The 461373-nt window shown below is 55.4% G+C and carries 410 protein-coding genes, 11 tRNA genes, 9 rRNA genes, 2 pseudogenes and 3 riboswitches (2 of these 435 cut by a window edge); of the genes and pseudogenes, 246 read left to right on the top strand and 186 right to left on the bottom strand.

Annotated elements, in window-relative coordinates:
• The 3 genes in view from hemX to hemC are tightly spaced (at most 21 nt apart) and all read right to left on the bottom strand, a layout consistent with a single transcriptional unit that may run on beyond the window.
• Positions 1–94 carry the beginning of a uroporphyrinogen-III C-methyltransferase gene (gene hemX / locus KGA69_RS05840; RefSeq protein ID WP_213292899.1) on the bottom strand. 1079 nt of this gene lie to the left of the window's left edge, so the window shows 94 of its 1173 coding nt (coding positions 1–94); its start codon is at positions 92–94; its stop codon lies beyond the left edge, outside the window.
• A 21-nt stretch (positions 95–115) separates the two neighbouring features.
• A complete protein-coding gene (gene hemD / locus KGA69_RS05835; protein ID WP_045395574.1) occupies positions 116–856 on the bottom strand; it encodes a uroporphyrinogen-III synthase in 741 nt (246 codons plus the stop codon).
• A complete protein-coding gene (hemC, locus tag KGA69_RS05830) occupies positions 853–1794 on the bottom strand; it encodes a hydroxymethylbilane synthase (protein ID WP_045395576.1) in 942 nt (313 codons plus the stop codon). Before hemC ends, hemD begins: the two co-directional genes overlap by 4 nt.
• A 350-nt stretch (positions 1795–2144) precedes the next feature.
• Here hemC and cyaA point away from each other — a divergent pair, with 350 nt between their 5' ends.
• Positions 2145–4697: a class I adenylate cyclase gene (gene cyaA / locus KGA69_RS05825; RefSeq protein ID WP_015368868.1), complete on the top strand. Its 2553-nt coding sequence runs from the start codon at positions 2145–2147 to the stop codon at positions 4695–4697.
• A gap of 133 nt (positions 4698–4830) precedes the next feature.
• Here cyaA and cyaY read toward each other — a convergent pair whose 3' ends face one another.
• Positions 4831–5151, bottom strand: a complete 321-nt coding sequence (gene cyaY / locus KGA69_RS05820; RefSeq protein ID WP_015368867.1) for an iron donor protein CyaY — start codon at positions 5149–5151, stop codon at positions 4831–4833.
• Positions 5152–5290: 139 nt separating this feature from the next.
• Between cyaY and lptM the strand changes: the two genes are divergently transcribed.
• From lptM to corA, 8 genes are all read left to right on the top strand, one after another.
• Positions 5291–5494, top strand: coding sequence for an LPS translocon maturation chaperone LptM (gene lptM, locus KGA69_RS05815; RefSeq protein ID WP_020077593.1), 204 nt, complete (start codon positions 5291–5293; stop codon positions 5492–5494).
• A gap of 35 nt (positions 5495–5529) precedes the next feature.
• Entirely contained in the window at positions 5530–6354 is an 825-nt protein-coding gene (dapF, locus tag KGA69_RS05810) for a diaminopimelate epimerase (protein ID WP_032713809.1), read from the top strand.
• A complete protein-coding gene (locus KGA69_RS05805; protein ID WP_015368864.1) occupies positions 6351–7058 on the top strand; it encodes a DUF484 domain-containing protein in 708 nt (235 codons plus the stop codon). Before dapF ends, KGA69_RS05805 begins: the two co-directional genes overlap by 4 nt.
• On the top strand, positions 7055–7957 hold the full coding sequence (gene xerC / locus KGA69_RS05800; RefSeq protein ID WP_213292898.1) for a tyrosine recombinase XerC: 903 nt from the start codon (positions 7055–7057) through the stop codon (positions 7955–7957). Before KGA69_RS05805 ends, xerC begins: the two co-directional genes overlap by 4 nt.
• A complete protein-coding gene (gene yigB / locus KGA69_RS05795; protein ID WP_045395585.1) occupies positions 7957–8673 on the top strand; it encodes a 5-amino-6-(5-phospho-D-ribitylamino)uracil phosphatase YigB in 717 nt (238 codons plus the stop codon). The genes xerC and yigB overlap by 1 nt, the downstream gene beginning before the upstream one ends.
• Positions 8674–8736: 63 nt before the next feature.
• Entirely contained in the window at positions 8737–10899 is a 2163-nt protein-coding gene (uvrD, locus tag KGA69_RS05790; protein ID WP_032709535.1) for a DNA helicase II, read from the top strand.
• Positions 10900–11047: 148 nt separating this feature from the next.
• On the top strand, positions 11048–11104 hold the full coding sequence (ysgD, locus tag KGA69_RS24300; RefSeq protein ID WP_349815745.1) for a YsgD/CorL family protein: 57 nt from the start codon (positions 11048–11050) through the stop codon (positions 11102–11104).
• A 150-nt stretch (positions 11105–11254) separates the two neighbouring features.
• Entirely contained in the window at positions 11255–12205 is a 951-nt protein-coding gene (corA, locus tag KGA69_RS05785; RefSeq protein ID WP_045389308.1) for a magnesium/cobalt transporter CorA, read from the top strand.
• An 88-nt stretch (positions 12206–12293) separates the two neighbouring features.
• On the opposite strand, the gene rarD is transcribed toward corA, so the two are convergent.
• Complete coding sequence (gene rarD / locus KGA69_RS05780; RefSeq protein WP_045389280.1) at positions 12294–13187, bottom strand: EamA family transporter RarD; 894 nt, start codon at positions 13185–13187, stop codon at positions 12294–12296.
• A 48-nt stretch (positions 13188–13235) separates the two neighbouring features.
• Complete coding sequence (yigI, locus tag KGA69_RS05775; RefSeq protein WP_004097567.1) at positions 13236–13700, bottom strand: acyl-CoA thioesterase YigI; 465 nt, start codon at positions 13698–13700, stop codon at positions 13236–13238.
• 153 nt (positions 13701–13853) lie between these two features.
• Here yigI and pldA point away from each other — a divergent pair, with 153 nt between their 5' ends.
• The 3 genes from pldA to rhtC all read left to right on the top strand — a co-directional run bounded on the left by pldA (position 13854) and on the right by rhtC (position 17302).
• Positions 13854–14726 (top strand): phospholipase A, encoded by an 873-nt coding sequence (gene pldA / locus KGA69_RS05770; RefSeq protein WP_045389277.1) that lies wholly within the window; start codon positions 13854–13856, stop codon positions 14724–14726.
• Positions 14727–14793: 67 nt separating this feature from the next.
• Positions 14794–16620: an ATP-dependent DNA helicase RecQ gene (gene recQ, locus KGA69_RS05765; RefSeq protein WP_015368858.1), complete on the top strand. Its 1827-nt coding sequence runs from the start codon at positions 14794–14796 to the stop codon at positions 16618–16620.
• Positions 16621–16681: 61 nt separating this feature from the next.
• Complete coding sequence (rhtC, locus tag KGA69_RS05760; protein WP_045395590.1) at positions 16682–17302, top strand: threonine export protein RhtC; 621 nt, start codon at positions 16682–16684, stop codon at positions 17300–17302.
• A 47-nt stretch (positions 17303–17349) separates the two neighbouring features.
• On the opposite strand, the gene KGA69_RS05755 is transcribed toward rhtC, so the two are convergent.
• Both KGA69_RS05755 and rhtB read right to left on the bottom strand, forming a co-directional pair.
• Positions 17350–18270, bottom strand: coding sequence for an Rpn family recombination-promoting nuclease/putative transposase (locus tag KGA69_RS05755; RefSeq protein ID WP_213292897.1), 921 nt, complete (start codon positions 18268–18270; stop codon positions 17350–17352).
• A gap of 161 nt (positions 18271–18431) precedes the next feature.
• Positions 18432–19052 carry a homoserine/homoserine lactone efflux protein gene (rhtB, locus tag KGA69_RS05750; protein ID WP_015368855.1) on the bottom strand — a complete coding sequence of 207 codons (621 nt, stop codon included), beginning with the start codon at positions 19050–19052 and terminating at the stop codon, positions 18432–18434.
• Between the two features lie 109 nt (positions 19053–19161).
• Between rhtB and pldB the strand changes: the two genes are divergently transcribed.
• The 3 genes from pldB to KGA69_RS05735 all read left to right on the top strand — a co-directional run bounded on the left by pldB (position 19162) and on the right by KGA69_RS05735 (position 21987).
• Positions 19162–20154: a lysophospholipase L2 gene (gene pldB / locus KGA69_RS05745; protein ID WP_045395594.1), complete on the top strand. Its 993-nt coding sequence runs from the start codon at positions 19162–19164 to the stop codon at positions 20152–20154.
• Positions 20155–20198: 44 nt separating this feature from the next.
• Positions 20199–20999, top strand: a complete 801-nt coding sequence (gene yigL / locus KGA69_RS05740) for a sugar/pyridoxal phosphate phosphatase YigL (RefSeq protein WP_015368853.1) — start codon at positions 20199–20201, stop codon at positions 20997–20999.
• 88 nt (positions 21000–21087) lie between these two features.
• Positions 21088–21987, top strand: a complete 900-nt coding sequence (locus KGA69_RS05735) for a carboxylate/amino acid/amine transporter (RefSeq protein WP_045395598.1) — start codon at positions 21088–21090, stop codon at positions 21985–21987.
• Here the strand turns inward: KGA69_RS05735 and metR are convergent.
• Positions 21875–22828 carry an HTH-type transcriptional regulator MetR gene (gene metR, locus KGA69_RS05730; RefSeq protein WP_015703991.1) on the bottom strand — a complete coding sequence of 318 codons (954 nt, stop codon included), beginning with the start codon at positions 22826–22828 and terminating at the stop codon, positions 21875–21877. The two genes, KGA69_RS05735 and metR, sit on opposite strands and share 113 nt — an antisense overlap.
• A 117-nt stretch (positions 22829–22945) precedes the next feature.
• On the opposite strand from metR, the gene metE reads away from it, so the two are divergent.
• Entirely contained in the window at positions 22946–25210 is a 2265-nt protein-coding gene (metE, locus tag KGA69_RS05725; protein WP_213292896.1) for a 5-methyltetrahydropteroyltriglutamate--homocysteine S-methyltransferase, read from the top strand.
• A 59-nt stretch (positions 25211–25269) separates the two neighbouring features.
• Here the strand turns inward: metE and KGA69_RS05720 are convergent, their stop codons facing one another.
• Entirely contained in the window at positions 25270–26082 is an 813-nt protein-coding gene (locus KGA69_RS05720) for a dienelactone hydrolase family protein (RefSeq protein ID WP_045395602.1), read from the bottom strand.
• A 266-nt stretch (positions 26083–26348) separates the two neighbouring features.
• Here KGA69_RS05720 and udp point away from each other — a divergent pair, with 266 nt between their 5' ends.
• The 9 genes from udp (at position 26349) to tatD (ending at position 34305) form a co-directional block, all read left to right on the top strand.
• Positions 26349–27110 carry a uridine phosphorylase gene (gene udp / locus KGA69_RS05715; protein ID WP_004181652.1) on the top strand — a complete coding sequence of 254 codons (762 nt, stop codon included), beginning with the start codon at positions 26349–26351 and terminating at the stop codon, positions 27108–27110.
• Between the two features lie 137 nt (positions 27111–27247).
• Positions 27248–28696, top strand: coding sequence for a DNA recombination protein RmuC (rmuC, locus tag KGA69_RS05710; RefSeq protein ID WP_047050385.1), 1449 nt, complete (start codon positions 27248–27250; stop codon positions 28694–28696).
• Positions 28697–28766: 70 nt separating this feature from the next.
• Positions 28767–29522, top strand: coding sequence for a bifunctional demethylmenaquinone methyltransferase/2-methoxy-6-polyprenyl-1,4-benzoquinol methylase UbiE (gene ubiE / locus KGA69_RS05705; protein ID WP_045395605.1), 756 nt, complete (start codon positions 28767–28769; stop codon positions 29520–29522).
• A gap of 13 nt (positions 29523–29535) precedes the next feature.
• Positions 29536–30141 carry a ubiquinone biosynthesis protein UbiJ gene (gene ubiJ, locus KGA69_RS05700; protein ID WP_045395607.1) on the top strand — a complete coding sequence of 202 codons (606 nt, stop codon included), beginning with the start codon at positions 29536–29538 and terminating at the stop codon, positions 30139–30141.
• On the top strand, positions 30138–31778 hold the full coding sequence (gene ubiB, locus KGA69_RS05695) for a ubiquinone biosynthesis regulatory protein kinase UbiB (protein WP_015368845.1): 1641 nt from the start codon (positions 30138–30140) through the stop codon (positions 31776–31778). The genes ubiJ and ubiB overlap by 4 nt, the downstream gene beginning before the upstream one ends.
• A gap of 131 nt (positions 31779–31909) precedes the next feature.
• Complete coding sequence (gene tatA, locus KGA69_RS05690) at positions 31910–32161, top strand: Sec-independent protein translocase subunit TatA (protein ID WP_015368844.1); 252 nt, start codon at positions 31910–31912, stop codon at positions 32159–32161.
• A gap of 3 nt (positions 32162–32164) precedes the next feature.
• Positions 32165–32701, top strand: a complete 537-nt coding sequence (gene tatB, locus KGA69_RS05685; RefSeq protein WP_045395609.1) for a Sec-independent protein translocase protein TatB — start codon at positions 32165–32167, stop codon at positions 32699–32701.
• A 3-nt stretch (positions 32702–32704) separates the two neighbouring features.
• Entirely contained in the window at positions 32705–33478 is a 774-nt protein-coding gene (gene tatC, locus KGA69_RS05680) for a Sec-independent protein translocase subunit TatC (RefSeq protein WP_015368842.1), read from the top strand.
• 32 nt (positions 33479–33510) lie between these two features.
• On the top strand, positions 33511–34305 hold the full coding sequence (tatD, locus tag KGA69_RS05675) for a 3'-5' ssDNA/RNA exonuclease TatD (RefSeq protein ID WP_213292895.1): 795 nt from the start codon (positions 33511–33513) through the stop codon (positions 34303–34305).
• A gap of 8 nt (positions 34306–34313) precedes the next feature.
• On the opposite strand, the gene rfaH is transcribed toward tatD, so the two are convergent.
• On the bottom strand, positions 34314–34802 hold the full coding sequence (rfaH, locus tag KGA69_RS05670; RefSeq protein WP_045395614.1) for a transcription/translation regulatory transformer protein RfaH: 489 nt from the start codon (positions 34800–34802) through the stop codon (positions 34314–34316).
• A 177-nt stretch (positions 34803–34979) separates the two neighbouring features.
• Here rfaH and ubiD point away from each other — a divergent pair, with 177 nt between their 5' ends.
• Positions 34980–36449 carry a 4-hydroxy-3-polyprenylbenzoate decarboxylase gene (ubiD, locus tag KGA69_RS05665; RefSeq protein WP_047066639.1) on the top strand — a complete coding sequence of 490 codons (1470 nt, stop codon included), beginning with the start codon at positions 34980–34982 and terminating at the stop codon, positions 36447–36449.
• Positions 36450–36504: 55 nt separating this feature from the next.
• Positions 36505–37206, top strand: a complete 702-nt coding sequence (gene fre, locus KGA69_RS05660; RefSeq protein WP_008807928.1) for an NAD(P)H-flavin reductase — start codon at positions 36505–36507, stop codon at positions 37204–37206.
• 105 nt (positions 37207–37311) lie between these two features.
• On the opposite strand, the gene fadA is transcribed toward fre, so the two are convergent.
• Positions 37312–38475: an acetyl-CoA C-acyltransferase FadA gene (gene fadA, locus KGA69_RS05655; RefSeq protein ID WP_213292894.1), complete on the bottom strand. Its 1164-nt coding sequence runs from the start codon at positions 38473–38475 to the stop codon at positions 37312–37314.
• Positions 38476–38484: 9 nt separating this feature from the next.
• Complete coding sequence (gene fadB, locus KGA69_RS05650; RefSeq protein ID WP_045395620.1) at positions 38485–40674, bottom strand: fatty acid oxidation complex subunit alpha FadB; 2190 nt, start codon at positions 40672–40674, stop codon at positions 38485–38487.
• Between the two features lie 191 nt (positions 40675–40865).
• On the opposite strand from fadB, the gene pepQ reads away from it, so the two are divergent.
• The 8 genes from pepQ (at position 40866) to rrf (KGA69_RS05610) (ending at position 50235) form a co-directional block, all read left to right on the top strand.
• Positions 40866–42197 (top strand): Xaa-Pro dipeptidase, encoded by a 1332-nt coding sequence (gene pepQ, locus KGA69_RS05645; protein ID WP_047045732.1) that lies wholly within the window; start codon positions 40866–40868, stop codon positions 42195–42197.
• Entirely contained in the window at positions 42197–42811 is a 615-nt protein-coding gene (locus KGA69_RS05640; protein WP_047078532.1) for an IMPACT family protein, read from the top strand. The genes pepQ and KGA69_RS05640 overlap by 1 nt, the downstream gene beginning before the upstream one ends.
• A gap of 41 nt (positions 42812–42852) precedes the next feature.
• Positions 42853–44304 (top strand): Trk system potassium transporter TrkH, encoded by a 1452-nt coding sequence (gene trkH / locus KGA69_RS05635; RefSeq protein WP_015368834.1) that lies wholly within the window; start codon positions 42853–42855, stop codon positions 44302–44304.
• Positions 44305–44315: 11 nt separating this feature from the next.
• Positions 44316–44849: a menaquinone-dependent protoporphyrinogen IX dehydrogenase gene (hemG, locus tag KGA69_RS05630; RefSeq protein WP_047066646.1), complete on the top strand. Its 534-nt coding sequence runs from the start codon at positions 44316–44318 to the stop codon at positions 44847–44849.
• Between the two features lie 388 nt (positions 44850–45237).
• Positions 45238–46777: ribosomal RNA gene (locus KGA69_RS05625) — 16S ribosomal RNA — on the top strand.
• 85 nt (positions 46778–46862) lie between these two features.
• Positions 46863–46938: transfer RNA gene (locus tag KGA69_RS05620), tRNA-Glu, on the top strand.
• A 181-nt stretch (positions 46939–47119) separates the two neighbouring features.
• Positions 47120–50024: ribosomal RNA gene (locus tag KGA69_RS05615) — 23S ribosomal RNA — on the top strand.
• Positions 50025–50119: 95 nt separating this feature from the next.
• Positions 50120–50235, top strand: a 5S ribosomal RNA gene (gene rrf, locus KGA69_RS05610).
• Together the 16S, 23S and 5S rRNA genes with 1 tRNA gene alongside form the textbook arrangement of a ribosomal RNA operon.
• 649 nt (positions 50236–50884) lie before the next feature.
• Here the strand turns inward: rrf (KGA69_RS05610) and mobB are convergent.
• Both mobB and mobA read right to left on the bottom strand, forming a co-directional pair.
• Positions 50885–51394 (bottom strand): molybdopterin-guanine dinucleotide biosynthesis protein MobB, encoded by a 510-nt coding sequence (mobB, locus tag KGA69_RS05605; protein ID WP_213292893.1) that lies wholly within the window; start codon positions 51392–51394, stop codon positions 50885–50887.
• A complete protein-coding gene (gene mobA, locus KGA69_RS05600; protein WP_213292892.1) occupies positions 51391–51972 on the bottom strand; it encodes a molybdenum cofactor guanylyltransferase MobA in 582 nt (193 codons plus the stop codon). The genes mobB and mobA overlap by 4 nt, the downstream gene beginning before the upstream one ends.
• A gap of 71 nt (positions 51973–52043) precedes the next feature.
• Here mobA and KGA69_RS05595 point away from each other — a divergent pair, with 71 nt between their 5' ends.
• The 3 genes from KGA69_RS05595 to dsbA all read left to right on the top strand — a co-directional run bounded on the left by KGA69_RS05595 (position 52044) and on the right by dsbA (position 54025).
• Positions 52044–52313 (top strand): YihD family protein, encoded by a 270-nt coding sequence (locus KGA69_RS05595; protein ID WP_015368982.1) that lies wholly within the window; start codon positions 52044–52046, stop codon positions 52311–52313.
• Between the two features lie 75 nt (positions 52314–52388).
• Positions 52389–53375 (top strand): serine/threonine protein kinase, encoded by a 987-nt coding sequence (locus KGA69_RS05590; RefSeq protein ID WP_045395243.1) that lies wholly within the window; start codon positions 52389–52391, stop codon positions 53373–53375.
• 26 nt (positions 53376–53401) lie between these two features.
• The gene (gene dsbA / locus KGA69_RS05585; RefSeq protein ID WP_045395245.1) at positions 53402–54025 is read left to right on the top strand and encodes a thiol:disulfide interchange protein DsbA; all 624 of its coding nucleotides are present in this window, start codon (positions 53402–53404) and stop codon (positions 54023–54025) included.
• Positions 54026–54069: 44 nt separating this feature from the next.
• Here the strand turns inward: dsbA and KGA69_RS05580 are convergent, their stop codons facing one another.
• Positions 54070–54972, bottom strand: a complete 903-nt coding sequence (locus KGA69_RS05580; RefSeq protein ID WP_045395247.1) for an acyltransferase — start codon at positions 54970–54972, stop codon at positions 54070–54072.
• Between the two features lie 396 nt (positions 54973–55368).
• Here KGA69_RS05580 and polA point away from each other — a divergent pair, with 396 nt between their 5' ends.
• Positions 55369–58149, top strand: a complete 2781-nt coding sequence (gene polA, locus KGA69_RS05575; protein ID WP_049060478.1) for a DNA polymerase I — start codon at positions 55369–55371, stop codon at positions 58147–58149.
• Positions 58150–58496: 347 nt separating this feature from the next.
• Here polA and yihA read toward each other — a convergent pair whose 3' ends face one another.
• Positions 58497–59129 carry a ribosome biogenesis GTP-binding protein YihA/YsxC gene (gene yihA / locus KGA69_RS05570; RefSeq protein ID WP_045395252.1) on the bottom strand — a complete coding sequence of 211 codons (633 nt, stop codon included), beginning with the start codon at positions 59127–59129 and terminating at the stop codon, positions 58497–58499.
• Between the two features lie 581 nt (positions 59130–59710).
• Between yihA and yihI the strand changes: the two genes are divergently transcribed.
• The gene (yihI, locus tag KGA69_RS05565) at positions 59711–60217 is read left to right on the top strand and encodes a Der GTPase-activating protein YihI (RefSeq protein ID WP_045395254.1); all 507 of its coding nucleotides are present in this window, start codon (positions 59711–59713) and stop codon (positions 60215–60217) included.
• Positions 60218–60405: 188 nt separating this feature from the next.
• Entirely contained in the window at positions 60406–61779 is a 1374-nt protein-coding gene (hemN, locus tag KGA69_RS05560) for an oxygen-independent coproporphyrinogen III oxidase (RefSeq protein WP_045395256.1), read from the top strand.
• Positions 61780–61833: 54 nt separating this feature from the next.
• Here the strand turns inward: hemN and glnG are convergent, their stop codons facing one another.
• The 3 genes from glnG to glnA all read right to left on the bottom strand — a co-directional run bounded on the left by glnG (position 61834) and on the right by glnA (position 65899).
• A complete protein-coding gene (gene glnG / locus KGA69_RS05555; RefSeq protein WP_015368973.1) occupies positions 61834–63243 on the bottom strand; it encodes a nitrogen regulation protein NR(I) in 1410 nt (469 codons plus the stop codon).
• An 8-nt stretch (positions 63244–63251) separates the two neighbouring features.
• A complete protein-coding gene (gene glnL, locus KGA69_RS05550; protein ID WP_015368972.1) occupies positions 63252–64301 on the bottom strand; it encodes a nitrogen regulation protein NR(II) in 1050 nt (349 codons plus the stop codon).
• Positions 64302–64489: 188 nt separating this feature from the next.
• Complete coding sequence (gene glnA / locus KGA69_RS05545) at positions 64490–65899, bottom strand: glutamate--ammonia ligase (RefSeq protein WP_015368971.1); 1410 nt, start codon at positions 65897–65899, stop codon at positions 64490–64492.
• A 376-nt stretch (positions 65900–66275) separates the two neighbouring features.
• Here glnA and typA point away from each other — a divergent pair, with 376 nt between their 5' ends.
• From typA to fabY, 8 genes are all read left to right on the top strand, one after another.
• Positions 66276–68099, top strand: coding sequence for a ribosome-dependent GTPase TypA (gene typA, locus KGA69_RS05540; RefSeq protein ID WP_045378776.1), 1824 nt, complete (start codon positions 66276–66278; stop codon positions 68097–68099).
• A 205-nt stretch (positions 68100–68304) separates the two neighbouring features.
• A complete protein-coding gene (locus KGA69_RS05535) occupies positions 68305–69015 on the top strand; it encodes a GntR family transcriptional regulator (RefSeq protein ID WP_045395260.1) in 711 nt (236 codons plus the stop codon).
• A 7-nt stretch (positions 69016–69022) separates the two neighbouring features.
• On the top strand, positions 69023–70003 hold the full coding sequence (locus KGA69_RS05530) for a sugar phosphate isomerase/epimerase family protein (RefSeq protein WP_045395262.1): 981 nt from the start codon (positions 69023–69025) through the stop codon (positions 70001–70003).
• Between the two features lie 97 nt (positions 70004–70100).
• On the top strand, positions 70101–71360 hold the full coding sequence (locus KGA69_RS05525) for an MFS transporter (protein ID WP_045395264.1): 1260 nt from the start codon (positions 70101–70103) through the stop codon (positions 71358–71360).
• A 152-nt stretch (positions 71361–71512) separates the two neighbouring features.
• On the top strand, positions 71513–72112 hold the full coding sequence (gene yihX / locus KGA69_RS05520; RefSeq protein ID WP_045395266.1) for a glucose-1-phosphatase: 600 nt from the start codon (positions 71513–71515) through the stop codon (positions 72110–72112).
• Complete coding sequence (locus KGA69_RS05515; RefSeq protein WP_015368968.1) at positions 72106–72966, top strand: virulence factor BrkB family protein; 861 nt, start codon at positions 72106–72108, stop codon at positions 72964–72966. The genes yihX and KGA69_RS05515 overlap by 7 nt, the downstream gene beginning before the upstream one ends.
• Entirely contained in the window at positions 72963–73400 is a 438-nt protein-coding gene (gene dtd, locus KGA69_RS05510; RefSeq protein ID WP_015368967.1) for a D-aminoacyl-tRNA deacylase, read from the top strand. Before KGA69_RS05515 ends, dtd begins: the two co-directional genes overlap by 4 nt.
• A gap of 44 nt (positions 73401–73444) precedes the next feature.
• A complete protein-coding gene (gene fabY / locus KGA69_RS05505) occupies positions 73445–74386 on the top strand; it encodes a fatty acid biosynthesis protein FabY (protein ID WP_015368966.1) in 942 nt (313 codons plus the stop codon).
• A gap of 16 nt (positions 74387–74402) precedes the next feature.
• Here fabY and KGA69_RS05500 read toward each other — a convergent pair whose 3' ends face one another.
• The 5 genes from KGA69_RS05500 to fdnG form a co-directional block, all read right to left on the bottom strand.
• On the bottom strand, positions 74403–75320 hold the full coding sequence (locus KGA69_RS05500) for an alpha/beta hydrolase (protein ID WP_063447505.1): 918 nt from the start codon (positions 75318–75320) through the stop codon (positions 74403–74405).
• A gap of 249 nt (positions 75321–75569) precedes the next feature.
• Entirely contained in the window at positions 75570–76499 is a 930-nt protein-coding gene (fdhE, locus tag KGA69_RS05495) for a formate dehydrogenase accessory protein FdhE (RefSeq protein ID WP_015368963.1), read from the bottom strand.
• Positions 76500–76504: 5 nt separating this feature from the next.
• A complete protein-coding gene (fdoI, locus tag KGA69_RS05490; protein ID WP_015368962.1) occupies positions 76505–77131 on the bottom strand; it encodes a formate dehydrogenase cytochrome b556 subunit in 627 nt (208 codons plus the stop codon).
• Positions 77128–78030, bottom strand: coding sequence for a formate dehydrogenase subunit beta (fdxH, locus tag KGA69_RS05485; RefSeq protein ID WP_015368961.1), 903 nt, complete (start codon positions 78028–78030; stop codon positions 77128–77130). The genes fdoI and fdxH overlap by 4 nt, the downstream gene beginning before the upstream one ends.
• Positions 78031–78042: 12 nt before the next feature.
• Positions 78043–81093 carry a formate dehydrogenase-N subunit alpha gene (fdnG, locus tag KGA69_RS05480; RefSeq protein ID WP_113771572.1) on the bottom strand — a complete coding sequence of 1017 codons (3051 nt, stop codon included), beginning with the start codon at positions 81091–81093 and terminating at the stop codon, positions 78043–78045.
• Positions 81094–81250: 157 nt separating this feature from the next.
• Here fdnG and fdhD point away from each other — a divergent pair, with 157 nt between their 5' ends.
• Together fdhD and KGA69_RS05470 are read left to right on the top strand one after the other, a co-directional pair.
• Complete coding sequence (fdhD, locus tag KGA69_RS05475) at positions 81251–82087, top strand: formate dehydrogenase accessory sulfurtransferase FdhD (protein WP_045395330.1); 837 nt, start codon at positions 81251–81253, stop codon at positions 82085–82087.
• A 128-nt stretch (positions 82088–82215) separates the two neighbouring features.
• The gene (locus tag KGA69_RS05470; RefSeq protein WP_045395271.1) at positions 82216–82428 is read left to right on the top strand and encodes a YdgH/BhsA/McbA-like domain containing protein; all 213 of its coding nucleotides are present in this window, start codon (positions 82216–82218) and stop codon (positions 82426–82428) included.
• 44 nt (positions 82429–82472) lie between these two features.
• Here the strand turns inward: KGA69_RS05470 and KGA69_RS05465 are convergent, their stop codons facing one another.
• Both KGA69_RS05465 and KGA69_RS05460 read right to left on the bottom strand, forming a co-directional pair.
• Positions 82473–82796, bottom strand: a complete 324-nt coding sequence (locus KGA69_RS05465; RefSeq protein ID WP_015368956.1) for an AzlD domain-containing protein — start codon at positions 82794–82796, stop codon at positions 82473–82475.
• Positions 82796–83455 (bottom strand): AzlC family ABC transporter permease, encoded by a 660-nt coding sequence (locus tag KGA69_RS05460; protein WP_045395274.1) that lies wholly within the window; start codon positions 83453–83455, stop codon positions 82796–82798. The genes KGA69_RS05465 and KGA69_RS05460 overlap by 1 nt, the downstream gene beginning before the upstream one ends.
• A 100-nt stretch (positions 83456–83555) precedes the next feature.
• On the opposite strand from KGA69_RS05460, the gene KGA69_RS05455 reads away from it, so the two are divergent.
• From KGA69_RS05455 to KGA69_RS05435, 5 genes are all read left to right on the top strand, one after another.
• Positions 83556–84104 carry a helix-turn-helix domain-containing protein gene (locus KGA69_RS05455; protein WP_015368954.1) on the top strand — a complete coding sequence of 183 codons (549 nt, stop codon included), beginning with the start codon at positions 83556–83558 and terminating at the stop codon, positions 84102–84104.
• Positions 84105–84304: 200 nt separating this feature from the next.
• Positions 84305–85516: a PfkB family carbohydrate kinase gene (locus KGA69_RS05450; RefSeq protein WP_032712973.1), complete on the top strand. Its 1212-nt coding sequence runs from the start codon at positions 84305–84307 to the stop codon at positions 85514–85516.
• A 15-nt stretch (positions 85517–85531) separates the two neighbouring features.
• Complete coding sequence (locus tag KGA69_RS05445; RefSeq protein WP_045395277.1) at positions 85532–86455, top strand: dihydrodipicolinate synthase family protein; 924 nt, start codon at positions 85532–85534, stop codon at positions 86453–86455.
• 13 nt (positions 86456–86468) lie between these two features.
• Complete coding sequence (locus tag KGA69_RS05440; protein WP_213292891.1) at positions 86469–86960, top strand: NanQ anomerase/TabA/YiaL family protein; 492 nt, start codon at positions 86469–86471, stop codon at positions 86958–86960.
• Positions 86957–88228: an MFS transporter gene (locus KGA69_RS05435; RefSeq protein WP_015368950.1), complete on the top strand. Its 1272-nt coding sequence runs from the start codon at positions 86957–86959 to the stop codon at positions 88226–88228. Before KGA69_RS05440 ends, KGA69_RS05435 begins: the two co-directional genes overlap by 4 nt.
• Positions 88229–88273: 45 nt before the next feature.
• Here KGA69_RS05435 and rhaM read toward each other — a convergent pair whose 3' ends face one another.
• The 5 genes from rhaM to rhaB form a co-directional block, all read right to left on the bottom strand.
• On the bottom strand, positions 88274–88588 hold the full coding sequence (rhaM, locus tag KGA69_RS05430) for an L-rhamnose mutarotase (RefSeq protein ID WP_063447503.1): 315 nt from the start codon (positions 88586–88588) through the stop codon (positions 88274–88276).
• Complete coding sequence (fucO, locus tag KGA69_RS05425) at positions 88585–89733, bottom strand: lactaldehyde reductase (protein ID WP_213292890.1); 1149 nt, start codon at positions 89731–89733, stop codon at positions 88585–88587. The genes rhaM and fucO overlap by 4 nt, the downstream gene beginning before the upstream one ends.
• Positions 89734–89764: 31 nt before the next feature.
• Positions 89765–90589: a rhamnulose-1-phosphate aldolase gene (gene rhaD / locus KGA69_RS05420; protein ID WP_015368947.1), complete on the bottom strand. Its 825-nt coding sequence runs from the start codon at positions 90587–90589 to the stop codon at positions 89765–89767.
• Positions 90590–90671: 82 nt separating this feature from the next.
• On the bottom strand, positions 90672–91931 hold the full coding sequence (rhaA, locus tag KGA69_RS05415; protein WP_045395283.1) for an L-rhamnose isomerase: 1260 nt from the start codon (positions 91929–91931) through the stop codon (positions 90672–90674).
• Complete coding sequence (gene rhaB / locus KGA69_RS05410; RefSeq protein WP_063447501.1) at positions 91928–93394, bottom strand: rhamnulokinase; 1467 nt, start codon at positions 93392–93394, stop codon at positions 91928–91930. The genes rhaA and rhaB overlap by 4 nt, the downstream gene beginning before the upstream one ends.
• A 311-nt stretch (positions 93395–93705) precedes the next feature.
• On the opposite strand from rhaB, the gene rhaS reads away from it, so the two are divergent.
• Both rhaS and rhaR read left to right on the top strand, forming a co-directional pair.
• Positions 93706–94542, top strand: coding sequence for an HTH-type transcriptional activator RhaS (rhaS, locus tag KGA69_RS05405; protein ID WP_045395289.1), 837 nt, complete (start codon positions 93706–93708; stop codon positions 94540–94542).
• A 72-nt stretch (positions 94543–94614) separates the two neighbouring features.
• Positions 94615–95463: an HTH-type transcriptional activator RhaR gene (gene rhaR, locus KGA69_RS05400; protein ID WP_213292889.1), complete on the top strand. Its 849-nt coding sequence runs from the start codon at positions 94615–94617 to the stop codon at positions 95461–95463.
• 7 nt (positions 95464–95470) lie between these two features.
• Here the strand turns inward: rhaR and rhaT are convergent, their stop codons facing one another.
• Positions 95471–96505: an L-rhamnose/proton symporter RhaT gene (gene rhaT, locus KGA69_RS05395; protein ID WP_032706783.1), complete on the bottom strand. Its 1035-nt coding sequence runs from the start codon at positions 96503–96505 to the stop codon at positions 95471–95473.
• Positions 96506–96796: 291 nt separating this feature from the next.
• On the opposite strand from rhaT, the gene sodA reads away from it, so the two are divergent.
• Positions 96797–97417, top strand: a complete 621-nt coding sequence (gene sodA / locus KGA69_RS05390) for a superoxide dismutase [Mn] (protein WP_015368940.1) — start codon at positions 96797–96799, stop codon at positions 97415–97417.
• A 72-nt stretch (positions 97418–97489) separates the two neighbouring features.
• Entirely contained in the window at positions 97490–98164 is a 675-nt protein-coding gene (yiiM, locus tag KGA69_RS05385) for a 6-hydroxyaminopurine reductase (RefSeq protein ID WP_045395291.1), read from the top strand.
• A gap of 62 nt (positions 98165–98226) precedes the next feature.
• Here yiiM and cpxA read toward each other — a convergent pair whose 3' ends face one another.
• Both cpxA and cpxR read right to left on the bottom strand, forming a co-directional pair.
• Positions 98227–99600 (bottom strand): envelope stress sensor histidine kinase CpxA, encoded by a 1374-nt coding sequence (cpxA, locus tag KGA69_RS05380; protein ID WP_015368938.1) that lies wholly within the window; start codon positions 99598–99600, stop codon positions 98227–98229.
• On the bottom strand, positions 99597–100295 hold the full coding sequence (gene cpxR / locus KGA69_RS05375) for an envelope stress response regulator transcription factor CpxR (RefSeq protein WP_015368937.1): 699 nt from the start codon (positions 100293–100295) through the stop codon (positions 99597–99599). Before cpxR ends, cpxA begins: the two co-directional genes overlap by 4 nt.
• 149 nt (positions 100296–100444) lie before the next feature.
• Here cpxR and cpxP point away from each other — a divergent pair, with 149 nt between their 5' ends.
• From cpxP to pfkA, 3 genes are all read left to right on the top strand, one after another.
• Positions 100445–100948, top strand: coding sequence for a cell-envelope stress modulator CpxP (gene cpxP, locus KGA69_RS05370; RefSeq protein WP_015368936.1), 504 nt, complete (start codon positions 100445–100447; stop codon positions 100946–100948).
• A 158-nt stretch (positions 100949–101106) separates the two neighbouring features.
• A complete protein-coding gene (gene fieF / locus KGA69_RS05365; RefSeq protein WP_045395293.1) occupies positions 101107–102003 on the top strand; it encodes a CDF family cation-efflux transporter FieF in 897 nt (298 codons plus the stop codon).
• A gap of 203 nt (positions 102004–102206) precedes the next feature.
• Entirely contained in the window at positions 102207–103169 is a 963-nt protein-coding gene (gene pfkA / locus KGA69_RS05360) for a 6-phosphofructokinase (protein ID WP_015368934.1), read from the top strand.
• A gap of 67 nt (positions 103170–103236) precedes the next feature.
• On the opposite strand, the gene rraA is transcribed toward pfkA, so the two are convergent.
• The 7 genes from rraA to priA form a co-directional block, all read right to left on the bottom strand.
• A complete protein-coding gene (gene rraA, locus KGA69_RS05355; protein ID WP_015703948.1) occupies positions 103237–103722 on the bottom strand; it encodes a ribonuclease E activity regulator RraA in 486 nt (161 codons plus the stop codon).
• A gap of 92 nt (positions 103723–103814) precedes the next feature.
• Positions 103815–104741 (bottom strand): 1,4-dihydroxy-2-naphthoate polyprenyltransferase, encoded by a 927-nt coding sequence (menA, locus tag KGA69_RS05350; RefSeq protein ID WP_045395332.1) that lies wholly within the window; start codon positions 104739–104741, stop codon positions 103815–103817.
• A gap of 67 nt (positions 104742–104808) precedes the next feature.
• Positions 104809–106143 (bottom strand): HslU--HslV peptidase ATPase subunit, encoded by a 1335-nt coding sequence (gene hslU / locus KGA69_RS05345; protein ID WP_045395296.1) that lies wholly within the window; start codon positions 106141–106143, stop codon positions 104809–104811.
• Positions 106144–106152: 9 nt separating this feature from the next.
• The gene (gene hslV / locus KGA69_RS05340) at positions 106153–106683 is read right to left on the bottom strand and encodes an ATP-dependent protease subunit HslV (protein WP_015368930.1); all 531 of its coding nucleotides are present in this window, start codon (positions 106681–106683) and stop codon (positions 106153–106155) included.
• Positions 106684–106774: 91 nt separating this feature from the next.
• Positions 106775–107743 carry a cell division protein FtsN gene (gene ftsN / locus KGA69_RS05335; protein ID WP_074165812.1) on the bottom strand — a complete coding sequence of 323 codons (969 nt, stop codon included), beginning with the start codon at positions 107741–107743 and terminating at the stop codon, positions 106775–106777.
• A 93-nt stretch (positions 107744–107836) separates the two neighbouring features.
• The gene (gene cytR, locus KGA69_RS05330; protein WP_015368928.1) at positions 107837–108865 is read right to left on the bottom strand and encodes a DNA-binding transcriptional regulator CytR; all 1029 of its coding nucleotides are present in this window, start codon (positions 108863–108865) and stop codon (positions 107837–107839) included.
• 149 nt (positions 108866–109014) lie between these two features.
• Positions 109015–111210: a primosomal protein N' gene (priA, locus tag KGA69_RS05325; RefSeq protein ID WP_063414048.1), complete on the bottom strand. Its 2196-nt coding sequence runs from the start codon at positions 111208–111210 to the stop codon at positions 109015–109017.
• Between the two features lie 259 nt (positions 111211–111469).
• Here priA and rpmE point away from each other — a divergent pair, with 259 nt between their 5' ends.
• Positions 111470–111682 carry a 50S ribosomal protein L31 gene (rpmE, locus tag KGA69_RS05320; RefSeq protein WP_015368925.1) on the top strand — a complete coding sequence of 71 codons (213 nt, stop codon included), beginning with the start codon at positions 111470–111472 and terminating at the stop codon, positions 111680–111682.
• 99 nt (positions 111683–111781) lie between these two features.
• On the opposite strand, the gene metJ is transcribed toward rpmE, so the two are convergent.
• The gene (metJ, locus tag KGA69_RS05315) at positions 111782–112099 is read right to left on the bottom strand and encodes a met regulon transcriptional regulator MetJ (RefSeq protein ID WP_004107547.1); all 318 of its coding nucleotides are present in this window, start codon (positions 112097–112099) and stop codon (positions 111782–111784) included.
• Between the two features lie 265 nt (positions 112100–112364).
• Between metJ and metB the strand changes: the two genes are divergently transcribed.
• Both metB and KGA69_RS05305 read left to right on the top strand, forming a co-directional pair.
• The gene (metB, locus tag KGA69_RS05310; protein ID WP_015368924.1) at positions 112365–113525 is read left to right on the top strand and encodes a cystathionine gamma-synthase; all 1161 of its coding nucleotides are present in this window, start codon (positions 112365–112367) and stop codon (positions 113523–113525) included.
• A 2-nt stretch (positions 113526–113527) separates the two neighbouring features.
• Positions 113528–115960 carry a bifunctional aspartate kinase/homoserine dehydrogenase II gene (locus KGA69_RS05305; protein WP_015703951.1) on the top strand — a complete coding sequence of 811 codons (2433 nt, stop codon included), beginning with the start codon at positions 113528–113530 and terminating at the stop codon, positions 115958–115960.
• A gap of 32 nt (positions 115961–115992) precedes the next feature.
• Here KGA69_RS05305 and malI read toward each other — a convergent pair whose 3' ends face one another.
• Positions 115993–117009, bottom strand: a complete 1017-nt coding sequence (malI, locus tag KGA69_RS05300) for a Mal regulon transcriptional regulator MalI (RefSeq protein WP_063447499.1) — start codon at positions 117007–117009, stop codon at positions 115993–115995.
• Positions 117010–117100: 91 nt separating this feature from the next.
• On the bottom strand, positions 117101–118600 hold the full coding sequence (locus tag KGA69_RS05295; RefSeq protein WP_045395302.1) for a PTS transporter subunit EIIC: 1500 nt from the start codon (positions 118598–118600) through the stop codon (positions 117101–117103).
• A 366-nt stretch (positions 118601–118966) separates the two neighbouring features.
• Between KGA69_RS05295 and metF the strand changes: the two genes are divergently transcribed.
• Entirely contained in the window at positions 118967–119854 is an 888-nt protein-coding gene (gene metF, locus KGA69_RS05290; RefSeq protein WP_015368922.1) for a methylenetetrahydrofolate reductase, read from the top strand.
• Between the two features lie 151 nt (positions 119855–120005).
• Positions 120006–120932: a DMT family transporter gene (locus KGA69_RS05285; RefSeq protein WP_045395304.1), complete on the top strand. Its 927-nt coding sequence runs from the start codon at positions 120006–120008 to the stop codon at positions 120930–120932.
• Positions 120933–120976: 44 nt separating this feature from the next.
• Here the strand turns inward: KGA69_RS05285 and nagE are convergent, their stop codons facing one another.
• The 9 genes from nagE to KGA69_RS05240 all read right to left on the bottom strand — a co-directional run bounded on the left by nagE (position 120977) and on the right by KGA69_RS05240 (position 132552).
• Entirely contained in the window at positions 120977–122989 is a 2013-nt protein-coding gene (gene nagE / locus KGA69_RS05280) for an N-acetylglucosamine-specific PTS transporter subunit IIBC (RefSeq protein ID WP_045395306.1), read from the bottom strand.
• Between the two features lie 260 nt (positions 122990–123249).
• Positions 123250–124392, bottom strand: coding sequence for an N-acetylglucosamine-6-phosphate deacetylase (gene nagA, locus KGA69_RS05275; protein ID WP_047049869.1), 1143 nt, complete (start codon positions 124390–124392; stop codon positions 123250–123252).
• A 10-nt stretch (positions 124393–124402) separates the two neighbouring features.
• Positions 124403–125140 (bottom strand): glucosamine-6-phosphate deaminase, encoded by a 738-nt coding sequence (gene nagB / locus KGA69_RS05270; protein WP_049059702.1) that lies wholly within the window; start codon positions 125138–125140, stop codon positions 124403–124405.
• Positions 125141–125148: 8 nt separating this feature from the next.
• On the bottom strand, positions 125149–126063 hold the full coding sequence (locus KGA69_RS05265) for a glycyl-radical enzyme activating protein (RefSeq protein ID WP_213292888.1): 915 nt from the start codon (positions 126061–126063) through the stop codon (positions 125149–125151).
• A 12-nt stretch (positions 126064–126075) separates the two neighbouring features.
• Entirely contained in the window at positions 126076–128499 is a 2424-nt protein-coding gene (locus KGA69_RS05260) for a glycyl radical protein (protein ID WP_213292887.1), read from the bottom strand.
• A gap of 158 nt (positions 128500–128657) precedes the next feature.
• Positions 128658–129407, bottom strand: a complete 750-nt coding sequence (locus KGA69_RS05255) for a DeoR/GlpR family DNA-binding transcription regulator (protein ID WP_045395317.1) — start codon at positions 129405–129407, stop codon at positions 128658–128660.
• A 138-nt stretch (positions 129408–129545) separates the two neighbouring features.
• Positions 129546–130649 (bottom strand): bifunctional L-1,2-propanediol dehydrogenase/glycerol dehydrogenase, encoded by a 1104-nt coding sequence (gldA, locus tag KGA69_RS05250; RefSeq protein WP_047047243.1) that lies wholly within the window; start codon positions 130647–130649, stop codon positions 129546–129548.
• Between the two features lie 54 nt (positions 130650–130703).
• Positions 130704–131366: a fructose-6-phosphate aldolase gene (fsa, locus tag KGA69_RS05245; protein ID WP_213292886.1), complete on the bottom strand. Its 663-nt coding sequence runs from the start codon at positions 131364–131366 to the stop codon at positions 130704–130706.
• A gap of 205 nt (positions 131367–131571) precedes the next feature.
• A complete protein-coding gene (locus KGA69_RS05240) occupies positions 131572–132552 on the bottom strand; it encodes a helix-turn-helix transcriptional regulator (protein WP_213293128.1) in 981 nt (326 codons plus the stop codon).
• 24 nt (positions 132553–132576) lie between these two features.
• Between KGA69_RS05240 and zinT the strand changes: the two genes are divergently transcribed.
• Positions 132577–133227 (top strand): metal-binding protein ZinT, encoded by a 651-nt coding sequence (gene zinT / locus KGA69_RS05235; protein ID WP_047078375.1) that lies wholly within the window; start codon positions 132577–132579, stop codon positions 133225–133227.
• A gap of 46 nt (positions 133228–133273) precedes the next feature.
• Here the strand turns inward: zinT and ppc are convergent, their stop codons facing one another.
• Together ppc and argE are read right to left on the bottom strand one after the other, a co-directional pair.
• Positions 133274–135925: a phosphoenolpyruvate carboxylase gene (ppc, locus tag KGA69_RS05230; RefSeq protein WP_015368915.1), complete on the bottom strand. Its 2652-nt coding sequence runs from the start codon at positions 135923–135925 to the stop codon at positions 133274–133276.
• A 257-nt stretch (positions 135926–136182) separates the two neighbouring features.
• Entirely contained in the window at positions 136183–137334 is a 1152-nt protein-coding gene (gene argE, locus KGA69_RS05225) for an acetylornithine deacetylase (RefSeq protein ID WP_015368914.1), read from the bottom strand.
• 113 nt (positions 137335–137447) lie between these two features.
• On the opposite strand from argE, the gene argC reads away from it, so the two are divergent.
• The 4 genes from argC to oxyR all read left to right on the top strand — a co-directional run bounded on the left by argC (position 137448) and on the right by oxyR (position 141881).
• Positions 137448–138452, top strand: coding sequence for an N-acetyl-gamma-glutamyl-phosphate reductase (argC, locus tag KGA69_RS05220; protein WP_047049854.1), 1005 nt, complete (start codon positions 137448–137450; stop codon positions 138450–138452).
• Positions 138453–138461: 9 nt separating this feature from the next.
• Entirely contained in the window at positions 138462–139238 is a 777-nt protein-coding gene (gene argB, locus KGA69_RS05215) for an acetylglutamate kinase (protein ID WP_015368912.1), read from the top strand.
• A gap of 101 nt (positions 139239–139339) precedes the next feature.
• Complete coding sequence (argH, locus tag KGA69_RS05210) at positions 139340–140713, top strand: argininosuccinate lyase (RefSeq protein ID WP_015368911.1); 1374 nt, start codon at positions 139340–139342, stop codon at positions 140711–140713.
• Between the two features lie 250 nt (positions 140714–140963).
• The gene (oxyR, locus tag KGA69_RS05205) at positions 140964–141881 is read left to right on the top strand and encodes a DNA-binding transcriptional regulator OxyR (RefSeq protein ID WP_015368909.1); all 918 of its coding nucleotides are present in this window, start codon (positions 140964–140966) and stop codon (positions 141879–141881) included.
• Here the strand turns inward: oxyR and sthA are convergent.
• Positions 141864–143264 carry a Si-specific NAD(P)(+) transhydrogenase gene (gene sthA, locus KGA69_RS05200; RefSeq protein ID WP_015368908.1) on the bottom strand — a complete coding sequence of 467 codons (1401 nt, stop codon included), beginning with the start codon at positions 143262–143264 and terminating at the stop codon, positions 141864–141866. The two genes, oxyR and sthA, sit on opposite strands and share 18 nt — an antisense overlap.
• A 196-nt stretch (positions 143265–143460) precedes the next feature.
• On the opposite strand from sthA, the gene fabR reads away from it, so the two are divergent.
• Positions 143461–144096: an HTH-type transcriptional repressor FabR gene (gene fabR, locus KGA69_RS05195; protein ID WP_015368907.1), complete on the top strand. Its 636-nt coding sequence runs from the start codon at positions 143461–143463 to the stop codon at positions 144094–144096.
• Positions 144097–144111: 15 nt separating this feature from the next.
• Positions 144112–144471 (top strand): YijD family membrane protein, encoded by a 360-nt coding sequence (locus KGA69_RS05190; RefSeq protein ID WP_045395329.1) that lies wholly within the window; start codon positions 144112–144114, stop codon positions 144469–144471.
• Positions 144472–144523: 52 nt separating this feature from the next.
• Here KGA69_RS05190 and trmA read toward each other — a convergent pair whose 3' ends face one another.
• The gene (gene trmA, locus KGA69_RS05185) at positions 144524–145624 is read right to left on the bottom strand and encodes a tRNA (uridine(54)-C5)-methyltransferase TrmA (RefSeq protein WP_020077583.1); all 1101 of its coding nucleotides are present in this window, start codon (positions 145622–145624) and stop codon (positions 144524–144526) included.
• A gap of 115 nt (positions 145625–145739) precedes the next feature.
• Positions 145740–145928: riboswitch (cobalamin riboswitch) on the top strand.
• Between the two features lie 64 nt (positions 145929–145992).
• Between trmA and btuB the strand changes: the two genes are divergently transcribed.
• The 9 genes from btuB (at position 145993) to birA (ending at position 156607) form a co-directional block, all read left to right on the top strand.
• Entirely contained in the window at positions 145993–147840 is a 1848-nt protein-coding gene (gene btuB, locus KGA69_RS05180; RefSeq protein ID WP_047078374.1) for a TonB-dependent vitamin B12 receptor BtuB, read from the top strand.
• On the top strand, positions 147785–148636 hold the full coding sequence (gene murI, locus KGA69_RS05175; RefSeq protein WP_049060453.1) for a glutamate racemase: 852 nt from the start codon (positions 147785–147787) through the stop codon (positions 148634–148636). Before btuB ends, murI begins: the two co-directional genes overlap by 56 nt.
• Before the next feature lie 378 nt (positions 148637–149014).
• A 16S ribosomal RNA gene (locus tag KGA69_RS05170) occupies positions 149015–150554 on the top strand.
• Positions 150555–150625: 71 nt separating this feature from the next.
• Positions 150626–150702 (top strand) — tRNA-Ile (locus KGA69_RS05165).
• 106 nt (positions 150703–150808) lie between these two features.
• Positions 150809–150884: transfer RNA gene (locus KGA69_RS05160), tRNA-Ala, on the top strand.
• A gap of 170 nt (positions 150885–151054) precedes the next feature.
• Positions 151055–153959: ribosomal RNA gene (locus KGA69_RS05155) — 23S ribosomal RNA — on the top strand.
• 96 nt (positions 153960–154055) lie between these two features.
• Positions 154056–154171 (top strand): 5S ribosomal RNA (gene rrf, locus KGA69_RS05150).
• Positions 154172–154619: 448 nt separating this feature from the next.
• The gene (gene murB, locus KGA69_RS05145; RefSeq protein ID WP_049060541.1) at positions 154620–155648 is read left to right on the top strand and encodes a UDP-N-acetylmuramate dehydrogenase; all 1029 of its coding nucleotides are present in this window, start codon (positions 154620–154622) and stop codon (positions 155646–155648) included.
• Positions 155645–156607, top strand: coding sequence for a bifunctional biotin--[acetyl-CoA-carboxylase] ligase/biotin operon repressor BirA (gene birA, locus KGA69_RS05140; protein WP_047067120.1), 963 nt, complete (start codon positions 155645–155647; stop codon positions 156605–156607). The genes murB and birA overlap by 4 nt, the downstream gene beginning before the upstream one ends.
• A 26-nt stretch (positions 156608–156633) precedes the next feature.
• Here the strand turns inward: birA and coaA are convergent, their stop codons facing one another.
• A complete protein-coding gene (coaA, locus tag KGA69_RS05135) occupies positions 156634–157584 on the bottom strand; it encodes a type I pantothenate kinase (RefSeq protein ID WP_045398338.1) in 951 nt (316 codons plus the stop codon).
• A gap of 430 nt (positions 157585–158014) precedes the next feature.
• Between coaA and KGA69_RS05130 the strand changes: the two genes are divergently transcribed.
• From KGA69_RS05130 to dcuB, 14 genes are all read left to right on the top strand, one after another.
• Positions 158015–158090, top strand: a tRNA-Thr gene (locus tag KGA69_RS05130).
• 10 nt (positions 158091–158100) lie between these two features.
• A tRNA-Tyr gene (locus KGA69_RS05125) sits at positions 158101–158185 on the top strand.
• Between the two features lie 115 nt (positions 158186–158300).
• Positions 158301–158375: transfer RNA gene (locus KGA69_RS05120), tRNA-Gly, on the top strand.
• Between the two features lie 5 nt (positions 158376–158380).
• Positions 158381–158456, top strand: a tRNA-Thr gene (locus KGA69_RS05115).
• Positions 158457–158571: 115 nt separating this feature from the next.
• On the top strand, positions 158572–159756 hold the full coding sequence (gene tuf / locus KGA69_RS05110) for an elongation factor Tu (protein WP_015368828.1): 1185 nt from the start codon (positions 158572–158574) through the stop codon (positions 159754–159756).
• Between the two features lie 232 nt (positions 159757–159988).
• Entirely contained in the window at positions 159989–160372 is a 384-nt protein-coding gene (secE, locus tag KGA69_RS05105; RefSeq protein ID WP_015368827.1) for a preprotein translocase subunit SecE, read from the top strand.
• Position 160373: 1 nt separating this feature from the next.
• Positions 160374–160919: a transcription termination/antitermination protein NusG gene (gene nusG / locus KGA69_RS05100; protein ID WP_007665882.1), complete on the top strand. Its 546-nt coding sequence runs from the start codon at positions 160374–160376 to the stop codon at positions 160917–160919.
• A 156-nt stretch (positions 160920–161075) separates the two neighbouring features.
• Entirely contained in the window at positions 161076–161504 is a 429-nt protein-coding gene (rplK, locus tag KGA69_RS05095; protein ID WP_020079906.1) for a 50S ribosomal protein L11, read from the top strand.
• A 3-nt stretch (positions 161505–161507) separates the two neighbouring features.
• Complete coding sequence (gene rplA, locus KGA69_RS05090; RefSeq protein ID WP_015368826.1) at positions 161508–162212, top strand: 50S ribosomal protein L1; 705 nt, start codon at positions 161508–161510, stop codon at positions 162210–162212.
• A gap of 414 nt (positions 162213–162626) precedes the next feature.
• Positions 162627–163124 (top strand): 50S ribosomal protein L10, encoded by a 498-nt coding sequence (rplJ, locus tag KGA69_RS05085; protein ID WP_004097644.1) that lies wholly within the window; start codon positions 162627–162629, stop codon positions 163122–163124.
• A gap of 66 nt (positions 163125–163190) precedes the next feature.
• Positions 163191–163556, top strand: coding sequence for a 50S ribosomal protein L7/L12 (rplL, locus tag KGA69_RS05080; protein ID WP_003033114.1), 366 nt, complete (start codon positions 163191–163193; stop codon positions 163554–163556).
• Positions 163557–163880: 324 nt separating this feature from the next.
• The gene (rpoB, locus tag KGA69_RS05075; RefSeq protein WP_015704004.1) at positions 163881–167909 is read left to right on the top strand and encodes a DNA-directed RNA polymerase subunit beta; all 4029 of its coding nucleotides are present in this window, start codon (positions 163881–163883) and stop codon (positions 167907–167909) included.
• A 76-nt stretch (positions 167910–167985) separates the two neighbouring features.
• Positions 167986–172209, top strand: a complete 4224-nt coding sequence (gene rpoC / locus KGA69_RS05070) for a DNA-directed RNA polymerase subunit beta' (RefSeq protein ID WP_045397360.1) — start codon at positions 167986–167988, stop codon at positions 172207–172209.
• A 397-nt stretch (positions 172210–172606) separates the two neighbouring features.
• A complete protein-coding gene (gene dcuB / locus KGA69_RS05065; RefSeq protein ID WP_045397357.1) occupies positions 172607–173947 on the top strand; it encodes an anaerobic C4-dicarboxylate transporter DcuB in 1341 nt (446 codons plus the stop codon).
• A 42-nt stretch (positions 173948–173989) separates the two neighbouring features.
• Here the strand turns inward: dcuB and KGA69_RS05060 are convergent, their stop codons facing one another.
• From KGA69_RS05060 to KGA69_RS05015, 10 genes are all read right to left on the bottom strand, one after another.
• A complete protein-coding gene (locus KGA69_RS05060) occupies positions 173990–174307 on the bottom strand; it encodes a PTS lactose/cellobiose transporter subunit IIA (protein ID WP_045397355.1) in 318 nt (105 codons plus the stop codon).
• A gap of 3 nt (positions 174308–174310) precedes the next feature.
• Positions 174311–174571, bottom strand: a complete 261-nt coding sequence (locus KGA69_RS05055; protein ID WP_242436989.1) for a PTS sugar transporter subunit IIB — start codon at positions 174569–174571, stop codon at positions 174311–174313.
• Between the two features lie 220 nt (positions 174572–174791).
• A complete protein-coding gene (locus tag KGA69_RS05050) occupies positions 174792–176324 on the bottom strand; it encodes a sensor domain-containing diguanylate cyclase (RefSeq protein ID WP_047047091.1) in 1533 nt (510 codons plus the stop codon).
• 451 nt (positions 176325–176775) lie between these two features.
• Entirely contained in the window at positions 176776–177909 is a 1134-nt protein-coding gene (gene thiH / locus KGA69_RS05045; RefSeq protein ID WP_045397345.1) for a 2-iminoacetate synthase ThiH, read from the bottom strand.
• A complete protein-coding gene (thiG, locus tag KGA69_RS05040; RefSeq protein WP_020079903.1) occupies positions 177906–178676 on the bottom strand; it encodes a thiazole synthase in 771 nt (256 codons plus the stop codon). Before thiG ends, thiH begins: the two co-directional genes overlap by 4 nt.
• Position 178677: 1 nt before the next feature.
• Positions 178678–178878: a sulfur carrier protein ThiS gene (gene thiS / locus KGA69_RS05035; protein ID WP_049060427.1), complete on the bottom strand. Its 201-nt coding sequence runs from the start codon at positions 178876–178878 to the stop codon at positions 178678–178680.
• Positions 178862–179617, bottom strand: a complete 756-nt coding sequence (locus tag KGA69_RS05030; protein WP_045397339.1) for a HesA/MoeB/ThiF family protein — start codon at positions 179615–179617, stop codon at positions 178862–178864. The genes thiS and KGA69_RS05030 overlap by 17 nt, the downstream gene beginning before the upstream one ends.
• Complete coding sequence (gene thiE, locus KGA69_RS05025) at positions 179610–180245, bottom strand: thiamine phosphate synthase (RefSeq protein WP_045397336.1); 636 nt, start codon at positions 180243–180245, stop codon at positions 179610–179612. The genes KGA69_RS05030 and thiE overlap by 8 nt, the downstream gene beginning before the upstream one ends.
• Positions 180245–182140, bottom strand: a complete 1896-nt coding sequence (gene thiC, locus KGA69_RS05020; RefSeq protein WP_213292885.1) for a phosphomethylpyrimidine synthase ThiC — start codon at positions 182138–182140, stop codon at positions 180245–180247. Before thiC ends, thiE begins: the two co-directional genes overlap by 1 nt.
• Positions 182141–182229: 89 nt before the next feature.
• A riboswitch (TPP riboswitch) is annotated at positions 182230–182354 on the bottom strand.
• Between the two features lie 52 nt (positions 182355–182406).
• Positions 182407–182904, bottom strand: coding sequence for an Rsd/AlgQ family anti-sigma factor (locus KGA69_RS05015; protein WP_045397331.1), 498 nt, complete (start codon positions 182902–182904; stop codon positions 182407–182409).
• A 90-nt stretch (positions 182905–182994) separates the two neighbouring features.
• Here KGA69_RS05015 and nudC point away from each other — a divergent pair, with 90 nt between their 5' ends.
• The 6 genes from nudC to KGA69_RS04985 all read left to right on the top strand — a co-directional run bounded on the left by nudC (position 182995) and on the right by KGA69_RS04985 (position 187354).
• Positions 182995–183768, top strand: coding sequence for an NAD(+) diphosphatase (gene nudC, locus KGA69_RS05010; protein ID WP_020079899.1), 774 nt, complete (start codon positions 182995–182997; stop codon positions 183766–183768).
• Between the two features lie 40 nt (positions 183769–183808).
• Complete coding sequence (hemE, locus tag KGA69_RS05005; protein ID WP_015704014.1) at positions 183809–184873, top strand: uroporphyrinogen decarboxylase; 1065 nt, start codon at positions 183809–183811, stop codon at positions 184871–184873.
• Positions 184874–184885: 12 nt separating this feature from the next.
• Positions 184886–185557, top strand: a complete 672-nt coding sequence (gene nfi / locus KGA69_RS05000) for a deoxyribonuclease V (RefSeq protein ID WP_045397367.1) — start codon at positions 184886–184888, stop codon at positions 185555–185557.
• A gap of 42 nt (positions 185558–185599) precedes the next feature.
• Positions 185600–186190 (top strand): YjaG family protein, encoded by a 591-nt coding sequence (locus KGA69_RS04995; RefSeq protein ID WP_045397326.1) that lies wholly within the window; start codon positions 185600–185602, stop codon positions 186188–186190.
• Between the two features lie 186 nt (positions 186191–186376).
• On the top strand, positions 186377–186649 hold the full coding sequence (gene hupA, locus KGA69_RS04990) for a nucleoid-associated protein HU-alpha (RefSeq protein WP_002884342.1): 273 nt from the start codon (positions 186377–186379) through the stop codon (positions 186647–186649).
• A 12-nt stretch (positions 186650–186661) separates the two neighbouring features.
• Positions 186662–187354 (top strand): DUF1481 domain-containing protein, encoded by a 693-nt coding sequence (locus KGA69_RS04985; protein ID WP_045397364.1) that lies wholly within the window; start codon positions 186662–186664, stop codon positions 187352–187354.
• Between the two features lie 3 nt (positions 187355–187357).
• On the opposite strand, the gene zraP is transcribed toward KGA69_RS04985, so the two are convergent.
• Entirely contained in the window at positions 187358–187795 is a 438-nt protein-coding gene (zraP, locus tag KGA69_RS04980) for a zinc resistance sensor/chaperone ZraP (protein WP_032715417.1), read from the bottom strand.
• Between the two features lie 260 nt (positions 187796–188055).
• Here zraP and zraS point away from each other — a divergent pair, with 260 nt between their 5' ends.
• Together zraS and zraR are read left to right on the top strand one after the other, a co-directional pair.
• Positions 188056–189441, top strand: coding sequence for a two-component system sensor histidine kinase ZraS (gene zraS / locus KGA69_RS04975; protein ID WP_045397324.1), 1386 nt, complete (start codon positions 188056–188058; stop codon positions 189439–189441).
• On the top strand, positions 189428–190759 hold the full coding sequence (gene zraR, locus KGA69_RS04970) for a sigma-54-dependent response regulator transcription factor ZraR (protein ID WP_045397321.1): 1332 nt from the start codon (positions 189428–189430) through the stop codon (positions 190757–190759). The genes zraS and zraR overlap by 14 nt, the downstream gene beginning before the upstream one ends.
• Here the strand turns inward: zraR and purD are convergent.
• Positions 190749–192044, bottom strand: coding sequence for a phosphoribosylamine--glycine ligase (purD, locus tag KGA69_RS04965; RefSeq protein ID WP_045397319.1), 1296 nt, complete (start codon positions 192042–192044; stop codon positions 190749–190751). The two genes, zraR and purD, sit on opposite strands and share 11 nt — an antisense overlap.
• A gap of 15 nt (positions 192045–192059) precedes the next feature.
• The gene (gene purH / locus KGA69_RS04960; protein WP_045397317.1) at positions 192060–193649 is read right to left on the bottom strand and encodes a bifunctional phosphoribosylaminoimidazolecarboxamide formyltransferase/IMP cyclohydrolase; all 1590 of its coding nucleotides are present in this window, start codon (positions 193647–193649) and stop codon (positions 192060–192062) included.
• Positions 193650–194277: 628 nt separating this feature from the next.
• Here purH and KGA69_RS04955 point away from each other — a divergent pair.
• The 8 genes from KGA69_RS04955 (at position 194278) to aceK (ending at position 205910) form a co-directional block, all read left to right on the top strand.
• Positions 194278–195817: ribosomal RNA gene (locus tag KGA69_RS04955) — 16S ribosomal RNA — on the top strand.
• A 198-nt stretch (positions 195818–196015) separates the two neighbouring features.
• Positions 196016–198921: ribosomal RNA gene (locus KGA69_RS04950) — 23S ribosomal RNA — on the top strand.
• 95 nt (positions 198922–199016) lie between these two features.
• Positions 199017–199132 (top strand): 5S ribosomal RNA (gene rrf / locus KGA69_RS04945).
• A 249-nt stretch (positions 199133–199381) separates the two neighbouring features.
• Entirely contained in the window at positions 199382–199771 is a 390-nt protein-coding gene (locus KGA69_RS04940; protein ID WP_015368803.1) for a YjaA family stress response protein, read from the top strand.
• A gap of 126 nt (positions 199772–199897) precedes the next feature.
• Positions 199898–200827: a homoserine O-acetyltransferase MetA gene (gene metA, locus KGA69_RS04935; RefSeq protein WP_045396850.1), complete on the top strand. Its 930-nt coding sequence runs from the start codon at positions 199898–199900 to the stop codon at positions 200825–200827.
• 260 nt (positions 200828–201087) lie between these two features.
• The gene (aceB, locus tag KGA69_RS04930; RefSeq protein WP_063447951.1) at positions 201088–202689 is read left to right on the top strand and encodes a malate synthase A; all 1602 of its coding nucleotides are present in this window, start codon (positions 201088–201090) and stop codon (positions 202687–202689) included.
• 31 nt (positions 202690–202720) lie between these two features.
• Positions 202721–204025, top strand: coding sequence for an isocitrate lyase (gene aceA / locus KGA69_RS04925; protein WP_213292884.1), 1305 nt, complete (start codon positions 202721–202723; stop codon positions 204023–204025).
• Between the two features lie 100 nt (positions 204026–204125).
• The gene (gene aceK, locus KGA69_RS04920) at positions 204126–205910 is read left to right on the top strand and encodes a bifunctional isocitrate dehydrogenase kinase/phosphatase (RefSeq protein WP_213292883.1); all 1785 of its coding nucleotides are present in this window, start codon (positions 204126–204128) and stop codon (positions 205908–205910) included.
• Between the two features lie 51 nt (positions 205911–205961).
• On the opposite strand, the gene iclR is transcribed toward aceK, so the two are convergent.
• Entirely contained in the window at positions 205962–206792 is an 831-nt protein-coding gene (iclR, locus tag KGA69_RS04915; RefSeq protein WP_045396840.1) for a glyoxylate bypass operon transcriptional repressor IclR, read from the bottom strand.
• Positions 206793–206987: 195 nt separating this feature from the next.
• On the opposite strand from iclR, the gene metH reads away from it, so the two are divergent.
• Both metH and KGA69_RS04905 read left to right on the top strand, forming a co-directional pair.
• Positions 206988–210671 (top strand): methionine synthase, encoded by a 3684-nt coding sequence (metH, locus tag KGA69_RS04910; protein WP_213292882.1) that lies wholly within the window; start codon positions 206988–206990, stop codon positions 210669–210671.
• A 130-nt stretch (positions 210672–210801) separates the two neighbouring features.
• The gene (locus KGA69_RS04905) at positions 210802–212433 is read left to right on the top strand and encodes a Na/Pi cotransporter family protein (protein ID WP_015368796.1); all 1632 of its coding nucleotides are present in this window, start codon (positions 210802–210804) and stop codon (positions 212431–212433) included.
• Positions 212434–212503: 70 nt separating this feature from the next.
• On the opposite strand, the gene pepE is transcribed toward KGA69_RS04905, so the two are convergent.
• Positions 212504–213193 carry a dipeptidase PepE gene (gene pepE, locus KGA69_RS04900; RefSeq protein ID WP_047046472.1) on the bottom strand — a complete coding sequence of 230 codons (690 nt, stop codon included), beginning with the start codon at positions 213191–213193 and terminating at the stop codon, positions 212504–212506.
• 145 nt (positions 213194–213338) lie between these two features.
• On the opposite strand from pepE, the gene KGA69_RS04895 reads away from it, so the two are divergent.
• Positions 213339–213584: a YmjA family protein gene (locus KGA69_RS04895; RefSeq protein ID WP_020079884.1), complete on the top strand. Its 246-nt coding sequence runs from the start codon at positions 213339–213341 to the stop codon at positions 213582–213584.
• 61 nt (positions 213585–213645) lie between these two features.
• Positions 213646–214521 carry a 23S rRNA pseudouridine(2604) synthase RluF gene (gene rluF / locus KGA69_RS04890; protein WP_045396831.1) on the top strand — a complete coding sequence of 292 codons (876 nt, stop codon included), beginning with the start codon at positions 213646–213648 and terminating at the stop codon, positions 214519–214521.
• On the opposite strand, the gene KGA69_RS04885 is transcribed toward rluF, so the two are convergent.
• Positions 214518–214790 (bottom strand): YjbD family protein, encoded by a 273-nt coding sequence (locus KGA69_RS04885; protein WP_213292881.1) that lies wholly within the window; start codon positions 214788–214790, stop codon positions 214518–214520. The two genes, rluF and KGA69_RS04885, sit on opposite strands and share 4 nt — an antisense overlap.
• A 203-nt stretch (positions 214791–214993) precedes the next feature.
• Here KGA69_RS04885 and KGA69_RS04880 point away from each other — a divergent pair, with 203 nt between their 5' ends.
• Positions 214994–215350 (top strand): type II toxin-antitoxin system RelE/ParE family toxin, encoded by a 357-nt coding sequence (locus KGA69_RS04880; protein ID WP_045396824.1) that lies wholly within the window; start codon positions 214994–214996, stop codon positions 215348–215350.
• Positions 215347–215685: a helix-turn-helix domain-containing protein gene (locus KGA69_RS04875; RefSeq protein WP_045396820.1), complete on the top strand. Its 339-nt coding sequence runs from the start codon at positions 215347–215349 to the stop codon at positions 215683–215685. The genes KGA69_RS04880 and KGA69_RS04875 overlap by 4 nt, the downstream gene beginning before the upstream one ends.
• 37 nt (positions 215686–215722) lie before the next feature.
• Here KGA69_RS04875 and panS read toward each other — a convergent pair whose 3' ends face one another.
• Entirely contained in the window at positions 215723–216652 is a 930-nt protein-coding gene (gene panS, locus KGA69_RS04870) for a ketopantoate/pantoate/pantothenate transporter PanS (protein ID WP_045396817.1), read from the bottom strand.
• A 97-nt stretch (positions 216653–216749) separates the two neighbouring features.
• Positions 216750–218099 (bottom strand): lysine-sensitive aspartokinase 3, encoded by a 1350-nt coding sequence (gene lysC / locus KGA69_RS04865; RefSeq protein WP_032709596.1) that lies wholly within the window; start codon positions 218097–218099, stop codon positions 216750–216752.
• A gap of 183 nt (positions 218100–218282) precedes the next feature.
• Positions 218283–218516, bottom strand: a riboswitch (Lysine riboswitch).
• A gap of 339 nt (positions 218517–218855) precedes the next feature.
• Between lysC and pgi the strand changes: the two genes are divergently transcribed.
• On the top strand, positions 218856–220505 hold the full coding sequence (gene pgi, locus KGA69_RS04860) for a glucose-6-phosphate isomerase (protein WP_020079879.1): 1650 nt from the start codon (positions 218856–218858) through the stop codon (positions 220503–220505).
• A gap of 49 nt (positions 220506–220554) precedes the next feature.
• Here pgi and KGA69_RS04855 read toward each other — a convergent pair whose 3' ends face one another.
• From KGA69_RS04855 to KGA69_RS04835, 5 genes are all read right to left on the bottom strand, one after another.
• On the bottom strand, positions 220555–221034 hold the full coding sequence (locus KGA69_RS04855) for an acyltransferase (RefSeq protein ID WP_213292880.1): 480 nt from the start codon (positions 221032–221034) through the stop codon (positions 220555–220557).
• Positions 221035–221142: 108 nt separating this feature from the next.
• Positions 221143–221523 carry a RidA family protein gene (locus KGA69_RS04850; RefSeq protein WP_045396811.1) on the bottom strand — a complete coding sequence of 127 codons (381 nt, stop codon included), beginning with the start codon at positions 221521–221523 and terminating at the stop codon, positions 221143–221145.
• 20 nt (positions 221524–221543) lie between these two features.
• Positions 221544–221864: an AzlD domain-containing protein gene (locus KGA69_RS04845; RefSeq protein WP_015368778.1), complete on the bottom strand. Its 321-nt coding sequence runs from the start codon at positions 221862–221864 to the stop codon at positions 221544–221546.
• A complete protein-coding gene (locus KGA69_RS04840) occupies positions 221857–222597 on the bottom strand; it encodes an AzlC family ABC transporter permease (RefSeq protein WP_045396808.1) in 741 nt (246 codons plus the stop codon). Before KGA69_RS04840 ends, KGA69_RS04845 begins: the two co-directional genes overlap by 8 nt.
• Positions 222598–222680: 83 nt before the next feature.
• Positions 222681–223958, bottom strand: a complete 1278-nt coding sequence (locus tag KGA69_RS04835) for an L-cysteine desulfidase family protein (RefSeq protein WP_213292879.1) — start codon at positions 223956–223958, stop codon at positions 222681–222683.
• A gap of 364 nt (positions 223959–224322) precedes the next feature.
• On the opposite strand from KGA69_RS04835, the gene psiE reads away from it, so the two are divergent.
• Positions 224323–224733: a phosphate-starvation-inducible protein PsiE gene (psiE, locus tag KGA69_RS04830; protein ID WP_015368775.1), complete on the top strand. Its 411-nt coding sequence runs from the start codon at positions 224323–224325 to the stop codon at positions 224731–224733.
• A 193-nt stretch (positions 224734–224926) separates the two neighbouring features.
• On the opposite strand, the gene malG is transcribed toward psiE, so the two are convergent.
• From malG to malE, 3 genes are all read right to left on the bottom strand, one after another.
• A complete protein-coding gene (malG, locus tag KGA69_RS04825) occupies positions 224927–225817 on the bottom strand; it encodes a maltose ABC transporter permease MalG (protein WP_015368774.1) in 891 nt (296 codons plus the stop codon).
• A 14-nt stretch (positions 225818–225831) separates the two neighbouring features.
• Positions 225832–227376 (bottom strand): maltose ABC transporter permease MalF, encoded by a 1545-nt coding sequence (gene malF / locus KGA69_RS04820; RefSeq protein WP_045396803.1) that lies wholly within the window; start codon positions 227374–227376, stop codon positions 225832–225834.
• A 129-nt stretch (positions 227377–227505) separates the two neighbouring features.
• Entirely contained in the window at positions 227506–228696 is a 1191-nt protein-coding gene (malE, locus tag KGA69_RS04815) for a maltose/maltodextrin ABC transporter substrate-binding protein MalE (protein WP_049060826.1), read from the bottom strand.
• A gap of 370 nt (positions 228697–229066) precedes the next feature.
• On the opposite strand from malE, the gene malK reads away from it, so the two are divergent.
• From malK to ubiA, 5 genes are all read left to right on the top strand, one after another.
• Positions 229067–230176: a maltose/maltodextrin ABC transporter ATP-binding protein MalK gene (malK, locus tag KGA69_RS04810; RefSeq protein ID WP_015368770.1), complete on the top strand. Its 1110-nt coding sequence runs from the start codon at positions 229067–229069 to the stop codon at positions 230174–230176.
• Positions 230177–230275: 99 nt separating this feature from the next.
• Positions 230276–231574 carry a maltoporin gene (locus KGA69_RS04805; protein WP_015704036.1) on the top strand — a complete coding sequence of 433 codons (1299 nt, stop codon included), beginning with the start codon at positions 230276–230278 and terminating at the stop codon, positions 231572–231574.
• A gap of 107 nt (positions 231575–231681) precedes the next feature.
• Positions 231682–232629, top strand: a complete 948-nt coding sequence (malM, locus tag KGA69_RS04800) for a maltose operon protein MalM (protein ID WP_045396796.1) — start codon at positions 231682–231684, stop codon at positions 232627–232629.
• Positions 232630–232817: 188 nt separating this feature from the next.
• Positions 232818–233315: a chorismate lyase gene (ubiC, locus tag KGA69_RS04795; protein WP_015704038.1), complete on the top strand. Its 498-nt coding sequence runs from the start codon at positions 232818–232820 to the stop codon at positions 233313–233315.
• 12 nt (positions 233316–233327) lie between these two features.
• A complete protein-coding gene (gene ubiA / locus KGA69_RS04790; RefSeq protein WP_045396790.1) occupies positions 233328–234197 on the top strand; it encodes a 4-hydroxybenzoate octaprenyltransferase in 870 nt (289 codons plus the stop codon).
• Between the two features lie 51 nt (positions 234198–234248).
• On the opposite strand, the gene plsB is transcribed toward ubiA, so the two are convergent.
• The gene (plsB, locus tag KGA69_RS04785; RefSeq protein WP_045396787.1) at positions 234249–236672 is read right to left on the bottom strand and encodes a glycerol-3-phosphate 1-O-acyltransferase PlsB; all 2424 of its coding nucleotides are present in this window, start codon (positions 236670–236672) and stop codon (positions 234249–234251) included.
• 130 nt (positions 236673–236802) lie between these two features.
• Here plsB and KGA69_RS04780 point away from each other — a divergent pair, with 130 nt between their 5' ends.
• The 4 genes from KGA69_RS04780 to KGA69_RS04765 all read left to right on the top strand — a co-directional run bounded on the left by KGA69_RS04780 (position 236803) and on the right by KGA69_RS04765 (position 239683).
• Positions 236803–237171 (top strand): diacylglycerol kinase, encoded by a 369-nt coding sequence (locus tag KGA69_RS04780; protein WP_045396782.1) that lies wholly within the window; start codon positions 236803–236805, stop codon positions 237169–237171.
• A 122-nt stretch (positions 237172–237293) separates the two neighbouring features.
• Positions 237294–237902, top strand: a complete 609-nt coding sequence (lexA, locus tag KGA69_RS04775) for a transcriptional repressor LexA (RefSeq protein WP_015704040.1) — start codon at positions 237294–237296, stop codon at positions 237900–237902.
• A 70-nt stretch (positions 237903–237972) separates the two neighbouring features.
• Complete coding sequence (dinF, locus tag KGA69_RS04770) at positions 237973–239298, top strand: MATE family efflux transporter DinF (protein WP_047045853.1); 1326 nt, start codon at positions 237973–237975, stop codon at positions 239296–239298.
• A 175-nt stretch (positions 239299–239473) separates the two neighbouring features.
• A complete protein-coding gene (locus KGA69_RS04765) occupies positions 239474–239683 on the top strand; it encodes a CsbD family protein (protein ID WP_015704042.1) in 210 nt (69 codons plus the stop codon).
• Between the two features lie 80 nt (positions 239684–239763).
• On the opposite strand, the gene zur is transcribed toward KGA69_RS04765, so the two are convergent.
• Positions 239764–240279 carry a zinc uptake transcriptional repressor Zur gene (gene zur / locus KGA69_RS04760; protein WP_045379090.1) on the bottom strand — a complete coding sequence of 172 codons (516 nt, stop codon included), beginning with the start codon at positions 240277–240279 and terminating at the stop codon, positions 239764–239766.
• Between the two features lie 114 nt (positions 240280–240393).
• On the opposite strand from zur, the gene KGA69_RS04755 reads away from it, so the two are divergent.
• From KGA69_RS04755 to pspG, 3 genes are all read left to right on the top strand, one after another.
• Positions 240394–240882, top strand: a complete 489-nt coding sequence (locus tag KGA69_RS04755; RefSeq protein ID WP_015368759.1) for a cupin domain-containing protein — start codon at positions 240394–240396, stop codon at positions 240880–240882.
• A 102-nt stretch (positions 240883–240984) separates the two neighbouring features.
• Positions 240985–241983, top strand: coding sequence for a tRNA dihydrouridine(20/20a) synthase DusA (dusA, locus tag KGA69_RS04750; protein WP_015704043.1), 999 nt, complete (start codon positions 240985–240987; stop codon positions 241981–241983).
• Between the two features lie 141 nt (positions 241984–242124).
• Positions 242125–242367, top strand: coding sequence for an envelope stress response protein PspG (gene pspG / locus KGA69_RS04745; protein ID WP_045396775.1), 243 nt, complete (start codon positions 242125–242127; stop codon positions 242365–242367).
• 193 nt (positions 242368–242560) lie between these two features.
• Here the strand turns inward: pspG and KGA69_RS04740 are convergent, their stop codons facing one another.
• On the bottom strand, positions 242561–243544 hold the full coding sequence (locus KGA69_RS04740; protein WP_047078471.1) for a quinone oxidoreductase: 984 nt from the start codon (positions 243542–243544) through the stop codon (positions 242561–242563).
• A 52-nt stretch (positions 243545–243596) separates the two neighbouring features.
• Between KGA69_RS04740 and dnaB the strand changes: the two genes are divergently transcribed.
• The 6 genes from dnaB to KGA69_RS04710 all read left to right on the top strand — a co-directional run bounded on the left by dnaB (position 243597) and on the right by KGA69_RS04710 (position 249378).
• Positions 243597–245012: a replicative DNA helicase gene (gene dnaB / locus KGA69_RS04735; RefSeq protein WP_045396768.1), complete on the top strand. Its 1416-nt coding sequence runs from the start codon at positions 243597–243599 to the stop codon at positions 245010–245012.
• 31 nt (positions 245013–245043) lie between these two features.
• Complete coding sequence (alr, locus tag KGA69_RS04730) at positions 245044–246123, top strand: alanine racemase (RefSeq protein WP_213292878.1); 1080 nt, start codon at positions 245044–245046, stop codon at positions 246121–246123.
• Positions 246124–246307: 184 nt separating this feature from the next.
• On the top strand, positions 246308–247501 hold the full coding sequence (gene tyrB / locus KGA69_RS04725; protein WP_213292877.1) for an aromatic amino acid transaminase: 1194 nt from the start codon (positions 246308–246310) through the stop codon (positions 247499–247501).
• Between the two features lie 248 nt (positions 247502–247749).
• Positions 247750–248463 (top strand): acid phosphatase AphA, encoded by a 714-nt coding sequence (gene aphA / locus KGA69_RS04720; RefSeq protein WP_213292876.1) that lies wholly within the window; start codon positions 247750–247752, stop codon positions 248461–248463.
• A 141-nt stretch (positions 248464–248604) separates the two neighbouring features.
• Entirely contained in the window at positions 248605–249021 is a 417-nt protein-coding gene (locus KGA69_RS04715; protein WP_045396752.1) for a secondary thiamine-phosphate synthase enzyme YjbQ, read from the top strand.
• 3 nt (positions 249022–249024) lie between these two features.
• Positions 249025–249378: an MmcQ/YjbR family DNA-binding protein gene (locus KGA69_RS04710; RefSeq protein ID WP_020079872.1), complete on the top strand. Its 354-nt coding sequence runs from the start codon at positions 249025–249027 to the stop codon at positions 249376–249378.
• 1 nt (position 249379) lies between these two features.
• Here KGA69_RS04710 and KGA69_RS04705 read toward each other — a convergent pair whose 3' ends face one another.
• The 3 genes from KGA69_RS04705 to uvrA form a co-directional block, all read right to left on the bottom strand.
• A complete protein-coding gene (locus KGA69_RS04705) occupies positions 249380–249697 on the bottom strand; it encodes a hypothetical protein (RefSeq protein WP_045396749.1) in 318 nt (105 codons plus the stop codon).
• Positions 249697–250104 carry a hypothetical protein gene (locus KGA69_RS04700; RefSeq protein WP_045422137.1) on the bottom strand — a complete coding sequence of 136 codons (408 nt, stop codon included), beginning with the start codon at positions 250102–250104 and terminating at the stop codon, positions 249697–249699. The genes KGA69_RS04705 and KGA69_RS04700 overlap by 1 nt, the downstream gene beginning before the upstream one ends.
• 142 nt (positions 250105–250246) lie before the next feature.
• Entirely contained in the window at positions 250247–253072 is a 2826-nt protein-coding gene (gene uvrA, locus KGA69_RS04695) for an excinuclease ABC subunit UvrA (RefSeq protein WP_045396741.1), read from the bottom strand.
• Positions 253073–253326: 254 nt separating this feature from the next.
• Between uvrA and ssb1 the strand changes: the two genes are divergently transcribed.
• Positions 253327–253851, top strand: coding sequence for a single-stranded DNA-binding protein SSB1 (gene ssb1 / locus KGA69_RS04690; RefSeq protein WP_015368746.1), 525 nt, complete (start codon positions 253327–253329; stop codon positions 253849–253851).
• 79 nt (positions 253852–253930) lie between these two features.
• On the opposite strand, the gene KGA69_RS04685 is transcribed toward ssb1, so the two are convergent.
• Positions 253931–255511 carry an MltF family protein gene (locus KGA69_RS04685; RefSeq protein WP_049059610.1) on the bottom strand — a complete coding sequence of 527 codons (1581 nt, stop codon included), beginning with the start codon at positions 255509–255511 and terminating at the stop codon, positions 253931–253933.
• A 449-nt stretch (positions 255512–255960) separates the two neighbouring features.
• Here KGA69_RS04685 and iraM point away from each other — a divergent pair, with 449 nt between their 5' ends.
• Positions 255961–256320 carry an anti-adapter protein IraM gene (gene iraM / locus KGA69_RS04680; RefSeq protein WP_045396734.1) on the top strand — a complete coding sequence of 120 codons (360 nt, stop codon included), beginning with the start codon at positions 255961–255963 and terminating at the stop codon, positions 256318–256320.
• Between the two features lie 64 nt (positions 256321–256384).
• On the opposite strand, the gene KGA69_RS04675 is transcribed toward iraM, so the two are convergent.
• Positions 256385–256666, bottom strand: coding sequence for a YjcB family protein (locus KGA69_RS04675; protein WP_015704055.1), 282 nt, complete (start codon positions 256664–256666; stop codon positions 256385–256387).
• Between the two features lie 549 nt (positions 256667–257215).
• On the opposite strand from KGA69_RS04675, the gene KGA69_RS04670 reads away from it, so the two are divergent.
• Positions 257216–258820, top strand: coding sequence for an EAL domain-containing protein (locus KGA69_RS04670; protein WP_047045874.1), 1605 nt, complete (start codon positions 257216–257218; stop codon positions 258818–258820).
• On the opposite strand, the gene soxS is transcribed toward KGA69_RS04670, so the two are convergent.
• A complete protein-coding gene (soxS, locus tag KGA69_RS04665) occupies positions 258805–259134 on the bottom strand; it encodes a superoxide response transcriptional regulator SoxS (protein ID WP_015368734.1) in 330 nt (109 codons plus the stop codon). The genes KGA69_RS04670 and soxS overlap by 16 nt on opposite strands.
• An 84-nt stretch (positions 259135–259218) precedes the next feature.
• Here soxS and soxR point away from each other — a divergent pair, with 84 nt between their 5' ends.
• From soxR to KGA69_RS04645, 4 genes are all read left to right on the top strand, one after another.
• Positions 259219–259677: a redox-sensitive transcriptional activator SoxR gene (soxR, locus tag KGA69_RS04660; protein WP_045396728.1), complete on the top strand. Its 459-nt coding sequence runs from the start codon at positions 259219–259221 to the stop codon at positions 259675–259677.
• Positions 259678–259951: 274 nt separating this feature from the next.
• Positions 259952–260620 carry a glutathione S-transferase family protein gene (locus tag KGA69_RS04655; RefSeq protein WP_045396725.1) on the top strand — a complete coding sequence of 223 codons (669 nt, stop codon included), beginning with the start codon at positions 259952–259954 and terminating at the stop codon, positions 260618–260620.
• Positions 260621–260992: 372 nt separating this feature from the next.
• Positions 260993–262342: an NCS2 family permease gene (locus KGA69_RS04650; protein ID WP_015704058.1), complete on the top strand. Its 1350-nt coding sequence runs from the start codon at positions 260993–260995 to the stop codon at positions 262340–262342.
• Between the two features lie 147 nt (positions 262343–262489).
• Positions 262490–264136, top strand: a complete 1647-nt coding sequence (locus KGA69_RS04645; protein WP_015368729.1) for a Na+/H+ antiporter — start codon at positions 262490–262492, stop codon at positions 264134–264136.
• A 171-nt stretch (positions 264137–264307) separates the two neighbouring features.
• Here the strand turns inward: KGA69_RS04645 and KGA69_RS04640 are convergent, their stop codons facing one another.
• The gene (locus KGA69_RS04640; protein WP_045398172.1) at positions 264308–265189 is read right to left on the bottom strand and encodes a LysR family transcriptional regulator; all 882 of its coding nucleotides are present in this window, start codon (positions 265187–265189) and stop codon (positions 264308–264310) included.
• A gap of 103 nt (positions 265190–265292) precedes the next feature.
• Between KGA69_RS04640 and KGA69_RS04635 the strand changes: the two genes are divergently transcribed.
• The 7 genes from KGA69_RS04635 to KGA69_RS04605 all read left to right on the top strand — a co-directional run bounded on the left by KGA69_RS04635 (position 265293) and on the right by KGA69_RS04605 (position 272502).
• Positions 265293–265703, top strand: coding sequence for a CidA/LrgA family protein (locus KGA69_RS04635; protein WP_045398169.1), 411 nt, complete (start codon positions 265293–265295; stop codon positions 265701–265703).
• Positions 265696–266385: an LrgB family protein gene (locus tag KGA69_RS04630; protein WP_045398166.1), complete on the top strand. Its 690-nt coding sequence runs from the start codon at positions 265696–265698 to the stop codon at positions 266383–266385. The genes KGA69_RS04635 and KGA69_RS04630 overlap by 8 nt, the downstream gene beginning before the upstream one ends.
• A gap of 555 nt (positions 266386–266940) precedes the next feature.
• Positions 266941–267501 (top strand): fimbrial protein, encoded by a 561-nt coding sequence (locus KGA69_RS04625; RefSeq protein ID WP_161801914.1) that lies wholly within the window; start codon positions 266941–266943, stop codon positions 267499–267501.
• 56 nt (positions 267502–267557) lie between these two features.
• The gene (locus tag KGA69_RS04620; RefSeq protein WP_045398160.1) at positions 267558–268247 is read left to right on the top strand and encodes a fimbrial assembly chaperone; all 690 of its coding nucleotides are present in this window, start codon (positions 267558–267560) and stop codon (positions 268245–268247) included.
• Entirely contained in the window at positions 268201–270786 is a 2586-nt protein-coding gene (locus KGA69_RS04615; protein ID WP_213292875.1) for a fimbria/pilus outer membrane usher protein, read from the top strand. The genes KGA69_RS04620 and KGA69_RS04615 overlap by 47 nt, the downstream gene beginning before the upstream one ends.
• Before the next feature lie 34 nt (positions 270787–270820).
• A complete protein-coding gene (locus KGA69_RS04610) occupies positions 270821–271390 on the top strand; it encodes a fimbrial protein (protein WP_045398154.1) in 570 nt (189 codons plus the stop codon).
• A 20-nt stretch (positions 271391–271410) separates the two neighbouring features.
• Positions 271411–272502: a type 1 fimbrial protein gene (locus tag KGA69_RS04605; RefSeq protein WP_045398151.1), complete on the top strand. Its 1092-nt coding sequence runs from the start codon at positions 271411–271413 to the stop codon at positions 272500–272502.
• Between the two features lie 41 nt (positions 272503–272543).
• On the opposite strand, the gene actP is transcribed toward KGA69_RS04605, so the two are convergent.
• From actP to acs, 3 genes are all read right to left on the bottom strand, one after another.
• Positions 272544–274193, bottom strand: coding sequence for a cation/acetate symporter ActP (gene actP / locus KGA69_RS04600; RefSeq protein ID WP_213292874.1), 1650 nt, complete (start codon positions 274191–274193; stop codon positions 272544–272546).
• Positions 274190–274504 (bottom strand): DUF485 domain-containing protein, encoded by a 315-nt coding sequence (locus KGA69_RS04595; protein WP_045398145.1) that lies wholly within the window; start codon positions 274502–274504, stop codon positions 274190–274192. The genes actP and KGA69_RS04595 overlap by 4 nt, the downstream gene beginning before the upstream one ends.
• Positions 274505–274687: 183 nt before the next feature.
• Positions 274688–276646 (bottom strand): acetate--CoA ligase, encoded by a 1959-nt coding sequence (gene acs / locus KGA69_RS04590; RefSeq protein WP_015704069.1) that lies wholly within the window; start codon positions 276644–276646, stop codon positions 274688–274690.
• Positions 276647–277060: 414 nt separating this feature from the next.
• Here acs and gltP point away from each other — a divergent pair, with 414 nt between their 5' ends.
• Positions 277061–278371, top strand: a complete 1311-nt coding sequence (gltP, locus tag KGA69_RS04585; RefSeq protein WP_047047489.1) for a glutamate/aspartate:proton symporter GltP — start codon at positions 277061–277063, stop codon at positions 278369–278371.
• Between the two features lie 35 nt (positions 278372–278406).
• On the opposite strand, the gene KGA69_RS04580 is transcribed toward gltP, so the two are convergent.
• Positions 278407–279090 carry a tetratricopeptide repeat protein gene (locus tag KGA69_RS04580; RefSeq protein WP_026612428.1) on the bottom strand — a complete coding sequence of 228 codons (684 nt, stop codon included), beginning with the start codon at positions 279088–279090 and terminating at the stop codon, positions 278407–278409.
• Between the two features lie 552 nt (positions 279091–279642).
• The gene (gene fdhF, locus KGA69_RS04565) at positions 279643–281790 is read right to left on the bottom strand and encodes a formate dehydrogenase subunit alpha (protein WP_077598920.1); all 2148 of its coding nucleotides are present in this window, start codon (positions 281788–281790) and stop codon (positions 279643–279645) included.
• Positions 281791–282062: 272 nt separating this feature from the next.
• Between fdhF and KGA69_RS04560 the strand changes: the two genes are divergently transcribed.
• A complete protein-coding gene (locus KGA69_RS04560) occupies positions 282063–282797 on the top strand; it encodes a response regulator (RefSeq protein ID WP_213292873.1) in 735 nt (244 codons plus the stop codon).
• A gap of 33 nt (positions 282798–282830) precedes the next feature.
• Here the strand turns inward: KGA69_RS04560 and KGA69_RS04555 are convergent, their stop codons facing one another.
• From KGA69_RS04555 to KGA69_RS04545, 3 genes are read right to left on the bottom strand one after another with little or no spacing between them, the layout of a single operon-like run.
• A complete protein-coding gene (locus tag KGA69_RS04555; protein WP_045396533.1) occupies positions 282831–283772 on the bottom strand; it encodes an ABC transporter substrate-binding protein in 942 nt (313 codons plus the stop codon).
• Positions 283773–283799: 27 nt separating this feature from the next.
• Positions 283800–284798, bottom strand: a complete 999-nt coding sequence (locus KGA69_RS04550) for an ABC transporter permease subunit (RefSeq protein WP_045380370.1) — start codon at positions 284796–284798, stop codon at positions 283800–283802.
• Complete coding sequence (locus KGA69_RS04545) at positions 284795–286315, bottom strand: sugar ABC transporter ATP-binding protein (RefSeq protein WP_213292872.1); 1521 nt, start codon at positions 286313–286315, stop codon at positions 284795–284797. Before KGA69_RS04545 ends, KGA69_RS04550 begins: the two co-directional genes overlap by 4 nt.
• 189 nt (positions 286316–286504) lie before the next feature.
• On the opposite strand from KGA69_RS04545, the gene KGA69_RS04540 reads away from it, so the two are divergent.
• Entirely contained in the window at positions 286505–288790 is a 2286-nt protein-coding gene (locus KGA69_RS04540) for a hybrid sensor histidine kinase/response regulator (RefSeq protein WP_213292871.1), read from the top strand.
• 70 nt (positions 288791–288860) lie between these two features.
• Complete coding sequence (gene yjdP, locus KGA69_RS04535) at positions 288861–289214, top strand: DDRRRQL repeat protein YjdP (RefSeq protein ID WP_045396524.1); 354 nt, start codon at positions 288861–288863, stop codon at positions 289212–289214.
• Between the two features lie 21 nt (positions 289215–289235).
• On the opposite strand, the gene phnP is transcribed toward yjdP, so the two are convergent.
• The 12 genes from phnP to KGA69_RS04475 form a co-directional block, all read right to left on the bottom strand.
• Positions 289236–289994 (bottom strand): phosphonate metabolism protein PhnP, encoded by a 759-nt coding sequence (gene phnP, locus KGA69_RS04530; protein ID WP_047050397.1) that lies wholly within the window; start codon positions 289992–289994, stop codon positions 289236–289238.
• Between the two features lie 15 nt (positions 289995–290009).
• Positions 290010–290573 carry a ribose 1,5-bisphosphokinase gene (gene phnN / locus KGA69_RS04525; protein ID WP_045396519.1) on the bottom strand — a complete coding sequence of 188 codons (564 nt, stop codon included), beginning with the start codon at positions 290571–290573 and terminating at the stop codon, positions 290010–290012.
• On the bottom strand, positions 290573–291709 hold the full coding sequence (phnM, locus tag KGA69_RS04520; RefSeq protein ID WP_045396516.1) for an alpha-D-ribose 1-methylphosphonate 5-triphosphate diphosphatase: 1137 nt from the start codon (positions 291707–291709) through the stop codon (positions 290573–290575). The genes phnN and phnM overlap by 1 nt, the downstream gene beginning before the upstream one ends.
• Positions 291706–292386 carry a phosphonate C-P lyase system protein PhnL gene (gene phnL / locus KGA69_RS04515; protein WP_045396513.1) on the bottom strand — a complete coding sequence of 227 codons (681 nt, stop codon included), beginning with the start codon at positions 292384–292386 and terminating at the stop codon, positions 291706–291708. The genes phnM and phnL overlap by 4 nt, the downstream gene beginning before the upstream one ends.
• 106 nt (positions 292387–292492) lie before the next feature.
• Complete coding sequence (phnK, locus tag KGA69_RS04510) at positions 292493–293251, bottom strand: phosphonate C-P lyase system protein PhnK (RefSeq protein WP_213292870.1); 759 nt, start codon at positions 293249–293251, stop codon at positions 292493–292495.
• Positions 293248–294096, bottom strand: coding sequence for an alpha-D-ribose 1-methylphosphonate 5-phosphate C-P-lyase PhnJ (locus KGA69_RS04505; protein WP_015368699.1), 849 nt, complete (start codon positions 294094–294096; stop codon positions 293248–293250). Before KGA69_RS04505 ends, phnK begins: the two co-directional genes overlap by 4 nt.
• Positions 294089–295153: a carbon-phosphorus lyase complex subunit gene (locus KGA69_RS04500; protein WP_213292869.1), complete on the bottom strand. Its 1065-nt coding sequence runs from the start codon at positions 295151–295153 to the stop codon at positions 294089–294091. Before KGA69_RS04500 ends, KGA69_RS04505 begins: the two co-directional genes overlap by 8 nt.
• Positions 295154–295738 (bottom strand): phosphonate C-P lyase system protein PhnH, encoded by a 585-nt coding sequence (gene phnH / locus KGA69_RS04495; protein ID WP_213292868.1) that lies wholly within the window; start codon positions 295736–295738, stop codon positions 295154–295156.
• A complete protein-coding gene (gene phnG / locus KGA69_RS04490) occupies positions 295735–296187 on the bottom strand; it encodes a phosphonate C-P lyase system protein PhnG (RefSeq protein WP_045396504.1) in 453 nt (150 codons plus the stop codon). The genes phnH and phnG overlap by 4 nt, the downstream gene beginning before the upstream one ends.
• A complete protein-coding gene (phnF, locus tag KGA69_RS04485) occupies positions 296188–296913 on the bottom strand; it encodes a phosphonate metabolism transcriptional regulator PhnF (protein ID WP_213292867.1) in 726 nt (241 codons plus the stop codon).
• Between the two features lie 156 nt (positions 296914–297069).
• Positions 297070–297504 (bottom strand): VOC family metalloprotein YjdN, encoded by a 435-nt coding sequence (gene yjdN, locus KGA69_RS04480; RefSeq protein WP_045396544.1) that lies wholly within the window; start codon positions 297502–297504, stop codon positions 297070–297072.
• A gap of 284 nt (positions 297505–297788) precedes the next feature.
• Positions 297789–298124: a zinc ribbon domain-containing protein YjdM gene (locus KGA69_RS04475; protein WP_015368693.1), complete on the bottom strand. Its 336-nt coding sequence runs from the start codon at positions 298122–298124 to the stop codon at positions 297789–297791.
• 534 nt (positions 298125–298658) lie between these two features.
• Between KGA69_RS04475 and proP the strand changes: the two genes are divergently transcribed.
• A complete protein-coding gene (gene proP / locus KGA69_RS04470) occupies positions 298659–300161 on the top strand; it encodes a glycine betaine/L-proline transporter ProP (protein ID WP_020079848.1) in 1503 nt (500 codons plus the stop codon).
• A 50-nt stretch (positions 300162–300211) separates the two neighbouring features.
• On the opposite strand, the gene melR is transcribed toward proP, so the two are convergent.
• Positions 300212–301150 (bottom strand): transcriptional regulator MelR, encoded by a 939-nt coding sequence (gene melR, locus KGA69_RS04465; protein ID WP_032715623.1) that lies wholly within the window; start codon positions 301148–301150, stop codon positions 300212–300214.
• A gap of 239 nt (positions 301151–301389) precedes the next feature.
• Between melR and KGA69_RS04460 the strand changes: the two genes are divergently transcribed.
• The 4 genes from KGA69_RS04460 to KGA69_RS04445 all read left to right on the top strand — a co-directional run bounded on the left by KGA69_RS04460 (position 301390) and on the right by KGA69_RS04445 (position 305862).
• Entirely contained in the window at positions 301390–302742 is a 1353-nt protein-coding gene (locus KGA69_RS04460; protein ID WP_045396499.1) for an alpha-glucosidase/alpha-galactosidase, read from the top strand.
• A 92-nt stretch (positions 302743–302834) separates the two neighbouring features.
• Complete coding sequence (gene melB / locus KGA69_RS04455) at positions 302835–304250, top strand: melibiose:sodium transporter MelB (protein ID WP_047065954.1); 1416 nt, start codon at positions 302835–302837, stop codon at positions 304248–304250.
• Between the two features lie 274 nt (positions 304251–304524).
• Entirely contained in the window at positions 304525–305481 is a 957-nt protein-coding gene (locus KGA69_RS04450) for a plasmid stability protein StbA (protein ID WP_015368687.1), read from the top strand.
• A 9-nt stretch (positions 305482–305490) separates the two neighbouring features.
• Entirely contained in the window at positions 305491–305862 is a 372-nt protein-coding gene (locus KGA69_RS04445) for a plasmid partitioning/stability family protein (protein WP_015704087.1), read from the top strand.
• A 309-nt stretch (positions 305863–306171) separates the two neighbouring features.
• Here the strand turns inward: KGA69_RS04445 and KGA69_RS04440 are convergent, their stop codons facing one another.
• From KGA69_RS04440 to KGA69_RS04425, 4 genes are all read right to left on the bottom strand, one after another.
• A complete protein-coding gene (locus KGA69_RS04440) occupies positions 306172–306318 on the bottom strand; it encodes a hypothetical protein (RefSeq protein WP_213292866.1) in 147 nt (48 codons plus the stop codon).
• Positions 306319–306457: 139 nt separating this feature from the next.
• The gene (cbpM, locus tag KGA69_RS04435) at positions 306458–306763 is read right to left on the bottom strand and encodes a chaperone modulator CbpM (protein ID WP_015368685.1); all 306 of its coding nucleotides are present in this window, start codon (positions 306761–306763) and stop codon (positions 306458–306460) included.
• Complete coding sequence (cbpA, locus tag KGA69_RS04430) at positions 306763–307680, bottom strand: curved DNA-binding protein (RefSeq protein ID WP_047046356.1); 918 nt, start codon at positions 307678–307680, stop codon at positions 306763–306765. Before cbpA ends, cbpM begins: the two co-directional genes overlap by 1 nt.
• A 141-nt stretch (positions 307681–307821) precedes the next feature.
• The gene (locus KGA69_RS04425; RefSeq protein WP_045396487.1) at positions 307822–308505 is read right to left on the bottom strand and encodes a TerC family protein; all 684 of its coding nucleotides are present in this window, start codon (positions 308503–308505) and stop codon (positions 307822–307824) included.
• Between the two features lie 220 nt (positions 308506–308725).
• Between KGA69_RS04425 and KGA69_RS04420 the strand changes: the two genes are divergently transcribed.
• Positions 308726–309517: a DsbA family protein gene (locus KGA69_RS04420; protein WP_213292865.1), complete on the top strand. Its 792-nt coding sequence runs from the start codon at positions 308726–308728 to the stop codon at positions 309515–309517.
• Positions 309518–309575: 58 nt separating this feature from the next.
• Here the strand turns inward: KGA69_RS04420 and pgaD are convergent, their stop codons facing one another.
• Genes pgaD through pgaA form a run of 4 tightly spaced genes read right to left on the bottom strand, consistent with a single transcriptional unit; the run spans position 309576 to position 315802 of the window.
• Complete coding sequence (gene pgaD, locus KGA69_RS04415; RefSeq protein WP_045396482.1) at positions 309576–310010, bottom strand: poly-beta-1,6-N-acetyl-D-glucosamine biosynthesis protein PgaD; 435 nt, start codon at positions 310008–310010, stop codon at positions 309576–309578.
• On the bottom strand, positions 310007–311338 hold the full coding sequence (pgaC, locus tag KGA69_RS04410; RefSeq protein ID WP_047078506.1) for a poly-beta-1,6-N-acetyl-D-glucosamine synthase: 1332 nt from the start codon (positions 311336–311338) through the stop codon (positions 310007–310009). The genes pgaD and pgaC overlap by 4 nt, the downstream gene beginning before the upstream one ends.
• Positions 311331–313316 (bottom strand): poly-beta-1,6-N-acetyl-D-glucosamine N-deacetylase PgaB, encoded by a 1986-nt coding sequence (pgaB, locus tag KGA69_RS04405; RefSeq protein WP_380377833.1) that lies wholly within the window; start codon positions 313314–313316, stop codon positions 311331–311333. Before pgaB ends, pgaC begins: the two co-directional genes overlap by 8 nt.
• 38 nt (positions 313317–313354) lie before the next feature.
• On the bottom strand, positions 313355–315802 hold the full coding sequence (gene pgaA / locus KGA69_RS04400; RefSeq protein ID WP_213292864.1) for a poly-beta-1,6 N-acetyl-D-glucosamine export porin PgaA: 2448 nt from the start codon (positions 315800–315802) through the stop codon (positions 313355–313357).
• A 650-nt stretch (positions 315803–316452) separates the two neighbouring features.
• On the opposite strand from pgaA, the gene KGA69_RS04395 reads away from it, so the two are divergent.
• Positions 316453–317019 carry a helix-turn-helix transcriptional regulator gene (locus tag KGA69_RS04395; protein WP_045396469.1) on the top strand — a complete coding sequence of 189 codons (567 nt, stop codon included), beginning with the start codon at positions 316453–316455 and terminating at the stop codon, positions 317017–317019.
• 199 nt (positions 317020–317218) lie between these two features.
• Positions 317219–317638 (top strand): PerC family transcriptional regulator, encoded by a 420-nt coding sequence (locus KGA69_RS04390; RefSeq protein WP_317852641.1) that lies wholly within the window; start codon positions 317219–317221, stop codon positions 317636–317638.
• A gap of 61 nt (positions 317639–317699) precedes the next feature.
• Here the strand turns inward: KGA69_RS04390 and KGA69_RS04385 are convergent, their stop codons facing one another.
• From KGA69_RS04385 to aspA, 9 genes and pseudogenes are all read right to left on the bottom strand, one after another.
• A complete protein-coding gene (locus KGA69_RS04385; protein WP_213292863.1) occupies positions 317700–318026 on the bottom strand; it encodes a contact-dependent growth inhibition system immunity protein in 327 nt (108 codons plus the stop codon).
• 13 nt (positions 318027–318039) lie between these two features.
• Positions 318040–318872 (bottom strand): annotated as a pseudogene (locus KGA69_RS04380) (RNase A-like domain-containing protein).
• A gap of 396 nt (positions 318873–319268) precedes the next feature.
• Positions 319269–319344: transfer RNA gene (locus KGA69_RS04375), tRNA-Phe, on the bottom strand.
• Between the two features lie 114 nt (positions 319345–319458).
• On the bottom strand, positions 319459–321546 hold the full coding sequence (locus KGA69_RS04370; protein WP_213292862.1) for a DUF1176 domain-containing protein: 2088 nt from the start codon (positions 321544–321546) through the stop codon (positions 319459–319461).
• A 65-nt stretch (positions 321547–321611) separates the two neighbouring features.
• The gene (locus KGA69_RS04365; RefSeq protein ID WP_047046398.1) at positions 321612–322187 is read right to left on the bottom strand and encodes a transcriptional regulator; all 576 of its coding nucleotides are present in this window, start codon (positions 322185–322187) and stop codon (positions 321612–321614) included.
• Between the two features lie 35 nt (positions 322188–322222).
• On the bottom strand, positions 322223–323947 hold the full coding sequence (locus KGA69_RS04360) for a protein-disulfide reductase DsbD (RefSeq protein WP_045396452.1): 1725 nt from the start codon (positions 323945–323947) through the stop codon (positions 322223–322225).
• Positions 323923–324246 (bottom strand): divalent cation tolerance protein CutA, encoded by a 324-nt coding sequence (cutA, locus tag KGA69_RS04355; RefSeq protein WP_045396450.1) that lies wholly within the window; start codon positions 324244–324246, stop codon positions 323923–323925. Before cutA ends, KGA69_RS04360 begins: the two co-directional genes overlap by 25 nt.
• A 99-nt stretch (positions 324247–324345) precedes the next feature.
• Entirely contained in the window at positions 324346–325647 is a 1302-nt protein-coding gene (locus KGA69_RS04350) for an anaerobic C4-dicarboxylate transporter (protein WP_015368669.1), read from the bottom strand.
• Positions 325648–325763: 116 nt separating this feature from the next.
• On the bottom strand, positions 325764–327200 hold the full coding sequence (aspA, locus tag KGA69_RS04345) for an aspartate ammonia-lyase (RefSeq protein WP_045380159.1): 1437 nt from the start codon (positions 327198–327200) through the stop codon (positions 325764–325766).
• A gap of 335 nt (positions 327201–327535) precedes the next feature.
• Between aspA and KGA69_RS04340 the strand changes: the two genes are divergently transcribed.
• On the top strand, positions 327536–328006 hold the full coding sequence (locus KGA69_RS04340; protein ID WP_015368667.1) for an FxsA family protein: 471 nt from the start codon (positions 327536–327538) through the stop codon (positions 328004–328006).
• A gap of 31 nt (positions 328007–328037) precedes the next feature.
• On the opposite strand, the gene yjeH is transcribed toward KGA69_RS04340, so the two are convergent.
• The gene (gene yjeH / locus KGA69_RS04335; protein ID WP_047050402.1) at positions 328038–329285 is read right to left on the bottom strand and encodes an L-methionine/branched-chain amino acid transporter; all 1248 of its coding nucleotides are present in this window, start codon (positions 329283–329285) and stop codon (positions 328038–328040) included.
• Positions 329286–329516: 231 nt separating this feature from the next.
• Here yjeH and KGA69_RS04330 point away from each other — a divergent pair, with 231 nt between their 5' ends.
• The 3 genes from KGA69_RS04330 to KGA69_RS04320 all read left to right on the top strand — a co-directional run bounded on the left by KGA69_RS04330 (position 329517) and on the right by KGA69_RS04320 (position 331975).
• Positions 329517–329810 carry a co-chaperone GroES gene (locus tag KGA69_RS04330; protein WP_003855929.1) on the top strand — a complete coding sequence of 98 codons (294 nt, stop codon included), beginning with the start codon at positions 329517–329519 and terminating at the stop codon, positions 329808–329810.
• A 37-nt stretch (positions 329811–329847) separates the two neighbouring features.
• Positions 329848–331494 (top strand): chaperonin GroEL, encoded by a 1647-nt coding sequence (groL, locus tag KGA69_RS04325; RefSeq protein ID WP_015368665.1) that lies wholly within the window; start codon positions 329848–329850, stop codon positions 331492–331494.
• A 127-nt stretch (positions 331495–331621) separates the two neighbouring features.
• Complete coding sequence (locus KGA69_RS04320) at positions 331622–331975, top strand: DUF4156 domain-containing protein (protein ID WP_015368664.1); 354 nt, start codon at positions 331622–331624, stop codon at positions 331973–331975.
• A gap of 42 nt (positions 331976–332017) precedes the next feature.
• Here the strand turns inward: KGA69_RS04320 and yjeJ are convergent, their stop codons facing one another.
• The 8 genes from yjeJ to KGA69_RS04280 form a co-directional block, all read right to left on the bottom strand.
• Positions 332018–332881, bottom strand: a complete 864-nt coding sequence (yjeJ, locus tag KGA69_RS04315) for a YjeJ family protein (protein WP_045396441.1) — start codon at positions 332879–332881, stop codon at positions 332018–332020.
• A gap of 10 nt (positions 332882–332891) precedes the next feature.
• Positions 332892–335015 carry a peptidase domain-containing ABC transporter gene (locus tag KGA69_RS04310; protein ID WP_213292861.1) on the bottom strand — a complete coding sequence of 708 codons (2124 nt, stop codon included), beginning with the start codon at positions 335013–335015 and terminating at the stop codon, positions 332892–332894.
• Complete coding sequence (locus KGA69_RS04305; RefSeq protein ID WP_213292860.1) at positions 335008–336297, bottom strand: HlyD family secretion protein; 1290 nt, start codon at positions 336295–336297, stop codon at positions 335008–335010. Before KGA69_RS04305 ends, KGA69_RS04310 begins: the two co-directional genes overlap by 8 nt.
• 71 nt (positions 336298–336368) lie before the next feature.
• Positions 336369–336740, bottom strand: a complete 372-nt coding sequence (locus KGA69_RS04300) for a hypothetical protein (protein WP_045396432.1) — start codon at positions 336738–336740, stop codon at positions 336369–336371.
• Positions 336741–336872: 132 nt separating this feature from the next.
• Positions 336873–337889: a fimbrial protein gene (locus KGA69_RS04295; RefSeq protein WP_213292859.1), complete on the bottom strand. Its 1017-nt coding sequence runs from the start codon at positions 337887–337889 to the stop codon at positions 336873–336875.
• 23 nt (positions 337890–337912) lie between these two features.
• Positions 337913–340456 carry a fimbria/pilus outer membrane usher protein gene (locus KGA69_RS04290; RefSeq protein ID WP_213292858.1) on the bottom strand — a complete coding sequence of 848 codons (2544 nt, stop codon included), beginning with the start codon at positions 340454–340456 and terminating at the stop codon, positions 337913–337915.
• A 35-nt stretch (positions 340457–340491) separates the two neighbouring features.
• Entirely contained in the window at positions 340492–341178 is a 687-nt protein-coding gene (locus tag KGA69_RS04285; protein ID WP_213292857.1) for a fimbrial biogenesis chaperone, read from the bottom strand.
• Between the two features lie 57 nt (positions 341179–341235).
• Positions 341236–341799, bottom strand: a complete 564-nt coding sequence (locus tag KGA69_RS04280; protein ID WP_045396419.1) for a fimbrial protein — start codon at positions 341797–341799, stop codon at positions 341236–341238.
• Positions 341800–342299: 500 nt separating this feature from the next.
• Between KGA69_RS04280 and KGA69_RS04275 the strand changes: the two genes are divergently transcribed.
• On the top strand, positions 342300–342857 hold the full coding sequence (locus KGA69_RS04275) for a winged helix-turn-helix domain-containing protein (RefSeq protein ID WP_045396416.1): 558 nt from the start codon (positions 342300–342302) through the stop codon (positions 342855–342857).
• A 164-nt stretch (positions 342858–343021) separates the two neighbouring features.
• Here the strand turns inward: KGA69_RS04275 and epmB are convergent, their stop codons facing one another.
• Positions 343022–344053 carry an EF-P beta-lysylation protein EpmB gene (gene epmB, locus KGA69_RS04270; protein WP_045396412.1) on the bottom strand — a complete coding sequence of 344 codons (1032 nt, stop codon included), beginning with the start codon at positions 344051–344053 and terminating at the stop codon, positions 343022–343024.
• Positions 344054–344095: 42 nt separating this feature from the next.
• Here epmB and efp point away from each other — a divergent pair, with 42 nt between their 5' ends.
• From efp to sugE, 4 genes are all read left to right on the top strand, one after another.
• A complete protein-coding gene (efp, locus tag KGA69_RS04265) occupies positions 344096–344662 on the top strand; it encodes an elongation factor P (RefSeq protein WP_003855940.1) in 567 nt (188 codons plus the stop codon).
• A gap of 64 nt (positions 344663–344726) precedes the next feature.
• On the top strand, positions 344727–344858 hold the full coding sequence (locus KGA69_RS04260) for an entericidin A/B family lipoprotein (protein ID WP_047066041.1): 132 nt from the start codon (positions 344727–344729) through the stop codon (positions 344856–344858).
• Positions 344859–345009: 151 nt separating this feature from the next.
• Positions 345010–345156 (top strand): lipoprotein toxin entericidin B, encoded by a 147-nt coding sequence (gene ecnB, locus KGA69_RS04255; RefSeq protein ID WP_015368653.1) that lies wholly within the window; start codon positions 345010–345012, stop codon positions 345154–345156.
• Positions 345157–345294: 138 nt separating this feature from the next.
• Entirely contained in the window at positions 345295–345612 is a 318-nt protein-coding gene (sugE, locus tag KGA69_RS04250) for a quaternary ammonium compound efflux SMR transporter SugE (RefSeq protein ID WP_045380130.1), read from the top strand.
• Here sugE and KGA69_RS04245 read toward each other — a convergent pair.
• From KGA69_RS04245 to frdA, 5 genes are all read right to left on the bottom strand, one after another.
• The gene (locus tag KGA69_RS04245) at positions 345609–346139 is read right to left on the bottom strand and encodes a lipocalin family protein (RefSeq protein WP_047046300.1); all 531 of its coding nucleotides are present in this window, start codon (positions 346137–346139) and stop codon (positions 345609–345611) included. The two genes, sugE and KGA69_RS04245, sit on opposite strands and share 4 nt — an antisense overlap.
• A gap of 113 nt (positions 346140–346252) precedes the next feature.
• Complete coding sequence (frdD, locus tag KGA69_RS04240; RefSeq protein WP_015368650.1) at positions 346253–346612, bottom strand: fumarate reductase subunit FrdD; 360 nt, start codon at positions 346610–346612, stop codon at positions 346253–346255.
• Between the two features lie 10 nt (positions 346613–346622).
• The gene (frdC, locus tag KGA69_RS04235; RefSeq protein WP_045396402.1) at positions 346623–347018 is read right to left on the bottom strand and encodes a fumarate reductase subunit FrdC; all 396 of its coding nucleotides are present in this window, start codon (positions 347016–347018) and stop codon (positions 346623–346625) included.
• A gap of 10 nt (positions 347019–347028) precedes the next feature.
• Positions 347029–347763 (bottom strand): fumarate reductase iron-sulfur protein, encoded by a 735-nt coding sequence (frdB, locus tag KGA69_RS04230; RefSeq protein ID WP_045362546.1) that lies wholly within the window; start codon positions 347761–347763, stop codon positions 347029–347031.
• Entirely contained in the window at positions 347756–349546 is a 1791-nt protein-coding gene (gene frdA / locus KGA69_RS04225) for a fumarate reductase (quinol) flavoprotein subunit (RefSeq protein ID WP_032713498.1), read from the bottom strand. The genes frdB and frdA overlap by 8 nt, the downstream gene beginning before the upstream one ends.
• Positions 349547–349823: 277 nt before the next feature.
• Here frdA and epmA point away from each other — a divergent pair, with 277 nt between their 5' ends.
• The gene (epmA, locus tag KGA69_RS04220; RefSeq protein ID WP_045380118.1) at positions 349824–350801 is read left to right on the top strand and encodes an elongation factor P--(R)-beta-lysine ligase; all 978 of its coding nucleotides are present in this window, start codon (positions 349824–349826) and stop codon (positions 350799–350801) included.
• Between the two features lie 202 nt (positions 350802–351003).
• Positions 351004–352506, top strand: coding sequence for a glutamate/gamma-aminobutyrate family transporter YjeM (gene yjeM, locus KGA69_RS04215; protein WP_045396398.1), 1503 nt, complete (start codon positions 351004–351006; stop codon positions 352504–352506).
• 43 nt (positions 352507–352549) lie between these two features.
• Here yjeM and mscM read toward each other — a convergent pair whose 3' ends face one another.
• The 3 genes from mscM to rsgA all read right to left on the bottom strand — a co-directional run bounded on the left by mscM (position 352550) and on the right by rsgA (position 358075).
• Positions 352550–355876 carry a miniconductance mechanosensitive channel MscM gene (mscM, locus tag KGA69_RS04210; RefSeq protein WP_047050409.1) on the bottom strand — a complete coding sequence of 1109 codons (3327 nt, stop codon included), beginning with the start codon at positions 355874–355876 and terminating at the stop codon, positions 352550–352552.
• A 24-nt stretch (positions 355877–355900) separates the two neighbouring features.
• A complete protein-coding gene (gene asd, locus KGA69_RS04205; protein ID WP_045396393.1) occupies positions 355901–356863 on the bottom strand; it encodes an archaetidylserine decarboxylase in 963 nt (320 codons plus the stop codon).
• A 150-nt stretch (positions 356864–357013) separates the two neighbouring features.
• Positions 357014–358075 (bottom strand): small ribosomal subunit biogenesis GTPase RsgA, encoded by a 1062-nt coding sequence (gene rsgA, locus KGA69_RS04200; RefSeq protein ID WP_015368642.1) that lies wholly within the window; start codon positions 358073–358075, stop codon positions 357014–357016.
• Positions 358076–358169: 94 nt separating this feature from the next.
• Between rsgA and orn the strand changes: the two genes are divergently transcribed.
• Entirely contained in the window at positions 358170–358715 is a 546-nt protein-coding gene (gene orn / locus KGA69_RS04195) for an oligoribonuclease (RefSeq protein ID WP_015704162.1), read from the top strand.
• A 41-nt stretch (positions 358716–358756) separates the two neighbouring features.
• Here the strand turns inward: orn and KGA69_RS04190 are convergent, their stop codons facing one another.
• A complete protein-coding gene (locus KGA69_RS04190; RefSeq protein ID WP_045396538.1) occupies positions 358757–359488 on the bottom strand; it encodes an arginine ABC transporter substrate-binding protein in 732 nt (243 codons plus the stop codon).
• Between the two features lie 292 nt (positions 359489–359780).
• Here KGA69_RS04190 and KGA69_RS04185 point away from each other — a divergent pair.
• The 3 genes from KGA69_RS04185 to KGA69_RS04175 all read left to right on the top strand — a co-directional run bounded on the left by KGA69_RS04185 (position 359781) and on the right by KGA69_RS04175 (position 360150).
• Positions 359781–359856 (top strand) — tRNA-Gly (locus KGA69_RS04185).
• 71 nt (positions 359857–359927) lie between these two features.
• Positions 359928–360003: transfer RNA gene (locus tag KGA69_RS04180), tRNA-Gly, on the top strand.
• Positions 360004–360074: 71 nt separating this feature from the next.
• Positions 360075–360150: transfer RNA gene (locus tag KGA69_RS04175), tRNA-Gly, on the top strand.
• A gap of 270 nt (positions 360151–360420) precedes the next feature.
• Here the strand turns inward: KGA69_RS04175 and queG are convergent.
• Entirely contained in the window at positions 360421–361560 is a 1140-nt protein-coding gene (gene queG, locus KGA69_RS04170; protein WP_049061727.1) for a tRNA epoxyqueuosine(34) reductase QueG, read from the bottom strand.
• A gap of 13 nt (positions 361561–361573) precedes the next feature.
• Here queG and nnr point away from each other — a divergent pair, with 13 nt between their 5' ends.
• The 14 genes from nnr to rlmB all read left to right on the top strand — a co-directional run bounded on the left by nnr (position 361574) and on the right by rlmB (position 377543).
• On the top strand, positions 361574–363085 hold the full coding sequence (nnr, locus tag KGA69_RS04165; RefSeq protein WP_163310980.1) for a bifunctional ADP-dependent NAD(P)H-hydrate dehydratase/NAD(P)H-hydrate epimerase: 1512 nt from the start codon (positions 361574–361576) through the stop codon (positions 363083–363085).
• Positions 363078–363539: a tRNA (adenosine(37)-N6)-threonylcarbamoyltransferase complex ATPase subunit type 1 TsaE gene (gene tsaE, locus KGA69_RS04160; RefSeq protein ID WP_032715469.1), complete on the top strand. Its 462-nt coding sequence runs from the start codon at positions 363078–363080 to the stop codon at positions 363537–363539. The genes nnr and tsaE overlap by 8 nt, the downstream gene beginning before the upstream one ends.
• A 16-nt stretch (positions 363540–363555) precedes the next feature.
• Complete coding sequence (gene amiB, locus KGA69_RS04155) at positions 363556–364908, top strand: N-acetylmuramoyl-L-alanine amidase AmiB (RefSeq protein WP_063447479.1); 1353 nt, start codon at positions 363556–363558, stop codon at positions 364906–364908.
• 10 nt (positions 364909–364918) lie between these two features.
• The gene (gene mutL / locus KGA69_RS04150; RefSeq protein WP_213292856.1) at positions 364919–366787 is read left to right on the top strand and encodes a DNA mismatch repair endonuclease MutL; all 1869 of its coding nucleotides are present in this window, start codon (positions 364919–364921) and stop codon (positions 366785–366787) included.
• On the top strand, positions 366780–367730 hold the full coding sequence (gene miaA, locus KGA69_RS04145) for a tRNA (adenosine(37)-N6)-dimethylallyltransferase MiaA (RefSeq protein ID WP_032706712.1): 951 nt from the start codon (positions 366780–366782) through the stop codon (positions 367728–367730). The genes mutL and miaA overlap by 8 nt, the downstream gene beginning before the upstream one ends.
• Before the next feature lie 92 nt (positions 367731–367822).
• On the top strand, positions 367823–368131 hold the full coding sequence (hfq, locus tag KGA69_RS04140; protein WP_045396870.1) for an RNA chaperone Hfq: 309 nt from the start codon (positions 367823–367825) through the stop codon (positions 368129–368131).
• 75 nt (positions 368132–368206) lie between these two features.
• Positions 368207–369487, top strand: a complete 1281-nt coding sequence (gene hflX, locus KGA69_RS04135) for a ribosome rescue GTPase HflX (RefSeq protein WP_032713510.1) — start codon at positions 368207–368209, stop codon at positions 369485–369487.
• Positions 369488–369545: 58 nt separating this feature from the next.
• Entirely contained in the window at positions 369546–370808 is a 1263-nt protein-coding gene (gene hflK / locus KGA69_RS04130) for an FtsH protease activity modulator HflK (protein ID WP_045396872.1), read from the top strand.
• A 2-nt stretch (positions 370809–370810) separates the two neighbouring features.
• Positions 370811–371815, top strand: a complete 1005-nt coding sequence (gene hflC / locus KGA69_RS04125; RefSeq protein ID WP_015368630.1) for a protease modulator HflC — start codon at positions 370811–370813, stop codon at positions 371813–371815.
• Positions 371816–372012: 197 nt separating this feature from the next.
• Entirely contained in the window at positions 372013–372210 is a 198-nt protein-coding gene (locus KGA69_RS04120) for a DUF2065 domain-containing protein (protein ID WP_015368629.1), read from the top strand.
• A gap of 103 nt (positions 372211–372313) precedes the next feature.
• On the top strand, positions 372314–373612 hold the full coding sequence (locus tag KGA69_RS04115; RefSeq protein WP_045396875.1) for an adenylosuccinate synthase: 1299 nt from the start codon (positions 372314–372316) through the stop codon (positions 373610–373612).
• A gap of 150 nt (positions 373613–373762) precedes the next feature.
• Complete coding sequence (gene nsrR / locus KGA69_RS04110) at positions 373763–374197, top strand: nitric oxide-sensing transcriptional repressor NsrR (RefSeq protein WP_045379682.1); 435 nt, start codon at positions 373763–373765, stop codon at positions 374195–374197.
• Positions 374198–374288: 91 nt separating this feature from the next.
• Positions 374289–376730: a ribonuclease R gene (rnr, locus tag KGA69_RS04105; protein ID WP_045396877.1), complete on the top strand. Its 2442-nt coding sequence runs from the start codon at positions 374289–374291 to the stop codon at positions 376728–376730.
• Between the two features lie 81 nt (positions 376731–376811).
• Entirely contained in the window at positions 376812–377543 is a 732-nt protein-coding gene (gene rlmB, locus KGA69_RS04100) for a 23S rRNA (guanosine(2251)-2'-O)-methyltransferase RlmB (protein WP_015704174.1), read from the top strand.
• Between the two features lie 20 nt (positions 377544–377563).
• On the opposite strand, the gene KGA69_RS04095 is transcribed toward rlmB, so the two are convergent.
• A complete protein-coding gene (locus KGA69_RS04095; protein ID WP_213292855.1) occupies positions 377564–378859 on the bottom strand; it encodes an MFS transporter in 1296 nt (431 codons plus the stop codon).
• 179 nt (positions 378860–379038) lie between these two features.
• Between KGA69_RS04095 and KGA69_RS04090 the strand changes: the two genes are divergently transcribed.
• Positions 379039–380676, top strand: coding sequence for an isovaleryl-CoA dehydrogenase (locus KGA69_RS04090; protein WP_213292854.1), 1638 nt, complete (start codon positions 379039–379041; stop codon positions 380674–380676).
• On the opposite strand, the gene yjfN is transcribed toward KGA69_RS04090, so the two are convergent.
• Complete coding sequence (yjfN, locus tag KGA69_RS04085; RefSeq protein WP_213200088.1) at positions 380667–380942, bottom strand: DUF1471 family protease activator YjfN; 276 nt, start codon at positions 380940–380942, stop codon at positions 380667–380669. The genes KGA69_RS04090 and yjfN overlap by 10 nt on opposite strands.
• 140 nt (positions 380943–381082) lie before the next feature.
• The gene (gene bsmA, locus KGA69_RS04080; protein ID WP_015368621.1) at positions 381083–381391 is read right to left on the bottom strand and encodes a biofilm peroxide resistance protein BsmA; all 309 of its coding nucleotides are present in this window, start codon (positions 381389–381391) and stop codon (positions 381083–381085) included.
• 208 nt (positions 381392–381599) lie between these two features.
• Here bsmA and yjfP point away from each other — a divergent pair, with 208 nt between their 5' ends.
• Entirely contained in the window at positions 381600–382316 is a 717-nt protein-coding gene (gene yjfP / locus KGA69_RS04075; protein WP_213292853.1) for an esterase, read from the top strand.
• Here the strand turns inward: yjfP and ulaR are convergent.
• Positions 382313–383068 carry an HTH-type transcriptional regulator UlaR gene (ulaR, locus tag KGA69_RS04070; protein ID WP_015368619.1) on the bottom strand — a complete coding sequence of 252 codons (756 nt, stop codon included), beginning with the start codon at positions 383066–383068 and terminating at the stop codon, positions 382313–382315. The genes yjfP and ulaR overlap by 4 nt on opposite strands.
• A 103-nt stretch (positions 383069–383171) precedes the next feature.
• Complete coding sequence (gene ulaG, locus KGA69_RS04065) at positions 383172–384236, bottom strand: L-ascorbate 6-phosphate lactonase (RefSeq protein ID WP_045396887.1); 1065 nt, start codon at positions 384234–384236, stop codon at positions 383172–383174.
• A gap of 365 nt (positions 384237–384601) precedes the next feature.
• Here ulaG and ulaA point away from each other — a divergent pair, with 365 nt between their 5' ends.
• From ulaA to KGA69_RS04035, 6 genes are read left to right on the top strand one after another with little or no spacing between them, the layout of a single operon-like run.
• On the top strand, positions 384602–386002 hold the full coding sequence (gene ulaA / locus KGA69_RS04060; RefSeq protein ID WP_015368616.1) for a PTS ascorbate transporter subunit IIC: 1401 nt from the start codon (positions 384602–384604) through the stop codon (positions 386000–386002).
• A gap of 12 nt (positions 386003–386014) precedes the next feature.
• Positions 386015–386320 (top strand): PTS ascorbate transporter subunit IIB, encoded by a 306-nt coding sequence (gene ulaB, locus KGA69_RS04055; RefSeq protein WP_001577590.1) that lies wholly within the window; start codon positions 386015–386017, stop codon positions 386318–386320.
• A 9-nt stretch (positions 386321–386329) separates the two neighbouring features.
• The gene (gene ulaC, locus KGA69_RS04050) at positions 386330–386797 is read left to right on the top strand and encodes a PTS ascorbate transporter subunit IIA (protein ID WP_015368614.1); all 468 of its coding nucleotides are present in this window, start codon (positions 386330–386332) and stop codon (positions 386795–386797) included.
• A 15-nt stretch (positions 386798–386812) separates the two neighbouring features.
• Positions 386813–387466, top strand: coding sequence for a 3-keto-L-gulonate-6-phosphate decarboxylase UlaD (gene ulaD / locus KGA69_RS04045; protein WP_015368613.1), 654 nt, complete (start codon positions 386813–386815; stop codon positions 387464–387466).
• Positions 387467–387475: 9 nt separating this feature from the next.
• Positions 387476–388330, top strand: a complete 855-nt coding sequence (locus KGA69_RS04040; protein WP_045396890.1) for an L-ribulose-5-phosphate 3-epimerase — start codon at positions 387476–387478, stop codon at positions 388328–388330.
• Complete coding sequence (locus tag KGA69_RS04035; protein ID WP_015704178.1) at positions 388330–389016, top strand: L-ribulose-5-phosphate 4-epimerase; 687 nt, start codon at positions 388330–388332, stop codon at positions 389014–389016. The genes KGA69_RS04040 and KGA69_RS04035 overlap by 1 nt, the downstream gene beginning before the upstream one ends.
• A 61-nt stretch (positions 389017–389077) precedes the next feature.
• On the opposite strand, the gene KGA69_RS04030 is transcribed toward KGA69_RS04035, so the two are convergent.
• Both KGA69_RS04030 and KGA69_RS04025 read right to left on the bottom strand, forming a co-directional pair.
• Positions 389078–390271 carry an MFS transporter gene (locus KGA69_RS04030; RefSeq protein ID WP_045396893.1) on the bottom strand — a complete coding sequence of 398 codons (1194 nt, stop codon included), beginning with the start codon at positions 390269–390271 and terminating at the stop codon, positions 389078–389080.
• Positions 390272–390419: 148 nt separating this feature from the next.
• Positions 390420–390695 (bottom strand): YdgH/BhsA/McbA family protein, encoded by a 276-nt coding sequence (locus KGA69_RS04025; RefSeq protein WP_045396896.1) that lies wholly within the window; start codon positions 390693–390695, stop codon positions 390420–390422.
• 339 nt (positions 390696–391034) lie between these two features.
• Here KGA69_RS04025 and rpsF point away from each other — a divergent pair, with 339 nt between their 5' ends.
• From rpsF to KGA69_RS04000, 5 genes are all read left to right on the top strand, one after another.
• A complete protein-coding gene (gene rpsF, locus KGA69_RS04020; protein WP_004098001.1) occupies positions 391035–391430 on the top strand; it encodes a 30S ribosomal protein S6 in 396 nt (131 codons plus the stop codon).
• A 5-nt stretch (positions 391431–391435) separates the two neighbouring features.
• Positions 391436–391750, top strand: coding sequence for a primosomal replication protein N (gene priB / locus KGA69_RS04015; RefSeq protein ID WP_015704181.1), 315 nt, complete (start codon positions 391436–391438; stop codon positions 391748–391750).
• Positions 391751–391754: 4 nt separating this feature from the next.
• On the top strand, positions 391755–391982 hold the full coding sequence (gene rpsR / locus KGA69_RS04010) for a 30S ribosomal protein S18 (protein WP_000135199.1): 228 nt from the start codon (positions 391755–391757) through the stop codon (positions 391980–391982).
• Between the two features lie 41 nt (positions 391983–392023).
• Positions 392024–392473, top strand: coding sequence for a 50S ribosomal protein L9 (gene rplI, locus KGA69_RS04005; protein WP_015368607.1), 450 nt, complete (start codon positions 392024–392026; stop codon positions 392471–392473).
• Positions 392474–392618: 145 nt separating this feature from the next.
• Positions 392619–393554 carry a DMT family transporter gene (locus KGA69_RS04000; protein WP_045396899.1) on the top strand — a complete coding sequence of 312 codons (936 nt, stop codon included), beginning with the start codon at positions 392619–392621 and terminating at the stop codon, positions 393552–393554.
• Positions 393555–393586: 32 nt separating this feature from the next.
• On the opposite strand, the gene KGA69_RS03995 is transcribed toward KGA69_RS04000, so the two are convergent.
• Positions 393587–394258: a LysM-like peptidoglycan-binding domain-containing protein gene (locus tag KGA69_RS03995; protein ID WP_047046269.1), complete on the bottom strand. Its 672-nt coding sequence runs from the start codon at positions 394256–394258 to the stop codon at positions 393587–393589.
• Between the two features lie 209 nt (positions 394259–394467).
• Between KGA69_RS03995 and fklB the strand changes: the two genes are divergently transcribed.
• Both fklB and cycA read left to right on the top strand, forming a co-directional pair.
• Positions 394468–395088, top strand: a complete 621-nt coding sequence (gene fklB / locus KGA69_RS03990; RefSeq protein ID WP_002886687.1) for an FKBP-type peptidyl-prolyl cis-trans isomerase — start codon at positions 394468–394470, stop codon at positions 395086–395088.
• Between the two features lie 307 nt (positions 395089–395395).
• Entirely contained in the window at positions 395396–396799 is a 1404-nt protein-coding gene (cycA, locus tag KGA69_RS03985) for a D-serine/D-alanine/glycine transporter (protein ID WP_015368603.1), read from the top strand.
• Positions 396800–396863: 64 nt separating this feature from the next.
• Here the strand turns inward: cycA and ytfE are convergent, their stop codons facing one another.
• The 4 genes from ytfE to KGA69_RS03965 form a co-directional block, all read right to left on the bottom strand.
• The gene (gene ytfE / locus KGA69_RS03980; protein WP_045396903.1) at positions 396864–397529 is read right to left on the bottom strand and encodes an iron-sulfur cluster repair protein YtfE; all 666 of its coding nucleotides are present in this window, start codon (positions 397527–397529) and stop codon (positions 396864–396866) included.
• An 82-nt stretch (positions 397530–397611) separates the two neighbouring features.
• Positions 397612–398586: a DMT family transporter gene (locus tag KGA69_RS03975; protein ID WP_047046393.1), complete on the bottom strand. Its 975-nt coding sequence runs from the start codon at positions 398584–398586 to the stop codon at positions 397612–397614.
• A 76-nt stretch (positions 398587–398662) separates the two neighbouring features.
• On the bottom strand, positions 398663–399487 hold the full coding sequence (locus KGA69_RS03970; protein WP_032709687.1) for an AraC family transcriptional regulator: 825 nt from the start codon (positions 399485–399487) through the stop codon (positions 398663–398665).
• An 80-nt stretch (positions 399488–399567) separates the two neighbouring features.
• On the bottom strand, positions 399568–400416 hold the full coding sequence (locus KGA69_RS03965) for an SDR family oxidoreductase (protein ID WP_032709690.1): 849 nt from the start codon (positions 400414–400416) through the stop codon (positions 399568–399570).
• 89 nt (positions 400417–400505) lie between these two features.
• Between KGA69_RS03965 and KGA69_RS03960 the strand changes: the two genes are divergently transcribed.
• Positions 400506–400877: a winged helix-turn-helix transcriptional regulator gene (locus tag KGA69_RS03960; RefSeq protein ID WP_015704186.1), complete on the top strand. Its 372-nt coding sequence runs from the start codon at positions 400506–400508 to the stop codon at positions 400875–400877.
• 618 nt (positions 400878–401495) lie between these two features.
• Here KGA69_RS03960 and KGA69_RS03955 read toward each other — a convergent pair.
• The gene (locus KGA69_RS03955; protein WP_213292852.1) at positions 401496–403439 is read right to left on the bottom strand and encodes a bifunctional 2',3'-cyclic-nucleotide 2'-phosphodiesterase/3'-nucleotidase; all 1944 of its coding nucleotides are present in this window, start codon (positions 403437–403439) and stop codon (positions 401496–401498) included.
• A gap of 191 nt (positions 403440–403630) precedes the next feature.
• Here KGA69_RS03955 and cysQ point away from each other — a divergent pair, with 191 nt between their 5' ends.
• Positions 403631–404374 carry a 3'(2'),5'-bisphosphate nucleotidase CysQ gene (cysQ, locus tag KGA69_RS03950; RefSeq protein ID WP_015704189.1) on the top strand — a complete coding sequence of 248 codons (744 nt, stop codon included), beginning with the start codon at positions 403631–403633 and terminating at the stop codon, positions 404372–404374.
• On the opposite strand, the gene KGA69_RS03945 is transcribed toward cysQ, so the two are convergent.
• On the bottom strand, positions 404364–404921 hold the full coding sequence (locus KGA69_RS03945; RefSeq protein ID WP_045396912.1) for a YtfJ family protein: 558 nt from the start codon (positions 404919–404921) through the stop codon (positions 404364–404366). The two genes, cysQ and KGA69_RS03945, sit on opposite strands and share 11 nt — an antisense overlap.
• Positions 404922–405240: 319 nt before the next feature.
• Here KGA69_RS03945 and KGA69_RS03940 point away from each other — a divergent pair, with 319 nt between their 5' ends.
• A complete protein-coding gene (locus KGA69_RS03940) occupies positions 405241–405447 on the top strand; it encodes a DUF1107 domain-containing protein (RefSeq protein ID WP_015368594.1) in 207 nt (68 codons plus the stop codon).
• 63 nt (positions 405448–405510) lie between these two features.
• Here KGA69_RS03940 and KGA69_RS03935 read toward each other — a convergent pair whose 3' ends face one another.
• A complete protein-coding gene (locus tag KGA69_RS03935) occupies positions 405511–406863 on the bottom strand; it encodes a polyamine export protein PaeA (protein ID WP_045411099.1) in 1353 nt (450 codons plus the stop codon).
• Between the two features lie 181 nt (positions 406864–407044).
• A complete protein-coding gene (gene msrA, locus KGA69_RS03930) occupies positions 407045–407683 on the bottom strand; it encodes a peptide-methionine (S)-S-oxide reductase MsrA (protein WP_047065991.1) in 639 nt (212 codons plus the stop codon).
• A gap of 202 nt (positions 407684–407885) precedes the next feature.
• Here msrA and tamA point away from each other — a divergent pair, with 202 nt between their 5' ends.
• The 3 genes from tamA to KGA69_RS03915 are packed head-to-tail and all read left to right on the top strand — an operon-like array spanning position 407886 to position 413736.
• On the top strand, positions 407886–409619 hold the full coding sequence (tamA, locus tag KGA69_RS03925; RefSeq protein ID WP_045396922.1) for an autotransporter assembly complex protein TamA: 1734 nt from the start codon (positions 407886–407888) through the stop codon (positions 409617–409619).
• Positions 409616–413392 (top strand): autotransporter assembly complex protein TamB, encoded by a 3777-nt coding sequence (tamB, locus tag KGA69_RS03920; protein ID WP_213292851.1) that lies wholly within the window; start codon positions 409616–409618, stop codon positions 413390–413392. The genes tamA and tamB overlap by 4 nt, the downstream gene beginning before the upstream one ends.
• Before the next feature lie 2 nt (positions 413393–413394).
• Positions 413395–413736, top strand: coding sequence for a gamma-glutamylcyclotransferase family protein (locus KGA69_RS03915; RefSeq protein WP_015704194.1), 342 nt, complete (start codon positions 413395–413397; stop codon positions 413734–413736).
• A gap of 188 nt (positions 413737–413924) precedes the next feature.
• Here KGA69_RS03915 and KGA69_RS03910 read toward each other — a convergent pair.
• Together KGA69_RS03910 and ppa are read right to left on the bottom strand one after the other, a co-directional pair.
• A pseudogene (locus tag KGA69_RS03910) lies at positions 413925–415111 on the bottom strand (hypothetical protein).
• A gap of 74 nt (positions 415112–415185) precedes the next feature.
• Positions 415186–415716 carry an inorganic diphosphatase gene (gene ppa / locus KGA69_RS03905; RefSeq protein WP_015368588.1) on the bottom strand — a complete coding sequence of 177 codons (531 nt, stop codon included), beginning with the start codon at positions 415714–415716 and terminating at the stop codon, positions 415186–415188.
• A 404-nt stretch (positions 415717–416120) separates the two neighbouring features.
• On the opposite strand from ppa, the gene ytfQ reads away from it, so the two are divergent.
• From ytfQ to yjfF, 4 genes are all read left to right on the top strand, one after another.
• The gene (gene ytfQ / locus KGA69_RS03900; protein ID WP_015704195.1) at positions 416121–417077 is read left to right on the top strand and encodes a galactofuranose ABC transporter, galactofuranose-binding protein YtfQ; all 957 of its coding nucleotides are present in this window, start codon (positions 416121–416123) and stop codon (positions 417075–417077) included.
• Positions 417078–417180: 103 nt separating this feature from the next.
• Positions 417181–418683, top strand: coding sequence for a galactofuranose ABC transporter, ATP-binding protein YtfR (gene ytfR / locus KGA69_RS03895; RefSeq protein ID WP_045394681.1), 1503 nt, complete (start codon positions 417181–417183; stop codon positions 418681–418683).
• Positions 418684–418693: 10 nt separating this feature from the next.
• Positions 418694–419719 (top strand): galactofuranose ABC transporter, ATP-binding protein YtfT, encoded by a 1026-nt coding sequence (gene ytfT / locus KGA69_RS03890; RefSeq protein WP_047065993.1) that lies wholly within the window; start codon positions 418694–418696, stop codon positions 419717–419719.
• Positions 419706–420704 carry a galactofuranose ABC transporter, permease protein YjfF gene (gene yjfF / locus KGA69_RS03885; RefSeq protein WP_047065994.1) on the top strand — a complete coding sequence of 333 codons (999 nt, stop codon included), beginning with the start codon at positions 419706–419708 and terminating at the stop codon, positions 420702–420704. The genes ytfT and yjfF overlap by 14 nt, the downstream gene beginning before the upstream one ends.
• Before the next feature lie 42 nt (positions 420705–420746).
• On the opposite strand, the gene fbp is transcribed toward yjfF, so the two are convergent.
• Positions 420747–421745 (bottom strand): class 1 fructose-bisphosphatase, encoded by a 999-nt coding sequence (fbp, locus tag KGA69_RS03880; protein WP_015368583.1) that lies wholly within the window; start codon positions 421743–421745, stop codon positions 420747–420749.
• A gap of 174 nt (positions 421746–421919) precedes the next feature.
• Between fbp and mpl the strand changes: the two genes are divergently transcribed.
• Both mpl and KGA69_RS03870 read left to right on the top strand, forming a co-directional pair.
• Entirely contained in the window at positions 421920–423293 is a 1374-nt protein-coding gene (gene mpl, locus KGA69_RS03875; protein ID WP_213292850.1) for a UDP-N-acetylmuramate:L-alanyl-gamma-D-glutamyl-meso-diaminopimelate ligase, read from the top strand.
• Between the two features lie 68 nt (positions 423294–423361).
• Positions 423362–423883: a GNAT family N-acetyltransferase gene (locus KGA69_RS03870; protein WP_047046241.1), complete on the top strand. Its 522-nt coding sequence runs from the start codon at positions 423362–423364 to the stop codon at positions 423881–423883.
• A 101-nt stretch (positions 423884–423984) separates the two neighbouring features.
• On the opposite strand, the gene yjgA is transcribed toward KGA69_RS03870, so the two are convergent.
• The gene (gene yjgA / locus KGA69_RS03865; RefSeq protein ID WP_015368580.1) at positions 423985–424536 is read right to left on the bottom strand and encodes a ribosome biogenesis factor YjgA; all 552 of its coding nucleotides are present in this window, start codon (positions 424534–424536) and stop codon (positions 423985–423987) included.
• Positions 424537–424630: 94 nt separating this feature from the next.
• On the opposite strand from yjgA, the gene pmbA reads away from it, so the two are divergent.
• The 14 genes from pmbA (at position 424631) to KGA69_RS03795 (ending at position 436153) form a co-directional block, all read left to right on the top strand.
• Positions 424631–425983, top strand: coding sequence for a metalloprotease PmbA (pmbA, locus tag KGA69_RS03860; protein ID WP_045360325.1), 1353 nt, complete (start codon positions 424631–424633; stop codon positions 425981–425983).
• A 64-nt stretch (positions 425984–426047) separates the two neighbouring features.
• Complete coding sequence (gene cybC / locus KGA69_RS03855) at positions 426048–426434, top strand: cytochrome b562 (RefSeq protein WP_015368578.1); 387 nt, start codon at positions 426048–426050, stop codon at positions 426432–426434.
• 289 nt (positions 426435–426723) lie between these two features.
• A complete protein-coding gene (locus KGA69_RS03850) occupies positions 426724–427062 on the top strand; it encodes a PRD domain-containing protein (RefSeq protein ID WP_015368577.1) in 339 nt (112 codons plus the stop codon).
• 10 nt (positions 427063–427072) lie between these two features.
• Positions 427073–427435 (top strand): SFCGS family glycine-rich protein, encoded by a 363-nt coding sequence (locus tag KGA69_RS03845; protein WP_015368576.1) that lies wholly within the window; start codon positions 427073–427075, stop codon positions 427433–427435.
• A gap of 2 nt (positions 427436–427437) precedes the next feature.
• Positions 427438–427737: a DUF4312 family protein gene (locus KGA69_RS03840; protein ID WP_015368575.1), complete on the top strand. Its 300-nt coding sequence runs from the start codon at positions 427438–427440 to the stop codon at positions 427735–427737.
• A 21-nt stretch (positions 427738–427758) separates the two neighbouring features.
• The gene (locus KGA69_RS03835; protein WP_015368574.1) at positions 427759–428535 is read left to right on the top strand and encodes a DUF4311 domain-containing protein; all 777 of its coding nucleotides are present in this window, start codon (positions 427759–427761) and stop codon (positions 428533–428535) included.
• A gap of 13 nt (positions 428536–428548) precedes the next feature.
• The gene (locus tag KGA69_RS03830) at positions 428549–429193 is read left to right on the top strand and encodes a DUF4310 family protein (RefSeq protein ID WP_015368573.1); all 645 of its coding nucleotides are present in this window, start codon (positions 428549–428551) and stop codon (positions 429191–429193) included.
• Between the two features lie 112 nt (positions 429194–429305).
• A complete protein-coding gene (locus KGA69_RS03825; protein ID WP_049061385.1) occupies positions 429306–430439 on the top strand; it encodes an amidohydrolase/deacetylase family metallohydrolase in 1134 nt (377 codons plus the stop codon).
• Positions 430423–431541, top strand: a complete 1119-nt coding sequence (locus tag KGA69_RS03820; RefSeq protein WP_213292849.1) for a DgaE family pyridoxal phosphate-dependent ammonia lyase — start codon at positions 430423–430425, stop codon at positions 431539–431541. The genes KGA69_RS03825 and KGA69_RS03820 overlap by 17 nt, the downstream gene beginning before the upstream one ends.
• The gene (gene dagF, locus KGA69_RS03815) at positions 431538–432278 is read left to right on the top strand and encodes a 2-dehydro-3-deoxy-phosphogluconate aldolase (RefSeq protein WP_045394691.1); all 741 of its coding nucleotides are present in this window, start codon (positions 431538–431540) and stop codon (positions 432276–432278) included. Before KGA69_RS03820 ends, dagF begins: the two co-directional genes overlap by 4 nt.
• A gap of 185 nt (positions 432279–432463) precedes the next feature.
• Positions 432464–433615, top strand: coding sequence for a lactonase family protein (locus tag KGA69_RS03810; RefSeq protein WP_213292848.1), 1152 nt, complete (start codon positions 432464–432466; stop codon positions 433613–433615).
• A 22-nt stretch (positions 433616–433637) separates the two neighbouring features.
• Positions 433638–435548, top strand: coding sequence for a BglG family transcription antiterminator (locus KGA69_RS03805; RefSeq protein WP_045394695.1), 1911 nt, complete (start codon positions 433638–433640; stop codon positions 435546–435548).
• Between the two features lie 88 nt (positions 435549–435636).
• Positions 435637–435879, top strand: coding sequence for a type II toxin-antitoxin system RelB/DinJ family antitoxin (locus KGA69_RS03800; RefSeq protein ID WP_002886901.1), 243 nt, complete (start codon positions 435637–435639; stop codon positions 435877–435879).
• On the top strand, positions 435869–436153 hold the full coding sequence (locus KGA69_RS03795) for a type II toxin-antitoxin system RelE family toxin (RefSeq protein WP_045394697.1): 285 nt from the start codon (positions 435869–435871) through the stop codon (positions 436151–436153). The genes KGA69_RS03800 and KGA69_RS03795 overlap by 11 nt, the downstream gene beginning before the upstream one ends.
• A gap of 3 nt (positions 436154–436156) precedes the next feature.
• Here the strand turns inward: KGA69_RS03795 and nrdG are convergent, their stop codons facing one another.
• The 3 genes from nrdG to KGA69_RS03780 all read right to left on the bottom strand — a co-directional run bounded on the left by nrdG (position 436157) and on the right by KGA69_RS03780 (position 440331).
• Complete coding sequence (gene nrdG / locus KGA69_RS03790) at positions 436157–436621, bottom strand: anaerobic ribonucleoside-triphosphate reductase-activating protein (protein ID WP_213292847.1); 465 nt, start codon at positions 436619–436621, stop codon at positions 436157–436159.
• Positions 436622–437092: 471 nt separating this feature from the next.
• Positions 437093–439231, bottom strand: coding sequence for an anaerobic ribonucleoside-triphosphate reductase (nrdD, locus tag KGA69_RS03785; protein WP_015368566.1), 2139 nt, complete (start codon positions 439229–439231; stop codon positions 437093–437095).
• A gap of 356 nt (positions 439232–439587) precedes the next feature.
• Entirely contained in the window at positions 439588–440331 is a 744-nt protein-coding gene (locus tag KGA69_RS03780; RefSeq protein ID WP_045394700.1) for a MurR/RpiR family transcriptional regulator, read from the bottom strand.
• A 306-nt stretch (positions 440332–440637) separates the two neighbouring features.
• On the opposite strand from KGA69_RS03780, the gene KGA69_RS03775 reads away from it, so the two are divergent.
• From KGA69_RS03775 to celB, 3 genes are all read left to right on the top strand, one after another.
• A complete protein-coding gene (locus KGA69_RS03775; protein ID WP_015368564.1) occupies positions 440638–440901 on the top strand; it encodes a PTS sugar transporter subunit IIB in 264 nt (87 codons plus the stop codon).
• Between the two features lie 90 nt (positions 440902–440991).
• Entirely contained in the window at positions 440992–442299 is a 1308-nt protein-coding gene (locus KGA69_RS03770) for a 6-phospho-beta-glucosidase (protein WP_045394701.1), read from the top strand.
• A 25-nt stretch (positions 442300–442324) separates the two neighbouring features.
• Complete coding sequence (gene celB / locus KGA69_RS03765) at positions 442325–443677, top strand: PTS cellobiose transporter subunit IIC (protein ID WP_049061474.1); 1353 nt, start codon at positions 442325–442327, stop codon at positions 443675–443677.
• Positions 443678–443733: 56 nt separating this feature from the next.
• Here celB and treC read toward each other — a convergent pair whose 3' ends face one another.
• From treC to treR, 3 genes are all read right to left on the bottom strand, one after another.
• On the bottom strand, positions 443734–445389 hold the full coding sequence (gene treC, locus KGA69_RS03760; RefSeq protein ID WP_045394702.1) for an alpha,alpha-phosphotrehalase: 1656 nt from the start codon (positions 445387–445389) through the stop codon (positions 443734–443736).
• 51 nt (positions 445390–445440) lie between these two features.
• Positions 445441–446859 carry a PTS trehalose transporter subunit IIBC gene (gene treB / locus KGA69_RS03755; RefSeq protein WP_045378471.1) on the bottom strand — a complete coding sequence of 473 codons (1419 nt, stop codon included), beginning with the start codon at positions 446857–446859 and terminating at the stop codon, positions 445441–445443.
• A gap of 130 nt (positions 446860–446989) precedes the next feature.
• Positions 446990–447937: a trehalose operon repressor TreR gene (gene treR / locus KGA69_RS03750; protein WP_045394704.1), complete on the bottom strand. Its 948-nt coding sequence runs from the start codon at positions 447935–447937 to the stop codon at positions 446990–446992.
• A 181-nt stretch (positions 447938–448118) separates the two neighbouring features.
• Between treR and mgtL the strand changes: the two genes are divergently transcribed.
• From mgtL to KGA69_RS03740, 3 genes are all read left to right on the top strand, one after another.
• Positions 448119–448172, top strand: a complete 54-nt coding sequence (gene mgtL, locus KGA69_RS24295; protein ID WP_219340445.1) for a mgtA regulatory leader peptide MgtL — start codon at positions 448119–448121, stop codon at positions 448170–448172.
• 146 nt (positions 448173–448318) lie between these two features.
• Positions 448319–451027 (top strand): magnesium-translocating P-type ATPase, encoded by a 2709-nt coding sequence (gene mgtA / locus KGA69_RS03745; RefSeq protein WP_063415133.1) that lies wholly within the window; start codon positions 448319–448321, stop codon positions 451025–451027.
• Between the two features lie 158 nt (positions 451028–451185).
• The gene (locus KGA69_RS03740) at positions 451186–453579 is read left to right on the top strand and encodes a beta-N-acetylhexosaminidase (RefSeq protein WP_213292846.1); all 2394 of its coding nucleotides are present in this window, start codon (positions 451186–451188) and stop codon (positions 453577–453579) included.
• A 57-nt stretch (positions 453580–453636) separates the two neighbouring features.
• On the opposite strand, the gene ridA is transcribed toward KGA69_RS03740, so the two are convergent.
• From ridA to KGA69_RS03720, 4 genes are all read right to left on the bottom strand, one after another.
• Positions 453637–454023, bottom strand: a complete 387-nt coding sequence (gene ridA / locus KGA69_RS03735) for a 2-iminobutanoate/2-iminopropanoate deaminase (protein ID WP_020079786.1) — start codon at positions 454021–454023, stop codon at positions 453637–453639.
• 73 nt (positions 454024–454096) lie between these two features.
• Positions 454097–454558: an aspartate carbamoyltransferase regulatory subunit gene (pyrI, locus tag KGA69_RS03730; RefSeq protein ID WP_015368555.1), complete on the bottom strand. Its 462-nt coding sequence runs from the start codon at positions 454556–454558 to the stop codon at positions 454097–454099.
• Between the two features lie 13 nt (positions 454559–454571).
• On the bottom strand, positions 454572–455507 hold the full coding sequence (gene pyrB, locus KGA69_RS03725) for an aspartate carbamoyltransferase (protein ID WP_045394707.1): 936 nt from the start codon (positions 455505–455507) through the stop codon (positions 454572–454574).
• Positions 455508–455543: 36 nt separating this feature from the next.
• On the bottom strand, positions 455544–455651 hold the full coding sequence (locus KGA69_RS03720; protein ID WP_020079785.1) for a pyrBI operon leader peptide: 108 nt from the start codon (positions 455649–455651) through the stop codon (positions 455544–455546).
• A gap of 191 nt (positions 455652–455842) precedes the next feature.
• Between KGA69_RS03720 and KGA69_RS03715 the strand changes: the two genes are divergently transcribed.
• Positions 455843–456295 (top strand): YhcH/YjgK/YiaL family protein, encoded by a 453-nt coding sequence (locus tag KGA69_RS03715; protein WP_046883302.1) that lies wholly within the window; start codon positions 455843–455845, stop codon positions 456293–456295.
• Between the two features lie 54 nt (positions 456296–456349).
• Here KGA69_RS03715 and argF read toward each other — a convergent pair whose 3' ends face one another.
• A complete protein-coding gene (argF, locus tag KGA69_RS03710) occupies positions 456350–457354 on the bottom strand; it encodes an ornithine carbamoyltransferase (protein ID WP_213292845.1) in 1005 nt (334 codons plus the stop codon).
• A 163-nt stretch (positions 457355–457517) separates the two neighbouring features.
• Here argF and rraB point away from each other — a divergent pair, with 163 nt between their 5' ends.
• Both rraB and miaE read left to right on the top strand, forming a co-directional pair.
• Entirely contained in the window at positions 457518–457943 is a 426-nt protein-coding gene (gene rraB / locus KGA69_RS03705; RefSeq protein WP_015368550.1) for a ribonuclease E inhibitor RraB, read from the top strand.
• 71 nt (positions 457944–458014) lie between these two features.
• Positions 458015–458779, top strand: a complete 765-nt coding sequence (gene miaE / locus KGA69_RS03700) for a tRNA isopentenyl-2-thiomethyl-A-37 hydroxylase MiaE (RefSeq protein WP_045394709.1) — start codon at positions 458015–458017, stop codon at positions 458777–458779.
• Between the two features lie 224 nt (positions 458780–459003).
• Here miaE and KGA69_RS03695 read toward each other — a convergent pair whose 3' ends face one another.
• Positions 459004–459507: a GNAT family N-acetyltransferase gene (locus KGA69_RS03695; protein ID WP_045394710.1), complete on the bottom strand. Its 504-nt coding sequence runs from the start codon at positions 459505–459507 to the stop codon at positions 459004–459006.
• Between the two features lie 184 nt (positions 459508–459691).
• Here KGA69_RS03695 and KGA69_RS03690 point away from each other — a divergent pair, with 184 nt between their 5' ends.
• The gene (locus KGA69_RS03690; protein ID WP_080986069.1) at positions 459692–460888 is read left to right on the top strand and encodes a YjgN family protein; all 1197 of its coding nucleotides are present in this window, start codon (positions 459692–459694) and stop codon (positions 460886–460888) included.
• A 48-nt stretch (positions 460889–460936) separates the two neighbouring features.
• Here KGA69_RS03690 and KGA69_RS03685 read toward each other — a convergent pair whose 3' ends face one another.
• Positions 460937–461373: the 3' end of a valine--tRNA ligase gene (locus KGA69_RS03685; RefSeq protein ID WP_049060380.1), read on the bottom strand. Its footprint extends 2419 nt past the window's final position; 437 of the gene's 2856 nt are visible here — the last part of the coding sequence; the start codon falls outside the window, past its right edge; the stop codon is at positions 460937–460939.

Genomic DNA, 461373 nt, shown 5'->3' with positions numbered 1-461373 from the left:
CCTTTTCCTTCTCGTTGTTTTCTGGCTGTGGTGTGGTTTCCACGGCCTCCCTGGTCTCTTCAACCACGGCGGATTGATTTTGTTGTTCCGTCATTATGGCTTCCAATGTTGAGAGTTATTGTAATGCGCGTAGCAGCGCATCGTTGTCGGCGTTATCGGCAACCTGAATATCCTGCCAGCCCAATTCCCGGGCCTGAAGGGCCAGACGTTCGCTGACAACGACAAGGCTACAGTGCAGCAGCCACCGTTCGCGATACCACTGGGGTATTAACGACCACAGCTGCTGCAGCATCTCGCCGCTGGTGACCACCAGCGTAGTGACTCCACGAGATTGCCAGCGCATAGCCTCTTCCGCACCATCATAGTACTTTGCACAACGTTGATAACATTCACAAAATGTTACTTCGGCGCCGCGTTCACGCAGCGTGTCGCCTAATAATTCCCGCCCGCCGTTGCCGCGCAGAATCAGGGCTTTCTTGCCCGCAATGTTTTGTAATTCAGGTAATTGTAGCAAGACTTCGCTGATTTCCCGATCTAACGGGTAACGGATATTTTTACCACTGACCGTATGCAGAGCCAGCGCGGTGGTGCGGCCTATCGAGAAATAGGCCGGATCGGAGGGCCAGCGTTGGCTCTCCTGCAGCAGACGGGCATGGGCGAATTCCACCGCATGCTGCGATAGCGCAAACAACAAATCGTCCGCGCCTAATGCCGCCAGCTGGCGCGGGAGCGCTGCCAGCTCCCGCCCCGGCGTGAACTCAATCAGCGGAAAGCTCCAGGCCACGCGTCCCAGCGCGCGCAGGCGGCTGACTAACTCTTCACCTTGCGGTAGCGGACGGGTGACCAGGATGCTCATCGTGGGGCTTCTCCATCATAGACCGCCGCGAGGATATCGCGGGCGCCGTTATCCAGTAGCTCTTCCGCCAGCGAGACGCCGAGCGCCTCTGCCTCTTCCGGCCGGCCGCGGCGTTCACCGCGCACGACCAGCGACCCATCCGGCGCGCCCACCAGCGCCCGTAGCCACAGCTCACCATCGCGCAGTTCGGCATAGCTGCCAATCGGCACCTGACAACCGCCTTCGAGACGGGTGTTCATCGCCCGCTCGGCGCGCACGCGCACGGCGGTTTCCGTATGGTTAAGCGGCGCTAACAGCGCTTTGGTCCATTCATCGTCAAGGCGGCATTCGATACCTACCGCGCCCTGGCCGACGGCCGGCAGAGATTGCTCAGGCGAGAGCGGCTGGCGAATACGCGCTTCCAGTTTCAGCCGCTTCAACCCGGCGGCGGCGAGGATAATAGCGTCATACTCGCCGTTATCGAGTTTGCCTAATCGCGTGCCAACGTTGCCGCGTAGCGAACGGATCACCAGATCGGGGCGCTCTGCCGCCAACTGGCATTGGCGACGTAAACTTGACGTGCCAACGATGCTGCCGGCCGGCAGATCGTCAATTGAGGCATAGTGATTGGAAACAAATGCGTCGCGCGGATCTTCACGCTCGCAGATGGTGACCAACCCCAGGCCTTCCGGGAATTCGACCGGGACATCTTTCATCGAATGGACGGCGATATCGGCGCGTCCTTCAATCATGGCGAGCTCTAACTCTTTCACAAATAAGCCCTTGCCGCCCACCTTTGCCAGCGGGGTATCAAGGAGCACGTCGCCGCGGGTGACCATGGGCACCAGCTCAACGGAAAGCCCCGGATGACACGACTCCAGGCGCTCTTTCACATAATGTGCCTGCCATAGCGCAAGCGGGCTTTGCCGTGTGGCAATTCTCAAAACTTTGTCTAACATGCTTGTTACCGTCATTGTCGACCACGAGCCATCCTAACATTGTTGCTTTAGGGATGTTAGTTTCACGGTTAATGTGGGATGCTGGCACGATGTCCTTTAGCGTTTCATGCGGCTGCGGTTGCCGCAAGCGTAGTGGGGAATTTACACCCGGCAAACGGTGCTACACTTGTATGTAGCGCATCTTTCTTTACGGTCAAACAGCAAGGTGTTAAATTGATCACGTTTTAAACCATTTGTCAGCCAGCAGTTCATCACAACCACACCGATGACGAATGGTGACGGTTCTTGTTGAAATACTGAAATCCTCCGTACTATTGTACGTCGGATTTTTGAACATCAGGCGATATGTCTTGTACCTCTATATTGAGACACTGAAACAGAGACTGGATGCCATCAACCAACTGCGCGTGGATCGCGCGCTTGCTGCCATGGGACCCGCTTTCCAGCAGGTTTACAGTCTTCTGCCGACATTACTACATTATCATCACCCGCTGATGCCGGGTTACCTTGACGGTAACGTTCCCCGCGGCATTTGCCTCTACACGCCTGATGAAACCCAACGCCACTATCTTGACGAACTCGAACTGCACCGCGGCCTGCTGACGCAGGAGCCGCCGAAAGGCGAACTGCCGATTACCGGCGTTTATTCGATGGGCAGTACCTCCTCCGTTGGGCAAAGCTGCTCTTCCGATCTGGATATCTGGGTATGCCATCAGGCCTGGCTGGATAACGAAGAACGCCAGCTGCTGCAGCGTAAATGCAGCCTGCTTGAAAGCTGGGCGGCGTCGCTCGGCGTCGAGGTCAGTTTCTTCCTGATCGACGAAAACCGCTTCCGCCATAACGAAAGCGGCAGCCTCGGCGGCGAAGACTGCGGTTCGACCCAGCATATTTTGTTGCTCGATGAATTTTACCGCACCGCCGTGCGTCTCGCCGGGAAGCGTATTCTGTGGAATATGGTGCCGGGTGATGAAGAAGACCATTACGATGACTACGTGATGGGGCTGTATGCCCAGGGCGTGCTGACGCCAAACGAATGGCTCGATCTCGGCGGCCTCAGTTCGCTGTCGGCGGAAGAGTACTTCGGCGCCAGCCTGTGGCAGCTGTATAAGAGTATCGACTCCCCGTATAAAGCGGTGCTGAAAACGCTGCTGCTGGAAGCCTACTCCTGGGAATACCCCAACAACCGCCTGTTGGCGAAAGATATTAAACAGCGCCTGCACGATGGCGAGATTGTCTCGTTCGGTCTCGACCCCTACTGCATGATGCTGGAGCGCGTTACCGCCTATCTGCAGGCTATCGAAGACGACACCCGTCTCGATCTGGTACGCCGCTGCTTCTACCTGAAAGTCTGTGAAAAACTCAGCCGCGAGCGCGCCTGCGTGGGCTGGCGTCGTGAAGTCGTCAGCCAGTTGGTGAAAGAGTGGGGCTGGGATGAAAAGCGTCTGATGATGCTTGATAACCGCGCTAACTGGAAAATCGATGAAGTGCGCAAAGCGCACAACGAACTGCTCGACGCGATGATGCAGAGCTATCGTAATCTGATCCGTTTCGCCCGGCGCAATAACCTCAGCGTCTCCGCCAGCCCGCAGGATATCGGCGTGCTGACGCGTAAGCTGTATGCCGCCTTTGAAGCCCTGCCGGGCAAAGTTACCCTGGTAAACCCGCAAATTTCACCGGACCTGTCGGAACCTAATCTGACCTTTATCCACGTGCCGCCGGGCCGCGCTAACCGTACCGGTTGGTATCTGTATAACCGCGCGCCGGATATGGAATCGATCATCAGCCATCAGCCGCTGGAATATAACCGTTACCTTAATAAGCTGGTGGCCTGGGCCTGGTTTAACGGCCTGCTGACCTCACGCACCCGTCTGTTTATTAAGGGCAACGGTATCGTCGATTTACCGAAGCTGCAGGAGATGGTGGCCGACGTGTCGCACCACTTCCCGCTGCGCCTGCCGGCGCCGACGCCAAAAGCGCTGTACAGCCCGTGCGAAATTCGCCACCTGGCGATTATCGTCAACCTCGAATATGACCCGACGGCGGCATTCCGTAATCAGGTGGTGCATTTCGACTTCCGTAAGCTCGATGTTTTCAGCTTCGGCGAAGAGCAAAAATGCCTGATTGGCAGCGTCGACCTGCTGTATCGCAACTCGTGGAACGAAGTGCGCACGCTGCACTTTAACGGTGAGCAGGCGATGATCGAAGCGCTGAAAACTATTCTCGGCAAAATGCATCAGGACGCCGCGCCGCCGGATAGCGTGGAGGTGTTCTGCTATAGCCAGCACCTGCGCGGCCTTATCCGCACCCGCGTGCAACAGATGGTCTCCGAGTGCATCGAACTGCGTCTCTCCAGTACCCGTCAGGATACCGGGCGCTTCAAAGCGCTGCGCGTCTCCGGCCAGACCTGGGGCCTGTTCTTCGAGCGCCTGAACGTGTCGGTGCAGAAGCTGGAAAACGCCATTGAGTTCTACGGCGCTATCTCGCACAACAAGCTCCACGGCCTGTCGGTACAGGTAGAAACCAATCACGTTAAGCTGCCGGCGGTGGTGGATGGCTTCGCCAGCGAAGGGATAATTCAATTCTTCTTTGAAGATGCGGATAATAATGACAGCGGCTTTAACATCTACATTCTCGACGAAAGCAACCGCGCCGAGGTCTATCACCACTGCGAAGGCAGCAAAGAAGAGCTGGTGCGCGACGTTAGCCGCTTCTACTCGTCATCGCACGATCGCTTCACCTACGGCTCAAGCTTCATTAACTTCAACCTGCCGCAGTTCTATCAGATTGTCGAAGTTGACGGACGCACGCAGGTGATTCCGTTCCGCAGTCAGGCGATTGCCGCCGCGGTGCCGCCGGGCCAGGAAGCGGTCGCCTCACCGGTGCTGCAGCAGCGCTACTCGTAGATTTGGCCTGGATAAGGTGCTAGCCGCTATCCGGAGATATTCCCTGCTGGCGCTGCGCTTAGCAGGGCTACGGTTCTATGTCGTCGGGTAGCCCGGATAAGGCGCGATGCGCCGCCATCCGGGAAAGACGTCATTAACGGAAGCTCACCGTCTCGCCGGCCTGATTGCTCGCCGCCTGCTCCAGCAGATCCCAGAAGCGTTCGCCGCTGCGATCGCAGATCCACTCGTCGCCTTGCAGATCGAAGTGATAGCCGCCTTGCTTGGTCGCCAGCCAAACCTGATGCAGTGGCTCCTGACGGTTAATAATGATCTTACTGCCATTTTCGAAGCTGATGGTCAGCACGCCGCCGTTGATTTCGCAGTCGATATCGCTGTCGCCGTCCCAGTCGTCCAGACGTTCTTCGATGGTCATCCACAGGCTATCGGCCAGGCGATGGAATTCACTGTCGTTCATGGTTCTATCCTGCTTTTTTGAAGATGGCCGCAGTATAGCGCGAAACAAAAGCGCGCGCAGTCAGATGCTAAACGCTTGCTTTTACGTCTTCTCCTGCGATGATAGAAAGCAGTAACGAATGAATCATGGGCAACTATCAATGAAAAACGTTTTACCCACGCTTGCCGTTCTGTTTGCAATCTTCAGCCTGACCGGCTGCGGTTTGAAAGGGCCGCTGTATTTCCCGCCGGCAGACAAAACCGCGCCGCCGCCGACCAAGCCGGTTAACCCAGGCATTCAGAGCGCGACGCCGGATCGTAACGATCGCGGCGATAATGGCGGTCCGACCCAGGTTAACTATTAACGATAACGTTCTGTTCCGCGCAATTGGAGTAGATAATGCAGTTCTCTAAAATGCATGGCCTCGGCAACGACTTCATGGTTGTTGATGCGGTAACGCAGAATGTTTTCTTCTCACCGGAGCTGATTCGTCGCCTTGCGGATCGGCATCTTGGCGTTGGCTTCGACCAGCTGTTGGTTGTCGAGCCGCCGTACGATCCCGATCTGGACTTCCACTACCGTATCTTCAATGCTGACGGTAGCGAAGTCTCGCAGTGCGGCAACGGCGCGCGCTGCTTCGCCCGCTTTGTCCGTTTAAAAGGCCTGACCAATAAACGTGATATCCGCGTGAGCACCGCCAACGGGCGTATGGTATTAAGCGTAACGGAAGATGATCTGGTGCGCGTTAACATGGGCGAGCCGAATTTCGAGCCGTCTCAGGTCCCGTTCCGCGCTAACAAAGCGGAAAAGACCTATATTATGCGCGCGGCTGAACAGACAATATTGTGCGGCGTCGTCTCAATGGGCAACCCGCACTGCGTGATTCAGGTCGATAACGTGGACACCGCCGCGGTTGAAACCCTCGGTCCGGTAATGGAAAGCCACGAACGTTTTCCGGAACGCGCCAATATCGGCTTTATGCAGGTAGTGGAACGCTCCCATATTCGTCTGCGCGTCTATGAACGCGGCGCAGGCGAAACGCAGGCCTGCGGCAGCGGCGCCTGTGCGGCGGTGGCGGTCGGTATCCAACAGGGGTTACTCGCCGAAGAGGTACGCGTGGAATTGCCAGGCGGGCGTCTCGACATCGCCTGGAAAGGTCCGGGTCAACCGTTGTATATGACTGGCCCGGCGGCACACGTCTACGACGGATTTATTCATCTATGAAACAGATCGGGGAAGAACAGCAGGAACTCGCCACAGCGCTCGACGACAGCGCGGTAGTAGATTATCTGCTGCAAAATCCTGAGTTCTTTATTCGTAATGCGGCGCAGGTAGAGCATATCCGCGTCCCGCATCCGGTGCGCGGCACCATCTCGCTGGTAGAGTGGCATATGCTGCGGGCGCGTAACCATATCAACGTGCTGGAAGAGAATATGACGCTGCTGATGGAACAGGCGACGGCCAATCAAAGCCTGTTTCAGCGCCTGTTCCATCTGCAGACGCGGCTGGCGTCCGCCGATAGCCTGGATGAAATGCTCAACCGCTTTCATCGTTGGGCGCGCGAGCTTGGCCTGGCGGGCGCAACGGTGCGCCTGTTTCCGGACAGCTGGCATCTCGGCGCGCCGTCTAAATTCACCCATCTGGCGCTGAGCCGGCAGGCGTTCGAACCCATTCGTATTCAGCGGCTGGGCCAGGCACGTCACTATCTTGGTCCGCTGAACGGGCCAGAGCTGCTGGTGGTGCTGCCGGATGCGAAAGCTATCGGCTCGGTGGCGATGTCGCTACTGGGCGATGATGACGCGCCGGGGGTGATGTTCTTCAGCAGCCGCGATCCACAACATTATCAGCAAGGCCAGGGAACCCAGCTACTGCAGGAGATTGCGCGCATGCTGCCCGGCCTGCTGGAGCGCTGGATTGAACGCGCATGACCGACTCCCCGCTATTCGCCTGTGTCGACCGCTTCCTGCGCTATCTCGGCGTAGAGCGCCAGCTTAGCCCGATTACGCTCACGAATTACCAGCGTCAGCTGGAAGCGCTGATCGCGCTGGCGGATGATGCCGGATTAAAACGCTGGCAGCAGTGTGACGCCGCTCAGGTACGTAGCTTTGCGGTGCGTAGCCGCCGTGCGGGCTTAGGCCCGGCGAGTCTGGCGCTGCGGCTTTCCGCCCTGCGCAGCTTTTTCGACTGGATGGTCAGCCAGGGCGAGCTGGCCGCTAACCCGGCGAAAGGGATTGCGGCGCCGAAGATCCCCCGCCATTTGCCGAAAAATATCGACGTTGATGATGTGAATCGGCTACTGGATATCGACCTCAACGACCCGCTCGCGGTGCGCGACCGGGCGATGCTGGAAGTGATGTACGGCGCGGGGCTGCGTCTTTCTGAGTTAGTTAACCTTGATATTAAGCACCTTGACCTTGAGTCAGGGGAAGTGTGGGTGATGGGGAAAGGCAGCAAAGAGCGCCGCCTGCCAATTGGGCGCAACGCGGTAGCGTGGATCGAACACTGGCTGGATTTGCGCGGCCTGTTCGGCGGCGATGACGATGCGCTGTTTTTGTCGAAGCTGGGTAAGCGCATTTCAGCGCGCAACGTGCAGAAGCGGTTTGCCGAGTGGGGAATCAAGCAAGGGCTCAATAGCCACGTGCATCCGCATAAGCTGCGGCACTCCTTCGCGACGCATATGCTGGAGTCGAGCGGCGATCTGCGCGGCGTGCAGGAGCTGCTGGGGCATGCCAATCTCTCCACTACCCAAATCTATACCCATCTCGATTTTCAACACCTTGCCTCGGTGTACGATGCCGCGCATCCGCGCGCTAAACGGGGGAAATAATGCGTTTTTACCGACCTCTGGGCCCGATCTCCGCGCTGACGTTCGACCTGGATGACACCCTTTACGATAACCGCCCGGTGATTGACCGGACGATGCAGGAATCGCTGACGTTTGTGCGTAATTACCATCCGGCGCTGAGCCAGTTTGATGCAAGCGATCTCAACCGCCTGCGCCAAACGTTATTGACCTCAGAACCCGAGATTTATCACGATGTCACCGTCTGGCGCCATCGCGCGCTGGAGTTAGGGATGCGTAATGCCGGGCTCTCCGCCGCCGAGGCGAAAGCCGGCGCCGATGCGGCGATGGAAAATTTCGCCCACTGGCGCAGCCGCGTCGATGTGCCGCAGGAGACGCACGATACGCTGGCGAAGTTGGCGCAGAAATGGCCGCTGGTGGCTATCACCAACGGTAACGCTCAGCCGGAACTGTTCGGGCTGAATGACTATTTCCGTTTCGTGCTGCGCGCGGGTCCGGATGGCCGCTCCAAACCGTTTGCCGATATGTACCATCTGGCGGCGGAGCGTCTGGATTTGCCGCTCGGGCAGATTCTGCATGTCGGCGATGATCTGACCACCGACGTGGCGGGCGCTATTCGCTGTGGAATGCAGGCCTGCTGGATCAAGCCACAGGACGCCTCGTTGATGAAAACCGCCGATAGCCGCCTGCTGCCGCATATTGAAATTTCACGGTTGGCATCTCTGACCTCGCTGATATAATCACCAGTAACTCTGTATATATTAACAGGGGTTCGTGGAACCCCTTCTCTTCCGGCGGTGCCAATGGACGTTTCTTACCTGCTCGACAGCCTTAATGACAAACAGCGTGAAGCCGTAGCGGCCTCGCGCACCAATATGCTGGTTCTGGCAGGGGCGGGCAGTGGTAAGACGCGCGTACTGGTGCACCGTATCGCCTGGCTGCTGAGCGTGGAAAACTGCTCGCCGTATTCCATTATGGCGGTGACCTTTACCAACAAAGCGGCGGCGGAGATGCGCCACCGTATCGGCCAACTGATGGGCACCACCCAGGGCGGTATGTGGGTCGGCACCTTCCACGGCCTGGCCCATCGCCTGCTACGCGCCCATCATCTGGATGCCAACCTGCCGCAGGATTTCCAAATCCTCGATAGCGAAGATCAGCTGCGCCTGCTGAAGCGCCTGATTAAGGCGATGAACCTGGATGAGAAGCAATGGCCGCCGCGTCAGGCGATGTGGTACATCAACAGCCAAAAAGATGAAGGGCTGCGCCCGCACCATATTCAGAGCTACGGCAACCCGGTCGAACAGACCTGGCAGAAGGTGTATCAGGCCTATCAGGAAGCCTGCGATCGCGCCGGGCTGGTGGACTTCGCCGAGCTGTTGCTGCGCGCGCACGAACTGTGGCTGAACAAACCGCATATCCTGCAGCACTACCGCGAGCGCTTCACCAATATTCTCGTCGACGAATTCCAGGATACCAACAACATTCAGTATGCCTGGATCCGCCTGCTGGCGGGCGATACCGGCAAAGTTATGATTGTCGGCGATGATGACCAGTCGATTTACGGCTGGCGCGGCGCGCAGGTCGAAAACATTCAGCGCTTCCTGAATGACTTCCCGGGCGCGGAAACTATTCGTCTGGAGCAGAACTATCGTTCAACCAGCAATATTCTCAGCGCCGCCAACGCCCTGATTGAAAACAACAACGGGCGGCTGGGCAAAAAACTGTGGACCGACGGCGCCGACGGCGAGCCCATTTCGCTGTACTGCGCCTTCAACGATCTTGATGAAGCGCGTTTCGTGGTTAACCGAATTAAAACCTGGCAGGAGAACGGCGGGGCGCTGGAGCAGTGCGCCATTCTCTACCGTAGCAACGCCCAGTCGCGCGTACTGGAAGAGGCGCTGCTGCAGGCCAGCATGCCTTACCGTATCTACGGCGGCATGCGCTTCTTCGAACGTCAGGAAATCAAAGATGCGCTCTCTTATCTGCGCCTGATTGCCAACCGCAACGACGACGCGGCGTTTGAGCGTGTGGTCAATACGCCTACCCGCGGCATCGGCGATCGGACCCTGGATGTGGTGCGCCAGACCTCACGCGATCGTCAGCTGACGCTGTGGCAGGCCTGCCGCGAGCTGCTGAAAGAGAAAGTGCTGGCAGGCCGCGCTGCCAGCGCTCTGCAGCGCTTTATGGAGCTTATCGACGCGCTGGCGCAGGAAACCGCCGATATGCCGCTACATGTCCAGACTGACCGGGTCATTAAAGATTCCGGCCTGCGTATGATGTACGAGCAGGAAAAAGGCGAGAAGGGCCAGACCCGTATCGAAAACTTAGAGGAACTGGTGACGGCGACGCGCCAGTTCAGCTACAACGAAGAAGATGAAGATCTGATGCCGCTGCAGGCGTTCCTCTCCCACGCCGCGCTGGAAGCGGGCGAAGGGCAGGCGGATACCTGGCAGGATGCGGTACAGCTGATGACTCTGCACTCGGCGAAAGGGCTGGAGTTCCCGCAGGTGTTTATTGTCGGCGTTGAAGAAGGGATGTTCCCGAGCCAGATGGCGCTTGATGAGGGCGGTCGTCTGGAGGAAGAGCGTCGTCTGGCCTACGTCGGCGTGACGCGCGCGATGCAAAAACTGACGCTGACCTACGCCGAAACCCGCCGTTTGTACGGTAAAGAGGTTTACCATCGCCCATCGCGCTTTATCGGCGAGCTGCCGGAAGAGTGCGTGGAAGAGGTGCGGCTGCGAGCGACGGTGAGCCGCCCGGTTAACCATCAGCGTCTCGGTACCCCGGTGGCGGAGAACGATACCGGCTATAAGCTGGGCCAACGAGTGCGGCATCCGAAGTTCGGTGAAGGCACCATCGTCAACCTTGAGGGCAGCGGTGAGCATAGCCGGCTGCAGGTGGCTTTTCAGGGGCAGGGAATTAAATGGCTGGTCGCCGCCTACGCACGCCTGGAAACGGTGTAACTTTAAGAAAAATATAATTTTTTTGTAATAATCTGCTAGCCTTATATGCTAAAGGGCAGGATTTGCTCTTTAGCGTTCCCTTGCGTGTTGACGCCGTTTTGGCGCTGGCGTAACATGCGCGCACGATTACGCTAAGAGGACATTCGCCTTGGACACACCCAGTAGATGCTGGCTCAACTTCCTGTCATTCAGGAACAACTCCTAAGGCTATCCCCTTATGCCGATAGCCTTAGCGGTTGTCGGCGACCCGTCCCATTCCCGTCGCTCTGAGTCAGGCTTAATGGTCTGAAACCCAAATAGTTTCTGTGTGCCCATCGAACTGTCCGATAAATTTTTTGTATTGGGAGTCCCGGTCATGCTGAGCGCATTTCAACTGGAAAATAATCGTTTAACGCGCCTTGAGGCCGATGAGATCAAGCATCTTGCCAGCTCGGTGTGGGTCGACCTGGTCGAGCCTGACGATGATGAACGTAGCCGTGTGCAAACGGAGTTAGGCCAGAACCTGGCGACGCGCCCGGAACTGGAAGACATCGAAGCGTCAGCGCGTTTCTTTGAAGACGAAGATGGTTTACACATCCACTCCTTTTTCTTTTTCGAAGATGCTGACGATCACGCCGGTAACTCAACCGTGGCGTTCACTATCCGCGAAGGCCGCCTGTTTACCCTGCGCGAGCGTGAACTGCCCGCTTTCCGCCTGTACCGCATGCGCGTGCGTAATCAGACGCTGATTGATGGCAACGCCTACGAGCTGCTGTTAGATCTGTTCGAGACCAAAATCGAACAGTTAGCGGATGAGATAGAAAACATCTACAGCGACCTGGAAAAGCTGAGCCGCGTCATTATGGAAGGCCATCAGGGCGATGAGTATGACGAAGCGCTGTCGACGCTGGCGGAACTGGAAGATATCGGCTGGAAAGTACGTCTCTGTCTGATGGATACCCAGCGCGCGCTCAACTTCCTCGTGCGCAAGGCGCGTCTGCCGGCAGGCCAGCTGGAACAGGCGCGAGAGATCCTGCGAGATATCGAATCCCTGCTACCGCACAACGAATCGCTGTTCCAGAAGGTAAACTTCCTGATGCAGGCGGCGATGGGTTTCATCAATATCGAGCAGAACCGCATTATCAAGATCTTCTCGGTGGTTTCGGTCGTGTTCCTGCCGCCGACGCTGGTGGCGTCCAGCTACGGGATGAACTTTGAGTTTATGCCGGAACTCCACTGGAGCTTTGGTTATCCGGGAGCCATCGTGTTTATGATGTTGGCCGGCCTGGCGCCGTATCTCTACTTCAAGCGTAAAAACTGGCTGTAGTTGTTGTGCCGGATGCGCTTCGCTTATCCGGGCCTACGTGTTGTGCTTTTGTAGGCCGGATAAGGCGTAGCCGACATCGGGTAATATCCTATCCCCGACGCCCCCGTCTTTGCGTATATACCGCATCCATCACGAATATCGCCAGCGCCACCCAGATAAAGGCGAAGGTGACCATTTTATCCGTGCCCGGCACTTCACCGTAGAACGTGACCGCCAGCAGGAACATCAGCGTCGGGCCGATATACTGGAAAAAACCCAACGTCGACAAGCGCAGGCGGGTCGCCGCGCCGGTGAAGCACAGCAGGGGGATGGTGGTTACCACACCCGCTGCCATTAGCAGTAAATTGAGCGACCAGGGGTTGTCTCCCATATGGCTGGTTGGGCTATCGGTGATGCCGAAAAGCCAGATCGCCGCCACTGGCAGCAGCCATAGCGTTTCCACCAGCATGCCGGTCTGCGCATCGACGGCGATTTTCTTACGTACCAGTCCGTAGAAGGCAAAGCTGAAGGCTAGCCCAAGGCCGATTACCGGCAGTGAACCGAAGGTCCAAAGTTGCACCAGCACACCGCAAAAAGCGAGGATCACCGCCAACCACTGTAGACGGCGAAAGCGTTCGCCGAGGAAAATCATTCCCAACAGAATATTCACCAGCGGGTTAATGAAGTAGCCGAGGCTGGCTTCCAGCATATGGTGGTTATTGACCGCCCAGATAAAGAGCAACCAGTTGCCGCCGACCAGCACCGCAGAGAGCGCCAGCAGGAAGATCTTGCGCGGGGTTTTAAGCAGTTTTTTTACCTGCGGCCACTGGCGGCTGACGCTGATGAGCGCCACCATGAAAAAGAAAGACCAGATCACGCGATGCGTCAGGATTTCATCGGCGGGAACGTAGTAAATAAGTTTGAAGTACGCCGGCGCGATACCCCAGATAAAGTAGGCGGCCAGCGCCAGCATAACGCCCAGCCGCGTTTGTTTTGCGTCCATTGGTATAATCCATTGCCAAAAAGAGTGATGTTACTCGATCTGCGGCAATCAACCCACCATATAGGTAGCCGTGGCGCTGGCGATATAAACCTGCTCTTCGTTATGCAACTCGACGCGGGCCACGGCGACTTTGTTTCCGGCGCGCAGCAGGCTGCTGGTGGCGGTAAAACGCTCGCCGCGGCCAGGGCGTAAGTAATCGACGCGCAAATCGATAGTTCCCATCCGCGAGAGGCGCTGGCGCAGCTCTTCTTCATTGATAGTGTCATGGCGAGTCAGGGTGCTGCCGACGCAGACCAGTCCAGCGGCGACATCCAGCGCAGAGGCGATAACGCCGCCGTGCAGAATACTCTGCGCCCAATTGCCTACCATCATCGGCTGATTATTAAAGCTGAGCTGGGCAAACTCTTTTTCATAACGTTCCAGCTCAAGCCCCAGCGCACGGTTAAAAGGCATGTGATAAACAAAAATCTCTCCCACCAGCTTTAGCGCGGCGGCGGCGGTCAGTTCAGACATAGCAGAAGTCCATTCGTTAATGAAATGTTGATTTTATGCTTCAAAAATATTGATTTCCACTTTCGGAGGCGATAACGCAGCGGGAGGCGGATAAACAGGTAGAATGGCAGCAGGACAAAACATTAATAAGAACCCTTCTTCAGGAGAACAGTAATGCGTATCTCTTTGACCTGGCTGCTGGCGCTTAGCGCGCTGCCGGCCAGCGTTCTGGCGCAGGACGCGCCGCTTAATCAAGCCGTTCATGACAAACCCGCGGTGCGGGGCAGCATTATCGCCAACCTGCTGCAGGACCATGATAATCCGTTCCTGCTTTATCCTTATGAGAGCAACTATCTGCTCTATACGTGGACCAGCGATCTCAATAAAGAGGCCATCCGCAGTTACGACTGGGCCGATGACGCGCGTAAGGATGAGGTGAAGTTCCAGCTCAGCCTGGCATTCCCGTTATGGCGCGGCATCCTTGGCGATAATTCGCTGCTTGGCGCCTCCTATACGCAAAAATCCTGGTGGCAGCTCTCTAACAGTAAAGGCTCGGCGCCGTTTCGCGAAACCAACTACGAGCCTCAGCTCTTCCTTGGCTTCGCGACGGATTATGAGTTTGCCGGCTGGACTTTGCGCGATATCGAAGTCGGCTATAACCACGATTCCAATGGCCGTTCCGATCCAACGTCACGTAGCTGGAACCGCCTGTATACTCGCCTGATGGCGCAAAACGGTAACTGGCTGGTTGAAGTGAAGCCGTGGTATGTGGTCGGCAGTACCGATGATAACCCCGATATCACCAAATACATGGGTTACTACCGCCTGAAGATTGGCTACCAACTGGGGGAGGCTATTTTTAGCGCTCAGGGGCAGTATAACTGGAATACCGGCTACGGCGGCGCGGAAATCGGGGTCAGTTACCCTATTACCAAGCACGTGCGCGCCTATACTCAGGTGTACAGCGGTTATGGCGAGTCGCTCATCGACTATAACTTCAATCAGACGCGCGTCGGCGTCGGCGTGATGCTCAACGATCTGTTTTAATCGTTGCACTCTGGCGCTCAGGCGCTGAAAATAGCGCCTGTTTTCTTTTCAGGCGAATGGGGTCAACGTGGCACAGGCGGAAGTATTAAATCAGGAATCGCTGGCTAAGCAGGTTTTACAAGAGACCTTCGGCTACCAGCAGTTCCGCCCGGGCCAGGAATCGATTATCGCCACGGCGCTGGAAGGCCGCGATTGCCTGGTGGTGATGCCGACCGGCGGCGGTAAGTCGCTGTGCTACCAGGTACCTGCATTGGTCCTCGGCGGCCTGACGGTTGTCGTGTCGCCGCTGATTTCGCTGATGAAAGACCAGGTCGATCAGCTGCTGGCAAACGGCGTCGCCGCGGCCTGTCTTAACTCGACGCAGAGCCGCGAGCAGCAGCAAGAGGTGATGGCGGGCTGCCGCAGCGGGCAGATTCGTCTGCTGTATATCGCGCCGGAACGCCTGATGCTGGATAACTTTCTGGAGCATCTGAGCCACTGGAACTTAGCGATGCTGGCGGTGGATGAGGCGCACTGTATCTCGCAATGGGGCCATGATTTCCGCCCGGAATATGCCGCGTTGGGCCAGCTGCGCCAGCGGATGCCGCATATTCCGTTTATGGCGCTCACCGCCACCGCTGATGACACCACCCGTCGCGATATTGTTCGCCTGCTGGGACTTAACGATCCGCTGATTCAGGTTAGTAGCTTCGATCGCCCCAATATCCGCTATATGCTGATGGAGAAATTTAAGCCGCTCGATCAGTTGATGCGATACGTCCAGGATCAGCGCGGTAAATCAGGGATTATCTACTGCAACAGCCGTTCTAAGGTTGAAGACACCGCCGCCAGGCTGCAAAGCCGCGGCATCAGCGCTGCGGCCTACCATGCTGGTCTGGAAAATGATATTCGAGCCGATGTGCAGGAGAAATTCCAGCGCGACGATCTGCAGATCGTGGTGGCGACGGTGGCTTTCGGTATGGGCATTAACAAGCCGAACGTCCGCTTTGTGGTGCACTTTGATATCCCGCGCAATATTGAATCCTATTATCAGGAAACCGGGCGCGCCGGGCGTGACGGGCTGCCGGCGGAAGCGATGCTGTTTTACGATCCGGCGGATATGGCGTGGCTGCGCCGTTGCCTGGAGGAGAAGCCCGCCGGGCCGCTGCAGGATATTGAACGTCATAAGCTGAATGCGATGGGGGCATTTGCCGAAGCGCAGACCTGTCGCCGTCTGGTGCTGCTGAACTATTTTGGCGAAGGGCGTCAGGAGCCGTGCGGCAACTGTGATATCTGTCTTGATCCGCCAAAGCAGTACGATGGTTTAATGGACGCGCGTAAGGCGCTTTCAACTATTTACCGGGTGAATCAACGCTTCGGGATGGGCTACGTGGTTGAAGTACTCCGCGGCGCCAACAATCAGCGTATCCGCGACCTGAACCACGATAAACTGCCGGTGTACGGCATTGGTCGCGAGCAGAGCCACGAGCACTGGGTGAGCGTGATTCGCCAGTTAATCCACCTCGGACTGGTGACGCAAAATATTGCCCAGCACTCCGCGCTGCAGCTCACCGAGGCCGCGCGTCCTGTACTGCGTGGTGAAGTCCCGCTGCAGCTCGCCGTGCCGCGTATCGTGGCGCTAAAACCGAAAGCGATGCAGAAATCCTTCGGCGGCAATTACGACCGCAAGCTGTTCGCCAAGCTGCGTAAATTACGTAAAGCGATCGCCGACGAGGAGAATATCCCGCCATATGTCGTGTTTAACGACGCGACGCTGATTGAGATGGCCGAACAGTCGCCGCTTACCGCCGGGGAGATGCTTAGCGTCAACGGCGTGGGGACCCGTAAGCTTGAGCGCTTCGGTAAAGAATTCATGGCGCTGATACGTGCTCATGTCGATGGCGATGATGAGTAGTCAGCCGCGGGAAAAGGTGCCAGAATAGTTTCCTTCTTCACTATTTCCCTGCGAGTTAAACATGTTGATGCTTTTTCTCACCGTGGCGCTGGTGCACATCATTGCGCTAATGAGCCCGGGGCCGGATTTTTTCTTCGTTTCGCAAACCGCAGTGAGCCGTTCGCGCAAAGAGGCGATGATGGGCGTGCTGGGGATCACCGGCGGCGTGATGGTCTGGGCGGGCGTCGCGCTGCTCGGCTTGCACCTGATTATCGAGAAAATGGCCTGGCTGCATACGTTGATTATGGTCGGCGGCGGTCTCTATCTGTGCTGGATGGGCTATCAAATGCTGCGCGGCGCGTTAAAGAAAACCGACGTTGTCGCGGCGGAACCGCAAGTTGAGCTGGCGCGTAGTGGGCGCAGTTTCCTGAAGGGCCTGCTGACTAACCTCGCCAACCCGAAAGCGATTATCTACTTTGGTTCGGTCTTCTCGCTGTTCGTTGGCGATAACATTGGCGCCGGCGCGCGCTGGGGGATTTTCCTGCTGATCGTTCTTGAAACGCTGGCGTGGTTCACCATCGTGGCCAGCCTGTTCGCACTGCCGCAAATGCGCCGCGGCTATCAGCGGATGGCAAAGTGGATAGACGGCATCGCGGGAACCCTGTTTGCCGGTTTCGGCATCCATCTGATTATTTCGCGTTAACGTGTTATGCGATTCCCCGCCCGGTTTGTTGCCGGGTGGGGTTGATATTAGTGACGAAGACGCTGTAGCTCATCGCTGGTCAAACCGGTCATTTCCAGGATCGCATCGTCATCAATGCCGCGATTGAGCATCGCTGCGGCGACCTGTAAAAGGGCCTGTAGTTTTCCTTCTTTGATGCCTTCTTTGATGCCTTCTTTAATGCCTTTCTCTCTGCCTTCTGCGAGCCACGTTTCTGCCAGAGTCATTAGCATTCCTCCATGCTGCGGCACACGCTGTGCCAGCCCATAAAATAGCGCCCGAATATCCTGTGCTTCCCCCGCCTGAGCCATATATTTTATCAGCACGGCGATTTGTTGTCCGCTCATCTGCTCCAACATTAAGAGGTGGGTCAACTTGTCCAGTAGTTGTGCCATATCGCGTTGGCGAATATGTTTTTGCACCAGCGTCAGGGCCGCCATGCTGCGGTGTTGCATGATTTCATCATCAGGAATCACAGTAATATCGACCAGCGGAAAAGCGCCAGAGTAGAGTTGATGAGCAAGGAGCGAGTCGTCAAAATTATCCAGCCAGTTTAACGACCAGGGATAGGGGCTGCGGCGTCCTTGATAAAAGAGAATGGGAATCACCAGTGGTAACGTTTTATGACCATTCTCCAGATGCCTCTGCATGGCGGCGATGGCGTAGCGCATTAGACGGAATGCCATCAGTTTATCGGGTGAACTTTGGTGTTCTATCAGAACATGGACATAACCCTGGCCGCGCGTTGTCTCCAGTGAATACAGAATGTCGCTGTAATAGGGCCGCAGGTCATCCTCCAGGAAACTCCCAGATTCCAGTCGTAGCGTATCCAGTTTGCAAACCTGAATTAACGCCGGCGGAAGGTGGATCTCGATAAAATCGCGCGCCGTTTCGACCCGCGACAAAAAGGTCTTAAAGACTGCATCATGAGGGGTTGCCGTTTCCGCCATTTTCGTTCATCCGTGAAGAAACCCAATGGTGGCATTCTGGCACTGAAAAGGCGGGGCCGACAGCGCGCGGATAAAGTCTCTTTCATCTTTTCGCGCCAGCACGCGTGATAATACGACTACGGCCGCAAGTGGCCTCGAGCTGTGCGAGCGCCATTCCAGTTTCAGGCATGACGGGCGGAAGCGAGCAGCGCTCCCACCAGCATAAACAGCGAACCAAACACTTTATTCAGCGCCTTCATCTGCTTCGGACCTTTAATCCAGGCCGCAATGCGCTGCGCCAGCGTCGCGTAACCGATCATCACAATGATATCGACCACAATGGTGGTGACGCCAAGTACCAGGTACTGCATCACCTGCGGCTGATGCGGGACGATGAACTGGGGAAACAGCGCGGCGAGGAAGACGATACTTTTGGGGTTGGTCAGATTGACGAACACCGCGCGTTTATAGAGCTTACCGCGGCTTTGAGTGCGCGCCAGCGTATTCAGGTCGATTGAACCCGCCGCCCGCCATTGCTGGATCCCCAGCCAGATAAGATAAGCCGCGCCCGCCCATTTCAACACTTCAAATGCCAGTACCGAGCGTGAGAAGAGCGTGCCCAGACCGACGCCAACCAGCACGATATGAATGGCCAATCCGGTTTGCAGGCCGGCAATAGAGGCTGCCGCGCCGCGATAGCCGTGGTTGATGGATGTGGTCATGGTATTAATCGCGCCGGAACCCGGCGACAGGCTGAGAATGATTGATGTCAGCAGATAAGCGAACCACCACTCGAAGGTCATGAGAATCTCCCTGATTGTCTATTTTTATGCCACAATACGCTATTGCATCAGCATTGTGTGATGTGCGACAAAAAAACGATTTTCAGCGGTTAACAGGGGTGTAAACCCGATGTTTGGGCAGCAAAAGGACTGGGACACACGAGAAAACGCGTTTGCGGCCTTTACCATGGGGCCGCTGACGGATTTTTGGCATCAGCGGGAAGAAGCTGAATTTACGGGCGTCGATAAGGTTCCGGTACGCTTTGTGCGCTTTTGCGCCGCAAATAATGACCGGCTGGTGGTTATTTGCCCCGGCCGCATCGAAAGCTACGTGAAGTACGCCGAACTAGCCTACGATCTCTTCCACAGCGGCTTTGACGTAATGATTATCGATCACCGCGGTCAGGGGCGCTCAGGTAGGTTGCTGTCTGATACCCACCGCGGTCATGTTGTGCGCTTTAGCGACTATGTTGACGATCTGGCTGCGCTTTGGCAGCAGGAAGTGGTGCCCGGCCACTGGCGTAAACGTTTTATTCTCGCCCACTCGATGGGCGGCGCCATTGCCACGCTGTTCTTGCAGCGTCACCGGCAGCATTGCGACGCCATTGCCTTATGCGCGCCAATGTTTGGCATCATCATGCGCCTGCCGGACTGGATGGTGCGCCATATTCTCGACTGGGCTGAGGGCCATCAGCGTATTCGTGAAGAGTATGCCATCGGTACGGGCCGCTGGCGGGCGCTGCCGTTTTCGCTCAATGTATTGACTCATAGCCGTCAGCGCTATCGTCGCAACCTGCGTTTTTATGCTGACGATCCGCGGTTGCGCGTCGGCGGGCCGACCTATCACTGGGTGCGCGAAGGTATTCTGGCCGGTGAAGAGATATTGGCTGGCGTCGAGAAAGATACGACTCCGACGCTATTGATTCAGGCCGAGGATGAAAGGGTGGTCGATAACCTGATGCACGACCGCTATTGCGAACTCCGTTCCGCTGCCGGACACCCTTGTGAAGGCGATAAGCCGCTCGTTATTGAAGGGGCATATCACGAGATCCTTTTTGAAAAGGACGCTATGCGCTCAGTCGCGCTAAATGCCATCGTCGATTTTTTCAATCGACATACTTAATCCGACGATAGATCTCGTCGCCCTGCTTAGAGGTTAAATTTTTTATGTACCAGGTTGTTGCGTCTGATTTAGATGGCACGCTGCTTTCCCCCGACCATTTCCTCACCCCCTATGCCAAAGAAACGCTGAAGCTACTCACCGCGCGCGGGATAAATTTCGTTTTCGCCACTGGTCGTCACTATATCGATGTGGGACAGATCCGCGATAATCTCGGCATTAAGTCGTACATGATCACCTCTAACGGCGCCCGCGTACACGATAGCGAAGGAAAACAAATCTTCGCCCATAACCTCGACCGCGATATCGCCAGCGATCTGTTTGAGATGGTGCGTAACGATGTGAAGATTGTGACCAACGTCTATCGTGAAGATGAATGGTTTATGAATCGCCATCGCCCGGAAGAGATGCGCTTCTTCAAAGAGGCGGTATTCAACTACAAGCTTTATGAACCGGGCGAGCTGGATGCGGATGGCATCAGCAAAGTTTTCTTCACCTGTGAAGATCATGAACATTTGCTGCCGCTTGAGCAGGCTATCAACGCGCGCTGGGGCGACCGCGTGAATGTGAGTTTCTCCACGTTGACCTGCCTTGAAGTGATGGCCGGCGGTGTATCGAAAGGGCATGCGCTGGAGGCCGTCGCGAAAATGCTTGGCTACAGCCTCAAAGAGTGTATCGCCTTTGGCGACGGCATGAACGACGCCGAGATGCTGTCGATGGCCGGTAAAGGCTGCATCATGGCGAACGCCCATCAGCGGTTGAAGGACTTGCATCCGGAGCTGGAAGTGATCGGCAGCAACGCCGATGATGCTGTACCGCATTACCTGCGCAAGCTGTACCTCGATTGATAAAGATTGACGATTGGCTAATAACTGGTCAGTCGTCAACCTCTCTCTCCGCTACAATGCCTGTTCTTTATTCAATGAGACGACCATTGTGGCGCTATTAATTATCACCACTATCCTGTGGGCCTTTTCGTTTAGCCTGATTGGCGAATACCTTGCCGGTAGCGTCGATAGCTATTTTTCCGTGCTGATGCGCGTGGGCCTGGCAGCGCTGGTGTTCCTGCCTTTTCTGCGTACGCGCGGCCAGCCTCCGCGTACCATCGTGCTCTACATGTTGGTAGGAGCGATGCAGCTTGGGATTATGTATTTGCTGGCTTTCCGCGCCTATCTCTATCTGACAGTCTCCGAATTTCTGTTGTTTACGGTCTTTACCCCGCTGTATATCACCCTGATTTACGATCTGATCAGCGGCCGTAAACTACGCTGGGGCTATCTGCTTAGCGCGGCGCTGGCGGTGTTAGGGGCGGCGATCATCCGCTATGACAAAGTCAGCGATCACTTCTGGACCGGGCTATTGCTGGTGCAGCTGTCGAATATCTGTTTCGCCATCGGTATGGTGGGCTACAAGCGTCTGATGGAAGTCCGTCCAATGCCGCAACACAATGCCTTTGCCTGGTTCTATGCCGGCGCCTTTATCGTGGCGGTAGCGGCGTGGTTTATGCTGGGCAATCCGCAGAGGTTGCCGTCCACCGGTCTGCAGTGGGGGGTTCTGGTATGGCTGGGCGTGGTCGCTTCCGGGTTGGGTTACTTCATGTGGAACTACGGCGCGACGCAGGTGGATGCCGGTACGTTGGGGATCATGAATAACGTTCACGTCCCCGCCGGGCTGCTGGTTAACCTTGCTATCTGGCAGGAGCAGCCTCACTGGCCGAGCTTTATCATTGGCGCGCTGGTAATCCTGGCTTCGCTATGGGTCCATCGCCGCTGGGTCGCTCCGCACTCCGTACAAACGGCAGATGATCGCAAGCGTGATTCCGCGCTGAGCGAATAAACGCTTCTGTTACCGGCTGGCGTTGCTCGCCATCGCGCACCGCGGCGTACAGCCGGCTCCACAGTCCTTCTCCCAGGGTTTTGGTGACAATCAAACCCTGGCGTTCAAAACTTTCCACCACCCAGTGCGGCAGGGCGGCAATACCCATTCGCGCGGCGACCATCTGAATCAGCAGCAGCGTGTTATCGACGCTTTTCAACTGCGGGCTGATCCCCGCCGGTTGCAGGAAGTGGCGCCAGATATCCAGTCGCCCGCGCTGTACCGGATAAATCAGTAACGTTTCCGCAGCCAGATCTTCCGGCGAGATGCGCGTTTTCGCCGCCAGCGGATGTTCCGGAGCTAACACCAGACGAACTTCATAATCAAACATCGGTGAATAGTGCAGGCCGCTACGCGGCAAAATATCTGAGGTCATCACCAGATCGAGTTCGCCCTGCTGCAGGGCAGGCTGCGGGTCAAAAGTGACGCCGGACTGAAAATCAACCTCCACCAGCGGCCAGCGGGCGCGGAAGCTTTCCAGCGCCGGGGTGAGCCACTGAATGCAGCTATGGCACTCGATCGCCAGCCGCAGACGGGTCTGCTGAGGTTCGTTGCAGTCCTGCAACGCGCGGGCGATCTGCGGCAGCACCTGATTGGCTAACTGCAGCAGAATTTCCCCTTGCGGCGTAAAGCGCAGCGGCTGGCTTTTACGCACAAATAAACGGAAGCCAAGGCGCTGTTCCAGATCGCTAAACTGGTGGGACAGGGCCGACTGGGTTTGGTGCAGGGCTGCCGCCGCGCCCGCCAGCGAACCGCTGTTCCGCAACGCCTGTAGCGTTTTCAGGTGTTTAATCTCGATCATGAATGTCCTTCACTTCGGCATGAATAATTTGCGCTTGAGGAATATACAGTACTTGCGAATTATAGCGGTGTAAACATCTGGATGGCTAAATATAAAAAATTCCATAAGGGGCATAACATGACAATCCTCAATCACACCCTCGGTTTTCCTCGCGTTGGCCTTCGCCGCGAGCTGAAAAAAGCGCAAGAGAGCTACTGGGCGGGCAACGCCACGCGTGAAGAGCTGCTGGCGGTAGGTCGCGATCTGCGCGCTCGTCACTGGGAGCAGCAGAAACAGGCGGGCATTGATCTGCTGCCGGTGGGCGATTTTGCCTGGTACGACCATGTTCTGACCACCAGCCTGCTGCTGGGCAACGTGCCGGCTCGTCATCAGAACAAAGACGGCACCGTCGATATCGATACCCTGTTCCGCATTGGTCGCGGCCGCGCGCCGACCGGTCAACCCGCTGCCGCCGCGGAAATGACCAAGTGGTTCAACACCAACTATCACTACATGGTGCCGGAATTTGTCCAGGGCCAACAGTTCAAGCTGAGCTGGACCCAACTGCTGGATGAAGTGGACGAAGCGCTGGCGCTGGGCCACAAGATTAAGCCTGTACTACTGGGGCCGGTAACCTATCTGTGGCTGGGCAAAGTAAAAGGCGAACAGTTTGATCGTCTAAGCCTGTTGAACGATATCCTTCCGGTTTACCAGCTGGTACTGGGCGAGCTGGAGAAACGCGGCATTGAGTGGGTGCAGATTGATGAGCCGGCGCTAGTTCTGGAGCTGCCGCAAGCATGGCTGGATGCCTTTAAACCGGCTTATGAAGCCCTGCAGGGGCAGGTAAAACTACTGCTGACTACCTATTTTGAAGGGATCACCGACAACCTTGATGTTATCACCGCGCTGCCGGTACAGGGGCTACACGTCGATCTGGTACACGGCAAAGATGAGGTGGCTGAACTACATAAACGCCTGCCGGCCGACTGGCTGTTATCCGCCGGGCTGATCAATGGTCGTAACGTCTGGCGCGCCGATCTCACGGAAAAATATGCGCAAATTAAGTCGCTTGTCGGTCAACGTGAGCTATGGGTCGCCTCTTCCTGCTCCTTGCTGCATAGCCCGATCGATCTGAGCGTAGAGACCCGTCTTGATGCCGAAGTAAAAAGTTGGTTTGCTTTCGCCCTGCAGAAGTGTGGCGAACTGGCGCTGCTACGCGACGCGCTGAACAGCGGTGATACGACGGCGATCGAGGCGTGGAGCGCGCCAATTCAGGCTCGTCGCCATTCGACTCGCGTACACAACGCGGCAGTGGAAAAACGGCTGGCGGCAATCACTGCTCAGGACAGCCAGCGCACCAGCCCTTATGCCGAGCGCGCACAGGCGCAGCGCAAACGCTTTAACCTGCCAGCATGGCCGACGACGACGATCGGTTCATTCCCGCAGACAACCGAAATTCGTACCCTACGTCTGGACTTCAAAAAGGGCAATCTTGACGCCAGCCATTATCGGACGGGTATTGCCGAACATATTAAGCAGGCGATCGTCGAACAAGAACGTCTGGGTTTAGACGTGCTGGTGCACGGAGAAGCCGAGCGAAACGACATGGTGGAGTATTTCGGTGAGCATCTGGACGGTTTCATCTTCACGCAAAACGGTTGGGTGCAAAGCTATGGCTCTCGCTGCGTGAAGCCGCCGGTGGTTATCGGCGATGTCAGCCGTCCGCAAGCGATCACCGTCGAATGGGCGAAGTACGCGCAGTCTCTTACCGACAAGCCGGTCAAAGGCATGTTGACCGGTCCGGTAACCATTCTGTGCTGGTCCTTCCCGCGCGAGGATGTCAGCCGCGAAACAATCGCGAAGCAGATTGCGCTGGCGCTGCGCGATGAAGTGGCGGATCTGGAGGCGGCCGGTATCGGTATTATCCAGATTGATGAACCGGCACTGCGCGAAGGTCTGCCGCTGAAACGCAGCGATTGGGATGCTTATTTACAGTGGGGCGTCGAAGCTTTCCGCATCAATGCCGCGGTTGCTAAGGATGACACCCAGATTCATACCCACATGTGTTATTGCGAGTTCAATGACATCATGGACTCTATCGCCGCGCTGGATGCCGATGTGATCACCATTGAAACCTCGCGTTCCGACATGGAACTGCTGGAATCGTTTGAAGAGTTTGAATATCCAAACGAAATCGGCCCGGGCGTTTATGATATCCACTCGCCAAACGTGCCGAGCGTGGAGTGGATTGAAGGGTTGCTGGAGAAAGCCGCGCAGCGTATCCCGGCGGAGCGCTTGTGGGTTAATCCGGACTGCGGCCTGAAAACCCGCGGCTGGCCGGAAACCCGCGCCGCGCTGGCGAACATGGTGCAAGCGGCGCAAAATCTGCGCGAATCAGCCTGATAGATACGCGGAAAACAACAGAGGAGGCCACGGCCTCCTCTTTTCATGTATCAGGCGAGTTACCCTTTTTTACCGCCATATTGAGCAAACCAGGCCAGCATCCGCTGCCAGCCATCTTTGGCTGACTCTTCGTGATAGCTGGCGCGATAGTCGGCATTAAAGGCGTGATCGGCCTCGGGATAGACCACGATCTCGGCGTTCGCATTTGCCGCCCGCAGCGCCTGGCGCATGGTCTCGACGGTATCCTGCGGAATACTGGCGTCTTTAGCGCCGTACAGGCCAAGTACCGGCGCGTTGAGATCGACCGCGATATCCACCGGGTGTTTTGGCGAATTCAGCGATTTTTCTCCCACCAGTTTGCCATACCAGGCGACGCCTGCCTTCAACTGCGGGTTATGCGCGGCATACAGCCAGGTAATGCGCCCACCCCAGCAAAAACCGGTGATCAGCAGACGATGGGCATCGCCGCCGTGGCGCGCCGCCCAGCTGGCGACGTGGTCGAGATCCGCCAGCACCTGTGCGTCCGGCACCTTAGTGACCAGTTCTTTGAACAGGGTAGGGATATCGTTGTACTCATTCGGATCGCCCTGGCGGAAGTAGAGTTCTGGCGCAATCGCCAGATAGCCTTCCTGCGCCAGGCGGCGGCACAGATCGCGAATATGTTCATGTACGCCGAAAATCTCCTGCACCACGATAACGATCGGCAGCGGGCCGTCGGCGTTTTTCGGGCGGGCGTGATAGGCTGGCATATTCTCGCCCTGCGATGGGATCGAGGTTTCTCCGGCGACAATCTGCTCATCCGACGTATGGACGGCGGTCGAGGCGTGCGGCGAGGCTGCAGGTGCGAATCCAGGTTGCTTGGTGGTGGTCATGGTATTCTCCGTACCCTTATTTATTAGCGCAACACTAACTATAGACCCTTTAGTTCGGGCGGTAATAAAGCACAGTGCCTGAAAGCGGCTATCTTTTGTTCTGTGACCGTGAATATAACTTGTTAATGTGATGTAAATCACTATTTGTTGAAAAACAAATGCAATCATTGTTATGCATGGTGACCATAATCACAAAAATAAGCGAGTGGCTTCTGTAAAGTACCCTTTTGCTTCTGCTGATACTTCGACCCACAGAGGAGTTTTTTATGTCCAAGTCTGATGTTTTTCATCTCGGCCTCACTAAGAACGATTTACAAGGGGCTACGCTGGCTATCGTCCCTGGCGATCCGGAGCGTGTGGAAAAGATCGCCGCGCTGATGGATAAGCCGGTTAAGCTGGCATCACATCGTGAATTTACCTCCTGGCGCGCTGAGCTGGATGGCAAACCGGTGATTGTTTGCTCCACCGGTATCGGTGGCCCGTCGACCTCTATCGCCGTGGAAGAGCTGGCGCAGCTGGGGGTTCGTACCTTCCTGCGTATCGGCACCACCGGGGCGATTCAGCCGCACATCAACGTTGGTGATGTGCTGGTGACGACCGGTTCTGTCCGTCTGGATGGCGCCAGCCTGCACTTTGCGCCGATGGAGTTTCCGGCCGTTGCTGACTTCGCTTGTACCACCGCGCTGGTGGAAGCGGCGAAATCAATTGGTGCGACCACCCATATCGGTGTAACAGCCTCCTCTGATACCTTCTATCCAGGCCAGGAGCGTTACGACACCTTCTCCGGCCGTGTCGTGAGCCGCTTCAAAGGCTCAATGGAAGAGTGGCAGGCAATGGGCGTCATGAACTATGAAATGGAATCCGCTACGCTGCTGACCATGTGCGCCAGCCAGGGCCTGCGCGCCGGGATGGTGGCAGGGGTTATCGTCAACCGTACCCAGCAAGAGATCCCTAACGCCGAAACCATGAAGCAAACCGAAAGCCACGCGGTGAAAATCGTTGTGGAAGCGGCGCGCCGCCTGCTGTAGTTCTTCACTTTTTCTCGCAAGGCCGGACCCTCCGGCCTTTCTTTTTTGCGTAGCGCCTCGCAGGAAAATCCTTTTCAACTGGACGTTTGTACAGCACAATTCTATTTTGTGTCGTAAGTGGTTGCCGGGGAGGCGTTGTGGATATCTCTATTGTGATAAGCGCCGTGGTGGCGCTGGCGGCAGGGTTAGTCGTTGGCTGGCTGGCGACAAAAGCCCGCGCCGATCAAATCCGTGCCGATCTCATTGAAGAGCGCCGCGAGCTGGATATCGAACTTAGCGCCGCACGTCAGCAGCTGGTGCAGGAATCGCACTGGCGCGATGAGTGCGAACTTCTCAACAACGAGCTGCGCAGCCTGCGTGATATCAACACCTCGCTGGAGGCCGACCTGCGGGAAGTGACCACTCGTCTGGAATCTACACAGCTACACGCCGAAGATAAAATCCGCCAGATGGTCAACAGCGAGCAGCGCCTGAGCGAGCAGTTTGAAAACCTGGCGAATCGCATATTCGAACACAGCAACCGCCGGGTTGATGAACAAAACCGGCAGAGCCTGCATGGCCTGCTGACGCCGCTCCGGGAACAGCTCGACGGCTTTCGTCGCCAGGTTCAGGACAGCTTCGGCCAGGAGGCGCGTGAGCGCCACACGCTGGCGCACGAAATCCGCAACCTGCAACAGCTGAACGCACAGATGGCGCAAGAGGCGTTAAACCTGACGAAAGCGCTGAAGGGCGATAACAAAACCCAGGGCAACTGGGGAGAAGTGGTGCTAACCCGCGTGCTGGAGGCCTCCGGCCTGCGCGAAGGCTATGAGTATCAAACACAGGTCAGCATCGAAACCGATAACCGCTCGCGGATGCAGCCGGATGTTATCGTGCGCCTGCCGCAGGGCAAAGACGTGGTTATCGACGCCAAAATGACGCTGGTCGCCTATGAGCGTTATTTCAACGCTGACGACGACTACACCCGCGAAGCGGCGCTACAGGAGCATATTGCCTCGGTACGTAACCATATTCGCCTGCTGGGCCGCAAAGATTATCAACAACTGCCGGGGTTACGTTCGCTCGACTATGTATTGATGTTTATCCCCGTCGAGCCGGCGTTCCTGCTGGCTATCGACCGTCAGCCTGAGCTTATCAGCGAGGCGCTGAAGAACAATATTATGTTAGTTAGCCCAACAACCCTGTTAGTGGCGCTGCGCACTATCGCTAATTTGTGGCGCTATGAGCATCAAAGCCGTAACGCGCAGAAAATCGCCGAGCGCGCCGGGCGCCTGTACGACAAGATGCGGCTGTTTGTCGACGATATGTCGGCCATCGGCCAAAGCCTTGATAAAGCGCAGGATAACTATCGCCAGGCGATGAAAAAGCTCGCCTCGGGGCGCGGCAACCTGCTGGTACAGGCCGAGTCATTCCGTGGCCTGGGCGTCGAGGTTAAACGCGAGATTAATCCTGATTTAGTCGAACAAGCCACGGCGCAGGATGACGAATACCGCCTTGAGGAAGATGAAAATTTACCGCAGGAAGATGTGTTTAGTGCCGATTCCGCGTCTGTAGCGAGAGCAAACGAGCACGTCAGGCCAAGCTGAAACGTATGGGAAATGGCCTGAATCTGTTACACTCGCTGAACATTTTCTTGATAAGTAAGCGGGCATAGAGATGGTTGAGGATTCACAAGAAACGACGCATTTTGGCTTTCAAACGGTAGCCAAAGAGCAGAAGGCGGACATGGTGGCGCATGTATTCCATTCTGTCGCTGCAAAATATGATGTGATGAACGACTTAATGTCGTTCGGGATTCATCGCTTGTGGAAGCGCTTCACCATCGACTGCAGCGGCGTGCGTCGTGGGCAAACCGTGCTGGACTTAGCGGGCGGTACCGGCGACCTGACGGCGAAGTTTTCCCGTCTGGTGGGTGAAACCGGTCGCGTGATGCTCGCCGATATCAACGATTCGATGCTCAAAATGGGCCGCGAAAAACTGCGTAACATCGGTATTGTCGGTAACGTCGAATACGTTCAGGCCAACGCCGAAGCGCTGCCGTTTGCGGATAACACCTTTGACTGCATCACCATCTCCTTTGGCCTGCGTAACGTTACCGATAAAGACAAAGCGCTGCGTTCAATGTACCGCGTGCTGAAACCGGGCGGACGTTTGCTGGTTCTGGAGTTCTCCAAACCGATTCTCGAACCACTGAGCAAAGCCTACGACGCTTACTCCTTCCACGTGCTGCCGAAAGTCGGCGAACTGGTGGCAAACGATGCGGAAAGCTATCGCTATCTGGCGGAATCCATCCGCATGCATCCCGATCAGGAGACCCTGAAAGGCATGATGCAGGAGGCGGGTTTTGAAAGCGTCGACTACTACAACCTGACGGCAGGTATTGTCGCGCTACACCGCGGCTATAAGTTCTGACAGGAGGGACGCTATGCCTTTCGCACCACTGGTTACCGCTGGCATCGAAACGGTTCTTAATACTTTTCTCTGGCGCGACCGCGCGCTTAAACCGGCGCGTCAACGCCTGCTGGGGAAAGTGCTGCGCGTAGAGCTCAAAGAGCTGTCGGCGCCTGTCGTGCTGGCCTATAGCGAGCAGCAAATCGACGTGCTCGGCGCATGGGAAGGCGAAGCTGACTGTACCGTAATTACCCGCCTGAGCGTGCTGCCGCAGCTGCGTAACCGCCAGCAGTTGACCGCGCTGATTCGCAGCGGCGATCTGGAAGTGCAGGGCGACCTGCAGGTTGTGCAGAACATGGTCGCGCTTTGCGATCTGGCGGAGTTCGATCCGGCAGAGCTGCTGGCGCCGTATACCGGCGATATCGTCGCTGAAGGGGTTGGCAAGGTACTTCGCGGCGGCGCGCGCTTCCTGCTGCAGGGCGCGCAAAGCCAGCAGCGCTACGTCGCTGAAGCGATTACCGAAGAGTGGCGACTGGCGCCGGGCCCGTTAGAGATGGCCTGGTTTGCTGAAGAATCCGCCGCCGTGGAACGCGCGCTGGCCGCACTGGAAAAACGGCTGGAAACGCTGGAGGGCAAATGACGCCAGGAGAATTACGGCGCCTGTATTTTATCATCCGCACCTTTTTGAGTTACGGGCTTGATGAGCTCATTCCCAAAATGCGTATCACGTTGCCGCTGCGCATCTGGCGGCGAATGTTGTTCTGGATGCCGAATCGCCACAAAGATAAACCGCTGGGTCAACGCTTACGCCTGGCGCTGCAGGAGCTGGGCCCGGTGTGGATTAAGTTCGGCCAGATGCTCTCCACCCGCCGCGACCTGTTCCCGCCGCAAATCGCCGATCAGCTGGCGCTGCTGCAAGATCGCGTCGCGCCTTTTGATGGCAAATTGGCAAAACAACAGATCGAACAAGCGATGGGCGGGCTGCCCATTGAAGCCTGGTTCGATGATTTCGCCATTGAGCCGCTCGCCTCCGCATCTATCGCTCAGGTCCATACCGCGCGTCTGAAAGACAACGGCAAAGAGGTTGTCATCAAGGTCATCCGCCCGGATATCCTGCCGGTGATCAAAGCGGACATGAAATTAATCTACCGCCTGGCGCGCTGGGTGCCTCGTCTGCTGCCGGATGGCCGCCGTCTGCGTCCGCAGGAAGTCGTCCGCGAATATGAAAAAACGCTGATGGACGAGCTGAACCTTCTACGCGAGTCGGCTAATGCTATTCAGCTACGGCGCAATTTCGAAGACAGCCCAATGCTATACGTGCCGGAAGTCTATTCCGATTACTGTAGCGAAGGCATGATGGTGATGGAGCGGATCTACGGTATTCCGGTTTCCGATGTCGCCGCGCTGGAAGCCCAGGGCACCAACATGCAGTTGCTGGCGGAGCGTGGGGTGCAGGTCTTCTTTACCCAGGTGTTCCGCGACAGCTTTTTCCATGCGGATATGCATCCGGGTAATATTTTCGTTAGCTACGATCATCCGCATGACCCGCAATATATCGGTATCGACTGCGGTATCGTCGGCTCGCTGAACAAAGACGATAAGCGTTATCTCGCAGAAAACTTCATCGCTTTCTTCAACCGCGATTATCGTAAGGTTGCCGAGCTGCACGTCGATTCCGGCTGGGTGCCGCCTGACACCAACGTTGAAGAGTTTGAGTTTGCGATTCGCACCGTGTGCGAGCCCATCTTTGAAAAGCCGCTGGCGGAAATCTCCTTCGGCCACGTATTGCTGAATCTGTTTAATACCGCGCGGCGTTTCAACATGGAAGTCCAGCCGCAGCTGGTTTTGCTTCAGAAGACATTACTTTACGTAGAAGGGGTAGGTCGTCAGCTCTATCCTCAGTTAGACTTGTGGAAAACGGCGAAGCCTTTTCTCGAGTCGTGGATTAAGGATCAGGTCGGTATTCCCGCGCTGGTGCGTGCGTTTAAAGAAAAAGCGCCGTTCTGGATTGAACGAATGCCGGAAATTCCTGAGCTGGTGTACCAAAGCCTGCAGCAGAGCAAACAGCTGCAGACCAGCGTCGATACCATCGTGCGCGACTTCCAGGTGCGCCACGTGCGCCAGGGGCAGTCCCGTTATCTGTTTGGTATAGGCGCCGTTTTGCTTTTAAGCGGTACGCTGTTATTTATCCACCGCCCGGAGTGGGGCATGATGCCTGGCTGGCTGATGGCCGGCGGCGTCGTAACCTGGCTTATTGGTTGGCGAAAAACGCGCTAACAGGTTTCGCGTTTATTCTGGCGCATTGATTCTTGCGCGAAGTCATGTGAGCGGCCTGACAAAGAGGTGTCTCACCGGATGACGTGTATAATGCGCTCTCATCATTCATCATCTGTCATAGGGGAACGTGTATGGGTGGTATCAGTATTTGGCAGTTGTTAATTGTTGTCGTCATCGTAGTTCTGCTTTTCGGGACGAAGAAGCTGAGCTCGCTGGGTTCGGATTTAGGCGCATCGATCAAGGGCTTTAAAAAAGCGATGAGCGATGACGAAAAATCTGATAAGTCCTCAGCCGATGCAGATTTTGCAGCGAAAACTATCGCTGATAAACAAGATGATGCGAAAAAAGACGAGACAAAACGCCACGACAAAGAGCAGGTGTAATTCGTGTTCGATATCGGTTTTAGTGAACTATTGCTGGTGTTCGTGATTGGCCTCATCGTATTGGGGCCACAGCGACTACCTGTCGCCGTCAAAACGGTGGCCAGCTGGATCCGTACGTTGCGCTCGCTGGCGACCACCGTACAAAATGAGCTTGCCCAGGAGCTAAAACTGCAGGAGTTTCAGGAGAGCCTGAAGAAGGTGGAAAAGGCCAGCCTGGATAATCTGACTCCGGAGCTCAAAGCCTCGATGGATGAACTGCGCGAAGCGGCTGAATCCATGAAGCGTTCCTATACCGCCCACGATCCTGAAAAGGCCAGCGACGAAGCGAACACCATTCATAATCCGGTCGTCAAAGGTAGCGAAGCGCAGCGCCAGGATGTCACGCCGGCGACGGCGGAACACCAGGTCAGCGCTCCGGCACATGCGCCGGAACCCGTTGTCGATGAGCTATCCGCTTCGTCGGCTGAAGCCCCGGCAGCTAAGGAAAAAGCCGCCGCGGCAGTGCCAGATTCTTCCCCCGCATCGAGTGATAAAGCGTAAAAAATGGGCGTAGACGAGACTCAACCGTTAATTTCTCATCTGATTGAGCTGCGTAAGCGCCTGCTCAACAGCATTATTGCCATCCTGGTGATCTTCCTGGCGTTGGTTTACTTCGCCAATGATATCTATCAACTGGTATCCGCTCCGCTTATCAGCAAAATGCCGGTAGGCGCGACGATGATCGCCACCGATGTCGCTTCTCCTTTCTTCACGCCGATCAAACTGACCTTTATGGTCTCGGTGATCCTGTCGGTACCGGTCATTCTTTATCAGGTATGGGCGTTCGTCGCGCCGGCGTTGTATAAGCATGAACGTCGGCTGGTCATGCCGCTGCTGGTTTCCAGTACGCTGCTGTTCTATATCGGTATGGCTTTCGCTTATTTCGTCGTGTTCCCGCTGGCATTTGGCTTCCTGACCCACGCCGCGCCGGAAGGGGTATTAGTTTCGACCGATATCCGTAGCTACCTCGATTTTGTCATGGCGCTGTTTATGGCTTTCGGCGTGTCGTTTGAAGTGCCGGTCGCCATCGTCCTGCTCTGCTGGATGGGCGTCACGACGCCGGAAGATTTACGTAAAAAACGGCCCTACGTGCTGGTGGGCGCCTTCGTGGTCGGTATGCTGCTGACGCCGCCGGATGTGTTCTCGCAAACGCTGTTGGCCATCCCCATGTATTGCCTGTTTGAAGTCGGGGTGTTCTTTGCCCGTTTCTACACCGGGAAACGCCTGACGCGTGACGAAGATGCCGCCGCCGAAGAGGCGGAGAGCAAAGAAGAGTAACAACGCCAACCGCCCGTCAGGGCGGTTGTCATATGGGAGTTATGATGTTTGATATTGGCGTAAATCTGACCAGCTCGCAGTTTTCCCGCGATCACGACGAGGTGGTTGCGCGCGCGCAGGCGGCGGGTGTCCAGGGGATGTTGCTGACCGGCACCAATCTGCATGAAAGCCAGCAGGCGCAGCAGATGGCTGGCCGTTACGCCAACTGCTGGTCTACCGCGGGTGTACATCCGCACGATAGCAGCACCTGGACGGAGTCGGTGGCCGAAGAAATTCACGCGCTGGCCCGCCAGCCGCAGGTGGCGGCGATTGGCGAATGCGGTCTTGATTTCAACCGTAATTTCTCAACGCCGCAGGAGCAAGAGAAGGCGTTCAGCGCCCAACTGGTGCTGGCGGCCGAGCTCTCAATGCCGGTATTTTTACACTGCCGCGACGCCCATGAACGGTTCCTTGCGCTGCTGGAGCCGTGGCTCAATAAACTGCCCGGCGCCGTGTTGCACTGCTTTACCGGAAGCCGCGCGGAAGTGCTTCAGTGTCTTGATAGAGGTTTATTTATCGGTATCACCGGTTGGGTGTGCGATGAGCGGCGGGGACTGGAGCTTCGCGAACTGTTGCCGGCGATCCCGGCGGAACGTTTGCTGCTGGAGACCGACGCGCCATATCTGTTGCCGCGCGACATGAAGCCGAAGCCCTCCTCGCGGCGCAACGAGCCCGCTTATCTGCCGCATATTCTGGCAAGCGTAGCGGGCTGGCGAGGCGAGGAAGCGCAATGGCTGGAGGAGGTTACGGATGCGAACGTCAGGAAGCTGTTTGGCGTGCGCTTTTAACCGCGCCGTCAGATTTTATAGAAGTCGGTATTTTTAACGCTTTGCAGGACCTGTTTATTCAACAGATTGAGGAGCAGCATGGAGCGTGCTTCGCCGTCGGGCTCGGTGAAGATAGCCTGCAGTCCTTCAAAAGCGCCGTCGGTGATTAACACGCTGTCGCCTTCATGAGGCGTTTCCGGGTCGGTAATGCCTTCCGGTTTATAAATGGAAAGTTGGTGAATCACCTCTGAAGGCACCACTGCCGGTTGGGCGCCAAAACGGACGAAACTGTTCACTCCGCGGGTGGCGCTGATGGTGGTGGTATGGATAACCTCGGGGTCGAATTCGACGAACAGATAGTTTGGGAACAGGGGCTCGCTGACCGTAGTACGTTTACCACGGATGATTTTTTCCAGCGCGATCGTCGGCATCAGGCAATTGACTGCCTGACGTTCAAGGTGTTCCTGGGCGCGCTGAAGCTGCCCACGTTTGCAATAAAGTAAGTACCAGGCTTGCATAATGACTCTTTCCGCTTTACTACCTGCAAGCATAACAAAAGCCTGGAACAATCGCGAAAACCATTATAAGCGAAAGCGTAAATAGCCTGTTCATTTACGCTTATTTAACAAAAGTACAGCATCGTTGCGGCGAAAATCGTATAATCAGCCGCTAGTATAGAGGTCAATAATAACTCCATGAAATACCACGATCTACGCGACTTTCTGACATTACTTGAGCAGCAGGGCGAGCTAAAACGGATAGCCCTGCCGGTCGACCCGCATCTGGAAATTACCGAAATTGCCGACCGCACTTTGCGTGCTGGCGGCCCGGCGCTGCTGTTTGAAAACCCGAAAGGCTACTCAATGCCGGTGCTGTGCAACCTGTTTGGCACGCCGCGCCGCGTGGCGCTGGGGATGGGCCAGGAAGACGTCAGTTCGCTACGGGAAGTCGGGAAGCTATTGGCCTTTCTGAAAGAGCCGGAGCCGCCAAAAGGCTTCCGCGATCTGTTTGATAAGCTGCCGCAGTTCAAGCAAGTGCTGAATATGCCGACCAAACGTCTGCGCGGCGCGCCTTGTCAGCAAAAAATCATCCAGGGCGATGACGTCGATCTCAACAAAATACCGATTATGACCTGCTGGCCGGAAGATGCCGCGCCGTTGATTACCTGGGGGCTGACGGTGACCCGAGGCCCGCATAAAGAGCGGCAAAATCTGGGTATTTATCGCCAGCAGCTGATCGGCAAAAATAAACTCATCATGCGGTGGTTGTCCCACCGCGGCGGCGCCCTGGATTTCCAGGAGTGGTGCGCGGCGCATCCCGGCGAGCGTTTCCCGGTATCCGTGGCGCTTGGCGCCGATCCAGCGACCATTCTGGGCGCGGTGACGCCGGTGCCCGATACCCTGTCGGAATATGCTTTCGCAGGCCTGCTGCGCGGCACCAAGACCGAAGTGGTGAAGTGCGTTTCCAATGACCTTGAAGTGCCGGCTAGCGCGGAAATTGTGCTTGAAGGCTATATTGAGGCCGGCGAGATGGCGCCGGAAGGGCCGTACGGCGATCATACCGGCTACTACAATGAAGTGGACAGCTTCCCGGTATTTACGGTGACCCATATTACCCAGCGCGAAGACGCGATTTATCATTCGACCTATACCGGTCGCCCGCCGGATGAACCCGCGGTGCTGGGCGTGGCACTGAACGAAGTCTTTGTGCCGATTCTGCAAAAGCAGTTCCCGGAAATCGTCGACTTCTATCTGCCGCCGGAAGGATGTTCCTATCGCCTGGCGGTGGTCACCATGAAAAAACAGTACGCCGGTCATGCCAAGCGCGTGATGATGGGCGTCTGGTCGTTCCTGCGCCAGTTCATGTATACCAAGTTCGTGATTGTTTGCGACGATGACGTGAACGCGCGCGACTGGAACGACGTGATTTGGGCTATTACTACCCGTATGGACCCGGCTCGTGATACGGTACTGGTAGAAAATACGCCAATAGATTATCTGGATTTTGCCTCGCCGGTTTCCGGCCTGGGTTCAAAAATGGGGCTGGATGCCACAAATAAATGGCCTGGCGAAACCCAGCGTGAATGGGGTCGTCCAATCAAAAAAGATCCTGAGGTGACGGCGCGCATCGACGCCATCTGGGATGAACTGGCCATCTTTAAATAACAGTAAGCGGGGCTAACGCCGCTGTTTTGCTCTATAGACCCGACAGAGGGGACGCATGACAACCTTAAGCTGTAAAGTGACCTCGGTGGAGGCGATTACCGATACCGTGTATCGCGTTCGATTAGTACCGGAAGCGGCATTCTCTTTCCGCGCCGGCCAGTATCTGATGGTGGTGATGGACGAGCGCGACAAGCGTCCGTTTTCTATGGCTTCCACGCCGTCAGAGCATGAGTTTATCGAGCTGCATATCGGTGCTTCTGAACTCAATCTGTATGCGATGGCGGTGATGGATCGCATTCTGAAAGAGCGTGAAATTGAGGTTGATATTCCGCATGGCGAAGCGTGGCTGCGCGATGACGAAGATCGTCCGCTGATTCTGATCGCCGGTGGTACCGGATTCTCTTATGTGCGTTCTATTCTGTTAACCGCGCTGGCGCGTAACCCGGATCGCGATATCGCCATTTATTGGGGCGGCCGCGAGGCTAAACATCTGTACGATCTGGCCGAGCTGGAAGCGTTAAGCATCAAGCATCCGAATCTGCGCATCGAGCCGGTGGTCGAGCAGCCGGAAGAAGGATGGCGCGGCCGTTCCGGTACGGTACTGACTGCGGTGCTGCAGGATTACGGTACGCTGGCCGAGCATGATATTTACATTGCCGGTCGCTTTGAGATGGCCAAGATTGCCCGCGACCTGTTCTGTAATGAACGCGGCGCGCGCGAAGACCGCCTGTTTGGCGATGCGTTTGCCTTTATCTGAAAATAAAAAACCCGCCCCTGACAGGCGGGAAGAACGGCAACTAAACCCCCTCTAATCCATTATTGCCTGTTGGCTGGCAGGCAATAATGGCATCGAGTTTTTTACCTACATCCGCTCAAATACGGTGGCGATCCCCTGGCCTAAACCGATGCACATGGTTGCCAGACCGAACTGCGCGTCTTTACGTTCCATCTGATTGATCAAGGTGGTGCTAATACGCGCCCCGGAACAGCCCAACGGGTGGCCGAGCGCGATCGCGCCGCCGTTAAGGTTGATCTTCTCGTCAATCTGCTCCATTAACCCCAGATCTTTAATACACGGCAGGATCTGCGCGGCAAACGCTTCATTCATTTCAAAGACGTCGATATCGCTGGTGGATAATCCCGCTTTTTTCAGCGCCAGCTTTGAAGCCGGAACCGGGCCATAACCCATAATGGACGGGTCGCAGCCGACTACCGCCATTGAGCGGACGCGAGCGCGTGGCTTCAGCCCCAGCTCACGGGCGCGGCTTTCGCTCATCAGCAGCATCGCCGCCGCGCCGTCGGAAAGTGCGGAAGAGGTGCCCGCTGTTACCGTGCCGGTCACCGGATCGAAAGCCGGTCTCAGCGCCGCCAGCGCTTCGACGGTGGTTTCCGGACGGATCACTTCGTCGTAATTGAAGGATTTCAACACACCATCGGCATCGTGACCGCCGGTCGGGATGATCTCCGCTTTAAATGCTCCGGATTGCGTCGCCGCCCAGGCGCGAGCGTGAGAGCGTGCGGCGAATTGATCCTGCATTTCGCGGCTAATGCCGTGCAGACGCGCCAGCATTTCCGCGGTCAGCCCCATCATACCGGCGGCTTTCGCCACATTACGGCTAAGGCCCGGATGGAAATCGACACCGTGGCTCATTGGTACATGGCCCATGTGCTCAACGCCGCCAATCAGGCAGACGCTGGCGTCGCCGGTCATGATCATTCGGGCGGCATCATGCAGCGCCTGCATGGAGGAACCGCACAGGCGGTTAACCGTTGTCGCTGGTACCGAGTGCGGGATTTCCGCCAGCAGCGCGGTGTTACGGGCAATGTTGAAACCCTGCTCCAGCGTTTGTTGCACGCAGCCCCAGTAAATATCGTCAATCGCGCTCGCCTCAAGGGACGGGTTACGCGAAAGCAGGCTTCGCATCAGGTGTGCGGAGAGGTCTTCCGCGCGCACGTTGCGAAAGGCGCCGCCCTTTGAACGGCCCATCGGGGTGCGAATTGCATCGACAATGACAACCTGTTCCATTGTGACTCCTTAAGCCGTTTTCAGTTCGCCAACCGGACGGGCTGGTTCTACTGGAGGATAATACGCTTCGTTATGACGGGCCTTGTTACGCAGACCCTCCGGCACGGTATAAAGCGGGCCGAGGTGCTGGTATTGCTGCGCCATATCGAGATATTTTGCGCTGCCGATGGTGTCCAGCCAGCGGAATGCGCCGCCGTGGAACGGAGGGAAGCCCAGGCCGTATACCAGCGCCATATCCGCTTCCGCCGGGCTGGCGATGATGCCTTCTTCCAGGCAACGAACAACTTCGTTAACCATTGGGATCATCATACGGGCGATAATCTCTTCATCGCTGAAATCGCGCTTCGGCTGGCTGACTTCGGCCAGCAGACTATCGACCGCGGCGTCTTCTTCTTTTTTCGGTTTGCCTTTACTGTCTTCTTTATAACGCCAGAAACCGAGGCCGTTCTTCTGGCCGAAACGGTTGGCGTCAAACAGCGCGTCGATCGCATCGCGATAATCTTTCTGCATTCGCTGTGGGAACCCCGCCGCCATGACCGCCTGGGCATGGTGCGCGGTATCGATGCCGACAACATCCAGCAGATAGGCCGGGCCCATCGGCCAGCCAAACTGTTTTTCCATTACTTTATCGACTTTGCGGAAGTCCGCGCCGTCGCGCAGCAGCTGGCTGAAGCCTGCGAAGTAGGGGAACAGGACGCGGTTGACGAAGAAGCCGGGACAATCATTCACCACGATCGGCGTTTTGCCCATTTTGCTGGCCCAGGCCACGACTTTGGCAATGGTCTTATCCGAAGTTTTCTCACCGCGGATCACTTCAACCAGCGGCATGCGATGTACCGGGTTAAAGAAATGCATACCACAGAAATTCTCCGGGCGCTGCAGAACGCTGGCCAGCTCGCTGATAGGAATCGTTGAGGTGTTGGAAGCCAGCACGGTGTCCGGACGCACTTTCTCTTCGGTTTCCGCCAGTACCGCTTTCTTCACTTTCGGGTTTTCCACCACCGCTTCAACGACGACGTCCACGCGGTCAAAACCGCTATATTCCAGCGTTGGCTGAATGGTGCTAATCACTCCGGCCAGCTTCAGGCCGTCGATTTTTCCGCGTTCCAGCTGTTTATTCAGCAGCTTCGCCGCTTCGGTCATGCCAAGGGTCAGCGATTTGTCGCTGATGTCTTTCATCACCACCGGCACGCCTTTCCAGGCTGACTGATAAGCAATGCCACCACCCATAATGCCGGCGCCTAATACGGCGGCGTGCTTCGGTGTTTCGACATCTTTGGTCAGCTTTTTCGCTTTCGCTTTGACGTACTGGTCGTTAAGGAAGATGCCGACCAGCGCGCGCGCTTCGTTGGTGTGCGCCAGTGGGACAAAACTCTGGTTTTCCAGCTTCAGCGCGTCGTCACGACCAAGACGCGCGGCGGCTTCGATGGTTTTTACCGCGGTGATCGGCGCCGGATAATGTTTTCCAGCGGTTTGCGCGACCATGCCTTTGGCAATAGTAAAGCTCATGGCGGCTTCAACTTTGCTGAGCTTCAGCGGTTCCAGTTTCGGCTGACGTTTGGCTTTCCAGTCCAGATCGCCATTAATCGCCTGACGCAGAATCGCCAGCGCGCCGTGATGCAGTTTTTCCGCGGCAACAATGCCGTCAACGAGGCCAATTTTCAGCGCTTGATCGGCACCGACGTCTTTACCGGCGGCAATAATTTCCAGCGCGCTATCGGCACCGAGCAGGCGCGGCAGACGTACGGAACCGCCGAAGCCAGGCATAATGCCCAACTTGGTTTCCGGCAGGCCGATGCGAAGATCCGGCGTCGCGAGGCGATAGTCGGTCGCCAGCACGCATTCGCAGCCGCCGCCCAGCGCATAGCCGTTAACCGCTGACAGCGTAGGAACCGGTAAATCTTCCAGGCGATTGAAGACGCTATTGGCAAAGTGCAGCCACTGGCTCAACTGTTCTTCCGGCACCAGGAATAGCGAAAGGAATTCGGTGATATCGGCGCCGACGATAAAGGCCGCTTTTTCAGAGCGCAGCAGCAGCCCTTTGAGATCTTGTTGTTTTTCGAGTACGTCCAGCGCGTGACCGAGGCTGGCAACGGTTGCAGTATCAAGCTTGTTAACCGAGCCGGGGGCGTCGAAAACCAGTTCGGCAATGCCATCTTCCAGCCAGTCGAGGTACAGGGTGTCGCCTTTGTAGAGCATGTCAGTCTCCTGAATCCAGCAATATGATCTGGTCATACCAGATGAATCGGAGTGTGGAATTTATGTTAAGAAAATGCAAATTACTCTTTAAATAATTGCTGGTCGGATCACATCCGGTAGAAATCACCCGGCCTGGAACCAATGTGCTAAGATGCGGAGAATCACGATCCAATAAAAGCAAAGGATAAAAGATGGAATCACTGGCCGCGCTTTATAAAAATCATATCGTTACCCTACAAGAACGTACCCGCAAAGTATTAGACCGCTTCAAGCTGGATGCTCTGCTGATCCACTCCGGCGAGCTGATTAATGTCTTCCTCGACGATCATCCGTATCCGTTTAAAGTTAACCCGCAATTTAAGGCGTGGGTGCCGGTGACCCAGGTGCCAAACTGCTGGCTGCTGGTGGATGGCGTGAATAAACCGAAGCTGTGGTTCTATCTGCCGGTCGATTACTGGCACAACGTTGAGCCGCTGCCGACCTCTTTCTGGACCGAAGAAGTGGACGTGATTGCGTTGCCGAAAGCCGACGGCATTGGTGGTCAACTGCCCGCGGCGCGTGGCAATATTGCGTATATCGGCCCGGTGCCGGAGCGTGCTATCGGTCTGGAGATCGCGGCAGACAAAATCAACCCGAAAGGCGTTATCGACTATCTGCATTATTATCGCGCTTACAAAACCGACTATGAGCTGGCTTGTATGCGTGAAGCGCAGAAATCGGCGGTCAACGGCCATCGCGCGGCCCACGAAGCTTTCCAGTCGGGGATGAGCGAGTTCGATATTAATCAGGCTTACCTGACGGCGACCGGTCATCGCGATACCGATGTTCCTTACAGCAACATCGTGGCGCTGAATGAGCATGCGGCCGTATTGCATTACACCAAGCTGGATCACCGTGCGCCAACCGAGATGCGCAGCTTCCTGTTGGATGCCGGCGCAGAGTACAACGGCTATGCCGCGGACCTGACGCGTACCTGGGCAGGTCACAGCGACAACGACTTCGCGCAGCTGATTAAAGACGTTAACGACGAACAGCTGGCGTTGATCAGCACCATGAAGGCCGGCACCAGCTACGTTGATTACCATATTCAGTTCCATCAGCGCATCGCAAAGCTGCTGCGTAAACACCAGTTAGTGACCGGCATGAGCGAAGAGGCGATGGTGGAAAACGATCTGACCGGGCCGTTTATGCCGCACGGGATTGGTCATCCGCTGGGCCTGCAGGTTCATGATGTCGCCGGTTTCATGCAGGACGATACCGGTACGCATCTGGCGGCGCCGTCGAAGTATCCTTACCTGCGCTGCACCCGTATTCTTGAACCGCGTATGGTGTTGACCATCGAACCAGGCATCTACTTTATTGAGTCGCTGTTGGCGCCATGGCGTGAAGGGCAGTTCAGCAAGCACTTCAACTGGCAGAAAATTGAAGCCATGAAGCCGTTTGGCGGGATCCGTATCGAAGATAACGTGGTGGTTCACGAAAACAGTATCGAAAATATGACGCGCGATCTGAAACTGGCGTAATGGAAAGTTGGTTGGTGCCGGCCGCGCCGGTGAGCGTTGTTGAAGAGATCAAAAAGAGCCGTTTCATAACGCTGTTGGCGCATACCGACGGCGTGGCGGCGGCGAAAGCGTTTGTCGAATCGGTCAGGGCTGAGCACCCGGACGCTCGTCACCACTGTGTGGCATGGGTTGCCGGGCCTCCTGATGATTCACAGCAGCTGGGTTTCTCTGACGATGGCGAACCGGCGGGAACGGCAGGTAAACCCATGCTGGCGCAGCTGATGGGCAGCGGCGTCGGCGAGATAACCGCGGTGGTGGTGCGCTACTACGGTGGTATTCTGCTGGGTACCGGCGGCCTGGTGAAGGCCTATGGCGGCGGCGTCCATCAGGCGCTTGCGCAGTTGAAAACGCAGCGCAAGACGCCGTTAACCGCATATACTTTGCAATGTGAATACGGACAGCTAGCCGGGGTAGAAGCGCTGCTGGCGCAGTTCTCGGGCATTATTGTGGAAAGCGAATATCAGGCGTCTGTGCAACTGCGTGTCGCGCTTCCGCAAGCTGAAGTGGCCCCTTTTTCAACAAAACTGGCTGATTTTAGTCGTGGTTCATTGCAATTACTGAAGATTGACGAATAATCCCCACCTGATTTTTTTGTAACCCAAAGGAAGCGCCACAGATGCATTTTCGCGCGATAACCCGAATCGTTGGACTGTTGGTCATCTTATTTTCGGGGACGATGATTGTCCCGGGATTAGTGGCCCTGATATATCGCGATGGCGCGGGGCGAGCTTTCACCCAAACCTTCTTTGTTGCCCTGGCGATCGGCTCCATGCTGTGGTGGCCGAACCGTAAGCAAAAAGGCGAACTGAAATCCCGCGAAGGGTTTCTGATTGTCGTGCTGTTCTGGACCGTGCTGGGCAGCGTCGGTGCGTTACCGTTTATCTTTGCTGAACAGCCTAATCTGACGGTGACGGATGCCTTTTTTGAATCCTTCTCCGGCTTAACCACTACCGGTGCGACGACGCTGGTGGGGCTGGACTCACTGCCTCATGCCATCCTGTTCTATCGCCAGATGCTGCAGTGGTTCGGCGGTATGGGGATCATCGTGCTGGCGGTGGCGATTTTGCCTATCCTCGGCGTCGGGGGGATGCAGCTCTACCGGGCGGAAATGCCGGGCCCGTTGAAAGATAATAAGATGCGCCCGCGTATCGCCGAGACGGCAAAAACGCTGTGGCTTATTTATGTCTTATTAACCGTCGCCTGCGCATTGGCGCTGTGGTTTGCCGGAATGCCGGCATTCGACGCGATTGGCCATAGCTTTGCGACCATCGCTATCGGCGGCTTCTCAACTCACGATGCCAGCGTCGGCTACTTTAATAGCCCGATGATTAACTCCATCATCGCCATCTTCCTGCTGATCTCCGGCTGTAACTATGGCCTGCACTTTTCGCTATTAAGTGGACGCAGTTTGCGGGTTTACTGGCGTGACCCGGAATTCAGAATGTTTATCGGTGTTCAGCTAACCCTGGTTATCGTCTGTACACTGGTATTGTGGCTACATAATGTCTACGGCTCGGTGTTAACGACGCTGAACCAGGCGTTCTTCCAGGTGGTGTCGATGGCGACGACCGCTGGGTTTACCACCGACAGTATTGCGCGCTGGCCGTTGTTCCTGCCTGTGCTGTTACTTTGCTCTGCATTTATCGGCGGCTGCGCCGGGTCAACGGGTGGTGGTTTGAAGGTCATTCGTATTCTGTTGCTGTTTAAACAGGGGAATCGTGAACTTAAACGCCTGGTGCATCCAAACGCCGTCTATAGCATTAAGTTAGGTAACCGCGCGCTGCCGGAACGTATTCTGGAAGCCGTATGGGGGTTCTTCTCCGCCTATGCGCTGGTCTTTATCATTAGTATGTTGGCTATTATCGCTACCGGCGTTGATGACTTCTCTGCTTTTGCTTCAGTTGTGGCGACGTTGAACAACCTGGGGCCAGGGCTTGGGGTCGTTGCCGATAACTTTGCGACAATGAACCCGGTCGCGAAATGGATCCTGATTGCTAATATGCTGTTTGGTCGTCTGGAAGTGTTCACCTTATTGGTGCTCTTTACCCCCACTTTCTGGCGCGAATAACAGGAGTGCTCGTGAAAACTTTAATTCTTTTCTCCACCCGTGACGGGCAGACCCGTGAAATTGCCTCATACCTGGCCTCCGAACTTAAGGAGCTGGGAATTGATGCGGATACCGTGAACCTGAACCGTACCGACACGGTTGAGTGGCATCACTACGATCGCGTCGTGATTGGCGCCTCTATACGCTATGGGCACTTCCATCCTGCGCTGGACCGCTTTGTGAAAAAGCACCTGGCATCACTGCAGGCGTTGCCGGGAGCATTCTTCTCGGTAAACCTGGTGGCGCGCAAAGCGGAAAAGCGGACGCCGCAAACCAACAGCTATACGCGCAAGTTTCTCCTTAATTCGCCGTGGCAGCCGCAGAGCTGCGCGGTATTTGCCGGCGCGCTGCGTTATCCGCGCTATCGCTGGTACGATCGCTTTATGATTCGTTTAATTATGAAGATGACCGGCGGCGAAACGGACACCAGTAAAGAAGTGGTTTATACGGATTGGCCGCAGGTGGCCAGATTCGCTCAAGAAATCGCGCAAATGACGAGCAAATAGCGCGTAAAACTCGCGTTATGGTGGAAAATCGAGCGAACGAAAAGTTTTTTTGAATTTCCTCTTGTCACTTCAGAATTACCCCCTATAATGCGCCACCACTGACACGGAACAACGGCAAACAAGCCGCCGGGTCAGCGGGGTTCCGGTGAGAACCTCGCGGAGAAAAGCAAAAATAAATGCTTGACTCTGAGGCGGGGAAGCGTAATATGCACACCCCGCGCCGCAGCGAAAAACGAAGCGGCACTGCTCTTTAACAATTTATCAGACAATCTGTGTGGGCACTCAAAGTGACATGGATTCTTAACGTCCTCGGACGAAAAATGAATACCAAGTCTCTGAGTGAACATGCGTAATTCATTACGAAGTTTAATTCACGAGCATCAAACTTAAATTGAAGAGTTTGATCATGGCTCAGATTGAACGCTGGCGGCAGGCCTAACACATGCAAGTCGAGCGGTAGCACAGAGAGCTTGCTCTCGGGTGACGAGCGGCGGACGGGTGAGTAATGTCTGGGAAACTGCCTGATGGAGGGGGATAACTACTGGAAACGGTAGCTAATACCGCATAACGTCGCAAGACCAAAGTGGGGGACCTTAGGGCCTCATGCCATCAGATGTGCCCAGATGGGATTAGCTAGTAGGTGGGGTAATGGCTCACCTAGGCGACGATCCCTAGCTGGTCTGAGAGGATGACCAGCCACACTGGAACTGAGACACGGTCCAGACTCCTACGGGAGGCAGCAGTGGGGAATATTGCACAATGGGCGCAAGCCTGATGCAGCCATGCCGCGTGTATGAAGAAGGCCTTCGGGTTGTAAAGTACTTTCAGCGAGGAGGAAGGCGTTAAGGTTAATAACCTTGGCGATTGACGTTACTCGCAGAAGAAGCACCGGCTAACTCCGTGCCAGCAGCCGCGGTAATACGGAGGGTGCAAGCGTTAATCGGAATTACTGGGCGTAAAGCGCACGCAGGCGGTCTGTCAAGTCGGATGTGAAATCCCCGGGCTCAACCTGGGAACTGCATTCGAAACTGGCAGGCTAGAGTCTTGTAGAGGGGGGTAGAATTCCAGGTGTAGCGGTGAAATGCGTAGAGATCTGGAGGAATACCGGTGGCGAAGGCGGCCCCCTGGACAAAGACTGACGCTCAGGTGCGAAAGCGTGGGGAGCAAACAGGATTAGATACCCTGGTAGTCCACGCCGTAAACGATGTCGACTTGGAGGTTGTGCCCTTGAGGCGTGGCTTCCGGAGCTAACGCGTTAAGTCGACCGCCTGGGGAGTACGGCCGCAAGGTTAAAACTCAAATGAATTGACGGGGGCCCGCACAAGCGGTGGAGCATGTGGTTTAATTCGATGCAACGCGAAGAACCTTACCTACTCTTGACATCCAGAGAACTTAGCAGAGATGCTTTGGTGCCTTCGGGAACTCTGAGACAGGTGCTGCATGGCTGTCGTCAGCTCGTGTTGTGAAATGTTGGGTTAAGTCCCGCAACGAGCGCAACCCTTATCCTTTGTTGCCAGCGGTTAGGCCGGGAACTCAAAGGAGACTGCCAGTGATAAACTGGAGGAAGGTGGGGATGACGTCAAGTCATCATGGCCCTTACGAGTAGGGCTACACACGTGCTACAATGGCATATACAAAGAGAAGCGACCTCGCGAGAGCAAGCGGACCTCATAAAGTATGTCGTAGTCCGGATTGGAGTCTGCAACTCGACTCCATGAAGTCGGAATCGCTAGTAATCGTAGATCAGAATGCTACGGTGAATACGTTCCCGGGCCTTGTACACACCGCCCGTCACACCATGGGAGTGGGTTGCAAAAGAAGTAGGTAGCTTAACCTTCGGGAGGGCGCTTACCACTTTGTGATTCATGACTGGGGTGAAGTCGTAACAAGGTAACCGTAGGGGAACCTGCGGTTGGATCACCTCCTTACCTTAAAGAACCTGCCTTTGTAGTGCTCACACAGATTGTCTGATGAAAGTAGAGAAGCAAGGCGTCTTGCGATTGAGACTTCAGTGTCCCCTTCGTCTAGAGGCCCAGGACACCGCCCTTTCACGGCGGTAACAGGGGTTCGAATCCCCTAGGGGACGCCACTTGCTGGTTCGTGAGTGAAAGACGCGCGCCGACATATCTCAAAACTCATCTTCGGGTGACGTTTGAGATATTGCTCTTTAAAAATCTGGATCAAGCTGAAAATTGAAACGACACACAGTTAATGTGTGTTCGAGTCTCTCAAATTTTCGCAATCAGAAGTGAAACATCTTCGGGTTGTGAGGTTAAGCGACTAAGCGTACACGGTGGATGCCCTGGCAGTCAGAGGCGATGAAGGACGTGCTAATCTGCGAAAAGCGTCGGTAAGGTGATATGAACCGTTATAGCCGGCGATGTCCGAATGGGGAAACCCAGTGTGATTCGTCACACTATCGTTAACTGAATACATAGGTTAACGAGGCGAACCGGGGGAACTGAAACATCTAAGTACCCCGAGGAAAAGAAATCAACCGAGATTCCCCCAGTAGCGGCGAGCGAACGGGGAGCAGCCCAGAGTCTGAATCAGCTTGTGTGTTAGTGGAACGGTCTGGAAAGTCCGACGGTACAGGGTGATAGTCCCGTACACCAAAATGCACAGGTTGTGAACTCGAAGAGTAGGGCGGGACACGTGGTATCCTGTCTGAATATGGGGGGACCATCCTCCAAGGCTAAATACTCCTGACTGACCGATAGTGAACCAGTACCGTGAGGGAAAGGCGAAAAGAACCCCGGCGAGGGGAGTGAAAAAGAACCTGAAACCGTGTACGTACAAGCAGTGGGAGCACCTTCGGGTGTGACTGCGTACCTTTTGTATAATGGGTCAGCGACTTATATTCTGTAGCAAGGTTAACCGTATAGGGGAGCCGCAGGGAAACCGAGTCTTAACTGGGCGTTAAGTTGCAGGGTATAGACCCGAAACCCGGTGATCTAGCCATGGGCAGGTTGAAGGTTGGGTAACACTAACTGGAGGACCGAACCGACTAATGTTGAAAAATTAGCGGATGACTTGTGGCTGGGGGTGAAAGGCCAATCAAACCGGGAGATAGCTGGTTCTCCCCGAAAGCTATTTAGGTAGCGCCTCGTGAATTCATCTTCGGGGGTAGAGCACTGTTTCGGCTAGGGGGTCATCCCGACTTACCAACCCGATGCAAACTACGAATACCGAAGAATGTTATCACGGGAGACACACGGCGGGTGCTAACGTCCGTCGTGAAGAGGGAAACAACCCAGACCGCCAGCTAAGGTCCCAAAGTCACAGTTAAGTGGGAAACGATGTGGGAAGGCACAGACAGCCAGGATGTTGGCTTAGAAGCAGCCATCATTTAAAGAAAGCGTAATAGCTCACTGGTCGAGTCGGCCTGCGCGGAAGATGTAACGGGGCTAAACTGTGCACCGAAGCTGCGGCAGCGACACTATGTGTTGTTGGGTAGGGGAGCGTTCTGTAAGCCTGCGAAGGTGGCCTGTGAGGGTTGCTGGAGGTATCAGAAGTGCGAATGCTGACATAAGTAACGATAATGCGGGTGAAAAGCCCGCACGCCGGAAGACCAAGGGTTCCTGTCCAACGTTAATCGGGGCAGGGTGAGTCGACCCCTAAGGCGAGGCCGAAAGGCGTAGTCGATGGGAAACAGGTTAATATTCCTGTACTTGGTGTTACTGCGAAGGGGGGACGGAGAAGGCTATGTTAGCCGGGCGACGGTTGTCCCGGTTTAAGCATGTAGGCGGAGGTTCCAGGTAAATCCGGTACCTTTTTAACGCTGAGGTGTGATGACGAGGCACTACGGTGCTGAAGTAACAAATGCCCTGCTTCCAGGAAAAGCCTCTAAGCATCAGGTAACATCAAATCGTACCCCAAACCGACACAGGTGGTCAGGTAGAGAATACCAAGGCGCTTGAGAGAACTCGGGTGAAGGAACTAGGCAAAATGGTGCCGTAACTTCGGGAGAAGGCACGCTGATATGTAGGTGAAGCCCCTGCGGGTGGAGCTGAAATCAGTCGAAGATACCAGCTGGCTGCAACTGTTTATTAAAAACACAGCACTGTGCAAACACGAAAGTGGACGTATACGGTGTGACGCCTGCCCGGTGCCGGAAGGTTAATTGATGGGGTTATCCGTAAGGAGAAGCTCTTGATCGAAGCCCCGGTAAACGGCGGCCGTAACTATAACGGTCCTAAGGTAGCGAAATTCCTTGTCGGGTAAGTTCCGACCTGCACGAATGGCGTAATGATGGCCAGGCTGTCTCCACCCGAGACTCAGTGAAATTGAACTCGCTGTGAAGATGCAGTGTACCCGCGGCAAGACGGAAAGACCCCGTGAACCTTTACTATAGCTTGACACTGAACATTGAGCCTTGATGTGTAGGATAGGTGGGAGGCTTTGAAGCGTGGACGCCAGTCTGCGTGGAGCCAACCTTGAAATACCACCCTTTAATGTTTGATGTTCTAACGTTGGCCCCTTATCGGGGTTGCGGACAGTGTCTGGTGGGTAGTTTGACTGGGGCGGTCTCCTCCCAAAGAGTAACGGAGGAGCACGAAGGTTAGCTAATCCTGGTCGGACATCAGGAGGTTAGTGCAATGGCATAAGCTAGCTTGACTGCGAGCGTGACGGCGCGAGCAGGTGCGAAAGCAGGTCATAGTGATCCGGTGGTTCTGAATGGAAGGGCCATCGCTCAACGGATAAAAGGTACTCCGGGGATAACAGGCTGATACCGCCCAAGAGTTCATATCGACGGCGGTGTTTGGCACCTCGATGTCGGCTCATCACATCCTGGGGCTGAAGTAGGTCCCAAGGGTATGGCTGTTCGCCATTTAAAGTGGTACGCGAGCTGGGTTTAGAACGTCGTGAGACAGTTCGGTCCCTATCTGCCGTGGGCGCTGGAGAATTGAGGGGGGCTGCTCCTAGTACGAGAGGACCGGAGTGGACGCATCACTGGTGTTCGGGTTGTCATGCCAATGGCATTGCCCGGTAGCTAAATGCGGAAGAGATAAGTGCTGAAAGCATCTAAGCACGAAACTTGCCCCGAGATGAGTTCTCCCTGAGACTTTAAGTCTCCTGAAGGAACGTTAAAGACGATGACGTTGATAGGTCGGGTGTGTAAGCGTAGCGATACGTTGAGCTAACCGATACTAATGAACCGTGAGGCTTAACCTTACAACGCCGAAGCTGTTTTGGCGGATTTGAGATGATTTTCAGCGTGATACAGATTAATCAGTGCGTCATATGACGGGCTGGTAAAACAGAATTTGCCTGGCGGCGATAGCGCGGTGGTCCCACCTGACCCCATGCCGAACTCAGAAGTGAAACGCCGTAGCGCCGATGGTAGTGTGGGGTCTCCCCATGTGAGAGTAGGGAACTGCCAGGCATCAAATAGAACGAAAGGCTCAGTCGGAAGACTGGGCCTTTTGTTTTTGTGTTTTGCGGCCAGACGCGCCGCCGTCTCCCCCGGTGGCGCTGCGCTTACCGGGGCTACAGTCCTGTAGCCCGGAAAAGGTGCGCAGCACCGCCTCCGGGGAAAGCCGCTGTCATAGCAACGTAAACGAAAGGCTCAGTCGGAAGACCGGGCCTTTTGTTTTTGTGTTTTGCGGCCAGACGCGCCGCCGTCTCCCCCGGTGGCGCTGCGCTTACCGTGGCTACCAACCCGTAGCCCGGAAAAGGTGCGCAGCACCGCCTCCGGGGAAAGCCACTGTCATAGCAACGTAAACGAAAGGCTCAGTCGGAAGACCGGGCCTTTTGTTTTGGTGTTTTATGGTCAGACGCGCCGCCGTCTTCCCCGGTGACGCTGCGCTTACCGGGGCTACAGTCCCGTAGCCCGGAAAAGGTGCGCAGCACCGCCTCCGGGGAAAGCCGCTGCCATATCAACGTAAACAAAGGCTCAGTCGGAAGACCGGGCCTTTTGTTTTGGTGTTTTATGGCCAGACGCGCCGCCATCACCCCCGGTGGCGCTGCGCTTACCGGGGCTACCGCTCCTTCCCCGGGCTACACCGCCTCCGGGAAAACATCCTATCTCTAAACTACGATTGCTTTTCTAACCAACTCGCAATAAACGTCGCGATCTGTGGGATATTATTTAAATCCAACAGCGGAAGTGACGTCGCGATGGGCACATCGCTGGCCACGGCGATCGTATGTTCATCAACCACCAACTCTTCTACACGATGTCCGCTGTTTTGCCGGAAAAGAAGGATCTTCGGCACAGGTTCATGCTTAAAGCCCTCCACCAAAACGAAATCCAACTTGCTCGAATCCATTCTGCTTACCAGCCATTGAAGGTCTAATTCAGGCTCATCTGGGGTTTCTGTCATCAGCGCCCAGCGCTGCTTACTGGCGACAATGGTTTGTGAAGCGCCAGCTTTGCGCAACTCATAACTATCCTTGCCCGGCTTATCGACATCCATATCGTGATGAGTGTGCTTAATCAGCCCCGGCCGCAACCCTTTGGCGCAGAGTTCAGGAATAAGACGCTTTAATAATGTTGTTTTCCCGGTACCGCTCCATGCGGCGATCGCCAGTAAGGGGATCATGATGGCTCCTGCATCTGCTGTAAATCATCCAACGTATTCACATTGATGAATGCTGATTTCACATCGCTGAAATTCACCGGGTGCCCACCCACCTGGCGCATAAAGACCATCACCCGGCGTTCTCCATGAGCAAGATAAGTCTCCAGTTCCGGTATGATTTGACGATGAACTAATGCAACGGCGGGATGATCTCGCTCGCCATCGTGTGCCCAAACCACCGGTGACGAGGCTTTCTGTTGTACAAAACGCTCGACCAGAAAAGAGGGGATGAACGGCGTGTCGCAGGGGCAAAAAACAAACCAGGGGCTATCTACCTGCTGCATAACGGCAAGCATTCCGGCCAGTGGACCTGGGTAATCATTCTGCGTATCGCGATATACCGGATATCCGCTGGCATGCCAGCGCTCAAGATGACGGTTAGCGCTAATCACTAACCTTGCTACCTGCGGCTCTAATGTATCCGCAACGTGACGCCAGAGAGGACGACCATTCAGCAGCTGCAATCCCTTATCAACACCGCCCATGCGCGTAGCTCTTCCACCCGCCAGCACGACGCCGGTTATTGCCTCGCTTTGCATATTAATATCGCCTCTTTCATTGTGGGATTGACCCTGTTAACTTGTCCCTATCAAGAGTAAGGAGCATGACTATGAAATGTAAACGCCTGAATGAAGTAATTGAGCTTCTCCAGCCTGCCTGGCAAAAAGAACCTGAACTGAACCTGATGCAATTCTTGCAGAAACTGGCGGCTGAAGCAGGTTACAAAGGTGAACTGGCCGATCTTTCTGATGATATTCTGATTTATCACCTGAAGATGCGTGATTCATCGAAAGAGGCCGTCATCCCGGGTATACAGAAAGATTATGAAGAGGATTTCAAAACCGCACTACTACGCGCGCGCGGTGTTATTAAAGAGTAAAAGGTTGTAAGTGCTGCCGCGAAACCGGCTACGAGATGATATCCTGAAGCATTCGTACGATTATCGGATGTCAGGATGCACGATAAGGCTTTTACTTTTCAGACGCTTCACCCGGATACCATCATTGATGGATTATTCGATCTGGGAATGCGGGTCGACTCCGGTCTGACTCCGCTTAATAGCTATGAGAACCGTGTTTACCAGTTTCAGGACGAAGATCGCCGCCGCTACGTGGTGAAGTTCTATCGTCCTGAACGCTGGTCTGCAGAACAGATCCTCGAAGAACACCAGTTTGCGCTTCAGCTCGTAGAGGATGAAGTGCCCGTTGCCGCGCCGCTCTTATTTAACGACAGCACGCTACATCAACATCAGGGATTCTTCTTTGCCGTCTTCCCAAGCCTCGGCGGCCGCCAGTTCGAAGCAGATAATCTTGACCAAATAGAATGGGTCGGGCGCTATCTTGGCCGCCTGCACCAGACCGGTCGTAAGCAGCGTTTTAATGCGCGTCCGGAAATTGGCGTACAAGAATATCTGTTGGAACCACGCCAGGTATTTGAACAGGCGACGCTTATTCCATCTGGCCTGAAGGCTGATTTCCTGGGTGCGGCTGATAAACTCATCGATGCCGTCCGGTCGCAGTGGCACGGGCGTGCGGATACGCTTCGTCTGCATGGCGACTGCCACGCCGGCAATATCCTGTGGCGCGATGGGCCGCTGTTTGTTGATTTAGATGATGCCCGCACCGGCCCGGCAGTACAGGATCTCTGGATGCTGCTGAATGGCGATAAAGCCGAACAGCGCATGCAGCTGGAGACCATCATTGAGGCCTATGAAGAATTCAGTCCCTTCAACACGGACGAAATCGCTCTCATCGAACCTTTACGCGCCATGCGTTTAGTTTATTATCTGGCGTGGCTGCTCAGGCGTTGGGACGATCCTGCTTTCCCTATAAATTTCCCATGGTTAACCGGGGAAGATTATTGGCGCGGGCAGACTGCAACATTTCTTGAGCAGGTGAAGGTTCTGCAGGAACCCCCTCTTCAGTTAACGCCAATGTATTAATGTGATATATCAGGAGAGAAATAATCATGAAAAAAATTTGGCTGGCGCTGGCTGGTATGATTCTGGCTTTCAGTGCATCCGCTGCCCAGATCACCGACGGCAAGCAGTACACCACCCTTGATAAGCCGGTTGCAGGCGAACCTCAGGTCCTTGAGTTCTTCTCATTCTACTGCCCGCACTGCTATCAGTTTGAAGAAGTGCTGCACGTTTCCGACAACGTACGTCAGAAACTGCCGGAAGGCACCAAAATGACCAAGTATCACGTTGAATTCCTGGGCCCGTTGGGTAAAGACCTGACCCAAGCGTGGGCTGTGGCGATCGCGCTGGGCGTTGAAGATAAAATTACCGCGCCGATGTTTGAAGCGGTACAGAAAACTCAAACCGTTCAGTCCACTGCTGACATCCGTAAAGTCTTCGTTGATGCGGGCGTTAAAGGTGAAGATTACGACGCGGCATGGAACAGCTTTGTGGTGAAGTCTCTGGTCGCACAGCAAGAGAAAGCCGCAGCCGATTTACAGCTGCAGGGCGTTCCGGCGATGTTTGTTAATGGTAAATACCAGCTGAACCCGCAGGGTATGGATACCAGCAACATGGACGCGTTTGTTTCTCAGTACGCAGATACTGTGAAACAACTGGTTGAAAAGAAATAAAAAAAATGCCGGTCACTGACCGGCTTTTTTTATCGACTAAATAGTTACGACTTTTCGTTACCCTGCATAATGTCAGTGAGCTGACGATCTTTTTCTTCCCAAAGCCCATTCAGCCAGCGCTGGAAACCACGCTTAAAGTTTTTATCATTGACGTAATCACCGTGTAATTCCTCGCCAATCGGCACCAGATTAATACGTACCACGATACGCGTCAGGCGACCGCTTAACATATCGTAAAACGGCCTGGTATTATTGTCCGGATAGCACAGCGTAACGTTCAGTAGCTTATCGAACTGTGCGCCGAGGACGTTTAACGCCATTGCTATGCCCGCAGCTTTAGGCGGCAGTAGGTTGTGGTAAGGCGAGCGCGTCTCGCGCTTCTTTTCTGCGGTAAACCTTGAGCCTTCGACGAAATTGACGATGGTAGTCGGATGAGAACGGAATTTTTCACATGAGCGGCGAGTCGTTTCGACGTCTTTACCGCGGCGTTCCGGATGGCGCAGTAAGTAGCCGCGCGAATAACGGCGCATAAAAGGCATATCAAGCGCCCAGCAGGCCAGGCCGATAAACGGTACCCAGGCCAACTGCTGCTTGAGAAAATACTTATTCATTGGGATATGTTTGCGAAACAGGACGCAAAGTACCACGATATCCGCCCAGCTGTGATGATTGCTGATAAGCAGATACCAGTTCTTTTTATTCAGCCCTTCCAGCCCCTGAACATCCCATTTCAACCATGGGTTGAGATGCAGCAGCAGCGCCAGTCCTTCGCACCAGCAATACATCATGAAATTGCAAAAAACAGAAATAGAACGCCAAACCGCCGGGATAGGTACCAGCAGTTTAATCAGCCCGGCGATGATAATCGGCACGGAACAGATAATGGTGACTAAGATGGTAAGGGCGATACTCAGCGGGAGTGTTATCGCAGCGAGAAATCTCGACATAGTTAGTTTATTCAGAAAGTTAGGCCGGCAAAGAACGTTCTTAAACCGCGCAAGGGGCTGATTTTACCAGAAAACGCGGCAAATAACGGGTCTTACCAGAACAGAAAAAAACGCGAATCTTATATCCACATGGAACATTGAGTCATCATGAAGCATATATAGCCTTGGGTGCATAATTAATGCATTGATATATAATGATTTATAAGATTCTTTGTTACATGGTTTAGGCTTTTTTGGCTGAGGCGATAAAACTATGCACAAAGTTATCCACAGATAATATTGTGCAGCGATTCACCTCTGCGATGAATCTTTTCGGCTAAATGCGGGAAAAATTCAGGATTTCATGCCCGTCTGTGGCATCCTTTACCCATAATCTGATAAACAGGCACGGAAATTATGGTTCAGATCCCAGAAAACCCTCTCATCCTCGTCGACGGCTCCTCTTATCTATACCGGGCTTACCACGCCTTCCCGCCGCTAACCAATAGCGCAGGGGAGCCTACCGGCGCAATGTACGGCGTGCTGAATATGCTGCGTAGCCTGATCCTGCAGTATCAGCCGACGCATGCCGTCGTGGTATTTGATGCCAAAGGGAAAACCTTCCGTGACGAATTGTTTGAGCACTACAAATCACATCGTCCGCCGATGCCGGACGATCTACGCGCGCAGATCGAACCTCTGCACAAGATGGTGAAGGCGATGGGGCTGCCGCTGATGGCGGTGCCTGGCGTTGAAGCGGATGACGTTATCGGCACACTGGCTCGCGAAGCGGAAAAAGTGGGCCGTCCGGTACTGATCAGCACCGGCGATAAAGATATGGCTCAGCTGGTGACACCGGGCATTACCTTAATCAACACCATGACCAACACTATTCTCGGCCCGGAAGAGGTCGTGAATAAGTACGGCGTACCGCCGGAACTGATTATTGATTTCCTGGCGCTGATGGGCGACTCCTCAGATAACATACCTGGCGTCCCGGGCGTTGGGGAAAAAACGGCGCAGGCGCTACTGCAGGGATTGGGTGGTCTGGATGCGCTCTATGCGGAACCAGAAAAAATCGCCGGGCTGACCTTCCGCGGCGCGAAAACGATGGCGGCGAAGCTGGAGCAGAACAAAGAGGTGGCCTACCTCTCTTATCAACTCGCCACAATAAAAACCGATGTGGAGCTGGATCTCGGCTGCGAAGAGCTGTTAGTTGCGCAGCCGGCGGCAGATGAGCTGCTGGCGTTGTTTAAGCAATATGAATTCAAACGTTGGATCACCGATGTCGAATCCGGCAAATGGCTACAGGGGAAAGGCGCTAAACCAGCGGCGAAACCAGCTGAAGCTGCGGTGATTGTGGAAGAAGAGGCCGCCGCGACGCTCTCTGCCGAGCACTATGTGACGATCCTGGATGAAGCGACGCTGGTTGAATGGATTGCCAAACTGAAGAAAGCGCCGCTATTCGCTTTTGATACCGAAACGGATAGCCTCGATAACATTTCCGCCAATATGGTTGGTCTGTCATTCGCGATTGAGCCTGGCGTCGCGGCTTATGTGCCGGTGGCCCATGATTATCTCGACGCGCCGGATCAGATCCCACGTGAACGCGTGCTGGAGCTGCTCAAGCCGCTGCTGGAAGATGACAAGGTGCTAAAAGTAGGGCAAAACCTGAAGTACGATCGCGGCATCCTGGCCAACTACGACATTGAACTGCGTGGTATTGCCTTCGACACCATGCTGGAATCCTACACCCTCGACAGCGTCGCGGGTCGACATGATATGGATAGCCTGTCCGATCGCTGGTTGAAACACAAAACCATCACCTTTGAAGAGATTGCCGGTAAGGGAAAAAATCAGCTTACCTTCAATCAGATCGCGCTGGAAGAGGCCGGTCGTTACGCCGCGGAGGATGCAGACGTGACGCTGCAACTGCATCTGAAGATGTGGCCGCAACTGCAGCAGCATGAAGGCCCGCTGAATATCTTTAAAAATATCGAGATGCCGCTGGTGCCGGTGCTGTCGCGGGTTGAGCGCAACGGCGTGAAGATCGATCCGGCGGTGCTACATGCGCATTCGCAGGAGATCGCTAAGCGTCTGGTTGAGCTGGAACAACGCGCCCATGAGATTGCCGGTGAGGAGTTCAACCTCTCTTCTACCAAACAGTTACAAACCATCCTGTTTGAAAAGCAGGGCATCAAGCCGCTGAAGAAAACGCCAGGCGGCGCGCCGTCGACTTCTGAAGAGGTGCTGGAGGAACTGGCGCTGGATTATCCGCTGCCGAAGGTGATCCTCGAGTATCGCGGGCTGGCGAAGCTGAAATCGACTTATACCGATAAGCTGCCGCTGATGATTAACCCAAAAACCGGCCGTGTTCATACCTCTTATCATCAGGCGGTAACCGCGACCGGGCGGCTCTCTTCGACCGATCCTAACCTGCAGAATATTCCGGTGCGTAATGACGAAGGACGCCGCATTCGTCAGGCGTTTATCGCGCCTGAGGATTACCTGATTGTGTCTGCCGACTATTCGCAGATTGAGCTGCGCATCATGGCGCACCTGTCGCGCGATGAAGGGCTGCTGAAGGCTTTTGCGGAAGGTAAGGATATTCACCGCGCCACCGCGGCAGAGGTGTTTGGCCTACCGCTGGAAAGCGTCAGTAATGAACAGCGCCGTAGCGCGAAGGCGATTAACTTCGGCCTGATTTACGGCATGAGCGCATTTGGGCTGGCGCGTCAGCTGAATATTCCGCGTAAAGAAGCGCAGAAGTATATGGACCTCTATTTCGAGCGCTATCCGGGCGTACTGGACTATATGGAACGTACCCGCGCGCAGGCGAAAGAGCAGGGCTATGTCGAAACGCTGGAAGGGCGCCGTCTGTACCTGCCGGATATCAAATCCAGCAATGGCGCCCGCCGCGCGGGCGCGGAACGAGCGGCTATCAACGCTCCGATGCAGGGAACGGCGGCGGATATTATTAAGCGGGCGATGATTGCCGTTGATGACTGGCTGCTGAGCGAAAAACCGCGCGTGCGGATGATCATGCAGGTGCACGATGAACTGGTGTTTGAAGTGCACAAAGACGATCTGGACAGCGTATCGAAGAAGGTGCATGAGTTAATGGAAAACAGTACCACCCTGGCCGTGCCGTTATTAGTGGAAGTCGGTAGCGGCGAAAACTGGGATCAAGCGCACTAAGTGGGCAATCTGTAAGGCTCTTTTTTGTAAGTAAGCAACATAACTTATAGATTTTTGTGATGGTCATTTGAATTTGTTATGTAAATAGTGAAAAAAAACTACAAAAAGTGCTTTATCCATAACCGAAAGAAGAGTAAAGTTATTCGCGTAGGGTACAGAGGTAAGATGTTCTATCTTTCAGACCTTTTACTTCACGTAATCGGATTTGGCTGAATATTTTAGCCGCCCCGGTCATTTATGACCGGGGCGTTTTTTATTGCGCGAAAGAAAAGTTTTACGTGCTGACAACAGCGCAAAATGAACGTCCGGATAGGGCGCTGGGCGCCATTATCCGGAAAAAGCGGGGGTTACTCTGCGTCTTCGGCGGCTTCTTGCGGCGGGATTTCGTTAAACCAGCTATCCAGCTTCTGACGCAACTTATCCACGCCAGATTTTTTCAGCGAAGAGAAAGGTTCAACCTGGATATCGCCATTGAAGGCCAGTACCGCTTCACGCACCATATTGACCTGCGCTTTACGCGCGCCGCTGGCGAGCTTATCGGCTTTGGTTAGCAGCACCAGCACCTGAATATCGCTTTCTACCGCCCACTCGATCATCTGCTGATCGAGATCTTTCAGCGGATGACGAATATCCATCAATACCACCAGGCCTTTCAGGCACAGACGTTTTTCAAGATACTCACCCAGCGCTTTCTGCCATTTGATTTTCATCTCTTCCGGCACCTGCGCGTAGCCATAACCCGGCAAGTCGACCAGGCGTTTACCTTCCGCAACCTCAAACAGGTTGATAAGCTGGGTACGACCCGGCGTTTTTGACGTACGCGCCAGGCTTTTCTGGTTAGTCAGCGTATTAAGGGCGCTGGATTTGCCCGCATTTGAGCGGCCAGCGAATGCCACTTCGATTCCGGTATCGGATGGAAGATGGCGGATATCAGGCGCGCTCGTAACAAAATGCGTCTGTTGATAATTCCAGTTGGTCAAGACTGTCGTCTCCGTAAAATCAGGCTATAGCGGGGATTATACCTGAAAGGCAGAAAAAGGCTGTTTTTACCGCACGCCGTTACTGTAAGTAAAAACCATACGCTTTGTGAGACATTGCCCATAAGGACTATACGAAATTTGTGAGAAAAACCTGACGTCAAATTCATAGATCACCGTTAAATCATGCTGTTACAGGAAACTCCATATCCTTAAGCTATCTTTTCATCCTACAGGTGGTTGTCGATTTCCGGCAAAACGGTAAAGTAGTGGGCAAAGGCGAGGAAGCCAGAGGATTACGACTCAGGACGAGGGGTCAGGAGCGCCAGGAGGCGAAGACCAGGATTGTCAGGATGACAAACGTCTGGAGACGTTTTAAAAGGGAAAGGGATAGAACAAGGACCGTTGGAAGCTAAGGGAAAGACAGGGTAAGTCGATAGCTGACATGGAAAGTGGAAACCCGTTAAGGGTTGTGAGTGCGGAAAAAGGCGACAGATTAATCTGTCGCCTTTTTTCTTTGCTTGCTTTCTGCTAGATTCCGCCTCAATTCTATACTGAAGAAAACTGTCTGAAGATCACACATCATGAAAAAACCGGCATCCGCATCGCGCGGTAAAGCACGTGGTAAGTCGCGTGAAGAGTTGAACCAGGAAGCACGCGACCGTAAACGTCAGAAAAAACACCGCGGCCATGCCGCAGGCAGCCGCGCCAGCGGCGGCGATGCTGCTTCAGCAAGCAAAGGTCGCAGCCAGCAGCAGGACCCACGTATTGGCAGCAAAAAACCGATCCCGCTGGGCGTGACTGAAAGCACCCCGGCCGTTAAGCAGCACAAACCGAAGAGCGAGAAACCTATGCTTTCACCGCAGGCTGAGCTGGATTTGCTGGAGAATGATGAGCGCCTGGACGCGCTGCTGGAACGTCTGGAAGAGGGCGGTACCCTGAATGCTGAAGAGCAGGCCTGGGTCGATGCCAAACTGGATCGTATTGACGCGCTGATGCAGCAGCTTGGCCTCTCCTATGACGACGACGAGGACGAGGAAGAAGAAGAGCGTCAGGAAGATATGATGCGTCTGCTGAAGGGTGGAAACTAACGTTTGCATCCCATCGGATTCCCGGTCCTGCTTATAACCCTTCTGGTTATATGTTATCTGCTGTGGTTATTCGTTAAACTAAGACGGTTGTCGCGGCGTCAAAAATGGCTGCGCAACCGGCTCATGACCCGAGGTGCGGTTGGGCCGGCACGACGTACCCGTCGGCGGCATCATCGGAAGGAGTGAGCATGTCTGAGCAGTTAATCGACTGGGATCTGGCCCTTATCCAGAAATATAACTATTCCGGGCCGCGATATACCTCGTATCCCACCGCGCTGGAGTTTTCTCCGGCGTTCGGCGCTGCTGATTTTGCCGCCGCCGTCGCCCGCTACCCGCAGCGCCCGCTGTCGCTGTACGTCCATATCCCGTTCTGCCATAAGCTCTGCTATTTCTGCGGCTGTAATAAGATTGTCACCCGTCAGCAGCATAAGGCCGATCAGTATCTTGATGTCCTTGAGCAGGAAATTATTCACCGCGCGCCGCTTTTTGCCGGCCGTCAGGTTAGCCAGCTGCACTGGGGCGGCGGTACGCCAACCTATCTCAACAAAGCGCAAATCAGCCGCTTGATGAATCTGCTGCGCGACCACTTTAACTTCAACGCCGATGCGGAAATCTCAATTGAGGTTGATCCGCGTGAAATCGAACTGGATGTACTGGATCATTTACGATCCGCAGGGTTCAACCGTCTGAGCATGGGGGTGCAGGATTTCAATAAAGAAGTACAGCGCCTGGTGAACCGTGAACAAGATGAAGAATTCATCTTTGCGCTGCTGCGTCATGCGCGTGAGATTGGCTTCACATCGACCAACATCGATTTGATTTACGGTCTGCCGAAGCAAACGCCGGAAAGCTTTGCCTTCACGCTGCAGAAAGTGGCTGAACTCAACCCGGACCGTCTGAGCGTCTTTAACTACGCGCATCTGCCAACGTTATTCGCTGCGCAGCGCAAAATTAAAGACGCGGATTTACCGAGCGCAGAGCAGAAACTGGATATCCTGCAGGAAACCATCGCTTCGCTTACCGACGCTGGCTATCAGTTTATCGGCATGGACCACTTTGCCCGGCCGGACGATGAACTGGCGATTGCCCAGCGCGAAGGCGCGCTGCACCGCAACTTCCAGGGATACACCACCCAGGGCGATACCGATCTGCTCGGAATGGGCGTGTCGGCGATCAGTATGATTGGCGACTGCTACGCGCAGAACCAGAAAGAGCTGAAACAGTATTACCAACAGGTCGATGAAAGCGGTACCGCGCTGTGGCGGGGTATTGCGTTAACCCGCGATGATTGTATCCGCCGGGATGTCATTAAGGCCCTGATTTGCAACTTCCGTCTTGAGTTCGCGGCGGTTGAAGCGCAGTGGGATCTTATCTTCAACGATTACTTTGCCGAAGATATGAAATTGCTGGCGCCGCTGGCGAAAGACGGGCTGGTGGATGTGGATGAAAAAGGAATACAGGTCACGGCAAAAGGCCGTCTGTTGATTCGTAACATCTGTATGTGCTTCGATGCCTATCTGCGGCAGAAAGCGCGCCTGCAGCAGTTCTCTCGCGTTATTTAAGCGAATCCCGGTGAGCCAGCTCACCGGGCGTTCATTTCGCCGCTAAGACCGGTGTTATTCCATTCCCAGCTCTTTTAGCTTCCGTGTTAACGTATTTCGCCCCCAGCCCAGCAGGCGAGCGGCTTCCTGCTTATGCCCTTGCGTATGACGCAGCGCGGTGGTGAGCAATGCACGCTCCATCTCCGGCTGCGCTTCTGATAGCAGGTTTTGATGACCGGAACGCAGGGCGCGGTCAGCCCATTGCCCCAGCAGCGTCGCCCAGCTATCCGGTTGGATCTGCGTTGGGCTATCGGGAATCGACGTTTCGAACAGCTCAGACGGCAGATCCTGGGTCAATACCTCCTGGCCTGCTGCCATCACCGTTAGCCAGCGACAGGTGTTCTCCAGCTGTCGTACGTTACCGGGCCAGGCCAACCGCGTCAGCGCCGCTTCCGTTTCCGGATGCAGCTGCTTGGCTTCGACGCCCAGTTCGCGGGCGGCAATCTGCAGGAAGTGGCGCGCCAGGCGCGGAATATCTTCCCGGCGTTCGCGCAGCGGCGGCAAATGTACGCGAATCACGTTCAGGCGATGGAACAAATCTTCACGGAATTTTCCTTCCTGCACGCGTAGCTCAAGGTTCTGGTGGGTCGCGGCAATAATCCGCACATCGACTTTCACCGGCGCATAACCGCCAACGCGATAAAATTGACCGTCAGCCAGCACACGCAGCAGTCGCGTCTGAACATCCAGCGGCATATCGCCAATTTCATCAAGGAACAGCGTACCGCCATCGGCCTGCTCAAAACGCCCCTGACGGACGGTATTGGCGCCGGTAAAAGCTCCTTTTTCATGGCCGAATAGTTCCGATTCAATCAAATCTTTCGGAATGGCCGCCATGTTAAGGGCGATAAACGGCGATTTGGCGCGTGGACTGTGGCGATGCAGCGCGTGGGCGACCAGCTCTTTACCGGTACCTGATTCGCCGTTGATCAGTACGCTGATTGAGGAGCGTGACAGTCGGCCAATGATGCGAAACACATCCTGCATCGCCGGCGCTTCGCCAATAATATCGGCCGTCGGGCTGCTGACCGGCGTATTACGCGGCTGCTGCTGCTCCTGATAATGGCTAATCGCACGGTCAACCAGCGCGACAGCCTCATCAATATCAAAAGGTTTCGGCAGGTAATCAAAGGCCCCCTGCTGATAGGCGCTGACGGCGGCATCGAGATCCGAGTGCGCGGTCATAATGATGACCGGAAGCATCGGATGGCGTTGTTTAATCTGCTTTAACAGCGCCAGGCCGTCCATCCCAGGCATGCGAATGTCGGAAAGTAAAACGTCCGGCGTTTTGGTAGTGAGGGCATCAAGCACCTCATTGCCGCTCTCAAACGTGGTGCAGCTTAAACCCGCTCCGGTGAGTGCGCGTTCAAGCACCCAACGGATGGAGCTATCGTCATCGACTACCCAGGCTATCCCTCGTTGCATAAACACCTCTATTTCCGAATAGGCAGGTATACCGAGAACTCGGTATGGCCAGGCCAACTGGTAAATTCAATTTTGCCGGAGTGCTGATCGATAAGACTGCGGGCGATGGAAAGCCCAAGACCGGTACCGCCTTCGCGGCCGCTGACCATGGGGTAAAACAGCGTATCCTGCAGATGGGGCGGGATACCGGGCCCGTTATCTTCCACGTCGATACGCGCCGCCAGACGGTAACGTACGCCGTGGAGCGTGAGCTGAAAGGCGGTTCGGGTGCGCAGGATGATTTCGCCGCCCTCGGGCCCCAGGGCCTGCAGCGCGTTGCGCACGATATTCAGCAGCACTTGCTCGATTTGTTCCGGGTCGTGGGCCAGCTCAGGCAGGCTCGGGTCGTAATCGCGGATCAATTTGACGTTATCCGGCAGCTCCATGGAGACCAGCGCCACCACGCGCTCCGCGACTTTATGAATGCTTTCCGTGATGTGCATACCGGGATGCTGCGGCCCCAGCAGGCGATCGACCAGGTTACGTAACCTGTCGGCCTGTTCAATAATCACCTGGGTATATTCCATCAGCGCGGGATCCGGTAGCGCTTTACTCAATAGCTGCGCCGCGCCGCGCAGGCCGCCGAGCGGGTTTTTAATCTCATGCGCCAGACCGCGCACTAAATCGCGCGCCGCCACCTGCTGAGCATGCTGCAGCTGTTCCTGGCTCAAACGACGCTGGTTATCCATCGGCGACATCTCAAGCAGGATATAGCCTTCAGGCAGGCGCTGAGCGGTGAGGGAGAGAATGTGCGAGCGGCCGTCAATCACCAGCGTCACTTCGTTATCCGTGAAGCCCTGACCCGCCTGCAGGCTCTCCTGCATCAGGCCAATGTTTAACGAAAAGTAGCTCAGCAATTCTGGCAGCGGCGTACCGAATAATTTACGCGAGCTTTGCGCCAGTAACTGCTGGGCTGCCGGGTTGGCATAATGCACCGCGAGGTCGTCATCGACTAATAAGATACTGTGGATCAGCGAGTTGAGGATCTGCCCAGCATCGGGCTGTGTGCCTGTTGCCATCTGACAGTCTCCTGAAATGGTTGCACTATTTTAGTGCAGTATAGCTTTTTATTGGTAAAAAGCGCGAGAGATCAGCGTGTTGCTGGTGAAAAAAGCCCATCCTGAGATGGGCTGAAAGTTTCCACGGCAACAAAACATCCCTGGTATCCCGTGCCACAACACGGGAACACCATGGATTTACAGCAAAATCAGACGCTGTAGTACAGTTCGAACTCAACCGGGTGCGGAGTCATACGTACGCGGTCGTTTTCTTCAATGCGCAGGGCGATGTAAGCATCGATAGCTTCGTCAGTGAAGACGCCGCCTGCGGTCAGGAACTCGCGGTCTGCATCCAGAGCCTGCAGGGCTTCTTCCAGAGAACCGGCAACCTGCGGGATTTCTTTCGCTTCTTCCGGCGGCAGATCGTACAGGTTTTTGTCCATCGCATCGCCAGGATGGATTTTGTTTTTAATACCGTCGAGGCCGGCCATCAGCAGCGCGGCAAAGCACAGGTACGGGTTGGCAGCCGGGTCCGGGAAGCGTACTTCGATACGACGCGCTTTCGGCGAGGCGACCACTGGAATACGGATGGAAGCAGAGCGGTTACGGGCGGAGTAAGCCAGCATGACCGGCGCTTCGTAACCCGGGACCAGACGCTTGTAGGAGTTGGTGGTCGGGTTCGCCAGGGCGTTGATCGCTTTAGCGTGCTTAATAACACCGCCGATGTAGTGCAGCGCTTGCTCAGACAGGCCCGCGTATTTGTCGCCGGAGAACAGGTTTACGCCGTTCTTGGACAGGGACATGTGGCAGTGCATGCCGGAACCGTTATCGCCAAACATTGGTTTTGGCATGAAGGTCGCGGTTTTACCGAAACGGTGAGCGACGTTGTGTACAACGTATTTGTAGATCTGAATTTCGTCCGCTTTTTTGGTCATGGTGTTGAAACGGGTGGCGATTTCGTTCTGACCTGCAGTTGCCACTTCGTGGTGGTGAGCTTCAACAACCAGGCCCATCTCTTCCATGATCATACACATGGTAGAACGGATGTCCTGAGAGGAGTCTACCGGCGGAACCGGGAAGTAACCACCTTTCACGCCCGGACGGTGGCCTTTGTTGCCGCCTTCGTATTTGGTAGAAGAGTTCCATGCGCCTTCGATATCGTCAATGGCTACGTGGGAACCAGAGATGGATGCGCCAAAGCGGATGTCATCGAACAGGAAGAATTCTGGTTCCGGCCCGAACAGAACGGTGTCGGCGATGCCGGTGGCGCGCAGGTATTCTTCAGCGCGCTTGGCGATAGAGCGCGGGTCGCGGTCGTAGCCCTGCAGGGTGCCTGGTTCCAGGATATCGCAGCGGATGATCAGCGTAGGTTCTTCGTAGAACGGGTCGATCAGCGCCGTGGTGGCATCCGGCATCAGGACCATGTCGGATTCGTTAATACCTTTCCAACCGCCAATCGAGGAGCCATCAAACATTTTGCCTTCTTCAAAGAATTCGGCATTTACCTGATGGGAAGGAATCGTGACGTGCTGTTCTTTACCTTTGGTATCGGTGAAGCGCAGATCGACAAACTTCACTTCGTGCTCGTTCAGCATCGTCAAAACGTGTTCAGCGGACATACTTAAACTCTCCCGGATTGGTCATTGTCGTCGTGGTAACGAACTTCTTACTACTTAAAAGTGGCGTTGTTGCCTTAAAAAATATAAAGCGAAATCTGTGCCAACTTTTAAAAGTACGGTAAAACGCTGTATCATGCGCACCATAGTGCAAAAGGACTGCACCATGATGGAGATAATGCACCAAAATAGTGCCTCGATGTGAACATTGAGCACCATTTTGGTGCAATTTTTATTACGGTGCCCTTTTATCGCTCCGTGAAAGCGATCACAAACAAACTCTGCAATACTTGTTTGCGGAGGATCTTTGTGATCCTGTTCAGTCCTTCGCTTAATACGTGTACAATAACGCGCTATTTCTAATGCCTGAGGCAAAGTTGTGATCGAAAATCTGCGTAATATCGCCATCATCGCGCACGTCGACCATGGTAAAACTACCCTGGTTGATAAGCTGCTACAGCAATCCGGTACGTTCGACGCACGTACTGAAGCACAAGAACGTGTGATGGACTCCAACGATTTGGAGAAAGAGCGTGGGATTACCATCCTCGCTAAAAACACTGCAATCAAATGGAATGATTACCGTATCAACATCGTTGATACCCCAGGGCACGCCGACTTCGGAGGTGAAGTTGAGCGTGTTATGTCCATGGTTGACTCTGTGCTGCTGGTGGTTGATGCCTTTGATGGCCCGATGCCGCAGACGCGCTTTGTTACCAAAAAAGCGTTTGCTCACGGTCTGAAGCCGATCGTGGTCATCAACAAAGTTGACCGTCCGGGCGCGCGTCCGGATTGGGTTGTCGACCAGGTATTCGACCTGTTCGTTAACCTCGACGCGACCGACGAACAGCTGGACTTCCCGATCGTTTACGCTTCCGCGCTGAACGGTATCGCGGGTCTGGACCACGAAGACATGGCTGACGACATGACCCCGCTGTACCAGGCGATTGTTGACCGTGTACCGGCGCCGGACGTTGACCTTGACGGTCCGCTGCAGATGCAAATCTCCCAGCTCGACTACAACAACTACGTTGGCGTAATCGGCATTGGTCGCATCAAGCGCGGTAAAGTGAAGCCGAACCAGCAGATCACTATCATCGATAGCGAAGGGAAAACCCGTAACGGTAAAGTTGGTAAAGTACTGACTCACCTGGGTCTCGAGCGTATCGAGAGCGACGTAGCCGAAGCTGGCGACATCATCGCGATCACCGGTCTGGGCGAGCTGAACATCTCCGACACCATCTGCGACCCGCAGAACGTCGAAGCGCTGCCGGCGCTGTCTGTTGATGAGCCGACCGTATCTATGTTCTTCAACGTCAACACCTCTCCGTTCTGCGGTAAAGAAGGTAAGTTCGTTACCTCTCGCCAGATCCTGGACCGTCTGAACAAAGAGCTGGTGCACAACGTTGCGCTGCGCGTTGAAGAAACCGAAGACGCCGATGCGTTCCGCGTTTCTGGTCGTGGTGAACTGCACCTGTCCGTTCTGATTGAAAACATGCGTCGTGAAGGTTTCGAGATGGCGGTTTCCCGTCCGAAAGTTATCTTCCGCGAAATCGATGGCCGTAAACAAGAGCCGTTCGAGAACGTGACGCTGGACGTCGAAGAGCAGCACCAGGGTTCTGTCATGCAGGCGCTGGGTGAGCGTAAAGGCGACCTGAAAAACATGAATCCAGACGGCAAAGGCCGCGTACGTCTCGACTACGTGATCCCAAGCCGTGGTCTGATCGGCTTCCGTTCAGAGTTCATGACCATGACTTCCGGTACCGGTCTGCTGTACTCCACCTTCAGCCACTACGACGACGTTCGTCCGGGCGAAGTGGGCCAGCGTAACAACGGCGTACTGATCTCTAACGGTCAGGGTAAAGCGGTTGCGTTCGCACTGTTCGGCCTGCAGGATCGCGGTAAGCTGTTCCTCGGCCACGGCGCTGAAGTTTACGAAGGTCAAATTATCGGTATTCACAGCCGTTCTAATGACCTGACGGTAAACTGCCTGACCGGTAAGAAACTGACTAACATGCGTGCGTCCGGTACTGACGAAGCAACGGTTCTGGTTCCGCCGGTTAAGATGACCCTGGAGCAGGCTCTGGAGTTCATCGATGACGACGAACTGGTAGAAGTTACTCCGACGTCTATCCGTATCCGTAAACGTCACCTGACCGAGAACGACCGTAAACGCGCTATGCGCGGTGCAAAAGAAGAGTAATTACCCTTCTTGCTACCCTTCAAACCTCGCCTCTCCGGCGGGGTTTTTTTATGCCTGTTCCTCATGCTTATCACCTGGGCGGCGCCAGTGTCGCTCCGGGAGAGAGCTCGGTCACAATTATTCTTAAAGCTTGCGACAGCAATTGCTTTCTTTTTTTGCTCAAGAGTAAGATGAGTTATCTGGTTTAAACCAAATGGATTAAACAATGACGAATAACCCATCCACTGTGGAAAATGCGAAAGAGAAACTGGACCTGTGGTTAAAGCAGGGGCTGACGGTATCGGGTGGAAAATTGCCGTCCGAGCGCGAGCTGGGCGAGTTGCTCGGTATCAAGCGTATGACCCTGCGCCAGGCGCTGCTCAGCCTGGAGGCGGAATCAAGAATATTTCGTAAAGACCGTAAAGGCTGGTTTGTCGCCCAGCCGCGTTTTAACTATAGCCCGGAGCTTTCCGCCAGCTTTCAGCGGGCAGCGATTGAACAGGGCAGAGAACCGTCGTGGGGTTTTATCGAAAAGGTACGGACGACGGAGTATCCCGACGTCGCAGAAGCTCTTGTTGCCACCTGTCCTGCGCATGATTTATATCTGATAACCGGCTGGGGGGCATTAGAAGGACATAAAGTTTTTTATCATGAAACGTTTATCAACCCGAATGTTGCGCCGGAGTTTATTACCAGGCTAAAGAACCAATCTTTTTCTTCCGTTTGGGAGAAGAATTATCATAAAAATGTTGTTATTAAAAAATTAGCCTTCAGGCCAGTAAGAATGCCCGGCGATGTAAGTAAATTCATTGGCGGCTCTGCCGGTATGCCCGCTATTCTGATAGAAAAACATCGTGCCGATAGTGCAGGTAATATCGTGCAAATAGATCTCGAGTATTGGCGATTTGAGGCTGTGGATCTCTTTATTAACTTGTAGGTATTTTATGCTCACTAAAGATAACGCTGAGAAGATCCTTTCTCGCATTGATAATATTCCTCTTTATCTTCATGCATATGCATATCACCTGAATATGCGGCTGGAGAGAATTTTACCGGCTGATTTACTGAAAATTGCGAATAGCCATCATTTAAAAGGTGTGAAAATTCATGTCCTCGATGGCGAGCGTTACTCTCTTAGCTGTATGGATAATATGCAGTTGGCCGCTTTTGGCGAGCAGGCAAAAGCGTTACGGTTGGATATCCATATAGAAACCAGCGCCTCCGATAAAGAGACCATCGATCAAGCCGTCGCTATCGCATTAAAGACCGGGGCAACCTCCGTTCGTTTTTATCCCCGTTACGAAGGGCCTTTAAAGGAAGTTCTGGCAAGAATTACGGCTGATATTCAATATATTAAAGAGGCGTATAGCCAATCTGGACTCACTTTTACCATTGAACAACATGAAGATTTAAAAAGCGCCGAGTTGGTCAATCTGATTAAACAAAGCGAGATGCCGTCGCTATCGCTGCTTTTTGATTTTGCCAATATGATCAATGCCAATGAACGACCGCTTGAGGCGTTGGCAGTGATGTCACCCTATGTCACTCAGGTTCACATTAAAGATGCCTGTATCATTGCGGAAAACGGTGGGCTTGGGCACCGGGCCTGTAACTCAGGTCTGGGTGATATGCCGTTTAAGGCGCTGCTGACTGAGTTAATTTGTCTGGGCCAGGAGCAACCACAGGTGATGGCGTACGGACTGGAAGAAGAAGTTGATTATTACGCGCCACCTTTCCGCTTTGCGACTGAAGGCGATAACCCGTGGATCCCGTGGCGACAAATGAGCGAAACGCCTCTGCCTGATACAACGCAACTTGAAACCCGGCTGGATAAAGAAAAACAGGATGCGATCGCCCAGTTAAATTTTGTCATGGACACTTTACGCGATATAAAAAATGATGCACTGAAAGTTCTTGCACGCTAACTTTTAATTACATTTGGTATTTATGATCGCTATTTTTTAGAATGGCGAAATGTTCCATGTCCTTAAATAAAATGATGTTAAGTCATCAGGGGATCTTATGCTCACAAGAAAGAAATGGGCTATATTTAGCCTGTTAACGCTTTGTGGTGGTACCATTTATAAACTGCCTTCATTAAAAGACGCATTTTATATACCGATGCAGGATTATTTTCATTTGACCAACGGTCAGATTGGTAATGCCATGTCGGTAAACTCAGTAGTGACAACCATCGGTTTTTTCTTGTCAATTTACTTTGCTGATAAACTTCCGCGTCGCTACACCATGTCATTTTCACTGATAGCGACGGGATTATTAGGTATCTATCTGACAACGATGCCTGGCTATTGGGGCATTCTATTTGTCTGGGCATTATTTGGCGTCACCTGCGACATGATGAACTGGCCGGTATTGTTAAAATCGGTGAGTCGGTTAGGGAATAGCGAACAGCAGGGGCGTTTATTTGGCTTCTTCGAAACGGGGCGCGGAATTGTCGATACCGTTATCGCATTTTCCGCATTAGCTATTTTCACCTGGTTTGGCAGTGGCTTACTGGGTTTTAAAGCCGGCATTTGGTTCTATGCCATTATTGTCATTGTTGTAGGCATCTTGCTGTTTTTCATGCTTAAGCAAAAGGATGAGCCGACGCCCGCCGCTGATGAAGGCGCCACAAAGCAACAAACCAGCATCTCTTCGGTGCTGAAAGACAAAACTATCTGGCTGATTGCCTTCAATGTGTTCTTTGTTTACGCCGTTTACTGTGGCCTCACCTTCTTTATCCCGTTCCTGAAGAACATCTACATGCTGCCAGTAGCCCTGGTTGGCGCCTACGGCATTATTAACCAGTACTGTTTAAAAATGATCGGTGGTCCAATTGGCGGTTTAATTGCCGATAAGATCCTCAAATCGCCAAGTAAATATCTCTTTTATACCTTCTGTATCAGTACGATGGCTTTAGTCGCGTTAATTCTGTTACCGCACGAAAGTATGCCGGTCTATCTGGGTATGGTGTGTACTCTCGGGTTCGGCGCAATTGTTTTTACGCAACGAGCCGTGTTTTTTGCCCCGATTGGGGAAGCGAAAATCGCTGAAAACCAGACGGGCGCGGCGATGGCGCTGGGGAGCTTCATTGGCTATGCACCGGCGATGTTTTGCTACAGCCTGTACGGCTACATTCTCGATCTCAATCCGGGTCTGGTGGGGTACAAGATAGTCTTTGGCATCATGGCCTGCTTCGCTTGCGCCGGCGCGTTCGTTTCGGTGATGCTGGTTAAACGCATCAACCGCAGAAAGAATATGTTGGAAACCGCATTGGTCTGATTTTAAGGGATCTGCCATTTCACCAAAGCCGCAGATATGCGGCTTTGGTCGTTTTTGCGCCTGAGATGTCTTGAATCGTTTCCGGTTTGTTCATAGTCAAACCTCTTCTTTCCCGCTACAGTTAATCTTCAACGGCGCGGAAGGAGACAAAAATGCTCTATATCTTTGATTTAGGTAATGTGATTGTCGACATTGACTTCAACCGGGTGCTCGGAACGTGGAGCGATTTGACCCGCATCCCGCTGGCGACGCTAAAGCAAGACTTTATCATGGGCGATGCCTTCCACCAGCATGAACGCGGGGAGATCAGCGACGAAGAGTTTGCCGCCGCGATGTGCCACGAAATGAACATGCCGCTGAGCTATGAACAGTTCGCCCACGGCTGGCAGGCCGTTTTTGTCGCCTTGCGTCCAGAAGTTACCGACATCATGCAAAAACTTCGCGACCAGGGGCATCGCGTGGTAGTGCTCTCGAACACCAACCGATTACATACCACTTTCTGGCCAAGTGAATATCCGCAAGTGCGTGCTGCCGCCGATCATGTATACCTCTCACAAGAGATGGGGATGCGCAAACCCGAAACGCGTATCTATCAAAGCGTGCTGCAGGCAGAAGGATTTTCGCCGCAAGAAGCGGTCTTTTTTGACGATAACGCCGATAATATAGCTGGGGCTAATCAGTTGGGGATCACCAGTATTCTGGTCACGGGTAAGGAGACCATCCCCAATTACTTTGCGAAGCAGCTATGCTAAAAAGCGTTCATCAAAAAACCAAATACCATACCAGGCCTCTGGTGGCCTGGCTTAAGCTGCTGTGGCGGCGAATTGAAGAAGACAACATGACGACGTTGGCGGGGAATCTGGCCTACGTGTCTTTACTTGCGCTGGTGCCGCTGATCGCCGTGGTTTTTGCCCTGTTTGCCGCCTTCCCGATGTTCTCCGACGTCAGCGTGCAGATCCGCCATTTTATCTTTGCCAACTTCATTCCGGCGACCGGCGATGTCATTCAGGGGTATATCGAACAGTTTGTGGCGAACTCCAGCAGGATGACGGCCGTCGGCGCCTTCGGGTTAATCGTCACCTCATTACTGCTGATGTACTCGATTGATAGCGCGTTGAACACCATCTGGCGCAGCAGTCGGACGCGGCCAAAAATCTATTCATTTGCGGTCTACTGGATGATCCTGACTCTTGGTCCGCTGTTGGCCGGCGCCAGTCTGGCAATCAGTTCCTATCTTCTCTCACTGCGCTGGGCCAGCGATCTCAATAGCGTCATTGACGATGTACTACGTATATTCCCGCTAATCTTATCGTGGGCGGCGTTCTGGATGCTTTATAGCATCGTGCCCACCACCCAGGTGCGCAATCGCGATGCGGTAATCGGTTCGCTGGTGGCGGCACTGCTTTTTGAAGCCGGTAAAAAGGCTTTTGCTCTATATATCACCATGTTTCCGTCATACCAGTTGATTTATGGCGTGATAGCGGTAGTGCCCATTTTATTTGTCTGGGTTTACTGGACCTGGTGTATCGTCTTGCTTGGCGCTGAAATAACTGTCACTCTCGGTGAATACCGCAAACTCAAAAAAGAAGAAACAGAACAACCATGATTGCATTAATTCAACGCGTATCCCGTGCAAGCGTTACCGTGGAGGGTGAAGTGACGGGTGAAATCGGTCCGGGATTGCTGGTGCTGCTGGGCGTCGAGAAAGACGATGACGAACAGAAGGCCAATCGTCTGTGTGAACGGGTGCTCGGCTATCGCATTTTCAGCGACGCCGAAGGCAAAATGAATCTTAATGTCCAGCAGGCGGGCGGCAGCGTGCTGGTGGTTTCGCAATTTACGCTGGCGGCCGATACCGAGCGCGGCATGCGCCCGAGTTTTTCCAAAGGCGCGGCGCCGGACAGAGCGGAAGCGCTGTATGAATACTTTGTTGAGCGCTGCCGTCAGCAAGAGATGAATACTCAGACCGGGAGATTCGCTGCGGATATGCAGGTCTCGCTGGTAAACGATGGTCCCGTGACCTTTTGGTTGCAGGTATGAGTCAGCTTCCGGGCAGGCTGCGGGTAACAAAAGAGAGTACAGCTATGTATCACCTTCGTGTACCGCAAACAGAAGAAGAGTTAGAAAGCTATTATCAGTTCCGCTGGGAGATGCTGCGTAAGCCGCTGCATCAGCCTAAAGGGTCGGAACGCGACGCCTGGGATGCCATGGCGCATCACCAGATGGTCGTCGATGAAGAGGGCAATCTGGTTGCCGTCGGTCGGCTGTATATCAATGCGGAGAATGAAGCCTCGATCCGTTTTATGGCCGTTCATCCTTCCGTTCAGGATAAAGGTTTAGGCACCCTTATGGCGATGACCCTTGAGTCAGTCGCCCGTCAGGAAGGGGTGAAGCGGGTGACCTGTAGCGCCCGTGAAGACGCGATGGAGTTTTTCTCTAAGCTGGGCTTTGTGAACCAGGGAGAAATCACCACGCCGACAACCACGCCGATTCGCCACTTTTTGATGATTAAACCCATTGCTTCACTGGATGATATCCTGCACCGCGGTGACTGGTGCGGCCAGCTGCAGCAGGCCTGGTATCAGCACATTCCGCTGAGCGAAAAGATGGGCGTGCGCATCCAGCAGTACACCGGGCAAAAATTTATCACCACCATGCCCGAAGCGGGGAATCAGAATCCGCACCATACTTTGTTTGCCGGCAGCCTGTTTTCGCTCGCCACCTTAACCGGCTGGGGGCTTATCTGGTTAATGCTGCGCGAGCGGCACCTTGGCGGCACGATTATCCTTGCCGATGCGCATATCCGTTACAGCAAGCCGATCAGCGGTAGGCCGAATGCGGTGGCCGATTTGGGCTCGCTAAGCGGCGATCTCGATCGCCTGGCGCGAGGGCGCAAGGCTCGCGTGCAGCTTCAGGTCGAACTGTTCGGTAACGATAAGCTGGGCGCCGTTTTTGAGGGTACCTATATCGTATTGCCCGCAAAGCCGTTTGGTTCTTATGAAGAGGGCGGGAACGAGGAAGAGTAACCCGCCTCCGGCATTATTATTGGCCTGGCGTTTGCGTACGCCAGGCGATATCGCGCATCGCCTGCCTTGCCGCGAGGCTTATCCCGCCTAACTGAAAGAAACCGTGAATGACGCCCAGATAGCGCTGACAGGTGCTTTCTATTCCCTGTGCTATTAGCCGCTGGTACAGCGCTTCTCCCTCATCGCGCAAAGGGTCAAATTCGGCCGTCAGGATATGAACCGGCGGCAGCCCGCTAAAATCTTCGCGCCACAGCGGACTGGCTTCCGGATGGGTAGCGGGTGTGGCCGCTAAATACATTTCGTAGCCGCTAAGCAGCGTATCCCGGGTAATGATGTAATCCTCGCCGTTGCTGGCGTAGCTTGCCATGCTGGCGGTAGCGTCGAGCATAGGGTAAATCAGGATAACCTGCGCAGGTTGCCATGCTCCCGCCGCTTTCAGGCGCAGAGCCGTGACCAGGGCGAGGTGGCCGCCGGCGCTGTCGCCGGCCAGCGTGATGCGCGCGGCGTCAACGCCAAGCCGCCGCGCATACCGATGGATAATGTTGGCGCCTCGTTCCGTATCATCGTGCGCCGCCGGAAAAGGGTACTCCGGGGCCAGGCGATACTGCACGGCGATCACCCGGCACCCACTGCACCAGGCAAGCTGGCGCAATTGGTTGTCATGGGTGGCAAAGCCGCCGCTCACAAAACAGCCGCCGTGGTAATACACCATGGTGGGTAGCAAGCCGTTGCTTTTTGGCGGCGAGACGACGCGAAAGGTTATGCCATCGAGCGTGATGTCTTCAACCTGCACACGCGTTTCCGTTTCCCCTGCGAGAACGGCGCTGGCGAGATAGCCGTTTCTCCGGTCATCAATACTCTGTTCTCGTGCTGATGGCCGCCCCGCAGCAATAAACTCCTCAACCAGCGAAGCAATACCTTTTTCCAACGTCATGGTAAGTCCCTTTTACTGGATTAATATCCAGTGTTATAGCCTGGTTTTTGCGAAAAAGATATACCGAATAAAGCCGCGATCGCATTGTGGAAAGCGGCTCGCAAAAGCGTATTTCTCAGCAAAGATCTGCTTCTTCTGTTGAACAATATCTGGAGAAGCAGGATCGGGATAAGGAGAGCATTTCCGGCGTGGTCACGCCGTATGAATGATAACGAGCGACCTGAGTCGCCCGTTACAGGAGCGCAGAACTTACTCCCCTTCGCCGGGGAACATGAACGGGTTAATTGAGCTTCTGGCGAAGCCTTCCTGTTCCATGCGAGCATCGAGTACCAGCGAGGCTAAATCGTCGGCAACGGCTTCGACTTTCGGGTCTTTCTCCTGATACATAATCTTCAGGTAGCTCCCGCAGTCGCCGCAGCTTTCGGCTTTCACCGCCGCCTGCTCGTTATCCAGCGACCAGTAGTGCAGGTCGCGGCTCTGTTCGCAGTTGCTGCATTTTACGCGCACCACATGCCATTCGGTTTCACACAAGTTGCAGTGCAGATAGCGCAGCCCCTGAGTGGTGCCGATTTGCACGATGCTGGAGACCGGCATCGAGCCGCAAACCGGGCAGAACTGGCGATGCTCGCCGTATTCGGCGCGCGCTTTCCCCGGGATCAGGCTGGCCATTTGCGCCCAGTACAGCGACAGCGCGGCCCAGATAAACGGCGCTTTGTCGCTGCTGACCGAGGCGAAATCGGAAGCAAACAGCGCGCTGGCCATCTCTTCCAGTTCCGGCCCAGAAGCTTTTTCCAGGTTCTCGATAACCGACAGCGCCGGGCCGCTCATCTCCGGTTTCAGCTCGGCGATCAGCGAATGCAGCAGCTTGTGCCAGTGTTTATCACGCGGCAATACGTGAATATCCAGCGGCGGCTTGCCCTGATCGTTGGCCTCTTTAATGCGGGCAGTCAGATCCATCTGCAACGGATGGTCGTACAGCACCACTTCCTGCGCATGAGCGATCAGCGCGGCAAAGCGCAGGTAATCGCCCAGCGGGTTATTGGCGGCCAGCTCGCGCAGGCGCTCCGCGCGGCGGTTATACAGATTCTTCAGTCTGGGGAACAGTAGCGGCGGAATTGCTTCCGCCGTGCGTTTCTCGCTCGAACCCAGCTCGTCTTGCGGGATTATGCGAATACTCATGCAGTCTATTTTTCCTGTTTCTGGCGGACTTCACGGTACCAGCGCGGGTGATGTTTCTTCGCCCACGTTTTGGTAACCCAGCCTTCCACCATCGCGGTAATGGTGCCTTTCACCCAGAGGGCGGCGTAGATATGCACCATGATAACCACAATTAACGCGACTGCGGCAAAAGAATGCAGCATCAGCGCGAATCGGATCACCGGGATTGAGAATGCAGGCGCAAAGTACGGACGCCAGATGATCACACCGCTTACCAGCAGCAGCACCAGGAAAATAATTGCCGCCCAGAATACGCATTTCTGGCCGAAGTTATAACGCCCGGTATCGCCTACCTCCTCGTTGACGACGATCTTACGAATATTCTTCGCCCAAAAGATATCATCCCGATTGATTAGGTTATGGTGCCAGTAACGGAAAAACATGATGATAAACGACGCGAACATCACCACCCCGACGAACGGGTGGAGAATACGCGCCAGCTGCGGCGTACCGAGAATATGCATCAGCCAGTTAAACGACGGGAAGAAAAAGCCTAACCCGCTTACCGCCGCCAGAATAAAGCAGAAGGCGGTTATCCAGTGGTTGATGCGTTCCGGCGCCGTGTAGCGCACGATGGTGTCACGTTTTCTCATTTGCGCACCTCGTCTTTCTCTTCATGCAGGTTGTCTTCTTCCTCATCTGCGCGGTTTGGACCGACGCCGACGTAGTGGAAGATGCTGGCTGCGAAGGTCGCAGCAAAGCCGACCGCCGCCAGCGGTTTCCAGATACCTTTCCAGAATTTCACCGTTTGGCTGATTTCCGGATTCTCCGGCAGACCGTGGTACAGATTCGGTTTATCGGCATGGTGCAACACGTACATCACGTGGGTGCCGCCGACGCCAGCCGGATCGTACAGGCCCGCCTTGTCGTAACCGCGGGTTTTCAGCTCTGCGACGCGCTCGCCGGCCAGCGTTTTCATATCCTCTTTCGAACCAAAGTGGATAGCGCCGGTCGGACAGGTTTTCACGCAGGCCGGTTCCTGGCCGACGGTCACGCGGTCTACGCACAGCGTACATTTGTAGACGCGGTTGTCTTCCGGGTTCAGGCGCGGTACATCGAACGGGCAACCTGCGATGCAGTAGCCGCAGCCGATACACTGCTCAGACTGGAAGTCGACGATGCCGTTAGCGTACTGAATGATCGCGCCTTCTGACGGACAGGCCTTCAGGCAGCCCGGGTCAGCGCAGTGCATGCAGCCATCTTTACGAATAAGCCATTCCAGCTTGTCGTTTTGTTCCACTTCCGAGAAGCGCATGACCGTCCATGACTTGGCGGTCAGGTCCGCCGGGTTGTCATACACCCCGACGTTGTTACCCACTTCGTCACGAAGGTCGTTCCATTCGGAACAGGCCACCTGGCAGGCTTTACAGCCGATGCAGGTGGTAACGTCGATAAGCTTCGCCACTTCCTGCTGGTGGTCCCGCGCCTGAGGCGCGGGAGTGAAACCGTTAGTCGCGGAACGACGAATAATATCTTGCGATTGATAAGCCATAAGTCGTCTCCGTTACACCTTTTCCACGTTCACGAGGAAGGCCTTAAACTCCGGCGTCTGCGTGTTGGCGTCGCCGACGAACGGCGTCAGCGTATTGGCGATAAAGCCTTTTTTCGCCACGCCTTCGTAGCCCCAGTGAATAGGAATACCGATGGTATCCACCTCTTTACCATGAACCTGCAGCGTACGAATACGCTTGGTCACCACCGCCTTGGCTTTGATATAGCCGCGGTTAGAGGAGACCTTCACGGTATCGCCGTGGCCGATGCCGAGCTTATTCGCCAGTTTTTCGCCGATCTCCACAAACTGTTCCGGCTGCGCGATGGCGTTAAGCAGCGCGTGTTTGGTCCAGTAGTGGAAGTGTTCGGTCAGGCGGTAAGTGGTGCCGACGTACGGGAACTTCTCGGCCTTGCCCATCTGCTCGAGATCGCCTTTAAAGACGCGAGCGGCCGGGTTCGAGACCACGTTTGGATGCAGCGGGTTAGTCCCCAGCGGCGTTTCAAACGGTTCGTAGTGTTCCGGGAACGGCCCTTCAGCCATCTTATCGATAGCGAACAGACGCCCCATCCCTTCAGGCTGCATGATAAACGGACCGACGTCGCTACCAGGGGCGGCGGCGCTGTAATCCGGAATATCCACACCGCCCCATTTCGCACCGTCCCATTTCAGCAACTGACGCTTCGGATCCCACGGTTTACCCTGCGGATCCGCGGAGGCGCGGTTATACAGAATGCGGCGGTTCAGCGGCCATGCCCAGGCCCAGCCCAGCGTATTGCCGAGGCCTGACGGGTCGGCGTTATCGCGGCGCGCCATCTGGTTGCCTTCCGGCGTCCAGCTACCGGCGAAGATCCAGCAGCCGCTGGAAGTCGTGCCGTCATCGCGTAGCTGTGCGAAGGAGCTCAACTGCTGCCCTTTCTTAACGATTACCGCGCCGGTTGCCGGATCGGTAATATCCGCCAGCGCTTTACCGTTGCTTTCCATCGCCACTTCTTCAGATGCCGGCTCGTGCGGCGTGGAGTAGTTCCACGTCATGTTGAGCACCGGCTCCGGCGTCGGGCCGCCTTCTTCGGCATACATCTTACGCAGACGCGAGAAGATACCGGCGAGGATTTCGCCATCGGTCACGGCGATCCCCGGGGCGTCCGCGCCTTTCCAGTGCCACTGCAGCCAGCGGCCGGAGTTGACGATAGAACCGTTTTCTTCGGCGAAGCAGGTGGACGGCAGACGGAATACTTCGGTCTGGATTTTTGACGGGTCAACATCGTTGGACTCACCGTGGTTTTGCCAGAAGGTGGACGTTTCGGTGTTGAGCGGGTCGATGGTTACAAGGAACTTCAGCTTCGACAGGGAAGCCACTACCTTGTTTTTGTTCGGGAACGAGGCGACCGGGTTAAAGCCCTGGCAAATATAGCCATTCACTTTGCCCTGATTCATCATCTCGAAATACTGCAGAACGTCGTAGCTCTTATCCCACTTCGGCAACCAGTCAAAGCCCCAGCTATTCTCGGCCGTAGCTTTATCGCCGAAGAAGGCTTTCATCATGGAGACGAAGAACTTCGGATAGTTGCCCCAGTAGTTCACCTGGTCTTTCAACAGCGGTTTCGGCGTGTTGGCGCTCAGGTAGGTCTGCAGGTCGGCCTGTTTTTCATTAGGCAGCGACATGTATCCCGGCAGGCTGGTTGAGAGCAGGCCGAGGTCGGTCAGACCCTGGATGTTGGAGTGACCGCGCAGGGCATTGACGCCGCCGCCTGCCATCCCCATGTTGCCAAGCAGCAGCTGGATCATCGCCATGGTGCGAATGTTCTGCGCGCCGATGGAGTGCTGGGTCCAGCCGAGGGCATACAGGAACGACGCGGTTTTATCGTGCGCGCTGGTTTCTGCAATATATTCGCAAACTTTAAGGAAATCGGCCTTCGGCGTACCACAGATGTTTTCAACCACATCCGGCGTATAGCGGGAAACGTGCTGTTTTAGCAGATTCCAGACGCAGCGTGGATGCTGTAGCGTGGTATCGCGTTTGGCGAAGCCGTTTTCATCCAGCTCGTAGTTCCAGCTGGTTTTGTCATACTGGCGTTTTTCGGCATCGTAGCCGCTGAACAGACCATCATCAAAGCTGTAGTCCTCACGCACGATCAGGCTGGCGTTGGTATAGGCTTCGGTGTATTCACGGTTGAATTTTTCGTTATTCAGCAGGTACAGGATGACGCCCGACAGGAAGGTTATGTCGGTACCGGAACGAATCGGGGTATAGAAATCAGCCACCGACGCCGTACGCGTAAAGCGCGGATCGATAACGATGAGCTTGGCGCCGTTATGAATTTTGGCTTCCATCGCCCAGCGGAACCCCACCGGATGCGCTTCTGCGGCGTTACCGCCCATCACCACGATCAGGTTGGCGTTTTTAATATCAACCCAGTGGTTGGTCATCGCACCGCGACCAAATGTTGGAGCAAGACTTGCTACCGTTGGTCCGTGTCAGACACGCGCCTGGTTATCCACCGCCAGCATCCCGAGGGCGCGGGTGAATTTCTGCGTTAAATAGCCGGTTTCGTTACTGGAAGCGGAGGCGCACAGCATACCGGTGGTCAGCCAACGGTTAACGGTGGTGCCGGCGCTGTTTTGGGCGATAAAGTTGGCGTCACGGTCCTCTTTCATCAGCTTCGCGATGCGATCGAACGCTTCATCCCAGCTGATTTGTTGCCATTTATCAGAACCTGGCGCACGATATTCCGGGAATTTCAGGCGGCTTTCAGAATGGATAAAGTCCACCAGACCGGCCCCTTTCGGGCAGAGCGCACCACGGTTTACCGGATGGTCCGGATCGCCTTCGATATGAAAAATGGATGCTTTGGCGTTTTTCGCACCGTCGCCGAGGCTATACATCAATAGCCCGCAGCCAACGGAACAGTACGTACAGGTGTTGCGGGTTTCGCGAGTACGCAGCAGTTTGTACTGCCGGGTTTCCGCGAGCGCAGTAGCCGGGGCAAAGCCCAGCGCTGCTGCCGTCGTGCCTGCCATACCGCCAGCGCAGATCTTAAAGAACTGCCTTCTGCTGACCTGCATGGTTCGCTCCTTGTTTCGACATTGTCACATGTAGTTATTTACTTTGCGGTGAAGGCCGCAAAGGTTCAGAATTGAGTTAATTTCCCTCGGTCCTGGAGGGATATAAAAACAGAATACCACATTGTGTGTATGCCTGTTCCAATACGGTTAAATGAAAGTGAATAAGAACCTTCCTGAACAAATCAAAAATGTGACAGATGTCACAGGTTATCGCCAGATTACCCTCTGGAAACGCGAGGATTTACAACATCCTCAGCCAGACGAGGTAGCTGAAGAGGTACCCGTCGCTCTGGTCTATAACGGCATCTCGCACGTTGTCATGATGGCGACGCCACGTGACCTGGAACATTTCGCCGTCGGTTTTTCCCTGTCGGAAGGGATTATTCAAAGTCGACAAGAGATCTACGGGATGGACGTGGTGCAGGCCTGTAACGGGGTAGAAGTGCAAATCGAACTCTCCAGCCGCCGGTTTATGGGGCTGAAAGAGCGCCGCCGGGCGCTCGCCGGGCGTACCGGCTGTGGAGTATGTGGCGTCGAGCAGCTAAATGATATCGGTAAGCCCGTCGAGCCGCTGCCCTTTAGCCAGACCTTTGCGCTCTCTCATCTCGATCGCGCGCTCAAACAGTTAAATGAGGTTCAGCCTATCGGCCGTCTGACCGGCTGTACGCACGCCGCCGCGTGGGTGCGCCCTGATGGCGAACTGGCGGGCGGGCATGAAGATGTAGGCCGTCACGTTGCGCTGGATAAACTGCTGGGGCGCCGTAGTGAAGAAGGAGAGGGCTGGCAGCAGGGCGCGGCCTTAGTCTCCAGCCGCGCCAGTTATGAGATGGTACAGAAGGCCGCAATGTGTGGGGTGGAAATTCTGTTTGCCGTTTCCGCGGCGACGACCCTGGCGGTTGAAGTCGCCGAGCGTTGTAATCTGACGCTGGTGGGCTTCTGCAGGCCAGGCAGAGCGACGATTTATACTCATCCGCAGCGCCTGATTGCAGGTTAATTGTTGGTCAGTTTTTTTGAAAGATGACAGCAAATCCTTCCGCTTTTAGTTACGGGATGTGAAGACTATTATTTATCACATCAAGGCACGGCGCCTTATCCAAACAACTAAATGAAAGGGTTTATATCATGAAAAGCATCAAAACTTTTGTCGCTGTTATCGCTCTGGCCGCTTCTTTCGGTTCTTTCGCCGCGCAATCTGTGACCGCCACCGCTTCCACCATGGACGCCGCGGAAGCGAAAATCGCCGCTCAGGCGCAGGCTGCCGGCGCATCTTCTTACACCATTACCGAAGCATTTAGCGGTAACCGCGTGCATATGACCGCTGAGCTGAATAAATAAGCTGGCAACCCACTACCGTCGAAAGAGCGCCTCAGGGCGCTTTTTTAGTTTATACCCGCCAGGCGTAGCAACGCCGTCACCACCGCCGCGGCGATAATCACCACGATAAGCGGCATCTTGCGCCAGGCAAGGAAGACGGCAAAACCGACGCCCAGTACCCGCGCCATGCCGGAAAAATGCTCGCCTTCATAAAAAGTGGTCGCCAGCGCCACGGAAAATAGCAACACCGTCGCGGCATCAGAAAGCAGCGCCTGCGAGCGCTCGGAAAACGCTAAACGACTGCCAAGCTTTGCCCCACCCAAACGCATCAGATATGTGCCGATCGACAGAATCGCGATCCCGGCGATAAACAGCGTCATATTGCCCATTATTTTTTCCTCGCCAGTAAGCCAAACAATGAGAGCAGAACCGGTAATCCAACCGGCGCGAAGGGCACGGCGGCCAGCGAAATAACCGCGCCGCTGCAGGCACGAATCAGTGTGGTACGTTTTTTAAAAGCTGGTACCACCAGCGCCAGCAGGATAGCCGGGAATACCGCATCCAGGCCGATGGTTTCCGGTGCGGGTAATAATTTACCGACGCCGGCGCCCAGCAGGGTACCGAGCGGCCAGATGAGCGCCACGCCCAGCCCGCAGAGCCAGTAGGCGGCTTTACGCTGCTCCGGGGTTTTCTGCGACAGGCCGAACACCACGCTCTCATCATTCATAATATGGCAGCCGAGCAGGCTGGCGGCGCGGGCGCCGACCAGATCGCGCACGGTGACGCCAAAAGGAACGTGGCGGGCGTTCACCAGTAAACCTGCCGCCGCCGCGGCGAGCGGGTTACCGCCGCTGGCGACAATACCGATAAACATAAACTCAGAGGCGCCGGCCAGCACCGTAATGGAAAGGACAAACGGCACCCACAGTGGAAAACCGTAGGCCATCGCTAATGAACCGTAAGACATGCCAACCACGCCGACCGCCAGGCATACCAGAATGATTGCTTTAATGGTGTCTCCACTGAGACAGGAAAATTTGTAACGCATACGCTTTAGCCATATCGAACGAATTTCCATTATAATGAACGCAACAGAATGGTTTTTCAAGACGAACGATTCGTTCGATATAAAATACGAGGAGCGGTGTATGACACAGCCCATCAGCGTAATTGCTAAAAGCCTGACGCGCGAGCGCTCGCGCACCGGGCTCTCACTGGCGGAGGTGGCGCGCCGCGCCGGGATAGCCAAATCGACCCTGTCACAGCTGGAATCCGGCAATGGCAACCCTAGCCTGGAAACATTATGGGCGCTGTGCGTGGCGCTGGACATTCCCTTCGCCCGCTTACTGGAGCCGCAGGCCAACCAGACCCAGGTGATTCGCCGCGGCGAAGGCACCAAAGTGGTTGCTGAGCAGGCCAACTATCAGGCCATTTTGCTGGCGGCTTGTCCCCCCGGCGCGCGTCGCGACATCTATCTGCTGTTGACGCAGCCCGGCGCCGATCGGATCTCGCACCCGCACCCGCCCGGGTCGGTCGAACATATTATTATCACTCAGGGGCGCGCGCGCGTTGGTCTTACCGAAGCGCCGGAAGAGCTGGGAGAAGGGGATTACATCTGCTACCCGGCCGATCGGGAACACCTCTTTCAGGCGCTGGAGCCGGATACCCAGGCGCTGCTGGTGGCAGAGCAAAATTAGTCAGAATCTGCGCATTTTATTCTGATGCGCAGAAGATTATTTCATTTCCCATTAATGATTGAGTGAATTATTTATTCACTCAATTTCTTCATTGTTTTTCCATTTTTGTTTCCTTCCGTTTTGCCTGAAAACATGGGATTGATGTCACTCTTCCTTCCGGAAGGGGTTCGTATACTTAATTCGTGACATTGGGGCCTATTATGTTTTTAGAAGAACGTAGAAAGCATATCCTGAAATATTTAAACGATCATGAGCGTGGTTTTGTTAATTATTTTGCTGCTTATTTTAGTGTTTCAAAAGAAACCATTCGCAGTGATTTAAATATTCTTGCAGAAATGGGGTTGGTGCAACGTTGTTATGGCGGAGCGATTATTTCCCGGCACAATTTAAAGGCTGAACTTATTTCTGAAACCGGTGATAGTTTCGGCGTGCTGCTGCAGCCGATTAACCATCGGAAACCTACGGCGAGCGGTCAGCAGAAAGGAAAATCGATGAACGGCAAAGTGTGTGTATTCGGCTCATTTAATGTGGATATCGTGGCTCGAGTGGAGCGTTTTCCGCGCGGCGGAGAATCGCTACTGGCGCTCGCCAGCAGCCTTGGGCCCGGTGGCAAGGGGGCGAATCAGGCGACGGCGGCCAGTAAAGCCGGCGCGCAGGTCCATTTTGTCGCTAAGGTGGGCAAGGATCAGTTTAGTCACCTGGCGGCCGATCATCTCACTCGTTCAGAAATACACTCCTATACGCTTTATCAATCTGAGAGCGAACCTACCGGCAATGCCATTATTTATGTTTCGCAGGAAAATGGCGAAAATATGATTGCTATTTACTCTGGCGCCAATACTACAATAACGCATAATGAGATTGAGGCGATTATTCCAGAGTTGTCCGCCTCCGACGTTTTACTTGTTCAGCTTGAGAATAATTTTGACGCCACCCATTCGCTAATAAAGATCGCCAGGGAACTCGGTAAGACAGTCATTCTCAATCCGGCGCCATACTCGGCGGAAATAATCAAAAGCATCCCTTATATCGATGTGATTACACCGAATGAAACCGAGGCTTCATTATTATCCGGTATCGACATTCACGATGTTGATACTGCCAAAGAAGCCGCGCTGCGCATCGCTGAATTAGGTGTAAAGAAAGTTCTGATTACCATGGGGTCGCGCGGAGCGCTGCTGCTGGATAATCGCCAGTTTAGCCAAATTCGCGCCTTTCCGGCGGTCACCGTCGATACCACCGGCGCTGGCGATGCGTTTAATGGCGCGCTCGCCGCCTCGCTGGCTGCCGGCAACACCCTGGTTCAGGCCGCGACCTGGGCCTCTGCTTTCGCCTCTCTGGCCGTCGAGCTGGAGGGGGCTTCCAACATGCCTGACTTTGCGCAGGCAAGTGCCCGACTCCGTACCCTCTAATCCAGGAAAAATAAGATGAAAACGATTAACGGTGTTGTACCCGTCATGCTGACCCCTTTTACCGCTGACGACCAGATTGATTATCCGGCGCTGGCGAAGCTGATTGATTGGTATCTGGCAAAGGGCGTGGATGCGCTTTTTGCCGTCTGCCAGTCCAGCGAAATGCAATATCTCAGCCTACAGGAGCGTGTCGAGCTGGCGCGTTTCGTGGTGCAACGCGTGGCGGGACGCATTCCAGTCATTGCCTCGGGCCATATCAGCGATGATCTGGCGGCGCAAAAAGAGGAGTTGCTGGCAATGGCGCAGACCGGCATTGATGCGCTGGTGCTGGTCACTAATCATCTCGATCCGCGTAATGAGGGCAGTGAAGTCTTTTTCGCTACCCTGCAATCGCTGTTAGCGGCTTTGCCTTCTTCCATGCCGCTGGGGCTGTACGAGTGCCCGGCGCCGTATCGCCGCCTGCTTAGCGACGACGAGTTCGCCTGGTGCGCCAACAGTGGTCGTTTCGTGGTGCTGAAAGATGTGAGCTGCGATCTGCCAACCGTTGAGCGCCGCGTGCGTCTGGCGCAGGGAACCCCGCTGAAGGTCATTAACGCCAATGCCGCGATCGCCTGGCCGGCGATGCTGGCGGGCGCCGAAGGTTTCAGCGGCGTGTTCACCAACTTCCATCCCGAACTGTACGGCTGGCTGTGGCGGGAAGGCAAAAATCAGCGGGCGCTGGCCGATGAACTGGCGATATTTCTGTCGCTGGGTGCGGTAACCGAAACGCTGGGCTACCCGAAAAACGCCAAAATTTACCATCAACGGCTGGGGACCTTCGACAGCGATGCCTGCCGGGTTAATAAAGACGATGTGCTGAGCAAATTCTGGGGGCTGACGGTGATCCTCGACCAGATCCGCGCCGGGACTGAACTGTGGCAGCAGCGGATCGCCAGCTAAGGGAGGGATCGTTATGATCGTATCGAGTCTGCAGGCGTGGTCTGCGCAACATGCCGCGTTTCATCCGGCGATCCGCCAGGCGCTGGCGTTTATCGCCAGCCAGGATTTCCAGCGCTTCGCGCCGGGGAAAATCGACCTGATCCCGGGGAAACTTTTCTGCCTGCTACAGGAGATGGAGAGCGTGCCTTTCGCGCAGGCGCGGCCGGAGTCGCACAAGCAGTTCATTGATATTCAGTATCTGATTTTCGGCGAGGAGCGGATGGGTGTCAGCCGCGCTGAAAGCGGCAGTCATTGCGTTACCGAGGATCGGACGCCGCAGCAGGACATCCTGTTCTGGCAGGTTGAAGAAGAGGAGACGCAGATAACCCTGAAGCCTGGCATGTTCGCCATTTTCTTTCCACAGGACATCCATCGTCCGTGCTGCCATCCGCGCGATGGCGAGCGGCAACATATCCGTAAAGCAGTGATGAAAATCGATCGCGCCTTGCTGGAGGAGGGTTTATGAGTTCGCTTAATCAAACGGCGGCTGAAGCGATTGCGGCGCCGAAACTCTCGCGTCGACGTTGGGGCATTATTTTAATCCTGCTGCTGGCCGCGGTGGTCAATTACCTCGATCGCGCCAACCTGAGTATCGCGAACACCACCATCGCCAGGGAGTTTGGCTTCTCTGGTACTGAAATGGGGCTGTTATTGTCAGCGTTTCTCTGGCCCTATGCGCTGGCGAATTTACCCGCCGGCTGGCTGGTAGACCGCTTTGGCGCGAAGAAAATGTTCAGCGGCGCGCTGGGGTTATGGTCAGCGGTGACGTTCTTAATGGGCTTCGTGAACACCTATAGCTTCTTCTATGGTTTGCGCATGCTGCTGGGCGTGGCGGAGTCACCGTTCTTCACTTCCGGTATCAAGATCACCCAGAGCTGGTTCTCGGAGAAAGAGCGCGGGCTGCCGACATCGATTATCAATACCGGTTCGCAAATCGCCAATGCGATAGCGCCGCCGGTGCTGACTATTTTGCTGTTATGGATCGGCTGGCGCGGCATGTTCATGGTTGTCGGCCTGCTCGGACTGCCATTGTTGCTGGCGTGGCTTAAATTTTATCGCGACCCGGACGCGCGCGAGGCGATGCTGATAAACACCGGCAAAGTCATGCGTCCCGAAGGTGAGCAGCCGAAGGTCAGCTGGGGCGAACTGTTTCGCCGGAAAACCACGTGGTTCATGATTGCCGGTAACTTCTGCATCATGTTTACCATTTGGGTTTATCTGACATGGCTGCCGGGATATCTGGAAACCTCGCTGGGCTTTAGCCTCAAACAGACCGGTTTTATCGCCTCTATTCCTTTCTTTGCCGGTATTATCGGCGTGCTGTGTGGCGGGATGCTTTCTGACAGACTGGTGCGTAAAGGGATGAACGCCGTTACCGCGCGTAAAGTGCCGATTGTGGCGGGAGCCGCGCTGGCGGCCTGCTTCGTGATGCCGATTCCGTTTGTTGATAATAGCGGCGTTGCGATCGCCCTGCTGACGCTGGGCTACTTCTGTTCACAAATGCCTTCCGGCGTGATCTGGACGTTAGCGACCGATATGGCGCCAAAAGAACAGGTCGCCTCATTGGGTGCTATCCAGAACTTTGGCGGCTTTCTCGGCGCGGCGCTGGCGCCGATTATCACCGGCATTATTCTTGATGCTACCGGGCACTTTACCAACGTATTTATTCTCGGTGGAATACTGCTATTTATGGGCGCCTGCTGCTACGGTTTCTTTGTGCGCAAAAATGCCTAATCCCTCTGGTAGCAAAAACGCCTGATTGCTCAGGCGTTTTCTTTATTACGCAAGGTAAAACACGTCACTCAGTTCAGCGCTTAGCGGGCTGTTATCCGGATTCGTCGGCATCACCTCGCGCATATAGCGCCACCAGCGTTGGCAGACCTCGGTTTCCGCCACCGCATTCCAGCGGGCTTCCGATTCAATTTCCACCGTGGCGAATAGCAGATGGCGCTGTTTATCGAGATAGATCGCATAGTGGTGGGCGCCATGCGCTTTCAGCGTCGCTTCCAGTTCCGGCCAGATGGGATTATGACGGCGCTCATACTCCTCGTGGGCGTCGGGATTGACCTGCATCACAAAGGCTTTGCGGATCATAACGCCTCCAGGTATAACTCGCGCACCTCGTCGCGGCTGGCGCTACGCGGGTTACAGGGCGCGCAGGGGTCGGCCAGCGCTTTATCCAGCCAGCCTTCGATATCAGCCTTACTCACGCCAAGCTGGCTAAAACCTTCAGGAATACCGACTCGTTTGCTCAACGCGCGAATCGCGTTAATCGCCGCCATGCTGGCGGTTTCATCGCTCATTTCGCGCGTATCGACGCCCATCGCCTGGGCGATGCGGGCAAAACGCGCCACCGCGTTCGGGCGGTTAAAGTTTTCGATAATCGGTAGCAGGATGGCATTACAAACGCCGTGCGGCAGATTGTGGGTTGCGCCCGGCTGGTGCGCCAGCGCGTGTACCAGACCAAGACCTGCGCTGTTGAACGCCATCCCTGCCAGATACTGGCCGTATGCCATCTGCTCGCGGGCCTGCAGATTGTGCCCGTCATCAACGGCCAGCGGCAGCCACTGGTGAATTAAGCGAATCGCTTCCAGCGCGTTGGCGTCGGTCAGCGGATGGGCGCCGACGGAGACAAACGCCTCAATGGCATGAGTTAACGCATCCATACCGGTCGCGGCGGTAACCGACGGCGGAATATCCAGCATGACGCTAGCGTCGTCGACGGCAATATCCGGGATGATGTTCGGGTCGATGATGACCTCTTTCACCTGACGTTCGCTATCGATAATCACCGCGTTGCTGGTCATTTCGGCGGCGGTTCCGGCGGTGGTGTTAATTGCCACCAGCGGCACGCCGGCATTTTTCACTTTGCCCACGCCGGAATAGGCCGTCGATGGCGCCGGGTTAGCGCTGAGGATTTTCACCGCCTTAGCGGTATCGATCGGGCTGCCGCCACCAAAGGCGATAATATAGTCACACTGCGCCGCACGGAATGCGGCGATACCTTGCTGAACCAGCGCCTCGGTTGGGTTCGGAAAGACCTTATCGAACAGATGATAAGACAGTTGATGCGCTTCCAGCGCCTGAAACAGGCTATCGAGCAGGCCCATTTCCACCAGATGACCATCGGTGACAATCAGCGCTTTTCCCCACTGCTTGTCTGCGACCAGGTTTACCATATCGCCGATCGCGCCCGCGCCATGCAGGCTGATTTTCGGTAGTGCCAACATAAAGCTCATGATGATTCTCCTTACAAGGCGGCTCGCTTTCTTAGAGCGCCAGCGCGCTGGCCAGCGGCGTGACGCCAAAGCGTTGGCCTAACGCAATCAATTCTTCGCGGCTTATCGTCTGTTTCATGCCGCCCATCGAATAGACTTTCACCAATACCTCGGCGGATTTCTCGGCGGTATCGATCAGGCCGAAAGTTTCATCCAGCGTCGGGCCGCTGCCGAAGACGCCGTGGAATGGCCACAGCACCAGAGAGTGTTTCTGCATTTCGCCGGCGGTCGCCTGGCCAATCTCGTCGGTACCCGGCACCATCCACGGCAGAATGCCGACGCCGTCCGGGAACACCACCAGGCATTCGGTGCTGCCTTCCCATAGCTTGCGGGTGAACAGATCGCTGTTGTTCTCCAGCACGTAGGTCAGGGCGATCAGGTTGGTGGCATGGCAGTGCATGATCACGCGGTCTTTGCCGCCGGTGGCTTTGATGCGCTCGCAATGCGACAGGAAATGCGCCGGCAGTTCCGAGGTCGGCACGGCTTCTTCCGTCAGCCCCCACAGAATGAAGTAGCCCGCGCCGTCGTTGTCCACTTTCACCACCCCAAGGTTGGCGGCGGGATCGAGCTGCACGTTACGGAAGAATTTACCGGAACCGGTGACGATAAACGGCTGATTAGCCAGTTCCGGCATCGGCTGGCTTAAGGCGATATAGCGCGGCTGGGGGTGAAAATCGGCTTTGAAGGGCGCGATATCCGCTTCATCCAGGCGCAGCGTCAGATTGCCGCCGTTACGTTCGTCCCAGCCTTTAAGCCAGGCGTCGGAGGTGGCTTTGATCATGCCCTGAACGAACCATGAATTGATGATGTTGTGCATAGTCTTGTCTTTCCTGTTGATTCGTAATAGGTGTGACTCCCCGAATAAACCCCATACGGCGCAATCCGGGGAAAGTCAGGCATTAGCCGCGCTGGCTCAGCACGTCTTTTTCATAGGCCCGCACGTTTTCCAGCCACTGGCTGCCTGCCGGCGTATCGTGACGCTGGCAGTACATTTCCCAGATCGCCTGCCACGGCAGCGATTTCTGCTCTTCGAGCAGCGCCAGCCGGGCGGTGTAATCGCCGTCGTTTTCCAGCTGGCGCAGCAGTGCCGTCGGCTCCAGCAGCGCGCGCAGCAGGGCTTTTTTCATGTTGCGGGTGCCGATAACCCACGCCGCGATGCGGTTGATGGAGGCATCAAAGAAGTCGAGGCCGATATGCACGCGGTCGAACAGGTTGTGGCGGATAATTTCGCTGGCGATGGCCTGGGTTTCGTCATCCAGCAGCACCACGTGATCGCTGTCCCAGCGTACCGGGCGGCTGACGTGCAGCAGCAGGCGCGGGATATAGAGCATGGCGGCGGAGATTTTGTCGGAGATGACTTCCGTCGGATGGAAGTGGCCGGCATCCAGGCACAACGCGGTCTGACGGCTGGCGGCGTAGCCCATATAGAATTCATTGGAGCCAACGGTATAGCTTTCGGCGCCGATACCGAACAGCTTGCTCTCAACGGCGTCGATATGGTGCGCCGGATCGAGCTTTTCACTAATGACCTCATCCAGCGCGTTCAGCAGACGCTGGCGCGGGGCGAAGCGGTCGACGGTAATATCTTTCATGCCGTCCGGCACCCAGATATTCATTACCGATGGCGTCCCAAGCTGCTCGCCGAAATAAGCGGAGATACGGCGGCTGGCTTTACAGTGATCGATCCAGAACTGACGAATCTCCGGGTTGGCGTGCGACAGCGTAAAGCCGTCGGCGCTGAGCGGATGCGAGAAGCAGGAAGGGTTAAAATCGAGCCCCAACTGGTGGCGTTTGGCCCATTCCACCCAGTGCTTAAAGTGTTCCGGCCTGATTTCATTACGCGCTACCGGCGTGGCGGATTCGAGATAAATCGCGTGCAGATTAAGGCGCTTCGGCCCCGGTATCAGGCTGAGCGCCTGTTCGAGATCGGCGCGTAGTTCCTGGGCATTGCGCGCTTTGCCGGGATAGTTGCCGGTGGCCTGAATGCCGCCGGTTAAGTTTCCTTCCGGGTTTTCAAAGCCCGCCACGTCATCGCCCTGCCAGCAGTGCATTGATACCGGCAGGCGGTCCAGCTGACGCAGAGCTTCCTCGGCATCTACGCCGACGGCGGCATAGCGCTGCTTAGCAATTTCCCAGGCTTGTTCAAGTTGAGTGGTCATGCGCAAAGCTCCTTTGTAGGTTGTGGCTGAAATTGCGCGACGAAGCGGGCAATTTCGCTATCTGAATGCGGGGCGAAAGTGATGAGCGACGCGTTGTCGCGTACCACCTGACGGAATTCATCGACGTTTTGGAGTTCATCCAGCGCCATCAACTGGATGCCGATATTGCCAAGCGTGGAGGCTTCAATGGGGCCCGCCACCACCGGCAGGCCGCAGGCATCGGCGCACAGCTGGTTAAGCAGCGCGTTCTGGCAGCCGCCGCCGACGATATGCAGCTGGCTGAAAGGGTGGCCGCGGAGTGCGGCCAGTTCGTCCAATACCCGGGCATACAGCAGCGCCAGGCTGTCGAAAATGCAGCGCGCCAGTTCGGCGGGAGTGACCGGGATCGGCAGAGCGGACTCCGCGCAGGCGGCTTGAATTTCGGCGCTCATATTGGCCGGGTTGATAAAGCGATCGTTATTGCAATCAATCAGGTAACGACAGGCCGGCAGCTGCTCCGTGTCGACAATCAGCGCCTGCAGATCGCTAATGTTGTGCTCCTGCAGTACCCTCTGCAGCAGCCATAGGCCCATGATATTTTTCAGCACCCGATAGCGCCCCTCGGCGCCGCCTTCATTAGTGATATTCGCCTTCAGCGCCTGCTGGCTGGTGTAAGGCGTTTTACTTTCAAAGCCCATCAGCGACCAGGTGCCCGATGAGAGATAGGCGGCATTTTTATCCGCCAGCGGCGAGGCGATGACGGCGCTGGCCGTATCGTGGCTGGCGACGGCAACGACCGGGATGCGGTTACCCTGCGGGCAGATCCAGTGACCGATAACATTGCCCGGATGCGTCGGCGTACCGAACCAGTCCGGTTTCGCGCCGCTCCAGCGGAGCAGCTCGTCATCCCAGCTATCGCTATTAATATTGACCAGTTGCGTGGTGGTGGCGTTGGTGTATTCCCAGTTCATTGCGCCGGTCAGGCGGTAGCTGAAATAGTCCGGGATCAGCAGCGCGTGGGCGACCTGTTCCGCCAGCGTCGGCTGCTGGCTGACCAGCGCCCGCAGCTGATAAAGGGTGTTGAACGGCAGAAACTGGATGCCGCTGCGGCAGTAGATATTGGCGCGGCCGAGGTGTTCGATTGCCTGCGCCATCAGGCCGTGAGTGCGGCTATCGCGATAGGAAACCGGCAGGCCGACGCGCTGGCCGTGCTTATCCAGCAAGACGAAATCGACGCCCCAGGTGTCGATACCGATGCTGTCGATCAGGATCCCCTGTTCGCACACCTTCACCAGCCCGCGGCGGATTTCCGCTTCCAGGCTATCGATATCCCAGCAATCGTAGCCATCCACTTTCTGCAGGCGGTTAGTGAAACGATGAACCTCGCGCAGCGTCAGCGATCGCGTCGCGGTTGCATAATTCGCGAGCATGACCCGACCGCTGGAAGCGCCTAAATCAACGGCGACACAATGACGAATACTCATGGCACGACCCTTCTTAAAATCATTACAGGCAGTCTAAAAAAGGCGTCTCTGCGTCACCTTCTCGCTACTGACAGCGAAAGCGGGTGGCTGGCAACAAAGCAAAGGTGACCGTGAGAAGCGTCACAGTTTCGTTTTATAGGCGGCGTGAGGCGGGGTGTGATGCTGGCCGCAGTTCCGGATATTTCCGGCTGGTTCTTGAAAAAACGGCAGGCTTTACGCGGTTTGCGGTCAAAAATTGAAGGCCGGATTGCCAGCCCTTAATTACTATTTGCGACGACGGTTGATAATTTTTCTCATTCGTGGAGGCTGCTATGACCGTGTTGCACTGTACGGATTTTTTTAAGGCCGGCGTCTCGGCGGTGGCGATTGAACCGCGCCTTCCACAAGCGGCCTTTCCAGAGCATCATCATGATTTTCATGAAATTGTTATCGTTGAGCAGGGGACGGGCATCCACGTTTTCAACGGCCAGCCCTATACCATCAGCGGCGGTTCGGTCTGCTTTATTCGCGATCACGATCGCCATCTTTACGAACACACCAATAACCTGTGTCTGACCAACGTGCTTTACCGCGCGCCGGATGCTTTTCGTTTTCTGACCGGCGTGAACCAGCTGCTGCCACAAGAACAGGACGGCAACTATCTTTCACACTGGCGGGTCAACCAAACGGTGCTACAGCAGGTGCGGCAAATCGTCGGTCAGATGGAAAAGATCGGCCCGGGCGTCGAGCCGCATACCATCGCCAGCCGTGAGATCCTTTTTATGCAGCTACTGGTGCTGCTGCACAGCAACAGCCTGGCGGAAGGCGCCGGCAACCACGAGGCGCGGCTGAATCAACTAATGGCCTGGCTGGAAGACCATTTTGCCGAAGAGATATGCTGGGAGGAGGTGGCGGCGCAGTTTTCGCTCTCTTTACGCACCCTGCATCGTCAGTTAAAGCTGCAAACCGGGCTGACGCCCCAGCGCTATCTCAACCGGGTGCGCCTGATGAAAGCGCGGCACCTGCTGCGCCACAGCGATGATAGCGTGACAGAAATCGCTTATCGCTGCGGTTTCGGCGACAGTAACCATTTTTCGACGCTATTTCGCCGTGAATTCGACTGGTCGCCGCGCGATATTCGCCAGGGGCGCGACGCTATTCTTCAGTAACGCGAGAAGAGTCAACGTATTGCCTCACCAAAATGCGAATAATGGTTGGTTTCCGCGTCGGGAGTGAAAGTTGTGGCAGGTCAGCTGGTGCTTCGCAAAGATGAGTTTTTTGCCTCCCCCACGCAGGCGGTGGCGGTGGCTGACCGCTACCCGCAAAACGTCTTCGCCGAGCATACCCATGAATTTTGCGAGCTGGTGCTGGTGTGGCGCGGCAACGGTCTGCATATCCTCAACGATCGCCCGTGGCGGATTACCCGCGGCGATCTCTTTTATATCCGCGCGGAAGATAAACACTCTTATGCGTCGGTCAATGACCTGGTGCTGCAGAATATTATTTATTGTCCGGATCGGCTGCGGCTCAATTTTGACTGGGCGGCGCATATTCCGGGATTATTCGGCACGCCGTGGCAGCCGCACTGGCGGATCGGCAGCAGCGGGATGGCGCAGGTCAGGCAGGTGATTAACCAGCTGGAGCACGAAAGCGCGCGGCAGGATGCGCAGGCGGATAGCATGGCGGAACTGCTGTTTGCCCAACTGGCGCTAACGCTCCAGCGCTATCGCTACGCCACTGATAATCTGGCGGCGACGCAAAGCGAAACACAGCTCGATAAACTGCTAACGGCGCTGGCCGGAAGTCTGAATCGCCCCTTTAATCTGGATAGCTTCTGTCTGCATGAAGGCTGCAGCGAACGCGCGCTACGCCAGCAGTTTCGTCAGCAAACGGGAATGACGATAACTCACTATTTGCGCCAGCTGCGGATCTGCCATGCGCAGTATTTACTGCAGCATACCGAGCGGTTAATCGGCGAGATCGCCATGCAGTGCGGGTTTGAGGACAGTAACTATTTTTCGGTGGTGTTTAATCGGGAAATTGGCATGACGCCGGGACAGTGGCGGCAGCGCAGTCGCGCCGCCGCGTAAGGGGAAATCAGTTAGCCATTCCCAGGCCGACGATATTCGCGGCGATGATAATCACCACGCAGCCGAGGCTGAGCACGCTGACCGGGCGGCGTCCGGCGTTGTTCCACTCTTTCAGCACCAGCCCAACCAGCCCGCCACACAGTACGTAGAAGCTCATATGCAGCATCCAGCTCATGTAGTCATACTGCGCCGGGATACTGGCGTGGCCCCAGGCATAGAAGAAGAACTGCAGATACCACATTAGCCCGCCCAATGCGGAAAGCAGAATGTTGCTGATGATAAGCGGTTTTGCCAGTGAGAAGTCGGCTTTTAGCGACAAATCCTTCACTTTGGCAAGGCGAATAAAACAAAAGCCGAGGTTAACCAGCGCGCCGCCGCCCATGATCACCACGTAGCTTGGCAGCGCGGTATACAGCGGGTCGACGCCCAGCGCCGCGGCGGCTTCATGCATTGGTTTAGCGGCATTCATCGCGAATGACATGCCGGCGGAGAAAATACCGCACATTACCGCCAGCATCAGCCCTTTTTTCAGGTTGAACTCTTCCGCTTTGATGCCCATTTTGCGCTCTTTAAGCTGGCCGGCGCGGGTAACGATACCCACGCCAATCACCGCCACCAGCACGCCGAGCAGGGTCATTTGTCCGCCTTTGGTGTGAATCAACACATCAAAGTGGCCGTTGAGGATCGGCGTCATTAAGGTACCGACGATAAGCGTAATGCCGATAGCGATACCGATACCCATCGACATCCCCAGATAGCGCATGGTCAGGCCATAGTTGATGTTACCGATGCCCCACATCGCGCCGAACAAAAACACCGGCAGCAGCGTGGAAGCGCTAAACGAGCGGTAGTAGGCCCAGAAATCGGGCAGCAGCATGGCGCTTATCGCCCACGGCAGAATCAGCCAGGAGACAATCCCGCCGATCGACCACATGGTTTCCCACGACCAGTGTTTCACCTTCTTGAAAGGGGCATAAAAACAGGCGGCACTGGCGGCGCCGATTAAATGCCAAAAAATTCCCATCGTAATCGCATGATTCATTGCCTTTACCCTCATCTGTTTTTGGGTTGGATAGACTCTCTCCGATGCGATGAGTGTAAAAATTGCGCAGTTTTTACGCCTTTGAGCTGTTGCCACGCCAGGCGAAACTCTGGCAATCAGGGGCTTAATGAGTTGTTTTGGCTCACAAACTGGGGTGTATCTATTTTGGGTATAACCTTAGTAAAACTACGGCATTGATAATCATTTTCAATATCATTTAATTAACTATAATGAACCGACTGCTTACGCGGCGTTAACACCCTCTGCCGCCCGATAATAATGGAGATGATTATGAGTTATACACTGCCATCCCTGCCGTACGCTTACGATGCTCTGGAACCGCATTTCGACAAGCAGACGATGGAGATCCATCATACTAAGCATCACCAGACCTACGTTAACAACGCTAACGCAGCGCTGGAAAGCCTGCCGGAATTCGCTAACCTGTCCGCGGAAGAGCTGATCACCAAACTGGATCAACTGCCGGCTGACAAAAAAACCGTACTGCGTAACAACGCGGGCGGCCACGCTAACCACAGCCTGTTCTGGAAAGGCCTGAAAACCGGCACCACCCTGCAGGGCGACCTGAAAGCCGCTATCGAGCGTGATTTCGGTTCCGTGGACAATTTCAAAGCTGAATTCGAAAAAGCGGCAGCAACCCGCTTTGGTTCCGGCTGGGCGTGGCTGGTGCTGAAAGGCGACAAACTGGCCGTCGTTTCTACCGCTAACCAGGACTCCCCGCTGATGGGCGAAGCCATTTCCGGCGCTTCCGGTTTCCCGATTATCGGCCTGGATGTGTGGGAACACGCTTACTACCTGAAATTCCAGAACCGTCGCCCGGACTACATCAAAGCCTTCTGGGACGTGGTTAACTGGGACGAAGCAGCAGCGCGTTTTGCCGCCAAAAAATAAGGTTGCATTGTGCTAAGAGAGAAGCGAGTCTGATGACTCGCTTTTTTTATATCCGTAGCAAGGAGAGCAGCAATGCATTATCCGGTGAATGTCTTTGTCGGCAAAATCAGGGACTACGACGGTAGCCGCCCCAGCGCAATTGGTAAAATCCAGGTCGATGGCGAATTACAGCTCGGCGAGCTCGGACTGGAAGGGGACGAGCAGGCGGAAAAGAAAATTCACGGCGGGCCGGATCGTGCGTTGTGCCACTACCCCCGCGAGCATTATCTCGACTGGATCCGCGAATTCCCGCAGCAGGCCGATCTGTTCTGCGCACCCGCATTCGGCGAAAACCTTTCTACCGAAGGGCTAACGGAAAAAAACGTCTATATCGGCGATATCTTTCGTTGGGGCGAGGCGCTGATTCAGGTCACTCAACCGCGCTCTCCCTGCTTCAAACTGAATTACCATTTCGGTATTAGCGACATGGCGCAACTGATGCAAAACAGCGGCAAGGTTGGCTGGCTCTACCGCATTATCGCCGGCGGCCAGGTCTCCAGCGATGCGCCGCTGGAGCTGGTATCGCGACTAAGCGATGTGAGCGTACATGAGGCCGGAGCAATTGCCTGGCATATGCCGTTTGACGACGACCAGTATCACCGTCTGTTATCGGCGGCGGGCCTGTCGGTAAGCTGGAGCAGAACGATGCAGAAGCGGCGTTTAAGCGGGCAAATCGAGGATAATTCGCGGAGATTATGGGGGAAATAATTCCCCCATATTGAACGTTGCAACCCGTAGCCCGGCTCAGCGTAGCGCAAGCCGGGACAGGCTCAGGTGCGTTTATACAGCGGCAGCCAGATTGTTAAACGCAGACCACCCAGCGGGCTATCGTCGGCTTTAACCCAGCCGCGATGTTGCTGGATCGCCGTTTCGACAATCGCCAGCCCCAGACCGGTGCCGCCGGACTCGCGATCGCGAGCTTCGTCGGTACGATAGAACGGACGGAAAATCTGTTCGCGATCTTCCGGGCTGACGCCCGGGCCGTCATCATCGACGTTGACCGTGATTCCGTCTTTATCCACCGAGAAGCTGACCGAAATTTTCGTGTGCGAGTAGCGCAGCGCGTTGCGCACGATATTTTCCAGCGCGCTTTCCAGCGCATTGGGGTTACCGTATAGCGGCCAGGGGCCCGGCGGATACTCAACGGTAAAGGATTTCCCCATCTGCTCGGCTTCAAATGCCGCGTTGTCCAGCACTTCGCCCCACAGCTGATTCGCTTTCACCGTCTCGCTGACCAGCGCGTTTTTCGCCTGATTACGCGACATCACCAGCAGGTCGTTGATCATGCTGTCCAGCCGATGCGCTTCGGTTTCGATCCGCTCCAGCTCTTTGCTTTCACCGCTGCGGCGGCGCAGCAGCGCGGTGCCTAACTGCAGACGGGTTAACGGCGTGCGTAGCTCGTGCGAGATATCCGACAGCAGCCGCTGCTGGCTGGTCATCATTCGCTCAAGCGCGGTCACCATCTGGTTAAAGCTGGCCCCGGCGGCCAGAAACTCCTGCGGACCGGCTTCCAGCTCCGGATGCTGCCGCAGGTTACCCTGGGCCACTTCATCGGCGGCGTTTTTCAGCTTGCGCGCCGGTTTCGCCAGGCTCCACGCCAGCCATAGCAGCAGCGGGGCGCTGACCAGCATCGTCACGATAAGCAGTAATAGCGGACGGTCAAACAGCAGGTTGATGAAGTCGGATTGTGAAGTGCTGGCAGGGCGGATGAGATAAAGTTGATAATTATCTTCACCATCCCTGACGGAAAACGGCCCGACCATCTCCAGGCGTCCGTAACGCTTCTTCTGCGGATGATCGGCGTTATCGGCCTGGCCGATAAAGTTACGAATGATCTGCATTTCGTTGCGTTCTGCGCCGATCACGCGGCCTTCGCTGGTGACCAACAACAGCCGCTGCCCAGGCGGCGCCCACTTATCGATGGCGCGAAACAGGCGTCGCCACCACATCAGGTCGTTAGGTGGGTCGTTCGCCAGTTCGGCCTCGACGTGTTGCTCAATCATGATGCCCTGACGTTGCTCGCTTTCCAGCAGCTCGGTCATCTGGCGCGAGTCCAGCTTGGGCAACATCAGTACCAGCATCAACACCAGCGCCAGCGTGAGCCAGAAGATGGCGAAGATGCGTGCGGTTAAACTTCCAATCATGAAGCAGAAACCATCAGATAGCCGCGTCCGCGCAATGTTTTAAACCACGGATGGCCGTCTTTACGCTCCGGCAGCTTACGCCGCAGGTTGGAAATATGCATATCGATAGCGCGGTCGAACGGCGTCAGCCGCTTGCCCAGCACTTCCTGGCTTAAGTGTTCACGTGACACCACCTGACCAAGATGCTGCGCCAGCAGATACAGCAGAGTGAACTCGGTGCCGGTCAACTCCAGCGTTTGCCCATCAAAATTGGCCTCCTGACGGCCCGGATTGAGGCTTAACGCATCCACTTCCAGGGTCGGAGAACCGGATTCGGTGGTCTGCTGCTGCTCGCTCCAGTGAGAACGACGCAGAATCGCGCGTATACGCGCCACCAGCTCGCGATCGTTAAACGGCTTAGGCAAATAGTCATCCGCCCCGAGTTCGAGGCCGAGAACGCGATCCAGCTCGCTTCCGCGCGCCGTTAGCATGATAACCGGGGTCTGGTGTGTCTGACGTAATTCTTTAAGCGTGTCGATACCGTTTTTCTTCGGCATCATCACATCAAGCAAAAGGAGATCAATGCTGTCGTCAAGAAGCGCCAGCGCCTGTTCACCGTCATGGGCAACGAGCACATTAAAACCTTCCATATCGAGCAGCTCTTTTAACAGGGAGGTGAGCTCCCGGTCATCATCAACTAACAGGATTTTATTCATTGTTTAAATACCTCCGAGGCAGAAATTACGTCATCAAGGCTCGCTAATCCATGACTTTACGTTGTTTTACACCCCCTGACGCATGTTTGCAGCCTGAATCGTAAACTGTCTCTCGTTGAATCGCGACACAAACGTTTTGGGAGTATGTGATGCGCAATGTTATCGCTGCCGTCATGGCCTCAACGCTGGCGCTAAGTGCTACTAGCCAAGCCGCTGAAGTCGTTACCGGCGTTAACTGGCTCCACGGTGAAGAGGGAGCCCAGCGCAGCGGCCAGAGCCATATGTTTGACGGCATAAGTCTAACCGAACAGCAACGACAGCAGTTACGGGATCTTATGCAACGGGCGCGCCATGACCGGCTCCCTGTTAATGTTAGCGAACTGGAGACAATGCATAGCCTTGTCACCGCAGATAAATTTGATGAAAGCGCTGTGCGCGCTCAGGCAGAAAAGATGGCGCAGGAACAGGTTGCCCGCCAGGTAGAAATGGCGAAAGTCCGCAACCAGATGTACCACCTGCTAACCCCTGAGCAGCAAGCGGTTTTAAATGCTAAGCACCAGCAGCGTATGGATCAGTTGCGTGAGGTTGCAAGGATGCAGAAAGGCTCAGCCATGATGCTTTCCAGTAGTAGCAGTACCGTGCAACCCAAGTAACAAACCCTGTTTTCCTTGCCATAGACACCATCCCTGTCTTCCCCCACATGATGTGGGGGTTTTTTTTGTCTTTTTTTCGCCTCAGCCGCCGCATGCCCGTTCATCTTCAGGGTAAAAGTTCAGGTTATACTAAGCGCATCGCCGGAAAAGGAGCGTTTATGAATCAATCTTATGGGCGGCTGGTAAGTCGCGCGGCTATTGCCGCGACGGCGATGGCCTCCGTGTTACTTTTGATCAAAATTTTTGCGTGGTGGTATACCGGTTCGGTGAGTATTCTGGCGGCGCTGGTGGATTCGCTGGTGGATATTGCCGCCTCGCTGACCAACCTGCTGGTGGTGCGTTACTCGCTACAACCCGCTGATGAAGAACATACTTTTGGCCATGGGAAAGCGGAATCGCTGGCGGCGCTGGCGCAGAGCATGTTTATCTCCGGTTCGGCATTGTTTCTGTTCCTGACCGGGATCCAGCATCTGATTCGCCCTGAACCGATGCAGGCGGCAGGCGTCGGGATGGTGGTGACGCTGATCGCCTTGATAAGCACCCTGATGCTGGTGACCTTTCAGCGCTGGGTGGTCAGAAAAACCCAGAGCCAGGCCGTGCGCGCGGATATGCTTCATTATCAGTCTGATGTTATGATGAACGGCGCTATTCTTATCGCCCTCGGCCTCTCCTGGTACGGCTGGCACCGTGCCGATGCGCTGTTTGCATTAGGGATTGGCATCTATATTTTATATAGCGCGCTGCGTATGGGTTACGACGCGGTGCAATCGTTATTAGACCGCGCGCTTCCGGATGAGGAACGTCAGGAAATCATCAGTATCGTGAACAGCTGGCCCGGCGTCAGCGGCGCGCACGATCTACGAACGCGGCAGTCAGGGCCGACTCGCTTTATTCAAATACATTTGGAAATGGAAGATAACCTCCCGCTGGTGCAGGCGCACGTGATCGCCGACCAGGTGGAGCAGGCTATTTTGCGCCGTTTCCCGGGATCGGATGTGATTATCCATCAGGATCCCTGTTCTGTGGTGCCGCCGGCGCAGCAGGGCGTTTTTTGAGCTTTCGGTTATAGTCTGTAAACTCGATGTAAAAATGTGGGGCGGGTAGGCATTTTTTGTATAAATTACCGCCATTTGGTCTGACCTGAATCAATTCAGCCAGAAGCGTTTGATATACTATTGCAATTATCGTCGTGCACTCCTGGTATGGGAGCGCTTCAGGCAACAGGATTATTTTTTGCTTCCTAAGTTCAGAGGTAGTCATGATTAAGAAAATCGGTGTGTTGACAAGTGGCGGTGATGCGCCGGGCATGAACGCAGCAATTCGCGGCGTTGTGCGCGCGGCATTAACGGAAGGTCTGGAAGTTTTTGGAATCTATGACGGTTACCTCGGCCTGTATGAAGATCGTATGGTTCAGCTTGACCGTTACAGCGTGTCAGACATGATCAACCGTGGCGGTACCTTCCTCGGCTCCGCTCGCTTCCCGGAATTCCGCGAAGAGCATATTCGCGCAGTCGCCATTGAAAATATGAAAAAGCGCGGCCTGGACGCGCTGGTTGTTATCGGCGGCGACGGTTCCTATATGGGTGCGATGCGTCTGACCGAGATGGGTTTCCCTTGCATCGGCCTGCCGGGCACCATCGACAACGACATCAAAGGTACTGACTACACCATCGGTTTCTTTACCGCGCTGAGTACCGTTGTTGAAGCTATTGACCGCCTGCGTGACACCTCCTCTTCGCACCAGCGTATCTCTGTGGTGGAAGTGATGGGCCGCTACTGTGGCGATCTGACGCTGGCGGCGGCGATTGCCGGCGGCTGTGAGTTCATCATGGTGCCGGAAGTAGAATATACCCGCGACGATCTGGTGGCTGAAATCAAAGCCGGCATCGCGAAAGGTAAGAAACACGCGATCGTGGCCATCACCGAGCACATGTGCGACGTTGACGAACTGGCTAGCTTCATTGAGAAAGAAACGGGCCGTGAAACCCGTGCGACCGTGCTGGGTCACATTCAGCGCGGCGGCTCTCCGGTTCCTTACGACCGTATTCTGGCTTCCCGCATGGGCGCATATGCTATTGAACTGCTGCTGCAGGGCTTTGGCGGCCGCTGTGTCGGTATCCAGAACGAGAAGCTGGTTCACCACGACATCATCGATGCTATCGAAAATATGAAGCGTCCGTTCAAGTCTGACTGGATGGATTGCGCGAAGAAACTGTACTAAGTTTCTCGGCATAGCAAAAAGGCCTTCTCAGTGAGAAGGCCTTTTTTATTACGGCGTAGCCGAAGCGTTATTCGATATCCAGCGCATCCTCGGAAAGGATGATACCGGTATTGTCGGCATACAGATGATCGCCGGAGAAGAAGGTGACGCCGCCGAAATTGACGCGCACGTCGCTTTCGCCGATACCTTCCCCTGCAGCGGCCACTGGAATGGCGGCTAACGCCTGGATACCGATATCTAAATCTTCCAGGTCGTCAACCTGGCGCACCGCGCCATAGACCACCAGCCCTTCCCATTCGTTTTGTACCGCCAGACGCGCCAGGTCTGCGTCAATTAACGCGCGTCGCACGGAACCGCCGCCGTCGATGAGGAGAATATGACCACGGCCATTCTGCTCGAGCAGATCGTAGAGCAACCCGTTATCCTCGAAACATTTTACCGTAATGATCTGTCCACCAAACGACGACCGCCCTCCAAAGTTGGAAAACAGCGGTTCCACGACATTGACATCTTCCTGGTAGATGTCGCAAAGCTCGGAAGTATCGTATTTCATAGGCTTAACGTTCAGTTGCTGCGAGAATTTTTAGTATATCCCGTGAACTGCATTGTTTGCAAAATCATCAATTGTTAATTGATATTTGTCAGTTATGCCGCCAGCTTACTGCCGATAATCCCGATGACAAACAGCAGGTTGGTTAATAATGCCGCTTTGACCGTGCGTTCGAGCATCGGACGCATCGCCACCGGTTCGCGCTCACGCATGACGAAACGCGCCTGCTTCACCAGTAGCGGAATGGCGAGAATAAACAGCCAGCCCCACAGGCTGCGCAGCGCCAGCAGGTTAAACAGCGCCAGGCACAGCGGAGCGCCGAGCAGCAGGACGCTGTGATAACGGCGAGCGTTAATTGGCCCCAGACGGACCGCCAACGTATTTTTACCGTTCGAACGGTCGCTATCGATATCGCGCAGGTTATTGATATTCAGCACCGCGGCGGCCAGCAGGCCACAGGCGGTAGCGGGCAGAAAAATAACCGCGTCGATGCTGTGCGCCTGTAGATACCAACTGCCGACAACGCTCAGCCAGCCGAAGAAAACCAGCACCGAGATATCGCCAAGGCCAATATAGCCGTAAGGACGCGTGCCGACGGTATAAGTGATAGCCGCGATAATCGACAACCCGCCGAGCACCATAAAGCCGATGAAGTCCGCCATTGTCTGCCAGGCGGAGAACAGCAACGCCAGGCCGGAAAGGCAAATCAGCGCTACCGTTACGATCAGCGCGCGTTTCATCTGCGATTGGGTGATGGCGCCTTTTTGCATTCCGCGCAGCGGCCCAATACGGTCAGGTTTATCGCTGCCTTTAACGGCGTCGCCATAATCATTGGCGAGATTAGATAAAATTTGCAGCAAACCGGCGGTGATGAGCGCCAGCAGCGCGACCAGCGGATCGAAGTGGCCTTGCTGCCACGCCAACGCGGTGCCGACGACGATAGCGGCGAACGCCAGAGGTAATGTTTTGGGACGCAGGCTTTCAAGCCAGGCCCTGGTGCGTGTTATCGGTTGTTCAGTCATTTCTTTCAGCCAAAAAAATGGGGCTATCATAGCCCCATCGTGTGTGATGAAAATGCATTGAACCGGATTATAGGATAAAACGGCTCAGATCTTCATCTGCCACCAGAACATCCAGGTGTTTACCGACATAATCACCGTCGATGGTCACCGTCTGGCCGTTCATTTCGCTGGCATCATAAGAGATATCTTCGATCAGACGTTCCAGCACCGTGTGCAGGCGACGCGCGCCAATGTTTTCGGTGGTTTCGTTAACCTGCCATGCGGCCTGAGCGATACGCTTGATACCATCTTCGGTGAATTCGATATTCACGCCTTCGGTGGCCATCAGCGCTTTGTACTGCACGGTGATGGAAGCATTCGGCTCGGTCAGAATACGTTCGAAATCATGGGTGGTCAGCGCTTTCAGCTCAACGCGGATCGGCAGACGGCCCTGCAGTTCCGGGATCAGATCGGATGGGCTGGCGACCTGGAACGCGCCGGAGGCGATAAACAGAATGTGATCGGTTTTCACCATCCCGTGTTTAGTGGAGACGGTGCAGCCTTCAACCAGCGGCAGCAGGTCGCGCTGAACGCCTTCACGAGACACATCCGGGCCGGAGGAGTTGCCGCCGCGCTTACAGATCTTGTCGATTTCGTCGATAAACACGATACCGTGCTGTTCAACGGCGTCGATAGCTTCTTGCTTCAGCTCTTCCGGGTTAACCAGCTTCGCCGCTTCTTCTTCGATAAGCAGCTTCATCGCGTCTTTGATTTTCAGCTTACGCGGTTTCTGTTTCTGGCCGCCCAGGTTCTGGAACATGGACTGCAGCTGGCTGGTCATCTCTTCCATGCCCGGAGGGGACATGATTTCAACGCCCATTGGCGCCGCGGCGAGGTCGATTTCGATCTCTTTGTCGTCAAGCTGGCCTTCGCGCAATTTCTTGCGGAATGCCTGACGCGCAGCTGAAGGCTCCTGCGGCTGTTCAGCCTGGCCCCAGTTGTTTTTCGCCGGGGGGATCAGCACGTCGAGGATACGCTCTTCGGCCATTTCTTCGGCGCGATAGCGGTTTTTATCGATGGACTGCATGCGGACCATTTTGATCGCGGCGTCGGTCAGATCGCGGATGATAGAGTCCACTTCTTTACCAACATAGCCCACTTCGGTGAACTTGGTCGCTTCAACTTTGATGAACGGCGCGTTGGCCAGTTTCGCCAGACGACGGGCGATTTCGGTTTTACCGACGCCGGTCGGGCCAATCATCAGAATGTTTTTCGGTGTGACTTCATGACGCAGCTCTTCATTAAGCTGCATACGGCGCCAGCGGTTACGCAGGGCGATAGCAACAGAACGCTTGGCTGCGTCCTGGCCGATAATATGTTTGTCCAGTTCGCTGACAATTTCGCGTGGGGTCATTTCAGACATGGGAGATCCTTACGCTTTAGAAGGTAATTCTTCGATGGTGTGGAAGTGGTTGGTATAGATGCAGATATCCCCTGCAATATCCAACGCTTTCTCGGCGATGTCGCGAGCGCCCATTTCGGTGTTTTCCAGCAGCGCGCGAGCGGCGGCCTGGGCATATGGCCCGCCGGAGCCAATCGCAATCAAATCGTTTTCTGGCTGAACCACGTCACCGTTACCGGTGATGATAAGCGACGCGTTTTCGTCAGCGACGGCGAGCAGCGCTTCCAGCTTGCGCAGCATGCGGTCGGTACGCCAGTCTTTCGCCAGCTCAACGGCGGCTTTCACCAGATGGCCCTGATGCATCTCCAGCTTACGTTCGAAAAGTTCGAACAGGGTGAAGGCGTCAGCGGTGCCGCCAGCGAAACCAGCGATCACTTTGTCGTTGTACAGACGACGCACTTTCTTCACGTTGCCTTTCATCACGGTGTTGCCCAGCGTGGCCTGGCCATCACCGGCGATAACGACATGGCCGTTACGGCGAACACTAACTATTGTTGTCACGAGCAGACCCCTTGGTTGCAAAAGCGGAATAGGGGCCCCGCGCGTTACGCGGGGCAGAATGCAATTATAGATGGGGGGGATTTTTGGGGTTTCAACCCCTGGCGGCGAGACGGATGCAGTTTGCGTGTCCGGCCATCTTGAGACGGTTGATCATATCGTTGGCGTTCTCTTTGCCTTTCAGCGGCCCAATCACCACCCGATTCCAGCCGTTATTGGTGGTGATGTGCGAAGCAAAGCCCTCAAAGGCCAACTGAGCGCGCACGGTTTCGGCCTGCTCGGCGCCTTTAAAGGAACCACACTGAACCATCCAGCTGCGATCGTCTTTCTTCTCGGCGGCTGCGGCTTTCGGCGCTTCTTCCACACGGGCGACCGGCGCGGCGGCCTGGGTTTTCGGCTGCGCGGTGGTGTTATGCGCCGGCGTCTGCAGCAGATCCTGATACGGCTGCTGGTTAGACGCGGTTTGCTTCGGCTGCTGTTGCTGCACCGGCTTCGGCTGCTGGACGCGCGGCTGTTGCTGCGCGGTCTGCTGCTGAGTCTGCGCCCACTGTTGCTGCTGCGCCTGCTGCTGTTGTTGTGCCAGACGTTGACGCTGCAGCGTCTGCTGACGTTGCGCCGGCGTTTGTTCGTTCCACGGCACTTCGGTCAGCTGCGTGGGCTGCTGACGCATATCCGCCTGCATCTGCGCCAACAGTTGGCGCTGCTCGTCGGTTAGCTGCTCGGGTTTCATCACTTCGCCGCCAGCGGTCGGCTCAGTCGGCGCGCGAACGCCCGGCTGGCGGCTTTCCAGCTCTTTAATATAGCGCCAGCGCTCTTCCGGCTTCGGCGGAAGACCGTTGCCTGCCGCCTGGCGGTTTTGCAGCGCTTCCGCTTCTTCTTTCTTGTGATGGGTAATGAAATACAGACCACCGATAAAGGCCACCAGCACGGCCGCCGCGATCGCAACCATAGTCGGTGAAATCGCCGGAAGGCTACTTTGCTTGTTCCTTGAGCTTCGGGGGCTGCTCTTTTTGCGCCGCGAAGGAGCCGGTTGGCTGCGGCGTACATAATCTCGTTGTGCCACTATCGTTTCGCTGTCTTATATTCGTTCGTCAGCCCGCCATGTTACTTAAGCGGCGGGCCTTTGACCAGAAGAGCAGGCCCGAAAGCCTGATGGTTATCGTCTGATTTTTTGCGTACTGCCGCGAACGATCAGTTCGCAATCGAGCAGACGCGAGCCGCTGTTGACGTTACGGCCCTGCATTTGCTCGAGTAGAAGCAGCATTCCTTCACGGCCGATATCAAAACGCGGCTGTGAAACGGTGGTTAACGGCGGATCGCAAAATTCAGACAACGCGATGTTATCAAACCCAACAATCGATAAATCCTCCGGCACCCTCAGGCCGCGGCGTTTGGCCAGCGACAACGCGCCCAGCGCCATGACGTCGCTATGGCAAAAGACCGCGGTCGGCGGCACCGGCTGCGCCAGCAGTTGCTCCAGCGCGTTGGCACCGGCTTCAAAGGTAAAGTTGCCGCGGGCGATGTAGTGCGGATCGACGGTGATACCGCTGCGGCGCAGCGCCTGAACGTATCCCTGCAGCCGGTAATGGCACAGCGGCATATCCTCCGGCCCGGCGATACAGCCGATACGTTGATGCCCCAGTTCGTGGAGATAATTGACGGCATTAAACGCGGCGGTCAGGTTATCGATATGCACGGTAGGGAGCTCCAGCTCCGGCGCGAACTCGTTCGACATGACCATCGGCGGCAAATTACGCTGCTCTTCGACGCTGGCGTCGAACGGCAGGCGCGAGCTCAGCAGCACCATACCGTCAATTTGTTTGGTGATAATGAGATCAATAAAGGTTTTTTCTTTCTGATTCTGATGGGCGCAATCGCCGATCAGCACCAGATAGCCTTCGTCGGCGGCAGTCACTTCAATACCGCGAATCACCTCACTGAAGAAGGGATCGCAAATATCCGGCACGATCACAAGGATCGTCCGCGACTCATTGCGTTTCATGTTACGCCCGAGCGACTGCGGTAAATAGCCGACTTCCTGCGCCGCCTGCTCCACCCGACTACGGGTTGCCTGCGACACTTTGTCGGGATTCATTAGCGCACGGGATACGGTTGCCGTTGAAACGTTTGCCTTCAGGGCGACGTCTTTCATGGTGGCGGCAACCATTTGTTTTTTGGGCTTCACCTGGTTTCTCCTCGCTGACTGCGCAGACACATCCCTTGCGTGCTGACATCAGCAACATTTTTAACAGATAGTACAGCCTGAGAGTTACAGAATTTTCATGAAAAACGTGACGGTTGTTGAATTTTTCGATCCGCCTCGCAAGAGAAGCGTTAGCCTTCAATAGGATCGACATCCAGTACCCACTTCACTTTACGCGCTTCCGGCAGGGTGTTTATCAACGCCAGCGTACCGCTGACGATATGCTGTAGACGTATGCGGGAAGGGTGCTGGAGTAGAATTTGCCAGCGCCAGCGCCCGCCGCGCTTCGGCGCCAGCGCGGGAACCGGGCCGAGTACCCACAGTTTATCATCAGCCAGCGGGCTGGCCTGCAGCAGGTTACGTAGCTGCTGTAAAAACAGCGGCGCCTGCTGGTTATTATGGTCTTCGGCGCGGATCAGAACGTGGCTGGTCCACGGCGGTAGCTGCATGGTTTGCCGCTCCGCCAGCGCCTGCTCGGCAAACGCATCGTAGCCTTTATAGAGCAGGGTCTGCAGCAGCGGGTGTTCCGGATGGTGGGTTTGCAGGATCACTTCACCTTGTTTGCCCGCGCGTCCGGCGCGGCCGGAGACCTGGGTATAGAGCTGGGCAAAACGCTCCGCCGAGCGGAAGTCGGCGGAAAACAGCGCGCCATCGACATCCAGCAGCGACACCAGGGTGACGTCCGGGAAATGATGTCCCTTAGCCAGCATTTGGGTACCAATCAGAATGCGCGCGCCGCCGCGATGGACGTCGGCAAGATATTGCTCCAGCGCCCCTTTACGGCTGGTGGTATCGCGGTCGATACGTGAGATTGGTACATCAGGGAACATCGGCGCCAGAGCCTGCTCCAGCTGTTCAGTCCCGAGACCCACTGGCACCAGGTGCGTCGACCCGCAGGAAGGACATTGGCGCGGAATGGGGCGCTGGCTGTCGCAGTGGTGGCAACGCAGATGATGCTGCGCCTGATGCAGGGTGTAGTAACTATCGCAGCGCGGGCACTCCGCTATCCAGCCGCAGTCGTGGCACAGCAGCGCCGGGGCGAAACCGCGGCGGTTCAAAAACAGGATCACCTGATTGTCGGCCTGCAGATGCTGTCGCATGCGGTTAATCAGCGCAGGCGATAGGCCCGCCTGCAACTGCTGGCCTTTTAAATCCAGCACGTGCTGCTGCGCCGGGCGGGCGTTGCCCGCGCGTTTGGTCAGCTTTAACTCCCGGTACTTGCGCTGGCGCACGTTATAGAGCGTCTCCAGCGCCGGGGTCGCCGAGCCGAGGATAATCGGAATCTGTTCGCTATGGGCGCGCCATACCGCCAGGTCGCGAGCGTGATAACGCCAGCCTTCCTGTTGTTTATAGGAGCTATCATGTTCTTCGTCGATGACAATAACGCCGAGGTCTTTAAACGGCGTAAACAGCGACGAGCGGGTGCCGATAACGATCGCCGCTTCGCCATTTTTCGCCTTTAACCATGATGCGAGGCGCTCGCTGTCGTTGAGACCCGAATGCAGCACCTCCACCGGGGCGTTAAAACGCTGGCGGAAGCGGGCGATGGTCTGCGGCGTCAGGCCGATTTCCGGTACCATCACCAGCGCCTGTCGACCCTGCGCCAGCACGTTCTCCAGTACGCTAAGATAGACTTCCGTTTTCCCTGAGCCGGTAATACCCGCCAGCAGCCAGGCGGAAAAACGGTCCGAGGCGCTATGAATTGCCCCGACGGCGGTCGCCTGCTCGGTATTCAGACGCAGCCGTTCGCCGGGCACAGCGAAGCTGGTCCGCCAATCGCTAATGGCTGGGGATTCGCTGGCCAATTCCGCCAGCCCTTTGCCGCGCAGCGCCTGTAGCGCTGCGTCATTGAATTCAAGTTCTGCGACCTGATAGCGCCAGATCTTGCCCTGGCGCAGCGCCGCCAGCGCCTGCTGCTGCTTCGGCGAGCGTTTAAGGCTATTGATATCCAGCGCTTGTCCCTGTTCCGTCGCAAACCAGTACCACATTGGCGCGGCGCTGGCCGGTTTGCCCTGGCGCAGCATAATCGGCAGCGCGTGGAACAGCACGTCGCCGATGGGGTGGTGATAGTAATCCGCGGCCCATAGCAGCATGCGCCAGACGGTAGAGGAGAATACCGGTTCGCTATCCAGCGCTTCGGCGACCGGTTTGAGTTCCGCGAGCGGGAGTTCGCTACGCTCGCTGACCGACACCACGATACCGATCCGCTCCTGTTTGCCGAACGGCACGCGTACGCGACAGCCCGCCTTGACCGGGATGCCTTCAGGCAACAAATAGTCAAAGGTGCGGGGCAGCGGAACGGGCAGGGCGACATGAGCGACGGACATGGAATCTTCCTGACTTGAAATCTGGCGGGTTAGTATACACATTACCGAAGGCGGCGCGGATAAGTTTGCATCTGCTGGTCAAATTCTGTATGATTCGCCGCCTTTGGTGCGCTTTATGCCGCATCAAACTCCCAAAACCCGGGAAATTCGCTAAGCCGGTTTACGCCAGCTGTGCGAAGGTCGTCGGGAAATTATTAATATCGCGTGGTGTCTGGCGTTAGGGCTGGAAGAGCGACGCGGCCTTAACTGAGGTTCTCCCATGAAAAAAGGTATTCACCCAAATTACGACGAAATTACTGCTACCTGTTCTTGCGGTAATGTCATGAAAATCCGTTCCACCGTTGGTCACGACCTGAACCTCGACGTGTGCGGTAAATGCCACCCGTTCTACACCGGCAAACAGCGTGATGTTGCTACCGGTGGCCGTGTTGACCGCTTCAACAAGCGCTTCAGCATCCCGGGCAGCAAGTAAGTTGCCAGAAAGAGCCGCCTCAGGGCGGCTTTTTTGTATCCTTCGTCTGGCAACGCGAGGAATAAAAAAGCGGAAGATATCTTCCGCTTTTTTTATGTCTTAGTATTCCCACGTATCCGGGTCGATGCCCAGTTCACGCATAATCTCTTTCGCCGCTTCCGGGATTTCATCGCTGCGCTCTTTACGCAGGTCTTCATCGTTAGGTAACGGTTGACCGGTAAAGGCATGCAGGAACGCCTCGCACAGCAGTTCGCTATTCGTGGCGTGACGCAGGTTGTTCACCTGACGACGCGTGCGTTCATCGGTGAGGATCTTTAACACCTTCAGAGGAATGGAAACCGTAATTTTTTTTACTTGCTCACTCTTCTTACCGTGCTCAGCGTATGGGCTGATATATTCGCCGCTCCATTCAGCCATGAGATACCTTAATCCTCTGTTTATTAGTTAAGGGCCAGAACATTACGCCCGGCCATAATTGCGCGTAGTTTACCGTATGAGCGTGCTTTCTGACATGAGATAAGCCGCCGCCGACGTGCGCTAATGCATATAATTTTAACGGCTATTTGTCTTTTGCTCAATCTATACGCAAAGAAGTTTAGATGTCCAGATGTATTGACGTCTATTGTGACAATGATTACTCTGAGGCCTGACTTCTCACCGAACAGCCCAGGAACTGTCCAACATGACGCGTAAACAGGCCACCATTGCAGTGCGTAGCGGTTTAAATGACGACGAACAGTACGGTTGCGTTGTCCCGCCGATCCACCTCTCCAGCACCTATAATTTCACCGGTTTCAATGAACCTCGCGCCCACGATTATTCCCGTCGCGGCAACCCGACTCGCGATGTCGTACAGCGCGCGCTGGCGGAACTGGAAGGCGGCGCGGGCGCGGTACTGACCAATACCGGAATGTCGGCTATTCTGCTGGTGACCACGGTGTTCCTGAAACCGGGCGATCTGCTGGTGGCGCCGCACGACTGTTATGGCGGCAGCTATCGTCTGTTTGACAGCCTGGCGAAACGCGGCTGCTATCGCGTGCGCTTTGTCGATCAAAGCGATGAACAGGCATTACGTGAAGCGCTAGCGGAACAACCGAAGCTGGTGCTGGTCGAAAGCCCGAGCAACCCATTGCTGCGGGTGGTCGATATTGCGAAAATCTGCGGGCTGGCGCGTGAAGCCGGCGCGGTGAGCGTGGTGGATAACACCTTCCTGAGCCCGGCGTTGCAAAATCCGCTGGCGCTGGGCGCCGATCTGGTGTTGCATTCGTGCACCAAATATCTCAACGGCCACTCTGATGTGGTCGCCGGGGTGGTGATTGCCAAAGATCCTGAAACTGTCACCGAACTGGCATGGTGGGCGAATAATATCGGCGTCACCGGCGGGGCGTTTGATAGCTATCTGTTATTGCGTGGTTTGCGTACCCTTTCTCCGCGAATGGAAGTGGCGCAGCGCAACGCGCAGGCGATAGTCGACTATCTGAAAACCCAGCCGCTGGTGAAAAAGCTGTATCATCCGTCCCTGCCGGAAAACCAGGGGCATGAGATTGCGGCGCGTCAGCAAAAAGGTTTTGGGGCGATGCTAAGCTTCGAGCTCGATGGCGATGAGCAGACGCTGCGTCGCTTCTTGAGCGGTTTATCGCTATTTACGCTGGCGGAATCGTTGGGGGGCGTTGAGAGCCTGATTTCCCATGCGGCGACGATGACGCATGCGGGCATGGCGCCGGAAGCGCGTGCGGCGGCAGGGATCTCGGAAACGCTCCTGCGTATTTCGACCGGTATTGAAGATGGTGAAGATTTAATTGCCGACCTGGAAAATGGCTTCCGGGCAGCAAACGAGGAATAAAGATGAGTGTGATTGCGCAGGCAGGGGCGAAGGGTCGTCAGCTGCACAAATTTGGTGGGAGTAGTTTAGCGGATGCGAAATGTTACCTGCGCGTCGCCGGGATCATGACCGACTATGCGCAGGCAGGCGATATGATGGTCGTCTCTGCCGCCGGTAGCACCACCAACCAGCTGATTAGCTGGCTGCAGCTAAGCCAGACCGATCGTCTTTCTGCGCATCAGGTGCAACAAGCGCTGCGTCGCTATCAAATGGATCTGATCGCCAGCCTGTTGCCGGCGGACGCCGCTGACGCGCTGATCGCGACGTTTATTCACGATCTTGAACGTCTGGCGGGCCTGCTGGATAGCGGCATCACCGATGCGGTATATGCTGAAGTCGTCGGCCACGGCGAAGTGTGGTCCGCGCGCCTGATGGCGGCGGTACTGAATCACCTTGGCGTTGAAGCCGCCTGGCTGGACGCGCGCGCCTTCCTGCGCGCGGAACGCGCCGCGCAGCCGCAGGTTGATGAAGGCTTGTCCTACCCGTTGTTACAACAGTTGATGGCGCAGCACCCCAACAAAAGGCTGGTGGTGACCGGCTTTATCGCTCGCAACAATGCCGGAGAAACCGTGCTGCTGGGCCGTAACGGTTCCGACTACTCCGCCACCCAAATTGGCGCGCTGGCCGGCGTTTCCCGCGTCACCATCTGGAGCGATGTGGCCGGGGTCTATAGCGCCGACCCGCGTAAAGTGAAAGATGCGTGCCTGCTGCCGCTGCTGCGCCTTGATGAGGCCAGCGAGCTGGCTCGCCTGGCGGCGCCGGTGCTGCACGCGCGTACGCTACAGCCGGTTTCCGGCAGCGATATCGATTTACAGCTGCGCTGCAGCTATACCCCGGACCAGGGTTCGACGCGCATTGAGCGCGTGCTGGCATCCGGCACCGGCGCGCGTATTGTCACCAGTCACGACGACGTCTGCCTGATTGAATTCCAGGTGCCGGCTGGTCAGGATTTCAAGTTGGCGCATAAAGAGCTGGATCAGATTTTCAAACGCGCGCAGCTGCGCCCGCTAGCGGTGGGCGTGCATGCCGACCGTAAGCTGCTGCAGTTCTGTTACACCTCTGAAGTGGCCGACAGCGCGCTGAAGCTGCTGGACGAGGCGGGCCTGCCGGGCGAGCTGCGTCTGCGCCAGAAGCTGGCGCTGGTGGCGATGGTCGGCGCGGGCGTGACCCGCAATCCGCTGCATTGCCACCGTTTCTGGCAGCAGTTGAAAGGGCAGCCAGTAGAGTTTACCTGGCAATCGGAAGAGGGCATCAGCCTGGTGGCGGTGCTGCGCGCCGGCCCAACCGAGAGCCTGATTCAGGGGCTGCATCATTCCGTGTTCCGCGCTGAGAAACGCATCGGTCTGGTGCTGTTTGGCAAAGGTAATATCGGCTCCCGCTGGCTGGAGTTGTTCGCTCGCGAGCAGAGCACGCTTTCCGCCCGCACCGGCTTTGAGTTCCTGCTGGCTGGGGTGGTGGATAGCCGCCGTAGCCTGCTGAACTATGAAGGTCTGGATGCCAGTCGCGCATTGGCATTCTTTGAAGATGAAGCGGTTGAGCAGGATGAAGAATCGCTATTCCTGTGGATGCGCGCGCACCCTTATGATGATTTAGTGGTGCTGGACGTGACCGCCAGCGAACAGCTGGCCGATCAGTATCTGGATTTCGCCAGCCACGGTTTTCACGTGATCAGCGCCAATAAGCTGGCGGGCGCCAGCAGCAGCGATAAATATCGCCAGATCCACGACGCCTTCGAAAAGACCGGACGTCACTGGCTGTATAACGCCACCGTCGGCGCAGGCTTGCCGGTTAACCATACGGTGCGCGATCTCATCGACAGCGGCGATACCATCCTGGGGCTGAGCGGTATCTTCTCCGGTACGCTCTCCTGGCTGTTCTTGCAGTTTGATGGCACGGTGCCTTTTACCGAACTGGTGGATCAGGCCTGGCAACAAGGGCTGACAGAACCGGACCCGCGCGTTGACCTGTCGGGTAAAGACGTGATGCGCAAGCTGGTGATCCTGGCGCGCGAAGCTGGTTACAATATCGAGCCGGATCAGGTGCGCGTGGAATCGCTGGTTCCGGCGCATTGCGAAGAGGGCTCGGTTGACCACTTCTTTGAGAACGGCGAAGAGCTGAATGAACAGATGCTGCAGCGCCTTGAAGCCGCCCGTGAAATGGGGCTGGTGTTGCGTTACGTGGCGCGTTTTGATGCCAACGGTAAAGCGCGCGTCGGAGTAGAAGCGGTGCGTCAGGAACATCCGCTGGCGGCGCTGCTGCCGTGCGATAACGTCTTCGCTATCGAGAGTCGCTGGTACCGCGATAACCCAATGGTGATCCGCGGGCCAGGCGCGGGTCGCGATGTCACCGCCGGGGCTATTCAGTCAGATATTAACCGCCTGGCGCAGCTGCTGTAATCTCTCAAGCCGGCCCGCCGGGCCGGCCTTCATTATGCGGACTCACGCGCGACGAGCTGCCCGGAGAGGGTGATATGCTGCGTCGGCAGCGTGGGTTCTTTGATCTTGCGGATAATTAACGCGGCAGCCTGACGGCCGGTCTCTTCGCTGGCGGAAGAGACATAGGTAAAGGACGGCGAGGTCAAATTCACATGCATCATATCTTCGAAGCCCACCAGCGCCACTTGTTGGGTAAGAAAGACATCTTTGCCCACCGTCCGTCCCACCTGATGAATGCCGTTAAGACAGCCAATCATCGCGTCCGGCGAATGGCAGAGCAGCGCGGTAATCGCGTTGTTCTGTTCCAGTAGCTGACGGGTGGCGATACTGGCGGCCTGGGTGTTGTCGTGGCAGGCAGGCGCAAACTCTTCGCGCACCGTCATGCCGTTTTTCTCCAGCGTGCTGTAAAAGCCGAGCAATCGCTGCTGGCGAATGAGATCGTTTTCCTGACCACCGATATAGGCAATGTAGCGATGGCCGCGCTCGATCAGATAACGCGCGGCGATGCTGGCGGCCTGACGGTTATCGCGGACCACGCGATCGCGGTTGTCGATTAACGGCGTTTGCGAGACGGCCACCAGCGGTAGCGGGCACCGCAGCAGCGCTGCTGGCAGCGTATTGCTGGTGGTATCGGCATCAAGATAAATCACGCCGGCGACGCCCTGTTGTTTAAACGACAGCAGGCAGCGATCCAGATAGTCGCTATCGTTAAGCGGCTGGCCGAGAAATACCATATAGCCCTGTTTCTCCAGTTCCTGCACGATGTTGGCCATCACTTTGATGGAAAAACTGTCGTTGAAGTCGCGAAGAATCAGGCCGATTAGATTGGTGGTGTTGGCGCGAAGGTTGGCGGCGGCGACGTTATGCACATAGCCGAGCTCCTGGATGGCAGCATTGACTTTTTCGATGGTGGCGTCGGAAATTTTTCCCTTCTGACGTAATACCAGCGAGACCGTAGAAACGGAAACGCCGGCCAGTTTCGCCACATCTATAATGCTGACTTTCTTCAAAATCGCTCCATGAAAACTGTTGTATGACAGTCAGATAGCAGAAGATCGCTTCTCTGAGACAAGCGATCTTCCACACCATAACATCTTCTGGTTATTTGCCAATCATCCCCGACATGGTTTGAGCGATAAATTGCGCCCTGGCGCCAAAAATTATCTGGATACCGTTATCACCGACGAAGACTACGCCGCGCGCGCCGATACTGTTGAGGCCGTCTTTATCTACCGCATCGCGTTCGGCAACCTCCAGACGCAGACGGGTGATGCAGGCGCCCACCGAGTCAATATTCTGTGAACCGCCGAGTAAGCTGACAATTTCAGTTGCCAGTTCGGCGTCGGTTTTATCATTGGCCGTTACGGTGATATCGGTACGTCCCGGCGTTTTCACATCGAAGCGGCGGATCACGAAACGGAAGGTGAAATAATAAATCAGCGCCATCGGCACGCCAACAATCACCGCGCTGAGGAAGTTTGTCTGATAGCCGTTCATGGAAGGCAGAATACCGAAGGAGATATAGTCGATAAGTCCGGCGGAGAACGATTTGGCAATATGCGCGTGCAGCAGGTACATGGTCATGTACGAGAGCCCCGCCATAATGGCGTTAAAGACGTACAGAATCGGCGCCACGAAGATAAAGGTGAATTCGACGGGTTCGGTGATGCCGGTCAGGAAGCAGGTCAGCGCGGCGGAGAACAGAATACCGGCCGCGATTTTTTTATTTTTAGTGTGCGCTTCGTGATACATCGCCAGACAGGCGGCCGGCAGAGCGAACAACATCAGCGGGAATTCACCCTGCATAAATTTGCCCGCGTTTTGATAGCTATCGGTGCTAAAGGATTTCACCCCTTCTTCCAGCATTTTAAACCAGATGGTCTGGTCGCCGTGGATCATCTGGCCCGCCTGAGTGGTGTAATCGCCGAAGGAGTACCAGAAGGAAGGGTACCAGATGTGGTGCAGGCCAAGCGGGATCAGCGCGCGTTCAACGAGGCCGAAAATAAAGGTGGAGGCGGCCTGGTTATCGCCGTTAATCACCATCGACAAGGAATCAATACCGGCCTGGATATGCTGCCAGATGTAAGGTAGCAACAGGCCGAGGATGAACGACAGGAAGGCGGTGGCGATCGCCACAAAACGCTTACCGGAAAAGAAACCGAGGAATTCCGGCAATTGCAGCGTGTGAAAGCGGTTGTAGCACCAGGCGGCGAGTATCCCGCAGATAAGCCCGCCGAAAACCCCCATCTGTAACGTCGGGATGCCGACCACCATCGCGTATTTGCCGCCCTGTGCGGCCATTTCCGGCGTAATGCCGAGTACGGTACCGATGGTGATGTTGGTGACGAAGACCGAGACCGCTGCCGATAGCGCGGCGATGCCGGATTCCGACGCGAGGCCGACCGCGGAGCCGATAGCGAAGAGCATCGGCAGGTTATCGAAAATAATACCGCCGGCATTCATCATCAGCGGTAAATGGAATTTATCCCCGAAGGCCAACAACAGGCCGGCGGCCGGGAGGAGCGAAATCGGCAGCATCAAGGCGCGGCCGATCATCGACAGTTTTGATAATGATTTTATGAACCCTGACCACAGACTCATGCTGATTACCCCGAATAGATATTATTGGCGAAAACGTGTTAAGTAGAACGTTCTAGTAGAACGTTCTACTCACTGTGGATCAAGGTTGACGTTGCTGCAATAGTAATCGGCGTGCCAGGGGGGGATATGTGCGATTTTTTGAACTACTTCAAATTACGCTGCGGACAAAATCTGAAAACAACGCCAGGGCGCGCCTGGCCTGACGCGAGATGAACTTTTTTCACTTTGACTGAAAATTCCTCACTGTTTACGCAGATTTTTCTATTGACGCCCGCACGCTTTTCCGTCATTTTTACATCTGGACGTCTAAACGTATAGAAGTTCGCAACACGACTGATAAATATAATGCGATTGATGAGGTAAGGTATGAGCTTTTTTCACGCCAATCAGCGGGAAGCCCTGAATCAGAGCCTGGCGGAAGTCCAGGGCCAGATTAATGTGTCCTTTGAATTCTTTCCGCCGCGTACCAGTGAAATGGAGCAAACCCTGTGGAAATCCATCGATCGCTTAAGCAGCCTGAAGCCGAAGTTTGTTTCCGTCACCTACGGGGCGAACTCCGGCGAGCGCGACCGCACTCATAGCATTATCAAGGGCATTAAAGACCGCACCGGTCTGGAAGCGGCGCCGCACCTGACCTGTATCGACGCCAGCCGCGATGAACTGCGCGCGATTGCCCAGGATTACTGGAATAACGGTATTCGCCATATCGTCGCGCTGCGCGGTGACCTGCCGCCGGGTAGCGGCAAGCCGGAGATGTACGCCGCCGACCTGGTGACGCTGCTAAAAGACGTCGGTGATTTTGACATCTCCGTCGCCGCCTATCCGGAAGTGCATCCGGAAGCCAAAAGCGCGCAGGCCGACTTATTGAACCTGAAACGTAAAGTAGAAGCGGGCGCTAATCGCGCGATCACTCAGTTCTTTTTTGATGTCGAAAGCTACCTGCGTTTTCGCGACCGCTGCGTCTCCGCCGGTATCGACGTGGAAATTATTCCGGGCATTCTGCCGGTCTCCAACTTTAAACAGGCGAAGAAATTTGCCGATATGACGAACGTGCGTATCCCAACCTGGATGTCGAAAATGTTCGAAGGGCTGGATAACGATGCCGAAACGCGCCAGCTAGTAGGGGCGAATATCGCCATGGACATGGTGAAAATTTTAAGCCGGGAAGGGGTAAAAGATTTCCACTTCTATACCCTGAATCGCGCCGAAATGAGCTACGCCATCTGCCATACCCTGGGCGTGCGCCCGGCGTAATCACCTGCTTTACCTCTTGTTTCATCCTTATCGGGGCGGTGAACTGCAATTCACCGCCCCCTTTTTTAGCACGAAAAGTGCGCTCTGCCTTTAAGCAACCTTCCGCCAAAGCGAGTATAGTGCCCGCAAAAATCATGACGGTGGAGAAGTTATGACGGTTGCAAGGAACAGCAATCTCCTGGCCGGTTGCGGCCTCGTCCTGCTGACGCTTATCTGGAGCTACAGCTGGATTGCGATGAAACAGGTAACGCTCTATATCGGCGCCTTCGATTTTACCGCGCTGCGCTGTATCTTCGGCGCGATTGTACTGATGGCGGTGCTGGCGCTGCGCGGGCGCGGCATGCGGCCGACGCCGTTTGGCTATACCCTGGCGATTGCGCTGCTGCAAACCTGCGGCATGGTCGGCCTGGCGCAGTGGGCGCTGATGAGCGGCGGCGCCGGTAAAGTCGCTATTCTCAGCTACACCATGCCGTTCTGGGTAGTTATCATGGCGGCGCTGTTTTTAGGCGAGCGCATGCGGCGGCTGCAGTATGCCGCTATCGTCCTGGCGGCGTGTGGTCTACTGCTGGTGCTGCAGCCGTGGCAGTTGGATTTTTCCTCGATGAAAAGCGCGCTGCTGGCGATCCTCTCCGGTATCAGTTGGGGGGCGAGCGCGATTGTCGCCAAACGCATGTATCGCCGCTATCCGCGCCTCGATTTACTGTCGTTAACCGCCTGGCAGATGCTGTATGCCGCGCTGGTGATGAGCGTGGTGGCGTGGCTGGTGCCGCAGCGCAGTATTGACTGGCAGCCTGGGGTTTTCTGGGCATTGGGCTATAGCGCGATTCTGGCCACGGCGGTGGCCTGGAGTCTGTGGCTGTATGTCCTGCGTAATCTGCCTGCCAGCGTCGCCGGCCTGAGTACGCTGGCGGTGCCGGTCTGCGGCGTGCTGTTTTCCTGGTGGCTGCTGGGTGAAAATCCGGGGCTGGTGGAAGGCGCCGGCATTGTGCTGATTGTCGCGGCGCTGGCGATTATCAGCCTTAAAAAGCGCCACGCTCATGGGCAACACGTTGATCGGCCGGCGACGGCGGCAAAATAATCGTCACATGTGGCCGCATGGCGCGGCCACACCGTCTATCAATCTTATCCCTTAATGTGGTACAGCGGTTCACCCGCTTTCACCTGACCGTGCGCTTTGATTTCCAGCTGCGCGAACTCCTCTATATTGCTGCAGAGCACCGGGCTAACCATCGAACGCACGTTAGCTTCGAGGTACACGAGATCCATTTCGAGAATCGGCTGACCTGCGACAACAGTAGCGCCTTCTTCCGCCAGACGGGTAAAGCCCTGACCCGCCAGCGCAACGGTATCAATCCCCATATGCACCACGATCTCAGCGCCGTCTTCGGTCTCAAGACAGAAGGCATGATCGGTGTTGAAAATCTTGATGAGAGTACCCGCCGCGGGTGAAACCACAATGTTGCTGGCCGGCAGGATGGCGACACCACCGCCAACGGCGCCGCTGGCGAAAGCTTCGTCAGGGACTTGCTCCAGCGCGACCAGCTCGCCGCTCACCGGGGCGACGAGCTCGATAACTCGCAATGAATTTGCTGCCTTGCGTGGACTCGTGTTGGCCGGTACGGCCGCATTGGGCAGCGCCTGCGCGGCATCGACGTGACCCGCGGTTTTCATGGCGGTGGCGATTTTTTCCGCCACGAAGCCAACGATTATCTGCACGTTGCTGGCGTTGAGGCGAATGACCCCGCTGGCTCCCAGGCGGCGGGCCAGCGCTTCATCGACCAGCGTTGCATCCTTAACGCCAAGGCGCAGGCGGGTGATGCAGGCGTCGATATTGGTGAGATTATCGGAACCACCGATAGCGGCAATGTACTGGCGCGCCAGCGCGCTGATATCCTGCTGTTTCGCGGCGCTCAGGTTCACATCTTCGCCATCGGCGGCGCTGCCGGCAACGGACAGCTCGCGGCCCGGCGTCAGCAGGTTGAAGCGGGTGATGGTGAAGCGGAAGACCAGATAATAAATCGCGAAGTACACCAGCCCCATGGGAATGAGCAGATACCAGTGGGTGGCCAGCGGGTTGCGCGATGCCAGTACCATATCGACCAGACCGGCGCTGAAGCCGAATCCGGCGATCCAGTGCATGCTGGCGGCGATGAAGACGGACACGCCGGTTAAAAAGGCGTGGATGACGTATAGCGCCGGCGCGACGAACATGAAGGAAAACTCCAGCGGTTCGGTAATGCCGGTGAAGAAGGCCGCGAACGCGCCAGCCATCATAATACCCATCACCTTCGCTTTATTTTCCGCTCGGGCGCACTGGTACATGGCCAGCGCCGCGCCCGGCAAGCCGAACATCATGACCGGGAAAAAGCCCGCCTGATAACGACCGGTGATGCCAACCACCGCTTTACCGGAGGCGATGGACTGCGCGCCGCCAAGGAAATTCGGGATGTCGTTAATCCCGGCGACGTCGAACCAGAATACCGAGTTCAGGGCGTGATGCAGGCCGACCGGGATGAGCAAGCGGTTGAAAAAAGCATAGATACCCGCACCCAGTGAGCCCAGTTTTTGGATATGTTCACCGAAGCTGACCAGCCCGCTAAAGACCACCGGCCAGATGAACATCAGGACAAACGCCACCACAATCATAGTGAATGAAGTGAGGATCGGCACCAGTCGGCGTCCGCTGAAGAACGAGAGCGCTTTCGGTAACTCCGTGCTGCTAAAGCGGTTATAGAGTTCCGCTGAAATAATGCCGACCATGATGCCGATAAACTGATTTTTAATCTTCGCAAAGGCCGCAGGCACCTGCTCGATTGGGATCTGCTGGATCATGGCGACAGCTGCCGGCGAACAGAGCGTGGTTAATACCAGAAAGCCGACAAACCCGGCCAGCGCGGCGGCGCCATCTTTATCTTTCGACATGCCGTAGGCTACCCCGACGGCAAACAGGACGCCCATATTATCTATAATGGCCGCACCGGACTGAATACATAGTGCGGCCAGCGCGTTAGAACTACCCCAGCCGTTGGGATCGATCCAGTAACCGATGCCCATTAAAATGGCGGCGGCAGGTAAAGTAGCGACGGGCACCATCAATGCCCGGCCGACTTTTTGTAGATAACCCAAAATATTCATATGAATTCCCTTAAAATAATAAATCCTGAAGCCGCATGTAATAAAGCGACTGACCTGTATAACGATGGGCAGTTAAAATTAAGCAGTCTTATTTTTATTGTGGGTTATTTTTAAGGGGTTTCAGGAGGTGTTTAATGTTAGCCAGGTCGCATTTTAATAAATATTAAAAAGGACTTGGGTTATTAATAAATAGAATGAATAACAAAGCAGCGGTTATTTTTCAATAACCGCCATTGTTAAATGATACGGAGGTGAATTAATTAACTTATTGACCAGGCTACCGTACCGCGACAATAGGTTGTATTCACCTGATAATTATCTTCAAGGACAACAATATCGGCATCGTATCCGCGCTGTAATTTCCCTTTTCGACTATCAAAACCTAATAACCGTGCCGGATTAATGGTGCAGGATTTTAATGCCGCGCTAAACGGCACCATTGCTCTTTCGACCATATTATATAAGCCGCGATTGAGCTGTAGCGTGCTGCCGACCAGGACGCCGTTATCCCGTCTGGTTGCGCCATCATCGCCAAGTACCATTGGCTCTCCGCCGAACATATAGCGCCCCGGAGGACAACCTTTCGCCTTCATCGAGTCGCTTATCATGATGATGTCATTATCATTTTTGCTGCGATAAAGGTGGGCGGCGGAAACCAGGCTGACAAAGATACCGTCGGCAATCACCTCGCCGTACAGGCCATCAAGATTCAGGGCGGCGCCAAGCAGGCCGGGCTCGCGATTGACGTATTTCGCCATGCCGTTATAGACATGGGTGACATTTTTAGCGCCGTTGGCGACCGCCGCCAGCGCCTGCTCGAAAGAAGCATCCGAATGGCCCATATTGACCACAATCCCTTTCTTCGCGCAGTAGCGGGTCAGCGCAAACTGATGGTCTTCTTCCGGGGCAAGGGTAATGGCGATAATGTGGTCGCGCGCCGCCTTTTCGAAAGCCTGAAACTGGGTGACGTCGGCAGGGCGAATCTGTTTTTCCGGCTGCGCGCCGCGGTAAAGTTGGCTCAGGAACGGGCCTTCGAGATGGATGCCCAGAATTTCCGCGCCGCTATATCCTTCGTCCATAACGTGGGAAATATTGTCCAGCGCCGCCAGTAGCGTCGCGTTTTCATCGGTAACGGTAGTCGGGCAAAAGGCGGTGACGCCTTCTTCCGGTAGGCGGGAGGCCCAGCGGCGTAGCCCCTGTGGGTCGTTTTCGTTGGTATCGTAATCCCAGGCGCCGTGCGCATGGCTATCGATAAGGCCTGGTATAATGCGCCGCGCCCCGAAATCCTTATCCACGCGGGAGCTAAGACCGGGCGTGATCGCGCTGATAAGCCCATTTTCAATGGTTATTTGCGCCGGGTAAAAACCCCCGGCAAGCCACACTCGTTCGCTCTGGATTATCATATGCTCACCTTTAAGCGCTGATAAGCGATGCCGCGTCACGGTCGCATATGATGGTGACGTCCGCATGCATCAGTAAGAAGGAGGCGGGGAATTGCGGATCGATGCGTGTGCATTGGTGCAACTGCTTGATAATTTCCGCTTTTGATTTACCGTTGGCAATCAGCACGATCTTTTTGCTGCGCAAGATGGTGCCCATGCCCAAAGTGATAGCCTGCCGGGGGACTTCGTCCTGGCTGGCGAAGAAGCGGGCGTTCGCCGCAATGGTCTCTTCGTTAAGGTCGATGATATGGCATACCGGGCTATGGGTAGCATGGGGTTCATTGAAACCAATATGACCATCGTGACCAATGCCGAGAACGGTAATATCGAAATCGCCATGGCTTTGAATCAGGCGTTCGTAGCGAGCGCATTCGGCCTGCAGGTCGGGCGCCAGAATATCCGGTACGAAGGTATTTTCTTCAGCCATGTTGGCATGCTGATAAAAGTGCTGTTGCAGGAAGTAATAATAACTTTGCGGATCGTTTTTGGCCAGCGGGATATATTCGTCGATATTAAACGAGAGGGCGCAGGAGAAATCGGCTTCTCCATCTTTCGCCATTCGGCTCATTTCGGCCAGGAGGCCGACGGGGGTTCCGCCAGTCGGCAAGGCCAATACTAAATCCGGCTTTTTATTCAGCTCCTGGGCAATATGTTGTGCTGCCAGGGCGCTCATTTTTTCGTAGGTGTCGGTAATAATAAAGTTCAACATGTTAATCCTTAACCGCCAATGGTGGCTTTTAATCCAATATCTTCAGCGTATTGTTTAATTTGTTCTGTTACGTCGCGTTGGCATGTCGGAATGTTGTGTAGAAAATAGGGCATACCAAGCTTTTGATATTTCCCAATGCCATAAATATGGTATTCGAGAATATCAACCTGTAAAACCGCCGGACCGAGTTTACGAATAAAGTCGAGACGCTGGCGAATATCCTCAGGATCGTCGTTACGCGTCGGCACGATCACCATTCGCGCGAGGATCGGCTTGCCCATAGCGGCGATCGCTTTGGCATTATCGAGGATCCGCCGATTGTCTACTCCGGTACAGGCAAGATGAGTCTCGGGGTTGAAAGCTTTAAAGTCGTAAGAGACCAGATCGACCGTTTCAATCAGCGGGCGCAGCTTTTCCCAGCGGATATTGCCTGCAGTATCGAGACATACGTGTACGCCCTGCGCTTTCAATATTTGCGCTGTTTCTTTGACGAACTCCGCCTGCAGCGCCGGCTCGCCGCCGGAAAAGGTCACGCCGCCAGTGCTTGAGTCGTAAAATGTCTTGTCGCGCAGTAGTAATTCCGCCAACTGGTGCGAGGTCATCTCTTTAGCGATTTTTTCATAGCCGTCGTAGGGACAGAGATCGACCATATCCAGGAGATTGCTGCAATTTCTACGGTCTATATTGACGCCATTGCCCGGTTCAGCAAGGGTAATGGCGTGGTTGTTTGCCGCCTGTACGCAGGTACCGCACTGGCGGCAGCGTTCTTTAAACCAGAAAACGTTATGGCCTGGCCCGATGGTTTCCGGATTCGCGCACCACTGGCAGCGCAGGTTGCACTGCTGCATAAAGACGGTGCTGCGTATTCCTGGGCCATCTTTGGTGGAATAACGTTGAATTCGGGAAATCAGGCCAGTTCTCATCGCGTTTCTCTCTTACCAGCTCAGTTCGGTGCGCGCGATAATCGCATCCTGCGCTTCCGGCATCAGCGTTGAGAACAGCGCGCAATACCCGGCAACGCGCACCATCAGATTCGGGTAATCCTGCGGATTCGCCTTTGCGGCGCGCAGAATATTGGAATCAATGATGTTGAACTGATTATGGAAGATGTTTTTCTCACGGTTGGCTTCCATAAAGGCGGTAAATTTCTCCAGATTGTCGTCGCCTTCCAGCGCGCTTGGCGTGAACTTCATATTCAGCAGCTGGCCGCCGGCGATTTTCTGGTTCGGCAGTTTCGCAACCGAGTTAATGACCGCCGTCGGGCCTTCTTTATCCGCGCCGAGGCACGGAGAGGCGCCTTCGTTCAGCGGCAGCGTCGCCAGGCGACCATCCGGCGTGGCGCCGACGTCAAAACCATTCGGCACGTATGAAGTAATATTAGAGGTCGACATGGTATAACCGCAGCCTTTTGGCCCCTTACCATAGCGATCGGTTTTGTATTTCGGCAACAGTTTGAGATAAGACTCGAAGACATCGGCGACGATATGGTCGACATAGTCGATATCGTTACCAAACTTCGGCGCATTGCGGCACAGTTTGCGTACGCGCGCGCCTTCCAGACCTTCAAAGTTGCTATCCATGGCGTCGCGTAGCTGTTGAAGCGTCAGGACTTTATCGTCGAAGACCAGTTTTTTCACTGCCGCCAGGCTATCGCCGACCACGGAAGGGCCAATGTTGGAGGAACTCACGAAGTCATATTCCGCGCCGCCGTTTTTCAACGTTTTACCGCGTTCCAGCGAGCAGTTAATCGTGGCGGAGGCAAAGGCATCGGCATCGTGGTATTTCAGCGCCCGGTCGCAGACCAGATCGCAATCTACCGCCAGATCGGAGTAGAACTCCAGCAGCTGGTTCCACGCCGCCCATACTTCATCGTAAGACTGGTAGTTTATTTCTCGGCCTTCTTTACCGTTGATTTTCACTAACTGCACGCCGGTCGCCGGATCGCAGCCGTTGTTCATCACCAGCTCAAGGATCTTGCCGAAATTCACATAGGTCATGCCGGTGGCGCGGTGCCCCCAGCGGCCTGGGATCGCGGTTTCTACGCAACCCATTGAAGCATATTCGCGGGCGACTTCTTCTGTCAGGCCCAGCGTCATCATGGCAGGGATAACCACTTCATCGCAGAAGATCGACGGCATACCGAAGCCTTTACGAATGAGCTTTGCGGCATCCTGCATCAGCGAATGCGGGGTATCTTTTGAGAAACGAACGCTGAGGTTTGGTTCCGGCAGGCCGGTTAGCGCCATGGCTTCCAGCGACAGATAGGAAAGATCGTTGGTACCGTCGCTGCCGTCAGGCTTCATGCCGCCAACCATCAGGTTGGAATAGAGAGGATAGCCCCCGCTGTACTGAGTATGGCCCCACGGGCGTACTTTGTTCAGGCTGTTGGTCATGATGAAGAAGTGGGTCAGGATCTCCAGCGCCTTTTCTTTGCTGATTTTCCCGGCTTTGATATCGGCTTCGTAATACGGCCAGACGTACTGGTCGAAGCGGCCGAAGGAGAAAGAGTGGCCGTTGCTTTCAATCATCATCAGCAAATGGGTAAGGTAGACGGTTTCCACGGCTTCATAGAAGCTACGGGCTTTGCCTTCCATCAGATGGGCGAACATGTCGCTCATGGCCAGCAGTTCGTCGCGGCGTTTAGCATCGGACACTCTTGCCGCTTCGGTTTTAGCAAGCGCGGAGAAGCGTTTGCAGTATTTAAGCGCGGCCTCCATGGTAATAATGACCGCCTGATAGAAATCTTTTTGCTCGTCGGTCAGGTTGTCGTCATTTTCCAGGTGCTGTTTGGCGATATCGCGCATACCGCCATAGCCAACTTCCAGTACGAAATCGTGGTTCGGAATGATATGGCCGTCACCGGACATGCTGATGCCGCCGCGGTGCAGCACGCCCTGTTTTTCCGCCAGACGGTTAATTTGCGGTAGGTTGGCAAGCACTTCATCCTGATGGGTTTTTCCTTGCCAGTAATCCTGCAGGGCACGCAAGCGGGCTTTGGTGGATTCGGACACGCGGAAGCTATCACCGGAACGCTTATCAAATTCGTCCAGTTCATCGATAACCCAGTTAAAGGAGTATTCCGGGAACACCGGCGCGGCAAAATTGGCGCTCGCCTGGTTGCCGACAATCAGCATATCCGGTTCGATATAGATGGTCATTTTCTCCAGAATATCGGCTAACGCCAAAGCCCGGCGAATCACAATGGACTGGCCTTCGGAGCGTTTAAACGACTCGGTGATGATCTCTGCTCGTTCCGGGCATAGCGTCGCCACGCGATGGAACATCTGATCCTGTTTTTTAGCGATACGCGCGAAGTCGCAATCGTCGTTGGTAGGTTTGAAGCTCAGTAATCCGTTCATAAAGACCTCAATTCTGGAGGGGGTATCCCTATTCCACGCTTGAGGTGTTCTTTTGTCAATTTATTTATGATCTTTTGCGTTCTATTTACCATTAATAAATCTAAAAAGAACATTTAGAAAAAACGGAAAAGCACAGACGCCCGTTGCCGGGCGTGAAGTTACGCTGCGCTGTCGGCCAGCAACAGTTCGGTTTTTTGCGCAGTAAGCAGGGAGAGGATATCGGCTGGGAGGCCATCCTGACTGATAACGATGTCAAAATCGTCCAGTCGGGCATGGCCGGCAAGGAAAGTTTGCTCGAATTTACTTTTATCGGCGAGGAGGATTTTTTGCCGTCCGGCGCGCAGCAGCGCTCGCTTGACGTGGGCATCGGTCATTTTAGGGACCGTTAGCTCGCCGTGGTGGTTAATACCCTGGGTGCTGATAAAGACCTTATCGGCATGAATGGTGCTAAAAAACTCCGCGGTACTGAAAGAGATCATCCCCTGGGTATCATCTTCATATTCTCCCGGAGCGACGATTAACTTGATGTTTTTTCTTCCTTTTAGCAGGTTCACTACCGGTACTGAGTTAGTGATCACCATGATTTTTTTATCGAAAATTGATTGCGCTAGCGCCAGCAGCGTGGTCCCGCAGTCAATGATGATAGTGTCGCCGTCCTCAACCAGCTCTGCCGCTTTACGGCCAATCAGGTGTTTATCGTCAACCATCTGCACGGATTTAAGCTGAAAACTTGGCTCGACGCTGGCGCCGCTGGTCAGGTAGGCGCCGCCATAGGTCGTTTTGACGATTCCCTGTTTTTCGAAGAATGACAGATCCCGGCGGATAGTCATTTTGGTGACGCCGAACTTCTCGGCCAGTTCGTTTACAACGACTTTTTTGTCCTGTTGCAGAATGGCGTAAATGCTCATTCTTCTGTCTGATGATTGCATAACAACGATTTGCCCAAAGGAAAAACGCACTATAAAACACATCCCGTGTGCTGGCAATCGGCGATCAAAGGAACATAAAAGAACACGCCCGGCTGACGCCGGGCGTAACGGGAAAGGTTATTCCCACTCTTGCAGGAAACGCTGTCCATATTGGTCGGCCACCAACAGCGCGGCGTACACCTGGTCGGCGCTGGCGCCGCCCGGCATATTGTGGATAGTTTCGCCTTCGGCGCAGGCGGCTTCCGCGACCGTGCGCATTTTGGCCGGGATATCGCCTTTAATATCGAGCTGCGCCAGCGTGATGGGCAGACCGACGCTGTGACAAAGCGCCGCAGCGGTCTCAATTTCTTCCACCGGCGCGTTTTCCAGCACCAGCTGCGTCAGGGTACCAAATGCGACCTTTTCTCCGTGGTAGAAGTGATGGGCGTCCGGGATGGCGGTCAGGCCATTGTGAATCGCGTGCGCCGCCGCCAGCCCGCCGCTCTCAAAGCCGACGCCGCTCAGGTAGGTGTTGGCTTCGATCACCCGCTCAAGCGCTGGGGTAACCACATGCTGCTCGGCGGCAAGCATCGCCTTTTCGCCTTCTTCAACCAGCGTGTTGTAGCATAGCTCCGCCAGCGCCAGCGCCGCCTGGGTGCATTTACCACCCGCCATTGTAGTCGCGCCGCTGCGCGAGCAGGCGCGGGCTTCAAACCAGGTCGCCAGCGCATCGCCAATCCCGGCGGCCAGCAGGCGAGCTGGCGCGCCTGCGACGATCTGCGTATCGACAACCACCATGTTCGGGTTGTGCGGCAGCATCAGATAGCTTTCGAATTCGCCATCGTCGGTATAGATAACAGACAACGCGCTGCACGGCGCATCGGTGGAGGCGATGGTCGGTGCCACGACCACCGGCAGGTGCATATAGTGAGCCAGCGCTTTCGCGGTATCCAGCGTCTTGCCGCCGCCGATGCCGAGCACTGCATGGCATTGGGCGCTGCTGGCGATATCGCGCAGGCGGTTGATTTCATTTTGCGAACATTCACCGCCGAACGGGGCGATTTCGGCCACCAGACCAGCGCCGCTCAGGCTGGTACGCAGCTGCTCTTCGGCGAAGCCGAGAACGAACTTGTCGCCGATGATTAGCCAGCGTTCAGCCAGCGGTTTGAGATATTCGCCGAGGCGCTTGATGGCGCCAGCGCCCTGGATGTATTTACCGGGTGATTGAATAATGCGATCCATTTCGATTCCTCCGCGATGACCGTGCAAGCCGCCTGTTGGCGGCCGACGATCGGATTACAGGTTCAACGTGCCAAATGCGTTATTCCAGTCCTGCTCAAACTTCTCTATGGCTGACTCTACCGCAGGGGTGCCGAGCATTTGTTGCGCTACGTCTAAGGGGAGGGTGATAGCTTCACAGCCGGCTAACAGGCAATCCAGCGCCTGACGCGGGGTTTTGAAGCTCGCGGCCAGGACTTTGCTTTCCGGGGCGTGCATTTCCAGCAGGGATTGCAGTTCTTGCACCATGCGAATGCCGTCACCGCCCTGGGCGTCGACGCGGTTGACGTACGGCGCGACGTATTTCGCGCCGGCCAGCGCCGCGAGCAGCCCCTGGGAAGCGCTATAGACGGCGGTGCCAAGCGTAGGGATGCTTTCTTTTTTCAGTAGTTTGATGGCGGCGAGACCTTCGGCGGTAACCGGGATCTTAACCACGATTCCTGGTACGGCGTTACTCAGGCGTTTGGCTTCTGCCACCATACCTTGCGCATCGCGACTCATGGTCTGCGCGAACAGAATACCTTCCGGGCCGACGGCTTTTTGCAGGCGAGGCAGCACATCCCAGACCGGGGTTTTGCCGGCGGCGATGATGCTCGGGTTGGTGGTGACGCCAGCCAGCGGATAAATACGGGCCAGACGTTCAACTTCAGCGACGTTCGCGGTGTCCAGATAGAGTTCCATAACCATTCCTCGATGTGTAATTCAATGATGTTGAGGTAAGGATACGGCTTCCGTTTGCCTGCTCGCCAGATGACAATTTTGCCAAAAACTGGATAAATGTACGCATTACGATTAAGAGTGATTTAGATCACATTTGTCCACGCAATAGTGCATCCAGGCTGAAATAGCCTGCAGGTGGAAATCAGTAACTTACAAAAATCTAGTTTTACGGCGCAGAGGGGGTTTCCGTCAGTTGGCTATGGTACTGGCGGCGATACTCGGAAGGAGAACGTTCAGTATTCTTGCGGAACAGGCGGCAGAAGTAATTGCTGTCGGCGAAGCCGCAGGCGTGGGCGATATCTTTTACTTTCATATCATGACCCTTCAGCAGCATGCGCGCCTGTTCGAGGCGGATATGATTGAGGTATTCGTTAAAGCCCATGGGTCCGCACTTCTGAAACAGATGTGAGAGATAGTTGGGAGAGAGATAAAACTCCTGGGCTACGGATTCCCGGCTCAGCGGCTCAGCGAAATGGACATCGATATACTGGCGGATCGCCTCGAACAGCGCCTGGCTGCGCGATGAGGTTTGCGCCTGGCTACCCAGCAGATCGGTACAGTGGCTGAGCAGACTAATCACGATACAGCGGGCGGTTTGCTGCTCCTGCGGTTGCATGCGTATCTCATTTAGCGCCTGTAGCAGGAATGAACCCACGCGCGGCCCGCGGCGTGGTACCTGGATCTTCTGGACAAGAGTTAGCGCTTCTCCGTTCCAGCGCTGCAGCGTAAATTCCAACTGCTGTTTGCCAAACAGGATGCTTAAGAGCAGACAGGGCGTCTGCCACTGCGGCCAGTTCCAGCCATCGCCGGCAATATACAGTACGTCGCGCGCCTGCAGCGGCGCGGCGTTTTCCCCTAAGGCGAGATCGCGCAACTGCCCCTCAATGACGATATTCAGACGGGGGAAATCGAGCTGTATCACGGCTTCAGCAGGCGGTCGCATTGCGCCGGCAAAATGCACCTCCGCAATGTTATTCGTTTTTTTTATCAATGAATCAATGAGTTGATTGATGCTGTTGTCCATCATTGCCCCGTCAAATACGTCACGCGGTTCATCATACCGGACATTTTTCCAGCGGTAAAAGCGCGAACTCGTCGTTATTGCTTCTCGGTTGTGAAATGTTATATCGTAACATTTTGTCGCAATCAATATTCAACTCAGGAGAGAGTAATGACCCGAAAGATCCCCATGCTCGCGTTTGGCTTCGGCATGGCGCTTGCCAGCGTTCAGGCATTCGCCCACGGTAGCCATCATCATGGCCCGGCGTTAACTGAAACGGAACGCCGGGCCAGCGAAGGCATTTTTGCCGATAAAGATGTGAAGGATCGCGCGTTGAGCGATTGGGATGGCGTCTGGCAGTCAGTCAATCCGTACCTGCTGAATGGCGACCTTGACCCGGTTCTGGAACAAAAAGCGAAAAAGCCCGGCGGCAAGAGCGTGGAAGAGTATCGCGCCTATTATAAGAAGGGCTATGCCACCGACGTAGAGCAGATTGGCATTGAAGATAACGTGATAGAGTTCCACGTCGGCAAGACCGTTAATAGCTGCAAATATCGCTACTCAGGCTACAAAATCCTGCAATATGCCTCCGGCAAGAAGGGCGTTCGCTACCTGTTTGAGTGCCAGCAGGCTGATGGCAAAGCGCCGAAATTCGTCCAGTTCAGCGACCATATTATTGGCCCACGCAAATCGCAGCATTTCCATATTTTCATGGGGAATGAATCTCAGGAAGCCTTGCTGAAAGAGATGGATAACTGGCCGACCTATTATCCGTATGCGCTGCATAAAGAGCAGATCGTCGATGAGATGTTGCATCACTAAAATGAATGGGAAATTCCCCCGGCCGGGCGGCCGGGGGAAACGATGATTAGCCGGTATTACGCATCCCAGCCGCGACGCCGGCAATGGTGACCATCAGCGCTTGCTCAACGCGCGCATCCGGTTCCTCGCCAGCCTCTTCGGCCTGACGTGAACGGTGCAGCAGTTCGGCCTGCAGGACGTTCAGCGGGTCGGTATAGATGTTACGCAACTGGATTGATTCGGCAATCCACGGCAGGTCTGCCATCAGGTGGGAGTCGTTAGCGATGGCCAGCACCACTTTGATATCGGCGGTTAACAGCTGACGCAGCTCTTCGCCGAGTTTCCACAGTTCCGGTTTCACCAGCCGCTGATCGTAGTACTCCGCCAGCCACAGGTCGGCTTTTGAATAGACCATCTCCAGCATGCCCAGGCGGGTTGAGAAGAACGGCCAGTCGCGGCACATGCTTTCCAGCTCGCTCTGCTTGCCTCCCTCGACCACTTTCTGCAGCGCGGCGCCGGCGCCCAGCCAGGCCGGCAGCATCAGGCGGTTCTGGGTCCAGGCGAAGATCCACGGGATAGCGCGCAGTGACTCGACGCCGCCGGTCGGGCGACGTTTTGCCGGGCGCGAGCCAAGCGGCAGTTTGCCCAGTTCCTGTTCCGGGGTCGCGGAGCGGAAATAAGGGACGAAGTCTTTGTTCTCACGCACATAGCCGCGATACATCTTACAGGAGACGTCGGACAGCTCGGCCATGATTTCGCGCCACTGCGGTTTTGGTTCAGGCGGCGGCAGCAGGTTGGCTTCCAGAATCGCGCTGGTGTACAACGACAGGCTACTGATGGTCACTTCCGGCAGGCCGTACTTAAAGCGGATCATCTCGCCCTGTTCGGTGACGCGCAGGCCGCCTTTCAGGCTACCCGGCGGCTGCGAGAGCAGCGCGGCATGGGCCGGAGCGCCGCCGCGACCGATGGAGCCGCCGCGACCGTGGAACAGCGTCAGTTCAATACCGGCTTTTTCGCAGGTTTTGATCAGCGCGTCCTGGGCCTGATACTGAGCCCAGGAGGCGGCCATCACGCCGGCATCTTTGGCCGAGTCGGAGTAGCCGATCATGACCATCTGTTTGCCCTGAATAAAGCCGCGATACCAGTCAATATTCAGCAACTGAGTCATAACGTCGTTGGCGTTGTTCAGGTCGTCGAGCGTTTCAAACAGCGGCGCGACCGGCAGGGCAAAGCCGATACCGGCTTCCTTCAGCAGCAGATGAACCGCCAGCACGTCGGACGGCGTTTTGGCCATCGAGATAACATAGGCGGCGATCGAGCCGCGCGGCGCTTCGGCGATCACCTTGCAGGTGTCGAGGACTTCGCGAGTTTCTTCGCTTGGTTCCCACTGGCGTGGCAGCAGCGGGCGTTTGGAGTTCAGTTCACGGATCAGGAAGGCCTGCTTGTCGGCTTCCGACCAGCTTTCATAATCGCCGATCCCGAGGTAGCGGGTCATTTCGCCCAGCGCTTCGGTGTGGCGAGTGCTTTCCTGACGGATATCGATACGCACCAGCGGTACGCCGAAAGATTTCACCCGGCGCAGGGTATCGAGCAGTTCGCCGTTGGCGATGATGCCCATGCCGCAGGCCTGCAGCGATTTATAGCAGGCGTACAGCGGTTCCCACAGCTGTTCGTTTTGCGTGATAAGACCCGCTGGTTTCGGCAGTTTTTGCCCTTTCAGACGCGCTTCCAGCCAGGCCTGGGTCTCCATCAACTGGCTACGCAGTTTTTTCATCAGATAACGATACGGCTCTTGCGCGCCTTCCGCGCCGGCCAAATCGCGGAGCTCGTCGGTGCATTCGACCATCGACAGCTCGGAGATAAGCACCTGGATATCTTTCAGGAACAGATCGGTCGCTTTCCAGCGGCTGAGCAACAGCACGTGGCGGGTGATATCGGCGGTGACGTTCGGGTTGCCGTCGCGGTCGCCGCCCATCCAGGAAGTGAATCGTACCGGCACAAAATCAACCGGTAGCTGGTAGCCGAGGTTGGCTTCCAGCTGTTCGTTCAGCTCGCGCAGATAGTTCGGCACGCCTTCCCACAGGCTGTTTTCAACTACCGCGAAACCCCATTTGGCTTCATCGACCGGAGAAGGGCGGTGCTTACGAATTTCATCGGTATGCCAGGATTGGGCGATCAGCTGGCGCAGGCGGCGCATCAGCTGATTGTGCTCATAGTCGGCGATATCTTTGTTATCCAACTGCTTAAGGCAGTTGTTGACCTCCACCATTTTGTGGATCAGCGTCCGGCGGGTGATCTCGGTCGGGTGAGCGGTTAACACCAGCTCCAGCGACAGGGATTCCACCGCTTTTTTAATGGTGTCTTCGTTGAGATTGGGTTGGTCTTTGAGTTTTCTCAGGGTACGCGCAATAACTTCCGGATTACTGGCGGCTTCGCCGTTGGGCGAAATGCTGTGATATTGCTCAGCGGTATTGGCCAGATTCAAAAACTGGCTAAAGGCGCGCGCCACCGGCAGCAGCTCGTCGTTGGACAAGTTTTGCAGCGTGGTGAGCAGCTCCTGGCGATTGGCTTCATTGCCCGCGCGAGAAGATTTGGACAACTTACGGATAGTTTCGACTCGATCAAGAATGTTTTCTCCTAACGCATCCTTGATGGTGTCGCCCAGCACCTTACCGAGCATACTGACATTACTACGCAAAGCGGAATATTGTTCGTTCATGTTACCCCAGACACCCCATCTCATTTTATTTTGTTATATCCGGCGCTCCGTGAATTGAGCAGTGGATAAGCAACCCGTCTTTTATAAAGCCACGTAAATACCCCCGCGTCAATTGCTGCGAAATCGCTTCAGCAAACGAATAAATAGCGATAATTTGCGAAAGTTAACTCAGCGGTCGGCGGATAAGCATTACTTATGGAAGTGTGACGATCGTCACTCTCCCGCCTCCGGACGTGAAGGCGGGAAAACGGCGGCAATTAATGCCAGCAGAAGTGATGGACAACCTGGGTGATGAGCTCGCGCGTTGGCTTAATAAACCGCGTCTCCAGATATTCATCCGGCTGGTGGGCCTGGTTGATGGAGCCCGGTCCTAACACCAGCGTAGGGCACAGCGTCTGGATAAATGGCGCTTCGGTGCAGTAGTTCACCACTTCGGTCTGCGCGCCGAGCAGTTTTTCAACCACTTCGACCAGCTTGTGGTCCGGCGGGCATTCATAGCCTGGGATCGGCGGATGCAGCTCAGAGACCGTCAGACGCCCTGGCCAGCGCTCGCTAACCGGCGCCAGCGCTTCATCCAGCAGACCGTTCAGGTCGTTAAGCGTCATACCCGGCAATGGACGAATATCCATGTGCAGCTCGCAGCAGGCGCAGATGCGGTTGGATGCATCGCCGCCGTGAATGGCGCCCAGGTTGAGCGTCGGATAAGGCACGGTGAAGGCAGCGTAGTGGTAACGCTCTTTTAAGTCATCGCGCAGTTGCATGATGCGGCCAATCGCATCGTGCATCAGTTCGATAGCGTTCACGCCGCGCGCCGGGTCGCTGGAGTGGCCTGACTGGCCCAGTACGCGTACCGCTGTTGAAATGTGGCCTTTATGCGCCCGCACCGGCTGCAGCGAGGTCGGCTCGCCGATGATGGCGCAGTCCGGGCGTAGCTGTGTGGTTTCAGCGAAATAGCGCGCGCCCGCCATGCTGGTTTCTTCGTCAGCGGTGGCCAGAATATACAGCGGTTTTTTCAATTTACTGACGTCAACGTCGCGCAGGGCATCGAGGATAAACGCGAAGAAGCCTTTCATATCGGCCGTGCCGAGGCCGTAGAGTTTGTTGTCGTGCTCGGTAAGCGTAAACGGGTCGCGAGTCCAGCGACCATCGTCGAAAGGCACGGTATCGGTATGCCCGGCAAGCAGCAGGCCGCCAGCGCCGTGGCCGGTACTGGCCAACATATTGAATTTATTACGCGTCTCCGGTACTGGCTGGATCTCGACGTTAAAGCCCAGATCGCGGAACCAGCCGCCGAGTAAATTGATTAAAGACTCATTGCTTTGATCCAGCGCTTCTTCGGTCGCGCTGATGGAGGGTGTGGCGATCAATGCGCGGTAAATCTCGATAAAGGGCGGTAAATTGTTTTTCATTGTTGACACACCTCTGGTCATGATAGTATCAATATTCATGCAGTATTTGTGAATAAAAATACAATATCGTTGAGCGCAATAAAACCCATCGAATGTAAGGAGATGCTCTTCCAATGCTAAATACGCTGATCGTGGGAGCTAGCGGCTATGCCGGCGCAGAGCTGGTGGCCTATGTAAATCGCCACCCTCATATGAACATAACCGCTTTGACCGTCTCCGCGCAAAGCAATGATGCTGGAAAGTTAATTTCCGATATACATCCGCAGTTGAAAGGCATTGTCGATTTGCCGCTGCAGGCAATGTCCGATATCAGCGAATTTAGCGCCGGCGCGGATGTGGTGTTCCTCGCCACCGCGCATGAAGTCAGCCACGATCTGGCGCCGCAGTTTTTGGCCGCGGGCTGCGTGGTGTTCGATTTATCCGGCGCGTTTCGCGTCAACGATGGGGCGTTCTACGAAAAATACTACGGTTTCACGCATCAGCATCCGGACCTGCTCAAACAGGCGGTCTACGGTCTGGCCGAGTGGAACGTCGAAGCATTGAAAGAGGCGAATTTGATCGCGGTGCCTGGCTGCTACCCGACAGCGGCGCAGCTGGCGTTAAAACCGCTGATCGATGCCGGTCTGTTGGAGCTGAAGCAATGGCCGGTGATCAACGCCACCAGCGGCGTCAGCGGCGCCGGGCGTAAGGCGGCGATGAGCAATAGCTTCTGCGAAGTCAGCCTGCAGCCGTACGGTGTTTTCAATCATCGCCACCATCCGGAAATTTCTACCCATCTGGGCGCAGAGGTGATCTTCACTCCCCATTTGGGCAATTTTAAACGCGGTATTCTGGAAACCATTACCTGCAGCCTGAAGCCGGGCGTCGGTAAAGAGCAGGTTGCTGAGGTCTTCCAGCAGGCCTATGCCAATAAGCCGTTGGTCCGTTTATACGATAAAGGCGTACCGGCGCTGAAAAACGTAGTTGGGCTGCCATTCTGTGATATCGGTTTTGCCGTCCAGGACGAACATATTATCGTCGTGGCCGCAGAGGATAACCTGCTGAAAGGCGCGGCAGCGCAGGCTGTGCAGTGCGCTAACATTCGTTTCGGCTTCGCTGAGACGCAGTCTTTAATTTAAGGTGTGATGATGAACAATCCATTGATTATCAAACTTGGCGGCGTGTTGTTGGATAGCGAAGAAGCGCTGGAGCGCCTGTTTACCGCGCTGGTGCATTACCGCGAAACACACCAGCGTCCGCTGGTTATCGTCCACGGCGGCGGCTGCGTGGTGGATGAGCTGATGAAACAGCTTAATCTGCCGGTGAAAAAGAAAAATGGCCTGCGCGTAACGCCTGCCGATCAGATTGACATCATTACCGGCGCGCTGGCGGGAACCGCCAACAAAACGCTGCTGGCATGGGCGAAAAAGCATGGTCTTTCCTCGGTAGGGCTGTTCCTTGGCGATGGCGATAGCGTGAAGGTGACTCAGTTGGATGAAGAACTGGGCCACGTTGGTAAAGCGCAGGCAGGCTCGCCGACGCTTATCAATACGCTGCTGGCGGGCGGCTACCTGCCTGTGGTGAGCTCGATTGGCGTCACTGACGAAGGACAGCTGATGAACGTCAACGCCGATCAGGCGGCGACGGCGCTGGCGGCGACGCTGGGCGCGGATCTTATCCTGCTGTCCGATGTGAGCGGCATTCTCGACGGCAAAGGTCAGCGGATTGCGGAAATGACCGCCTCCAGGGCCGAGCAACTGATTGAACAGGGCATCATTACCGACGGTATGATCGTGAAAGTAAACGCGGCGCTGGACGCGGCGCGCGAGCTGGGTCGCCCGGTGGATATCGCCTCCTGGCGTCATGCCGAGCAGCTGCCGGCATTATTTAACGGTACGCCGATCGGTACGCGTATTTTGGCTTAAGATTGAATGCCCGGCGGCGCGTTGTTTGCCGGGGCAACAAGACCGTAGGCCGGGTAAGCGCAGCGCGACCCGGCAGAACTCACGAATAAAGGAAGCATGTTATGGCACTTTGGGGCGGGCGTTTTACACAGGCAGCAGACCAGCGGTTCAAACAATTCAACGACTCTTTACGCTTTGACTATCGTCTGGCGGAACAGGATATCGTGGGATCCGTCGCCTGGTCCAAAGCGCTGGTAACCGTAGGCGTACTGACCGCCGATGAGCAGCTGCAGCTGGAAGAGGCGCTGAACGTTCTGCTGGAAGAGGTACGCGCCAACCCGCAGCAAATCCTTGAAAGCGATGCCGAAGATATCCATAGCTGGGTCGAAGGAAAACTGATCGATAAAGTCGGCCAGTTGGGCAAAAAACTGCATACCGGACGTAGTCGTAATGACCAGGTCGCCACCGATCTCAAGCTGTGGTGCAAAGAGACCGTCACCGAACTGCTGTCCGCGACCCGCCAACTGCAAAGCGCGCTGGTGGAAACTGCAGGCAACAATCAGGATGCGGTGATGCCGGGCTATACCCATCTGCAGCGCGCCCAGCCGGTGACCTTTGCGCACTGGTGTCTGGCCTACGTTGAAATGCTGGCCCGTGATGAAAGCCGCCTGCAGGACGCGCTCAAGCGCCTTGATGTCAGCCCGCTGGGCTGCGGCGCGCTGGCGGGAACCGCTTATGAAATCGACCGTGAACAGCTGGCCGGTTGGTTGGGTTTCGCATCGGCGACCCGTAACAGCCTCGATAGCGTCTCCGATCGCGATCACGTGCTGGAGCTGCTTTCCGATGCCTCAATCGGCATGGTGCACCTGTCGCGTTTTGCCGAAGATCTGATTTTCTTCAATACCGGCGAAGCGGGTTTTGTTGAACTGTCTGACCGCGTTACTTCCGGTTCGTCGCTGATGCCGCAGAAGAAAAACCCGGATGCGCTGGAACTGATCCGCGGTAAATGCGGCCGCGTGCAGGGCGCGCTGACCGGCATGATGATGACCCTGAAAGGGCTACCGTTGGCCTACAACAAAGATATGCAGGAAGACAAAGAAGGGCTGTTCGATGCGTTGGACACCTGGCTCGACTGCCTGCACATGGCGGCGCTGGTACTGGACGGTATTCAGGTGAAACGTCCGCGCTGTGCGGAAGCGGCGCAGCAGGGCTACGCCAACGCTACCGAGCTGGCGGATTACCTGGTGGCAAAAGGCGTTCCGTTCCGCGAAGCGCACCATATCGTCGGTGAAGCGGTGGTTGAAGCGATTGCTCAGGGCAAAGCGTTGGAAGATTTGCCGTTAAGCGACCTGCAAAAGTTCAGCAGCGTTATCGGCGATGACGTCTACCCGATCCTGTCGTTGCAGTCCTGCCTTGATAAACGTGCGGCCAAAGGCGGCGTCTCGCCGCAGCAGGTGGCGCAGGCGATTGCCGACGCCAGACAGCGCCTGGTGTAAGAGATTGCGCGTGAGTGAATGAGCCTGGGTAACTCCCGGGCTTTTTTACGCAAAAAAAAGCGGACACAAGGTCCGCAAAAGTTCACGTTGGCTTTAGTTGTTCGGGTAGGGAAACTGTGAGGCGACTCAATGATTTTCAGATGTTCTCCTCGTTTCTGTGGTTATTATTGAACAGAAAACTTGATAGGGATAATCGTTCGTTGCTATTCTATCTATCGCCATGGACTATCGTGGCGATGGAGGATGAATAATGAATATTCGCGATCTTGAATACCTGGTAGCGCTGGCTGAACATCGCCACTTCCGACGTGCGGCAGATTCCTGCCACGTCAGTCAGCCCACGCTCAGCGGACAAATTCGCAAGCTGGAAGATGAACTTGGGGTGATGTTACTGGAGCGCACCAGCCGTAAGGTTCTGTTCACTCAGGCGGGTTTGCTGCTGGTGGATCAGGCGCGTACCGTGCTACGCGAAGTAAAAGTGCTCAAGGAGATGGCAAGCCAGCAAGGGGAAACCATGTCCGGGCCGCTGCATATCGGCCTGATCCCGACGGTGGGGCCATATTTGCTGCCGCACATAATCCCGATGCTGCATCAGACTTTCCCGAAGCTGGAAATGTATCTGCATGAGGCGCAAACCCATCAGCTGCTGGCGCAGCTCGATAGCGGTAAGCTCGACTGCGCGATCCTCGCGCTGGTCAAAGAGAGTGAAGCCTTTATCGAAGTGCCGCTGTTCGATGAGCCGATGATGCTGGCTATCTATGAAGACCATCCGTGGGCGGAGCGCGATCGCGTGCCGATGGCGGATTTAGCGGGTGAAAAGCTGTTGATGCTGGAAGACGGACACTGTCTGCGCGACCAGGCGATGGGCTTCTGCTTTGAAGCGGGTGCGGACGAAGATACCCACTTCCGCGCGACCAGCCTTGAAACGCTGCGCAACATGGTTGCCGCCGGAAGTGGTATTACACTACTGCCTGCGCTGGCGGTACCGCAGGAGAGAAAACGCGATGGCGTGGTCTATATTCCGTGCATTAAGCCGGAACCAAGACGCACCATCGGGCTGGTTTATCGTCCTGGTTCGCCGCTGCGTAGCCGCTATGAGCATCTGGCGGAGGCCATCCGTAGTACTATGGATGGCCACTTCGATAAGGCGTTAAAAGAGGCGGTTTAAGCCGTTTAACGCCGCTACCCGATAGGCTTCGGCCATGGTCGGGTAGTTAAAGGTGGTGTTAACAAAGTACTCAATGGTGTTACCGCCGCCTTTCTGCTCCATAATCGCCTGGCCGATATGAATAATTTCGGCCGCGCGCTCGCCAAAACAGTGGATACCGAGGATCTCTTTCGTCTCGCGATGGAACAGAATCTTCAGCGTACCTACGCTCATACCGACGATTTGCGCCCGCGCCAGATGTTTAAACTGCGCGCGACCCACCTCATAAGGCACCTTCATGGCGGTTAGCTGCTGCTCGGTTTTACCCACTGAGCTGATTTCCGGAATGGTGTAGATCCCGGTCGGGATATCTTCAATCAGATGCGCGGAGGCTTCGCCTTTGATCAGCGCCTGCGCGGCGATGCGCCCCTGATCGTAAGCCGCTGATGCCAGGCTCGGATAACCGATAACGTCGCCGACGGCATAGATGTGCGGCAGAGCAGTCTGATACATGCTGTTCACTTTCAGCTGGCCGCGGCTGTCGGTTTGCAGACCGATATTTTCCAGCGCCAGGGTGTCGGTGTTACCGGTACGGCCGTTGGCGTACAGCAGGCAGTCAGCTTTCAGCTTCTTACCGGATTTCAGATGCATGATCACGCCATCATCGACGCCTTCGATTTTCTCGTACTCTTCGTTGTGGCGGATAACCACGCCGCTGTTCCAGAAGTGATAGGAGAGCGAATCGGACATCTCCTGATCGAGGAACGCCAGTAGACGATCGCGGGTGTTGATCAGATCGACCTTAACTTCCATACCGCGGAAGATCGATGCGTACTCGCAGCCGATCACCCCGGCGCCGTAAATGATCACGTGGCGCGGTTCGTGGTGCAGGCTAAGAATGGAATCGCTGTCGTAAATGCGCGGGTGGTGGAAATCGACGTCGGCCGGATGATACGGGCGCGAGCCGCAGGCGATAACGAATTTCTCGGCGGTGACCGTTTCTACGGTGCCATCGTGACACTCCAGCGCCAGCGTGTGCTCATCAACAAAGTGGGCGTTGCCCTGCAGAATTTCGCAGTGGTTGCGCTCATAGAAACCCTGACGCATATGGGTTTGCTGGTTAATGACGCTGTCGGCATGGTTGAGGATGTCGGCGAAGGAAGAACGGAGAAGACGGGAATGGTCGCTGTAGAGGGGGTTTTGGTTAAACTCGATAATACGGCTGACGGCATGGCGAAGCGCTTTTGACGGGATGGTTCCCCAGTGGGTACAACCACCGCCGACGTTATGGTAGCGCTCGATAACGGCAACACGAGCTCCCTGTTTCACCAGTCCCATAGCGGCGCCTTCGCCGCCAGGACCGGAACCAATCACTATTGCATCATAATCCCAAGAGTGTGACATGGCATTACTCACCTGTTTTATACACAAAATAAACACGATGATAACATTTGGCGAGCTTTAACCCAATTATCGTTGTGCTTTTTTGCGGCATAAAAGCAGAAACGGCTCATAAACAATCATTCACAATCCAGTACAAACCGATTAGTTTTAATCTCTGGTATAGTGCCGACAGGGCTATTGGAAGGATTCATACATCGTGATGGGCGTAAGAGCACAACAAAAAGAAAAAACCCGCCGCTCGCTGGTGGAAGCGGCATTTAGCCAACTTAGCGCTGAGCGAAGCTTTGCCAGCCTGAGCTTGCGCGAGGTTGCGCGGGAAGCAGGGATCGCGCCGACGTCCTTTTATCGTCATTTTCGCGATGTCGATGAGTTAGGCCTGACGATGGTAGACGAAAGCGGGCTAATGCTGCGCCAGCTGATGCGCCAGGCGCGCCAGCGCATTGCCAAAGGCGGCAGCGTGATCCGCACCTCCGTCTCTACCTTTATGGAGTTTATTGGTAACAACCCGAACGCCTTTCGCCTGCTGTTGCGTGAGCGTTCTGGCACATCCGCGGCGTTTCGAGCCGCTGTAGCGCGCGAGATCCAGCATTTCATCGCGGAACTTGCCGACTATTTAGAACTCGAAAATCATATGCCGCGCGCCTTTACCGAAGCGCAGGCTGAAGCTATGGTCACCATCGTATTCAACGCCGGTGCGGAAGCGCTGGACGTCAGTCCGGAACAGCGCCGACAGCTGGAAGAGCGGCTGGTACTGCAGCTCAGAATGATTTCAAAAGGCGCGTATTACTGGTATCGCCGTGAACAAGAAAAAATGTCACATCATTCCGAATAACGTGAAGGACGAGCAATGAAACACTCAGTTCAAGATAAAGGTACGCTACTGCTGGCGCTGATCGCGGGTCTGTCCATTAATGGCACCTTCGCCGCGCTGTTCAGCTCAATCGTTCCCTTTTCCATCTTCCCGGTTCTGTCGCTGCTGCTGACGGTGTACTGCCTGCACCAGCGCTATCAGAACCGCAGTATGCCGGTCGGGCTGCCGGGGCTTTCCGCCGCCTGTTTTATTCTCGGCGTATTGCTGTATAGCACCGTGGTGCGCGCAGAATATCCGGATATCGGCTCTAACTTCTTCCCGGCGGTGCTGTCCGTCGTGATGGTGTTCTGGATCGGTTACAAGATGCGCAACCGCAAAGATACCGCGGCGGAGTAATCCGCCAGGCAATAACCCGGCAACGTTGCGTTCGCCGGGTTTTTTTATGCGTTTATTTCTTCGTTAACAGCACGCCGCATTCCATATGGTGGGTATACGGGAACTGATCGAATAGCGCCAGGCGGGTGACATTGTGCGTCTGGCTGAGGGTTTCCAGGTTCTGGCACAGTGTTTCCGGGTTGCAGGAGATATACAGAATTCGCGGATAGGCCTGAACCATTTTTTCGGTCTCGCTATCCAGCCCGCTGCGCGGCGGATCGACAAAAATGGTTTCGCACTGATAGCTTTGCAGATCGATACCCTGTAGACGGTTAAACTCTCGCACGCCGTTCATCGCCTGAGTAAACTCTTCTGCCGCCATGCGGATAATCTGCACGTTATCGATATGGTTGGCGGCAATATTGTATTGCGCGGAGGCGACTGACGGTTTAGCGATTTCCGTCGCCAGCACGCGATCGAAGTTACGCGCCAGCGCTAGCGAGAAGTTGCCGTTGCCGCAGTAGAGCTCCAGCAGATCGCCGGTGGAGCCTTTGGTGACGTCCAGCGCCCACTCCAGCATCTGAATATTCATCGCCGCGTTTGGCTGGGTAAAGCTGTTTTCTACCTGACGATAAATCATTTCGCGCCCGCCAACCGGCAGACGTTCATCGACATAATCCCTATCGAGCTCGATTTTGGTTTTAGTGGCGCGGCCAATCAGCTGCACGTTGAGATTTTGCGCGCGCAGGGCATCGCGCAGCGCTTCCGCGTGCTGGCGCCATTCGTCGTCGAGCTTCTTGTGATAGAGCAGCGAGACGATGGCCTGGTTGCTCATGGTCGTCAGATAATCAATCTGGAAAAGCTTATGGCGCAGGACCGGGTTATGGCGCACGCCGTCGAGCATCGCCGGCATCAGCTGGTTGATGAGCTCGCTGGCGGCCGGGAAGGTATCGACGCGAATACGCGACTTGGTCTGCTGATCGAAGATGATGTGATAGAGGTCGTCGCCGTCGTGCCACAGGCGAAATTCAGCGCGCATCCGGTAGTGGCTGACCGGCGAACGAAATACCTCCGGAACCGGCGCGGCAAAAGGGGCCATCATTTTCTGCAAACGGACGACTTTTTCTGCCAGTTGCGCTTCGTATTGCTCGGTAGGGAGGTGTTCGGGGGTCATGATGCATCCTGAATAAAATAAGTACGCGGGGATTGTAGGGAAAGCATTGGGGATGTCCAGTCCTGGTTGCGGATGAAATATCGTTATAGCAGTCTGGACATCTATATGTTTCTAATTGTAGCATCTTGCAACCGGTCCTCTGAGTTAATAGGGAATCCAGTGCGAATCTGGAGCTGACGCGCAGCGGTAAGGAAAGGCGAGAAATAAGCGCACTCGGTGCAGACACTGCGGTTAGCCGTGGGAAGTCATTATTTCTTGAAACCGCCTCCAAGCCCGAAGACCTGCCGGATACGTCGCATTTGGTTTCTATCATCGCGAGCTACTGATAGAGCCGGCGGCATCCTCTCTATATTATGGATGCTTTTACAATGATTAAAAAAGCTTCGCTGATGACGGCTTTATCCGTCACGGCATTTTCCGGCTGGGCGCAGGACAGCAATTCAAATACGTTAGTGGTGACGGCAAACCGTGTGGCGCAACCTATCGAGACCGTGCTGGCGCCGGTGAGCGTGGTGACGCGGCAGGATATCGATCGCTGGCAGTCAACCTCTCTCACCGATGTGATGCGCCGCCTGCCGGGCGTGGACATCGCGCAAAACGGCGGCATGGGGCAGCAGAGCTCTCTTTTCGTACGCGGTACCAACTCCAGCCATGTCTTAATCCTGGTGGATGGCGTACGTCTGAATCAGGCGGGCGTCAGCGGCTCTTCCGACTTAAGCCAGTTCCCTATCGCTCTGGTACAGCGCATTGAATACGTTCGCGGCCCGCGCTCGGCGGTCTACGGTTCAGACGCGATTGGCGGGGTGGTGAACATTATTACCACTCGCGACCAGGACGGCACCACGCTCAATGCCGGCGTGGGTTCAAATGGCTACCAGAACTACGGCGGCAGCACGCAGCAGACTTTCGGCGGTCATACCCGCGTCACCCTGGCGGGCGACTATACCTATACCAAAGGCTTTGATGTTGTCGCGGAAGGCAATACCGGCGGCGTTCGCCAGCCGGATCGCGATGGCTTTATGAGCAAAACGATCTACGGCGCGCTGGAGCATAGCTTCTCCAATGAGTGGAGCGGCTTTGTGCGCGGATATGGTTATGACAACCGGACGGCCTATGATGGCTCTCCTTATGGCGGCGTATTAGTCGACACTCGCCAGCTGTATAGCCAGACCTGGGATGCCGGCCTGCGTTTTAATCAGGATATCTTCCACTCGCAGCTGACTTCCAGCTATAGCCACAGCAAGGACTACAATTACGATCCGCGACTGGGGCGCTATGACACCTCGGCGACGCTGGATGAAGTGAAACAGTACAATGTGCAGTGGGCGAACACGGTCGATGTTGGCCACGGCAACGTGGGCGCCGGAATCGACTGGCAGAAACAAACCACCGAGCCTGGCACGAACTATGTGACCGATGGCTATGAAATCCGTAATACCGGCCTGTTTATCACCGGCTTGCAAAAGTTGGGCGATTTCACCCTGGAAGGGGCGGCGCGTAGCGATGATAACTCGCAGTTTGGCCAGCACGGTACCTGGCAGAGCAGCGCCGCGTGGGAGTTTATCGACGGCTACCGCTTTATCGCCTCTTATGGCACCGCCTACAAAGCGCCGAATCTCGGCCAGTTGTACGGCTTCTATGGTAATCAGAATCTCGACCCGGAAGAGAGCAAGCAGTGGGAAGGGGCCTTTGAAGGCCTGACGTCTGGGGTGACATGGCGCCTGTCCGGATATCGTAACGACATCGACAATCTGATCGACTACGACTCGCAGCTGATGAAATATTACAACGTCGGCAAGGCGCGTATTAAAGGTATTGAAGCGACGGCGTCGTTTGATACCGGGCCGCTGGCGCACAGCATCAGCTATGACTATGTCGATGCGCGTGATGCGAAAACCAACGAGCTGCTGGTGCGCCGGGCAAAACAGCAGGTGAAATACCAGCTGGACTGGCAGATTTATGATTTCGACTGGGGTGTGACCTATCATTATCTTGGCACCCGTTATGACAACACTTACGACCCGGTAACCTATGCGCCTGAGAGCGTTAAGTTGGGCGGCGTAAGCTTGTGGGATCTCGCAGTTTCGTATCCAGTCACCTCACATCTCACAGTTCGTGGTAAAATAGCCAACCTGTTCGATAAAGATTACGAGACAGTATATGGCTACCAAACTGCAGGACGGGAATACACCTTGTCTGGCAGCTACACCTTCTGATCCACGTCCCACCGTGCTGGTGTTTGATTCCGGCGTCGGTGGGTTGTCGGTATATAACGAGATTCGGCAGCTGCTGCCGGATCTACATTACATTTATGCTTTCGATAACGTTGCTTTCCCGTATGGCGAGAAGAGCGAAGAGTTTATCGTTGAGCGTGTTGTTGAGATCGTGACTGCCGTTCAGCAACGCTATCCTCTGGCGCTGGCGGTCATCGCCTGTAATACCGCCAGTACCGTTTCCCTGCCAGCCCTACGTGAAAAGTTCGCTTTCCCGGTGGTCGGCGTGGTGCCGGCAATTAAGCCTGCCGCGCGCTTAACGGCAAACGGCATTGTTGGCCTGCTGGCGACGCGCGGTACCGTCAAGCGTCCTTATACCCGTGAACTCATTGACCGCTTTGCCAATGAGTGCCGCATCGAAATGCTGGGTTCCGCTGAGCTGGTGGAACTGGCAGAGGCGAAGCTGCACGGCGAAGCGGTACCGTTAGAAGAGCTGCGTCGAATTCTGCGCCCGTGGCTACGGATGCAGGAACCGCCCGATACGGTCGTATTAGGTTGTACGCACTTCCCACTACTGGCGGAAGAACTGCAACAGGTTATGCCGGAAGGAACGCGGTTTATCGATTCCGGCGCGGCGATTGCTCGACGCACCGCCTGGCTGCTGGAGCATGAAGCGCCGGATGCCAAATCGAATGATGCCAATAAGGCTTTTTGCATGGCGATGACCCCGGATACTGAACAGCTTTTACCCGTTTTACAGCGTTACGGCTTTGAAACGCTGGAAAAACTACCGCTTTAATGGCGTTTTGCGCAAAAAAAAGACGGTTGAAAAGTTTTTTGAAAACAGGGCTTGTCAACGTCTCAGAACTCCCTATAATGCGCCTCCACTGACACGGAACAACGGCAAACAAGCCGCCGGGTCAGCGGGGTTCCGGTGAGAACCTCGCGGAGAAAAGCAAAAATAAATGCTTGACTCTGAGGCGGGAAAGCGTAATATGCACACCCCGCGCCGCAGCGAAAAACGAAGCGGCACTGCTCTTTAACAATTTATCAGACAATCTGTGTGGGCACTCAAAGTGACATGGATTCTTAACGTCCTCGGACGAAAAATGAATACCAAGTCTCTGAGTGAACATACGTAATTCATTACGAAGTTTAATTCACGAGCATCAAACTTAAATTGAAGAGTTTGATCATGGCTCAGATTGAACGCTGGCGGCAGGCCTAACACATGCAAGTCGAGCGGTAGCACAGAGAGCTTGCTCTCGGGTGACGAGCGGCGGACGGGTGAGTAATGTCTGGGAAACTGCCTGATGGAGGGGGATAACTACTGGAAACGGTAGCTAATACCGCATAACGTCGCAAGACCAAAGTGGGGGACCTTCGGGCCTCATGCCATCAGATGTGCCCAGATGGGATTAGCTAGTAGGTGGGGTAATGGCTCACCTAGGCGACGATCCCTAGCTGGTCTGAGAGGATGACCAGCCACACTGGAACTGAGACACGGTCCAGACTCCTACGGGAGGCAGCAGTGGGGAATATTGCACAATGGGCGCAAGCCTGATGCAGCCATGCCGCGTGTATGAAGAAGGCCTTCGGGTTGTAAAGTACTTTCAGCGAGGAGGAAGGCGTTAAGGTTAATAACCTTGGCGATTGACGTTACTCGCAGAAGAAGCACCGGCTAACTCCGTGCCAGCAGCCGCGGTAATACGGAGGGTGCAAGCGTTAATCGGAATTACTGGGCGTAAAGCGCACGCAGGCGGTCTGTCAAGTCGGATGTGAAATCCCCGGGCTCAACCTGGGAACTGCATTCGAAACTGGCAGGCTAGAGTCTTGTAGAGGGGGGTAGAATTCCAGGTGTAGCGGTGAAATGCGTAGAGATCTGGAGGAATACCGGTGGCGAAGGCGGCCCCCTGGACAAAGACTGACGCTCAGGTGCGAAAGCGTGGGGAGCAAACAGGATTAGATACCCTGGTAGTCCACGCCGTAAACGATGTCGACTTGGAGGTTGTGCCCTTGAGGCGTGGCTTCCGGAGCTAACGCGTTAAGTCGACCGCCTGGGGAGTACGGCCGCAAGGTTAAAACTCAAATGAATTGACGGGGGCCCGCACAAGCGGTGGAGCATGTGGTTTAATTCGATGCAACGCGAAGAACCTTACCTACTCTTGACATCCAGAGAACTTAGCAGAGATGCTTTGGTGCCTTCGGGAACTCTGAGACAGGTGCTGCATGGCTGTCGTCAGCTCGTGTTGTGAAATGTTGGGTTAAGTCCCGCAACGAGCGCAACCCTTATCCTTTGTTGCCAGCGGTCCGGCCGGGAACTCAAAGGAGACTGCCAGTGATAAACTGGAGGAAGGTGGGGATGACGTCAAGTCATCATGGCCCTTACGAGTAGGGCTACACACGTGCTACAATGGCATATACAAAGAGAAGCGACCTCGCGAGAGCAAGCGGACCTCATAAAGTATGTCGTAGTCCGGATTGGAGTCTGCAACTCGACTCCATGAAGTCGGAATCGCTAGTAATCGTAGATCAGAATGCTACGGTGAATACGTTCCCGGGCCTTGTACACACCGCCCGTCACACCATGGGAGTGGGTTGCAAAAGAAGTAGGTAGCTTAACCTTCGGGAGGGCGCTTACCACTTTGTGATTCATGACTGGGGTGAAGTCGTAACAAGGTAACCGTAGGGGAACCTGCGGTTGGATCACCTCCTTACCTTAAAGAACCTGCCTTTGTAGTGTCCACACAGATTGTCTGATGAAAATACAGCAGTAAGTAATCTCTGCAGGCTTGTAGCTCAGGTGGTTAGAGCGCACCCCTGATAAGGGTGAGGTCGGTGGTTCAAGTCCACTCAGGCCTACCAAATTCGCTCTCGTGCTTTGTTGTGGCAAAGTTCGCATACTTCAGTATGCTTCACTTCACCACGCCGCGCCCGAAAACGAATTAAGGTTAAAAGAGATTCATTCGATGGGGCTATAGCTCAGCTGGGAGAGCGCCTGCTTTGCACGCAGGAGGTCTGCGGTTCGATCCCGCATAGCTCCACCATCATTACTGCAAAAAACAAGAAAACTTCAGAGTGTACCTGAAAAGGTTCACTGCGAAGTTTTGCTCTTTAAAAATCTGGATCAAGCTGAAAATTGAAACGACACACAGTCAATGTGTGTTCGAGTCTCTCAAATTTTCGCAATCAGAAGTGAAACATCTTCGGGTTGTGAGGTTAAGCGACTAAGCGTACACGGTGGATGCCCTGGCAGTCAGAGGCGATGAAGGACGTGCTAATCTGCGAAAAGCGTCGGTAAGGTGATATGAACCGTTATAGCCGGCGATGTCCGAATGGGGAAACCCAGTGTGATTCGTCACACTATCGTTAACTGAATACATAGGTTAACGAGGCGAACCGGGGGAACTGAAACATCTAAGTACCCCGAGGAAAAGAAATCAACCGAGATTCCCCCAGTAGCGGCGAGCGAACGGGGAGCAGCCCAGAGTCTGAATCAGCTTGTGTGTTAGTGGAACGGTCTGGAAAGTCCGACGGTACAGGGTGATAGTCCCGTACACCAAAATGCACAGGTTGTGAACTCGAAGAGTAGGGCGGGACACGTGGTATCCTGTCTGAATATGGGGGGACCATCCTCCAAGGCTAAATACTCCTGACTGACCGATAGTGAACCAGTACCGTGAGGGAAAGGCGAAAAGAACCCCGGCGAGGGGAGTGAAAAAGAACCTGAAACCGTGTACGTACAAGCAGTGGGAGCACCTTCGGGTGTGACTGCGTACCTTTTGTATAATGGGTCAGCGACTTATATTCTGTAGCAAGGTTAACCGTATAGGGGAGCCGCAGGGAAACCGAGTCTTAACTGGGCGTTAAGTTGCAGGGTATAGACCCGAAACCCGGTGATCTAGCCATGGGCAGGTTGAAGGTTGGGTAACACTAACTGGAGGACCGAACCGACTAATGTTGAAAAATTAGCGGATGACTTGTGGCTGGGGGTGAAAGGCCAATCAAACCGGGAGATAGCTGGTTCTCCCCGAAAGCTATTTAGGTAGCGCCTCGTGAATTCATCTTCGGGGGTAGAGCACTGTTTCGGCTAGGGGGTCATCCCGACTTACCAACCCGATGCAAACTACGAATACCGAAGAATGTTATCACGGGAGACACACGGCGGGTGCTAACGTCCGTCGTGAAGAGGGAAACAACCCAGACCGCCAGCTAAGGTCCCAAAGTCACAGTTAAGTGGGAAACGATGTGGGAAGGCACAGACAGCCAGGATGTTGGCTTAGAAGCAGCCATCATTTAAAGAAAGCGTAATAGCTCACTGGTCGAGTCGGCCTGCGCGGAAGATGTAACGGGGCTAAACTGTGCACCGAAGCTGCGGCAGCGACACTATGTGTTGTTGGGTAGGGGAGCGTTCTGTAAGCCTGCGAAGGTGGCCTGTGAGGGTTGCTGGAGGTATCAGAAGTGCGAATGCTGACATAAGTAACGATAATGCGGGTGAAAAGCCCGCACGCCGGAAGACCAAGGGTTCCTGTCCAACGTTAATCGGGGCAGGGTGAGTCGACCCCTAAGGCGAGGCCGAAAGGCGTAGTCGATGGGAAACAGGTTAATATTCCTGTACTTGGTGTTACTGCGAAGGGGGGACGGAGAAGGCTATGTTAGCCGGGCGACGGTTGTCCCGGTTTAAGCATGTAGGCGGAGGTTCCAGGTAAATCCGGTACCTTTTTAACGCTGAGGTGTGATGACGAGGCACTACGGTGCTGAAGTAACAAATGCCCTGCTTCCAGGAAAAGCCTCTAAGCATCAGGTAACATCAAATCGTACCCCAAACCGACACAGGTGGTCAGGTAGAGAATACCAAGGCGCTTGAGAGAACTCGGGTGAAGGAACTAGGCAAAATGGTGCCGTAACTTCGGGAGAAGGCACGCTGATATGTAGGTGAAGCCCCTGCGGGTGGAGCTGAAATCAGTCGAAGATACCAGCTGGCTGCAACTGTTTATTAAAAACACAGCACTGTGCAAACACGAAAGTGGACGTATACGGTGTGACGCCTGCCCGGTGCCGGAAGGTTAATTGATGGGGTTATCCGTAAGGAGAAGCTCTTGATCGAAGCCCCGGTAAACGGCGGCCGTAACTATAACGGTCCTAAGGTAGCGAAATTCCTTGTCGGGTAAGTTCCGACCTGCACGAATGGCGTAATGATGGCCAGGCTGTCTCCACCCGAGACTCAGTGAAATTGAACTCGCTGTGAAGATGCAGTGTACCCGCGGCAAGACGGAAAGACCCCGTGAACCTTTACTATAGCTTGACACTGAACATTGAGCCTTGATGTGTAGGATAGGTGGGAGGCTTTGAAGCGTGGACGCCAGTCTGCGTGGAGCCAACCTTGAAATACCACCCTTTAATGTTTGATGTTCTAACGTTGGCCCCTTATCGGGGTTGCGGACAGTGTCTGGTGGGTAGTTTGACTGGGGCGGTCTCCTCCCAAAGAGTAACGGAGGAGCACGAAGGTTAGCTAATCCTGGTCGGACATCAGGAGGTTAGTGCAATGGCATAAGCTAGCTTGACTGCGAGCGTGACGGCGCGAGCAGGTGCGAAAGCAGGTCATAGTGATCCGGTGGTTCTGAATGGAAGGGCCATCGCTCAACGGATAAAAGGTACTCCGGGGATAACAGGCTGATACCGCCCAAGAGTTCATATCGACGGCGGTGTTTGGCACCTCGATGTCGGCTCATCACATCCTGGGGCTGAAGTAGGTCCCAAGGGTATGGCTGTTCGCCATTTAAAGTGGTACGCGAGCTGGGTTTAGAACGTCGTGAGACAGTTCGGTCCCTATCTGCCGTGGGCGCTGGAGAATTGAGGGGGGCTGCTCCTAGTACGAGAGGACCGGAGTGGACGCATCACTGGTGTTCGGGTTGTCATGCCAATGGCATTGCCCGGTAGCTAAATGCGGAAGAGATAAGTGCTGAAAGCATCTAAGCACGAAACTTGCCCCGAGATGAGTTCTCCCTGAGACTTTAAGTCTCCTGAAGGAACGTTAAAGACGATGACGTTGATAGGTCGGGTGTGTAAGCGTAGCGATACGTTGAGCTAACCGATACTAATGAACCGTGAGGCTTAACCTTACAACGCCGAAGCTGTTTTGGCGGATTTGAGATGATTTTCAGCGTGATACAGATTAATCAGTGCGTCGATAAGACGGGCTGGTAAAACAGAATTTGCCTGGCGGCGATAGCGCGGTGGTCCCACCTGACCCCATGCCGAACTCAGAAGTGAAACGCCGTAGCGCCGATGGTAGTGTGGGGTCTCCCCATGTGAGAGTAGGGAACTGCCAGGCATCAAATAAAGCGAAAGGCTCGGTCGAAAGACTGGGCCTTTTGTTTTTGTGTTTTGCGGCCAGACGCGCCGCCATCACCCCCGGTGGCGCTGCGCTTACCGGGGCTACAGGCCCGTAGCCCGGAAAAGGTGCGCAGCACCGCCTCCGGGGAAAGCCGCTGCCATAGCAACGTAAACAAAGGCTCAGTCGGAAGGCCGGGCCTTTTGTTTTGGTGTTTTGCGGCCAGACGCGCCGCCATCTCCCCCGGTGGCGCTGCGCTTACCGGGGCGACAGACTCCGTAGCCCGGAAAAGGTGCGCAGCACCGCCTCCGGGGAAACATCCTCCCTGCCAGCGCCATTCATTAACGCCCATCATGAGTAGAACCCGGCCCTGAACCGGTATTATTCAGGCAAGCCTTCCCTCGCTATATACGGTAAACTAATGCTGATTTTGCATCAGGAAGCCACTATGAACCTCTCCCTCAAACCCTGGAATACCTTTGGCATTAACCATTCTGCCAAAGCAATTGTACTTGCTGAAAATGAACAACAGTTGCTGGCTGCCTGGCAAGCCGCCGCTGCAGAACACCAACCTTGTCTGATCCTTGGAGAAGGAAGCAACGTTCTATTCCTGAAAGACTATTCCGGCACGGTGATCATCAACCGCATCATGGGGATCGAGGTAAGCGAAACGTCTGAAGCCTGGCGTTTGCACGTTGGCGCCGGCGAAAACTGGCATCAACTGGTGCAATTTGCGCTGGAAAATGGAATGCCTGGGCTGGAAAACCTGGCCTTAATTCCTGGCTGCGCGGGGTCTTCACCAATTCAAAATATTGGTGCCTATGGCGTCGAACTGCAGCGAGTATGTGAATACGTAGACTGTATCGAACTCGAAACAGGTCGCAAGCAGCGCCTTTCTGCCGCAGAGTGCCGTTTCGGCTATCGCGACAGTATTTTCAAACATGAATATCAGGATCGTTACGCGATAGTGGCTGTTGGACTACGGCTGGAAAAAGCGTGGCGTCCCGTGTTGACCTACGGGGATTTAACTCGTCTCGATGCGCAAACTGTTACCCCCCGCCAGGTATTTGATGCGGTTTGCCATATGCGTATGACCAAGTTACCGGATCCGAAAGTAAATGGTAATGCCGGCAGCTTCTTTAAGAACCCGGTCGTCAGTGCTCAGGTTGCTCAGGAATTGCTGGCTGCATTCCCTGGCGCGCCACATTATCCACAGGCTGACGGCAGCGTTAAGCTGGCGGCCGGTTGGCTTATCGATCAGTGCCAGCTAAAAGGTAAAACTATCGGCGGGGCGGCAGTTCACCGTCAGCAGGCGTTGGTGCTGATCAACGATAACCAGGCGACAAGCGATGATGTCGTAGGGTTAGCCCACTATGTCCGCCAGCAGGTTGGCGAGAAATTTAACGTTTGGCTACAGCCTGAAGTGCGCTTCATCGGAGAGCAGGGTGAAGTGAACGCGGAAGAGGTGATTGCATGAAAGACAATACCGTACCCCTGACGCTTATCTCTATTCTGGCGGATGGCGAGTTTCACTCTGGCGAACAGCTCGGCGAACGCCTGGGGATGAGCCGCGCGGCAATTAACAAGCATATGCAGACGCTCCGCGACTGGGGGGTTGATGTGTTTACCGTACCAGGGAAGGGCTATAGCCTCCCTGAGCCGATTGAATTGCTGGATGAGCAAAAGATTGCCGGCCAGATTGAACAAGGTCGTGTTACCGTGCTGCCGGTGATTGACTCCACCAACCAGTATTTGCTGGATCGTCTGGACGAACTGGAGTCAGGTGATGCCTGTGTCGCTGAATATCAGCAGGCTGGTCGTGGCCGCCGCGGGCGTAAGTGGTTCTCACCGTTTGGGGCCAATCTTTATCTCTCCATGTACTGGCGTCTGGAGCAAGGCCCTGCCGCTGCGATTGGTTTGAGCCTGGTAATCGGTATTGTGATTGCGGAAGTACTGCAGAGCCTGGGGGCGGATAACGTTCGGGTCAAATGGCCGAATGATATCTATCTGCAGGACCGCAAGTTGTCCGGTATCCTGGTAGAACTGACAGGCAAAACCGGTGATGCCGCGCAGATCGTCAGCGGTGCTGGTATCAATCTCGTGATGCGCCGGGTTGAGTCTGATGTTGTCAATCAGGGGTGGATCAGCTTACAGGAGGCGGGAGTCTTCATTGACCGTAACACCCTGACGGCGCGTCTGGTGAAAGCATTACGTAGCGGTTTGCAACTATTCGAGCAGGAAGGTTTAACACCTTACCTGCCACGTTGGGAAAAACTGGATAACTTTATCAATCGGCCGGTGAAGCTGATTATTGGCGATAAGGAAATATTTGGTATTTCTCGCGGAATTGATGCTCAAGGGGCATTATTACTCGAGCAGGATGGGGTAATTAAACCATGGGTTGGGGGCGAGATATCGCTGCGTAGCGCAGAATAAACAGAAGGGAGCTTGCGCTCCCTTTTTTATTTCCGTAGGCGAACTTGATCGACCGAGTGATTTGCGCTCTTCGTCATAATCAAGCTGGCACGCTCTCTGGTTGGTAATATATTTTCTTTTAAGTTCAGTAGGTTGATCTCATTCCATAATGAAGTGGCAATATTAACCGCTTCGTCTTTTGAAAGTTTGGCGTAATTATGGAAATAAGAATCCGGATCGGTAAAAGCTCCTTCACGGAATTTCAGGAAGCGATTGATATACCAGTTCTTTAATAAGTCTTCCGGCGCATCGACGTAAATAGAGAAATCGACAAAGTCAGAAACAAATACATGATGGGGATCGTGTGGATAATCCATTCCGCTCTGCAGAACGTTCAAACCTTCCAGAATAAGAATATCCGGTTGAGCAACGGTTTTATCGCCATCAGGAATAACATCATAAATCAGATGGGAATAGACCGGCGCGGTTGCGCTGGGTACGCCAGATTTCAGATCAGAAACAAACTTCACCAGCCGATGCATATCATACGACTGCGGGAAGCCCTTTTTCTTCATCAGGCCGCGTTCCTTTAACACCGAGTTAGGATGTAAGAAGCCATCGGTAGTAATCAGTTCTACATGGCGATGTTCAGGCCAGCGGCTAAGCAGCGCCTGTAAAACACGCGCTGTTGTACTTTTACCAACCGCAACACTACCTGCAATACTGATGATGTAAGGGATACGCTGGCCGTTGGTACCAAGGAATTGTTCAAGCACCGCCTGGCGACGCAGGTTGGAACTGATATAGAAATTGAGCAAACGTGACAGCGGCAAATAGATCTCGGCGACTTCTTCCAGCGAAAGATCTTCGTTGATGCCTTTTAACCGCGCGATTTCTTCCTCTGTCAGCGTCATCGGAACGGAATCACGAAGTGCAGCCCATTGGTTGCGGTTAAATTGTAGATAGGGTGTCATTAACGTCTGCTCTTTTTTGCTCATAAGCATGTTCTTACTATCACCGAAAAAGAGGTAGCGGTGATGCTTCACACTAGTTAATCAGGACAATGGGCAGGAGGGTAACACCAGAATGCCGGGAATAATAAGAAAAAAACTCATCGAAGGGCGCTTTCTCATAGCAGCATCACAAGTGATGAATAAGTAGAAAGAGGGGAGAAAGCGAGTCTGCTATCTTTGCAGGTTAGCGATCGCGCCTGCCACCAGGATTTCCAGGTGAAAAAACCGTCATTCTTGTATCTGACAGGCGCAGCGAAACAAATTCTGCGTTGAGGAATGCGCTTTTTTTGCACTCCATTGTTTGAAATTACACCGTTTTTTCGCGTAAGAGCACAAAATGTGAGCAAGAGAACGTTTTATGCAAATTTTTAGTTGCATGAACTCGCAGGTCTCCCTAGAATGCGCGCTACTTGATGCCGACTTAGCTCAGTAGGTAGAGCAACTGACTTGTAATCAGTAGGTCACCAGTTCGATTCCGGTAGTCGGCACCATAACAATTTGGGTGGGGTTCCCGAGCGGCCAAAGGGAGCAGACTGTAAATCTGCCGTCATCGACTTCGAAGGTTCGAATCCTTCCCCCACCACCACTTTCGGGCGACGCTTTGCGTAGCCGGAGTTGGTTGGGTAAACTAATCAGCTCAACATTAAAGAGAGTAATCTCTTTTTTGTTACAGAAAGAACTGGGTAGCCGAGTTTCAGGATGCGGGCATCGTATAATGGCTATTACCTCAGCCTTCCAAGCTGATGATGCGGGTTCGATTCCCGCTGCCCGCTCCAGACGTGCTGATATGGCTCAGTTGGTAGAGCGCACCCTTGGTAAGGGTGAGGTCCCCAGTTCGACTCTGGGTATCAGCACCACTTCTTTATCTCTCCTTCCCTGTTTCTCTCTGTTTATTGCATTCAACAAGTCGGGCATGTTGCCTGGTTGATGTGGTGATATCACCGATTTATCCGTGTCTTAGAGGGACAATCGATGTCTAAAGAAAAGTTTGAACGTACAAAACCGCACGTTAACGTCGGTACTATCGGCCACGTTGACCATGGTAAAACAACGCTGACCGCTGCAATCACTACCGTACTGGCTAAAACCTACGGCGGTGCTGCTCGCGCATTCGACCAGATCGATAACGCGCCGGAAGAAAAAGCTCGTGGTATCACCATCAACACTTCCCACGTTGAATATGACACCCCGACTCGCCACTACGCGCACGTAGACTGCCCGGGCCACGCCGACTATGTTAAAAACATGATCACCGGTGCTGCTCAGATGGACGGCGCGATCCTGGTTGTTGCTGCGACTGACGGCCCGATGCCGCAGACTCGTGAGCACATCCTGCTGGGTCGTCAGGTAGGCGTTCCGTACATCATCGTGTTCCTGAACAAATGCGACATGGTTGATGACGAAGAGCTGCTGGAATTGGTTGAGATGGAAGTTCGTGAACTGCTGTCTCAGTACGATTTCCCGGGCGACGACACTCCGATCGTTCGTGGTTCTGCTCTGAAAGCGCTGGAAGGCGACGCAGAGTGGGAAGCGAAAATCATCGAACTGGCTGGCTTCCTGGATTCTTACATCCCGGAACCAGAGCGTGCGATTGACAAGCCGTTCCTGCTGCCGATCGAAGACGTATTCTCCATCTCCGGTCGTGGTACCGTTGTTACCGGTCGTGTAGAGCGCGGTATCATCAAAGTTGGTGAAGAAGTTGAAATCGTTGGTATCAAAGACACCGCGAAAACCACCTGTACTGGCGTTGAAATGTTCCGCAAACTGCTGGACGAAGGCCGTGCTGGTGAGAACGTAGGCGTTCTGCTGCGTGGTATCAAACGTGAAGAAATCGAACGTGGTCAGGTACTGGCTAAGCCGGGCAGCATCAAGCCGCACACCAAGTTCGAATCTGAAGTGTACATCCTGTCCAAAGATGAAGGCGGCCGTCATACTCCGTTCTTCAAAGGCTACCGTCCGCAGTTCTACTTCCGTACTACTGACGTGACTGGTACCATCGAACTGCCGGAAGGCGTAGAGATGGTAATGCCGGGCGACAACATCAAAATGGTTGTTACCCTGATCCACCCGATCGCGATGGACGACGGTCTGCGTTTCGCAATCCGTGAAGGCGGCCGTACCGTTGGCGCGGGCGTGGTTGCTAAAGTTCTCGGCTAATCGCTGATAACATTTGACGCAATGCGCAATAAAAGGGCATCATTTGATGCCCTTTTTGCACGCTTTCACACCAGAACCTGGCTCATCAGTGATTTTTTTTGTCATAATCATTGCTGAGACAGGCTCTGAAGAGGGCGTAAAGTCCGAAACGCAGCAGAGCATTTCGGTTTGGTCGCCTCGCATTTAATGCGGGGCGAAGATGTTTGTCTGAATTCTTGTGACAGGTTGGTTTATGAGTGCGAATACCGAAGCTCAAGGGAGCGGGCGCGGCCTGGAAGCGTTGAAGTGGGTTATCGTTGCCGTGCTGCTGATCGTAGCCATCGTAGGCAACTTCCTTTATCGCGACATTATGCTGGCGATCCGTGCGCTGGCCGTGGTGATTCTTATCGCTGCTGCCGGTGGCGTCGCTCTGTTAACGACAAAAGGTAAGGCGACTGTCGCCTTCGCCCGCGAAGCGAGAACCGAAGTCCGCAAAGTGATCTGGCCGACCCGCCAGGAAACGCTGCACACCACGCTGATTGTTGCTGCCGTAACTGCAGTAATGTCACTGATCCTGTGGGGACTGGATGGTATTCTGGTTCGCCTGGTATCCTTTATCACTGGCCTGAGGTTCTGAGATGTCTGAAGCTCCTAAAAAGCGCTGGTACGTCGTTCAGGCGTTTTCCGGTTTTGAAGGTCGCGTAGCTACTTCGCTGCGTGAACATATCAAATTACACAACATGGAAGAGTTGTTTGGCGAAGTCATGGTTCCGACCGAAGAAGTGGTTGAAATCCGTGGCGGCCAGCGTCGCAAAAGCGAACGCAAATTCTTCCCAGGCTACGTTCTGGTTCAGATGGTCATGAACGACGCGAGCTGGCACCTGGTGCGCAGCGTCCCGCGCGTGATGGGCTTCATCGGCGGTACTTCCGACCGTCCGGCGCCGATCAGCGACAAAGAAGTCGATGCCATCATGAACCGTCTGCAGCAGGTTGGCGATAAGCCGCGTCCGAAAACGCTGTTTGAACCGGGCGAAATGGTTCGCGTTAACGACGGTCCGTTTGCTGACTTTAACGGCGTTGTTGAAGAAGTGGACTACGAGAAGTCCCGCCTGAAAGTTTCCGTTTCTATCTTCGGTCGTGCGACTCCGGTAGAGCTGGACTTCGGTCAGGTTGAGAAGGCGTAAGCCGGCGATCAAAAAAGCAGCGATTTAATCGTTGCATAGGGCGCGAAATTGGAATACAATTTCGCGCCTTTTGTTTTTACGGGCCTGGCCCGTAAAACGATGTTTAATCACGGGGAGCTTCTCTGAAGCGTTAATACCCAATTCGAGGATTTAAGAATGGCTAAGAAAGTACAAGCCTACGTCAAGCTGCAGGTTGCAGCTGGTATGGCAAACCCGAGTCCGCCGGTTGGTCCAGCACTGGGTCAGCAGGGCGTTAACATCATGGAATTCTGCAAAGCGTTCAACGCAAAAACTGAATCCATGGAAAAAGGTCTGCCAATCCCGGTTGTTATCACCGTTTACGCTGACCGTTCTTTCACTTTCGTTACCAAAACTCCGCCGGCAGCAGTTCTGCTGAAAAAAGCGGCTGGTATCAAGTCCGGCTCCGGTAAGCCGAACAAAGAGAAAGTTGGTAAAATTTCCCGCGCTCAGCTGCAGGAAATCGCGCAGACCAAAGCTGCCGACATGACTGGTGCCGACATTGAAGCGATGACTCGCTCCATCGAAGGTACTGCACGTTCCATGGGCCTGGTAGTGGAGGACTAAGAAATGGCTAAACTGACCAAGCGCATGTCCGTGATTCGTGAGAAAGTTGATGCAACTAAACAGTACGACATCAACGAAGCCATCTCTCTGCTGAAAGAACTGGCGACCGCTAAGTTCGTTGAAAGCGTTGACGTTGCTGTAAACTTGGGCATCGATGCTCGTAAATCTGACCAGAACGTACGTGGTGCAACTGTACTGCCGCACGGTACTGGCCGTTCTGTTCGCGTTGCCGTATTTGCACAGGGCCCGAACGCTGAAGCTGCTAAAGCTGCAGGCGCCGAGCTGGTAGGTATGGAAGATCTGGCTGACCAGATCAAGAAAGGCGAAATGAACTTTGACGTTGTTATTGCTTCCCCGGATGCAATGCGCGTTGTTGGCCAGCTGGGCCAGGTTCTGGGCCCGCGCGGCCTGATGCCAAACCCGAAAGTTGGTACCGTAACTCCTAACGTTGCTGAAGCGGTTAAGAACGCTAAAGCAGGTCAGGTTCGTTATCGTAACGACAAAAACGGCATCATCCACACCACCATCGGTAAAGTGGACTTTGACGCTGACAAACTGAAAGAAAACCTGGAAGCTCTGCTGGTTGCGCTGAAAAAAGCAAAACCGACTCAGGCTAAAGGCGTGTACATCAAGAAAGTTAGCATCTCCACCACCATGGGTGCAGGTGTTGCAGTAGATCAGGCTGGCCTGAACGCTTCTGCAAACTAATGCCTTTACGTGGGCGGTGATTTTGTCTACAATCTTACCCCCACGATTCTGTCAATAAGACAGACGCTATGCGAGTCATTTGAATTGCAGCAAGGCAGCAATCGAGTGAATCAGCGGGAGTGTAGTTAACTACATGACCGGTGTGAACGAGAGCAGCTAACGCCGCTACGGTTCGAAGGACGAAGTCATAGGAAGAATTTGTTCGTTGGAGCCTGGCCTATCCAGGCCTCCGTCGAAGACCGCAGGTGTTTCGTAAGAAACTTAATCCCCTGCGTAGACGGTGACAGAACGCTAAGATTATTTTTTGGATACTCTGGCTTGTTTCTGCTCACCGTATTAAGACGCTCTATTCGTTGAATAGAGTGAAGTGAGTTCCAGAGCATAAGCTCTGGCAAACATCCAGGAGCAAAGCTAATGGCTTTAAATCTTCAAGACAAACAAGCGATTGTTGCTGAAGTCAGCGAAGTAGCCAAAGGCGCGCTGTCTGCAGTAGTTGCGGATTCCCGTGGCGTAACTGTAGATAAAATGACTGAACTGCGTAAAGCAGGTCGTGAAGCTGGCGTTTACATGCGTGTTGTTCGTAACACCCTGCTGCGCCGCGTCGTTGAAGGTACTCCGTTCGAGTGCCTGAAAGACACGTTTGTTGGTCCGACCCTGATTGCATACTCTATGGAACACCCGGGCGCTGCTGCTCGTCTGTTCAAAGAGTTCGCGAAAGCGAATGCAAAATTTGAGGTCAAAGCCGCTGCCTTTGAAGGTGAGCTGATCCCGGCGTCGCAAATCGACCGCCTGGCAACTCTGCCGACCTACGAAGAAGCAATTGCACGCCTGATGGCAACCATGAAAGAAGCTTCGGCTGGCAAACTGGTTCGTACTCTGGCTGCTGTACGCGATGCGAAAGAAGCTGCTTAATCGCAGTTATCTTTGTAAAGCACTCGCTTACGTATAAACTTATTCTGATATTCAGGAACAATTTAAATGTCTATCACTAAAGATCAAATCATTGAAGCAGTATCCGCTATGTCCGTAATGGACGTTGTTGAGCTGATCTCTGCAATGGAAGAAAAATTCGGTGTTTCCGCTGCTGCTGCTGTAGCTGTAGCTGCTGGCCCGGCTGAAGCTGCTGAAGAAAAAACTGAATTCGACGTAATTCTGAAAGCTGCTGGCGCTAACAAAGTTGCTGTTATCAAAGCAGTACGTGGCGCGACTGGCCTGGGTCTGAAAGAAGCTAAAGACCTGGTAGAATCTGCACCGGCTGCACTGAAAGAAGGCATCAGCAAAGACGACGCTGAAGCTCTGAAAAAATCTCTGGAAGAAGCTGGCGCTGAAGTTGAAGTTAAATAAGCCAACCCTTCCGGTTGCAGCCTGAGAAATTAGGCTGAGGCTGGTGACTTTTTAGTCACCAGCCTTTTTGCGCTGTAAGGCGCCAGTAGCATTTCACACTGTTTGACTGCTGGTTTGCCTCACAATGCTTGTTTCTATCGACGACTTAATATACTGCGACAGGTTAGGGTTCCTGGGCTGTGTAAATCGCAATGAAATGGTTTAAGCGTGATAGCAACAGGCATTGCGGAAAGTGTTCCATTTTCCGGTCAACAAAATAGTGTTGCATAAAAAACTGCCCTTTCCGGGCAGATGGGTCGACTTGTCAGCGAGCTGAGGAACCCTATGGTTTACTCCTATACCGAGAAAAAACGTATTCGTAAGGATTTTGGTAAACGTCCACAAGTTCTGGATGTGCCTTATCTCCTTTCTATCCAGCTTGACTCGTTCCAGAAGTTTATCGAGCAAGATCCTGAAGGGCAGTATGGTCTGGAAGCAGCCTTCCGTTCCGTATTCCCGATTCAGAGCTACAGCGGTAATTCAGAGCTGCAATACGTCAGCTACCGTCTGGGCGAACCTGTTTTTGATGTTAAAGAATGTCAGATCCGTGGCGTGACGTATTCCGCACCGCTGCGCGTGAAACTGCGTCTGGTGATCTACGAGCGCGAAGCGCCGGAAGGCACCGTTAAAGACATTAAAGAACAAGAAGTCTACATGGGCGAAATCCCGCTCATGACCGACAACGGTACCTTCGTTATCAACGGTACCGAGCGTGTTATCGTTTCTCAGCTGCACCGTAGCCCGGGCGTCTTCTTTGACAGTGACAAAGGTAAGACTCACTCTTCCGGTAAGGTCCTGTATAACGCACGTATCATTCCTTACCGTGGTTCCTGGCTGGACTTCGAATTCGACCCGAAAGACAACCTGTTCGTTCGTATCGACCGTCGTCGTAAACTGCCTGCAACCATCATTCTGCGCGCGCTGAATTACACCACTGAGCAGATCCTTGACCTGTTCTTCGAGAAAGTGGTCTTTGAAATTCGCGACAACAAGCTGCAGATGGAGCTGGTACCGGAGCGTCTGCGCGGTGAAACCGCCTCCTTCGATATCGAAGCCAACGGTAAAGTGTACGTTGAGAAAGGCCGTCGTATTACCGCGCGCCATATTCGCCAGCTGGAAAAAGACGATATCAAACATATCGAAGTTCCGGTTGAGTACATCGCGGGTAAAGTTGCTTCTAAAGACTACATCGACGAAGCGACCGGCGAACTGATCTGCCCGGCGAACATGGAGCTGAGCCTGGATCTGCTGGCTAAACTGAGCCAGTCCGGCCACAAGCGTATCGAAACGCTGTTCACCAACGATCTGGACCACGGTCCGTACATTTCTGAAACTGTACGCGTCGACCCAACCAACGATCGTCTGAGCGCGCTGGTAGAAATCTACCGCATGATGCGCCCGGGTGAGCCGCCGACTCGTGAAGCGGCTGAAAGCCTGTTTGAGAACCTGTTCTTCTCCGAAGACCGCTACGATCTGTCCGCGGTTGGTCGTATGAAGTTCAACCGTTCTCTGCTGCGCGACGAAATCGAAGGTTCCGGTATCCTGAGCAAAGACGACATCATCGAAGTGATGAAGAAGCTCATCGATATCCGTAATGGTAAAGGCGAAGTCGATGATATCGACCACCTCGGCAACCGTCGTATCCGTTCCGTTGGCGAAATGGCGGAAAACCAGTTCCGCGTTGGCCTGGTGCGTGTAGAGCGTGCGGTTAAAGAGCGTCTGTCTCTGGGCGATCTGGATACCCTGATGCCTCAGGATATGATCAACGCCAAGCCGATTTCCGCAGCAGTGAAAGAGTTCTTTGGTTCCAGCCAGCTGTCCCAGTTTATGGACCAGAACAACCCGCTGTCTGAGATTACGCACAAACGTCGTATCTCCGCACTCGGCCCAGGCGGTCTGACCCGTGAACGCGCAGGCTTCGAAGTTCGAGACGTACACCCGACTCACTATGGTCGCGTATGTCCAATCGAAACGCCTGAAGGTCCGAACATCGGTCTGATCAACTCCCTGTCTGTGTACGCACAGACTAACGAATACGGTTTCCTTGAGACCCCGTATCGTAAAGTGACCGACGGTGTTGTTACCGACGAAATTCATTACCTGTCTGCTATCGAAGAAGGTAACTACGTCATCGCTCAGGCGAACTCCAACCTGGATGACGAAGGCCACTTTGTTGAAGATCTGGTTACCTGCCGTAGTAAAGGCGAATCCAGCTTGTTCAGCCGCGACCAGGTTGACTACATGGACGTATCCACCCAGCAGGTGGTATCCGTCGGTGCGTCCCTGATCCCGTTCCTGGAACACGATGACGCCAACCGTGCATTGATGGGTGCGAACATGCAACGTCAGGCGGTTCCGACTCTGCGCGCTGATAAGCCGCTGGTTGGTACCGGTATGGAACGTGCTGTTGCCGTTGACTCCGGTGTTACTGCGGTGGCTAAACGTGGCGGTACCGTTCAGTACGTGGATGCTTCCCGTATCGTTATCAAAGTTAACGAAGACGAGATGTACCCGGGCGAAGCAGGTATCGACATCTATAACCTGACCAAGTACACCCGTTCTAACCAGAACACCTGCATCAACCAGATGCCTTGCGTGTCCCTGGGTGAACCAATTGAACGCGGCGACGTCCTGGCCGACGGCCCGTCCACCGACCTCGGTGAACTGGCGCTGGGTCAGAACATGCGCGTAGCGTTCATGCCGTGGAACGGCTACAACTTCGAAGACTCCATCCTCGTATCCGAGCGTGTTGTCCAGGAAGACCGTTTCACCACCATCCACATTCAGGAACTGGCATGCGTGTCCCGTGACACCAAGCTGGGGCCGGAAGAGATCACCGCTGACATCCCGAACGTGGGTGAAGCCGCGCTCTCTAAACTGGATGAATCCGGTATCGTTTATATCGGTGCGGAAGTGACCGGCGGCGACATTCTGGTTGGTAAGGTAACCCCGAAAGGTGAAACCCAGCTGACTCCGGAAGAGAAACTGCTGCGCGCGATCTTCGGTGAGAAAGCGTCTGACGTTAAAGACTCTTCTCTGCGCGTACCGAACGGTGTCTCTGGTACCGTTATCGACGTTCAGGTGTTTACCCGTGACGGCGTAGAAAAAGACAAGCGTGCTCTTGAGATCGAAGAGATGCAGCTGAAGCAGGCTAAAAAAGACCTGTCTGAAGAACTGCAGATCCTCGAAGCTGGTCTGTTCAGCCGTATCTACGCTGTGCTGGTTGCCGGTGGCGTTGAAGCTGACAAGCTCGACAAACTGCCGCGCGATCGCTGGCTGGAACTGGGCCTGACCGACGAAGAGAAACAAAATCAGCTGGAGCAACTGGCTGAGCAGTATGACGAACTGAAACACGAGTTCGAGAAAAAACTCGAAGCGAAACGCCGTAAAATCACTCAAGGCGACGATCTGGCACCGGGCGTGCTGAAGATTGTTAAGGTATATCTGGCCGTTAAACGCCGTATCCAGCCTGGTGATAAGATGGCGGGTCGTCACGGTAACAAGGGTGTTATCTCTAAGATCAACCCGATCGAAGATATGCCGCACGATGCTAACGGTACGCCGGTAGATATCGTACTGAACCCGCTGGGCGTACCGTCTCGTATGAACATCGGTCAGATCCTGGAAACTCACCTGGGTATGGCTGCGAAAGGCATCGGCGATAAGATCAACGCCATGCTGAAACAGCAGCAAGAAGTCGCGAAACTGCGCGAATTCATCCAGCGTGCTTACGATCTGGGCGCTGACGTTCGCCAGAAAGTTGACCTGAATACCTTCAGCGATGAAGAAGTTCTGCGTCTGGCTGAAAACCTGCGTAAAGGCATGCCAATCGCAACGCCGGTATTCGACGGTGCGAAAGAAGCTGAAATCAAAGAGCTGCTGCAGCTGGGCGACCTGCCGACTTCCGGTCAGATCACTCTGTTTGACGGCCGCACCGGTGAACAGTTCGAACGTCCGGTAACCGTGGGTTACATGTACATGCTGAAACTGAACCACCTGGTCGACGACAAAATGCACGCTCGTTCCACCGGTTCTTACAGCCTGGTTACTCAGCAGCCGCTGGGTGGTAAGGCGCAGTTCGGTGGTCAGCGCTTCGGTGAGATGGAAGTGTGGGCGCTGGAAGCATACGGCGCGGCCTACACCCTGCAGGAAATGCTCACCGTTAAGTCTGATGACGTGAACGGTCGTACCAAGATGTATAAAAACATCGTGGACGGCAACCACCAGATGGAACCGGGCATGCCGGAATCCTTCAACGTACTGTTGAAAGAAATCCGCTCGCTGGGCATCAACATCGAACTGGAAGACGAGTAACTCTCGCTCAAACAGGTCACTGGTGCCGGGGTAAAACCCGGCGCCAGATTGTGCTAACTCCGACGGGAGCAAATCCGTGAAAGACTTATTAAAGTTTCTGAAAGCGCAAACTAAAACCGAAGAGTTTGATGCGATCAAAATTGCTCTGGCATCGCCAGACATGATCCGTTCATGGTCTTTCGGTGAAGTTAAAAAGCCGGAAACCATTAACTACCGTACGTTCAAGCCAGAACGTGACGGTCTGTTCTGCGCTCGTATTTTCGGGCCAGTAAAAGACTATGAGTGCCTGTGCGGTAAGTACAAGCGCCTGAAACACCGTGGTGTTATCTGTGAGAAGTGCGGCGTTGAAGTGACCCAGACCAAAGTGCGTCGTGAGCGCATGGGCCACATCGAGCTGGCGTCTCCGACTGCCCACATCTGGTTCCTGAAGTCTCTGCCGTCCCGTATCGGTCTGCTGCTGGATATGCCGCTGCGTGATATCGAACGCGTACTGTACTTTGAATCTTATGTTGTTATCGAAGGTGGCATGACCAACCTCGAACGCAACCAGATTCTGACTGAAGAGCAGTACCTGGACGCGCTGGAAGAGTTCGGTGATGAATTCGACGCGAAGATGGGCGCCGAAGCTATTCAGGCCCTGCTGAAAAGCATGGACCTGGAGCAAGAGTGCGAGCAGCTGCGTGAAGAGCTGAACGAAACCAACTCCGAAACCAAGCGTAAAAAGCTGACCAAGCGCATTAAGCTGCTGGAAGCGTTCGTTCAATCTGGCAACAAGCCGGAGTGGATGATCCTGACCGTTCTGCCGGTTCTGCCGCCAGATCTGCGTCCGCTGGTTCCGCTGGATGGCGGTCGTTTTGCGACTTCTGACCTGAACGATCTGTATCGTCGCGTCATTAACCGTAACAACCGTCTGAAACGTCTGCTGGATCTGGCTGCGCCGGACATCATCGTACGCAACGAAAAACGTATGCTGCAGGAAGCGGTCGACGCCCTGCTGGATAACGGTCGTCGCGGTCGTGCGATCACCGGTTCCAACAAACGTCCTCTGAAATCTTTGGCCGATATGATCAAAGGTAAACAGGGTCGTTTCCGTCAGAACCTGCTCGGTAAGCGTGTTGACTACTCCGGTCGTTCTGTAATCACCGTAGGTCCATACCTGCGTCTGCATCAGTGCGGTCTGCCGAAGAAAATGGCGCTGGAGCTGTTCAAACCGTTCATCTACGGCAAGCTGGAACTGCGTGGCCTGGCCACCACCATCAAAGCCGCTAAGAAAATGGTTGAGCGCGAAGAAGCCGTCGTTTGGGATATCCTGGACGAAGTTATCCGCGAACACCCGGTACTGCTGAACCGTGCGCCAACACTGCACCGTTTGGGTATTCAGGCGTTCGAACCGGTTCTGATCGAAGGTAAAGCTATTCAGCTGCACCCGCTGGTTTGTGCGGCATATAACGCCGACTTCGATGGTGACCAGATGGCTGTTCACGTACCGCTGACGCTGGAAGCCCAGCTGGAAGCGCGTGCGCTGATGATGTCTACCAACAACATCCTGTCCCCGGCGAACGGCGAACCAATCATCGTTCCGTCTCAGGACGTTGTACTGGGTCTGTACTACATGACCCGTGACTGTGTTAACGCCAAAGGCGAAGGCATGGTGCTGACTGGCCCGAAAGAAGCGGAGCGTATTTATCGCGCCGGTCTGGCCTCTCTGCATGCGCGCGTCAAAGTGCGTATCACCGAATACGAAAAAGACGACAATGGTGAATTCGTCGCGAAGACCAGCCTGAAAGACACGACCATTGGCCGTGCCATTCTGTGGATGATCGTACCGAAAGGTCTGCCGTTCTCTATCGTGAACCAGGCGCTCGGTAAGAAAGCGATCTCCAAGATGCTGAACACCTGTTACCGTATTCTGGGTCTGAAACCGACCGTTATTTTTGCGGACCAGACGATGTACACCGGCTTTGCTTACGCAGCGCGTTCAGGTGCATCCGTTGGTATCGATGACATGGTCATCCCGGAGAAAAAATACGAAATCATCAGCGAAGCGGAAGCTGAAGTTGCTGAGATTCAGGAACAGTTCCAGTCTGGTCTGGTTACTGCGGGCGAACGCTACAACAAAGTTATCGATATCTGGGCTGCGGCGAACGATCGTGTATCCAAAGCGATGATGGATAACCTGCAAACCGAAACCGTTATTAACCGTGACGGTCAGGAAGAACAGCAGGTTTCCTTCAACAGCATCTACATGATGGCCGACTCCGGTGCGCGTGGTTCTGCGGCACAGATTCGTCAGCTGGCTGGTATGCGTGGTCTGATGGCGAAGCCGGATGGCTCCATCATCGAAACGCCGATCACCGCGAACTTCCGTGAAGGTCTGAACGTACTCCAGTACTTCATCTCCACCCACGGTGCTCGTAAAGGTCTGGCGGATACCGCACTGAAGACAGCGAACTCCGGTTACCTGACTCGTCGTCTGGTTGACGTTGCGCAGGACCTGGTTGTTACTGAAGACGACTGTGGCACCCTGGAAGGCATCACCATGACGCCGGTTATCGAAGGTGGCGACGTTAAAGAGCCGCTGCGCGATCGCGTACTGGGTCGTGTGACTGCTGAAGACGTTCTGAAGCCGGGTACCGCGGACATTCTGGTTCCACGCAACACGCTGCTGCACGAGCACTGGTGTGACCTGCTGGAAGAGAACTCCGTTGACTCCGTCAAAGTTCGTTCCGTTGTATCCTGTGACACCGACTTTGGTGTATGTGCGCACTGCTACGGTCGTGACCTGGCGCGTGGCCACATCATCAACAAAGGTGAGGCTATCGGCGTTATCGCGGCACAGTCCATCGGTGAGCCGGGTACACAGCTGACGATGCGTACGTTCCACATCGGTGGTGCGGCATCTCGTGCGGCTGCTGAATCCAGCATCCAGGTGAAAAACAAAGGTAGCATCCGTCTGAGCAACGCGAAGTCGGTTGTGAACTCCAGCGGTAAACTGGTTATCACCTCTCGTAACACCGAACTGAAGCTGATCGACGAATTCGGTCGTACGAAAGAAAGCTATAAAGTGCCTTACGGTTCCGTTATGGCGAAAGGCGACGGGGAACAGGTTGCTGGCGGTGAAACCGTTGCAAACTGGGATCCGCATACCATGCCGGTTATCACCGAAGTGAGTGGTTTCGTCCGCTTCACTGACATGATCGACGGCCAGACCATTACTCGTCAGACCGACGAGCTGACCGGTCTGTCTTCGCTGGTGGTTCTGGATTCCGCAGAACGTACCTCCGGTGGTAAAGATCTGCGTCCGGCGCTGAAAATTGTTGATGCTCAGGGCAACGACGTTCTGATCCCAGGCACAGATATGCCTGCTCAGTACTTCCTGCCGGGTAAAGCGATTGTTCAGCTGGAAGATGGCGTACAGATCAGCTCTGGTGACACCCTGGCCCGTGTTCCGCAGGAATCTGGCGGTACCAAGGACATCACCGGTGGTCTGCCGCGCGTTGCGGATCTGTTCGAAGCACGTCGTCCGAAAGAGCCGGCAATCCTGGCTGAAATCAGCGGCATCATTTCCTTCGGTAAAGAAACCAAAGGGAAACGTCGTCTGGTTATCACCCCGGTAGACGGTAGCGAACCGTACGAAGAGATGATTCCGAAATGGCGTCAGCTGAACGTGTTCGAAGGTGAACGTGTAGAACGTGGTGACGTGGTTTCCGACGGTCCGGAAGCGCCGCACGACATTCTGCGTCTTCGTGGCGTACACGCGGTAACGCGTTACATCACCAACGAAGTGCAGGACGTTTATCGTCTGCAAGGCGTTAAGATTAACGATAAGCACATTGAAGTTATCGTTCGTCAGATGCTGCGTAAAGCGACCATCGAAAGTGCTGGTAGCTCCGACTTCCTCGAAGGCGAGCAGGTTGAATACTCCCGCGTTAAGATCGCTAACCGCGAGCTTGAAGCGAATGGCAAAGTTGCGGCAACCTATTCCCGTGACCTGCTGGGTATCACCAAAGCGTCTCTGGCAACCGAGTCCTTCATCTCCGCGGCCTCGTTCCAGGAGACCACTCGCGTGCTGACCGAAGCAGCCGTTGCGGGCAAACGCGACGAACTGCGCGGTCTGAAAGAGAACGTCATCGTGGGTCGTCTGATCCCGGCGGGTACCGGTTATGCGTACCACCAGGATCGTATGCGCCGTCGCGCAGCGGGCGAACAGCCGGCTGCGCCGCAGGTGAGCGTAGAAGAAGCGTCTGCCAACCTGGCAGAACTGCTGAACGCAGGCCTGGGCGGTTCTGACAACGATTAATCGTTGATGCGCTAAGCGCTTAAAAGCCAGTCAGGTTTCCTGACTGGCTTTTTTATTACCTGTCGATTTATCTCACCTAAAATAAATTACATTTATTTAATGTAATTGCCGCAATTAATTAGCAAATTAAACATGCCTGGTAATTATCAATTTGCTATTTCTTTATGCCATCACTAATCGATGGATAAAAATTCTACATGTATCAAAAAATAAGCCCCGTAAACGCTATATAGTCAAAACACTCAAAGAATCATGTGATTACTTTTCCCCATCCTTTTCGGTTTACCGCAACTGAGGGGTTCGCTGCGCCTGTTAAAAGGCAATGGAGGAGGTGAGCAAAAATAAAAATAAGGCGGAGAGTATTGTCGTTATTTAATGGATAGCTTCTGGGGGATACATGGAATTTGCTATACAGCTCATCATTATCTTAATTTGTCTGTTCTACGGCGCGAAAAAGGGGGGTATTGCGCTCGGCCTTTTAGGCGGCATTGGGTTAGTTATCTTAGTTTTTGTCTTTCATCTTAAACCGGGAAAGCCGCCGGTTGATGTCATGCTGGTGATTATCGCGGTGGTGGCCGCCTCGGCGACGCTACAGGCATCCGGCGGTTTAGACGTGATGCTGCAGATTGCCGAGAAGCTCCTGCGGCGCAATCCCAAATACGTTTCTATCGTCGCGCCATTCGTCACCTGTACGCTGACGATCCTGTGCGGTACCGGCCATGTGGTGTATACGATCCTGCCAATTATTTACGATGTGGCTATCAAAAATAATATTCGCCCGGAGCGACCGATGGCGGCGAGCTCAATTGGCGCCCAGATGGGGATCATTGCCAGCCCGGTTTCGGTGGCGGTGGTCTCGCTGGTGGCGATGCTCGGGAATTTTACCTTTAACGGTAAGCACCTTGAGTTTCTCGATTTGCTGGCGATAACCATTCCGTCAACGCTGCTGGGGATCCTGGCGATTGGTATCTTCAGCTGGTTCCGCGGTAAAGATCTTGATAAAGACGAGACCTTCCAGGCGTTTATTGCGATACCGGAAAACCGTCATTATGTTTATGGCGATACGGCCACGCTATTGGATAAAAAGCTGCCGACCAGCAACTGGATTGCGATGTGGATCTTCCTTGCCTCAATTGCCGTGGTGGCGCTGCTTGGCGCGTTTTCTGAATTGCGTCCGGCGTTCGACGGAAAGCCTCTCTCAATGGTTCTGGTGATCCAGATGTTCATGCTGCTCTCCGGGGCGCTTATCATTATTATTACCAAAACCAATCCGGCTTCGATTTCTAAAAATGAGGTTTTCCGCTCGGGGATGATCGCTATCGTCGCGGTGTATGGTATCGCGTGGATGGCGGAAACCATGTTCGGCGCGCACATGACCGAGATTAAAGGTGTACTCGGAGAAATGGTGAAGGAGTACCCGTGGGCCTACGCTATCGTGCTGTTATTGGTATCGAAGTTCGTCAACTCTCAGGCGGCGGCGCTGGCGGCGATTGTCCCGGTGGCGCTGGCGATCGGCGTTGACCCGGCCTATATCGTAGCTTCCGCGCCAGCCTGCTATGGCTATTACATCCTGCCGACTTACCCAAGCGATCTGGCGGCGATTCAGTTTGACCGTTCAGGCACAACCCATATTGGCCGCTTTGTCATTAACCATAGCTTTATCCTGCCGGGATTAATTGGCGTGAGCGTTTCTTGCGTCTTCGGCTGGGTGTTCGCGGCGATGTACGGTTTTCTGTAAGTGAGACAGGCGCCGCTGGCGGCGCCTGCTAGCTCATTGGGATTATTGTGCGGGCGGCAGGCGGCGATACAGTTCGATCATATCGGTCGCTAAATCCTGAATCACCATCGCGTTCATCAGATGATCCTGGGAGTGCACGGTAATCAGGTTCACCGGCAGCTTGCCGCTGCCTTCATCCATGCCGATAAGCTGGGTCTGGATTTTATGCGCATGCTTTACAAATTCGTGGGAGTCGGCCATAGCCTGCTCGGCGGCGGCGAAATCCCCTTTACGCGCCTGCTGTAGGGCAGTGAGGGCAGAACTGCGCGCGGAGCCGGCGTTGACCAGCAGCTCCATGATAATCGTCTCTAAATCTTCCATGCCTTACTCCATCAGCTTCAGGGCTTTATCAAGAACGGCATCGCCTTTCATCATGCCGTAATCCATCATATCGATAACGGCGACCTTTTTACCAACCGGGTCGGCTAGCGCCTGTAGTTTTGCCTGTTCATACTTCACCTGTGGGCCGAGCAGGATAATATCTGCCGTGGCCAGGTTATCTTTGAACTCCGCTACCGGCACGGCTTTAATAGACACTTCGACGCCTTTCTTCTGCGCGGCGTCTTTCATACGTTGCACCAGCATGCTGGTGGACATTCCTGCGGCACAGCATAAAACGATATTCTTCATTGTTTCATCGCCCTTATGTATGTTCCTTGATATACCATCTTTATCGCGGGCGGCGGCGTGGCACAACCGCTTCACCATGATTGTGTGTAAAACATCACAAAAAATGAAACCGGTTTCAATTTTGCAGCGGCAGAGATAAAAAAGCCCGCAAAAGCGGGCTATCAGAGGGTTACGCTCAGGCGCGAACGATTCGGTTCTTGCCCTGCTGTTTGGCCTTATACAACGCTTCATCCACGCTAACGACCAGTTTTTCCAGCGGCTCCATATTCCACTCTCCGAGGCCGGCGCTAAAGGTGACGGTTAATCCTTCTTCGCGCCAGGTTCGGCTGGCAACGTTAAGGCGCCAGCTCTCCAGAATGGTGAGCGCGTTGTCGATATGTTCGGCAGGGAAGATTACGGCAAACTCTTCGCCGCCGTAGCGGTAAAGCGAGATCTCCTGGGGTTGCAGGATCTGTAACCCTTCACGCGCGACGTTGCGCAGCACGATGTCGCCATTGAGATGGCCCCAGGTATCATTAATCGATTTGAAGTTGTCGATATCGACCAACGCGAGGGCGAAAGGCTGGTGATCGTTCATCAGTGCGGCGATATCGCTGTCGAAGGCGCGGCGGTTTTTGCAGCCGGTCAGGGCATCGATGGTGGCCTGGCGGACATAGGTGAGCTCACGCTGTTTATTGCTCTCGATCGCTTTGCTGAGCATGGCTTCCAGCCGCGGCGCGCGTTTGACGTCGCCGGTCTTGATGGCGTTAATGATGTTCATCAGTACGGTACGCGAAGCGTGACGCAGATAAAGCCCGAACAGAACAATGACGATAGCGGCAAGAGCGAAACCCCAGGCGACAATATCGGTTTCATAGCGCGTCAGGTCGTCAAGGGTGGCATCGGTAACGCGGAAAATAACGAACCAGTCAGGATTGGTAAAGGAATAGTAGTAGTACCAGGCCTTATGCTCCTCATCATAAAGCTGGCCTTCCGCACTGGTCATTTTGTCCATGAGTTCCGCGCTAATGTAGGTTTTAAATAGCGCGCCGGTATCGGGATGGATCACCACTTTGCCGTCGCGTTGCACGACAAAAAACTCGCCCTGCACCGGTGAGACAATCTGCCGTAACGCGTAGCCCATCGACGTTAGATCCATATGAAACGCCAGGCTACCTTTGAGCCGCCCCTGCGGTGAAATGACAGGCCGGTAGACGGTGACGGTAGGATGGTGAGTGAAGTAGTCAAGGTAAGGAGTGGTATAGAGACTGAAGGTACTGGCTTCCGCCTGGCGAATAAACCAGGGACGCGTTTTAGGATCAAACGAGCGGCTCTCATCGCCTTCCATCACCTCGGGAGCGCGCAGATAATGGCCGAGAGTATCGGCAAGCGAAATGGAGGAGACCGTCGGCATCAGTTCCTGCAAACGCATCAGATCGTCCAGACCCTTTTGCGGATTGACATTTACGGCGATATTGAGCGCATCGTCGCGGGCGAAGTATTTCGTTGCACGCGCCAGAATGTAGTCATTCTCGCGCAGCAGAGATTCGGTGTAGTTCACCGCAAGATTATGGGTAAAGTTGCGGTTAATATGATGATAATCTTCGAGAAAATTTTTCTTCTGCGTCGCGGTAACAAAGATTGCGATCAGTAAAAAGCTGAGCAAAATCCCCGCAAAGCCCACTACGATCGGCGTAGTAAAAGAAAGCTTTCTGTTGTGGCGTGCCATAAGTTGTTAATCGTCCAGAATCAATATACCCGTCATACTTCAAGTTGCATGTGCGTTGGCAATAACTCGGCCCATCCTTGGGCCTCGCCTTTACGGGGCCAGCGCAAGCGCTGTTCAAAACGGCTAGCCGTTTTGTTCTGCAACTCGAATTATTTAGGGTATAAACCGTGGGTTTAGACGCAGGTTAAGCCAGCATGCCTGCTTAGCGAATCAGGTAACTATCGCTAAATTATAACGCTGAGTGCGCTCAGCATCGTGATTAATATTCGATAGTAATATGTTTGCGGCAGTGCGGACGGTAGAGGCAGGGCGAAGAGAGGAAAGAAAAACTCGCCCTGGTCAGCGTCCGCTGCTGACCCTGGCAGAATAGAAAAATGGCGGCAGTTGGGCGAGCCTCCGTTTTCCATCTCTCGTGCAGGCACGCAAAATAATCAGCGGCTTGCAGCATACTTCATGATGATTGCGAGGCGCGTCCCAGCCAGCTATCCCAGTCTTTCCATACCGGCTGTAGGCCACGGGCGGCCAGCGCGCTGGCAACCTCTTCAGGGCGGCGATCGTCGTGGGGAGCAAATTGCTCAAGTTCCGGATGATCGTCGGCGTAGCCGCCGGGTTGGGTTTTGGAGAACGCGCTGACGTTGTTAATCGCCAGCGGGATCACCCGGTCGCGGAACCACGGTGATTCACGGGTCGAGAGCGACAGCTCAACCTCCGGCGCCAGCAGGCGGAAGGCGCAAATGGTCTGCACCAGCTGACGCTCGTCCATCAGCGAAGCTGGCGTAATACCGCCGGCGCAAGGGCGTAAACGCGGAAAGGAGATAGAGTAGCGGCTGCGCCAGTAGCGCTGCTGTAGCCATAGCAGATGCTCGGCGACCATAAAGCAGTCCACTCGCCAGCTGTCGGAAAGGCCAATGAGCGCGCCGAGGCCGATCTTATCGATCCCCGCTTCGCCTAAACGATCCGGTGTATCAAGGCGCCAGAAGAAATCCTGCTTTTTACCCTTCAGATGGTGCTGGGCATACATACTTTCATGGTAGGTCTCCTGATAGACCATCACCCCATCAAGCCCCAGCGTTTTTAGTTCGGCATACTCTTCGGTCGCCAGCGGCTGCACTTCCATATGCAGCGAGGCAAACTGGCGGCGAATGGCTGGCAGGTGCTGGCGGAAATAATCCATTCCGACCTTACTCTGATGTTCGCCGGTGACCAGCAGAAGATGTTCAAAGCCTAAATTGCGGATTGCGGCGCATTCGCGGGCAATCTCCGCTTCATCCAGTGTCTTGCGCTTGATGCGGTTACTCATTGAGAAGCCGCAGTAGGTACAGTCGTTGGCGCACAGGTTGGACAAATACAAAGGTACGTAAAAGCTGACGGTGTTGCCGAAGCGCTGCCGGGTGAGGCGCTGCGCGCGCTGGGCCAGCGGTTCAATATAATCGGCCGCGGCAGGTGAGAGCAGGGCCATCATGTCATCGCGGGTGAGTTGTTTTGCCGCCAGCGCCCGTTCGACGTCGGCGGCGGTTTTGCTGTTGATGCGCAGGCGTATGTCATCCCATTCCAGCTGCCGCCAGCGATCGCTGAAAGTTTTCATGCCAGTGCCTCCAGAAAGCCGGTCAGCGGGCTGGTGGCCTGCGCCTGAGTACTGCGCGCCCCCGGTCCGGCCTGACGCGCCAGTAATCCGGCATCGACCGCCATGCGGAAGGCGCGGGCCATGGCGACGGGATCGTCGGCGACGGCAATGGCGGTGTTGACCAGTACCGCATCAGCGCCCATTTCCAGCGCCTGCGCCGCGTGGCTCGGCACGCCAATCCCGGCATCAACCACCACCGGTACCGTCGCCTGTTCGATAATAATCTCCAGCATGGCCCTGGTTTCCAGCCCCTGATTGGAGCCTATCGGCGCACCCAGCGGCATCACCGCCGCGCAGCCAGCCTCTTCCAGCCGTTTGCACAGGACCGGGTCGGCGCCGCAATAGGGCAAGACGACAAACCCTTCGCGCACCAGTAGCTCCGCCGCCTTCAGGGTTTCAATGGGGTCAGGCAGCAGCCAGCGGGCGTCCGGGTGGATCTCCAGTTTCAGCCAGTGGGTACCTAAGGCTTCCCGCGCCAGGCGGGCGGCAAAAACCGCTTCTTCCGCCGTCTTGGCGCCTGAGGTATTCGGCAGCAGGTTAACGCCCGCCGCCAGCAGCGGCGCGAGAATCGCGTCATTATGCTGGCGTAAATCGACGCGCTTCATCGCCAGCGTCACCAGCTGACTTCCCGAGGCGCGAATCGCCTCGACCATTACCTCCGGGGCGGCGAATTTGCCGGTTCCGGTAAAAAGGTGGGATTCAAATGTCTTATCAGCAATACGTAACATGTCAGCCTCCGGCGATAACCTGAAAAAGCAGGACCCGATCGCCTTCCTGCAAGAGATGATCTTCCCACCGTTCGCGTGGCAGGATGAGTTGGTTGAGCGCCAGCGCAACGCCCGGCTGGAGCTGTTCCAGTTGGCTAAGCAGGGCGCTTACGCTGAGGTTGTCCGCGCACTCCAGCGGTTCGTCGTTAAACCAGACTTGCATGATGTCCTCCACAAACCGGACAGCCCCGGGCCTTTTGCAACGTAAGGTTGCGCCAGTTGCTGGTGCGGGCGTCAAACAGCCGTAGCGTGTTGCGCGGCGTCGCCATGCCGCTAAGGAGCTTAATGGCTTCCAGCGCCTGCAGCGTCCCCATCATGCCGACGACCGGGCCGACGATCCCCGCGGTACGACAGTTACGCTGTGGTTCGGCGGTGTCCGGCCACAGGCAGCGGTAGCAGCCCTGCGCCCAGGGCGGCGTCAGCACCATCAACTGGCCGCCGAAGCCGACGGCGCTGGCGGTTACCAGCGGCGTCTCAAGGGCGACGCAGGCGGCGTTAATCGCCTGGCGGGCGATCATGTTATCGGTACAGTCCAGCACCACGTCGGCTTTCGCCACTTCGGCGCGCAGCGACTCGCCGCTTAAGCGCTGCTGTAGCGCCACGAGGCGGATTTGCGGATTGAGTTGGTTGAGCCGCGTCTTTGCCGCCGCGGCTTTTGGCTGGTCGATATCGTCGCTGGTGAACAGAATTTGCCGCTGCAGGTTGCTGAGATGCACCGCGTCGTCATCGGCCAGGGTCAGCGTTCCGACGCCGGCCCCCGCCAGATATAGCGCGGCCGGCGAACCTAAGCCGCCCAGGCCGATAATCAGCGCCCGGCTGGCTAACAGTTTCTGCTGTCCCTCGATGGCGATATCTTCCAGCAATAGCTGGCGGCTGTAGCGCATGAAATCGTGATCATTCATCGCCTGCTCCCGCCAGCGCTAACAGTTGTGCAGTGGCAGCCCGCCAGTCTGCTGACTTGGTAATGGCGCTGACGACCGCGATGCTGCCGACGCCGGTGGCCAGTACGCCCGGCGCTTTTTCCAGACTGATGCCGCCTATCGCTACCGTCGGATAATCGGCCAGACGATGAATATGCCCGGCAAGCTGTTCGAGGCCCTGCGGCGCCGAAGGCATCTGTTTGGTTTGGGTCGGGAAGACGTGGCCCAGCGCGATGTAGGAAGGGCGCGCCGCCAGCGCGACGTCAATTTCCATATCGTCGTGAGTGGAGACGCCAAGGCGCAGTCCGGCTTTACGGATGGCGCTCAGATCGGTGGTTTCCAGGTCCTCTTGACCCAGATGTACGCCGTACGCCCGGTGCTTAATCGCCAGCTGCCAGTAATCATTGATAAACAGCCGCGCGTGATAGCGGCGGCCAAGCGCGATGGCGGCGATGACATCATCCTCTACATCGCTGTCGCGCTGGTCCTTGATCCGCAACTGAATGGTGCGCACGCCGGCTTCCAGCAGGCGCTCAATCCACGCCACGCTATCGACAACCGGATAAAGCCCGAGACGAAACGGTACGGGCGGAAAGTCAGGCTGGTACATCAGGCATTTTCCTTTTTCAGGTAGATTTCACCGCCGCGGGCGCGGAAGTTATTTGACATATCGGCCATGCCGGCCTCGATACTTTGCTTCGCGGCGTAGTCGCGGACCTCCTGGGTGATTTTCATCGAACAGAATTTTGGCCCGCACATGGAGCAGAAGTGGGCGACTTTGCCGGACTCCTGCGGCAGGGTTTCATCGTGATAGGCCCGCGCGGTAAAGGGATCGAGCGCGATGTTGAACTGGTCTTCCCAGCGGAATTCGAAACGCGCTTTGGACATCGCGTTGTCGCGGATCTGCGCGCCGGGGTGGCCTTTAGCGAGGTCGGCGGCGTGGGCGGCGATTTTGTAGGTAATGAGTCCCTGTTTCACATCCTCTTTGTTGGGCAAGCCGAGATGTTCTTTTGGCGTGACGTAGCACAGCATGGCGCAGCCAAACCAGCCAATCATTGCCGCGCCGATACCGGAAGTGAAATGGTCATAGCCCGGCGCGATGTCGGTGGTGAGCGGCCCCAACGTGTAGAACGGCGCTTCGTGGCAGTGCTCCAGTTCTTCGGTCATATTGCGGCGAATCATCTGCATCGGCACGTGGCCGGGGCCTTCAATCATCACTTGAACGTCATACTCCCAGGCGATTTTAGTCAGCTCGCCCAGCGTATGCAGCTCGGCGAACTGCGCCTCGTCGTTGGCATCCTGAATCGAGCCGGGGCGCAGACCATCGCCGAGGGACAGCGACACGTCATAGGCGGCGCAGATTTCACAGATTTCGCGGAAGTGCTGGTAGAGGAAGTTTTCCTGATGATGCGACAGGCACCACTTGGCCATGATAGAACCGCCGCGCGAGACGATACCGGTCAACCGCTTCGCGGTCATCGGCACATAGCGCAGCAGCACCCCGGCATGAATCGTGAAGTAGTCGACGCCCTGTTCGGCCTGTTCCAGCAGGGTATCGCGGAAGGCTTCCCAGGTCAGGTTCTCGGCAATGCCGTTAACTTTCTCCAGCGCCTGGTAAATCGGGACGGTACCAATCGGCACCGGGCTGTTGCGCAGGATCCATTCGCGGGTCTCGTGGATATAGCGGCCGGTGGAGAGGTCCATTACCGTGTCGGCGCCCCAGCGGGTTGACCAGACCAGCTTCTCGACCTCTTCTTCGATGGAAGAGGTCACCGCCGAGTTGCCGATATTGGCATTCACTTTCACCAGGAAGTTGCGGCCGATAATCATCGGTTCGGATTCCGGGTGATTGATATTGGCCGGGATGATGGCTCGCCCGGCAGCGACTTCATCGCGGACGAACTCGGCGGTAATGTTGTCCGGCAGGCGGGCGCCAAAGCCTTCTCCGGCATGCTGCTGGCGCAGCACCTCGCTGCGGATACGCTCACGGCCCATGTTTTCGCGAATGGCGATGAATTCCATCTCCGGGGTGACGATCCCCTGGCGGGCGTAGTGTAGTTGCGTCACGCATTTGCCGGCGACGGCGCGTTTAGGCGTCAGCAGGCCGCCAAAGCGCAGTTCATCGAGGCCATCGTCGGCCAGCCGCGCTTTAGTGTATGCCGAGCTGCGTTCGCTGAGCGGCGCGCAGTCGTTACGTGCGTCGATCCACCGCTGGCGTAGTTTTGTCAGTCCCTGGCGGACATCGATGTTGATCTCCGGGTCGCCGTAAGGCCCGGAGGTGTCGTACACCGGTATTGGTTCGTTGGCTTCGTATTGGGGGTTATCGTTATCACCGCCGATGAGCGTCGGGCTGAGCTGGATTTCACGCATCGGGACGCGGATATCAGCCTGTGAGCCTTGAATGTAAATGCGGCGCGAATTGGGAAAAGCGGTGCCTTCCAGCGTATCGATGAATCGCTGCGCGTGTTCGCGTTGTTCCCGGCGGGTCAGTTTGGTAGTAGACATAGCGCATTCCAGTTACAAAAAAAGGAGATGGCTTGTCAGACGACGGATGGAGTAACAGATGCGACCAACCCGTAACGGGCAGGTGCGACCAGCAGTTTACTCTTGTTCCCTTCGCAGGTATTAGCCTGATCAGGTTCCGCGGATCCCGAATAAACGGTCTCAGCCTTTTCCACTTCAGCTTTCGTGTGGAAAATAGGCACTCCGACAAGATGAAATCCCTCCGCAGAGGGATAATGTATGTAAATTACTCGTTAACGGTTCACAACTCAAGCGGTCGGCGCGATATTGTCGCCAACGCTGTCTTTCCGATCGTGAGCGACGACCAGCGCCAGCAGCTTGTCCTCAAGCGCGAAGCGTGCCTCCAGCGACTCGCCGATATCCGACAGCGCCTGCTGAAATTCGAGATAGTTATCATGATCGATGGCGTTTTCGAGGCAGGTATCGTAGTAGTCCATCATCTGCTGGGTATTGGCTTCCAGCTGCGGGTAGATTTTGGTAGCGGCTAAAAGAGGGGTACTCCCTTCCATTTCTCCGATAATACGTTCATAAATATTAAAATGACCGGATGAGAGGTAATCCACCAGGCTTTGGCAAAAGTCATCCAGCGCCTTTTCATTAAGCCGCATAAAGGACTCTTTGCCGGGTTTCAGGCCAACCAGGTTGTAGTAAGCCACGAGCAAATGCTTACGCACAAGCAGCCAGCGATCGACCAGTTTGTTATTGCCTCCAACACGTTCCGTCAGGTTTTCCAGCTGGTTTAACATGATTGACTCCGCAAGATTAAAAATAACGTTGCTCAGCAAATGTAAATATAATGTTAAAAGTGCCAGTAAAACGAAGGTAGCGCAATAGATATGGATCGTATTATTGAAAAATTAGATCGCGGCTGGTGGATCGTCAGTCACGAACAAAAATTATGGCTTCCCGCAGGGGAATTACCACATGGCGAAGCGGTAAATTTTGATCTTGTCGGTGAACGCGCGCTACATCTCGGCGAGTGGCAAGGCGAAGCGGTGTGGCTGGTGCGTCAGGATCGTCGGCGTGATATGGGATCGCTGCGCCAGGTATTGGATCAGGATCCTGGGCTTTTCCAGTTAGCAGGGCGCGGGATCCAGTTGGCCGAGTTTTATCGATCGCATAAATTCTGCGGCTACTGCGGCCACCCGATGCATGTCAGTAAAACCGAGTGGGCGATGCTGTGCGGCCACTGCCGCGAGCGCTATTATCCGCAAATTGCCCCCTGCATTATCGTCGCCATTCGTCGCGACGATTCAATTCTGCTGGCGCAGCATACCCGCCATCGTAATGGTGTCCATACGGTGTTGGCCGGGTTTGTCGAAGTGGGTGAAACCCTTGAGCAGGCGGTCGCCCGCGAAGTGATGGAAGAGAGCGGCATTAAGGTGAAAAACCTGCGCTATGTGACCTCCCAACCGTGGCCCTTCCCGCAATCATTGATGACCGCCTTTATGGCTGAATACGATAGCGGCGATATTGTCGTGGATAAGAAAGAGTTGCTGAGCGCAGAGTGGTATCGCTATGACGATTTGCCGCTACTGCCGCCGCCGGGCACGGTGGCGCGACGCCTGATCGAAGATACGGTGGCGATGTGTCGGGCAGAGTACGAGTGACATGTTACACTGGGCGCATCAACGCTAAAGGAATGTAAAAATGACCGAACTGAAAAACGATCGTTACCTGCGCGCGCTGCTGCGCCAGCCGGTTGATGTCACCCCGGTGTGGATGATGCGCCAGGCGGGCCGCTATCTCCCGGAATACAAAGCCACCCGCGCGCAAGCGGGCGATTTCATGTCGCTGTGTAAAAATGCCGAGCTGGCCTGCGAAGTAACGCTACAGCCGCTGCGCCGTTACCCGCTGGATGCGGCGATCCTCTTTTCGGACATCCTGACGATTCCGGATGCGATGGGGCTGGGGCTGTACTTTGAAGCTGGCGAAGGCCCGCGCTTCACCTCGCCGGTGAAATGCAAAGCCGACGTCGACAAACTGCCGGTGCCGGACCCGGAACAAGAATTAGGCTACGTGATGAACGCCGTGCGCACCATTCGCCGTGAACTGAAAGGCGAAGTGCCGCTGATTGGTTTTTCCGGCAGCCCATGGACGCTGGCGACCTACATGGTTGAAGGCGGCAGCAGCAAAGCCTTTACCGTCATCAAAAAGATGATGTACGCCGAACCGCAGGCGCTGCACGCGCTGCTGGACAAGCTGGCGAAAAGCGTCACCCTGTATCTGAACGCGCAGATCAAAGCGGGCGCGCAGTCGGTGATGATTTTCGACACCTGGGGCGGCGTGTTGACCGGCCGCGACTATCAGCAGTTCTCGCTCTACTACATGCATAAAATCGTCGATGGCCTGCTGCGGGAAAACGAAGGTCGTCGCGTACCGGTGACGCTGTTCACCAAAGGCGGCGGACAATGGCTGGAAGCGATGGCGGAGACCGGCTGCGATGCGCTGGGTCTCGACTGGACTACCGATATTGCCGACGCTCGCCGTCGCGTAGGTCACAAAGTGGCGCTGCAGGGCAATATGGACCCGTCGATGCTTTATGCGCCTGCCGCCCGTATTGAAGACGAAGTGGCGAACATTCTCGCCGGCTTCGGCCAGGGCGAAGGCCATGTCTTTAACCTTGGTCACGGCATCCATCAGGACGTCGACCCACAGCATGCAGGAGTCTTTGTTGAGGCGGTGCATCGTCTCTCCGCGCAATATCACCAATAGGAGATAAGCATGATGGATTTAGCTGCGCTACGAACCCAACAGCAATCTTTAGCCGCGTCGGTAGAACGTGCGGACCGATTGGATCGCGACCCGCCGGTGCTGATCGGCGGCGCCGATGTGGGGTTTGAGCAGGAAGGGGACATTACCCGCGCTGCGATGGTGCTGCTAACTTATCCGGGCCTTGAGCTGGTGGAGTATCAGGTGGCGCGCGTCGCCACCACGATGCCGTACATCCCCGGCTTTCTCTCCTTTCGCGAGACCCCCGCGCTGCTGGCGGCGTGGCAACAGCTATCGCAAAAGCCCGATCTGTTGTTCGTCGACGGCCACGGTATTTCACATCCCCGGCGGCTTGGCGTCGCCAGCCATTTTGGCCTGATGGTTGATGTGCCAACGATTGGCGTAGCGAAAAAACGCTTATGCGGGAAGTTTGAACCGCTCGGCGCCGAGCCCGGCGCGCTGGCGCCATTAATCGACAAGGGCGATCAGCTGGCCTGGGTCTGGCGCAGCAAAGCACGCTGCAACCCACTGTTTATCAGTACCGGCCACCGCGTAGGGATGGATAGCGCGTTAATGTGGGTGGAACGCTGCATGCAGGGCTACCGGCTACCCGAACCCACGCGTTGGGCCGATGCCGTGGCATCCCGTCGGCCTTCCTTTGTGCGTTGGCAAGCAAATCACGGCTGATTCAGGTACACTGCGCCTAATTTCTGACTTCGAGAATTCATCATGTTACAAAACCCGATTCATCTGCGCCTGGAGAAACTGGAGAGCTGGCAGCACGTCACCTTTATGGCCTGCCTGTGCGAGCGTATGTACCCCAACTACGCCATGTTCTGCAAGCAAACCGAGTTTGGCGACGGCCAGTTATATCGTCGTATCCTTGACCTGATCTGGGAAACGCTGACGGTAAAAGATGCGAAGGTGAATTTCGATAGTCAGCTGGAAAAGCTGGAAGAGGCGATTCCGTCCGCAGATGACTACGACATGTACGGCGTCTATCCGGCTATCGATGCCTGCGTCGCGCTGAGCGAATTAATCCACTCACGCCTGAGCGGTGAAACGCTGGAACATGCTATCGAGGTCAGTAAGACTTCCATTACTACCGTCGCGATGCTGGAAATGACCCAGGAAGGTCGCGAAATGACCGATGAAGAGCTCAAAGCTAACCCGGCGGTAGAACAAGAATGGGACATTCAGTGGGAGATTTTCCGCCTGTTGGCCGACTGCGAAGAACGCGACATTGAACTGATTAAAGGGCTGCGCGCAGACCTGCGAGAGGCCGGTGAGAGCAATATTGGTATAAATTTTCAGCAATGAGACCAGAAAACGTGATTTACCGCCTGAATTGTAGCGTCTGAAGACTTCCATTCCGCCCCCTGTCTGGTCTACATTTGGGGGGCGAAAAAAAGTGGCTATCGGTGCGTGTATGCAGGAGAGTGCTTTTCTGGCATTTCCGTCGCACTCGATGCTTAGCAAGCGATAAACACATTGTAAGGATAACTTATGAACAAGACTCAACTGATTGATGTAATTGCGGACAAAGCTGACCTGTCTAAAGCACAGGCAAAAGCTGCCCTGGAATCCACCCTGGCTGCAATTACCGAGTCTCTGAAAGAAGGTGATGCTGTTCAACTGGTTGGTTTCGGTACCTTCAAAGTGAACCACCGTGCTGAGCGTACTGGCCGCAACCCGCAGACCGGTAAAGAAATCAAAATCGCTGCAGCTAACGTGCCAGCATTTGTTTCTGGCAAAGCGCTGAAAGACGCAGTCAAGTAAGACCGCGTGGCAGTGTCCAGTTTTAACGAAGGGGCTTTTAAGCCCCTTTTGTCTAACTGGCGTCGCACGCTGACGCTGGCAGGCGCGCTATTGCTCACTGCCTGCAGTCACGATTCTTCTCTTCCTCCTTTCACCGCCAGCGGCTACGCCGATAACCAGGGCGCGATGCGCATCTGGCGCAAAGATGCCGGCGATGAAGTTCACCTGCTTGCCGCTTTTAGTCCATGGCACCGCGGCGACACCTCAACCAGCGAGTACCGCTGGCAGGATGGCCAGCTAACGCTTATTGAGCTCAACGTGTACGGCAAACCGCCGGAACATATTCGCGCCCGCTTTGACGCCCAGGGCGAGCTGAGTTTTATGCAGCGTGAAGTAGATGGTGAAAAACAGCAGCTTTCAAACGACCAGGTCGCGCTGTACCGCTATCGGGCGCAGCAAATCCGCGAAACCAGTGACGCCTTGCGTCAAGGACGAGTGGTATTACGCCAGGGGCGCTGGCATGCCGATCGTACCGTGACCACCTGTGAAGGCCAGACCGTGAAGCCTGACCTTGATGAGCGGGCATTAGCGCATATTGAACGCCGCCAGAATCACTCCTCCGTAGAGGTGAGCGTGGCGTGGCTGGAAGCACCGGAAGGTTCGCAACTGCTGCTGGTGGCTAACGAAAACTTCTGTACCTGGCAGCCGAACGAAAAATCGTTCTGAGTTTTACCAGTGGTTCATGCCCATATGACCACCGCCATTACCGCGGCAGCCGCCGTAACCCATACCCGCGCCGCGAGGAACGCCTGCTTCCGCAAGGGCGATATCAAATTTTACCCGCTGCTGATCCAGCTGCTGGCTTAATGTTTCCATTTCCTTCGCCACGGCCTCAATTTTTCCGCTTTCTGGTTTTGGCGCAGTAAGCAGCGCATTGTACTCGTAGCGTTTGGACTGCAGCTGCTGGCGCAGGGCGCTGGTTTGCGCATAGTAATTGTCATGTAGCTTCTGCACGGTCGCTTGCTGTTCCTGGGTGAGCTGGCTGTAACCCTGCGCGCCCATCCCGTTGTTATAACCCCAGTGATGTCCGGCCCAGGCCGCGTGACTGCCAAAGGTCAGTGCGGCAAGCGCCACGAGGACGAGGGATAAAGTCGGTTTCCGTTTCATAGCGTGATCTCCTGTGTGGTTTCCCTCGGTATTGCATCTTCCATGCCAGCCTGAAAAAGCGCGTGAATACAGGCCTGTCCGCGGCGAACATTATCCTGGCGAGTAAAAATGACCCGTTCCGGCTGGGGCCTGCGAGTCATTTTTACTCGCTAAATCACCGGCGATATGTCTGAGGACAGGTTTCACGGTGTGGAAAAATGGCATGATTCCTGCTGATGGATCCTGGTGATAGCGAATAAGGACACGATAAGGACCCGCCCATGCCGCGCATTACCTCATTTTCCCGGGACACCCTGAGCTGGTTGCTGACCGGCACGGTTATCCTGTTGGTTATTCTGTTTTCCGCGATGATTGTCCGCGATTATGGCCGGGAAACCGCCGCCGCCCGGCAAACTATCGAAGAAAAAGGGGAGGTGCTGATCCGCGCGCTGGAGTCCGGCACGCGTGTCGGCATGGGGATGCGAATGCATCACGCGCAGCTGCAGGCGCTGCTGGAGGAGATGGCCTGGCAGCCCGGTGTGCTGTGGTTCGCGGTGACCGATGAAAACGGTAAAATTATCGCCCATAGCGATCCGCAGCAGGTGGATAAGGCGCTGTACAGTCCCGCGCAAATGCGTGAACTCAAGGTGGGGGAACAGGAGCGCTGGCGCCGGCTTGCCGAGCCGCAACCGGCACTGGAGATTTATCGCCAGTTTCGCCCGCTTAACCCTGCTCGTGGTCACCATATGGGGATGATGAAGCGCTGCAACAGCGCGCTGGCTCAGCCCAATGTTCCACAGGTGATTTTTATCGCCTTTGATAGCCGCGAGCTGGATGCGGCGCAGGCTCGCGGCTTGCGTAATATGATGATCATGCTGGCGGCCGCGGCGCTGGTCATCGTCGCGACGATCCTCGCTCAGTTCTGGTTCCGCCGCTACCGTCTCTCACGCCAGCAGCTTCAGGAGGCGATGGCCCGCAAAGAAAAACTGCTGGCTCTTGGGCATCTGGCGGCGGGAGTCGCGCATGAGATCCGCAATCCGCTTTCTTCGATTAAAGGACTGGCGAAGTATTTTGCCGAGCGTACGCCGCCGGGCGGCGAGGCGCAGGAGTTAGCGCTGGTGATGGCCAAAGAGGCCGATCGCCTGAACCGGGTCGTCAGCGAGCTGCTGGAGCTGGTTCGTCCAGCCCATTTAAACTACCAGCCCGTCGATATCAACGCGCTTATCCACCACTCATTGCAGCTGGTAAGCCAGGATGCGCAGAGTCGCGGGATCGCGCTGCAATTTACTCCACGCCCTGAATTAACCTCTATTAAAGCCGACCCCGACCGTCTGAACCAGGTGCTGTTGAATCTGTATCTGAACGCGATGCAGGCTATTGGCCGCGGCGGCGTCATTCACGTATCGGCAAGCGAAGCCGATCGGCAACGTGTGAAAATTGTCGTCAAGGATAGCGGTAAGGGGATGAGCGATGAAGAACTGCAGGCCATCTTTACCCCTTATTTCACCACCAAGGCGGACGGCACGGGGCTGGGGCTGGCGGTAGTACAGAATATTATCGAACAACATGGCGGGACAATCCGCGCCGAAAGTCAGCCGGGGGCCGGAGCGATATTTACGCTTTGGTTACCGGTGGATGCTCAACGGAGGGAAGATGAGCAGCGATAAAATACAGATTCTGGTCGTCGATGATGACGTTAGCCACTGCACGATTTTGCAGGCGCTGCTGCGTGGCTGGGGCTATCAAGTGGCGTTAGCCCACAACGGCCTGCAGGCGCTGGAACAGATCCATCGGCAGGTGTTCGACCTGGTGCTATGCGATATCCGCATGGCGGAGATGGACGGTATCGCGACATTAAAAGAGATCAAAGCCTATAACCCGGCGATTCCGGTATTAATCATGACGGCGTTCTCCAGCGTCGGCACGGCGGTTGAGGCTATTAAGTCCGGCGCGCTGGATTATCTGGTCAAGCCGCTGGATTTTGACACTCTACAGCAGACGCTGGTTCAGGCGCTGGCGCATACCCGGCAGAGTGAAGGCGATTCCAGCGCCGCGACGGATTCGCAATGGGGCATGATTGGCGATAGCCCGGCAATGCAGGCGCTTATCAACAATATTACGCTGGTGGCGCCCTCGGATGCGACGGTGCTGATCTGCGGCGAATCGGGAACCGGTAAAGAACTGGTGGCGCGCGCCATCCACGCTTGCAGCGAGCGCCGCGAGAAGCCGCTGGTGACGCTAAACTGCGCGGCGCTCAATGAGTCGCTGCTGGAGTCCGAGCTGTTCGGTCATGAAAAAGGGGCTTTTACCGGCGCGGAGCGGCGGCGGGAAGGGCGTTTTGTCGAGGCGGATGGCGGCACGCTGTTTCTTGATGAAATTGGCGATATCTCGCCGCTGATGCAGGTGCGTCTGCTGCGGGCGATTCAGGAACGCGAAGTGCAGCGCGTTGGCAGTAATCAGACGCTTTCTGTCGATGTGCGGCTAATTGCCGCCACCCATCGTAATCTGGCGGAGGAGGTAAGCGCCGGGCGCTTTCGCCAGGATCTCTATTATCGCCTGAACGTCGTAACCATTGATATGCCGCCACTGCGTCAGCGGCGTGAAGATATTCCACCGCTGGCGCAGCACTTTCTTAAGCGCTATGCCGAACGCAATCGTAAAACGGTGCAGGGATTTACGCCGCAGGCGATGGACCTGTTGATTCACTACGGCTGGCCGGGGAATATCCGCGAACTGGAAAATGCGGTGGAGCGGGCGGTGGTGCTACTGACCGGAGAATACATTTCCGAGCGTGAACTGCCGTTGGCGATAGCAGGTACGACGCAGCCGGTTACTGGCAACGATGAGGCGTTGATTCAGCCGTTAGTGGAAGTCGAAAAAGAGGTCATACTGTCGGCGCTGGAAAAAACGGGCGGCAACAAAACTGAAGCCGCCCGTCAGTTAGGCATTACGCGTAAAACGCTGCTGGCAAAACTCAGCCGTTAGTTTTTTCACGCGCGATGGCGCGCCAGCCGATATCGTTACGGCTGAAGCTGCCGTTCCAGCGAATATCGGTCAGTAGTTCATAGGCGCGCTGCTGCGCCTGCGCCACGGTGTCACCCAGCGCGGTTACGCACAGCACGCGTCCGCCGTTGGTGACTACGCGCTGGTCGTCAGACAGCCTGGTGCCGGCGTGGAAGACTTTACCGTCTGCCGCTTCCTGCTGCGGCAGACCGTGGATCTCATCGCCCGTGTTGTAGTTGCCCGGATAGCCGCCGGCGGCCACCACAACGCCCAGCGAGGCGCGGTCATCCCACTCGGAAGTTTTCTCGTCCAGCTTGCCCGCGCAGGCGGCGAGGCACAGCTCTACCAGATCGGATTTCATGCGCAGCATGATCGGCTGAGTTTCCGGATCGCCAAAGCGGCAGTTGAACTCAATAACCTTCGGGTTGCCCTGCTTATCGATCATCAAACCGGCATACAGGAAACCGGTATAGGTGTTGCCTTCAGCGGCCATACCTTTAACTGTTGGCCAGATAATCCGCTCCATGGTGCGCTGATGGACTTCATCGGTCACTACCGGCGCCGGGGAGTAAGCGCCCATACCGCCGGTGTTCGGGCCGGTATCGCCGTTGCCGACGCGCTTGTGATCCTGGCTGGTGGCCATCGGCAGGACGTGCTCGCCGTCGACCATGACAATAAAGCTGGCTTCTTCGCCATCGAGGAATTCTTCAATCACGATGCGGTGGCCTGCATCGCCAAAGGCGTTACCGGCCAGCATATCTTTCACCGCCGCTTCGGCTTCCTCAAGGGTCATCGCCACGATAACGCCTTTACCCGCCGCCAGACCGTCGGCTTTGATGACGATCGGCGCGCCTTTCTCGCGCAGGTAAGCCAGCGCAGGCTCAACTTCGGTGAAATTCTGGTATTCCGCCGTCGGGATATGATGACGAGCGAGGAAATCTTTGGTGAAGGCTTTTGAACCTTCCAGCTGCGCGGCGCCTTCGGTTGGCCCGAAGATGGCGAGCCCTGCGGCACGAAACGCGTCCACTACGCCAATGACCAGCGGCGCTTCCGGGCCAACGATCGTCAGGTCGATTTTTTCATCCTGCGCGAAACGTAGCAGCGCCGGAATATCGGTAACGCCGATAGCGACGTTTTGCAGCGCCGGCTCCAGAGCGGTGCCCGCGTTGCCCGGCGCGACGTAGACGGTATCAACCAGCGGCGACTGGGCCGCTTTCCAGGCCAGCGCGTGTTCGCGCCCGCCGTTGCCGATTACTAATACTTTCATCTGCTGCTCCGTGAATTAATGGCGGAAGTGGCGCATGTCGGTGAAGATCATGGCGATACCATGTTCGTCCGCGGCGGCAATTACTTCTTCATCGCGGATAGAGCCGCCCGGCTGGATAACGCAGGTGATGCCGACGGCCGCGGCGGCATCAATACCATCGCGGAACGGGAAGAAGGCGTCAGAAGCCATGGCGGAGCCTTTCACTTCCAGACCTTCGTCACCGGCTTTAATCCCGGCAATTTTCGCCGAGTAGACGCGGCTCATCTGACCGGCGCCGATACCGATGGTCATATTATTTTTGGCATAAACGATGGCGTTGGATTTGACGAATTTCGCCACTTTCCAGCAGAACAGCGCATCGCGTAGCTCTTGCTCGCTCGGCTGACGTTTGCTGACCACGCGCAGTTCGCCCGCGGTGACCATACCGAGATCGCGGTCCTGAACCAGCAGGCCGCCATTGACACGTTTGAAATCGAGACCCGCGACGCGAGCATCCCACTGGCCGCAGACCAGCACGCGAACGTTCTGCTTAGCGGCGGTGATTTTCAGCGCTTCTTCGCTGGCGGATGGCGCGATGATCACTTCGACGAACTGGCGAGAGATGATCGCCTGCGCGGTTTCAGCATCCAGCTCGCGGTTAAAGGCTATGATGCCACCGAAGGCGGAGGTTGGATCGGTTTTGTAAGCGCGATCGTAGGCGTCGAGGATCGAGTCGCTGACGGCAACGCCGCACGGGTTGGCATGCTTAACGATAACGCAGGCCGGCTCGTTGAACTCTTTCACACACTCCAGCGCCGCATCGGTATCGGCAATGTTGTTATACGAGAGCGCTTTGCCCTGCAGCTGGGTGGCGGTCGCCACGGAGGCTTCTTTTACATTCTCTTCTATATAGAAGGCAGCCTGCTGGTGGCTGTTTTCGCCGTAGCGCATATCCTGCTTCTTAATGAAGTTTAGATTCAGGGTACGCGGGAAGCGGCCAGCGGCTTCTTTACTTTCGCCGTGATAGGCCGGAACCATACTGCCGAAGTAGTTAGCGATCATGCTGTCGTAAGCGGCGGTGTGTTCGAAGGCTTTAATCGCGAGGTCGAAACGGGTGTCCAGCGTGAGAGAACCTTCGTTGGCGTCCATCTCATTAATGATGGCGTCGTAGTCGCTGCTCTTAACCACGATGGCGACATCTTTATGGTTCTTCGCCGCGGAGCGCACCATAGTCGGGCCGCCGATATCGATGTTTTCCACCGCGTCTTCCAGCGAGCATCCTTCACGAGCGACGGTCTGGGCGAACGGGTAGAGGTTAACGACAACCATATCGATAGGCGCGATACCGTGTTGCTGCATGATACCGTCATCCTGACCGCGACGACCGAGGATGCCGCCGTGTACTTTCGGATGCAGGGTCTTCACGCGTCCATCCATCATTTCCGGGAAACCGGTGTAGTCAGAGACTTCGGTAACCGGCAGGCCTTTATCTGCCAGCAGGCGAGCGGTGCCGCCGGTGGACAGCAGCTCGACACCACGAGCGGAAAGCGCCTGCGCGAATTCGACGATACCTGCCTTGTCAGAAACACTGAGCAGGGCGCGGCGGACTGGACGACGTTGTTGCATGGTATTAAATCCCCAGGATTTGAACATTACAGAGAGCGTTAGGTGAGTTTTTGCCTAAAAACTCACCTAACGCACCCAACCGGGCATCCGTGTCATAGCGCGGCATTGTAACGAAAACGTTTGCGCAACGCTCGCGAATTTTTATCTTTCTCTTTAAGCCGATGGTTCTCTCCTTATATGGCAATGGATGTACCGGGGTTTAAGCCGTGTTTTGCCGTGTGCCTGTGGATAATTCTGTGTGTAAAAGGGTATAAAGCGGGGTTTTGCTGGGGAATGCAGCAGTCAGTCATTTTTCTGCAATTTTTCTATTGCAGGTGCTCGAGAACTCCCTATAATGCGCCTCCATCGACACGGCGGATGTGAATCACTTCACACAAACAGCCGGTTCGGTTGAAGAGAAAAATTCTGAAATTCAGGGTTGACTCTGAAAGAGGAAAGCGTAATATACGCCACCTCGCGACAGAGCGCTAAAGCGCGTCGCAACTGCTCTTTAACAATTTATCAGACAATCTGTGTGGGCACTCAAAGTGACATGGATTCTTAACGTCCTCGGACGAAAAATGAATACCAAGTCTCTGAGTGAACATGCGTAATTCATTACGAAGTTTAATTCACGAGCATCAAACTTAAATTGAAGAGTTTGATCATGGCTCAGATTGAACGCTGGCGGCAGGCCTAACACATGCAAGTCGAGCGGTAGCACAGAGAGCTTGCTCTCGGGTGACGAGCGGCGGACGGGTGAGTAATGTCTGGGAAACTGCCTGATGGAGGGGGATAACTACTGGAAACGGTAGCTAATACCGCATAACGTCGCAAGACCAAAGTGGGGGACCTTCGGGCCTCATGCCATCAGATGTGCCCAGATGGGATTAGCTAGTAGGTGGGGTAATGGCTCACCTAGGCGACGATCCCTAGCTGGTCTGAGAGGATGACCAGCCACACTGGAACTGAGACACGGTCCAGACTCCTACGGGAGGCAGCAGTGGGGAATATTGCACAATGGGCGCAAGCCTGATGCAGCCATGCCGCGTGTATGAAGAAGGCCTTCGGGTTGTAAAGTACTTTCAGCGAGGAGGAAGGCGTTAAGGTTAATAACCTTAGCGATTGACGTTACTCGCAGAAGAAGCACCGGCTAACTCCGTGCCAGCAGCCGCGGTAATACGGAGGGTGCAAGCGTTAATCGGAATTACTGGGCGTAAAGCGCACGCAGGCGGTCTGTCAAGTCGGATGTGAAATCCCCGGGCTCAACCTGGGAACTGCATTCGAAACTGGCAGGCTAGAGTCTTGTAGAGGGGGGTAGAATTCCAGGTGTAGCGGTGAAATGCGTAGAGATCTGGAGGAATACCGGTGGCGAAGGCGGCCCCCTGGACAAAGACTGACGCTCAGGTGCGAAAGCGTGGGGAGCAAACAGGATTAGATACCCTGGTAGTCCACGCCGTAAACGATGTCGACTTGGAGGTTGTGCCCTTGAGGCGTGGCTTCCGGAGCTAACGCGTTAAGTCGACCGCCTGGGGAGTACGGCCGCAAGGTTAAAACTCAAATGAATTGACGGGGGCCCGCACAAGCGGTGGAGCATGTGGTTTAATTCGATGCAACGCGAAGAACCTTACCTACTCTTGACATCCAGAGAACTTAGCAGAGATGCTTTGGTGCCTTCGGGAACTCTGAGACAGGTGCTGCATGGCTGTCGTCAGCTCGTGTTGTGAAATGTTGGGTTAAGTCCCGCAACGAGCGCAACCCTTATCCTTTGTTGCCAGCGGTCCGGCCGGGAACTCAAAGGAGACTGCCAGTGATAAACTGGAGGAAGGTGGGGATGACGTCAAGTCATCATGGCCCTTACGAGTAGGGCTACACACGTGCTACAATGGCATATACAAAGAGAAGCGACCTCGCGAGAGCAAGCGGACCTCATAAAGTATGTCGTAGTCCGGATTGGAGTCTGCAACTCGACTCCATGAAGTCGGAATCGCTAGTAATCGTAGATCAGAATGCTACGGTGAATACGTTCCCGGGCCTTGTACACACCGCCCGTCACACCATGGGAGTGGGTTGCAAAAGAAGTAGGTAGCTTAACCTTCGGGAGGGCGCTTACCACTTTGTGATTCATGACTGGGGTGAAGTCGTAACAAGGTAACCGTAGGGGAACCTGCGGTTGGATCACCTCCTTACCTTAAAGAACCTGCCTTTGTAGTGTCCACACAGATTGTTTGATAAATGATAAATTTCAAAATGTACTGTTAAGTGCATTGTGAAATTTTGCTCTTTAAAAATCTGGATCAAGCTGAAAATTGAAACGACACACAGTTAATGTGTGTTCGAGTCTCTCAAATTTTCGCAATCAGAAGTGAAACATCTTCGGGTTGTGAGGTTAAGCGACTAAGCGTACACGGTGGATGCCCTGGCAGTCAGAGGCGATGAAGGACGTGCTAATCTGCGAAAAGCGTCGGTAAGGTGATATGAACCGTTATAGCCGGCGATGTCCGAATGGGGAAACCCAGTGCAATTCGTTGCACTATCGTTAACTGAATACATAGGTTAACGAGGCGAACCGGGGGAACTGAAACATCTAAGTACCCCGAGGAAAAGAAATCAACCGAGATTCCCCCAGTAGCGGCGAGCGAACGGGGAGCAGCCCAGAGTCTGAATCAGCTTGTGTGTTAGTGGAACGGTCTGGAAAGTCCGACGGTACAGGGTGATAGTCCCGTACACCAAAATGCACAGGCTGTGAACTCGAAGAGTAGGGCGGGACACGTGGTATCCTGTCTGAATATGGGGGGACCATCCTCCAAGGCTAAATACTCCTGACTGACCGATAGTGAACCAGTACCGTGAGGGAAAGGCGAAAAGAACCCCGGCGAGGGGAGTGAAAAAGAACCTGAAACCGTGTACGTACAAGCAGTGGGAGCACCTTTATGGTGTGACTGCGTACCTTTTGTATAATGGGTCAGCGACTTATATTCTGTAGCAAGGTTAACCGTATAGGGGAGCCGCAGGGAAACCGAGTCTTAACTGGGCGTTAAGTTGCAGGGTATAGACCCGAAACCCGGTGATCTAGCCATGGGCAGGTTGAAGGTTGGGTAACACTAACTGGAGGACCGAACCGACTAATGTTGAAAAATTAGCGGATGACTTGTGGCTGGGGGTGAAAGGCCAATCAAACCGGGAGATAGCTGGTTCTCCCCGAAAGCTATTTAGGTAGCGCCTCGTGAACTCATCTTCGGGGGTAGAGCACTGTTTCGGCTAGGGGGTCATCCCGACTTACCAACCCGATGCAAACTACGAATACCGAAGAATGTTATCACGGGAGACACACGGCGGGTGCTAACGTCCGTCGTGAAGAGGGAAACAACCCAGACCGCCAGCTAAGGTCCCAAAGTCACAGTTAAGTGGGAAACGATGTGGGAAGGCACAGACAGCCAGGATGTTGGCTTAGAAGCAGCCATCATTTAAAGAAAGCGTAATAGCTCACTGGTCGAGTCGGCCTGCGCGGAAGATGTAACGGGGCTAAACTGTGCACCGAAGCTGCGGCAGCGACACTATGTGTTGTTGGGTAGGGGAGCGTTCTGTAAGCCTGCGAAGGTGGCCTGTGAGGGTTGCTGGAGGTATCAGAAGTGCGAATGCTGACATAAGTAACGATAATGCGGGTGAAAAGCCCGCACGCCGGAAGACCAAGGGTTCCTGTCCAACGTTAATCGGGGCAGGGTGAGTCGACCCCTAAGGCGAGGCCGAAAGGCGTAGTCGATGGGAAACAGGTTAATATTCCTGTACTTGGTGTTACTGCGAAGGGGGGACGGAGAAGGCTATGTTAGCCGGGCGACGGTTGTCCCGGTTTAAGCATGTAGGCGGAGGTTCCAGGTAAATCCGGTACCTTTTTAACGCTGAGGTGTGATGACGAGGCACTACGGTGCTGAAGTAACAAATGCCCTGCTTCCAGGAAAAGCCTCTAAGCATCAGGTAACATCAAATCGTACCCCAAACCGACACAGGTGGTCAGGTAGAGAATACCAAGGCGCTTGAGAGAACTCGGGTGAAGGAACTAGGCAAAATGGTGCCGTAACTTCGGGAGAAGGCACGCTGATATGTAGGTGAAGCCCCTGCGGGTGGAGCTGAAATCAGTCGAAGATACCAGCTGGCTGCAACTGTTTATTAAAAACACAGCACTGTGCAAACACGAAAGTGGACGTATACGGTGTGACGCCTGCCCGGTGCCGGAAGGTTAATTGATGGGGTTATCCGTAAGGAGAAGCTCTTGATCGAAGCCCCGGTAAACGGCGGCCGTAACTATAACGGTCCTAAGGTAGCGAAATTCCTTGTCGGGTAAGTTCCGACCTGCACGAATGGCGTAATGATGGCCAGGCTGTCTCCACCCGAGACTCAGTGAAATTGAACTCGCTGTGAAGATGCAGTGTACCCGCGGCAAGACGGAAAGACCCCGTGAACCTTTACTATAGCTTGACACTGAACATTGAGCCTTGATGTGTAGGATAGGTGGGAGGCTTTGAAGCGTGGACGCCAGTCTGCGTGGAGCCAACCTTGAAATACCACCCTTTAATGTTTGATGTTCTAACGTTGGCCCCTTATCGGGGTTGCGGACAGTGTCTGGTGGGTAGTTTGACTGGGGCGGTCTCCTCCCAAAGAGTAACGGAGGAGCACGAAGGTTAGCTAATCCTGGTCGGACATCAGGAGGTTAGTGCAATGGCATAAGCTAGCTTGACTGCGAGCGTGACGGCGCGAGCAGGTGCGAAAGCAGGTCATAGTGATCCGGTGGTTCTGAATGGAAGGGCCATCGCTCAACGGATAAAAGGTACTCCGGGGATAACAGGCTGATACCGCCCAAGAGTTCATATCGACGGCGGTGTTTGGCACCTCGATGTCGGCTCATCACATCCTGGGGCTGAAGTAGGTCCCAAGGGTATGGCTGTTCGCCATTTAAAGTGGTACGCGAGCTGGGTTTAGAACGTCGTGAGACAGTTCGGTCCCTATCTGCCGTGGGCGCTGGAGAATTGAGGGGGGCTGCTCCTAGTACGAGAGGACCGGAGTGGACGCATCACTGGTGTTCGGGTTGTCATGCCAATGGCATTGCCCGGTAGCTAAATGCGGAAGAGATAAGTGCTGAAAGCATCTAAGCACGAAACTTGCCCCGAGATGAGTTCTCCCTGAGACTTTAAGTCTCCTGAAGGAACGTTAAAGACGATGACGTTGATAGGTCGGGTGTGTAAGCGTAGCGATACGTTGAGCTAACCGATACTAATGAACCGTGAGGCTTAACCTTACAACGCCGAAGCTGTTTTGGCGGATTTGAGATGATTTTCAGCGTGATACAGATTAATCAGTGCGTCATATGACGGGCTGGTAAAACAGAATTTGCCTGGCGGCGATAGCGCGGTGGTCCCACCTGACCCCATGCCGAACTCAGAAGTGAAACGCCGTAGCGCCGATGGTAGTGTGGGGTCTCCCCATGTGAGAGTAGGGAACTGCCAGGCATCAAATAGAACGAAAGGCTCGGTCGAAAGACTGGGCCTTTTGTTTTTGTGTTTTGCGGCCAGACGCGCCGCCATCACCCCCGGTGGCGCTGCGCTTACCGGGGCTACAGGCCCGTAGCCCGGAAAAGGTGCGCAGCGCCGCCTCCGGGGAAATCCCACGCCCTATTCCGAAACTTGATACGGAGCGTCTAAAGTCTCCTGTCAGCTGTTATTATCCTCTCAGGATCTTGCTGAAACAGGAAAGGACGCGTGACCATCTTATATATCTCGTTGTATAAAAATCGAATGACCGTACGCAACCTCGATGATAGCCGCGAATACAGTGGCAGCGGGGCATTTAGCAATCAACGTCTCCTCGTGGCACAGTTTTTTGCCGCGCATGACGTCTTATATCCCCTGATCCAACAACAAAAAGGCGAAAACTGGCTGGCGCGTTTGCTGAAAAGAAAGCGCTTTCGCATTCTGGTCGATGCCATGGAGTTAAATGAAGGAGGGTTATCACAAGTCGAAGAGCGCGCAATAATGGAAATGGTTGCCAGCGCCGTATCAATGCGTTACCGCCAGCTTGAAGTTCGCTGCAGCAGCCATGTACGCAACGATGTTGAAGTTCGTGCGTTGCTGGCTAATTCCACGTCCTGACGGCTGTTGTCGATATTGAAACTTTCTCACCTTACGCTTGCAGACTCGACATTTTGCTTATTCCTGGTTATTGTCAGCTATCTGGATGTCTAAACGTTTATACGTATGTAATGAGGTGATACAGCTATGCCAATTCGGGTGCAGGACGAGCTACCGGCCGTCAATTTCTTGCGCGATGAAAACGTCTTCGTGATGACCACATCGCGTGCTACAACTCAGGAAATCCGCCCGCTGAAGGTGTTAATTCTCAATCTGATGCCAAAGAAGATCGAGACGGAGAATCAGTTTCTGCGGCTGCTGTCGAACTCGCCGCTGCAGGTTGATATCCAGCTGCTACGCATCGATGCGCGTGAATCACGTAATACGCCGACGGAGCACCTGAACAACTTTTACTGCAACTTCGACGATATTCGCGAACAGAATTTCGATGGTTTGATTGTTACCGGCGCGCCGTTAGGGCTGGTCGAGTTTAACGATGTTGCCTACTGGCCGCAGATTAAACAGGTACTGGAGTGGGCAAAGGATCACGTCACGTCAACGTTATTTGTCTGTTGGGCGGTACAGGCCGCGTTAAATATTCTGTATGGCATCCCCAAGCAAACTCGTACCGAAAAGATCTCTGGCGTTTATGAACACCATATTTTGCACCCGCATGCGCTGCTGACTCGCGGGTTTGATGACACCTTCCTTGCGCCTCATTCGCGCTATGCCGACTTCCCGGCCGGGCTGATTCGGGACTACACCGACCTCGACATTCTCGCCGAAACCGAAGATGGCGATGCCTATCTGTTCGCCAGCAAAGATAAGCGCATCGCTTTTGTGACGGGTCATCCTGAATACGATCCGCATACCCTGGCAAGTGAATACTTCCGCGATCTGGAGGCAGGTTTAGCGCCACAGCTTCCGGACAACTACTTCCCGAATAATGATCCAAATAATAAACCGCGGGCGACCTGGCGCAGCCATGGCAATCTCCTGTTTGCCAACTGGCTTAACTATTACGTCTACCAAATCACACCATACGATCTGCGTCATATGAATCCAACGCTGGATTAATCTACCAGCGCGTACGATCCTAAAGCGTTTCAGCATCTCGCCTCAGGCACCTTCGGGTGCCTTTTTTATTTCCGAAAATAACTTCCCCTTCTATTTTAACTTTAATTCTTTTGTTATCAGTATGTTGATGCAATATTAAATTAAAAATGGAAATTGTTTTTGATTTTGAAAAATTCTTGAGTAGTCTTAATTGTGCTGAGCGAAAAGCAAACAACGATCTTTCGCTCGCGCTACCAGGATCAACCAAGAGGAGCTGCACAATGACGCAACAGGCGACAATGACCGATGAACTGGCATTCAGCCAGCCTTATGGCGAGCAGGAGAAGCAAATTCTGACTGCGGAAGCGGTGGAGTTCCTGACGGAACTGGTGAGCCGTTTTACGCCTGAGCGTAATCAACTGTTGGCAGCGCGCGTCCAGCAACAGCAGGCCATTGATGGCGGCAAGCTTCCTGATTTTATTTCGGAAACAGCTTCCATTCGTAATGACGACTGGAAAATACGCGGTATTCCGGCCGATTTACAGGATCGCCGCGTTGAAATCACCGGTCCTGTTGAACGCAAGATGGTGATTAATGCCCTGAATGCTAACGTCAAAGTCTTTATGGCCGATTTCGAAGACTCGCTGGCGCCGGATTGGCACAAAGTGATTGATGGCCAAATCAACCTGCGCGATGCGGTCAACGGCACCATCAGCTACACCAACGAAGCAGGGAAAATTTATCAGCTACAGCCCGACCCGGCGGTACTGGTCTGCCGCGTTCGCGGCCTGCATCTGCCGGAAAAGCACGTCACCTGGCAGGGTGAGGCGATACCCGGCAGTCTGTTCGATTTTGCGCTCTATTTCTTCCACAACTACCAGGCGCTGCTAGCGAAAGGGAGCGGCCCCTATTTCTATCTGCCGAAGACCCAGGCCTGGCAGGAAGCGGCATGGTGGAGCAAAGTCTTCAGCTTTACCGAGGATCGCTTTGAACTGCCGCGCGGCACCATTAAGGCCACGCTGCTGATTGAAACGCTGCCGGCGGTGTTCCAGATGGATGAAATCCTGCATGCGCTGCGCGACCACATTGTTGGCCTGAACTGCGGGCGCTGGGACTATATCTTCAGCTATATCAAGACGCTGAAAAACCACCCAGACCGCGTCCTGCCGGATCGCCAGGTGGTGACGATGGATAAGCCCTTCCTCAGCGCCTATTCACGCCTGCTGATTAAGACCTGCCATAAACGCGGCGCCTTCGCGATGGGCGGTATGGCGGCCTTTATCCCGAGCAAAGACGCCGAGCGCAATCGTCAGGTGCTGAATAAAGTCACCGCCGATAAAGAGCTGGAGGCCAACAATGGCCACGATGGCACCTGGATTGCGCATCCGGGACTGGCGGATACGGCGATGGGCGTCTTTAACCGCGTACTGGGCGAACATCCTAACCAGCTGTTTGTTACCCGCAATGACGACGCGCCGATTACCGCCGAGCAGCTGCTGGCTCCCTGCGAGGGCGAGCGCACCGAAGCCGGCATGCGCGCTAATATCCGCGTGGCGGTGCAGTACATCGAGGCCTGGATCTCCGGCAACGGCTGCGTACCGATTTACGGCCTGATGGAAGATGCGGCGACGGCTGAGATTTCGCGTACCTCTATCTGGCAGTGGATCCATCACCAGAAAACCCTGAACGACGGCACACCGGTTACCAAGGCGCTGTTCCGCCAGTGGCTGGCTGAAGAGCTGATGGTGATTCAGGAAGAGTTGGGGGAACACCGCTTCAGCCACGGTCGCTTTGACGATGCGGCGCGACTGATGGAGCAAATCACCACTTCCGACGAACTGATCGACTTCTTGACGTTGCCAGGTTACCGCCTGCTGGCGTAATTCACCCCATCACAATATGGAGCATCTGCACATGAAAACCCGTACCCAACAAATCGAAGAATTAAACAAAGAGTGGACGAACCCGCGCTGGGAAGGCATTACCCGCCCATATAGCGCGGAAGAGGTGGTGAAGTTACGCGGCTCGGTGAACCCGGAATGCACGCTGGCGCAGCTTGGCGCGGCGAAAATGTGGCGTCTGCTGCATGGTGAAGCGAAAAAGGGTTATATCAACAGCCTTGGCGCGTTAACCGGCGGCCAGGCGCTGCAGCAGGCGAAGGCGGGCATTGAAGCCATCTACTTGTCTGGCTGGCAGGTCGCCGCCGACGCCAACCTGGCCTCCAGTATGTACCCGGATCAATCGTTATACCCGGCTAACTCGGTGCCGTCGGTAGTTGATCGGATCAACAATACCTTCCGTCGCGCCGATCAGATCCAGTGGGCGGCGGGGATTGAGCCGAACGATCCGCGTTTTATCGACTATTTCCTGCCGATCGTCGCCGATGCGGAAGCCGGTTTTGGCGGCGTGCTGAACGCCTTTGAGCTGATGAAATCGATGATTGCGACCGGTGCAGCGGCCGTGCATTTCGAAGACCAGCTGGCGTCGGTGAAGAAGTGCGGACATATGGGCGGCAAGGTGCTGGTGCCGACGCAAGAGGCGATTCAGAAGCTGGTCGCCGCGCGTCTGGCGGCGGATGTGATGGGGGTACCGACGCTGCTTATCGCTCGTACCGACGCCGATGCTGCTGACCTGATTACCTCGGATTGCGATCCATACGATCGCGAGTTTATCTCCGGCGATCGCACCAGCGAAGGTTTCTATCGCACCCATGCCGGAATCGAACAGGCAATCAGCCGCGGCCTGGCCTACGCGCCTTATGCCGATCTGGTATGGTGTGAAACCTCTAAACCGGACATTGAACAGGCACGCCGTTTCGCCGAGGCGATCCACGCCCGCTTCCCGGGCAAGCTGCTGGCCTATAACTGCTCGCCATCCTTTAACTGGAAGAAAAATCTCGACGATAAAACCATCGCCAGCTTCCAGCAGCAGCTGTCGGATATGGGCTATAAATTCCAGTTCATTACCCTGGCGGGTATCCACAGCATGTGGTTCAACATGTTCGACCTGGCTCACGCCTACGCGCAGGGCGAAGGCATGCGTCACTACGTCGAAAAGGTTCAGCAGCCGGAGTTTGCCGCCGGGCCGGAAGGCTACACCTTCGTCTCGCATCAGCAGGAGGTGGGCACCGGGTACTTCGACAAAGTGACCACCATTATCCAGGGGGGGACCTCGTCGGTAACGGCGCTGACCGGCTCGACCGAAGAATCGCAGTTTTAAGCAATGCCCGGTGGCGCTGCGCTTACCGGGCCTACAAAGGTGTAGGCCGGATAAGCTAACGCGCCATCCGGCATGATGTTGTGCCGGATGGGGGAAAGCGATGACGCGTGGCCTGGAACTACTGATTGCCCAAACCATTTTACAGGGATTCGACGCCCAGTACGGGCGTTTTCTGGAAGTCACTTCCGGCGCACAGCAGCGCTTCGAACAAGCGGACTGGCACGCCGTGCAGCAGGCGATGAAGCAGCGTATCCACCTCTACGATCACCACGTGGGTCTGGTGGTAGAACAGCTGCGCTGTATTACCGAAGGGAAAAGTACCGACGTCGATTTTCTTCTGCGGGTGAAACAGCAGTACACCCAACTTTTGCCGGATTACCCTCGCTTTGAAATTGCGGAGAGCTTTTTCAACTCGGTCTACTGCAGACTGTTTGACCACCGCTCGCTGACCCCCGAGCGGCTCTTTATTTTTAGCTCCCAGCCGGAACGTCGTTTTCGCACGATTTCGCGACCGCTGGCGAAGGATTTTTATCCCGAACGCGGCTGGGAATACCTGATGCATAACCTGCTTGCCGATTTGCCGCTGCGCCTGCCGTGGCAAAACAAAGGGCGTGATATCGGTTATATCGTCAGTCATTTACGTGAAGCTCTCGGTGGAGAACTGTTATCGCAGTCGTATCTGCAGGTGGCGAATGAGCTGTTTTATCGTAATAAAGCCGCCTGGCTGGTGGGTAAACTGGTTACGCCGATGGCGACGCTGCCGTTCCTGCTGCCGATACATCGTAGCGATGACGGAGAGCTATTTGTTGATACCTGCCTGACGACCCACGCCGAGGCGAGTATCGTCTTTGGTTTCGCCCGCTCCTATTTCATGGTCTACGCGCCGCTGCCCGCGGCGCTGGTTGAATGGCTGCGCGAGATTCTGCCGGGAAAAACTACCGCCGAGCTGTATATGGCGATTGGCTGTCAGAAGCATGCTAAAACAGAAAGTTATCGCGAGTATCTGCACTATGTTACCCGCAGCGATGAGCAGTTTATCGAAGCGCCGGGCATCCGTGGGATGGTGATGTTGGTATTTACCCTGCCGGGATTCGACCGGGTATTTAAGGTGATTAAAGACCGCTTTGCGCCGCAAAAAGAGATGACCGCCGCCCACGTCCGCGCCTGCTATCAGCTGGTCAAAGAACACGACCGCGTCGGGCGGATGGCGGATACCCAGGAGTTTGAAAACTTCGTGCTCGATAAGCGGCAAATCGCGCCCGAGCTGATGGCGCTGTTGCAGGCGGAAGCGGGGAATAAGTTGACCGACCTCGGCGATCGCATTGCCATCAGCCATCTTTATATTGAACGAAGGATGGTGCCGCTTAATATCTGGCTGGAGCAGGTGGAAGGCCAGGCGCTACGCGACGCGGTAGAAGAGTACGGGAATGCTATTCGCCAACTGGCGGCCGCCAATATCTTCCCCGGCGACATGCTGTTTAAAAACTTCGGCGTCACGCGCCATGGGCGGGTGGTATTCTACGATTATGATGAAATTTGCTACATGACCGAGGTGAATTTCCGCGATATTCCGCCGCCGCGCTATCCGGAAGATGAGCTGGCCAGTGAACCCTGGTATAGCGTGTCCCCGGGCGATGTCTTCCCGGAAGAGTTCCGCCACTGGCTGTGCGCCGATCCGCGGATCGGACCGCTACTGGAGGAGATGCACGCCGATTTACTGCGTGCCGATTACTGGCGTGAACTGCAGACGCGCATTAAAAACGGGCATGTGGAAGATGTGTTCGCTTACCGGCGTAAGCAGCGTTTTAGCGTGCGCTATGGCGCCGACAGTAGGCCGGATAAGGCGTTTACGCCGCCATCCGGCAAGGTGCGCCGATCTGCCTGATGGCGCTACGCTTATCAGGCCTACTCAAAATGCCCCTTTGGGGCATTTTTATTATTTAACCCCGCCGTACGCCAGCGTGACTTCTTTTGCAGCCTTAATAACCAATGCGCCAAGCTCGGTCACCCGATCGTCGGTCATGCGTGAAATTGGCCCGGAGATGGAGATAGCGGCGAACGGCTCGCGGTGTTCGTCGTAAATACAGGAGGCGATACAGCGCAGCCCCAGCGCATGTTCTTCATCATCAAATGAATAGCCGCGTTTACGCGTCTGGGCCAAATCCTCTTTCAAATGTACCGGAGAAACCAGGGTGGCGTGAGTGTAAGCATGCAGCCCTTTCCGATGTAGCAGCGTGGTGACTTCTTCTTCACTCAACTGCGCCAGAAACGCTTTTCCGGCGCCTGACGCGTGCATCGGCAGTTTACCGCCAATCGGCGCCGACATGCGCATCAGCTGTGTACATTGCACCTGGTCGATGATAATCGCCTGATGATCGCTTTTATCCAGCACCGCCAGGTTGACCGTTTCGCCGGAATCTTCCATCAGCTGGCGCAGGATAGGATGGACAATGGCCAGCAGATTGCGGCTTTGCAGGAAGCTGCTGCCGACGACAAACGCATGCGCGCCGATCGCCCAGTGCCCCAGCTCGCCGACCTGGCGCACAAAACCTAGCTGCTGCATGGTGGTGAGCAGACGATGGGTCGTGGAGTTAGGTAGCCCCGCCTGCTGCGCCAGTTCGGTGAGCGCGACGCTGCTATGCGATTCAGAAATCCATTCAAGCAGTTTCAGACCGCGGGTAAGCGACTGAACTTGCCCGCCAGCCTGTGCGGCAGGGGCGGCAGCAGCGGGTTTTCTGCCGCGTTTGGCGGGAACCGGGGTAGCCATGATGAACTCCTTTTTTCTGTATCGTGGAAATGATTTTCGTTTTATTTGGCGATAATGCAATCACAACCAGACTGATCGGAGGAGTGAAGTTGAACTTGTCTCATGTTGCTGCAGGTTTCCTTTTCCAGCAGGGTGGTTTATGCCAGTATGGTTTGTTGGCTTTTTGGTCTGAGTTGAGCGCTGTCGGGAGTCTGTGTGAGTAACAAAGTAGAACAATTACATCAGCAGTTAAAAGAACGCATTCTGGTTCTGGACGGGGGCATGGGCACCATGATCCAGGGCTATCGTCTGAGTGAGCAGGATTTCCGCGGCGAGCGCTTTGCCGATTGGCCGTGCGACCTGAAAGGCAATAACGACCTGCTGGTCCTCAGCAAGCCTGAGGTTATTCGCGAGATCCACGACGCTTATTTCGCCGCCGGCGCGGACATTATCGAGACCAACACCTTCAACTCGACAACCATCGCGATGGCGGATTACCAGATGGAATCCCTGTCGGCGGAAATCAACTTTGCCGCCGCAAAACTGGCCCGCGCCAGCGCCGACGCGTGGACCGCGCGTACGCCGGAAAAACCGCGCTATGTGGCGGGGGTGCTTGGGCCGACCAACCGCACCGCTTCTATTTCTCCGGACGTCAACGATCCGGCCTTTCGGAATATCACGTTCGATCAGCTGGTGGCCGCCTATCGTGAATCCACCAAAGCGCTGGTGGAAGGCGGCTCGGACCTGATTCTGATTGAAACGGTCTTTGACACCCTGAACGCCAAAGCGGCGATTTTCGCGGTAAAAGAAGAATTTGAGGCGCTCGGCGTCGAGCTGCCGATTATGATTTCCGGCACTATCACCGATGCCTCCGGACGTACACTGTCCGGGCAGACGACCGAAGCGTTCTATAATTCGCTGCGCCACGCCGATGCCCTGACCTTCGGCTTAAACTGCGCGCTGGGGCCGGATGAGCTGCGCCAGTACGTGCAGGAGCTTTCGCGGATCGCCGAGTGTTACGTTACCGCGCACCCGAACGCCGGCCTGCCGAACGCCTTCGGTGAATATGATTTGGATGCCGATACCATGGCGGCGCAGATTCGCGAATGGGCGCAGGCTGGTTTCCTTAATATCGTCGGCGGCTGCTGCGGCACCACCCCGGAACATATCGCCGCCATGAGCCGGGCGGTAGAAGGCTTACCGCCGCGCCAGCTGCCGGAACTGCCGGTCGCCTGCCGTCTGTCTGGCCTGGAGCCGCTGAACATCGGCGATGATAGTTTGTTCGTCAACGTGGGTGAGCGGACCAACGTCACCGGCTCCGCTAAATTTAAGCGCTTAATCAAAGAAGAGAAATACAGCGAAGCGCTGGACGTGGCGCGTCAGCAGGTGGAAAGCGGCGCGCAGATTATCGATATCAACATGGATGAGGGGATGCTCGATGCCGAAGCGGCGATGGTGCGTTTCCTCAACCTGATAGCGGGTGAACCGGATATTGCCCGCGTGCCGATTATGATCGACTCCTCCAAGTGGGAAGTCATCGAAAAAGGGCTCAAGTGCATTCAGGGCAAGGGCATCGTTAACTCGATCTCGATGAAAGAGGGCGTCGAACCCTTTATTCATCACGCTAAGCTGGTTCGCCGCTACGGCGCGGCAATGGTGGTCATGGCCTTTGATGAAGTAGGCCAGGCCGATACCCGCGAGCGCAAAATCGAAATTTGCCGCCGCGCCTACAAAATCCTCACCGAAGAGGTCGGCTTCCCGCCGGAAGATATCATCTTCGACCCTAACATTTTTGCCGTCGCTACCGGTATTGAAGAGCACAACAACTACGCTCAGGACTTTATCGGCGCCTGTGAAGACATCAAACGCGAGCTGCCGCATGCGCTGATTTCCGGCGGCGTCTCCAACGTGTCGTTCTCGTTCCGCGGTAACGATCCGGTACGTGAAGCGATCCACGCCGTCTTCCTCTACTACGCTATCCGCAACGGTATGGATATGGGCATCGTCAATGCCGGCCAGCTGGCAATATACGACGATCTGCCTGGCGAGCTGCGCGATGCGGTCGAAGATGTAATTCTTAACCGCCGCGAAGACAGTACCGAAAGATTACTTGAGCTGGCGGAAAAATATCGCGGCAGCAAAGCGGACGATAGCACGAACGCTCAGCAGGCGGAATGGCGCAGCTGGGACGTGAAAAAGCGTCTTGAATACTCGCTGGTCAAAGGCATTACCGAATTTATCGAGCAGGATACTGAAGAGGCGCGCCAGCAGGCCGAACGCCCAATCGAGGTGATTGAAGGGCCGCTGATGGATGGCATGAACGTCGTCGGCGACCTGTTCGGTGAAGGCAAAATGTTCCTGCCGCAGGTAGTAAAATCCGCGCGGGTGATGAAACAGGCGGTGGCCTACCTCGAACCTTACATCGAAGCTAGCAAAGAACAGGGCTCCAGCAACGGTAAGATGGTGATCGCCACCGTGAAAGGCGATGTGCACGATATTGGTAAAAACATCGTCGGCGTAGTGCTGCAGTGCAACAACTACGAAATTATCGATCTCGGCGTGATGGTGCCGGCAGAGAAAATCCTGCGTACCGCGCGCGAAGAAAACGCCGATCTGATTGGCCTCTCCGGGCTTATCACGCCGTCGCTGGACGAAATGGTCAACGTGGCTAAAGAGATGGAGCGTCAGGGCTTCACTATCCCGCTGCTGATTGGCGGAGCGACGACCTCGAAAGCCCATACCGCGGTGAAAATCGAGCAGAACTACAGTGGCCCGACGGTTTACGTGCAGAACGCCTCGCGTACCGTAGGAGTGGTTTCAGCCCTGCTGTCGGCAACCCAGCGCGATGATTTTGTCGCCCGTACCCGTAAAGAGTATGAAACCGTGCGAATCCAGCACGGGCGTAAAAAACCGCGCACGCCGCCGGTGACTCTGCAGGCGGCGCGGGAAAACGATCTGGCGTTTGACTGGGAGAGCTACACTCCGCCGGTGGCCCATCGTCTGGGCGTGCAGGAGGTGGAAGCCAGCATCGAAACGCTGCGTAACTACATCGACTGGACGCCGTTCTTTATGACCTGGTCGCTGGCGGGCAAATATCCGCGTATCCTGGAAGATGAAGTGGTGGGTGAAGAGGCGCAGCGCCTGTTTAAAGACGCCAACGATTTGTTGGATAAACTCAGCGCCGAAAAAACGCTAAACCCGCGCGGCGTGGTCGGGCTGTTCCCGGCTAACCGCGTTGGCGACGATGTGGAAATCTATCGTGATGAAACCCGTACCCACGTGCTAACGGTCAGCCATCACCTGCGCCAGCAAACCGAGAAGGTCGGCTTCGCGAACTACTGCCTCGCCGATTTTGTCGCGCCGAAGCAGAGCGGTAAAGCGGACTACATCGGGGCTTTCGCGGTAACCGGCGGGCTGGAAGAAGACGCGCTGGCGGAAGCCTATGAAGCGCAGCACGACGACTATAACAAGATCATGGTTAAGGCCATCGCCGACCGTCTGGCGGAAGCCTTCGCCGAGTATCTGCATGAGAAAGTGCGTAAGGTTTACTGGGGCTATGCGGCCAATGAGAACCTCAGCAATGAAGAGCTGATCCGCGAAAATTACCAGGGGATCCGCCCGGCGCCCGGTTATCCGGCCTGCCCGGAACACACCGAGAAAGCGACCATCTGGGAACTGTTGGATGTGGAAGCGCATACCGGCATGAAGCTCACCGAGTCCTTCGCCATGTGGCCTGGCGCATCGGTTTCCGGCTGGTACTTCAGCCATCCTGATAGTAAGTACTTCGCCGTAGCGCAGATCCAGCGCGACCAGGTGGAAGATTACGCCCTGCGTAAAGGGATGACGGCGGCGGAAGTTGAGCGTTGGCTTGCACCTAACCTCGGCTATGATGCTGACTAACGAAATATGTTTCGTTACAACAAACAGGGCGCTCTTTGAGCGCCTTGTCTCTTTATTGAAGTTAACCCCTTATACTGAAGGGAGGTTTAAACCTCAGGAACACTTATAACGATAAGGAGAAGCTGATTCTGTGTTAACGCTGTTACACCTACTTTCCGCCGTAGCCCTACTGGTGTGGGGTACCCATATTGTGCGCACCGGCGTGATGCGCGTCTTTGGCGCGCGCCTGCGTACCGTGCTCAGCAGCAGCGTGGAGAAAAAACCGCTCGCCTTCTGCGCGGGGATTGGCGTCACCGCGCTGGTGCAGAGCAGCAATGCCACCACCATGCTGGTGACGTCGTTTGTTGCTCAGGATCTGGTCGCGCTGGCGCCAGCGCTGGTTATGGTGCTGGGTGCGGATGTGGGGACGGCGCTGATGGCGAGGGTACTGACCTTCGACCTCTCCTGGCTATCGCCGCTGCTGATATTTATCGGCGTTATTTTCTTCCTCGGCCGTAAACAGACCCGCGCGGGTCAGCTTGGGCGGGTCGGTATCGGCCTTGGACTTATCCTGCTGGCGCTGGAGCTCATCGTCCAGGCGGTGCATCCGATTACCCAGGCCAACGGTGTACAGGTGATTTTCGCCTCGCTGACCGGCGATATCATGCTGGATGCGCTGATTGGCGCCGTGTTCGCCATTATCAGTTACTCCAGCCTGGCGGCCGTGCTGCTGACCGCAACGTTAACCGGCACCGGGGTGATCTCTTTCCCGGTGGCGCTATGCCTGGTCATCGGCGCTAACCTCGGCTCAGGCCTGCTGGCGATGCTCAACAACAGCGGCGCCAATGCGGCGGCGCGGCGCGTGGCGCTCGGCAGCCTGCTGTTCAAGCTGGTGGGGAGCTTGATAATTTTGCCATTTGTGCACGTACTGGCTGATGTCATGCACAAATTGCCGCTGGAAGAGTCGGAGCTGGTTATCTACTTCCACGTCTTCTACAACCTGATCCGCTGCGTGGCGATGGTGCCGTTCGCCGGGCCGATGGCGAACCTGTGTAAGCGCCTGATCCGCGATGAGCCGGAGCTGGATAACCATCTCAAGCCGAAGCATCTGGATCCCTCGGCGCTGGATACGCCGGCGCTGGCGTTGGCCAATGCCGCCCGTGAGACCTTGCGTATCGGCGACGCCATGGAGCAGATGCTGGAAAGCCTGCGCAAGGTGATGCACGGCGAGCCGCGCGAAGAGAAAGAGCTGCGGCGGATGGCGGACGATATCAACGTGCTGTATACGGCTATCAAGCTCTACCTGGCGCGGATGCCGAAGGACGAGCTGGCGGAAGAGGAGTCTCGCCGCTGGGCGGAAATTATCGAGATGTCGCTCAACCTGGAGCAGGCGTCTGACATCGTCGAGCGAATGGGCAGCGAGATCGCCGATAAATCACTGGCGGCGCGGCGCGCATTTTCCGTCGAGGGGCTAAAAGAGCTGGATGCGTTATACGAGCTGCTGCTCAGTAACCTGCAGCTGGCAATGTCGGTCTTCTTTTCCGGCGACGTGCCGAGCGCCCGTCGGTTGCGCCGCAGTAAGCACCGTTTTCGTATTCTTAACCGCCGTTACTCGCATGCGCATGTTGACCGCCTGCATCAGCAAAACGTGCAGAGTATCGAAACCAGTACGTTGCATCTGGCGCTGTTGGGCGATATGAAGCGTCTGAACTCGTTGTTCTGCGCTGTTGCCTATAGCGTGATGGAGCAGCCGGATGAAGACGACGAGCGGGATGATTATTAGCAGGATTTACGCTGGGTAGCCCGGATAAGGCGCAACGCGCCGCTATCCGGGTAATGTTCGTCAAACTAGTCTAGAAACGGTGGCCCGCGGCCAGGGTTACCGCTTCTTCTCCCGCTTTGAACAACAGCGTCGGGTTCGGGCCGCCGAGCGTGGCGTGTCCGTCGCTGACCTGAATCCAGTTCCCCTCCGGCAGGCCAATCACCGTTAATTCCGGCGCCACGACCAGCAATTCGCGAATACGTTGCTCACGGGTCTCACCCTGATGCCCGGTCGGCAGCGCGTTAGTGAAGTGCGGGTTAATCTGCAGCGGGAACAGCCCTAACGCGTCAAACCCCTGAGGATCGACAATCGGCATATCGTTGGTGGTACGAATGGTCGGGCAGGCGAGGTTAGAACCCGCGCTCCAGCCGATATACAACGCCCCGCGTTTGACGACATCGACAATCGGCGCCAGCAGCCCGCGGCTGCGACACTCTTTCAGAAGCTGGAAGGTGTTCCCGCCGCCGACGATGACCATCTCGGTACTTTCAATGGCGGCGATAGGGTCGGCGACGCTGTGAATACCGGTCACGCTGACGCCCATGGGCGCCATGACTGCGGCGGCTTTGGCGGTGTAATCATCCCAGCTTTGCGTCACCCCGGCGAAGGGAATAAATACCGCCGAGCGGCGGCCTTTGACCTGGCCGGCAATCAGCGGCAGCGCATGTTCCATCCAGGCTTTGCCCGGTAGCGTTGAGTTACTCAGTAACAGCAGTTCCATCTTTTCATCCTGTGTAAGCATGTCATTTGACGCAGATTCTATCATTGGCCCGGCCTTGAGGCGCTGATATGGCTCACGGTGCAGGCAAGCTGAATGTTATTATCGGGGCCGAAAGCGCAGATGCTAACCACCCCGGAGACGACCTATGAACAATGAAATACCGCTGAAATATTATGACATCGTGGATGAGTACTCGACGGAGTGCGCGGAAGCGGTAAAAGAGTCCGAGCGCGATTGTCTGGCGCATTACTTCCAACTGCTGATTACGCGCTTAATGAATAATGAGGAGATCAGCGAGGAAGCGCAGCAGGAGATGGCCCGTGAAGCAGGCATTGCCGAACAGCGTATCGACGATATCGCCAATTTCCTCAATCAATGGGGTAATGAATAACGTCATCCCTGTTTTTTATCGCCAGTAAGGTGAGGTATATTTCGCTGTCAAAGGAGAAACTATGCTGACCGACTCATCTACTCGATTAAATAAATACATCAGCGAAAGCGGGATTTGCTCGCGTCGCGAAGCGGACCGCTTTATTGAACAAGGCAACGTCTTTATCAACGGTAAGCGCGCCGCCATTGGCGATCAGGTGAAGCCGGGCGATGTGGTGAAAGTCAACGGTCAGCTGATTGAGCCGCGAGAAGCCGATGATTTGGTGTTGATTGCGCTGAATAAGCCGGTGGGTATCGTCAGCACTACCGAAGATGGCGAGCGCGATAATATCGTCGACTTCGTGAACCACAGTAAACGCGTGTTCCCGATTGGCCGTCTCGATAAAGACTCTCAGGGGTTAATTTTCCTGACCAACCATGGCGATCTGGTGAACAAAATCCTGCGCGCCGGCAACGATCATGAAAAAGAGTATCTGGTCACCGTCGATAAGCCGGTTACCGATGAGTTTATTCGTGGAATGGGCGCGGGAGTGCCGATTCTCGGTACCGTGACCAAAAAATGTAAGGTCAAGAAAGAAGCGCCTTTCGTGTTCCGCATCACGCTGGTTCAGGGGTTAAACCGCCAGATCCGTCGCATGTGCGAGCATTTCGGCTATGAAGTCATGAAGCTGGAGCGGACGCGCATTATGAACGTTAGCCTGACGGGCATTCCGCTGGGCGAGTGGCGCGATTTAACCGATGATGAGCTGATCGATCTTTTCAAGCTGATTGAAAACTCCTCTTCCGAAGCGAAGCCAAAAGCTAAACCGAAGGCCAAAGCGGCGACCGCCGGCATCAAGCGCCCGGTGGTGAAGATGGAAAAAACCAACGAGAAAGGCCGCCCGGCCTCGAACGGTAAACGTTTCGCTCAGCCGGGACGTAAAAAGAAAGGCCGCTAACGCCTGCCGCGGGTCGGCGTATTCGCCGACCACGAAAATGTCGCTTCTTTGTCTACTTTGTAAGCCTGCTGCTTTTTCACCTGGCGGGCTTTCTTCGCTTCCGCTTCGCGCAGCGCCATCAGCTTATCGATATATTCCTTTTTCACGCTGTTCGTTTCCGCATTGCTCAGCGGGCGGCCGTGCGCGATACGCGCGCGGTCCAGCAGCGTCTTCAATTCGCGCTGTTCGCGCTCGGTCATCTCGTTTTGTGTAATGCGGGGGAGTGCCATGGTGGTGCCCTCAATCAGACCAGAGAGTCCAGTGTACGGCAATCGGCGCAAAATAGAACTAATCCGGAAAATGCCTCGCAGAATATTTGCTGAGTGGGTGACCGATGACGTTGTCTGGATTAGCGTAGCAGCATGGTTTATGTGGTCATCCGCAAACTTATTTTTGCGCGATTTGTGTATAAAATTTTATACAAGGATGTGGTATGTTGAATCAGGGGCAAAGTTTACGAAGTATTGTCTGGATGGGGTCTTCCTTTGATGATTTGCGCCAATTTCCTGAGGAGGTCCGCCGGGATGCCGGTTTCCAGCTTTACCGTTTACAGGCGGGGTTAGAAGCTGCTGATTGGAAAGCGATGCCTCAGTTGGGGAGATGTGTGGAGGAAATACGGTTACGCCATTATTCCGGCGCTTATCGGGTGATTTACCTGGCTCGTTTTGAGGCAGAGGTTTACGTCCTGCACTGTTTTAACAAAAAAACTCGACGTACCGCCGAACATGAAAAACAAATTGTCAGAAGCCGTTTGCAGCTTATACCGCAGGAACACAGGAGTCGTAAATGAATCGTAAGACAGTGGATGGCATCCGTCACGTGACGACAGCAGAGACGAATATTTTCAGTGAACTCGGCTTTGATGACTGTGAAGCGGAGCGGTTAAGGACGCAAGCGGAACAAGAAGTCGAACAACTGATGCTCCTGAAGCGGCAACTCATGCAGGAAATTGCTGAGTGGATAGATGAAAATCAATTGAAGCAAGCGGATGCCGCAGCGAAGTTGAATATTTCACGCCCGCGTATTTCAGATGTGGTAAACCAGAAAACCAGTAAGTTTACCCTTGATGCATTGGTCATGATGTTAATGAAGTTAGGCAAGCCGGTGAGTTTACTGGTGGGATAAACCAAACGTCCGGGCATATGGCCCGGACGTATACCGATTAGCTCTGGTTGCCTTTTTTGGTCGTCGGCTTACCGGACCAGTAACCTGCCAGCAGCGAGCCGGAAAGGTTATGCCATACCGAGAACAGCGCGCCGGGCAGGGCGGCCAGCGGGCCGAAGTAGATTTTCCCGAGGGCCGCGGCGAGGCCAGAGTTCTGCATACCCACTTCGATCGCCAGGGTGCGGCAGGTGGATTCATCAAAACCGAACAGGCGCCCGCCCCAGTAGCCGCCGAGCAGGCCGATGGCGTTATGCAGGATCACCGCCACGATAACCACCAGCCCCACCGAAGCGATATGCGATGCGGAACCGGCGACCACGGCGCTGATAATCGCCAGAATGCACAGCATGGAGAAGGCGGGAAGGAAGGGTTCCACCGCCTTTACCACTTTTGGCAACAGGTGATGGACAATCAGACCGAGGCCGATTGGGATCACCACGATTTGCAGGATGCTTAGCAGCATGCCCATCACATCGACCTGAATGTGCGCATCAACGTACAGGCGCGTCAGCAGCGGCGTGGCGACCACGCCAACCAGTGTCGAAACGGAAGAGATGGTTACCGACAGCGCGACATCGCCTTTCGCCAGATAGATCATGACGTTGGAAGCGGTTCCGCTGGCGACGCTGCCGACCAGCACCATCCCGGCGGAGAGCTCTGGCGGCATGTGGAACAGCAGCGCCAGTACCCAGGCGGCGAGCGGCATCACCAGGTAATGCAGAAAAATTCCCGCTGCGACCGGCGCAGGTCGTGACAGCACGCGCTTGAAATCGTCCAGCTTCAAATGGACGCCCATGCCAAACATAATCAGCATCAGCAGCGTGGTGACCCACGGGCCGATAGGGGTAAAAGTGGTTGGCGTGTAATAAGCCAATACGGAGAGCAGCAGCGCCCATAACGGGAACAGCCGCGTAAGCGTGGCGAGCATAGTGTATTCCTTGCGACAGTGTTTGTTGTGTTGATGTTGTTATAAAAAAGCCGGGTTCGAGCCCGGCTATAGGTATTTTTTATCGCGCAAAAGAATATTATTCAAACAAATTATGATGCAGCTTCTGCACCACTTTCTCCGCGTCGTCGCCAGGCACCAGGAAGCACAGGTTGTGGCTGGAGGCGCCGTAGCAAATCATGCGGATATTGAACGGTTCCAGTACGCCGAATACCTCTTTACCGACGCCGCAGGCTTTCGATAATTCATTGCCGATCAGGGCGACCAGCGCCAGGTTTTCTTCCACTTCGACGCGGCACAGCGAAGAGAGCTCGGTCAGCAGCGCCTGGGTCAGCAGGGTATCGCCAGCGGAGGTTGAACCGGTGGTGTCCATGGTCAGCGCAATGCTCACTTCCGAAGTGGTGATCAGATCGACGGAAATATTATGCCGCGCCAGAATACCGAACACTTCGGCCAGGAAGCCGCGGGAGTGCAGCATATGCAGGCTGTGCAGGGTCAGCAGCGTTTGACGACGACGCAGCGCCAGCGCGCGGAACAGCGGTGGATTTTCGGTTTTATGACAGACCATCGTGCCGCCGGCTTTAGGTTCTTTGCTGGAGCCGACGAATACCGGGATATCGCTGCGTACGGCGGGCAGCAGGGTGGCCGGATGCAATACCTTGGCCCCGAACGTGGCCATCTCCGCGGCTTCAGCGAAAGCGATCACATCGATGCGCTTCGCCGCTGGCGCGACGCGCGGGTCGGTTGTGTAGATGCCAGGGACATCGGTCCAGATATCGACACGGCTGGCGTTTAAGGCCTCGCCGAGTAGCGCTGCGGTGTAATCGCTGCCGCCGCGGCCAAGGGTGGTGGTACGGCCTTTGGCTTCGCTGCCGATAAAGCCCTGGGTAATCACCAGGCCTTCTTCCAGGCGCGGCGCCAGTTGTTGTTGCGTCAGTTCCGCCAGCGCGGCGATATCCGGTTCGGCGCGGCCGAAACGATCGTTGGTACGCATCACTTTGCGTACGTCGAACCACTGCGCCGCGATACCGCGTTCGCGCAGGATCTCAACGAACAGTAAGGTGGACATCAGTTCCCCGTGGCTCACCAGTTCATCGGTCAAGGCTTCCGAGCTGGCCAGCGAGGCGGCTTCCGCCAGGGTCGTAATGTTTTCCAGCAGACGCTCGATCTCTTCGCGAATAACGTTGGGATAACGTAAACGCTCCAGAATATTGAACTGGATTTGGCGCATTTCATCGAGCTTAGCGAAGCGTTCGGTGGGTTCCAGCCCTGCCGCTAAAGCAACTAAGATATTGGTAACGCCAGCCGATGCGGATAACACCACTACGCGGGTATTCGCATCCAGCAGCGCGACGTCGACGCTACGGTTCATCGCGTCGAAATCGGCCACGCTGGTGCCGCCGAACTTAGCAACAACTAAATCTGTCATAACAACCTCGTGTCAGGGGGCCTGACTTATTAAAACGATTCCTGAACAACCGCTCCTGGTTCGGGCTGGAAATAACCGGAGCGCTACAAAATGTCTTAATAAGCCAGGCCAAATTAACTCAGCCATGGCACAAGGGAAGAGCGAAAAGTAGGGTGGGCGCAGAGCGATAAACAAACTACGATGTCACCCAGAAGTGCTCCACCTTGTAGACCCGTTCGCCGATGACGCGCATCGGTTCGCGAGTATGAAACGCCCGACTGCGAACGCTTCTGGTGACAACCCAGGGGATTCAGCCCCTGTGGCCGGCGACAGACTTAACCAGATGCCTGTGCGCCTCGGCGTTGCTCCCCCTCACGTATTTTCCCCGGACTGGTTCCTCCAATACGGTTACCTGGGCAACGCACCTCTTCTGGCAATTACTGACGTCTTTCACTATGCCTGGGGAGAGACTGGTCATTATACCCCCCAACGATACTCTTCGCTGTAGCGTGAAATGCGCGAGCAATACATACCTACGGTTCCGTAGGCAGTTCAGCTATATAAAGGCTTCCGGACGGGTATGTCAACGACAGGGTTATGCGGATTTTTCATGCATCGGCGGATAACAGAAAAATGCCTAATGATCGCTATAATATGGGGGCTCTTTACCCTATTTCTGACCCCCGTCAACGGCATAACACAAAAATCATCACAATTTTCCGCCGCTGAGGCTACAATCGACCGAAGTCACATTTTCAAATCAGAAGAGTATTGCTAATGAAAAATATCAACCCAACGCAGACCGCTGCATGGCAGGCATTACAGAAACACTTCGATGAAATGAAAGACGTCACTATCAGCGAGCTTTTCGCCAAAGATAGCGATCGTTTCTCTAAATTCTCCGCCACTTTTGACGATCTGATGCTGGTGGATTTCTCCAAGAACCGCATCACTGAAGAGACACTGTCTAAGCTGCAGGATCTGGCGAAAGAGACCGATCTGGCCGGTGCTATCAAGTCGATGTTCTCCGGCGAAAAAATTAACCGTACCGAGGACCGCGCGGTACTGCACGTCGCGCTGCGCAACCGCAGCAATACGCCGATTGTGGTTGATGGCAAAGATGTGATGCCGGAAGTCAACGCGGTGCTGGAGAAGATGAAAGCCTTCTCTGAAGCAATTATCTCCGGTAGCTGGAAAGGCTACACCGGCAAACCGATCACCGACGTGGTGAACATCGGTATCGGCGGTTCAGACCTCGGCCCGTTCATGGTGACCGAAGCGCTGCGCCCGTATAAAAACCATCTCAACATGCACTTCGTTTCCAACGTAGACGGCACCCATATCGCCGAAGTGTTGAAAGCGGTGAATCCGGAAACCACGCTGTTCCTGGTGGCTTCCAAAACCTTCACTACTCAGGAAACCATGACCAACGCCCACAGCGCGCGTGACTGGTTCCTGGCGACCGCGGGTGACGAGAAACACGTAGCGAAACACTTCGCGGCGCTCTCCACCAACGGTAAAGCGGTTGGCGAGTTCGGTATCGATACGGCTAACATGTTTGAATTCTGGGACTGGGTTGGCGGTCGTTACTCCCTGTGGTCCGCCATCGGCCTGTCTATCATTCTGTCCGTTGGCTTCGATAACTTCGTCCAGCTGCTGTCCGGCGCCCACGCCATGGACAAACACTTCTCCACCACCCCGGCTGAGAAAAACCTGCCGGTACTGCTGGCGCTGATCGGTATCTGGTACAACAATTTCTTCGGCGCCGAAACCGAAGCGATTCTGCCGTACGATCAGTACATGCACCGCTTTGCCGCTTACTTCCAGCAGGGCAACATGGAATCCAACGGTAAGTACGTTGACCGTAACGGCAACGTCGTGGATTACCAGACTGGCCCAATCATCTGGGGCGAGCCGGGGACTAACGGTCAGCACGCGTTCTATCAGCTGATCCACCAGGGCACCAAAATGGTACCGTGCGATTTCATCGCGCCGGCTATCACCCATAACCCGCTGTCTGACCACCATCAGAAACTGCTGTCTAACTTCTTCGCCCAGACTGAAGCGCTGGCCTTTGGTAAATCCCGCGAAGTGGTTGAGCAGGAATATCGCGACCAGGGTAAAGACCCGGCTCAGCTTGAGCACGTGGTGCCGTTCAAAGTGTTCGAAGGCAACCGTCCGACCAACTCCATCCTGCTGCGTGAGATCACCCCGTTCAGCCTGGGCGCATTGATTGCGCTGTATGAGCACAAAATCTTCACCCAGGGCGCGATCCTCAATATCTTCACCTTCGATCAGTGGGGCGTTGAGCTGGGTAAACAGCTGGCTAACCGTATCCTGCCGGAACTGAAAGATGGCGCAGACGTTAGCAGCCACGACAGCTCTACCAACGGCCTGATTAACCGTTATAAAGCCTGGCGCGCGTAAGTGTTGCGCAATTAAGCCTGAATGCCGACCCTCGGGTCGGCATTTTTATTTATAGCCGCCGCAGCAGCCTCGCGGGATTGCCCGCCCAAACGCCTTTCTCGGTGATGGATTTTGTCACCACGCTCCCGGCGCCGATGACCACGCCATCGCAGATACTCACCGCCAGAATGGTGGCGCCGCTGCCGATAGACACGTCATTGCCGATTTCAATGCGCCCCCAACTGTCGCGGTCGGCATTCGGTTTGCCATCGCGGAACAAGTCGTTGGCGAACATCACGCCGTGGCCGATAAAACAACGTTGGCCGATGGTGACGTACTCGCAGATAAAACTGTGGGACTGGATTTTGCTGTCCGCGCCGATGCGCGTGTGTCCCTGAATCTCGACGAACGGCCCGACGAAGACGTTATCGCCGAGCTGGCAACCATAGAGGTTGGCGGGCTGGTATATGACCACGTTTTCGCCGCAGATGACGTTGTGAACGCCGGTATCGCGAAGCGTAAAAGGGGGAATATTTGGCTTATTCGACATACTGCGTTCCTCATTCAGATCTCATCGTATAGTGCCTGTAAAATGAGCAAGGAGGAACGGCGAAAAACGGTGGGGAAGGAGGCTGGAGGTTTCCCCCCAGCCGGGTGATTAACGAGCGAAGGCGATGGCTTCGATTTCGACACCGGCGTCTTTCGGCAGTCTGGCGACCTCTACGCAGGAACGCGCCGGAAAAGCGGCCTGATGTTCGGTAAAGAAGGCCTCATAGGCGGCGTTGATGGCGGCAAAATCCTGCAGGTCTTTGACAAACACCGTGGTTTTAACGATCTGCCCGACCGTGAGTCCTGCAGCTTCAACGATGGCTTTCACATTTTCCAGCGATTGCCGCGCCTGTTCGGCGATATCGCCTGGCATGGTGCCGTCCAGCGGATTAATCGGCAGCTGACCGGAGGTGATGGTCATCGCGCCGAGATTAACGCCCTGCACGTACGGGCCGATAGCGGCAGGCGCGTCAGCGGTGGTAATAATCATACGGTTTATCCTTCAAACGGTTACATAAAATAATTTAACAACACCAGCGAGCCGACGCCGCTCACTACCACCCATACCAGGCCTAAACGGAAGCTGGCGAGCGTGCAGATAATGGCGGCAATCACCTTCGGATTCTTTAAGTCAAACTCCATACTGGAATTCACGCTCAGGATCTGAATGGTGATAATGGCCGGCAGGACGGTGACCGGGACGAAGCGCAGCGTTTTGGTCACCCGCTCGGACATCTGGATTTTTCCGGCCAGGCCGATAAACGAAAATCGGATCAGAAAGGTCACGGCGGCCATCCCCAAAGTCAGGGCGATAAAGTAGCTATTATTCATGTTCCAGCGCCTCCACGAGCGGCATCCCGGATTTGGCTTTTGCTGCCTGTTTACGTTCTTCAGCCAGGTCGACGCACAGTCCGGCGAGCACGCCAAGCACTGACGCGACGACAATGCCCAGCGAGTAGGGCAGGATGACCAACAGCACGCCGGAGACGGCGGCCACCACGGCGGCGACGGTGCAGGCCTGGCTTTTTATTTGCGGCACCACGATAGCGATAAAAGCGGCGACCATGGCGAAATCCAGACCGTACTTTTCAATGTTCGGGAAGGAAGCGCCGACCAGCGCGCCGAGGAAATCCGCCAGTACCCAAATTGCCCAGAAGGTGATCATCGCCGAACCATAAAACAGATACTTATCCTGCTTATTGCCTTCCATCTCTTTGACGGTGGTGGCGTACACTTCGTCGGTCAGCGCGTAGGACATAAAGCATTTTTTAAAGAATGATGCTTCACGGACGGTACCGGAAATAGAGGCGCTGTACAGTACATGACGTAGATTAATTATTAATGTGGTGAATATAATAACCCCGAGCGTGGCGCCGGTTTTAAGCATATTTAATGCCAGCATTTGCGCCGAACCGGCAATAACAATCGCCGACCACGCCGTGCTCTGCCAGACGCTCATGCCCGCGCTAACGCTTAATGCGCCGACAATAAATGAAAATGGAAAGTCGCCGATGCACAGCGGCATAATAGCGCTGGCGCCGCGTAAGATGACTTTTTTATTCATCTGCTATACCTGCTAATTTATAAATAATAGTGTGGGTAGGGTAGGTTAATCGGGGCCTGATTGTTCAGGCCCGTTAAATATTGTTATTTAGCGACCATGATACTGATGATTTCTTTATCTGTGAGGGTCATTGGTTTAATCACCAGGCGGCACAGGTTATTAATAGTCTGCTCGACATCAGCGCAGACAATACCGTCATTGGCGCCAGCGCAGCTATTTTGCATTGCCATCAGTACCGCCTTAAAGGCGCTGGATACCACAGATGAGACTTTCATCGCACAGCTATTAGAGGCGCCATCACAAATCATGCCGGTAATATCGCTGACCATATTAATAATCGCGGTATTAATGGTGTTGATGTCGCGAGTAAATAGCCAGGCCATCCCGGCGGCGGCGCCCATGGCGGCGGTTGAGGCCGCGCATAGCGCAGATAAGCGCGTATAACGAGAATGAATTGAGATGGCGGTGAGATGAGATAGAGACAAAGCGCGCGCCAGGGTCTCTTCATCGGCGCCGAGATGCTCAGCAACCACCACTACCGGCATGGTTGCCGTAATGCCCTGATTGCCTGAGCCGAAGTTAGACATTGCGACCACCGGCGCGCCGCCCATGCGGGCATCTGAAGCGGCGACGGTGTTGATGATCACCTTGCTTAACAGATCGTTGCTCATCAGGCCATTTTTCACGGCGTCAGAAAAGGTACCGTTAATGTTCAGGCCATATTTTTTGGTTTTGCCTTCTGCCGCCAGCGCGGAGTTTAAGCGCGCGGCTTCGAGAATAAAGCGAATATCATTAAAGTCGACGCTATTAATAAAGTCGTAAGCCTGTTGTAGCGAAAAATTGGGCAGCGTTTCGTGCCGGGCGCGCGCATTCTGTTTTTCGCTTAGTGGCTGCGGCTGGCCATTAATATAAAGTTCGACCACGTTAGTGTGGGTTCCTTTTACTACGACACGACAGGTGTTTTCGCCATCAGAGAGAGTTAGATCCAGATGAATAAAGTCCGGGGTCTCTTTGACGGTAATATCAACGGCATGATTGGCGATCAACTTCTGCGCCATTTCGACGTGTAGCGGGGTGATATCTTCCAGCGTTTTTAATCCCTTTTGCGGATCGCCGCCAAATGCGCCAATTGCGGCGGCTAGCGCTACACCGCAAACGGTGGTGCCGGGAATAGTAACACCCATCGCGTTTTTATAGAGATTGGCGGAAATAAAACCGCTAATTCTGGTGCAAGGCTGATCCAGATATTGTGCGGCGTAGGCGGCAGCGAAGGAAATAGCGACGGGTTCAGTACAACCTAATGCCGGGGCAACTTCTTGTTTGAGCCATTTTACGTACAGGGAAGCGTTATCGGTGTTCATAATGATTTAATGTCCAAAATTAAATTTTATTCAGCTGCGATAATGCTAAGACAAAGGATGAGAAAAATCTTACCCTAATAGCCATATAAATAATGCGGATTAGAGAAAAAATTTATCTTGTGGCAGGTTTTAAGATATAACTGTTTCAAATGGTAAATTCTTTAAATTTCAGTTGTTTATTTGGTTTTGTCCTAAGCGTAACGGATGATTTAGTTAACTTGCTCACAGCATTGTAGGAAGTAAAATTTTCTCTTAGTTGCATTTACCGCGTTGAAGGACCGATGCTGCTCGCAAAGTGAAGTAGATCTGGATCACACTTTTGCGCTATACAGATCAATAACGTTCATGCATTTGAGGTGTCACTATGCCGTCGGTATATCGTCCGCTGGTTAATTTTGTTGCGAAGGCCATGCAGGCCGTGCTCAACCTGGCGCTATTGTGCCTGGGAATTATTCTGGTGGTGTTCCTGGGAAAGGAGACCCTGCATCTGGCGCACGTGCTGTTTACGCCGGAGCCGGTGAGTAAGTACAAGCTGGTCGAAGGGCTGGTGGTTTATTTTCTCTACTTCGAATTTATCGCGTTGATTGTGAAATACTTTGAGTCCGGTTTTCACTTCCCGCTGCGTTATTTCGTCTATATCGGCATTACCGCGATTGTACGGCTTATTATCGTCGACCATGAGTCGCCAATGGCGGTGCTGATTTACTCTGCGGCGATCCTTATCCTGGTGATTACCCTGTGGTTGTGTAATTCCAACCGCCTGAAACGGGAATAAAAAAAGCGGCCTCCAGGGCCGCTTGACCGACAATCACAAATGAAATTTATGTAGGGTCCAGTAGAGGATTGCAGTGGCATTTGCCCTACTTTTTCAGGGAGAGGTGGGCTGCCGTACCCGGTTGGGGTCGTGTACCACATCCCACCCTCTCTGAAATTTGGGGCGATAAAACAAGGGTCTAACATGATGAAACTTAACCTTTCACCCCGCCCGCCGTCAGGCCGTTGACCAACCAACGCTGAGCCAGCAGGAAGACGACGGTAATCGGAATCGCCGACAGTACCGCCGCCGCGGCGAAGTCACCCCACAGGTAGTTCTGCGGATTGAGATACTGCTGCATCCCCACCGCCAGGGTATAGCTGTTCACATCGCGTAGCAGCAACGAGGCCACCGGCACTTCGGTAATCGCGGCGATGAACGACAGAATAAACACGACCGCCAGAATCGGCACCGACAGCGGCAGCAGCACCAGGCGGAAGGCCTGCCACGGAGTGGCGCCATCCAGCGCGGCCGCTTCTTCCAGTGAACCATCGATAGTTTCGAAGTAGCCCTTAATCGTCCAGACGTGCAGCGCGATACCGCCCATATAGGCGAAGATCACCCCGCCGTGAGTGTTGAGGCCGACGAAAGGCAGATACTGACCGAGGCGGTCGAACAACGCATACAGCGCCACCAACGACAGTACCGCCGGGAACATCTGGAAAATCAACATCCCTTTGAGCAACGTCGCTTTACCCGGGAAGCGCATACGGGCGAAAGCGTAAGCGCAGGTGGTGGAGAGGGCGACGATGCCGATCGCAGTAATCCCGGCCACCTTAATTGAGTTCCACAGCCACAGCAGGACCGGGAATGGCGGCGGCGTTACCCGGCCATCGGCGTGTTCGACGCTGAAGCCTAATGCCAGACGCCAGTGCTCCCAGGAGATGGTATCCGGGATCAGGCTGCCGGTCGCGAAGTTGCCTTCGCGCAGCGAGATAGCGATAACCATCAGCAGCGGGAACATAATCGCGGCGATAAAAATCAGCAGCAGGAGATGCGTGGTAAATAAACGTAGCTTCTGCGATTTGGGTTGGACCATAGCCATTATCGTTATCTCCTTTAATCAAACTTCATGCGCGTGGCTTTCAGATTCACAATCGCTAACGCCCCAACCAGCAGGAAGATAAGCGTGGCGATAGCCGCCGCCAGGCCGAAGTCCTGACCGCCGCCACCTTCAAAGGCGATGCGATAGGTGTAGCTCACCAGCAGGTCGGTATAACCGGCCGGCGTGGTGGTGCCGAGACGGTCCGGGCCACCGTTGGTTAACAGTTGAATCAGCACGAAGTTGTTAAAGTTAAAGGCGAAGCTGGCAATCATCAGCGGCGTGAGCGGCTTGATCAGCAGCGGTAGCGTAATTTTAAAGAAGTTCTGGAACGGCCCCGCGCCATCCATCGCCGACGCCTCGTACAGATCGTCCGGAATCGCCTTCAGCAGTCCCATGCACAGGATCATCATGTACGGGTAGCCCAGCCAGGTGTTGACGATGATGATCATCGTGCGCGCGGTGGTTGGGTCGCTAAACCAGGCCGGTTTAATGCCGAACAGCGCGCTCAGCATCATGTTGATTTCACCAAAGCTCTGGTTAAACAGCCCTTTGAAAATCAGGATTGAGATAAATGACGGCACCGCATACGGCAGAATCAACAGCACGCGGTAAATCGCTTTGCCCTTCAACGCTTCCCACTGCACCAGACAGGCCAGCACCATTCCCACGGCGACGGTCAAAATCACCGTCAGCACCGAGAACACCACGGTCCAGACGAAAATGGCGAAGAACGGTTTCTGGATCCCTTCGTCCTGGAAAACGCGGGTGAAGTTATCCCAGCCGATGGTGACGGTATAACCCGGGCTCAGCTTTTCATTGCCCCAGCTGCCGTCGGCATTGATGGATTGATAAAAGCCGATGTTGTCGTTGGGGCGATATTTCACGCCGCTTTGGTTGTTAGTGAGCGTGCCGTCGTTGGCCAGCGCGTACAGCGGCTGGGTACCGGAGAACTGACGCAGCGAACTCATAATCACTTTGCTTTCATCCGGCAGCACGGCGGTCAGTTGGTTCAGCGCGGCGCGGTTCTGGGTGATTACGCGTAAATTCGCGCGTTCGCCTTGCGGCAGGACATCGGCTTCTTTTAACGTCAGCTTCTGCTCGCCGCCGAATTTAAAGGCCTCGGAGAGATAATTTTTACCGCTTTCACCGTCCGTCAGCGCCAGCTGCCACTCGTCACCCGCCGGATAGAGTGAGAAGTTATAGGCTTTGCCGGCCTGGAAAGAACGGTCCATCAGCACCTGCTGGGCACGTTCGAAGGTGAGCTGGTTGGTGCTGCTGTAGTTGGTGAAGGCGATGGCAATAGTACAGATCAGCGGGAACAGAACAAACAGCCCCATCCCGGCGAGACCCGGATAAACATAGCGCCAGGCATAGGCCTTGCGATTGGAAAAGATATACAGGCCAACCGAGCTTAAAATCAGCGTCATGATGGCGAACAGGTACTCCCCCTGGGCGTACATTAAAACAACAAGGTAACCCACCAGCAGGCACAGCAAACCAATCACAGACCATGTGAGTTGCGGGCTTTGCCACCAGTGTTTCTTTTTAACGGCATCCATGGGGATCATCCTCTACAACGTTAAATATCTGTCGACAAAAGTGCCTGATGGCGCTGCACTTATCCGGCCTACAAGGCGTGTAGGCCGGATAAGGCATTTATGCCGCCATCCGGCACGTGTGCGACGGTATTACTTGGTGATACGGCCCTGTGCATCCTTCAGCGCGGCATCGACGGTTTGACGGCCGCTTGCGGCGTTAATAACCGCGGTACGGACGGCATACCAGAATGCGGACATCTGCGGGATGTTCGGCATAATTTCGCCTTTCTGGGCGTTAGCCATGGTGGCGGCGATACGCGGGTCTTTCTCCAGCTTCTCCTGGAAGGATTTCAGCGCCACGGCGCCCAGCGGTTTATCATTGTTGACCGACTCCAGACCCTGATCGGTCATCAGGTAGTTTTCGAGGAACTCTTTCGCCAGTTCTTTATTCGGGCTGGCGGCGTTAATCCCGGCGCTCAGGACGCCAACGAACGGTTTAGACGGTTTACCTTTGAAGGTTGGTAGCAGAGTGACGCCGTAGTTAACCTTACCTTTGTCGATGTTGGACCACGCCCACGGACCGTTGATGGTCATCGCGGTTTCGCCTTTGTTGAAAGCCGCTTCCGCGATGGAGTAGTCGGTGTCGGCGTTCATGTGTTTATTCTTAATAAGGTCGACCAGGAAGGTCAGGCCGGCTTTCGCGCCGGCGCTATCAACGCCGACGTTTTTCACGTCGTATTTGCCGTTTTCAAACTTAAACGCGTATCCGCCATCGGCGGCAATCAGCGGCCAGGTGAAGTACGGTTCTTGCAGGTTGAACATCAGCGCGCTCTTACCCTTCGCCTTCAGCTCTTTATCCAGCGCCGGGATCTCTTCCCAGGTTTTCGGCGGGTTCGGGACAAGGTCTTTGTTATAAATCAGCGACAGGGCTTCCACCGCCACCGGGTAAGCGATCAGTTTGCCGTTGTAGCGTACGGCGTCCCAGGTGAACGGATAGAGTTTGTCCTGGAAAGCTTTATCCGGGCTGATTTCCGCCAGCAGGCCGGACTGCGCGTAGCCGCCAAAACGGTCATGCGCCCAGAAAATGATATCCGGGCCGTCGCCGGTGGCAGCAACCTGCGGGAATTTCTCTTCCAGCTTATCCGGATGTTCTACGGAAACTTTAATGCCGGTATCTTTTTCGAACTTTTTACCCACTTCAGCGAGGCCGTTATAGCCTTTATCGCCGTTAATCCAGATAACCAGCTTACCTTCTTCAATTTTTGCGAGGGCAGAGGCGGAAAACATCATCGTCGTCAATGCAGACAGCGCGAGGATGCGAGCGCCAGTTTTGATTTTCATATACCCGTCCTATTTGGTGATGTGCTCGTGGATACACTTGAGTGGTTTAACGCTGATGAGTTTCCTTTTTTAACAACCTCTTTCCATCCTCCCTATGTCTACGCCCCGCCCGCCGTTTATGTGATCCGCATTGCAGAAATGCCGGTAATGGGCCCTGGAGCACATAAAAAAGCCACCGTTTTTGTCGCTTCGATCACGAAATGACGTTGTGCCGGGAACTTCCGGCGGCGAGAGGCGGTTTCTCATCCTCCCGTCTCCTCCCCCATCAAAAACCCGGGGGGTGGAGGATTTGCCAACGTAATGAATGCCGCATAGTCAGCCCATCTTGAATGTGTCTTTAAGTGACAGGTTGTAACGAAGGGAGAAGGGCATGGCGAGCGTACAGCTACGAAATGTAACGAAAGCCTGGGGCGACGTGGTGGTATCTAAAGATATCAATCTCGAGATCCAGGATGGGGAGTTCGTCGTGTTTGTAGGACCGTCGGGCTGCGGCAAATCCACCCTGCTGCGTATGATCGCCGGACTGGAAACGGTCACCAGCGGCGATCTGTTTATTGGCGATACCCGAATGAACGACGTGCCGCCCGCCGAGCGCGGCATCGGCATGGTATTCCAGTCATATGCGCTCTATCCCCACCTTTCCGTTGCCGAAAATATGTCTTTTGGCCTGAAGCTGGCCGGGGCGAAAAAAGAGGTGATTAACCAGCGCGTAACTCAAGTCGCTGAGGTCTTACAGCTGGCGCACCTGCTGGAGCGTAAGCCGAAAGCGCTCTCCGGCGGCCAGCGTCAGCGCGTGGCCATCGGCCGTACCCTGGTCGCCGAGCCGCGGGTTTTCCTGCTTGATGAACCCCTGTCCAACCTCGATGCCGCGCTGCGCGTGCAGATGCGTATCGAAATCTCCCGTCTGCATAAGCGCCTCGGTCGCACGATGATTTACGTCACCCACGATCAGGTGGAAGCCATGACCCTGGCCGACAAAATCGTGGTGCTGGACGCCGGCCGCGTCGCGCAGGTCGGAAAACCGCTGGAACTTTATCACTATCCGGCAGACCGCTTTGTCGCGGGTTTTATCGGTTCGCCGAAGATGAACTTCCTGCCGGTCAAAGTCACCGCGACCGCCATCGAACAGGTACAAGTCGAACTACCGAACCGCCAGCAGGTCTGGCTGCCGGTAGACAGCGCTCACGTTCAGGTCGGCGCCAATATGTCTTTGGGCATCCGCCCGGAACACCTGCTGCCGAGCGACATCGCCGATGTCACCCTTGAGGGCGAAGTGCAGGTGGTCGAACAGCTTGGTCACGAAACGCAAATTCATATCCAGATCCCCGCCATCCGTCAGAACCTGGTGTACCGCCAGAATGACGTGGTGTTGGTAGAAGAGGGAGCCACATTCGCCATCGGTTTGCCGCCGGAGCGCTGCCATTTATTCCGTGAGGATGGCACCGCTTGTCGTCGGTTGCATAAAGAGCCGGGCGTATAAGGTTCCCCATTAAAAGAAGACGCGAACCCAGCGTGCAGCCAACCATGCGGCGGCCGACGGGGAAGTGTTCAAAGAAAAGCAATGATCTCAGGAGATAGAATGATGATTACTCTGCGCAAACTTCCACTGGCGGTAGCCGTTGCGGCGGGCGTGATGTCTGCCCAGGCGCTGGCTGTCGATTTCCACGGTTACGCTCGTTCCGGTATTGGCTGGACCGGCAGCGGCGGCGAACAGCAGTGCTTCCAGGCCACCGGCGCTCAAAGTAAATACCGTCTCGGTAACGAATGTGAAACTTACGCTGAACTGAAACTGGGCCAGGAAGTGTGGAAAGAGGGCGATAAGAGCTTCTACTTCGATACCAACGTTGCCTACTCGGTATCGCAGCAGAACGACTGGGAATCTACCAGCCCGGCCTTCCGTGAAGTTAACGTGCAGGGTAAAAACCTGATCGACTGGCTGCCGGGTTCAACCCTGTGGGCCGGTAAGCGCTTCTATCAGCGTCATGACGTTCACATGATCGACTTCTACTACTGGGATATTTCCGGTCCTGGCGCCGGTATCGAAAACATCGATCTGGGCTTCGGTAAACTCTCTCTGGCCGCCACTCGTTCTTCTGAATCCGGCGGCTCGGCAACCTATGCTGACCGCGATCCGCTGACTGGCGAACGCGTTTACGATCATCTGGTACCGAACGACGTCTTCGACGTGCGTTTAGCGCAGATGGAAACCAACCCGGGCGGTACGCTGGAGCTGGGCGTGGACTATGGTCACACCAACGTGCCGGATGACTATTACCTGCAGCCGGATGCATCGAAAGATGGCTGGATGTTCACCGCTGAACATACCCAGAGCATCCTGAAAGGCTACAACAAATTTGTTCTGCAGTACGCGACCGATGCCATGACCTCCAACGGTAAAGGCGTACCGCAGGGCGGCAGCATTAATAACGATGGTTCCATGTGGCGTGTGCTTGACCACGGCGCGGTCTCTCTGGCGGACGATTGGGACATGATGTACGTCGCCATGTACCAGGACGTCAACCTGGACAACAACAACGGTACCAAATGGTGGACCGTCGGCGTACGTCCTATGTACAAATGGACGCCGATCATGAGCACCCTGCTGGAAGTCGGCTACGACAACGTCAAATCGCAGAAAACCGGCGACAGCAACAACCAGTACAAAATCACCCTGGCGCAACAGTGGCAGGCGGGCGACAGCATCTGGTCCCGTCCGGCAATTCGTCTGTTCGCCACCTACGCGAAGTGGGATGAGAAGTGGGGTTACACCGATAGCGGCGTCGCCATGCGCGATACCTCTGGTACCGGTATCAACACTTCCAGCCGCGGCGACGACGATGAGTGGACCTTCGGCGCCCAGATGGAAATCTGGTGGTAATGCTATCCGCATCATGATGAGTAAAAGAGGGGCATCAGCCCCTCTATTTTCGGCCCAGCGCGCTATTGCCTGGCTAACGCTCGGCCATAGGAATTGAGGTGATAACAATGAATATGAAGAAAAGTCTCGTTGCCCTCTGCCTGTCCGCCGGCCTGCTGGCCAGCGTACCCGCAGTCAGTTTTGCTGATGTCAATTTCGTGCCGCAGAATACCTCTGCCGCGCCGTCCATCCCGGCCTCCTCGCTGCAGCAGTTGACCTGGACGCCGGTCGATCAATCGAAAACCCAAACCTCTAAAGTGGCGATCGCCGGCCAAACGTTGAATGTTCCCGGTATCGCCGGGCCGGTGGTGGCCTATAGCGTACCGGCCAATATCGGCGAGTTAACCCTGACGCTGACCAGCGAGGTCGACAAACAGACCAGCGTCTATGCGCCAAACGTGCTGATCCTCGATCAGAGCATGACGCCGTCCGCCTTCTTCCCGAGCAGCTATTTCACTTATCTGGAGCCGGGCGTGATGAGCGCCGACCGCCTGGAAGGGGTAATGCGCCTGACGCCGGCGCTGGGACAGCAGAAAATTTATGTGCTGGTGTTTACCACTCCGCAGGATCTGCAGCAGACCACCAAATTAATCGACCCGGCGAAAGCCTACGCGAAAGGCACCGGTAACGCGGTGCCGGACATTCCGGATCCGATCGCTAAACATACCACTGACGGCACCTTGAGCCTGAAGGTGAAAACGTCTTCGAGTTCCAGCGTGCTGGTGGGCCCGCTGTTTGGATCTTCCGGCCCGGGCCCGGTGACCGTCGGCAATACCGCGGCGCCGGTCTATAACGCCCCGGCCGCTGCGCCTGTTGTCGCGCCGGTCGCTGCCGCCCCTGCGGCGAAAAGCGAACCGATGCTTGACGATACCGAAACCTACTTCAACAACGGTATCAAGAAAGCGGTTAAACAAGGCGATATCGATAAAGCCCTTAAATTGATGAACGAAGCTGAACGTCTCGGCTCGAAATCTGCTCGTTCCACCTTTATCAGCAGTGTAAAAGGCAAGGGGTGACCGTCTCCCCACAATGCTGATGTTTAGGCACAGCCTTTAGGTGCGTCCGCCTGGACGCACTTTTTTTTCTCGCGCAGCGGCAACTGTTGCATGCCTGTTGCGCGGATGATCGTATATTGACGTTTGCCCGCCCTCAAAACGCTATTCTGCGATACAATGCCTGCACGTTTTGTACCGGAGAATCAGGCATGCCACATCCTGCGCTTACGCAACTGCGTGCGCTGCGCTATTTTGCCGCCATACCCGAGCTGGACGCGCCGCTGCGCGACTGGCTGTTGCTGGAAGACTCAATGACCAAGCGCTTTGAGCAACAAGGGAAAAAGGTCACCGTGACCATGATTAACGAAGGTTTCGTCGGGCGCGACGCGCTGGCGGGCGAAGAAGCCCTATTGCCGGAAGAAGCGCGTTATTGGCTGCGGGAAATCATTCTTTGCGCCGATGGCGAACCCTGGCTTGCCGGTCGTACCCTCGTGCCGGAATCGACGCTATGCGGCCCGGAATTAGCCCTGCAGCAGCTGGGGCAGACGCCGCTGGGCCGGTATCTGTTTACGTCGTCGACGTTAACCCGTGATTTTATTGAGATTGGCCGTAGTGCACAGCTGTGGGGGCGACGTTCCCGTCTCCGGCTGAGCGGCAAACCGCTGCTGCTGACAGAGCTTTTTCTGCCTGCATCGCCATTGTATTAAGAGGAAGAGAAAATGGAGTGGAGTCTGACGCAGAATAAGCTGTTGGCGTTTCACCGCCTGATGCGTACTGACAAACCAATCGGCGCGCTATTGCTGCTGTGGCCGACGCTGTGGGCGCTATGGGTGGCATCACCCGGGGTGCCGCCGCTGTGGATACTGGCGGTATTTGTCGCTGGCGTCTGGTTGATGCGCGCCGCCGGCTGCGTGGTGAATGACTATGCCGACCGTAAATTTGATGGTCACGTTAAGCGTACGGCTCGTCGCCCGCTACCAAGCGGCGAGGTCACGGAAAAAGAAGCGCGCATATTGTTCGCGGTACTGGTGGGGCTCTCCTTCTTGCTGGTGTTGACGCTCAATACCATGACCATCCTGCTGTCGGTTGCGGCGCTGGCGCTAGCCTGGGTCTACCCCTTTATGAAGCGCTATACCCATCTGCCGCAGGTAGTGCTGGGCGCGGCCTTTGGCTGGTCGATCCCGATGGCTTTCTCGGCGGTAAGTGAAGCGCTGCCGCTCAGCTGCTGGCTGATGTTCCTCGCCAATATTTTGTGGGCGGTAGCCTACGATACCCAGTATGCGATGGTCGATCGCGACGATGATGTCAAAATTGGCATTAAGTCGACGGCGATCCTGTTCGGTGAAAACGATCGTTTGATTATCGGTATTCTGCAGGTTGCCGTGCTGGTATTAATGGGCGCGGTGGGCTGGCTAAATGGGCTGAACTGGGAATTCTACTGGTCGCTGTTTATCGCGGCGGGATTGTTTGTCTGGCAGCAGAAGCTTATCTTCAAGCGCGAACGCGATAACTGCTTCAAAGCGTTTATGAATAATAACTACGTTGGGCTGGTGCTGTTTCTCGGTCTGGCGATGAGCTATCTGCAGTAAATCCTTCTTTCCCCGACTCGCGGCGCGAGCCGGGGAACAGAAGCCGCAACGTTATGCGTCGTCCTGAGCGGCGCTTTCAATCGTCAAACGTACATCCGACGTAATCAAATCCGCCAGCATCTGGTAGACCTTCAGGGTCTCTGCCGGCTCGGCATCGCCGGTATCGCTGATGTAGCCTTCGTCACGCAGGGTCAGCACCAGAGTACTGAACACCGCCTTATCGAAGAACTCCGGCGCGTTGATACCGTGCAGTACCGACAGACGCTGCGCCATGGTGCGGCTTTCTTTCTCAAGCGTACTGCGGTTGATGGACGGGTTGGCGCTCAACAACCAGAAGGTGATCGCGTAGCGCTGTAACGTCTCGCGCGCGCCGGCGGCCAACAGCTGCAGGGAACGAGAGTGCGCCGGGTTGACGCTCATCTCATCGCCATTCAGCACCACCAGGCCCTGACGCTGCATCTCTGCCATCAGCGCATCGATAACGCCCGCCAGCTCCTCTTTTTCCCAGCGCAGGAACAGCTCGGCTTTCAGGAACGGATAGAACATCTCGACATGACGCAGCACTTCGCTACGGGTGATGCGGCGATGTTGGGTCACGATAGCGGCCAGCAGCGACGGCATCACCAGCATATGGGCGATGTTGTTGCGATAGTAGGTCATCAGCACCGCCTGCTCGCGCGGCAGGATGATGATATCGCCGATGGTGTCTTTCTCGACTTCGAACTTGTTCATCTGCAGTGCGTGGTCGATAAGCTCGCCGGCGGAAGCCGTCGGCGCGGTCGAATCGGTGGAGTACGGCACGTTACGCAGCAGGTCGAGGTAGCAATCCAACTGCTGGGTCAGCTGCTCACGGGTCAAAGAACGCTGACGCGACGCCAGAAGCGCCGTACAGCACAGGTTCATGGCGTTGGCCGCCCCGGCATTGTTGATGCGCACCATCAGATCGGCGGCGATATTATTCACCGTCGGCGTCAGCCAGGAAGGGCGGACAGCTTCGATAGGATCGATGGCTTCGCGCCATTCCGGCACGTGCTGATTGAGGTAGGTCATCAGCGGCAGCGGTTCGCCGAAGTTAACGTAGCCCTGGCCGAGATTACGCAGTTTGCTGAGGCCGCGCACCATCTGCGGCAGGCTCTCTTTTTCTTTTGTCGCGCCGCGCAGCTCTTTGGCGTAGGTACCGACTTCCATCACGTGCTCGTAGCCGATATAAATCGGCACCAGGGTGATGGGGCGGCTACCGCCGCGCAGCATTGCCTGGATAGTCATCGACAGGGTGCCGGTTTTCGGATCCAGCAGACGGCCGGTACGGGAACGCCCGCCTTCGACGAAGTATTCCACCGAATAGCCACGGCTGAACAGCTCGCCAAGATATTCGCGGAATACCGTGGAGTAGAGCTTGTTGCCCTTAAAGGTACGGCGAATAAAGAAAGCGCCCAGACGGCGGAAAATCGGCCCGGCCGGCCAGAAGTTGAGGTTTATGCCGGCGGCGATATGCGGCGGCACCAGCCCCTGATGATAAAGCACATAAGAGAGCAGCAGGTAGTCCATGTGGCTACGGTGACAGGGCACATAGACAATCTCATGGCCGTCATGCGCCAGCTGGCGTACGCGCTCGGCGTTATGCACGTTAATCCCCTGATACAGACGGTTCCAGGTGAAGCCGAGAATACGGTCAGTCAGGCGGATCATTTCATAAGAGAAGTTAGCGGCAATCTCTTCCATCAGCGCGATGGCGTTCTGCTGGGCCTTCTCGTGAGAAATCTTCTTGCTGCGCGCTTCATCTTCTACCGCGCGGGCGATAGCTTTCGATGCCAGCAGCTTATTGAACAGATCCTGGCGGGCAGGGAGACGCGGGCCGACGGCGGCCAGACGTTGACGGGCGAAGTGCATACGCGCCACGCGGGCCAGCTTCTGGGCGATGATTTTATCGGTACCGTGCTCATCCGCCATGCGGCGCAGAGAGACAGAAGGCGAGAAACGCACGAAGCTATCGCGGCCAAGCCAGGAGACGGCGAAGAATTTCTGAATACCGTTAAGCATGCGTAGCGGCGGATTCTCTTCGCCTTTTTCGCGACCCGGGGCGCGGCCGAACATCACCGAGACCGGCACCATTTGCACGTCGAGATCGGGATGATTACGGTGCAGATCCAGGTAGTCGTGGAACAGCTTAATGGACTCCTCTTTCGGCGTGTAGTAGGTAAACACGCGCGGGCCGCCGTGGATGAAAACGTAGCGCGGCAGCAGGGTGCCGTCGATTTCCAGCGGTTCAAAAGGGTCGGGTAAGTCATGCGCCAGGCACTGGGCGCGCAGGGTCAGCAGGTCCGCCTTGGAGTTATAAGGCAAGACGTACATTATCGGACGCGAGGTATCGAGCCCTAATTCCTGAGCAGGTTCTGCCGGAATAGACTTGCTTTTTACCAGCACCCGTAATGGTAAATTCAGTAATTTATAGTAAATTCGTTGCCAGCCGGACATAAACGATGTGAAGCCTCTGGTTAATCATGCAAATGCGCGGCAAGAATAACAGAAAGCGTACAAAATTTCCGTTGTCACACGGCAAACACGTACACTCAGCGACGTCATTTACATTAAAAGGTTCTTTTTGATGGCCAATAATACCACTGGGTTAACCAGAATCATTAAAGCAGCAGGTTATTCCTGGAAAGGTTTCCGCGCGGCGTGGGTGAACGAAGCCGCTTTCCGCCAGGAAGGCGTCGCCGCCATTGTGGCCGTGGCGATAGCCTGCTGGCTGGATGTCGATATCATTACGCGAGTCCTGCTCATTGGCTCGGTCCTGTTAGTGATGATAGTCGAAATTCTTAACAGCGCGATTGAAGCGGTGGTTGACCGTATCGGGCCTGAGCATCATGAGCTTTCCGGGCGCGCCAAGGATATGGGCTCGGCGGCGGTACTGCTGGCGATAATCATCGCGTTGATCACCTGGACTATGCTGTTGTGGTCGCATTACCGCTAAGTCTTGTCGGCAACGCTCGCAAAACGCAAAGAATCTCCTGATTTTTATATGATATGTGGTTCCAAAATCACCATTAGCTGTATATACTCACAGCATAACTGTATATACACCCAGGGGGCGGAATGAAAGCGTTAACGACCAGGCAGCAAGAGGTGTTTGATCTCATCCGGGATCACATCAGCCAAACGGGCATGCCGCCGACGCGTGCGGAAATTGCTCAGCGCTTGGGGTTCCGTTCCCCAAACGCGGCGGAAGAACACCTCAAAGCGCTGGCGCGTAAAGGCGCGATTGAAATCGTCTCCGGCGCTTCACGCGGCATTCGTCTGCTGACGGAAGAAGAACACGGACTGCCGCTGATCGGCCGCGTCGCCGCAGGCGAACCGCTGCTGGCGCAGCAGCATATTGAAGGTCACTATCAGGTTGACCCGGCGATGTTTAAACCAAATGCCGACTTCCTGCTGCGCGTTAGCGGGATGTCGATGAAAGACATCGGTATCCTCGACGGCGATCTGCTGGCGGTGCATAAAACTCAGGACGTGCGTAACGGCCAGGTCGTCGTCGCGCGTATCGATGAAGAAGTCACCGTAAAACGTCTGAAAAAGCAGGGCAACGTCGTTGAACTGCTGCCGGAAAACAGCGAGTTTTCCCCGATCGTCGTCGATCTGCGCCAGCAGAGCTTCACCATTGAAGGTTTGGCCGTCGGCGTGATCCGTAACGGTGAGTGGCTGTAACTCCCGTCCTAACGCAGCGTCATCATGATGCATGACGCTGCGATGTTCCTCCTCTGTCTGGTCCCTCTGCATGCTGCTCAACGCCGCCGATAAAGCACTGTGGCGCCTCGCGCTACCGATGATTTTCTCGAACATTACCGTTCCGCTGTTGGGGCTGGTCGATACCGCCGTTGTCGGCCATCTTGATAGCCCCGTATACCTTGGCGGCGTCGCCGTCGGCGCGACGGCCACCAGTTTCCTCTTTATGCTGCTGTTGTTCCTGCGAATGAGCACCACTGGCTTAACCGCTCAGGCCTACGGCGCCAAAGATCCGCAGCGGCTGGCGCGCGCTCTGGTGCAACCGCTGATCCTGGCGCTGGCCGCCGGGCTGCTCATTGTTCTGTTCCGCATGCCGCTCATTGACCTCGCGCTACATATTGTCGGCGGCAGCGAGGCGGTACTGGAGCAGGCCAGGCGGTTCCTCGAAATCCGCTGGCTCAGCGCCCCGGCGTCGTTGGCTAACCTGGTGCTGTTAGGGTGGCTGCTTGGCGTGCAGTACGCCCGCGCCCCGGTGATCCTGCTGGTGGTCGGCAACTTGCTGAATATCGTGCTCGACCTGTGGCTGGTAATGGGGCTGCATATGAACGTGCAGGGGGCGGCACTGGCGACGGCGCTGTCGGAATACGCTACCTTTATCATCGGCCTGCTAATGGCGAAACGGGTGCTGGCGCTGCGCGGCGTGACGCTTGCCATGTTGAAGGAAGCCTGGCGCGGCAATATGCGGCGCCTGCTGGCGCTTAATCGCGACATCATGCTGCGTTCGCTGCTACTGCAGCTCTGCTTTGGCGCCATCACCGTCTTCGGCGCCCGTCTGGGCAGCGACGTGGTGGCGGTCAATGCGGTACTGATGACCATGCTGACCTTTACCGCTTACGCGCTGGACGGTTTTGCCTATGCCGTCGAAGCCCATTCCGGACAGGCTTACGGCGCGCGTGACGGTAGCCAACTGCTGGAAGTCTGGCGCGCGGCCTGTCGGCAGTCGGGAATGGTCGCGCTGGCGTTCGCGTTAATCTACAGCGTGGCCGGTGAGCATATCATCGCGCTATTGACCTCTATCCCATCATTGCAGCAGCTGGCCGACCGCTATCTGTTCTGGCAGATGATCCTGCCGGTGATTGGCGTCTGGTGTTATCTGCTGGATGGCATGTTTATCGGCGCAACGCGCGGCGCGGAGATGCGTAATAGCATGGCGGTGGCCGCCGCGGGATTTGCGGTGACGCTGCTCTCTGTGCCCGTGCTCGGCAACCACGGCCTGTGGCTGGCGCTGGCCGTGTTCCTAGCTTTGCGTGGGCTTTCGCTGGCGCTCATCTGGCGCCGCCACTGGCAGCGTGGCACCTGGTTTAATTCACCCTCCTGAATGCAAATATCCCGGCCGAGCGCAGCGCGAGCCGGGAAAATTCTCCCAGCGTGTTCAATTGGCCTGATGGTTAAAAATTCCGAATAACTAATCGGTGTCAGCATTGTCATCTATAGTTATTACCATGTCCGGAACAAAACGGGCTGTTAACCCACCGAATCATGAGGACGTAATGATGAATAAAGACGAAATCAGCGGTAACTGGAAACAGTTGAAAGGTAAAGCCAAGGAACAGTGGGGTAAACTGACCGATGACGATATGACGGTCATTGAAGGGAAGCGCGATCAGCTAGTCGGTAAAATTCAGGAACGTTACGGCTACGCGAAAGATCAGGCCGAAAAAGAGGTGTCTGACTGGGAGCGTAAGAACGATACGCGCTGGTAGCAAATGTGGTTTTGACCCCCTGTTTATGCCTGTCTAACGGCATAGTGATATGCCGTAGCTTCCCGCTGATGTCGCCCGACTCAGCGGGCTTTCTTTTTAATCTGGATGGTATGATCGTGATGACAGTGTTCGCGGGCGCTGCACGCTTCGACTTCCACGCAGGCAGCGCACAGGCCGTGCGCTTCAATCACATTATGCCGTAGAGCGAAGCCCATTCTGGCCGCCAGCGTATGCATAATATCTTCTACGCCTTCCGCACACTCTTCTTTGACCACGCCGCAGCGATCGCAGATAAACATCGCCGAACTGTGGGTCGGCTGATCGAAAAGGTGGCACAGTACATAGCTGTTGGTCGATTCCACTTTGTGCACAAAACCTTGCTCCAGCAGAAACTCCAGCGCGCGATAGACCGTGGGCGGCTTCGCCTGCGGCTCTTTTTCTCGCAGCAGATCCAGCAGATCGTAGGCGCTAATCGCCCCTTGCTGCAGGCTCATCAGACGCAACACTTCCAGACGCTGCGGGGTCAGGCGTACGCCACGTTGCACGCAAAGCTTTTCAGCCTGCGCTAACATTTCTTGCGAAGTGGTGTTATCCATGAGCATCCTCTGGTTGCGTGATGTTGAAACTGTTACTTTATCACGAACCAGGTAAAACGCCGAGATCCTGCAAGCTTTGCTATACCTGATGTATCTCATTTTCGGGAGAAAACGATGAAACGACCTGATTGCATTCGACATTGGCGCGAACTGGAAGGTGCGGATGATTCCACCTACCCCGATAGTCACGAGCTGTTTTCTATTGGCGCGCCTCTTGCCCGCGGCCTGCGGCTAAATCGGCTGGGCATCCATCATGAACGCTTACCGCCGGGGCGCAGAACCTCTTATCCACATGCGGAAAGCGATGAAGAAGAGTTCATCTACGTGCTGGAAGGCTTTCCGGAAGTCTGGATCAATGGCTATCTATGGAAGCTGGAGCCGGGCGATAGCGTCGGCTTTCCGGCGGGGACTGGCGTGTGTCATACCTTCCTGAATAATACCGAGCAGGAGGTGCGGCTGCTGGTCGTTGGCGAGGCGAATAAAAAACACAACCGCATCTACTATCCGTTGAACCCAGGCTATGCCGCGACTCGCCAGGATCGCTGGGTGGATCACCCTCCGCAGTTCTTTGGCCCGCACGACGGCAAACCGCGGAAAATATAGGCCGCATTTTGACCATGGCGCGTGGCGTTCGACGTTATGCGCCGTGGTTGGTGTTTGTGCTATAGTAGCGCCCCTTTTTACCCGGATGCTTATTTATTCGCCATGATGCCAGAATCCACATCTACCGCTTTTGCTGCCCACCGTTTTTCTATCGCGCCCATGCTCGATTGGACCGACAGACATTGCCGCTACTTCCTGCGTCTGCTGTCGCGCCATACTCTGCTGTACACCGAAATGGTCACCACCGGCGCGATAATTCACGGTAAAGGCGACTACCTGGCCTATAGCGAAGAAGAACATCCGGTAGCGCTGCAGTTGGGCGGTAGCGATCCTGCGGCGTTGGCGCAATGCGCGAAGCTCGCCGAGGCGCGCGGCTACGACGAGATTAACCTCAACGTCGGCTGCCCCTCTGACCGCGTGCAGAACGGGATGTTTGGCGCTTGTCTGATGGGTAACGCCGCGCTGGTGGCGGACTGCATCAAAGCGATGCGCGACGTGGTGTCGATCCCGGTAACGGTAAAAACCCGTATTGGCATTGACGATCGGGATAGCTATGAATTCCTGTGTGATTTCATTGAGACCGTCTCCGGCAAAGGGGAGTGTGAAATGTTCATCATTCACGCTCGTAAAGCCTGGCTTTCCGGCCTGAGTCCGAAAGAGAACCGCGAAATTCCGCCGCTGGATTATCCGCGCGTCTGGCAACTGAAACGTGATTTTCCGCATCTGACGATGGCGATTAACGGCGGAATTAAATCTCTGGCAGAGGCTAAACAGCAGCTTGAGCATATGGACGGCGTGATGGTGGGGCGTGAAGCCTATCAAAACCCGGGTATTCTGGCTTCTGTGGATCGCGAGATTTTCGGCGTCGACGGCGCGGATGCCGATCCGGTGGCGGTGGTGCGCGCAATGTACCCCTATATCGAGCGAGAGCTCAGCAACGGTACCTATCTTGGCCATATCACCCGCCATATGCTGGGATTGTTCCAGGGGATCCCCGGCGCGCGTCAGTGGCGTCGCTATCTGAGTGAAAATGCCCACAAAGCGGGCGCTGATATCAACGTGCTGGAACACGCGCTGAAGCTGGTTGCCGATAAGCGTTAAACTTTTCGCTAAAAACTGGTCTATTTCGCCACGCCCTACAGCACTGCTGCGGGGCGTTTTGTTTTAATTCAATGAGTTATACCTGGCATGATTCTTGAAATAGCCAATCAGCTATCTGGTTATTTATTTCGGGAGAAGACCATGCTGGAACTCTTATTTGTTATTGGCTTTTTTGTCATGTTGCTGGTCACCGGCATCTCGCTGCTTGGCATTATTGCCGCGCTGGTCGTCGCCACCGCGCTGATGTTCTTCGGCGGCCTGTTCGCATTAATGTTTAAGCTGCTACCCTGGTTGCTGCTGGCGGTGGCCGTCGTATGGGTTATTCGGGCGATAAAATCGCCGACCACAACCCGCTATCGCCGCGAAGATCGTTGGCGCTACTAAGCCATCATTTTGGGGATTGAGCGGTGTGTCACAACCTGAGTAATTTTGCATAAAACAGCGTAGGCATTGCGTATTAAATCTGTCACTATTAGCGCGATAACGAATTCATCGTGCTGTACCCTACATACAGCCGAACAAAAAAAGTCAGGGCCTCCGTCAGGAGGCCCTAAACTTTTCTGGCGATCTCATCCGGTTACGGTAACAGCAGGCTCGAGCCTTCGGTCACCCGGCTTTCCAGGATCTCATGCGCGCGTCTGGCGTCACGCAGGGCGTATTTCTGATTATCCGCCACATCGACTTTGATCACGCCGCTGGCGATCAGCGAAAATAGCTCGTTGCTGGCTTCCGTCAGCTCTTCCCGGTTGGTGATGTAGCCTTGCAGAGAAGGGCGGGTCACATACAGCGATCCTTTCTGATTGAGGATACCCAAATTCACGCCGGTTACCGGGCCAGATGAATTGCCGAAGCTGACCATCAGCCCACGCCGCTGAAGACAATCGAGCGAGGCCTCCCAGGTATCTTTACCCACGGAATCGTAAACCACGGCGACTTTTTTGCCGCCGGTTAGCGCCTTGACGCGCTCGGCAATATTCTCTTCGCGATAGTTAATGGTTTCCCAGGCGCCGGCCTGCCGGGCGCGCTGCGCTTTTTGCTCGCTTCCGACGGTACCGATAAGTTTCGCCCCCAGCGCTTTCGCCCACTGGCAGGCAATCAGCCCCACGCCGCCCGCCGCCGCGTGGAACAAGAAGGTTTCATTGGCTTGTATTTCATAGGTTTTGCGCAGCAGATACCAGACGGTCAGCCCTTTAAGAAACGAGGCGGCGGCCTGCTCAAAGGAAATCGCATCCGGCAAAATTGCCGCTTTGTCGGCATGCACGTTATGCACCGAACTATAAGCGCCAAGCGCGGACTGGGCGTATACCACGCGGTCGCCAACGTTGATATGTTTAACCCCGCTGCCGATTTTACTCACGATACCGGCGGCTTCGGTTCCCAGTCCGCTCGGCAGCGAGGGCGGTGGATACAGGCCGCTGCGGATGTAGGTGTCGATATAGTTGATACCGATAGCTTTGTTTTCTACCTGGATTTCGTGTTCGGCAGGATCGTTGGGGGTAAACTCAACCGCATGCAGAACCTCGGGGCCTCCATGCGCGGGAAATTCAATTCGTGTTGCCATGTGAACTCCTTTATAATTTTGTGTCTCTCATTTACAGGTAACTCCATTCACTATGGCAGGAAATAAACCCTTCAACAAACCACAGACAGAACCTCGCGAACGCGATCCGCAGCTCGCAGGGTTGAAAGTCCCGCCGCACTCGATTGAAGCGGAACAGTCGGTGTTGGGCGGTTTAATGCTGGATAACGAGCGCTGGGACGACGTCGCCGAAAGGGTGGTGTCGGAAGATTTCTATACCCGTCCGCATCGTCATATCTTTACCGAGATGGCGCGCCTGCAAGAGTCAGGCAGCCCGATTGATCTGATAACCCTCGCGGAATCGCTGGAGCGTCAGGGGCAACTGGATAGCGTCGGCGGCTTCGCCTACCTGGCCGAACTCTCCAAAAATACGCCAAGCGCGGCGAACATCAGCGCGTATGCCGACATCGTACGCGAACGCGCGGTAGTGCGTGAAATGATTTCGGTGGCCAACGAGATCGCCGAAGCCGGTTTCGACCCCCAGGGGCGCACCAGCGAGGACCTGCTGGATCTGGCGGAATCCCGGGTATTTAAAATTGCCGAAAGCCGGGCCAATAAAGACGAAGGGCCGAAGAACATTGCCGATGTGCTCGATGCCACCGTCGCCCGTATTGAACAGCTGTTCCAACAGCCGCATGATGGCGTCACCGGGGTGAATACCGGCTATGACGACCTCAATAAAAAGACCGCCGGGCTACAGCCTTCGGATCTGATTATCGTCGCCGCGCGTCCGTCGATGGGTAAGACGACATTTGCGATGAACCTCGTGGAAAACGCGGCGATGCTGCAAGATAAGCCGGTGTTGATCTTCAGTCTGGAGATGCCATCCGAGCAGATCATGATGCGTACTCTGGCCTCGCTATCGCGCGTCGATCAGACCCGTATCCGTACCGGCCAACTGGACGATGAAGACTGGGCGCGGATCTCCGGCACAATGGGTATTTTGCTGGAAAAACGGAACATCTATATCGATGACTCCTCCGGCCTGACGCCGACGGAAGTGCGTTCGCGCGCCCGGCGTATCGCCCGCGAGCACGGCGGTATCGGTCTTATTATGATCGACTACCTGCAGCTGATGCGCGTACCGTCGCTCTCTGATAACCGTACCCTGGAAATCGCCGAAATCTCCCGTTCCCTGAAGGCGCTGGCAAAAGAGTTGCAGGTGCCGGTGGTCGCGCTGTCGCAGCTGAACCGCTCTCTGGAACAGCGTGCCGATAAACGCCCAGTCAACTCCGACCTGCGTGAATCTGGCTCTATTGAACAGGATGCCGACTTAATCATGTTCATCTATCGTGATGAGGTTTATCACGAGAACAGTGATTTAAAAGGTATTGCTGAAATTATCATTGGTAAACAACGTAACGGCCCGATCGGTACGGTACGACTGACCTTTAACGGCCAGTGGTCGCGTTTCGATAATTATGCCGGTCCTCAGTATGACGATGAGTAAACCTCCGTCAGTCTTTTTTTAAGGAATTCAAATGCAAGCGGCAACTGTAGTTATCAACCGCCGCGCTCTGCGACACAACCTGCAACGCCTGCGTGAACTGGCTCCCGCCAGTAAACTGGTTGCGGTGGTGAAAGCGAACGCCTACGGACACGGCCTTCTAGAGACCGCGCGAACGCTGACCGACGCCGATGCCTTCGGCGTCGCCCGCCTGGAAGAGGCGCTGCGCCTGCGTGAAGGGGGCATTACCCAACCGATATTGCTGCTGGAAGGCTTCTTTGAAGCGGCGGATCTGGCGCTGATTTCCGCGCAGCGCCTGCACACCGTGGTACATAGCCCGGAACAGCTGGCGGCGCTCGAACAAGCAGAACTGGCCGAACCGATTACCGTCTGGATGAAGCTGGATACCGGTATGCATCGCCTTGGCGTACTGCCGGAACAGGCCGAAGCGTTTTATCAGCGGCTAAGCCGGTGCAAAAATATCCGCCAGCCGGTGAATATCGTCAGCCATTTCGCTCGCGCCGATGAGCCTGAATGCGGCGCGACCGAGCGTCAGCTGGATATTTTCACCACCTTTACCGAAGGTAAGCCGGGGCTGCGTTCTATTGCCGCCTCGGGCGGGATCCTGCTGTGGCCGCAGTCGCATTTCGACTGGGCGCGGCCGGGCATCATTCTCTACGGCGTTTCTCCGCTGGAGAATCACTCTACCGGTGCGGACTTCGGCTGCCTGCCGGTCATGTCGCTGACCTCCAGCCTGATTGCGGTGCGCGAGCATAAAGCCGGGGAGCCGGTGGGCTACGGCGGCACCTGGATTAGCGAGCGCGATACCCGCCTCGGCGTCGTGGCGATGGGCTATGGCGATGGCTATCCACGCGCTGCGCCCTCCGGCACGCCGGTGCTGGTCAACGGCCGCGAAGTGCCGATTGTCGGCCGCGTGGCGATGGATATGATTTGCGTCGACCTCGGCCCTCAGGCGCAGGATCAAGCCGGCGATCCGGTTGTGTTATGGGGAGAAGGGCTCCCCGTTGAGCGCATCGCGGAAATAACGAAAGTGAGTGCTTACGAACTTATCACTCGCCTGACCTCCAGGCTGGCTATCCGTTACCTCGACTAACTACGGTCAGTGGCATATTTCCCCGATTACGCTACGCTTATCGGGGTAATGAGCAGGGGCGGCGCGCGGCGTCGCCCATGTTTGCAGCGATCTTTGTCGATAACTTACCAACATCCCCTCGACCTTCCCCAACTTCCGGTTTATTGTGTAAATACCTGCTTTCGTAAACCTGGAGATACATCTCGTGTTTCAAAAAGTTGACGCCTACGCCGGCGACCCCATTCTCTCCTTGATGGAGCGTTTCAAAGAAGATCCGCGTAGTGACAAAGTGAACCTCAGCATCGGTCTTTACTACAACGAAGACGGCATTATTCCGCAACTACAGGCCGTGGCGGATGCCGAAGCGCGACTCAATGCCCAGCCGCACGGCGCTTCGCTGTATTTACCGATGGAAGGGCTCAATAGCTACCGCCACGCCATTGCGCCGCTGTTATTTGGCGCTGACCATCCGGTGCTGAAACAAAACCGCGTAGCGTCAATTCAAACCCTGGGTGGCTCCGGCGCGCTGAAGGTTGGCGCCGATTTCCTCAAGCGCTACTTCCCGCAGTCGCGCGTATGGGTTAGCGACCCGACCTGGGAAAACCACATCGCCATATTTGAAGGGGCTGGATTCGAAGTAAGTACTTACCCCTGGTTCGATGATGAGACCAACGGCGTGCGTTTTGAAGCCTTCCTCGCCAAACTACAGACGCTCCCTGAGCGCGATATCGTGCTGCTGCATCCGTGTTGCCACAACCCGACGGGCGCCGACCTGAGCAACGCGCAGTGGGATGAAGTCGTTAAAGTGTTGAAAGCACGTAATTTAATTCCTTTCCTCGATATCGCCTATCAGGGCTTTGGCGCCGGTATGGAAGACGATGCCTACGCTATTCGTGCGATTGCCAGCGCCGGCCTGCCGATGCTGGTCAGCAACTCATTTTCCAAAATCTTCTCACTGTACGGCGAACGCGTCGGTGGGTTGTCGATTGTCTGCGATGACGCGGAAACCGCAGGCCGCGTGCTGGGTCAGTTGAAAGCGACGGTGCGCCGCAACTACTCAAGCCCGCCGAATTTTGGCGCGCAGGTGGTCGCGGCGGTGCTGAACGACGCGGCGCTGAAAGCCTCATGGCTGGCGGAAGTGGAAGCGATGCGTACCCGCATTCTGGCGATGCGTCAGACGCTGGTTGATGCGCTGAAAGAGGCCGTTCCCGGCAAGAACTTTGACTACCTGCTGAAGCAGCGCGGCATGTTTAGCTACACCGGATTGAGCGCGGCACAGGTGGATCGTCTACGCGAAGAGTTTGGCGTTTACCTGATTGCCAGCGGCCGGATGTGCGTAGCAGGACTTAACTCGCGTAACGTCCAGCGCGTCGCTCAGGCGTTTGCCGCTGTAATGTAAGTGCTTACTTACTAATTTACCCTCGTCAGCGTTAAGGCGAGGGTAATATTACCCCCGAAGTGTGATCATGCTCTTTTTATATGATATCTGAGCAGAAAATCCTTTCTATCTGTGTGGTCAGGCGTTAAGGTCTTGCTACATTAATGAGCTCACTCATTATTAAAAATAATAACGAATCGATTATTTAGACCCAAAATAACTCAGGTTGCCGCTAAGCGGCCTGGCGCATGAGGGGCATAGGGATAAATATGCGTAAGTTAACTTTGGCCATTAGCGCCACCTGTCTGTTGTTCGCTCTGAATAGCTCCGTTGTCGCTCGCGCTTCTACTCCGCAGCCCATTTGGGAGGGGACGAATGTTGCGATACTTGCCGAACAGGCGCCGATCCATTGGGTATCGGTAGCGCAAATCGAAAATAGCCTGCTGGGCCGCGCGCCGATGGCGGTGGGTTTCGATATCGATGACACCGTGTTGTTTTCCAGCCCCGGTTTCTGGCGCGGGCAAAAAACCTATTCTCCCGGCAGCGAAGCCTATCTAAAGAACCCGGAGTTTTGGGAAAAGATGAATAACGGCTGGGACGAGTTCAGCATGCCGAAAGAAGTGGGCCGCCAGCTGATTGCGATGCATATAAAGCGCGGCGACAGCATCTACTTCGTGACCGGCCGCAGCCAGACCAAAACTGAGACCGTCTCCAAAACCCTGCAGGATGATTTCCTGATCCCCGGCTCTAATATGAACCCGGTGATTTTTGCCGGCGATAAGCCAGGCCAGAACACGAAAACTCAGTGGTTACGGGAGAAGAATATCAAAGTCTTCTACGGTGACTCGGACAACGACATCTCGGCGGCTCGCGATGCCGATGCGCGCGGAATTCGCGTGCTGCGCGCGGCAAACTCCTCCTACAAACCGCTGCCGATGGCCGGATCGCAAGGGGAAGAGGTGATTGTGAATTCAGAATATTAAGGCGCGCGAAACTCGACGCATCTGAACATGAGAAGGCAGCCGCAGGCTGTCTTTTTTTTATACGAATTTCAGCGTTTGAGGTTTTACCTTTTCGCTTCTTGCTGCAAACTTAGAAGGATTCACACATTACAGGAGTCGTTTATGTGGCATCAGCAAACCCTGACATTAGGGCCGAAATCTCGTGGTTTCCATCTGGTGACTAACGAAATTATTGGCCAAATCCGCGAACTGTCGCATATCAAGGTTGGCCTGCTGCATCTGTTACTCCAGCATACTTCCGCTTCCCTGACGTTGAATGAGAACTGCGATCCCACGGTTCGTTTTGATATGGAACAGCATTTTCTCAACGCCGTACCAGACAACGCGCCGTATGAACACGATTATGAAGGTCCTGATGATATGCCCTCGCACATTAAATCCTCGCTGCTGGGCGTTTCACTGATGCTGCCGGTGCAGAACGGCAACGTCATGTTGGGGACCTGGCAGGGGATCTGGCTGGGGGAGCATCGCATTCACGGCGGCTCGCGGCATATCGTCGCCACGCTCACGGGAGAATAAAAAATGACTATATCGGATCTACTGCAGTACTGCATGGCGAAGCCGGGCGCGGAACAAAGCGTTCATAGCGACTGGAAAGCAACGCAAATCAAGGTCGCGGACGTGCTATTCGCCATGGTAAAAGAAGTGGAGGATAAGCGGCCGGCCGTTGCGTTAAAGACCAGCCCGGAGCTTGCCGAGCTGCTGCGGGAACAACATCGCGATGTACGCCCCAGCAGGCACCTGAATAAAGCTCACTGGAGCACGGTCTTCCTTGATGGCTCCTTGCCAGACTCGCAGATTTACTACCTGGTGGATGCCTCCTACCAGCAGGCGGTCGACCTGCTGTCGGAGGATAAGCGGCGGCAGTTAGCCTAGCTTATAACCCCCCTGCCAGCGCCAGCAACGTGATATCGAACAGACGTAATAATGTCGACTGCAGCTGCGCCTGGCGTGCGATACTCTGGTTGTTAGCGCGAATGCGGGCAATATCGCGCTGACCTTCCAGCAGTAGCCGTAGATCGTCTTCGGTCAGCCAGCCCTGGGCTTTTTGCTGCAATGCCTGCAGTAAAAAGAGTCCGCTATCGCGTACTTCACGGTACTCATCGCCAAGTACTTTATTCAGTAATGGCATCCATTCGGCGCTATCAATCGCGCAAGCGGACAACAGCGCGCGAATCTCCATGGTTGTCGGCATTATTCCCTCCCTGTTCGCTGACATTCGCCAGCGATAGCCTGTTGATAAAGATAAAGGGTCTGCCGCGATAAATATTGCGCTTCGGCAGGAGTAAAGGGCGCGCCCAGCATCTGGCGATGGGCGTAAACGCGCAGATAGTTACCTTCAAGTATCCTGAAATTTTCCTGGCGCAACGCATCGCTGTGATCCATCGCCTGCGCGAACTGCTGGCGAACCTGTTCATCTTCTGCGTTCAGTTGTTGATCGTCCTCCGTCGCTGCGGTGGCGATGAACTGCAAATGCAATTGCTTGAGTGTGAGCAATTGCTGATAGGCCGTATCGCTGTAGCGGCCAACCCATGAGCAGGCGCTTACCGCACATAGCGCGGCGGCGATAACAAATAACGGAATGAGGCGTGGTACTCGCATAGTTTTCCCGACATCGGTGGGCGATAGCGACTATCAGACGCCAGAGTGTGCGCACCGGGCAAATCACGAAGTATCAGCGTAAAAAAATGAGATGAAATGAGATGAAATGAGGCCTCTTCCGCGAAGGAAGAGGCCTGAGAGGTTACTTCAGCAGGGGCTTCAGGAAGCGCGCCGTGTGCGAGGCTTCACATTCGGCAACGGTTTCCGGCGTGCCGGAAACGAGAATCTCCCCGCCGCCGCTACCGCCTTCCGGGCCGAGGTCGACAATCCAGTCAGCGGTTTTAATCACGTCGAGGTTGTGCTCAATGACCACGATGGTATTACCCTGATCGCGTAGCTGATGCAGCACGTCCAGCAACTGCTGAATATCGGCGAAATGCAGACCGGTGGTCGGTTCATCAAGGATATACAGCGTCTGGCCGGTACCGCGCTTGGAAAGTTCGCGCGCCAGCTTCACGCGCTGGGCTTCACCGCCGGAGAGCGTGGTTGCCGACTGGCCGAGACGAATATAGGTCAGGCCGACATCCATCAGGGTTTGCAGCTTACGCGCCAGCGCCGGCACGGCATCAAAGAATTCGCGCGCTTCTTCGATGGTCATATCCAGCACTTCGTGGATGGTTTTGCCCTTGTACTTAATCTCCAGCGTTTCGCGGTTATAGCGTTTGCCTTTGCACTGGTCGCACGGTACGTAGATATCCGGCAGGAAGTGCATCTCAACCTTGATCACCCCGTCGCCCTGACAGGCTTCGCAGCGACCGCCGCGCACGTTAAAGCTGAAGCGGCCCGGCGTATAGCCGCGTGAACGTGATTCCGGTACTCCGGCGAACAGTTCGCGCACCGGCGTGAACACGCCGGTATAGGTTGCCGGGTTTGAGCGCGGCGTGCGGCCAATCGGGCTCTGGTCGATATCAATGACTTTATCGAAGTGTTCCAGCCCCTGGACATCGCGGTACGGCGCCGGTTCGGCAATCGTCGCGCCGTTCAACTGACGCTGGGCGATGGGAAACAGGGTATCGTTAATCAGCGTTGATTTGCCGGAACCGGAAACGCCGGTAATGCAGGTAAACAGGCCGACGGGCAGCGTCAGCGTCACATCCTTGAGGTTGTTGCCGCGCGCGCCGGTAAGTTTCAGCACTTTTTCCGGATCGGCGGCGACGCGCTGTTTCGGCACTTCGATTTTGCGTTTGCCGCTCATGTACTGCCCGGTCAGGGATTCTGGTACCGCCATAATGGCGTCCAGCGGCCCTTCGGCCACCACCTGGCCGCCGTGAACGCCAGCGCCGGGGCCGATATCGATCACGTGGTCGGCGGCGCGAATGGCGTCTTCGTCATGTTCAACGACAATGACCGTGTTACCCAGGTTACGCAGGTGGATGAGCGTACCGAGCAGGCGTTCGTTATCACGCTGGTGCAGGCCGATAGAGGGCTCATCCAGCACGTACATCACGCCAACCAGCCCCGCGCCAATCTGGCTCGCCAGACGAATACGCTGCGCTTCACCGCCGGAGAGGGTCTCCGCCGAACGAGAGAGCGTTAGATAGTTCAGGCCGACGTTGACGAGGAACTTCAGACGATCGCCAATCTCTTTCAGCACTTTCTCGGCGATTTGCGCCCGCTGTCCGGACAGCTTCAGGTTGTTGAAGAAGTCCATCGCATGACCGATGCTCATGTCGGAAATGGTCGGTAGCGGCGTGTTTTCCACAAACACGTGGCGCGCTTCGCGACGCAGACGCGTGCCTTCACAGCTGGCGCACGGACGGTTGCTGATGAATTTCGCCAGCTCTTCGCGCACCGCGCTGGATTCCGTCTCTTTGTAACGGCGCTCCATGTTGTGCAGCACGCCTTCGAACGGATGGCGGCGTACTGATGTGTCGCCGCGGTCGTTCATGTATTTGAATTCAATATTCTCTTTACCTGAACCGTACAGCACGACTTTATGCACATTAGCGCTGAGGGTGCCCCATGGCGCTTCGACATCAAACTTATAGTGATCCGCCAGCGACTTGAGCATCTGGAAGTAGTAGAAGTTGCGGCGATCCCAACCGCGGATGGCGCCGCCAGCCAGCGATAGCTCAGGATTCTGAATTACCCGATCGGGATCGAAATACTGTTGAACGCCAAGGCCGTCGCAGGTTGGGCAAGCGCCTGCCGGGTTGTTGAAGGAGAACAGGCGCGGCTCCAGCTCGCGCATGCTATAGCCACAAATCGGGCAAGCGAAGTTTGCCGAGAACAGCAGTTCTTCCGCCTTACTGTCATCCATATTGGAAACAATGGCGGTACCGCCTGAGAGTTCCAGCGCGGTTTCGAAAGACTCCGCCAGACGCTGCGCCAGATCGTCGCGTACTTTAAAGCGGTCGATAACCACTTCGATCGTATGTTTCTTTTGCAGCTCTAATTTCGGCGGATCCGAAAGATCGCAGACTTCGCCATCGATCCGCGCGCGGATATAGCCCTGACTGGCAAGGTTCTCCAGCGTTTTGGTGTGCTCGCCCTTACGCTCTTTAATGATGGGCGCCAGCAGCATCAGGCGCTGACCTTCCGGCTGAGAGAGCACGTTATCGACCATCTGGCTGACGGTCTGTGCGGCCAGCGGCACGTCGTGATCCGGACAGCGCGGTTCGCCGACGCGGGCGTACAGTAGGCGCAGATAGTCGTGGATTTCAGTAATCGTACCTACCGTCGAACGCGGGTTGTGGGAGGTCGATTTCTGCTCGATAGAAATCGCCGGCGACAGCCCTTCGATATGATCGACGTCTGGTTTCTCCATCAGCGACAGGAACTGTCGCGCATAGGCGGAGAGCGATTCGACGTAGCGACGCTGGCCTTCGGCGTACAGGGTGTCGAAAGCGAGTGAGGATTTGCCAGACCCAGAAAGCCCGGTGACGACAATGAGTTTGTCGCGCGGGATGACGAGGTTGATGTTTTTGAGATTATGGGTGCGGGCGCCCCGAACTTCGATCTTATCCATTCACCTTTCCCGGTAGGTAGATACACGGATTGCCTGGTTTGTTTGAAGGACAAACGGCAGAAACGGCTAATTATGACACAACTTAACCTGTCTGGATATACAGTATTGGAATGGCGCTGCAGTAAGAGGGTGAAAAATTGCATAGCGGCGGGATGTTTTCTGGAATTGGCTTCGCAGCTATCAAATTGCCCCTTTGTGATGTTAGAATTCCCGGTTTACACTTATACAAAACGTATTATTCAGGAGATTCGATCATGGCCAGCAGAGGCGTAAACAAGGTGATTCTCGTCGGTAATCTGGGGCAGGACCCGGAAGTACGCTACATGCCAAGTGGCGGCGCTGTCGCCAACTTCACGCTGGCAACTTCCGAATCCTGGCGCGATAAGCAAACCGGCGAAATGAAAGAGCAGACTGAATGGCACCGCGTTGTGCTGTTCGGCAAACTGGCGGAAGTCGCTGGCGAATACCTGCGTAAAGGTTCTCAGGTTTATATCGAAGGCCAGCTGCGTACCCGCAAATGGACCGATCAGTCCGGTCAGGACAAGTACACCACTGAAATCGTGGTAAACGTCGGCGGCACCATGCAGATGCTGGGCGGCCGTCAGGGCGGCGGCGCACCGGCAGGCGGCGGCCAGCAGCAGGGCGGTTGGGGTCAGCCTCAGCAGCCGCAGGGCGGCAACCAGTTCAGCGGCGGCGCGCAGTCTCGTCCGCAGCAGCAGGCTCCGGCAGCGCCATCTAACGAACCGCCGATGGACTTCGACGACGATATCCCGTTCTAAGGTTTTCCTTATTACGTGCTGCCTGTGCGGTAAGCCAACAAAAAGCCCCGATTGTTCGGGGCTTTTTCATTTCAGGCTCTCAGACCGCCGGCGTCGGAATTTGAGGCGTTGTGGGCGTAGCCGCGTCGGGCTGCGGCTTGCCCGTTCCTGGCTCGGGTAGCGGCGCGGCAGTCGCTTTTTGTTTACGGGCGATATCATCCATTATCAGCCGATAGGCAATATAGTATTTATAGATATTGCTGACGTAGGTTACCGTCTCAGCGCCGATTTTTTCCGCGGCGAGATTCTCAACGTTGCCAAACCAGATGTTCGGATCAAAACCGCGTTTTTGGGTTTCCGTACGTAGACGCGCGATGCGCGCCGGGCCCGCATTGTAGGACGCGAACGAAAATAGCGCTTTATTCAGCGGCGTCATTGGCTGATCGCCATAGTAATGATCAATCATCCAGCGCATATACTTCACGCCGGCATGAATGTTGGGATCGATTTTCTTAATATCGCCAACTTTCAGCTCCTTGCCGGTGGCGGGCATGACCTGCATTACGCCGATTGCGCCGACGTGGCTACGTACCGATTGATTGAGCCGCGACTCCTGATATCCCTGGGCTGCCATCAGCAGCCAGTCGACATCATAGCGTTCGCCATATTTTCTAAAGATGTCTACCATCTGCAAAAATTTAGCTCGTTCTCTGTTGGCTGCGGCATTTTTAACGTAGGTCGCGCTTTTCAGGTAGCGCAGCAGAATCGTGTTTCCCAGGGTGCTGCCTTGACGATTATTCTTCACGAAGGTATTTAGCACCGCGAGAAGCTGTGGGTTATTTTTGCGGACCGCCCAGGCGATGCTACCGCCATCTCGTAACACAATGTCTTCATGCACCTGAATTTTGGGAAACACCTGTTTCCAGAAAATCGCTTTATGGCGATCCATCACGATCAGAGGAATCAGGCCGGCATTAAGCATTTCGAGAAGATCCTCATCTTCGAGCGCCTCCGGCGCCTCCTGCAGAATGACCGGCGGCAGCGACGCTTTGGCAAAGCGGGCGTTAAGCGCCTGCAAACTTTCGTAATAGCTGGAGGAGCGTCGAACAAACACGGTTTTACCGGAAAGCTGCTCCAGGCTTTTCACGTTGGGCGATGATGGCCCAGAAACTAATAGCTCTTTGACATCGCTATAGAGCGGGGTGGTAAAGGCGACCTGCTCCTGACGCGATGAAGTAATGGTGAGATTGGCGGCGGCGATATCCCCCTTACCTTCATTCAACGCCTTGAACAGGTTATCCCGCGTCACCGGGATGAAAACGATCCGCACTTTGAGGTGTTTCTGCTTCAGCTTCTTCTCTTTTGCCAGTCTGCTATTGAGATCTTTTTCTAAAGCGATGAAAAGATCGTGGGTGGCGCCGCGCTGGGTCCCCTTATCGATAAAAAAGAAGGTCTTGCTGTAGGTCGTTAATACCCGGATCGCCCGCCGGTTGATCATGTCGGGAAGATCGCCTTTTTGCGGCTGCATGATGTGATCCATATTGATGGCCAGCTCCGCTTTGTCCTTTTGCGCCGGCGGCGATTTATCCGTCGAAGCCGCTGAAGCGGAGAAGGCAAACACGATGGCCAGAAGGCAGCCGGAAACCATCGCCAGGCGACGTTGAAAACCGAAGATGTTCATGATGCGGCACTCTGCAGGGAGATGGTTATATTTTAGTCAATGCAAACGCGCCCCTGTGCCTTTTTCTACTTACCTCTCCCGGGTTCAGCGCGACGTAGGTGGTATTGTCCTGATTGCGAGAATACAAAAGAAAGTGACGCTTCTCCTACCATAGAATATTTTCGCTTTGCGATCGCTAATTGCTTATCCCATCCAGGTGAATATCAAAATGATATTTTTGTCTGCTATTTAAAATATATTGTAAGGTTATTTATAACCTTTGCATGGTTATGTTTTTTTAGTATTAATACATAATTCGTAGAATGCCCGGATTAGCTTACTTCAAGAGTGGTATGGCCGATGTGTGTCAGGGTTGGTCTATATCACACTATTAATAACCTGCCTTGCAGATAACGGCCTGGAGTGCTATCACTAAATTCTCTCTCAGATTTTACTTACAAGGATGGAAGATGAAATGGACGATTCTTAACACCCTTATCTGCCCGCATACTGGCGTTGCCTTTTCGTCAATATCTGGGCTACGGTTTCTCAAGTTTATTATCTGGTATGAGGCTGAGCTTTTATTAATTCCCGGCGAAACCATGAAACTTTATTCATCTAAAGTTTTAATTAATGATCGATATCATTCATTAAAAATTTATAACATCACGCGTTACGACGATAAACAGTGGGAAACCTTAAGAGAGCGGCCAACCTGCCCGTACAATTTCGAGGTCGCGGAGCAGGAATCTTGTCTTTATCAATCGTATTGTGCGGTTAAGCGCTGCCCAAACGAGCGTCTACGACCGATGTTATGCGAACAATATTAGCAGGGGCCGGGAAGAGCATCGCTGTTGCTGAAAATAAAAAAGCTTCCCGCAGGAAGCTTTTTTATCAGGTCATCATCATTGGCCATTCTGGCGGCGTCTGGCTCATGACTTCAACCATGACATCTTTAATGTTGCCCCAGATTTTAGCAACATCCACCATGGTGATGCCTAACAAGCCGGTAGCAAACCAACAGGCGGCAGCCAGACCCAGGCAGCTACAAATAATCGCTAAGCCGGCATAGTCGCTTTTACGTAATTGAATATTCAACGAACTGGCCAGGAACATCAATACCGCGCTCACCAGGGGCCAGCGCAAAAGTACGACACTGGTAGTAATGGAAGCCATTAACTTATCCTATCTCTCAAAGAAAGTCGGGAGCCTTAGACAACCTGGCGCGATTATCAATAATGAGACGCTCTGGCTATCGGCGGGCACTTCAGGGAGTGATGAAACGACGATTTTGTTTCATCAACTTGTGTGAACTATATCACATTTGCTGATTTATTCGCCAGACAAAAAATGACCTTTTTTGACATTTTAAACCACGTTATTAATAGGGTTAATGGCGGCGGAATGCGCGCCAGCATGTCTGGTGTCTGTTTTTCGACACCGTTAAGGACTGGACCTGGACTGCCGATAATTGTTCAACGGGTTTTGTTACTTATTACGAGTAATTGTACGGAGAAACCGAATTAGTAAGTGGCTAGTGTCTTAATTATTACGAGAATGTTTCTCGATCCATCTATAAGTAAGTATGATTCATCATTATTAGGTGTGAGGTTTTTACATAAACGTGTTCGTTGCTGAAATTCGCTGTTTTTTATAACAGTCGGTAATGCCTGGTTTTTGTCCTTATACCGTGATTGAGGCGTATCGCATGGATAAAAAGCGGAAATGAGTCGTAACGCGCCGCATAAGGCGTTAAGAATATTCTTCATCATACTGGTGGTTGTGCTGCCGGTGGTGTTGGCGTTGTGGTTTGCGCAAATCAGAGCCCGGGAAGAAATCTCAGATAGACTGCAATCGTTTTCGCAGCTGGCGCTGCAAAAAACGGAAATGGTCATTCATGAATCCGAGCAGGCGCGCGAAAAAGCCATGCACTTTACCGGGGCAATGTGTTCCCCGCAGCATCAGCAGTACATGTTAAATATCGTGCGCGGGCTACTGTATGTTGATGACCTGATTTATGCGAGCGGTAACACTTTCCTCTGTTCCACCGCGGTCCATCCCGAAGAGGGCTGGAGAATAGCTGCCGCGAATTATACTCGAAAGCCCGACGTCTCCATTTACTACTATCGTGATACGCCGTTTTATCCCGGCTATGATATGAATTATATGCAGCGCGGGCATTATGCCGTGGTGGTTAACCCTCTCTCTTATAGTTCGGTTATTTCCAGCGATAAAGATTTAGCTTACGGCGTCTTCGACACCAAAACGAACATGTTTTTCTCCGTGAGTAAAAACGTTGATGCCAGGGAATTACATCGTCTTATTCGCCACGAAGACGCTTTTTTCAACCAGGATGGCCGGGTTTATACCGTCGCCCATTCGTCGATTCGACCGATTGCGGTCATCATGTCCACCTCGCGCGCCAGCTATTATGCCAGCCTCTACGACCAGATTACCTTGACCCTGCCGTTAGGCATTATTTGCAGCATTTTGATTCTGATGGTCTGGTCGCGAAGCCGTCAGCAGTATCATTCACCGCGCAATAAACTGCAGCGAGCGTTAAGCCACCGGCAGCTGTGCCTGCATTACCAACCTATTATCGACATCAAGAATAACCGCTGCGTCGGCGCCGAGGCGCTGTTACGCTGGCCGGGGTTTGACGGTCCGGTGATGAGCCCGGCGGAGTTTATTCCGTTGGCGGAAAACTCGGGCATGATTGCTCAGGTGACGGATTATGTGGTCGACGAGTTGTTCAACGATCTTGGCGAATATCTGGCCAGACATCCACAGCTCTATATCGCGATTAATCTTTCGGCATCGGACTTCCACTCCGCGCGATTAATTGCGCAGATCACTGAGAAGGCCCGCAGCTATGCGGTTTGCGTGAAGCAAATTAAAATTGAAGTCACCGAAAGAGGATTTATCGATGTGCCGAAAACCACACCGGTGATTCAGGCGTTCCGCGAAGCGGGCTACGAAATAGCCATTGATGATTTCGGTACCGGTTATTCCAACCTGCATAACCTCTATTCGCTCAATGTCGATATTCTGAAGATTGATAAATCCTTTATCGATACGCTGACCACCAACAGTACCAGCCATCTGATTGCCGAGCATATCATTGATATGGCGCGTAGCCTGCGTTTAAAAACCATCGCCGAAGGGGTAGAAACGCTGGATCAGGTGGATTGGTTGCTTAAGCGCGGCGTGCAGTTTTGTCAGGGATGGCATTTTGCCAGGGCTATGCCGCCACAGGAGTTTATGCAGTGGCTCGCCAAGTCCCCGATCTTACTGCGTACGCCGCACGACGGTCGTCAGGCGGAAATCTGATGACGGTAATCGCTGGGAGTGCGATCGAACTCCCGGCGGAATACCCGCGAGAACGTCTGCTGCGAGACGTATCCCAAATCCATCGCAATATCAAAAATAGGACGTTGCGTGGTTCTCAGCGCTTCAGCGGCGAGCAGTAGCCGGCGCTGGCGAATGTAATCACCCAGCGTCTGGTGGGTAACGGTACGGAACATTCGCTGCAGATACCATTTCGAGTATCCCGATTTTTTAGCGACTACATCAATGTTAAGTGGTTGATCGATATGTTCATCAATCCATTCAATAAGCGTTTGGATAATATCCTGATGGGACATAAAGCGGCCTCTCTCAATTCTCGATTCGTCGTTTTGTCTGTCGGCGAGTATAATTCCTCAAGTTAACTTGAGGTAAAGAGCTTTATGGAAAATAAACCAGCACGCATCAAAATGCTGCTCTCCCCTGGGGAGGTGGCGAAACGAACCGGCGTCGCCGTCTCGGCGCTACACTTTTATGAAAGCAAAGGGCTTATCCGCAGCCAGCGCAACGCGGGCAATCAGCGGCGATATCGCCGTGATGTGCTGCGAGCAGTGGCGATCATCAAGATTGCGCAACGTATTGGTATTCCGCTGGCGACCATCGGCGAGGCATTCGGCGTCTTGCCGGAAGGGCATAATCTGAGCGCCAAAGAGTGGAAACAGCTGTCGTCGCAATGGCGGGAGGAGTTGGACCGGCGTATCCACACCCTGACCGCGCTACGTGACCAGCTCGACGGCTGCATCGGCTGCGGCTGTTTATCGCGCCGCGATTGTCCATTACGCAACCCTGGGGATAAGTTGGGTGAAGAGGGAACCGGCGCACGCCTGTTGGAAGAGGATTAATCGTGATACCTGCAAAAAACTAAAGCGCCACAACAGGGCGCTTTAGTTGTTTTCCGGTCTTTGTCTTTCGCATTATCCCGCTGGCTCACGGGAGGGTTTCCCCCGACGTCGACTCCCCTCAGGTATTGCGCAATGTGTTGAAGGAGGTTCCGGATTGCGTCGACAATGTAATTGTGGCACAGCCTGATGATTTTGCCTGTTGGCGTTGCCGAAATTTTTCCGTCATTGGTCGCCTGTTTCTATAGTTAATTTGAACGAACAACAGGAGAGCGCCATGTTGACGGTCCATCACCTCAACCAATCCCGCTCGCAGCGCGTGCTGTGGGCGTTGGAAGAACTGCAATTGTCTTATCAGGTCGTCTGCTATCAGCGTGAAAAAAACATGCAGGCGCCAGCGGAACTGAAAAAAATTCACCCGTTGGGTAAATCGCCGGTGCTTGAGGATCAGGGGGTGGTGCTGGCAGAGTCCGGCGCGATTCTGGAATATCTGCAGGAAACCTACGATAGCGCCCAGCAGCTGAGGCCGCAGGGGAGGGAAGATAAACTGCAATATCGCTTCTGGCTCCATTATGCCGAGGGATCGTTAATGCCCTTGCTGTTGATGAAGCTTATCTTCGCCAGCCTCGGCAAGCCGCCGGTGCCGCTTGGTATGCGCACCCTGGGCGGGGCGTTGGGCAAAGGGGTACAAAAAGCGTGGCTGGATAGACAGTTGGCGACACATGCGGCATATATTGAACAGCATCTGGCTCGTCAGCCGTGGTTTGCCGGCGGCACGCTGAGCATGGCGGATATTCAGATGAGCTTCCCGGTGATGGCCTTACTGGCGCGCGGCGGCATTCAACACCTGCCGCACACCCGGCGTTGGCAGCAGCAGGTGGAGTCACGTCCGGGGTGGATTAACGCTATTGAGCGCGGCGGGCCATTTACCCTGCCTGGCGGTTAATACGCCAGAAAGAGGATTAAAACATATAAAAATGTTAATGCATTGCGCACTGACGATAACGTTTGCGCATCGTTTGTCTATTTCCTGAGCTTTGGCGGCGAAATTTGGCAAAATACGACAAACTTCAGTTGAAAAGGGCCAGCTAAAGACAGGATAATCGTTTGCCTTTTTACTTTGCTCGTTTTTTCCCCTGCCGACAGGGGGAGCAAAGACATTCCATATACCGCATTGTATGCGCGGAGTTAAACGTTTGCTTTTTCTCAGCCTCCCTCCTGGCGCCGGGAAACAGCACAAGGAGATGGCGTTTAACTGGCAGTGGACGGTCCATCACGCATGCAAGCGAACGATCAAAATTTTCAGGGGAAGTTTTCTATGTCTACGCCTTCAGCGCGTACCGGTGGTTCTTTAGACGCCTGGTTTAAAATTTCAGCTCGCGGCAGCTCCGTACGTCAGGAAATTGTTGCCGGATTAACGACCTTCCTGGCGATGGTGTACTCCGTCATCGTGGTGCCGGGAATGTTAGGTAAAGCTGGCTTTCCGCCTGCGGCGGTGTTCGTCTCGACCTGCCTGGTAGCGGGCGTCGGTTCATTAGTGATGGGCCTGTGGGCTAACCTGCCGCTGGCTATCGGCTGCGCGATTTCGCTGACCGCGTTTACCGCTTTTAGCCTGGTGCTGGGGCAGCACATTAGTATTCCGGTGGCATTAGGCGCCGTGTTCCTGATGGGGGTATTGTTCACCATTATCTCCGCTACCGGTATTCGTAGCTGGATCCTGCGCAACCTGCCGCAGGGCGTGGCGCACGGCACCGGCATCGGTATCGGCCTGTTCCTGCTGCTGATCGCCGCCAACGGCGTCGGTCTGGTAATTAAAAACCCGCTGGACGGCCTGCCGGTTGCGCTGGGCAATTTCGATAGCTTCCCGGTGATGATGTCGCTGATTGGCCTGGCGGTCATTATCGGTCTGGAAAAACTGAAAGTGCCTGGCGGCATTCTGCTGACCATCATCGGTATTTCCATTATCGGACTGATTTTCGATCCGAACGTCCATTTCTCCGGGATTTTCGCCATGCCGTCGCTGAGCGACGACAAAGGCAATTCGCTGATTGGCAGCCTTGATATCATCGGCGCGCTGAACCCGGTGGTGCTGCCAAGCGTGCTGGCGCTGGTCATGACTGCGGTATTCGACGCCACCGGTACCATTCGCGCGGTGGCCGGCCAGGCTAACCTGCTGGATAAAGACGGGCAGATCATCAACGGCGGCAAAGCGCTGACTACCGACTCCCTGAGCAGCGTGTTCTCCGGCGTGGTGGGCGCAGCCCCTGCGGCGGTGTATATCGAATCGGCAGCCGGTACGGCGGCGGGCGGTAAAACTGGTCTGACGGCAGTCACCGTTGGCGTGCTGTTCCTGCTGATCCTGTTCCTTTCTCCGCTCTCCTATCTGGTACCGGCCTACGCGACCGCGCCAGCGCTAATGTACGTTGGCCTGCTGATGCTGAGCAACGTGGCGAAAATCGACTTCAATGACTTCGTTGATGCGATGGCGGGGCTGATTACCGCGGTGTTCATCGTGCTGACCTGCAACATCGTGACCGGCATCATGATCGGTTTTGCATCGCTGGTGATTGGCCGCGTGGTATCCGGCGAATGGCGCAAGCTCAATGCGGGCACCGTGATCATCGCGGCGGCGCTGGTCATCTTCTACGCCGGCGGATGGGCGATTTAACTTTTCCTGCTAACGACGGGCGGCTTTGGCCGCCCGTTTAATTTTTAAGCCACATCCTGTTTCCTTTTGCGTTAATCTGAGTAGCGTATCATTTCGAGACATGACGCCTCAGATGTAAAAAAAGAAAACGCAGCAAACAGGGAACACATGGAAATATTCTTCACCATACTCATCATGACCCTCGTGGTCTCTCTCTCAGGGGTGGTTACACGTGTACTGCCCTTTCAGGTCCCACTACCGTTAATGCAAATCGCCATCGGCGCGCTGTTGGCCTGGCCGACCTTTGGTTTGCACGTTGAGTTCGACCCTGAACTCTTCCTCGTTCTGTTTATCCCGCCGCTGCTGTTTGCCGATGGCTGGAAAACGCCGACCCGCGAGTTTATCGAGCACGGCCGGGAAATCTTCGGCCTGGCGCTGGCGCTGGTGGTGGTCACCGTGGTCGGTATCGGCTTCCTGATTTACTGGATTGTGCCGGGGATCCCGCTGGTTCCGGCATTTGCTCTTGCGGCGGTGCTGTCGCCGACCGATGCCGTGGCGCTGTCCGGTATTGTCGGCGAAGGGCGGATACCGAAGAAAATCATGGGCATCCTGCAGGGTGAAGCGCTGATGAATGACGCTTCTGGCCTGGTGTCGTTAAAATTTGCCGTTGCCGTGGCGATGGGCACGATGGTGTTCACCATTGGCGGCGCCACCGTTGAGTTTCTGAAGGTGGCGATTGGCGGCATCCTGGCCGGTTTCGTGGTCAGCTGGCTGTATGGCCGCTCAATGCGTTTCCTCAGCCGCTGGGGCGGCGATGAACCGGCAACGCAAATTGTGCTGCTGTTCCTGCTGCCGTTCGCTTCTTACCTGATTGCCGAACATATCGGTTTCTCGGGGATCCTGGCGGCGGTGGCCGCGGGGATGACCATCACCCGTTCCGGGGTGATGCGTACCGCGCCGCTGGCTATGCGCCTGCGCGCCAACAGTACCTGGGCCATGCTGGAGTTCGTGTTTAACGGCATGGTGTTCCTGCTGTTGGGCCTGCAGCTGCCGGATATCCTGTCGAGCTCGCTGGTGGCGGCGGAAGCCGATCCGAACGTTGAAACCTGGATGCTGTTCACCGATATCGTGCTGATTTACGCCGCGCTGATGCTGGTGCGTTTCGGCTGGCTGTGGACGATGCGTAAGCTCAGCCAACGCTTCCTGAAGAAGAAACCGATGGAGTTTGGCTCCTGGACCACCCGCGAGCTGCTGATCTCCTCCGTCGCCGGGGTGCGCGGGGCGATTACTCTCGCCGGTGTGCTGTCGATTCCGCTACTCTTACCGGACGGTAACGTCTTCCCGGCGCGTTACGAGCTTATCTTCCTGGCCGCCGGGGTGATTCTTTTCTCCCTGTTCGTCGGGGTGATCGCGTTGCCGATTCTGTTGCGGCGTATTGAGTCCACCGACCACGTACAGCAGCGCAAAGAAGAGCGTCTGGCGCGCGCCGCGACGGCGGATGTGGCGATTGTCGCGATTCAGAAAATGGAAGAACGCCTGGCGGCGGATACCAAAGAGAATATCGACAACCAGCTGCTGACCGAGGTGAGTTCGCGCGTCATCGGTAACCTGCGTCGCCGTGTGGATGGGCGTAACGATGTCGAAACCTCGATGCTGGAAGAGAGCCTTGAGCGCCGTTTCCGTCTGGCGGCGCTACGTTCGGAACGCGGTGAGCTGTACCACCTGCGCGCGACGCGGCAAATCAGCAACGAGACGTTGCAGAAGCTGCTGCACGATCTCGACCTGTTAGAAGCGTTGTTAATCGAAGATCAGTAACCTTAAGTCCCGGTAAGCGCGACGCTTACCGGGGCTACAGCACGATGCGATTTGGTAGCCCGGAGAAGGCGCAACGCGCCGCGTCCGGGAAAAACCCTTAAAAAGTTGCCAACCGATAACAGTATCGACAGTCTATATGTAGCCCCGGTAAGCGTTAGCGCGACCGGGGAGTTACTCCAGCCAGAACGCTTTACTGCATTCCAGCCACGCCTCGGCGCTGCGCGACATATACACCCCTTCCCGCCAGATCATCCCTAATTCCCAACGTAATTCGCTCTCCAGCGGGATCCAATAAAAATCCTCGGCATCAAGACGCTGGCAAATCGGCTCCGGCAAAATCGCCACGCCAATGCCCGCCTGCACCATTGCCGCCAGAAAATCCCACTGACCGCTGCGCACGGCGATACGCGGCTTGACATCACGCTCGGCAAACAGGCGCATCAGCTGTTGGCTGAGGGCGAAATCTTCGTTGTAGATAACCAATGGATGCTGCGCCAGCTTTTGCGGCGAGATCGAGGTGATATCCTGCCACTGCGCTGTCTTCGGCACGAGGACGCAGAGCGGGTGGCTAAAGAGTGACAGCGTGGTCAGGCCGCTGGACTCATCGACCGGTAGCGCGGTCATCGCCAGGTCGAGTTCGCCGTTGCTAACCGCCTGCTGCACCGTCAACCCGCCGAACTCGGAAATTTTCAGCTCCACGCCGGGATAACGCAGGCGAAAGCGGCTGATGGGCTCAGCCATCAACATGCCGACCATCGGCGGGATCCCCAGGCGCAGTACGCCTTTATTCAGATGGTTAATATCGCTGAGTTCGGCTTTTAACTGGCTGAATTCGCCGAGTATCGCCTGCCCGCGTTCGAAGACTACCCGGCCGGTATCGGTTAATAACAGCTTGCGGCCATCACGGATAAGCAGGGTGCAGTTGAGCTCATCTTCCAGATTTTTGAGCATCTTGCTGATGGTGGGTTGCGTGACGAAGAGTTTCTCCGCCGCGCGGGTAAAGCTTTGCTGGCGGACGACTTCGACAAAATACCGCAACGTACGTATATCCATGATTATTCCCTGAGACTATACCTGTGATGATTTTAATTCATTTCTGTCCACAAGGGCGGCTCTCTATACTGCACCCCTGACTTATTTTTAGGGAATTCCGCTCATGGCCTTCGCGCCAGCACGTGTTGCGCCTTTCGTGATGCAACGTCTTCAGGTACCGGTTCAGGTACTGCTCTATGCCGGGTTGTTTGTCTGCGCTGAATATCTGGTTAATTGGCTACATCTCCCGCTTCCTGCCAATCTTGTCGGCATGTTGATGCTGCTGATGCTTATCGTCTGCCGGGTGATACCGCTCAACTGGGTGCGCGCAGGCGCGCGCTGGCTACTGGCGGAGATGCTGCTGTTTTTCGTCCCGGCGGTGGTTGCCGTCGTTAATTATGCGCAACTGCTGATGGTGGACGGCTGGCGCATCTTCCTCGTCATCGCGTTAAGCACCACTATGGTACTGGGCGCCACGGCGTGGGTAGTGGATAAGGTGTATCGCTACGAAGTGAGCAGGCTGAAAAATGAGTGATTTTATCCTGAGCATGCTGTGCCTGGCGGTCACCCTCGGGCTCTATTTCGCCAATAAGCGTCTCTATCGCCGCTTCCATAAACTGCCGTTAATGCCGCTGGTGCTGACGCCGGTACTGTTGGTGCTGATCCTCGTCTTTGGTCATATCTCCTATCAGAGCTATATGGGCGAGTCGCACTGGCTATTATGGTTATTGGGGCCGGCCACCATCGCCTTTGCCGTACCGGTCTATGACAACATGGCGATTATTAAGCGTCACTGGATGTCATTGACCGCGGGAGTGGTGACGGCGTCGGTGGTCGCCGTTACCACTTCCGTTTGGCTGGCGCGTCTCTTCACTCTGCCTGACGAAATTCAGCGTAGCCTGGCGGTACGCTCGGTGACCACGCCGTTTGCGCTGGCGGCGGCGAAACCGCTCGGTGGCCAGCCCGACCTGGTAGCGCTTTTTGTGGTGGTCACCGGGGTATTTGGCATGGCGATTGGCGATGTGCTGTTCTTACGCCTGTCAATCCGCGCCGGTATGGCGAAAGGGGCGGGGTTCGGCGCGGCGTCACACGGCGCCGGAACAGCCCGATCCTATGAACTGGGCCAGCAGGAGGGCGTGGTCGCCAGCCTGGTGATGATGCTTTCCGGCGTAGTCATGGTGCTGGCGGCGCCGCTAGTTCGTTGGGCGATATTTTAAGATTCCGCAGTCTTACCTCGAAGGACAACGGGTAAGACTGCTGAGTTCACCCCGGTAAAATATTACGTATCCATAGGCTATTTATCTTAATTAGTATGAAATGTGTTTAGGTTATATTCTTAATTTCATTGTGGGATGTTTTTGTTGAATGCTGTTTGGAAAGATCTTATGTCATTTAATTTGTAAAAATATATTTCTAAATGACGGGTTATTTAATGAATTTAATAATGATTAAACAATTATTAATTTGTGCTGTGAATTATATGAATGCATAACATGCTGATAATATGTGTATTTGGTTTGTTTTTATAATAGGTGATTAATTCATTCTAATGGATGATGTTAGCAATACTTATTGAAAAATATTTTTCTCAAGATATTATTTTTATGCGGGATGCTATTATTGAATGGATTCAATAAGCGATTGCCTGGTCAATTTTAAATTATTTATAAAACATTGCATGTTGTTTTTATAAAAATCTGACGGCGCTAATTTTGAATTCCATTCTTTAATATACCTGCATCAAGCAATTGACGGATTGATTGTCGTTTACAATGGATATGGGAATTCATATGAAAATCAGTAAGAAATATGTGTTCAGCGCGCTGGCAATTTCTGCCTCCTGCATGCTGTCGACCTATGCGCAAGCTGCATCGAATACGATTACTTTCAACGGTACCGTTTCTGATACCACCTGTACCGCAACAATTGATGGGGGGGTGACGTCTATCGAAATGGGTACCACTTCAGTGGCGGATTTGAAAGCGAATACCTATGGTGCTGCGAAGAATTTTTCATTTTCCCTGGCTAACTGTCCTGCTACTGAAGAGGGTGGCAACGCTATCGCCCGCGTTACCTTCGGTGGCGAGGCAGATGCTGCGAACAGTGATTACTTCAAAAACCAGGCCTCAACTTCTGCAGCTTCTGGCGTTGCGGTCGCCATCTTTGATAACGCAGGTAATTTGCTGAAAAATAATGAAGAAGGCGCCGATGTGGATATTTCATCAGGGGCTGCGACTATTCCATTTACCGTGAAAATGGTCAAGTCAGGCGCTTCTGATCCAACGAAAGGGGCAGTTAAAACGACCGTGACTTATAACGTGACTTACTATTAATTAATTTTATATGGAGAAAGGGGAGCGGTATGTAGATTCCCCTTTATTATGGGTATATGAGATATCGTTTATTTTTTATTAGCTTATTGCTAACCCTTTCGAATGCGCAAGCGAGCGTAGTGGTCGGCGCGACTCGGGTGATATTTGATGGCGCCAAAGAGAGTACGGTAGTGGCTGTTGATAATAAAGATAATACCACTAATATTGTCCAGTCCTGGCTTTCTGTCGTTGATACCTCATCACCTGAAAAAGACTCATTTATTATAACGCCACCGCTATTTCGTTTAAATTCTGGTGAGAAAGGTTTTGTCCGGATAGTGCGTTCTGGGAAGCCATTACCAACCAGTCGGGAGTCCATGCTTTGGCTAAATGTTAAAGGCATACCCGCAATGGATAATGTGCCCGATAAGAACACGGTGCAGTTCGCTATTAATTCTAAAATTAAACTTATTTATCGTCCCAAAGAGCTGCAGGGACAAATCCCAGAAAATTATGCTGCTAAATTACAATGGCGTCACGATAGCAACTTTTATAGCGTAACAAATAATTCACCGTTATATATGAATTTTTCACAAATAAAGATTAACGGTAAGAATGTATCTGGAATATGGTTCGCAGCACCATTTTCTACGTTAAAGATACCGGCAAAAGATGTTTTATCCTCTGCGAGGAACAAAGAAATCACATGGAGCGTGATTAATGATTATGGTATGGCAGGGAAAAAATATTCCGCAATCATACAGTAGCGTTACTCTATTTCATACTCCAGGGTATATCGGAGTAGCATTCTTGCTATACGCCACTACCCTAAGTTTTGGTGCGCAGGCCGGAGAATACTTCAACCCGCATTTACTGGAAGTGACTGAAAGTAGCGCTACCGCCGTGGACTTATCCTGGTTATCTCAGGATACGATTCCACCCGGTAGCTATAATCTGGATATTTATATTAATGATAAATATATATCTACCGAGGTGATTGAATTTAAAGAAAACACGGATAAACAAGAGACCAGGGTTCAACCCTGCATTGGCGTTGGACTGCTAAAATCATGGTCAATTAATACCGCGCGCTATCCGCAGCTTGCGGATATGGCAACGCAGTGTGCCTCTCTGTCAGCGATCCCTGGTCTTGAATATTCAGTGTCGTTGCCGCAGCAGCGCCTGGTACTTTCCGTGCCCCAGGCGGCGCTGCTCAATCGCCCTGGAGACTATGTTCCGGAGGAGCAGTGGCAACAAGGAATCAACGCGGGTTTGCTTAACTATAGTTTGTCGGGGCAATGGAATACGCCGCGGCATGGCGGTAGCGCTACCGAAAGCCAGTTTGCGAGTTTGCAGCCTGGTATAAATCTGGGACCGTGGCGTCTTCGCAACTATAGTACGTTTGATCACGGCGATGACGGTAGTCACTGGCAATCGGTGTATAGCTATCTGGCGCGCGATATCCATATCCTGAAAAGCCAATTCATTCTGGGTAATACCTATACCTCGTCGGGTATTTATGACAGCATAAATTTTACTGGCCTGCAGTTGAGCTCGGATGAGGAAATGCTGCCGGACAGTCTTCACGGCTTCGCGCCAACGATTAAAGGTATCGCGCGCACCACCGCCGAGGTCACTGTTTATCAGAATGGCTACAGTATCTATAAAACAACGGTTGCTCCCGGGGCTTTCGAGATTAAGGATCTTTATTCAACCGGGAGCGCCGGCGATCTCAACGTTAATATTAAAGAGTCCGACGGTAGCGAGCAAAATTTTGTCGTGCCTTATGCCTCGTTGGCTATTTTGCAACGCGAGGGGCAGTTGGACTATGCCTTTAGTAGCGGAAAAACGCGTGCCTCCAGTTCCGGTGATAAAGAATATAATTTTGTCCAGTCGACGGTGGCATACGGCGTTTCAAGTAATATTACGTTATATGCGGGACTACAGCAGGCTGAAGATAAATATACTAATATATTAATGGGTTCTGGTTTTAATTTAGGGAGCATTGGTGCGTTGTCGTTTGATGCTTCTCAATCATTGGTCAATATTAAGCAAAACGAAGCCCGCTCTACGTTATCGCAAAAAAAGGGACAATCCTTACGCCTGCGTTTTAGTAAAAGCTTTTTGCAGACGGGAACTAATTTTTCGGTGGCGGGTTATCGCTATTCTACTGCGGGATATTATTCCTTTCAGGATTTTATCGATAAGACCTCAGATGACCAGGATTGTTGTACATTAACTGGTCGGAAAAAAGGGCGCTTTGATGCCTCAATATCGCAATCGCTGTTTGGGTATGGTTCTCTGTCGCTTTCCTTAGTGAATGAAACTTACTGGGATAGTTCGCGAATGGATTCATTGGGCATTGGCTATAGCGGTTCGCTGGGAAAAGTTTCTTATTTCATTAACTATTCATATAACCGTAACGTACAAAGTAGTGAAAGTCATGGAGAGACGAAACCTGGCAGCGATACTATTGTGTCGTTAACGCTGTCTATACCGATAGGCGAAAGGCTCTCGTCTAATTACAGCATGAGTTCTGGCCGTGCAAGCGACACCACCCACAGCGTAGGATTGAACGGCATGATGCTGGCGGATCGATCGCTTAACTGGAATGTTCAGCAAGGTTATAACGCCAGTAATAAAAGCACTTCCGGAAATATTGGTGTGGATTATCAGAGTTCCAAAGGGGATATTTCCGCCGGCTACGGCTATGACCATTATAGCAATCACTATAACTATTCATTACGTGGAGGCATGATCGCTCACGCGGGCGGACTCACCCTTTCCCGATTCCTCGGAGAGAGTTCCGCTCTGATTGAAACACCTGGCGTGAGTGATGTGGCGGTCCGCGGACAAACCAATGTCACAACCGATTCCTCAGGTTACGCTATCGTGCCATATATTCGGCCATATCATGTCAATAGCCTGTCATTAGATGAACAGCAGATTACGGGTGCGGAGGTTGATAATGTGGTGAGAAACGTGGTACCGACGCGTAACGCGATAGTCAGAGTGCAATACGATACCTATATTGGAGCGAAGGCCATGGTCACTTTAAAGACGGCGACCGGCGTCGCGCCATTTGGCGCTATTGTGACTTTAGAAAAACAGCCGCAACGGCGCCAGGATATTCGCGGCAATATTGTTGGTGATGACGGGCAGGTTTATATGACAGGGCTTCAGCAAAAAGGAACCATGCTGGTGAAATGGGGCGAGGGGCGAAATGAACAATGCCGTGCAGATTATGATTTGACCGTGAAGGAAAAAAATCAGGAGATTATTTTCTATCAAGCACTGTGTCATTAACTTAGATGGTTGCTCAAAGGAATGAGGTTTGAATATGGGTGATGTTAAATGTATCGGCGGTATCTTAATCTGTTTATTTGGCTATTTAATCTGTGCGCTTTTTGTTATTTCGACGCCAGCATTGGCCTATGAGGATTCAAGCACGATCAATTTTAACGTTTCTGGCAATATTGAGGAACCATCCTGTGACGTTGCAATAAAACCCTCTGCCACCATTGATTTAGGCACGGTGTCGTATCAAACGTTAACCGGTAAAGCAGGATCCAGTGGGGAAAGCACGCCGGTCAAGCTTGAGTTTAGCAACTGCTCCGCGGGAACCTCTACGGTCACCTTATCCTTCAGTGGCTCCTATTTTGATGATACCCATACTTCAATTTATAAAAATAATCAAACCGGTAGCGATGGCGCCAGCGGCGTTGGGATGCAGCTCCTTAGTCAGGCGGATAACGAGTCGTTAGGGCCAAACGATCGGTATGTTTATACGTTTGATGATAGTGCTGGCTCTCATACATTTAACATGATCGCCAGAATGTATTCACCCTACGGAAAAATTAGTGCTGGCATTGTGGGGTTTACCGTAACCTTTGATGTCACCTATAAATAGTCAGATATACAAGGAACGGTATGAATAAATATTTATTAATGTTGCTGCTGATTTTCCCTGTGTTGAGTTGGGCTTGTGAGGGGGTGAATTCTGGCGATGTATCGATGACTAATTTGCCTGAGAAGATTTTACTTAGTGCCGGGAATTACTCGGCCGGAACAGTATTATATGACTCAGGTAAGATAACTCGTTCGCAGGCCGCGCTACTCAACTGTCAAGGTGATATATATGCTAACTTTCAGTGGGCATCAAATAACACCGGAAATTTAATCGGCGATAATATCTATACCACCTCGTTACAAGGCGTAGGGTTGAGAGTCAAAGTTTGGTTAAACGTTACCGGCGAATATGATGGTGATAGCGACGATTTCAATAGCGATTATCAGCAGCATTTTATTGGTGATGTTAATTACTACCTTGGCAAACCTTCCGGCTTACTGGATTATTATGCTTCAACCAATTACTCACCGGCTTACCAGCTACAGCTGGTGGCGACCGGCGGCCCAATAGCGACAAATAGTAAATTGTCGTTGAACGATCCGGTGGCGACGGTCTCTGCGAAAGACAGTTCAGGTACTATCGTAATTTCCCAGCTGCATATTAGCGGCACCACGACTATTCAGCTCACCCCGATGGGTTGCATGGTCAGTAGCTCAGGATTGAATTTCGCGATGGGGACGGTAAGCGCTTCGGCATTCAATTCCGCGGGGAAAGCCGGCTCTGCAACTCAATCGGTGACGCTCTCCTGTGAGCCGGGGACTAACGTTGTAATGCGGGTGACGGCTGCGGAAGCGAGCGGCGATAACCCGAACCATACGGTGATGGCCTTAACTGCGGATGGTAATGCTGCCACCGGCGTTGGCGTACAGCTTAATCTGAAGGACAATGCGCTGCCGCTGAATACGGATATCAGCTTATATTCTTCAAGCCGCACGACGGTGACCAATAACGGCGCGGATGCTGGCTATACCATTTTTACCAATCCTGATTTCCCCGGCGGCGCATATGCTATGCAGTCGCTCATGTTTACCACCAATTATTACAAAACAGCGGAGACGGTGACGGCGGGATCGGCAAATGCGAGCGGGGTGATAACCTTTACCTATAACTAAAATATAGCCTCTTCCTCAGCGCGAGGAAGAGGCCGATACCATTAGTGCGCCTGGCCGCGTTCGATACCGATACCGGTTTGTGAACGGATAAACTGGGCGCGGAACTGCTCGCGCTCGCGCATCCCTTCTGCGGAGTTATCGGTAATCGAGAATAGCCAGATGCCGATGAACGCGATGGCGATGGAGAATAGCGCCGGGTATTCATACGGGAAGACGGCTTTCTCGTGACCGAGGATCTGTACCCAAATGGTCGGGCCAAGGATCATTAAAATTACCGCGGTCAGCAGGCCGAGCCAGCCGCCGATCATCGCGCCGCGGGTGGTCAGCTTCGACCAGTACATCGACAGCAGGATAATCGGGAAGTTACAGCTGGCGGCGATAGAGAACGCCAGGCCGACCATGAAGGCGATATTCTGGTTTTCGAACAAAATCCCCAGCAGAATCGCTACCACGCCGAGGATCAGCACGGTAATTTTCGATACCTTCAGCTCCTGACGTTCGGTCGCGCCTTTGCGGAACACGTTAGCGTAAAGATCGTGAGAGACCGCCGATGCCCCCGCCAGCGTCAGTCCGGCGACCACCGCCAGAATCGTGGCGAACGCCACCGCCGAGATAAAGCCGAGGAACAGGTTACCGCCGACGGCATCCGCCAGATGCACCGCCGCCATGTTGTTGCCGCCGATGAGCTGTCCTGCCGCATCTTTAAACGCCGGATTCGCCCCCACCAGCATGATCGCGCCGAAGCCGATGATAAAGGTCAGGATATAGAAGTAACCCATAAAACCGGTGGCGTAGAACACGCTCTTACGCGCTTCTTTGGCGTCGCTGACGGTGAAGAAACGCATCAGAATATGGGGCAGGCCCGCGGTACCGAACATCAAGCCGAGACCGAGCGATAGCGCCGATATCGGGTCTTTCACTAGCCCGCCGGGGCTCATGATCGCCACCCCTTTCGGGTGCACCGCCATCGCTTCAGTGAACAGATTATTGAAGCTGAAACCAACGTGCTTCATCACCATAAAGGCCATAAAGCTGGCGCCGAACAGTAGCAGGACCGCTTTGATAATCTGCACCCAGGTGGTGGCGAGCATGCCGCCAAACAGCACGTACAACACCATCAGCACGCCGACAAGCACCACCGCAACGTGGTAGTTGAGGCCGAACAGCAACTGGATGAGTTTGCCGGCGCCAACCATCTGCGCAATCAGATACAGCGCCACCACCACCAGCGAACCGCAGGCGGAGAGAGTGCGAATCGGCCCCTGCTTCAGGCGATAAGAGGCTACGTCGGCAAAGGTGTAGCGACCGAGGTTACGCAGGCGTTCGGCGATCAGGAACAGGATAATCGGCCAGCCGACAAGGAAGCCGAGCGAGTAGATCAAACCGTCGTAGCCGGAAGTGTACACCAGCGCGGAAATGCCGAGAAACGAGGCCGCGGACATAAAGTCGCCGGCGATCGCCAGACCGTTCTGGAAACCGGTGATATTGCCGCCCGCGGTGTAGTAATCGCTGCGCGAACGCACGCGTTTTGACGCCCAGTAAGTGATATACAGCGTCAGGGCGACGAAAATCACGAACATGATAATCGCCTGCCAGTTGGTCGGCTGACGCTGCACCGCGCCGGTAATGGCATCGGCGGCGTTGGCGGCGAAAGGGAGCGTGGCGGCAAGCGCCGTCAGGACTTTTTTCATGATGCTTGCACCTCGCTAATCACGCTTTTGGTCAACTTGTCGTATTCGCCGTTTGCCCGCCAGACGTAAATGCCGGTCAGAACGAAGGAGATGATAATGACGCCGATACCAATAGGGATGCCGCGGGTGACGCTGGTGCCTTCATGCAGCGGCGTCCCAAGCCAGCCGGGCGCGAAGGCGATAAGCAAAATAAAGCCTACGTAAATGACCAACATAATGACTGACAGAATGGCGGCAAACCGTTGCCGTGATGCAACTAACTCCCTGAAATGCGCACTATTTTCTATCCGCTGACAAATTTGTTCATTCATCTTAGCGTCTCCAGAGGTAACCCTTATGTCATCCATCGGCTATCCGTCGGCAACAGTGACCCGCCCGACGTTATTACGTCGAGTAGCCGCTGGTTTACCGCTTTCCTGCTGAACAGAATCCTTGGGGGGAGTTTATGTTTTTAACCTCTCCCTCCAGAGAGGGAGAGGGGGGTAGGTATCGTGTTAAGAAGGCATCGCAATGGCCTGCTTCTCTTCGAGCAGTTTGTCCACTACGCCCGGATCGGCCAGCGTCGAGGTATCCCCGAGATTACTGGTATCGCCAGCGGCAATCTTACGCAGAATACGGCGCATGATTTTGCCGGAGCGGGTTTTCGGCAACGAGTCGGTCCAGTGCAGTACATCCGGCGTCGCCAGCGGGCCAATCTCTTTGCGCACCCAGTTACGTACTTCGGCATACAGTTCCGGCGTCGGCTCTTCGCCGTGATTCAGCGTCACGTAAGCGTAGATGGCCTGGCCTTTGATATTATGCGGAATACCAACCACCGCCGCTTCGGCGATTTTCGGATGCGAGACCAGCGCGGATTCAATTTCCGCGGTGCCCAGACGGTGGCCGGAGACGTTCAGTACGTCATCGACGCGACCGGTGATCCAGTAGTAACCATCTTCGTCGCGACGGGCGCCGTCGCCGCTAAAGTACATATTTTTAAAGGTTGAGAAATAGGTCTGCTCGAAGCGCTCATGATCGCCAAACAGGGTACGCGCCTGGCCAGGCCAGGAGTCGGCAATCGCCAGATTGCCCTCGGTCGCGCCTTCCAGCGGCGTCCCTTCGTTGTCCACCAGTACCGGCTGGACGCCAAAGAATGGACGCGTGGCGGAACCGGCTTTCAGTTCGGTGGCGCCCGGCAGCGGGGTTATCATGAAGCCGCCGGTTTCGGTCTGCCACCAGGTGTCCATCACCGGGCACTTCTCGTTGCCGATCTTCTTCCAGTACCACTCCCAGGCTTCCGGGTTAATCGGCTCGCCGACCGAGCCGAGAATGCGCAGTGAAGAACGATCGGTACCTTCGATAGCTTTGTCGCCTTCCGCCATCAGCGCGCGGATCGCCGTCGGCGCGGTGTAGAGAATATTGACCTGATGTTTGTCCACCACCTGGCACATGCGCGCCGGGGTCGGCCAGTTTGGCACGCCTTCAAACATCAGCGTGGTGGCGCCGCAGGCCAGCGGGCCGTACAGCAGGTAGCTGTGACCGGTGACCCAGCCCACATCGGCGGTGCACCAGTAGATATCGCCCGGATGGTAATCAAAGACGTATTTGAAGGTGGTCGCCGCATACACCAGGTAGCCGCCGGTGGTGTGCAGTACGCCTTTCGGCTTGCCGGTCGAACCGGAGGTATAGAGGATAAAGAGCGGGTCTTCGGCGTTCATTTCCACCGCTTCATGCTGGTCATCCGCTTTTTCAATCAGATCGCTCCACCACAGATCGCGACCTTCCTGCCAGTCGATTTTGCCGCCGGTGCGCTTGAGGACCACCACGTGCTCGATGCTGGTGACGTGCGGATTTTTCAGCGCATCGTCGACGTTTTTCTTCAGCGGGATGGCGCGACCGGCGCGTAATCCTTCGTCAGAGGTGATCACCAGGCGAGCGCTGGAGTCGATAATGCGTCCGGCAACCGCTTCCGGCGAAAAGCCGCCGAAGATTACCGAGTGGATGGCGCCGATGCGCGCGCAGGCCAGCATGGCCACGGCGGCTTCCGGCACCATCGGCATATAGATAGCAACGACATCGCCTTTTTTAATGCCCAGATCGAGCAATACGTTGGCAAAACGGCAAACATCGCGATGGAGCTGGCGATAAGTGATGTTTTTACTCTGGCTGGCGTCGTCGCCTTCCCAGATAATCGCGGTCTGGTCGCCGCGCTCGTGCAGGTGGCGGTCGAGACAGTTGGCCGCGAGGTTCAGGGTGCCATCTTCATACCATTTGATGGAGATGTTTCCCGGCGCGAAAGAGGTATTTTTTACCTGCGTATAGGGCTTAATCCAGTCGAGGATTTTGCCCTGCTCGCCCCAGAAGGCATCTGGGTTGGTGATGGATTGTTGGTAGTTCACCTGGTACTGTTGCGGATTCATCAGGCAATGTTCCGCAATCTCTGCGGGAATAGGGTGTTTATGTATTTGGCTCATGGCTTTTTTTCTCCTTTAACTTGTTAAATATATGTCAAATAACCGTTAAGAATAGGGGCTTTATGAGCTTTGTTTACTATTTGGGGGGCAGATCACGCATTGATTAAACTGAATGAAATTCAATCAAATGAAACTTTGAAATGAAATAATTCATTTGCTGTATTTATAGAAACTGAATGTGTTAAATATTTTTTATAACAAATACTTATGCAATGTAATGCGCTGAAATGGGCGGATTTATGCAGAAAACCAGAGGAAAGCGCTGTTCTTAAAGGCTTGCGCAGCATGCCGTGCAAATGATACTGATATTGCGCGTTAAATAACCCCATAAAGCAACGCAACACAATTCATACCCCTTTCAGTGGGTGCCATTACCTCCCGGAATGGTGCCTTTCATTGAGGAAGTCAGTAGTGATGAAAAAAACAAAAGTCAGCCTGGCCTGGCAGATTTTGCTAGCCCTGGTGCTTGGCATACTTCTGGGCAGCTACCTGCATTACCACGCCGAAAGCCGTGATTGGTTAATCTCAAACCTCCTGACCCCGGCGGGCGATATCTTTATCCACCTGATTAAAATGATTGTCGTTCCGATTGTCATCTCGACGCTGGTGGTGGGCATTGCGGGCGTAGGCGACGCTAAGCAACTGGGCCGCATCGGCGCCAAGACCATCATCTATTTTGAAGTGATCACCACGGTGGCGATTGTACTGGGGATCACCCTGGCGAACGTCTTCCAGCCGGGCAGCGGCATTGATATGTCGCAGCTGGCGGCGGTCGATATCTCGAAATATCAGAACACCACCGCGGAAGTGCAGAGTCACGCGCATGGCCTGATGGGAACCATCCTGTCGCTGGTGCCGACCAACATCGTTGCCTCGATGGCGAAAGGCGATATGTTGCCGATTATCTTCTTCTCGGTGCTGTTCGGCCTGGGGCTTTCTTCCCTGCCGTCTACTCACCGCGAGCCGCTGGTGACCGTGTTCCGCTCTATCTCCGAAACCATGTTTAAAGTGACGCACATGGTAATGCGCTATGCGCCGGTCGGGGTCTTTGCCCTGATCTCGGTGACCGTCGCCACCTTCGGCTTCGCTTCGCTGTGGCCGCTGGCTAAGCTGGTTATCCTGGTTTACTTCGCGATTCTGTTCTTCGCGCTAGTGGTGCTGGGTATCGTGGCGCGGGTATGTGGGCTGAGCATCTGGATCCTGATTCGTATCCTCAAAGACGAGCTGATTCTGGCTTACTCCACCGCGAGCTCCGAGAGCGTACTGCCGCGTATCATTGAGAAAATGGAAGCCTACGGCGCGCCGGCCTCAATCACTAGTTTTGTGGTGCCGACCGGCTACTCCTTTAACCTCGATGGTTCGACGCTATATCAAAGCATCGCGGCGATCTTCATCGCCCAGCTGTACGGTATCGAACTCTCCCTGTGGCAGGAAATCACTCTCGTGTTGACGCTGATGGTGACCTCAAAAGGCATCGCGGGCGTACCGGGCGTCTCCTTCGTGGTGCTGCTGGCGACCCTGGGTAGCGTGGGGATCCCGCTGGAAGGGCTGGCGTTTATTGCCGGCGTCGACCGTATCCTCGATATGGCGCGTACCGCGCTGAACGTGGTCGGCAACGCGCTGGCGGTGCTGGTTATCGCCAAGTGGGAACACAAGTTTGACCGTAAGAAAGCGCTGGCGTATGAACGCGAAGTGCTGGGCAAGTTTGATAAAACCGCCCAATAAGATGTCAGAGCCCGGCCATTCGCGCCGGGCTTTTTTTAGCCTTTGGTTATCCTGTCGAACTCTTCACATCCGGTATCAAACCCCTCCTGACAGCTGACGTTAAGCCAGTGCAGCGCTTTTTGCGGGTTTGGTTCGATAAAACCTTTCTCTCCCTGCTGGAACATCATCCCTGCCCAGTATTCGGCATAGCCGGTGCGTGAAAGCGCCGAGCTGCCTTTGAAGTACTGCGCGGCCTTGAGGTCATCTTCCGGCGGCAGCACGCCGCTGGCGTAGATAAGCCCCAGCAGCATCTGCGCATCGACGGCGGAGTCGCTCTCTTCATCTTTGGCCGCATCCTGCAGCAGTCTGATGGCGTGCGCATAATCGGTGGGTCCGGCCTGCTGATTGACCAGCACCCGGGCGAGGATAATCTCGCCGGCCTTGCTGCCGGCCTGCACGGATTTTTCCGCTAGCTGTCGCGCCTGTTGATAGTCGGCCTGCTGCGGGTTACGGATTTTAAGCTGAGCCAGCAGCGCCATTGCGTCGCCATCGCCCTGCGCCGCCGCTTTCTGCGCCCAGTATTCGGCCTGTTGGTAGTTGCCGGAGCTAACCCAGGTATCCGCCAGATAAAACTGCGCGCGCGGGTCGCCGGCTTCGGCCTGCTGTTGGTATTGGCTGCCCGGATCCGCAGCGTCTGCGGCGAAGCTTGTCAGCGCCAGCAGTAAATAGAGGTATTTCATTTTTTTATTATCAGTAAGGAAGACCCCCGCAGTATAAAGGGCGACGGAAAAGAAGAAAATGGCGGGAATTAGCGGGGTGAATACCCGGATAGCGGCGCACAGCGCCTTATCCGGGCTACGGTTCGGTAGTCGGTCGGTAGCCCCGGTAAGCGTAAGCGCCACCGGGGAGGGTTCCCGGATAGCGGCGCATGGCGCCTTATCCGGGCTACGGTTCGGTAGTTGGTTGGTAGCCCCGGTAAGCGTAAGCGCCACCGGGGAGGGTTCCCGGATAGCGGCGCATAGCGCCTTATCCGGGCTACGGTTCGGTAGTCGGTTAGTAGCCCCGGTAAGCGTAAGCGCCACCGGGGAGGGTTCCCGGATAGCGGCGCACAGCGCCTTATCCGGGTTACGGTTCGGTATTCGGTTGGTCGCCCCGGTAAGCGTAAGCGCTACCGGGGGAGGATTCCCGGGTAGCGGCGCACAGCGCCTTATCCGGGCTACGGTTCGGTAGTCGGTTAGTAGCCCCGGTAAGCGTAAGCGCTACCGGGGGAGGGTTGGTATGGCCGCCGAACCTTAACCCATCGCGCTTTCGCGCAGGCGGGCTTTCAGCTTGTTGTACTCGTCGATCACGTACTGCTCCGCCGCGCGCTGATCGGCAATCCGCTCAACGTTAACCGCGCAGTACTTGTACTCCGGCGTTTTGGTTATCGGGCTCAGGTTCTCCGACACCAGCTCGTTACAGGCGCCAATCCACCACTGGTAGGTCATGTATACCGCGCCTTTATTCGGCCGATCGCTGACCTGCGCGCGGGTGATGATGCGCCCCTTACGCGAGTTGACCCACACCAGCGCTTCATCCTCGATGCCTAACCGTTCGGCGTCGGCGGTGTTGATTTGCGCATAGCCCGGTTCATCCGCCAGCGCCGCCAGCGCCGCACAGTTGCCGGTCATCGAACGGCAGGAGTAGTGACCGACCTCGCGCACCGTTGAGAGCACCATCGGGTACTCGTCGGTGAGCTTATCGATCGGCGCGACCCAGTCGCAGGTGAAGAACTGCGCCAGCCCGTTGGGGGTATCGAACTTCTCTTTAAACAGATACGACGTCCCCTGGTCAGCGTCGGACTCATCGCGGCATGGCCACATGACGTAGCCGAGCTCGCCCATTTTCTCATAGGTGGCGCCGTAGAAGTCCGGGCACAGATGCCGCAACTCATCCCAGATCTCCTGGGTGTTGTTGTAGTGCATCGGATAGCCCATCCGGGTGGCGATTTCGCTGATGATCTGCCAGTCGGTTTTCAGGTCCCACTTCGGCTCCACCGCTTTAAAGAAGCGCTGGAAGCCGCGGTCCGCTGCGGTATAAACGCCTTCGTGCTCGCCCCACGAGGTGGATGGCAGGATGACGTCGGCCGCGGCGGCGGTTTTGGTCATGAAAATATCCTGGACGATAACCAGTTCCAGCTGTTCAAACGCCTTGCGCACCGCGGAAAGCTCGGCATCGGTCTGCAGCGGATCCTCGCCCATAATGTAGGCGGCGCGAACTTCGCCGTGTTCGGCGCGGTGCGGCAGCTCGCTGATGCGGTAGCCGGTATGCTCCGGCAGGCTGTCGACGCCCCACGCTCTGGCAAACTTCTCGCGGTTTTCCGGGAACTTAACGTACTGGTAGCCCGGATAGGTATCCGGCAGCGCGCCCATATCGCAGGCGCCCTGAACGTTGTTCTGTCCGCGTACCGGGTTGACGCCGACGCTCGGCTTGCCGAGGTTGCCGGTGAGGATCGCGAGGCTGGTCAGCGACCGCACGGTCTCCACGCCCTGGTAGAACTGGGTGACGCCCATGCCCCACAGGATGGCGGCGGATTTGGCGCTGGCGTACATCCGGGCGCAGGCGCGGATCTCCTGAGCGCTGACGCCGGTTATCTCTTCCACCGACTCCGGCGTGTAGCCTTCGACGATTTTGCGATACTCCTCGAAGCCCTCGGAACGGCTGGCGACGAAGGATTTATCGTACAGATCCTCTTCAATAATAACGTGGCCAATGGCGTTGAGCAGCGCGATATTCGAGCCGTTCTTCAGCGCAATGTGCATGTCGGCGATGCGCGCGGTTTCAATCTTGCGCGGGTCGCAGACGATGATTTTCGCCCCGTTGCGTTTGGCGTTAATGACGTGATTCGCCACGATAGGGTGGGAATCCGCCGGGTTGTAACCGAAGATAAACACCAAATCGGTGTTATCAATCTCCGTGATGGCATTACTCATGGCGCCGTTACCGACCGACTGGTGCAGACCTGCAACCGAAGGGCCGTGTCAGACGCGAGCGCAGCAGTCGACGTTATTGGTACCAATAACGGCGCGCGCGAATTTTTGCATCACGTAGTTGGTTTCATTACCGGTCCCGCGGGAGGAGCCGGTGGTCTGGATCGCGTCCGGGCCATATTTTTCTTTAATGGCGCCAAGGCGGGTGGCGACGTAATCGAGCGCCTCGTCCCAGGAGACGGCTTCCAGTTTGCCGCCACGCTGGCGACGGATCATGGGGGTTTTGAGACGCGGGGTCAGGATCTGGGTATCGTTAATGAAGTCCCAGCCATAATAGCCTTTCAGACACAGGGTTCCCTGATTGGTTTTCCCCTGCGCCGCCTCAGCCCGGACGATTTTGCCGTTATCGACCACCAGGTTGATTTTGCAACCTGATGCGCAATACGGGCAAACCGTGACGACTTTTTTCATCGGTTTTGCTCCAGTTAATCAATTAGCGCTGACGCGCAATCGACCGTCACTATGCATCTTCTATGCCATGTTTTCATTGTGGGTATTAACGGATAGTACGCGGCTTTTTTGGGCGAAATGCTGACGAAAAACAGGTCATCGTCAGTTTTGACGTGACGAAAAGCCCGGAGATGTGACGCCGATTATAAAAACGGCAGCGAAAAATGGATTTGTCGTCGCCCGCTTGCACAATCGACCAGACTGACACTATTCCCGCCAGGCAGAGGTAAACCATGAAACCGGTCATTTTAGTGATTGATGATGACACCGCGATCTGCGAGCTGCTGGGCGACGTGCTCGGCGCCCACGCGTTCGAGGTGGTGGCCTGCCAGAACGGCGGCGAAGCGCTGGCGACGGTCGCCCGGCGCGCAGATATCGCGCTGGCGCTGCTGGATATGATCCTGCCGGATACCAATGGTTTGCTGGTGTTACAACAGCTGCAGCGCACGCGGCCTGAGCTACCGGTGATAATGCTTTCCGGCCTGGGAAGCGAATCGGATGTGGTGGTCGGGCTGGAAATGGGCGCCGACGATTACATCGCCAAACCGTTTAATGCCCGGGTAGTGGTGGCGCGCGTAAAGGCGGTGCTGCGGCGCAGCGGGGCGATCGGCGCGGAAAGCCTCGTGCCGGGCGGGGAGCATGGGCTGTTGTTTAACGGCTGGCGACTGGATACCCGCCGCTGTGAGCTGTTTAATCCCCAGCAGCAGAGCGTGGCGTTAACCCAGGGGGAGTATGGGTTGTTGCTGGCGCTGGCGCAAAACGCCCGCCGGGTTCTGAACCGTGAACAGCTGCTGGCGCTGACCCATAATGAGAGCATGGAAGTATTCGACCGCACGATCGATGTGCTGATCATGCGCCTGCGGCGTAAAGTTGAGGTCAATCCGCATCAGCCCACGTTGATTAAAACCCTGCGCGGGCTGGGCTACGTTTTCGCCGCTGACGTTATCCATAACGACAAAGCGGCGTAGGGCGAAAAGAGACCCGTCAGCCGCTTTGCTGCGTTATTTCACCGTCCAGCCCTTGTAGCTGCTGACGTTATTTTTATCGATCATCTTCACCGGGATCAGCACCGGCGCGGCTGGCGCGGGCTTGCCCTGCAGAATGTCATAACCGATTTCCACCGCCTTCGCCGCCATGACCTGCGGGTCCTGCGCCGGCGTGGCGACGAACAGCGAATTCTTACGCTTCAGCGCCTCTTCGCCGTCCGGGCTGCCGTCGACGCCCACGATAAAGAACTCATTACGTTGCGCCTGTTTCGCCGCCAGATCGGCGCCAATCGCCGTTGGATCGTTAATCGCGAACACGCCGTCAATCTTCGGATTCGCCGCCAGCAGCGATGTCATCACTTCCAGCCCGCCTTCGCGGCTGCCTTTAGCGTTCTGGTTGGCGGAGAGGATTTTGATATCCGGATGTTTTTTGAATTCGGTTTCGCAGCCTTCGACGCGGTTCTGCACCGCGGAAACCGGCGGTCCGTTGATAATCACCACGTTGCCTTTGTTGTTCAGGCGATCGCTAATGTATTTACAGGCCATCGCGCCCGCCTGGGTGTTATCGGAGGTGATGGTGGCATCGGCGCCTTCGGCGGCGACGTCAACCGCCACCACCACGATCCCGGCCTCTTTCGCCCGCTTCACCGCCGGGCCGATACCTTTTGAATCAGCGGCGTTGAGGATGATCATATCGACTTTGGCGGCGATAAAATTATCGATCTGCGCTACCTGCTGTCCCAGGTCGTAGCCGCTCGACACCAGCGTGACCTTCACTTTGTCCCCCGCCAGCTTGCGCGCTTCCAGCTCGGCCCCCTTGGTGATTTGCACGAAAAACGGGTTGGCGAGGTCGCCCACCGTCACGCCTATCGCTTGTAGATCTTTGGCCGACGCAAAAGGGGAGGTGGCCAGCAGCGCGCCGGCACATAGCGCGGTCACTATCGGTTTTAAACGCATTCGCTTTTCCTCGCAGGTAAGATGTTGTTATGCACTTTGATGGTGTCGGGTACGGTATTTGTCGATCAGCACCGCTATGATGATCACCGCCCCTTTGATCACCAATTGCCAGAAGTAGGAGACGCCCATCAGCGTCATACCATTGTTAAGAGTGGCGATAATCAGCGCTCCTACCAGCGTACCGGTGATGGTGCCGATACCGCCGACGAAACTGGTGCCGCCGAGGATCACCGCGGCAATGGCGTCCAGCTCATAGCCGACGCCGAGGTTGCCGTTGGCGCTGTACAACCGCGAGGCGCTCATCACCCCGCCGAGCCCGGAAAGCAGCCCGCTCATGCCATAGACGAACAGCAGCACCAGCCAGACTTTAATTCCCGTCAGCCGCGCCGCCTGCATATTGCCGCCGACGGCGTAGATATGAATACCGAGGGTGGTGCGGCGCAGGATAAACCAGCATACCGCCACGACCGCCAGCGCAATCACCACCAGCCACGGCACCGGGCCGAGATAGTTATTGCCGATCCACTCAAAGCTAATATCGGAGTTAATCACCGTGGTGCCGTCGGCCAGCAGATAGGCGGCGCCGCGCAGCGCGGTGTAAGTGCCAAGGGTGACAATAAACGGCGGTAGCCCGGCGAAGGCCACCAGCGCGCCGTTGAACAGCCCAAGCAGCAGACCAAGCATCAGGGCCGCCGGAATCGACAGCATCGCGAATTGCGGGATGAGCGATACCACCATCGCCGCAACCGCGGTGGTGCCGAGAATTGACCCCACCGACAGATCGATACCGCCGGTAAGAATAATAAAGGTCATCCCCGCCGCCAGCACGATGTTGATAGAGGACTGGCGGGTAATATTCAGCAGGTTGCTTTCGGTAAAGAAGTTCGGCGCGACGAAGCCGAACACCGCGACGATCAGGATTAAAATCGGCAGGATGCCGACGGTTTGCATCAGGTCGCCCATCAGCATTTTTTTTGCCGAGGCGGATTTCGCCGCCGGCGCGGAGGTCTCTTTCGGTATGCTCATGCTTGTCCTGCCTTAAGGTGAGAATCGTTCATGCCGGTCGCCAGCGTCATAATGCTTTCCTGACTAATCTCGCCAACCTGCAACTCGCCGGCGATAGCGCCTTCGCGCATCACGTATACCCGGTCGCTCATGCCTACGATTTCCGGCAATTCGCTGGAGATCATTAAAATGGCGACGCCCTGGCGGGCCATCTGATTCATGATGCGGTAAATCTCGCTTTTGGCGCCGACGTCAACGCCGCGGGTCGGTTCATCCAGGATGAGAATGCGCGGGCCGATCGCCACCCAGCGTGAAATCAGCAGCTTTTGCTGATTGCCGCCGGAAAGCCCGCCGGCGCGCACCTGAGCATGCGGGACGCGGATGTTCAGCAGTTGGATGGCGTCATCGGAGATAGTTTGCGCTTTCTTACGGTCGAGCATTCCCCAATTGGCGTCGCGCTCAAGCGTCGCCATGGTGATGTTCTCCTGCGCCGCCAGTTCGAGAAACAGCCCCTGTTCCTTACGGTTTTCGGTCAGAAAGCCGATCCCGAGGTCGATAGCTTCGCGCGGCGAGTGAATAACCACCGGTTCGCCGTCGATTTCAATCACCCCGGCGGTGGCTTTGCGGACGCCGAAAATCAGCTGCGCCAGTTCGGAACGCCCGGCGCCGACCAGCCCGGCCAGGCCAACGATTTCTCCGGCGTGCACCACCAGGCTGCTGGGATGCACTTTGCCGCCGTCGCTAAGATCCTGCACCCGCAGGCGCGGCTGGCCGCGCGGGATATCGCGCTCTTTATTGAACAGATCGCTGAGCGGGCGGCCAACCATCATGCGTACTAATTCGGGGGCGCTAAGGCGATCGCGGGTGAGGCTGCCGACGTACTGGCCATCGCGCAGCACGCTGACCCGGTCGGAGAGTTCATACACCTCCGCCATGCGGTGGCTGATATAGATGATCGCCATCCCTTCATCGCGCAGGCGCAAAATCAGCTCAAACAGGCGCTGCGTTTCCCGCGAGGAGAGGGCGGCGGTGGGCTCATCCATCACCAGAATGCGGCTGTTGCGATGCAGCGCGCGGGCGATTTCCACCTGCTGCTGTTCGGCGATAGTCAGCTTCATCACCCGGTCGCTGGCTTTGAACTGCGCGCCGAGCCGGTCGATAACCGCCTGCGCCTGGGACTCCATCTCTTTGCGTTGTACCAGACCGCCGCGGGAAAGCTCGCTGCCGAGGAAAATGTTTTCCGCGACGGTGAGGTTCGGCGCCAGCTGCATCTCCTGATAGATCAAGGTGATCCCCGCCGCCAGCGCATCTTTCGGGCCTCTGATCGTCTGCGGTTGTCCGTCGATCAGGATCTCGCCGCTGGAGGCGGTATAGGCGCCGGCGAGGATCTTCATCAACGTGCTTTTTCCCGCGCCGTTTTCGCCCATCAGCGCGTGGATCTCGCCGGGCCAGACCGTCAGATCCACCCCTTTCAGCGCATAAAACTTGCCGAAAACTTTGGCGATGTTGCGCATGGATAGCACCGGTGTTCCCTGCATGCCTGCTCTCCTGGCTGCGTTGTCGATATCGGCACTTCATCACCGCAACGTAAATGAGTGATGTCATCGGCCATTCATAATTGTCATATTTTTGAATAGTTAATGCAGATCACAATTACGCAGTGAAATTTTCTTCACCTTCGGCGACGGTCCGGGAATGATGGGAGAAAACGCCTGACCGGAGCCGCTATGTCTTCCCATCACCCGCATTTTTTCGTTAGCGCCCGCGGTCGCCTGCTGTCATTTAACTTGTTGATGGTGGCGGTGACGTTAATGGTCGCCGGGGTGGCGATATTTGGTTTTCGCCATGCCAGCCAGTTGCAGGAGCAGGTACAGCAGCAAACGCTCAGCGACATGAGCGGCAGTATGAATCTGGCGCGCGATACCGCGAATGTCGCTACCGCGGCGGTGCGACTGTCGCAGGTAGTAGGCGCGCTGGAGTATAAAAGCGAAGCGGAACGTCTGCTGGAAACCCAACAGGCGCTGAAGCATTCGCTGAGCCAACTGGCTTCGGCGCCGCTGGCGCGGCAGGAACAGACGCTGGTGGCGAGCATTATTCGCCGCAGCAACGAGCTGCAGCAGAGCGTCGCCGGCATGCTGGAGCGCGGGCAGCGCCGCCACCTGCAGCGCAATGAACTGCTGAGCGCGCTGTATCAAAACCAGAGCTATTTGCGCCATTTGCAGGATCTCAACGATCGCGAGGGTAAACCGCCGATCGATCCTCAGCGTTTAAACGAAATGGACCGGCTGATCGTCGCCGCGATACACACCGCCACGCCGCGCTCGATCGTTCTGCAGCTCGATGACATCAGACGCTTTTTACCGCGTAATGATAGCGATTCTGAGCGGGCGTTTATCCTGCCGGATTTCAATGCCGAGCTGGCGCGGCTGGCGCCGCTATCGGCGCAGCTTGAAGAGAGCGATCTGGCGATCGGCTGGTATATGTTTCATATTAAAGCGCTGGTTGCGCTGCTTAATGATGATATTAATCAGTATGTTGCCAGAGTTGCCCAGGCATCTGAGGCGCGAGCGGCGCAAAGCCACCAGCAGTTGCGCTCCATCAGCGCGTTTATCCTGCTGGCGGCGCTGCTGGCGCTGGCGATTACCGGCTGTGCGGGCTGGTATATCTATCGTAATCTCGGCCTTAATCTGAACGCGATATCCGGCGCGATGTCGCGGCTGGCGCACGGCGAGCAGAATGTGACGGTGCCGGCTCTGCAGCGGCGCGATGAGCTTGGCGAACTGGCGCGCGCCTTTAACGTTTTCGCCCGCAATACCGCTTCCCTTGAACACACTACCCGCCTGCTGCGGGAGAAAACCACCCAGATGGAGATTGACCGCCTTGAGCGACAGGGGCTGGAGGAGGCGCTGCTGCATAGCCAAAAAATGAAAGCCGTCGGCCAGCTTACCGGCGGCCTGGCGCACGATTTTAACAACCTGCTGGCGGTTATTATCGGCAGCCTCGAACTGGTACAGCCGGATGAGCGCGATGCGCCGCGGATATCGCGGGCGCTGAAGGCTGCCGAACGCGGCGCCTTACTCACTCAGCGGCTGCTGGCCTTTTCGCGTAAACAGGCGCTGAACCCGCAGGCGGTGGCGCTACAGCCATTGCTGGAGAACGTCTGCGAGCTGATGCGCCATTCGCTGCCTGCCTCTTTGCGTCTCGAAATTGAAGCGCAGTCGCCTGCCTGGCCGGCATGGATCGATGTCGGACAACTGGAAAACGCCATCATCAACCTGGTGATGAACGCCCGCGACGCCATGGAGGGGCGGTCAGGCATTATCGCGCTACGCACCTGGAACCAGCGGGTCACCCGTAGCGATGGACGACGTCAGGATATGGTGGCGCTGGAGGTGATTGACCACGGCAGCGGCATGTCGCAGGAAATTAAAGCGCAGGTCTTCGAGCCCTTTTTTACTACCAAACAGACCGGCAGCGGCAGCGGGCTTGGGCTGTCGATGGTGTACGGTTTTGTGCGCCAGTCGGGCGGGCGCGTAGCGATTGAAAGCGCGCCGGGGCAGGGCACCACCGTACGTTTACAGCTACCGCGAGCCACGTCAGCGGTGGAGGAGGAGCGACCGCCGTTGGATAGCGAACCGATGGCGATCGGCGAGCGGCTAGCGCTGGTGCTGGAGGATGAAGCCGATGTGCGCCAGACGTTATGCGAGCAGCTGCATCAGCTGGGCTGGCTGACGCTGGAGGCGCAAAGCGGCGAGCAGGCGCTGCAGATGCTGGCGGCCTCCGGGGATATCGCGTTGTTGATTAGCGATTTAATGCTCCCCGGCGGGCTGAGCGGCGCCGAGGTTATTCACGAAGCGCAACGCCGTTTCCCGGCGGTGGCGCTGCTATTGATTAGCGGCCAGGATTTGCGCCCGGCGCATAACCCGGCGTTGCCGGAGGTGGAACGGCTGCGCAAGCCTTTTACCCGTATGCAGCTGGCGCAGGCGTTGCGTACGGCGATGGCGCGGATTTGAGATTCCTCCGCTACACGCGGCAAATAGGGTTGATTAAGGTATCGCCAGTACCCTGATGAGACCGGCCCCGATGAAACGTTACGCAACCGCTCTGTTTTTTTGCACGCTGGCGCTGAGCAGCCAATTGGCCCACGCCGATATTATTGATGACGCTATTGGCAATATTCAGCAAGCCATCAACGATGCCTACAATCCGGGCAGCAGCCGTTCCGACGACGATGACGGGCGCTATGACGACGGACGCTACGATGACGGCAGCTATCAGGGCAGCCGCCAGCAGCGTAGGGATAATCAGCAGCAATATAACGATCGCCAGCGCCAGCTTGACGACCGCCGTCGCCAGCTGGATGAGCGCCAGCGCCAGCTCGATAGCGATCGCCGCCAGTTGGAAAGCGATCAGCGCCGCCTCGACAACGATTATTGATTTTCCCGGTCACGCTGCCGGCTAATCGAGCACGATCTCCATACCGTCGTATCCCGCCTCGAAACCTTTCGGCAGCGAGTTATCCATCATCCACTGGTCGAACTGATGGCTGATATGAGTGAGGATCACCCGCGGGCAGCCAAGTACCTGGTTCAGCGCGCGCACGGTATTCAGGTCGCTGTGGTTGCGCGGCGCCTGTGCTCTGGGCTCGTAGCTGCAATCGATGACAATCACCTGCGGCTGATTATTAAGTAAAAACTTCAGCGTCTTCTCCGGCAGCCCGGCGGTATCCGCAAGCCAGGCCACCCGGCTGTGCGCCGACTCCAGCAGATAGCCGTAGGTCAGCTTTGAGTGGATTAACGGCAGCGGCGTGACCTGTAGCCCCTGTAGTTCAAATACCGTGAAGGGGGTAACGGTGTGGCTAAAATCGAGGATGCCGGGATGCTTAAACAGATCGTCGCAGCCGATGTCATCCGGCGGGCCGTACACCGCAATCGGATCGCCCACGCCCCAGCGCAGGGGGAACAGCCCCTGTACGTGGTCCATATGGTAATGCGTCAATAAAATCTGCTGGAAGCTACCCGCGGGCTGGCGTTCCGCCAGGTCTGCCAGCCCGGCGTCGAGCAGCGTGACCGCATGGTTAAAGCGCACCACCGCGCTGCAGGGGCGGCGGCGATAGCGCGCATCGGCGCGGGCGCGCTGGCAGGCGGCGCAGTCGCAGCCGAAGACCGGCACCTGCTGGGCGCCGCCGGTGCCGGTCAGGCGGATCGTCAGGCTCATCGTATTACCTTATCCTCAGGCATGCTGATTCTCTTCACGCCCGGCGTGCTGGCGCAACAGCTGGAAGAAACGCTCTACCGATTGCCCAAGGCTGCCGTCGTTATTCAACGTCAGGCAATCGGCCGGTTTATAACGCGCGGCGCGTTGCAGTCGCTGGTCGATTTCCACGGCATTTTCCCGGCCGCGCTGTTCCAGCCGCTGGCGCAACACCTGTGGTGAGACTTCGAGACAAATCGGTACCAGTACGTCATCGTAACGTTCCCGCGCCTGCGCCAGATGCGCGCGCGAGCCGTTGGCGACGACATCGAAACCGGCATGCAGCCAGAGGTCGATCTCCACGCCGACGCCATAGTAATTATTGTTGGCATGCCAGCTGAGGGCGAAAAGATTACGCTCGGCGCGGGTGAAAAACTCATGCTCGCTCAGCGCAATATGGTTCTCGCAGCCCGCCTGGTGCGGTCGGGTGATGTAGCGATGCGCGACCAGCAGTTGCGGATGCTCACGCTGGCGCAGCGCGGCCAGCAGACTATCTTTTCCCGACCCGGAAGGGCCGACCAGCCAAATCAGTTTTCCAGGCATTAAAAGACCCTCTTTCCCTGACGCCAGACGTGATCGATATGGACGTGCTCGCCGCGGCGGTGCGCCAGTACCAGATCGGCGCGTTTGCCTTCGGCGATGACGCCGCGGTCATGCAGACCCAGCGCCTGCGCCGGATGTTTGCTGACCAGACGGATAGCCTGCGCCAGCGTGAAAGCGTTGTCGTCGCTATCGGCGATACGGAAAGCGGCATCAAGCAGGCTGGCGGGGTAGTAGTCGGAAGAGAGAATATCTAACAGGCCGCTGGCGGCTAGTTGATGCGCGGCGACATTGCCGGAATGCGAGCCGCCGCGCACGATATTCGGCGCCCCCATCAACACATTCATTCCGTGCTGGCGCGAAGCCTGCGCGGCGGCCAACGTGGTAGGAAATTCGGCGATCACGCTGCCAAGCTGGTGGGATTCGGCGACATGTTCATGAGTGGCGTCGTCGTGGCTGGCGAGAGCGATTTGGCGTTCCCGGCACATCGCGGCGATAGCCTGGCGATTAGGCTGCGACCAGGCCGCCGCCAGCGCCATTTGCTCCTCTTCGAAGCGTTCCATCTGCTCGCCGCTGAGCTGATATTTGCCCTGATAATATTCGCGATATTTTTCGCGGTTGGCGAACTGGCGTTGACCCGGCGAATGGTCCATCAGCGACACCAGAGTGACCGGCTCGCGGTCGACCAGCTTTTCAAACAGCGGCAGAGTGGTGTGGTGCGGCAGTTCACAGCGCAGATGCAGGCGGTGCTCGGCGCGGTTAAGCCCGCGTTTTTGCGTCTCTTCCACCGCGTTGATCATCTTTTCCAGATTCTCAAGGCGGTCGCCGCCGTCGCGCACGTCGCCAATCGCCACGGCGTCGAGTACGGTGGTGATGCCGCTGGCGACCATCAAAGCATCATGGCTGCTCATCGCCGAGTGTGCAGGCCAGTCAACCTTTGGCCGCGGGGTGAAGAATTTATCCAGGTTATCGGTATGGAGTTCGATAAGCCCCGGCAGCAGCCAGCCGCCTTCGCCATCGAGGGCGCCGGGCAGCCGGCTCTGGCTTTCGGCAAAGGCGTAAATCCGCCCCTCCTGCACTTCCAGCGAACCGTCGATGGTTTCGTCTTCCAGTACCAGCTTTACGTTATTGATTATCATACTGTGATACCCATTGGGTGCAGGCGGTCGGCGACCTGACCGCGTACCGTTTCATCATGGAAAATACCGACGATGGCCGCGCCGCGGGCTTTAGCCTGCTGGATCAGCGCCACCACCGCGGCGCTGTTGTTGGCATCCAGCGAGGCGGTGGGTTCATCAAGGAGTAAAATCGGATAGTCGACCGCAAAACCGCGGGCGATGTTGACCCGCTGCTGTTCGCCGCCGGAAAAGGTGGATGGCGCCAGATGCCACAAACGCTCCGGCACGTTGAGATGGCTCAGCAGACGGGCGGCTTTAGCGGCGCTCTCTTCGCGCGGCGTCCCGAGCTCAAGCAGCGGCTGCATGACGACTTCCAGCGCGGATATCCGCGGGATCACCCGCAGAAACTGGCTGACCCAACCGATGGTGGTTTTACGCACTTCCAGCACCTTGCGCGGCGTGGCGGTCACCAGATCCACCCATTCGTCGCCGTGGCGGATATGAATATGACCGCTGTCCGGCAGATAGTTAGCGTACAGCGAGCGCAGCAGCGTCGATTTGCCGCTGCCGGAATGGCCGTGCAGCACCACGCACTCCCCGGCGTTAACGGAGAGCGAAGCGTCGGCGAGCACCGGCAGACGTACGCCGTGCTGTTGGTGCAGAACAAAGGTTTTATGGATGTTTTCAACGCGGATCATTTTAGCCCTCTCGGGGTTGGAGTGCCGGGTGGCGCTTCGCTTACCCGGCCTACGAATAACGCACCTGTAGGCCGGATAAGGCGCAGCCGCATCCGGCAAAACAGCATCAATTCTGCAACACCGACGACACCAGCAGCTGGGTGTAAGGATGGTGCGGATCGTCGAGCACCCGGTCGGTTAAGCCACTTTCCACCACCTGTCCTTGTTTCATCACCAGCAGACGGTTCGCCAGCAGGCGAGCGACGCCGAGATCGTGGGTGACGATCACCACCGCCAGACCCAGCTCCACCACCAGCCCGCGCAGGAGATCGAGCAGGCGCGCCTGTACCGAGACGTCCAGCCCGCCGGTGGGTTCATCCATAAACACCAGTTTCGGCTGCGTCACGAGATTGCGGGCGATATGCAAGCGCTGCTGCATACCGCCGGAAAAGGTGGTCGGCAGGTCGTCGATGCGGGAAGGCGGGATCTCCACCTCCTGCAGCCAGCGTTCGGCGGTGGCGCGAATGTCGCCGTAGTGGCGGGCGCCGGTCGCCATCAGCCGTTCGCCGATGTTGCCGCCCGCCGAGACCTGGCGACGCAGGCCGTCCATCGGGTGCTGATGCACAACGCCCCATTCGGTGCGTAGCAGGCGGCGGCGTTCGGCTTCGCTCATGGCGTACAGCGAGCGCTGTTGATACCGCACTTCACCCTGTTGCGGCGCCAGACGAGCGGAAATCGCTTTCAGCAGCGTGGTTTTACCGGAGCCGGATTCGCCGACGATACCGAGCACTTCGCCCGGCCACAGCTCGAAAGAGACATCGCTAAAACCTTTGCCCGGCGCATAGAGATGGGTCAGGTGATTGACTGCAAGTAACGGCTGGCTCATTTTTTCTGCGCCTCGCTCTGTTGGCGGCAATAATCGGTATCGGAGCAGACAAACATCCGCTGGCCGCTGTCATCCAGCACCACTTCGTCAAGATAGCTGTGACGCGAACCGCAAATGGCGCAGGGTTCATCCCACTCCTGCACGCTAAACGGGTGATCGTCGAAATCGAGGCTTTCGACTGCGGTATAGGGCGGCACCGCGTAGATACGCTTTTCGCGCCCGGCGCCGAACAGCTGCAGCGCCGGCATCATGTGCATTTTGGGGTTATCGAATTTCGGGATCGGCGAAGGGTCCATCACGTAGCGGCCGTTCACCTTCACCGGATAGGCGTAGGTGGTGGCGATGTGGCCGAAGCGGGCGATATCCTCATACAGCTTCACCTGCATTACGCCGTACTCTTCCAGCGCGTGCATGGTGCGGGTTTCGGTTTCGCGCGGTTCGATAAAGCGCAGCGGCTCCGGGATCGGCACCTGATAGATCAGGATCTGATCTTCCACCAGCGGCGTTTCCGGGATCCGGTGGCGGGTCTGGATCAGGGTGGCGTCTTCGGTGCGTTCGGTGGTGGCGACACCGGTTACGCGTTTAAAGAACTGGCGGATCGACACCGCGTTGGTGGTGTCATCGGCGCCCTGATCGATGACCTTCAGTACGTCGTTCTCGCCGATAACGCTGGCGGTCAGTTGGATCCCGCCGGTACCCCAACCGTAGGGCATCGGCATTTCGCGGCCGCCGAAGGGCACCTGATAGCCGGGAATGGCCACCGCTTTCAGTATCGCCCGGCGGATCATGCGCTTGGTTTGCTCATCAAGATAAGCAAAGTTATAGCCAGTCAGTGGGTTAGCCACGTTCGTTCTCCCGTTGCAGGCGTTTCAACAGCGCCAGTTCGGCCTGGAAATCGACATAGTGCGGCAGTTTCAGATGCGAGACGAAACCGGCGGCTTCAACGTTATCGGCGTGCGCCAGCACGAACTCTTCGTCCTGGGCCGGTCCGCTTATCTCTTCGCCGTATTCCGGCGCCTGAAGGGCACGGTCGACCAGCGCCATGGCCATCGCTTTACGCTCGCTCATGCCAAACGTCAGGCCGTAGCCGCGGGTGAAGTGCGGCGGCTCATCCTCTGGATCGACAAAGCCGTTGACCATTTCGCATTCGGTCAGCAGCAGCTCGCCAATATTGACGCTAAAACCCAACTCTTCCGGCACGATTTCCACCTGCACGTAGCCGCTGCGGATCTCGCCGGCAAACGGGTGATTGCGGCCATAGCCGCGCTGGGTCGAGTAGGCCAGCGCCAGCAGATAGCCTTCATCGCCGCGTACCAGCTGCTGCAGCCGCGAGGAGCGCGAGCAGGGATAGACCGGCGGGGTGCGGGTGATATCGTCAGGCGGCGCGCCGCAGTCCGCTTCCGCTTTGGCCAGCCCCTGTTGCGCCAGCAGGTTGAAGACGTGCGGCGTCGGCTGCGTTTCGCTACCGGCTTTCTGCACCGACGGCGGTTCGCCGTTGGCCAGCAGGGTAAAATCGAGCAGGCGGTGGGTATAGTCGTAAGTGGGGCCCAGCAGCTGGCCGCCTGGGATATCTTTGTACACCGCGGAGATGCGGCGCTCGAGGCGCATTCCAGCGGTATCAACCGGTTCGCTGACCGCCAGCCGCGGCAGGGTGGTGCGGTAGGCGCGCAGCAGGAAAATGGCTTCGACGTTATCGCCGCTGGCCTGCTTCAGCGCCAGCGCCGCCAGTTCGCGGTCGGCGATTCCGCCTTCGGTCATCACCCGGTCCACCGCCAGGCTGAGCTGTTCGCTTATCTGGTCAACGCTCAGTTCGGGAAGCCGTCCATCGCCCCGTCGTTTCTGCTCTTGCAAGGCGTGAGCGGCGCTAATCGCCTTCTCGCCGCCTTTGACGGCAACATACATTTAGCACACCTCCACGTGGGTGGTACGCGGGATAGCCAGCAGGCGCTCGCCGCAGGTCAGGATCAGGTCAATGCCCAGCGGGAACGGGTGCGGGCGTTCGGTTAATTCGTCGATGATGCAGTCCGGCAGCTGTGGGGCGATCATTCGCTCCTCGGCAATGCCCGCGCCGGTCAGGCGCAGCATGCGTCCGCCGCTCAGGCTGGCTAGTTGAACAATCAGCGTGACGCCGGTTTCCGGCGCCGCCACGGTACCGGCGGAAAGGACATTAAGCTGTTCGGCGCTGATGGTGTCGCTGGCGACGGCAAATACCGCCTGCTGCGGCTGTTCCACCAGCGTCGCGCCGGTATGGAAGCGCAGATTTTGGCTGACCAGATCGTTATGCAGCGCGGCGGCCATCCATACCGGGGTGTCGTGATCGGCCAGGGTCAGCAGCAAGCTGGTGGAGGCGATATTCAATGGCTGCCAGCCGTGCTGAAGCTGCTGCAGAGAGACAATCACTCCCGGCTCGCTCATTGCTTTCAGCAGGCGGCGGAAACTGTGTTGGGCATCCTGCACCGGTAGGGTAAAGGCGGTTTGTAATGTCATGCGTTATCTCCGCGAACCAGAGTAAAGAAGTCGACCCGGCTGGCGTTGACTTCGGCGCGACGAGCATCGAGGCGCGCGCTGCGTTGTGCTTCCAGCGGGGTAATGAGGGTTTCCATTAAGGTGTGAAAATAGTGAGGCGATTGCAGCAGGCCGTCGATCGCCGCGCAGCGCTCGGCGTGTGGGCGATTGCGGCCTAAAATCCAGCTGTAGCCGAGGGTGCCATCGGCCAGGCGCACGGCGGCGCGGGTCAGGGTGGCGTCACCGGCAAAGAAACGATCGCCGATGCCGCCCATACGCGCCTGGAGCTGTACCAGCCCGGTTTCCGGGGCGCGAATTAATTCATACTCCGGCGCCAGCCGCAGCGATTGCATGCGCGCCAGAAGGTCCTGCGGTTCACTGTGGGCCAGCACAGACATCCAACGCTGGCGGGTGGCGGTATCGAAGTGCATTCAGTGCTCCATGGTGAATTCAATCATGTCGGCGCGGGACAGGCTGACGGAGTACTCCGTCGTGACTGTCTCGCCCTCGCGGCTATTGAGCGTGCGTACGCACAGCAGCGGTGCCATATTGGGGATTTCCAGCAGCTTGCTCTCTTTCGCCTGCGCGCGACGGGCGCTGATTTTGGTGCGCACGCGGGTCAGATCGACGGCGAGCTGGTCGCGCAGCAGGTCGTGGAGCGAACCGTGGGTGAAGGTTTGCAGCACCGGCCAGAAGCGCAGGTCGGCGAAGTAGTGGTCAATCAAACACAGCGCCACGCCGTTGACCCGGCGCAGGGTGCGCAGATGAATGACGGTTTCGCCTTCGGCAATGCCAAAGGCTTCGGCGACATGGCTGCTGGCCGGGCGCAGCACCGACAGCAGTTTCTCGCTGGTCGGGTGGCTGCCTTGTTCCAGCAGGTTCTGGCTGAAGCGTGCCTGGGCGTTGAGCGGGTAGTCGATGGGGCGCATCAGTACCAGCACGCCGACGCCCTGGCGGCGCTGGACCCAGCCGCGTTCCACCAGTTGATCGATGGCGCGACGTAGGGTGTGGCGGTTGACTTCAAAGCGCGCCGCCAACTGCTGTTCCGCAGGCAAATAATCGCCGCAGCGATAGTGATGGCGCAGCTCCTGTTCAAGCCTGGCGGCAATTTCCTGATACCGGGTGGGGTAACTGGTCGGATGTCTGGATAAGTACATGGTTATCGAGCCTCACTAAGCACCTTGGGGATCCCCGTTGAGCGTGGGCCGATACTGACGCGTTTTTGTTACATTCCTGTTAAGTCACGATGACCGCAGGATGAAGAGTTAATGCCGGTGAGATGACAGGGCGGAGAAGCCGCCCTGGAGAGAAGATTAGGGTTGTTTGACGACGTTAACCATCCACGGCACGCCGAAGCGATCGACGACTTTGCCGAAACCGTGGGCCCAGAAGGTCTCCTGCCACGCCATTTCGATGCGCCCGCCATCGGCCAGCGCCTCAAACCAGTGTTTGCCTTCAGCAATATCTTTCGGCTCCAGCACGAGGACGAATCCCGCGTAATGTTCCATGTCGCTACTGGGGCTATCGCTCAGCATCAGAATACTGTCGGCGACCTGCAGGCTGGCATGGGCGATGCAGTCGGCGGCAAGATGCTGCCCGGAGGCGCAGCCATCGTCGGCATCCTGGGCGCTCTGCGGCATTTCGCCGTAGGTGATTTGGTGGATAAGCTGCGCCCCCAGCGCCTGCTGATAGAAGGCGATGGCGGCAGCGCAGTTGCCGCTAAAAGCAATGTAAGGACTCAGGGACATAACCATGACCTCAGATAACCAGTGACCCATAAAGCGTAGTTGGTGACGGGCAAAAGAAGCCAGGCGGCAAAGCGGGGTGAATTTTTCTGAAAATGCGTCGCCGCGTGGCGGGAAGGCAGAGACGAAATGAGAATTGATCGCGCGGTTTGGCTGGAAGGTTCCGGGAATAATTTTGGCGAAATGAGCGATATAATTTGGCGACGATCCGCCGCTGATATTCGGACGCGCCGGCGAGGTTGCCGCCAGCGCCGGAAAAATAATAGCGCTGGCGTGAAAAAATTTAATTAGTTCTTTTTGACGAATTCAGATTTCAGCTTCATCGGGCCAAAACCGTCAATTTTGCAGTCGATGTTGTGATCGCCTTCGACCAGACGGATATTCTTCACTTTGGTGCCGATTTTCAGCATGGAAGAGCTGCCTTTTACCTTCAGATCTTTCACCACGGTCACGCTGTCGCCATCGGCAAGTAAGTTGCCGTTAGCGTCTTTTACGATCAGCGCGTCGGCGTCATCGGCCGGCTCGGCATTGTTCCACTCGTGGGCGCATTCCGGGCAGATGTACATGCCGTTATCTTCATATGTGTATTCAGAATGGCATTTTGGGCAGTGTGGAAGTTGCATGGCGTTCCTCGTGATTACTGGGAAAAACAGGACGTTGGTCCGTTAAACAGCGGCTGTGAGCCGAAAGTGCGGCTGATTATAGCGCAATCCCGCACTTTTGTCGGGTATTTTTTCCAGGAAATAACGCAGGGTAATTATTTTGGCTTTACGGAGAATATGCTGAAAAACAGACGTTAATAAAGTCCATAAATAAACATCAGCGGCGAAACAGAGATTGAACTTATTCATTTTATTTGGCTCTGTAATTAAGCTGGGCGAATTTTTCGTGAAGTTGATCCCAAATTTAAACGCTGGTAGGGTAAAAAGGGATGTAAGTAAATTCGTCACTGCTTATTTGGTAAGTGAATTATTAATTTAAGGCCAGAGCAGGCGTCAACAGGTTCGGTTGTACACTCTGTCAGAAAGACAGTGCAGGCAAACCTGCTACGCTTGAAATGTGGAGCACAGCACTTCGCCGCTCCCAACGTACGTCGCGAATGACCTCGTCATTTGGCGAGGAGTCGTGCGCTCAAGGCGATAGCACAGAGGAAAAGTATGCTTAAAAGGAAAAAAATAAAGCCGATTACGCTTAGGGATGTCACCATCATCGATGATGGTAAGTTGCGAAAAGCCATCACCGCGGCCTCGCTCGGTAATGCGATGGAGTGGTTCGATTTCGGTGTGTATGGTTTTGTGGCTTATGCCCTTGGTAAAGTCTTCTTCCCCGATGCCGATCCCAGCGTGCAGATGATTGCCGCGCTCGGTACTTTCTCGGTTCCCTTCTTGATTCGTCCGCTCGGCGGCCTGTTCTTCGGGATGCTCGGCGATAAATACGGTCGACAAAAAATCTTAGCGATCACCATCGTTATTATGTCGATAAGTACATTCTGTATCGGTCTTATTCCGTCGTATGCCACCATTGGTATCTGGGCGCCGATTCTGCTGCTGCTGTGTAAAATGGCGCAGGGCTTCTCGGTGGGCGGCGAATATACCGGGGCGTCGATCTTCGTGGCCGAATACTCGCCTGACCGTAAACGCGGGTTTATGGGCAGCTGGCTGGACTTCGGTTCGATTGCCGGCTTCGTAATGGGCGCAGGCGTGGTGGTACTGATTTCAAGCGTGGTGGGTGAAGAGAACTTCCTCGACTGGGGCTGGCGTATCCCGTTCTTCCTGGCGCTGCCGCTAGGGATTATCGGCCTGTACCTGCGTCACGCGCTGGAAGAGACGCCGGCGTTCCAGCAGCACGTGGATACCCTTGAACAGGGCGACCGCGAAGGTCTGCAGGAAGGTCCGAAGGTCTCCTTTAAAGAGATTGCCACCAAGCACTGGCGCAGCCTGCTGACCTGTATTGGCCTGGTGATTTCCACCAACGTGACCTATTACATGCTGTTGACCTACATGCCGAGCTACCTGTCGCATAACCTGCACTACTCGGAAGATCACGGCGTACTGATTATTATCGCCATTATGGTCGGCATGCTGTTTGTCCAGCCGGTTATCGGCATGCTGAGCGACCGTTTTGGCCGCCGTCCGTTTATCCTGGTGGGTAGCGTCGCGCTGTTCACGCTGTCTATCCCGGCCTTTATCATGATTAACAGTAACGTGATTGGCCTGATCTTCGCCGGTCTGCTGCTGCTGGCGGTGGTGCTGAACTGCTTTATCGGCGTGATGGCCTCATCGCTGCCGGCGATGTTCCCGACCCACATCCGCTTCAGCGCTCTGGCCAGCGCCTTTAACATCTCGGTGCTGATCGCCGGTCTGACGCCGACGCTGGCGGCATGGCTGGTGGAAACCACCCAGAACCTGATGATGCCGGCTTACTATCTGATGGTGATTGCGGTGATTGGTCTGATTACCGGCCTGTCGATGAAAGAGACCGCTAACCGTCCGCTGAAAGGGGCGACGCCGGCGGCATCTGATATCCAGGAAGCGAAAGAAATTCTGGGCGAGCACTACGATAATATCGAGCATAAAATCGAAGATATCGATCAGGAAATCGCCGACCTGCAGGAAAAACGCGCCCGTCTGGTACAGCAGCATCCGCGTATCAACGACTAACCGCTTTTCACTGTTCACGATGCCGCCTGGGGATACCCCGGCGGCATTTTTTATGGCTGCGGCGACGCAAGGCTGTGGCGGCGCTGTTGGCTCAATTTACGGTACTGCTGCGGCGGCATGCCGACGTAGCGGGTAAAGGTGCTGTAGAAGCGGCTGCTGGACCGGAACCCGGCGGTGAGGGCGATATCAAGGATGGTCTTATCGGTGTCGCTCAGCAGCGCGCGCACGTGATTGATGCGCATGGCGGTGATGTACTGCTTCATGGTCTGCTGCATTACCCGCTGAAAAACGCCCATCGCGTAGTTTGGGTTAAGTTTAACGTGCTCGGCGACGGCATCGACGGTCAGCGCCTGGTCATAATGGGCGGCGATAAATTCCAGCATCTGGCTAACGTAAAATTGCGCGTGGCGCGAGACGCTGTTCTTGTGGGTGCGCGAGGTCTTATTGACCAGAATAGGCTGCCAGCCGGCGAGGCTCAGCCGCTTGAGCATCAGGGCGATTTCATCGATCGCCAACTGGCGAATCTGTTCATTCTCGTGATTCAACTCCTGCTGCCAACGCCGTACTTCAAAAGCGCTTAACTGCTGGGCGGCGAGAGATTTAATCACCATCCCGTGGGTGACGTGATTTATCAGTTCGCGATCCAGCGGCCACGACAGAAACAGATGCATCGGCAGGTTGAATATCGCCATCTGCTGGCAGTCGCCCGGGCGGGTCAGTTGATGCGGCGTACAGGCCCAAAACAGGGTGATATAGCCTTTCTCAATGCGCACCACTTCATTGTTAATCAAATACTCCACGTCGCCGTCGAACGGCACGTTGACCTCTACCTGGCCGTGCCAGTGGCTGGTGGCCATGGCGTGCGGCGGGCGCAGTTCGATATCCATGCGCTGATACTCGGAATAGAGCGCCAGCGGGCTGCGGCTCTGCTTTTCATCGCTGCTGCACATGTGCGGGTCGGGGGGCAGGGAGGTGAAGCGGTGTTCCATCATGGGCGGATTCCTGGATCGTCAGAGTGGCTGCGTTTTTAGCCTGAACTGATTACAGCTTAGCGGAATCATCGGCCCGTTTTCTCTCCTTTTAAGCCGATCTATTCCCAAAAACTCAGATTTTGTGGCGCTTAATGGCCGATCTGAGTTTCCGGGAATGCTCCGGCGGGAACGGGGCAGCGCAGCGGAGAGCGGCATGCCACTCTGAAAGTGTTCAATGACCTGATGGAGAGAGCGCGATGTCTGCCCCCAAAATTACCTTTATCGGCGCCGGTTCGACGGTGTTTGTTAAAAATATTCTCGGTGATGTGTTCCAGCGCCCGGCGCTGAAATCGGCGCATATCGCGCTGATGGATATCGATGAAACCCGACTGGAAGAGTCGCATATCGTGGTGCGCAAACTGATGGATTCCGTCGGCGCGAATGGCGAAATTAGCTGCCATCGCGATCGTAAAACCGCCTTGCGGGACGCCGATTTTGTCGTCGTCGCCTTCCAGATTGGCGGCTATGAGCCCTGTACCGTCACCGATTTTGCAGTGTGTAAACGCCACGGGCTTGAGCAGACCATTGCCGATACGCTGGGGCCGGGAGGCATTATGCGCGCGCTGCGCACCATCCCGCACCTGTGGGCTATCTGCGACGATATGAGCGAGGTCTGCCCGGACGCCACCATGCTTAACTACGTTAATCCGATGGCGATGAACACCTGGGCGATGTACGCCCGCTACCCGCATATCAAGCAGGTGGGTCTGTGCCATTCGGTGCAAGGCACAGCGGAAGAGCTGGCGCGCGACCTTAACCTCGACCCGGCGGATTTACGTTACCGCTGCGCGGGCATTAACCATATGGCGTTCTATCTGTCGCTGGAGAAAAAGCTCGCGGACGGCAGTTACGTCAGTATCTATCCCGACCTGCTGCAGGCCTACGCCGAAGGACTGGCGCCGAAGCCGAACCTGCATGGCAATCCGCGCTGCGAAAACATCGTCCGCTATGAGATGTTCAAAAAGCTGGGCTACTTTGTCACCGAATCGTCGGAGCATTTCGCCGAATACACGCCATGGTTTATCAAGCCGGGGCGCGACGATCTTATCGCCCGTTATAAAGTGCCGCTGGATGAGTACCCTAAACGCTGCGTCGAGCAGCTGGCCAACTGGCATAAAGAGCTGGAGAGCTATAAGAGCGGCGAGCGTATCGAGGTTAAACCTTCACGCGAGTATGCCAGCACCATCATGAACGCTATCTGGACCGGCGAGCCGAGCGTCGTGTATGGCAACGTACGCAACGATGATCTCATCGACAATCTGCCGCAGGGCTGTTGCGTCGAAGTCCCTTGTCTGGTGGACGCTAACGGTATCCAGCCGACGAAAATCGGCGTGCTACCGGCGCATCTGGCGGCGCTGATGCAGACCAACATCAACGTGCAGACGCTGCTAACGGAGGCCATCCTGACGGAAAATCGCGATTACGTTTATTACGCCACGATGATGGATCCGCACACCGCCGCGGTGCTGGGGATCGAAGAGATCTACGCGCTGGTGGACGATCTGATCGCCAGCCACGGCGACTGGCTGCCGGCCTGGCTGCACCGTTAATTTTCTCATGCCGCCGGGGGATCTGGCCCGGCGGCGCCTGCCATGCTCTATCAAACGCTAAAGGAGGCGCTGGCGACAGCGACCTGTACCCTATGAGTATTTCAATGACAACAAAGCTCAGCTACGGATTTGGTGCCTTTGGTAAAGATTTCGCTATCGGTATCGTTTACATGTATCTGATGTATTACTACACCGATATTGTTGGCTTATCGGTTGGGGTGGTTGGCACCTTGTTCCTGGTGGCGAGGATCCTCGATGCGATAGCCGATCCGATCATGGGATGGATCGTCAACTGCACGCGATCGCGATGGGGGAAGTTCAAGCCGTGGATCCTGATCGGGACTATCACCAACTCGGTGGTGCTGTATATGCTGTTCAGCGCCCATCACTTCAGCGGCGGAGCGCTACTGGCGTGGGTGTGGCTGACCTACCTGCTGTGGGGCTTCACCTATACCATCATGGATGTGCCGTTCTGGTCGCTGGTGCCGACCATTACCCTTGATAAACGCGAACGTGAACAACTGGTGCCTTACCCGCGCTTTTTCGCCAGCCTTGCCGGGTTTGTGACCGCCGGCGTCACGCTGCCGTTTGTCAGCGCCGTCGGCGGCGCCGATCGCGGCTTCGGTTTCCAGATGTTTACCCTGGTGCTGATTGCCTTCTTCGTGGTCTCCACCCTCGTTACCTTACGCAACGTCCATGAGGTTTACTCGTCGGATAGCGGCGTGAGCGAGGATTCCAGCCATCTTTCACTGCGCCAGATGGTGGCGCTCATCTATAAAAACGATCAGCTGGCCTGCCTGTTGGGCATGGCGCTGGCCTATAACACGGCGGCGAATATTATCGCCGGCTTCGCGATTTATTACTTTACCTACGTTATCGGCAGCGCGGAGATGTTCCCGTATTACATGTCCTACGCGGGGGCGGCGAATTTGCTGACGCTGATCCTGTTCCCACGGCTGGTGAAAGGGCTGTCGCGGCGCATTCTGTGGGCGGGAGCATCTATCATGCCGGTGCTGGGCTGCGGCGTGCTGTTGCTGATGGCGCTGAGCGGCGTTTACAACATCGTGCTGATTTCGCTTGCCGGGGTGCTGTTGAATATCGGCACCGCGCTGTTCTGGGTGCTACAGGTCATTATGGTGGCCGATACCGTTGATTACGGCGAATATACGATGAATATCCGCTGCGAAAGCATCGCCTACTCGGTGCAGACGCTGGTGGTCAAAGCCGGTTCGGCGTTTGCGGCCTGGTTTATCGCCATCGTGCTGGGTATCATTGGCTACGTGCCGAATACGGCGCAATCGCCTCACACGCTGCTGGGGATGCAGGCGATTATGATTGCGCTGCCGACGCTCTTTTTTGCCCTGACGCTGTTTCTTTATTTCCGTTATTACAAGCTGAATGGCGATATGTTGCGACGTATTCAGATTCACCTGCTGGATAAATATCGTCGGGTACCGGAAAATGTCGTCGAGCCGGAACGGCCGATTGTGGTACCCAATCAGGTGTAAAAAGCGTGCGAAAACCGCTGGCGAAAGAGGGGAGGGATGCTCTCTTTTTGCGCAAAAATAGCGTTTAAAACAGACAGAAATGAAAATTTTAACTTCTCTGATTTGTCTCTTATAGTTCTCTCTTTGAGCTCAATAGGTTAATTGAAATCTCTATTGTTTCTCAAATAAAACTCAGAATTGTCTCTTTTTCGTGCTCTTGCGCTGCTTTTTAACTCTTGCTACTCTTTTTGGGTCTTACATTTTCTCTTATTTGTCTCAGTGATGGAGCAATGCGATGCGCATTTTTATCGATGATGGTTCAACCAATATCAAAATGCTGTGGGAGCAAGATGGCGAAACTTTCACCCATATCAGCCCCAATAGTTTCAAGCGCGGCTGGTCTGCCACTTTCGGCGCCGGGAAGCCATTTAACTACACCGTGGATGATGAAAAGTACTCTTTCGACCTGATCACCCCCGATGCGTTACCCACCAACAATATTGATTGGCAATACAGCCCATTGAACTCCATCGCTGTCCATCATGCGCTGCTGACCAGTGGTCTGGAACCGCAGGATGTCGAGATTGTGGTCACCCTGCCGCTGACCGAATTTTATGATGAAGATGCGCAATATCGTCTTGATAACATTGAGCGTAAGAAAAAGAGCCTGCTGCGCGAAGTTAAACTGAATAAAGGCGTGGTGTTCAATATCACCAAAGTCACCGTGCGTCCGGAATCCATTCCGGCGGGTATTAGCCTGTGCGATGAGCTGAAACCATCGCATTCGGTGCTGATTGTCGACCTCGGCGGCACCACGCTGGATATTTCGATGGTGGCCGGGCAGATGACCTCGGTTTCGCGCATTTATGGCGACCCGAAGCTGGGCGTATCGCTGGTGACCGACGCCGTTAAGCTGGCGCTGGCCCGGGCGAATACCGATACCTCGAGCTATAACGTTGACCAGATAATCATCAACCGCCACGACGAAGAGTATTTGACCGATAACATCAACGATCCGGATGCGGTATCGGAGGTGAAAAAGGTTATCTCTAATAGCATCGAACGCCTGACGACTCGCGTTCTGACGGCGATTGATAGTTTTAAAGGCTATTCGCACGCCATCGTGATTGGCGGCGGCGCGCCGCTGGTTGCCGATGCGATTCGCGAACGCATGGGTCTGCGCGAAGATCGCTTTGTGGTGGCCGACGAGCCGCAGTTCGCCCTCGTGCGTGGTCTGAAAATTATTGGTTAAGGAGCGTCTATGACTCTGGACCGCAGAAAGGTTCTGATTTACCTGCGCCCGGATATCAGCGCCAGCGAGCGCTTTGCGGACGCGAAAATTGAGGCCCATCATCGCGGCGATCGCGGGGATATGTCGCGTACGGCGCTGTTGGCGGGGTTAGCGTTGGGTGAAGTTGATAGCCGGCTGCCGTCAATGCTGGCGGCGCTGCTGGCGGAAGATACGCCGCCGGAGACGTTGCGTAGAATGCTGGCCTCGTTTCTTGAGATTCAGCCAGCGTCTTCCGCTCCGGCATCCGCGCCAGCGGCTGCGCCGGTTAAGGCGCCCGAGCCGCCAGCCCCGGTGAGCGAGAGCGTCTCCGCGCGTAATCTCGCCGGCTCGCTGCCGGATTAAGCGCTTTGCCGGTTTGCGCTTCCAGTGCAATGGGTGGGCCCAATGCCATTTGTAGATACTGTTATCGGTTCGCAACCTTTAGCTTGAGAAAAGCGTTTATCTCGTTTCGCTCCGGAGGATATTGCGCTCCCGGTTAATTTTTCTGCAATATGTTTTCCGTGGCGCAGGGAGCGCACAGAGGGCGGCCAGTCGCCGCCGCCCTCTGTACTCCCGGGCTTTGGCCGCCAAAATCGCCACTTCGTGGTTCCTTCGACTTATCCCGGCAGGCTTCGGGTCGGGCCGAGGCTGCGTCCCTGCAAGTCACGGCCCTCAGCCCGCATCCATGCGGGCTGCCCCGGCCTGCCGGGAACGTCTCAGCGATTTTGAGGCCACCAGCACCGGCAGTTGCAGCCAGCATGGTGAATAAATTAAAGGCAGGCCGCACAGACCGTAGGCCGGATAAGGCGTAGCCGCCATCCGGCGCAAAGCGGTTCCTTATCCGCGGATATTGCCCGGCGGCGCTGCGCTTGCGCGGGCCTAAAGATCCAGTGCAATGGTGGGCCCAGTGCCATAGGTAGCCCGGGTAAGGCGGAACGCCGCGACCCGGGAACTCCGCTTAGCTGTGGGTCAAAAAGCGGGCCAGTCGCTGCTGCAGCAGGCGATTCTCGCGGGTTAGGCGCGCATTTTCATCCAGCAGCGTCAGCGCCACCGCAATCCCCGGCCAGTCCAGCTCCAGCTCGTTACGCAGGCGCACCGCGCGATGCACAATCGTCACCGCGCTGTCGTCAAACAGCCAGGTTTCAGCCTGCGGCTGGTGTGGCTCAATCATCCCTAAGCCGACGATCTCCGTCAGCTCCTCTTCCGACACCCCGGTGCGCAGGCACAACTCGGTGATGGTAAACGTCACTGTTACTTTAGCCATCAGGCTTTCCCCCATGTCTTACGCGGATCGAAGCTGGCTTCGCTTTCGGCGAGCTGCTGCCAGAGCTCACGCGCTTTTTCATCTGGTTTTGGCGGCATAACGATTTTGATGACGGCGAACAAATCGCCGGTGTGGGTTTTGCTCACCAACCCTTTGCCCTTGATACGCAGCCGTTGTCCCGCCTGACTACCCGCTGGAATTGTCAGCAGAATGCTCTCTTTCAGCGTCGGTACGGTGACTTTTGTCCCCAGCGCGGCTTCCCACGGCGCCAGCGGCAGTACGATCTCCAGGTTATGACCGTTGATGTCGAACAGCGGATGCGGCGCGATATGAATCACCAGCCACAGATCGCCATTCGGGCCGCCGTTTTCGCCCGGCGTCCCCTGGCCTTTCAGGCGAATACGCTGGCCATCGCTGACCCCCGCCGGAATTTTCACATTCAGGGTTTTCGGTGTTTCACTCTCAACCATGCCGAAGACGTTATAGACCGGCAGCTTGTAGCTGATGGTACGAGTCTGTTCGGTGAGGGTTTCTTCGAGGAACACCGCCACTTCGATTTCGACATCGTGGCCGCGCTCGGCGCGCTGGCGGCGGGCGTGATGCGCCTGCTGGCCGAACATCGAGGAGAAGATATCGTCGAAGTCCTGCTGGCTGTAGCTTTGTTCGTGGGCGTGCTGCTGGCGGTTGAACTGCGGATCGTTGCGGTGCTGCCAAAGTTGATCATATTCGGCGCGACGCTGATCGTCTTTGAGAACTTCCCATGCTTCGGCGAGATCTTTGAATTTTGCTTCGGCATCGGGTTCTTTGCTGACGTCGGGGTGATATTTACGCGCCAAACGGCGATAGGCGGTCTTGATGGTTTTCAGATCGTCCGTTGGCTTAACCCCTAGAATGGTATAATAATCCTTTAATTCCATGGTGTTATCTCATTTATGCTCAAAAATCTGGTCACAGAATCCCTGGATCAGGCGGCTCTATTAAGAGTAGGGCAAATGAGAAAGGGTGGCGGAGAAAAGTGGCGAAAACTTGACGCCGTCGGGGGTGACGGCGTCCAGTGATTATTCCGGGGTGCCGGAGCGGTAGTTGCGGCGCCATCCTTCCAGCAGCACCAACGCCGCGCCAATGGCCCCGGCAACAAAATGTAGATAATTCGGGGAATTGGGGAACAGCTGAACCAGGGTCGGATCGGTTATCATCATTGAACCGGCAATCCAGCCAATCAGCGCGCCGCCCAGTAATACGACCGAGGGAAAGCGAGTCAGGATTGCCAACACCAGCTTACTACCGGCGACAATAATCGGAATGCTGATTAATACCCCCAGCGCCACCAGTAACAGATGGCCTTTACCGGCGGCGGCCACGGCCAGTACGTTATCCAGCGACATGATGACATCGGCGACGGTGATGGTGACGGCGGTGCGCCACAGGCTGCTTGAGCTGCTGATATCGCTCTCTTCTTCTTCGTTGGCGACCAGCTTAACGCCAATCCACAGTAGCAGTAACGCGCCGACGATTTTTAGCCACGGCAACGACAACAAATAAATCGCCACCGCCAGCAGCACGACCCGTGCGATAATCGCGCCGAGAGTACCGATAACAATGGCTTTGGTGCGCAGATGCGCCGGCAGCTTGCGGCAGGCCATGGCGATGACCACCGCGTTATCGCCGCCTAATAACAAATCGATGGCGATGATTTGTAGCAAAATAACGGCGAAGTCCCACTGACTCAATATTTCGTTCATGCCTGGCTCGTATTGCAAATAATGTCGATCAAAAAAAGATGGGCGCAGGGTACTCCCGTTCTTCGCCCCTGACCACCCTTCAAGCCGTAGGGAGAATAGTGGCGTCTGACAAATAAAGTTACGAATCAATGCATAGACTGACAATGATTCGCCGCCAAAGGATGATATTTTGTCCGATTAAGCTCACCTGCCGTCTACTTTTTCGTAAGGACTTTTCAATATGTCTGGCATCAAGAATTTACTTATTCTCGCCCTGACGGGCGCTTCCCTGCTGCCGGCGCTGGCCAGCGCCGCTGACGCGCCGGCCGCGACTTTCACCGCGGAGCAGGAAGCGCGCATCGGCAAAATCGCCGCTGACTATCTGGTCGCCCATCCGGAAGTGCTATTGCAGGCCAGCCAAAAGCTGCAGCAAATTCAGGCGGAGCAGCAGGCCAGCGCCGCTACTCAGGCGGTAATCAAGAATGCCGACAAGCTGACGCAGGATAAGGCCACGCCAACCTACGGCCCGGCTAACGGTAAAGTCACCGTTATCGAATTCTTCGATTATCAATGCATCTACTGTAGCCGCCTTGCACCGGTTATGGAGCAGGTGATTAAAGATCATCCGCAATCCCGTTTTGCCTTTAAAGAGTGGCCGATTTTCGGCAGCCGCTGGGCAACCTCGCTGGACGCGGCGAAAACCGGCCTGCAGATTTATCAACAGAAAGGGGCTGAGGCCTATCTGACTTACCACAACGGCGTTTACGCTACCGGGCATAACGAAGGCAAACTGACGGCGGAGGACATCCAGCAGCAGGCGAAAAAGGTGAACTTTGACGCCAAAAAAGCGGCGGATGTCGAACCGGCGCTGGAAAACATTAACCAGCTGGCGCAGGAGATTGGCTTAAGCGGTACGCCTGGCGTGATTGTCATGCCGACTACCGGCGCGACCGAAGCGACCATTACCGTCTTCCCGGGACTGGCTGACAAAGCCTCGCTGGATGCGGCGATTAAGAAAGCCGGCGGTCAGTAATCTCACCGGGCTGAAAGAGGAAAGGCCGCACGTGATGCGGCCTTTTTTGGGGGGGCCGTTACCGTTCGACCTCCTCGTTCTGATTGATTTTCAAATCAATAATTCTGCCAATCTGGTCGTGGTATACCGTCAGCAGGTTATATTGGCTCATCTCGGAAATGATCTGCGGCGCGATATTAAAGCTCTCCGCCAGCTCTTCATGGCGCAGCGAGGCCATGCTGCCGTGCCGCCGGGCGTTATAACGGCGCAGATTGTACTGATACCACAAAATCAGCAGCCAGCCGTTAATTGCCGCCACCAATAAATAGACCAGCACGGTATTAAACGACGCCATAATTGCGTCCCAGCTGTCGTTACCGCGCTCGGTAAACTGCATCAGCAGGTTGGCATACAGAAAAAAGGCGAAGCCGGCCCACGCGATGGCGGTTAACACGCCGTCAAAGATCCGCGGCAACATGCGATGCTCGGTTAATATCAGAGTTTGTTCGTTCATGACATTCTTCCTTTACCTCTATCAGGGCTGACCCAGCGAGCCCTGGCGCGTTTACGTTTCAACATGACTTTGGGGAAGGCGACGATGGTGGTTAACAGGCCGATCATCCAGTACACCATCGGAAACCAGATCACCCAGAACAGCGAGCCGGCGACGCCGCGTTCATAGCGCCTTTCGATGTACAGGCTGGCGATAAACTGCAGCAGACACATCACCCCCAGCAGTAGCCCGGTAAATTCCGGCGGAAAAAGGCTGCGGACGGTCAGGTTCTCCGGCAGCGGGGCAAAATGGCTGGCGATGAACAGAAAAATGGTGACCGCATAGGCGAAGGCCCACAGCGTGGAGAGCGCATATTCGAGGAACAGCGGCCACATTCGGTGGTGTTCCCAGCGAAACAGGCGGCGCAGATTGACCAGGAAAACCTCGGCGCCGCCCTGCGCCCAGCGTAAACGCTGTTTCCACAGTCCCTTCAGCGTTTCCGGCATCAGGATCCAGCACAGCGCCCGCGGCTCGAAGAAAATCGCCCAATGACGTAGCTGCAGCTTCCAGCTGATATCGATATCTTCGGTGATCATATCCGGGCTCCAGTAGCCGACGTCCGCCAGCGCCTGGCGACGAAAAGCGGCAATCACCCCGGAGACGGTAAACACCCGGCCATAAATACGCTGGGTGCGCTTGATCAGCCCGATTATCGAAGAGAACTCGCCGACCTGAATGCGGCCAATCAGCGTCGAGCGGGTACGAATACGCGGATTACCGGTCACCGCGCCGACGTGGGGGTATTGGATCAGCGGCGCCACGAGGTAGGCGGCGGTATCGCGGTCGAGCAGGGCATCGCCGTCGATACACACCAGTAAGTCCCCGCGCGCGGCGGCAGCGCCGGCTTTCAGCGCTACCGCTTTCCCCTGATTTTCAGCCAGGTGAATCACCCGCAGCAGAGCGTACTCTTCCGCCAGTTGATTAAGCACCCTGGCGGTATCGTCGGAGGAACCGTCGTTGATGGCGATCACCTCAATGTTGCGATAGCGCTGCGCCAGCGCGGCTTCGATGGTCTCGCGGGCATTTTTCTCCTCGTTAAAGCAGGGAATCAAAATGGAGATCAGCGGATCGCCCGCAAGCTCCGGCGGCGGCGTCTCTTTACCCCATGGCCAGTGGCGCTCCAGTTGAAACCAGAAGTAGAGCCCGCCGGTTATCCACAGCACCGACATAAACAGCGGCCAGAAGAAGACGAAATCCAGTATCAACTCGCCGGTGAAAACGGCGGCCACGCCCAGCGGTAGCCCGAAAACCAGGCATAAAATCGAAAATGCGATAATGCGATCAGTCATTGTTGGGATACCAGTACGATGAAAACAGGGGCCTGATTTTTGAGATATCAGGCTGATTATTAAGAAAATCGTCGGGGTAGTAGCCGTAATTGTTGACGCCGTTGAGCTGTAACGTCCGCATCCAGTCAACCAGCTGTTGGTCAGGGATGGCGTTCTGCTGCGGGAGAGTCCAGTCTTTAGCCTGCAGCTCAAAAATGGTTTTCTTCAATGCGCCCGGTCTGGCGCTGACGGCGCGCACCAGACGCGCCAGCCACGCATCGCTTTCCGCAACCGGAACCGATTCCATCAGCGGCATCGCCATCGGCACCGTCCAGTCGTAGGCCGTCAGAAAATCATCGAGATTCTGCGCGAACCAGGCCTCGCTTTCCGGCTGCAGGATCGGCAGGGCAAAGATATTGCGCGCGGTTCTCACCTGCGGGCCGCGGATCTCTTTTACGCTCTGGCTGAGCGTGCGGGTGAAGTCGATAAGCGCCTGGCTTTTAAACCGCGTCCAGGCATGCAGCGTGGCGGGATTTTGGCGGATCTGCGCGATATCCTCCCAATGGCCCGCCGCCCGCCAGGCGGCCATCGCCCCGGCGCCGGCATCTTCATAATCCGTCAGCACCGCGTCGTCGTGGAACAGCACGCCGTCAAAGGTCGCGTAGCGGGCAAGGTCTTGATAAATATCGCGGATCTGATCGCGCACCTGGCTATTCCATGGCGACAGCCGTACATAGGGGCGAGTGGCCTGGCGCAGCGTGTTGCTCTGCGCATCCCAGCGCTGTACGCGCGGTAGCGAACCGTTCAGATCGAACGCCAGCACCGGCATCCACGCATACACTTTGGCGCCGCCGCGCGTTTGTAATTGCCAGGCGACGAAGTTGAAGAGATCGGCGCGCATCGGCAGGCGGCGGTTGGGGAAGTAGAGCGCTTTCACCGTGCCATCGCCGAGCGGATCGGAAAAGGCCTGCAGGAAAACGTGAGTGATTTTCATGTCGTAGACACGCTGGATCAGCTTATCGATATTTTTGCGCTGCTGAACCGGGTCTTTATCGTAGACATAATCGAGATCGACGTGCATCACCCGAACCGGCTCACGCTCCTGGATTTGCGTCACCTGGCTGGCGAAGGCCTTGATCGACGGATTGCCGGAGATAAGCAGACGGGGAATGTTATCCAAATCCCGCACATCGCCCAGACCATCGCCGAGGGTAAACGCCAGTTGATAGCCGCGGCTTTTCGCGATAGCCAGCGATGTGCCGTTGGCGGCGCCGTAGGGCCATACCCAGGCGCGCGGCGCTTTGCCGGTGACGTCGGCGATTTTGTCGCTCACTTTGCGCACGTCGGTATCGATGCGCTGGTGAAACTGCTGGTCGCTTTCGTAGCGTCCGCTGGCTTTATCATAAAAGCGGTTGGCAACCGCCGGTTCGCGGCTACCTTGCGGGTTGGCCTGAATACCGTAGTGCGAAGCCCAGGTATGCGCGCCGATTTCAACCAGCGGCGATTGCGCGAGCTCGCGCACCATCTCCCAGGTGGCGAAACGCTCGCGCGGGGTCATCAGTCCGCCGAAATCGACTTTTTTCTGCTCCGGCGTATCGACCCAGCTGCCTACCGGCGCCCACAGCGCCGGGACGTTCCAGGCTTTTAATAGCGGCCAGACCCGGGTGTAAAAACTGCTGTAGCCATCATCGAAACTCAGCAGAAATGCCTTTGGCGGCAGGGTGATTAACCCCGCGTTGGCGTCGAGAATATTTTGCACGCTGACGGCCTTATAACCATTGTGCAGCAGCCAGCCGATTTGATCGTTGAGCGCGCTGGTACGCACCGCCAGATAACGCTGATCGGCGGCATCGTCTTCTACATCGTGATAGGCCAATACCAGAAACTTATTCTGTGGCCAGGGCTTATTCGCCTCCGGCTGCGGCCGCGCGTCCGGCGGCAGAAAAGGAATCGTTTCTGCGCGAAGCGCGCAGGTCATCAGGAGCCAGCCGATAACCATCAGGCTGATGCGGATACTTTTGTTGACCATGTTTATCCTTAAAACCGTAAATTCGCATCAAGGGCAATGGAGAGATTGCTTTCGCGTTTGCCGTCGTAGGGACGCTTGTCCCAGTTCAGCATCACGCCGGTGTCGATCACGTTGTTCCAGCGAATACGCTGGCCGTAGCCGAGCATGGCGATAGCGCCGGTCGAATACGCTTTTTGCCAGTAGGCGCCGCCGCCTGCCGCAAGCTGCTGGCTCCAGACGGTATCGTAGTGCTGATACATGACGTGATCGGCGACCAGCGCCGAGGTGGCGGCGAAGTCGCGTTTCGGGTTGTAGTACAGGGTATCCGCCCGGCTGTTGACGCTGGCGGAGAGCCCAGGTTCCAGATCGAGCGTGATGGTTGGCGATTGCCAGAGCCGCTCTTTGCCGGAGAATGTATATTCCTGACGACGGTTGTGGTCGGAGAAGCGGGTGGCGGCGGCGCTGAAGCGATATTCGCGTCGTTCGTTTTGATACCAGCGAACCCAGCCCTCGCCGCGGTTGGCGCTGATACCGTTACGCAGCGCGCGCAGCGGCGTCTGCCGCGACAGACGTTCGACCTCGCCGCCAATTTGCCAGCTGTCGTTGAAGCTTTGCCAGGCGGAAAGTCGGGCGCCGGGTTTGTTGTCGCCGGCGAAATTGTTGTTGGAGATTTCCAGTTCAGCCCAGGCATCGCGCGGGCGCCATTCGATGCCGCCAAATAGCTGGCGGCTGGAGCCTTTTCCTTCATCAAAATTCCCTTTGGCGAAGCGATAACCGGCGAAAAGTCGCCAGTTATCCGCGATTGGCGGGCCGTAAATCGCCGCATCCCAGCTAAAGTCGTGGCTACCGCTGACCGGGTTATCCGAGTGGATCCCTTGCGTGCTGTTAAGGCGCAATTCCGACATATGGTGCACCTCGCGAGCGCGAGCTAATTTTTGCGTGCTCAGATCTTCGGGGCTGCGCGCCAGCAGGTCATCGGTTAATAGCTCCATCTGCCGCCACTCCTGAAGATCCATCGCCACGTAGGCCTGCTGACGTTCGAGGGGGATGTTCGAAGGCTCCAACGCTTCCGCCGCTTTCAGTTCCCGTTCGGCGGCGCGGGGTAAACCGCGCGCCTGTAGTATCGCCGCGTAGTCAATGCGCAGCCCCTGATTACCGGGCGCGGTGGTGGCCAGTCGGTCGGAGAGCCGTTCGGCTTCCGGCAGCGCGTTAGTACTCAGTAGATACTGTACCTTCAGCGATTGAGCGTTCAGCCACGGGTCGTTTGGCTGCGGCGTCGGCGAGCCGTAAAGGCGGCGGGTGTAGGGAACGCCATTCGTCACTTTAGCGAGATACTCGCGGGCGGCCTGATACTGGCCGCTATCCAGCAGCGCATAAAATAATTCATGCTGATCATCTTGCGGGTCAGGCCGGTAAAGTGGATGTTGGCGGGCGATCGCCAGCGCGGCCTCGACGTTTTGTTGTGCAAGATAAGAGGAGATAACCCAGCCGATGGCCCAGTCAGGGACGGGCTGTTGAGCGGCGGTCAGCGACTGATATTCCTTAATGACCTTGGCGTAATAGCCGCGGGTGTATAGCGCGCCGAGGCGGTCAATACGCGCGCGGGCAAGATCCTCTGCAGCCTGCGGATCCTGACGCCAACGGGCGAACAGCGCGTCGTAGCGGTTGAGCGCCGTTTGCGCGAGGCGAAAGCGCTCCTGTTCACCGCGGGCCGGGGTGTGCGCCAGCCGTACCCACTCCGCCGCCGCGTCCATTTCCAGCTTTCGCTGCTGCGCGGGCGTTAAGGTGGTTTTCGCTGACCATTGCAGCGCAGGCGAATTGATGCGATTGCTGCTCAGGCTATCAATCAGGCTATTGAGCGTTTCTCTGTTTTGCGGCGCGAGTTCCTGCGCGCGCATATCGGTGAGCAGCTGGTCCCAGCTTTTTCCCTGACGTAAATAGACGTAGGAGAGTGTCTGCAGGTGAGCGGCGCTGGGCGTGGTGGCGACCAAGCGGCGGGCTTCACTTAGCGCCTGCCCGTCATGGCGCGCATCGGCCAGCGTTTTAATCCGACCAATAAGATAATCGTCGTTCATCGGCTGCTGGCCAATTGCCTGATCCCAGAGCGCCAGCGCTGAAGACCACCGTTTTTGATTACGGAAAGCCTGTGCCGCTGCCGCCGTACCGCGTGCCGGTAGCGCCATATAAACCTGATAACGCTGCCAGACCTGGATTACTTCCTCATCACGTCCAGCCCAGGAGGCAATTTGAAGCCAGTCGGCGACTTGCTCAGGCGTCAAAGCATGTTGTTGTTGATATTGCTGAAGATAATCGAGAAAAGGGGAGTAATTACCTTCACGCGCCTGTAGCACATGCCGATCATATATCGACTCAGCCCCCTGAGCCAGAATAGGCGTTAACAACAATAAACTAATTGAAAGCGAGAATGTCGTGCGGCGATAAAAGAATAACTTATTGAAACGAGTTGATCTTCCCATAACTATTTACCATATGTCCATCAAGAATCCATTGCACAACACGTCGGCCTTTTAGCTGAATGCAAAAGGATGGGGTAATGAGTTTTTACCTGACGGTACGCGACTGCGATTACTTATTTAAGGTAATAAAATATCTCCTCGCGATAACGGGGTGGCGATTAATGTACACCTGATATGTTTGCCTGAAAATATGCCAAATAATAGGCCTGTAGTTTTAAGATAAATCTGGAAATTGACCTTTAATGAATTAATTAATTGTCTTATGTTACGCATAACTAACTGAATTGAAAAAAGTTAAATGGTGTCCGAAATTCTGTTTTAATGTTTTTGGTTGGCTTTTTCATGCATAATGTCAGGCGGTTGCTGTAGATATTTAAGACGATTTTTGACAAAAATTCTCAATAGTAGAAAAGCTTCTTTTTTGTGCGAGTTTTTTATTTATAATTAGCCTGAGCACAGATAATTAAGAAATGACGTAAGGATAGTGGAGTGGAGCGTTCACTATAGATGGAGAGATTGGGGGATTACTAAAAGACAATCACATGCTTTATTTGGCTCGCCATAGTCAGCACGCTACCAGGCGCTGTGCATATTCTCCCTGGAGGGGTTTTGTTGCTTTATTGTTAAAGGGATGATTTGTGGCAACGACAATGTTTTTAGTAACTCAGGATCACTATCTCTTTGAAGGGGTGAGGATTTTCTTTCCAGATATCATCCAGTTACATTCGATAGAGCGTAAGCTTTTTGAGAGTGATGCCGAGGAGTTTTCGGTGCTGGTGGATAGTCGGGCGCCGCTTTGTTTTTACGATTATCTTATTCCTGGCGCAGCGGAAGCGGGTAAACGTATCTGCTGTATTATGCTTGATATGCGCCATCGGGAAGAGCATTTGCTGAGCTTAAAGTGGTTTCTCAACATGTCTTTGACGCCGACGGATATGGCTAATTTATTTAGCCTGTTTCTTGACGTGAAGAGTAAGCGATTGACCCGAGAATGGCTCAAGAATTTCAGCCTGAAACCGCAGGAACATATGACGTTGACTTTACTCAGAGCGGGGATGACCATGGAGCAAATAGCTGGGGTACTTAATACTTCGGTGAAAAGCCTGTATCGCAAGCGCATTGAGCTTTATGAACGTCTGGGGCTGGCTAACTTTAATGAAGCCTGTCTGTTTATTTTTAAAAATAGACTGCTCGAGTGTCCCGCGCCGAAGCGATAAAAAGGGAAATGAATGCAGAGTAAGCTATCTACATACAAGCCACTAAACAACGGTATTATTTTAATTTAATCAATCATTGATAGGTATAACCGTAGTTCAGGAATGACTCAGATGATAACCCGCGGTATATGATAAAAATGCTCTTTGGAAGTACTTACTGCTTCGGCAGTTTTAATGCACACAGCAATTAATATTATAAATGCTCTCAATGTTGAGTTGGCATAGATTTATCGTGGATCAAATTACCGGGGTTTTCTTTCATTATTTCTTCGAATGGCGTGGTTATATTTATATACGCAAATTAGCTAGCATATGTGAGAGAAATTATCGAATGATCAAGGACAGTATCGCCGAATCTCTGGAAGCTCGCGGATTGTATCGCCGGGCTGCTTCGCGCTGGGTGGATGTGATGCAGACGTGCGTCGATGACAACGATCGCGAATGGATAAGGATGCACCGCAATAAATGCCTGAAAAAAGCGAAGCTGCCGCCGGCGCGTAAAGAGGAGTTTGCTGATATCCATAAGGCTGCCAGAGAGACGCAGTACCGTATGGGAATTGCCAAGCCGAATGGCGAAGTGTTCCGCCTTCCCGCTAAAAAGAAAGCGACGCGGCGCTAGCGTTTTCGGCGACATCTCGCTGAATCAGATCAAACCGATAGTGTGGTAAGGAAGCCGCGGGTTACTGACGGCCTGTCGGCTCCGCCTCATTCAGGGAATGACTAATTCTATCTCTTACCCGTTTCAGGAAGCTAAGGGCATCTGTTCCCCACAGGTGAGGATCAAAGTCTGAACCATAGCGCATCCTGAATTCCTCTTCCGGGTTATCTGCTTCCTTCAGCAGAAGGTCAATGTCTGCGATAAGGCCATACTTTATGGCGAGATGACTATCGGCGATAAATGCGTCAATTTTGGGCTCGATCTCATCACTATCATCGATAAGATCATAATCTTGCCCGAAGTAAACCGTGATAAAGCTGTTAAGTTCATTCAGGTTCATTTTTGTCATGTACAAACCGTGTTCAGGGTAGAGGAAAGGCTGTCAATACAAAATAGGGTTTTCCATGCCAGTGCGTAAACTCGATGACTACCCGGACTTTGTAGCAAGTAGTTACTTCTTTCGCACCTTTGAATAATAATATTCCTGTTTGGTTTGCAAACATGCGATCCAACTGCATTTTTGCATTCATCCCTGGTGGTAGATGTCTTTCCCACATCTCTATCTGAGTCTTATTGTCCTGAATAACGGCAGATACTAAGCGCTCAGCTTCACTGGTACTTTTGAAACTACTGACAGACTTTAATCGGGGAGTAGTATCCAGTCTCATTCTCAGCCCTTCTGGCGTTTTGCCAACATGATTTTGGAGAGTATGGCCACCTGATGAGCGACTCCTCAAAAATTCATGTTCAGCCAGTTTTATCCGTCCTCCACGTATAGAAGCAACGCGGATAGCACCCATTGTCAGCGCAAATCCCATAGGAATCGCAAGATCCAGAGTCATTCCAACGTTCACGGCAGTTTGGTGATCGGAACCCAGACTTTCGGCCAGAGATACTACAGAATTGTATGTATCGGTACTGACCTGCCTACCGCTCCATACCTGACGAAAGGAAGCCTGTATCGTATCCAGGCTGTGGGTTCCTACGATGACACACCCGATTTTAGTGAGTATTGTTGGTTCGGGGGCTATGCACATGACTCCGGCACCAAACATTTCAACCAGACCGTTGGCCAATCCTAGACCACCCCAGAGGCGATTACTAAGTGTTTCCCCTCACTGACGGATTTATCGGCCAGAACGGCGGCAAGTTGTACGGGAGAAAGAGCCATTCTTATTCCGTTATTCTCTTGCATATCACAGACTTCCTGTTGTGATTAAATATTCGACACTATCATAACAGTCATTAGCATGAATTTTTATTACCGGATAAGCTGCTATTGCTCTTATTTTTCTCAGATACGTTCTGATTAGAGTGGGTTGAAGATAAATTGGCACTATTATTTTGCGTAAGTGGCTTATAAAGAGGGGCGGCTGAAACGAAGATTCATCTTAACGTTTTTATGTGACTCAATGCAGTATGTCACATCCGAACTGAAGGCCTGCGTTAGTGATGAATAACCGATGGCTGAAGTTAAAGGTAAAAACGATGGGCATTGAATGCCTGATGGCGCTGTGCTTATCAGGCATACGGTTCGCGGTAGGCCGTAGAAAAGCAAAAACCCAGCCATAGGCTGGGTTCTCTGAATAAGTGGTGCCCGGACTCGGAATCGAACCAAGGACACGGGGATTTTCAATCCCCTGCTCTACCGACTGAGCTATCCGGGCAACGGGGCGCATTAAACCGTAATCCGCCCACTGCGTCAATGAAATTTCTCTATTTATTGTTTGATTGCTTATCTTTGCGGCAATTCTGCGCCAAAAGGCGCGTTTTGCTTAAAATCACATCACTCCGTTATCGCCTTCGCGAACTTTCCAGCCGCTGGTGATGGCGATGGCATGGCGTTTTCCGGAGATGTCGTAATCGCCAACGATCTCTTCATCATCTCGTGGCGAACTGATGGTTAGGATGGCATCTACTCCGTGGCGATAGGCGCCATGATGGCTGAAGATCGTGCCGATAAAGCATTTATCGTTGAGCCACACCGGGATCCATGCCACCGTTTCAACGGTGTAGTGCCCCGCAACGCCGCCATAGTAGTTGTCCGCATCATCTTTAGCGGTACCGGGGGGAACAGGACAAATCGGCTCATCGTTATCGTCAGCAGGTTTATCCTTTAGCAGGCTACCTTGCATGACGTCCAATGACTTCAATAAGCCCGCTTTATCTTTATCGTTTAAGGCTGGGGTGGGTGACTGCCCGTTTTCCGCAGCGCTGATGATATTGAGGTTATAACGGTAGCGGATGGTGATGGCCGGCGTCAGGTCGCTCTGGTTAAACGGACGCAGCAGATAGAGGTTATCTTCCCCAAACACGCCGTTAAACCACAGGGCGTAAACCTGGCCGTTGATTCTGACCCAGCGGCCCCACTGGTTCGCTCCGCGATCGTTAATAGAGTAAAGGGCGCCGGGCACGCCGGCATCGAAGTTATCGTCGTCATTGCTGTCGGCATCGTTCACCGATTCAAAGGCGCTATCGCCGCGTTTCAGCACGCCGGTATAGCTGAACAGGCCGGTACCGCCAACATAGCTATCGATGATGAGGTCGCGTTTGCCGTCGCCGTCGAGGTCGATAAGCGTGAAGCTGACTTTGCCGTTTTCCGAATCGGCGCTGATATCGGAATGTAAAAACGCCTGCCACTCATCGTCGCTGATATCCGCCGCTGGCTTGGTGGTTGAGACCGGCGCGTCGTCGGCATAGGTGAGGGTAAAGTGGCTGATGTGTCCGCTGAGCGGAAACTGTTCCGCAATGTTCTCTAATGCGAGTTCCGGATTGCGTTTTTGCTCTTTTAGGAGCGCGTCGTGCAACGTCTTCAGCGCGAGTATATCGGCCTCTCGTTGCTTGCGGGGAATAACCTTGCTGACGAAGGTGGGAAGCTGCCAGGTTCCGCCTGGGGTGATTTCCCGACACATGCCGGTGCTGTACTTGAGGCTTTGCACAAAGGTTTTGCCATCCCACACACGTTCTTCCCCATTAACGCAGTCGGCGACGCTGCGCCCTTTGTTGAAGAAGGTCATTACGCCATCGTTATAGCTGGAGGCATCAGTGGTTATCAGCTGTGGCCTGGCGGCCTGTGTGTTATCGACAACCCACATCGCGTAGCCGTCGTTATAGGCGGCGCGCCAGCACAGAGTCTGCAGCAGCGAGTGATTTTTATCCAGCGGGGTGACGGTGATCTGCCGTTCGCTGGCCGGAATATCGGCGTTTTGCCAGTCATCACAACGGCTGTTGAGCGCGCTTTCCAATTGCGGCAGCCATTTCTGCTGTTGTTTAGCTGTTAACGCAACGGGCTGGGCGTTGTGAATAAACGGCGCGCTAAGGATCTCCGGCGCGGGAATGGCGTGCAGGACGGCACTCTCATCGCTGTCGCCTTTACGTAACAGGGCATCGGCGGTGCCAATCCGCTGCTGGAATTCATCGACCTTAAGGAATACCGCGCTGCTGCCCGCGTTAGATAGGCGTTTGCGCTGGCCATTGAGCGCCAGTTCGATTTTCGCGTTTTGCTCCAGGGCGGTAATAAGCGCGCTGGTTTGCGTACTGTCAAAGTGAAAATGGTTATCGTCGATAGCCTCAAGCGTCCCGCGATCGCTATCGTTGATAAACAGATTTACGCTGGCATCTGGCGGAATATCGTGCTCGGTCTGCGCAAACGTGACCTGCGCGGTTACCTGCCGCCCGGGGCCGGCGCTACGGGTCAGCAGAACGCTGACCTCGCCCATTGTCGCGCCATAGCCCGCAGCCCGGCAGGTGCCGGTATTATCGCAGGCGACTTCCCAGTCTTTGTAGGCGAAAGAGAAACCGCAAGGAGGGGCGGCCATCAGCGAGGTCGAACAGAGCCCCAGTACGGCGGCCCAGAGAAGTGGACGCATAGAAATCCCTGCCACAGAAAGTGTCAGGGAATTATATGCGCCTTGCAGGGGTTCGGAAATCCGAATTACGTGAGTGCGCCGCCCATCCGGCAGCGGGCAAAGCGCAGAATATCTTCCGCCAGACGCTGGGCGGTATCGACGTCGGCCTGGCTGCGCTTGATCAGCATGCGGCTCAGGCAGCCTTCGACGATTAATTCCATCTGCCTGGCGACCATTTCCGGATCATCCACCTCAAGCAGGGTCAGCAGCTCATGTGTGTAGGCCAGTGACGCCTGCTTCTGCTGTTCCGCTAACTGGTGAATCGGGTGCTGAGCATCCGGATAGAAAGTACAGGCGGCGATAAACAGGCAGCCCGGATAGCGGTGGTTGCTGACGCATTTGGTCAGCGCGCTATAGCGCGCCAGCAGCTTTTGTTCTGCGCTCAGCGTCTCATCCAGCAACAGTTGGCGACGCCAGGCGTCTACCTGCTGGCTTAAATAACGCAGGGCGTCATAGAGCAACGCTTCGCGATCGGGCCAAAAGCGCTTGAGGTCATCAAGCGGATATGCGACGCGGTCGGCGACCATTTCCAGCGTGGTGTTGGCGATACCCTCGATTTCGAGAATTTGTATGGCTTCACCCAGGACATCTTCACGTTGCACGGTAGTCTCCTCCATTTATCCTCCTCAAGTGTCGTTCACGGTTTCCAATCGCGCAAATGGGCGCTGAATGCCGCAGCATCCATAAACCCGGTGACGCGCTGCGCGGGCTGCTCTTCTCCCTGCGCGTTGAAGAACAGAATCGTCGGCAAGCCGAGCACCTGTAAATGCTTCAGCAGGGCCGCGTCTTGCGCGCTGTTCTTAGTGACATCCACTTGCAACAGAACGGTCTCTTTTAGGGCCTGTCGCACTTCAGGAGCGCTAAAGGTATATTTTTCGAACTCTTTACAGGCCACGCACCAGTCAGCATACAGATCGAGCATGACCGGTTTCCCTTTGGCCTGCGCTAACGCCTGGTTGAGTTCATCCACGGTACTGACACGGGTAAACTCCAGATGCGCCTGCTGCTGGGCGGTTGGTGCGCCAAAGGCCCAATCCTGCAGCGGACGCGCGCTAACCAGCGCGGCGCCCAGCATGACGATTTGCACCAGCCGTAGCCACGGTTTGCTCGCGCCAAGCGAGGTGATAAATGCCCAGCTAAAGAAGGCGACGCCAAGCAGAGACCACAGGCGTAAACCCCAGGCTTCGCCGATCACGCGCTCCAGTAAAAAGACCGGCAGCGCGAGGATCACGAAGCCAAACGCGGTCTTGACGTGAGCCATCCACGGCCCGCTCTTCGGTAGCAGACGGTTACCGAACACGGTCACCAGGATCAGCGGCAGCCCCATTCCCAGCGCGTACAGATACAGGGTGCCGCCGCCAAGCCACAGATTACCGCTTTGAGCGATATACAACAGAATGGCGCTAAGCGGGGCCGTAGTGCAAGGGGAACAGATAAGCCCGGCGATGGCGCCCATTGCAAACACGCCGCCAGGCGAGCCCCCCTGGCGCTTATTGCTCATTAGCGTCAGTCGGGTTTGCAGCGATGAAGGCAGCTGCAGCGTAAACAGGCCGAACATCGACAGCGCCAGCGCGATAAATACCACTGACAGCCCGATTAATACGTAAGGGTGCTGCAGCGCGGCCTGGAATTGCAGACCGGCGGCGGCCACGACCAACCCCAGCGCGGTATAGGTAACCGCCATCCCCTGGACATAAATAAAGGCCAGCAGTAGGGCGCGTGCCGTCGATAAGCGCTGCTTACCGCCGAGGACAATCCCGGAAATCAGCGGATACATCGGTAACACACAAGGCGTAAAGGCAATACCGATACCAATCAGCAGCGCCCATAGCGCCGAAAATGGCAGCGACGCGGGCTCCGCGCCGGTTTGGCTGCCGCTGGCCGGGAGCGCGGCGGGCGCTGATGGTTTGGCCGCTTGCGCCTTGTCGGAATCGGCGAGCACCGCGCTGAGCGGCACGACTTTGGTCTCCGGCGGATAGCAGAATCCGGCGTCGGCACAGCCCTGATAGGTGACGGTCAGCGTGGCTGCTTTGCTGGCTTCCGTAAGGGTAATCGGCAAGGTCAGGCGCTGACGATAAATTTCGCTTTTGCCGTAAAACTCGTCTTCATGCCATTCGCCAGGCGGTAGCGAAGGTTCGACGATCGCCGCATCTTTTGCCGTCAGCGTGATCTGCTTACGGTAGAGGTAGTAACCATCCTTGATGCGCCAGCTCAGGTTGAGGTCGTGTTGATTCTGCTGAAAGTCAAAGGCGAAAGCCCGATCGGCAGGCACGAAGTTTGAGCGCCCGGGGGCGTCAAACAACCCGGCGCTGGCCGATGCGCTGCACAGTAGCAGGATCAGCGTAATGATGCGTTGAGCCATGAGAGGTAATCGTTGTCTCCGTGAGTAACCGGCAGGACCAGTAGTTCGGGGGTTTGATACGGGTGATGGGACTTCAGGCAGTCCAGTAACGCCTGCTGATGGGTCTGATTGGTTTTGAGCAGCATCTGGACTTCATACTCCTGCTCAAGCTTCCCTTCCCAGTAGTAGAGCGACGTCGCTCCCGGCAGGATGGTGGCGCAGGCGGCGAGTTTTTCTCCGAGCACTTTGGCCGCCAGATCCTGGGCGGTCGCTTCATCCGGCGCGGTACAGAGTACAACAACAGCATCAGGCGTAGTCATCGTGAACCTCGTATCAGCGAAAAGAGGCACTATAGCATGCATGATGCGGAGAGATTAACCAAAGGGGCCAGTTACTTCACTGGCCCCTTTTTAACGATCTTACAGCATGAGGCCGCCGAAGATGAATCCGAGGATCACGCAAAGCGTAATGGCGATGACGCCCGGGATCAGGAAGGCGTGGTTAAAGACATATTTGCCGATACGCGTGGAGCCGGTGTCGTCCATTTCGACCGCGGCCAGCAGGGTCGGATAGGTTGGCAGCACGAACAGCGCTGAGACCGCGGCGAATGAGGCAATTGCCGTCAGCGGGGTGACGCCGAGCAGCAGTGCGGCGGGCATTAACGCCTTAGTCGTGGCGGCCTGTGAATAGAGCAGCGTAGCCGCGAAGAACAGCACCACCGCCAGCAGCCACGGATAGTTGTGCAGCAGATCGCCCGCCACCGTCTGGATATCGGCAATATGTGCTTTGACGAAGGTATCCCCAAGCCAGGCGACGCCGAGCACGCAGACGCAGGCGCTCATCCCGGACTTGAAGGTGCTGGCGTTCAGCACTTCGCCGGTATCGATCTTACAGGTGATGCTAATCAGCGTAGCGATGGTCAGCATGAAGACCACGATCGCTTCGTTACGCGGCAGCACCGGGTTCTGGATCAGGCCGACGGTGTCGCTGATGGCGGTAGCGTAGAACATGACCGCGACGATGCCCACCAGGAACAGCAGAACGGAGCGTTTAGCATGCGGCTTCAGCTCGAAGACCTGACTGCCGCGCAGGCTCACTTCCCCTTTTGCCAGTCGCTCCTGGTATACCGGGTCGTCTTTCAGCTCGCAGCCGAGGAAGTTACAGACGACGGCGGTCAGCATGACGGCAATCAGGGTAACCGGCAGACAGATCGCCAGCAGCGTCAGGTAGCTGACGCCAAGCGGTTCGAGAATACCGGCAAAGAAGACCACTGCCGCGGAGATCGGCGAGGCGGTAATCGCAATCTGCGAAGCGACAACGGCTATGGAGAGCGGGCGGGAAGGGCGAATACCCTGCTCTTTCGCCACTTCGGTAATCACTGGCAGGGTAGAGAACGCGGTATGACCGGTGCCTGCCAGCACGGTCATAAACCAGGTGACCAGCGGCGCAAGGAAGGTAATGTACTTGGGATGGCGGCGTAGCATACGTTCGGCGAGGCTGACCAGATAGTCCATCCCTCCGGCGACCTGCATCGCGGCGATAGCGGCGATAACCGCCATGATAATTTCAATGACGTCAAAGGGGATTGCCCCGGGTGGAATTTGAAAAATTAAGGTTAAGACGAGGACGCCGAGGCCACCGGCAAAGCCGATACCAATGCCCCCCAGTCGGGCCCCCAAATAGATTGCCAGCAAGACAACCACGAGCTCTGCACCAAACATATATGCCTTCCTTGTTTTTTAACAAGTTGATATTGAATTGTTGTCGTTTCGTAAACCCAAAAAAGCAAAAAGGCATGTCATCACTGACATGCCTTTGGTTAGTTTACCCTGAAAGCTTACTGTTCGCTTTCATCGGTATACCGTTTTGCTTTATAAGCCGGATGCATCAGGTTTTGCGGAGAGAAAATGTCGTCCAGCTCGGCTTCGGTCAGCAGCCCGCGCTCCAGTACCACTTCACGTACGCTCTTACCGGTTTCGGCGCAGATCTTGCCGACGATATCGCCATTGTGGTGGCCGATGAACGGGTTGAGGTAGGTCACGATACCGATGGAGTTGTAGACGTAGCTTTCGCATACCGCTTTGTTGGCGGTAATGCCGTTCACGCATTTTTCCAGCAAGTTGTAGCAGGCGTTGGTCAGGATGTGGATAGATTCAAACATCGCCTGGCCAATCACCGGCTCCATAACGTTCAACTGCAGCTGACCGGCTTCGGAGGCCATGGTTACGGTTGTATCGTTGCCGATAACTTTGAAGCACACCTGGTTAACCACTTCTGGCACCACCGGGTTAACTTTTGCCGGCATGATGGAGGAACCGGCCTGCAGTTCTGGCAGGTTGATTTCATTCAGCCCAGCGCGCGGGCCGGAAGAGAGCAGGCGCAGGTCGTTACAAATCTTGGACAGTTTGACCGCCAGGCGTTTCAGCGAACTGTGAACCATCACATACGCGCCGCAGTCAGAAGTCGCTTCAATCAGGTCTTCCGCCGGAACGACCGGCAGGTTGCTGACTTCCGCCAGTTTCTGTACCGCCAGCTGCTGATAACCGTCAGGGGTGTTCAGGCGAGTCCCGATAGCGGTCGCGCCGAGGTTTACTTCCAGCAGCAGTTCTGCGGTACGCAGAATACTTTTGGTTTCTTCGTTCAGCAGAACGTTAAAAGCGTGGAATTCCTGGCCGAGGGTCATCGGCACCGCATCCTGCAACTGCGTGCGGCCCATTTTCAGGACATCCTGGAACTCGACGGCTTTTGCCTGGAAACCTTCGCCCAGCTGTTTGATGGCGTCGATCAGTTTGAGAATCGAAGCATAGACCGCGATGCGGAAACCGGTTGGGTAGGCGTCGTTAGTGGACTGGCATTTGTTGACGTGATCATTAGGGTTGAGGAACTGGTATTCACCTTTCTGGTGGCCCATCAGTTCCAGACCGATATTCGCCAGCACTTCGTTGGTGTTCATGTTGACGGAGGTGCCCGCGCCGCCCTGGAACACATCAACCGGGAACTGGTCCATGCATTTACCGTTGTTCAGCACCTCATCGCATGCGGCGACAATAGTGTTCGCTACGCTTTTAGGAATGGTTTGCAGTTCCTTGTTAGCCAGCGCGGCGGCCTTCTTCACCATCACCATGCCCCGAACAAACTCAGGGATGTCGCTAATCTTGTTGTTGCTGATGTAGAAGTTTTCAATCGCTCTCAGAGTATGAACGCCATAGTATGCGTCAGCTGGAACTTCCCTGGTGCCCAACAGATCTTCTTCGATACGAATGTTGTTTAACATGTGAACCTTCTTTTTCAAGCTGCCAATGAATTCACCAAATACACAGAATTTATAGGATTTAGCGTATTTTCAGACCGAAGATTATTTCCTTAACCGGCCCGGTGCCCACGATCATATGCTGATGATAGCGAAGTTCAGTAACCTTGATCACTTATTATATAGCGCGGCGGATAAGAATTATTAATCTGTGAAATGAGTCACCGCTTTACTATTTTTGAAAAAAATGCCGTTGCCGTTGATTGAAAAATGGCGCGCCAACCCCACATTCCTATGACGCGAATAGCAAATTTATCACTACGGGCGTCTGCGACGACGGCCGATTGAAGGAGACGCCGGTGCGTTGGATCCCATTTATTGCCTTTTTCTTATACGTTTACGTCGAGATCTCGATCTTTATCCAGGTCGCGCATGTGCTCGGCGTGCTGTTGACGCTGATCCTGGTTATCTTTAGCTCGGTGGTGGGGATGTCGCTGGTGCGCAACCAGGGCTTCAAAAACCTGATGCTGATGCAGCAGAAAATGGCGGCTGGCGAAAGCCCTGCCGCAGAAATGATTAAAAGCGTATCGCTGATTATCGCCGGGCTTCTGCTGCTGATCCCAGGCTTCTTTACCGACTTCCTCGGCCTGCTGCTGCTGTTGCCGCCGGTGCAAAAGCTGATGACCTTAAAACTGATGCCGTATCTGCGCTTTAGCCGGATGCCGGGCGGCGGTTTTAGCGCCGGCGCCGGCAACGGAGACACCTTCGAAGGGGAGTTCCAGCGCAAAGACGACGAACGCGACCGTCTGGATCACAAAGACGACCGCTAAAACGACAAAACCGGCCTGCGCCGGTTTTTTGTTATCTGTTTGCTGAAGGTGAGCGTGCTGGCAAGGCGAACCACAGCACCGCCAACATGATGATGGCGTACAAACTCTTCCAGCCGACCATGGCCAACAGCAGCAGGCATAGCACGCTTCCCACCGTGGCCAGCACACGGTATTTACCGTGCAGGAGTCGGCATCCCGCCAGCATGCACAGCAGATAAATCATGATGAAAATGCCGTTGGCATAGACGATAAGCGCATCGAGATTAATGTTCAGCCAGTAAATGCACAGCGTACTGAGTACGCAGCAGCCTAAGACCGCATTCAGCGCGTTGCGCGGTACCTGGCGCGGCGACAGGCGGGCCAGATAGCTCTCCGGTTTGAACTGCGCCTGCGACCAGACCAGGCGGGCAAAACTTTGGATATAGATATTAAGGCTGGCGAAGCAGGCGAGGTAGCCGATTACGCAGGCAACCCACAGCGCCTGCACGCCGAACAGTCGCACTACGATGTTTGGCAGCGAAGCCGCCGCCGCCATTTCCTCACCGAAGGCGCGAAAATGTAGAACGACCACCGTACAGCCCCAATAAACGGTGCCAGCCAGCACCAGGCCAATCATCAGCGCTCGGGGGAAGTCGCGCTCCGGACGTTTAAACTCTGATGCCAGATGAGCAAAGGCTTCCAGGCCGACGAAGCACCAGAACATCACCGATAGGGCCGCAAACAGCTGCGACGTGTCGACATCTTTAGGCTGCGGGAAAGGGATCTGTGCCGGGTTTATGCCGCCGCGCCACCAGATGGCGACGATCAGCGCGACAATCATTACCGCAACCAGCGTCTGTAGATTGGCGCTGGAACTGGCGCCGCGCGAACCCACCCACCAGACGATCGCCAGCGTGCCGAGCTCGGCAAGCAGCAGTTGAGTATCGTGCCAGCCGAACAGCGCCTGGCCAAAACCGGTGGCGATATGCAGGGCGGCGGGTAAGCCCACCGGGATCACCGATAAAAACAGCCAACCGGTTACCCGCGCCAGACGCGGGCCGAACGCCATATCCACAAAATGAGCCACGCCGCCAGCGCTGGGAAAGTGGCGCCCAAGCACGGCAAACACGATAGCGATGGGAAAGACCAGCAGAATCAGCGCCGGCCACGCCCACAGGCTATTATCGCCTGCGACCAGCGCCGCCAGCGCCGGTACGGCGAATACGCCGGTTCCCAGTAGTGATGTTGAAAGTAACCCGACTCCCTGACCTAACCCCAGCTCCTGTTTTAAACCACTCATGACTCAATCCTGCGCGCGGCAAAAAAACGATGTTATCACAACCCCTTGCGCCAGAAAGCGCGGCCGCCGCGGGAATATTTTTGCGCGTCAGCGCACAGGCGGAAATTTTTTTTTAATTTTCCCCTTGAAGCGGTAAATGGCCATCCCCATCTCTCTCTGCACTAGTCGGAAACCGTTTACGGCCCGGCGCCATCCATAACTGATAATGACTTTCTCGAAGGAGAGCTATCAATGAGTATTCGTCCGTTACATGATCGTGTGATCGTCAAACGTAAAGAAGTTGAAACCAAATCTGCAGGCGGCATCGTTCTGACCGGTTCTGCGGCAGCTAAATCAACTCGTGGCGAAATCATCGCTGTCGGTAAAGGCCGCATCCTGGAAAACGGAACTGTGCAGCCGCTGGACGTTAAAGTTGGTGACATCGTGATTTTCAACGATGGTTACGGCGTGAAGTCTGAGAAGATCGACAACGAAGAAGTGCTGATCATGTCCGAAAGCGACATTCTGGCAATTGTTGAAGCGTAATTCGCACGACCCTGAACGAATTTGAGGAATAAAAGAAATGGCAGCAAAAGACGTAAAATTCGGTAACGACGCTCGTGTAAAAATGCTGCGCGGCGTAAACGTACTGGCAGATGCAGTTAAAGTGACCCTGGGCCCGAAAGGCCGCAACGTTGTTCTGGACAAATCCTTCGGCGCGCCGACCATCACTAAAGATGGCGTATCCGTTGCTCGTGAAATCGAACTGGAAGACAAATTCGAAAACATGGGCGCGCAGATGGTGAAAGAAGTTGCCTCTAAAGCGAACGACGCTGCAGGCGACGGTACCACCACCGCAACCGTACTGGCTCAGGCTATCGTTAACGAAGGCCTGAAAGCCGTTGCTGCGGGCATGAACCCGATGGATCTGAAACGTGGTATCGACAAAGCTGTCGTTGCCGCCGTTGAAGAACTGAAAGCGCTGTCCGTACCGTGCTCCGACTCTAAAGCGATTGCTCAGGTTGGTACTATCTCCGCTAACTCCGACGAAACCGTAGGTAAACTGATCGCTGAAGCGATGGATAAAGTCGGTAAAGAAGGCGTTATCACCGTTGAAGACGGTACCGGTCTGGAAGACGAACTGGACGTGGTTGAAGGTATGCAGTTCGACCGCGGCTACCTGTCCCCATACTTCATCAACAAGCCGGACACCGGCGCCGTTGAACTGGAAAGCCCGTTCATCCTGCTGGCTGACAAAAAAATCTCCAACATCCGCGAAATGCTGCCGGTTCTGGAAGCCGTAGCGAAAGCTGGCAAACCGCTGGTTATCATCGCTGAAGACGTTGAAGGCGAAGCGCTGGCGACCCTGGTGGTTAACACCATGCGCGGCATCGTGAAAGTTGCTGCGGTTAAAGCGCCGGGCTTCGGTGACCGTCGTAAAGCTATGCTGCAGGACATCGCGACTCTGACTGGCGGTACCGTTATCTCTGAAGAGATCGGTATGGAGCTGGAAAAAGCGACTCTGGAAGACCTGGGTCAGGCGAAACGCGTTGTTATCAACAAAGACACCACCACCATCATCGATGGCGTTGGCGAAGAAGCGGCGATTCAGGGCCGCGTTGCTCAGATCCGTAAGCAGATCGAAGAAGCGACCTCTGATTACGACCGTGAAAAACTGCAGGAGCGCGTGGCTAAACTGGCCGGCGGCGTTGCGGTAATCAAAGTCGGTGCTGCTACCGAAGTTGAAATGAAAGAGAAAAAAGCGCGCGTTGACGATGCCCTGCACGCGACCCGTGCTGCGGTTGAAGAAGGCGTGGTAGCTGGCGGCGGCGTAGCGCTGGTTCGCGTTGCGGCGAAAATCGCTGGCCTGACCGGTCAGAACGAAGATCAGAACGTCGGTATCAAAGTTGCGCTGCGCGCAATGGAAGCGCCGCTGCGTCAGATCGTTTCCAACGCCGGCGAAGAACCGTCTGTTGTTGCTAACAACGTGAAAGCTGGCGACGGTAACTACGGTTACAACGCGGCTACCGAAGAGTACGGCAACATGATCGACTTCGGTATCCTGGACCCAACTAAAGTAACCCGTTCTGCGCTGCAGTACGCGGCATCCGTTGCTGGTCTGATGATCACCACCGAGTGCATGGTGACCGACCTGCCGAAAGGCGACGCGCCTGACTTAGGTGCTGCTGGTGGTATGGGCGGCATGGGCGGTATGGGCGGCATGATGTAATCGTGCGCTATACGGCGTAAAAATGCAGAAACCCCCGGTCAGAAATGGCTGGGGGTTTTTCTTTTTGCTGGCTTTTTAGTATAAGGTTTACATCCGGGCCAGTGCGTCCAGCTCATTGGGGAATAACATGCAGGTAAAATATTTAGCAGGGATTGTCGGCGCAGCATTATTGTTAGCGGGTTGCAGTTCCAGCAACGAATTAACCGCAGGCGGCCAGAGCGTGCGTTTTGTTGAAGATAAACCGGGAACGGAATGCCAGTTGTTAGGGACGGCTACCGGCACGCAAAGCAACTGGCTGTCAGGCCAGAATGGCGATGAAGGCGGCTCGATGCGCGGCGCGGCGAATGCTCTGCGTAACCAGGCGGCGGCCATGGGCGGTAACGTCATTTATGGCGTGAGCAGCCCGACGCAAAACCTGCTGTCGAGCTTTGTTCCGACCGATAGCCAGATGAACGGCCAGGTTTATAAGTGCCCGAACTGATGCGTTAAGCACTCTCTGCCTGTGCAGAGAGTGCTTAACAATTTATGCCTCTAGCGCTGCTCTGGTAGCCACGTAGAATTCACGCAGCGACAGCATACATTCATCTCTGGTCAGCATTTGTCCCGGGGCGGATGGAATTACCTTACTGAAGATTTGATACGGCGTATGCTGGCTGTGGACCTGTTTTAGCTTCTGACTCTTTTCAAGCAGACGCAGCACGATACTCTTTTCAACATCGGACTGATGCGCGGCGCTGGTTTTAATCACCGCACCGGAGAGTACTTTTTTACCCTCCTCCTGCTCGTAGCTGTATAACACGGCCAGATGGTGGCTAAACAAATTCAGCTTCCACTCTTCCTGAGCATATTGTTGGTACTCAATGTTAGGTTGGGTCGTTAAATCGACGGTATACAGCAGTACATAATCCAAAGCCAGCGCCAGGTACTCATTTAATTTCGTATCAGCAACCATTTTTAGAGATTGATTGATACCCAGAATCAATGCCTCTACCTGTCGGTCTTCAATGCGTAATGTCGCGATTTGCTCGTTCTGCAGCATCAGGATCAGCGTTGACTCATTTACCCCCGGTTTCAACGTGATCGACATGATCCGCAGCTCCGGATTCGGGTTTTGTACCTCTGCCATATCGACTGCTGGGGTATTGGCGATGAGCTCATTATTGTAGGCAATAAGTTCCTCTTTCAGCGTGTCGTCGCTTTGCTGCAAGCGCTGTAAGAAAACAGACATTCGAGTTGTCAGGACCATGAGCAGGTCAGCCAGCGCCGGCGCCTGTAAATAGAACGTCCGACACAGGCCATTCTGGTTTTGTACTTTCAGCAGCAGCGCCATGAAATGGTCTTCATAGGTAATTCCGGCGGTGTTAAAACCAATAAACGTTCCTTGCATATTCTTCTCCTTACGCTGGCATTGGTATTTTGGACTGCGACAAATCAATAACCCGATCGGCAGAGGCGATAGTTGACGGGCGGTGGGCAACGATGACGCGGGTAATACTGAGCCCTGAAATCGATTGGTTAATGACCGACTCATTTCTTAAATCGAGATGGCTGGTGGCCTCATCCATAAACAGAATGCTCGGCTTACGGTAAAGCGCGCGAGCAATCAAAATACGTTGTTTCTGGCCCCCGGAAATCCCTAAGCCTAACTCACCGATGATGGTTTCATAGCCCATCGGCATTTTCATGATTTCGTCATGGATGTTGCAGCGTTTGGCGCATTCTACGACAAAACCCAGATCGGCGTTGTCTTCAAAGCCGCTGATATTATCAATAAGCGAACCGGAAAAGAGCCTATCCTCCTGCAATACGCAGGCGGTTCCTTGCCGATAGTTATTTAAACCTATTTTCTGGATATCGAGATTATCGGCAAACACATCTCCGCTGGTGGGGGAGAGCAGCCCGCACATCACTTTCAATAGCGTGGTCTTACCGACGCCGGACGGGCCGACCAGCGCGACGGATTCACCGGGCTCAACGGTGATGTTCAGGTTCGAGAAAATTGGCTGTGAAAATGGATCGTACTGATAGCTAAGATTTTTGACTTCAAGCCTGGCGCCGGCATCTTTCGAAAAGACGTCCCGTGATGGCAACTCTTGCTCGGGTTCGCTGAAGACGATTTCAGAAAGACGTTCGTTATGCAGCGAGAGCATGCGCAGCTGCATGGTCAGGTCAACCAGGCTGGATGCTCGCTGGGAGAACTGGCCTCGGTAGGCGTTAAAGGCCATAAACATACCGAGGGTCATTTCATTATCAATGACCATAATGGCGCCCAGCCACAGTACCGCTACCTGATCGATAGCGGTAATGAAGGTATTGATACCGCTAAACATCATGTCGAAACGGGTTTGTTTGATCCCCGCATTACAGGCGTCGATATTGATGTTTAGCCAGTGCTGAGAGCGACGCTCTTTCAGATTCAGCGCTTTGATGGTCGAAATACCATACAGCGACTCCATAAAATGCGAACTGGAGCGCGCGCCTTTGATTACCTGCTCTTCCGCAACGCGGCGATAGAAGCGGTAGGTTCCCAAACGCATGAGCGCGTAGCACAAGGTAAAGCCAACGACGACCCATGTCAGCCAGCCGCCATAAAGTGTAAGCATAATCAGCAGGCCGATCGTCATGATGGAGTCAATAATGCCGCTGACGATGCTGTTAGTGAACGTGGAGCGAATCGTGTCCAGCGATGAAAAACGTGACTGAATATCCCCCAGATGGCGCTTTTCAAAAAAAGACAGCGGTAGGCTGGCCAAATGATCGAAAAGAGTGGTTTTCCACTGAATATTGGTCAGCGTGTTCAGCGTTAGCGAGGTCCATGCGCGTAGCATGCTGATAAAGGTGCGGAAGAGGGTAAAGAAAACCAGGCCAATACAGATAACCGAGAGTAGGCTTTGATCGTGGGCCATGATCACGTGGTCTGTGACTAACTGCGTGCCTATCGGCAGCAGCAATCCAATGGCTTCAACGACGACGGAAAAAGCGAAAATCTTCAGCAGCGCAGATTTTAAGCCAACGATATTGCGCATCAGGTCTAACAAACGCAGGCGAGATTTGGCTTTTTCCTGCTGGAAGTTCTGATCGGGCCATAGCTCTAACGCGATGCCGGTAAAATTATTCGACATTTCCTGGATGCCGATTATGCGTTTACCCAGTGCCGGATCGTGGATGATAAAGCTGGATTTACGCACTTTGGTCAAAACGACATAGTGGTTCATTCCCCAGTGGATAACACAGGGCAGCTTTAATTGTCTGATCTCATCCAGATCGAGCGATAGCGCCCGGCTCTTTAAACCTGCATGCTCTGCCGTTTTGCTTAATGACATTAGCGTGACCCCCTGAGAGGGGCTGCCAAAGCGCTGGCGGAAATTGAAGAGATCGATATCGAGACCATAATGGCCGCAAATCATTGCCAGGCAGGCAATGCCACACTCGGCGGCTTCAGATTGCAATATTACCGGCGTCTTTTTCAAGATTGAAAAATTAACTTTCGCCGTAATTTTTTCAAACAGTTCATTAGTCATGAATCGGGCCGCTCACGCTTTGAGTAATCTTATAAACCGGAGTAAACATCCACATGTAGAGAGGGCGTTCTTCAAGGAAGACAACGGCCTGCGCTTTAAGCCCATTGGACAGACTTAGCTTTTTTCCGTCATATTCGAACTGCTTATCTTTAATTTTGACAATTGCTTTATACAGCGCCAGTTCTTGCTGCTGATTGGAACCGTTACTGACGTTGGTGTATTCAGACATTTCTTGCCGTGATGCTGGCATGGAAGAAATGGATATGAGCTTTCCTGGGAATTGACCAAATTTATCCGATGGGAAAGCATCGTAACGAATATTTATAACATCCCCTACTTTTAAATATGGAATCGTATTGTTGGGTAGCCATAGAATGAGATAATACTCAACGTTTCCGGTCGGTTTTATCTGTGCCAGACTGCTGCCATTATCAACGGTTTGCCCTTGTGTAGCAGAGAGTGACTCAATTCTGCCATCGCTGGTTGATTTGATAATTATATTGCCGTTAGCATTGGATTCGACTAGCTGATTTTTAAAATCGTTGGACTGGTTGTATTGGCTGGATATTTGATTGTCAAAATCAGCGGCTTTAGTAATTTTGTCGCTATTAAGCTGGGTAATTTGCGATTCCAGTTGCATCTTCTGGCTAACTAAAGACTGATAGGCGCTCTGTTGCTGAAAATACAGAGAGTGCTGATAATTATATTGGTCTTTGGTTATCAGACCATTGCTAAGATACTTATCATAGCTGGAAAGATTGTCGTGCATTTTTTTCAGACCTACCTGAGTGTTGACCAGCATACGGTTGGTCTCCTTCAGGGAGTCTGTGGTGGTTTTTAATTGCTCGTTCAGCGCATTTAATGTTTGGCTTTTATTGTCTTCCAGTTTTTTTATAATATCTTCTGAGTTGGCGATTTTTTCATTGATGACTTCTATCTGTGCCGCGCTGACATTACCGCTGGTAGTGCTGCGCGAAACATCAATTTCGTAGAGCGGTTGGTTTTTTTTAACCATGTCGCCTATCTTAACATGCTGCTTAACGATAAATCCCTGCTGGGGCGCAAATACGTTAATGGAGTGTGGGAGAGTAATTACCTCGCCCCGCACATCGACACGCTGGGTAAATTTACAAAAAATCAATGCGCAAATAAGCGCAATGAGAAATAGTGCCGATAACAATGCAATCAACCATGCAGGTAAGCCAGCGAGCAATAAGGCTTTACCCTTCCAGTGATTTCTTTTGTATTCGATCGCTTCCTTGCGATAAAGCTTATTATTCATGAATGATGATTCTGATTATAGTAGTCGGGGAAACAAAGGCCAATATGGCCTTTGTTTATGTAAAAAAATATTTACGATGATGGCCAAGGTACAAAGGTACCATCAAGCCCGGCGTCGATAAGTTGACCTAAATAATCAATGCACTTATCCCAGCCTACTGCCACGGCGCCGACAGCACCTGCAATTGCACCGACGGCTGCACCAGCAAATAATCCAACCAAGTTACCCAACAGGCCGAAACCTAAAAGCCCACCATTTGTCCCACCTAATGTTCCTCCAACAGAAGCACCAATTGCACCGACAATAACGGAACCGAGGATTGCGGAGCCTGCGGCTTCAGCCGCATTACCAAGTAAAGATGTCACGGTAGAAGAAATAGAAGAGAAATCCCATGAATAGCCTCCGGAGATCTCTTCCATCTCAAATACTGTTAATTGCTTCATATTTATTCCTTTAAATTAATATTATTACGGATTGATCTAATTACAGATCGGACAGAAATGTAAGCGACGATTGCTTGTTAAGCAATGTAATAGACATGAATTGTTTGTGAATTCATGTCTATTTTCTTAATGTTATTGTTCCTGTATTACCACCTCTAACATTGCCTTAACTTTACCGTTAGTAATATCGTCAACACTATTGCTTTGGCGATAGTAGTCAGCGGTAAGATTGATGACCTGCGAAGTTGCTGCACTGTTGAAGCTATAGCTATCCATATCATAGAAAACTAAAGGCGTCCCAGTTTGTTTGAAAATAATGCCGACATTTTTGGCGCCGCTATTATCGGTTATCATATTATTAATGATGCCATCGCCAGATGTGCTGGAGGTACCTATTGGATTAAACCAGTACATTAACGTATTCCCGATAGAACCGGCTGGACAGTTAATAGTTAATAAAATATTTTTTTGCTCTGGTGTCACACCGCCGCGGGAGACTGACATTAGCGTGCTTTTTTTAATCCGACCGAGTGTTATCTGTGAACTGGAGGGCGATATATCACAGGATGTTGCCTGATAGGTAGTATTTTTCAGTTTGATGGTCGTAGTGTATAAAAGTCTATCACTGGCGCTTGGGTTGGTTGTAGGGTTGCCGACAGAGAAACTTATTGACGGGTTTGAATCCGATCCTGAAGTATCAATGACCTGTTTTGTTTTGATAAACCACACGGTAACAAACTTATAGTAGTTATCTGAGGTTTTCTCAAACGGTACCAGTACCGAACCCGCAACGGCAGGAACCAGTGCGCCATTTTTACTTTCCAGCAGATCGGATACCTGGAATCCTATACCGTCAATTCCGGTTTCATACACCGGCATTCCATGTATTCCTGTAACGCCAGCGACCTCCGCAGTACTGATAGTCGTAATATACTGATCGTTATCTTTCTGGCTGCATGTGAAGTTTTTATAGTTACCAGTGCCGTATTTAGTCGAATATAATATGCTGCCCACTGGAATTGAGTCGTCTGTCGATATTTTTGCTCTAATAGTAAATGCTTGCCGCTGGATGCTACCTGAGTAACTACATTTTGCAGCCGCCTCACCACAGGTAACTAAAAGCATTAATAGAATAAACATTCTCTTCATCAATATTCGTCCTTAAATAATTGCTAGCGACACACCGCTTCGACCTGGTTTAAGCCAGCGGTTTTGCCTTCCCGCGGTGGCAGCGTGAATGGAGCGTTACATTGTTGGTTAGAACTTTTTCCCCACTGCACGTTGAGCGTTCCGGTTGGCTGCAGCCCGGACATATAGACCATCCCGGCATCGCTGACGATACTGGCCTGGCTTTTCGTATCACCAGCCAGTAAGACCATAGCGCCATAAGGAACATCATTGCCGCTGACAGTTTTCAGGTGAATAAAGGCGCGCTGCCCAATCTTGCCGTCGTAGTTGGCCCGCACGATAGCGCCGCGAGTCGGCACCACGGTTTGCGTTGTTTCCGGTAGTTCCATATCATCGCCAAGCGTGGCGGTGTCGAGTGTGATATCGGTGCGACGATAAGGGGTAACATAAGGCACAATGGCATAGCCGCGATAGTCGGTTGAAATGGTGTTATCGGTGCTCAGTTTGACGTCATCCAGCCCTGGAGCCTTAACCAGTACGGCGGCATCGGTGATGTCCTGCCCTAACGTAATGCCGTCGGCGTGGGCGATAATGCTACCATTGGCACCATAATCAATGCGTTGGCTATCGCGATCGTAGCTATAACCGGCGTTAACACTTCCTTGAGAACTGTTATAAGTGGCGCGCATGTCGCCGCTGTAATATTCGCGGTTGCTGTATCCTTGCTGAATACTCCAGTCCAGACTATCGTTTTCCAGCCCGACGCCGCCGATTGCAACCGATTGATCCGTTGAGCCTGGATTGCTATTTGTGAGCTGGTAGCTGGTATAGGTGCCAGGAAGCCAGTTGCTGATCGGTAGGGTAACGGTCAGGGTTATACGCTGATCGTCCTGGGCATCTTTATTAGAGCTATTGCCGCCCCAGGTGTAGCGGCTATAGCTATAACCCAGGTAGAAGTTCACGTTTTTAAACCCACCGTTATAGCCAACGCTGATAGATTTATTGGTGCGTTTATCATCCCAATAATCCTCTACCAGACCACTAATAGAGAGGCTTCCGAGCCCTTTACCCAAGCTTTGGTTGAGTGTCAGGTTGGTTCGATTGCGTAATGAACGGGTGGTATAGCTACCGTCATTAGCATAGCTATCCAGCACCTCGGATAAAGTGTTAAATCCCTCAGTAGAGTACCGGTAGCCAGCGATGGTAATGTTGGTTCCGGTATCAAGGATGTTTTTACCGTAGCGGATTCGCCAGGACTGTCCCGAAGTCTTTTCCCGATCCTGCATTTTTGACCAGGCCTGGGTGACATCCGCTGACGCGGCGCCGAAATCGCCGAGGTTATAGCCGAGACCGGATGACAATGCCTGATAATGTGAGGCCATTTGCATCCCGCCGTAGGCCGTCAGGCTACTGGATACACCGTAGCTTATCGTTGCTTGGGTGAATGGCGTTTCATGGACACCGTCATCATATGGACGATATTTACCTGAAGTGATTTCATATTGCAGCTGGCCTTCGCGTACCATCACCGGCAGCGTGGCGAACGGCACGATGAATTCTTGCTTTGAGCCATCCGATTCTTCTACCGTAACGTATAGATCGCCGCTACCGCCGCTTGGGTACATATCGGTGATTTCAAAGGCGCCGGGCGCGACGTAGGTCTGATATACCTGGTAGCCATTCTGTTTAACGATCACCCTGGCGTTGGTTTTTGCAATCCCACGGATAATTGGCGCATAGCCGCGAAGGCTCTCCGGCAGCATGGAAGTATCCGTTGCCATTTGAATCCCGGTAAACGGTACGCTATCAAAGATGCTGGAAAGCGAGGAGCTTTCACCCATTACCAGATTACTATTAAGAGGGCGAATGCTGCGCTGCATGTACAGGTAAGCTGATTCCCAGTTGCTGGATTCACCTTTCGTTTTATTCCAGGTGCTCAAATTTCGGATACGCCATGGACCAAGATTTAAACCGGACTGGAGGTTAAGGCTATAGTATTCATCTTCTGATTCGAAATCATTCGAGCCGCTGAACTGGTAATTCATTAACAGCGCGTTAATACCTTCATCAAATTGATCTTCCGGAATAAAGCCTTGCACGACGGTGGATAATGCTGCCTGTGGTATAGAGATATTTAACCGTTGTGCAGTAAAATCGAAATCCGCTTTTGTATCCGGTATTGCTGTTAGGTTAACGCAGTTATTGGCATCTTCTTTCAGCGCTGGGAAGGATTTCACTCTGACACCATATTCCGCAAGGTCTTTAAGAGTGAAACAGGGGGCTAATTTGATATCATCACTCTTGTCGGCAGTATGACTATCAATAACAAACTTGATGGTACGGGTATCCAGATATTGGCCATTGAAGACAATATCCACCCGATAATCCCCGGGCGCCTGAGCGTTCCTGGCTTCAAAAATAGATAAATCTGGGGCGTTTGAAGGATCGCTACCATTCAATGAATTGATGAATGAGGGATCGAAGAAATCACGTGCTTGCGCTTTGTTATCCAAACCACAAAAAAACGCTGGCAACAAAGTGATGCAGAGCGTTGATAGTTTGAATAGCTCTTTATTTTTATTTTGCATAAACACATCCCTATAACGTTAATAAAAGTTCCCAATTACAACGGTGATGAATAGAGCGATCCAGCCCCACCATAATCATTAACTATTTTCCATGTCACGCTTGATGCGTTTATATTTCCCTTTAACGTTACTTCTTTTGTTTCCATCGGTGGGACCGTGTTTACTTCATTTTTTATTTCGGCACTGCCAATTTTTATTGTGTTGAAGTAATAGAAGAAAGGTGTCGGGTTTTTAATGAACAATTTATTGCCTGATTTACTCCATTGGAGTTTTGCCGCTTCCTCATTCGGTTTCATATCAAACAGCGATTTTGGCCGATACACCAGACGCATACGGTGGCGAACAGCTAGCTGAATCGTATTGTTTTTGGCGTTGGTCTCATCCGCTGGCGGGATAGCCATAACGTTGAAATAAAATACAGATTCACGATCGGTTGGCGCTGTGACATTATTGGTTGAAAACAAACGCACGGTATTTTGCTGTTTTGCTTCAAGTCGGAATAGCGGCGGAGTAGCCGTGAAAGATGGTGTTTGCCCTTTTTGTGTCTCAATCCAGGACTTAATTAAGTAAGGAATACCGTCTTTGTTCTCTATCTGGGCGGTGATTTCGCGGGCACCCTCTTTGTAGAGATAGCGAGTTGACTCAATAACGATACCGGCATGTGCAAAACCGCTAATCAATAAAAAAAAGGGAATGAGAAGTTTAAATAAGGTGCTTAACATAGCATTTCTCTAAACGGAAAAAAGGGCTCGCCAGACGGCGAGCCCTTTAAAATAGAATTAGATGGTGTAATCGATAGTAAAGGTTGCAACGCCTTTAACTGGACCTTCGGTTACAGCAGTTGTGGCATTTACTTTCACATAACCAGCATAGTAGTTCAGGGAAGTGACGGAACCGTCAGTGTAGGTTTCAGACATGGTGCTGGAACCATCGAACTTAACACGAGAACCGTCGCTTACTTTCGCGATACCGATACCGATACCAGCTGCGCCGTCGTCAGCGGTGTTGTCCAGAATGGCCGCATCGCTGCTGGTTGTACCAGTAACAGCAACAGTCAGGCCAGTTGCCGGATCGCTGCTGCCTTTGGCGCAATCAGAAACATCAAAACCAAACTTCTGGCTTTTGAAAAGGGTGTTTGCAGCCTGCGCGTTCGCTTCGCTGGTGGTAACAGAAGTCAGACGAACGATGCCGTTGTTCAGAGTACCTGTCGGGGTGACTACGCAAGAAGAGGAGGAGTCATTGACTTCACCCAGAACGGTCACTTCAGCAGTGTTAGCTGCCATTGCCTGAGCGCTCAGAACTGCAGATGCAGCAACCATAACAGCTACGATTGTTTTTTTCATTTATTTGTCCATGTATAAATACGTAATCCTTGAAATAGATATCGCTCTAATTGCTAATTATTGGTTTGTCTAATTATCCGATAATTGCCCAAGAACTACACTATCCCATCTCTGTACTCCTTGTTGTCCCTTAGGCTAATAAGCAGATGGTGGCCTGCATTTAGCTTAAGACGGGAGCACTGAGGAATCTAATTCGCCGTTAGGGAAAATGCATGTGAATTTTAATTGAATAAATTTTTTAATGTTCAAAGGAACGATTCACATTTTTATTTGAACTATAAGTGATAGCGTTGATTCGATGAATGTTGTGCGGTGTCTCTGGCTTCCATTCAGTTTAAATATCATGTTAGTCTTATCCTGGATGCAAAATCGAGACTCAATGATTGATATGTGAAGCCATCTAATAGCAGGCCTGTTCAAGGCTATTCGCTCAACATTAAAGATGGAATTTCATTAATTTCATGTTTATTTCACATAGCTAATGAAAAAGGGAAGACATTATGGCATTTAGTGAATTCATCATTAACGATGAAGTTATTTTTGATGTGAATATGAGTGAGTTGCGAACTGTTAATGAAAATGGCACTACCGTTAACTTAAATGGGCCGACCGCTCGTTGTTTATTGTTGCTAATAGAAAGTAATGGAAGGATCATTTCACGTGAGGAATTTCTGGAAACAGTCTGGAAAACAAGGGGTGTAATAGTTGCGCAAAACACCTTTTACCAAAATATATCATTGCTCAGAAAATCACTGGTAAAGGCTGGATTATCTCAGGATATCATTATTACCGTCAGACAACGCGGATTTATCCTTGCTACGGATGCAGTGATCACACCAGTGACCAAAGCGGAAGAGGTGAAAGCGAGTCCATCGGCGAATGTAGAGGATCCTGTAAGTGATAGAGAGTGCGAGGAGAGTGAAAGGTACGAAGTTATAGATACTGTAAGTGATAATCGAATCGAAAGTCGCAGAGGGACAGCATTTAAATTACCCAGATGGATTGTGGTGATGTTTATTGTTATGGTTGCAACCAATATACTTTCACTGCTTTTTTAGATGTCTTATTAGCGCATCATTTAATAGATACGCGTATATATAATTATAAATGTTAAGCAAACACTGCCTTCTGGATAACGCTGGTGAAAAATTTTATATCTATTATTTGCCAGGAAAACGCATTTGTCATTTAGGTATCTGCCGGACAGGGCCGGCAGAAAAACTTAGTTTTGTTGCTTTAAACCTAAATCCAGCGGCGTTTTACTCGGTTCGCCGCCTATTTCACGTGCCAATCTTGGCACCATATATCCGGATACCAGCGTTAATAGCTCACGCATGATGGCACGAGCTTCCTCGTCTTCTACCATGAAATGAGCCGCGCCCTGGACTTTATCGAGCACGTGCAGGTAGTAGGGCATTACCCCGGCATCGAACAGCGCATTACTGAGATTCGCCAGGGTTTGTGCATTGTCGTTAACACCGCGCAGCAGGACGCTTTGGTTGAGCAGCGTCACGCGCGCTTGCCGTAGCAGCGCCATTGCCGCCCGGAATTCCGGGCCGATCTCGTTGGCATGATTGATATGGTTAACTAACAATATCTGCAGCGAGGAGGCGCTAAAGCGAGCCGTCAGCCCTTCGGTGATCCGCGCCGGAATGACAATCGGCAAGCGGCTATGGATGCGTAACCGTTTAATATGCGGGATAGCTTCCAGTTGCGTCAGCAGCCACTCCAGTTCGTGGTCTTTCGCCATCAACGGATCGCCGCCGGAGAAAATAATCTCATCTAATTGCGGATTGGCGGCAATGTACTCCAGCGCCGCCTGCCAGTTGCGTTTATTACCCTGGTTCTCGGCATAGGGGAAGTGACGGCGGAAGCAGTAGCGGCAGTTGACCGCGCAGCCGCCTTTCACCAGCAATAGCGCCCGGTTGCTATATTTATGCAGTAGGCCGGGCACCACGCTGTGTTGCTCTTCCAGCGGATCGGTGGAAAAACCAGGAGCGGCAATAAACTCTTCTTGCGCGGTAAGTACCTGACGAAGAAGAGGATCGTGGGGATTTCCTTTCTCCATTCGTGCAATAAACGCGCGCGGCACGCGCAGCGCGAAGAGACGCTTCGCATCACGTCCCGCCAATAGGTTTGCATCTGTTTCCAGATCTAAAAGATGCAATAGTTCATCGGGACTGGTCACAACATCGGCAAGTTGCGTGATCCAATCTTCTCTGGATGGGGTATTTAGGGTTACAATATGCGCCATTTTGTGGCTTAGCTACCAAGTTAAACAATTTCAGAGGGCCTTATGGCGACTTACTATAGCAACGATTTTCGTGCTGGTCTTAAAATCATGATGGATGGCGAACCGTATGCGGTTGAAGCCAGCGAATTCGTTAAACCAGGTAAAGGTCAGGCATTCGCACGCGTTAAGCTGCGTCGCCTGCTGACCGGCACCCGTGTAGAAAAAACTTTCAAGTCCACCGACTCTGCAGAAGGCGCGGACGTTGTCGATATGAACCTGACTTACCTGTACAACGACGGTGAGTTCTGGCACTTCATGAACAACGAAACCTTCGAACAGCTGTCTGCTGATGCTAAAGCTATCGGCGACAATGCTAAATGGCTGCTGGATCAGGCTGAGTGCATCGTAACCCTGTGGAACGGTCAGCCTATCGCTGTGACCCCGCCTAACTTCGTTGAACTGGAAATCGTTGAAACCGATCCGGGTCTGAAAGGCGACACCGCAGGTACTGGCGGCAAGCCGGCGACTCTATCCACTGGCGCTGTGGTTAAAGTTCCGCTGTTCGTTCAGATTGGCGAAGTCATCAAAGTAGATACCCGCTCCGGCGAATACGTATCTCGCGTGAAGTAATTCATGCTTTGAGACGGTGGGCGCAGCCTTGCTGCTGCGCCTTCAGTTTCGCGCCAGAACTAACATGAACCAGATGCTCAAACTTCTTGCCTTGCTGCTGCTCAGCGGCGCGCTGCTTACTGGATGCAATACCGCCCGCGGTATTGGCGAGGATATCCAGGGGCTGGGGCACGCGATTTCTCACGCCGTTAGCTAGTCTCATTTCATCTGCCTTCCCTGCAATTCATTTTGCTCAGTTCACCCTGAACCTCTTTTTCTCTTAAAAAACGCGACTATCCCTTCATTCTGAATCAGTTTGGCTATGCTTATAGGGCAAGAAAACAAAAACTGTTTATAAGGATGATATTATGGTGAAAAAAACGATTGCGGCGTTCTTTACTGTTTTGGTCCTTTCCTCTGTGCTCACCGCATGTAACACCACGCGTGGTATCGGTGAAGACATCTCTGACGGCGGCAGCGCTATCTCTGGCGCGGCGACCAAAGCTCAGAATTAAACATTACCGGTACGGCCTTGCGCCGTACCGGTCTTCACATTCACGGCGCCGTTGTTTATAATCCCGGCGTTTTCAACCACCTTGCGGGACGACCCGTGAGCGTATCTCATTCGGGGACGGCCCCATTACTGGAGCCTTATGTCCTGGATCATTCTCTTTATCGCCGGTTTGCTGGAAGTCGTGTGGGCCGTCGGCCTCAAATATACCCATGGATTTAGCCGTCTGCTGCCAAGCGTGATTACTATTGCTGCTATGGTCGTCAGTATGGCGCTGCTATCGTGGGCGATGAAATCACTGCCGGTGGGTACCGCTTATGCGGTGTGGACCGGGATCGGCGCCGTTGGCGCAGCGATAACCGGCATTGTGCTGCTGGGCGAATCCGCAAGCCCGATGCGTATCGCGAGCCTGGCCTGTATTGTGATCGGCATTATCGGGCTGAAAATGAGCGCGCATTAATAGCGCTGATTAACCCAAATCAGTTTGCTTACGTCGAAGCCCTGTCGGGTGGCGATATCCAGCATCTGCTGTTTCACCTGCGGCGAAATCTTCGGCGTGCGCGCCAGTAGCCACAGGTAATCGCGATCCGGCCCGCAAACCAGCGCATGGCGGTACTCTTTATCCAGCGCAATGACGTTGTAGCCGCCATAGAAGGGGCCGAAGAAAGAGACCTTCAGCGCCGCGCGGTTGGGATCGCCGGTGAACCAGGCAACGCCGTCTGTTTTCTGCCAGATGCCGCGGTCAGGGTTATAACCTTTATTGACCACATCAATGCCGCCATCGCCGCGCAGGCTGTAAGTCGCCGTAACCTTTTCCAGCCCGCTTTCGAAATGATGATCGAAGCGGGCGATTTCATACCAGGTGCCGAGGAAGCGTTGGCTTTCAAATGGGCTGACGACGGTCACGCCAGCGGGAGGAACGGGATTGCTGCACGCAACGCTCAGCAATGACGCGATAACCACGGTTAACACTGGCAGCAGACGCATAGGTATTTTCCTTACCGCTTTTTTTCTAAGTGTAGATAGCGGCAGGAAAAAAGTAGGGTGATTTTGTCGATAAGCGAGCCCGGTAACAGATTGCTACCGGGCGAGATGTTGCATCAGATAAATAACACGCCGACCAGGGTGACGACGGTTAAAATCGCCGCCAGGCCATAGAAGACCCATTTGCCGTTCGGCACGTGGATTTTCAGGTCATGCATCGCATGGTGGATACGGTGCAGGCCGCACCACAGCGGCAGAACAATCATCAGGAAGATAAAGAGGCGACCGATGAAGCTATGGGCGAAGGCGTAAACGCGTTCGTAGCTGAAAGCATCGCCAGGCGCGAGCCCCAGCGGCAGTAGAATGCCGACCAGCAGCACCATCACCGGCGCGATAATCGCCCCCCACATACCGCCCGCGCCAAATAGCCCCCAGAACACCGGTTCATCAGAACGTTTTGGATTGGGATTAATCATATCAGCCTCCTTACCAGAACAACGCGACAAACAGGATCACGATGCTAACCAGCGCCGTAACCGCCCACAGCCCTTTAATCAGCGGCTCAGGCCCCATTTTCTCGCCTTTAACAATGATGTTGGCGGCTTTCGGCGCCAGCTCAAACCAGGTTTTGGTGTGCAGCAGCGCGGCTGCGAGGGTGATCAGGTTGAGGATCACCACAATCGGGTTTTGCAGGAAGGCCACATAGCCATCCCAGCTTTCGGCGCCGTGCTTGAGGGCGAACAAGCCGTAAATTAGCACGATGCTGAACCAGACCGTCGGCACCGCCGTCCCTTCACGCAGCATATAGAAGCGATAAAACGGCAGCTTCTTCCACCAGGTGGAGGTCATGGGCCGCACGTAGGGTTTGCGTTTAGTCGTCATAGTGCACTCCTTAGCGTGGTTTCAGGGTGGCGATCAGGAAGTCTTTCGAACTTTCTACCTTACCCTGCTGAATGGCGGCCGCCGGGTCGACATGCTTCGGACAAACTTCGGAGCAGAAGCCAACGAAAGTACAGCTCCACACGCCGTTCTGGCCGTTGAGCTGCGCCATACGTTCCTTTTTGCCGTGGTCGCGGCTGTCTTCGTTGTAACGATGGGCGAGGGTGATCGCCGCTGGGCCAATGAACTCCGGATTCAGACCAAACTGCGGACAGGCGGCATAGCACAGACCGCAGTTGATGCAGCCGGAGAACTGATGGTATTTCGCCATCTGCGCCGGAGTTTGTTTATTTGGCCCCTGATCCGGCGTGCGGTTATTTCCGATGATATACGGCTTAATCGCTTCCAGGCTTTCGATAAAGTGGGTCATATCGACCACCAGATCGCGCTCAATCGGGAAGTTGGCCAGCGCTTCGACCTTCAACCCTTTGGTATAATCGCGCAGGAAGGTTTTACAGGCCAGTTTGGGCACCTTGTTGACCATCATGCCGCAGGAGCCGCAGATCGCCATGCGGCACGACCAACGGTAGCTTAAATCCGGCGCGAGGTTATCTTTGATATAGCCCAGCGCGTCGAGCAGCGAGGTTTGTTCGTCGTAGGGGACTTCATAGAAAGCGCTGTGCGGCGCGGTGTCGACTTCCGGGTTGTAGCGCACCACTTCAACTTTCAGTTTGTTCATCTCAGCCATGGGTCGTCTCCTTCTTCTCAGCGGCTTCCGCTTCGGCGCCATAGACGCGTTTAGCAGGCGGCAGAGTGGTAATCTTCACATCGCCATACTCCAGGCGCGTGCTGCCGTCGGCCTCACGGAAGGCGAGCGTATGCTTGAGGAAATTGACGTCGTCGCGTTCAGTGCAGCCTTCATCGAGGCGCTGGTGGGCGCCGCGTGACTCTTTACGCGCGATAGCGGAGTGCGCCATACATTCGGCGACGTTGAGACCATGGCCCAGCTCAATGGTGTAGAGCAGGTCGGTATTAAACACGCTGGAGGTGTCGGTGATACGCACGCGCTTAAAGCGCTCCTGCAGCTCGGCCAGCTTATCGATGGTTTTCTGCATCAGCTCCGGCGTGCGATAGATACCGCAGCCTTCTTCCATCGACATACCCATTTCATCGCGGATTTTGGCCCAGTTTTCATTGCCCTGCTGGTTAACGAGATCTTTAAGACGGTTTTCAACGTCGTTGACCTGCGCATCCAGCGCCGCGTTGTTGGCTTCGCCCGCGGCCATTGCGCGCTGCATGGCTTGCTCACCGGCAAGGCGGCCAAAGACCACCAGCTCGGCGAGCGAGTTGGATCCCAGACGGTTGGCGCCATGGAGACCGACGGAGGAACATTCTCCGACGGCGAACAGGCCCTTGATGCGGGTTTCGCACTGTTGGTCAGTTTCGATGCCGCCCATCGTGTAGTGGGCGGTCGGGCGCACCGGAATGGGCTCTTTCACCGGATCGACGCCAACATAGGCTTTCGCCAGTTCGCAGATGAACGGTAGGCGTTCAAGCAGTTTCTTCTCGCCGAGATGACGCAGGTCGAGATAAACCACGTCGCCGCGCGGCGTCGGAATGGTGTTGCCTTTGCGCCACTCGTGCCAGAAGGCTTGAGAAACTTTATCGCGCGGGCCGAGTTCCATGTATTTGTTTTTCGGCTCGCCGAGCGGCGTTTCCGGCCCCATGCCGTAATCCTGCAGGTAGCGATAGCCGTTCTTATTCACCAGAATACCGCCTTCGCCGCGGCAGCCTTCGGTCATCAGGATCCCCGAGCCCGGCAGGCCGGTTGGGTGATACTGGACGAACTCCATGTCGCGCAGCGGGACGCCGTGGCCCAGCGCCATGCCCATGCCATCGCCGGTGACGATGCCGCCGTTGGTGTTATAGCGATAGACGCGGCCAGCGCCGCCGGTAGCCATGACGACCGCATTGGCGCGAATTTGCACCAGCGTGCCTTCCATCATATTCATTGCCACCAGGCCGCGGGCCTGGCCGTCATCGACCAGAATATCCAGCACGAAGTGCTCGTCGAAACGTTGAATTTGCGGGAACTGGAGGGAGGTCTGGAAGAGGGTATGCAGCATATGGAAGCCGGTTTTATCGGCGGCGAACCATGTACGTTCGATTTTCATCCCGCCGAAGCGGCGAACGTTGACGCTGCCGTCCGGGCGGCGGCTCCACGGGCAGCCCCACAGCTCAAGCTGGGTCATTTCCGTGGGGCAGTGGTGTACGAAATAGTCTACGACATCCTGTTCACAGAGCCAGTCGCCGCCGGCGACGGTGTCGTGAAAATGGTATTCAAAGCTATCGTGATCCTGCGCGACCGCCGCAGAACCGCCTTCGGCGGCGACGGTATGGCTACGCATTGGATAGACTTTTGAAATCAGTGCGATTTTGGCTTTTGGATTAGCCTGCGCAGCGGCGATGGCTGCGCGAAGACCTGCTCCGCCTGCGCCAATGACGACAAGATCGGCTTGAAAAGTTTGCACGACATTCCTCCAGTTTTTGTGTATTTCGCCGCCGGGCTGGCGAAAAAGTATCACTGCTCCTTTATAGGTAAATGAGTATAGCCATAGGGATGTTGGGGAAAATTGACGCGTTCGATTTTTTTATCAATCCGTGCGCTGATTTATCAATTTTATTTATGCAATTAAGTTAGCAATAAATTATCAGGATGTAATATCGCCGCCGGATTGCACAAAATTTGTTTCACTCGACGGTTGCGAGTAGACTTCGTGCCCTTGTATGAAATCGGAGAAAAGTACCATGAGCGAGACGGCAACCTGGCAGCCGAGCGCATCCATTCCAAATCTGTTAAAACGTGCGGCTGTAATGGCGGAAATTCGCCGTTTCTTTACCGACCGCGGCGTGCTGGAGGTGGAAACGCCTTGTATGAGTCAGGCAACGGTGACCGATATCCACATGTTCCCGTTTGAAACCCGTTTCGTCGGTCCCGGCCACTCTCAGGGTCTGAATCTGTATCTGATGACCAGCCCGGAATACCACATGAAGCGGCTGCTGGCCGCCGGGTGCGGGCCGGTATTTCAGCTGTGCCGTAGCTTTCGCAATGAAGAGATGGGCCGTCACCACAATCCAGAGTTCACCATGCTGGAGTGGTACCGTCCGTGCTACGACATGTATCGTCTGATTAACGAAGTTGACGATTTACTGCAGCAGGTGCTCGAGTGCCAACCCGCGGAAAGCCTCTCTTATCAACAGGCCTTCCAGCGCTATCTGGAGATCGATCCGCTGTCGGCGGACAAAACCCAGCTGCGTGAAGTGGCGGCAAAACTCGATCTCAGTAATATCGCTGATACGGAAGAAGATCGCGATACGCTGCTGCAGCTGCTGTTCACCATGGGCGTAGAGCCGCACATCGGTAAAGAACGTCCGACTTTCGTCTATCACTTCCCGGCAAGCCAGGCTTCGTTGGCGCAGATTAGCACCGAAGATCACCGCGTCGCCGAGCGCTTTGAGGTCTACTACAAGGGGATGGAGCTGGCGAACGGTTTCCATGAACTAACCGACGCGCGCGAACAACAGCAGCGTTTTGAGCAGGACAACCGCAAACGTGCGGCCCGCGGCCTGCCGGAGCAGCCCATCGACTATAACCTGTTGGCCGCGCTGGAAGCCGGCCTGCCGGATTGTTCCGGCGTCGCGCTGGGCGTAGACCGCCTGGTGATGCTGGCACTGGGGGTAGAGACCATCGGCGAAGTGATCTCGTTCACCGTCGATCGCGCCTGATTAACTGCGCTTCCCTTTCATGAGGAGAGGGAAGCCGTTTCCCGCCGTTAGCGTTATCCCCTTCATTCAAAGATTTTTACAGTTCTCCCGACTGCATTAGCCCTAATAACCACAATTTCAAACTGGAATATTGCTAGGATCCGCGTTCTATTTCTGCTTACCTGGCGACGTCGTTCGGCGACGCTCACGTTTGGATCGGTTTATGCCTCAACAAATCAAGAAGATGAGCCTGATTGGGCTGATATTAATGATCTTCACTTCGGTGTTTGGCTTTGCCAATAGCCCTTCGGCGTTTTATCTGATGGGTTATAGCGCGATGCCGTTTTATCTTTTCTCGGCGCTGTTTTTCTTTATTCCTTTCGCCTTAATGATGGCGGAGATGGGCTCGGCCTATCGTAAGGAAGAGGGCGGGATCTATTCGTGGATGAACCGTAGCGTCGGGCCGCGCTTTGCATTTATTGGCACCTTTATGTGGTTTTCATCCTATGTGGTGTGGATGGTCAGCACCGCGGCGAAAATTTGGGTCCCGTTTTCGACCTTTCTGTTCGGCGCGGATAAAACTCAGAGCTGGGCTTTTGCCGGCTTAACCTCGACGCAAACCGTCGGCGTACTGGCCGCCTGCTGGATGGTGCTGGTGACGCTGGTGGCGGCGAAAGGGATAAATAAGATTGCCAAAATTACCGCCGTCGGCGGTATCGCGGTGATGTGCCTGAATCTGGTACTGCTGCTGGTGAGCGGGGCGATTCTGCTACTGAACGGCGGCCATTTCGCCCAGCCGCTGGATTTCACCGCGTCGCCGAATCCAGGATATCAATCGGGTCTGGCGATGCTGTCTTTCGTGGTGTTCGCCATTTTCGCCTATGGCGGGATTGAAGCGGTCGGTGGGCTGGTGGATAAAACCGAGAAGCCGGAAAAGAACTTTGCCAAAGGCATTATTATCGCCGCGCTGGTGATTTCGATCGGCTACTCGCTGGCCATCGTGCTGTGGGGCGTCAGCGCCAACTGGCAGCAGGTATTGAGCAACCACAGTACCAACCTCGGCAATATCACCTACGTGTTGATGACCAGCCTTGGCGCAACGCTTGGACAAGCGCTGCATCTGTCGCCGCAGGCGGCGGCGCTGACCGGCGTATGGTTTGCGCGCATTACCGGGTTGTCGATGTTCCTCGCCTATACCGGCGCATTCTTCACCCTGAGCTATTCACCGCTGAAGGCGATCATTCAGGGGACGCCGAAAGCGCTGTGGCCGACGATGATGACCAAAGTCAACGCTAACGGTATGCCGGCTAACGCCATGTGGCTGCAATGCCTGCTGGTGAGTCTGTTTATTCTGCTGGTCTCTTTCGGTGGCGATACCGCCTCGGCGTTTTATAACAAGCTAACGCTGATGGCTAACGTCTCGATGACCTTGCCGTATCTGTTCCTGGCGATCGCGTTCCCGTTCTTTAAGGCCAAAGCCGAGCTCGATCGTCCATTTGTGATGTTCAAAAGCCGCATAAGTACGCTGCTGGCAACGACGATAGTGGTACTGGTGGTAGCGTTCGCCAATATCTTCACCGTTATTCAGCCGGTGATGGATTCCGGTGACTGGAACAGTACGCTATGGATGGTCGGCGGGCCGATTTTCTTCTCGCTGTTGGCATTAGGGATCTACGAGAACTATCGTCAGAGAACGGCGGTACAGGTAGCCCTGGCGGAGGGTTAAGAAAGAGAATGCCCGGTGAATCGCTCACCGGGCTAGTTAGTGCTTACAAACTTCCTGGGGTACGGCTGCTTTTACCCGCTGAGTTCAGCGGCTGACTGCTGCGCAGACCATCCAGGCTTTCCAGACGCATCTGGAACGGTGGGAACGGCATGTCGATACCGTGCGCGCGGTAACCGGCAAGAATCAGCTGATGCAGCTCATGACGCAGCGGCATGCGGTGGCCCATCTCGGCGGCGTAAATACGCAGCTCGAAAATCTGAATCCCCTGCTGCAGGTCAACGAGAAACGCTTCCGGCGCCGGGGTATCAATCACCAGCGAGCAGCGATGAGCGGCGGTCAACAGAATCTGTGTAACCTCTTCCGTATTGGCCTCCGCGGGCGCCGGGATAGTCAACACCACACGAGTGACCGAATCCGACAGCGACCAGTTGATGAACTGTTCGGTGATGAACGCTTTGTTCGGCACGATGATTTCTTTACGGTCCCAGTCGCTGATGGTGGTGGCGCGGGTATTTATTTTCGTCACGCTACCGGTCAGGCTACGGATAGTGACCGTATCGCCGATACGGATCGGTTTCTCAAACAGGATAATCAGGCCGGAGATAAAGTTGGCGAAGATTTCCTGTAGACCAAAACCTAGACCGACGCTGAGCGCCGCCACCAGCCACTGCAGTTTCGACCACTCAATACCAATCATCGAGAAGCCAACCAGTCCGCCGATCAGCATCAACAGATATTTGGTGATGGTGGTGATGGCGTAGCCGGTACCCGGCGTCAAATCCAGATGTTGCAGAATCGCCAGTTCCAGCAGCGCCGGGAGATTGCGCACCAGCTGGGTGGTGATAATCAGCACCAGAATGGCGATCAATACCGCGCCGAGGGTAATGGGCTCAAGACTTTCGACCCCCTGTACCGTGGAGGTCACGTCCCACAGCGAGATATTTTCGAGGAAGCCGAATGCCGAGTGAATTTCCGACCACAGGATAATCACCGACAGCAGGGCTATCAGCATCAGCAGCGAACGGACCAGGCGCAGGGACTGGGTACTGATGGCGTCGAGGTCGACTTCGCTGACTTCCGCTTCGACCGAGCCTTCGGTGCTGGTGGAGTGGGCGGTATCTTCTTCGCCGCGGGCGCGCTGGGCGAGGATTTCCGCCCGGCGGTGTTTGGCGCGATCGAAGGCCAGACGCCGACGCTGAATCAGCATCCAACGGCGGATGATATGGTAGACCACCAACAGCAGGAACCAGATGGCGACCGAGGTTTCCAGTCGCGCCAGTAGCGCCTGCGAGGTGGCAAGATAGCCCACTGCCGCCGCCAGCATCGCGATCAGCGGCGCGCCGAGCAGCAGGTTCCACAGCAGACGGTTCACCATGTTCTCGCCGTCGCCCGCTTTATCAAGATACAGCGGGATCCCGGCGTGCTTCAGGCTCAAGGTAACCAGCGCCAGCGCGCCGCATATCAGCATGAAGCACAGGCGGCCCAGAGAGGCCGAGAATTCACGGTCGTTGAGATTATCGAACATGATCAGCGCCATAATCAGCGGTACGATCAACCCGATGCTCATCAGGTAGTAACGCATGGCTTTGGCGACGCGGTTGCGCGGCCAGCCGAAGTGGGCGATGAACAATCCATTCGGCCGGGCGAAGGTGGCGCAAATCATCACCACCCATAGTAGCGGCACGGTGGCGGTCACGCCGTCGCCAATGGCGACCGCCAGCGGGAAGGGCCAGGCCGCCTGCAATCCATAGCCGAGCGTCATCCACAATACCGGCAGCGGAGATGCCACCAGAATTGACCAGAACACGGTACGCAGCGTCAGCCAGAAGTGATCCTGAGTCACCTTGCCGATCCGCGCGCTGGAGCGCTCAAGGAAGCGGGTAAAGTGGCGGCGCGAATAGATACTGAAGCCCACCAGTACCAGCGCGCCAAACAGCGGGAACAGCGTCTCTTTGCTGGTCAGCATCATGACGCTGGCCTTGCCGAGCTGGTTGATGGTATCAAGCGAGATCAGACGACGCAGATCCTGCACCACTTCCAGCGGCCAGGAGAAGCCAATCGGGCTGACGTCCGAGGTCCAGAACAGATAGCGGTGGGTTGCTTCGTTAATCTCTTTCAGCGCGTCTTCTAACTGGCCGTTGGCGACTTTCAGTTTCGTCAGTTCAAGCAGCAGAGTATCGCCGCCGCGCAGCAACGAGTTAAGCAGTTCGCTCTGGGTGCGCAGTTGCGCCTGCAGGATGCGGTTTTGTTCCGCGGTAAGCGGTTCGCCGTCGGCCTGGCGAATCAGACGTAATTGCGCCTGCTTGCTGAGCAGGTCTTCGTAATGCAAGCGCTGCACGCGCAACTGGGCCGTTTCAGTATCCAGTTGCTGTGGGCGCGGGCGCTCCGGCAGACGGGCGACCTGGGCGCGAAGCGCTTCGCCGAGTAGATTCGATGATCCCAGCCACTGCGACTGTTCGCGTAGGGTGTTCAGCGCCTGACGCACCTGGAGCGTTTGATTGGTTGCCTGCCGCTGCTGCGAGGCAACCAGATCAAGGCGCTGGACCTGCTGGTTGAGCGCCTGCGACAGCTCGCGGTTGATTTTGAACTGGTCGATGATCCCCGGCGGCAGGTTTTCGCTGTTTTCCGCCAACAGCTCGGTACTCTCCAGCGCCTTTTCTGCTTCGCGTTGGCGTTGGCTGTTCTGCTGATTGCGCAGCGCCTGCAGGTAGGCATCGAGTTGTTCGCTCTGTTTCTGCGCCAGCTCAGAGCGGATGCGCGACAGCTCCTGGCGGTTGTTAGCGGAGAGTTGGGCCAGATCCAGCTCGTCGACCAGCGCTTTCAGACGCGCGGACTCCGCCTGCAGGCCGAGATTTTGCGCCTGCGCCAGCGGCGTATTGCCGGGCTGCGCGCCGACGCGGCGTTCAATCTCATTAAGCTTGCGGCGGGCATCGGTTTGCTGTTGAGGCAATTGGTTGAGAGAGTCGGCAATTTCCCGCGCCCGATCCTGCTCCTGCTGCGCCTGGCGGCTGGCTTCCAGCAGTTGGCTGCTGACCTGCAGGATCTCCTGATTCAGCGCGTCGGCGGTGAGGGCGGTAGGTACCTGGTGCGGCGTTTCGCTGACATTCGCTAACTGGGTGCGGAGAGTTTGAAACAGTTTGGGGAAATTATCGATGACATCCTGGTACTGGCGAGCACGCTCAACGGAGGCATTGCGTTCCTCCAGCGCATTCAACGCGGCTTGCAGGACCTCAACGGTTTCAGGCTGGGCGGGTTTCGCCGCCTTCGCCTGTTCCAGTTCCTGGGTGATTTGTTTGACGTCCGGGGCCGTCGCTGCGTACGCCCCGAAGCTGAGGCTCAAGGCCAACAGAAAAGTGTATATCAGGCGCACGGCGTAACCCTTTGTCGTCAGGAATTAACCTTCGTCTTGTTTGTCGTCAACCAGCGGGCTGGCGCGATGTTCGGCGCGGATCTCTTCTTCCGGCAACGGCGCAGGTTCCGCGGATATGTCCGCTTCTACGGCCGTTGCCAGCGGTTCGCCGATTTTGGTGACTGACAGGCTTTGCAGCTGTTCAACCAGCTTCACCTGGCCTGGCGCAAACAGGTTAATTACCGTTGAGCCCAGCTTAAAGCGCCCCATCTCCTGACCCTTCAACAGCGCAACGGAGCCTTCGCTTTCGCCCGCAGGCCAGGTCCAGCGCTTGATAATGCCTTCGCGCGGCGGCGTCACGGTGCCGGACCAGACGGTCTCGATGCTGCCAACAATCGTTGCGCCCACCAGAATTTGCGCCATTGGACCGAATTCAGTATCGAACAGGCAGATGACGCGCTCGTTGCGGGCAAACAGGTTCGGTACGTTTTGCGCCGTCAGGTGGTTGACCGAGAACAGATCGCCCGGAACGTAGATCATCTCGCGCAGGATGCCGTTGCACGGCATATGCACGCGGTGATAATCGCGCGGTGACAGGTAGGTGGTGGCGAAGCTACCGTTACGGAACAGGTCGGCCATCTGGTAGTTACCTGCCAGCAGGGCCTCCAGGGTGTAATTGTGGCCTTTGGCCTGCAGAATTTTGTCATCTTCGATAGCGCCAAGCTGGCTGATAACGCCGTCAGCCGGCATCACCAGCACGTTGGGATCGGTGTTCAGCGGGCGAACGTCATCACGCAGCGGGCGGACGAAGAAGTCGTTGAAGGTGCGGTAAGCGGCGGTATCCGGCTTCTGCGCCTCTTTCATATCGACCTTGTAGTATTTAACGAACAGATCGATAACCAGTTTAGTCAGCCAGCCTGCTCGTTTACTTGCCCCCCAGCCTGCGAGGCGGGTGAGCCACAGTTTAGGCAGAATGTATTGCAGTGAGAGTTTAAACGAGTTTAACAAGGTAGCCTCCAGGCCGTTAATTGTCGTTCCTGACCCCGCTTTGGCGCGGGGTACTGAAAAGGGGGACGATTCTATACGTAAACTTCAGCGAATTGTATCCGCGCCGTCTTGCTGGCAAAGCGAGTACGTATAGCGACGACAGCTTAAATGTCAGTCGTCGGTTGATGAAAAGCTTTTACGCGTTTTTACCTGCACCTGTTCCATACTTTCCAGGATGCGGTGATAGTTGGCGAAACGGCTTTCGGCGATAGCGCCTTTTTCTACCGCTTCGCGAATGGCGCAACCTGGGTCGGTGTCGTGCTTGCAGTCGCGATACTTGCAATGGCCTAAATAATCATGGAATTCGACAAAGCCGTTGGTGATTTGTTCCGCGTCAAGATGCCACAGCCCGAACTCGCGCACGCCCGGAGAGTCAATCACATCGCCGCCGTGCGGGAAGTGATAAAGACGCGCGGCGGTGGTGGTGTGCTGGCCGAGCCCTGACACATCGGAGACGTCGTTCGTCAGGATTTGCTCATCCCGCAGTCCCAGCAGCGTGTTCAGCAGGCTGGATTTACCCACCCCGGACTGGCCGGCAAAGATGCTGATGCGCCCGGTCAGCGCCTCTTCAAGCGGCTTCAGGCCGTCCTGAGTATGGCTGGACACCATCAATACCGGATAACCGATCTGGCGATAGATATCCATCTGCTCGTTGACGAAGGCCATGCCGTCATCGTCCAGCAGGTCTATCTTATTCAGTACCAGTAACGGTTCGATATTCTGCGCTTCGCAGGCCACCAGATAGCGATCGATAATATTGAGCGACAGTTCGGGTAAAATGGCCGAAACCACGACGATTTGGTCGATATTTGCCGCGATAGGCTTCACGCCGTCGTAAAAGTCCGGGCGCGTTAGCACCGAGGCGCGTTCATGTACCGCTTCGACGATACCTTTGACGTTGACCCCGTCGGCGGCGTCTTTACCTGGCCGCCAGACCACGCGGTCGCCGGTCACCAGGGAACGAATGGTCCGGCGAATGTTGCAGCGGTGGGTCGTGCCATCCGCGGATTCGACATCGGCATGCATACCAAAACGGCTGATGACGATACCTTCAGAAGGCTCGCCAAACAGGTTGTCATCGTAGTCGGCCTTCTCCGAAGTCGTTTTCAGGCGGCGCTGGTGGTTGGCCTTGACGCGGCGCTGCTGGCCTTTGGAGAGCTTATTTTTACTCAATCGAACTGGCTCCTGGTCGCCCTGATGGGGCAAAACCTCTATGATACACGCTATTTTAGATGAATATAGTCACGCAAGAAGGGTGGAAAATAGCATGAGTGCAGATGAAAACAACCTGATTTGGATCGATCTTGAGATGACGGGGCTGGATCCCGAGCGCGATCGCATTATCGAAATCGCCACCCTGGTCACCGACGCGAATCTTAATATTCTGGCAGAAGGCCCGACCATTGCCGTGCACCAGTCTGATGCTCAGCTGGCGCTAATGGACGAATGGAACGTGCGCACTCATACCGGCAGCGGGCTGGTCGATCGCGTGAAGGCCAGTACCGTGGGCGACCGCGAAGCGGAACTGGCCACTATTGAGTTTCTCAAGCAGTGGGTGCCGGCGGGAAAATCGCCAATTTGCGGCAACAGCATCGGTCAGGACCGCCGCTTCCTGTTCAAATATATGCCGGAACTGGAAGCTTACTTCCATTATCGCTATCTCGACGTCAGCACCCTGAAAGAGCTGGCGCGCCGCTGGAAGCCGGAAATCCTCGATGGCTTTAAAAAGCAGGGCACTCACCAGGCGATGGACGATATCCGCGAATCCGTCGCCGAACTGGCTTACTATCGCGAGCATTTTATTAAGCTCTGAAGCGTAAACGGGGCCGACATGGCCCCGTTCTTTTTGCTGCCTTACTTAAACCATTTCTGTTCCATCTGCTGGAACTCCGGCGACGCCTTCACTGCCTCCAGCGCGTCGTTAATCTGCTTAAGCAATTCCGGGTCGTCTTTGCGTACCGCGATCGCATATTGTTTGCCGTAGTAGGCCGGGTCGCTGGCGCGCTCTTTCATCTCGGCGTAATCAGGATTATCCGCCAGCCACTGGTCCATTGTCGCTAAGTCGCCGATCGCGCCGTCGACTTCGCCGCTTTTCAACGCCGCCAGCGCGTCGCTATCGTTGCCAAAGGCGACGGTTTGAATGCCTTTTTGTTTATCGCGTAGATAACGCTGGTGGACGCTACCTTTGACGACGGCGAGCTTTTTACCCTGCAGGTCGGCAAACCCGTGGGCGGCGTCTTTTGCCGTGACTACCACTCCGGAGAGCTCCTGGCGATAAGGTTGGCTGAAGGCAACCTGCTTTTCACGCATCGGCAATACTTCAACGCCGGCAATAATAGCGTCGAACTTTTTAAAGCGTAGCGCCGGGATGAGGGTATCAAAGCGCTGCGGCGTGAATTTGCATTCCGCCTGCATCTGTTTACACAGCGCATTGGCCAAATCAATGTCAAAACCCGTAGGTTGACCTTTGCCTTTGACGGTCTCAAACGGCGGATTGGCGGTTGTGGTGCCAAAATGGAGCGTCTCGGCGGAAGCCGTTCCGATAATCGATGTGGTCAGCAGCAGGACGGAAAGCGCTTTTTTCATTCTGAATCCCTGATAGTCGTCATGGTGGACCTTTTCGCGGATAGCCACCGCGGTGTCATGCGGGCGATTTTGCGCCATTCGCGCGGGGGGAAAAAGATATTTTGCTAATTATGGCGGTTATTTATACAATTCAGTGGGCTGTGTGGCGAGAAAATGTCCATTCAAACAAAAAACGAAAAAAAGTGCTCGCCAGGGGGTTGCAGGTGAATCGAATTCTCGTATAATGCGCCTCCCGTAACGACGCAGAAATGCAAATTACGACGCCATCGAAATATGGCAAAAAAGCAGTAACGCGGGAATAGCTCAGTTGGTAGAGCACGACCTTGCCAAGGTCGGGGTCGCGAGTTCGAGTCTCGTTTCCCGCTCCAAAATTTGAAAGCAGCACCATACCAAAACATAGTTTTCAGGCTACCGGCAGGTAGATTGAAAGCCGATGTAAGCGGGAATAGCTCAGTTGGTAGAGCACGACCTTGCCAAGGTCGGGGTCGCGAGTTCGAGTCTCGTTTCCCGCTCCAAAATTTGAAAGACACACCATACCAAAGCATAGTTTTCAGGTTACCAGCAGGTAAATTGGAAACCGATGTAAGCGGGAATAGCTCAGTTGGTAGAGCACGACCTTGCCAAGGTCGGGGTCGCGAGTTCGAGTCTCGTTTCCCGCTCCAAATTTCTTCCTTTATCCAATTTATCCACAGTGCGAAATCGCGCCGGGGATGATTTTCATTGCCTATCCCAAAATACTGTAAACAGAGTTATCCACAGGCTGTCGTTTGGCTGACTGCGCGACAAATGCTTCACTTTGTAAATAGTATTGTTGTATCTGATTGAAATTTAACATTTAAATTTCATTTCAAACTGTTAATTCGATCACTTGACGTACGTCTGTCCGTTGAAACGCAATGTGTTTTTGTTTTTATTCACAGCCTGTGAATGAATCAGGCGTCGCGCGGCAATCCTTTCTCGACCACCCGGACCAGGCGTAGTTTCTGCGGCAACTGCACTTCGACAACGTTGGCATTTCGCTTTTCGATCTGCTGCGCAACCGCCCATTCAATGTGTTCATCGAGAAGTGGGTGCTCACCTCGGCGACTTTCCAGCGCCGCCAGATTGGCTTCATTCCACGGGGCATTACCGAGCGCGACGGCGATATTGCGTAGCCAGCGTAAGTGGCCGATACGACGTATCGCCGACCCCTCGGTGACTTTCAGGAACCAGGCTTCGCTCCAGGCGAACAGCTCAATCAGCTGCGGCGCATGTAGCGCTTTACGCGGGCTGAAGTCCTCTTCATCGGTAAGCTGCGAAAAACGGTTCCACGGACAAATCAACTGGCAATCATCGCAGCCGTAAATACGGTTGCCGATCAGCGGACGAAATTCTTCCGGGATGGCGCCTTCCAGCTCGATGGTCAGATAGGAGATGCAGCGCCGCGCGTCGACGGTATAGGGCTCGACGATGGCGCCGGTCGGGCAGATAGTCATACAGGCGACACAGCGCCCGCACTCTTCGGCAACCGGCTGGTCTACCGGCAGCGGAAGATCGATGAGCAATTCGCCGAGGAAGAAAAACGATCCGGCGTCGCGGCTTAAGATAAGTGAGTGCTTACCTGTCCAGCCAAGCCCCGCTTTTTCAGCGATGGGCCGCTCCAGGATAGGCGCGGAATCGACAAACGGTCTAAAATTGAGCGAAGCACACTGTTCCTGAATCATCTCGCCAAGTTTTTTCAGGCGGTTACGTAGCAGCTTATGATAATCACGCCCCAGGGCATAACGGCTAACGTAACCCAGCGCGGGATCTTTCAGGGTGCTGGCGAAAGCAGCATTGGCGGGCAGATAGTTCATACGCACGCTAATCACGCGTAGCGTACCGGGCAGCAGTTCATGCGGCCGGGCGCGCATCATGCCGTGGCGAGCCATCCATTCCATTTCGCCATGGTATTGTTTATCCAGCCATGCCTGTAACTTAGGTTCGCTGGCGCTGAGATCGGTATCGGTAATACCAACCTGCTGGAAGCCAAGCTCGGTGCCCCATTGTTTGATTTGTTGCGCTAACTGATTGAGATCGAGGGGCTGTGACATGATGGACCATACAATGACGAAAAACCCTGACAGTATACCACACATCGTGTGGCCAGCGGAGACGCTGCGCCAGGCGGAAAGAGAGGCGGCGGATAGTCTCGGGCTGACGCTTTTTGAACTGATGCGCCGCGCCGGCGAGGCGGCGTTCCAGCTGGCCCGCAGCCTTTATCCCGCCAGCCAGCGCTGGTTAATCCTCTGCGGCCACGGCAATAACGGCGGCGACGGCTACGTGGTCGCGCGGCTGGCGCAGGCGCAGGGCATCGCGGTAACGCTACTGGCGTTGGAAAGCGATAAGCCGCTGCCGGAAGAGGCGCAGGCCGCACGGGAAGAGTGGCTCAATGCCGGCGGCGTCATCCACGCCGCCGATAGCGCCTGGCCGGATGATATCTCATTGATTATTGACGGTCTGCTCGGTGCCGGCCTGCATAGCGCGCCGCGCGCTAATGTCGCCGGGCTGATTGAACTGGCGAACGCCTATCCCGCGCCGGTTATTGCGCTTGATATTCCCTCCGGGCTGAACGCGCAAACCGGCGCGACGCCTGGCGCGGCGATCCACGCCGCCCATACCCTGACGTTTATCGCGCTAAAACCCGGTCTGCTGACCGGTAATGCCCGCGACGTTGTCGGGCGCTTACATCATCATGCGCTCGGTCTGGAGCGCTGGCTTGCCGGGCAAAACACCGCTATTCGCCGTTTTTCTGCGGCGCAGCTGGCAGGCTGGCTGCCGCCGCGTCGTCCGACGTCGCATAAAGGTTCGCATGGTCGGCTGGTGATTATTGGCGGCGATCGCGGCACCGCTGGCGCCATTCGTATGGCGGGCGAGGCCGCGCTGCGTGCCGGCGCGGGTTTAGTACGCGTGCTGACCAGGGCGGAAAATATCGCGGGGATCGTGACTGCCAGGCCGGAGTTGATGGTCCATGAGCTGAACGGTGACTCTCTTACCGAAAGCCTGGAGTGGGCGGATGTCGTAGCGATTGGTCCCGGTCTTGGGCTAAGCGAGTGGGGTAAAGCGGCGCTGCGACAGGTAGAGAATTTTCGCAAACCGATGGTCTGGGATGCCGACGCGTTGAACCTGCTGGCAATCAATCCCGATAAACGTCACAATCGCGTGTTAACCCCTCATCCTGGCGAAGCCGCCCGTTTATTGAATATCAGCGTGGCAGAAGTTGAAAGCGATCGCTTACATTCTGTACAGCGTCTGGTAAAACGGTATGGCGGCGTGGTGGTGCTAAAAGGCGCAGGAACCGTAGTGGCGAATGACGCGGGCGAAATCGGTATCATTGATGCCGGTAATCCCGGAATGGCCAGCGGCGGGATGGGCGATGTGCTCACCGGCATTATCGCCGCGCTGTTGGGACAGGGGCTGACCCAGTATGATGCCGCTTGCGCAGGCTGCGTGGCGCACGGCGAAGCCGCAGACCGGCTGGCCGCCAGAGATGGCGCCCGCGGGATGCTGGCGACCGATCTTTTTTGCACGCTAAGGCGTGTTGTTAACCCGGATGTGATTGACCTAGACCATGATTAACCGTGTGATTCCTTTACCCGACGAGCAGGCGACATTAGACCTTGGCAACCGCGTAGCGCAGGCCTGTAGCGGCGCGACGGTTATCTATCTGTATGGCGATTTAGGCGCGGGTAAAACCACCTTCAGCCGCGGTTTTCTACAGGCCCTTGGCCACCGCGGCAATGTCAAAAGCCCAACGTATACGCTGGTAGAGCCTTACACCCTCGAAAATCTGATGGTGTATCACTTCGACCTGTACCGCCTGGCGGATCCTGAGGAGCTCGAATTTATGGGGATCCGCGATTACTTCGCTAACGATGCCATCTGCCTGGTGGAATGGCCGCAACAAGGCGCGGGTGTACTGCCTGACCCGGATGTCGAAATTCACCTGGATTACCAGGCGCAAGGGCGTGAGGCGCGCGTAACGGCGGTCTCTTCATTGGGTGAGTCTTTATTGGCGCGTTTAGCCATTTAGCCTATAGGATGACGGGATGAAGTATCGTATAACCAGTTGGCTGACCGCCGCTCTGATGCTGTTCGGCACTCAGGCATCCGCGGCAAGTTTATCCGATATCCAGGTCTCAAACGGCGATCGGCAGGCCCGCATAACGCTAAGTTTTGTCGGCGATCCCGAATATTCCTTCACCCCGCAAGGTAAGCGCGTGGTGGCGTTGGATATCAAACAAACCGGGGTGCTTCAGGGGCTGCCGTTGCAGTTTAGCGGTAATAACCTGGTCAAAAGCATTCGCTCCGGCTCGCCTCAGGATACGCAATCTCTGCGTCTGTTGGTCGATCTGACGGAAGATGGAAAAACGCGGGCGGTGAAGCAGCAAAACGGCGCCAACTATACCGTCGTCTTTACCATTAATGCCGATGTGCCGCCGCCACCTCCGCCGCCGCCAGTGGTAGCGAAGCGGGTCGAAGCGCCGGTAGTGTCGCCGCGTCCGAGCGAGCCGCCGCGCAATCCGTTTAAAAGCTCAGGCAGCGACAGAACCACGGTGGTGACCAGCAGTCAGCCGGCGATGACCAACAACCAGACTATTACCCGTCCGGCGGCGCGTACCGTCTCTTCTGACGATAAGATTATTATCGCTATTGATGCCGGGCACGGCGGCCAGGATCCTGGCGCTATCGGGCCTGGCGGCACCAAAGAGAAAAACGTCACGATTGCTATCGCCCATAAACTGCGAGCGTTGCTTAACGACGATCCGCAGTTTAAACCGGTGTTGACCCGTAATGGCGACTACTTCATCTCGGTCATGGGGCGTTCGGACGTGGCGCGGAAACAAAACGCTAATTTCCTGGTCTCTATCCATGCCGATGCGGCTCCGAATCGCGACGCGACCGGCGCATCGGTGTGGGTGCTCTCTAACCGCCGCGCTAACAGCGAAATGGCCGGCTGGCTTGAACAGCATGAGAAACAATCGGAACTCCTGGGCGGCGCGGGCGACGTGCTGGCGAATAGCCAGTCGGATCCTTATCTGAGCCAGGCGGTACTGGATTTACAGTTCGGCCATTCCCAGCGCGTCGGTTATGATGTGGCAACCGATGTACTGAGCCAGCTGCAGCGGATCGGCAATCTGCATAAACGCCGTCCGGAGCACGCCAGCCTTGGCGTTCTGCGCTCGCCGGATATTCCGTCGATCCTTGTCGAAACCGGCTTTATCAGTAATAACGGCGAAGAGCGCCTGCTGGGTAGCGATGATTACCAACAGCAGATTGCAGAGGCGATTTATAAAGGGCTGCGTAACTATTATATGCAGCACCCGCTGCAATCAGCGCCGCGCGGCACGGCTGCGCAAACCGCCAGCGCCAGTTCGCCTGGCGGGTCGTTGATTAACTAAGGAGAAGGTCATGCCGATTCAGGTCCTGCCACCGCAACTCGCCAACCAGATTGCCGCTGGCGAGGTGGTGGAACGTCCGGCGTCGGTAGTGAAAGAGCTGGTCGAAAACAGCCTTGATGCCGGCGCGACCCGTATCGACATTGATATTGAACGCGGCGGCGCGAAGCTTATCCGTATTCGCGATAACGGCTGCGGGATTAAAAAAGACGAACTGGCGCTGGCGCTGGCTCGTCACGCCACCAGTAAAATCGCTTCGCTGGATGACCTTGAGGCGATCATCAGTCTTGGCTTTCGCGGCGAAGCGCTGGCCAGTATCAGTTCCGTCGCTCGCCTGACGCTGACATCGCGTACCGCGGAGCAGCAGGAAGCCTGGCAGGCCTATGCTGAAGGTCGAGACCAGGCGGTAACGGTGAAACCGGCGGCGCATCCGATTGGCACCACGCTGGAAGTGCTGGATCTGTTTTACAACACCCCCGCGCGGCGTAAGTTCATGCGCACCGAAAAAACCGAGTTTAATCATATTGATGAAATCGTCCGCCGCATCGCGCTGGCGCGTTTTGATGTAACGATTAATCTCAGCCATAACGGCAAAATGATGCGCCAGTATCGTGCCGTGGCGGAAGGCGGCCCGCGCGAGCGCCGCCTGGGCGCGATTTGCGGCGCGGCGTTTCTGGAACACGCGTTGGCCATTGAGTGGCAGCATGGCGATCTGACGCTGCGCGGCTGGGTTGCCGACCCGTTGCATACTAATCCGGCGTTAGCGGAAATCCAGTACTGTTATGTTAATGGGCGTATGATGCGCGACCGGCTGATCAACCATGCTATTCGCCAGGCCTGTGAAGATAAACTGGGCGCTGACCAGCAGCCGGCGTTTGTGCTGTATCTGGAGATTGACCCGCATCAGGTTGATGTCAATGTGCATCCGGCGAAGCACGAAGTGCGTTTCCATCAATCGCGGCTGGTTCATGACTTTATCTATCAGGGCGTACTGAGCGTGCTTCAGCAGCAGCTTGATGCGCCGCTGGCGGAAGAAGACGAAGCGCCCGCGCCGCGGCAGGTGCCGGAAAACCGCGTAGCGGCGGGCGCGAACCATTTCGCTCGCCCATCGCCTGCTCGCGAACCGGCGGCGCCTGGTTATGATACTCGCGCGCCGCGGGAACCTGCCGCCGCCGGTGGCGCCTATAGCTCAGGCGGCGCCAGCTGGCCGCACGCCCAGCCTGGCTATCAGAAACAGCAGGGAGCGCTTTATCGTCAACTGCTGCAAACCCCGGCGGCGGAAAAAAAACAACCTGCGCCGACGCCTGCGGAAAGTCTGGCAGCCCACAGCCAAAGCTTTGGCCGGGTGCTAACTATTATCGGCGGCGATTGCGCGCTGCTTGAGCGCGGCGGCGCATTGGCGTTGCTGGCGCTGCCGGTGGCGGAACGCTGGCTACGTCAGGCGCAGCTAACGCCGGGCGCGGAAGCGGTTTGCGCGCAGCCGCTGCTTATCCCGCTGCGTCTTAAAGTGAGTGAAGCAGAACGCAAAGCGTTGGAAAAGGCGCAGCCGGCGCTGGCGGAATTGGGTATCGATTTACAAGCAGATTCCCAGCACGTGACGGTCCGCGCGGTGCCTTTACCCTTAAGACAACAAAATTTACAAATCTTGATTCCTGAACTGATAGGCTACCTGGCGCAGCTAACGGCATTCGACGTCGGCGACATCGCCCAATGGACAGCGCGTAATCTGGCGAGCGAGCACGCGCAGTGGAGCATGGCGCAGGCGATTTCGGTTCTGGCGGACGTTGAGCGTTTATGTCCGCAGCTGATTAAAGCGCCGCCGGGTGGTCTGTTACAACCTGTTGATTTACATTCGGCAATGACAGCCCTGAAAGATGAGTGATGTAACTGAGGCGAGCCTGCCTAAGGCAATTTTTTTAATGGGGCCGACGGCCTCCGGTAAAACCGCATTAGCTATCGCCTTGCGTAAAGTTTTGCCCGTAGAGTTGATTAGCGTCGATTCCGCCCTCATCTATCGAGGAATGGATATCGGCACGGCCAAACCCGATGCCGCGGAGCTTAGCGCTGCGCCGCATCGGTTGCTGGATATTCTTGATCCGGCAGAGTCGTATTCGGCGGCGGATTTTCGTCGTGATGCGTTGGCGGAAATGGCGGATATCGTCGCCGCCGGACGCATCCCGCTGTTGGTCGGCGGGACGATGTTGTACTTCAAAGCGTTGTTGGAAGGGTTATCGCCGCTGCCTTCGGCGGATCCCGCAGTCAGGGCCAGAATTGAGCAACAAGCGGCAGAGCAGGGGTGGCACGCATTGCACCGGCAGTTACAGGAGATCGATCCCGTGGCCGCCGCGCGTATTCATCCAAATGATCCGCAAAGACTTTCCCGAGCACTGGAAGTTTTTTTCATTTCGGGTAAAACTTTAACTGAACTGACGCAAACGTCAGGAGAGGCTCTGCCGTATCAGGTGCATCAGTTCGCCATCGCCCCGGCGAGCCGTGAACTGCTACATCAACGCATTGAGCAGCGTTTTCATCAGATGTTGGCTTCAGGTTTTGAAGCAGAAGTGCGGGCGCTATTTGCCCGTGGAGATTTGCATACGGATATGCCTTCCATTCGTTGTGTCGGATACCGCCAGATGTGGTCATACCTTGAAGGCGAGGTCCCGTATGATGAAATGGTTTATCGAGGTGTTTGCGCGACGAGACAGTTAGCTAAACGTCAGGTCACCTGGCTGCGCGGTTGGGAAGATGTTCACTGGTTAGACAGTGAGCAACCTGAACAAGCGCTCAACAAAGTATTACAGGTTGTTGGTGCTAGCCAGAACTGAACGTGTACAATTGAACGGTATCGTGCGTAATTTTTTTTAAGAATCGTAAGGTTCTGAGTACAAAACAAGCATACATATAAGGAAAAGAGAGAATGGCTAAGGGGCAATCTTTACAAGATCCGTTCCTGAACGCTTTGCGTCGGGAACGTGTTCCGGTTTCTATTTATTTGGTGAATGGTATTAAGCTGCAAGGGCAAATTGAGTCTTTCGATCAGTTCGTGATCCTGTTGAAGAACACGGTCAGTCAGATGGTCTATAAGCACGCAATTTCTACTGTTGTCCCGTCCCGCCCGGTGTCTCACCACAGCAATAATGCTGGCGGCGGTGCAAGCAACTATCACCACGGTGGTAGCGCGCAAGGTTCTTCTGCGCCGCAGCAAGACAGCGACGACGCCGAATAAGGCTAATGCTGTTTTTCCACGTCGGGGAGCCAGGTTTTCTGCGTTCCCCGCTGGTATTTTATAAGGGGTTTACGCTTGTTTGACCGTTATGATGCCGGTGAGCAGGCGGTACTGGTACACATCTATTTTTCGCAAGACAAAGATATGGAGGATCTCCAGGAGTTTGAATCCCTGGTCTCTTCCGCCGGTGTCGAAGCAATGCAGGTGATTACCGGTAGCCGTAAAGCACCGCACCCGAAGTATTTTGTAGGTGAAGGTAAGGCTGTTGAAATTGCGGAAGCCGTAAAAGCGACCGGCGCCTCGGTCGTGCTGTTCGATCATGCCTTGAGTCCGGCCCAGGAACGTAACCTGGAGCAGCTATGCGAATGCCGGGTTATCGATCGCACCGGTCTGATTTTAGATATTTTTGCCCAGCGAGCGCGTACCCACGAAGGGAAACTGCAGGTTGAGCTGGCGCAGCTGCGCCATCTGGCCACGCGTCTGGTACGCGGCTGGACCCACCTTGAAAGGCAGAAGGGCGGGATTGGTTTGCGCGGACCGGGTGAAACCCAGCTCGAAACCGACCGTCGATTGCTGCGTAACCGTATTATGCAGATCCTGTCGCGACTGGAAAAAGTAGAAAAACAGCGCGAGCAAGGTCGGCGGTCACGCGCCAAGGCCGATATCCCTACCGTCTCGCTGGTGGGATATACCAACGCCGGAAAATCAACGCTGTTCAACCAGATAACCGAAGCGGAAGTCTATGCCGCGGACCAACTGTTCGCCACCCTGGACCCGACGCTGCGCCGTATTAACGTCACCGACGTCGGCGAAACGGTACTGGCAGACACCGTAGGCTTTATTCGTCATCTGCCGCACGACCTGGTGGCGGCGTTTAAAGCGACGCTGCAGGAGACGCGTCAGGCGACGCTGCTGCTGCATGTGATTGACGCGGCGGATGTCCGCGTGCAGGAAAATATTGATGCAGTAAATACGGTCCTTGCTGAAATCGAGGCCGATGAAATTCCGTCATTGCTGGTGATGAACAAAATCGATGTGCTTGACGATTTTGAACCGCGCATCGATCGGGATGAAGAGAATAAACCGATTCGGGTCTGGCTCTCCGCCCAGACCGGGATTGGCGTACCACTGCTTTTTCAGGCGTTAACAGAGCGTCTTTCCGGCGAAGTGGCGCAGCATACGCTGCGCTTACCGCCGCAGGAAGGTCGCCTGAGAAGCCGTTTCTATCAGCTTCAGGCGATAGAAAAAGAGTGGATGGAGGATGACGGCAGCGTAAGCCTGCAAGTGCGCATGCCCATCGTGGACTGGCGTCGCCTCTGCAAACAAGAGCCTGCGTTGGTCGACTACGTGGTTTGACCTGGCCTGAAGATATTAACCCCTGTGGGGATATCAAAAACAAATATGGAGCATATACATGGCGTGGAATCAGCCCGGTAATAACGGACAGGACCGCGACCCGTGGGGAAGCAGCAAAAATGGCGGCAACTCTGAGGGAAATGGCAACAAAGGCGGTCGCGAGCAGGGGCCGCCCGATCTGGATGATATCTTCCGCAAGTTAAGCAAAAAACTTGGCGGTCTCGGCGGCGGTAAAGGCGGCCAGGGTGGCGGTAATGTGACTCAGGGCCCGCGCGGTCCGATGGGTGGGCGCATTGTCGGCATCGTTGCTGCAGCGGCGGTGATTATCTGGGCAGCCAGCGGTTTCTATACCATCAAGGAAGCGGAACGTGGTGTGGTGACACGCTTTGGCAAGTTCAGCCATCTGGTTGAGCCAGGTCTGAACTGGAAGCCAACCTTTGTCGATAATGTGCAAGCGGTGAACGTCGAGTCGGTTCGCGAACTGGCAGCGTCCGGCGTCATGCTGACTTCCGATGAGAACGTCGTGCGCGTTGAGATGAACGTACAGTACCGGGTGACCGATCCGGAGCGCTACCTGTTTAGCGTGACCAGCGCCGACGATAGTCTGCGTCAGGCCACCGACAGCGCCCTGCGCGGCGTCATTGGTAAGTACACCATGGACCGTATCCTGACCGAAGGTCGTACCGTTATCCGTAGCGATACCCAGCGCGAGCTGGAAGAGACCATTCGTCCGTACAACATGGGTATCACCCTGCTGGACGTTAACTTCCAGACGGCGCGTCCGCCGGAAGAGGTGAAGGCCGCGTTTGATGATGCCATTGCCGCGCGTGAGAACGAGCAGCAGTACATCCGCGAAGCGGAAGCCTATACCAACGAAGTTCAGCCGCGTGCTAACGGTCAGGCGCAGCGTATCCTCGAAGAGGCGCGTGCGTATAAAACCCAGACCGTACTGGAAGCGCAGGGTGAAGTCGCTCGCTTTGCGAAGATCCTGCCGGAATATAAAGCCGCGCCGGAAATTACCCGCGAGCGTCTGTATATCGAAACCATGGAAAAAGTGCTGAGCCATACCCGCAAAGTGCTGGTTAATGACAGCAAGGGCGGCAACCTGATGGTTCTGCCATTGGATCAGATGCTGAAAGGCGCCACCGGCGCGCCGGCAAAGAGCGATAGCAGTGGCGCAAGCGATCTGCTGCGTCTGCCGCCTGCGTCCAGCTCAAGCAGCGCCAGCACCTCATCAACCTCGAGTTCAACCGGGGGTACCATTATGGACCAACGCCGCGCCAACGCGCAGCGTAACGACTACCAGCGTCAGGGGGAATAACGATGCGTAAATCTGTTATCGCGATCATTGTCGTCGTGCTGGTAGTGCTCTACATGTCTGTCTTCGTGGTGAAAGAAGGCGAGCGTGGCATTACGCTGCGCTTCGGCAAAGTTCTGCGCGACGATGAGAACAAGCCGCTGGTGTATGCGCCGGGTCTGCACTTCAAGATCCCGTTTATTGAGTCCGTGAAAATGCTGGATGCGCGTATCCAGACCATGGACAACCAGGCTGACCGCTTTGTTACCAAAGAGAAGAAAGATCTGATCGTCGACTCCTATATCAAGTGGCGCATCAGTGACTTCAGTCGTTACTATCTGGCGACCGGCGGCGGCGACGTCTCCCAGGCCGAAGTTCTGCTGAAGCGTAAGTTCTCTGACCGTCTGCGCTCTGAGATTGGTCGTCTGGACGTGAAAGACATCGTGACTGATTCCCGCGGTCGTTTGACCCTGGAGGTGCGTGATGCGCTGAACTCCGGTTCTGCTGGTACAGAAGATGAAGTCTCGACGCCGGCAGCCGATGACGCTATCGCTAAAGCGGCAGAGCGTGTAGAAGCTGAAACTAACGGTAAGGTTCAGGTGATCAACCCGAACAGTATGGCGGCGCTGGGTATTGAAGTCGTTGACGTACGTATCAAGCAGATCAACCTGCCGGCTGAAGTGTCTGAAGCGATCTACAACCGTATGCGCGCCGAGCGTGAAGCGGTTGCTCGTCGCCATCGTTCACAAGGTCAGGAAGAAGCGGAAAAACTGCGCGCTACCGCGGACTATGAAGTGACCAAGACCCTGGCGGAAGCCGAGCGTCAAGGGCGTATTCTGCGCGGTGAAGGCGATGCCGAGTCGGCAAAACTGTTTGCCGATGCATTCAGTCAGGATCCGGGCTTCTATGCCTTTATCCGTAGCCTGCGCGCCTATGAGAAGAGCTTCCAGAGCAACCAGGACGTGATGGTCCTCAGCCCGGATAGCGATTTCTTCCGTTACATGAAGTCACCGGATTCCGTGCGTAAATAAGCCGGGCCAGTGTGAAATCATAAGGCGCCTTGCAAGAGGCGCCTTTTTTCATGCCATAGATTGTGATTTTTCTCTCAGCTAGTGGTTTCATATTGCCTGTGAAATGCCGGAGAATGTGAAGAAAGAAAAAGGGTTTGCGGTAATACTCACCGGCGCCAACTGGCGGCGGTTTTGTTTTTCTATAAGGGTCATCAATAATGAATGCAACAATTTGGCTGGCACTGGCGCTGGTTTTAGTTCTCGAAGGTCTTGGCCCACTGCTTTATCCCCGCGCCTGGCGCAAGATGGTAGCGACAATGAGCCAACTGCCGGATAATTTATTGCGTCGCTTTGGCGGCGGTCTTGTGGTGGCTGGCATTGTCATCTACTACATGTTGAGGAAATCGATTGGCTGATCAAAAAATAATCGGATTAACCTCATTTTGAGTGCAAAAAGTGCTGTAACTCTGAAAAAGCGATGGTAGAATCCATTTTTAAGCAAACGGTGATTTTGAAAAAATGGGTAACAACGTCGTCGTACTGGGCACCCAATGGGGTGACGAAGGTAAAGGGAAGATCGTCGATCTCCTGACAGAACGGGCTAAATATGTTGTGCGCTACCAGGGTGGCCATAACGCAGGCCATACTCTCGTAATCAACGGTGAAAAAACCGTCCTCCATCTTATTCCATCAGGTATTCTCCGTGAGAATGTAACCAGCATCATCGGAAACGGTGTTGTGCTGTCTCCGGCTGCGCTGATGAAAGAGATGAAAGGTCTGGAAGACCGTGGTATCCCTGTTCGTGAGCGTCTGCTGCTCTCTGAAGCCTGCCCGCTTATTCTCGATTATCACGTCGCGCTGGACGTAGCGCGTGAAAAAGCGCGTGGCGCGAAAGCTATCGGTACGACCGGTCGCGGTATCGGCCCGGCTTACGAAGATAAAGTCGCCCGTCGCGGCCTGCGCGTTGGCGACCTGTTTGATAAAGCCACCTTCGCTGACAAACTGAAAGAAGTGATGGAATATCACAACTTCCAGTTGGTGAACTTCTATAAAGCAGAAGCGGTTGACTACCAGAAAGTGCTGGACGATGTGATGGCGATTGCCGACATCCTCACCAGCATGGTCGTTGACGTTTCCGATCTGCTCGATCAGGCGCGTCAGCGCGGCGACTTCGTGATGTTCGAAGGCGCGCAGGGCACGCTGCTGGATATCGACCACGGTACCTATCCGTACGTAACTTCCTCCAACACCACCGCGGGTGGCGTGGCGACCGGTTCCGGCCTGGGCCCGCGTTATGTGGATTACGTTCTGGGTATCATCAAAGCTTACTCGACTCGCGTAGGCGCGGGCCCGTTCCCGACCGAGCTGTTTGATGAAACCGGCGAGTTCCTGTGCAAGCAGGGTAACGAATTCGGCGCCACTACCGGCCGTCGTCGTCGTACCGGCTGGCTGGACGCTGTCGCGGTACGCCGTGCGGTGCAGATTAACTCCCTGTCCGGCTTCTGCCTGACCAAACTGGACGTCCTTGACGGCCTGAAAGAAGTGAAAATCTGCGTCGGTTACCGTATGCCGGACGGCCGTGAAGTGACCACAACTCCGCTGGCTGCCGACAACTGGGAAGGTATCGAGCCTATCTACGAAACCATGCCGGGCTGGTCCGAAACCACCTTCGGCGTGAAAGAGCGTAGCGGCCTGCCGCAGGCAGCGCTGAACTACATCGCGCGTATTGAAGAGCTGACCGGCGTGCCGGTTGATATCATCTCTACCGGTCCTGACCGTACTGAGACTATGATTCTGCGCGATCCGTTCGACGCGTAATCATCATCCAGGGGCGCCGTTCGGGCGCCCTTGTTTTTGCAGTTCGCCCGCCCCATTTCAAATAAATTAGCGGCCTGAGCGCTGGCTGGTTTATCATCAATAGAGTTAATACCCGCGGATTCACCGCTTTCCCCTTACCCTGAGGTTGATGTGCAGTTAACGAGTTTCACCGATTACGGATTACGCGCGCTGATTTACATGGCGTCGTTGCCGGATGACCGAATGACCAGTATTTCCGAGGTGACGGATGTCTATGGCGTTTCCCGTAATCATATGGTCAAAATAATCAATCAGTTAAGCCGTGTTGGCTATGTGACGGCCGTGCGGGGAAAGAATGGGGGGATTCGCCTTGGCAAGCCGGCTAAAATGATTCGCGTGGGTGATGTTGTGCGCGATCTGGAGCCGCTATCGCTGGTGAATTGCAGCAGCGAATTTTGCCACATTACTCCCGCTTGCCGCCTGAAACAGGCACTTGCCGAAGCCGCGCAAAGTTTCCTGAAGGAACTGGATAACTACACGCTGGCCGATTTGGTTGAAAAGAATCAACCGCTATATAAATTATTACTGGTGGAAGAAAAGCGCTGAATGATTTGCGCCGCAGCGTAAAGAGAACCCACAAAGCGGCGGCGTAAAACGCAGTCAGACTTTCATCGGAGATGACAACGGAGGAACCGATATGTCACAAGACCCATTCCAGGAACGCGAAGCTGAGAAGTACGCGAATCCCATCCCGAGCCGTGAATTTATCCTCGAACATTTAACCAAACGTGAAAAACCGGCCAGCCGCGACGAGCTGGCGATTGAGTTAAATATCGAGGGCGAAGAACAAACTGAAGCGCTGCGTCGCCGCCTGCGGGCAATGGAACGCGATGGCCAGCTGGTCTTCACTCGCCGTCAGTGCTATGCGCTGCCGGAACGTCTCGATTTAGTTAAAGGCGTCGTTATTGGCCACCGCGACGGCTACGGCTTTTTACGCGTCGAAGGGCGCAAAGACGACCTGTATCTTTCATCTGAGCAGATGAAAATGTGTATTCATGGCGATCAGGTGCTGGCCCAGCCGCTGGGCGCGGACCGTAAGGGCCGTCGCGAAGCGCGCATCGTTCGCGTGCTGGTGCCGAAAACCAGCCAGATCGTCGGCCGTTACTTCACCGATGCCGGCGTGGGCTTCGTGGTGCCGGACGACAGCCGTCTAAGCTTCGATATCCTGATCCCTCCTGAAGAGATCATGGGCGCCCGCATGGGTTACGTGGTGGTGGTCGAACTGACCCAGCGTCCAACCCGTCGTACCAAGGCGGTCGGCAAAATAGTTGAAGTGCTGGGCGACAATATGGGCACCGGCATGGCCGTTGATATGGCGCTGCGTACCCATGAGATCCCTTACGTCTGGCCGCCGGCGGTGGAAAAACAGGTCTCCGGCCTCAAAGAGCAGGTGCCGGAAGAGGCGAAAGCCGGGCGCGTTGATTTGCGCTCTCTGCCGCTGGTTACTATTGACGGCGAAGATGCCCGCGACTTTGATGACGCGGTGTACTGCGAGAAAAAACGCGGCGGCGGCTGGCGTCTATGGGTGGCTATCGCCGACGTGAGCTATTACGTGCGTCCCGGTACGCCGCTGGACGGCGAAGCGCGCAGCCGCGGGACGTCAGTCTACTTCCCTTCGCAGGTCGTACCGATGCTGCCGGAAGTGCTGTCCAACGGCCTGTGCTCGCTGAATCCGCAGGTCGATCGCCTGTGTATGGTCTGCGAAATGACGATCTCGTCAAAAGGTCGCCTGACCGGCTTTAAATTCTATGAAGCGGTGATGAGCTCTCACGCCCGTCTGACCTACACCAAGGTTTGGCATATGCTGCAGGGCGATCAAGAGCTGCGCGAACACTACGCGCCGCTGGTGAAGCATATTGAAGAGCTGCATAACCTCTATAAGGTGCTGGATGGCGCCCGTGAAGAGCGCGGCGGTATCTCATTTGAAAGTGAAGAAGCTAAATTCATCTTCAACGCCGAGCGTCGTATCGAGCGTATCGAACAGACTCAGCGTAACGATGCGCACAAGCTGATCGAAGAGTGCATGATTCTGGCGAACATCTCCGCGGCGCGTTTCGTTGAGAAAGCGCAGGAGCCAGCGCTGTTCCGTATTCACGATAAGCCAAGCACCGAAGCGATTACCGCCTTCCGCACCGTGCTGGCGGAGCTGGGGCTGGAGCTGCCGGGCGGCAACAAACCGGAGCCGCGCGATTACGCCGAGCTGCTGACTTCCATCGCCGATCGCCCGGATGCGGAAATGCTGCAGACGATGCTGCTGCGTTCCATGAAGCAGGCGGTCTACGATCCGGAAAACCGCGGCCACTTCGGCCTGGCGCTGCAGTCATACGCCCACTTCACCTCGCCGATCCGTCGTTATCCTGACCTGTCGCTGCATCGCGCTATTAAGTATTTACTGGCGAAAGAGCAGGGACATAAAGGCAATAGCACCGAGACCGGCGGTTGGCACTACAGCATGGAAGAGATGCTGCAGCTGGGCGAGCACTGCTCGATGACCGAGCGCCGCGCCGATGAAGCAACGCGCGAAGTGTCAGACTGGCTGAAGTGCGACTTCATGCAGGATCAGGTGGGCAACACCTTCTCCGGCGTGATCGCCAGCGTCACCGGCTTTGGCTTCTTCGTCCGCCTGAACGATCTGTTTATCGATGGTCTGGTACATGTCTCCTCACTGGATAATGACTACTATCGCTTCGACCAGGTAGGACAGCGGCTGATCGGCGAGTCCGGCGGCCAGACTTACCGCCTGGGCGACCGCGTGGAAGTGCGCGTCGAAGCGGTCAATATGGATGAGCGTAAGATTGATTTCAGCCTGATTTCCAGTGAACGCGGCCCGCGTAATGTCGGCAAAACCGCACGCGAAAAAGCGAAGAAGGGCGCGCCGGGTAAAAACGGCGGCGGCCGTCGTCGCCAGGTCGGCAAGCAGGTAAACTTCGAGCCGGATAGCGCCTTCCGTAAGGAAAAAGAGAAAGCTAAAGCCAAACCGAAAGGCGAAAAGAAAGCGAAAAAACCGTCGGCGAAAACGCAGAAAATCGCCGCGGCAACCAAAGCCAAGCGCGCGGCGAAAAAGAAGATCGCCGAGTGATTGACGTCCCTTCGCCCTGAAGTCTGCTGGCGCAGAACGGGGTGAAGGGAACGGATAACAGAACCTAAAACGAGTACATCAATGAGTGAAATGATTTACGGCATCCATGCGGTGCAGGCACTGCTGGAACGCGCCCCTGAGCGTTTTCAGGAAGTTTTTATTCTGAAAGGCCGTGAGGATAAGCGTCTGCTGCCGCTGATTCATGCCCTTGAAGCGCAGGGCGTGGTGATTCAGGTTGCCAGCCGCCAGTTCCTCGATGAGAAAAGCGAAGGCGCGGTGCATCAGGGCATCATTGCCCGCGTGAAGCCGGGACGTCAGTATCAGGAAAACGATCTGCCGGATCTGCTGGCGCAGTTCGATCAACCGTTCCTGCTGATCCTCGACGGCGTCACCGATCCGCACAACCTCGGCGCCTGCCTGCGTAGCGCCGACGCCGCCGGCGTGCATGCGGTGATCGTGCCGCGCGATCGTTCCGCTCAGCTCAACGCTACGGCGAAGAAAGTCGCCTGCGGCGCGGCGGAAAGCGTGCCGCTGATCCGCGTCACTAACCTGGCGCGGACCATGCGTCTGCTGCAGGAAGAAAACGTGTGGATCGTTGGTACCGCCGGCGAAGCCGACCATACGCTGTTCCAGAGCAAAATGACCGGCCCGATGGCGCTGGTGATGGGCGCGGAAGGCGAAGGTATGCGTCGTCTGACCCGCGAACATTGTGATGAACTGATCAGTATCCCGATGGCAGGTAGCGTCTCTTCGCTGAACGTCTCCGTCGCCACCGGTATTTGCCTGTTTGAAGCGGTGCGCCAGCGCAGCTAAGCCGCCGCGGGCGCGGTAGGTTAGTCGTCCAGCGCCCGCAAATGATCGTTCTTATTGAGCGTCATCAGCGCGGCAATACTGACGACGGCCGTCGCCATCACGTAGTACGCCGGAATATCCAGATTACCGGTCTGTTTAATCAGGCCGGTAATAATCAATCCGGCGCAGCCGGAAAACACGGCATTTGATAGCGAATAGGCTAACCCCAGCCCGGTATAACGCACCCTGGTAGGGAACATCTCCGCCAGCATCGCCGGCCCAGGCCCGGCCAGAATCCCCACCAGTCCACCCGCAATCAGCACCACGATACCTTTCACCAGCAGCGTGCTGCTTTCCGCCTGCAATATTTTCAGCAGCGGCAGCGCCAGTACCAGCAGCAATACCGCAGCCGCGACCATCACCCGCCGACGTCCCAACTTATCGCTGAGCATCCCGGCAGGCAAGATGGTGATGGCGAAGCCAATGTTGGAGATCACCGCAATCAGCAGCGCCTGATTAAAACCGGTGTGCAGCGCGGACTGGAGGTATGAGGGCATGATCACCAGGTAGGTATAACCCGCCGCCGACCATACCATCAGCCGGCCAATGCCGGTGAAAATCGCTTTGAGCGTCTGGCGCCAACTGGCGCGGGTTTCCGCGGGCGGTGTAGCCTGCTGCTGACGTAAAAAGCCCGGCGTCTCTTCCATTTTAACGCGTAGCCACAGCGCGACGATGCCCATCGGTATGGCGAGAAAGAAGGGGATGCGCCAGCCCCAGTCATGCAGCGATTCGGGGCTAAGCGCGGCGGAAATCAGCGCGACCACGCCTGCGCCTGCCAGCAGCCCCAGCGCGACGGTAAAAGATTGCCATGCGCCATACAGCCCACGCTTACCTTTAGGGGCGAACTCGGTCATCAGCGATACCGCACCTCCGTACTCGCCGCCGGCAAACAATCCCTGAAGAATACGTAATCCGGTCAGAATGAGCGGTGCGGCAATACCGATGCTGGCGTAAACCGGTACCAGTCCGATAGCCGTGGTGGCGAGCGTCATCAGTACCAACACGATAATCAGCGTCGGCTTGCGGCCGATGCGGTCGCCGAGACGGCCAAAAACGATGGCGCCCAGCGGGCGAAAGAAGAACGCTATCGCGAAAGAGGCGTAAGTCAGAATCAGCCCGGTCAGCGGCGCTTCTCCAGTCATTTGGAAAAAATTTTTCGCAATTACGGTCGCCAGAAAGCCATAGACCGCGAACTCGTACCATTCAATAAAGTTACCGATAGAACCGGCGATCAGCGCGCGTTTTTGCGCTGCCGATGTTGTGCTGGCGGTGTGCATAGGAAGCCCCGACTGATACAAAACAGTAACGAATGAATAAATTATTCCATACATTTTTAATGAGAAAATTTTAAATTCTTATGCCTGTGATGGGCTTCACGAAGGCGTAGCGGTTTTTTTGTGAGCGTCTATGCGGCCGACCATACTTACTGTCAGAGCCATTGACGGAGGGAGACATCATGCACTGGCAAACGCATACCGTATTCAATCAACCGACGCCGTTGTGTAACAGTAATCTGTTTTTGTCCGATACCGCGCTTTGTGAGGCAGTGACGCGTGAAGGCGCCGGCTGGGATAGCGATCTGCTCGCCAGCATCGGCCAGCAGTTAGGCACGGCGGAATCGCTGGAGTTGGGGCGTCTGGCCAATAGTAATCCGCCGGAACTGCTACGCTACGACGCCACCGGCGCCCGATTGGATGACGTGCGGTTTCACCCCGCCTGGCATTTGCTAATGCAGGGACTGTGCGCCAACCGGGTGCATAATCTTGCCGGGCAGAAGGATGCCCGCGCGGGTTCGTTTGTTGCCCGTACTGCCCGCTTTATGCTGCATGCCCAGGTGGAGGCGGGAACGTTATGCCCGATAACCATGACCTTCGCCGCAACGCCGCTGCTACAGCGCGCGCTGCCCACCGTCTTTAGCGACTGGCTGCCGCCGTTGCTCAGCGATCGCTATGACCCGCATCTCGCACCGGGCGATCAGAAACGTGGATTGCTGATTGGCATGGGAATGACCGAAAAACAGGGCGGTTCGGATGTGCTCAGCAATACCACCCGAGCGGAAAAAACGGCGGAAGGATTCTATCGGCTGGTGGGCCATAAATGGTTCTTCTCGGTGCCGCAGAGCGATGCGCATCTGGTATTAGGCCAGACGCCGGGCGGGCTCTCCTGCTTCTTTGTGCCGCGCTTTTTACCCGATGGCCAACGCAATGGCGTGCGCCTGGAGAGGCTGAAAGATAAATTAGGCAACCGCTCTAACGCCAGTAGCGAAGCCGAATTCTTTGACGCCTGCGGGTGGCTGATAGGCGAAGAGGGCGACGGCGTGCGGCAAATTCTCAAGATGGGCGCGCTGACCCGCTTCGACTGCGCGGCCGGCAGCCATGCCCTGATGCGCCGCGCATACTCGGTGGCGCTTTACCATGCGCTGCAGCGTCAGGCGTTCGGCAAGAATCTGGCCGATCAGCCGATGATGCGTCAGGTGCTGGGCCAGATGGCGCTGCGTCTTGAAGGACAAACCGCTTTTCTGTTCCGTCTGGCTCGCGCCTGGGATCGGCGCGACGATGCGCATGAAGTGCTATGGGCTCGTTTATTTACCCCGGCCGCCAAGTTTGCTATCTGTCGTGCCGGTATACCGTTTGTCGCCGAGGCGATGGAAGTGCTGGGCGGTATCGGTTATTGCGAAGAGAGCGAACTCCCGCGCTTATATCGTGAGATGCCGGTGAATAGTATCTGGGAAGGTTCCGGCAATATTATGTGCCTCGACGTGATGCGGGTGCTTGGCAAGCAGCCGGCGGCGTTAGAAATGCTGGCGACGGAGTGCGCTGAGGTCAAGGGGCAGAACCGGCATTATGACCGCGCGTGGCGACAGCTTCAGCAACTCTTGCGGCGGCCGGTTGAGGCGCAGGGACGAGAAATAGCGCGTCTGGTGTATTGCCTGGGGGCGGGGGCGCAGATGCTGCGCTTTGCATCGCCGCCGCTGGCCCAGGCGTGGTGCCGGATGATGCTGGATCCGCGAGGAGGTATCCGCCTGGACGCTCAATTGCTGGACGATGCGCTGCTACGGGCGATGGGGCGCGGACGACAGCCGTCTCAGGCGTAGAGAATGGCCTGCACCCGCCAGCTATCCGGCTGCGGCTCTTCATACATCTGAACGATACGATACCAGGAAGCGCCCTGCTCATCGGCTTTTACGGCAATGGCGTGCTCGACATCCTGCTGACTGCCGGAGATATTATTGACGGAAATCAGACCAATTTCGTTCAGGCCAGTGACGCAATCCGCACTGGCGAATTCGGCTGACTGAGCGGAAGTATTGGCCGTCGTGGTGGTCAGCAACAGGCTGGGTAAGGTCAGTGATCGTTTCATCGTCAGCTCCATTTCACGTAATCCCGAGGGCAGTCCGTTTGCTAACGTTCTGCCAAAAAGGCTGGCCGAACGTTATTATGCGCAGGAGAACGTGAATGGACGCAAAGCAGTGTAAAGCTGGTTAAAAACGCATCACACCGCTATTTATGATACAGAATCGCTTGCGAATACCACTGGCCGGGAACCATGGTGTCATCGATCATAACGATGACGTAGTAATCCGCTTTTGCGGCTTCTGCTTTGGCTTTCAACGCGGTCTCGACATCCATCGGCGAACCGTACATCAGCACGCTGACGGTACCTATCTTTTGCAGGCCCTCAGTCTGATTGCGACGAATCTCCTGCGGATGATCGCTTGCCGGCGGCGGCGCCTCCGGCGTACCCTGCAGGACGCTACATCCGCTTAAGGCGAGAGCCAGTAACCACGGTGTAAACCTACGCATGACCATATCTCGTTTCCTGATAGTGATAGTGTAGTGGTAGCCTGAACATCATTTCTGGGGAATGTTCCCGAATTGTTATCTATCGCGCGATTTTCGAATGAAAATGTTATGAAAGCGTAACCGAGCTCTCAACATTATAAATCGTGCTCAACGCAAAGCTTTGACGAATGTTTTGGTGCGAGACGCCGTGCCACTATAAAGAAGGAGACGATAGTTGATTACACTCGAAATGCGCAATCTGGCAGGCGGTGAAGCGATCCATGCCTGTCCGGCTGGGATGGCGGATAAGCCTCTGCCGGTTATCGTCTTTTATCACGGTTTTACCTCTTCTAAGCTGGTCTACAGCTACTTCGCCGTCGCGCTGGCTGAAGCCGGTTTCCGGGTGATTATGCCGGATGCCGCCGAACATGGCGCGCGTTTTCGCGGCGACGAGGAGGGGCGAATGCAGCGTTTTTGGCCGATCCTGCGACAGAATTTTCTTGAATTTCCCGCCCTGCGAGACGCGATTATCGCTGAGGGATGGCTGGAAGATGAACGGCTGGCGGTGGCCGGCGCATCAATGGGCGGCATGACCGCGCTCGGTATCATGACCCATCATCCGGAGCTAAAATGCGTGGCCTGCCTGATGGGCTCGGGCTATTTCAGCAGCCTCGCGCAGACGCTGTTTCCGTCGCCCGGATTCGATACGGCAAGCCTGGAGGAGTGGGACGTGACTCATCAGTTAGCGGTGCTAGCCGACAAGCCGCTGCTGCTGTGGCACGGCGACGCAGACGACGTGGTTCCGCCCGGCGAAACTTTCCGCCTCCAGCAGGCGTTAACGCAGAGCGGCCTGACAACTAACCTGACCTGCCAGTGGCAAAAGGGCGTGCGCCATCGCATTACCCCTGAAGCGCTGGACGCGACCATCGCCTTTTTCCGGCAGCATCTTTAAACGCGGATAACCTGCACGCCCTGATCCTCAAGCTGCTTGAGGATCGTTTCATCGGCCTGCTTACCGGTAATGACCAGGTCGATTTGGCTGGCCTGGCTGAACAGCATCCCGGCGCGTTCGCCGACTTTGCTGCTATCGACCAGTACCGCCAGTTTGCCAACGACGTTAAGCATTTTCTGCTCGGCCATCGCGGTCAACATATCGGTTTTGTACAATCCCTCGGCGGTTAACCCTTTGCCGCTGGTGAACATCCAGTGCCCGGCATACAGGCTGTTTTCGCTACCCTGCGGACTGAGGGTGATGAAGTGGCTATGGTTATATTGCCCCCCCATAATGATCACGCTGTCATGCTCCTGGTCAATCAGATAGTTGGCCAGCGGCAGGTAGTTGGTGATGATCTGCACCGGTTTGCCGCATAATTCACGGCCGAGCAGGAAGGCGGTGGAGCCGCAGTTGATAACGATGCTTTCGCCCGGAGAAACCAGCTGCGAGGCGGCGCGGGCAATCCGCACTTTCTCATCGTGGTTTTGCGCCTGATGAATGTTCATTGGCGACCAACGTGGGCGCTGTTCGCTGATGGCTTCCGCGCCATTACGGACCTTTTTCAGCTTGCCGTTTTCATCAAGCTTATTGATATCGCGTCTTGCCGTCGCCGGAGAGATGCCGAGGCGGGAGATTACCTGTTCAACGGTAACGAATCCCGTTTGCGCCAGCAAATCCAGTAAAATTTGATGTCTTTGCGCTTCAGTCATGAGCGAATCCGATTAAAAGTGACAAGCAAAGATGATATTTGAAATTAACGCTAAATACTAATGTGGAAAGGGAATTCCGGCGGGCGCGCCCGCCGGAATAGGATTACAAAAAGGATTTGAACGGCAGGTCTGGCTCAATGGTAAAGCAGTCATCGAATCCGCGTGGGTAGTGGTATTCGAAATTGTCTTTATCCAGCGGCCAGGTAAATTTACCGCCGACCTGCCAGATAAACGGCTTGAAGCCGTATTTCAGACGATCCTTTTTCATCTCCCACAGTACGCGGATCTCCTGTGGGTCGGCCTGGAAGTTGGACCAGATATCATGGTGGAACGGAATGACCACTTTGGCATTTAGCGATTCCGCCATGCGCAGGATATCGGCGCTGGTCATTTTGTCGGTGATACCGCGCGGGTTTTCCCCATAGGAACCGAGGGCGACGTCAATCTGATGCTCGTTACCGTGCTTCGCATAGTAGTTGGAATAGTGTGAGTCGCCGCTGTGGTACAGGTTGCCGCCCGGCGTTTTGAACAGATAGTTGACCGCGCGCTGGTCCATTCCGTCCGGCAGCACGCCGGCGGCTTTTTGATCGGCTGGCAGGGTAATGAGCGCAGTACGATCGAATGCGTCGAGCGCGTGGATCTCAATGTCTTTGATCTTCACCACATCGCCCGGCTTCATGACGATGCAGCGTTCTGCCGGCACGCCCCAGCCAATCCACAGATCAACGCAGGTTTTTGGTCCAATAAACGGCACATCGGCGGCGCAGTTTTGCATCACCGCGGCGGCGACGTTAACGTCGATATGATCGTTGTGATCGTGCGTCGCCAGCACGGCGTCAATTTGGCGGATGGCGAAAGGATCGAGCACGAATGGCGTAGTGCGCAGGTTCGGCTGTAGTTTTTTCACCCCGGCCATGCGCTGCATCTGGTGGCCGGTTTTCATCAGCGGATTACCGTGGCTCTGCTTACCGGTACCGCACCAAAAATCGACGCAAATATTAGCGCCGCCTTCCGATTTTAGCCAAATGCCGGTGCATCCCAGCCACCACATGGCAAAGGTGCCCGGCGCAACCTGCTCTTGTTCGATCTCTTCATTCAGCCAGCTACCCCATTCCGGGAAAGTGCTCAAAATCCAGGATTCACGGGTGATGGTTTGCACTTTACTCATCGATCTCTTCCTCTTTTATTTTCAAAAGTAATCAATTGGTGATTTGTTTTGATTGATACTGGCACTGTTTTTTCAGGAATGCAATCGGCTATTTTCAATAAAAAGCGGTGAGAGCGTTGCGCTAACGCGCTGATAAACCCTGAATTTAATATCAGGCATGTATGTATATTGTTGATATTAGTGGTTTGTTTGGTTATGTCGTGACGTAGTGGAAAATACACGCACAAAAAATATGATTATTTGCGTGATGCGTCACATTTAATCAAATTCAATCTTGTTGTGATTGTTTTTGATTATTAGAGTGAGGGCGACGACAACTGCTGAGCGTCATGCGCGTTCAAAGCCTTCCTCTTCTGGAGTGTGTTATGGAGATCCTCTACAACATCTTTACCGTCTTCTTTAATCAGGTAATGACTAATGCCCCGCTGCTGCTGGGTATCGTGACCTGCCTTGGCTATATCTTGTTGCGTAAAAGCGTCAGCGTGATTATCAAAGGCACGATCAAAACCATCATTGGTTTCATGCTGTTACAAGCTGGCTCCGGCATTCTTACCAGCACCTTTAAGCCGGTGGTGGCGAAAATGTCAGAGGTTTATGGCATCAATGGCGCGATTTCCGATACCTACGCCTCAATGATGGCGACCATCGACCGGATGGGCGAGGCCTATAGCTGGGTGGGGTATGCGGTGCTGTTGGCCCTGGCGCTAAATATCTGTTACGTCCTGCTGCGCCGCATTACCGGCATCCGCACTATCATGCTGACTGGCCATATTATGTTTCAGCAGGCGGGGCTGATTGCGGTCTCTTTCTTCATCTTCGGCTACTCCATGTGGACGACCATTATCTGCACCGCGGTGCTGGTCTCCCTGTACTGGGGTATCACCTCCAACATGATGTTTAAGCCGACTCAACTGGTTACCGACGGCTGCGGCTTCTCTATCGGTCACCAACAGCAGTTTGCCTCGTGGATTGCCTATAAAGTGGCGCCGTATCTGGGGAAAAAAGAGGAGAGCGTCGAAGACCTCAAGCTGCCGGGCTGGCTCAATATTTTCCACGACAACATCGTCTCTACCGCGATTGTGATGACCATTTTCTTTGGCGCCATTCTGCTCTCCTTTGGCATCGATGTTGTACAGGCGATGGCGGGCAAAACCCACTGGACGGTCTATATCCTGCAGACCGGTTTCTCCTTCGCCGTGGCCATTTTCATCATTACCCAGGGCGTGCGTATGTTCGTTGCCGAGCTGTCCGAAGCCTTCAACGGTATCTCACAGCGCCTGATCCCCGGCGCCGTGCTGGCGATCGACTGCGCCGCTATCTATAGCTTCGCGCCGAATGCCGTGGTCTGGGGCTTTATGTGGGGCACCATCGGCCAACTGATTGCCGTTGGTATTCTCGTCGGCGTTGGCTCCTCCATTCTGATCATCCCGGGCTTTATCCCAATGTTCTTCTCTAACGCGACGATTGGCGTCTTTGCTAATCACTTCGGCGGCTGGCGCGCGGCCCTCAAGATCTGTCTGGTGATGGGCATGATTGAAATCTTCGGCTGCGTGTGGGCGGTGAAGTTGACCGGAATGAGCGCCTGGATGGGCATGGCGGATTGGTCAATCCTGGCGCCGCCGATGATGCAGGGTTTCGCCTCGATAGGGCTGGCGTTTATGGCCGTCATTATTCTGATTTCACTGGCTTATATGTTCTTCGCCGGCCGCGCGCTGCGCGCCGAGGAAGACGCGGAAAAACAACTGGCAGAAGCCTCTGCTCAATAAGGAGTTCTGATTATGACCGTACGTATTCTGGCTGTGTGTGGCAACGGGCAAGGTAGTTCCATGATCATGAAAATGAAGGTGGACCAGTTCCTGACGCAATCAAACATCGACCACACGGTGAACAGCTGCGCGGTAGGTGAGTATAAAAGCGAGCTAAACGGCGCGGATATCATTATTGCCTCGACCCACATCGCCGGCGAAATCACCGTCACTGGCAATAAATACGTGGTTGGCGTGCGCAATATGCTGTCCCCTGCGGATTTCGGCCCAAAACTGCTTGAAGTGATCAAAGCCCACTTCCCGCAGGATGTGAAATAAGGAGCCGCCATGAAACTTCATGATTCTCTGGCGCAGAACCACTCCATACGCCTGCAGGCGGAGGCGGAAAGCTGGCAGGAGGCGGTGAAAATCGGCGTCGATCTGCTGGTGGCCGCCGACGTAGTGGAACCGCGTTACTACCAGGCGATCCTCGATGGCGTCGCGCAGCATGGCCCCTATTTTGTTATCGCGCCGGGCCTGGCGATGCCTCATGGGCGTCCGGAAGAGGGCGTTAAGAAAACCGGCTTTGCGCTGGTGACGCTAAAAAAACCGCTGATTTTCAATCACGAAGATAACGACCCGGTCGACATTCTGATCACCATGGCGGCAGTTGACGCCACCACCCACCAGGAGGTGGGCATCATGCAGATCGTTAACCTGTTTGATGATGAAGCCAATTTCGACCGTTTACGCGCCTGCCGCACCGAGCAGGAAGTGCTGGATTTAATTGAAAACGCCACTGCGGCGGCTGTTTAAGAGGGAGTTGATACGATGTCTCAGTTACCAATGTTGCAGGTTGCGCTGGATAACCAAACCCTGTCTCACGCCTATGAGACCACCCGCCTGATCGCCGAAGAGGTGGATATCATTGAAGTGGGCACGATTCTCTGCGTCGGCGAAGGGGTGCGCGCGGTGCGCGATCTGAAAGCGCTGTATCCGCATAAAATCGTGCTGGCGGATGCCAAAATCGCCGATGCCGGTAAAATCCTGTCGCGGATGTGCTTTGAAGCCAACGCCGACTGGGTGACCGTGATCTGCTGCGCCGATATCAACACCGCCAAGGGGGCGCTGGATGTCGCCAAAGAGTTCAACGGCGACGTACAAATTGAGCTGACCGGCTTCTGGACCTGGGAGCAGGCGCAGGCGTGGCGCGATGCGGGCATTCAGCAGGTGGTCTATCACCGCAGCCGCGACGCGCAGGCCGCGGGCGTGGCGTGGAGCGAGGCGGATATCAGTGCGATTAAGCGTCTTTCCGATATGGGCTTCAAAGTCACCGTGACCGGCGGACTGGCGCTGGAAGACCTGCCGCTGTTCGCTGGTATTCCTATTCACGTCTTTATTGCCGGTCGCAGCATCCGCGATGCCGCTTCGCCGGTGGAAGCGGCTCGCCAGTTTAAACGCTCTATCGCCCAGCTGTGGGGTTAAGGAGCGGCTATGTTGTCGAAACACATTCCGCTCGGTATCTATGAAAAAGCGCTCCCCGCCGGGGAGTGCTGGCTGGAGCGGTTACAGCTGGCGAAAACGCTGGGTTTTGATTTTGTTGAAATGTCGCTTGATGAAACCGATGCCCGCCTTGCGCGGCTGGACTGGAGCCAGGAGCAGCGCCTGGCGCTGGTCAAGGCGGTAGCCGAAACCGGCGTCCGGGTGCCATCGATGTGCCTCAGCGCCCATCGTCGTTTTCCGCTCGGCAGCGAAGATGACGCGGTGCGTAATCAGGGGCTGGAAATTATGCGTAAAGCCATCCAGCTGGCGCAGGATGTGGGGATTCGGGTGATCCAGCTGGCGGGCTACGACGTTTATTATCAGCAGGCGAACGATGAAACGCGCCGCCGTTTTCGCGAGGGCCTGAAAGAGAGCGTCGAGATGGCCAGCCGGGCCCAGGTGACGCTGGCAATGGAGATCATGGACTATCCGCTGATGAACTCGATCAGCAAGGCGCTGGGTTATGCCCACTACCTGAATAATCCATGGTTTCAGCTTTATCCGGACATTGGCAATTTGTCGGCGTGGGATAACGACGTACAGATGGAGCTGCAGGCCGGTATGGGGCATATCGTGGCGGTGCACGTCAAAGATACGAAGCCCGGCGTCTTTAAAAACGTACCGTTCGGTGAAGGCGTCGTCGATTTTGAACGTTGCTTCGAAACGCTCAAGCAGACGGGCTACTGCGGCCCGTATCTGATTGAGATGTGGAGTGAAACCACCGATGACCCGGCGGCGGAAGTCGCAAAGGCTCGCGACTGGGTGAAAGCGCGGATGGCGCGCGCGGGCCTGACGGAGGCGGCATAATGCAGCAACTTAAACAGCAGGTATTTGCAGCTAATATGGATCTGCCGCGTTACGGGCTGGTGACCTTTACCTGGGGCAACGTCAGCGCAATCGACCGGCAGCGTGGGCTGGTGGTGATCAAGCCCAGCGGCGTAGCCTACGAGTCAATGACCGTCGATGATATGGTGGTGGTCGATTTACAGGGCAACGTGGTGGAAGGGCGCTGGCGTCCCTCTTCCGATACCGCGACCCATCTTGCGCTCTATCGTCGCTATTCCGGCCTCGGCGGGGTGGTGCATACCCACTCGACGCACGCTACCGCCTGGGCGCAGGCGGGGCTGGCAATCCCGGCGCTCGGCACCACCCACGCGGACTACTTCTTCGGCGATATCCCCTGTACCCGGGCGCTCAGCGCACAGGAGGTGGAAGAGGCCTATGAGCTGAACACCGGAAAGGTGATTATCGAAACGCTGGGCGAGGCCAACCCGTTACATACGCCAGGGATTGTGGTCTATCAGCATGGGCCGTTCTCCTGGGGGAAAGATGCCCATGAGGCGGTGCACAATGCGGTAGTGATGGAAGAAGTGGCGCGAATGGCGTGGATCGCCCGCGGCATTAATCCGCAGCTACAGCCCATCGACAGTTGGCTAATGGAGAAACATTTTCTGCGTAAACACGGGCCTGACGCCTACTACGGGCAGAAGTAAGTTACGCGCTCCGGGGCTTTCACCTCAGGGTGAAGCAACTGGTCTGGCCCCGGAGCCGTTTTTAACCCTGACGATAGGCCGATGGCATACAGCGCATGCCGATGAGCGTGAGCACGCAAATCATCGCGCCGGCGTAAAACGTCGAGGCAGCGCCGAAGGTTTCCCACAGTACTCCTGCGCCGGTACTGGCCAGCAGCAGCGCCAGGCCGCTCATCAGGTTAAACATGCCGAATGCCGTACCGCGTAGTTCCGGCGGCGCGGTATGCGCAACCATCGCCGCCAGTAGCCCCTGCGTCATCCCCATGTGAATCCCCCACAGCGCGACGCCGATTAGCAGCGTGCTCCAGTGGCCGCTGAGCGCCAGCACGATATCGGCGAGGATCAGCACCAGCAGCCCCCATTGCAGCAGTTTGCTGTGGCTCATGCTGTCAGAGAGCTTACCGAACGGGTAAGCCGTGAGGCTGTAGACCAGGTTCATCGCGACCATGACCAGTGGAATAGTAAACAGCGGGATCTCCATCTGCTGGGCGCGCAGTACCAAAAAGGCTTCGCTGAAGCGGGCGAGGGTGAAAATGCTGCCAATCGCGACCACCCACCAGTAGGCGGCGGAGAGCTTTTTCAGGTTTTCGCGCTTCAGCGGATTGCTACGTTTGTGCGCGATGGCGGATTTCGGCTCCTGCAGGCCAAAGCCCAGTAGAGCAATGGATAGTACGGCGGGAATGACCGCCACCCAGAAGATAGCGTGAAAATCGTTATGCCATATAAACATCAGCAGCACCGCCAGCAGCGGGCCGAGGAAGGCGCCGACGGTATCCAGCGCCTGGCGTAGCCCGTAGGCCGCGCCACGGATCTCCGGCGGCGTTACGTCGGCGACCAGCGCATCGCGCGGCGCTCCGCGGATGCCTTTTCCGACGCGGTCGATCATGCGGGCGCTAAATACCACCCCGGCGCTCGGCGCGAGGGCAAACAGCGGTTTACTCAGCGCCCCCAGCCCGTAGCCAAGCAGCGCCAGCCCTTTGCGTTTGCCAACGTAGTCGCTAATGACGCCGGAGAAGACTTTGAGGATTAAGGCGGTGGCTTCGGCCAGCCCTTCGATAAGACCGATGATAATGACGCTGGCGCCGAGCGTGGTGGCCATAAACAACGGGAGCAGGCTGTGGATCATCTCTGACGAGACATCCATTAGCAGGCTGACGCCGCCGAGCACCCACACTCCTTTCGGGATACGACCTAAGGTCGCGAAACGCGGGACCATCAATCACTCCTGATTATCAAACGGTGAATTGATGATTAAATCAGGTTGCGATGACGCTGGTAAGTCAGTTGGGAAAATAATTCTCAATTGCGTTTACATCGGTTATTCGCTTCGCCCCTCGTGAGGAGAGGCGAAGCATCGACCTGGGCTAGCGGTAAATAGCGGCGCTGGCATGAATAAGGCCATTGCTCTGCGGTTCGTGAATCAGGATTGGCTGGAAGTACTTCGCTCCCAGGGCATCGCTTTCCTGGTTCAGGGCCTGTTCGGCCTCTTGTTCGCTAGCCATATTATGATTGATATAAATTACGCCCAGACTCTGCACATCGTCCATGTTGCGAGCCTGACGCCCATCGATTTTGATGGCTGCCAGCGCGTTGGCGCTAAGGAGTAGCGCAGCCATTACGGCGATGATAATGCTTTTCATAGAACGCTCCTTACTGACAGTACGGGTAAAACGCTGGACTCCTCTTGCTGGTGTCTGGCTATTGATTAAATTGTAATCGCTGGCGTGCCGCCTGATAGCGACCTTTTCTGATGCAGTTGTTCAAAAAAATGCCGCGTTCCTTATTGGTTAATTTTAAATCACCCACTTAGCCCAGCTTGGCGCTTAGTGCGAATTATTTGTGCAAATGCGCTTGTGTTCCTGGGGGGGCGCAATTAGAATGACGCGTCAATTTTTCAGCCGCCCTTTAACACGTTCCTTGCCTCCATGGGCCGCGGCTGACCCAGACAGGAGGCTGAATAATCCGTAAGGAGCAATTCGATGCGTCATTACGAAATCGTTTTTATGGTCCATCCTGACCAGAGCGAACAGGTTCCGGGCATGATCGAACGTTACACTGGTGCAATCACTGCAGCAGAAGGTACGATCCACCGTCTGGAAGACTGGGGCCGCCGTCAGCTGGCTTATCCGATCAACAAACTGCACAAAGCTCACTACGTTCTGCTGAACGTTGAAGCGCCGCAGGAAGCGATCGATGAGCTGGAAACTAACTTCCGCTTCAACGACGCCGTTATCCGCAGCATGGTAATGCGTACTAAGCACGCTGTTACCGAAGCATCTCCGATGGTTAAAGCGAAAGACGAGCGCCGTGAGCGTCGTGAAGATTTCGCTAACGAAACCGCAGATGATTCTGAAGCTGGGGATTCTGAAGAGTAATCCTGATGACCAACCGTCTGGTGTTGTCCGGCACCGTGTGCAGGATGCCCCTTCGAAAGGTCAGCCCGTCAGGAATTCCTCATTGCCAGTTCGTGCTTGAGCATCGTTCTGTGCAGGAGGAAGCCGGTTTTCACCGGCAGGCGTGGTGCCAAATGCCCGTTATTATTAGCGGACACGAGAACCAGGCCATTACTCACAGTATAACGGTCGGTAGCGCAGTCACCGTTCAAGGGTTCATTAGTTGCCATAAGGCAAAGAACGGCTTGAGTAAAATGGTTCTGCATGCCGAGCAGATTGAATTGATAGATTCTGGAGACTAGCCATATGGCACGTTATTTCCGTCGTCGCAAGTTCTGCCGTTTCACCGCGGAAGGCGTTCAAGAGATCGACTATAAAGATATCGCTACGCTGAAAAACTACATCACCGAAAGCGGTAAGATTGTCCCAAGCCGTATCACCGGTACCCGTGCAAAATATCAGCGTCAGCTGGCTCGCGCTATCAAACGCGCACGCTACCTGTCCCTGCTGCCGTACACTGATCGTCATCAGTAATCGGTCACGGTCCATTAATACGACTTTGAGAGGATAAGGTAATGCAAGTTATTCTGCTTGATAAAGTAGCAAACCTGGGTAGCCTGGGTGATCAGGTAAACGTTAAAGCGGGCTATGCTCGTAACTTCCTGGTACCACAGGGTAAAGCTGTTCCAGCTACCAAGAAAAACGTTGAGTTCTTCGAAGCGCGCCGCGCTGAACTGGAAGCCAAACTGGCTGACGTTCTGGCCGCTGCTAACGCACGTGCTGAAGCAATCAACGCACTGGGCACCGTTACCATCGCGTCCAAATCTGGCGACGAAGGTAAACTGTTCGGTTCCATCGGTACTCGCGACATCGCTGACGCTGTTTCTGCAGCTGGCGTTGCCGTTGCGAAGAGCGAAGTTCGCCTGCCGAACGGCGTTCTGCGCACCACCGGTGAGCACGAAGTAGACTTCCAGGTTCACAGCGAAGTCTTCGCTAAACTGGTTGTTAACGTTGTAGCTGAGTAATTTTTTACTCAACTCACGTCGATGCGCCGGCCTTGTGCCGGCGTTTTGCTTTTTAGCGCCTGCCTGATTTTTATCTGGTATGGTAGCTATTCTCGCCGCTTTCTGGATAATAAAATAAAACACGATTTTATTTCCGGTAAAGCTAATGGACGCTTCCTCTCCAACCTCTTCGATTTTTGCCAATAAAAAAGTTGCTTATGTCTGCGCGACGCTATGCTGTCTGCTGTGGGGCAGTTCTTATCCGGCGATAAAAAACGGGTATGAGCTTCTGCACATCGCCACCGATGATGTTCCCTCAAAAATTGTTTTTGCCGGATATCGCTTTCTGTTTGCGGGCTTATTGTTGCTGCTGTTTGCGCTGGCGCAGCGCAAACCCATCGCCCGGCTCAATGGCCGCCAGTGCGGGCAGCTGGCGATGCTGGGGCTAACGCAGACCGCTATCCAGTACGCCTTCTTCTACGTCGGCTTGGCGTTCACCACTGGAGTGAAGGGATCGATCATGAATGCCACCGGGACGTTCTTCAGCGTTCTGCTGGCGCATTTTATCTATCAGAATGACCGGCTCAGCTACAACAAAACTATCGGCTGCGTGCTTGGCTTCGTCGGCGTGATGTTGGTGAACTTCAACGCCTCATTGGGCGATTTTAATTTTGTTTGGCAGGGCGATGGCTTTGTCGTGCTGGCGGCGTTCATCCTCTCGGCGGCGACGCTCTACGGCAAACGCATCTCGCAAACCGTCGACCCGACGGTGATGACCGGCTGGCAGCTGGCCTTCGGCGGTCTGGTGCTGGTGGCGGGCGGGTATCTGACCGGCGGGGAGCTACGGATGCACAGCCTGACCGCAGCGATGATCCTTGGCTATTTAACTCTGCTGTCGTCGATAGCTTTTGCGCTATGGAGCGTGCTACTCAAGCACAATCGCGTCAGTATGATTGCGCCGTTTAACTTTGTTATCCCGGTGGCCGGGACGGTGCTGTCGGCGATCTTTCTTGGCGAGAATATCTTTGAGTGGAAGTACGCGATCGCGCTGGTCCTGGTGTGTGTAGGGATCCGCTGGGTGAACAAAAGCCAGGCGCGTTAGGCCGGGCGTACAACCCGGCCTAAGCGAAGCGTTTATCGCGCACGCACGAAGCTGCCGTTCGACTGGCGGGTGAACAGCACCTGCTGGCCGTTGCCGGTATCAATAGTGAGGCCGGTGACGACGCCGTTGGCGTTCTGGCGAATTTGCACCGTCTGTCCACTCTGCAAGGTGCTTAATGGTTTGCCGGCGCCTTCGACCTGCGCCATGGCGTAGACGTCAGTGGCTGGCAGACCGTGGTCGCGGAACAGTTGCGCCAGCGTTTTGCCCGATTCAATCCGGTAGGTGCGCCACTGCTGTTCAATACCCGGCGCAGACTGCTGCTGCGCCGGTTGTTGATACGGCTGAGAAGAGGAAGACGTTTGCGGCTGGTCAGGCTGTTCATCCTGAATGGCTTCAGGCGCCACAGGCGCAACCTGATCGGCATCGCTGACCGTCGGCGTATTGGTGATTGGCGGAAGCGGCACGGCCTGATTACCCGAACCTTGCGGCTGAGACTGGGACTGCAAATCGAGACTGGCTTCACGGCTTGCCTGGGTCGGCGTGCTGTTATCGCCGGAGGGGAGCAGGAAACCAATAATCACCAGCAGGAAGCCGGCGATGATGCCGCGGCGATGCATGGGCGGTAGCGGATCCATGAGACGAAGTTGATCCGGGGCGTGCCAGATCTTCGCCAGGGTAGATGTCAGTTCAAAGCGCCCGGGCATGGCTTTCCTCCTGCTCCGCATATTTTTATCCTGCTTATGAGTATAGACGGCTAACGTCCTGAAGGTAGAGGTTAACCTGATATCGCCTATTGTTTCTGTTTCGCTGAGATTTGTCATCATCCGCCGACAAAGTTTTACCCATTCCTCTATGGCTGTTATGCTTTCGAACGCTTTTCTCAAGATGTTTATCACCCAAAAAAGGAACAAAGATGGCAACCCCGACTTTTGACACTATCGAAGCGCAGGCAAGTTACGGTATCGGCTTGCAGGTTGGACAACAACTGAGCGAATCCGGCCTGCAGGGGCTGCTGCCGGAAGCGCTGGTTGCCGGCATTGCCGATGCGCTGGAAGGCAATCAGCCGCAGGTGCCGGTTGAAGCCGTACACCGCGCGCTGCGTGAAATCCATGAACGCGCTGACGCCGTGCGTCGCGAGCGCTTCCAGGCGATGGCCGCCGATGGCCAGAAATACCTCGATGAAAACCGTGAAAAAGAAGGCGTGAACAGCACTGAATCCGGTCTGCAGTTCCGCGTACTGACGCAGGGCGAAGGCCCGATCCCGGCGCGCACCGACCGCGTACGCGTTCACTACACCGGCAAACTTATCGACGGTACCGTGTTCGATAGCTCCGTGGCCCGCGGCGAACCGGCTGAATTCCCGGTGACCGGCGTGATCGGCGGCTGGATCGAAGCGCTGACTCTGATGCCGGTGGGTTCCAAATGGGAACTGACTATTCCGCACAACCTGGCTTATGGCGAGCGCGGCGCGGGTGCTTCTATCCCGCCATTCAGCACCCTCATCTTTGAAGTTGAGCTGCTGGACATTATTTAAGCACCAGGGGCTTCCTCTCCTGTCAGGGGGAGGGAGCCAATAAAAACAGTGTAAAATCCTTAAGTTATAAATTTATTGGAATTTTGTATTGCATATAAGTTCGTTGAGTGTATTTTTGTGAGCTGTTTCGCGTTACATTGGTGATATAACACTCACTTTAAACATAAAATTAACATTATATCTAAATCATAGTATTCATCCCTCCGATTCTTACCTAATATCGATAAACCCTCTTGCCAGGGTTGCGACAAATGACAGGCCAACAGAGCCTGAACAACACAGACAGGTACAACAGGAAGAAAATCACATGGTAGATCAGGTCAAAGTCGTTGCCGACGAGCAGGAGACGACTGAACAATCGCTACGGCGAAATCTCACTAACCGGCATATTCAGCTTATTGCTATCGGCGGGGCGATCGGCACCGGGCTGTTTATGGGGTCTGGCAAGACCATCAGTCTCGCCGGGCCATCCATTATTTTTGTTTATATGATCATCGGTTTTATGCTGTTCTTCGTCATGCGTGCGATGGGCGAATTACTGCTGTCGAACCTCGAATATAAATCATTCAGTGACTTCGCCTCCGACCTGTTAGGGCCGTGGGCGGGGTATTTTACCGGCTGGACCTACTGGTTCTGCTGGGTGGTCACCGGGATGGCGGACGTTGTCGCCATCACCGCCTACGCGCAGTTCTGGTTCCCCGGACTTTCTGACTGGGTCGCTTCGTTAGCGGTTATCCTGCTGCTGCTGGGCCTGAACCTCGCAACCGTGAAGATGTTTGGCGAAATGGAGTTCTGGTTCGCGATGATCAAAATCGTCGCCATTGTGGCGCTGATTGTGGTCGGCCTGGTGATGGTGATGATGCACTTTAAATCGCCGACCGGCGTCGAAGCCTCATTCGCGCATCTGTGGAATGACGGCGGCTGGTTCCCGAAAGGCCTCAGCGGTTTCTTTGCCGGCTTCCAGATAGCGGTATTCGCCTTCGTGGGTATTGAGCTGGTTGGTACCACCGCGGCGGAAACCAAGGATCCGGAAAAATCGCTGCCGCGGGCGATTAACTCCATCCCGCTACGTATCATTATGTTCTACGTCTTCGCGCTGATTGTGATTATGTCGGTGACGCCGTGGAGCTCTGTCGTGCCGAGCAAGAGTCCGTTCGTTGAGCTGTTTGTACTGGTCGGCCTGCCGGCTGCCGCCAGCCTGATCAACTTCGTGGTACTGACTTCCGCCGCCTCTTCCGCTAACAGCGGAGTGTTCTCCACTAGCCGTATGCTATTCGGTCTGGCGCAGGAAGGTCAGGCGCCGAAAATGTTCGCCAAGCTGTCGAAGCGCGCGGTGCCGGCGAAGGGCTTAACCTTCTCCTGCATGTGTCTGCTGGGCGGCGTGGTAATGCTGATGGTCAACCCGAGCGTGATTGCCGCCTTCACCATGATCACCACGGTGTCGGCGATTCTGTTCATGTTCGTCTGGACTATTATCCTCTGCTCTTATCTGGTCTATCGTAAAAAGCGTCCGCAGCTGCACGAGAAGTCCATCTATAAGATGCCGCTGGGTAAAGTGATGTGCTGGGTGTGCATGGCTTTCTTCGTCTTCGTACTGGTGCTGTTGACGCTGGAAGATGATACCCGCGAAGCGCTGATGGTCACCCCGTTGTGGTTTGTTCTGCTGGGCGCGGGCTGGCTGTTTGCCGGTAAAAAACGTCTGGCGAAATAAAAAAGGCCACCCGGAGTGGCCAATAAACTGACAATGTCGAGAGGGCGCCTGCGGGCGCCTTTTTTTATGATTTTCCGGCGAGGGCACGCGGGAACAGCACGTTATTTTCCAGACTGATGTGCTCCATCAGGTCGTCAATCATCTCGTTAATGCCGTTGTACATCGCTTTCCAGGTAGTGCAGGCTTCCGGCGGCGGCGTCACGTTATGGGTGATGTGCTTGATCACTTCCAGCAGTTCGCCCGCTTCGTCATGCTCGCTTTCCATTACGCTGATAGGACCACCGGCCTGAGCGCCCATGCCCTGCTTGATCATCGGGAACAGGATCTGCTCCTCTTTCATCATGTGGCTGGAGAGTTCCTGGTGCAGCATGGTCAGATATTTGGTTAGCCCTTTTGGTACGTTCGGTTTATCGGCGTGGACGCGTTCAACCTTGGTTGCCTGCAGGATCAATTCCGGCAGCTGTTCGCGGTGGCGATCATGATAGCGAACGATGATGTGGTCGATGATGTCGGCGAACGGCGCGGCGCGCCAGTCGCGCTCGACTGGCTGCTCGGCCAGTTTCGCCAGCTCGGCTTCAATCGCCGCAACATCCAGCGCTTTGCGCGTCGCCGCGCGCTCCAGGGTTTGTTTGCCGCCGCAGCAGTAATCCATATCGTATTGACGGAACAGCGCGGAGGCGCGCGGGATGCTCAGCGCCAGCTCGCCCAAAGGTTGGTCACGGAAAGCCATAGCAATTACCTCGTCATCAAAAATATAAGATGCATATTAAATGCATCTTATATCGATGGGAATACCCCTTTGGGATACCAGGCTATTTTTTTGGCTCAACGCGCAGTTCCTGCAGGACCGGTTTCTCCGGGCGGGCGCGAACCGCCGACACCACGCCGAGCACCAGCAGCAGGATACCGCTGAGCGTCAGCAGCGGCGGCAGGCTCTGGCGGAGCAGGAAGGTGTACAGCAAACCGGCCAGCGTCTCGAAGACGATCAGCGGCCCGAGGATCACCGTCGGCAGACGCTGGCTGGCAATATTCCAGCACAGTGCGCCGACCCATGAACAGAGTACGGCGATCGCCAGCATCAGGACGATGAACACCGCCGGGCGCGGGCCGAAGGGGAGCGGGAAGTCGATATGCTGGTTCTGCAGCCACCCACAGGCGGCGATATAACCGACCAGCGAGACCGGAAGGGTGACCAACGCCTGCGCGGTAGCCCACATCATTGGCGGCTTATCCGGGTTTTCACGCAGCCAGCGAGCGTTGCGCAGGGCATACCACGCCCAGCAGACGACGGAGATCAGCGCGAGAAGAATGCCCGAACCATAGCGCCACGGGCTGAAATCAGGAAGCCCGTGCTGCAGCTCCGCTACGTTGACGCATACCAGCCCCAGCGCAATACAGATTAGCGCCGGAAATAGCCGCCGCCACGGCAGCTTGCCATCGCGCTGGCTATAAAGCAGGTTGGCGCACACCGGCAGTACCACCGGCAGGGTGCCGATAATCATCGTCGATACCGGCGCGCCGGTGCGCTGAATGGCGCTGGCCAGACAGAAGTAATAGATCAGGTTCCCCATCATGGTCAGCGCCAGCGCGGTCCACCAGTCCTTACCCTTCAGCTGGCGTAGACGCGCGCGGCCGAGCCACGCCAGCGGCAGGGCGATAAGTCCCAGCGCCAGATAGCGCCCCATCGACTGCAGCACCGCCGGGTATTCCGGCACCAGCAACGGGCCGACGAAAATCAGCCCCCACATTAACCCCGCCAGCAGGGCATACAACACGCCGCTAATCATGATGACATCCATCTTCAGTTTGCTTGCGCCAAGTGTAGAAGGGCGTGGGGGAAAGAATATTGTATGAGATTGCGCTTTAGCGCCCGGCGACCTGCTTTTGATAACGCACCGGCGTAATGCCGTAGCGGCGGGTGAAGGCGCGGGTTAAGTGCGATTGGTCGGTTAACCCGGCGGCGATGGCCACTTCGGCGGCGGGCATGCCGTGGGTCAAAAACGCCTTGGCGCGCCACAGGCGAATCGCCATCAGCATCTGGTGCGGAGTAACGTGAAAGTGGGCTTTAAACTGGCGCTGGAAGTGATAGGGGCTGAGCGCCGCGACCTGCGCCAGTTCATCAAGACTGACGGCACGCATATAGTTATCGTGCAGGTAGTCGCGTACCCGATCGAAGCGATGCGCCGCTTCCGGCGCCATTGGCGAATGGTGAGCCAGCGGGCGGAAGGTATCAACCAGGTCGAGCAGTATCCCCTGCTGCGCCAGCGGATCGTCTGCGTGCCACAGGCCGTAAATCAGTTGGCCGATTTGCCGGGCGCGCTGCGGCTCCTGGCGCACGACCTCGCTGAACCACCAGTGGCGAACGCCGGTGAAGGCTTCCAGCCGATCCGGCTCCAGATAAATCATCCGGTAGCGCCAGCCTTCGGCGGTTTCCGCCTCGCCGGTATGGAGCTCATCCGGATTCATGGTGACGATGGAATTGGCTGAGGCGACGTGCTGACTACCGCGATAGCGAAAGCGTTCGGCGCCTTGTTCAATCACGCCGATGCCGAAGGCTTCGTGGGTATGCGGTTCAAAGGCATAGCGGGAAATATGGGCGTGATAGAGCTCAACGCCGGGGAGTTGTTCGAGATGGCGAAAGCGCGCGTGGTCTTTTTCATCGCTAAATTGTGGTGGTACGCCCTGCATGCCGTGTCTCCCGACGATTCATCCCTTCAATATTAGAGATGAAGCGCCGGGAAGCAACCGCAAAAACTGACAGGGAGCGATTAGATGATGCCTTTTACGCTATCGGCAAGCGACGTGGTCGGGCGGCCAATCAGTTTGCTCAGGGTGCGGCTGTCGTCAAATAGTCCGCCTTTCGACGCGCCGGTATCGGAATCCGCCAGCATATCGGCAAGCCCGGCCGGTAGGCCGACGTTTTTCAGCGCGGCGGCGAAATCGGCTTCGCTGAGGTTTTGATAAACCACATTTTTCCCGCTTTGCTTGCTCAGCTCGGCTGCCAGTTCGCTCAGGGTCCAGGCGTTATCTCCCGCCAGTTCGTAAACTTTCCCGGCATGGCCCTCACCGGCGATAACGTGAGCGGCGGCGGCGGCATAATCGGCACGGGTGGCGGAGGCGATTTTACCTTCGCCGGCGGCGCCGATAAACACGCCGTGTTCCAGCGCTGGCGGCGCGCTGGCCAAATAGTTTTCGGTATACCAGCCGTTGCGCAGCAGCGCGTAAGGAATACCGGAATCGGCCAGCATTTGTTCGGTTTCGATATGTTCACCGGCCAGGCCCAGCGGTGAGGTATCGGCATGCAGCAGGCTGGTATAGGCGATAAATTTCACCCCAGCGGCTTTGGCGGCGTTAATGACGTTACGGTGCTGAACGGCGCGCTGACCGACTTCGCTTGAAGAGATTAATAACAGTTTATCAACCCCTTGCAGCGCGGCGGTAAGCGCGGCTTCATCGCCGTACTCGGCCTGGCGCACGACGACGCCCTGCTGGCTGAGCGCTTGCGCCTTTGCCGGGTTGCGGACAATCGCCACAATCTGGCTGGCGGGGACGGTTTTTAACAGATCATGCAGTACGTGCTGGCCAAGCTGGCCGGTAGCGCCGGTAATCGCGATCATAGGTCTTCTCCTTCGTGTTCATTGGCAGTTGTGGTAAGCTAACACCTTAACTAACTTTTAGTAAGTACGTACAAAAAGGTAAGTATAAAATGGCCGAACCGACGCTGAGCGACAAACTGCGCAACGGGAATCTGTTTGCTGAACAGTGCCCGTCGCGTGATGTGCTAAAACACGTGACCAGCCGCTGGGGCGTGTTGATTCTGGTGGCGCTACGCGAGGGGACCCACCGCTTTAGCGATCTGCGGCGCAAAATGGGCGGCGTCAGTGAAAAGATGCTGGCGCAGTCCTTACAGGCGCTGGAACAGGATGGCTTTATCGACCGCGTTTCGTATCCGGTGGTGCCGCCGCATGTTGAATATAGTCTGACGCCGCTCGGCCTGCAGGTGAGCGAGAAGGTGGCGGCGCTGGCGGACTGGATCGAGCTGAATCTCCCCGCGGTGCTGGCTAACCACGGGGAGTGAAAATGTATCCCGGGCTACCAGCCAGCTTCGCTTTGTAGCCCCGGTAAGCGCAGCGTCACCGGGGAGCTGTACCCGGATAGCGGCTGGCGCCTTATCCGGGCTACCAGTCAGCTCCGCTTTGTAGCCCTGATAAGCACAGCGCCACCGGGGTACCCGGTGTTATCGGTTTGCAACTGTTTTGGTCCGGGAAAAACCGTTGTTTTGTATTCATTCAGAGCACATTGCGCTCCCGAACTGTCTCCTGCGATATGTTTCTCATGGCGCGGGTAGCGCACAGAGGGCGGCCAGTCGCCGCCGCCCTCTGTACTCCCGGGCTCTGGCCGCCAAAATCGCCACTTCGTGGTGCCTTCGACTTATCCCGGCAGGCTCCGGGTCGGGCCGAGGCAGCGTCCCTGCAAATCACGGCCCTCAGCCCGCATCCATGCGGGCTGCCCCGGCCTTCCGGGAACGTCTCAGCGATTTTGAGGCCACCAACACCGGCAGTTTCAGCCTGCATGGTGAATAAATTAACGGCAGGCCGTACGGGCTATACCCGGATAGCGGCTTACGCCTTATCCGGGCTACCAGCCAGCTCCGCTTTGTAGCCCCGGTAAGCGCAGCGCCACCGGGGAGCAGGTATTACTGACTCAAATCCAGCTGATAAATAGCGAAGCCGATATCATCGGTCGCTACCTGCCGCATCGGATACTGCGCTTTCTCTTTGATAAACGCCGCGGCTTTGTCGCCTGGCGAGGTCTCAAAGCGAATATCCAACGGCGTTTTGCTGTGAATCGGCGCCAGACGCCAGTTGTTATCCGCCGCCGGATGGATCGCGCCATCTTTCTTCGACTGCGCGCCAATCCACGCCGCCAGCACCGAACGGTTTTCGTCCGGGGAGGCAAAAGCGATATGGCTGTCGCCGGTACCGGCGAATTTGCCGCCGTAGGCGCGATAGTTATTGGTGGCGACCAGGAAGGTGGCCTGCGGATCGATAGGCTTACCGTTAAAGGTCAGGTCTTTGATGCGCTCTGACTGCGGGTGAATCATCTGGCACTCGCCGTCGTAGCGCGCCGGTTGACTCACGTCGATCTGATAGTTTACGCCGTCAATCACGTCGAAGTTATAGGTGCGGAACCCGTCCCAGTTAATCAGCGACTGTGGTTTGCTGCTGGCGGTGTCAATCTGATTAAACTGCCCGGCGGAGCATTCGAGCCACTCCTTGACCTCTTTACCGCTTACCTTCATCACCACCAGCGTGTTCGGGTAGAGATAGAGGTCGGCGGCGTTACGGAAGGTGAGCTGGCCTTTTTCCACTTCGACAAAGCTTGCCGGATCGTTTTTACGTCCGCCGACTTTAAACGGCGCGGCGGCGGAAAGCACCGGCAACTTCGCCAGATCCGGATCGCCCTGGATGTAGTGTTCGACATAGGCCTTTTGAGCCATGTTGACCACCTGCACCGTTGGGTCGTCCTGCACCAGCGCCAGGTAGCTGTACATGTTGTCGGCGGACTTGCCGATAGGTTTGCTGACGAATTCGCGAGTAGCGTCGTGATCGGCTTTCAGCACCGCCACCATTTTACTATCTTCCGCCGCCAGCGACTTTTTCGCCACCGGGTCGTAAATAGGCCGCGCTTCGGCTTTGGCCTGCGTCACTTGCCATTTACCGCTGTCGTTATTCAGCACCAAATCGACCACCCCGAGATGATCGCCCCACATTCCCGGCATCACCGCCGGAATACCGTTTAGCGTACCTTTGGCGATATCCGCGCCTTTAATAGTGGCGAAGTCTTTACCGGGGAACACCGCGTGGGCGTGGCCGAACATAATGGCGTCAACGCCGGGTACCTGGCTTAAGTAGTAGACCGAGTTTTCCGCCATCGCCTGATAGGGGTCGGCGGAGAGGCCGGAATGCGCAACCACGACCACCACATCAGCGCCTTTCGCGCGCATCTCCGGCACGTACTTACGCGCGGTTTCAGTGATGTCGTTGACCTTCACCTTGCCGTTGAGGTTGGCTTTATCCCAGGTCATGATCTGCGGCGGCACAAAACCGATATAGCCGATGCGCAGGGTATGGGATTGACCATCGCTATCCTGAACCTGGGTATCCTGAATCAGGTAGGGCGTAAACATCGGTTTGCCGGTTTTGAGATCGATAATGTTGGCGTTAACGTAGGGGAATTTCGCCCCGGCAAGCGCCTTGTGCAGGAAGTCGAGACCGTAGTTGAATTCATGGTTGCCCAGGTTGCCGACGGCGTAATTCAGGGTGTTCATCGCCTTATAAACCGGGTGCACATCCCCCTCTTTGAGTCCTTTTGCCGCCATATAGTCGCCCAGTGGGCTACCCTGAATAACATCGCCGTTATCCACCAGCACGCTGTTTTTCGCTTCCGCGCGGGCTTTTTCAATCAGGTTGGCGGTTCTGACCAGGCCGAATTTTTCCGTCGCGGCATCTTTGTAGTAATCGAAATCCATCATATTGCTGTGCAGATCGGTGGTTTCCATGATCCGCAGGTCGACCGTCGCCGCGTTGACGCTGGCCGCCACCAGCGTGGCCAGCAGCGTTGCGCTAAACTTAATCATCAGAGGCGTCCTTTTTTATGAGCAATGGCACAAAAGAAAATGTATTTACATTCTGTTGCTTACAGAATTGTGAATTCTGCCAGAAAAGCGTGAATGGAAACCGCTAGTGTTATCACAGATAGCGGAACTGGTGATGATGCGATATAAATAAAACAACGAGTTAACGCCACTGTAACCAGAAGAGGTGGAGAATGTTAGAACAAGTATGTCAGCTTGCACGGACCGCGGGCGATGCCATCATGGATGTCTACGATGGGAACCAGCCGATGGATGTGAGCAGCAAAAAGGATGATTCTCCCGTTACCGCGGCGGATATCGCCGCGCATAAAGTCATTGTCAGCGGCCTGCAGGCGCTGGATGCAGCAATCCCCATCCTGTCGGAAGAAGATCCGCCGGCGTGGGAAGTGCGGCAGCACTGGCAGCGCTACTGGCTGGTGGACCCGCTGGACGGCACCAAAGAATTTATCAAGCGCAACGGCGAATTCACCGTCAATATCGCGCTGATTGAAAACGGCAAACCAACGCTGGGCGTGGTGTACGCGCCGGTGATGAAAGTGATGTACAGCGCGCAAAATGGCAAGGCGTGGAAAGAAGAGTGCGGCGTGCGCAAGCAGATTCAGGTTCGCGATGCTCGCCCGCCGCTGGTGGTGATTAGCCGCTCCCACGGTAATGACCCGGAACTGCAGGAGTATCTGGAGCAACTGGGCGAGCACCAGACCACCTCAATCGGTTCGTCGCTGAAGTTCTGCCTGGTGGCGGAAGGCCAGGCGCAGCTCTATCCGCGCTTCGGGCCGACCAGCACCTGGGACACCGCCGCCGGTCATGCGGTCGCGGTAGCCGCCGGGGCGCACGTTCACGACTGGCAGGGTAAAACCCTCGACTATACGCCGCGTGAATCCTTCCTCAACCCCGGCTTCCGCGTCTCTATTTATTAAGCAACTTATGCAGCAGGTCGACGACCTGCTGTACCTCTTGCTGGGTCAGCGCGCCGTCTTTTGCCCACTGAACGCGTCCGTCTTTGTCTAACACCACAATCGCCGAACTGCCTTCATCGAGCTGCCAGGCTTTGCGTGCGAGACCGTTGCTGTCGACGATAAACTGCGACCACGGATAGAGCTGTTTATTGCTCTCAATGCTGCTGCGCACGAACATCCCGGAACCGGGGATCGCGTCATCGGTATTGACGATGGTGGTGGTCTGGTAGCGGTCGTGCGGCAGGCCAGCCGCCTTAATCGCTTCAATCAGATTGGCATTTTTCTCTTTTGCCGAGGTGCGCCCGGCAATATGCTGGATGACGCGCACTTTTCCCGCCAGCTGCGAGCTATTCCAGTTTTTGTAGCTAAACTTATCGTTACTCAGTACCAGTTCTCCGCGGTCGGCGATGCCTACCGGCGCGACGCGTTGACCGTCGACAAAATTATGTGCCGAAGCCATTAACGGCAACAGGAGGGCGGAAACCGCCAGCAACTTACGTAGGGTCATGAGATATCCTTTTTTATATGCAGGTGATCCGACCACTTGGTCTTGTTTAATGATAAGTGCGAATTGTCGCCATTACCCGCAAGCGTGATGCCAGTTTGCGTGCCAACGCACACATTCAATAAAAAACGGAAACTTATACTAACAACTACGTATGCCTGAAACGAAAATTCTGAATTATTGTCATCAAAGGGTAAAAAAACTTCTACAGACTGGGTGACTTCGGAAATCTGGACTATAGTTTTAGGGCATTAAAATTTGCGCTCCCGATACGCGGGCTAACTGTGGCACCGCAGGAGCGTAACCCTGGCAGGAGACAACAATGAAAATTTTCCAACGCTACAATCCGCTGCAAGTGGCGAAGTACGTGAAGATCCTGTTTCGTGGACGGTTGTACATCAAGGACGTTGGCGCTTTTGAATTTGATAAGGGCAAAATCCTTATCCCGAAGGTTAAGGACAAGCTGCACTTCTCAGTGATGTCCGAGGTCAATCGTCAGGTTATGCGTCTGCAAACAGAGACCGCATAACGTGGTATGACGGCACGAAAAAAAACGGCTCCCGATGGGAGCCGTTGATGTTTTCAGGGCCGCTTACGCCGCACCTTTCTCTTTTTTTGCCGCGTCTTCGACATCAGGCAGTTTCGGTACCAGCACCGTTGGTTTGTTATCGATACGGGTGACCAGCAGCTGGTCGATACGGTAGTTATCGATATCCACCACTTCAAACTTGTAGCCGGAGAACTTCACCGCATCGGTGCGTTTCGGGATCTTGCGCAGCATAAACATCATAAAGCCGCCGATAGTCTCGTAATTATCGGACTGCGGGAACTCATCGATATCGAGCACGCGCATTACGTCATCGATTGGCGTACCGCCGTCAATCAGCCATGAGTTCTCATCGCGGGCGACAATTTGTTCTTCCAGCCCCTGGCCGACCAGGTCGCCCATCAGGGTGGTCATGACGTCGTTGAGGGTGATGATCCCTACCACCAGCGCGTATTCGTTCATGATCACCGCGAAGTCTTCGCCGGCGGTTTTAAAGCTTTCCAGCGCTTCAGAGAGCGTCAGGGTATCCGGCACGATCAGCGTATTGCGGATCTGCACGCCGCCGGTTAACACCAGGCTCTGGTTTGCCAGCACGCGGTTCAGCAGGTCTTTGGAATCGACGTAGCCGATGATGTGATCGATATCTTCGTTACACACCAGGAACTTGGAGTGCGGATGCTCCGCCACTTTATTCTTCAGGCTCTGCTCGTCTTCGTGCAGATCGAACCAGATCACGTTTTCGCGCGGCGTCATTGAAGAGGGAACGGTACGGGATTCCAGCTCAAAGACGTTTTCAATTAATTCGTGTTCTTGTTTACGCAGCACCCCGGCCAGCGCTCCGGCCTCCACCACCGCGTAGATATCATCGGAGGTGATGTCGTCTTTACGCACCATCGGGATTTTAAACAGACGGAAGATGTTGTTCGCCATGCCGTTAAACAGCCACACCAGCGGGCGGAAGACCAGTAAACAGAAGCGCATCGGGTTGATGATGCGCAAAGCCACGGCTTCTGGCGCAATCATACCGATGCGTTTCGGCGTCAGGTCAGCAAACAGGATGAATAAGCTGGTGACCAGGGTGAAGGAGAAAATAAAGCTCAGCTGCTCGGAAAGCTCCGGCGACATGTAGCGGCTCAGCACGCTGTGGAAAGCAGGGGAAAAGGCGGCGTCGCCGACGATACCACCCAGAATGGCCACGGCGTTGAGGCCGATCTGCACGACGGTGAAGAAGGTGCCAGGGTTTTCCTGCATTTTGAGAACGCGCTGCGCGTTCACATTGCCTTCATCAGCCAGCAATTTGAGTTTGATTTTACGCGATGCGGCCAGTGAGATTTCAGAGATCGAAAAAAACGCACTGACGGCAATAAGGAAAAGTATTACTAAAATACTGTTTAACATATCTTTTCTGACCGTTGAGGCCAGATCCTCGGAAGGGAAGTGGATAACTCTTTTAATGTGGAATACATAAAAAACCGGTCCGAAGGCGCTGGACCGGCTATGACACAGCGTAGTATAGCGTAAATGTCTGTAAAGCCACCAGAGCGATAATTATTCTCGCCAGCGGCCTTATTCTTCAGGATTACGCCTGCGGGGGGAGGCAAACGCCAATCCCGCCGATACCGCAGTAGCCGTACGGGTTTTTGTGCAGGTACTGCTGATGATCGTCCTCGGCGTAGTAGAACGGTTTTGCCGTGGCGATCTCGGTGGTGATCTCGCGGGTATCGTTGGCCTCGTGCATCGCCTTCTGGAAGCGCGCCAGGCTGGCCTGCGCCGCTTCAAGCTGCTCCGGCGTCAGCGGGTAGATAGCCGAACGGTACTGCGTGCCGTGGTCGTTACCCTGCTGCATCCCTTGCGCCGGATCGTGATTCTCCCAGAAAACCTGCAGCAGCTGCTCATAGCTGATGACCTGCGGGTCATATACCACGCGCACCGCTTCCGCGTGCCCGGTCTCGCCGCTGCACACTTCACGATAGGTCGGGTTTGGCGTGTAACCGCCGGTATAGCCCGCCGCGGTGCTGTAGACCCCCGGCAATTGCCAGAACAGACGCTCGACGCCCCAGAAGCAGCCCATCGCGAACAGCGCTACCTCCATTCCTTCAGGAACGTTGGTCATTGAGTGGCCGTTAACGGCGTGGAGCGTTGCTACCGGCATCGGCGTGTTGCGCCCCGGCAGCGCATCCGCCTGGGCGACAAGATGCGTTTTATCAAATAGACTCACGGTTGGCCTCGCAATTTGTGGTTAAGGTTGTAACGTCACGTATCTTTTTAGACAATAAACACGCTCAATACGTCTAAATTTAAACATAAGAATTATTTGGGTTACCGTCACTTTTTCAACCCTTAGTTGTTAGGGTTTTGTTAAGCCGTGGAGCGGCACTTGCGTTTCCTTCGGGGGGAAACAAGGATATTCAGGAGAACACGTGCAACAAATCCGCCAGATATGCGTTACCAGCCTTTTGCTGGTCAGCGGGGTCGCCAGCGCAGCGAATGTGCGTTTGCAGGTTGAGGGGTTATCCGGGGAACTGGAAAAAAACGTCCGCGCCCAACTATCCACGATCCAGAGCGATGAAGTCACGCCGGACCGTCGTTTTCGCGCGCGCGTCGATGACGCCATCCGCGAGGGGCTGAAAGCGCTGGGTTACTATGAACCCACCATCGATTTCGATCTACGTCCGCCGCCCAAGAAAGGGCGCCAGGTACTGATTGCCAAAGTAACTCCCGGCGAGCCGGTGCGCATTGGCGGTACCGAGGTGATCCTGCGCGGCGGCGCGCGCACCGACCACGATTACCTGGATCTGCTGAAAACGCGTCCGGCAATTGGCACGGTGCTCAATCACAGCGACTATGACGGCTTCAAGAGCTCGCTCACCAAGGTGGCGCTGCGCAAAGGCTATTTCGATAGCGAGTTCAATAAAAGCCAGCTTGGCGTATCGCTCGATCGCCATCAGGCTTTCTGGGACATCGATTACAACAGCGGCGAGCGTTACCGCTTTGGCCCGGTAAGTTTTACCGGTTCGCAGATCCGCGAAGAGTACCTGCAAAACCTGGTGCCCTTTAAACAGGGTGATTATTACACCTCACAGGATTTGGCGGAGCTGAACCGCCGCCTGGCGGCGACCGGCTGGTTTAACTCGGTGGTCGTCGCGCCGCAGTTTGATAAATCACGTAAAACCAAGGTGCTGCCTCTGCAGGGCGTCGTTTCGCCACGCAAAGAGAACACCGTGGAAACCGGGATCGGTTATTCGACAGACGTCGGACCGCGAGTGAAAGCGACGTGGAAAAAGCCGTGGATGAACTCCTACGGCCACAGCCTGACCTCCAGCGTCAGCCTCTCCGCGCCGGAACAGCAGCTCGATTTCAGCTACAAAGTCCCGCTGTTAAAAAGCCCGCTTGAGCAGTATTACCTGATGCAGGGCGGTTTTAAGCGTACCGACCTTAACGATACCAAGGCCGACTCCACCACCCTGGCGCTGTCGCGCTATTGGGAGATGTCGAGCGGCTGGCAGCGCGCGATTAACCTGCGCTGGAGTCTGGACCACTTTACCCAGGCCAACGTCACCAATACCACCATGCTGCTTTATCCCGGCGTCTCGGTAAACCGCACCCGTTCCCGCGGCGGCCTGATGCCGACCTGGGGCGATTCTCAGCGCTATTCGGTGGACTACTCCAACACCATGTGGGGCTCGGACATTAACTTTATCGTCATGCAGGCGCAGGACGTGTGGATCCGCACCCTCTATGACCGCCACCGCTTCGTGGTGCGCGGCAACCTCGGCTGGATTGAAGCCGATGACTTCAGCAAAGTCCCGCCGGATCTGCGTTTCTTCGCCGGTGGCGACCGCAGCATTCGTGGTTATAAATACAAGTCGATTTCGCCGAAAGACGACGACGGCAAGCTGATCGGTGCGTCAAAGCTGGCGACAGGCTCGCTGGAGTATCAATACAACGTCACCGGGAAATGGTGGGGCGCGGCGTTTATCGATAGCGGCGAAGCGGTGAGCGATATCCGCAAAAGCGATTTTAAAACCGGCGCGGGCGTCGGCGTGCGCTGGCAGTCGCCGGTTGGGCCGATCAAGCTGGATATCGCCCGACCCATCGGCGACAAAGAAGAACACGGTTTACAGTTTTACATCGGTCTGGGGCCTGAATTATGAGTTTATGGAAGAAGATAAGCCTCGGCGTATTACTCTTTTTAGTGCTGCTGATCGGCGCGGTCGGCTTTTTAGTCGGCACCACTACCGGTTTGCATCTGGTACTGAAAGCGGCGGACCGCTGGGTGCCGGGACTGGAGATTGGCAAGGTCACCGGCGGCTGGCGCGACCTGACCTTACAGAACGTACGCTTCGAACAGCCGGGCGTGGCGGTGACGGCCGGCCAGTTCCATCTCGGCGTCAAGTTGCGCTGTCTGTGGGATAGCAGCCTGTGCGTTAATGATATCTCGCTGCGCGATATCTACGTCGCTATCGATACCAAAAAGATGCCGCCTTCGACGCCGGTAGAGGAAGAAGATTCCGGCCCGCTGAACCTGTCGACGCCATATCCTATTACCCTCAGCCGCGTGGCGCTGCATAACGTCAATGTCAAAATCGACGACACCGCCGTTTCGCTGCGCGATTTCTCCACCGGCCTGAACTGGCAGGAGAAAAACCTGACCCTGACGCCGACTTCGCTCCAGGGCTTGCTCATCGCCCTGCCGAAGGTGGCGAAAGTGGCGCAGGAGCAGGTCGTGGAGCCGAAAATCGACCATCCGAAACCGGAAGAGAAACCGCTCGGCGAGACGATGAAAGATCTGTTCTCGCAGCCGGTGCTGCCGGAAATGGTCGATGTGCATCTGCCGCTGAATCTTAATATTCAGGAGTTCCACGGCGAACAGCTGCGCCTGACTGGCGACACCGATATGACCGTCTACAACCTGCTGCTGAAGGTCAGCAGCATCGACGGGCAGATGAAGCTCGATGCGCTGGACGTCGATTCCGACCAGGGCAAGGTTACCGCTTCCGGCACCGCGCAACTGCAGGATAACTGGCCGGTTGATATCACCCTCGACAGCACGCTGAACATCGACCCGCTGAAAGGCGAGAAGGTGAAGCTGAAAGTAGGCGGCGAGCTGCGTAAAAAACTGCAGGTCGGCGTGGATTTAGCCGGCTCGGTGGCCATGACCCTGCGCGCCGAAGCGCAGCTGGCGGAAGCCGGTCTGCCGCTGAATATGGAAGTGAAGAGTAAACAGCTGTACTGGCCGTTTACCGGCGAGAAACAGTTCCAGGCGGATGATCTGCAGCTGAAATTCAGCGGCAAAATGACCGACTACACCATGGCGTTCAGTACCGCGGTGAAAGGGCAGTCGCTGCCGCCGGCTAAAATTACCCTTAATGCTAAAGGCAACGAACAGCAGGTAAATCTCGATAAGCTGACCGTGGCGGCGCTGGAGGGGAAAACTGAACTAAAAGCGTTGATCGACTGGCAGCAGGCGATCAGCTGGCGCGGTGAATTGACGCTCGATGGCATTAATACCGCCAAAGAGGTGCCGGACTGGCCGTCGAAGCTGAACGGGATTATCAAAACCCAGGGTAGCCTGTATGGCAGCAGCTGGCAGATGGCGGTTCCCGAGCTGAAAATTACCGGCAACGTGAAACAGAATAAAGTGGATGTCCACGGTTCGCTGCAGGGTAACAGCTATATGCAGTGGAAAGTGCCGGGACTGCATCTGGCGCTTGGCCCAAACAGCGCCGACGTAAAAGGCGAGCTGGGAGTGAAAGACCTCAACCTTGACGCCACCATCGACGCGCCGCATCTCGACAACGCGCTGCCGGGGCTTGGCGGCACGGCGAAAGGTCTGCTGAAGGTGCGCGGCACCATCGACGCGCCGCAGCTGCTGGCGGATATCACCGCTCGCGCCTTACGCTGGCAGGAACTGACGGTAGCCCAGGTCAACGTCAAAGGCGACGTGAAGTCCAGCGACCAGATTGGCGGTAATCTTGACGTACGCGTCGATCGCATCAGCCAGCCGGGCGTCAACATCAGCCTGGTGCAGCTGAATGCCAAAGGTACCGAGAAGCAGCATGATTTACAGCTGCGCGTACAGGGTGAGCCGGTGTCGGGCCAGCTGACGCTGGCGGGCAGCTTCGATCGTAAAGAGGAGCGCTGGAAGGGCACCCTGAGTAATACCCGTTTCCAGACGCCGGTCGGGCCGGTAGCGCTGACGCGCAACATTGCGCTGGATTATCGTAATCAGGAGCAGAAAATCAGCATCGGGCCGCACTGCTGGAGCAACCCGAACGCCGAACTGTGCGTACCGCAGACCATTGATGCCGGCGCCAGCGGGCGCGCGGTGGTCAATCTCAACCGTTTCGATCTGGCGATGCTGAAGCCGTTTATGCCGGAGGCGACCCAGGCAAGCGGCGTGTTTAGCGGTAACGCCGATGTCAGTTGGGACACCACCAAAGAGGGACTGCCTCAGGGCAAAGTCACCCTCAGCGGGCGCAACGTCAAAGTTACCCAGACGGTCAACGACGCGCCGCTGCCGGTGGCGTTCGATACGCTTAACCTCAGCGCCGACCTGCATAACAACCGGGCGCAGTTGGGCTGGCTGATACGCCTGACCAATAACGGCCAGCTTGATGGCCAGGTGGAAGTGACCGACCCGCAGGGGCGGCGTAACCTTGGCGGCAACGTCAACATCAGCAACTTCTCGCTGGCGATGATTAACCCGATCTTCGCTCGCGGCGAGAAAGCGGAAGGCAAGCTTAATGCCCGTCTGCGTCTGGGCGGTAATCTGCAGAGCCCGCAGCTGTTTGGCCAGATGCAGTTGAGCGGCGTCGATATCGACGGCAACTTTATGCCGTTTGATATGCAGCCGAGCCAGCTGGCGATGAACTTCAACGGGACTCGCTCGACCCTGCAGGGGACGGTGAATACCAAACAGGGACAGATTGCGCTGAGCGGCAACGCCGACTGGACGCAAATCGATAACTGGCGCGCGCAGATTGCGGCGAAGGGCAGCCGGGTGCGCATTACCGTGCCGCCGATGGTCCGCCTGGATGTTTCTCCGGATGTGGTGTTTACCGCGACGCCAAGCCTGTTTAACCTCGATGGCCGCGTTGACGTACCGTGGGCGCGCATCGTCGTGAACGAGGTGCCGGAGAGCGCGGTGGGCGTCTCTTCCGATGAGGTGATGCTGGATAAAGATCTGAAACCGATCAAGCCGCAGAGCGCCGGTATTCCGATCAACAGCAACCTGACGATTCACGTCGGCAACAACGTGCGTCTGGACGCTTTCGGCCTGAAAGCGCGTCTGACCGGCGATCTGAAAGTGGCGCAGGATAAGCAGGGGCTGGGGCTCAACGGCCAGATTAATATTCCGGAAGGCCGTTTCCACGCTTACGGTCAGGACCTGATCGTGCGTAAAGGCGAGCTGCTGTTCTCCGGGCCGCCGGATCAGCCGCTGCTTAATATCGAAGCGATTCGTAACCCGGAAGCCACCGAAGACGACGTGATCGCCGGCGTTCGTGTCACCGGTTCTGCCGATCAGCCGAAGGCCGAGATCTTCTCCGACCCGGCAATGTCGCAGCAGGAGGCGCTTTCTTATCTGCTGCGCGGTCAGGGTTTAGGCAGCGAACAGAGCGATAGTGCGGCGATGACCTCAATGCTTATTGGAATGGGGGTTGCACAAAGTGGTCAGGTTGTGGGTAAAATCGGCGAGACGTTTGGCGTAAGCAATTTGGCGCTGGATACCCAGGGGGTAGGCGACTCCTCCCAGGTGGTGGTCAGCGGCTATGTGCTGCCGGGTCTTCAGGTAAAATACGGCGTCGGCATCTTCGACTCTTTGGCGACGCTTACCCTGCGTTATCGCCTGATGCCTAAGCTATATATGGAAGCGGTGTCTGGCGTAGACCAGGCTCTCGATTTGCTCTATCAGTTTGAGTTTTAGCAATGCGAATATTTGTTTACGGCAGTTTACGACGCAAACAAGGCAACAGCCACTGGATGACCAACGCCCAGTTGCTGGGCGCTCATAGTGTCGACGATTATCAGCTGTACAGCCTGGGCCACTATCCAGGCGCGGTGCCGGGCGAGGGCACAGTACATGGTGAAGTGTATCGTATCGACGCATCAACGCTGGCCGAGCTGGATGCGCTGCGCACCAAGGGCGGTGAATACGCGCGCCATCTGATCCAAACGCCTTACGGCAGCGCGTGGATGTATGTCTACCAGCGCTCCGTCGAGGGGTTTGCGCAGATTGAGAGCGGAAACTGGTTGGACAGAGACCAGTAATTGAAAACGACAACGCCACCTTCGGGTGGCGTTGTTTTTTTACCTTGTGGCCATCAGCTGTCAGCGTATATTCCTCGTTTAATCGCTATACCATTACCACAAATGAAAATGACTCTTGACAAGCAACAGAAGGGCCGCCAGCGTGGTGAGTGCGAGAAACGACAACCGCCGTGTTAGGGTGCTGAACATTATGTTATCTCCTGTAATGGGGTGTTGGCGGCGACTCGCGTGAGGTAACCTCTTACCGCCGTTCGCAGCGCCAGCCAGTCACGTACGCTTTGTGACAAACAGCGGGCAACTGGGCCGATAAGCTCCAGGATTACCAGCGTTCCGCTGAAGCAAAGTAGTAAGAGAGACAACATGTCCAGTGAATCGCGAAGCAACCACCAAAAATCCCTGCCTGACTTGTAGGGGTTATTTAACTCCATGCCAAGTACGAGTAAGTACAGCACCAGCGCGATGCCATAGAACAGGTTATAGAGTAGCGACATTTGCCGGTCGCCGGGATAACAGGAATGATTTTTCAGAAAAGCGCCCCCGTCGCTGACGTTGTATAACGCATGGATGTCGTTATTTTCCCGTTGGTAAACGGCGACTATCCGATCGCCGATAGCGAGAAAGGGCGGTTGACGGCGGTAAAAAAGGGGATGCAGGCCGAAATTGGCGAAACCGATCTGCCAGAAGAAAGCCAGCGGCGCAGCATCGCATTGCATCCCAACACCGTGGTATTCCCGCGTTGGGGTTCCCGTGAACCACTTCTTAAAAATGATATTGCTAATTTTTCCCGTCCTGAGGGCATAGCGTTGCGGAAGCGTTTCGGTAAAAGCCAGCGCCACTGACGATCGACCGGCGGCGTTGCCTGTATCGCCTGACAAAATGAGAAGTCGCCGCGGCGCGCCAAATTCATCTTCGCCAGCAGATCGCGCATATCGGGGAGGCGTTTTAACGCCGGGCGAAACAGTAGCTCGCAGAGGCCAGACAGCAGCGCGATTAACGCCAGTACCGCGATAATGCCGAAGCCCATCTTTCCCCATTCTGAATCGATGTAAATGACAGGGATGAGCGTTGCGATGAGGACCAGTAGGCTAACCAACAGCAGCGGCCGGGCCCATGGCTTTGCTAATTGGTCAGGTTCAAGTAGCGTTGTGCCGTCGCTCAACCAGTGGATCCAGTAGCAACCGTTACGCAAGCGGCGGGCGCCGATGTGCAGGGGGTAGTTAAGCTGCAGGCGGTCAAAAAGCGTGGGATCGCTAAAATGGCGTTTATTGGTATAAAAGACATGCTCGCCAGCAATGAGGCGCAAATAGGTTTGCCCTTCAGAGGCTGCTGTGGTGAAACCGGAATAGTTCAGGGTGAAATAGCGAGTGCTTTTCACGGGGTACCCTCCATGGTGATATTGCGGCAATCCGTGCCGCAGTCAGGCAGGGGATGACCCTGCCTGAGACAGAATTACTTCTGTTTAGCGCGCTCGAAGGAAGCAACGATTTCAGCTTTCGCCGCTTCAGCGTTGTCCCAACCGTCGACTTTAACCCACTTGCCTTTTTCCAGATCTTTGTAGTGCTCGAAGAAGTGAGTGATCTGGGCTTTCAGCAGTTCCGGCAGGTCGTTCACATCTTTGATGTGATCGTATTCTTTGCTCAGCTTGGTGTGCGGTACCGCAACCAGCTTGGCATCTTCACCGGATTCGTCGGTCATTTTCAGTACGCCAACCGGACGGCAGCGGATAACTGAGCCTGGCTGCAGCGGGTACGGGGTCGGGACCAGCACGTCAACCGGGTCGCCGTCCAGAGACAGGGTGTGGTTGATGTAGCCGTAGTTGCACGGATAGAACATCGCAGTGGACATGAAACGGTCAACAAACAGCGCGCCGCTCTCTTTGTCAACTTCGTATTTGATTGGGTCTGCGTTAGCTGGGATTTCGATAACGACGTAGATGTCTTCCGGCAGCTCTTTGCCCGCAGGTACGTTGAGTAAGCTCATGTCTGTTTCCTTTAAAAATGTTTGGCAAACAAGTGCCCGGTATTATAGCCAACTCACATCGAATGTCTTCGCTTCTTTTTGCCCTGATGCAGGGGGAAGCGTCTGAATTTCTCCTCATCAGATAACCCTAAAATCCATAAAGATAGCTACATTCTGAATAAAATTGTGTAAACGCTTTCATTATCGCGAACGGCGGTTATCCAGAAGACAAATTTTCGCCATTGGCGCAGGCCATGCCGTTGGGCGGGAAGCCTTATCGCCGCTCAGCTCAGATAAATCGCAGTAATTAACATTTTATTTACTTTTTCGAAGTGTGATGTAACGCATTCAGTTACATAACGGATTGTCTATAGTTTGTTCGCAGGTGAGCATTTAACCAACAATAACCCTACGAGGATCATCTTATGTGGAAGCGCTTACTTCTTGTCACCGCGGTTTCGGCAGCTATGTCGTCTATGGCGATGGCCGCCAACCTGACCGTAGGATTTTCGCAGGTCGGCTCTGAGTCGGGCTGGCGGGCGGCCGAAACGAATGTTGCTAAGGAAGAAGCGGCGAAGCGTGGCATCACTCTGAAGATTGCCGACGGTCAGCAAAAACAGGAAAACCAGATTAAAGCCGTGCGCTCGTTCATTGCCCAGGGCGTGGACGCGATCTTTATCGCGCCGGTGGTGGCGACCGGTTGGGAGCCGGTACTGAAAGAAGCGAAAGAGGCCAATATCCCGGTGTTCCTCCTCGACCGTTCGATCGACGTTAAAGATAAGTCGCTGTATATGACCACGGTCACCGCCAACAACGTGCTGGAAGGGCAACTGATTGGCGACTGGTTGGTGAAAACCGTCGATGGCAAGCCGTGTAACGTTGTGGAGCTCCAGGGCACCGTGGGCGCCAGCGTCGCTATCGATCGTAAGAAAGGCTTCGCCGAGGCGATTGCCAAAGCCCCCAACATCAAGATTATCCGCTCGCAGTCCGGCGACTTCACCCGCAGTAAGGGGAAAGAGGTGATGGAGAGCTTTATCAAAGCGGAGAATAACGGCAAGAACATCTGCATGGTCTACGCCCACAACGATGACATGGTCATTGGCGCGATCCAGGCCATTAAAGAGGCCGGGCTGAAGCCGGGCAAAGATATCCTCACCGGTTCTATCGACGGCGTGCCGGATATTTATAAAGCCATGATCGCCGGCGAGGCGAATGCCAGCGTCGAGCTGACGCCGAATATGGCCGGTCCGGCGTTTGATGCGCTGGAAAAATACAAAAAAGACGGCACCCTGCCTGAGAAGCTGACCATTACCAAATCGACCCTCTACCTGCCGGATACGGCAAAAGAAGAGTTAGAGAAGAAGAAAAATATGGGTTACTAAGCCTTCATGAAAATGCCGGGGGCGCTACGCTTGCCCGGCCTACATTTCGCTCTTTTGTAGGCCGGATAAGCGCAGCGCCATCCGGCGTGATGCAGGGGGAACCATGACCAGCGACCAACACCAGGAGATCCTTCGTACCGAAGGACTCAGTAAATTCTTCCCCGGCGTGAAGGCGCTGGATAACGTCAATTTCAGCCTGCGGCGTGGCGAAATCATGGCCCTGCTGGGCGAAAACGGCGCCGGAAAATCGACGCTGATTAAAGCGCTCACCGGCGTGTACCATGCCGAACGCGGAGCGATTTGGCTGGAAGGCCAGCAAATTTCGCCGAAAAACACCGCCCACGCTCAGCAGTTGGGTATCGGTACCGTCTACCAGGAAGTTAACCTGCTGCCGAATATGTCGGTGGCGGATAATTTGTTTATTGGTCGCGAGCCGAAGCGCTTTGGCCTGCTGCGGCGCAAAGAGATGGAAAAGCGCGCCACCGCGCTGATGGCCTCTTACGGCTTCTCGCTCGACGTGCGCGAACCGCTGAACCGTTTTTCGGTGGCGATGCAGCAAATCGTCGCTATCTGCCGGGCCATCGACCTGTCGGCGAAAGTACTAATCCTCGATGAACCGACCGCCAGCCTCGACACTCAGGAAGTGGAAATGCTGTTCACCCTGATGCGCCAGCTGCGCGATAACGGCGTCAGCCTGATTTTTGTGACCCATTTTCTCGACCAGGTCTATGCCGTCAGCGACCGTATTACCGTGCTGCGCAACGGCAGCTTCGTCGGCTGTCGGGAGACCCGCGAGCTGCCGCAAATCGAACTGGTCAAAATGATGCTGGGGCGCGAGCTGGACCATCAGGCGCTGCAGCGCGCCGGGCGCACGCTGCTCAGCGATAAGCCGGTGGCGGCGTTTGAAGATTTTGGCAAGAAGGGCACGATTGCGCCGTTTACTCTGCAGGTGCGGCCGGGCGAGATCGTCGGCCTGGCCGGGCTGTTGGGATCCGGTCGTACCGAAACGGCGGAGGTCATCTTCGGCATCAAGCCCGCCGACAGCGGTAAAGCGTGGATCAAGGGCAAGCCGCAAACGCTGCGCTCGCCGCATCAGGCCTCCTGCCTCGGCATTGGCTTCTGCCCGGAAGACCGCAAAACCGACGGCATCATCGCCGCTGCTTCGGTGCGGGAAAATATCGTGCTGGCGTTGCAGGCGCAGCGCGGCTGGCTGCGGCCGATCCCGCGTCGTGAACAGCATGAGATTGCCGAACGCTTTATTCGCCAGTTAGGTATCAGGACGCCCAGCGCTGAACAGCCAATCGAATTTCTCTCCGGCGGCAACCAGCAGAAGGTATTGCTGTCGCGCTGGCTGCTGACCAAACCCCAGTTCTTGATCCTCGATGAGCCGACACGCGGTATCGACGTCGGCGCCCACGCCGAGATTATTCGTCTGATAGAAACCCTCTGCGCCGATGGCCTGGCGCTACTGGTTATCTCCTCGGAGCTTGAAGAACTGGTGGGCTACGCCGACCGGGTGATTATCATGCGCGATCGCCAGCAGGTAGCGGAAATCCCGCTCGCCGAGCTATCGGTCCCGGCGATCATGAACGCGATTGCGGCATAAGGAGCCCAGCATGATGCCCAGAACTGTTTCACAAAGCGGACAGCCAAAACGGCGCTTTAGCTGGCCGAAAGGAATGCCGCAAATTATCGCGCTATTGCTGGTACTGGCGGTGGATAGCCTGGTGGCGCCGCATTTCTTCCAGATTCTGCTGCAGGATGGGCGGCTGTTCGGCAGCCCGATTGACATTCTCAACCGCGCGGCGCCGGTGGCGCTGCTGGCGATTGGCATGACGCTGGTCATCGCCACCGGCGGCATCGATCTGTCGGTTGGCGCGGTGATGGCCATCGCCGGGGCGACCGCCGCCTCGATGACCGTCGCCGGGCACAGCCTGCCGGTAGTGCTGCTCGCCGCGTTAGGCGCAGGCGCGCTGGCCGGCCTGTGGAACGGCATTCTGGTGGCCGTGCTGAAGATCCAGCCCTTCGTGGCCACGCTTATCCTGATGGTTGCCGGGCGCGGCGTCGCGCAGCTGATTACCTCCGGGCAGATAGTCACCTTTGATTCGCCGGCGCTTTCCTGGCTCGGCAGCGGCTCCCTGTTGCTACTGCCGACGCCGGTGATTATCGCCGTCGCAACGCTGCTGCTGTTCTGGCTGTTTACCCGCCGGACCGCGCTCGGCATGTTTATTGAAGCGGTGGGGATCAATATCCGCGCGGCGAAAAATGCCGGGGTGAACACCCGCATCGTGGTGATGCTGGCCTATGTACTAAGCGGCATTTGCGCGGCGATTGCCGGCATTATCGTGGCGGCGGATATCCGCGGCGCCGACGCCAACAACGCCGGATTGTGGCTGGAGCTGGACGCCATCCTGGCGGTGGTGATCGGCGGCGGTTCGCTAATGGGCGGGCGCTTCAATCTGCTGCTGTCGGTGGTGGGGGCGTTGATTATCCAGGGGATGAACACCGGGATTTTACTCTCCGGTTTCCCGCCGGAGCTCAACCAGGTGGTGAAAGCGGTGGTGGTGCTGTGCGTACTGATCGTTCAGTCGCCGCGCTTTATCGGTCTACTGAAAGGGGTACGCGGCCGTGATAAAACGTAATTTACCTTTGATGATTACCCTCGCGGTATTCGTGCTGGGCTATCTCTACTGCCTGACCCAGTTTCCGGGGTTTGCTTCGACGCGGGTGATTTGCAATATCCTGACCGATAACGCTTTCCTTGGCATTATCGCCGTTGGCATGACCTTCGTGATCCTCAGCGGCGGAATCGATCTGTCGGTCGGGTCGGTGATTGCCTTCACCGGCGTGTTTCTCGCCAAAGCGATCGGCTTTTGGGGGATCTCGCCGCTGCTGGCCTTTCCGCTGGTACTGGCCATGGGCTGCGCCTTTGGCGCGTTTATGGGATTGCTGATCGATGCGCTGAAGATCCCGGCATTTATCATCACCCTCGCCGGTATGTTTTTCCTGCGCGGCGTGAGCTATCTGGTCTCGGAAGAGTCGATTCCTATTAACCATCCGCTGTATGACACTCTGTCCGGGCTGGCGTGGAGCATCCCCGGCGGCGGCCGCCTGAGCGCGATGGGGCTGCTGATGCTGCTGGTGGTGGTGCTGGGCATTTTCCTCGCCCACCGTACCCGCTTTGGCAATCAGGTTTATGCTATCGGCGGCAACGCCACGTCGGCCAATTTGATGGGCATTTCCACGCGTAGTACCACTATTCGCATCTATATGCTGTCGACCGGCCTGGCGACGCTTGCCGGCATCGTCTTCTCTATCTACACCCAGGCGGGCTACGCGCTGGCGGGCGTCGGCGTGGAGCTGGACGCTATCGCCTCGGTGGTGATAGGCGGCACGCTGCTGAGCGGCGGCGTCGGAACGGTGCTGGGGACGCTGTTCGGCGTGGCGATTCAGGGGCTTATTCAGACCTACATCAACTTTGACGGTACGCTCAGTTCATGGTGGACGAAGATTGCCATCGGTATCCTGCTGTTTATCTTCATTGCGCTGCAGCGCGGGCTGACGGTGCTGTGGGAAAATCGCCAGAATGCGGCGGTGACTCGCGTGGGTGGGGCGGTGAATCGCTGACAGGGAGCTCCCTTCCCGCAAGGCGGGAAGGGAAGGCAGAAATTAAGCGTCCGGGAACTCTTTAATGAAGTTCTCGACGTCTTCTACCATGTGGTCGTTGCCGACAAAGAACGAACGGCGCTGGTGCAGGCTTTCCGGGATGATATCGAGAATACGCTCTTTACCATCGCTGGCTTTGCCGCCCGCCTGTTCCGCCAGCATCGCCATCGGGTTGCATTCGTACAGTAAACGCAGTTTCCCTTGCGGGTGGCTGGCGGTGCTCGGATACAGGTAGATGCCGCCTTTCAGCAGGTTACGGTGGAAGTCGGCCACCAGAGAACCGATATAGCGCGAGGTGTACGGGCGCTGGGTCTCTTTATCTTCTTCCTGACAGTACTTGATGTACTTCTTCACGCCCATCGGGAACTTGATGTAGTTACCTTCGTTGATGGAGTAGGTTTTGCCTTTCTCCGGGAAGCGCATCCGCTCCTGGCTCAGGCAGAAGACGCCGAGTGACGGGTCGTAGGTAAAGGCGTGCACGCCGCAGCCGGTGGTGTAGACCAGCATGGTGGAGGAGCCGTAAACCACATAACCCGCGGCAACCTGTTTGTTACCCGGCTGCAGGAAGTCTTCTTCGGTGACCGGCGTACCGACCGGCGTGACGCGGCGGTAGATAGAGAAGATAGTCCCCACGGAGACGTTAACGTCAATGTTGGAGGAGCCATCCAGCGGATCCATCAGCACAACGTATTTGGCGTGTTCGCACCCTTCGAAGACCACGATTTCATCTTCTTCTTCCGAGGCGATACCGGCGACGATATCACGTGCGCGCAGTGCAGCTTTTAATTTTTCATTCGCGAACAGGTCCAGCTTCTGCTGAACTTCACCCTGAACGTTTTCCGCACCGCTGGCACCCAGGATATCGACCAGACCGGCCTTATTGATATCGCGGTGGATGATCTTGGCGCCCAGTTTTATTGCCGACAACAAAGCAGTCAGCTCACCGGTAGCGTGGGAGAACTCGTGCTGCTTTTCGACAATAAATTCACCTAACGTTTTCATAACTCGTTCCCTGCATTTTTATGTTGAGTAAAACGAACGCAACAATCTTAACAAATAATAAAAAAACTGCGCACAGGTGAATCGCGCCAGCAAATGCAGATTTGCCTGAAATGCATTTCTCAGGGGGCATACATATGGGTAAAATGCGGGTCAGATTAATGAGGGAAGTAACGAATGCGCATTCATATTTTAGGAATCTGTGGCACGTTTATGGGGGGGCTGGCAATGCTGGCACGTTCCCTCGGGCATCAAGTAACCGGCTCGGATGCTAACGTTTATCCGCCAATGAGCACCCTGCTGGAAAATCAGGGTATCGATCTGATTCAGGGCTACGACGCCAGCCAACTGGACCCGCAGCCGGACCTGGTGATTATCGGTAACGCCATGACCCGCGGTAATCCGTGCGTCGAAGCGGTGCTGGAAAACAACATTCCGTACATGTCCGGCCCGCAGTGGCTGCACGACTTCGTCCTGCGCGACCGCTGGGTGCTGGCCGTTGCCGGTACCCACGGTAAAACCACCACCGCCGGCATGGCGACATGGATCCTCGAAGCCTGCGGCTATAAGCCGGGCTTCGTTATCGGCGGCGTACCGGGGAACTTCGATGTTTCCGCACGCCTGGGCGACAGCCCGTTCTTCGTGATTGAAGCCGACGAATATGACTGCGCCTTCTTCGACAAGCGTTCTAAGTTCGTTCACTACTGCCCGCGCACGCTGATCCTCAATAACCTTGAGTTTGACCACGCGGATATCTTTGACGACCTGAAAGCGATTCAGAAACAGTTCCACCACCTGGTGCGCATCGTGCCGGGCAAAGGCAAGATTATTCTGCCGGAGAGCGACATCAACCTGAAGCAGGTGATGGCGATGGGCTGCTGGAGCGAACAGGAGCAGGTGGGCGAACAGGGGCACTGGCAGGCGAAGAAACTCAACGCCGATGCCTCGCAGTGGGAAGTCCTGCTCGACGGCGAAAAGGTCGGCGAGGTGAACTGGGCGCTGGTCGGCGAGCATAATATGCACAACGGCCTGATGGCGATTGCCGCGGCGCGTCATGTCGGCGTGGTGCCGGCGGATGCCGCTAACGCGCTGGGCAGCTTTATCAACGCCCGCCGCCGCCTTGAGCTGCGCGGCGAAGCCAACGGTGTGACCGTCTACGACGATTTTGCCCACCATCCGACGGCCATTCTCGCGACGCTGCAGGCGCTGCGCGGCAAAGTCGGCGGCACCGCGCGTATTCTGGCGGTGCTGGAGCCACGTTCCAACACCATGAAAATGGGCGTCTGTAAAGACGATCTGGCGCCGTCTCTCGGCCGCGCCGATGAAGTCTTCCTGCTGCAGCCGCAGCATATCCCGTGGCAGGTGGCGGAAGTGGCGGAAGCCTGCGTACAGCCGGCGCACTGGAGCGCCGACGTTGATACGCTGGTGGATATGATCGTGAAAACCGCGCATCCGGGCGACCATATTCTGGTGATGAGCAACGGCGGTTTCGGCGGTATTCATCAGAAGCTGCTGGATAAACTGGCGCAAAAAGCGGCCGCGGCAGAGTAAGCGCGAACGCCTCCGGTTACTGCCCTCCGCGTGAGGGCAGTTTTGTTTTCGCCACCAGGGATTGTGTGATGCTGACCTGTGAAAAAGTCATTTCTACCGACTCGCCCCATTTCGCCGCGCTTGACGCGCTGTACGCCCGTGCCTTTCCGTGGCACGAACAGCGTGAAAGCGACGCCAAACTTCAGGCGTTGAGCAACCCGCACTATGCGCTGGAAGCGTGGTTTGATAACGGGGTATTTATTGGCCTGAGCGGCTGCTGGCAGTTTGCCGGTTATAGCTATATCGAACATCTGGCGATTGACGACACCCTGCGTTCGCGCGGCTATGGCAAACAACTGCTGGCGCAGATCCTGACGCGCGCGCCGCTGACTATTCTGGAAATCGATCCGCTCACCAGCGAAATCGCCCATAAACGGCTGCGCTTTTACCAGTCGATGGGATTCCATGCCAATGCCTGGGCGCACCGCCATCCGACCTATCATCAAGGGATCGACGATCATGAACTGCTGGTGTTGAGCTATCCGCAGCCGATCGATGTGGCGCGGTATCAGCAGTTTGCCGAGGATTTAGGGCACGAGGTCATGAGGTAAGGTTTGCGATGCGCTGACCGGAGCTAGCCACCGGATACCGATTCGTAGCCCGGATAAGGCGCAACGCGCCGCCATCCGGGAGATGGCGGTTAGCGTGGGAACTAGCCTTCGTTCTCGGCCAGTTCGCGCAGATACTGGAAGATCAGGCGCGCGGATTTCGGCGGCTTGTTGCCTTCTTTCTCTTTTTTGGCATTGCGGATCAGTGAGCGCAGCTGCTGACGATCAGCGTCTGGCCACAGGTTCAATACCTCTACGACCGCATCATCGCCATTATCAATCAGGCGATCGCGGATTTGTTCCAGCTTATGGAACAGCGCCACCTGCTGGTTGTGACGGTTCTTCAGCTTATCCAGCGCCTGGCGAATCGGATCGACGTCGCGATTACGCAGCATTTTACCAATCAGCTGCAGCTGGCGGCGGCGGCCTTCTTTCTTGATACGCTGGGCGAGTTCAATGGCGTCGCGCAGGTCGGTATCGAGCGGCAGCTTATCCAGCGCGTTCTTACCGAGGTCTACCATTTCCGCGCCAAGACGCTTCAGTTCTTCCGCGTCGCGCTTAATTTCACTCTTGCTGACCCAGATAATTTCATCATCTTCATCTTCAACGTCATCACCGGGCACGTCGTCGAGCCAGTCTTCGGGCTGCTTTGTCATCTCAGGCTCCTTAAAAAAGAGGCTAATGTTACCAGTTAAGGCGCGCACTGAAAAACGGTTCTCTGTTAGACTTCAGTTAACTCCTTCTTACATTATGGCATTAGCAATGAAAGTCATCTCTCAAGTTGCACAGCAGCGTAAGACGCTGGAAGAAGCCGTTAGTACGGCACTGGAACTGGCGGCAGGCAAATCCGACGGTGCGGAAGTCTCCGTCAGCAAGACCACCGGCATCGGCGTCAGCACCCGCTACGGTGAGGTGGAGAATGTTGAATTCAATAGCGACGGCGCGCTTGGCATCACCGTTTATCATCAAAATCGTAAAGGCAGCGCCTCTTCGACTGACCTGAGCCCGGACGCTATCGCGCGTACCGTGCAGGCGGCGCTGGATATCGCGCGTTACACTTCGCCGGACCCGTTTGCCGGCGTGGCGGATAAAGAACTGCTGGCCTTTGACGCCCCGGATCTGGACCTGTTCCATCCGGCGGAGGTCTCCCCCGATGAAGCCATCGAGCTGGCCGCCCGCGCCGAGCAGGCCGCCCTGCAGGCCGACAAACGCATTACCAATACCGAAGGCGGCAGCTTCAACAGCCACTATGGAATTAAAGTGTTCGGTAACAGCTATGGCATGCTCCAGAGCTATTGCTCTACCCGCCACTCGCTCTCCAGCTGCGTGATTGCCGAAGAAAACGGCGATATGGAACGCGACTACGCCTACACCATTGGCCGCGCCCTTGGCGATTTACAGACCCCGGAGTGGGTCGGCAACGAATGCGCCCGCCGCACCTTGTCGCGCCTGGCGCCGCGTAAGCTGTCGACGATGAAAGCGCCGGTTATCTTCGCCAACGAAGTCGCGACCGGGCTGTTTGGCCATCTGGTCGGGGCGATTGCCGGCGGCGCGGTCTACCGTAAATCGACCTTCCTGCTCGACTCCCTCGGCAAACAGATCCTGCCGGAGTGGCTGACCATCGAAGAACATCCACATCTGCTGAAGGGGCTGGCCTCCACGCCGTTCGACAGCGAAGGCGTGCGCACCGAACGTCGCGACATCATCAAAGACGGCGTGCTGACCCAGTGGCTACTGACCAACTATTCCGCGCGCAAGCTGGGTATGAAAAGCACCGGCCACGCCGGCGGCATCCATAACTGGCGCATCAACGGCCGCGGCCTGAGTTTTGCAAAGATGCTTAAAGAGATGGGCACCGGGCTTGTGGTCACCGAATTGATGGGGCAGGGTGTCAGTGGCGTGACCGGCGACTACTCGCGCGGCGCATCCGGTTTCTGGGTAGAAAACGGCGAGATTCAGTATCCGGTCAGTGAGATCACCATCGCCGGAAATCTGAAAGAAATGTGGCGTAATATTGTCACCGTCGGCGACGATATCGAAACGCGCAGCAATATTCAGTGTGGTTCCGTGCTGCTGCCGGAGATGAAAATCGCCGGTCAATGACCTGTGTGCCGGGCGCGTCCTGCCGCGCCCGCTTGATATCTTCATAATAAAAAGGAAGTGAGCAATGCGTAAAAAACTGTTAGCGATGCTGGCCGTCTCTGCTTTTGCGCTCGGTTCGGCATCGGCGTTCGCCGACCTTGGCGAAGACATGGACACCCTTGCGGAAAATCTGCAGGTGGTACAGAAAACCTCAGACATTGGCGAGCTGAAAGCGGCGCTGAATAAGATGCGTACCGCTGCGGTTGACGCCCAGAAAGAGACGCCGCCAAAACTGGAAGGCAAAGCGGCCGATAGCCCGGAGATGAAAGATTTCCGCCACGGTCTGGAGACGTTGGTCGGCCAGATCGACGGCGCGCTGAAGTTAGCTGACGCCGGTAAGCTGAAAGAGGCGCAGGCCGCCGCGGAGGACTTCAAAACTACCCGCAATACCTACCATAAGAAGTATCGCTAATCGCCGTTTTCGGGAGGCGTCAGCCGATGTCTCCCGCCTAAAAACCTACCTGTATCACATTTTTCCCTTTTCTTTTTCCGGTCTTTCTGCGGTCGTTTTCCGCTAAACCTCGATCATAGTTGTGATGCGCATCACGTCATATCGCCTGTTTTTACATTTATCCGGCGAATATGTGGAGTCGATCACCTAAGCCTTCTCCCTTTCCACTTCGAAGTGGAAAACAACTCGCTACAAACTCCTGACCCCCGGCGCTACTTTGGATTCCAGAGACATCAGCGGGGTAACACAAGTGAATAACGGAGCGGTAATAAACGACGTAGGGGAGCAGGCGGCGCAGACCGAACGCCTGGCTGACAAGATGTTACAGCAGGTATTCGCCCTGTTAAGCCGTCACGACATCGTCCCTAACGACGTTCAGGAGCAAATGCTGACTTCCCACGTGCGGGCCATGGCCCACCGGTCAATCAGCGGCGAACCGCTACCGGAAGTGGATGCCAGTCTGTTCGAAGAAATTTCTGAAGATTCAATGATGCTGGCCCGCGAAGTGGTCGCACAGTTCGGCAACCTGCCTGATGAAGAGGCCTGGTTGTTGTCCGTCCACTTCGAAGTCGCAAAAGAAAACCTGTAAGGAGCAAAACATGGAACAAATCACCGTAGTTATTGGCGACCGTCTGGGTAAAGGACAAAAAGTCGCGGCAGGCGCAGAAAAAGCCGGCGCACGTGCAGTGGTCGTCCCTGGCGTTGCTGCAGATATGAAACTTGGCGACATGATGAAAGCGGAAAACGCCTCTTTCGGCATCTCCTTCTGCGGTAGCGGCGGCGCAGGCGCCATCACCGCACAGACCAAGTACGGTTACAAAGCAAAATACGGCATGCGTTCTATTGAAGAGGGCGTCACCGCCATCAACGAAGGCTGCAACGTACTGGGCTTCGGCTTCATGGATAAAGAAGAGCTGGGCGAGCGCCTGGTTGAAGCCTGGAAAAAGAAATACGGCGCATAAGTATGAAAGAGCAATTCACCACCACGGTGAGGGTTGCAGGCAAAGGCGAAAGCAAATCACGGGCCTTCGCCGATGCCCTGAACCATGTGCAGGCTGCGGTGATGAAATCATCATCGCGCATCCTACTGCGTATTGAGCCACAGGACGTGACGGTTGTTCATGCGCGCGAAGCGGTACGAAAAGAGGCGTTTCTGTTCATCTTTTTGCGCCGTGAACGACGGACCTACAGCGTGGAGCTGGACGTCACCGTCAACGTGACCGCCATCGATCTCGATAAAGTGGATTTCGTCACGCAAACCTGATTGTTACCAAAGGGTCAGACTATGTTCCTGATAATTTTAATAAAATCGCTCATCATCGGCGGCCTGGTCGGCGTCGGCGTGGGCGCCGGAGCGGCACGCATGTTTCACGCGCCCACCACGCAAGGGATGGGGGCGTTTCGTACCTTGGGCGAGCTGAATTCCTGCGAAGGCGATCCGGCTTCTCACTTCTCTTTTGGTCTCGGCTTCTTCTTTAACGCCTGGGCCTCTTCCGTTGCAGCAGGCTCCTTCACCCAGGACGTTGACCACCGCATTATCCCGAACTGGGGAGCGGCGGCGTTGATGGTGAAAAATCGTAACGTTGGCGAAACGCTACACGATCCGAAAAAAATGGCCATTGCCTGCGGCATCATCGGCATGATCGTCGTCGCCTTCCTTAACCTGACCGCCTCTTCCGTACCGGAAGCGCTGCAGGTCACCGCCGTTAAGGTATTGGTTCCGGCGGCAAACCTGCTGGTGAACACCGTGATGCCGGTGATTTTCTGGCTGGCGGCTATCGATGCCGGTAAGAAATCAGGCTTCTGGGCGACGATTTTCGGCGGCGCGGCGCAGCTGATTATGGGGAACGCCGTACCGGGTCTGGTACTGGGGATCCTGATCGGTAAAGGCGTAGAAGAGAGCGGCTGGAACCGGGTAACCAAAGTGATGATGATCGCCATTGTCGCGTTGTTCGTCCTCAGCGGCTTCTTCCGCGGCTTCGACATGAAGATGCTCGAATCCTTCCATCTGACCGTGCCGAACTGGCTGGACATGATCCACAACTCACTCAGCGGCAAGTAACGGGAGCCTGATAATGGAACAGAATAAAGGTTTTTGGTATGCCGACTGGTCGTTCCCGATCTTTGTTGGCCTGCTCTCCTCCGGCGTCTTCGCCGGGACGCACATGTACTACCTGTACGGCATCGGCGCATTTAACGAAGTGGCCTTCGTGGCGATGTTGAAGGCAGGGATTGATACCGGCGCGTACGGCGCGGTGGCGGCATTCGGCGCGAGCTTCCTGTTCGCCCGCATCATCGAAGGTTCGCTGGTGGGGATTCTGGATATCGGCGGCGCCATCCAGACCGGTATCGGCCTCGGCGTGCCGGCGCTACTGCTTGGCGCGGGCTTTGTCTTCCCGGTGGCGAACTTCGCCGCGTCGCTGGCAACCGGCCTGATCCTCGGCCTGGCGGTCGGCTACATCATCATTCTGGCGCGTAAGTTCACCATCAACCAGAGCGACTCCACCTACGGCGCCGACGTGATGATGGGGGCCGGTAACGCCTCCGGCCGCTTCCTCGGTCCATTGATCATCCTCAGCGCGATGACGGCGTCTATTCCTATCGGGATTGGTTCTTTGGTTGGCGCACTGCTGTTCTACATCTGGCAGAAACCGATCACCGGCGGCGCCATCCTCGGCGCGATGATCCTCGGTTCCATCTTCCCGATTGCGATTAGCTAATCGCCCGATGGCGCTGCGCTTATCCGGCCTACAAGTCAGCGCGATTTGTAGGCCGGATAAGGCGGTACGCCGCCATCCGGCAACAGATTCACTCTTTCATCAGGAGATAGCTATGTTTGATTTACTCCTGCGCCGTGCGCGCCTCGTCGACGATACCCTGACTGATATCGCCATCCAGGACGGGAAAATCGCGGCGCTGGGCGAGATTAGCGCGCCCTCCCGTAAGACCATCGAACTGAACGGCAAGGTTTACGTCAGCGCTGGCTGGATTGACTCTCACGTTCACTGCTACCCGAATTCACCGATTTATCACGATGAGCCGGATAGCGTCGGCATCGCCACCGGCGTCACTACCGTGATCGATGCCGGCAGCACCGGCGCCGACGACGTCGATGACTTCTATCAACTGACCCGTAAAGCGGCGACGGAAGTTTATGCGTTGCTCAACATCTCCCGCGTCGGGCTGATTGCGCAGAATGAGCTGGCGAATATGGCCAATATCGACGCCGCCGCGGTGAAGCAGGCGGTGCAGCGTCATCCTGACTTTATCGTCGGCCTGAAGGCGCGGATGAGCAGCAGCGTCGTCGGCGAAAACGGCATCACGCCGCTGGCGCGCGCCAAGGCCATTCAGCAGGAAAACGGCGATCTGCCGCTGATGGTGCACATCGGCAATAACCCGCCGAACCTCGATGAAATCGCCGATCTGCTGAGCAGCGGCGACATCATTACCCACTGCTATAACGGCAAGCCGAACCGCATTCTGAATCCTGCCGGCGAGCTGCGCAGCTCCATTACTCGCGCGCTGCAGCGCGGCGTGCGCCTCGATGTCGGCCACGGTACCGCCAGTTTCAGCTTTGAAGTGGCGCGGCGGGCGATTGCGATGGGTATTCTGCCGCATACCATTAGCTCCGATATTTACTGCCGTAACCGTATTGACGGCCCGGTGCGCTCGCTGGCGCTGGTGATGTCGAAATTCCTCGCCATCGGCATGACCCTGCCGCAGGTGATTGACTGCGTGACCGTCAGCGCCGCCGAGGGGCTGCGCCTGGCGCGTAAAGGGCGCCTGGAAGAGGGCTTCGATGCCGATTTAACGCTATTTAGCCTGCAGCATCAGCCCACGTTATTGGTGGATGCCGAAAAAGAGAGCCTGCAGGCTGACAACATTCTGGTGCCGCTGGCCGCGATTCGCGCGGGCAAGGGCTATCTGACCGAACAAGGGAGCGCGGAACATGCCTTCGATTTTTGAGAAATACCATTTAAAACAAGTTATTAATACTTCAGGCCGGATGACGGCGCTGGGCGTCTCCACGCCGCGCCCGGAAGTGGTTGAAGCCGCGATGGCCGGTATGAACCAGTACTTTGAAATGAAAGACCTGGTGAATAAAACCGGCGAGTACATCGCCAAACTGCTGGATGTGGAAGGGGCGACCGTTGTCTCCTGCGCGTCGGCGGGGATTGCCCAGTCGGTAGCGGCGGTGCTGGTGAAAGACAGCGACTGGCTGCTGGAGAACCTGCACGTTACCCCGATTGAAAATAACGAAATCGTGTTGCCGAAGGGCCACAACGTCAACTTTGGCGCGCCGGTAGGCACCATGGTGGCGTTGGGCGGCGGTAAGCTGGTGGAAGCGGGCTACGCCAACGAATGTTCTGCCCAACAGCTGGCGGCGGCGATCACTCCGTGCACCGCGGCGATTCTGTACATCAAATCCCACCACTGCGTGCAGAAAAGCATGCTCAACGTCGCGCAGGCCGCGGAAGTGGCGCGCCAGCATAACTTGCCGCTGATCGTCGATGCGGCGGCGGAAGAAGATTTGCAGTGCTACTACCGCATGGGGGCAGACCTGGTTATCTACAGCGGCGCGAAAGCGATTGAAGGGCCGACCAGCGGGCTGGTCATCGGCAAAACGCAGTACGTCGAGTGGGTTAAGCGCCAGTCGATGGGGATTGGCCGGGCGATGAAAGTGGGTAAAGAGGGCATTCTCGGCCTGACCTGCGCCATTGAACACTACCTGACGGCGACCAAAGAGAGCGGTCAGCAGATGGTGGACAAGATGACGCCGTTTATCGAACAGCTCAACACTCTCAACGGCGTGACCGCGCGGGTGGTGTGGGATAGCGCGGGCCGCGATATCGCCCGTGCCGAAATTAAATTTGATGAAGCGACTACCGGCGTGAATACCGGCGATCTGGTTAACGCGCTCAAGCAGGGCGAATACGCCATTTACTTCCGCGGCTATAAAGCGAATGAAGGCATTATTGAAGCCGATGTCCGCAGCGTGAACGCGCAGCAGCTGGAGGTGGTCGCTCGCCGCATCGCAGAAGTTCTGAATAAGGAGAAACAAGCATGAAACTGACCCCAAATTTTTACCGTGACCGCGTGTGCCTGAACGTACTGGCGGGCAGCAAAGACAACGCTCGTGAAATTTACGACGCGGCGGAAGGTCATGTACTGGTCGGCGTGCTCTCCAAAAACTATCCGGACGTCGCCAGCGCGGTGGCCGATATGCGTGAATACGCGAAGCTGATTGATAACGCGCTCTCCGTCGGGCTGGGCGCAGGGGATCCAAACCAGTCGGCGATGGTGAGCGAGATTTCTCGCCAGGTGCAGCCGCAGCACGTCAACCAGGTCTTCACCGGCGTGGCTACCAGCCGCGCGCTGCTCGGGCAGAACGAGACCGTGGTGAATGGTCTGGTCTCGCCGACCGGTACGCCGGGAATGGTGAAGATCTCAACCGGCCCGCTGAGCAGCGGCGCGGCGGATGGGATTGTTCCGCTGGAAACCGCCATCGCGCTGTTGAAAGATATGGGCGGCAGCTCTATCAAATACTTCCCGATGGGCGGCCTGAAGCATCGCGCCGAATTTGAAGCCGTCGCCAAAGCCTGCGCTGAACACGATTTCTGGCTGGAGCCGACCGGCGGTATCGATCTGGAAAACTACAGCGAGATCCTGAAAATCGCGCTGGATGCCGGCGTGAGTAAAATCATCCCGCATATTTACAGCTCGATTATCGATAAAGCCAGCGGCAACACCCGCCCGGCCGATGTTCGCCAGTTGCTGGAGATGACCAAACAGTTAGTGAAGTAGTGCCATTGTCCCTCACCCTAACCCTCTCCCAAGGGGAGAGGGAACCGTCCGGTTTTCTCCCTCAGGGAAGGGGACCATCTGGTTTTCTCCCTCAGGGAAGGGGACCGTCTGGTGTTCTCCCTCTCCCTTTGGGAGAGGGCCGGGGTGAGGGGAAACTTATCCCACCGAACCATCAAGGAGTTACCATGCCAACCGCTCGTCACCTGCTTGTTGCTTCACTGTCTCTGCTTGCCGCCGGCGCCGCCGCGCAAACCCACTACGCCTGGATTGGCACCTATAATCCTAATGGCGAAGGTCTGTATCGCTTTACCGTCGATGCCAAAACCGGCGCCCTGCGCGATAAGGCGCTGGTGAGCTCGTTGCCGAACGTCGCGCAGCTGACCGTGTCGCGCGATGGCAAAACGCTGTATGCCGCCAGTGAAGTCGAAAAAGGCGTGGTGCAGGCGTGGCGAATTGACAAGAACGGCGAGCTGGCGGAACTCAACCAGGTTGCCTCTGGCGGCGCCGGGCCAGTGTATCTCTCCCTGACGCCGGATGGTAAATATCTGTTGGTGGCCAACTACGTTAGCGGCAGCGCCGCCGTGCTACCGGTGAAAGAAGATGGTAGCCTGGGCGAGGCGGTAGATGTGCATCAGGATGAAGGTCCGGCCGGCGCCGAACGTCCGGCGGCGGCCGTCGAGGGCAGCTTTGCCATTAGCGATCACAATGGCCCGCACGCCCATATGATCGCCGCCGATCCCAGCGGGAAGTTTGTTTACTCCACCGATCTGGGGCTGGATCGGATCTATCAGTACCGTCTGGATAGCGCCAGCGGCAAACTGACGCCAAACGATCCGCCGTTTATCGCCGCCTCGTCGCCGGGCGCCGGCCCGCGGCACTTCGTCTTTACGCCAAAGGGCGACGGCCTGTGGCTGATTAACGAAGAAGCGTCGACGCTAACCTTCTATCATCTTGATAAGCAAAGCGGCCTGCTGCGCGAAGGCAAAACCGTCTCCGCGCTGCCAAAAGAGTATAAGGGCACCAGCTTTGCCGCCGGCCTTGTGCTGAGCAACGATGGCAAACAGCTATACGTCGCCAACCGCCTGCATAACAGCATTGCCCACTTTAGCGTGCTGGCTGACGGCAGCCTGAGCCACCAGGAGGATATCTGGACGCGTGGGGATTACCCCCGTACGCTGACCCTGGATAATCAGGGGCAGTGGCTGTACGTCATGAACCAGCGTAGCGATAATATTACCCGTTTTAGCGTGGCGCCGAAGGATGGCAAATTAACCTTTGCCTCAGACTACACGCCGGTCGGTAGCCCATCGCAGATGGTGATATCCGCCCAACCCTGAGCCGTAACAACAAGGAACTGACATGCGATTTCCCAACCAACGCTTAGCGCAACTCTTCACCCTGCTGCGAAATGAAACGCTGCCGCAGGATGAACTGGCGCAGCGGCTGTCGGTTTCTACCCGTACCGTGCGCGCCGATATTACCGCGCTGAATGCGCTGCTGGCACAGTATGGCGCGCAGTTTACGCTCAACCGCGGTAGCGGTTATCAGCTGAAGATTGACGACCGATCGCGTTTTCAGGCGCTGGAGGAGACGGCGCCGAAGACGCAGCACGTGCCGCGTACCGCCCAGGAGCGCATCCACTTTTTGCTGGTGCGTTTCCTGACCTCGGCATTCTCTATCAAGCTGGAAGATCTGGCCGATGAATGGTTCATCAGCCGCGCCACGCTGCAGAATGATATGGTCGAGGTGCGCGAGCGCTTCCAGCGCTATCAGCTTACCCTCGAAACCCGCCCGCGCCACGGCATGAAGCTGTTCGGCAGCGAGGTATCGATTCGCGCCTGCTTGACCGATCTACTGTGGGAGCTGACGCTGCAGGGCGGCATTAATCCGTTGATTAGCGCCGAGGCGCTGGAAGCGGATGTCCCGGCGCAACTGGAGCCGGTGCTGCAGGAGACGCTCACGCGGCATCATATTCGCCTCACCGATGTCGGCGAGCGTTTTATCTGCCTGTACGGCGCGGTCGTGGTACGCCGCGTTAGTGAAGGCTATCCGCTGGCCGATTTTAGCGCTGAAGATGTGGCGCAAAACGTCCGCGACGCCGCGCGCGATTTGGCGGGAGAGCTACAGCGGTTGGCCGGAAAACCCTTCTCGCCCGCCGAGGAAGAGTGGCTGTGCGTGCATATCGCCGCCCGCCAGGTACAGGATGTCGATCCGGAAACCATCAGCGCCGACGATGACGAAGCGCTGGTCAATTACATTCTGCGTTACATTAACAGCCAATATAACTATAACCTGCTGGAAGACGCCCAGCTGCACGCCGATCTGCTGACCCACATTAAGACCATGATCACCCGCGTGCGCTATCAGATAATGATCCCCAATCCGCTGCTCGATAACATCAAACAGCACTATCCGATGGCATGGGATATGACCCTCGCCGCGGTATCGAGCTGGGGAAAATACACGCCTTATACCATCAGCGAAAACGAAATCGGCTTTCTGGTGCTGCATATCGGCGTCGGGCTGGAACGCCACTACAACATCGGCTACCAGCGCCAGCCGCACGTGCTGCTGGTGTGCGATACCAGCAATGCGATGGTGCGGATGATCGAAGCGATCCTGCAGCGTAAATATCCGCAACTGGAGATCGCCGCCACCATTTCCCAGCGCGAGTACGAACAGCGAGAAGCGATCGATGAGGATTTTGTTATCTCAACGGTGCGGATCGGCGAAAAAGACAAACCGGTGGTGACCATTGCGCCGTTCCCCACCGATTACCAGTTAGATCAGATTGGCAAGCTGGTGCTGGTGGATCGCACCCGTCCGTGGATGTTGAATAAGTACTTCGATGCCGCCCACTTCCGGGTGATCGATAAGCCGATAGATCAGCAAACGCTGTTCGCCGAGCTGTGTCAGCAGCTGCAGCAGGAGGGTTTTGTCGATGCGGAGTTTCATGATTCGGTGGTCGAGCGTGAAGCGATCGTCAGTACCATGCTGGGCGATGGCATTGCGCTGCCGCACGCCCTCGGTCTGTTAGCGAAAAAGACGGTGGTCTATACCGTTATTGCTCCGCAGGGCATCGCCTGGGGCGACGAAATCGCCCATATCATCTTCCTGCTCGCTATCAGCAAGAGCGAGTATGAAGAGGCGATGGCGATCTACGATATTTTCGTGACGTTCCTGCGCGAGCGGGCCATGAGCCGCCTCGCCGCGACCCGCAGCTTCGATGAGTTTAAAACGGTGGCGATGGAGTGCGTCAGTCGGTTTTGAGAGGTGTTTTCCAGATTCGAATGTAATTCGAATGTAATTCAAATGTAATGCTATACTGCATTACAAAATTCCCCTTTCTGGAGGCATAATGGCCACGCTCAATGTTCGACTGGACGATAAACTCAAAAAAGAGGCTTATGCCGTGCTGGAGAAACTCGATATGACGCCAACGGAGGCGGTACGCTTGCTGTTTCAATACATTGCGGAAAATGGCCGCATGCCGGTGAAAAGTATGACCATCAGCGATGGCGAAGCGGCGTTGTTACGCACCGTTCGCGAGCGGCTGGAGAACCCACGGCCGGGGGTTAAGGTGAGTCTGGATGACCTATGAACTGGAGTTTGATCCACGAGCCTGGCGCGAATGGCAGAAGCTTGGCGAGACGGTCAAAAAACAGTTCAAAAATAAGCTCCAGCAGGTTGTGCAGAATCCGCGAATTGAGTCGGCCAGGCTGAGCGATTTGCCGGATTGCTACAAAATCAAGCTTAAGGCGTCAGGTTATCGGCTGGTGTATCAAGTACGAGATAGTGTGGTGGTGGTTTACGTTATTGCCATTGGCAAAAGAGAGAAAGCGGCCGTTTATCATCAGGCGAATAAACGGCTCTAAACGCTATCGCAAATGATGCACGACCTGGTTGCTGCTGCCGCGCCAGATAAGCGCCGGGTCTTTTAAATCCTGCACAAACTTACCGTCGACCAGCACGTTAATCAGGTTCACGACTTCCATCTGCTCTGCGTTCAGTTCATCAATCTTATAGCCGGTCCAGACCCAGATATCTTTATCGGGGCATTCGGCGCGTACGCGCTGCACCAGTTTGAGGATCTCCGCGACGTTTTGCGGATGCAGCGGATCGCCACCGGAGAGTGAAAGCCCCTGGCGTTTGATGCGGGTATCGTTGAGGTCGGCAATGATGCGGTCGGCCATCCCGGTCGTGAACGGCATGCCGGAATTCACCCGCCAGGTGCTTTTGTTGTAGCAGCCGGGACACTCGTGGACGCAGCCGGAGACAAACAGGGTGCAGCGGGTGCCGGGGCCGTTGACGATGTCGACGGGGTAGTATTGGTGATAATTCATTTTCGCTTCTCAATTAACGTCATAGCGGCGTTGGCTGCGCTCACTCACCCCAGTCACGTACTGAATGTACGCTCCTGGAGATTCCTTCGTTTGCCGCCTTGCTCTGACATTAATTGCTTTGCGAAAACGAAGGAGTGCTGCCATTTCCCGGCGTCGCTGCGCTCGGCCGGGCTACCAGGGGCTGATACCCTCACCCCGGCCCTCTCCCAAGGAGAGAGGGGGAAAACCAGCGCCGGGCTTGAACGGTTCCCACTCCCAAGGGGAGAGGGGGAAAACCAGCGCCGTGCTTGAACGGTTCCCACTCCCAAGGGGAGAGGGGGGAAACCAGCGCCGGGCTCAACGCCGGGCTTGAACGGTTCCCACTCCCAAGGGGAGAGGGGAAAACCAGCGCCGGGCTTAATGCCGGGCTCGAACGGTTCCCTCTCCCTTGAGGGAGAGGGTTAGGGTGAGGGTGAGAACCCTGTGCAGAACTTAACCGATCTGCCCATTGCCCAGGTGCTTCACGCGGCGCTTCACTTCTTCCTGCTTGCCAGCGTTGAACGGACGCGCGTCCGGGCTGCCGAGATAACCGCATACCCGGCGGGTCACCGATACGCGGGCGGCGTCGTGGTTGCCGCATTTCGGGCAGGTAAAGCCCTTGCTCGTGCACTCGAACTCGCCGGTATACCCGCACTCGTAGCATTCATCGATCGGCGTATTGGTGCCGTAATACGGTACGTGCTGATAGCTGTAATCCCACACGTCTTCCAGCGCCTTGAGGTTATGCTGGATATTCGGATATTCGCCGTAGCAAATGAAGCCGCCGTTGGCCAGCGGCGGATACGGCGCTTCAAAATCGATCTTGTCGTACGGGTTAACCTTCTTCTCGACGTCGAGATGGAAGCTGTTGGTGTAGTAGCCTTTCTCGGTCACGCCCGGTACCACGCCGAATTCGGCGGTATCGAGGCGGCAGAAGCGATCGCACAGGTTTTCGCTCGGCGTGCTGTACAGGCTGAAGCCGTAGCCGGTCTCTTCCTTCCACTGTTCAACGGCGTCGCGCAGACGCTGCACGATGGCGATGCCTTTTTCACGCAGCGCTTCGCTATCGTACATATGCTGATTGTTGTACAGCGCGTTGATGGTCTCGTGAATCCCGATGTAGCCCAGGGAGATGGACGCGCGGCCGTTTTTGAAAATTTCCGCGACGTCGTCGTCGGCTTTCAGACGTACGCCGCAGGCGCCTTCCATATACAGAATCGGCGCGACGCGGGCTTTCACCCCTTCCAGACGAGCGATACGGGTCATCAGCGCTTTGCGCGCCAGCAGCAGGCGCTCGTCCAGCAGCGCCCAGAAGGCGGCTTCGTCGCCTTTCGCTTCCAGCGCGATACGCGGCAGGTTCAGACTGATAACGCCGAGGTTGTTGCGCCCATCGTGTACCTGTTCGCCGTTCTCGTTTTCCCACACGCCGAGGAAACTGCGGCAGCCCATCGGCGTTTTAAACGACCCGGTAACTTTCACGACCTGATCGTAGTTGAGAATATCCGGGTACATGCGCTTGCTGGCGCACTCTAACGCCAGCTGTTTGATGTCATAGTTCGCATCGCCGAATTTATGGTTCAGGCCGTCGCGAATGGCGAAGACCAGTTTCGGGAATACCGCCGTTTTGCGGTTTTTGCCGAGACCGGCGATGCGGTTGCGCAGAATCGACTGCTGGATCAGGCGCGACTCCCAACTGGTGCCGAGGCCAAAACCAAAGGTGACGAATGGCGTCTGGCCGTTGGCGGTATGCAGCGTGTTGACCTCATATTCCAGCGACTGGAACGCGTCGTAGCACTCTTTTTCGGTCCGCGTACGGGCATAGCCTTCGGCATCCGGGATCTGCCACTCTTCGGCAATTTTACGATGCTTTTTGAAGCTCTCGGTGACGAACGGCGCCAGCACTTCATCGATACGGTTAATGGTGGTGCCGCCGTAAATATGGCTGGCGACCTGGGCGATAATCTGCGCCGTGACCGCGGTGGCGGTAGAGATAGACTTCGGCGGCTCAATTTCGGCATTGCCCATTTTAAAGCCGTGCGTCAGCATGCCTTTCAGGTCGATCAGCATGCAGTTGAACATCGGGAAGAACGGCGAATAGTCGAGATCGTGGTAGTGGATCTCGCCGCGCTCGTGCGCCTGTACGACATCGCGCGGCAGCAGATGCTGACGGGCATAGTGTTTGGCCACGATACCGGCCAGCAGATCGCGCTGGGTCGGGATCACTTTACTGTCTTTGTTGGCGTTCTCGTTGAGCAGCGATGAGTTGGTTTGCTCGACCAGACCGCGAATTTCCTGGTTCAGGCGGCCGCGCTTTTCACGCTCGATATCGCGATCGTGGCGATATTCGATATAGGCGCGCGCCAGCTGTTTCCACGGGCCGGACATCAACTGGTTTTCCACGGCGGTCTGGATATCGTTGATATCGACCTGCGCGCGGCCCTGCATTTGCTGGCTAACGACTTCTGCGACGGTGGCGCAATAGTCTGCGTCATCGACTCCCGCTGCTTTAGCTGCACGCAGAATTGCTTCTTTAATGCGCTCTGACTTGAACGGCACTTTACAGCCATCACGTTTCATCACATGCGGTGTCATGATCACTCCATATATAGAACAGGTTATCCACAGAGGCGGAAGGTCTCCCAAAAGCGCGCCACGCTACGACTAGCGGCGTTTGCCTTCGGATCCGGCCCTTTTTATCCACATCTCATCACCGCCCAACAACGACAAGATATGGTGACATAATAGACGATTAATACAATATGTAGGGCCGGGGCGCATTTTAAGTTCTATATGTAGTGATTTGCATCAAAGATGTTTGCGATTTTATTGACCCAGAACAAGGTAAAAAGGTGAGAGTACGGATGATGGGCGCTGGCGTAAATGTAAATTTAGGCGCTTAAAATATAAGCAAAAATTGGGCCCGAACGCTAAAGGAACGGGCAAAACATTCAGGCTATCAATGTATCGTTAAGCAGATCGACCAGCAGTAGCAGGGCGTAGCGGGCATGTTGCGGGTTGGCGGGCAGCGGAAGCACGGCGCTGGCCATATCGGCCAGCGCATGCTGTTCCGGGGTCAGTGCGATAATCGTCACTCCCTGCGTACGCGCCTGCAGCGTCGCGCTCTGTAATACCGTACTGGCTTCGGCGGTGGCCAGTACCAGCAGTAGATGATCGTCGTTGAGGGTACTGGCGGTCATTCGCATCAGCGCCGCCTCCTGACAGAGATTAATCGCGATGCCGGATGGCAGCAGCTGGTGCTGCAGCAGCGCCGCCAGCGCCACGTCCTGCGCGCCGAGGGCGAAGCAATGCACCGCGCGGGCGCTCAGCAGGCGCGATTTGCACTTTTCCACCGCCGCTTCGGCGGTGTGCCCGAGCTGGCGGGTTAGCGTATCGCCGAGGCTGCTAAGTTTGTCGCGCCAGGCGACGGGCAGGGCGGCGCTATCCGGCGTGAGCCAGCTGGCGCGCCGTTCGCTGGCCTGCGCCAGCTGTTTACGTAAATCGCGAATATCATCACAACCCACTGAACGAGCGAAGCGGGTGATGGTGGCCGGGCTGACCCCCGCGCTGGCGGCCAGCTCATCAATGGAGGCGCTGGCGGTAAAGCTAAGATTTTCCAGAATAAAGGCGGCAACGCGCGACTCCTGAGCGCTAAAGCGGATCAATCCTTCCTGTAGCTGACCTACGATATCCATCCTGATGTTCCCTTTGGCAGTACCCGGAATTGAAAATATTTTTCAATTAGTGAATAGCCGTTTTTATAGCATCTGTGCAGGCGATTTCCTATGTCTGGCGTCGATGTTTGGCAATGACATGAGGAAATAATGCGCAAAAATTGAGCCTCGATCACATCGGTGAAAATTATTTTCATATAGCCTTCACTATCACACAATATTAACAATATAGTCGCACAGGTCGTTAAGGCTGAAGCGATAAACACGCAAAGGGGAAGCGCAATGCCACGAATCGTACTCTGTTGTGCCGCAGGCATGTCGACCAGCATGCTGGTAAATAAAATGAAAGCGGAAGCCCAGCAGCGCGCGCTGGCGCTGGAAATCTACGCGGTGGCGGTGGCAGAATTTGAACGTGAACTGCCGAACGCCGATGTCATCCTCCTCGGGCCGCAGGTCAAATACGAAGCCGGACGGCTAACCGCGCTGGCGGCGCCGCAGGGCAAAGCGGTAGCGGTGATCGATATGGCCGACTACGGCATGATGCGCGGCGCCGCGGTGCTGGATAAAGCACTGGCCCTGCTCGAACGCTAATTTTCTAATCCCGTTTTTTATCACCCTCACGTGCGGTCCTGGCGATCGCGCGCGGCGATCTGCATGCCGAAAATGCGAATAGAGGTCACTATGCAAGCACTGAAAATCGCCGTTATCGGCGGCGGCAGCAGCTACACGCCGGAGCTTATTGAAGGGATTATCGTTCGTTATGAGCAGCTTCCGGTCACCGAGCTGGCGCTGGTGGATGTCGAATCCGGCAGGGAAAAAGTTGAGATCATTGCCGCGCTGGCCCGGCGGATGTTGAAACATAAAGGGCTGGAGCAGGTGGCGGTCAGCGTCCACTTTACGCTCGATGAGGCGATCCGCGGCGCCAGCTTTGTGCTGACGCAGCTACGCGTCGGGCAACTGGCGGCGCGCGCCGCCGATGAACGGCTGGGTCTCAAATATCAACTATTGGGCCAGGAGACCACCGGCGTCGGCGGGTTCGCCAAGGCGCTGCGGACGATCCCGGTGATCCTCGAAGTTGCGCGCAAAGTGGAACAGCTGGCGCCGGAAGCGTTCATTCTCAATTTTACCAATCCGGCGGGGATCGTCACCGAGGCGGTCAGCCGCTACAGCAAGGCGAAGATCATCGGCCTGTGCAACGTACCGATCAACATGCAGCACATGATCGTCGGCATGTTGGGCGCGCAGGAGTCCGAAGTGAAACTGCGCTTTGCCGGGCTCAACCATATGGTCTGGGTGCATAAGGTGCTACAGGGGCGCGAGGATGTCACCGGCAAAGTGATCGATATGCTGTGCGACGGTAAGGCGCTGTCGATGAACAACATTAAAGAACTGCCGTGGCCGGCGGAATTCCTCCGCGCGCTGAAGGCGATTCCGTGCCCTTATCATCGTTATTTCTGGCTGACGCCGGCGATGCTGGCGGAAGAGATCGCCGCAGCGAAAACCAAAGGCACCCGCGCCGAGCAGGTGATGAAGGTCGAGCAGGAGCTGTTTGCGCTGTACGCCGACCCGCAGCTGGAAGAAAAACCAGAGCAACTGAGCTTTCGCGGCGGCGCTTACTACTCGGAAGTGGCCGTTGAGCTTATCAACGCGATTCACAACAACCTGGGCGCGGAGATGGTGGTAAACACCCGCAACAACGGCGCGATTCACGGCCTGGATGATGATGCGGTGGTGGAAACCAACAGCATTATCGATGCGCAAGGGGCGCGGCCGCTGGCATTCGGCCCGCTGCCGCCGGCGATGAACGGCCTGACGCAGCAGGTGAAAGCCTTTGAACGGCTGACGATTGAAGCCGCGGTACACGGCTGCCGCGAGAGCGCGCTGCTGGCGCTGGTGGCTAACCCGCTGGTCGGTAACGTCACCGATGCCCAGGCGCTGCTGGATGAAGTGTTAACGATAAACCGTCAATGGCTGACGCAATTTAACTGACCGCTATTTCCCTCGGGAGCACACCATGTCGAATACAAGCTGGATTGAACATTACGTCATGCCGGCGGCGCTGAAAATCGCCGGGCAAAAGCACGTCCTGTCGGTACGCGATGGCATCATTCTGAATATGCCGTTTATGCTGATTGGCTCGTTTTTCCTGATTTTCGCCTACCTGCCGATCCCCGGCTATGCCGACATGATGAGCGGCCTGTTTGGCGAGGTCTGGCGCGATAAAATGCTGTACCCGGTGAAAGCGACCTACGACATTATGGCGCTGATTTCCAGCTTCGGCATCGCCTATCGGCTGGCTGAGAAGTACCGCACTATCGACCCGCTGAGCGCCGGGGCGATGTCGCTGGTGGCCTTTGTGATGACTATCCCGCAAAACACCCTGTTTACCCCGGTACACGGCGCGGCGGAGGTGATTAAAGGAGTGATCCCGGTGAGCATGGTCGGCAGCCAGGGGTTGTTTGTCGCTATTGTCATTTCGCTGCTGTCGACGGAGATTTATCGTTTGGTCGCCAGTCGCAATCTCGTTATCCGCATGCCGGACGGCGTGCCGCCGGCAGTGGCGAAATCATTCCTCGCGCTGATCCCTGGTTTTTGCGTACTGGCGGTGGTGCTGGCGCTGCGCCTGGCGGTTGAGGCCTCGCCGTTCGGCGACATCAACAGCATGATCGCCACCCTGATCGGTATTCCGATGCATCACGTCGGCGGTACGCTGCCGGGGATGATTATTTCGGTGATTGTGATCGGTATTTTGTGGACGCTGGGCCTGCACGGCGACGCGATTGTGCTGGTATTTATCCAGCCGGTGTGGCTGTCGAATATGTCAGAGAACCTGACGGCCTTTCAGAACGGCCAGCCGATCCCGCATATTATTACCCAGCAATTTTACGACCTGTGGATTGCGCCCGGCGGCACCGGCGCGCTGCTGGGGCTGGTGATTTTTATGTTGCTGCGCAGCCGTAGTCAGCAGATGAAACAGCTGGGGAAAATTGCCGCGCCGGGAGCGTTGTTTAACATCAGCGAGCCGATGGTGTTTGGCATCCCGCTGGTGATGAACCCCTACTTCTTCCTGCCGTTTATTTTAACGCCGGTGCTGCTGGTGATCGTGTCCTATACCGCGATGGCGACCGGGCTGGTGGCGCCGCCGGCCGGAATCGCGCTGCCGTTCACCACGCCGATTTTCATCAGCGGCTATCTGGCGACCGGCGGCCATATTTCCGGCACCGTACTGCAGGTAGTGAATTTAACTATTTCGCTGGTGGTTTACTATCCGTTCTTCCGCGCCTGGGATCGGCTGAAGGCCAAAGAGGAGCATGCCTCAGCGCAGCCGCAGGAGAGCGTTATCCTTCCTGACGCTGACCGCGCGTAATCTCCAGTGCCACGAACCGGTAGTCCCGGTGAGCGTAGCGCCACCGGGGAAAAGCTTTACGCCTGCACCCACCATACCGCTTCGAACGGCCGCAGCGTCATTGCCGCCGGACGGTTGGCCGTTTCCGCATAGTTGCCAATCAGCGCCCGCCAGTCGCCGGACATCTCCGGCGGCTGCCACGGCTGGAACTCACGGCTCAGGTTGGCGGCCACCACCAGCGTCTGCCCCTGCCACTGGCGGCGATAACACCACAGCGACGGATGGTCCGGCAGCAGATCCTGATAATCCCCCCAGGTCAGCACCGGCGTGGTTTTTCGCAGCGCGATCAGCTGCTGATAGGTGTAAAACACCGATTCCGGATCCGCTAGCGCCGCCTCGACGTTAATCTCGCGATAGTTATCACCCAACGCGATCCAGGGTTCTCCATCGCTGAAGCCGCCGTTCTCGCCGTCGTGCCACGGCATCGGTGTGCGGCTATTATCGCGCGATTTGCTGGCCAGAATCGCCAGCAGTTCATCCGGGCTTTGCCCCTGCGCCGCGCGCTCGATAAACATGTTATGGCTTTCCACGTCGCGATAATCGCTGATGTTGCTGAAATGCGGGTTGGTCATGCCAATCTCTTCGCCCTGATAGATATAGGGCGTGCCCTGCATGCCGTGCAGTACCATCGCCAGCATCTTCGCCGCCGGCACCCGGTACTCGCCCTCGTCGCCGAAGCGTGACACGATGCGCGGCTGATCGTGGTTACACCAGAACAGCGCATTCCATGCCCGGTTATGCATCCCTTGCTGCCAGTGGCGGAATAGTGCTTTCAGCGCCACGTAGTCCGGACGGGCGAGGGTCCATTTTTCGCCGCCGGGATAATCGACTTTTAAGTGATGAAAATTAAACGTCATCGACAGTTCGCGTCCGTCCAGCGCGGCATACTGCTGGCAGTGTTCAAGCGAAGTGGAAGACATTTCGCCGACGGTCATCAGGCCACGAGGGGTAAAGACATCGCGGCTCATTTCCTGCAGGAACTCGTGAACCCGCGGGCCATCGGTGTAGAAGCGACGTCCATCGCCAACGCTATCGGACGGGAAGTTCTGATCCTTGGAGATAAGATTGATGACATCGAGGCGCAGGCCATCAACGCCGCGATCGGCCCAGAACTCGCAGACTTTTTTCAGCTCGGCGCGTACCGCCGGGTTTTCCCAGTTGAGATCCGCCTGCTCGGTGGCGAAAAGATGCAAATAATACTGTTCGCTTTCCGCATGCCACTGCCAGGCGTTACCGCCGAATTTCGAACGCCAGTTATTCGGCAATGTTCCCGGCTCGCCGTCGCGCCAGATATAGAACTGGCGGTACGGGCTTACCTTATTTAACGACTGGATGAACCATTCGTGTTCCGTCGAGGTATGGTTAAACACCATATCCAGCACGATGCGGATACCGCGCGCTTTCGCTCCGGCGACCAGTTGGTCGAAATCTTCCAGCGTGCCGTATGAGGGATCGATAGCGGTATAGTTCGCCACGTCATAGCCGTTGTCCACCTGCGGTGAGACGTAGAACGGCGTCAGCCAGATAGCGTCGACGCCGAGCTTTTTCAAGTAGTCGAGACGGGCGGTGACGCCGCGTAAATCGCCGGTGCCGCTGCCGGTGGTGTCCTGAAAACTCTTCGGGTAAATTTGATAAATAACGCCGTTTTGCCACCAGCGGGGAAGGGTATTCATATTACGTTCCTGCGAATAAAGGGGGCGCAAGCGGCGCCCCGAAAGAAGACGTTAGATAATCTGCAAGGTGCCCTGACGGTACTTGCGTTGATAAACCACGGTGGTGAGGATAATCGGCACTACCACGGCGATGGCCATCGCCGTGGCGTAGACCTGCCAGTAGCTTGGCTGAATCGACAGGATGCCCGGCAGGCCGCCGACGCCGATGCCATTCGCCAGCACGCCGTTCAGGCCGCAGAGCAGGCCCGCAAGGCCGGATCCGACCATCGCGCACAGCATCGGGAAGCGGTACTTCAGGTTGATGCCGTACATCGCCGGTTCGGTGACCCCGAGATAGGCGGAGATCGCCGCGGGTACCGAGATTTCGCGTTCATTCTGTTTACGGCTGGCAATAATAATGCCGACCACCGCCGACGCCTGAGCAATATTCGACAGCGCAATCAGCGGCCATACCGGCGTGCCGCCCATGCTTTGAATCATCTGCATATCGATAGCGAGGGTGGTCTGATGTACGCCGGTTATCACCAGCGGCGCATACAGGAAGCCGAACAGCGCGGCGCCGATCGGCGCGAAGCTGCCGGTTAACAAGTGGCGTACCGCGAAGGCCACGCCGTCGCCAATCAGACGACCAAACGGGCCGATAAAAGCGTGAGCGAGGAACACCGCCAGAATCAACGAGCACACCGGCACCACCACCAGATAGAGGTAGTCAGGCACGATACGCTTGAGGCGCGTTTCGATAAAGCCCAGCGCCAGCCCCGCCAGCAGAGCCGGGATCACCTGCGCCTGATAGCCGACTTTCGCAATGGTAAACAGGCCGAAGTTCCACACTTCCGGCACCTGCTGGCCGAGCAGGTAAGCGTTCATCAACTGCGGAGAGACCAGCGTGACGCCAAGCACGATCCCGAGGATCGGCGTGCCGCCCATTTTCTTCACCGCTGACCAGCAGATCCCCACCGGCAGATAGAAGAAGATAGCCTCGCCAATCAGCCACAAGAAGTCATAAATCGTTTTCAACGACGGGTGCATTTGCGCCAGCGTCTGGCCGTTGCTCATCGGCAGATCGCCGATGACGTTACGGAAACCGAGGATCAGACCGCCGCTGATCAGCGCCGGCAGGAGCGGGAAAAAGATCTCGGCAAAGTGCGAGATCAACCGTTCGTGCCACTTCATGTTTTGCCGCGCGGCCTGTTTGGCCTGCTCTTTGTCGGCGGACGCCTGGCCGGTGGTGGCCAGCAGCGCCTTATAGTAATCGCCGACTTCGGTGCCGATGACCACCTGGAACTGCCCGGCGTTAGTGAAGCATCCCTTCACCATGCGCAACTGCTCAATATCTTTCGGTTTGGCGATGGCCGGATCGTTCAGCACAAAGCGCAAACGGGTAATACAGTGGCTGACGGTGGCAATGTTGCCGCGCCCGCCCACCAGTTCGATCAGTTTATCGATGTCCTGCTGGTTTACTTTGCTCATGATGAAGCCTCAAAAACAGAGGGGAGAGATGCCGTTTTTACCTTGCATGCATCCTAACCGTTCCGTTGGGAATGCAAAATGGGAACGTTCCCGAAACTCGGCGAAGATCACATAAATCGCCCGAACGAGATTAATTCAGGGCAGCAGGAATGACGATTTGGCGGGGTTCTGCGTGGCCGGCGATCTGGTCGATCAGCTGCTGCGCCGCCTGGCGTCCGGCTTCGGCGTAGCCGGGATCGACGGTGAGGATCTCCGGATGCAGAAACTTCATCAGCGGCGTGCTGCCGACGCTGGCGAGTTGTAGCGTGTCGATACGCTGTTCCTGTAGATATTTACTGGCGCCGAGAGCGAGAGTATCGGTGGCGCAGACCAGCGCGCGGGTCTCGGGCGTCAGTACGCTGGCGACGCTTTCATAACCCTGCTTCATCGCCAGTCCCGGCAGGGCAGCGGTCGGCGTGAGCTTCTTTTGCGCGCAGAAATCGAGATAAGCCTGATGACGGCGTTCCCCGGTGGTAACGTCGCTGTGCGGCACGCCGAGGAAACTTATATGCCGGTGTCCGCGTTCATAGAGACGCTGCATCAGTAACTTGATCGCGCCATGATCGTCATAACACACCGAAGCGAAGCCGGGAGCGTCGCGCGCCAGCAGCACCAGCGTTTCGCGCCACGGCGCGAGCATCTCCTCGCGAATACCGGTAAAGCCGAACAGTACCACGCCGTCGATATTGCGGCGGGCGAGCATGCCCAGATGTTCTTCCACCAGCGCCGGAGAAAACTGGCTCTCCATCATGATCGGATCGTAGCCCTGCTGATAAAAGGCGGGCAGCATGGTCTGCACCGCTAAATTTTCCGACAGCGAATCCAGACGGGTGACGATAATCGCCACCACCTTATCGCTCTGACCACGCATGGCGCGGGCGGAGCGGGAAGGGGAGAAACCGTGCTGCTGCATCACCGCTTCCACCCGTTCGCGGGTGCGCTCGCTGACGCCGCTTTCGTTATTCAGCACGCGCGACACCGTCGATTTTCCGACGCCGCTTAAACGCGCGATATCTTTGATTGTTAGCCGGTTTTGCATACGAGGTTCTCGCCGTCGTCCGATTTGAGTGAGTCTAATGCTACTCAACGAATCCTCAATGAGCAAAGACTGGTTGAGGTCCGGTTTAGTTGCCGGACGGTATGATAGCCATAATAGCCACAAATAGTTTCCTGGTCGCGGTATACTCCGCGCCGTCTTGAGTTACTTACCGGAGAATTTTATGGACCCCGATCCCACTCCTCATCCTCGATGGAGCAACCTTTCTTTCCGGTAAGCCTGTTTAGCACTGCTTTACCGGAAAGCGTAAAGCAGTGACGTCCACGATGTCCCTGCCCTATAAAAATAATGCCTGACAGGTAAGGCTTTGCCACGCCTGTTGGCAACGCTGCGTTCGCTCGCGCGAGCGCGGAGGCACTGTTTATGCTGAAAAATTTTACCCGGCAGCTGTTCGCGCAGCTTAGCCGTCATTTACCCCATCGTTTGATCCAGCGCGATCCGCTGCCCGACGCCCGTAACCTGGCCAGCGCGCCGATCCCGGATTCACTCGGCAAGCGCTGCCTGGACGTGGCGGCCATGGATGAGCATGAAATCTGGCGCGCGTTCGACAGCCACCCTGAAGGGCTGAACGACGTCGAAGTGGCGGCGAAAATCGCCCTGCACGGCGATAACCAAATCCCGGCGCAGAAGCCGTCGCCGTGGTGGGTTCATCTGTGGACCTGCTATCGCAACCCGTTCAACCTGCTGTTGACGGTGCTCGGCATCGTCTCCTATTCCACTGAAGATTTGTTCGCCGCGGGCGTTATCGCGCTGATGGTCGGCATCTCGACGCTGCTTAACTTCATCCAGGAAGCGCGCTCGACCAAAGCGGCGGATGCGCTGAAGGCGATGGTCAGCAATACCGCCACGGTGCTGCGGGTTATCAACGAGCAGGGCGAGAGCCGCTGGCTCGAACTGCCTATCGACCAACTGGTGCCGGGCGATATCGTCAGGCTATCGGCGGGAGATATGATCCCGGCGGACCTGCGCATCATTGTGGCGCGCGACCTGTTTGTCGCTCAGGCCTCGCTGACCGGCGAATCGCTGCCGGTTGAAAAAGTCGCGCGCACCCGCGATCCGCTACAAACCAATCCGCTGGAATGCGACACCCTGTGCTTTATGGGGACCAACGTGGTGAGCGGCTCGGCGCAGGCCATCGTCTACGCCACCGGCGGCAACACCTGGTTCGGCCAGCTTGCCGGGCGCGTCAGCGAGCAGGAAAGCGAGCCGAACGCCTTTCAGAAAGGCATTAGCCGGGTCAGCATGCTGCTGATCCGCTTTATGCTGGTGATGGCGCCGGTGGTGCTGTTGATCAACGGCTACACCAAAGGCGACTGGTGGGAAGCGGCGCTGTTCGCGCTGTCGGTGGCGGTCGGCCTGACGCCGGAGATGCTGCCGATGATCGTCACCTCGACGCTGGCGCGCGGGGCGGTGAAGCTGTCAAAACAAAAGGTTATTGTCAAACACCTCGACGCCATTCAAAACTTTGGCGCGATGGATATCCTCTGCACCGATAAAACCGGCACCCTGACCCAGGACAAAATCGTGCTGGAGAACCACACCGATGTTTCCGGTAAATCCAGCGAGAGAGTCCTGCACACCGCCTGGCTCAATAGCCATTACCAGACGGGGCTTAAAAACCTGCTCGACACCGCGGTGCTGGAAGGCGTGGAGCTGGATGCCGCTCGCGGTCTCGCGGAACGCTGGCAGAAGGTGGATGAGATCCCGTTTGATTTTGAACGTCGCCGCATGTCGGTGGTGGTGAAAGAGCAGGACGACGCGCATCAGCTGATCTGTAAAGGGGCGCTGCAGGAGATCCTCAACGTCTCGACCCAGGTGCGCTACAACGGCGAAATCGTACCGCTGGACGACACCATGCTGCGTCGCATCCGCCGGGTGACCGATACCCTGAACCGTCAGGGGCTGCGGGTGGTGGCGGTGGCGACCAAATACCTGCCGGCACGGGAAGGCGACTATCAGCGTGCGGATGAGTCCGACCTGATCCTCGAAGGCTACATCGCCTTCCTCGATCCGCCGAAAGAGACTACCGCCCCGGCGCTGAAAGCGCTGAAGGCCAGCGGCATTACGGTAAAAATCCTCACCGGCGACAGCGAACTGGTGGCGGCGAAAGTGTGTCATGAAGTGGGGCTGGATGCGGGCGAAGTGGTGATTGGCAGCCAGATTGAAGCCATGAGCGACGACGAACTGGCGGCGCTGGCGAAACGCACCACGCTGTTCGCGCGCCTGGCGCCGCTGCATAAAGAGCGCATCGTGACGCTGCTGAAACGCGAAGGTCACGTGGTGGGCTTTATGGGCGACGGTATTAACGACGCCCCGGCGCTACGCGCGGCGGATATTGGCATTTCCGTTGACGGCGCGGTGGATATCGCCCGCGAGGCGGCGGATATCATTCTGCTGGAAAAAAGCCTGATGGTACTGGAAGAGGGGGTTATCGAAGGCCGCCGCACCTTCGCCAACATGCTCAAGTACATCAAAATGACCGCCAGCTCCAACTTCGGCAACGTCTTCAGCGTGCTGGTGGCCAGCGCCTTCCTGCCGTTCCTGCCGATGCTGCCGCTGCACCTGTTGATTCAGAACCTGCTGTACGATGTCTCCCAGGTGGCGATTCCGTTTGATAACGTCGATGATGAGCAGATCCGTAAACCGCAGCGCTGGAACCCGGCCGATCTCGGGCGTTTTATGGTCTTCTTCGGGCCGATCAGCTCGATTTTCGATATCCTCACTTTCAGCCTGATGTGGTGGGTGTTCCACGCCAACAGCGTCGAGATGCAGACCCTGTTCCAGTCCGGCTGGTTTATTGAAGGGCTGCTGTCGCAGACGCTGATTGTGCATATGATCCGTACCCGCCGCATTCCGTTCGTCCAGAGCCGCGCCGCGTGGCCGCTGTTCGCGATGACGCTGCTGGTGATGGCGGTGGGTATCGCGCTGCCGTTCTCGCCGCTGGCGGGCTACCTGCAGCTGCAGGCGCTGCCGCTCAGCTATTTCCCATGGCTGGTGGCGATTCTGGCGGGTTACATGGTGTTGACCCAGACCGTTAAAGGCTTCTACAGCCGTCGTTACGGCTGGCAGTAGAGGTTTCGCCCCTTTGCCGTAGGGCAGAGGGGCTTACCGGTATTTCTCTTAAATCTCATCAAGTTGTGAAGCCCGTCAACGCCATGTATTGACGCAATTTTGTGCGCATGTTAACCCAATGTTTTGCTTTTTTTGGCCCGTCATAAAAAGGAACATTGATGATTAACACCGTGCGTTACAGTCTGCTGACCAGCGGAATATTACTGAGCAGCATGGCGCTTGCCGCCCCGGCGGGCGATCTGCCGCTGATGCCGTGGCCCGCCCATGTGGAGCGCCCGCAGGCGCAGGGGGCGTTGGCGCTAAATAATCAGCTGACGATCAACGTCAGCGGCGACGATCTTGGCGAAGCGGCGAACCGCTGGCGCGAACGTCTTGCGCGACAAACCGGCTGGACGCTCCAGCCGCAGACGGCGCCGGCGAAAAGCCCAACCATTAACGTGATCGTCAGTAAAAAAGTGCCTTTCCTGCCGCAGCCGGATAGCGACGAAAGCTATCAGCTAACCGTTAACGCAGACGGCGCGACCCTGAAAGCCAATACGCGTTTTGGCGCGCTGCGCGGCATGGAAACGCTGCTACAGCTGGTACAAAACGGTCCTGACGGCACCACCATTCCTTATGTCGCCATTGACGATGCGCCGCGCTTCCCGTGGCGTGGACTGCTGCTGGATTCCGCCCGTCACTTTATGCCGCTGTCGGCGATCAAACGGCAGATTGACGGTATGGCGGCGGCGAAGCTTAACGTACTGCACTGGCATCTGACCGACGATCAGGGCTGGCGTTTCGCCTCCAGCCGCTATCCGAAGCTGCAGCAGCAGGCCAGCGACGGCCTGTTTTATACCCAGGCGCAGATGAAAGACATTGTGCGTTACGCGGCTGAACGCGGTATTCGCGTGGTGCCGGAAATCGATATGCCCGGCCACGCCTCGGCGATCGCCGTGGCTTATCCGGAACTGATGAGCGCGCCGGGGCCTTACGCGATGGAGCGCCACTGGGGCGTGCTGAAACCGGTACTCGACCCAACAAAAGAGGCCACCTACGCGTTTGCCGAGGCGATGGTCAGCGAACTGGCGGCTATCTTCCCCGATCCGTATCTGCATATCGGCGGTGATGAAGTCGATGACAGCCAGTGGAGCGCCAATCCGGCCATTCAGAAATTCCTCAAAGAGAAGGGGCTGGCGGACAGCCACGCGCTACAGGCGTACTTCAACCGGCGCCTGGAGAAGCTGCTCGAGAAACATCACCGGCAGATGGTCGGCTGGGATGAGATCTACCACCCTGATTTACCGAAGAGCATTCTGATCCAGTCCTGGCAGGGGCAGGACGCATTAGGCGACGTCGCCAAACACGGCTATCGCGGTATTCTCTCCACCGGTTTTTACCTCGACCAGCCGCAGTACACCGCCTATCACTATCGTAATGAAATTATCCCGCAGGGGCTTAACGGCGTGGATACGATTACCGATAGCGACAGCGCCCAGAGCTGGCAGTTTTCGATGCCGCGGCTGAAGGGCAGCGCGGTTGAGGGCAGCTTTACGCTGGTAAAAGGCGATAGCGGCTGGCGAGGGTTTATTGATTTTAAAGGTAAATCACGGCGTGCCGTGCAGGAGATTGAATGGCTCGGCGACAATCAGGTTACGTTCCGCGTCGATACCTGGATGGGCGAAACCCGCCCGGTGCTGACCATTAACGATGACAAGCTCGCAGGTTACTTCCTGCTTGGCAACACCCGTTATCCCATTGACGGCAAGCGGCTGGATGCCGTGCCGCAGGGCATTCAGCCGACGCTTCCCGACGCGCAGCAACAGAAGAATCTGCTGGGCGGCGAAGCGGCGCTGTGGGCGGAGAACGTCGCCGCGCCGGTCATCGATATCAAGCTGTGGCCGCGCGCTTTTGCAGTAGCGGAGCGTCTGTGGTCGGCCGAGGACGTCAAAGACAGCGACAATATGTATCAGCGCCTGCAGGCGATGGACAGCTGGTCAACGGTCTCCGTCGGCCTGCAGCAGCACGCTCAGCAGTTGGAGCAGTTCACCCGGCTGGCGAACAGCAGCCATACGCTGGCGTTGCAGATCCTCGCCGAGGCGCTGGAGCCGGCGCATTACTACACCCGTCAGCATCTCAAGTTCCAGGCGAACAATTACCATCAATTTGAACCGCTTAACCGGCTGGCCGATGCGTTACCGGCGGAGAGCGACACCGTACGCAGCCTGAACCAGTGGGCGGAGCGGCTGATCAGCGATGCCGAAGACACTGAGAGCGCCGATGCGCTGCGCCACGTCTTTACCCGCTGGCAGAACAACAGCGGCGATGCGCTGGCGCTGACCGACAATAACTATCAGCTGGCGGCGATTAAACCGGTGGTGCAGCAGGTTGATAAGCTGGCGAGCCTCGGGCTGCGCTTGACCGATCTGGTTGCGCGGCAGGGAACGCTGGATGATAAAGAGTACGCCTCAATCCAGGCGCAACTGGATACGGCGGCGAAAACCCAGGATGAGCTGGTGATTGCGGCGGTCTATCCGCTGGAGAAACTGCTGCGGGCAACGAAGATAAAATAGGGCATTTCCCTCACCCCGCGGATGGCGCAAGCGCCTGGGGTGAGGGCAGAGAAGCGATTAGCGACGGATCGCGATAGCTTCAATCTCAATCTTCACGTCTTTCGGCAGACGCGCGACTTCTACGCAGGAACGCGCCGGGAAAGTGGCGTTATGCTCGGTGAAGAACGCTTCATACGCGGCATTCACGGTGGCGAAATCATTCAGATCTTTCACGAAAACGGTGGTTTTCACGATATCGCCCACTTTCAGGCCAGCGGCTTCAACGATAGCTTTTACGTTGTCCAGGGACTGACGCGCCTGCGCGGCGACATCTTCCGGCACGCTGCCGGTTTTCGGGTCTACTGGGATCTGGCCGGAAGTGATGATCATGCTACCCAGATCAACACCTTGTACATATGGGCCGATAGCTGCTGGTGCCTTTTCCGTCGCAATAGTTTTGCTCATAATATCTCCAGATGAACTGCAGTAATTAGGTCGTAGCCATTATAGGGAGGGCCGGTATTAATACCAACCGCAATTAGTTGGCCAGCACCACATAATGGGAAAACTCTTTTTCACAGTATTTGCATTTGAGTGCAATGTCATCGGCGCGTTTTTTCACTGCGAAACTCGACGAAACCGGCTCAGCGTGACTGATGCAGTTGCTGTTCGGGCAGACCAGCACACTGTTGATGCGCTCCGGCAGGCTCGGGCGGGATTTGCCCACTACTTCGTAATCATCGATACGGTTAACCGTTGCGTCCGGCGCATACAGCGCCAGCTGATTGACCTGCTCATCGGTCAGAAAGGTGTTCTCGATTTTAATCAAATCTTTACGGCCCATCTCACCGGATGGCAGGTTCAGGCCGATGGTGATGCGCTGGTCGGTTTCGGTCAGCTTGAACAAGGTCAACAGTTTGAAGCCGACCTGGGCCGGGATATGGTCGATCACGGTGCCGCGCTTAATGGCTTCTACCTGCAGTTTATTGTCGTGTGTCATCTCTCATTCCCCCTTACTGTGCCAGCTCGCTATTCAATACCAGTGCCAGTAACGCCTGGCGGGCGAAGATGCCGTTGCCGGCCTGCTGGAAGTACCAGGCGTGCGGCGTTTTATCGACATCGGTGGTGATTTCATCAACGCGCGGCAGCGGGTGCAGCACTTTCATGTTGGCGCGCGCGCCTTCGAGATCCGCGGCGCGCAGTATGAACTGCGCCTTCACGTTGGCGTATTCCGATGGGTCAAGGCGCTCTTTCTGCACGCGCGTCATATACAGAATATCGACCTCTGCCATCACTTCGTCGATGGCGCTATGCAGGCTCCAGGCGATGCCTTTTTCATCCAGCATATCGAGAATATATTGCGGCATCGCCAGCGCGTCCGGGGCGATGAAGTAAAAGCGGTTGCCGTTGAATTTGGCCAGCGCCTGGGTCAGCGAGTGTACGGTACGGCCATATTTCAGGTCGCCGACCATCGCGACATTAAGATTCTCAAGGCGGCCCTGAGTTTCCTGAATGGTGAACAGGTCGAGCAGGGTTTGTGTCGGATGCTGATTGGCGCCGTCGCCGGCGTTGAGAATCGGCACGCCGCCGGAGAATTCGGTTGCCAGACGCGCGGCGCCTTCTTGCGGATGGCGCATCACGATAGCATCGACGTAGGTGCTGATAACCGAAATGGTGTCGGCCAGGGTTTCGCCTTTCTTACCGAGCGAGGTGTTGCTGCTGTCGGAGAAGCCGACCACGCTGGCGCCGAGGCGGTGCATGGAGGTTTCAAAAGAGAGACGAGTACGAGTGGAGGCTTCAAAGAAACAGCTGGCGATAACCTTATGCTTCAGCAGCTCGGGTTGCGGATTGGCTTTCAGCTTTGCGGCCGTCGCCAGCACCAGTTCGAGGTCTTCGCGGCTGAGATCGTTTATGGAAATGATATGTTTTTGATATAGCGGGTTAGCCATGCTTATCTCCTGACGCCTGAGCAAAAAAAAAGCCCCTTAAATAAGGGGCTTCGAGAATTCATTGAGCAACGGAAAGAAAAACGCCAGGCCAGCGCCTGCTTTCAGACGCGGTAAGACACAGCAATGTCGTACGCAATTGACCATATTTCCTCCCGGCAAAACGGCTGGCATTATACGCAGCTTTGATGAGCAATCAAGCGATTAATCCACAATCAGGGAAACGTTTGCCTGCGCAGGCTGCGCCAGCGCAAAAAACCGCGATAAAAATGTGGTCTGGCAGTGGTAAGCGGCGTATAAAACAAAAATGAAAAGCTGTTTTATATTTGAGGGCTCTTATGATTATCGGCAATATTCATCATCTGCAATCCTGGCTGCCGGACGCGCTGCGTCAGGCGATTGAGCATGTTAAGGCTCACGTCAACGAGGCGACGCCGCTCGGCAAGCACGATATCGACGGCAACAATCTGTTCTATCTGATTTCTGAAGACAGCACCGAACCGCAGGCCGAACGTCGCGCCGAGTATCACGCCCGCTATCTGGATATCCAGATTGTGCTGCGTGGTCAGGAAGGGATGACCTTCAGCACCTTACCCGCAGGCGAGCCGCAGACTGACTGGCTGGCGGACAAAGACATCGCCTTCCTCGCCGAGGGAGCGCAGGAGAAAACCGTTATCCTTAACGAGGGGGATTTTGTGGTGTTTTATCCAGGCGAAGTGCATAAACCGCTCTGTGCGGTCGGGGCGCCGGCGAAGGTGCGTAAAGCGGTGGTGAAGGTATTGATGGCTTAAAACGGGTAGCCCGGATACGCCTGGCGCTATCCGGGAATCTACCTTGGTTAATGGCTATTTTCCAAGCGTCGCCACCATCACCGCTTTGATGGTGTGCATACGGTTTTCCGCCTGATCGAAGACGATGCTCGCCGGCGATTCAAAGACTTCATCGGTCACTTCCATGCCGCCGTGCAGTCCATACTCCGCCGCCATCTGTTTGCCGAGAATGGTCTGGTCATCGTGGAACGCGGGCAGACAATGCAGGAATTTCACCTGCGGGTTGCCGGTCAATTGCAGCATGGCTTTATTCACCTGGTAACCGCGCAGCAGGGCGATACGCTCCGCCCATTTCTCTTTCGCCTCGCCCATCGACACCCACACGTCGGTATAAATGAAATCGGCGCCTTTTACGCCCGCGGCGATTTCTTCCGTCAGGGTAATATTGCCGCCGTGCTTTTTCGCCAGCGCAGTGCATTCCGCCACTAAACCTTCATCCGGCCAGCAGGCTTTCGGCGCCACCAGACGCAGATCCAGCCCGGTCAGCGCGGCGGCTTCCAGCATGGAGTTACCCATGTTGTTACGCGCGTCGCCGGCGTAGACCAGCGTCATTTCATTAAATGCCTTACCCGGCAGGTGCTCTTGCATGGTCAGCAGGTCGGCCAGGAGCTGCGTTGGGTGGAATTCATCGGTCAGGCCGTTCCACACCGGCACGCCGGCGTACTCCGCCAGGGTTTCCACCAGCTCCTGGCCGTAGCCGCGATACTGAATACCGTCATACATGCGGCCCAGCACGCGGGCGGTATCTTTCATGGATTCTTTGTGGCCGATTTGGCTTCCGCTGGAACCGAGATAGGTCACGCGGGCGCCCTGGTCGTAAGCGGCAACTTCGAAAGAGCATCGTGTGCGGGTTGAGTCTTTTTCGAAGATGAGCGCGATGTTTTTGCCCTTCAGTTTCTGGGCTTCGATGCCGTTTTTCTTATCGGCTTTTAATTGCGCGGCCAGGTCGACAAGGCCGGTAATTTCTGCAGCAGTAAAATCCAGTAATCTCAAGAAATGCTTCTGATATAACGCGGACATAATTCCCTCACCTGGCAAACGCCACTATTGAATTAAAATTCACTTTATATGTATGAATATTCATTTGCAACCCCGAGTTAGAAATCTTTTACACAGAAGGTGGAGGCAATCACGGCGGTATGTGACAATAGGAGTATCTGCCGCACATTATGAGGAACGAGCCATGGCAAACCCGGAACTACTGGAAGAACAGCGTGAGGAAACGCGTCTGATTATCGAAGAGCTGCTGGAAGATGGCAGCGATCCGGACGCGCTGTATACCATTGAGCATCATCTCTCTGCCGATGATTTCGAAACGTTGGAAAAAGTGGCGGTAGAGGCCTTCAAGATGGGTTATGAAGTCACCGAGCCGGAAGAGCTGGAAGTCGAAGAAGGCGAAGTGGTGATCTGCTGCGATATCCTGAGCGAAAGCGCGCTCAACGCCGATCTGATCGACGCCCAGGTTGAACAGTTGATGAACCTGGCGGAAAAATTCAACGTTGAGTATGACGGTTGGGGTACCTACTACGAAGACCCGAACGGCGAAGACGATGACGGCGAAGATGACGAAGATTTAATTGACGAAGACGACAACGGCGTACGCCACTAAGTCGTCAACGGATACGGCGGCGTCTGCCGCCGTATATACCCGTCCTGATTAGGGTATAGCCTGGAGCTTCAATGGATTACCCGCAAATACTCTCCCCGATTTTAGCATTTCTTCACTGTCCTACGCCGCAGGCGTGGATTGACGAAGCCCGTAAACCGGAAAACCTGCCGCTGCTGCTGACCGACCATATGGTATGCGAGCTGAAAGCGGCGCAAAACGCCATGCTGCTGGTACGCCGCTACGTCGCCGATAAAGACGGCGCCGACGAGCTGCTGGAATGCCTGAAACCGTACGAAGACTTTACCTATCGCCGTGGGCCGGAGCCGGATTTTGTCGCTCTGCATAAACGGATCAACAAAAGCGCTATGCCGCGAACCAACGACCCGTGGAGCAGCCAGTTGCTCGACAGCATGATTCTGTTGATCAAAGAGGAGCTGCATCACTTCTGGCAGGTGCGTGAGATCATGCTGGCGCGGGATATCCCTTACGTCAAAATCACCGCCAGCAACTATGCCCGCGGTATGCGCCGGGAGGTGCGATCGCACGAGCCGGTGATGCTGATCGATAAGCTGATTTGCGGCGCTTATATCGAAGCGCGCTCCTGCGAGCGTTTTGCCGCGCTGGCGCCGTGGCTGGATGATGATTTACAGAAGTTTTATCTGTCGTTGCTGCGCTCCGAGGCCCGTCATTATCAGGACTACCTGGACCTGGCGCAGAAGATAGCGGGGGAAGATATCAGCGAGCGGGTGCGCCACCTTGGCGAGGCGGAAGCGGCATTGATTCTCCGCCCGGAGCCTGAGTTCCGCTTTCACAGCGGCGTACCGACGGCGCCGTAGTCAGCGATTTTCGGACCCGGTAGCCACTAATACTGGCAGTTTCAGTAGTCATGGGGAGAGATAGCGTTGAGAGCTTCAGCTCGTAATGGTACAGGCCGTAGGTCGGGTAAGGCGTTAGCCGCCACCCGACAAAAAAAACGGCACCGCGAGCCCGGGACATCCCCCGGCTAGCGCTACGCTTAGCCGGGCTACCAAACTGTAGCCCCGGTAGCGCTATCAAGGCGTTACAGCGTTTTCAACATCCGCACTTCACAATCGACGTGGCCGGTGCAGCCCAGCGGCCCGTCGATATGTTCAAATCCGAGATGTTCATAAAGGGCAATCGCCTCTTTCAAAAAAGCGGTGGTCTCCAGATAGCAGCGTTTAAAACCCTGCTCGCGGGCGTGATCCATCGCCATCAGCGCCAGCTTTTTCGCCAGCCCTTTGCCGCGCGCCGCGGTCATAAAGTACATTTTCTGCAGCTCACAGATATCGGACTCGCTACACGAGAGCGGCGCCACGCCGCCGCCGCCAACCACTTCGCCATTTTGCTCCACAACCCAATAGGCGGAGCCCGGTTGGCTATAAAGTTCATAGAGTTCATCCAGGTTGGGATCAGCGACCGTATAGCCTTTATCGGCGGTCAGGCCGTATTCCGCGGAGACCTGGCGGATAACTTGGGCGATGGCGGCATTATCTGCCGCCGTAATGCGGCGTAAAGTAAAGGTCTGTGGCGCAGCAAGATTCATAGAATCACTCAATTTTAGCTTAAATAACCATACATTGTTTTAATACCATTATTCTTTAACCGACGCAAGGCGTGCATAAATATATTGCCGAGTAATTTCAAAATAATATATTCTGCATATTTAATGATGGTTATTCTGGCTTATTATTTATATATATAATTTAAAGTACAAGGATGGCGGGGTTATGGATATTACTTTAGGGAAGAAGCCGCGTGCTAGTCATTATTTTGTCTTTCACGGACGGGCTCGCGCCTATTTCTTTATTTGTTTGGTCAATATTATACTGTCAGTAATTACTTTAGGGATATTCATTCCCTGGGCATGGGTACGTAGTCGCCGTTACCTTTGTGAAAATATGGAGGTTAACGGTAACCGTTTTGCTTACCACGGGAAGGGTTTCACGATTTTACTTAGCTGGCTGCTAATGTTTATCGTGCTGGTTTTACTCAGTCTGGCGCTTGCCATTTTCTCTCACGGCAGCGAAGAATGGGTGACGTTAGCATATCTTATCCTGCTGCCAGTCATGGTAATGAAGGGGTTAAGCTACCACGCGAATATGACCTCATTCGCTAATATTCGTTTCGGGTTTAAATGTAATCTGCTGCGCGCATGGTGGATTATGCTTGGGTTACCTTTGCTGATAGTCGTACTAACGGTGTTGATCCTCGCTATTCCTGGAAGTCGTATCTGGTTAGGTTCAGGCATAAATGACATGCTAGTGGGTTTCGTTGCGCTGGTTTTACTGGCGCTGTGTGTGATGGCCGTCGCCAGCGGGGTGGTTTACAGCCACTGGCTTGAACTGATCGGCAAAGGCGCAAGCTTAGGCAAAAATAAATTTAATATTTATATTAGCACTAAGCGTTGCGTCGTGGCTTTTTTATGGGCAATGGTAATTATATTGCCATTTATTATACTGTTTTTCGGGTTTTTCATTTCCGCATTCATGCAAATGATTACAGGATGTATGTTCGGCTTGTGTAATGAAAATACGGTTCTGTTTATGGCATTACGGCATCTTGGAACGGTGGCAGGAGGAAATTTATTTCTCACCATCGGCATCGTGTTAGCCATGACGTATATCCGGGTAGCTTTACGTAATCACGCGTGGAATAATTTGGTGCTTGGCGACAGCATTCATTTTCGTTCTACTCTGACGTTTTTTGGTCTTGCCCCGCGTTTATTGGCTCTGACGTTTCTTTCTCTGCTGACATTGGGTCTGGCGTACCCCTGGTTAAAGATTAATTTGATGCGCTATATTGCCGCCAACACCGAGGTAATGGGTGACGTTGAAACGCTCGACCTGCAGCAAGATGAGGCCCATAAACCACCAGTACCTGGCAAATTGTTCAGCGGTTTTTTACCTAACCTGCCGTTCTTATAATGTAAAAAAGCCGGAGCAAGCTCCGGCTTTTTATGCTTTGGCGAGCTATTACAGCGCGGCGATCACCGCCTGCTGTTCAATCAGTTTCGCTTTCGCTTCCGCATAGCCTTCCAGCTTCTCACGCTCTTTGGCGATAACCGCTTCCGGCGCGCGGGCCACAAAACCTTCATTGGACAGCTTGCTTTCGATACGGCCGATTTCCGCTTCGACTTTCGCCACTTCTTTCGCCAGACGCGCCAGCTCGGCTTCTTTGTCGATAAGGCCCGCCATCGGGATCAGCAGCTCGGCGCCGTCGATAATCTTAGTCACGGAAACCGGACCTTTATCATCGGCAGGCAGCACGGTGATGCTTTCCAGACGCGCCAGGTTCAGCAGGAAGCTACGGTTGTCGTTAACACGGCGCTCGGCATCTCTGCTGCAGCCGCGCAGCAGCAGTTCCAGCGGCTTGCCCGGAGCAATGTTCATTTCCGCCCGGATGTTACGTA

This window comes from Klebsiella sp. A52 (assembly GCF_018388785.1).
Classification (GTDB): Bacteria; Pseudomonadota; Gammaproteobacteria; order Enterobacterales; family Enterobacteriaceae; genus Klebsiella; species Klebsiella aerogenes.
The sequence above is the reverse complement of the archived record's forward strand: the minus strand, read 5'-3'. Positions and strand labels throughout refer to the sequence as shown.

What these genes read in the sequence shown, in the direction of transcription:
- KGA69_RS04850 (WP_045396811.1), bottom strand. Translation starts at nt 221,523, where the DNA reads ATGATTATTACCACCGCTGACGCGCCTGCCGCTATCGGCCCGTACGTG.
- KGA69_RS05515 (WP_015368968.1), top strand. Translation starts at nt 72,106, where the DNA reads ATGCTAAAAAGCGTTCATCAAAAAACCAAATACCATACCAGGCCTCTG.
- KGA69_RS04440 (WP_213292866.1), bottom strand. Translation starts at nt 306,318, where the DNA reads ATGGCGGCTACGCCTTATCCGGCCTACGGTCTGTGCGGCCTGCCTTTA.
- rarD (WP_045389280.1), bottom strand. Translation starts at nt 13,187, where the DNA reads ATGGACGCAAAACAAACGCGGCTGGGCGTTATGCTGGCGCTGGCCGCC.
- yjeM (WP_045396398.1), top strand. Translation starts at nt 351,004, where the DNA reads ATGCCTCAACAAATCAAGAAGATGAGCCTGATTGGGCTGATATTAATG.
- aceK (WP_213292883.1), top strand. Translation starts at nt 204,126, where the DNA reads ATGACGCGTGGCCTGGAACTACTGATTGCCCAAACCATTTTACAGGGA.
- KGA69_RS04650 (WP_015704058.1), top strand. Translation starts at nt 260,993, where the DNA reads ATGTCTACGCCTTCAGCGCGTACCGGTGGTTCTTTAGACGCCTGGTTT.
- hflK (WP_045396872.1), top strand. Translation starts at nt 369,546, where the DNA reads ATGGCGTGGAATCAGCCCGGTAATAACGGACAGGACCGCGACCCGTGG.
- KGA69_RS04615 (WP_213292875.1), top strand. Translation starts at nt 268,201, where the DNA reads ATGATTATGGTATGGCAGGGAAAAAATATTCCGCAATCATACAGTAGC.
- fdhE (WP_015368963.1), bottom strand. Translation starts at nt 76,499, where the DNA reads ATGAGTATTCGCATAATCCCGCAAGACGAGCTGGGTTCGAGCGAGAAA.
- malF (WP_045396803.1), bottom strand. Translation starts at nt 227,376, where the DNA reads ATGGATGCCGTTAAAAAGAAACACTGGTGGCAAAGCCCGCAACTCACA.
- KGA69_RS05450 (WP_032712973.1), top strand. Translation starts at nt 84,305, where the DNA reads ATGTTTTTAGAAGAACGTAGAAAGCATATCCTGAAATATTTAAACGAT.
- ulaD (WP_015368613.1), top strand. Translation starts at nt 386,813, where the DNA reads ATGTCTCAGTTACCAATGTTGCAGGTTGCGCTGGATAACCAAACCCTG.
- metA (WP_045396850.1), top strand. Translation starts at nt 199,898, where the DNA reads ATGCCAATTCGGGTGCAGGACGAGCTACCGGCCGTCAATTTCTTGCGC.
- KGA69_RS03805 (WP_045394695.1), top strand. Translation starts at nt 433,638, where the DNA reads ATGCGATTTCCCAACCAACGCTTAGCGCAACTCTTCACCCTGCTGCGA.
- plsB (WP_045396787.1), bottom strand. Translation starts at nt 236,672, where the DNA reads ATGTCCGGCTGGCAACGAATTTACTATAAATTACTGAATTTACCATTA.
- purH (WP_045397317.1), bottom strand. Translation starts at nt 193,649, where the DNA reads ATGCAACAACGTCGTCCAGTCCGCCGCGCCCTGCTCAGTGTTTCTGAC.
- aceA (WP_213292884.1), top strand. Translation starts at nt 202,721, where the DNA reads ATGAAAACCCGTACCCAACAAATCGAAGAATTAAACAAAGAGTGGACG.
- nnr (WP_163310980.1), top strand. Translation starts at nt 361,574, where the DNA reads ATGACGAAAAACCCTGACAGTATACCACACATCGTGTGGCCAGCGGAG.
- KGA69_RS05525 (WP_045395264.1), top strand. Translation starts at nt 70,101, where the DNA reads ATGCTCACAAGAAAGAAATGGGCTATATTTAGCCTGTTAACGCTTTGT.
- metR (WP_015703991.1), bottom strand. Translation starts at nt 22,828, where the DNA reads ATGATCGAGATTAAACACCTGAAAACGCTACAGGCGTTGCGGAACAGC.
- zraR (WP_045397321.1), top strand. Translation starts at nt 189,428, where the DNA reads ATGAGCAGCGATAAAATACAGATTCTGGTCGTCGATGATGACGTTAGC.
- KGA69_RS04640 (WP_045398172.1), bottom strand. Translation starts at nt 265,189, where the DNA reads ATGGATATACGTACGTTGCGGTATTTTGTCGAAGTCGTCCGCCAGCAA.
- phnG (WP_045396504.1), bottom strand. Translation starts at nt 296,187, where the DNA reads ATGCACTTCGATACCGCCACCCGCCAGCGTTGGATGTCTGTGCTGGCC.
- argE (WP_015368914.1), bottom strand. Translation starts at nt 137,334, where the DNA reads ATGAAAAACAATTTACCGCCCTTTATCGAGATTTACCGCGCATTGATC.
- ulaG (WP_045396887.1), bottom strand. Translation starts at nt 384,236, where the DNA reads ATGAGTAAAGTGCAAACCATCACCCGTGAATCCTGGATTTTGAGCACT.
- KGA69_RS05305 (WP_015703951.1), top strand. Translation starts at nt 113,528, where the DNA reads ATGAGTGTGATTGCGCAGGCAGGGGCGAAGGGTCGTCAGCTGCACAAA.
- cyaY (WP_015368867.1), bottom strand. Translation starts at nt 5,151, where the DNA reads ATGAACGACAGTGAATTCCATCGCCTGGCCGATAGCCTGTGGATGACC.
- KGA69_RS03965 (WP_032709690.1), bottom strand. Translation starts at nt 400,416, where the DNA reads ATGATCGCGATTACCGGCGCTACCGGCCAGCTTGGCCAGCACGTACTG.
- polA (WP_049060478.1), top strand. Translation starts at nt 55,369, where the DNA reads ATGGTTCAGATCCCAGAAAACCCTCTCATCCTCGTCGACGGCTCCTCT.
- dtd (WP_015368967.1), top strand. Translation starts at nt 72,963, where the DNA reads ATGATTGCATTAATTCAACGCGTATCCCGTGCAAGCGTTACCGTGGAG.
- KGA69_RS04390 (WP_317852641.1), top strand. Translation starts at nt 317,219, where the DNA reads ATGCTCTCAATGTTGAGTTGGCATAGATTTATCGTGGATCAAATTACC.
- KGA69_RS05460 (WP_045395274.1), bottom strand. Translation starts at nt 83,455, where the DNA reads ATGCGTTACAAATTTTCCTGTCTCAGTGGAGACACCATTAAAGCAATC.
- hemE (WP_015704014.1), top strand. Translation starts at nt 183,809, where the DNA reads ATGACCGAACTGAAAAACGATCGTTACCTGCGCGCGCTGCTGCGCCAG.
- yjgA (WP_015368580.1), bottom strand. Translation starts at nt 424,536, where the DNA reads ATGACAAAGCAGCCCGAAGACTGGCTCGACGACGTGCCCGGTGATGAC.
- KGA69_RS04475 (WP_015368693.1), bottom strand. Translation starts at nt 298,124, where the DNA reads ATGCAACTTCCACACTGCCCAAAATGCCATTCTGAATACACATATGAA.
- KGA69_RS04630 (WP_045398166.1), top strand. Translation starts at nt 265,696, where the DNA reads ATGAGTGATTTTATCCTGAGCATGCTGTGCCTGGCGGTCACCCTCGGG.
- ulaB (WP_001577590.1), top strand. Translation starts at nt 386,015, where the DNA reads ATGACCGTACGTATTCTGGCTGTGTGTGGCAACGGGCAAGGTAGTTCC.
- epmA (WP_045380118.1), top strand. Translation starts at nt 349,824, where the DNA reads ATGAGCGAGACGGCAACCTGGCAGCCGAGCGCATCCATTCCAAATCTG.
- cycA (WP_015368603.1), top strand. Translation starts at nt 395,396, where the DNA reads ATGGTAGATCAGGTCAAAGTCGTTGCCGACGAGCAGGAGACGACTGAA.
- ppc (WP_015368915.1), bottom strand. Translation starts at nt 135,925, where the DNA reads ATGAACGAACAATATTCCGCTTTGCGTAGTAATGTCAGTATGCTCGGT.
- ulaA (WP_015368616.1), top strand. Translation starts at nt 384,602, where the DNA reads ATGGAGATCCTCTACAACATCTTTACCGTCTTCTTTAATCAGGTAATG.
- lexA (WP_015704040.1), top strand. Translation starts at nt 237,294, where the DNA reads ATGAAAGCGTTAACGACCAGGCAGCAAGAGGTGTTTGATCTCATCCGG.
- mobB (WP_213292893.1), bottom strand. Translation starts at nt 51,394, where the DNA reads ATGATCCCCTTACTGGCGATCGCCGCATGGAGCGGTACCGGGAAAACA.
- nudC (WP_020079899.1), top strand. Translation starts at nt 182,995, where the DNA reads ATGGATCGTATTATTGAAAAATTAGATCGCGGCTGGTGGATCGTCAGT.
- KGA69_RS04450 (WP_015368687.1), top strand. Translation starts at nt 304,525, where the DNA reads ATGCGCATTTTTATCGATGATGGTTCAACCAATATCAAAATGCTGTGG.
- ubiB (WP_015368845.1), top strand. Translation starts at nt 30,138, where the DNA reads ATGACGCCAGGAGAATTACGGCGCCTGTATTTTATCATCCGCACCTTT.
- pgaC (WP_047078506.1), bottom strand. Translation starts at nt 311,338, where the DNA reads ATGACTGATCGCATTATCGCATTTTCGATTTTATGCCTGGTTTTCGGG.
- pepE (WP_047046472.1), bottom strand. Translation starts at nt 213,193, where the DNA reads ATGGAACTGCTGTTACTGAGTAACTCAACGCTACCGGGCAAAGCCTGG.
- KGA69_RS05590 (WP_045395243.1), top strand. Translation starts at nt 52,389, where the DNA reads ATGCACGATAAGGCTTTTACTTTTCAGACGCTTCACCCGGATACCATC.
- KGA69_RS04670 (WP_047045874.1), top strand. Translation starts at nt 257,216, where the DNA reads ATGAGTCGTAACGCGCCGCATAAGGCGTTAAGAATATTCTTCATCATA.
- KGA69_RS04635 (WP_045398169.1), top strand. Translation starts at nt 265,293, where the DNA reads ATGGCCTTCGCGCCAGCACGTGTTGCGCCTTTCGTGATGCAACGTCTT.
- KGA69_RS04120 (WP_015368629.1), top strand. Translation starts at nt 372,013, where the DNA reads ATGAATGCAACAATTTGGCTGGCACTGGCGCTGGTTTTAGTTCTCGAA.
- pmbA (WP_045360325.1), top strand. Translation starts at nt 424,631, where the DNA reads ATGGCATTAGCAATGAAAGTCATCTCTCAAGTTGCACAGCAGCGTAAG.
- ulaC (WP_015368614.1), top strand. Translation starts at nt 386,330, where the DNA reads ATGAAACTTCATGATTCTCTGGCGCAGAACCACTCCATACGCCTGCAG.
- malG (WP_015368774.1), bottom strand. Translation starts at nt 225,817, where the DNA reads ATGGCTATGGTCCAACCCAAATCGCAGAAGCTACGTTTATTTACCACG.
- metB (WP_015368924.1), top strand. Translation starts at nt 112,365, where the DNA reads ATGACGCGTAAACAGGCCACCATTGCAGTGCGTAGCGGTTTAAATGAC.
- nrdG (WP_213292847.1), bottom strand. Translation starts at nt 436,621, where the DNA reads ATGAATTATCACCAATACTACCCCGTCGACATCGTCAACGGCCCCGGC.
- phnK (WP_213292870.1), bottom strand. Translation starts at nt 293,251, where the DNA reads ATGAGCCAGCCGTTACTTGCAGTCAATCACCTGACCCATCTCTATGCG.
- KGA69_RS04305 (WP_213292860.1), bottom strand. Translation starts at nt 336,297, where the DNA reads ATGAATAATAAGCTTTATCGCAAGGAAGCGATCGAATACAAAAGAAAT.
- malE (WP_049060826.1), bottom strand. Translation starts at nt 228,696, where the DNA reads ATGAAAATCAAAACTGGCGCTCGCATCCTCGCGCTGTCTGCATTGACG.
- rlmB (WP_015704174.1), top strand. Translation starts at nt 376,812, where the DNA reads ATGAGTGAAATGATTTACGGCATCCATGCGGTGCAGGCACTGCTGGAA.
- hslU (WP_045395296.1), bottom strand. Translation starts at nt 106,143, where the DNA reads ATGTCTGAAATGACCCCACGCGAAATTGTCAGCGAACTGGACAAACAT.
- KGA69_RS04025 (WP_045396896.1), bottom strand. Translation starts at nt 390,695, where the DNA reads ATGAAAAGCATTATCATCGCCGTAATGGCTGCGCTACTCCTTAGCGCC.
- dapF (WP_032713809.1), top strand. Translation starts at nt 5,530, where the DNA reads ATGCAGTTCTCTAAAATGCATGGCCTCGGCAACGACTTCATGGTTGTT.
- miaA (WP_032706712.1), top strand. Translation starts at nt 366,780, where the DNA reads ATGAGTGATGTAACTGAGGCGAGCCTGCCTAAGGCAATTTTTTTAATG.
- rhaD (WP_015368947.1), bottom strand. Translation starts at nt 90,589, where the DNA reads ATGCACAACATCATCAATTCATGGTTCGTTCAGGGCATGATCAAAGCC.
- zraS (WP_045397324.1), top strand. Translation starts at nt 188,056, where the DNA reads ATGCCGCGCATTACCTCATTTTCCCGGGACACCCTGAGCTGGTTGCTG.
- hflC (WP_015368630.1), top strand. Translation starts at nt 370,811, where the DNA reads ATGCGTAAATCTGTTATCGCGATCATTGTCGTCGTGCTGGTAGTGCTC.
- rhtB (WP_015368855.1), bottom strand. Translation starts at nt 19,052, where the DNA reads ATGACCTTCGAGTGGTGGTTCGCTTATCTGCTGACATCAATCATTCTC.
- KGA69_RS04385 (WP_213292863.1), bottom strand. Translation starts at nt 318,026, where the DNA reads ATGACAAAAATGAACCTGAATGAACTTAACAGCTTTATCACGGTTTAC.
- thiG (WP_020079903.1), bottom strand. Translation starts at nt 178,676, where the DNA reads ATGTTACGTATTGCTGATAAGACATTTGAATCCCACCTTTTTACCGGA.
- KGA69_RS03690 (WP_080986069.1), top strand. Translation starts at nt 459,692, where the DNA reads ATGGATATTACTTTAGGGAAGAAGCCGCGTGCTAGTCATTATTTTGTC.
- KGA69_RS03820 (WP_213292849.1), top strand. Translation starts at nt 430,423, where the DNA reads ATGCCTTCGATTTTTGAGAAATACCATTTAAAACAAGTTATTAATACT.
- KGA69_RS04245 (WP_047046300.1), bottom strand. Translation starts at nt 346,139, where the DNA reads ATGCGTCTGCTGCCAGTGTTAACCGTGGTTATCGCGTCATTGCTGAGC.
- oxyR (WP_015368909.1), top strand. Translation starts at nt 140,964, where the DNA reads ATGAATATTCGCGATCTTGAATACCTGGTAGCGCTGGCTGAACATCGC.
- KGA69_RS04685 (WP_049059610.1), bottom strand. Translation starts at nt 255,511, where the DNA reads ATGAACATCTTCGGTTTTCAACGTCGCCTGGCGATGGTTTCCGGCTGC.
- ubiJ (WP_045395607.1), top strand. Translation starts at nt 29,536, where the DNA reads ATGCCTTTCGCACCACTGGTTACCGCTGGCATCGAAACGGTTCTTAAT.
- mutL (WP_213292856.1), top strand. Translation starts at nt 364,919, where the DNA reads ATGCCGATTCAGGTCCTGCCACCGCAACTCGCCAACCAGATTGCCGCT.
- tatC (WP_015368842.1), top strand. Translation starts at nt 32,705, where the DNA reads ATGGGCGTAGACGAGACTCAACCGTTAATTTCTCATCTGATTGAGCTG.
- fieF (WP_045395293.1), top strand. Translation starts at nt 101,107, where the DNA reads ATGAATCAATCTTATGGGCGGCTGGTAAGTCGCGCGGCTATTGCCGCG.
- KGA69_RS05755 (WP_213292897.1), bottom strand. Translation starts at nt 18,270, where the DNA reads ATGGCGGAAACGGCAACCCCTCATGATGCAGTCTTTAAGACCTTTTTG.
- fadB (WP_045395620.1), bottom strand. Translation starts at nt 40,674, where the DNA reads ATGCTCTACAAAGGCGACACCCTGTACCTCGACTGGCTGGAAGATGGC.
- zraP (WP_032715417.1), bottom strand. Translation starts at nt 187,795, where the DNA reads ATGAAACGGAAACCGACTTTATCCCTCGTCCTCGTGGCGCTTGCCGCA.
- KGA69_RS04420 (WP_213292865.1), top strand. Translation starts at nt 308,726, where the DNA reads ATGTCTGGCATCAAGAATTTACTTATTCTCGCCCTGACGGGCGCTTCC.
- btuB (WP_047078374.1), top strand. Translation starts at nt 145,993, where the DNA reads ATGATTAAAAAAGCTTCGCTGATGACGGCTTTATCCGTCACGGCATTT.
- KGA69_RS05500 (WP_063447505.1), bottom strand. Translation starts at nt 75,320, where the DNA reads ATGACGTTGGAAAAAGGTATTGCTTCGCTGGTTGAGGAGTTTATTGCT.
- yjdN (WP_045396544.1), bottom strand. Translation starts at nt 297,504, where the DNA reads ATGTCCCTGAGTCCTTACATTGCTTTTAGCGGCAACTGCGCTGCCGCC.
- KGA69_RS03775 (WP_015368564.1), top strand. Translation starts at nt 440,638, where the DNA reads ATGCTGGTAAATAAAATGAAAGCGGAAGCCCAGCAGCGCGCGCTGGCG.
- rpsF (WP_004098001.1), top strand. Translation starts at nt 391,035, where the DNA reads ATGCGTCATTACGAAATCGTTTTTATGGTCCATCCTGACCAGAGCGAA.
- malK (WP_015368770.1), top strand. Translation starts at nt 229,067, where the DNA reads ATGGCGAGCGTACAGCTACGAAATGTAACGAAAGCCTGGGGCGACGTG.
- KGA69_RS04560 (WP_213292873.1), top strand. Translation starts at nt 282,063, where the DNA reads ATGAAACCGGTCATTTTAGTGATTGATGATGACACCGCGATCTGCGAG.
- rnr (WP_045396877.1), top strand. Translation starts at nt 374,289, where the DNA reads ATGTCACAAGACCCATTCCAGGAACGCGAAGCTGAGAAGTACGCGAAT.
- KGA69_RS05030 (WP_045397339.1), bottom strand. Translation starts at nt 179,617, where the DNA reads ATGAATGATCACGATTTCATGCGCTACAGCCGCCAGCTATTGCTGGAA.
- frdB (WP_045362546.1), bottom strand. Translation starts at nt 347,763, where the DNA reads ATGGCTGAGATGAACAAACTGAAAGTTGAAGTGGTGCGCTACAACCCG.
- KGA69_RS03945 (WP_045396912.1), bottom strand. Translation starts at nt 404,921, where the DNA reads ATGACCCTACGTAAGTTGCTGGCGGTTTCCGCCCTCCTGTTGCCGTTA.
- cybC (WP_015368578.1), top strand. Translation starts at nt 426,048, where the DNA reads ATGCGTAAAAAACTGTTAGCGATGCTGGCCGTCTCTGCTTTTGCGCTC.
- KGA69_RS05435 (WP_015368950.1), top strand. Translation starts at nt 86,957, where the DNA reads ATGAGTTCGCTTAATCAAACGGCGGCTGAAGCGATTGCGGCGCCGAAA.
- psiE (WP_015368775.1), top strand. Translation starts at nt 224,323, where the DNA reads ATGCCGTCGGTATATCGTCCGCTGGTTAATTTTGTTGCGAAGGCCATG.
- nfi (WP_045397367.1), top strand. Translation starts at nt 184,886, where the DNA reads ATGGATTTAGCTGCGCTACGAACCCAACAGCAATCTTTAGCCGCGTCG.
- zinT (WP_047078375.1), top strand. Translation starts at nt 132,577, where the DNA reads ATGACCCGAAAGATCCCCATGCTCGCGTTTGGCTTCGGCATGGCGCTT.
- aceB (WP_063447951.1), top strand. Translation starts at nt 201,088, where the DNA reads ATGACGCAACAGGCGACAATGACCGATGAACTGGCATTCAGCCAGCCT.
- ppa (WP_015368588.1), bottom strand. Translation starts at nt 415,716, where the DNA reads ATGAGCTTACTCAACGTACCTGCGGGCAAAGAGCTGCCGGAAGACATC.
- priB (WP_015704181.1), top strand. Translation starts at nt 391,436, where the DNA reads ATGACCAACCGTCTGGTGTTGTCCGGCACCGTGTGCAGGATGCCCCTT.
- KGA69_RS05530 (WP_045395262.1), top strand. Translation starts at nt 69,023, where the DNA reads ATGCTCACTAAAGATAACGCTGAGAAGATCCTTTCTCGCATTGATAAT.
- dnaB (WP_045396768.1), top strand. Translation starts at nt 243,597, where the DNA reads ATGGCAGGAAATAAACCCTTCAACAAACCACAGACAGAACCTCGCGAA.
- murI (WP_049060453.1), top strand. Translation starts at nt 147,785, where the DNA reads ATGGCTACCAAACTGCAGGACGGGAATACACCTTGTCTGGCAGCTACA.
- KGA69_RS04995 (WP_045397326.1), top strand. Translation starts at nt 185,600, where the DNA reads ATGTTACAAAACCCGATTCATCTGCGCCTGGAGAAACTGGAGAGCTGG.
- celB (WP_049061474.1), top strand. Translation starts at nt 442,325, where the DNA reads ATGTCGAATACAAGCTGGATTGAACATTACGTCATGCCGGCGGCGCTG.
- hemN (WP_045395256.1), top strand. Translation starts at nt 60,406, where the DNA reads ATGTCTGAGCAGTTAATCGACTGGGATCTGGCCCTTATCCAGAAATAT.
- yigL (WP_015368853.1), top strand. Translation starts at nt 20,199, where the DNA reads ATGTACCAGGTTGTTGCGTCTGATTTAGATGGCACGCTGCTTTCCCCC.
- phnM (WP_045396516.1), bottom strand. Translation starts at nt 291,709, where the DNA reads ATGATAATCAATAACGTAAAGCTGGTACTGGAAGACGAAACCATCGAC.
- KGA69_RS04545 (WP_213292872.1), bottom strand. Translation starts at nt 286,315, where the DNA reads ATGCAGGGAACACCGGTGCTATCCATGCGCAACATCGCCAAAGTTTTC.
- KGA69_RS04460 (WP_045396499.1), top strand. Translation starts at nt 301,390, where the DNA reads ATGTCTGCCCCCAAAATTACCTTTATCGGCGCCGGTTCGACGGTGTTT.
- KGA69_RS04350 (WP_015368669.1), bottom strand. Translation starts at nt 325,647, where the DNA reads ATGTTTGGTGCAGAGCTCGTGGTTGTCTTGCTGGCAATCTATTTGGGG.
- rhaT (WP_032706783.1), bottom strand. Translation starts at nt 96,505, where the DNA reads ATGAATCATGCGATTACGATGGGAATTTTTTGGCATTTAATCGGCGCC.
- glnL (WP_015368972.1), bottom strand. Translation starts at nt 64,301, where the DNA reads ATGGCAACAGGCACACAGCCCGATGCTGGGCAGATCCTCAACTCGCTG.
- KGA69_RS05455 (WP_015368954.1), top strand. Translation starts at nt 83,556, where the DNA reads ATGACACAGCCCATCAGCGTAATTGCTAAAAGCCTGACGCGCGAGCGC.
- KGA69_RS04705 (WP_045396749.1), bottom strand. Translation starts at nt 249,697, where the DNA reads ATGCCGACAACCATGGAGATTCGCGCGCTGTTGTCCGCTTGCGCGATT.
- KGA69_RS04885 (WP_213292881.1), bottom strand. Translation starts at nt 214,790, where the DNA reads ATGGCACTCCCCCGCATTACACAAAACGAGATGACCGAGCGCGAACAG.
- KGA69_RS03770 (WP_045394701.1), top strand. Translation starts at nt 440,992, where the DNA reads ATGCAAGCACTGAAAATCGCCGTTATCGGCGGCGGCAGCAGCTACACG.
- KGA69_RS04645 (WP_015368729.1), top strand. Translation starts at nt 262,490, where the DNA reads ATGGAAATATTCTTCACCATACTCATCATGACCCTCGTGGTCTCTCTC.
- yihX (WP_045395266.1), top strand. Translation starts at nt 71,513, where the DNA reads ATGCTCTATATCTTTGATTTAGGTAATGTGATTGTCGACATTGACTTC.
- rpoB (WP_015704004.1), top strand. Translation starts at nt 163,881, where the DNA reads ATGGTTTACTCCTATACCGAGAAAAAACGTATTCGTAAGGATTTTGGT.
- fklB (WP_002886687.1), top strand. Translation starts at nt 394,468, where the DNA reads ATGGCAACCCCGACTTTTGACACTATCGAAGCGCAGGCAAGTTACGGT.
- KGA69_RS04895 (WP_020079884.1), top strand. Translation starts at nt 213,339, where the DNA reads ATGAACAATGAAATACCGCTGAAATATTATGACATCGTGGATGAGTAC.
- ulaR (WP_015368619.1), bottom strand. Translation starts at nt 383,068, where the DNA reads ATGACTGAAGCGCAAAGACATCAAATTTTACTGGATTTGCTGGCGCAA.
- malM (WP_045396796.1), top strand. Translation starts at nt 231,682, where the DNA reads ATGAATATGAAGAAAAGTCTCGTTGCCCTCTGCCTGTCCGCCGGCCTG.
- KGA69_RS05640 (WP_047078532.1), top strand. Translation starts at nt 42,197, where the DNA reads ATGGAAAGTTGGTTGGTGCCGGCCGCGCCGGTGAGCGTTGTTGAAGAG.
- pgi (WP_020079879.1), top strand. Translation starts at nt 218,856, where the DNA reads ATGAAAAATATCAACCCAACGCAGACCGCTGCATGGCAGGCATTACAG.
- pyrI (WP_015368555.1), bottom strand. Translation starts at nt 454,558, where the DNA reads ATGACACACGACAATAAACTGCAGGTAGAAGCCATTAAGCGCGGCACC.
- KGA69_RS04425 (WP_045396487.1), bottom strand. Translation starts at nt 308,505, where the DNA reads ATGAACGAAATATTGAGTCAGTGGGACTTCGCCGTTATTTTGCTACAA.
- KGA69_RS03740 (WP_213292846.1), top strand. Translation starts at nt 451,186, where the DNA reads ATGATTAACACCGTGCGTTACAGTCTGCTGACCAGCGGAATATTACTG.
- cbpM (WP_015368685.1), bottom strand. Translation starts at nt 306,763, where the DNA reads ATGGCTAAAGTAACAGTGACGTTTACCATCACCGAGTTGTGCCTGCGC.
- queG (WP_049061727.1), bottom strand. Translation starts at nt 361,560, where the DNA reads ATGTCACAGCCCCTCGATCTCAATCAGTTAGCGCAACAAATCAAACAA.
- rhtC (WP_045395590.1), top strand. Translation starts at nt 16,682, where the DNA reads ATGTTGATGCTTTTTCTCACCGTGGCGCTGGTGCACATCATTGCGCTA.
- KGA69_RS05470 (WP_045395271.1), top strand. Translation starts at nt 82,216, where the DNA reads ATGAAAAGCATCAAAACTTTTGTCGCTGTTATCGCTCTGGCCGCTTCT.
- KGA69_RS04700 (WP_045422137.1), bottom strand. Translation starts at nt 250,104, where the DNA reads ATGCGAGTACCACGCCTCATTCCGTTATTTGTTATCGCCGCCGCGCTA.
- KGA69_RS04040 (WP_045396890.1), top strand. Translation starts at nt 387,476, where the DNA reads ATGTTGTCGAAACACATTCCGCTCGGTATCTATGAAAAAGCGCTCCCC.
- KGA69_RS05190 (WP_045395329.1), top strand. Translation starts at nt 144,112, where the DNA reads ATGAAACACTCAGTTCAAGATAAAGGTACGCTACTGCTGGCGCTGATC.
- pldA (WP_045389277.1), top strand. Translation starts at nt 13,854, where the DNA reads ATGCGTATCTCTTTGACCTGGCTGCTGGCGCTTAGCGCGCTGCCGGCC.
- KGA69_RS03810 (WP_213292848.1), top strand. Translation starts at nt 432,464, where the DNA reads ATGCCAACCGCTCGTCACCTGCTTGTTGCTTCACTGTCTCTGCTTGCC.
- thiS (WP_049060427.1), bottom strand. Translation starts at nt 178,878, where the DNA reads ATGCAAGTCTGGTTTAACGACGAACCGCTGGAGTGCGCGGACAACCTC.
- rhaM (WP_063447503.1), bottom strand. Translation starts at nt 88,588, where the DNA reads ATGATCCGCAAAGCCTTTGTGATGCAGGTCAATCCCGACGCCCACGAG.
- yjeJ (WP_045396441.1), bottom strand. Translation starts at nt 332,881, where the DNA reads ATGCAAGGAACGTTTATTGGTTTTAACACCGCCGGAATTACCTATGAA.
- KGA69_RS04880 (WP_045396824.1), top strand. Translation starts at nt 214,994, where the DNA reads ATGTTGAATCAGGGGCAAAGTTTACGAAGTATTGTCTGGATGGGGTCT.
- metJ (WP_004107547.1), bottom strand. Translation starts at nt 112,099, where the DNA reads ATGGCTGAATGGAGCGGCGAATATATCAGCCCATACGCTGAGCACGGT.
- rplK (WP_020079906.1), top strand. Translation starts at nt 161,076, where the DNA reads ATGGCTAAGAAAGTACAAGCCTACGTCAAGCTGCAGGTTGCAGCTGGT.
- groL (WP_015368665.1), top strand. Translation starts at nt 329,848, where the DNA reads ATGGCAGCAAAAGACGTAAAATTCGGTAACGACGCTCGTGTAAAAATG.
- cutA (WP_045396450.1), bottom strand. Translation starts at nt 324,246, where the DNA reads ATGACTACGCCTGATGCTGTTGTTGTACTCTGTACCGCGCCGGATGAA.
- yjfN (WP_213200088.1), bottom strand. Translation starts at nt 380,942, where the DNA reads ATGAAACGATCACTGACCTTACCCAGCCTGTTGCTGACCACCACGACG.
- rhaS (WP_045395289.1), top strand. Translation starts at nt 93,706, where the DNA reads ATGACCGTGTTGCACTGTACGGATTTTTTTAAGGCCGGCGTCTCGGCG.
- nagA (WP_047049869.1), bottom strand. Translation starts at nt 124,392, where the DNA reads ATGATAATCCAGAGCGAACGAGTGTGGCTTGCCGGGGGTTTTTACCCG.
- amiB (WP_063447479.1), top strand. Translation starts at nt 363,556, where the DNA reads ATGAAGTATCGTATAACCAGTTGGCTGACCGCCGCTCTGATGCTGTTC.
- gldA (WP_047047243.1), bottom strand. Translation starts at nt 130,649, where the DNA reads ATGGATCGCATTATTCAATCACCCGGTAAATACATCCAGGGCGCTGGC.
- acs (WP_015704069.1), bottom strand. Translation starts at nt 276,646, where the DNA reads ATGAGCCAAATACATAAACACCCTATTCCCGCAGAGATTGCGGAACAT.
- phnN (WP_045396519.1), bottom strand. Translation starts at nt 290,573, where the DNA reads ATGCCTGGAAAACTGATTTGGCTGGTCGGCCCTTCCGGGTCGGGAAAA.
- KGA69_RS04780 (WP_045396782.1), top strand. Translation starts at nt 236,803, where the DNA reads ATGGCCAATAATACCACTGGGTTAACCAGAATCATTAAAGCAGCAGGT.
- glnA (WP_015368971.1), bottom strand. Translation starts at nt 65,899, where the DNA reads ATGTCCGCTGAACACGTTTTGACGATGCTGAACGAGCACGAAGTGAAG.
- gltP (WP_047047489.1), top strand. Translation starts at nt 277,061, where the DNA reads ATGAAAAAAACAAAAGTCAGCCTGGCCTGGCAGATTTTGCTAGCCCTG.
- dsbA (WP_045395245.1), top strand. Translation starts at nt 53,402, where the DNA reads ATGAAAAAAATTTGGCTGGCGCTGGCTGGTATGATTCTGGCTTTCAGT.
- pspG (WP_045396775.1), top strand. Translation starts at nt 242,125, where the DNA reads ATGCTGGAACTCTTATTTGTTATTGGCTTTTTTGTCATGTTGCTGGTC.
- KGA69_RS03845 (WP_015368576.1), top strand. Translation starts at nt 427,073, where the DNA reads ATGGAACAAATCACCGTAGTTATTGGCGACCGTCTGGGTAAAGGACAA.
- KGA69_RS03695 (WP_045394710.1), bottom strand. Translation starts at nt 459,507, where the DNA reads ATGAATCTTGCTGCGCCACAGACCTTTACTTTACGCCGCATTACGGCG.
- pldB (WP_045395594.1), top strand. Translation starts at nt 19,162, where the DNA reads ATGTTTGGGCAGCAAAAGGACTGGGACACACGAGAAAACGCGTTTGCG.
- pyrB (WP_045394707.1), bottom strand. Translation starts at nt 455,507, where the DNA reads ATGGCTAACCCGCTATATCAAAAACATATCATTTCCATAAACGATCTC.
- corA (WP_045389308.1), top strand. Translation starts at nt 11,255, where the DNA reads ATGCTGAGCGCATTTCAACTGGAAAATAATCGTTTAACGCGCCTTGAG.
- KGA69_RS05595 (WP_015368982.1), top strand. Translation starts at nt 52,044, where the DNA reads ATGAAATGTAAACGCCTGAATGAAGTAATTGAGCTTCTCCAGCCTGCC.
- ytfE (WP_045396903.1), bottom strand. Translation starts at nt 397,529, where the DNA reads ATGGCTTTCCGTGACCAACCTTTGGGCGAGCTGGCGCTGAGCATCCCG.
- KGA69_RS04875 (WP_045396820.1), top strand. Translation starts at nt 215,347, where the DNA reads ATGAATCGTAAGACAGTGGATGGCATCCGTCACGTGACGACAGCAGAG.
- udp (WP_004181652.1), top strand. Translation starts at nt 26,349, where the DNA reads ATGTCCAAGTCTGATGTTTTTCATCTCGGCCTCACTAAGAACGATTTA.
- KGA69_RS04320 (WP_015368664.1), top strand. Translation starts at nt 331,622, where the DNA reads ATGCAGGTAAAATATTTAGCAGGGATTGTCGGCGCAGCATTATTGTTA.
- KGA69_RS03995 (WP_047046269.1), bottom strand. Translation starts at nt 394,258, where the DNA reads ATGCCCGGGCGCTTTGAACTGACATCTACCCTGGCGAAGATCTGGCAC.
- ytfQ (WP_015704195.1), top strand. Translation starts at nt 416,121, where the DNA reads ATGTGGAAGCGCTTACTTCTTGTCACCGCGGTTTCGGCAGCTATGTCG.
- KGA69_RS03800 (WP_002886901.1), top strand. Translation starts at nt 435,637, where the DNA reads ATGGCCACGCTCAATGTTCGACTGGACGATAAACTCAAAAAAGAGGCT.
- fdoI (WP_015368962.1), bottom strand. Translation starts at nt 77,131, where the DNA reads ATGAGAAAACGTGACACCATCGTGCGCTACACGGCGCCGGAACGCATC.
- argF (WP_213292845.1), bottom strand. Translation starts at nt 457,354, where the DNA reads ATGTCCGCGTTATATCAGAAGCATTTCTTGAGATTACTGGATTTTACT.
- yihI (WP_045395254.1), top strand. Translation starts at nt 59,711, where the DNA reads ATGAAAAAACCGGCATCCGCATCGCGCGGTAAAGCACGTGGTAAGTCG.
- uvrD (WP_032709535.1), top strand. Translation starts at nt 8,737, where the DNA reads ATGGACGTTTCTTACCTGCTCGACAGCCTTAATGACAAACAGCGTGAA.
- proP (WP_020079848.1), top strand. Translation starts at nt 298,659, where the DNA reads ATGCTTAAAAGGAAAAAAATAAAGCCGATTACGCTTAGGGATGTCACC.
- cpxR (WP_015368937.1), bottom strand. Translation starts at nt 100,295, where the DNA reads ATGAATAAAATCCTGTTAGTTGATGATGACCGGGAGCTCACCTCCCTG.
- KGA69_RS05285 (WP_045395304.1), top strand. Translation starts at nt 120,006, where the DNA reads ATGACGGTTGCAAGGAACAGCAATCTCCTGGCCGGTTGCGGCCTCGTC.
- argC (WP_047049854.1), top strand. Translation starts at nt 137,448, where the DNA reads ATGCTAAATACGCTGATCGTGGGAGCTAGCGGCTATGCCGGCGCAGAG.
- phnF (WP_213292867.1), bottom strand. Translation starts at nt 296,913, where the DNA reads ATGTACTTATCCAGACATCCGACCAGTTACCCCACCCGGTATCAGGAA.
- KGA69_RS04605 (WP_045398151.1), top strand. Translation starts at nt 271,411, where the DNA reads ATGAATAAATATTTATTAATGTTGCTGCTGATTTTCCCTGTGTTGAGT.
- frdC (WP_045396402.1), bottom strand. Translation starts at nt 347,018, where the DNA reads ATGACGACTAAACGCAAACCCTACGTGCGGCCCATGACCTCCACCTGG.
- KGA69_RS04445 (WP_015704087.1), top strand. Translation starts at nt 305,491, where the DNA reads ATGACTCTGGACCGCAGAAAGGTTCTGATTTACCTGCGCCCGGATATC.
- zur (WP_045379090.1), bottom strand. Translation starts at nt 240,279, where the DNA reads ATGGATAACACCACTTCGCAAGAAATGTTAGCGCAGGCTGAAAAGCTT.
- nagB (WP_049059702.1), bottom strand. Translation starts at nt 125,140, where the DNA reads ATGTTGAACTTTATTATTACCGACACCTACGAAAAAATGAGCGCCCTG.
- soxS (WP_015368734.1), bottom strand. Translation starts at nt 259,134, where the DNA reads ATGTCCCATCAGGATATTATCCAAACGCTTATTGAATGGATTGATGAA.
- cpxP (WP_015368936.1), top strand. Translation starts at nt 100,445, where the DNA reads ATGCGCAATGTTATCGCTGCCGTCATGGCCTCAACGCTGGCGCTAAGT.
- nagE (WP_045395306.1), bottom strand. Translation starts at nt 122,989, where the DNA reads ATGAATATTTTGGGTTATCTACAAAAAGTCGGCCGGGCATTGATGGTG.
- yjdP (WP_045396524.1), top strand. Translation starts at nt 288,861, where the DNA reads ATGAAACGTTACGCAACCGCTCTGTTTTTTTGCACGCTGGCGCTGAGC.
- rluF (WP_045396831.1), top strand. Translation starts at nt 213,646, where the DNA reads ATGCTGACCGACTCATCTACTCGATTAAATAAATACATCAGCGAAAGC.
- KGA69_RS03720 (WP_020079785.1), bottom strand. Translation starts at nt 455,651, where the DNA reads ATGGTCAATTGCGTACGACATTGCTGTGTCTTACCGCGTCTGAAAGCA.
- KGA69_RS05055 (WP_242436989.1), bottom strand. Translation starts at nt 174,571, where the DNA reads ATGCTGGTGCAACGTATGAAAGACGCCGCGCAGAAGAAAGGCGTCGAA.
- KGA69_RS05580 (WP_045395247.1), bottom strand. Translation starts at nt 54,972, where the DNA reads ATGTCGAGATTTCTCGCTGCGATAACACTCCCGCTGAGTATCGCCCTT.
- KGA69_RS04360 (WP_045396452.1), bottom strand. Translation starts at nt 323,947, where the DNA reads ATGGCTCAACGCATCATTACGCTGATCCTGCTACTGTGCAGCGCATCG.
- aphA (WP_213292876.1), top strand. Translation starts at nt 247,750, where the DNA reads ATGCGTAAGTTAACTTTGGCCATTAGCGCCACCTGTCTGTTGTTCGCT.
- KGA69_RS05720 (WP_045395602.1), bottom strand. Translation starts at nt 26,082, where the DNA reads ATGACCACCACCAAGCAACCTGGATTCGCACCTGCAGCCTCGCCGCAC.
- KGA69_RS04555 (WP_045396533.1), bottom strand. Translation starts at nt 283,772, where the DNA reads ATGCGTTTAAAACCGATAGTGACCGCGCTATGTGCCGGCGCGCTGCTG.
- cpxA (WP_015368938.1), bottom strand. Translation starts at nt 99,600, where the DNA reads ATGATTGGAAGTTTAACCGCACGCATCTTCGCCATCTTCTGGCTCACG.
- KGA69_RS05295 (WP_045395302.1), bottom strand. Translation starts at nt 118,600, where the DNA reads ATGAGTCTGTGGTCAGGGTTCATAAAATCATTATCAAAACTGTCGATG.
- orn (WP_015704162.1), top strand. Translation starts at nt 358,170, where the DNA reads ATGAGTGCAGATGAAAACAACCTGATTTGGATCGATCTTGAGATGACG.
- hupA (WP_002884342.1), top strand. Translation starts at nt 186,377, where the DNA reads ATGAACAAGACTCAACTGATTGATGTAATTGCGGACAAAGCTGACCTG.
- rraA (WP_015703948.1), bottom strand. Translation starts at nt 103,722, where the DNA reads ATGAAATACGATACTTCCGAGCTTTGCGACATCTACCAGGAAGATGTC.
- KGA69_RS05445 (WP_045395277.1), top strand. Translation starts at nt 85,532, where the DNA reads ATGAAAACGATTAACGGTGTTGTACCCGTCATGCTGACCCCTTTTACC.
- KGA69_RS04550 (WP_045380370.1), bottom strand. Translation starts at nt 284,798, where the DNA reads ATGAGCATACCGAAAGAGACCTCCGCGCCGGCGGCGAAATCCGCCTCG.
- yigB (WP_045395585.1), top strand. Translation starts at nt 7,957, where the DNA reads ATGCGTTTTTACCGACCTCTGGGCCCGATCTCCGCGCTGACGTTCGAC.
- KGA69_RS04500 (WP_213292869.1), bottom strand. Translation starts at nt 295,153, where the DNA reads ATGTATGTTGCCGTCAAAGGCGGCGAGAAGGCGATTAGCGCCGCTCAC.
- cysQ (WP_015704189.1), top strand. Translation starts at nt 403,631, where the DNA reads ATGTTAGAACAAGTATGTCAGCTTGCACGGACCGCGGGCGATGCCATC.
- KGA69_RS04395 (WP_045396469.1), top strand. Translation starts at nt 316,453, where the DNA reads ATGTTTTTAGTAACTCAGGATCACTATCTCTTTGAAGGGGTGAGGATT.
- KGA69_RS05255 (WP_045395317.1), bottom strand. Translation starts at nt 129,407, where the DNA reads ATGAGCATTTACGCCATTCTGCAACAGGACAAAAAAGTCGTTGTAAAC.
- fdxH (WP_015368961.1), bottom strand. Translation starts at nt 78,030, where the DNA reads ATGGCTTATCAATCGCAAGATATTATTCGTCGTTCCGCGACTAACGGT.
- pgaA (WP_213292864.1), bottom strand. Translation starts at nt 315,802, where the DNA reads ATGGGAAGATCAACTCGTTTCAATAAGTTATTCTTTTATCGCCGCACG.
- KGA69_RS04280 (WP_045396419.1), bottom strand. Translation starts at nt 341,799, where the DNA reads ATGAAAAAAACAATCGTAGCTGTTATGGTTGCTGCATCTGCAGTTCTG.
- KGA69_RS03870 (WP_047046241.1), top strand. Translation starts at nt 423,362, where the DNA reads ATGCTGACCTGTGAAAAAGTCATTTCTACCGACTCGCCCCATTTCGCC.
- KGA69_RS04610 (WP_045398154.1), top strand. Translation starts at nt 270,821, where the DNA reads ATGGGTGATGTTAAATGTATCGGCGGTATCTTAATCTGTTTATTTGGC.
- KGA69_RS04805 (WP_015704036.1), top strand. Translation starts at nt 230,276, where the DNA reads ATGATGATTACTCTGCGCAAACTTCCACTGGCGGTAGCCGTTGCGGCG.
- dinF (WP_047045853.1), top strand. Translation starts at nt 237,973, where the DNA reads ATGCTGCTCAACGCCGCCGATAAAGCACTGTGGCGCCTCGCGCTACCG.
- alr (WP_213292878.1), top strand. Translation starts at nt 245,044, where the DNA reads ATGCAAGCGGCAACTGTAGTTATCAACCGCCGCGCTCTGCGACACAAC.
- ubiC (WP_015704038.1), top strand. Translation starts at nt 232,818, where the DNA reads ATGCCACATCCTGCGCTTACGCAACTGCGTGCGCTGCGCTATTTTGCC.
- KGA69_RS04765 (WP_015704042.1), top strand. Translation starts at nt 239,474, where the DNA reads ATGAATAAAGACGAAATCAGCGGTAACTGGAAACAGTTGAAAGGTAAA.
- KGA69_RS05805 (WP_015368864.1), top strand. Translation starts at nt 6,351, where the DNA reads ATGAAACAGATCGGGGAAGAACAGCAGGAACTCGCCACAGCGCTCGAC.
- sodA (WP_015368940.1), top strand. Translation starts at nt 96,797, where the DNA reads ATGAGTTATACACTGCCATCCCTGCCGTACGCTTACGATGCTCTGGAA.
- secE (WP_015368827.1), top strand. Translation starts at nt 159,989, where the DNA reads ATGAGTGCGAATACCGAAGCTCAAGGGAGCGGGCGCGGCCTGGAAGCG.
- ytfT (WP_047065993.1), top strand. Translation starts at nt 418,694, where the DNA reads ATGATGCCCAGAACTGTTTCACAAAGCGGACAGCCAAAACGGCGCTTT.
- KGA69_RS04310 (WP_213292861.1), bottom strand. Translation starts at nt 335,015, where the DNA reads ATGACTAATGAACTGTTTGAAAAAATTACGGCGAAAGTTAATTTTTCA.
- melR (WP_032715623.1), bottom strand. Translation starts at nt 301,150, where the DNA reads ATGGAACACCGCTTCACCTCCCTGCCCCCCGACCCGCACATGTGCAGC.
- frdD (WP_015368650.1), bottom strand. Translation starts at nt 346,612, where the DNA reads ATGATTAATCCCAATCCAAAACGTTCTGATGAACCGGTGTTCTGGGGG.
- fbp (WP_015368583.1), bottom strand. Translation starts at nt 421,745, where the DNA reads ATGAAAACGTTAGGTGAATTTATTGTCGAAAAGCAGCACGAGTTCTCC.
- lptM (WP_020077593.1), top strand. Translation starts at nt 5,291, where the DNA reads ATGAAAAACGTTTTACCCACGCTTGCCGTTCTGTTTGCAATCTTCAGC.
- fadA (WP_213292894.1), bottom strand. Translation starts at nt 38,475, where the DNA reads ATGGAACAGGTTGTCATTGTCGATGCAATTCGCACCCCGATGGGCCGT.
- KGA69_RS03840 (WP_015368575.1), top strand. Translation starts at nt 427,438, where the DNA reads ATGAAAGAGCAATTCACCACCACGGTGAGGGTTGCAGGCAAAGGCGAA.
- ubiD (WP_047066639.1), top strand. Translation starts at nt 34,980, where the DNA reads ATGAAATACCACGATCTACGCGACTTTCTGACATTACTTGAGCAGCAG.
- phnP (WP_047050397.1), bottom strand. Translation starts at nt 289,994, where the DNA reads ATGAGCCTGACGATCCGCCTGACCGGCACCGGCGGCGCCCAGCAGGTG.
- rpmE (WP_015368925.1), top strand. Translation starts at nt 111,470, where the DNA reads ATGAAAAAAGGTATTCACCCAAATTACGACGAAATTACTGCTACCTGT.
- metF (WP_015368922.1), top strand. Translation starts at nt 118,967, where the DNA reads ATGAGCTTTTTTCACGCCAATCAGCGGGAAGCCCTGAATCAGAGCCTG.
- rhaA (WP_045395283.1), bottom strand. Translation starts at nt 91,931, where the DNA reads ATGACCACTCAACTTGAACAAGCCTGGGAAATTGCTAAGCAGCGCTAT.
- thiE (WP_045397336.1), bottom strand. Translation starts at nt 180,245, where the DNA reads ATGTACCAGCCTGACTTTCCGCCCGTACCGTTTCGTCTCGGGCTTTAT.
- hemD (WP_045395574.1), bottom strand. Translation starts at nt 856, where the DNA reads ATGAGCATCCTGGTCACCCGTCCGCTACCGCAAGGTGAAGAGTTAGTC.
- KGA69_RS04190 (WP_045396538.1), bottom strand. Translation starts at nt 359,488, where the DNA reads ATGAAAAAAGCGCTTTCCGTCCTGCTGCTGACCACATCGATTATCGGA.
- priA (WP_063414048.1), bottom strand. Translation starts at nt 111,210, where the DNA reads ATGTCCGTCGCTCATGTCGCCCTGCCCGTTCCGCTGCCCCGCACCTTT.
- rplJ (WP_004097644.1), top strand. Translation starts at nt 162,627, where the DNA reads ATGGCTTTAAATCTTCAAGACAAACAAGCGATTGTTGCTGAAGTCAGC.
- KGA69_RS04620 (WP_045398160.1), top strand. Translation starts at nt 267,558, where the DNA reads ATGAGATATCGTTTATTTTTTATTAGCTTATTGCTAACCCTTTCGAAT.
- KGA69_RS04595 (WP_045398145.1), bottom strand. Translation starts at nt 274,504, where the DNA reads ATGAATGAACAAATTTGTCAGCGGATAGAAAATAGTGCGCATTTCAGG.
- sthA (WP_015368908.1), bottom strand. Translation starts at nt 143,264, where the DNA reads ATGTCACACTCTTGGGATTATGATGCAATAGTGATTGGTTCCGGTCCT.
- KGA69_RS03835 (WP_015368574.1), top strand. Translation starts at nt 427,759, where the DNA reads ATGTTCCTGATAATTTTAATAAAATCGCTCATCATCGGCGGCCTGGTC.
- KGA69_RS05015 (WP_045397331.1), bottom strand. Translation starts at nt 182,904, where the DNA reads ATGTTAAACCAGCTGGAAAACCTGACGGAACGTGTTGGAGGCAATAAC.
- KGA69_RS04295 (WP_213292859.1), bottom strand. Translation starts at nt 337,889, where the DNA reads ATGAAGAGAATGTTTATTCTATTAATGCTTTTAGTTACCTGTGGTGAG.
- KGA69_RS04625 (WP_161801914.1), top strand. Translation starts at nt 266,941, where the DNA reads ATGGATATGGGAATTCATATGAAAATCAGTAAGAAATATGTGTTCAGC.
- tamB (WP_213292851.1), top strand. Translation starts at nt 409,616, where the DNA reads ATGAGTTTATGGAAGAAGATAAGCCTCGGCGTATTACTCTTTTTAGTG.
- KGA69_RS05060 (WP_045397355.1), bottom strand. Translation starts at nt 174,307, where the DNA reads ATGGAAGATTTAGAGACGATTATCATGGAGCTGCTGGTCAACGCCGGC.
- pepQ (WP_047045732.1), top strand. Translation starts at nt 40,866, where the DNA reads ATGGAATCACTGGCCGCGCTTTATAAAAATCATATCGTTACCCTACAA.
- ssb1 (WP_015368746.1), top strand. Translation starts at nt 253,327, where the DNA reads ATGGCCAGCAGAGGCGTAAACAAGGTGATTCTCGTCGGTAATCTGGGG.
- soxR (WP_045396728.1), top strand. Translation starts at nt 259,219, where the DNA reads ATGGAAAATAAACCAGCACGCATCAAAATGCTGCTCTCCCCTGGGGAG.
- miaE (WP_045394709.1), top strand. Translation starts at nt 458,015, where the DNA reads ATGGATTACCCGCAAATACTCTCCCCGATTTTAGCATTTCTTCACTGT.
- panS (WP_045396817.1), bottom strand. Translation starts at nt 216,652, where the DNA reads ATGCTCGCCACGCTTACGCGGCTGTTCCCGTTATGGGCGCTGCTGCTC.
- KGA69_RS05465 (WP_015368956.1), bottom strand. Translation starts at nt 82,796, where the DNA reads ATGGGCAATATGACGCTGTTTATCGCCGGGATCGCGATTCTGTCGATC.
- tatD (WP_213292895.1), top strand. Translation starts at nt 33,511, where the DNA reads ATGGGAGTTATGATGTTTGATATTGGCGTAAATCTGACCAGCTCGCAG.
- KGA69_RS04740 (WP_047078471.1), bottom strand. Translation starts at nt 243,544, where the DNA reads ATGGCAACACGAATTGAATTTCCCGCGCATGGAGGCCCCGAGGTTCTG.
- dusA (WP_015704043.1), top strand. Translation starts at nt 240,985, where the DNA reads ATGATGCCAGAATCCACATCTACCGCTTTTGCTGCCCACCGTTTTTCT.
- KGA69_RS03970 (WP_032709687.1), bottom strand. Translation starts at nt 399,487, where the DNA reads ATGCAGGGCGTACCACCACAATTTAGCGATGAAAAAGACCACGCGCGC.
- fabY (WP_015368966.1), top strand. Translation starts at nt 73,445, where the DNA reads ATGTATCACCTTCGTGTACCGCAAACAGAAGAAGAGTTAGAAAGCTAT.
- KGA69_RS04370 (WP_213292862.1), bottom strand. Translation starts at nt 321,546, where the DNA reads ATGCGTCCACTTCTCTGGGCCGCCGTACTGGGGCTCTGTTCGACCTCG.
- KGA69_RS04030 (WP_045396893.1), bottom strand. Translation starts at nt 390,271, where the DNA reads ATGGTCCCGCGTTTCGCGACCTTAGGTCGTATCCCGAAAGGAGTGTGG.
- KGA69_RS04115 (WP_045396875.1), top strand. Translation starts at nt 372,314, where the DNA reads ATGGGTAACAACGTCGTCGTACTGGGCACCCAATGGGGTGACGAAGGT.
- KGA69_RS04035 (WP_015704178.1), top strand. Translation starts at nt 388,330, where the DNA reads ATGCAGCAACTTAAACAGCAGGTATTTGCAGCTAATATGGATCTGCCG.
- KGA69_RS03780 (WP_045394700.1), bottom strand. Translation starts at nt 440,331, where the DNA reads ATGGATATCGTAGGTCAGCTACAGGAAGGATTGATCCGCTTTAGCGCT.
- argH (WP_015368911.1), top strand. Translation starts at nt 139,340, where the DNA reads ATGGCACTTTGGGGCGGGCGTTTTACACAGGCAGCAGACCAGCGGTTC.
- iraM (WP_045396734.1), top strand. Translation starts at nt 255,961, where the DNA reads ATGAAATGGACGATTCTTAACACCCTTATCTGCCCGCATACTGGCGTT.
- KGA69_RS05265 (WP_213292888.1), bottom strand. Translation starts at nt 126,063, where the DNA reads ATGAGAACTGGCCTGATTTCCCGAATTCAACGTTATTCCACCAAAGAT.
- pgaB (WP_380377833.1), bottom strand. Translation starts at nt 313,316, where the DNA reads ATGGTTATCGGCTGGCTCCTGATGACCTGCGCGCTTCGCGCAGAAACG.
- thiH (WP_045397345.1), bottom strand. Translation starts at nt 177,909, where the DNA reads ATGAAAACTTTCAGCGATCGCTGGCGGCAGCTGGAATGGGATGACATA.
- purD (WP_045397319.1), bottom strand. Translation starts at nt 192,044, where the DNA reads ATGAAAGTATTAGTAATCGGCAACGGCGGGCGCGAACACGCGCTGGCC.
- rplL (WP_003033114.1), top strand. Translation starts at nt 163,191, where the DNA reads ATGTCTATCACTAAAGATCAAATCATTGAAGCAGTATCCGCTATGTCC.
- actP (WP_213292874.1), bottom strand. Translation starts at nt 274,193, where the DNA reads ATGAAAAAAGTCCTGACGGCGCTTGCCGCCACGCTCCCTTTCGCCGCC.
- KGA69_RS04835 (WP_213292879.1), bottom strand. Translation starts at nt 223,958, where the DNA reads ATGAACACCGATAACGCTTCCCTGTACGTAAAATGGCTCAAACAAGAA.
- KGA69_RS04290 (WP_213292858.1), bottom strand. Translation starts at nt 340,456, where the DNA reads ATGCAAAATAAAAATAAAGAGCTATTCAAACTATCAACGCTCTGCATC.
- lysC (WP_032709596.1), bottom strand. Translation starts at nt 218,099, where the DNA reads ATGACAGATTTAGTTGTTGCTAAGTTCGGCGGCACCAGCGTGGCCGAT.
- uvrA (WP_045396741.1), bottom strand. Translation starts at nt 253,072, where the DNA reads ATGGATAAGATCGAAGTTCGGGGCGCCCGCACCCATAATCTCAAAAAC.
- pgaD (WP_045396482.1), bottom strand. Translation starts at nt 310,010, where the DNA reads ATGAACGAACAAACTCTGATATTAACCGAGCATCGCATGTTGCCGCGG.
- dagF (WP_045394691.1), top strand. Translation starts at nt 431,538, where the DNA reads ATGAAACTGACCCCAAATTTTTACCGTGACCGCGTGTGCCTGAACGTA.
- rraB (WP_015368550.1), top strand. Translation starts at nt 457,518, where the DNA reads ATGGCAAACCCGGAACTACTGGAAGAACAGCGTGAGGAAACGCGTCTG.
- KGA69_RS04580 (WP_026612428.1), bottom strand. Translation starts at nt 279,090, where the DNA reads ATGAAATACCTCTATTTACTGCTGGCGCTGACAAGCTTCGCCGCAGAC.
- coaA (WP_045398338.1), bottom strand. Translation starts at nt 157,584, where the DNA reads ATGAGCAAAAAAGAGCAGACGTTAATGACACCCTATCTACAATTTAAC.
- KGA69_RS04755 (WP_015368759.1), top strand. Translation starts at nt 240,394, where the DNA reads ATGAAACGACCTGATTGCATTCGACATTGGCGCGAACTGGAAGGTGCG.
- KGA69_RS03960 (WP_015704186.1), top strand. Translation starts at nt 400,506, where the DNA reads ATGGCCGAACCGACGCTGAGCGACAAACTGCGCAACGGGAATCTGTTT.
- treC (WP_045394702.1), bottom strand. Translation starts at nt 445,389, where the DNA reads ATGAATACCCTTCCCCGCTGGTGGCAAAACGGCGTTATTTATCAAATT.
- trmA (WP_020077583.1), bottom strand. Translation starts at nt 145,624, where the DNA reads ATGACCCCCGAACACCTCCCTACCGAGCAATACGAAGCGCAACTGGCA.
- murB (WP_049060541.1), top strand. Translation starts at nt 154,620, where the DNA reads ATGAACCTCTCCCTCAAACCCTGGAATACCTTTGGCATTAACCATTCT.
- xerC (WP_213292898.1), top strand. Translation starts at nt 7,055, where the DNA reads ATGACCGACTCCCCGCTATTCGCCTGTGTCGACCGCTTCCTGCGCTAT.
- KGA69_RS04540 (WP_213292871.1), top strand. Translation starts at nt 286,505, where the DNA reads ATGTCTTCCCATCACCCGCATTTTTTCGTTAGCGCCCGCGGTCGCCTG.
- yigI (WP_004097567.1), bottom strand. Translation starts at nt 13,700, where the DNA reads ATGTCTGAACTGACCGCCGCCGCCGCGCTAAAGCTGGTGGGAGAGATT.
- ytfR (WP_045394681.1), top strand. Translation starts at nt 417,181, where the DNA reads ATGACCAGCGACCAACACCAGGAGATCCTTCGTACCGAAGGACTCAGT.
- KGA69_RS03795 (WP_045394697.1), top strand. Translation starts at nt 435,869, where the DNA reads ATGACCTATGAACTGGAGTTTGATCCACGAGCCTGGCGCGAATGGCAG.
- tatA (WP_015368844.1), top strand. Translation starts at nt 31,910, where the DNA reads ATGGGTGGTATCAGTATTTGGCAGTTGTTAATTGTTGTCGTCATCGTA.
- trkH (WP_015368834.1), top strand. Translation starts at nt 42,853, where the DNA reads ATGCATTTTCGCGCGATAACCCGAATCGTTGGACTGTTGGTCATCTTA.
- pfkA (WP_015368934.1), top strand. Translation starts at nt 102,207, where the DNA reads ATGATTAAGAAAATCGGTGTGTTGACAAGTGGCGGTGATGCGCCGGGC.
- KGA69_RS03830 (WP_015368573.1), top strand. Translation starts at nt 428,549, where the DNA reads ATGGAACAGAATAAAGGTTTTTGGTATGCCGACTGGTCGTTCCCGATC.
- KGA69_RS03915 (WP_015704194.1), top strand. Translation starts at nt 413,395, where the DNA reads ATGCGAATATTTGTTTACGGCAGTTTACGACGCAAACAAGGCAACAGC.
- metE (WP_213292896.1), top strand. Translation starts at nt 22,946, where the DNA reads ATGACAATCCTCAATCACACCCTCGGTTTTCCTCGCGTTGGCCTTCGC.
- rplI (WP_015368607.1), top strand. Translation starts at nt 392,024, where the DNA reads ATGCAAGTTATTCTGCTTGATAAAGTAGCAAACCTGGGTAGCCTGGGT.
- fre (WP_008807928.1), top strand. Translation starts at nt 36,505, where the DNA reads ATGACAACCTTAAGCTGTAAAGTGACCTCGGTGGAGGCGATTACCGAT.
- phnH (WP_213292868.1), bottom strand. Translation starts at nt 295,738, where the DNA reads ATGACATTACAAACCGCCTTTACCCTACCGGTGCAGGATGCCCAACAC.
- KGA69_RS04675 (WP_015704055.1), bottom strand. Translation starts at nt 256,666, where the DNA reads ATGGCTTCCATTACTACCAGTGTCGTACTTTTGCGCTGGCCCCTGGTG.
- menA (WP_045395332.1), bottom strand. Translation starts at nt 104,741, where the DNA reads ATGACTGAACAACCGATAACACGCACCAGGGCCTGGCTTGAAAGCCTG.
- KGA69_RS03955 (WP_213292852.1), bottom strand. Translation starts at nt 403,439, where the DNA reads ATGATTAAGTTTAGCGCAACGCTGCTGGCCACGCTGGTGGCGGCCAGC.
- KGA69_RS03935 (WP_045411099.1), bottom strand. Translation starts at nt 406,863, where the DNA reads ATGTTAAACAGTATTTTAGTAATACTTTTCCTTATTGCCGTCAGTGCG.
- KGA69_RS04000 (WP_045396899.1), top strand. Translation starts at nt 392,619, where the DNA reads ATGGACGCTTCCTCTCCAACCTCTTCGATTTTTGCCAATAAAAAAGTT.
- aspA (WP_045380159.1), bottom strand. Translation starts at nt 327,200, where the DNA reads ATGTTAAACAACATTCGTATCGAAGAAGATCTGTTGGGCACCAGGGAA.
- dcuB (WP_045397357.1), top strand. Translation starts at nt 172,607, where the DNA reads ATGGAATTTGCTATACAGCTCATCATTATCTTAATTTGTCTGTTCTAC.
- melB (WP_047065954.1), top strand. Translation starts at nt 302,835, where the DNA reads ATGAGTATTTCAATGACAACAAAGCTCAGCTACGGATTTGGTGCCTTT.
- rhaB (WP_063447501.1), bottom strand. Translation starts at nt 93,394, where the DNA reads ATGAGTATTCGTCATTGTGTCGCCGTTGATTTAGGCGCTTCCAGCGGT.
- ecnB (WP_015368653.1), top strand. Translation starts at nt 345,010, where the DNA reads ATGGTGAAAAAAACGATTGCGGCGTTCTTTACTGTTTTGGTCCTTTCC.
- rplA (WP_015368826.1), top strand. Translation starts at nt 161,508, where the DNA reads ATGGCTAAACTGACCAAGCGCATGTCCGTGATTCGTGAGAAAGTTGAT.
- phnL (WP_045396513.1), bottom strand. Translation starts at nt 292,386, where the DNA reads ATGATCCGCGTTGAAAACATCCATAAAACCTTTGTTCTGCACCAACAG.
- fucO (WP_213292890.1), bottom strand. Translation starts at nt 89,733, where the DNA reads ATGAGCTTTATGTTGGCACTACCGAAAATCAGCCTGCATGGCGCGGGC.
- KGA69_RS03940 (WP_015368594.1), top strand. Translation starts at nt 405,241, where the DNA reads ATGAAAATTTTCCAACGCTACAATCCGCTGCAAGTGGCGAAGTACGTG.
- yiiM (WP_045395291.1), top strand. Translation starts at nt 97,490, where the DNA reads ATGCATTATCCGGTGAATGTCTTTGTCGGCAAAATCAGGGACTACGAC.
- KGA69_RS04260 (WP_047066041.1), top strand. Translation starts at nt 344,727, where the DNA reads ATGAACCAGATGCTCAAACTTCTTGCCTTGCTGCTGCTCAGCGGCGCG.
- sugE (WP_045380130.1), top strand. Translation starts at nt 345,295, where the DNA reads ATGTCCTGGATCATTCTCTTTATCGCCGGTTTGCTGGAAGTCGTGTGG.
- KGA69_RS04095 (WP_213292855.1), bottom strand. Translation starts at nt 378,859, where the DNA reads ATGCACACCGCCAGCACAACATCGGCAGCGCAAAAACGCGCGCTGATC.
- birA (WP_047067120.1), top strand. Translation starts at nt 155,645, where the DNA reads ATGAAAGACAATACCGTACCCCTGACGCTTATCTCTATTCTGGCGGAT.
- bsmA (WP_015368621.1), bottom strand. Translation starts at nt 381,391, where the DNA reads ATGGTCATGCGTAGGTTTACACCGTGGTTACTGGCTCTCGCCTTAAGC.
- efp (WP_003855940.1), top strand. Translation starts at nt 344,096, where the DNA reads ATGGCGACTTACTATAGCAACGATTTTCGTGCTGGTCTTAAAATCATG.
- nusG (WP_007665882.1), top strand. Translation starts at nt 160,374, where the DNA reads ATGTCTGAAGCTCCTAAAAAGCGCTGGTACGTCGTTCAGGCGTTTTCC.
- KGA69_RS05535 (WP_045395260.1), top strand. Translation starts at nt 68,305, where the DNA reads ATGACGAATAACCCATCCACTGTGGAAAATGCGAAAGAGAAACTGGAC.
- KGA69_RS04855 (WP_213292880.1), bottom strand. Translation starts at nt 221,034, where the DNA reads ATGTCGAATAAGCCAAATATTCCCCCTTTTACGCTTCGCGATACCGGC.
- tuf (WP_015368828.1), top strand. Translation starts at nt 158,572, where the DNA reads ATGTCTAAAGAAAAGTTTGAACGTACAAAACCGCACGTTAACGTCGGT.
- hfq (WP_045396870.1), top strand. Translation starts at nt 367,823, where the DNA reads ATGGCTAAGGGGCAATCTTTACAAGATCCGTTCCTGAACGCTTTGCGT.
- thiC (WP_213292885.1), bottom strand. Translation starts at nt 182,140, where the DNA reads ATGTCTACTACCAAACTGACCCGCCGGGAACAACGCGAACACGCGCAG.
- mgtA (WP_063415133.1), top strand. Translation starts at nt 448,319, where the DNA reads ATGCTGAAAAATTTTACCCGGCAGCTGTTCGCGCAGCTTAGCCGTCAT.
- KGA69_RS04330 (WP_003855929.1), top strand. Translation starts at nt 329,517, where the DNA reads ATGAGTATTCGTCCGTTACATGATCGTGTGATCGTCAAACGTAAAGAA.
- rfaH (WP_045395614.1), bottom strand. Translation starts at nt 34,802, where the DNA reads ATGCAAGCCTGGTACTTACTTTATTGCAAACGTGGGCAGCTTCAGCGC.
- KGA69_RS04715 (WP_045396752.1), top strand. Translation starts at nt 248,605, where the DNA reads ATGTGGCATCAGCAAACCCTGACATTAGGGCCGAAATCTCGTGGTTTC.
- KGA69_RS04300 (WP_045396432.1), bottom strand. Translation starts at nt 336,740, where the DNA reads ATGAAGCAATTAACAGTATTTGAGATGGAAGAGATCTCCGGAGGCTAT.
- KGA69_RS04710 (WP_020079872.1), top strand. Translation starts at nt 249,025, where the DNA reads ATGACTATATCGGATCTACTGCAGTACTGCATGGCGAAGCCGGGCGCG.
- treR (WP_045394704.1), bottom strand. Translation starts at nt 447,937, where the DNA reads ATGCAAAACCGGCTAACAATCAAAGATATCGCGCGTTTAAGCGGCGTC.
- hemC (WP_045395576.1), bottom strand. Translation starts at nt 1,794, where the DNA reads ATGTTAGACAAAGTTTTGAGAATTGCCACACGGCAAAGCCCGCTTGCG.
- treB (WP_045378471.1), bottom strand. Translation starts at nt 446,859, where the DNA reads ATGAGCAAAGTAAACCAGCAGGACATCGATAAACTGATCGAACTGGTG.
- epmB (WP_045396412.1), bottom strand. Translation starts at nt 344,053, where the DNA reads ATGGCGCATATTGTAACCCTAAATACCCCATCCAGAGAAGATTGGATC.
- ubiE (WP_045395605.1), top strand. Translation starts at nt 28,767, where the DNA reads ATGGTTGAGGATTCACAAGAAACGACGCATTTTGGCTTTCAAACGGTA.
- KGA69_RS03715 (WP_046883302.1), top strand. Translation starts at nt 455,843, where the DNA reads ATGATTATCGGCAATATTCATCATCTGCAATCCTGGCTGCCGGACGCG.
- glnG (WP_015368973.1), bottom strand. Translation starts at nt 63,243, where the DNA reads ATGCAACGAGGGATAGCCTGGGTAGTCGATGACGATAGCTCCATCCGT.
- ridA (WP_020079786.1), bottom strand. Translation starts at nt 454,023, where the DNA reads ATGAGCAAAACTATTGCGACGGAAAAGGCACCAGCAGCTATCGGCCCA.
- ubiA (WP_045396790.1), top strand. Translation starts at nt 233,328, where the DNA reads ATGGAGTGGAGTCTGACGCAGAATAAGCTGTTGGCGTTTCACCGCCTG.
- KGA69_RS04090 (WP_213292854.1), top strand. Translation starts at nt 379,039, where the DNA reads ATGCACTGGCAAACGCATACCGTATTCAATCAACCGACGCCGTTGTGT.
- KGA69_RS04845 (WP_015368778.1), bottom strand. Translation starts at nt 221,864, where the DNA reads ATGAATAATAGCTACTTTATCGCCCTGACTTTGGGGATGGCCGCCGTG.
- nrdD (WP_015368566.1), bottom strand. Translation starts at nt 439,231, where the DNA reads ATGACACCGCATGTGATGAAACGTGATGGCTGTAAAGTGCCGTTCAAG.
- yjeH (WP_047050402.1), bottom strand. Translation starts at nt 329,285, where the DNA reads ATGAGTGGTTTAAAACAGGAGCTGGGGTTAGGTCAGGGAGTCGGGTTA.
- KGA69_RS03825 (WP_049061385.1), top strand. Translation starts at nt 429,306, where the DNA reads ATGTTTGATTTACTCCTGCGCCGTGCGCGCCTCGTCGACGATACCCTG.
- fsa (WP_213292886.1), bottom strand. Translation starts at nt 131,366, where the DNA reads ATGGAACTCTATCTGGACACCGCGAACGTCGCTGAAGTTGAACGTCTG.
- iclR (WP_045396840.1), bottom strand. Translation starts at nt 206,792, where the DNA reads ATGGCTACCCCGGTTCCCGCCAAACGCGGCAGAAAACCCGCTGCTGCC.
- KGA69_RS04285 (WP_213292857.1), bottom strand. Translation starts at nt 341,178, where the DNA reads ATGTTAAGCACCTTATTTAAACTTCTCATTCCCTTTTTTTTATTGATT.
- cbpA (WP_047046356.1), bottom strand. Translation starts at nt 307,680, where the DNA reads ATGGAATTAAAGGATTATTATACCATTCTAGGGGTTAAGCCAACGGAC.
- mpl (WP_213292850.1), top strand. Translation starts at nt 421,920, where the DNA reads ATGCGCATTCATATTTTAGGAATCTGTGGCACGTTTATGGGGGGGCTG.
- rpsR (WP_000135199.1), top strand. Translation starts at nt 391,755, where the DNA reads ATGGCACGTTATTTCCGTCGTCGCAAGTTCTGCCGTTTCACCGCGGAA.
- tsaE (WP_032715469.1), top strand. Translation starts at nt 363,078, where the DNA reads ATGATTAACCGTGTGATTCCTTTACCCGACGAGCAGGCGACATTAGAC.
- mobA (WP_213292892.1), bottom strand. Translation starts at nt 51,972, where the DNA reads ATGCAAAGCGAGGCAATAACCGGCGTCGTGCTGGCGGGTGGAAGAGCT.
- KGA69_RS05440 (WP_213292891.1), top strand. Translation starts at nt 86,469, where the DNA reads ATGATCGTATCGAGTCTGCAGGCGTGGTCTGCGCAACATGCCGCGTTT.
- KGA69_RS04655 (WP_045396725.1), top strand. Translation starts at nt 259,952, where the DNA reads ATGTTGACGGTCCATCACCTCAACCAATCCCGCTCGCAGCGCGTGCTG.
- KGA69_RS04840 (WP_045396808.1), bottom strand. Translation starts at nt 222,597, where the DNA reads ATGAATAAAAAAGTCATCTTACGCGGCGCCAGCGCTATTATGCCGCTG.
- KGA69_RS05260 (WP_213292887.1), bottom strand. Translation starts at nt 128,499, where the DNA reads ATGAACGGATTACTGAGCTTCAAACCTACCAACGACGATTGCGACTTC.
- KGA69_RS04275 (WP_045396416.1), top strand. Translation starts at nt 342,300, where the DNA reads ATGGCATTTAGTGAATTCATCATTAACGATGAAGTTATTTTTGATGTG.
- KGA69_RS05050 (WP_047047091.1), bottom strand. Translation starts at nt 176,324, where the DNA reads ATGGCACGCCACAACAGAAAGCTTTCTTTTACTACGCCGATCGTAGTG.
- argB (WP_015368912.1), top strand. Translation starts at nt 138,462, where the DNA reads ATGAACAATCCATTGATTATCAAACTTGGCGGCGTGTTGTTGGATAGC.
- KGA69_RS03975 (WP_047046393.1), bottom strand. Translation starts at nt 398,586, where the DNA reads ATGATTAGCGGCGTGTTGTATGCCCTGCTGGCGGGGTTAATGTGGGGG.